Origin of the sequence: Actinacidiphila polyblastidii, from assembly GCF_036353415.1 — a bacterium.
GTDB lineage: Bacteria > Actinomycetota > Actinomycetes > Streptomycetales > Streptomycetaceae > Actinacidiphila > Actinacidiphila polyblastidii.
In genome coordinates this window covers 115344-576716 of the sequence record NZ_JAZEWV010000001.1, presented here as the reverse complement: position 1 = coordinate 576716, position 461373 = coordinate 115344, and the positions used below count along the sequence as shown (strand labels likewise).

Here is a 461373-nt window from a genome sequence, read left to right as displayed (position 1 = left end):
ATGGAACGCGGGCGGTGGGGCGCGCCGCGGGGGGTGACCCGCGTGGAGGCGCTGCCCGCACATCCGCCACTCGCTCGATCGAGCGGGAACGTTCGGCTTCCTACAAAGTTAGGACAGTGCGGCCGTCCTGTCGCCACAATTACTCGGACTTCCTACTATCTGAGACGGCCGATCACCCGCCGCCCCCCGCGGCGCCGGTCCGGGCCCCGCTCCGGGCGCCGATCCGGGGCCGGTGAAAGCCGCCCCCGCGTCCGGATGAGGTCAGGACGCGGGGGCGGCGGCAGGTGGGGCCGGGTGGCTCAGCCCTGGTGCGGGTACCGGTAGTCGGTCGGCGGCACCAGGGTCTCCTTGATCGCGCGGGTCGAGGTCCAGCGCATCAGGTTCTGCGCGGCGCCCGCCTTGTCGTTGGTGCCCGACGCACGGCCGCCGCCGAACGGCTGCTGCCCGACGACCGCGCCGGTCGACTTGTCGTTGATGTAGAAGTTGCCGGCGGCGTACCGCAGCTTCGCCATCACCGCGGCGGCGGCGGCCCGGTCCTGGGCGATGACCGCGCCGGTCAGCGCGTAGTCGGAGACGGACTCCATCTGCTCCAGCATCGCCTCGAAGTCGGCGTCCTCGTAGACGTGCACCCCGAGCACCGGGCCGAAGTACTCCTCGCGGAAGATCTCGTTCTCCGGGTCGGAGGAGACCAGCACGGTCGGGCGGACGAACCAGCCCACCGAGTCGTCGTACGTGCCGCCGGCCAGCACCTCGACCGAGGGGTCGGCCTTGGCCCGGTCGATCGCGCCCTTGTTCTTGGCGAAGGCACGCTCGTCGATGACCGCGCCGAGGAAGTTGCTGAGGTCGGTGACGTCGCCCATGGTGATGCCGTCGACCTCGGCGGCGAACTCCTCCTTGAAGCCGCTCTCCCAGATCGAGCGCGGGATGTAGGCGCGGGAGGAGGCCGAGCACTTCTGGCCCTGGTACTCGAAGGAGCCGCGGGTCAGCGCGGTCTTCAGGATCTGCGGGTCGGCCGAGGGGTGGGCGACCACGAAGTCCTTGCCGCCGGTCTCGCCGACGATCCGCGGGTAGGAGCGGTAGCGCTCGATGTTCTCGCCGACGGTGCGCCACAGGTACTGGAAGGTCCTGGTGGAGCCGGTGAAGTGGATGCCGGCCAGCTCCGGGTGGGCGAGCGCGACCTCGGAGACCGCGACGCCGTCGCCGGTGACGAGGTTGATCACGCCGTCGGGCAGCCCCGCCTCCTTGAGCAGCCGCATGAGCAGCACCGCGGAGTGCGTCTGGGTCGGCGACGGCTTCCAGACCACCACGTTGCCCATCAGGGCGGGGGCGGTGGGCAGGTTGCCCGCGATGGCCGTGAAGTTGAACGGCGTGATCGCGTAGACGAAGCCCTCCAGCGGGCGGTGGTCGAGGCGGTTCCAGACGCCGGGCGCGTTGGCCACCGGCTGCTCGGCGAGGATCTGCCGGGCGTAGTGGACGTTGAACCGCCAGAAGTCGACCAGCTCGCAGGGGCTGTCGATCTCGGCCTGCTGCACGGTCTTGGACTGGCCGAGCATGGTGGACGCGGCGACGGTCTCCCGCCAGGGGCCCGCCAGCAGCTCCGCGGCCCGCAGGATGATCGCGGCGCGGTCGTCGAAGGACATCGCCCGCCAGGCGGGCGCGGCGGCCAGCGCGGCGTCGACGGCGTCCCGCGCGTCCTGGGTGGTGGCGCCGGCGTAGCTGCCCAGGCGCGCGCCGTGGTTGTGCGGCTGCACGACGTCGAAGCGCTCGCCGCCGCCCATCCGCTCCTCGCCGCCGATGAACATCGGCAGGTCGACCGGGTTGCCGGCCAGCTCCTTGAGCTTCGCTTCGAGCCGGGCGCGTTCGGGGCTGCCGGGCGCGTACGTGTGCACCGGCTCGTTGACCGGCACGGGGACCTGGGTCACGGCGTCCATGGAGCGTGTCTCCTTGTGGGGGTCGGGTCAGCGGCTGGGGGCGAAGGAGCGGAGGAAGAAGGCCAGGTTGGCCGGGCGCTCGGCGAGCCGGCGCATGAAGTAGCCGTACCAGTCGGCGCCGTACGGCACGTACACCCGCATCCGCTCGCCCTCGTCGGCGAGGCGGCGCTGCTCGGCGGTGCGGATGCCGTAGAGCATCTGGAACTCGTAGCTGCCGGCCGCGCGGTGGTTGCGGGCCGCGAGGTCCTGGGCGATGGCGATCATGCGGGGGTCGTGCGAGCCGACCATCGGGTAGCCGTCGCCCTCGAACAGGATGCGCAGCGCCCGCACGTACGCCTTGTCGACCTCGCGCCTGTCCTGGTACGCGACGCTCGCCGGCTCCTTGTAGGCGCCCTTGACCAGGCGGACCCGGGACCCGTCGACGGCGAGCGCGCGGGCGTCGTCCTCGGTGCGGAACAGGTACGACTGGAGCACCGCGCCGGTGTTCGGGTGGGCCGGGCGCAGTTCGCGCAGGATGGCCAGCGTGGAGTCGACGGTGGTGTGGTCCTCCATGTCGAGGGTCACCGTGGTGCCGATCGAGGTGGCGAGTTCGGCCACCTGGCGCACCCCCTCCAGCGCGATGTCGTGGCCGCCGTCGGGCAGCGCCTGCCCGAAGGCGGAGAGCTTGACGGAGACCTCGGCGCGGGCGCCGAGCTTCTCCTCGCGCAGGGTCTCCAGCAGCCGCAGGTAGGCGTCCCGGGTGGCGTGCGCGGTGGCCCGGTCGGTGACGTCCTCGCCGAGGTGGTCGAGGGTGACGTCGAGGCCGCCGGTGGTCAGCGCGCGGACCCGGTCCAGCGCGGGGTGCAGGGCGTCGCCCGCGACGAAGCGGTTCACCACGGGACGGGTGACGGGCGCGGCGGCGACGACTCGGCGCATACGGTCGCTGCGCGAGGCGGCGAGCAACACGGGACCGAACACGGGGGCTCCTCCAGAGCAGGGCGGCGGGACGGACTTCTCGGCGGGTGCGGGCCGTCACCGCGAATCTAGGTTTCCCCCTGCCCCGGAACCATCGACACCTGTCACGCATCCGGGTGCGGGTCCTCATACATCTGTATGAGGCACGGGGGACAATGGCGGGGTGGCCGGTGCGTACGAGGACTTCCAGGACCTGGTGGACGAGGTGTCCGCGCTGCTGGGCGCGCCCGCGACGCTGGAGGACCGGGACTTCCGGCTGATCGCCTTCGGCGTGCACGACAGCGAGGACGACACCGCGACCGATCCGGTGCGCACCCGCTCGATCCTCACCCGCGGGTCCACCACCGAGGTCAGGGCCTGGTTCGAGCGGTTCGGCATCGCGCGGGCGACCGCCCCGGTGCGCATCCCGGCGGCCCCCGCGGCCGGGGTGTTCCGCGGCCGGCTGTGCCTGCCGGTGCGGCACGCCGGCGTCGTCTACGGCTACGTCTGGCTGCTCGACGAGGCCGAGCACACCGAGGCGCAGCTCGCCGCGGCGATGGCGGTGGCGGCCCGGATCGGCGCCCGGCTGGCCGCCGCCACGCATGCCGGCTCCGACGCCGGGCTGGCGCTGCGCGCCCTGCTCACCGCCGCGTCGCGGGCCGCCCGCGACGAGGCGGAGGACGCGCTGCGCGCCGCGCTCGGCGAGGACGCGGACCAGCCGCACGCCCTGGTGTGCGTGCGGCTCGCCGCGGTCCCGCCGCAGGACCTGCCGGGGCTGCGGGTCGCGCCGGGCGCCGCGGCGCTCACCCGCGTCGGCCGGTCGGTCGCCCTGCTGGTACGGCTGCGCGCGGCGCAGCTGGCCGCGCCGGCCGGGACGGCGGCGCTGCGGCTGCTGGAGGCGCTCGGCGCGCCGGGCGCGGCCGGCATCAGCGACGGCCGCCCGTCGCTCGCCGGGCTCCCCTCCGCGTGGCGGGAGGCGACGGACGCGGCGCGCGCCGCCGACGCCCAGCCGGACCTCGGCCCGGCCGCCCGCTGGTCCGACCTCGGCCCCTACCGGCTGCTCACCGCCCTGCCCGCGGACACCCCGCCCGACCCGGCGGTCGCCCCCCTGCTCGCCCCGGCCCACCGCGAACTGGCCCGCACCGCCGAGCTCTACCTCGACCACGCCGGCCAGGCCGCCCGCACCGCGGCGGCCCTCGCCGTCCACCGCCAGACCCTCTACTACCGCCTCGGCCGCATCGAACAGCTCACCGGCCTCGACCTCTCCGACGGCGAGTCCCGCCTGCTCCTCCACATGGCCCTGAAGGCCGCCCGCCTGTGACCCACCGGCCGGGTGTCACATCCGGTCGATCTCGGTGAGGTCGATGTCGATGGTGAAGGGCGCGGGGAGCTTGAGCCGATCGTGGTGGATCCCGGTCGGTTCGTACGTCGCGCCGACCCGGTCGAGTTCGTAGCTGTGGACCGTCGGCCGGCCGTTGTCCATCCGCTCGACGAGCCAGAAATGCGGAGTCCCGGCCCGCGCGGAGAGCAGGGGCTTGCGCCGGCGGTCCCTGGCCGCGGTGTCGGCGGAGACGGCCGCCGCGACCAGCAGCGTTTCCGCGACCGGGAAGAAGGTCTCCTCGCCGGTCAGGGGCAGCGGGGACCGCCGCGCGATGCTCAGGTCCGGTTCGGGTCTGTCGTCACGGTCGAGGATGACGGTCAGCTGCCGCGCCACGCGGAGACTGCGCGGCGCGCAGCGGGCAAGCCCGCTCTGCAGGGCGGGAACGCCCCGTCGGGCAGCGGATGCGCGGTCATGCCGGGCATGCTCGCCGGAGGTGGGCGGCGGGGTTGGAGAACGCGGCGGCCGCCCCTCGAAGGAGTGAGGGGCGGCCGCTGGGTTGACGTGGGCGGGTGGCGGGGAACCCGACCGGAGGTCAGTCGGTGAGGTTGACCGCTCGGGCGGAGGTCGCGCCGATCTCGTCGGCGATGTCGCCGAGGACGCCGGCCGGGATGGTGGAGTCGACGGTCAGCGCGACCAGCGCCTCGCCGCCGACGGCGGCGCGGGCGACCTGCATGCCCGCGATGTTCACGCCGACCTCGCCGAGGATGCGGCCGATGGTGCCGACCACGCCCGGACGGTCGGTGTAGCGCAGGAAGGCCATGTGGTCGGCGAGGACCAGGTCCACGTCCTCGTCGCCGACCGCGACGACCTTCTGGATGTGCTTGGGGCCGGCCAGCGTGCCGGAGACCGCGACCTCGCTGCCGTCGGCGAGGGTGCCGCGGACGGTGACCAGGTTGCGGTGGTTGGGCGACTCGCTGGAGGTGGTCAGCCGGACCTCGACGCCGCGCTCCTGCGCGAACAGCGGCGCGTTGACGTACGACACGGTCTCGGCCACAACGTCCTCGAAGACGCCCTTGAGCGCGCTGAGTTCGAGGATCTTCACGTCGTGCTGGGTGATCTCGCCGCAGACCTCGACGTCGAGTCGGGCGGCGACCTCGCCGGCCAGCGCGGTGAAGATCCGGCCGAGCTTCTCGGCCAGCGGCAGGCCGGGCTTGACGTCCTCGGCGATGACGCCGCCCTGGACGTTGACCGCGTCGGGGACCAGCTCGCCGGCGAGCGCGAGCCGCACCGAGCGGGCGACCGCGATGCCCGCCTTCTCCTGCGCCTCGTCGGTGGAGGCGCCCAGGTGCGGGGTGGCCACCACGTTGTCGAACTGGAAGAGCGGGGAGTCGGTGCACGGCTCCTTGGCGTAGACGTCGAGGCCCGCGCCGGCCACCCGGCCCTCCTTCAGGGCGGAGGCGAGCGCCTCCTCGTCGACGATCCCGCCGCGCGCGGCGTTGACGATCCGCACCGACGGCTTGACCTTGTGCAGCGCCTCGTCGCCGATCAGCCCGAGGGTCTCGGGGGTCTTGGGCAGGTGCACGGTGATGAAGTCGGCGATCTCCAGCAGCTCGTCGAGGCTGAGCAGCTTGACGCCCATCTGCGCGGCGCGCGCGGGCTGCACGTACGGGTCGTAGGCGACGACCTTCATGCCGAAGGCCGACATGCGCTGGGCGACCAGCACGCCGATCCGGCCGAGGCCGACGACGCCGAGGGTCTTCTCGCTCAGCTCCACGCCGGTGTACTTGTTCCGCTTCCACTCGCCCGCCTTGAGCGCCGCGTTGGCCGGCGCGATGTTGCGGGCGGTGGCGATCAGCAGGCCGCAGGCCAGCTCGGCCGCGGTGACGATGTTCGAGGTGGGGGCGTTGACCACCATGACGCCGGCCTTGGTGGCGGCGGCCACGTCCACGTTGTCCAGGCCGACGCCGGCGCGGGCGACGACCCGCAGCCTGCGGGCGGCGGCGACGGCCTCCGCGTCCACCTTGGTGGCGCTGCGGATCAGGATGGCGTCGACGTCCGTGATGGCGGACAGCAGTTCGGCTCGGTCCGCGCCGTTGCAGTGCCGGATCTCGAAGTCCGGGCCGAGCGCGTCGACCGTGGCGGGCGACAGCTCTTCTGCGATGAGTACGACAGGCTTCTGGCTCACGTGGTCCTCACTTGTCCTTCGTGGGCGGCCGGTCCCGTGCGACCGCTCCAGGGAGGCGGGGTGGGCCGGAGCCCACGGTGCGGGGTGTGGCATGCCGCGTGGAAGACGCACGACGCTGTGAGCCTGACGCGCTTGTTAAGGCAGTGTATCGAGGGGCTGAATCCCCGCCTTCGCCGAAATGGAAGGATCACCCGCAGGGGTTGCTTCGCTTCGTACAAAGAGCCCCCCGCGCGTGGTGCGCGGGGGGCTCCCGGCCGGGGTGCGAGGCGCTGCCTACGCCTCCTCGTCCACCCAGCTCATCAGCTTGCGGAGCTTCTTGCCGGTGGTCTCCAGCAGGTGGTTCTCGTCGGCCTTCTTGTACTCGTTGTACTTGGGCAGGCCGGCGTTGTACTCGGCGATCCAGTTGTTGGCGAAGGAGCCGTCCTGGATCTCGGCGAGGATCTTCTTCATCTCGGCCTTGGTGTTCTCGTTGATGATCCGCGGGCCGGTGACGTAGTCACCCCACTCGGCGGTCTCGGAGACCGACCAGCGCATCTTCTCCAGGCCGCCCTCGTACATCAGGTCGACGATGAGCTTCAGCTCGTGCAGGCACTCGAAGTAGGCGATCTCCGGCTGGTAGCCGGCCTCGACCAGGGTCTCGAAGCCCGCCTTGACCAGCGCGGAGGTGCCGCCGCACAGCACCGCCTGCTCGCCGAAGAGGTCGGTCTCGGTCTCCTCGGTGAAGGTGGTCTTGATGACGCCGGCGCGGGTGCCGCCAATGCCCTTGGCGTACGACAGGGTGAGCGCGAACGCCTTGCCGGTGGCGTCCTGCTCGACCGCCGCGATGCAGGGCACGCCGCGGCCCTCCTCGTACTGGCGGCGGACCAGGTGTCCCGGGCCCTTGGGGGCGACCATGCACACGTCGACACCGGCCGGCGGCTTGATGAAGCCGAAGCGGATGTTCAGGCCGTGGCCGAAGAAGAGGGCGTCGCCGTCCTTCAGGTGCTCCTTGATGGAGTCCTCGTAGACGCGGGCCTGGATGGGGTCCGGCACCAGGATCATGATGACGTCGGCCTCGGCGGCCGCCTCGGCGACCGTCACCACGCGCAGGCCCTGCTCCTCGGCCTGGGCCTTGGACTTGGAGCCCTCGTGCAGGCCGACGCGGACGTCGACGCCCGAGTCGCGCAGCGACAGCGCGTGGGCGTGGCCCTGGCTGCCGTAGCCGATGACCGCGACCTTGCGGCCCTGGATGATGGACAGGTCGGCGTCGTCGTCGTAGAACAGCTCGGCCACTTCGGGTGTCTCCTTGTATTTCCGGGATGCTACGGCCCACCGTACGACCGGGGGCCGGATGCGGGTGACGCGGTCTCGCTATGCGGATCGGTCGAGTGCGCGCAGCGATCGGTCGGTGATGGAGCGCGCGCCGCGGCCGATGGCGATGGTGCCGGACTGGACCAGTTCCTTGATGCCGAAGGGCTCCAGCATCTTGAGCATGGCCTCCAGCTTGTCCGCGCCGCCGGTGGCCTCGATGGTGACCGCCTCGGGCGAGACGTCCACGGTCTTGGCGCGGAACAGCTGGACGATCTCCACGATCTGCGAGCGGGACTCGTTGTCGGCGCGCACCTTCACCAGGACGAGTTCGCGCGCGACGGCCGCCGACGGGTCGAGTTCGACGATCTTCAGCACGTTGACGAGCTTGTTGAGCTGTTTGGTGACCTGTTCGAGCGGCAGTTCGTCGATGACGTTCACCACGATGGTGATGCGGGAGATGTCGGGGTGCTCGGTGGTGCCGACCGCGAGCGAGTCGATGTTGAAGCCGCGGCGGGAGAACAGGGCGGTGATCCTGGCCAGGACGCCGGGCTTGTTCTCCACCAGGACCGAGAGCGTGTGCTTGGACATGTGCGGTTCCTGCCTTGTCTGCTCTTATCTTCCGGACCTGGTCTCAGTCCTCGGCCCCGTCGTCGAAGTCGGGGCGGACGTCCCGGGCGGCCATGATCTCGTCGTTGGAGGTGCCCGCGGCGACCATCGGCCAGACCATGGCGTCCTCGTGGACGATGAAGTCCACCACGACCGGCCGGTCGTTGACGGCGTTGGCCTCGGCGATGACCTTGTCCAGGTCGTCGGCCGACTCGCAGCGCAGTCCGACGCAGCCCATCGCCTCGGAGAGCTTGACGAAGTCGGGGACGCGGGTGCCGCGGTTCTGGATGGAGCCGACGCCGCGGGTGGACCCGGGGACGCCCTCGGCGCCGTCGTGCAGCACGGTGTTGGAGAACCGCTCGCCGTAGAACAGGTTCTGCCACTGCCGGACCATGCCCAGCGCGCCGTTGTTGATGATGGCGACCTTGATCGGGATGTTGTTCAGGGCGCAGGTGACCAGTTCCTGGTTGGTCATCTGGAAGCAGCCGTCGCCGTCGATCGCCCAGACGGTCGAGCCGGGCATGCCCGCCTTGGCGCCCATCGCGGCCGGCACCGCGTAGCCCATGGTCCCGGCGCCGCCGGAGTTGAACCAGGTGCCGGGCTTCTCGTACTTGATGAACTGCGCGGCCCACATCTGGTGCTGGCCGACGCCCGCCGCGAAGAGGGTGCCCTCGGGGGCGAGCTGCCCGATCCGCTCGATGACCTGCTGCGGGGACAGGCTGCCGTCGGCCGGGGTGTCGTAGCCGAGCGGGTAGGTGTTGCGCCAGAAGTTCAGCTGGTCCCACCAGCCGGCGTAGTCGCCCTTGTGGCCGGCCTCGTGGTCGGCCTGGACGGCGACGATCAGGTCGGCGAGCACCTCGCGGGCGTCGCCGACGATCGGCACGTCCGCGGTGCGGTTCTTGGAGATCTCCGCCGGGTCGATGTCCGCGTGCACGATCTTGGCCAGTGGCGCGAAGGTGTCGAGGCGGCCGGTGACCCGGTCGTCGAAGCGGGCGCCTAGCGCCACGATCAGGTCGGCCTTCTGCAGCGCGGTGACCGCGGACACGTCGCCGTGCATGCCGGGCATGCCGACGTGCTGCGGGTGGCTGTCGGGGAACGCGCCCAGCGCCATCAGCGTGGTGGTGACCGGCGCGCCGGTCAGCTCGGCGAGGATCCGCAGCTCGGCGGTGGCCCGCGCCTTGAGGACGCCGCCGCCGACGTAGAGGACCGGGCGGCGGGCCTCGTTGAGCAGCCGGGCCGCCTCGCGGATCTGCTTGGCGTGCGGCTTGGTGACCGGGCGGTAGCCGGGCAGGTCCTGCTGCGGCGGCCAGCTGAAGGTGGTCTGGTTCTGCAGCGCGTCCTTGGCGATGTCGACCAGGACGGGTCCCGGGCGGCCGGTGGAGGCGATGTGGAACGCCTCGGCGATGGTCCGCGGGATCTCGTCGGCGTCGGTGATCAGGAAGTTGTGCTTGGTGATCGGCATGGTGATGCCGCAGATGTCCGCCTCCTGGAAGGCGTCCGTGCCGATCGACTTGGAGGCCACCTGGCCGGTGATCGCGACGATCGGCACCGAGTCCATGTGCGCGTCGGCGATCGGCGTGACCAGGTTGGTCGCGCCGGGGCCGGAGGTGGCCATGCACACCCCCACCCGGCCGGTGGCCTGGGCGTACCCGGTGGCCGCGTGGCCGGCGCCCTGCTCGTGCCGGACCAGGACGTGCCGCACCTTGGAGGAGTCCATCAGCGGGTCGTACGCCGGCAGGATCGCGCCACCCGGGATGCCGAATACGGTGTCCGCCCCGACGGCCTCGAGCGAGCGGATGAGGGACTGCGCGCCCGTCATCCGCTCGGCGGGGGCGGCGGGCGCCGCGCTGCGGGTCCGCGGCTGCGGATGGTGGGACCCGGTGGCCTGCTCGGTCATCTGCGTTCTCTTCTCTCGAAGATGAGGTGCTGAGGGTGGTGATGAGGGTGCTGCCCGCTGCCCGGTTGCGCGCCGGGCAACAAAAAACCCCTCGTGCCGTGAGGCAAGCGAGGGGAGCGCGCCGGTGGGGTGCGAGGCGGTGGAGCGGCCTCGGTCAGCCGACGCGCTTTCCAAGTACGAGAATTCGGGTGCGCATGGCCCTGACCTTCCTCCGGTCCCCCCTGGGGTGTCAAGCGGGTGGGACGGGCGTCTCAGCATGTGGTCGGGGTGGGGGTGCCGGCGGTCCACCGGAAGTGACCTGCTCGCGGGGGGTTTCCCGGGGTACGGGATAGCCGCCGCGGGCGAGCGATCCGCGCAGCCGGTGCTCGTCCAGCGGGCCGGAGAACGCCATGCCGACGCCGTGCGTGCAGCCCATCTCGCGCAGCGCGTCGACCTGCTCGGGGCGGTCCAGGCCGTCGGCGACGGTACGGATGCCGAGGTCCTCGGCGATCCGCAGCAGCCCGTGGGTGATCTTCTGCTGCCGGGGCGACTCGACGACGCCCTCGGTGAAGCTGCGGTCGAGCTTGACCAGGTCCACCGGCAGGGCGCGCAGCGCGGTGAGTGCGGCGTGGCCGCGTCCGAAGCCGCCGAGCGCGATCCGCACGCCGAGGCCGCGCAGGACCGCCAGCCGGCGCTCCAGCTCCTCGTGCGGGATGTGCGGGTCGGCGCCCGGCAGCTCCAGGACCAGGCCGCCGGGCGGCAGGTCGTGCCGGTCCAGCAGCGCCTCGACGGTCCTGGCGGGCAGCTCGCGGTGGAACAGCCGGCGCACCGGGAGCCGTACGGTCACCGGCACCCGGTGCCCTTCGAGGTAGCGGCGGGCGGCCTGGGCGACGGCCTGTTCCAGCAGCCAGCGGCCGGAGGGCTCGGCGCGCGGGCCGGCGACGTCGTCCGCGCCGCGCTCGGCGCGCTGCAGGAACTCGGCCTGGGTGAGCAGGACGTCCTGCCCCGACCGCCGGCGCGGCTGCGCCTCGACGCCGGCGATCCGGCCGCCGGCCAGCTCCACCACGGGCTGGTGCAGCAGGGTGAACTCGCCGTCGTGCAGCACCCGGCGCAGGCGTCCCGACAGCTCGGCGCGGCGCACCGCGTCGGCCTGCAGCTGCGGGGCGTACAGCTCGACACGGCCGCGTCCCGCCTGCTTGGCGCGGTACATCGCCAGGTCGGCGTTGCGCATCACGGCGCTGGGGGTGTCGCCGGGGCGGGCGAAGGCGATCCCGATGCTGGCGCCGACCCTGACCTCGCCCGCAGTGGTGCGGTAGGGCTCGGACAGCGCGGCGCGCACCCGGTCGGCGATCTCGCGGATCTGCTGGTCGGCGCGGTGCGCGCCGGGGCCGGGGACGCCGTCGCGCCAGGCGTCCCCGGCGCTCTCGCGGGCGCCGTCCGGCCCGCCGTCCCGGCCGATGTCCCGGCCGCCCTCGCGCGCCGGGCCGCAGATGAGGACGGCGAACTCGTCGCCGCCGAGGCGGGCCGCGGTGTCGCCGGAGCGCAGCGAGTGCTGGAGCCGGCGGGCGGCCTGCACCAGCAGGTCGTCGCCGATCTGGTGGCCGGCCGAGTCGTTGACCGACTTGAAGCCGTCGAGGTCCACGTAGAGCACCGCGGCCCGGCCGTCGCCGGCCCGGCGGCCGCCGAGCGCCTTGCCGAGGCGCTCGGTGAACAGCGCCCGGTTGGGCAGGTCGGTCAGCGGGTCGTGGGAGGCGTTGTGCTGGAGCTGGGCCTGCAGCCTGACCCGCTCGGTGACGTCCCGGCTGTTGAAGATCAGGCCGCCCTGGTAGCGGTTGACGCTGGACTCCACGTGCAGCCAGCACGCGCCGTCGTCGTCGCGGTGCTGCCCTCTGCGCGCTCCGGTGTGGCCGGAGCGGATCCGGCACTCGATGCGGGTGGCGGGCTCGTCGCCCGGCGGCGCGGCCAGGAAGCGGCGCACCTCGTGCACGACCCGCCCGAGGTCCTCGGGGTGGATGTGCGCGGCCAGCTCGGTGCCGACCAGCTCCTCCGGGTCGCGGCCGTAGACGCCCTGCGCGGCGGGGCTGACGTAGCGGAGCACGCCGGTCGGGGCGGCGATCATGATGACGTCGCTCGACCCCTGCACCAGGGAGCGGAAGTGGTTCTCCTTCTGGGCGAGTTCGTGGGTGAGCGCGATGTTGTCGAGCAGCATGATGCCCTGCCTGACCACCAGCGCCAGCACCACCGTGCAACCGGTGAAGAGCACCACCCGGTCGCACTTCTGGCCGGTGATGACGTTGTAGAGGATGCCCAGGGTGCACACCGCGGCGGCCAGGTACGGGGTGAGCGCGGTGAGCGACCCGGCGACCTTGCGGGTGGCGGCGGCGCCCGCGGTGCGCCACTGCGGGTGGGCGTCGCGCGGGCCGACCCACGGGGCGTACGCCATCAGCATCGCGCCGGCGAACCAGCCGGCGTCCAGGATCTGCCCGGAGCGGTAGTGCGCGCGCAGCAGCGGCGAGGTGAACAGCGCGTCGCACAGCACCGTCAGGGCGAGGGCGGCGATGGCGGTGTTGACCGCCGCCCGGTTGGCGGCCGAGCGCCGGAAGTGCAGCGCGAGCACCATGCTGACCAGCACGATGTCCAGCAGCGGATAGGCCAGCGACAGCGCGATGCGGACGGTGCTGCGGCCGTTCCACTGCGCGGTGTGGGCGAGCGCGAGGCTCCAGGACAGGGTGAGCAGCGAGCCGCCGATCAGCCAGGCGTCCAGCGCCAGGCAGACCCAGCCGGCCCGGGTGACCGGGCGTTTGGCCAGCACCAGCAGCCCGATCACCGCGGGCGGTGCGAAGAGCAGGAAGCAGAAGTCGGCGGCCGAGGTCTGCGGCACCGGTTCGCGCAGCACCACCTCGTACCAGCCCCAGATGCCGTTGCCGAGGGCGAGCATCGCGGAGGAGGCGGCGAACAGCAGCCAGGCCGGGCGGTGCGGTCCGGCCTGCCTGCGGGCGTAGAGCAGCGCGGAGACGGAGGCGGTCAGCGAGGCGCCGGCCAGCCCGAAGTCGCCCATGAACAGCTCGACTTCGCTGGAGCCCCAGCCGAACGCGGCGCCCGTGGTGTAGCCGCCGCAGAGCAGGGCGAGCAGCAGTTGGGGCAGCAGCCCGGTCCGCCAGGAGCCGCCGGGGGCGCGGGGGCCGCGCGGCGTGGCGATGGCCGCGCCGGTGGCGCTCACCGCGCGGTCCGCGGCCGGGCGCGGCAGGCCGCGCCCGGGGTGCCGGGGTGGTGTACGGCGCGCTGGGCCCGCGTGCCCGCAGTGGTCGGTCGGCCGCTCATCTCGCCCGTCGCCCCCCTTACTTGCTCGTCGTCCACATCGCCGCGAGCGCCGTCGCCGGCCGTGGCGTGTCCCCCGTCGGGACGATACACCAGATCCGTCACTCAGCGGTAGGGTCGTTCTACTGAGTGTAACCGCAAGGGAGTTGGCGGACACCGCGCGGTCACCCCGCGCAGGGGGCCCGGCGCGGGCGCCGCCGCGGCGCGGCTCAGCTGGTGGCGACCACGTTGGCCAGCGGCTCCCCCGCGGCGAACCGGCCCAGCTGCTCGCGGATCAGCCGGTGCGCGCGCGGCAGGAACGCGGAGGTGCTGCCGCCCACGTGCGGGCTGATCAGCACCCCCGGCGCGTGCCACAGCGGGTGCCCGGGCGGCAGCGGTTCCGGGTCGGTGACGTCCAGTGCGGCGGTCAGCCGGCCGGACTCGGTCTCGACGAGCAGCGCCTTGGTGTCGACGACCGGCCCGCGGGCCACGTTCACCAGCAGCGCGCCGTCCTTCATCGCCGCCAGGAACCCCGCGTCGGCCAGTCCCCTGGTCTGCTCGGTGAGCGGCGTGGTGAGCACCACGACGTCCGCGGACGGCAGCAGGTCCGGCAGGTCCGCCAGCGCGTGCACGCGGCCGCGCGGGCTGTCGCGGGCACTGCGGGCCACCCGCACCACCTCGCACTCGAAGGCGGTCAGCCGGTCCTCGACCGCCGCGCCGATGGAGCCGTACCCGACGATCAGCACCCGGCGGTCGGCGAGCGCGGGGTAGAACCCGGCGTACCACTTCTCGTTGTCCTGGCCGCGGACGAAGCGCGGGATGCCGCGCAGCGACGCCAGGACGAGGGTCAGGGTCAGCTCCGCGGTGCTGGCCTCGTGCACGCCGCGGGCGTTGCACAGCCGTACCCCGGGCGGCAGTTCCGACAGGTGCGGCGCGATGTGGTCGACGCCGGCGCTCAGCGTCTGCACGGCCCGCACCGAGCGCATCCGCGACAGCGGCCTGGCGCCCGCGGTCGGGCCCTTCATGTACGGCACCACGTAGAAGACGGCGTCGGCCGGATCGGCCGGGAAGTCCTGGGAACTCCCGTCCCAGTACACGTAGTCGAAGGCGCCGGGCAGCCCCTCGACGTCCTGCGGCGGTACGGACAGCCACACCTGCGGGCGGCCTCCGGGGGGTGCGGCGATGGGGGAATCGGTCATGGTCAGGAGGCTATGGCACAGTGGGGCCGCCGGGAGGGGGTCGGCGGCGAGGAGGAGACGCACGGTGGAGCGCAGGCGGGTGGGGGCGGCGGCTCTCGAGGTGGGCGCGGTCGGGCTCGGCTGCATGCCGATGAGCTGGGCGTACAGCACCTCGCGGCAGGACGGCGAGAGTTCGCTGCGGGCCGTGCACACCGCCCTCGACCACGGCACGACGCTGCTGGACACCGCCGACATGTACGGGCCGTTCACCAACGAGCTGCTGCTCGGCCGGGTGCTGAGGGAGCGCAGGGGCGAGGCGTTCGTCACCACCAAGTGCGGGCTGCTCGTCGGCGAGCAGCACATCGTCGCCAACGGCCGCCCCTCGTACGTCAGAAGGGCCTGCGACGCGTCGCTGCGCCGGCTGCAGACCGACACCATCGACCTCTACCAGCTGCACCGCGTCGACCCGGAGGTCCCGCTGGAGGAGACCTGGGGGGCGCTGTCCGAGCTGGTCGCGGCCGGGAAGGTGCGGGCGCTCGGCCTGTGCGCGGTCGGGGCGCGCGGCGACCGGCGCGCCGGCGGCTCCCTGTACGCCGAGACGCTGCGCCAACTGGGGCGCGCCCAGCAGGTGTTCCCGGTCGCCTGCGTGCAGGCCGAGCTGTCGGTGTGGGCGCCCGAGGCGCTCGACGAGCTGCTGCCGTGGTGCGCCGCGCGCGGTGTCGGCTTCCTCGCCGCGATGCCGCTCGGCAACGGCTTCCTGACCGGCACGCTCACTCCCGGCGGCGGCTTCGAGCCGGACGACCTGCGGGCCCGGCATCCGCGGTTCACCGCGGAGATGATGGCCGCGAACCAGCCGATCGTCGCCGGGCTGCACCGGGTGGCCGGCCGCCACGCGGCGACCCCCGCGCAGGTCGCGCTCGCCTGGACGCTCGCCCAGGGACCCGGCGTGGTGCCGGTCCCCGGCGCGAAGACCGCCCGCTGGACCGCGGAGAACGCGGCGGCCGCGGGGCTGGCGCTGACCGCGGCGGACCTCGCGGAGATCGCGGACCTGCCGCCGGCGCGCGGGTCGTGGGAGTGAACTCCCCTGTCCGTAGCGGCCCGCCGACCGCCCGCCGAATGCCGGTCGGCGGGCGGAACGCGCGCGCCGGGGGGCGGGGGTGTGGTGTGCTGGGAGGGTGAGCGCAGCGAACAGGACCAGGACCCTGACGACCGCCGCGGCGCTGGCCGCCGCGGCCGCACTCGTGCTGGGCGGATGCTCCTCCAGTGGGGGCAAGGGCATGCCGATGCTGCCGCTCCCCAGCAGCGCCACGCCGTCCGCCACCGGCAGCGCGGCCCCCGGGTCGGCCGGCCCGAGCGCGGTGCCGTCGGCCGCCCCGGCCGTCGGCACCGCGAAGGTCACCGGCACGGTCGCGAACCGGCTCGCCCAGCCCTGGGGGCTGGCCCAGCTGCCCGACGGCTCGCTGCTCGTCGCCTCCCGGGACAGCGGCCGGATCTCCCGGATCGACGCGGCCAAGGGCGCCGTCACCCTGGTCGGCACGGTCCCCGGCGTCTTCCACACCCAGGGCGGCGAGCAGGGCCTGCTCGGCATCGCCCTGTCCCCCGACTACGGCTCCGACCACCTGGTCTACGCGTACTTCACCACCGAGTCGGACAACCGCGTCGCCCGCCTGCTCTACGACCCCTCGCGGCCGCGCGGCGAACAGCTCGGAGCGCCCGACACGATCCTGCGCGGCATCCCGATGGGCACGATCCACAACGGCGGCCGGATCGCCTTCGGACCGGACGGCATGCTCTACGCCGGGACCGGCGAGACCGGGCAGCGCGGCCTCGCCCAGCAGATGTCCTCGCTCGCCGGGAAGATCCTGCGGATGACACCGGACGGGCAGCCGCCGAAGGACAACCCGACCGCCGGGTCGCTCGTCTACTCCCCCGGCCACCGCAACGTCCAGGGGCTCACCTGGGACGCCCAAGGGCACCTGTGGGCCTCGGAGTTCGGCCAGGACACCTGGGACGAGCTGAACCTGATCGAGCCGGGGGCGAACTACGGCTGGCCGGTGGTCGAGGGCGTCGCGCACCGTGCGGGGTACGTGGACCCGGTCGTCCAGTGGCACACCGGCCAGGCGTCGCCCTCGGGCATCGCCTACGCGGCGGGCTCCCTCTGGATGGCGTCGCTGCGCGGCGAGCGGCTCTGGCGGATTCCGCTCGACGGAACGAAGGCGGCTGCGCCGCCGCAGGCGTTCTTCGCGTCCGCCTACGGGCGGCTGCGGACGGTTGTCGCCGTCGACGAGCACACGCTGCTGGTCGCGACCAGCAACACGGACGGGCGCGGGGCGCCTTCCGGCGCGGATGACCGCCTGCTTCGCGTGGCGGTCACCTGACGCCTCCACCTGCCGGTGGGCCGCCGCGACCGCCTCCCCCCTCCCGGCCGGTGGTCCGGTCTGCCACCGCAACTGCCCCTCCGGGCCGGTGACGACGCACAGCCGTGGTGGCGGCTGGCCGCGCCGTCCCCCGCGCCCCGCAAAAACCCCGGGCCGCGCCCGGACCGCGCGGAGCTCGCGCCCGTTTCCCCGGGCCGCGCCCGGAACGCGCCGGGCGTCGCGCCCTGCCAGGGGCGCGGGGAACTGCGCGAGCAACCGGCCACCGGCCGGTGATCCGGTCTGCCACCGCAACACCCCCTCCGGGCCGGTGACGACGCACAGCCCTCATCACGGCTGGCCGCGCCGTCCCCCACGCCCCCCCAAAAAACCCGGGCTGCGCCCGAAAGGCGCTGGGCGTCGCGCCCTGCCAGGGGCGCGGGGAACTGCGCGAGCAACCGGCCACCGGCCGGTGATCCGGTCTGCGACCGCAATTGCCCCTCCGGGCCGGTGACGACGCACAGCCCTCATCACGGCTGGCCGCGCCGTCCCCCGCGCCCCCCCAAAACCCCGGGCCGCGCCCGGAACCCGCTGGGCGTCGCGCCCTGCCAGGGGCGCGGGGAACGGCGCGAGCAACCGGCCACCGGCCGGTGATCCGGTCTGCGACCGCAACACCCCCTCCGGGCCGGTGACGGTGCCCGACCGGGCCCGGTGGCGACGTGCAGCTCGGCCGGGGGTCAGGTGGGGAAGAGGTTGAGGCGGTGGGCGAGGGCGGCGGCTTCGCCTCGGGTGGAGACGGAGAGTTTGGCGAGGATGTTGGAGACGTGGACGCTCGCCGTCTTGGGGGAGATGAAGAGCGCCTCGGCGATCTGGCGGTTGGTGCGGCCGTCGGCGACCAGCCGGAGGACGTCCCGCTCGCGGGCGGTGAGCCCGAGCGGGTCAGCCGCGGGGGGCAGCGAGAGCGCCGCGATGCGGGCGGCGAGCGGCCGGGCGCCGGCCGCGCGGGCCACTGCGAGGGCCGAGGCGAGCAGCGCCCGCGCCTCGCGGGGCGCGCTGCCGCTCGCGCCGAGCGCCTCGGCGTGGCGAAAGCGCACCTGCGCCAGCTCCAGCGGCCGCTCCTGCGACTCGAACGCCTGCTGCGCCGCGGCCCACAGCGCGGGCTCCCCGCGCCCCTCGGCGCGAGCCGTCTCCGCCTCGACGAAGAGCGCGTACGCCTCGCACAGCGGCGTCGGCCGCGGCAGCGTCGCGGCGGCGTCGCGCAGCAGGGCGAGGGCGCCGGGGTCCGCGGCGGGCGCCGCGGCCTCCGCGCTCGCGCCGGCGGCGAGCAGCGGCCAGGCGTAGCGGCTGGTGCCGACCGGGAACCCGGCGCCGGTGCCGGCCGCCAGCTCGCGCCGGGCCTCGTCGAAGCTGCCCTGCGCGGCGGCGAGTTGCACGCCGAGCGTACGGATCGGGATGGTGTGCTGCGGCTGCGTGTCGTGCCGCAGCAGCTCGACGGCGGTCGCGTGGTGCCGCCGGGCCGCCTCGGGATCGCCGACGGCGATGGCGAGGAAGCCGTGGTAGGTCTCGATGCCCGCCCGCATGTACGTCTTCCGCACCAGCCGCCGCGCCTGCCCGAGCGGCACCGCGGCCTGCGCGTAGTCCCCCATCGCGAGGAGCGACTCGCCCTCGTTGGTGAGCAGCCAGGCGCGGGTGACGTGCGCCGCCTGCTCGCCCAGCAGGGTCTGGCCCTCGCGGCTGACCCTCACCGCCTCGCCGGAGCGGCCCGCGCCCTCCAGGACCGAGGAGAGGTTGCCGTAGGCGCGGCCGAGGATCGCCGACCGGTGCCGGTCGCTGACGAGTCGGCGCACCTGCTCGACCTCGGCGATGCCGGCCTCGGTGTCGCCGCCGTCGGCGCGCAGCAGTCCGAGGGTGACGCGGGCGTGCAGTTCGGTGTCGCGGGCGCCGGCCAGCCGGGCCAGCTCGACGGCGCGGCAGGCGATGTCGATGCCCTCGGCGCCCGACTTGTGGACCATGATCCAGCCGGCGATCACCGAGAGGACCTCGGCGTGCGCGGCGGACGGCGGCAGCCCCTCGACCAGTTCGCGGGCGCGCGACAGCTCCTCCCAGCCGTCGCCTCGGGCCAGGTCCTCGGTCAGCCGGGAGCGCTGCGACCAGAACCAGGCGGCGCGCAGCGGGTCCTGGGCGCCGGTGCGGTCCATCAGCTTCAGCGCGCGCTTGGCGATGGTGTACGCGCGTTCGCGCTCGCCGCTGAAGCGGGCGGCGACGGTGATCTCGGCGAGCAGGTCGAGGAAGCTGAGGGGCCGCTCGCAGTCCTGCGGGCCGCCGTCGCCCGAGCCGAGCGGCGGGTACGCCTCCGCGTAGTCGGCGGGCCGCAGCGAGGACCGTACGTCCTGCGGCGTGTCGTCCCACAGCTCCAGTGCGCGTTCCAGCAGGCGGTGCTGTTCGGCGTAGGCGTGCCGGCGGCGGGCCTCGACGGAGGCGCGCAGCACCGCGGGCAGCGCCTTGGCCGGGTCGTGCGCGGCGTACCAGTAGCTGGCCAGCCGGGCGGCCCGCTCGTCGGCCCTGACCAGCGAGGGACCTGCCTCGACGGCCTCGGCGTAGCGCCGGTTGATGCGGCTGCGCTCGCCGGGCAGCAGGTCCTCGCCGACCGCTTCACGGACCAGGGAGTGCCGGAAGCGGTAGCCGTCGCTGTCGGTGGGGACCAGGATGTTGGCGCCGACGGCGGTGCGCAGCGCGTCGATGAGCCGGTCCTCGCCGAGCCCGGCGACGGCTTCGAGCAGCCGGTACTCGACCGTGCTGCCGCCCTCCGCGACGATCCTGGCGACCCGCTGGGCGTCGTCGGACAGCGCCTCGACCCGCACCAGCAGCAGGTCGCGCAGGGAGTCGCTGATCCCGGTGGAGCAGCCGCCGCGGATGGAGCAGGCCAGCTCCTCGACGAAGAAGGGGTTGCCGTCGGAGCGGGCGAAGACCTGGTCGACGACGGCGTCCTCGGGCTCCACCGCGAGGATGGCTGCCAGTTGGCGGCGCACCTCGTCGTGGCTGAAGCGGGCCAGCTCGATCCGGTCGACGGTGCGCAGCCGGTCGGTCTCGGCGAGGAAGGGGCGCAGCGGGTGGCGGCGGTGGATGTCGTCGGCGCGGTAGGTCGCGGCGACCACGACGCGGGCGCGCTGCAGGGAGCGGAAGAGGTAGGAGAGCAGTTCGCGGGTGGAGCGGTCGGCCCAGTGCAGGTCCTCGACGACCAGGACCAGGGTGCGATCGGCGCCGAGGCGTTCCAGCAGCCGGGCGGTCAGTTCGAAGAGCCGGACCCGGCCGTCCTCGTCGTGCGGGTCGCGGGGGCTGCCCCCGGCCTCGCCGAGCTCGGGCAGCAGCCGGGCCAGCTCGGTCTCCTGCCCGGCCACGGCGGTCAGCACCGCCGCGCCGAGCGAGCCGTACAGGTCGCGCAGGGCGGTCGAGATCGGCGCGAACGGAAGTCCGTCCGCGCCGATCTCCACGCATCCCCCGACGGCGGTCACGGCCCCCGTGACCCGCGCTGCCGCGAGGAATTCCTCGGTGAGCCGGGTCTTGCCGACCCCGGCCTCGCCGCCGATCAGCACCGCTTGCGGCTCGCCCCGGTCCGCCGCGGCCAGCGCCGCGGTCAGCCTTTTCAGCTCGGTGTCTCGACCGATGAACACGGGGCTGAGGGACTGCGTCTGCACGGTGCTGAGCATGTCACGGCGGGCCCCTCGGGCGACACCGATTAGTGTCCCGGCCGGCGCCGCGGCGGGCCGCACGGCCGGGGCCCCGGCCGGCGGACCGGCCGGCGCCACCGGGGTCATGCGGCGCGGTGCGGGTGCGGGGCCCGGTTGACCCGGCCGAGGGGGCGGGGCGCCGGGGCCGGCGCGCTCGGGGAAGCCGCCCCCTCGGCGTCGGTGCGTGCGGAGGTCCGCGAGGCGGTGCGGGCCTCGGTGCGGTGGGCGCGGCGCTCGGCGGTGCGGGCCGCCCGCGCGTCCCTGGCCAGCCGCCAGGCCGCCGCCTCGCGTACCAGGTCGTCGCGGCGGGCCTGCTGGATTTCGTAGCTGTACATCACGGTGAGCTCCTGGGAGATCCGGTTTCCTCTGGACGGTCTCCAGCCTCGTCTCCCAGGGGGGTGCGCCACATCGGGCACCTTCCCGAACTTCCGTGCCCCGCCCGGGGGTCGGACGCCTTAGGCGTGGCCGCCGGGTGCCTTAGGCGCCGCTCCGCACGCCGCGGGGGCCTTAGGACGCCGATGCGTGGCACCTACACGCGCCCGTCCGCTGCCGCGGGGGGGTGAACGCCCGTGTCCGACGCGGCCGTTGCTCCCCGGGCCGGAGGCCCGGCCCACGCGGCCCGGCGCAGGCGAGCGGCCCTGATCCGCCCAGCGGCGCCCAGCGGCAGGCGCGGACCCGGGTGGCAGCCCGGCCCGCGCGGCCCGGCGCGGGCGAGCGGCCCCAAACGGCCCAGCGGCCCGGAGCGGTCAGGCGCGGACCCGGCCGGCAGCCCGGCCCGCGCGGCCCGGCGCGGGCGAGCGGCCGCAAACGGCCCAGCCGCCCCGAGCAGTCAGGCGCGGACCCGGCCGGCAGCCCGGCCCCCGCGGCCCGGCGCGGGCGAGCGGCCGCAAACGGCCCAGCGGCCCGGAGCGGTCAGGCGCGGACCCGGGTGGCGGCCGGTGGACCGGCTGCCACCGCGGCCGGCAGGGCGTCGGGGACGGCGAGCCCGGTGGGCTCGGCGGGCGGGGCCTCGATGCTGAGCCGGGGGAGCCGCCGCTCGAGCCATCCGGGCAGCCACCAGTTCGCCGCGCCCAGCAAATGCATCAGGGCCGGCACCAGCAGCGTGCGCAGCACGAACGCGTCGAGCGCGACGGCCGCGGCGAGGCCCACGCCGAACATCGCGATCACGCGGTCGCCGCTGAGCACGAACGCCGCGAAGACGGCGATCATGATGACCGCGGCGGAGTTGATCACCCGGCTGGTCTCGGCCAGCCCGATCCGGACCGCGCGCCGGTTGTCGCGGGTCTCCTGCCACTCCTCGTACATCCGGCTGATCATGAAGACCTGGTAGTCCATGGACAGCCCGAAGAGCACCGAGACCATGATCACCGGCAGGAACGGCTCGATCGGGCCGGCCCGGCCGAGCCCCATCCACTCACTGCCCCAGCCCCACTGGAAGACCGCGGTGACCACGCCGAAGGAGGACGCGACCGCGGCGACGTTCATCACGGCGGCCTTCAGCGGGATGCCGACCGAGCGGAAGGCGAGCAGCAGCAGGAGGCAGCCGAGCCCGACGACGCAGCCGACGAAGAGCGGGAGCTTGCCGATGACGACGGCGGCGAAGTCGTCGTAGCTGGCGGTGGTGCCGCCCACGTAGACCTGGAGGCCGGTGTCGTGCTCGGCGGCGGGCAGCACCTCGTGGCGGAGCCGGTCGACCAGGTCGGAGGTGTCGCGGGACTGCGGCGCGCTGTCCGGCACGACGGTGACCACGCCGGTGCGGCCCGCGCCGTCGAAGGCGGCCGGGCTGACGGAGGCGACGCCGGGGGTGTGCTCCAGGGTCGCCGGCAGGTGGTCGAAGGCGACGCGGGCGGCGGCGCCGTCGGTGGTCGCGACCAGGGTGAGCGGCCCGTTGGTGCCGGGCCCGAAGCCGCCGGCGAGCAGGTCGTACGCCTGCCGGGTGGTGGCGGTGGCGGGCCCGTTGCCCTGGTCGGAGGTGCCCAGGTGCAGGGTGAAGGTGGGGATCGCGAGCACCGCCATCACCACGGCGGCGAGCAGGCCGAGCACCTTGGGGTGGCGCTCGACGAACGCCGACCAGCGCACCGCGAGCCCGGCCGGCGGCTCGGGCTGCGGGACGGTCTCGCAGCCGTCGTCGGTGCAGACGGCGCGGGCGGCCAGCGCCCGGCGCTCGCGCCGGCTGAGCGCGCGGGTGCCGATGACGCCGAGCAGCGCGGGCAGCAGGGTGATCGAGGCGGCGACGGTGAGCAGCACGGTCAGCGCGGAGGCGACGGCCACGCCGTTGAGGAAGTCCAGCCGCAGGATCAGCATGCCGAGCAGCGCGGTGCACACGGTGCCGCCGGCGAAGACGACCGCCCTGCCGGTGGTGGTGACCGCCTCCTGGGCGGCCTGCGCGACGCTCAGGCCGCGTTTGAGCCCTCTGCGGTGCCGGGTGACGATGAACAGCGCGTAGTCGATGCCGACGCCCAGGCCGATCAGCATGCCGAGCATCGGCGCGAAGTCGGCGACGGTCATCGCGTGGCCGAGCAGCACGGTGCCCATGTAGGCGGTGCCGCAGCCGACCAGCGCGGTCGCGATGGGCAGCAGCATGGCGGCGAAGGAGCCGAAGGCGACCAGCAGGACGACGGCGGCCACCGCGACGCCGACGACCTCGCTGAGGTGGGCGCTGGTGCTCTCGGTGCTGCCCACGGCCTGGCCGCCCAGCTCGACCCGCAGGTCCGGGGCCTGCGCGGCCTTGGCGGTGTCCACCAGCGCCTGCGCCTGGGAGCGGCTGATGCTGTCGGCGTCCTGCCCGTAGCCGACGGTGGCGTACGCGGTGTGGCCGTCGCGGCTGATCTGCGCGTGGCCCGCGGCGCCGTAGGGGCTGACCACGGAGGTGACGCCGGGCAGCCTACGGGCGTGGTCGAGCGCCCGGGTCATGGTCTGCTCGACGTCGGCGGCGCGCACCGTGCCGTGGCCGGTGTGCCAGACGATGGTCTCGCTGTCGCCCGCCTGGCCGGGGAACGCCTCGCGCAGCAGCGACGCGGCGTGTCCCGACTCGGTCCCCGGGGCCTCGTACTTCTTGGAGTACGCGGAGCCGGCGGCGCCCGCCGCCGCGGTCAGGCCGACGAGGACGGCGATCCACAACAACACGACGGTGATGCGGCGGTTGATGCACCACCGTGCGAGAGCGGCCATGGATCGGTTACCCCTGTGTTCGACGTCCGACCCACTGTGCCAGGGGAAAAAGATCCTTTGCGACTTTCGTGCGCTTCCTCACAAGGGGGTAAGAAAGGCATAAGGCCAGGCATAGGGCTGGGCATTGAGGCCGGGCACAGGGCCGGGCCCGCGACCCGACGGCGAAGGGCGGCACCCCGGTGTGGGGTGCCGCCCTTCGTACCCGCGCTGCGGCTGCCGCCGCGCCGCGGTCAGCCCTGGACGCCGAGCTTCTCCAGCACCAGCTCGCGGACGCGCTTGGCGTCCGCCTGGCCGCGGGTGAGCTTCATGACCGCGCCGATCAGCGCGCCGGCCGCGGCCAGGTTGCCGCCGCGGATCTTGTCCGCGATCGCCGCGTTGTCGGCGATCGCCTGGTCGACGGCCGCGCCGAGCGCGCCGTCGTCGGACACCACCTTCAGGCCGCGCCGCTCCACCACCTCGTCCGGCTCGCCCTCCCCGGCCAGCACGCCCTCGATGACCTGGCGGGCCAGCTTGTCGTTGAGGTCGCCGGCCGCGACGAGCGCCGAGACCCTGGCGACCTGCGCCGGGGTGATGGCCAGCGCGGACAGCTCCGCGCCGGTCTCGTTGGCGTGCCGGGCCAGCTCGCCCATCCACCACTTGCGGGCCGAGGCGGCGTCCGCGCCGGCGTCGGTGGTGGCGACGATCAGGTCGATGGCGCCGGCGTTGAGCGCGGACCGCATCTCGTGGTCGGAGACCCCCCACTCGGTCTTGAGCCGCTCGCGGCGCAGCCGGGGCAGCTCGGGCAGCCCGCCGCGCAGCTCCTCGACCCAGTCGCGGGCCGGCGCGACCGGCACCAGGTCGGGCTCGGGGAAGTAGCGGTAGTCCTCCGCCTCCTCCTTGATCCGGCCCGCGGTGGTGGAGCCGTCCTCCTCGTGGAAGTGCCGGGTCTCCTGCACGATGCTGCCGCCGGAGGAGAGCACCGCGGCGTGCCGCTGGATCTCGAACCGGGCGGCGCGCTCCACGCTGCGCAGCGAGTTGACGTTCTTGGTCTCGCTGCGGGTGCCGAACTTCTTCTCGCCCTGCGGGCGCAGCGACAGGTTGACGTCGCAGCGCATCTGGCCCATCTCCATCCGGGCGTCGGAGACGCCCAGCGCCTTGATCAGCTCGCGCAGCTCGGCGACGTAGGCGCGGGCGACCTCGGGGGCCCGCTCGCCGGCGCCCTCGATCGGCTTGGTGACGATCTCGATCAGCGGGATGCCGGCCCGGTTGTAGTCCAGCAGCGAGTACGTCGCGCCGTGGATGCGTCCGGTGGCGCCGCCGACGTGGGTGGACTTGCCGGTGTCCTCCTCCATGTGGGCGCGCTCGATCTGCACCCGGAAGACCTCGCCGTCCTCCAGCTGGACGTCCAGGTAGCCGTTGAAGGCGATCGGCTCGTCGTACTGCGAGGTCTGGAAGTTCTTCGGCATGTCCGGGTAGAAGTAGTTCTTCCGGGCGAAGCGGCACCACTGCGCGATCTCGCAGTTCAGCGCGAGGCCGATCTTGATCGCCGACTCGACGCCGACGGCGTTGACCACCGGCAGCGAGCCGGGCAGGCCCAGACAGGTCGGGCAGGTCTGCGAGTTGGGCTCGGCGCCCAGCTCGGTGGAGCAGCCGCAGAACATCTTCGTGCGGGTGCCCAGCTCCACGTGGACCTCAAGGCCCATCACCGGGTCGTACGACTCCAGCGCGTCCTCGTAGGACGGCAGATCCGTGACGGTCACAGTTCCCTCTACCTTCTCAGTCCGTCCGGTCAGTCCGTCAGGATGTCGTCGTCAACGGCCTCGCGCAGTTCGCGGACCAGCAGCGCCACGCCGGTGGCCACGGCCGCGACGCGGATGAGGCCGTCGACCAGCTGGAGCGTGTCGTTCTCACCCTTGGCGGCGCGGACCTTCTTGATGTTGCTGAAGGCGGCGAACAAGGTGGTCCCGATGGTCAGGTAGGTGCCGAACTTGCCCTTGGACTTCTTGTCGGTGCTCACAGCTGGGGTGCCTCCTCAAGCAGCGGGTGGCCCCACTTCTTCACGAAGGCGGCCTCGACGGCGGCGCCGACCCGGTAGAGCCGGTCGTCCTGGAGTGCGGGCGCGACGATCTGCAGTCCCACCGGAAGACCATCCTCCGGTGCGAGGCCGCAGGGCAGTGACATGGCCGCGTTGCCGGCCAGGTTGGCCGGGATGGTGCACAGGTCGGCGAGGTACATCGCCATCGGGTCGTCTGCCCGCTCGCCGATCGGGAACGCCGTGGTGGGCGTGGTCGGCGACACGATCACGTCGACCTGCTCGAAGGCGCGCTCGAAATCACGGGTGATCAGGGTGCGGACCTTCTGCGCCGACCCGTAGTACGCGTCGTAGTAGCCGGAGCTGAGCGCGTAGGTGCCCAGGATCACGCGGCGCTTGACCTCGGGGCCGAAGCCGGCGTCGCGGGTGAGGGCGGTGACGTCCTCGGCGGACCGGGTGCCGTCGTCGCCGACCCGCAGGCCGTAGCGCATCGCGTCGAAGCGGGCCAGGTTGCTGGAGCACTCCGAGGGCGCGATCAGGTAGTACGCGGCGAGCGCGTACGTGAAGGACGGGCAGGACAGCTCGACGACCTCGGCGCCCAGCTCCTTCAGCAGCTCGACCGCCTCGGTGAAGCGCTGGACGACGCCGGCCTGGTAGCCCTCGCCGCCGAACTCCTTGACCACGCCGACCCGCAGGCCCCTGACGTCGCCGCTGCGGGCGGCCTCGACGACCGGCGGCACCGGCGCGTCGATGGAGGTGGAGTCCATCGGGTCGTGGCCGGCGATGACCTCGTGCAGCAGCGCGGCGTCCAGCACCGTGCGCGCGCAGGGCCCGCCCTGGTCGAGCGAGGAGGAGAAGGCGACCATGCCGTAGCGGGACACCCCGCCGTACGTCGGCTTGACGCCCACGGTCGCGGTGACCGCGGCGGGCTGCCGGATGGAGCCGCCGGTGTCGGTGCCGATGGCCAGCGGCGCCTGGTAGGAGGCGAGGGCCGCGGCGCTGCCGCCGCCGGAGCCGCCGGGGATGCGGGTGAGGTCCCACGGGTTGCCGGTCGGGCCGTAGGCGCTGTTCTCGGTGGAGGAGCCCATCGCGAACTCGTCCATGTTGGTCTTGCCGAGGATGACCACGCCGGCGGCCTTCAGCCGCCGGGTGACCGTCGCGTCGTACGGCGGGATCCAGCCCTCGAGGATCTTCGAGCCGACGGTGGTCGGCACCCCCTCGGTGGTGAAGATGTCCTTGAGCGCGAGCGGCACGCCGGCCAGCGGGCCGAGCGGTTCGCCGGCGGCGCGCTTGGCGTCCACCGCGCGGGCCTGGGCGAGCGCGCCCTCCCGGTCGACGTGCAGGAAGGCGTGCACCTTCTCGTCGACGGCCTCGATCCTGGCCAGGTGGGCCTCGGTGACCTCGACCGCGGTCAGCTCGCCTGCGGCGATCTTCGCGGCGGTCTGTGCGGCGGTGAGCCGGATGATGTCCGTCATGGTCAGTCCTCCCCCAGGATCTGCGGCACCTTGAAGCGCTGCTGCTCCTGCGCGGGCGCGCCCGACAGGGCCTGCTGCGCGGTCAGCGACGGCCGGACGGTGTCCGGGCGCATGACGTTGGTCAGGGGCAGCGGGTGGGAGGTCGGCGGTACGTCCTCGCCGGCCACCTCGGATACGCGGGCTACCGCGCCGATGATGTCGTCGAGCTGTCCGGCGAAGTGGTCCAACTCTTCGCCGGAGAGCTCCAGACGTGCCAGCCGGCCGAGGTGGGCGACCTCCTCGCGCGTGATGCCAGGCATGCAGCGATCCTCTGGGGGGTGAGATGTCGATTGTGGCCCCAATCCTATGGGCCCGCGCACCCCGACCGCGAAACGATTCCCCCCGGCCCCGGTCCGCCCGCCGTGCGCCGGCCGTTCGGCGCGCGCCGCAGGGCGCCGCGGCGGGTGTCCGGCGGCCGCTACTCGGCGACGACGGCCGGTGACACCGGCGGGGTGCCGCCCGCCGTCGGCGGCAGGCCGGGCAGCGCCGGCACCCGCGCGGTGCGGGCGCCGGCGGGCAGTTCGTGCCGCTGCCAGCCGCGGGCGCCGCGGGCGCGCAGCCAGGCCGTCGCCTCGTCCGGCGGCATCGCGGCGGCGACCAGCCAGCCCTGGACGGCGTCGCACCGCATGTCGCGCAGCCGCTCCCACGTCTCGTCGTCCTCGACGCCCTCGGCGACGACCATCAGGCCGAGGGAGTGCGCGAGGTCGACGGTGCAGCGGACGATCTCGGCGTCCTCGCTGTCGACCACGAGCCTGGCCACGAAGGAGCGGTCGATCTTCAGCTCGCTGACGGGCAGTTTGCGCAGGTGCACCAGCGAGGAGTAGCCGGTGCCGAAGTCGTCGAGGGACATCTTCACGCCGTGCCCGGTCAGCCCGTTGAGGGTGTCGGCGGCGCGCTGCGGGTCCTCCAGCAGGACGTGCTCGGTGATCTCCAGCTGCAGCGCGCCGGGCGGCACCCGGTGCCGGGCCAGCCGGGCGGCGACCGCGCCGGCGAAGCCGGGGGTGTGCACGTCGCGCGGCGAGACGTTGACGGCGACCGGGACGTCCAGGCCCATCGCGCGCCAGCGGGCGATCTGGGCGAGCGCGGTCTCCAGCACGTACTCGGTCAGCTGCGGCATCAGGCCGGAGGTCTCGGCCATGGTGATGAACTCGTCGGGGTTGACCCGGCCGCGCTCGGGGTGGTTCCAGCGGACCAGCGCCTCCATGCCGGCCACCCGGCCGTCGAACCGGACCTTGGGCTGGTAGTGGAGTTCGACGTCGCCGGTCTCCAGGGCGCGGCGCAGGTCGCCGAGCAGGCCGAGCCGGTCGGGGGTGTTGCCGTCGCGGGTGGCCTCGTAGACCTCGGCGCCGCTGCGGTCCCGCTTGGCCTGGTACATCGCGACGTCGGCGCGGCGCAGCAGCCCCTCGGCGTCGGTGGCGTGGTCGGGGAAGACCGCGACCCCGGCGCTGGCCTCCAGCACCAGGGTCAGCCCGTCGAGGCCGATCGGCGAGCCGAGCGCGGCGACCAGGGCGCGCGCGATGCGCTGGGCGCTGGTGGGCGAGTCGCAGACGGGCAGCAGGACGGCGAACTCGTCGCCCCCGAGGCGCGCCGCCTCGGCGCCCCTGGGCAGCGCCAGCCGCAGCCGGTCGGCGATCTGCAGCAGCAGCCGGTCGCCCGCCAGGTGGCCGAGGGTGTCGTTGACGGACCGGAACTTGTCGAGGTCGATGAGGATCAGCCCGACCCGGCCCCGGCCGGAGGGGGGCGGCCCGCCGGCGCTGCCGCCGGCCGGCAGGTCCCCGCGTTCGCGGCCGCCCTCGCGGGCCGCGTCCAGCGCGTTCCAGGTGCGCTCCAGCAGCCACTGGCGGTTGGGCAGTCCGGTGAGCGGGTCGCGCAGCTGCTCCTCGGCGCGGGCGTGCGCGATCCACAGGGTGGAGTCGAGGGCGATCAGCGGCACCGCGAACAGCGGCAGCAGCACCGGCATGTCGCTGGAGACCACCAGGATCAGCGGCGAGATGCCGAGCAGCGCGCCGCCGACCATGCCCTGGCGCACCAGCGCGGTGCGGGCGACGGTCGGCAGGCCGCCGCCGCGCGGCGCGTACGCCCACCACAGCAGCGCGCGGGTGGCGGCCAGATAGGCCAGAGCGGTGAGGGTGACGCTGACGACGGCGGTCGGCGACCAGCTGGAGGGGTCCCAGGGACGCTCGACGGAGGGGGTGCGGCCGCACAGCGCCAGGGTGAGCGAGCCCGCGCCGATGCCGAGGATGTCGATGGCGCCGTGCAGCCCGGCCTGCCGCCAGCGGTGCCTGCGGGCGGCGCCGACCAGCACCACCACGGCGAGGCTGACCAGGACCGCGGGCACCCAGCCGTAGAGCAGCAGCATCGCCAGGGTGAGGGCGGCGCCGGAGCCGGTGCCGCCCCACCAGCGGTCCCGGCCCATGGCGACCAGGTGGCCGACGATGACGCCGGTGAGGACGGCGAAGGCCCAGCCCACGGTGCCGCCGGGGAACAGGGCGTGGCCGCCGTCCAGCACCCGGACCACCCCTGCGGCGAGGGCGACCCCGGCGGCCGCCGGCACCGCCAGGCGCACCACGGGTCCCGGGCTCGCGGGGAGTACGGACGCGGCGTCGCTGCTGGGCAGCGGCGCCGCTCCGGCGCTCTCCGTGATGTCCATGCCCGTCCCTCTCACAGCCGGTCAAGCGGCAGGTACCGCGCCCGTGTCCGGAAGCCGACCCCGGGGCCGGCCCGGAGGCCAACCCGCTGGAGCTGCTGCAAGGTTGATGCCCCAGGGGCGCGCCTCTCAACAGTAGGACGAAGGGCGCTGTCCCGAGACCCGATCGGCTGCCATTGCCCGAATGCGACCTGCGGGATCACGGCGTTCTGATATGGGCTGATCGGGTGACATTCGGTGGTTATTCAGTCCGATTCGCCACCTGCCGCGTCCTTCGCCGCGTCCGCCGCCTCCGTCTGCTGTTCCTCGCCCGCGCCGGCCGGGTTCACCGCGACCTCGCGCGCCGCGTCGGCGCCCTGCCCGAGCAGGACGGCGAAGCCGTCCTCGTCCAGCACGGGCACCTTGAGCTGCACTGCCTTGTCGTACTTCGAACCGGGGTTGTCCCCCACCACGACGAAGTCCGTCTTCTTGGAGACGGAACCGGTGACTTTCGCGCCCCGGCTGCCCAGTGCCTCCTTTGCGCCATCCCGGGTATGCCCCTGGAGCGTTCCGGTCACGACCACGGTGAGCCCTTCGAGCGGCCGGGGTCCCTCGTCCGAGCCCTCTTCGGTGAAGCGGACGCCGGCCGCCCGCCACTTCTCGATGATCTCCAGGTGCCAGTCCTCGGCGAACCACTGCTTGAGGGAGGCCGCGATGGTCGGGCCGACGCCGTCGACGGCGGCCAGCGCGGCCTCCTCGGCGTCCTTGATCCGGTCCAGGTCGCGGAACTCGCGGGCCAGCGCCTCGGCCGCGACCGGCCCGACGTGCCGGATGGACAGCCCGGTGAGCACCCGGGCCAGCGGGCGGTCCTTGGCGGCTGCGATGTTCTCCAGCATGGCCAGGGCGTTCTTCTTCGGCTCGCCCTTCTGGTTGGCGAAGAAGGAGACCGTCTTCTCCTCGCCGGTCTCCGGGTCGCGCTTGGGCAGGCCGGTGTCCTGGTCCAGGACGTGGGAGCGGATCGGCAGCAGCCGCCCGATCTCCAGGCCGAACAGGTCGCCCTCGTCGCGCAGCGGGGCCTCGGCGTCCAGCGGCTGGGTCAGCGCGGTCGCCGCGACGTAGCCGAGCGCCTCGATGTCCAGGCAGCGGCGGCCGGCCAGGTAGAAGATCCGCTCGCGCAACTGGGCGGGGCAGTACCGGGCGTTGGGGCAGCGCAGATCGATGTCGGCTTCCTTCATCGGCTGCAGCGCGGTGCCGCACTCGGGGCACTCGGCGGGCATCACGAACTCCCGCTCGCTGCCGTCGCGCAGGTCCACGACCGGGCCGAGGATCTCCGGGATGACGTCGCCGGCCTTGCGCAGCACCACGGTGTCGCCGATCAGCACGCCCTTCTTCTTGACGACCTCCTGGTTGTGCAGGGTGGCGAACTCGACCTCGGAGCCGGCCACGGTCACCGGCTCCACCACCGCGTACGGGGTGACGCGGCCGGTGCGGCCGACGCCGACCCGCACGTCCACCAGCCGGGTGTTGACCTCCTCCGGCGCGTACTTCCAGGCGATCGCCCAGCGCGGGGCGCGCGAGGTGGAGCCGAGCCGGCCCTGCAGCGGGATCTCGTCGACCTTGACGACCACGCCGTCGATCTCGTGCTCGACGTCGTGCCGGTGCTCGCCGTAGTGGGCGATGAACTCGCCGACGGCCGCGAGCGAGTCGACCACCTTGTTGTGCCGGGCGGTGGGCAGGCCCCATTGGCGCAGCAGCTCGTACCCCTGCGACTGGCGGTCGATGGCGAAGCCGTCGCGGGCGCCGATGCCGTGCACGACCATCCGCAGCGGGCGGGAGGCGGTGATCCGCGGGTCCTTCTGCCGCAGCGAACCGGCCGCGGCGTTGCGCGGGTTGGCGAAGGGCTTGTCGCCGCCCTCCACCAGCCGGGCGTTCAGCTCGTCGAACTTCTCGCCGGGGAAGTACACCTCGCCGCGGATCTCCACCAGTTCCGGCACCTGCTCGCCGGCCAGCCGGTCGGGGATGTCGGCGATGGTCCGCACGTTCTGCGTGATGTCCTCGCCGGTGCGGCCGTCGCCGCGGGTGGCGGCGCGGGTCAGCCGGCCCTTCTCGTAGGTGAGGTTGACCGCGAGGCCGTCGACCTTCAGCTCGCACAGGAAGTGGTACGGGCTGCGCGCGTTGTCCGGGGCGCCGAGCTCGGCGGCCACCCGGTCGGCCCAGGTGGCCAGCTCCTCCTCGGAGAACGCGTTGTCGAGCGACAGCAGCCGCTCGCGGTGCCGGACGGAGGTGAACTCCGTCTCGTACGCGCCGGCGACCTTCTGGGTGGGCGAGTCCGGCGTGCGCAGCGCGGGGTGCTCCTCCTCCAGCGCCTCCAGGCTCCGCAGCAGCCGGTCGAACTCCGCGTCGCTGACGACCGGCGCGTCCCTGACGTAGTAACGGAAGCGGTGCTCTTCGATCTGCTCGGCCAGCCGGGCGTGCTGCTCGCGCGCCTCGGCGGGGATGTCCGCGGGCGTCGCGTCCTCAAGGGCTGCCACGGTTCCGTCCTTCCTACGCGGTCACTCAGGGTTGTCGACGAGCGAGCGGGCGGCCTTCGCGCAGTGCGCGAGAGCCTCCCGGGCGTAGGCCGGCGAGGCCCCCGCCAGACCGCAGGACGGGGTCACGGCCACGGAGGAGCCCAGTGCCCCCGGTGCCAGTCCCAGCCTGCGCCACAGCGCCCGAACACCACTGACGCTACTCGCAGGGTCCGACAACGGTGCATCCTTGCCCGGTACGACACCGGCGAGGAGTGCGGTGCCCGCTTCGGCCGCCTCACCGAAGGCGTCCCAGTCACGCTCGGTGAGCAGCTCGAAGTCGAAGGAGATGCCGGCGACGCCGGCCCGGCGCAGCAGCGCGAACGGCACGGCGGGCGCGCAGGAGTGCACGATCACCGGCACGCCGACCGCGTCCTTGAGGTCGCGCAGCGCGCCCTCGACGACGGTGCGGTCCACCGCGCGGTAGGTGCGGTAGCCGCTGGCGGTCCTGATCGTGCCGGTGAGGACGGCGGTCAGCGAGGGCTCGTCGAGCTGGAGCAGCGGGCGGGCGCCCGGGATGCGCCGGCCGATGTCCGCCAGGTGCGCGGCCAGGCCCTCGGCGAGCGAGGCGGTCAGGTCCCGGCAGGCGCCGGGGTCGCCGAGCGCGGCCTCGCCGCCGCGCAGCTCGACGCCCGCGGCGAGCGTCCACGGGCCGACCGCCTGCACCTTCAGCGGGCCCTGGTAGCCCTGCGTGAACTCCTCCAGGGCGTCCAGGTCCTCGCGCAGCCAGGACCTGGCCCGCCGGGTGTCGCGGCCCGGCCGGTCGCCGAACCGCCAGCCGCTGGGCTCCAGCCGGGCGTACAGCTCGACCAGCATCCCCAGCGTGCGGCCTACCATGTCCGCGCCGGGGCCCCTGGCGGGCAGCTCCGGCAGGAACGGCAGCAGCTCCACCGCCTCGGCCGCCACCCGGGCGGCCTCGCGGGCGTCGACCCCCGGCATCGATCCGACCCCGGTCGCAGCGCCCTCGGGGAGCGCGAACACCTCATCCGTACTCACCCCCGCAGCGTAAGCGGTACGCGGCGGGGAGCCCCCCGCTCCCGGCACGCGCCGCGCAGCCCCGACCGAAGGATGCCGCGCCTCCTTGGACCACCCCCGCCGGCCCGGCACCGCTCGGCCGCGGGCCGCGACCCCCGGCCGGCCGGCCGGACCACGCCACGGCAGCGGCAGCTCCTACGGGGGGCCGTTCCAGATGAGGGCGAGGTGGACGCCGTAGACGGCGGAGGCGCAGGCGGCCGTGGTGAGGGTGAGGGCGATGGTGCGGGGGTGGGCGCGGGCGAGGACGCGGGCCAGGGGGAGGAGGAGGGGGAAGGCCGGCAGCAGGAAGCGGGCCGTGGCGATGTAGACGCCCCGGCCCAGGGCGACGACGGCCAGCATCGCGCCGCCGAACAGGAGCAGCGGCAGCGGCTGCCGCTGGACCACGCACAGGGCGAGGAGCACGAAGCAGGCGGCGACGACGAGCGTCACCATGACGTAGGCGACCGGCACCTCGCCGCCGCGGCGGCCGAGGAAGACCCAGCGGACGCGGCGCAGCAGGTAGCCGCCCTTGCCGAGCCGGTTGCCCCAGGCGTCCTGGACCGCGAAGTAGCCGTCCGCGCGGTGCAGCCGCAGCCCCACCCAGACCACGAACGCGGCCCAGCCGGCGGGCGCGAGGGCGATCGCCAGGGCGGGCCGCCACCACGGTTCGCCGCGGCGCAGCGCCCGCAGCAGCGCCAGTCCCGCGACCGCGCAGACCGCCCCGGCCAGCGCGATCCCGGTCGGCCGGGTGAGTCCGGCGAGGCCGGCGAGCACCCCGGTGCGCACCCAGTGCCGGTCCAGCGCGGTGTACACGGCGGCCGCGGCCAGCGCGGTGAACACCGACTCGGTGTAGGCCATGGACTCCACGAGGGCGTGCGGCACGCAGCCCCAGAGGACCGCGAGCACGGTCCCGGTCCTGCGGCCGTGCAGCCGGTTGCCGACGAGGAAGATCAGCCAGGCGGCGGCGAGGGACGCCGCCAGCGACACCAGCCAGGAGGACGTGGCGAGGCCGAGCGGCAGCGCCGCGTCGGCGATCCGGCACAGCCAGGGGTAGAGCGGGAAGAAGGCGAGGTTGCTCCAGGCGTGCCAGGTGTGCGGGGTGCCGCTGACGGTGCGGTCGTAGCCGTGCTCGACCACGTCCTGGTACCAGCGCGCGTCCCAGGAGCCGTAGAGCACCGTGCCGGGGGACTCGCCGCGCCGCTCGGCGAGGTAGGTGAGCAGGCCGATTCCGAGCGTGCGGGCGGCGCCGTAGCCGAGCAGCGCGGGGGCCGCGAGCCGCAGCGCGGCCCCGACCGGGGTCGGGATGCTCCACCGTGCTGCGGTGGCTGAGGCCATGTCGGTCCGCTCCCTCGGATCGGGTGGGGCGCGGACGACCCTACGATCAGGAGGCGGACGAATCGGTCGACGCGTCAGCGGGCGGCGGCGAGGTCCACACGGTCGGGTGAGACCGCGGGCCGGGCCGCGGTGGACCCGGTGGCGGTGGACCCGATGGCGGCGGACTCAGCGGCCGGGGCGGACCGTCAGGTCGGTGATCTCGGCGTCGCGCGGCAGGTCGACCGCGGTGAGGACGGCGGTGGCGACGGACTCGGGGTCGATCCAGCGGGCCGCCTCGTACGCCTTGCCCTCCTGCTGGTGGACCTTGGCCTGCATGGGCGTCGCGGTGCGGCCGGGGTAGACGGTGGTGACGCGCACCCCGTTGCCGTGCTCCTCGGCGCGCAGCGCGTCGGCCAGCGCCCGCAGCCCGTGCTTGCTGGCCGCGTACGCCGACCACTCGGCGCTCGCGGCCAGGCCCGCGCCGGAGTTGGCGAAGACCACGTGGCCGTGCGAGAGCCGCAGCTGGGGCAGCAGCAGCCGGGTCAGCTCGGCGGGGCCGACGAGGTTGGCGGCCAGCGTCTCGTTCCAGATCTTCGGCGTGAGGTCGCCGACCTGGCCCAGCTCGACCACGCCCGCGATGTGCAGCAGCGAGTCGAGCCGGTCGGGCAGGGACTGGTGGCCGAGCGCCCAGGACAGCCGCGCGGGTTCGCCGAGGTCCCCGACCAGCGTGTGGGCGCCCGGGTAGGCCGCGGCCAGCTCGCGGGCCCGGCCGGCGTCCCTGGCCAGCAGCCAGAGCTCGTCGCCGCGGTCCAGCAGCCGGCGGGCGATCGCCGCGCCGATGCCGGAGCCGCCGCCGGTCAGCAGGTGCGCGCTCACCGGCGCTCCTCCAGGTACCCGAGCGCGGCCTCGCCGTCGCGGGCGACGTGCACCAGCTCGGCGAGCGGCAGCGGCAGGAAGCCCTCGCTCTCCATCCGGTGCAGCTGCTGCTCCAGGCCGTCGTAGAAGCCGGCGCTGTTGAGCAGCACCACGGGCTTGGTGTGCAGCCCGTGCTTCTTCAGCTCCAGGATCTCGGTGGCCTCGTCGAGGGTGCCGGTGCCGCCGACCATCACCACGATCGCGTCGGAGCGCCGCAGCAGTTCGGCCTTGCGGTGGGCGAGGTCACGGGCGACGACCATCTCGTCGGCGTCCTTGCGGGCGAGGTCGTGCAGGAAGTCCACCGACACCCCGACGAGCCGGCCGCCGGCCTCCTGGACGGCGTCCGCGAGGACCTTCATCAGGCCGGCCTCCGAGCCGCCCCACACCAGGGTGTGGCCGCGTTCGCCGATCAGCCGGCCGAACTCCTTGGCGGGGGCGGTGTACTGCTCGCCGAGGTCCGCGGCGGACAGGAAGACTCCGATGTTCATACGGTCACCGCGGGCTTCTCCTGGTGGCGGTCGGTGGTGGCGATGGTGGCGGAGCCGACGACCCGGGTGCCGTCGTACAGCACCACCGCCTGGCCCGGCGCGACGCCGCGCACCGGCCCGTCGAAGGCCACCCGCAGCTCGCCGTCGACGAGCCGCGCGGTGACCGGCACGTCCTCGCCGTGCGCGCGCAGCTGCGCGGTGTACGCGGCCGGGCCGGCCGGCGGGGCGCCGCACCAGCGGGGGCGGATCGCGGTCAGCGCGGTGACGTCGAGCGCCTCGGCGGGGCCGACGGTGACCCGGTTGTCGACCGGGGAGATGTCCAGCACGTAGCGCGGCTTGCCGTCGTCGGCGGGGACGCCGAGCCGCAGGCCCTTGCGCTGGCCGACGGTGAAGCCGTAGGCGCCGGTGTGGGTGCCGACCTGCGCGCCGGACTCGTCGACGATCGCGCCCTCGGCGGCGCCGAGCCGGCGGGCCAGGAAGCCCTGGGTGTCGCCGTCGGCGATGAAGCAGATGTCGTGGCTGTCCGGCTTGCGGGCGACCGCCAGGCCGCGGCGCTCGGCCTCGGCGCGGATCTCGTCCTTGGTGGTGAGGGTGTCGCCGAGCGGGAACATCGCGTGGGCGAGCTGCCGCTCGTCGAGCACCCCGAGGACGTAGCTCTGGTCCTTGGCGGCGTCGCTCGCCCGGTGCAGCTCGCGGGAGCCGTCGGGGCGGACCAGGACGGTGGCGTAGTGGCCGGTGCACACGGCGTCGAAGCCGAGCGCGAGCGCCTTGTCCAGCAGCGCGGCGAACTTGATCTTCTCGTTGCAGCGCAGGCACGGGTTGGGGGTGCGGCCGGCCGCGTACTCGGCGACGAAGTCCTCGACGACGTCCTCGCGGAAGCGGTCGGCGAGGTCCCACACGTAGAAGGGGATGCCGATGACGTCGGCGGCGCGCCGGGCGTCGCGGGAGTCCTCGACGGTGCAGCAGCCGCGGGCGCCGGTGCGGAAGCTCTGCGGGTTCGCGGACAGCGCGAGGTGCACGCCGGTCACGTCGTGGCCGGCCTCGGCGGCTCGCGCCGCGGCGACCGCGGAGTCCACACCGCCGCTCATGGCGGCCAGCACGCGCAGCCGCCCGCCCGGGGTGCGTCCTGGCGCGGAGGGCTCGATGGGGTAGTCGCTCACCCGACCAGGGTAACGGCGGCGGGCCCCGCCCCCGCCGCCGCTTCTGCGGTGCCCGCCGGGAACGGGAACCCGCTCGCCCGGCGTTGCCGGAAGCAGGGTGGACAGACCGCTTCTACTGACGGGTAACCTAGCGCCATGGCACAGCTGCAAGCCCTCGCGGGCGACGACACCTCGGCGAGCGAGTTCGACCGGGACACCGCCGTGACGCCCCGGCCGGGCGAACCGGGCACGTACGACCTGGAGCTGTCGGCCGGGTGGACGATCATCGCCGCCATCAACGGCGGCTACCTGCTCGCCGCGGTCGGCCGGGCGCTGCGCGACGCGCTGCCGCACCCCGACCCGATCACCGTCACCGCGCACTACCTCACCGCCTCGCAGCCCGGCCCGGCCTGGATCAGGACGCAGACCGTGCGCGCGGGCCGGACCATGAGCACCGGGCAGGCCTCGCTCTTCCAGGCCGACGAGGAGGGCCGCGAGGTCGAGCGGATGCGGGTGATCGCCGGGTACGGCGACCTGGCCGCGCTGCCGGCGCAGGTGCACACCTCCGCCGCTCCCCCGGTGATGCCCCCGTACGAGGAGTGCGTCAGCGCGGACGACGCCCCCGAGGGCGGCCCGGTCACCGGCTCCACGGCCATCCTCCAGCGGCTCGACCTGCGCCTCGACCCGGCCACGTCGGGCTGGGCGGTCGGCGCGCCGTCGGGCGCCGGCGACATGCGCGGCTGGCTGGGCCTCGCCGACGGCCGCGACCACGACGCGCTGTCGCTGCTGCTCGCGGTGGACGCGCTGCCGCCGACCGCCTTCGACCTCGGCCTGAAGGGGTGGACGCCGACGCTCGAACTGACCGTGCACGTGCGCGGCATCCCCGCGCCCGGCCCGCTGCGGGTCTCGCTGACCACGCGGAACCTGGCCGGCGGCCTGCTGGAGGAGGACGCGCGGGTCTGGGACAGCGCCGACCGGCTGGTCGCGCAGTCCCGCCAGCTGGCCAGGGCGCCGCGCGGCTGACGGGCCCGCGCGGCCGGCCGGGGTGCCGGGTGGTTCTGGGCCCGGTGGTCCGATCGTAGAATCGGGGCCACCATGGCCTACTTCGACCACGCCGCCACCACGCCGATGCTCCCGGAGGCGGTCCGGGCGATGACCGCCCACCTGACGTCCACCGGGAACGCCTCCGCCCTGCACGCCGCGGGCCGGCGGGCCCGGCGCACCGTCGAGGAGTCCCGGGAGGCGCTGGCGGCCGCGCTCGGCGCGCGGCCCAGCGAGATCGTCTTCACCGGCGGCGGCACCGAGTCCGACAACCTCGCCGTGAAGGGCCTGTTCTGGGCCCGCCGGGCGCAGGACCCGCGCCGGGTCCGGGTGCTGGCCAGCCCGGTCGAGCACCACGCGGTGCTGGACGCGGTGTACTGGCTGGCCGACCACGAGGGCGCGGTCGTCGAGTGGCTGCCGGTCGACGAGGCGGGCGCGGTGCACCCCGCGGCGCTGCGGGCGGCGCTCGCCCGCGATCCCGACGATGTGGCCCTGATCACCGTCATGTGGGCGAACAACGAGGTCGGCACCATCCTGCCGGTCCCGGAACTCGCCGAGGTCGCGCAGGAGTTCGGGGTGCCGATGCACTCCGACGCGGTGCAGGCGTTCGGCCAGAGCGCGCTGGACTTCGGCGCCTGCGGGCTCGACGCGATGACGGTCACCGCGCACAAGATCGGCGGGCCGTACGGAGTCGGCGCGCTGCTGCTGCGGCGCGAGGACACCCCGGTGCCGCTGCAGCACGGCGGCGCGCAGGAGCGCAGCAGGTCGGGCACGCTGGACGTGCCGGCGATCGCGGCCTTCGCCGCCGCGGCGACGCTGGCGGCCGAGCGGCGCGAGGAGTTCGCCCGCGAGGTCGGCGCGCTGCGGGACACCCTGGTGCGCGGGGTGCGGGCGGCGGTGCCGGACGCCGTGCTGAACGGCGCGCCGGCCGGCGAGGGCCGGCTGCCCGCCAACGCCCATTTCACCTTCCCCGGCTGCGAGGGCGACGCGCTGCTGCTGCTGCTCGACGCGCAGGGCATCGCGTGCTCGACCGGCTCGGCCTGCACGGCCGGGGTCGCCCAGCCCAGCCACGTGCTGCTCGCCATGGGCGAGCCCGCCACGCACGCGAAGGCGACGCTGCGCTTCTCCCTCGGCCACAGCACGACGCCGGCCGAGGTCGCCGAGCTCACCGCGGCCATCGGCCCGGCCGTCTCCCGCGCCCGCGCCGCCGGCCAGATCTGACACCGCCCGCCCCGGCGCGCCCGCCGCCGCCCCCGGACAGACCGAACGCCCCGGGCGCAGGCCCGGGGCGTTCGGTGCGGGCGGCCGCGGACGCGGCCGGGGGGGTCAGGCCGAGGCGGGAGCGGCGCCGGCCGCGGCGGGCTCCTCGGTGTTCTCCGGGTGGTGGCAGGCCACCTGGTGACCGGTGGCCAGCGCGACCAGCGGCGGCTCGACGGTCTTGCAGACCTCCGTCGCCTTCCAGCACCGGGTGTGGAACCGGCACCCGCTCGGCGGTGCGATCGGCGACGGCACGTCGCCGGTGAGCAGGATCCGCCCCCCGCCGGCGGTGGCCGCACGCTGCTTGCGCTTGGGGTCCGGCACCGGCACCGCGGAGAGCAGCGCGTTGGTGTACGGGTGGAAGGGCGTCGCGTACAGGTCCTCGCGGTCCGCGATCTCGACGATCTTGCCCAGGTACATCACCGCGATGCGGTCGGACACGTGCCGGATCACCGACAGGTCGTGCGCGATGATCACGTAGGTCAGGCCGAGTTCGGACTGGAGGTCGTCGAGCAGGTTGACCACCTGCGCCTGGATGGAGACGTCCAGCGCGGAGACCGGCTCGTCGGCGACGACCAGCTTCGGCTTGAGCGCCAGCGCGCGGGCGATGCCGATGCGCTGCCGCTGGCCGCCGGAGAACTCGTGCGGGTAGCGGTTGTAGTGCTCGGGGCTGAGCCCGACCAGCTCCAGGAGGTCCTGGACCTCCCGCTTCACGCCGTGCTCGGTGGCGACCTTCTGCAGCCGGAAGGGCGCGCCCACGATGGTGCCGATGGTGTGCCGCGGGTTCAGCGAGGAGTACGGGTCCTGGAAGATCATCTGCACGTCGCGCCGCATCGGGCGCATCGCGCCGGTGCTCAGGTGCGTGATGTCCCGGCCCTGGAACTCGACCTTCCCGCCGGTGGGCTCCAGGAGCCGGGTGATCAGCCGGCCCATGGTGGACTTGCCGCAGCCCGACTCGCCGACCACGCCGAGGGTCTCGCCCGAGCCGACCTCGAAGTCGATGCCGTCGACCGCCTGCACGGCGCCGACCTGGCGGCGCAGCAGCCCTTTGGTGATCGGGAAGTGCTTGACCAGGCCGGTGACCTTGAGCAGCGTCTCGCGCTCCCGCGGCCGGCCGGCCGCGGCGTCCTTGTCCAGCGAGGTCTTCTCGGCCACGGGCCCGTCCCCGTTGGCTTCCACGGCGGTCTCGTCCACGGCGTCGTCCTGGCCCTTCACAGCTTCGGTTCTATCTCTTCGGTCCAGATCCGCGACCGGTCGTCGTCGGCCAGATGGCAGGCGACGACATGGCCGGGGGCCATCTCGCGCAGCTCGGGACGCACCGTCTCGGAGGACCCGCCGTTCAGGGCGGCGTACGGGCAGCGCGGGTGGAAGGCGCAGCCGGACGGCACGTTGATCAGGCTGGGCGGGGAGCCCTTGACCGGGTTGAGCCGGTCGGTGCGCTCCCGGTCCAGCCGCGGCATCGAGCCCAGCAGGCCCCAGGTGTAGGGGTGCTGCGGCTCGGTGAACACCTTCTCGGCGGAGCCGCGTTCCGCGGCCCGCCCGGCGTACATCACCAGCAGGTCGTCGGCGACCTCGGCGACGACGCCGAGGTCGTGGGTGATCATGATGACCGCGGAGCCGAACTCCTTCTGCAGGTCCCGGATCAGGTCCAGGATCTGGGCCTGCACGGTCACGTCGAGCGCGGTGGTGGGCTCGTCCGCGATCAGCAGCTCGGGGTTGTTGACCAGCGACATCGCGATCATCGCGCGCTGCCGCATGCCGCCGGAGAACTGGTGCGGGTAGTCGTGGAACCGCTTGCGCGGCTCGGGGATGCCGACCCGGTCCAGCATCTCCATGGCGCGCTCCGCGGCGACCTTCTTGGTCACCTTGTGGTGCACCCGGTACGCCTCGACGATCTGCGAGCCGATCTTGTAGTACGGGTGCATCGCGGACAGCGGGTCCTGGAAGATCATCGCCATCTTGCGGCCGCGCAGCAGCCGTACGTGCTCGGCGGACGCGGAGACCAGCTCCTCGCCGTCCAGCCAGACCTCGCCGGAGATCCTCGCCCGTGCGGTGCGGTGCAGGCCCATGATGCCCAGCGAGGTCACCGACTTGCCGGAGCCGGACTCGCCGACGATGCCGAGGGTGCGGCCGCGCTGCAGGTCGAAGCTGAGGCCGTCGACGGACTTGACCAGGCCGTCGTCGGTCTCGAAGTGGATGCGCAGGTCGCGTACCGAGAGGAAGGCGTCCGAGGGGGCGCCGAGCGCCACCGGTTCGCCGACCGCGGCGCGGGCCGCGGGCACGCCCGTGGCCGGCGCCTCCTCGGCGGGCACGTCCTTGTCCAGCACGGCCTGCTCGGGCGCCGCCTCTTCTGGCGCGGCCTTGTTCAGAGCGTCACTGGTGTCGTCGGTGCTCACGAATACCTCACGCGGGGGTCGATGGCGGCGTACAGCAGGTCCACCACGAGACTGCTGACGACGATGAAGACGGCGGCGACCAGGGTCACGCCCAGCACGATCGGCAGATCGTTGCCCTGGATCCCCTCGACCGCGTACTCACCGACGCCCTTGAACGAGAAGACGGACTCGGTCAGGACCGCGCCTCCCAGCAGGAGGCCGAAGTCCATGCCAAAGATGGTGACGATCGGGGACAGCGCGGCCCGCAGTCCGTGCTTGCCGATGACCGTCCGCTCCCGCAGGCCCTTGGCCCGCGCGGTGCGGATGTAGTCCTCGCCCATCGTCTCCAGCATTCCGGCCCGGGTGAGCCGGGCGTAGAGCGCGGAGTAGAGGAAGGCCAGGCTGATCCAGGGCAGGATCAGGTTCCAGGCCCACTGTCCGGGGTTCTGGGTGATCGGGACGTACTGCACGTTGTCCCAGATCGTCCACTTGTAGGAGAACAGGCCGAGCAGCACCATGCCGGTGAAGAAGATCGGCAGGGAGACGCCGGCCAGCGCCACGCCCATGGAGAGGCGGTCGAAGATCGTGCCCCGCTTGAGCGCGGAGACGACGCCGATCGCGACGCCGGAGATCACCCAGATCACGGCCGCGCCGACGGCGAGCGACAGCGTGATCGGAATCCGGGCCTTGATCTGCGGCCAGACCTCGACGTGGTTCTTGAAGGAGTAGCCCAGGCACGGCCGGTGGCATGTCGCCGCGTCGGGGCCGAACTGGTACTTGGCCCCCATCACGATGCCCTTGATGAAGTGCCAGTACTGCTCGTAGAGCGGCAGGTCGAGGCCGAGGTTCTTCTTGACGGCCGCGATCGACTGGGGGTTCGCGTCCTTGCCGACGTACTGGGTGGCAAGTTGGGTCGTGCTCTGGCCGCCGAGCTTGGGCACCCAGAAGAAGATGACGAAAGTGACCGCGGTGACGACAAGCACCAGGAGTATCGCGGCGATCACGCGTCGGATGATGTACGCAGTCACAGCGGATCGGCGCCGGGTCCGCCGGGCCGGGTGAACCGGGGTTCACCCGGCCCGGCGGACGCCGATGCCTTCACCTGCCTTCCGGTGTTCAGGATGCTTACTTGGAGGAGCTCAGCAGCAGGTAGTCGTACATGCCCAGGTACGCCTGGGTGATGGTGACGTTGGTCGCCGAGGCCGGGCGGTACAGCAGGTTCTTGCGGTAGATCAGCGGCACGACGGTCGCGGTGTCGACGACCATCTTGTCGATCTGGCCCCAGGCCTGCGTACGGGCGGCGGCGTCGGTGTTGGAGATCGCGTCCGACAGCGCCTTGTTGATCGCCGGGTCGTTCAGCTCCTGCAGGTTGTTGCCGCCGGAGGGCTTGATGGCGCTGCCGTCGACGATCTGGTCGAGGAAGCCGTAGCCGGTCGGCCAGTCGGCGCCCCACGCGGTCATCATCAGGCCGAGCTGGTGGTCGTGCACGTAGCTCGGGACGCCCGCGAAGTTGGAGAAGTACTTGCCCGCGGGGTAGCTCTTGATGCTGGCGTTGATGCCGACCTTCTTGAGCGCGTTCTGCACCGCGGTGGCCGCGGCCATCTCGGCCGGGCGGTCGGAGCGGGCGGTCAGGTTCGTGCTGAAGCCGGTCGGGTGACCGCACTTGGTCAGCTCGTCCTTGGCCTTCTGCACGTCACCCTTGCCGTCCGCCGACGGGTACTCGTCGAACTTGGCGTAGCCGTTGACGGTCGGCGGGAGCAGCGTGGTCGCCACGTCGCCCTTGACGTTGCCGCCGATCGCGGTCTGCACCGAGACCTTGTCCACCGCGTACTCGACGGCCTTGCGGCAGTCGATGTTGTCGAACGGCTTCACGTTCGGGTTGACCGCCATGTAGGAGGTCGCGCCCGCGTAGGAGTCGTCGGTGTTCTTGGCGTACTTCGGGTTGATCACCTTGGCCTGCGTCTGCGGGCTGACGCCCGTGCCGCCGGAGTCCACGGTGATGTTGTCGGCGAGCAGGTCGTTGTCGACCGTGGTCGCGTTGATCTTGAACTTGATCTTGAACTCGTTCGGCAGCGCGCTGCGCACCGGGTCGGTCGCCTTCGACCACTGCGGGTTGCGGACCAGGTCCGCGCCCACGGAGTCAGTGTACGACTTGAACTCGTACGGGCCCGAGGAGACGATGTGCTTCACGTAGTCGGCGCCGGTGTCCTTGGCGGCCGGCACCGGGGCGGTCTGCGAGAACGTCGCCAGGTAGTCGAAGTCCGCGAAGGGCTTCGCCAGGTGGAAGACGATCGTGGTGTCGTTCGGGGTCTCGATGGACGCGAGCCCGTTGGGGTTCTTGTCCTTGTAGGGACCCTGGTACTTGTCACCGCCGGCCAGGTACGCCTTGAAGTACGTCGGGCCGTTGGACAGCGCCTCGGGCGCGAAGTTGCTGCGCTCGATCCCGTACTTGATGTCCTTGGTGGTGATCGGCGTGCCGTCCTGGTACTTCAGGCCCGCGCGGATGTGGTACGTCCAGGTCTTCGCGTCCGCGCTGGGCTGGCCGAGGCCGGTCGCCAGGTCGGGGACGACGGTCAGGCCGTCCTTGCCCGCGGCGGGCTTGAAGGTCAGCAGCGTACGCGCGTAGAGCCGGGAGAAGTTCTGCACCCAGCCGTAGTACGTGTTGCCCGGGTCGAGCGAGTCCGGCACGTCGGTGTTGTCCAGGGTGACCGTGCCGCCCGCCTTGGTGGAGGCGTTCACGATCCCGGTCAGCGCGGCGTCCTTGGCGGCGGAGGCCGACGAGGTGGTGCCGCCCTTGCCGGTGCCCTTCTTGCCGTCGTCGGACGAACTGCTGCTGCACGCGGATGCTCCCAGGGCCAGAGCCGTGGCAAGCGCCAGCGCAGCTGTCGCTTTTTTACTGTTCATGCCGAGGAAAGCCTCCATTTTCTGGGGATGATGCCGGCGCGGAGGTACCGCGTCCGGGCACGTCGTGCGGTGAAACGTCATCTCGCCGCCGTGCGGGATCACTTGCTGCGCGGGTCCAGGGCATCCCGGAGCCCGTCGCCGAGCAGGTTGAACGCGAGAACGGTGATGAAGATCGCGAGGCCGGGAACGACCATGTACTGCGGGTCGGCGTAGAACAGGTCGACCGCTTCGTTGAGCATGCCGCCCCAGGACGCCTGCGGTGGTGCGATGCCGACGCCGAGGAAGCTCAGCGCGGCCTCGAAGAGGATGTTGGTGGGGATCAGCAGCGTGGAGTAGACCAGGATCGGCGCCACCAGGTTCGGCAGCAGCTCCCGGAAGAGGATGAACGGGCCGCGGGCGCCCAGGCTGCGGGCCGCCTCCACGAACTCCCGCTCGCGCAGGCTCAGCGTCTGGCCGCGGACGATGCGGCCCATGTACGGCCAGTTGAAGAAGCCGATCACGAAGATGAGCACCGAGATGCGCAGCGGCAGGCCGTTCAGACCGAAGGCGCCGTCCTGCAGCGAGGCCGAGATGGAGATCGCGAAGAGCAGCAGCGGGAAGGCGAGGAAGGTGTCCATCAGCCGGCTGATGACGGTGTCGACCCAGCCGCCGTAGTACCCGGCCACCACGCCCATCACCGTGCCGATCACCACCGAGAGCAGCGTCGCGCCGGTCGCCACCAGCATCGACACCCAGGAGCCCTCGATGATCCGGCTCAGCAGGTCGCGGCCGTACTGCGGGTCGACGCCCAGCGGGTGGGCCCAGCTCATGCCGCCCCAGCCGCCCTTGGGGGCGACCGTGACCGGGTCCACCAGGTCCTGGTGGAAGGCCGTGGGGTCCAGACCGAAGATGCTCTCGATCGGCTTCGCCAGCACGGCGAGCAGCACCAGCAGGATGACGACGACGCCACCGGCGACGGCGACCTTGTCGCGCTTGAAGCGCGTCCAGGCGATACGGCTGAGGGAGCGTCCCTCGATCGCCGTGCGCCCCGCCCCCGCGAGGATGGCCTCCGGCTGTGCCGTGGCCTGCCCTTGGGTCGTTTCTATCGGTGCGGTCATGGTGTAGCTGACCCCTCTCGCCGGCGGGTAACCGGCGCGCGCCCGCCGCTGTAGCGGCTTCATTCTTCGGTCCTGCGGTGCTGCGGACTTGCGGTCCTGCGTTGCGTGCGGTCCTGCGGTGGTGCAGTGAAGCAGAGAAACGGGTGCTGCCGTGAATCGGAGGTGATGCGGTGGCCGAACGGTGGGACTCGCGGTGCCGTTCGTCCGAGTGCGCAGCGAAATGCCCGACCGTCTCAGGACACGGAGCGTCACACTGCCCCCTGCCGCTGGATTCTTGTGCGCCCCTGCGATCACCCGCCAGCCCTCACGGAGAACGGATGCGCAACTGTGATGTGGTGATTCTTCGACCGTTACCCGCGGCTACCTCGGGGTACGGTCGGGTGGTGGAGATGCGGCTGCACGCGGTGTGCGACCTGATGATGCCCCAGGCCAGGGAGATGTCCGGCCTGCACGAGTACGACGGAAGGGTGCAGGACCTGTCCCCGGACGGGGTCCGCGGGGCGCTGTCCGCGCTGGACCGCGCGCGCCGCGCGAGCGGTCCGCTGCCGGACCCGCACGACGAGGCCCACCTGCGGGTGTTCGAGGAGTCGATGCGCGTCCAGTACGGTGATCTCGAACTGCACCGGCGTGATCCGTATCCGCATCTGTCCAATCTCGAACTCGCTTGCTACGACCGGGAGTACGCCTCCCGCAAGGAGCGGGCCGCGGCCCGCCGCGCCCACCTGTCGCAGTGGCCGGAGGCGGTCGAGGGCTCACTGGCCTCACTGGACTCGGTGAACGCACCCGTCGCCACGGCGCTGCTCGGCGCCGCCCACGGGCTGGCGGCGGACCTCGACCCGGAGCGGGACCGCATCGAGTCCGAGGCGCTGCGCGCGCACGCCCGGCTGATCGCGCACCTGGAGCGGGCCGCCCGCGAGGGGGACCCCGACCCGCGGCTCGGCGGCGCGGCGCTGGCCGCGCTGATGGGCTCCCAGGAGGGCGTCCGGGTGGATCTGTCCGGGCTCGCGGAGCAGGCGGAGCGCGAACGGGTGCGGCTGTCCGAGCTGCTCGCCGACTCCTGCCGGATGCTGGACCCGGGCCGCCCGGTGGACGAGCTGATCCCCGAACTGCTGGCCGACCATCCGGACGCCGACGGGGTGATCGCCGAGGCCGCCCGGCTCACCGACGAGGTCATCGACTTCAGCCGGGCCAGGGGGCTGGTCCCGCACCTGGACGGCGAGTGCCTGGTGGGCCCGGCGCCGCCGTCGCGCCGCTGGTCGATGGCGATGATGAACTGGGCCGCCCCGGGCGAGCGGGACAGCGTGTCCTGGTACCACGTCACCCCGCCGGAGCCGGACTGGCCGCGCCACGAGCAGGAGGAGTGGCTGACCGTCTTCAGCCGTACGAGCCTGCCGTCGATCACGGTGCACGAGGTCGCGCCCGGCCACTTCGCGCACGGCCGGGCGCTGCGCAGGGCCTCCGGGCGGGTGCGCCGGGAGCTGCACAGCCTCGCCTTCGCGGAGGGCTGGGCGCACTACGTCGAGGAGGTCTGCCTCGACGAGGGGTTCCGGGCCCGCGACCCGCGGTTCGCGATCGGGGTCGCGCTGGAGGCGCTGGTCCGGGTGACCCGGCTGACCTGCGCGATCGGGCTGCACACCGGGTCGATGGAGTTCGACGACGCCACCCGGCTGTTCATGCGCGACGCGCACCTCGCGCGGGCCAGCGCGGTCTCCGAGGCCCGCCGCGGCACCTTCGACGCCGCCTACGGCCGGTACACCTGGGGCAAGTTGGAGATCCTCCGGCTGCGCGAGAAGGCGCGGCGCGCCTGGGGCGCCCAGTTCACGCTGCCCCGCTTCCACGCCGCGCTGCTCTCGCTCGGCAGCCCCCCGCTGGGCCTGATCGACGCCGCGCTGGACGCCGCGCCCGAACGGCGGCCCGAACAGCGTCCGGAACGGCGTCCCGGACGCCGGGACCAACGGCGGGACCAGCGGCGGGACTGACGTGCGGTCAGTGCGCTAGCGCGGGCCCCACGCGGAGCTGCCGGCGTGCGCCTGGCGGTCGAAGAACGCGGGGGCGTTCGCCCGCATCCACAGCGCCACCGGGTCGTAGGGGTCGCCCAGCGCCACGGTGGAGACGGCGAGCCCGTCGGGCACGCCCGCCACCGCCTGCTGCATCATCAGGCGGACCGCCTCGACCGCCTGCGGCGCGCCGTCGTAGACCTCGACGCCGATCGCCAGGTACGGCTCGCCGAGCGCGGGCTGCACCCAGGCGTTGCGCAGCGCCCGCACCGCGGGGGTGGCGTGCGCGGCCTGGGCGAGCAGCGCGTAGAACTGCGGGAGCTGCAGGGACGGTTCGGCGATCTGCAGCGGGCCGGCCGGCAGCACGTCGAGGCCGACGGCGATCCTGCGCAGGTCCGCCCACGGGATGCCGACGCCGCCGCCCGCCGCGTGCGGATTGAGCCACAGGCCGCACCGGTCGGGGTAGAGGGTCAGCGCGATGTCCCGCCCGGAGACCACCTCGTGGTCCCTGGTCCAGCCGCTCGCGGCCAGCTCGCGCGGCGAGCTGACGCACGGCGCGTACGGGTGCCCGCCGATCTGCATGCTGCCGTACTGGGCGTCGGGCGCGCCCGACCTGCCGTGCCACAGCAGCATCCACACCTGGCCCTCGGCGAGCGACACGAGCAGGTTCTCGTATGCGTCGAACCGGCCGGGCGCCACCTGGTGCAGCATCCGCTCCACCTGGCCGGCCGCCGCCGCGCCGCCTTGCGCACCCGCGATCACCTGGGACCGCCCTTTCCCCTCGTCCGCCGATTCCGCTTGGTTCGTCCGACGCCATCAAATCAGTTCGAGTGTTCCCGGTGGAACGCGTCTCGACTCAAGCCGCGCCGCCTATATGGCGCGTATACAGCGCGTATACGGGCCGCCACCGGCCCGGCCGGTCGGGCCCGGTCGTCCGCGGTCGTCCGCGGTCGTGCCCGGACCGCCGCGGTCGGCGGCGGTCGTGGCCGGTCCGGTCGTGGCCCCGCTGCCGCCGCCAGGACCGCCGTCCCTGCCGCCGCCGCTCGCGCCGGACGCGTCAGTCCCGGGCGAAGAACGGCGCGACGGCCTCCAGCATCCAGTCCGCCACCGGGTCCTGTGCCACGTCGAGCAGGATCAGGTGGACCTGCCAGGGCAGCGGCGCCGCGCCCAGCGCCCGGCCGAGGCCGTCCAGCGCGGCCGCCCGGTCCTCCTCCTGCCAGCGGTCCAGCTCGACGCCGACGAAGAGGGCCGGCGGCTCCTCCTCGACCGACGCCAGCGCCCGGCGCGCGGTGAGCACGACCGGCGTGACCGCGAACTCGGCGGCCGCGGCGGCCAGGAAGTCCACCGGCTCCTCCTCGTGGCCCGGCTCCCACAGCCGCACCCGCGCCCCGGGGGTGGGCGCGGCGCCGGACGGGGACCGGTCGGCGCGGCACAGTTCGGCGACCGCGGCCGGCGGCAGCGGGACGCCCACCGCCCCGCCGGGGTTGACCGCGATGCCCACCGCGGGAGGCAGCCCGCGGGCGAACTCGTGCACCGGCGCGACCGCGCAGGACATCCCGTCGGCGGCCTGCCGGAACTGCTGCTCCGAGCTGAACACCGGCACGTAGGGGGCGCCTTCGAGCTCCATGGTGGGCAGGTCGAAGCCGGGCGCCCCGCCGCCGTTCGGCAGCGGCACCCAGATCCGGGAGCGGCCGAGCACCTCCAGCAGCCTGGGCCCGGCGGCGGGGTTGCCGACGCTCGCCGAGAGGACTTCCTCCAGCTCGTTGGCCGGCCATATGTACGGTGCCGGATTCTCCATGTCCACCCTTGTCCGCCCATGTGCCGCCGTTGCCCGGGAAACCCTAGCGGCTCCTGCCGTCACTCCGACCCGGGCGTGCAATGATGGTCGGCACAACTTGCATACCGGCCGTTGGAGGCCGCGCGGGAGAGTTCCGGTTCCTCTCAGGAGGGCCGGGCGCCGAAGGAGCAAGTCCTCCCTTGAATCTCTCAGGCACAGATACCGCGCGGACGAGGCAGATCTGAAAAGCGGAGGGCGCCCCACCGGGCTCCCTCCCACCCAAGGTGCAAGCCGGGCCCCGCGCGGGGTCACGGTGAACCTCTCAGGTTCCGATGACAGATGGGGAGGCCGCTGTGGCCTCGTTTCCGTACCGTCCTCACCTGGGAGCCCGTTTCCGATGAGCGAACCCCGCCGTACCGCGCTCGACGCGCTGCACCGCGCCCTGGGCGCGACCATGACCGACTTCGCGGGCTGGGACATGCCGCTGCGGTACACCAGCGAGCGCGAGGAGCACCAGGCGGTCCGCACCCGCGCCGGCCTCTTCGACCTCTCGCACATGGGCGAGATCACCGTGACCGGACCGCAGGCCGGGGAGCTGCTCGATCACGCGCTGGTCGGCCACCTGTCGGCGCTCGCCCCGGGCCGGGCCCGCTACACGATGATCTGCGCGGCCGACGGCGGCATCCTGGACGACCTGATCGTCTACCGGCTCGCCGACCGGGAGTACATGATCGTCGCCAACGCCTCCAACGCGCAGACCGTGCTCGACGCGGTGACCGAGCGGGCGGCCGGCTTCGACGCGGCGGTCCGCGACGACCGGGACGCGTACGCGCTGCTCGCCGTCCAGGGCCCGCAGTCCCCCGGCATCCTGAAGTCGCTCACCGACGCGGACCTCGACGGGCTCAAGTACTACGCGGGGCTGCCCGCCACCGTCGCCGGTGCGGACGCGCTGATCGCCCGCACCGGCTACACCGGCGAGGACGGCTTCGAGCTGTTCGTGGCGCCCGGCGACGCCGAGCGGCTGTGGCAGGAGCTGACGGCGGCCGGCGCCGGCGCCGGGCTGGTGCCGTGCGGGCTGTCCTGCCGGGACACGCTGCGCCTGGAGGCCGGGATGCCGCTGTACGGGCACGAGCTGACCACCGCGCTGACGCCCTTCGACGCGGGGCTCGGCCGGGTGGTGAAGTTCGACAAGCCCGGCGACTTCGTCGGCCGCGACGCGCTCGACGCCGCGGCTCGCAAGGCGGACGCGACCCCGCCGCGCCGGCTGGTCGGCCTGGTCGCGCACGGCCGCCGGGTGCCGCGGGCCGGCTACCCGGTCACCGACGGCTCCGGCGCGGTGATCGGCGAGGTCACCTCCGGCGCGCCCTCCCCCACCCTCGGCGTGCCGATCGCCATGGCGTACGTGGACGCGCCGCACGCGGCGCCCGGCAGCGCGGGGGTCGCGGTCGACATCCGCGGCGCCCAGGAGCCGCACGACGTGGTCGCGCTGCCGTTCTACAAGCGCGAGCGCTGACGGTCCCGCTCCGTCACCGCGCGCGGCCGCCGCGCGCGCCGCACCGCATGCCCCCTCCGACTTCCCGCGACTTCCGCACCCCTCCGACTCCGCCCGTCCTCGCGCCGCGCGCGGGGACCGTCATCCATCCGGGAGAATTCCGTCATGAGCATCAATCCTGAGCAGCTGCGCTACAGCAAGGAACACGAGTGGGTCTCCGCCGCCGCGGACGGGGTGTCGGCCGTGGGGATCACCTCGCACGCCGCCGACGCGCTCGGCGACGTCGTCTTCGTCCAGCTCCCCGAGGCGGGCGCGACGGTCACCGCCGGCGAGACCTGCGGCGAGCTGGAGTCCACCAAGTCGGTCAGCGACCTGTACTCGCCGGTGTCCGGTGAGGTCACCGAGGTCAACCAGGACGTCGTCGACGACCCGGCGCTGGTCAACTCCGCGCCCTTCGAGGGCGGCTGGCTCTTCAAGGTGCGGGTGTCGGGCGACGACGCGGAGCTGCTGTCCGCGGCCGAGTACGACGCGTTCATCGCGGGCTGAGGAGACCTGACGCACATGTCGCTGCTGAACCAGTCCCTGCACGAGTTCGACCCGGACGTCGCCGCCGCGGTCGACGCCGAGCTGCACCGCCAGCAGTCCACCCTGGAGATGATCGCCTCGGAGAACTTCGCGCCGGTCGCGGTGCTGGAGGCCCAGGGCTCGGTGCTGACCAACAAGTACGCCGAGGGCTACCCGGGCCGCCGCTACTACGGCGGCTGCGAGCACGTCGACGTGATCGAGCAGCTGGCGATCGACCGGGTGAAGGAGCTGTTCGGCGCCGAGGCGGCGAACGTCCAGCCGCACTCGGGCGCGCAGGCGAACGCCGCCGCGATGTTCGCCCTGATCAAGCCCGGGGACACCATCCTGGGCCTGGACCTGGCGCACGGCGGTCACCTGACCCACGGGATGAAGATCAACTTCTCCGGCAAGCTGTACAAGGTCGCCGCCTACCACGTCGACGCCGAGACCAACCGGGTCGACATGGCCGAGGTCGAGCGGCTGGCCAAGGAGCACCGGCCGCAGCTGATCGTGGCGGGCTGGTCGGCGTACCCGCGGCAGCTGGACTTCGCGGCGTTCCGCCGGATCGCCGACGAGGTCGGCGCGTACCTGATGGTCGACATGGCGCACTTCGCCGGCCTGGTCGCGGCCGGGCTGCACCCCTCGCCGGTGCCGCACGCGCACGTGGTCACCACCACCACGCACAAGACCCTCGGCGGCCCGCGCGGCGGTGTGATCCTCTCCACCGCGGACCTCGCCAAGAAGATCAACTCCGCGGTCTTCCCCGGTCAGCAGGGCGGCCCGCTGGAGCACGTGATCGCCGCGAAGGCGGTGGCGTTCAAGGCCGCGGCCACGGCGGAGTTCAAGGACCGCCAGTCACGTACGCTGGAGGGCGCCAGGATCCTCGCCGAGCGGCTGACCGGCGCGGACCTCGCCGAGGCGGGCGTCTCGGTGCTCTCCGGGGGCACCGACGTGCACCTGGTCCTGGTGGACCTGCGCGACTCGGCGCTGGACGGGCAGCAGGCCGAGGACCGGCTGCACCAGGTCGGCGTCACCGTCAACCGCAACGCCGTCCCGAACGACCCGCGCCCCCCGATGGTGACCTCGGGGCTGCGGATCGGCACCCCCGCGCTCGCCACGCGCGGCTTCCAGGCCGACGACTTCCGCGAGATCGCCGACGTGATCGCGCAGACGCTGAAGGCCGCGTCGCCCTTCGGGGGGACCGAGGCCACCGCGCTGCGTGAGCGGGTCGAGGCGCTGGCCGCCAAGCACCCGCTGTACCCGGGGCTCTAGCCCCGGCCGCTCGACGGGCGGGGCCGCCGCACCGGCGGCCCCGCCCGGCACCCCCACAGCGGACAACGGCGTCCGCGACAACCGAGGAGTACGTTTTCCGTGGCCATTTCGGTCTTCGACCTGTTCTCGATCGGCATAGGGCCGTCCAGCTCGCACACCGTGGGCCCGATGCGCGCCGCCGGGATCTTCGCCCACCGGCTGAAGAACGAGGGCCTGCTGGCCCACACGGTGTCGGTGCGGGCCGAGCTGTTCGGCTCGCTCGGCGCGACCGGCCACGGCCACGGCACCCCCAAGGCCGTCCTGCTCGGCCTCGCCGGGCACTCCCCGCGCAGCGTCGACGTGGAGCGCGCGGACGAGGAGGTCGCCCGGGTGCGCGAGACCGGGCGGCTGAACCTGCTCGGCGCGCACGAGATCGACTTCGACCCGGACAGCCAGCTCGTGCTGCACCGGCGCCGCTCGCTGCCCTACCACGCCAACGGCATGACCCTCTTCGCGTACGACGCGGCCGGCGTCCCGCTGCTGGAGAAGACGTACTACTCGGTCGGCGGCGGCTTCGTGGTCGACGAGGACGCGGTCGGCGAGGACCGGATCAAGCTGGACGACACGGTCCTGCGCTACCCCTTCCGCACCGGCGACGAGCTGCTGCGGCTGTCCCGGGAGACCGGCCTGTCCATCTCGGCGCTGATGCTGGAGAACGAGAAGGCGTGGCGCGGCGAGGCGGAGATCCGCTCCGGGCTGCTGGACATCTGGCAGGTCATGCAGGCGTGCGTGCAGCGCGGCATGTCCCGCGAGGGCATCCTGCCGGGCGGTCTGAAGGTCCGCCGCCGCGCCGCCCAGTCCGCCCGCCAGCTGCGCGCCGAGGGCGACCCCGCCCGGCACGCGATGGAGTGGGTCACGCTCTACGCGATGGCCGTCAACGAGGAGAACGCGGCGGGCGGCCGGGTCGTCACCGCCCCCACCAACGGCGCCGCAGGGATCATCCCGGCCGTCCTGCACTACTACCTGAACTTCGTGGCGGACAAGGGCAGCACCCCCGCCGAGCAGGAGGACGCGGTGGTGCGGTTCCTGCTGGCGGCGGGCGCCATCGGCATGCTCTTCAAGGAGAACGCCTCGATCTCCGGCGCCGAGGTCGGCTGCCAGGGCGAGGTCGGCTCGGCCTGCTCGATGGCCGCGGGCGGTCTGGCCGAGGTCCTCGGCGGCACCCCGGAGCAGGTCGAGAACGCCGCCGAGATCGGCATGGAGCACAACCTCGGCCTGACCTGCGACCCGGTCGGCGGCCTGGTCCAGATCCCCTGCATCGAGCGCAACGGCATGGCCTCGGTGAAGGCCGTCACCGCCGCCCGGATGGCGATGCGCGGCGACGGCCGCCACCACGTCTCCCTCGACAAGGTCATCAAGACCATGAAGGACACCGGGGCCGACATGAAGGTCAAGTACAAGGAGACCGCCCGCGGCGGGCTGGCGGTGAACGTCATCGAGTGCTGACGGCCGCTGCCGGCGGCCCGACGCTGAAGGGGGGCGGGATGGGCGGGTACGGTCTGCCCGTCGCGATCGTGCGCGCGTGCCTGCGCGAGGGGGCGGGCGGCAGTCCGACCGCGGTGCTGGACGACGCGCCGCTCAGTGACGCCGAGCGGCGCCGGGTGCCCGCCCTGACGGGCGCGTCGCACGCCGTCTTCGTCTCGGTGCGGGGCGGCCGGCCGGGCCGCCCGTCCGGTGCCGACTCGGTCTCCCTGCGCTTCTTCACCGCCGCGGGCGAGCTGCCGGGCTGCGGCCACGGCACGGTCGCCGCCCTGGCCTTCCTCGCCGAGCGCGCCGGGGGCCGGGAGTACCGGGCCGGCCTGCACGCCGGGGGACGCGCCTTCACCGGCTGGTGCACCCGGGAGGGATCGCGGTTCACGGCGGCCTTCGAGGCCGGTCCCGTCGAGCTGCGCGAGCCGACCGCGAGCGAGTGCGCCCTCGTGCTGCCCGCCCTCGGCCTCGCCCCGGCCCTGCGGGCCGCGGGCGTCCGCGTGGCGTCGGTGGGGCGGCCGCGGCTGCTGGTCCCGGTGGCCTCCCGGTCCGCGCTGGCCTCCCTCGCCCCGGATGTCGACCGCCTGCGCGAGGGCTGCGACCGCCTCGGGCTGCTGGGCGCCTACGTCCACACGCCGCCGGTGCCCGGGGGGCGGGGGCGGGTGGACGTCAGCGCCCGCATGTTCGCGCCCTCGATCGGCGTCCCGGAGGACATCGCCAACGCCAACAGCACCGCCTGCCTCGCCGCCCACCTGGCGGGCCGGGGCGTGACCGCACTCGCCGTCCACATGGGCGATTCCCTCGGCAGCCCCGCCACCATCACCGCCACCGTCACCGACGCCCCTGGGGGCGGCGGGGGCCGCCCGCTGATCCGCCTCGGCGGCGCCGCGCTGGTCGCCCACAGGACGTCCTGCGCGCTCCCGTAGCCCCGTCTCCGGGCGCCCGTGGGAAGCGGGCGCTACCAGGACAGCGGGCCGGCCGCGTCGAAGTAGCCGCCGGTGGGGCCGTCGGGGCCGATCGTCGCCATCCGGACGATGATCTCCGCACCCTGCTCGACGGTCTGGACGCCGCTGTGGCCGTTGAGGTCGGTGGCGGTGAAGCCGGGCTCCACCACGTTGATCCGCAGCTGCGGGAAGGCCTTGGCGTACTGGATGGTGAGCGCGTTCACCGTGGCCTTCGAAGCGGGGTAGGCCACGCCCGGGTAGCCGTAAGCCGGGTCGGCGGGGTCGGTGAGGCGGGCCATCGAGCCGAGGCCGCTGCCGACGTTGACCACGACCGGCGCGGCCGAGCGGTGCAGCAGCGGCAGGAACGCGTGGGTCACCCGCACCACTCCGAAGACGTTGGTCTCGAAGGTCCGCCGCATCTCGTCGGCGGTCACCTCGGCCGCCCCGATGACGCCGTTGTCCTCGGTCCTGCCCTCGATGCCGGCGTTGTTGACCAGGACGTCCAGGCCGCCCTCGGCCTCGATCGTGGCGGCCGCCGCGGCGACCGACGCGTCGTCGGTGACGTCGAGCACCACGGCGCGCGCCCCCACCTCCCGCGCGGCCCTGCGGCCGCGCTCCGCGTCGCGGCTGCCGACCCATACGGTGTGACCTGCCTCGACGAGGCGGCGGGCGGTCTCGCGGCCGAGACCCTTGTTGGCTCCGGTGATCAGTGTGGTCGTCATGCGTCCAGCCTCCGTCCGGCGGCGCGCCGCCGCCAGGCATGGATCTTCCTGGGACCAGCGGTACCAGGACGGCCGGTGACGTGCGGGGCACACTGGTGGGCATGGGTACAGCGGAGTTCGGCGGGGCGGTCCGCCGCTGGCGGGACCGGGTCCCGCCGCAGGCCGCGGGGCTGCCCGCGGGCGGGTACCGGCGGGCGGCCGGGCTGCGCCGCGAGGAGCTGGCGCTGCTGGCCGGCATCTCCGTCGACTACGTGACGCGGCTCGAACAGGGCCGGGCGCTGCACCCGTCGGCGCAGGTCGTCGAGGCGCTGGCGCGGGCGCTGCGGCTGTCCGCAACGGAGCGGGCGCACCTGTACCGGCTGGCCGGACTGGACGCGCCGGGGCCCGACACCGTGCCCACCCACCTCACCCCGAGCGTGCAGCGGATGCTGGACCGGCTGGCCGGCACGCCGGTCGCGGTGCACGACGCGATCTGGACGCTGCTGGTCGCCAACGCCCCGTACGCCGCCCTGATGGGCGAGCCGGCCGACCTGCGGGACAAGGAACGCAACGGCGTGTGGCGGCAGTTCCTCGGCTCGGGCGGCGGCCGGGTGCGCCACACCCCCGAGGCGCAGCGGGAGTTCGAGGCGGTGCTCGTCACGGACCTGCGGGCGGCCGCCGACCGCTATCCCGCCGACGAGCGGCTGCGCGCGCTGGTGGCCGAACTGCGCGCGGGCAGCCCGCGGTTCACCCGGCTCTGGGAGTCCGGCACGGTCGGGCGGCACGACACCGCGCGCAAGACGATCGACCACCCGCGGGTGGGCCCGGTGACCCTCGACTGCGACGTGCTGCTGGTGGGCGGCAGCGACCTGCGGATCAACGTCTACACGGCCGAGCCCGGCACCGAGGACGCCGAACGCCTCGCCCTGCTGACGGTGCTGGGCACCCAGTCCCTCACCGGGTAGCCTCGCCGCCCGCCCGCGGGGCGCGGAGGCGGGCGCGGGCGAGGTGCCGGGCCAGGCAGTCCTGTGCGCCCCGCACGTCGCCGGCGAGGACGAGGTCGAGCAGTGCGAGGTGTTCCGCGGCGGATGCGGCGAGGCGGCCTGCCGCGTCGGGACCGCTCAGGCCGCTCAGGCCGGCCGGCCCGTCCGGCCCGTACCGGCAGGAGCGATCGCGGAGGCCGCCCACCACCTGCACCAGGTGGTCGTTGCCGGCCAGGGCGAGCAGGCCGAGGTGGAACCGGCGGTCGGCGTCGAGGTAGCCGGGGAAGTCGTGGCGGCGGGCGGCCTCGACGGTCTCCAGGGCGACGGGCCGCAGCGCTTCGAGATCCGCGGCGGCGGCCGTGGCCGCGACCCGTCCGACCGTCGGCACCTCGATCAGGGCGCGTATCTCGGTGTACTGGTCGAGGTCCCGCTCGGTGACCGCGGTGATCCGGAACCCCTTGTTCCGGACGGCTTCGACCAGGCCCTCCCGGGCGAGACCGTGCATGGCCTCGCGCACCGGAGTGGCCGAGACGCCGAGCGGCGCGGCGAGCGCGGGCGCGGAGTAGACCCGGCCCGGTCGCAGTTCGCCCGCGGCCAGCGCGGCGCGCAGCGCGTCGGCGACCTGGTCGCGCAGGCGCTCCGGCGCTGCGACCGCGCCGCGCGGCGGCAGATGGCCCACGTCCGCTCACTCCTCCGATCCGGTGAGCGCCGAGTATACGATGCGCCGTTTGTCCGATCTTGCGCCCGGCGTCCGGGCCGGTGCGGACGGTCCGAGGCGGCCGGTGGCGGTGCGCGCCTGTTCGGCGGCGACAAGAATCCGATAAAATCACCAGCGGTGTGCCGGGAAGCCTGGTCGGCACGGGGAACGGACTGCGGCGCCCGCGGCAGCGACCCCGTTCTCGTGATCAGGGGCTCCGCAGATGCGCGCAGTGGCAACCGTCCTCCTCCTGGTGGTGCTGGCGACCGCCGTCGCCACCTTCGCCCGCAGCCGCCGCATCCCCGCCCCCTCGCTGCTGGTGCTGGCCGGCCTCGGCGTCGCGCTGGTGCCGGGCACGCCGGAGCTGCACATCCCTCCGCAGGCCATCGCGCTGATCGTGCTGCCCCCGCTGCTCTACGCCTCCGCCGAGGAGTTGTCGCTCCGCGACCTGCGCACGGTGTGGCGCCCGGTGACGGTGCTGGCGTTCGGCCTGGTGCTGTGCTCGGCGGCGGCGGTGGCCTGGGTGGCGAGCGCGCTGACCGGTCTGCCGCCGGCGACCGCCTTCGTGCTCGGCGCGGTGCTGTCGAGCACCGACCCGGTGGCGGTCACCGCACTCGGCCGCCGGCTCGCGCTGCCGGGGCGGGTCCAGGTGCTGGTGCAGGCGGAGAGCCTGTTCAACGACGCGACGTCGCTGGTGCTGTTCAAGGTCGCGATCGGCATCGCGGTGGCCGCCGGGCCGGTCGGCGGGGCCGCGGCGGCGGGACAGTTCGCGCTGCTCGCCGGCGGCGGCAGCCTGGTCGGCGCGGGCGTCGCGGGCGTGGTCGCGCTGATCAGGCGGCGCACCGTGGACCCGGTGCTGGAGACGGTGATCGCCCTGGTCACCCCGTACAGCGCGTACGTGCTCGCGGAGTCGGCGCACACCTCGGGGGTGACCGCGGTGGTCGTCGCCGGGGTGCTGCTCGGCCGCTCCGGCCACCGGCTGAGCGACGCCCGCATCCGCCTCCAACTGCACGCCGTCTACGCGGTGGTGGTGTTCCTGCTGGAGAGCGTGGTGTTCAGCGTCGTCGGCCTGACGCTGCCCGAACTGGTGCGGGTGCTGCCGGACGGCACCGGCGGCTGGCCCGAGCAGGCGCTGGCCCTGGCGGTGGTGGTGATCGGCGTCCGGCTGGTGTGGATGCTGGCGCTGTCCACCGCGACGCACACCGGCACGAGCACCGCCGCGGGGGTGGGCGCCGCGGGCGGGGGCGGTACGGGCGGGGCCCGCGGGCGGCCCTCCTGGCGGGTCGCCGCCGTGGTCTCCTGGGCGGGCACCCGCGGCGTGATGCCGCTGGCGGCCGCCCTGTCCATCCCGCTGGCCACCGAGAGCGGTGCGCCGCTGCCCGGCCGCGCGCTGGTCCTGGTGCTCACCACCGCGGTGGTCGTCCTCACCCTCGTCGTGCAGGGCCTGACGCTCGCCCCGGTGGTGAACCGCTCGGGCCTGGCGCTCGAACCCGAGCACACCGCACGCGAGGAGGCCGACGCCCGCGACGCCCTCAACCGCGCCGCCCTCGCGCACATCGACGAACTCGCCCTGCTGGACGCCCAGCCCCGGCACGCGGTGGACCGGGTGCGGCGCGGCCTCGCCGCCCGTCTCGACCACGACGCGGACGACTCGGGCAGCGCCTCGGCGGACACCGCGTACCGGGAGCTGCGCCAGGGCGTGATCGCGGTGCAGAACGCCGAACTGCGCCGGCTCTACGACGCGCACCTGATCAGCGCCGCCACGCTGCGCGGCCTGCGGCACGATCTGGACCGCGAGGAGGCGGCGCTCGGCGGCAGGTGAATCAGCGGCAGGTGAATCGGCGGCAGGTGAGTCGGCGCAATTGCGCCGCCGGGCAACCGATGACACCGACCGGCCCGCGTGATTCGATTTCCGTGCTCTGCGACCGCGCCGGAATCCCGGAACGGTCCGCCGGGGGCGGCGCCACGTGGGGCGGAGCGGAGAACTCCCTTTCCCTGGCTTCCCTGGCCGGAATTCCGGCCTTTCACGGGACGTGGCATGCCCGTATTCCGGCATTCGGCTCAGGAAAGGAACACCGCGTGTCCGCTCGTTCCGCTCTCTCGCTGCCCGCCCGTCTCACCCGGACCGCGGCGGCCTCGCGGCTGCGCTCGGCGGCGGTGGCCGCCGCGCTCGCCACCGTCGCGCTCGCCGGCCTCGGCGCCGCGCCCGCGCAGGCCGCCTCGACCCCCTGCCAGAGCGGCGACCACTGCATCCTCGACGCGCGCACCGGCGCCCACCCCGACTACGACCGGGTGGTCTTCGACCTCAGCGACGGGACGCTGCCCGGTCTCACCGCGGTGCCGTCGGCGGACGGCGCGTTCTTCCCGCCGCGCGGCGACGAGGAGTTCCCGTCGATCCCGGGGTCCTCGTACCTGATGCTCACGTTCACGCCCTCGGTCGCCTACACGTACACCACGCCGATCGAGGACGTGGTGAACCTGCCCTCGCTCAAGGGCGTCGAGCTGCTCTACTCCGCCGAGGGGGACACCGAGTTCGCGCTCGCGCTCGGCAGCCACTCCACGTACCAGCTCTCGCACCTGACCGCGCCGAACCGGCTGATCGTCGACATCTACCACTGAGCGGCGGCCGCCGCGGGCGGCTGCCCGGCGGCGGGCTCGGCGAGCAGAGGATCGATCACGGCGTGCAGGTCCTCCTCGCCGACCGGCCGGAGCGCACGCGCGGCGATCCGGCCGGTCCGGCCCCCTCCCCCGGCCGCCGGGGCGTCAGGCGGCGGCCGCCGCCTCGGCGATCTGGTCGGCGCTGGGGGCCAGGCGCGGGGCCACCGCGGTGACGGCCAGGTTGACGACGGTGAAGGCCGCCGCGATCAGGAGCCCGCGGTGGTAGCCGGCGACCAGCGCGTCGAGCTGGGAGGAGCCGGCGGCCAGCGCGTCGCCGGCGCGGGAGGTGGAGAGCGTGGTGACGACGGCGAGTCCGAGGGCGCCGCCGACCTGGTAGAAGGCGGTGACCACACCGGACGCGGCGCCGGCCTCGCGCGGCGCGACCTCGGCCACCGCGGCGATCTGCGCGGGCACGCTGACCGCGATGATGCCGACGCCGAACAGCATCAGGCCGGGCATCAGCGTGGTCGCGTAGGAGCCGTGCGCGCCGGCCCTGGAGAGCAGCAGCAGCGCCGCGACGTCGATCACCGAGCCGGCGACCTGGACCGGCCGGGTGCCGAACCGGGTGACCAGCGGCGTGGTGGCGACCGCGGCGAGGATCGCGGCCGCGCCCATCGGCAGGAACTCCAGCCCGGCGCGCAGCGCCGACCCGCCCCGCACCTGCTGGAGGAAGATCGCGGTGAGGAAGAACATGGACAGGAACGCGGCGCCGTTGAGCGCCAGCGCGCCGCCCGCGGTGCTCAGCGCACGCGAGCGCAGCAGCCGCAGCGGGACCAGCGGGGCCGCGGCCCGCGACTCGACCGCGACGAAGCCGGCCAGCAGCGCCGCGCCGGCGGCGAGGCAGCCGACCACCTCGGGCGAGGACCAGCCGGCGGGCTCGGCCCGCACCACGCCGTACACCAGGGCCAGCAGCCCGCCGGTGCCGAGGACGGCGCCCAGCAGGTCGAAGCCGCGGTTGCCGGGGTGCGGCGCGATGTGCCGGACGAAGACGGGGGTGACGGCGACCAGCGCGATGACGATCGGCACGTTGACGATGAACACCCAGCGCCAGCTGGCGGAGTCGACCAGCACGCCGCCGGCGACCACGCCGAGGGTGCCGCCGAGTCCGGCCAGGCCGCCCCATACGCCCATGGCGATGTTGCGGCGCCTGCCGTGCTCGAAGGTGACGGTCAGGAGGGAGAGCGCGGCCGGCGACAGCAGCGCGCCGCCGAGACCCTGGACGGCGCGGGCGGCGATCAGCCAGCCGGGCGAGGGGGCGAGGCCGCCGGCCAGCGAGGTGGCGCCGAAGAGCACCAGGCCGATGACGAAGACCCGGCGGGAGCCGAGCAGGTCCGCGGCCCGGCCGCCGAGCAGCAGGAAGCCGCCGAAGAGCAGGGTGTAGGCGCTGATCACCCACTGCAGGCCGTCGGTGGTGAAGCCGAGGTCACGCTGGATGTCGGGCAGCGCCACGTTCACGATGGTGACGTCGAGCACCACGATGAACTGGGCGAGGGCCAGCACGGTGAGTGTGGCCCAGGGACTGCGTCGCATGATGGTCTCCCCCAGGTATACGACGTATGCTTACGAGTAACGCTTACGGCGTCACCATACACGCCCCTGTGTACGCCGTATACCTTGCCCGGGAAGGCCGCGGCGCCGGTTGCGTACGCTGGACACACCGACATCGAGGAGGCGGACCATGGCCGCGCAGAAGCGCCTGAACCGGGACGAGTTGATCGCCACCGCGCTGGCTGTGGCCGACGCCGAGGGGCTCGACGCCGTCACCGTGCGGCGGGTCGCGCAGGCACACGACGTCACGCCGATGGCGCTCTACCGGCACTTCCCCGACAAGGACGGCCTGCTGGACGCGATCGCCGAGCGGCTGCTGACCGGCGCCGTACCGCCCGAGCCCGACGGGCGGCCGTGGCACCGGCAGATGCACGACCTGCTGAGCAGCCTGCTGGCGGCGCTGCGCCCGCACCCGAACGCCACCCCGCTGGTGCTCACCCGCGTCATGCTCTCCGAGGCCGGACTGGCGGTGACCGAGCGCTGCCTGGCGCTGCTGGCCGAGGGCGGCCTGTCGGTCGACGAGGGCGCGGAGACCGCCTGCCAGGTGCTCAGCGCCCTGGTCACGCTCGTCGTCACCGAGCCGGGCCGGATGCTCGGCGAGGACCGGCAGGCGCACGAGGCCGCGCTGCGCACGAAGCGGGCCTCACTGCTCGCACTGGACCCGGCCCGCTACCCGCACGTCGTCGCGGCCGCCGCTCCGCTCACCGACTGCCCGAGCGACGACGCCTACTACGCGCGCGGCATCGACATGATCGTCACCGGCATGCGCGGCGCCGCCGGAGCCCGGCAGCCCGTCTGACCTGGCGTCAAATGGGCGAATGAACCCCGAAAGGCGTCGAGGCGGCGGAAATCCCTCCCGCACCACACCCAGATTTAACCGGGGAACTCCTTCTGCGACCCTATCTACGCGCGTATCTTGAGGCCGGTCGCGCCATGCCCGCACCGCGGGCTGACGCGCCCTCATGTCAGCCGGCTCCCCGTGAAGGAGAACCCCTCAGGTGTCGCACCCCTCAGAGGCCACGCCGCCTCAGCCCGCGAGACCCCGGTCCGCCGCCGAAGCGGGCCGCGCCGCGTCCCGGTTCCGCAAGCGCGTCCTGCCGATAGGCATCGCGGGCGCCGTCGTCCTGGCCGGCCTCACGGTCCACTCCGCCTTCGCGACGGTGTCCTCCGACGGCCTGGTCGCCGAGGTGTACGGGGGCGGCGGCAACGCCGGCGCCACCTACACCAACGACTTCGTCGAGCTGGCCAACGCAGGCTCCGGGCCGCTGGATCTGAGCGGCTACAGCGTGCAGTACCTGTCCGGCAGCCCGACCTCCACCTCCAAGTGGCAGGTCACCACGCTGACCGGCTCGCTGGCCGGCGGCGGCCGCTACCTGGTCGGCGAGGCCGCGGGCACCGGCGGCAGCACGCCGCTGCCGGCGCCCGACGCCACCGGGACGATCGCGATGTCCGGCACCAGCGGCACCATCGCGCTGGTCTCCGGCGCCGACCCGCTGACCTGCCTGACCGCCGCGGACTGCGCCGCCGACGGCCGGGTCAAGGACCTGGTCGGCTACGGCACCGCGGTGGTCCACGAGGGCGCGGGCGCGGCCGCGGGGGCGAGCAACACCGCCTCGGTGGCCCGCGGTTCCTCGCTCGCCGACACCGACGACAACGCGGCCGACCTCACCCCCGGCGCGCCGACCCCGCAGAACTCCGGCGACGTCGGCACCGTCGGCGGCGTCTCGGGCGGCGCGGACGGCGGCACCCCGCCGACCACGCCTCCCACCACGCCCCCGACGACGCCGCCCACCACCACCCCGCCGGTCACCGCGGCGATCCACGACATCCAGGGCGACACCCGCGTCTCGCCGCTGGAGGGCAAGGCCGTCACCGGCGTCACCGGCGTCGTCACCGGGGTGCGCGACTACGGCTCGTCCAAGGGCTTCTGGTTCCAGGACACCCACCCGGACGCCAACCCCCGCACCAGCGAGGGCGTGTTCGTCTACACCGGCGCGGACCCGGCGGTCGCCGTCGGCGACGCGGTGTCGGTGGCCGGCACCGTCTCCGACTACTACCCGGGCGGCGCGACCGGCGGCGGCCAGGCGGTCACCGAGGTGACCAAGCCGACGGTCAGCACGGTCTCCTCCGGCAACCCGCTGCCCGCGCCCGTGGTGCTCGACTCGCACAGCGTGCCGGACGCGTTCGCGCCGAGCGCGGGCGGCGGCAGCATCGAGAACCTGCCGCTGCGGCCCACCGAGTTCGCCCTCGACCTGTACGCCTCGCTCGAGGGCATGAACGTGCAGATCGGCGACAGCCGGGTGGTCGGCGCCACCGACCCGTACTCCGAGCTGTGGGTCACCGTGAAGCCGGCGCAGAACCCGACCAAGCGCGGCGGCACCCTCTACACCGGCTACGACCAGCCCAACTCCGGCCGCCTGATGGTGCAGTCGCTGATCCCCACCGCGACCTCGGCCTTCCCGACCGCGAACGTCGGCGACACCCTGGCGGGCACCACCACCGGCCCGCTGGACTACAACCAGTTCGGCGGCACGTACGCCCTCCAGGCGCGCGTGCTGGGCACCGTGCGCAGCGGCGGCATCCAGCCGGAGGTCACCGCGAAGGCGCACGCCGACCAGGCCACGATCGCCACGTACAACGTGGAGAACCTGGCGCCCGGCAACCCGCAGGCGAAGTTCGACGCGCTGGCCAAGGGCCTGGTCACCAGCCTGCGCTCGCCCGACATCGTGGCGCTGGAGGAGATCCAGGACAACAACGGCGCCACCGACGACGGCACGGTGGCCCCCGACCAGACGCTGCAGAAGCTGACCGGCGCCATCACGGCGGCGGGCGGCCCGCAGTACCAGTGGCGGCAGATCGACCCGGTCAACGACAAGGACGGCGGTGAGCCGGGCGGCAACATCCGGCAGGTCTTCCTCTTCAACCCGGCGCGGGTCGGCTTCACCGACATCCCGGGCGGCGACTCCACCACCGCGGTCGGCGTCACCGGCACCGGCAGCGCGACCGCGCTGACCGCCTCGCCCGGCCGGATCGCGCCGAACGACCCGGCGTGGACCACCAGCCGCAAGCCGCTGGTCGGCCAGTTCACCTTCCGCGGCAAGAAGCTGTTCGTGATCGCCAACCACTTCGACAGCAAGGGCGGCGACCAGGGCGTCGACAGCCGCTTCCAGCCGCCGGTGCGCAGCTCCGAGGTGCAGCGGGTGCGGCAGGCGATCATCGAGCACGACTTCGTGCAGCAGCTGGAGACCGCCGACCCGCACGCCGAGGTGGTGGCGCTCGGCGACCTGAACGACTACCAGTTCTCGCCCGCCGTGCTCAGCCTCACCGACAACGGCAAGACGCTCACCGACCTGGTCGGCACCCTTCCGGCGAAGGAGCGCTACTCCTACGTCTACGAGGGCAACTCGCAGGTGCTCGACCACATCCTGGTCAGCCCGAACCTGGACCGTCGGGTGGACTACGACGTGGTCCACATCAACTCCGAGTTCGCGAACCAGACCAGCGACCACGACCCGCAGGTCATCCGCCTGGAGCCGTGACCGCAGCAGATCACCGGGCCGGGTCCGGGAGCCGCACGCGCTCCCGGACCCGGCCCGTCCGCGTCCGACTCCTTGACGCCGCACAGCGCTCGGGATAGACAACTCCCTGACTGAGAGAGCGCTCTCACGAGCGCGCGGCACCCTGCACACGGCCCCCCACCCGGTCAGGAGAACGTCATGTCACACACGCCTCCCCGCGGCGCCGGTCCGCTGCTGGGCGCCCCTCCCCTCTCGGTCCGCCTCCCAGGTCACTCCAGCCACCACGCACCCTGAGGTCCCGTAAGCGCTTACGGGCGTCCCGTGCGCGTGTGGGAGCGCTCTCCCCCACGAATGAGCACCTTCCGGACAGGAGACCACGCATGTCCAGCGGACACGCACCAGAGCACGACACGGGCGGTGGCACCCGCCACGCCCGGCGTCGCCGGGGCCGGCTGGCCCTCGCCGCGCTGGCCGTCGGGGCGATGAGCCTCGCCGGTCTCGCCGCGGCCACCGGCACCGGTGGGGCCGCCACCCCCACGGCGGCCCCCGCGGGCGGCCTCGCCCCCGCCGCGGCCGCGGCGCCGAACGCGGTGCCGGCGCCGCCGGCCGGCTTCACCAGCACGTGGAGCGACGACTTCAACGGCGCCTCGGGCACCGGCGTGCCGGCCGCCGACTGGAAGTACGACACCGGTCCCGGCAGCAGCTTCGGCACCGGCGAGATCGAGACGATGACCAACAGCACCTCGAACGTCTACGAGGACGGCGCAGGGCACCTGGTGCTCAAGGCGCTGCACTCGGGGACCGACGCCCGGTCCGGCTGGACCTCCGGGCGGATCGAGACGCAGTCCTCGTCGTTCGGCGCGCCTCCCGGCGGCGTGGTCATGATGCAGTCCTCGATCCAGCAGCCGAACCTCACCACGGCCAACGGCGCGGGCTACTGGCCGGCGTTCTGGATGCTCGGCTCGACGCTGCGCAGCGGGGTGGGCTGGCCGACCTCGGGCGAGGTCGACATCCTGGAGGACATCAACTCCCGCAGCTCGGTGTTCGGCACGCTGCACTGCGGGGTCAGTCCGGGCGGCCCGTGCAACGAGTCGACGGGCATCGGCTCCGGTGAGCACGCCTGCTCCGGCTGCCAGACGGCCTACCACACCTACGCGGTGCAGATCGACCGCTCGGTGTCGCCCGAGCAGATCCGCTGGTACCTGGACGGCCAGAACTACTTCACCGTCAAGTCGACCCAGGTCGACGCGACCACCTGGGCGAACGCGGTGGACCACCCGTTCTTCATCATCTACGACCTGGCGATGGGCGGCGGCTTCCCCGACGCCTTCGGCGGCGGCCCCAACGCCGCGACCGTCTCCGGCGGGCAGATGAACATCGACTACGTGGCGGTCTACAACAAGGCGCCCGGTGGCGGCGGCACCACCCCGCCGCCCGGCAACGACATCGCGCAGGGCAAGCCGACCACCGCGTCCTCCACCGAGAACGCCGGCTCCCCGGCCTCCGCGGCCACCGACGGCAACACCGCCACCCGCTGGTCCAGCGCCTTCAGCGACCCGCAGTGGCTCCAGGTCGACCTGGGCCAGTCGTACGACGTCAGCCACGTCCAGCTGAACTGGGAGACCGCCTACGCCAAGGCGTTCCAGGTGCAGGTGTCCAACGACGGCAACGCCTGGACGACCTGCTACCAGACGACGACGGGCGCCGGGGGCGTCCAGGATCTCGACGTGCACTGCACCGGCCGCTACATCAGGGTCTACGCGACCCAGCGCGCGACCACGTACGGCGACTCGCTCTACGAGTTCTCGGTCAACGGCACGCCGGGCAGCGGCGGCGGCACCGCCACCCTGCTGTCGCAGGGCAAGGCGGCCACCGCGTCCTCCACCGAGAACGCCGGCACGCCGGCCTCCGCCGCGGTCGACGGCGACGCCGGCACCCGCTGGTCCAGCGCCTTCAGCGACCCGCAGTGGCTCCAGGTCGACCTCGGCGCGAGCCACGCGATCAGCCAGGTGAAGCTGAACTGGGAGGCCGCGTACGCCAAGGCGTTCCAGATCCAGACCTCCGCCGACGGCACCAACTGGACGACCGTCTACACCACCACCACGGGGACCGGCGGCAACCAGACCCTGAACGTCTCCGGCTCCGGGCGCTATGTGCGGGTGTACGGCACCCAGCGCGCCACTGCCTACGGGTACTCGCTCTACGAGTTCCAGGTGCTGGGCAGCTGAGGACCGGCGGGCCCTCCGTCCGCGCGGCGGCGCGGACGGAGGGCCCGCTGCCGTCAGACGGTGAGCACGATCTTCCCGGTCACGTGCCCCGACTCGCTCTCGCGGTGCGCTGCGGCCGCCTCGTCCAGCGGGAAGACACGGTGCACCGGCAGTCGCAGCCTGCCTGCGGCGAGCAGGCCGAGCGCCTCTTCGAGCGCGGGGCCGCCGCGGTACTCCTCCGGGCCGCCGGAGGTGAACCGCACGCCGTGCTCGCCGGCGCCGACCGCGTCCGCGATGCTCACCACGCGGTCCTTGCCGCCGGTCAGCTCGACGGAGTCGGCGATCGCGCCGCCGCGGCCCGCGCCGTCGAGGGCCGCGTCCACCCCCTGCGGGGCGAGCGCCCGCACCCGCTCGACGAGCCCGTCGCCGTAGGCCACCGGAATCGCGCCGAGCGACCTGAGGTGCTCGTGGTTGGCCTCGCTCGCGGTGCCGATGACGGTCAGCCCGCGGGCCACCGCGATCTGCACCGCGACGCCGCCCACGGCGCCCGCGGCCGCGTGCACGAGCAGCGTCTCGCCCGGCTGGACGCCGAGCAGTTCGAAGGCGCGGTAGCTGGTCTCCGCGGCGACCGGGAGGGCCGCGGCCTGCTCCCAGTCGAAGGTGTCGGGCTTGAGGGTCATCCGGGCGGCGTCGGCCAGCGCCTGCTGGGCGTAGGCGCCGGTGACGGTGGTGCCGAACACGGGGTCGCCGACGACGAGCCCGCCGACCCCCTCGCCGACCGCGTCGACGACGCCCGCCGCCTCCAGGCCCGGCACGTGCGGGAAGGTGACCGGGAAGACCTGCTCCAGGTAGCCCGCCCTGATCTTGTGGTCGAGGGCGTTGACGCCGGCGGTCCGTACGGCGATGCGGACCTGGCCGGGGCCGGGTTCCGCGACGGGCACGTCCGCCGCGTGCAGCACGTCCGCGGCGCCGAACCCGGTGAAGACGATGGCCTTTGACATGAGGATCACGGTCCCTTGGAAGTCGAGGTGGGGTGAGGTGCGGTCGAGGTGGAGTCGTCGTGCGGTGGAGGTGGGCTGCGCGCCGGGGCCGCCTCGGTGTGCGGTCCGACGCGTTCCAGCATGGTCGGGCGGCGGGCGCGACCCGGCCCGTCCTTCGGCGGGTTCCGCCTGGCCGTTCGGACAGTCCGCGGCTCCCATCCTCGCCGTACGGTGGTTCCCATGCAGACCGAAGGCTGGGACCGCCCGCAGGACGCGTTGGCCAGGGCGGCGGAGGTGCTGAGCGCGCCGCTGCCGGAGACCATGGAACGGCTCTCGCGGACGCTGGCCCCGCTGGTCCCCCATCTGGCGGTGGCCCGGCTGAGCAGCGTCTGCGCGTTCACCCCGACGCAGTTCGCGGGCGAGCAGGAGGTGGCGGGCCGGATCACCGCCGCCGAGCTGGCCCGGCTGTCGGGGCAGGTGCCGATCGGCGAACCGTGGCAGGGCGGCGCGATGCTCGGCGGCGTGCTGCGCCCGGCGCTCGCGGTGGCCTCCGCGGGCGTCGACGGGCGGGCGGGGGCGCTGCTGGTGGTGGTCAGGCCGTTCCACGCGGAGCCGCTGGACGCCGAGCCGGCCGTGGTCCAGCGGCTGTGGGACCTGGTGACGGTGCACACCGCGCGGCGCACCGCGGAGGCGGACCCCGCCCAGGCGGCGAGCACCCGGGCCGCGGCCGGGCTCCGCGCGCGGGTCGTCGCGGAGCTGACCGACGCGCACGCCAGCGCGCTGTCGGCGATCCTCGGCACGCTGCGGGCCCCGGTGCTCGACGACGCGACGGCCCGCAGGGCCGCGGTGGACCTGGCGGTCTCCGCGCTGATCCAGGTGCGGGCGGGCGCGGACCTGGACCGGGCGGTGAGCGAGGAGCCCGCCGACGCGGCGTTCGGCCGCCTCGCGGACGAACTGCGGCCGCTGCTGCGGCACAGCCCGGTCCGCCTCGACCTGCAGCCGCCGGCCTCGCACCGCTCGCTGCCCGCGGGCGCCGCGCACGCGGCGCGCGCCTCGGTGCGGGCCGCGGTGCTCGCGATGCTGGAGCAGGGCGAGGCGCTGCACCGGCTGCACGTCGGCTGGCGGGTGGAGGAGGACGGCGGCGGCGCGCTGCTGCGCGCGGTGGTCAGGGACGACGGTCCGGGGCTGCTCGCCGCCGAGGCGCTCGCGGTGCACCGGATCACCGAGCGGCTGGCCGCGGTGGACGGCCGGCTGGTGCTGGACGCGCTGCCCGGCTGGGGCACCACCATCACGGTGACGCTGCCGCTGGCCCCCGCGCCCGGCGCGGCGGACGGCGGGGCGGACGGCGGGGCGCGGAACCCGCTGGAGGCGCTGCACCCGCGGGAGCGCGAGGTGCTCGAACAGCTGGCGCTCGGCCGCCGCAACCGGGACATCGCGCAGGCCCTGCACATCAGCGAGTCGACCGTGAAGTTCCACGTGGCGAACATCCTGACCAAGCTGGGCGCCGGGTCCCGTACGGAGGCCGCGGCGCTGGCGCACCAGGCCGGGCTGTCGCCGGCCCTCCCGGTGCGCGCGGTCGGCGGCTGACGGTGGGCCGCCACGGCAGGGTGGGCGCGGCCGGTCGGGCGCGGCGGGAATGGTTCACACGCCTGGGGGAAGGTTCCGTCGGATACGGAACCATCCGATATATGAAAAGGTCATGAGAGCATTTAGCCGTTGTTTATAAGGCAGGTGGCCTATGTCACCCCTACATTGCACTGCAAGATGACCGGTTCGTCCAGACTCGCCCAACTTCGGGAATTTGCCCCCGGCCCCCTAGTCGTGCAACAGTCGATGTCAACGGCCCCCCAAGACCCGGGCTCGGCCGTTCCACAGGCGCCGCGGACCACACCCCCCCTGCTTCGCGGCGGTTTCGAAGAGGCCCTCCCCACCGTCACCCCCCCCCGACGGCGGAGGGCCTCTTCTTTTGCGTCCGGGGCCCGCGCGGCCCCGGACGCTAGCGCTCCGGCACCCGCAGTTCGAACCAGGTGGTCTTGCCGCGCGGCAGCAGGTCCACGCCCCAGCGGTCGGACAGGTGGTCCACCAGGAACAGGCCGCGCCCGCTGGTGTCCATCGCGCGCACCGGCAGCAGGCAGGGCAGCGCCCGCGAGGGGTCGCGCACCTCCACCCGGATCCAGCCGCGCCGCCGCAGCATCCGCAGCCCGAAGGTCTGCGCGCCGGTGTGCCGCACCGCGTTGCCGACCAGCTCGGAGACGAGCAGCTCCACCGTGTCGCCGAGCGGGGACAGGCCCCACCGCCTGACCACCGAGAGGGACAGCCGCCGCGCGGTGGACGCCGACTCCGGGCGCGAGGTCAGGTGGACCTCGGCGGCCGATGGGTCGCCCGGCAGGTCGAGGTCGCCGTCCGGCGCCTGCGGCGCGGACGGGACCGGCGGGGCGGCTGGGGCGGCTGGGGCGAGGAGCGGCGCGGCGGCCGCCGCGGCCGCTGCCCGCTGCGGCTGCTCCGAACCGCCCGGACCCGCCATGCCCCTCATGATGGCCGTAACCGGAGGGCTCCGTGGGGCAACCCGGGGAATTCGCCGCCCGGCCACCCCCGTCCGGGGCGGGCCCGGCGGAGCGCCCGCGGTCAGCCGAAGGTGGCCTTGCCGGGGCCGTCCTCGACGAAGCTGCGCATCCCGGCCTCCCGGTCGGCGGTCGCGAACAGGCCCGCGAACAGCGTGCGCTCGATGGTCAGGCCGGTGTCCAGATCCGTGTCGAGCCCGGCGTCGACCGCCTCCTTGGCGGCGCGCAGCGCGTAGGCGGGACCGCGGGCCAGCCGCTCGGCCCAGGCGTGCGCCTGCGCGTACACCTCGTCCGCGGGCGCCACCCGGTCGACCAGGCCGAGGGAGAGCGCCTCCGCGGCCTTCACCATCCGCCCGGTGAAGATGAGGTCCTTGGCGCGCGACGGGCCGATCAGCCGGGACAGGCGCTGGGTGCCGCCGGCGCCCGGGATCAGGCCGAGCAGGATCTCCGGCTGGCCGAGCCGCGCGTCCTCGGCGGCGATCCTGAAGTCGGCGCACAGGGCGAGTTCGCAGCCGCCGCCGAGCGCGTAGCCGGTGACCGCGGCGACCACCGGTTTGGGGATGCGGGCCACCGCGGTGAACGCGTCCTGCAGGTCCCGGGAGCGGTCGACCATGTCCTCGTAGGACATGGCCCGCATCTCCTTGATGTCCGCGCCGGCCGCGAACACCTTCTCGCCGCCCCACACCACCACGGCCCGCACGTCCGTGCGCCGGGCGGCCTCCTCGGCCAGTGCCTTCAGCCGGTCCTGGGTGGCGCCGTCCAGGGCGTTCATCGGGGGCCGGTCGAGCCGCAGGGTGCCGACGCCGTTGTCGACTTCGAGGGTCACAGTCATCCCCGGAGCGTACGACGGGCGGCCCGCCCCCCGCGAGGAGGAGCGGGCCGCCGGCCCCTGCGTCGTACGTCACGCCGCCGCGCCGGGCACCCCGCACACGGCGGGCGCTGCGGACCCGGTCAGGCGGTCCAGTCGGCCCAGGAGAGGTTCCAGCCGTTCAGGCCGTTGTACCACTGGACCGTCTGGTCCTTGGAGTTGACGACCTGGACCACGTCGCCGACCAGCGAGTGGTCGTAGAACCACGCCGCCGGGGTGGTGGGGTCGCCTGCGCCGCGCACGTCGTGCAGCCCGACGCAGCCGTGGCTGGTGTTGCTGCTGCCGAACACCGAGGGCGCGGCCCAGTAGTTGCCGTGGATGAAGGTGCCGGAGTTGGTGAGCCGCATCGCGTGCGGCACGTCCGGGATGTCGTACTCCCCGCCGAAGCCGACCGTGTCGCCGTTCATCCGGGTCTTGACGTACTTCTCGGAGATCACCATCTTGCCGTTGTACGTGGTGTGGTCGGGCGCGCCCGAGGAGATCGGGATGGTCTTGATCGCCTTCTTGTCCTGGTACACCGTCATCGTGTGCCGGGCCGCGTCCACGACGCTGATCTGCCGGCGGCCGACCGTGAAGTGCACCGACTTGTCCTGCTTGCCGTAGACGCCCGGGGCGCCCTCGACGCCCTTGAGGTCCAGTTCGAGGGTCACCCGGGTGCCGGCCGCCCAGTATTCGGCCGGGCGGATGTAGACGTCCTGGCTGCCGTTCCACTTCGCGGCGACCGGGACGGCCGGCGAGGCGGTGACGGTCAGGCCCTTCTCGACCGCCGCCTTGTCGGTGATGGCGCGGTTGAAGTGGAGGTAGACCTCCATGCCGACGCCCACCGTCGAGCCGTCCTCGGGCGTGAAGAAGCCGACGAAGGAGTCCTTCGGGACGACCGTGGTGAAGGTCGCGTGCTTGTCGGACTCGCGGCCGCTGCGGTCCTTGGCCGCCGCGTCCACGGTGTACTGCGTGGCGGTGTCCAGGTGGCCGCTCGGCGTCCAGCCCAGGCCGTCGGCGGAGATGTCGCCGGCCACCGGCGCGCCCTTGTCGTCCTTGACGACGACGGAGGTCAGTCTGCCGCCGGAGGCGGACACCTTGAGGGTGCCGGTGGTCGCGACGTCACTGGCGCCGTCCTTGGGCGCTATGGTGACGACCGCCGTGGAGACGGCGGGCGTGGTGGTCGCCGCCGTCCCGTTCCCCGGCTTGGCGTCGGCGGCGTCGCCGTCCGCCGGCCCGCAGGCCGAGGCCAGCAGCAGCACCCCGCCGAGCGCGAGCGCCGCGACGCTGCTCCGCACGCCCGGCCCCACACCTATCGGCTTCAACTTCTCGACTCCCCTAGCACACGAAACGCCCGGAATCCCCCCACCAGCGCAAGACAACCACACCCCCCACACGACCCGGTGCACGGATCTGTCACCGTTCCGTCCCAGATCCCCGGCCACCCGCCGTGCGCGTCCGGTCGACGCCGCGGCGCCTGCCGTACGGATGTGCGCCCGCGGCCCGGGGCCGCTCAGCGCAGCGCGGAGCCGGCGGTCCACTCGGCCCACGTGAGGTTCCAGCCGCTCATGCCGTTGTCCGGGTCGACGACGCGGTCGTCGGAGTCGATCACCCGCACCGGGTCGCCGATCAGGGACTGCGCGTAGAACCACCCGGCCGGGGTGTCCGCGCCGCCGCCCTTGACGTCCGGCAGCCCGACGCAGCCGTGGCTGACGTTGGCGGCGCCGAAGACCGACGGCGGCGACCAGTAGTTGCCGTGCACGAAGGTGCCCGAGGTGGTCAGCCGCATGGCGTGCGGCACGTCCGGGATGTCGTACTCGCCGCCGAAGCCGACCGTGCGGCCGTTCATCCGGGTCATGGGGTACTTCTCGGCGATCACCATGACGCCGTTGTACGTGGTGTGCCCGGGGCCGCCCGCGGTGACCGGCAGCCTGCGCAGCAGCACGCCGTCGCGGACCACGGTCATGGTGTGGGCGGCGACGTCGACCGTGCTGCGCTGGTCGCGGGCGACGGTGAAGCCGACGTCCTTGGACTGGGTGCCGTAGACGCCCGGGGCGCCCTGCACGCCGCGCAGCCGCAGCGCCAGGTTCACCCGGGTGCCGGCCGCCCAGAAGTCGGCCGGGCGCAGGTCGAGCCGGCGCGCGCCGAACCAGTGCCCGACCACCGCGCGCGCCGGGCGCGAGGTGACGGTGATGCCGCGTTCGACGGCGGCCCGGTCGGTGACCGGCCGGGTGAAGCGCAGCGAGACGATCATCGCACTGCCCACCACCGAGCCGTCCTCCGGGCTGAACACCCCGACGAAGGCCGGGCGCGGCGGGGGCGGCGAACCCGCGCGGGGGTCCTTCTCGTCACCGCCGCCGCGCAGCCCGCAGCCGCCCGCGAGCACCGCCGCCAGGACGGCGAGCACCGCCGCCACCGCTCGTGCGCGCGCCGCGCGCCACACCGCTGTCGTCACTCCCGTTCAACGACGCGGCGGGAGTGGGGAAACGGCGCGCGCGGCGCACGCCGGGCGCGGGGCAGGCGCGGGGGAGGCACGGCGCGGGTACCCGGCAGGCGCGGGGCGGGCGCCCGGTCGCGGCCGGCCGGTGAACTCCCGTGCACGGCCGGGTGCCCCGACCGGGTGACTCCCAACCCCCAGGTGGGAAGGATGGTTGCAGGGAACGGCGGCAGGCCGGGCACGGGACGCCCGCGCACGCCAGGACCGTCCCCGGGGCCGCGGGAGGAGACACGTGTCGGAGACACGCGAGTTCGGAGCCGCCGGGTGGGCGGAGGCCGTCCCGCCGCGCGCCCCACAGGCGCCCCCGCGGCCGCGCACGGCGCCGCGCGGCACCCCGTCGGCGCCCCAGGAGGCGGCGCCGCAGGCCGGGCCGCGCGGCGCGCCCGCGCCCGCGCCGGCCGTCTGGCCGGGTGGTCCGCAGCCGCTCGGCGCGCGGTTCCGCACCGGTCCTGACGGCCGCACCGGCACCAACTTCGCGCTGTGGGCGGGCGGCGCGGAGTCCGTCGAGCTGTGCCTGTTCGAGCCGGACGGCACCGAGCGGCGCGCCCCGCTGGCCGAGCTGACGCACGAGATCTGGCACGGCTTCCTGCCCGGCGTGCTCCCCGGCCAGCGGTACGGCTACCGGGTCGGCGGCCGCTGGGACCCCTGGACCGGCGCCCGCTGGAACCCGGCGAAGCTGCTGCTCGACCCCTACGCGCGCGCGGTGGACGGCGACTTCCGGCTGCCCGCCGAGGTGTACGGGCACGTGCGGGACTGGCCGGAGCGGCAGGTCGCGGACACCGTGCGGGACGACCGCGACTCGGCGCCGTTCGTGCCCAAGGGCGTCGTGGTGGACGACGACGACGACTGGCAGGACGACCGCAGGCCCAAGACGCCCTGGTCGGACTCGGTGATCTACGAGCTGCACGTGCGGGGCTTCACCCGCCGCCACCCGGACGTGCCGCCGGAGCTGCGCGGCACCTACGCGGGGCTGGCGCACCCGGCCGCGATAGCCCACCTGACCCGGCTCGGGGTGACCGCGGTCGAGCTGCTGCCGGTGCACCAGTTCGCGCACGAGGAGCACCTGGAGCGCCGGGGGCTGCGCAACTACTGGGGGTACAACTCGATCGGCTACTTCGCGCCGCACGCCGGCTACAGCGCGAGCGGCGCCGCCGGCCAGCAGGTCGGCGAGTTCAAGCGGATGGTGCGGGCGCTGCACGCGGCCGGCATCGAGGTGATCCTCGACGTGGTCTACAACCACACCGCCGAGGGCGGCCAGGGCGGTCCGACGCTGTCGCTGCGCGGCATCGACAACCGCGGCTACTACCGGCTCGGCCAGGACCCGCGCGGCTACGCCGACTACACCGGCTGCGGCAACACGCTGGCCGTGGTGCAGCCGCACGTGCTGCGCCTGATCACCGACTCGCTGCGCTACTGGGTCACCGAGATGGGCGTGGACGGCTTCCGCTTCGACCTCGCGGCGGCGCTCGCCCGGGCCATGCACGACGTGGACATGCTCTCGCCGTTCCTCGCGGTGATCGCCCAGGACCCGGTGCTGCGCCGGGTGAAGCTGATCGCCGAGCCGTGGGACGTCGGCGCCGGCGGGTACCAGGTGGGCGCCTTCCCGCCGCTGTGGACGGAGTGGAACGACCGATTCCGCGACACCGTGCGGGACTTCTGGCGCGGCGCCGGCGGTGACCTGCGGGACCTCGGCTACCGGCTGTCCGGGTCGAGCGACCTCTACGACTGGGGCGGCCGCCGCCCGTACGCCTCGGTCAACTACGTCACCGCCCACGACGGGTTCACGCTGCGCGACCTCGTCTCGTACGACGCCAAGCACAACGGGGCCAACGGCGAGGACGGCCGGGACGGCACCGACGACAACCGGTCCTGGAACTGCGGCGCGGAGGGGCCGACCGCGGACCCCGCGGTGCTGGCGCTGCGCCGCCGGCAGCTGCGCAACCTGCTGAGCACGCTGCTGCTGTCCACCGGTGTGCCGATGCTGGTCGCCGGCGACGAGATGGGCCGCACCCAGGGCGGCAACAACAACGCGTACTGCCAGGACAACGAGGTGAGCTGGATCGACTGGTCGCAGCTCGACCGGCCCGAGTGGCGGTCGCTGTACGACCTGGCGGGCCGGCTGATCGCGCTGCGCCGCGCGCACCCGGTGCTGCGGCGCGGCGGCTTCTTCTCCGGCCTGGCGCTGGCGCCCGAGGGGCTGCGCGACGTGGCCTGGTTCCGGCCGGACGGCGGGGAGATGACCGACGCCGACTGGTTCGCGCCGTCCTCGACGCTCGGAATGTTCCTGTCCGGCCGTGACATCCCGCAGCGCGACGCCCGCGGCGGTCCGGTCGTGGACGACAGCTTCCTGCTCGTCGTGCACGCGGGGCACCGGCCGGCCCCGTTCACCCTGCCGGAAGCGCCCTGGGCGGCCGGCTACGACCTGCTGCTCGACACCGCCCGCGAGGAGCCGTGGGAACGCCCCGACCCGGGGGAGGCCCAGGCGGGCACCCGGGTCACCGTGCCGGAACGGTCGCTGCGGCTCTACCGGGTCCGCGATATCCCCTGATCAGTTACGGTGTGGACGGGGCCGAGTGGTCCAGTCCATATTGGCGGATGTGAGTTCTTCCCCGTCCCGCCGCGAGGCCGGCGCGACCGCCCCCGCCTCCGCCGCCGGCGCACTCCCGGGACGGGACGCCGCCGCGGCGTCCGAGGACCGGCTGTGGTCGGCGAACTTCCGCCTCTACTTCACCGCACGCACCGTCGCCATGCTCGGCGACACCATGCTGCCCGTAGCGCTCTCCGCGGGCCTGCTCTCCTACGGCTACTCCGCCGGTGACATCGGCCTGGTGATGGCCGCGTCCACCGCGTGCTTCGCCGGCCTGGTGATATTCGGCGGGGTCTTCGCGGACCGCTTCAACGCGCGGGCCATGATGATCGGCGCGGACCTGGTCCGGGTCTGCTCCCAGTCGCTGGCCGCCTACCTCTTCCTCACCCACACCGTGCGGCTGTGGGAGGTCGCGGTGATCGCCGTGGTCAACGGCACCGCGGCGGCGATGTTCCAGCCGGGCGTGGCCAGCACGGTGCCGCGGGTCGCGCGGGACGTCCAGGGCGCGAACGCGGTCACCCGCACCGCGGAGTCCACCGCCGCGCTGCTCGGGCCGGCCTTCGCCGGCGTGCTCATCGGACTGACCTCGCCCGGCGCGGTGTTCGTGGTGCACGCCTCCACGTACGCGACCAGCGCGGTGTGCCTGGTGCTGCTGCGGCTCTCGCCGCTGCCGCCGCGGGTGTCGCGCGCGGTGAACACCTTCCGCACCGATCTGGTGGAGGGGTGGCGGGAGTTCAGGGCCCGCACCTGGATGTGGTCGGTCATCGTGGTGTGGATGGTGTTCATGGTCTGCATGGTCGGGCCGTTCACGCCGCTGGCCGCCGGGCAGATCATCCCCGCGCACGGCGCGGGCGCGTACGGCCTGGTCAACTCCGCGCTCGGCGGCGGCACCGCGATCGGGGCGCTGATCGCCATGCGCTGGCGCGCGGACCTGCCGCTGCGCGCGGGCTCGATCGCGGTCTTCTGCACCTGCCTGATGCCGCTGTCGGTGGGGCTCGCGCTGCCCGTCGCCGCGATCTGCGGCTGCGTCTTCGTCGCGGGCGTCGGCTCCGCGTTCTGGGGCGTCAACTGGGCGACGTCCGTCCAGACGCAGGTGCCGGGGGACATCCTGAACCGGATCCACGCGTACGAGGTGGCGGGGTCGGTGGCGATGGTGCCGGTCGGCCAGGCGCTGGCCGGGCCGGCGTCGGCGGCGTTCGGAGCGGCCCACGTCCTGCTCGCCGGCAGCGTCGTCGCCCTCAGCGTCGCCGCGACGCTCCTGGCGCTCCCGCCCGTGCGCAACCTTCGCGCTCGGCGCTGAGCCCTCGGGGGGTACCCGAACCCCCACCGGCCGGTGGCCCGCCGGCCCGGTTCGCGGCCGCCCGGCGCGGTCCCCCGGACCGCGCCCGCCCCACCAGGGGCGCGGGGAACGGCGCGAGCAACCCACCACCGGCCGGAGGCCCGGTCCGCGACCGCAACAGCCCCACCGGCCCGGTGACCACGTACAGCCAGTGCGGCGGCTGGCCGCGCAGCTCCCCCGCGCCCCCCGAAAAACCCCAGGCCACGCCCGGACCGCGGCGGGTCCCGGCCCGGGGGAGAAAGGGGCGGGTGGGGGGTCAGACCAGGCTGTCCTGCCAGGCGCGGTGGAGGCCGGCGAAGTGGCCGTCCCCGGCGACGAGGTCGCCCGGCGCACCGTCCTCGACGATGCGGCCGTCACGCATGACCAGGACGCGATCCGCGATCTCCACGGTGGACAACCGGTGCGCGATGATCATGGCGGTGCGCCCGCGCAGCACCGTGTGCATCGCGTGCTGGACCGCCCGCTCACCGGGCACATCGAGCGAGGACGTCGCCTCGTCGAGAATCAGCACCGCGGGATCGGCGAGCAGCGCCCGCGCGAAGGCGACGAGTTGGCGCTGCCCGGCGGAGATCCGGCCGCCGCGTTTGCGGACGTCGGTGTCGTAGCCGTCCGGCAGCGCCGCGATGAACTCGTGCGCGCCGATCGCCCGCGCCGCGGACTCGATCTGCTCGCGGGTGGCGTCCGGCCGGCCGATCGCGATGTTCTCGGCGACGGTGCCGGAGAAGAGGAACGCCTCCTGGGTGACCATGACCACGCCGCGCCGCAGGTCCGCGCGGGACAGGTCGCGCAGCTCGACGCCGTCGAGCAGCACCCGGCCGTCGGTCGGGTCGTAGAACCTGGCCAGCAGCTTCGCGAGGGTCGACTTGCCGGCGCCGGTGGCGCCGACCACGGCGACGGTCTGGCCGGCCGGCAGCCGCAGGTCGAAGCGCGGCAGCACCTCGCCGCCGGTGCGGTACGCGAACCGCGCCCCGTCGAAGACCACGTCGCGCCCCGGCGTCCGCGTGCTCCGCTCGGGCAGCGGCCGCGGCTCGTCCGGCTCCGGCACGGTCGGCCGCTGGGCGAGCAGCCCGGCGATCTTCTCCAGCGAGGCGGCCGCCGACTGGTAGGAGTTGAGGAACATCCCGAGCCGGTCGATCGGGTCGTACAGCCGCCGCAGGTAGAGCACGAAGGCGGCGAGCACGCCGAGCGCCATGGCGCCGTCGGTGACCCGGTAGGCGCCCCACAGCACGATGCCGGCGATCGTGACGTTGGCGATCAGCCGGGAGCCGACCACGTAGCGGGCCATCTCCAGGATCGCGTCGCCGTTGGCGCGTTCGTGGCGGTGGTTCAGCTCGGCGAAGGCCGTCTCGTTGGGCTCCTCGCGGCGGAACGCCTTGACCGGGCGGATGCCGTTCATCGTCTCGGTGAACTTCACGATGACCGCCGCGATGGCGGTCGAGCGCCGCCGGTAGGCCACCATCGAGCGGCGCTGGAAGACCCGGATGGCGGCGTAGAGCGGCAGATACGACAGCAGCGTGGCCAGCGCAAGCCGCCAGTCGAGGAAGAACAGCAGCGCGCTGATGTAGACCGCGGAGAGCACCACCCCGACCAGCTCCTCCAGGCCGTCGGCGAGCAGCTCGCGGATGGTCTCCACGTCGGAGGTGGCGCGGGCGATGAGCCGGCCCGAGGTGTAGCGCTCGTGGAAGTCCAGGCTGAGCGACTGGGCGTGCCGGAAGATCCGGCCGCGCAGGTCGACCAGCACGTCCTGGCTGACCCGTGCGGCGACCCGGATGAAGGAGCGCTGGAGGACGCCGGCGGCGAGCCCGCAGCCGAGGTAGCCGAGCGCGACGGCGATCAGCGCGCCGTGCCGCCCGTGCCGCACCTGCGGGATGGCGTGGTCGATCGCGTACGCCACCAGCAGCGGTCCCGCCTGGACGGCGGCCTGCTGGACGAGCAGCAGCACGGCGGCGATCCAGATCCGGCGGGAGTGGCCGTGCAGCAGCGAGCGCAGCAGCAGGAGCTGCGCGTTCTTCGGGGCGGGCAGGACGTCCTTCGCGAAGGGGTCGTCGGCCGGCGCGGCCACGGTCGTCATCGTGCGTCGCTCCTCTCCAGGCTCGCGGCCTCGTCGTTCAGGGTGTCGGTGTTCAGGGCGCCGCCGTCCAGGTCGTCGGCGTTCCGGGCGTCCGGGTCCGGCCGCCGGAGCGGGTCCGCCGGGTCCTGCGCGCCGGACATCAGGTGGCGGTACTCGGCGCTGTCGCGGAGCAGCTCCGCGTGGGTGCCGACGGCGGTGACCCGGCCGCCGGACAGCAGCGCGACGCGGTCGGCGAGCAGCACGGTCGACGGCCGGTGGGCGACGACCAGCGCGGTGGTGTCCTGGAGCACCTCGCGCAGCGCGGCCTCGACCAGCGCCTCGGTGTGCACGTCGAGCGCGGACAGGGGGTCGTCGAGCACCAGGAACTGCGGCCGGCCGACCACCGCGCGGGCCAGTGCGAGCCGCTGCCGCTGCCCGCCGGACAGGCTCAGGCCCTGCTCGCCGACCTGGGTGTCGGCGCCTTCCGGCAGCCGGTCCACGAAGTCGCACTGGGCGACGGCCAGCGCCCGGCGGATGTCCTCCTCGCCGGCGCCGTCCGGCCCTGCGCCCATCGCCACGTTCTCCCGCACGCTCGCGGAGAACAGCGTCGGCTCCTCGAAGGCGACCGCGACCAGTTCGCGGACCCTGCGGACCGGCAGGTCGGCGATGTCGGCGCCGTCCAGGGTGATCCGGCCGCCGGTGGCCTCGTGCAGCCGCGGCAGCAGCGCGGTGAGCGTGGTCTTGCCGCAGCCGGTCGCGCCGACCAGGGCCATCGTCTCGCCGGGCCTGATGTGCAGGTCGACGCCGGTGAGCAGGTCGGCGCTGTCCTGCGGGGCGTCGGGGTAGCGGAACCTGACGCCTTCGAGCCGCACGCCGTCGGCGGCGCCGTCCCGTTCGACGCCGGAGGCGTCGGCCTCGGTGGCGTCCATCGCCTCGAAGTAGCGGTCGGCGGCGGTCGCCGACTCGTTGCTCATCGCGAGCAGGAAGCCGATGGACTCCACCGGCCAGCGCAGCGCCAGGGCGGTGGACAGGAAGGCGACCAGGGTGCCGGCCGAGAGCCTGTCGTCGGAGACCTGCAGGACGCCGAGCACCAGGGCGGCGCCGATGGCGATCTCGGGGAGCGTCATGATGACCGCCCAGATGTCCGAGAGCAGCCGGGCCTTGCGCATCTCGGTGCCCCACAGGCCGCGGGTCTGGTCGCGGTAGGCGCGGGCCTGGCTGCGGTGCCGGCCGAACGCCTTGATGATGCGGATGCCCAGCACCGACTCCTCGACGACGGTGGCCAGGTCGCCCGCCTGGTCCTGCGCGGTGCGGGCGGCCACCGCGTAGTGCGCCTCGAAGTACGAGCACAGCACCATCAGCGGCACCGCGGGGGCGAGCAGCACCAGGCCGAGCAGCCAGGACTGGGCGAACAGGATCGCGAAGCCGATCAGCACGGTCGCGCTGTTGACCACCAGGAAGACCAGCGGGAAGGCCAGGAACATCCGCAGGATCTGCAGGTCCATGGTGGCGCGGGAGAGCAGCTGGCCGGAGGCCCACCGGTCGTGGAACTCCACCGGGAGCCGCTGCAGGTGCCGGTAGAGGTCGGCGCGCATGGACGCCTCGACGCCGGCCAGCGGCCTGGCCACCATCCAGCGGCGGAGCCCGAAGAGGCCGGCCTCCAGCAGCCCGAGCACCAGCACCATGGCGCCGCCGAGCCACACCCCGCCCCGGTCGTGGTCGCTGATCGGCCCGTCGACCATCCACTTGAGCACCAGCGGGATGAGCAGCGCCATGCACGAGGCGGCCACCGCGACCACCGCGGACAGCGCGATTCTGGCGCGCACCGGTCTGACGTACGGCCACAGTCTCAGCAGCGAGCGGAACGAGGAGCGGGAGCGGACGGCGGGCGCGGGGTCAGGGCTCGTGGCAGGCATCACCTCGGAACCCTAGGTGCCGCCACCGACAGGTCTCACCCGATTTTCGCCGCCGGCGTCGCCATCGCGCCACCACGCCCATCCGGCCACCCGTCTCACCCATTGATTTGACAGCAGCGGGCATGAGACTCCCTCAACGAGGTGCGAACCGACCTGATATGCCCCGGTTCGTGGGGACTAAAGCTTTGCCTGGCCGCAACACGTCGGTCACACGCGCTCGGTATGCGAACGCCACAGTCCGAACAACGAACGAGTTTCGGCCAATTCTGCCCCATGGCAATGACATGCTCAGGCAAAGGATGCCACTCTGTGCCCCGTTCCACAGCAACGCCACAGCTCTACCCGGGCAGCCCACCATCCCCATCTGCCCGGACTGTCCCGGCCGCCCATCCGCGGCCGCCGCAGAAGGAGTTCCGAGTGCGCAGATCCCCCCGCACAGCAGCAGCCGCCGCAGGCGCGCTGATAGCCGGCGCCGCCATGGTCGCGGTGACGCTTCCGGCCGGTACGGCCGCGGCGAACGCCCCCGACCGGGCGGCCGTGAGCACCGCCCACGTCCAGCCCCGCGCGGGCGCCCTGCCCGCGTCACTGTCCCCGGCCCAGCACACCTCACTGATCGCGCAGGCGCAGTCGAAGGCGGCGGCGACCGCCTCCTCGCTGCATCTGGGCGCCCAGGAGAAGCTGGTCGTCAAGGACGTGGTCAAGGACACCGACGGCACCACCCACACCCGCTACGAGCGCACCTACGCCGGGCTGCCCGTGCTCGGCGGCGACCTGGTCGTCCACCAGGACGCGGCCGGCGCGACCACCGGCGTCGACCGGGCCACCAACGCCACCGTCTCGGTGGCGGGCACCACCGCGGCCAGGACCGCGGCCTCGGCGAAGTCCACGGCGCTGGCCGAGGCCAGGGCCGAGGGCGCCACCGCCCCCGCCGCGGCGGGCACCCCCCGCAAGGTCGTCTGGGCGGCCGGCGGCGTGCCCACGCTGGCCTGGGAGTCGGTGATCGGCGGCTTCCAGGACGACGGCACGCCGAACCAGCTGCACGTCATCACGGACGCCACCACCGGCGCGAAGCTCTTCCAGTACCAGGGCATCGAGACCGGCGTCGGCAACAGCGAGTACAGCGGCCAGGTCAGCATCACCACCACGCTGTCCGGCAGCACCTACCAGCTGACCGACAACACCCGCGGCGGCCACAAGACGTACAACCTCAGCCACGGCACCTCCGGCACCGGCACGCTGTTCACCGACCCGGACGACACCTGGGGCGACGGCAACGGCGCCACCGTGCAGACGGCCGGCGTGGACGCCGCCTACGGCGCCCAGGAGACGTGGGACTACTACAAGAACACCTTCGGCCGCAACGGCATCGCCAACGACGGCCGGGCCGCGTACTCCCGCACCCACTACGGCAACAGCTACGTCAACGCCTTCTGGGACGACAGCTGCTTCTGCATGACCTACGGCGACGGCAGCGGCAACACCCACCCGCTGACCGCGCTGGACGTCGCCGGCCACGAGATGAGCCACGGCGTCACCGCCAACTCCGCGGGCCTGAACTACTCCGGTGAGTCCGGCGGCCTGAACGAGGCCACCTCCGACATCATGGGCACCGGCGTGGAGTTCTACGCCAACAACGCCTCGGACCCCGGCGACTACCTCATCGGCGAGAAGATCGACATCAACGGTGACGGCAGCCCGCTGCGGTACATGGACAAGCCCAGCAAGGACGGCGGCTCGAAGGACAGCTGGTCCTCCAGCCTCGGCGGCCTGGACGTCCACTACTCCTCCGGCCCGGCCAACCACTTCTTCTACCTGCTGTCCGAGGGCAGCGGCGCGAAGGTCATCGGCGGCGTCAGCTACAACAGCCCGACCTTCGACAACCTGCCGGTGCCCGGCATCGGCCGGGACAACGCGCTGAAGCTCTGGTACAAGTCGCTGACCGAGCGCTTCACCTCCACCACCAACTACGCCGCCGCCCGCACGCAGTCGCTTCAGGCCGCGGCCGACCTGTGGGGCGCGGGCAGCGCCACGTACAACACCGTCGCCAACACCTGGGCGGCCATCGGCGTCGGCAGCCGGGTGACCACCTCCGGCGTCACCGTGACGCAGCCGGCCAACCAGTCGACGAAGGCCGGCACCGCGGCGAGCCTGCAGATCCAGGCGAGCAGCACCAACGGCGGCGCGCTGACCTACAGCGCGACCGGCCTGCCGGCCGGCCTGTCGATCAACGCCTCCAGCGGCCTGATCTCCGGCACCCCGACCACCGTGGGCAGCTCCAGCGTCACGGTGACGGCCAAGGACTCCACCAACGCCACCGGCTCGGCCTCCTTCACCTGGACGGTCACCAGCAGCGGGGGCGGCGGCTGCACCGCGGCGCAGCTGCTGGGCAACCCCGGCTTCGAGACCGGCACCGCCTCGCCCTGGACGGCGAGCAGCGGCGTGCTGGACAACAGCACCGGTGAGGCCGCGCACGGCGGCAGCTGGAAGGCCTGGCTGAACGGGTACGGCACCACCCACACCGACACCCTGTCCCAGTCGGTGACCGTCCCGGCCGCCTGCACCTCCGCGACCTTCACGTTCTTCCTGCACATCGACACCGCGGAGACCAGCACCACGACCGCGTACGACAAGCTCACCGTCGCGGCCGGCACCACCACCCTGGCCACCTACTCCAACCTGAACAAGGCCACCGGGTACGCGCAGAAGTCGATCAACCTCTCCTCCTACGCCGGCCAGACGGTCACCCTGAAGTTCACCGGCACCGAGGACTCCAGCCTGCAGACCTCCTTCGTGATCGACGACACGGCGGTCAACGTCAGCTGACACCCGAACGGCGCAAGGCGACAGGCACCACTCTGATAGGGTGGTGCCTGTTGCAGTTGTGGTACCCAGAGAACTTCTCGTGCGCCTGGATGATTGCGATCCGGCGCACTTTTGTTTTTTGCCGGAGGTCTCCGGTGTGGGGTGATCATCTACGGCGACCTGGATCCGTACAGTGCGGATCTGGAAACTGCCCCACCAGTAGGAGATGGATATGGCAACCGGAACCGTGAAGTGGTTCAACTCGGAAAAGGGCTTCGGCTTCATCGAGCAGGACGGCGGCGGCTCCGACGTCTTCGCGCACTACTCGAACATCCAGTCGCAGGGCTACCGCGAGCTGCTCGAGGGTCAGAAGGTCGAGTTCGACGTCGCCCAGGGCCAGAAGGGCCCGCAGGCCGAGAACATCCGCACGGTCTGACGCTGTCAGACCTGCGCACCGGGCGCCCCCCGTCCGGTAATGCGAGGCCCGCACCGCTGCAAGGTGCGGGCCTTCCGCATGCGGCGGCCGCCACCGTGGCGGCCCGAGGAAGGAAACCCGCTGTGCCCACCGTGACCCGCTTCTCGCAGTTGCCGCTCCCCGCGGCGCTGGTCGCCGCCCTCGACGCCCACGGGGTGACCGAGCCCTTCCCGATCCAGGCCGCGACGCTGCCCGACTCGCTCGCCGGACGCGACGTGCTGGGCCGCGGCCGCACCGGCTCGGGCAAGACGCTCGCCTTCGGGCTGCCGCTGCTGGCCAGGACCGCCGCCGCGGTGGCCGAGACCGGGCACCGCGCCGAGGCCAAGCGGCCGCTGGCGCTGGTGCTGGTGCCCACCCGCGAGCTGGCCGGGCAGGTCTCCGAGGCCCTCGAACCCTACGCGAAGGCGATGCGGCTGCGGATCACCTCGGTGGTCGGCGGGGCCTCGATCACCCGGCAGAGCGCCGCGCTCAGGACCGGGGCGGAGGTGCTGGTGGCCACGCCGGGACGGCTCGCCGACCTGATCGACCGGCAGGCGTGCGCCCTGGACCGGGTCGCGGTCACGGTGCTGGACGAGGCCGACCAGATGGCGGACATGGGGTTCCTGCCGCAGGTCACCCGGCTGCTGGAGCAGGTCAGGCCGGGCGGTCAGCGGATGCTCTTCTCGGCGACCCTGGACCGGAACGTCGACCGGCTGGTCAAGCGGTTCCTCAGCAACCCGGTCAGCCACTCGGTGGACCCGTCGTCCGCGACGGTGACCACGATGGAGCACCACGTGCTGCACGTGGACGAGGGCACCAAGCGCGCCGTCACCGCGGAGATCGCCGCCCGGCAGGGCGGCGTGATCATGTTCGTCGGCACCAAGCGCGGCGCCGACCGCCTCACCAAGCACCTGCTGGGCCAGGGCGTGCGCGCGGTCGCGCTGCACGGCGGCAAGTCGCAGCCGCAGCGCAACAGGGCGCTCGACCAGTTCCGGGCCGGCACCGCGGACGCGCTGGTCGCGACCAACGTCGCCGCCCGCGGCATCCACATCGAGGGCCTGGACCTGGTGGTCAACGTGGACCCGCCGACCGAGGCGAAGGACTACCTGCACCGCGGCGGCCGCACCGCGCGGGCCGGCGAGTCCGGGACCGTGGTCACCCTGGTGCTGCCCGAGCAGCGCCGCGAGAACGCCCGGCTGATGGCGGCCGCCGGCATCCGCCCGCAGACCGCGCGGGTCCGCCCCGGCGACCCCGACCTGATACGGATCACCGGTGCCCGCAGGCCCACCGGCACCCCGGTGGCGCTGCCCGTCCCCGAGCAGCCCGCACCGGCCGCCCAGGCCGCGGCCAAGACCGGCGGCGGCCGTTCCCGCCGCCGCCGCGGCAGCGGCTCCGGCACCCCGGCGGCGAACGCCACCGGGGCGAGCGCCGCCCGCCGTACCGGGGCGGGCGCCGGCACCGGCGCGGCGGCCGGCGGCCGCCGCACGGGTGCGGGCACGTCCACCGGCCGCGGCGGCGCGGCGGGCCGCCGGGCCCGCGGCGAGGGCGGCCGCCCCCGCCGCGCCGCCTAGGCACCGCCGGGCGGCGGGCCCGGCGCGGGTCAGCGGGTCAGCGCAGCACCCCCGCGGTCATCCCCTGCGCCTCCGGGGGCACGGCGACCAGGCCGAGCTCCGCGGGGGTGGCCAGCAGCGGATGGGCGGGCAGCACCCGCACGGTGTAGCCGAAGGCCCCGGTGCGGTCCAGGGTCAGCGCGCCCTCGTACGGGTGGCGGCCTGAGATGTCCGGCCGCCCGGTGGGCTTCAGCGAGACCGCGGTCGGCGCGGTGAGGCGGTCCCCCGCGTCGACCCGGCCGGACAGCAGCTGGACGTCGACGTCGGCCGGGTCGAGGCCGCCGAGGGCGACCTGGGCCCGCAGCGTCAGGGTGGAGCCCAGCTCCGGCGTGCCCTCGACGGAGGAGGTCTCCACGTGCTCGACGGAGACCTGCGGCCACTGCTGCCGCACCCGCCGCTTCCACTCGGCCAGCTCGGCCGCCGCGGGACCCTGTATGGCGCGGTGCGAGCGGGCGGCGGGCGCGTAGAGCAGGTCGACGTAGTCGCGGACCATCCGGCCGGCCAGCACCTTGGGCCCGAGGGTGGTCAGGGTGTGCCGGACCATCTCGATCCAGCGCTGCGGCAGGCCGCGGCCGTCCTGGTCGTAGAAGCGCGGCGCGACCTGGTTCTGCAGCAGGTCGTAGAGCGCGGCGGCCTCCAGCGCGTCCCTGCGGTCCTCGTCGGCGGTGCCGTCGGCGGTGGGGATCGCCCAGCCGTTCTCGCCGTCGAACCACTCGTCCCACCAGCCGTCCAGCACCGACAGGTTGAGGCAGCCGTTGAGCGCGGCCTTCATCCCGGAGGTGCCGCACGCCTCCAGCGGGCGCAGCGGGTTGTTCAGCCAGACGTCGCAGCCGGGGTAGAGCAGCCGCGCCATCCGCATGTCGTAGTCCGGCAGGAAGACGATGCGGTGCCTGACCCGGGGGTCGTCGGTGAACCTGACCAGCTCCTGGACCAGCCGCTTGCCGCCGTCGTCGGCGGGGTGGGCCTTGCCGGCCACCACGATCTGGATCGGCCGCTCGGGGTGCAGCAGCATCTCCATCAGCCGGTCCTGGTCGCGCAGCATCAGGGTCAGCCGCTTGTACGAGGGGACGCGCCGGGCGAAGCCGATGGTCAGCACGTCGGGGTCGAGGACCTGGTCGGTCCAGCCCAGCTCCGCCTCGCCCGCGCCGCGCTGCCGCCAGGAGGCGCGCAGCCGGCGCCGGACGTCCTCGACGAGCTGCTCGCGCAGCGTGCGGCGCAGCTCCCAGAGCGAGCCGTCCGGGATCGCGGCGACGGCCTCCCAGCGCTCGGCGCCGCCCACCGTGAGGGCGTCCTCGGCGCGCTGCGCGCCGGCCTGCCGGGCGGCCAGCGCCTGCACCTCGGGGGCCACCCAGGTGGGGGCGTGCACGCCGTTGGTGATGGAGGTGATCGGCACGTCCTCGGGGTCGAACCCCGGCCACAGGCCCGCGAACATCTCCCGGCTGACCGCGCCGTGCAGGGTGGACACGCCGTTCGCCCGCTGCGCCAGGCGCAGGCCCATCACGGCCATGTTGAACAGGTTGGGGTCGCCCCCGCGGTGGGTCTCCATGCCCAGCTCCAGCACCCGGCCGATGTCGACGCCGGGCAGCGCGCCGCCGTCGCCGAGGTGGCGTCCGACCAGCTCGCGGTCGAAGCGGTCGATGCCCGCGGGCACCGGGGTGTGGGTGGTGAACACGGTGCCGGCCCGCACCGCCTCCAGGGCGGCGTCGAAGTCCAGGCCGGCGAGCGACAGCTCCCTTATGCGTTCCAGGCCGAGGAAGCCGGCGTGGCCCTCGTTGGTGTGGAAGACCTCGGGTTCGGGGTGTCCTGTGGTGCGGCAGTAGGCGCGCACGGCCCGCACGCCGCCGATGCCCAGCAGCATCTCCTGCAGCAGCCGGTGCTCGCTGCCGCCGCCGTAGAGCCGGTCGGTGACGTCCCGCTCGGCGGCCTGGTTGCCCTCCACGTCGGAGTCGAGCAGGAGCAGCGGCACCCGCCCGACCTGGGCCTTCCAGACCCGGGCGTGCAGGGTGCGGCCGCCGGTGAGGTTCAGCGCGACCTGGACGGGCTCGCCGTCGGCGTCGCGCAGCGGACTGACCGGGAGGGAGTTGGGGTCGAGTACCGGGTACTGCTCCTGCTGCCAGCCCTCGCGGGACAGGCTCTGGCGGAAGTAGCCGTGCCGGTAGAGGAGTCCGACGCCGATGAGCGGGACGCCGAGGTCGCTCGCGGCCTTGAGGTGGTCGCCGGCCAGGATGCCGAGGCCGCCGCTGTACTGCGGCAGCGCCGAGGTGACGCCGAACTCGGGCGAGAAGTAGGCGATGGCGGCCGGCAGGTCGCTCTGCTCCTGGTACCAGCGGGGATTGGTGACGTAGTCGGCGAGGTCCTCGGAGGCGGCGGAGAGCCGGCGCAGGAAGCGGCGGTCGTCGGCGAGCGCGGCCAGGCGCTCCTTGGAGACCGAGCCGAGCAGTCTGACCGGGTCGCCCTGGGCGGCCCGCCACCCCTGCGGGTCGACGCCGCGGAACAGCTCTCTGGTCTCCTGGTGCCATGACCAGCGTAGGTTCTGAGCCAGTTCCCCCAGCGGGCGCAGAGGTTCCGGCAGGACGGTGCGCACGGTGAATCGACGGATTGCCTTCACCCCCCGACCGTAGCTCCGCGGGGGTGGGGCCCGGGAGTAGTGTCCGCAAACGAGCCATTCAAACGCTCGAACGGCGGCTTGTGGAGGCGCCGGTCGCACACGGGTGGGGTGGGGGCGCACTGAGGTGGCGCCCGGGTGCGCTACCGAAACGCCGTCAGGTCGTGCGTTCGTGCGGGGAAGGCTGGGCAGGCTCCGCAGTGTCCGGTTCCCGGCGTCGTGCGGGACGTCGCACGAGGACGTGCGAGGTGCGGCGCGCCGCGGGGCAGCCACCCGGGTGAACGCGTTACGGCGGGGCCGTGCGGGCGGGCCGCTACCGCCAAGAACAGTTAAAAAGAGCGTGGAGCCGTGTCCCGAGTCCCGAGTGTCCAGTGCGGATGTGTGTCCCGTCCCGATGTGCCGAGCTGCCAGGTGAGGAAATGATCGGTCGAATTCCCGTCGTCGATGTCCGTCCGGTGGTGGACTGCGGACGCCGGCCGGCCAAGGCCGTCGTCGGTGAGTCCTTCGAGGTGACGGCCACCGTGTTCCGGGAGGGACACGACGCGGTCGCCGCGAACGTGGTGCTGCGCGATCCCACCGGCCGCAGCGGCCCGTGGACCCCGATGCGCGAGCTGGCGCCGGGCAGCGACCGGTGGGGCGCGCGGGTGGCGCCGACCTCCGAGGGCCGCTGGACGTACACGGTGGAGGCGTGGTCGGACCCGGTGGCGACCTGGCGGCACACCGCCGGCATCAAGATCCCGGCGGGCATCGACACCGAGCTGGTGCTGGCCGAGGGCGCCGCGCTGTACGAACGGGCCGCCGCCGCGGTGCCGAAGAACGACGGCCGGCAGACCGTGCTGGCCGCCGTCGACGCGCTGCGCGACGAGAAGCGGCCCGCCTCGGCGCGGCACGCCGCGGCGCTCTCCGCCGACGTGGTGGCGGTGCTCGACCGGCATCCGCTGCGCGAGCTGGTCAGCGCGGTGCGGCCGATGCCGTTGCAGGTGGAGCGGCAGCGGGCGCTGTACGGCTCCTGGTACGAGCTGTTCCCGCGGTCGGAGGGCGCGGTCCGCGCCGAGGACGGCACGCTGACCTCGGGCACCTTCCGCACGGCGGCCGAGCGGCTGCCCGCGGTGGCCGCGATGGGCTTCGACGTGGTGTACCTGCCGCCGGTGCACCCGATCGGCTCCGCCTACCGCAAGGGGCCGAACAACTCGCTGGAGGCCGGCCCCGCGGACGTCGGCTCGCCGTGGGCGATCGGCTCGCCCGAGGGCGGGCACGACGCGCTCCACCCGGACCTGGGCACCCTGGAGGACTTCGACCACTTCGTGGCCAGGGCGCGGGAGCTGCGGATCGAGGTGGCGCTCGACTTCGCGCTGCAGTGCTCGCCCGACCACCCGTGGGTGGCCAAGCACCCGGAGTGGTTCGCGCACCGGGCCGACGGGACCATCGCGTACGCGGAGAACCCGCCGAAGAAGTACCAGGACATCTACCCGATCGCCTTCGACCAGGACTTCCCCGGGATCGTCCGGGAGACGCTGCGGGTGCTGCGGCACTGGATGGCGCACGGGGTGCGGATCTTCCGGGTGGACAACCCGCACACCAAGCCGGTGGTGTTCTGGGAGAAGGTGATCGCGGACATCAACCGCACCGATCCCGACGTGATCTTCCTCGCCGAGGCGTTCACCCGCCCGGCGATGATGAGCACCCTCGGGCAGATCGGCTTCCAGCAGTCGTACACCTACTTCACCTGGCGTACCGGGAAGACCGAACTCATCGACTACATGGAGGAGTTGAGTGGGAGCACCGCGGCGTGGATGCGGCCGAACTTCTTCGTCAACACGCCGGACATCCTGCACGCATACCTCCAGCACGGCGGCCGTCCCGCCTTCGAGACCCGGGCTGTGCTGGCCGCCACCCTCTCGCCGAGCTGGGGCGTCTACGCCGGCTTCGAGCTGTGCGAGGCCGCTCCCGCGCACCAGGGCAGCGAGGAGTACCTGAACTCCGAGAAGTACGAGCTCCGGCCGCGCGACTGGGCGTCGGCCGAGGCGGCGGGGCACTCCCTGGCCCCGCTGATCACCCTGCTCAACCGGTTGCGCCGCCGCCATCCGGCACTGCAGCAGCTTCGGGACATCACCTTCCACCCCGTGGACAACGACGCCCTGCTCGCGTACTCCAAGCGGCACGGGGACGACGTCGTACTGGTGGTCGTCAACCTGGACCCGTTCCACACCCAGGAGGCGACGCTCTCGTTGAACATGCCGGAACTCGGCCTCTCCTGGCACGAGTCGTTTCCGGTACGCGACGAGCTGACCGGCCATACCTACCACTGGGGCAGGGACAACTATGTGCGCCTCGAGCCGGGCCGCGCGCCCGCGCACGTCCTGTCGCTGCGACCGTCTCCATCGATCGGAGGGTCACTCAGTTGATCGTCAACGAACCCGTCCCTGACACCTTCGAGGACACACCGGCAAAGGACCGTGATCCCGACTGGTTCAAACGGGCGGTGTTCTACGAAGTCCTCGTCCGTTCCTTCCAGGACAGCAACGGCGACGGCGTCGGCGACCTGAAGGGGATCACCGCCAAACTCGACTACCTGCAGTGGCTGGGCATCGACTGCCTGTGGCTGCCGCCGTTCTTCGCCTCGCCGCTGCGCGACGGCGGCTACGACGTGGCCGACTACACCGCGGTGCTCCCGGAGTTCGGCGACCTCGCCGACTTCGTCGAGTTCGTGGACGCCGCACACCAGCGCGGCATGCGCGTGATCATCGACTTCGTCATGAACCACACCAGCGACCAGCACGAGTGGTTCCAGCAGTCCCGCAGCGACCCCACCGGCCCCTACGGCGACTACTACACCTGGGCGGACGACGACAAGCAGTTCCCCGACGCCCGCATCATCTTCGTGGACACCGAGACGTCCAACTGGACGTTCGACCCGGTCCGCAAGCAGTACTACTGGCACCGGTTCTTCTCCCACCAGCCCGACCTGAACTACGAGAACCCGCAGGTGCAGGAGGAGATCCTGGCCGCGCTGCGGTTCTGGCTCGACCTCGGCATCGACGGCTTCCGGCTGGACGCGGTGCCGTACCTCTACCAGGAGGAGGGCACCAACTGCGAGAACCTGCCGCGTACCCACACGTTCCTGCAGCGGGTCCGGGCGGAGATCGACGCGCACTACCCGGACACCGTGCTGCTGGCCGAGGCGAACCAGTGGCCCGAGGACGTGGTCGACTACTTCGGCCACTTCGAGAAGGGGGGCGACGAGTGCCACATGGCGTTCCACTTCCCGGTGATGCCGCGGATCTTCATGGCGGTGCGGCGCGAGTCGCGCTACCCGGTCTCCGAGGTGCTGGCCAAGACGCCGGCCATCCCGGCGGGCTGCCAGTGGGGCATCTTCCTGCGGAACCACGACGAGCTGACCCTTGAGATGGTCACCGACGAGGAACGCGACTACATGTACGCGGAGTACGCCAAGGACCCGCGGATGCGCGCCAACATCGGCATCCGCCGCCGGCTGGCGCCGCTGCTGGACAACGACCGCAACCAGATCGAGCTGTTCACCGCCCTGCTGCTGTCCCTGCCCGGTTCGCCGATCCTGTACTACGGCGACGAGATCGGCATGGGCGACAACATCTGGCTCGGCGACCGTGACGGCGTGCGCACCCCGATGCAGTGGACGCCGGACCGCAACGCGGGCTTCTCCTCGTCCGACCCCGGCCGGCTCTTCCTGCCGACGATCATGGACCCGGTGTACGGCTACCAGGTCACCAACGTCGAGGCGCAGATGAGCTCCCCCAGCTCGCTGCTGCACTGGACCCGCCGGATGATCGAGATCCGCAAGCAGAACCGTGCCTTCGGCACCGGCTCCTTCACCGAGCTGCCGTCGAGCAACCCCGCGGTGCTCGCCTTCCTCCGCGAGGACGGCGACGACCTGGTGCTGTGCGTGAACAACTTCTCCCGGTTCGCCCAGCCCACGGAGCTGGACCTGCGGCAGTTCAAGGGCCGCCATCCGGTGGAACTGATCGGCGGGGTGCGGTTCCCGGCGATCGGCCAGCTGCCGTACCTGCTCACTCTGGCGGGTCACGGCTTCTACTGGTTCCGGCTGCGCCGCGATCCCTCCTGAGGCCGGGGGGCCGGAACCGCCATCCGGCCCCCGAGGCGGTGTCCGGCGTGCCGCCGGACACGCCCGGCGCACCCGGGCCAAGGCACCCGCCGACATGCGGGCATGACGCTCCTTTGGCAGTATCCAGAAGTACCCTCCGCAGCAGCCCGTACGGCGGTTTCCTGTCACCCGCCCGGGGCAGGCTCCCCGTGTCGCCGGACAGCCCGAACCCGCCATCCGGGAGGCTGGCGCTCCCCGCCCCTCGTGTAGCGGCCGGGTGCGCGACTCCCCCGGGGAAAGGACGCCATGTCGGACAGCTCCTGGACCCGTGTCCCCCCGTCCCCGCCCAGTTCCTCCCCTGCCACCGCCTCCCCCGTCACGGCCGCGCCCGCGGCCGGCGGCCGGATGCTGGTGCCGGGGCTGCTGCGCTCGCTCGATCCGCTGCTGCGCGGATGGCTGCCACGGCAGCGCTGGTTCGCCGGCAAGGGCCTGCCCATCGGCCGGTTCCGGCTGGCCTCGGCCACCGAGCTGGTGCCGCCGGGCGGCCGGCTCGGCCCGCTGGGCCTGCTGCACGTGCTGGTGGAGGTCGAGCAGCAGGACCGCGCCGCGGACTGCTACCAACTGCTGCTGGGCGCCCATCCGCTGCTGCCGCCCGCGCTGGTGCGCGCCGCGCTCGGCCAGGCGGTCGGCGGCCCCTACGACGGGCTGACGCTCTACGACGCGCCGCACGACCCGCGGCTGGCCTCGCTGCTGCTGGAGCGGCTGCGGGTGCCGGGACGCACCGGGCGGCTGCGCTTCACCACCGAGCCGAGCGCGCAGTTCCCGCCCGGCCTGACCCCGCGGGTGTCCACCGCGGAGCAGTCCAACACCTCCGTGGTGTACGGGGACGCGTACATCCTCAAGCTCTTCCGCCGGGTCTCCCCCGGCGCCAACCCCGACCTGGAGCTGTCGCTCGCGCTGGCCAGGGCCGGGTCGCGGCGGGTGGCCGAGCCGGTCGCCTGGTTCGAGGCGGAGGGCCTCGGCGAGCCGGCCACGCTGGGCGTGCTGCAGCGGTTCCTGCCGGGCTCGACCGACGGCTGGGCGCTGGCGCTGGCGTCGGTCTCCGAGGACGGCGACTTCCGGTCCGAGGCGGCCGCGCTGGGCCGGGCCACCGCCGAGGTGCACGCCGCGCTGGCCGCGGCGCTGCCGGTGCGGCGGCTGGACGGCCGCGCGCTGGAGGACCTCGCCGCCGGCATGATCCAGCGGCTGGACGAGACCGCCGCGGAGGTCCCCGCGGTGCGGCCGTACGCGGGAGCGCTGCGGTCCGCCTACGAGGACCTGGCCACGGCGGGCGCGGGCCGCGGCGCGGCCGCCTCGGTGACCGCCCAGCGCATCCACGGCGACCTGCACCTGGGGCAGGCGCTGCGCGGGCCGGACGGCGAGTGGGTGCTGATCGACTTCGAGGGCGAGCCGGCCAGGCCGCTGGCCGAGCGGCGCGCGCCCGCGCCGCCGGTGCAGGATGTGGCGGGGATGCTGCGGTCCTTCGACTACGCGGCCCACCACAGCGGCAACGGCCCCTGGGCAGCGCGGCACCGCGACGCCTACTGTGCGGGCTACGCGCAGGTGGCGGGCGTCGATCCGCGGGAACAGGCGGTGATGATACGGGCCTTCGAGACCGACAAGGCGGTGTACGAGGCCCGGTACGAGGCCCGGCACCGCCCCGCCTGGCTGCCGATCCCGCTGTCCGCGCTGTCCCGCCTGGCCACCTCGGCCCCCTGACCGCAGGGCCCCCCTCCCGACGACGCCCGCCCCACCCGCCGACGCCCGCCCGCCCACCCGTCCGATCCGACGAGGAGACCCTGCCGTGAGCCCCCGCAAGTCCGACAGCCCGCAGGACCGTCCGAGCCCTCCTGCGCCCCCGGCGGCCTCCACCGGCGTCACCCCCGAAGCGGCGGCCCGCGGCTACGACGCGGCAACCCCGCACCCCGGGGCCTCGGGCACGGCGCCCCGGCCCGCGCCGGCGCCCGCGTCGGCCGCGGCGCCCACCGCCTCCACCACCCCCGCGCGGCCGGCGGCGCCCGCCGCACCGGCGGCGCCCGCGACGCCCGGCGAGGCGGCCGGGGCCGCCGCGCCCGCGTCCTCGCTGGACGACGGCGACCGGTGGCGGCTGCTGAACGGCGCGCACCACGACCCGCACGGTGTGCTGGGCGCGCACCCGGAGGCGGGCGGCGTGCGGTTCCGGGCGCTGCGGCCGTTCGCGCGGGGCGTCGAGGTCGTCCTCGACGGCGGGCGGCACCCCCTGGCGCCGGAGGGAGACGGGCTGTTCTCCGCGCTGCTGCCGCTGGACGCGGTGCCGGCGCGGTACGGGCTGGCGGTGGCGTACGACGACGGCGAGCACCTGGTGGAGGACCCGTACCGGTTCCTGCCCGCGCTCGGCGAGCTGGACCTGCACCTGATCGCGGAGGGCCGGCACGAGCAGCTGTGGAAGGCGCTCGGCGCCCAGCCGATGGAGCACGCCGGGGTGGCCGGCACCCGCTTCGCGGTGTGGGCGCCGAACGCCCGCGGGGTGCGGCTGGCCGCCGACTTCGCCTTCTGGGACGGCACCGCCTTTCCGATGCGCTCGCTCGGCGCGTCCGGGGTGTGGGAGCTGTTCGTGCCGGGGGTGGGCGAGGGCACCGCCTACAAGTTCGAGATCACCCGCCCCGACGGGTCCCGCTCGATGCGGGCCGACCCGATGGCGCGGGCCGCCGAGGTGCCGCCGCACACCGCCTCGATCGTCACCGCGTCGCACTACACGTGGGACGACGCCGAGTGGATGGCGCACCGGGCGGACACGCCGGTGCACCGGGCGCCGCTGTCGGTGTACGAGGTGCACCTGGCGTCCTGGCGGCCGGGCCTGGACTACCGCGAGCTGGCCGAGCAGCTGCCCGCCTACGTCCAGCAACTGGGCTTCACGCACGTGGAGTTGATGCCGGTCGCCGAGCACCCCTTCGGCGGCTCCTGGGGCTACCAGGTCACCTCCTACTACGCTCCGACCTCCCGGCTGGGGTCGCCCGACGACTTCCGGTACCTGGTGGACGCGCTGCACCGGGCCGGCATCGGCGTGATCATGGACTGGGTGCCCGCGCACTTCCCCAAGGACGACTGGGCGCTGGCGCGGTTCGACGGCGAGCCGCTGTACGAGCCGGCCGACCCGCGGCGGGCCGAGCACCCGGACTGGGGCACGCTGGAGTTCGACTTCGGCAGGACCGAGGTGCGCAACTTCCTGGTGGCCAACGCGGTGTACTGGTGCGAGGAGTTCCACATCGACGGGCTGCGGGTCGACGCGGTCGCCTCGATGCTCTACCTCGACTACTCCCGCGAGGGCGGCGAGTGGCTGCCGAACGAGTACGGCGGCCGGGAGAACCTGGACGCGGTGGCCTTCCTCCAGGAGATGAACGCCACCGTCTACCGGCGCTCCCCCGGCGTGATCACCATCGCCGAGGAGTCCACCGCCTGGGACGGCGTCACCCGCGCCACCCACGACGTCGGCCACACCGGCTTCGGCGGCCTCGGCTTCGGCCTGAAGTGGAACATGGGCTGGATGCACGACTCGCTGGCCTACATGTCGCACGAGCCGGTGCACCGCAAGTACCACCACGACGAGATGACCTTCTCGATGGTGTACGCGTACAGCGAGAACTACGTGCTGCCGATCTCGCACGACGAGGTGGTGCACGGCAAGGGCTCGCTGGTCTCCAAGATGCCCGGCGACTGGTGGCAGCAGCGCGCCAACCACCGCGCGTACCTGGCCTTCATGTGGGCCCACCCGGGCAAGAAGCTGCTGTTCATGGGGCAGGAGTTCGCGCAGGGCGCCGAGTGGTCGCACGAGGGCGGTCCCGACTGGTGGCTGCTGGACGAGACGTACGCGGCGGCCGGCGACCACCGCGGGGTCCGGGACCTGGTCCGGGACCTGAACGCGGTCTACACCGCGACGCCCGCGCTGTGGCAGCGCGACACCGACCCGGCGGGCTTCGAGTGGATCGACGGCGGCGCGGCCGAGGACAACACCTTCTCCTTCCTGCGCCACGACACCGAGGGCCGGCCGCTGCTGTGCGTCAGCAACCTGTCCCCGGTGGTCCGGCAGGACTACCGGCTCGGCTCGCCGGACGCGGTGTGGACGCAGGTCCTCAACACCGACGAGACCCGCTACGGCGGCAGCGGCGTGCTCGTCGACGGCCCGGTCAAGAGCGAGCCGGTGCCCTGGCACGGCCGCCCGCACACCCTGACGCTGACCCTGCCGCCGCTGGCGACGCTCTGGCTGCGCCCGCTGACCTGACCCGGCCGCGGTGACCGGCCGCGGTGACCGGCCGGGGACGGCCGGCGGGAACGCGCCCTGAGGGTGCCCGCCGGCCGTCAGAAGACCGACTCGGCCTCCTCGATCCGGTCGTCGGGGACCGTCTTGAGGTGGGTGACCGCGTCGGCGAGCGGGACCATGCTGATCCGGGTGCCGTGCAGCGCGGCCATGTGGCCGAAGGCGCCCTTGTGCGCGGCCTCGACGGCGTGCCAGCCGAAGCGGGTGGCCAGGACCCGGTCGTAGGCGGTGGGGACGCCGCCGCGCTGGACGTGGCCGAGGATGACCGGGCGGGCCTCCTTGCCGAGCCGCACCTCCAGCTCGCGGGCGAGGGTGGTGCCGATGCCGGTGAACCGCTCGTGGCCGTACTTGTCGATCTCGCCGACGCCGTACTCCATGGTGTCCCTGGCCGGGTGCGCGCCCTCGGCGACGCACACCACCGCGAACTTCTTCCCGCGGGCGAAGCGTTCGCCGACCATGGCGACCAGGTCGGCCGGGTCGAAGGGGCGTTCCGGCACGCAGATGCCGTGGGCGCCGCCGGCCATGCCGGCCTCCAGGGCGATCCAGCCGGCGTGCCGGCCCATCACCTCCACCACCATGACCCGCTGGTGGGACTCGGCGGTGGTCTTCAGCCGGTCGATCGCCTCGGTCGCGACCGTCACCGCGGTGTCGAAGCCGAAGGTGCGGTCGGTGCCGTTGATGTCGTTGTCGATGGTCTTGGGCACGCCGACCACCGGCATCCCGGCGTCGGAGAGCATCCGGGCGGCGGTCAGCGTGCCCTCGCCGCCGATCGGGATCAGCACGTCGATGCCGTACTGCGCGCACAGGTCCTCGGCGTTGTCCGCGGCCTCGCGCAGCCGGTCGCGCTCCAGCCGGGCGGAGCCGAGCACGGTGCCGCCGCGGGCCAGGATGCCGCTGACCGAGTTGAGGTCCAGCGGCCGGAATCGGCCTTCGAGCAGGCCGACGAAGCCGTCCTCGAAGCCGATGACCTCGTCGCCGTGCTCGGTCAGCGCACGGTGGACGACCGACCGGATGACCGCGTTGAGGCCGGGGCAGTCGCCGCCGGCGGTGAGGACTCCGATGCGCATGGGCGGGTGTCTCCAATAAGTGTGCGGTTCACGGCGACTTCGGGACCAGGGTGCACTCCGTGATCCGCCCCGCGAGATAGTCGTCCACATTCCGGACGGTGGCGGCGGCGATCTGCTCGACCGCGTCCACCGTGTAGGACGCCTGGTGCGAGGTGACCAGCACGTCGTCGAAGGCCATCAGCCCGGCGAGGACGTCGTCCGTCATCACCTCGAGCGACTTGTCGTAGAAGAAGACCCCGGCCTCCTCCTCGTACACGTCCAGGCCGACCCCGCCGAGCCGCCCCTCGCGCAGCGCGGCGGTCAGGGCGGAGGAGTCGATCAGCGCACCCCGGCTGGTGTTGACGAGGATGACGTCCTCCTTCATCTCGGCCAGCCGCCGCTCGCCCACCAGGTGGTGCGTGGAGGGCATCAGCGGCACGTGCAGGCTGATCAGGTCGGCCTCGCGGCAGAGCCTGTCCAGCTCGACGTACTCCATGCCGAGTTCCTCGCACCCGGGGTTGACGGTGATGTCCCAGCCGAGCAGCCGCATGCCGAAACCGCGGGCGACGGCGGCAAAGGCGGTGCCGATCCGGCCGGTGCCGATCACCCCGACGGTGCGGCCGTGGAAGTCCCGGCCGAGCAGCCCGTCCAGCCGCCGGTCGAAGTCGCGGGTGCGCCGGGCGCCCCGTACCACCCGGCGGTTGAGCGCGGTCGCCAGCGTCCAGGCGAACTCGGCCACCGCGTACGGGGAGTAGGCGGCGACCCGGGCCACGGTCAGGCCGAGCCGCTCGGCGTGGTCGAGGTCGATGTTGTTGTAGCCGGTGGAGCGCTGGGCGATCAGCCGGGTGCCGCCGCGCACCAGCGCCTCCAGCGCGGGCGCGTCCAGCACCGCGTCGACCGAGGTCGAGACCGCCTCGTAGCCGGCCGCCAGCGGCAGCGTGTCGCGGGTCAGGAAGGTCTCCAGGCAGCGGATGTCGTGGCGCGGGGTGAAAGCCCGCTCCAGCAGGGGCCGCTCGTCGCGCTGCACTCCGGTCGCGAGGATCTCCACCGCACCGCCCTCCTTGTCGCTGTTGTCACCCTACGTGCACTGTGCGGCGATCCCCGGCAGCCCGCACCCGGGGCCCGCCGCGCCGGGCCCGCAGGGCCGGCCGGGGGCACGGCCGCGCGCGCCGGCTGCGGGCGTCGGCGGGCGTCGCCGCGGGCGGCGCGTTAGCGTCGTGGGTGCGTACGGCCGTACGCGAGCGGTGGGGCGCGACGAAACGGAGTCCAGGGGTGACGCGCAGCGTCTATGTCACGGGGATCGGCCGCGGGGACGGCCGCCAGGTCGTCGAGCTGGGGGTGATGGAGCTGCTGACCCGGCAGGTGGACCGGGTCGGGATCTACCGGCCGCTGGTGCACGACACGCCGGACCGCATCTTCGAGCTGCTGCGCGCCCGCTACCGGCTCCCGCAGGACCCCGCGACGGTCTTCGGGATGGGGTACGAGGAGGCCGCCGCGCTCCAGGCCGAGGAGGGCCAGGGCGCGCTGACCGCCCGCCTGGTGGAGGGCTACCTGCGGGTCGCCGAGGAGTACGAGACGGTGCTGATCCTCGGCTCCGACTTCGCCGGCACCAACCTGCCGGCCGAGCTGGGCGTCAACGCCCGGCTGGCGAACGAGTGCGGCGCCTCGGTGATCGCGGTGATCGGCGGCCGCGACCAGGGCGCGGACTCGGTGGTCGCCGAGGTGCGCAACGCCCACCACGCCTACACCAACCTCGGCTGCGACGTGATCGCGCTGGTCGCCAACCGGGTGGCGGCGGCCCAGGTGGAGAGCGCCGCCGGGCAGCTGCGCCGCACCCTGGAGGTGCCGGTGTACGTGCTGCCGGACGAACCGGCGCTCTCCGCGCCGACGGTCCGCCAGATCGTGGAGACGCTGGGTGCCGAGGTGCTGCTGGGCGACGACGCGGGGCTGTCGCGGGACGCGATGGACTTCGTCTTCGGCGGCGCGATGCTGCCGACCTTCCTGTCGAAGATGACCCCGGGCTGCGTGGTGGTCACCCCGGGCGACCGGGCCGACCTGATCATCGGCGCGCTGGCGGCGCACTCCGCCGGGTCACCGCCGATCGCCGGGGTGCTGCTGACGCTGGACGAGCGGCCGGGCCCCGACATCCTCAGGCTCGCCGCGCGGCTCGCGCCCGGCACCCCGGTGCTCGCGGTCGCCGCCGGCTCCTTCCCGACCGCCGCCGAACTCGCCGGACTGGACGGCAAGCTCGGCGCGGGCACGCCGCGCAAGGCGGAGACCGCCCTCGGCCTCTTCGAGACGCACGTGGACACCGCCGAGCTGACCGGCCGGCTGTCGGTGGCCCGCTCCGAGCGCGTCACGCCGATGATGTTCGAGCACGCGCTGCTGGAGCGGGCCCGCGCCCGCAAGCGGCGGATCGTGCTGCCGGAGGGCACCGAGGAGCGCATCCTGCGCGCCGCGGAGGTGCTGCTGCGCCGCGGCGTGTGCGATCTGACGCTGCTCGGCGAGGAGGACGCGGTCCGCCGGAAGGCCGGCGACCTCGGCATCACCCTCGACGACCCGGGCCTGGCGGTCGTCGACCCGCAGACCTCGCCGCTGCGGGAGCGCTTCGCGACGCTGTACGCGCAGCTGCGGGCGCACAAGGGCGTGTCGTACGAGCTGGCCTACGACGTGGTCGCCGACGTGTCGTACTTCGGCACGCTGATGGTCCAGGAGGGGCTGGCCGACGGCATGGTGTCGGGCGCGGTGCACTCCACCGCGGCGACCATCCGCCCGGCCTTCGAGATCATCAAGACCCGCCCGGACGCGGCGATCGTCTCGTCGGTGTTCTTCATGTGCCTGGCCGACAAGGTGCTGGTGTACGGCGACTGCGCGGTCAACCCGGACCCGGACGCCGGGCAGCTCGCGGACATCGCCATTCAGGCGGCGGCCACCGCGGCCCGGTTCGACGTGCACCCCAGGGTGGCGATGCTGTCGTACTCCACCGGCACGTCGGGCAGCGGCGCGGACGTCGACAAGGTGCGGACGGCCACCGACCTGGTCCGCGAACTGCGCCCCGACCTGCTGGTGGAGGGGCCGATCCAGTACGACGCGGCGGTCGCGCCGTCGGTGGCGGCGACGAAGATGCCGGGCTCCGAGGTGGCGGGGCAGGCCACGGTGCTGGTCTTCCCCGACCTGAACACCGGCAACAACACCTACAAGGCGGTGCAGCGGTCGGCCGGCGCGGTCGCCGTCGGCCCGGTGCTCCAGGGGCTGCGCAAGCCGGTCAACGACCTGTCGCGCGGCGCGCTGGTGCAGGACATCGTGAACACGGTCGCCATCACGGCGATCCAGGCGCAGGGGGAGGACGGCGCATGAGCGGGCGGCAGGACGACGGGCGCGCGGACGGCGGCGGCGAGCAGCACGGGACCCGGGTGCTCGTGCTGAACTCCGGCTCGTCGTCGGTGAAGTACCAGCTCGTGGAGATGGCCGACGAGAGCCGGCCGGCCGCCGGCGTGGTCGAGCGGATCGGCGAGCGGGGCGGCGTCGCCGACCACGCGCAGGCGCTGCGCACGGTCGCCGAGCGGCTGGACGCCGAGGGCCTGGGGCTGGACTCGCCGCGGCTGGCGGCGGTCGGCCACCGGGTGGTGCACGGCGGCACCCGCTTCACCGAGCCGACCCTGATCACCGACGAGGTGCTCGCCGAGATCCGCGCCCTGGTGCCGCTCGCGCCGCTGCACAACCCGGCGAACATCACCGGCATCGAGGTGGCCCGCCGGCTGCGCCCGGACCTGCCGCAGGTCGCGGTCTTCGACACCGCCTTCCACGCCACCATCCCGGAGGCCGCCGCCCGCTACGCCATCGACGCGGCGACCGCCGAGCGGTACGGCATCCGGCGCTACGGCTTCCACGGCACCTCGCACGCCTACGTCTCGCAGGCCACCGCCGCGCTGCTCGGCCGGGACCCGGCGGACGTGAACGTGATCGTGCTGCACCTGGGCAACGGCGCCTCGGCCTCCGCGGTGCGCGGCGGCGTGTGCGTGGACACCTCGATGGGCCTGACCCCGCTGGAGGGCCTGGTGATGGGCACCCGCTCCGGCGACGTCGACCCCGGTGTGGTCTTCCACCTGGCGCGGGTCGCCGGGATGGGCACCGACGACATCGACACCCTGCTGAACAAGAAGTCGGGCCTGCTGGGCCTGTGCGGCGCCAACGACATGCGGGAGATCGGCCGCCGGATGGCCGAGGGCGACGCGGACGCCCGGCTGGCCTTCGACGTGTACGTGCACCGGCTGCGCCGCTACGTGGGCGCGTTCACCGCGGTGCTGGGGCGGGTGGACGCGGTCGCGTTCACCGCCGGGGTCGGGGAGAACTCCGCGGCCGTCCGGGAGGCCGCCATGAGCGGGCTCCAGGGGCTCGGCATCACGCTGGACTCGGTGGCCAACGCGGTCCGCGCGCCGGGGGCCCGGCTGGTCTCGGCGCCGTCCTCGCGGGTCGCGGTGGCGGTGGTCCCCACCGACGAGGAGCTGGCCATCGCACGCGATACTTACGCCTTGGCGAGAGGTTGACCGTCCCGCAGCCACGAAGCCCAGGATTATTCCGGAGCGGAACAAACCGATAGGATAGCGCCCATGCGCCGAGCCAAGATCGTCTGCACGTTGGGTCCCGCCGTCGACTCCTACGACCAGCTCAAGACGCTGGTCGAAGCCGGCATGAACGTCGCCCGGCTGAACTTCAGCCATGGCAGCCACGCCGAGCACGAGGCCCGCTTCCAGCGGGTCCGCAAGGTGGCCGAGGAGACCGGCCGGGCGGTCGGCGTGCTCGCCGACCTCCAGGGGCCGAAGATCCGCCTGGCCAAGTTCGCCGACGGACCGGTGGAGCTGGTGGCGGGCGACGAGTTCACCATCACCACCGAGGACCTGCCCGGCGACCGGTCGATCTGCGGCACGACGTACAAGGGCCTGCCCGGCGACGTCTCCCAGGGCGACCCGATCCTGATCAACGACGGCAACGTGGCGCTGCGCGTCATCGAGGTCGAGGGTCCGAGGGTCCGCACGCTGGTCGTCGAGGGCGGCGTGATCTCCGACCACAAGGGCATCAACCTGCCCGGCGCCTCGGTGAACGTGCCGGCGCTCTCCGAGAAGGACATCGACGACCTGCGGTTCGCGCTGCGGATCGGCGTCGACATGGTCGCGCTGTCCTTCGTGCGCGACGCCAAGGACGTCCGCGACGTGCACCGCGTGATGGACGAGGAGGGCCGCCGCGTCCCGGTCATCGCCAAGGTGGAGAAGCCGCAGGCGGTGCACAACATGGAGGACGTCGTGGCGGCGTTCGACGCGGTGATGGTGGCCCGCGGCGACCTCGCCGTGGAGTACCCGCTGGAGCAGGTGCCGGTGGTCCAGAAGCGGCTGGTCGAGATGTGCCGCCGCAACGCCAAGCCGGTGATCGTGGCGACCCAGATGATGGAGTCGATGATCACCAACTCCCGCCCCACCCGCGCCGAGGCCTCCGACGTGGCTAACGCGATCCTGGACGGCGCGGACGCGGTGATGCTCTCCGCGGAGTCCTCGGTCGGCAAGTACCCGATCGAGACGGTCAAGACGATGTCCCGGATCGTCGAGGCCGCCGAGGAGGAGCTGCTGCGCCGCGGCCTGCAGCCGCTGGCGCCCGGCAAGAAGCCGCGCACCCAGGGCGGCGCGGTGGCCCGCGCCGCGGCCGAGCTGGCCGACTTCCTGGACGCCAGGACGCTGGTGGCCTTCACCCAGTCGGGCGACACCGCCCGCCGGCTCGCCCGCTACCGGGTGCCCGCGCCGGTGCTGGCCTTCACCACCGACCCCGCGACCCGCAACCAGCTCGCGCTGACCTGGGGCGTGGAGTGCTTCGTGGTCGAGCACGTCGACAACACCGACGCCATGGTGGGGCTGGTCGACCGCGAGATGCTCAAGCTCTCGGAGTACGCCAAGGGCGACACGGTGATCATCACCGCCGGCTCGCCGCCCGGCGTCCCCGGCAGCACCAACCTGGTGCGCGTCCACCACCTGGGCGACGTCACCGCCTGACCGGCACCGGTTCCGGCGCCGGCACCGGTACGCGCCGCCCGCACGGCGGCCCGCACTCCGGACCGCGCCCGGCCCGCGCCCCTCGAACGCACCGAGGCCGCGTGGCCCGCACCCCTGTGGGAGGGGGTACGGGCCACGCGGCCTCGCTGCTGTGCCGGTGCCGCTAGGACTGGCCGGGCAGCACCTGCATGCCGGGGACGTGCAGGTCGCCGCCGAACTGCGCGGCCTGCACCACCGTGACGTCGGTGAAGAACAGCTCCGGCAGGGTGAGCGGCGGCGGCGCCTTCGGCGTGAAGGTGATCGGGATCAGGCCGAGCAGGTTGCCGCTGAGCGACTCGGTGTACATCGTCACCGTGCCGTTGCGGATCGTCGAGGTGGAGCCGGCCCGGGCCTTGACCCAGGTGTGTCCGCCCTGCGGCTGGTCGACGATCTGCCACAGGTCGGCGATGTCGACGCCGGTGGCGGTGAACTTCAGCACGTCCTTGACCTGGCCGCTCCAGGTCCGCACCTGCACGATGCCGGCGTAGTCCAGGCCGTGCAGGGACAGCTTGGAGCTCTTCAGCGTCCACGAGTCGTCCGGCAGCAGCGGTATGCCCGTCTCCGTGTCGGCGGCGGCGAGCGCCTTCGCGTCGTACGTGGGACAGGGGTAGGACTGCGAGCCGTCCGTGGGCGTCGAGGCGCCTGTGGCGGTCGGGGCGGGCACTGCCTTGTCCGCGGTGTCCGTCAGGCCCTTCACGGCGCCCTTGGCGGTGTCGGCGGCCGTCTTGCCGGGGTCCTTGGCCGGCGATCCGGTCGAGGACTTCCCGCTGCCGCCGGAGGTGGCCCCCGACGTGCCGCCCGAGCCCGGCGTCTGACTGGCCGTCGGGGTCGGCTTGGGCGCGGTCGTGGTCGGCGCGGGCGTCGGCGTCTGGGTGGTCGGCGCCGGCGCCGGCGTGGAGCCGCCGCCGGTCAGTCCGCCCAGCAGGCCGCCGAGCAAGTCGCCCACGCCCAGCGGGTCGAGCGGGTTGGTCGACTTCGTCGGGCTCGGGGTCGGGGTCGGCGTCGGACTGGGCGAGGCCGACGGCGTGCTCTTGGGCGCCGACTGGGTCCTGGGCAGGATCTTGGTGATCGGGTCGGTGACCGACGACGGCGTGGTCGCGGACGGGCCGGGCGTCGGGGTGGCCCCGGCGCCCTTGTCCTGGCCGGCGGAGCCGGTCGCGCTCGGGCTGGTGGTCGGCGTGGGCGTGGCCTTCGCCTTGTCCGTGCCCGCCACCGGGTCCTTCGCGGTGTCGGACCGGGTGACACACGGGCCCGGCTTGAAGGGGCTGCTCTTGGGCATGTCGTCGGCCTGCGCCAGGTGCGGCGTGAAGCCCATGCCCATCAGCACCGCGGTGGGCATCGCGGCGAGCGCGACGGCCTTCCCCGCCGGTACGTGCAGCTTGGTCAGCAGCGACTTGCGCGGGGCGGCGTGGCGCGGCCCCGCGGGCACGCCGTCACGGGACCCGGCGGTGCCGGTCTGCTGAGCTTCGTCACCCAGCACGGTGCCTCCCGTTCTCCTCGGTGGTCTCTTCGTCGGTGAGCGTTCCCGCGTGCACCGGCTCGGGCTGCGCGTAGGGGTCGGCCGGCTGCGCGTAGGGATCGCCCGGCTGGGCCGGGAACGCGGGCGCCTCCGTCTGCTCCGCGCCCTGCGCGGGCTCGGCGGCCGGCGGGGCGCCGGGCGCCCAGGAGACCGAGAGCGCGCCGCCGATGAGGGCGAGCAGGAAGCCGATCAGGAAGCCGCCGAAGTTGGAGATCACCAGCGACACCAGCGCGAGCAGGATCGCGGCGACGCCGGCGAACACCCGTACCGCGCTCTGGAACCACATGGTCAGACCGAGCACGAACAGCAGCACGCCGATGATCAGCGAGCCGGAGCCCGCGGTGGTGGCCATCCGCACGGTCAGCTGGCCGAGCGTGAGGTTCGCGTACGGGAAGTACGCGATCGGCACGCCCGCGAGCAGGGTCATCAGCCCCGCCCAGAACGGGCGCTGCCACCGCCAGTGGCGGAAGGCCAGCCGGATGTAGCGGGCGCGGGCACTCAGTCCTGTCGACTCGGCGCTCATAGAAAACAGCTCCCTGGACTGCACGGTGGAGAAGGGCCGTGACCCGGGCGAGCCGCATCCCGCGCGGCTCGCCCGAGGTCACTCAGGCGGTGCTCAGTAGCACTCGACCCCGGCGCCCGAGCCCTTGTGCAGGCGCAGGCTGAGACCGGCGAGCTTGAAGGTGCCCGCGCTGGTCGCCCAGGCGGTCTGCTTCACGTCGGTCAGATCGGCTTCGCGGGCCTCCTGCGCGAAGGACGCGGCACCGCCGTGCTCGGTGTCCTTCGCGACCTGGCTCTCGACCGTCGCGTAGTTCGGGTTGGTGGCGCCTGCGGCGACACCGATGTTGATGTCCTTGAACGTCGCGTCGGCGTCGAGCTGGTCGAGGTCGATGTAGAGGTTCTTGGCCTCGACCTGCTTGCCGTTGTTGCCCGCGGTGAGCTTCAGCGTCACGTCGCCGACGAACGGCGCGGGGACGACCACCGACTGGCACAGGCCGGTGATGGTGGCGTCCGTGAACGCCGAGACCGCGACGGCCTGCGGGCCCTTCCCGCTGGGCACGACGACGTTGCCGTACTGGACGAACCCATGACCGTTGAGCGTGTCCGCGGTGACCTTGAACTGCTGTCCCGACACGCTGAACGACGCGGCGAGGGCACCCTGGGCCAACGCCACGCCTATCGCGGCGGTGGCCGCGACACTCGGCACCATGACGACGGCGAACCGCCTCCATCTGGTACCGCCACGAACGAGCGACTCCATATTTCCTCCTTCTCGGACGTACATCTCCGGCCGGGTTCGTTCGGGAGCCCGGACTGGGATGGGAGAAGTGCTACGTCCTCGGGAAGGAGAGCGCCGCCGATCGGCGGCCGTCGCTCCCACGGGGGGAACTCCCTGGGGGAGTGCGGACGGCTGCGTCCGAATCTTCGGCGATCACCCCCGAGCGACAACCACTGGCCACGCTCTCGCGCAACCTGCGGGACAGGCTCCGTACCGGTTCCATCCGCCGGACGGAGACCCCCCTGTCCCGGGGCGTCGGCCGTGGCCGCGCACCCCTGCCCGGCGGGGACCCGCGACCGTGGCGCCGACTGGCTGCCGGGCTGTGGCTACGGACCGAGCTTGGCCGATCGTGGTCCATTCCCGCTCGGTGCACAAGGGGTTCGTTACTAGCGAGTAACGGAAGTGTGCCGCACACATGATCGCCACGCGGAGTAATGTGACGCTGCGTAGTCGACGCGCGGGTGGGTAAAAGGGACACAAAGGGTGATGGCCCGACAAAGCCGGGCGGGCCACCTACCAGAAGTAACAGCGGCCGCACACTGTCACGGTTTGATAAAGTGCGGCCGCTTGTCGCTAAATCTCTGAGTAACCCGCGTCGCGGCGAAGCCGCTCGGGGACGCAGGCGGACGCTCGCCCTCCGCCTGCCCCACGGCACCGGCGCGCCGGTCGAACTGGTGTCAGAAAAGCACCCTGGCCAGGGCGGTCCGCGCGGCGGCCACCCGCGGGTCGTCCGGGCCGATCACCTCGAACAGCTCCAGCAGCCGCAGTCGCGCCGCGTCCCGGTCCTCGCCCGCGGAGCGCCGCACCAGGTCCACCAGACGCCCGAACGCGTCCTCGACATGACCGCCCACCAGATCCAGGTCGGCAGCGGAGAGTTGTGCCTGTACGTCACCGGGTGCGTTCGCGGCGGCCTGCCGGACGGCCTGCGGATCGGCGTCCTCGACCCGGCGCAGCAGCTCGGCCTGGGCGAGTCCGAGCTTGGCCTCGACATTGGCCGGCTCGTCGGCCAGCACGTTCTTGTACGCCTGGATCGCGCCGCCCAGATCACCGGCGTCCAGCGCCTCGTGGGCCGCTGAGAGCGCGAGTTCCTGCGGCGTGGCCGGGCGCGGCGGGGCGGCGGCCTGCGGCGCGGCCGCACCGGGCGCGACCTCGGCGCCGACGATGCCGAAGCGCTCCTCGGCGACCGCGATCAGCTGGTCGAGCACCTCGGTGATCTGGTCCTCGGGGGCCGCGCCCTGGAAGAGCGGCATCGCCTGGCCGGCCAGCACCGCGAAGACGGCGGGCACTCCCTGGACGCCGAACTGCTGGAAGAGCATCTGGTTGGCGTAGACCTCGGCGGTCGCCAGCACGAAGCGGCCGCGGTACTCGGCCGCCAGGCGCTCCAGGGTGGCGTTGAGCTGCTTGCTCTGCTCGGCTTGGTCGGCCCAGAAGCTGATGACGACCGGGACCTCGGCGGAACGCTGCAAGATGTCGCTCTCGAAGGTCGCCTCGGTCACCTCGACGACCAGGGAGCCGGCGTCGGTCCCGGCGTCCGGGCCCTCCTCCTGCCGCTGCGCCCTGGCCTGCTCGGCCTTGGCCTTGGCCTCGCCGGCCGCCTTCACCGCGGCGAGGTCGACGACACCGCTCATGGACATGTTCCGTGGCTGCATGAGGCCAATCCTCCCCCCTCGTGGAGCAAAGCGTGAACAGACCCGGGATCCCCGCCGGTTTGCGGGCCCCGGGGGTGGTGCACTGGCGTGCGGATCCCCATCCGCGTGTGGTCGTCGCGGGTGTCGCCGTGGTGCCGCTACGATTTCCGCTACGAACCGTAGCGTAACTGCGGGGGCGCCCGCGGCGGCGCCCCTCCGGTGTGAAACGGATCACTCGCCCAGCTACCTACCGGCCGGTAAGGTCCGCCCTATGTGCCCCCTCCCCTCCCCCAAACGCGCCGGGCGCCCGCGAAGTGCCGAGGCGGACGAGGCGATCCTCGACGCCACCCGGGCCGCGCTGGCCGAACTGGGCTGGAGCGGGCTCACCCTGGGCGACGTCGCGGCGCGCGCGGGCGTGGCCAAGACGACCCTGTACCGCCGCTGGCCCGGCAAGAACGAACTGGTGGTGGACGCGGTCGCGGCGCTCTTCGAGGAGCAGCTCGACCTGCCCGACCGCGGCGGCCTGGAGGCCGACATCCAGGGCGTGGTGCTGCGGTTCGCGGAGCTGATCAGCCGGCCGGAGACGAAGACCGCGCTGATGGCGGTGGTCGCCGAGGCGACCCACGACGACGCGCTGCGGCTGCGGATCCGCGCGGCGATCGTGGACCGGCAGAAGCATCTGGTGCTGCTCGGCCGGGAGCGGGCCAGGGAGCGCGGCGAGCTGCCGCCGGACGACGGCGGCGGGCCGGAGCGCGACGACCTGATCTTCGACGTGATCGCGGGGGCGGTGGTGCACCGGGTGATGGTCAGCTCGGAGCCGGTGGACCCGCCGTGGGCGCGCCGTCTCGCCCGGCTGCTGGTGGGCGGCCTCGCCGGCCTGTACTGAGGCGCACGGGCCGCGGGCGCGGCGGCCGTCCCTCACCGCCCCCGTACGTCCGGACTCCGTACGGGGACGGCGTGCGTCTCAGGCCTCGGCCTCGACGCCTGCCACGAAATGGTCGAACTCCCCCGCCTTGACGCCCTTCACGAACGCCTCCCATTTGGCGGGACTGGTGACGGCGACCACCTCCGGATGCTCTGTCTCACGGATGTAGATCATCCCGTCGTCGCCGACGGTCGCTTCGAGAGACACTGTTCCTTCCTCGTTCCTTCCTCGCATGACCGGTTGGGTCCGTACGAGGGTACGAGGCTACGAGGTCGGCGTCCTGGGCCGATCGGTCCGCGGCGGCCGCCGTCCGGGTCAGAACCTGGCCGGCTCGGTGTACGTCCCCCACTCCTCGCGCAGCACGCCGCAGATCTCGCCGAGGGTGGCCTCGGCGCGGACCGCGTCCAGCATCGGCGCGATCATGTTGCCGCCGTCGCGGGCGGCGGCGAGCATCGCGTCCAGCGCGGACCGCACCGCCGCGTCGTCCCTGGCGGCCTTGCGGGCGGCCAGCGCCCGTACCTGCTCGCGCTCCACCTCGTGGCTGACCCGCAGGATCTCCAGGTCGCCGGTGACCGAGCCGGTGTTGCGGTTGACGCCGACCACGCCCTTCTCGCCCTTCTCCAGCGCCCGCTGGTAGCGGAACGCGGACTCGGCGATCTCGCCGGTGAAGTAGCCGTCCTCGATGCCGCGCAGGATGCCCGAGGTGATCGGGCCGATCGCGTGCTCGCCGCTGGGCACGGCCTTGGCGCCCAGCTGCCTGATCCGGTCGAAGATCTTCTCCGCGTCCTGCTCGATCCGGTCGGTGAGCGCCTCCACGTACCACGAACCGCCCAGCGGGTCCGCGACGTTGGCGACGCCGGTCTCCTCCATCAGGACCTGCTGGGTGCGCAGCGCGATCTCCGCGGCCTGCTCGCTGGGCAGCGCCAGCGTCTCGTCCAGGGCGTTGGTGTGCAGCGAGTTGGTGCCGCCGAGCACCGCGGACAGCGCCTCGACCGCGGTGCGCACGACGTTGTTGTACGGCTGCTGCGCGGTCAGCGACACCCCGGCGGTCTGGGTATGGAAGCGGAGCCACTGCGCCTTGTCGGAGGCCGCGCCGTACACGTCCCGCATCCAGCGGGCCCAGATCCGGCGCGCGGCGCGGAACTTGGCGATCTCCTCGAAGAAGTCCAGGTGCGCGTCGAAGAAGAAGGACAGGCCGGGCGCGAAGGTGTCGACGTCGAGACCGCGGCTCAGCCCCAGCTCGACGTAGCCGAAGCCGTCGGCGAGGGTGTACGCCAGCTCCTGCGCGGCCGTCGCGCCCGCCTCGCGGATGTGGTAGCCGGAGACCGACAGCGGCTTGTACGCCGGGATGCCGGCGGCGCAGTGCTCCATCAGGTCGCCGATCAGCCGCAGGTGCGGAGCGGGCTCGAAGAGCCACTCCTTCTGCGCGATGTACTCCTTGAAGATGTCGGTCTGCAGGGTGCCGTTGAGCACCGCGGGGTCCACGCCCTGGCGCTCGGCGGCGACGAGGTACATGCAGAAGACCGGGACGGCGGGCCCCGAGATGGTCATCGAGGTGGTGACGTCGCCGAGCGGGATGTCCTGGAACAGGACCTCCATGTCGGCGGCGGAGTCGATGGCGACGCCGCAGTGGCCGACCTCGCCGAGCGAGCGCGGGTCGTCGGAGTCGCGGCCCATCAGGGTCGGCATGTCGAAGGCGACGGACAGCCCGCCGCCGCCGGCCTCCAGGATCATCTTGTAGCGCTCGTTCGTCTGCTCGGCGTTGCCGAACCCGGCGAACTGCCGGATGGTCCAGGTGCGCCCCCGGTAGCCGGTGGCGTGCAGACCGCGGGTGAACGGGTACTCCCCCGGCCAGCCGATCCGCTCGAAGCCGGGCACGTCCGCGCCGGGCGGCGGACCGTAGACCGGGTCGACCGGGTCCCCGGAGAGCGTGCTGAAGTCGGCGTCGCGCCTGCGCGCCGAGTCGTAGCGTGCCTGCCAGCGCTGGCGGCCTGTCTCGATGCCATGGGCGTCCATGCCGGCAAATTTACTTGGACGTCCTAGTATCTGTCGATGGGAGAGGGGCTCACCGGGTGGTGAGCCCAGTCTCACAGGGTCCGCCCACCCGGTCCGTCCCCCCGGGTCCGGCAGGCGCCGGGCGGCGGCGGATCAGACCTTGACCGGCTCGGGCTTCTCCGCGCCGACCACCTTGGGGCCCAGCTCACGGGTGACGCGGCGCTCGACGAAGAAGGCGGCGGTCGGCACGGTGCCCGCGAGCAGCACCCAGGCCATCCGGCCGATCGGCCACTTCGCCTTGGAGCACAGGTCGAACGCGAAGACCAGGTAGACGACGTAGAGCCAGCCGTGGGCGAAGCCGACGGCCGTGGTGAAGGTGCCCGCGCCGTTGATGTCGAGCACGTACTTGGCGATGACACCGAGGGTGAGAGCGATCAGCAGCACACCCGTCACGTAGGCCATCACCCGATAGCGGGTCAGCACGCTGGATTTCATGCAAGCAGCGTAACCGGTGCGATGTCGGCGCCCGCCCCGGGCGGGGTCCCGGGCCGCGGCCGGCCCCGGGTCTGTCCGCGGCCAGTGCGCGGTCAGCCCTCGTCGAAGTCGCCCGCGGCTATCCGCAGCGGCCTGAGCAGGGCGAAGATCTCCGCGCACTCCTCGGCGTCGTAGACGCCCAGGCCGAAGTCCATGGCCATCAGGTCGCGGGTGGCGGCCTCGACGATCTCGCGGCCGCGGCCGGTGATGGAGGCGAGCGTGCCGCGGCCGTCGTGGGGGTTGGGGCGCTTGCCGACCAGGCCGGAGGCGACCAGCCGGTCGACGGTGTTGGTGACGGACGTCGGGTGCACCATGAGCCGCTCGCCGATCTTCGACATCGGCAGCTCGCCCGCCTTGGAGAAGGTGAGCAGCACCAGCGCCTCGTACCGGGCGAAGGTCAGGCCGTACGGCTTGACGACCGCGTCGACCTGCCCGAGCAGGATCTGCTGGGCGCGCATGATCGAGGTGATGGCGCTCATCGAGGGGACTCCGCCCCAGTGCCGCTCCCACAGCTCGTCGGCGCGGGCGATGGGGTCGAAGGGCAGGCTCAGGGGCTTCGGCACGGCGTCGAGCCTACCCGTCGGTCACATACCGGGCACAGCCGTCTCGTCAACTGAGAGCGCTCAGCGCGCGCCACTGGTCCGCCGTGAGGTTCCAGTCGCCGTAGCCGTTGCCCGCCTGGACGGTGGCGCGGGTGGAGCCGGTGGCGACCACGACGTCGCCGGGGACCGCCCGGCCGAAGAACCACGTGGCGTCCGCCGTGCTCATGCCGATGCAGCCGTGGCTGCCGTTGGCGCGCCCCATCAGGGCGTCGTTCCACGGCGCGGCGTGCACGAAGGTGCCCGAGGTGGTGAGCCGCACCGCGTACCTGACGTCCTCGTCGTAGAAGTCCGAGGAGTCCTTCGAGGTCGCGATGTCCACCGACGCGGAGGTCATCCGGACGGTGGACTGCTTGGCGAGCACCACCATGGCGCCGTTCCAGGTGGGGTAGTCCGGGCGGCCGCCGGACATCGGGAGGGTCCGCACCGTCCTGCCGTTCTCGGTGACCCGCAGGGTGTGCGTCCGCAGGTTCGCGTACGAGATCCGGGCGGTGCCGATGGTGAAGGCGTCGTGGATGTCGCGGCGCAGATACCGGTGCCCGCCGGTGTCGACGCCGCTGAGCCGGGCGGTGAGCGTGACCCTGGTGCCGGGCTTCCAGTACGCGTCCGGCCGCCAGTCCACCCGCTGGACGCCGGTGAGCGGGTCGGTCAGCCAGCCCCAGCCGCCGTGCACGGCCGGGCTGGTGGTGACGGTGAGCGCCTTCTCGACGGCGGCCCTGCCCGCAGGGCCGACCGGTGTGTCGAAGGCGAGCGACACCGGCAGGCCGACGCCCGCCACCGCGTGGTTGAGCGGGGTGACGCTGACGCCGTTGACCTTGCCGGCCGGCGCGGTGCGGAAGGTGCGGGCGGTCTGCGTGCGCCGTCCCGCCGGGTCCTGCGCGGTCACCCGGACGGTGTACGCGGTGCCGGGGGTCATCGTGCGGTCGGAGGTCCAGGTGTGCCGGTCCGGGTCGAGGGCGCCGGTCACCGCGACGGGCGTGACGCCGTCGGCGGCCGTGCCGTCCGGCGTGACGGTGACGGCGCCGAGGGTGCCGCCGTCGACGGCGACCCGCACCGGGCCGCCGGGGTCGACGGGCCCGGCGCCGGCCGCCGGCGTGACGGTGATCCGGGCGCCGGCCGCGGTGCTCGCGGCGGGCGCCCCGCCCGGGCCGGCCGAGGCGGCGCCACCGCCGCCGTGACCGCCGCAGGCGGAGGCGCCGCACACGACGGCGAGCAGCAGGGCGGAGAGGGTGAGGGCGCGCGGGGCGCGCGCGGGCATGCGGGAGCTGCGTATCCGGTACACGGTGTCCTGGTCCTTGTCGGCCGAGGTGACGAGTGAGAGGTGAGGGGAGGGTCCGGGAGCGAGGGGTGAGGGTGAGGGGTGGCGCGGGCGGAGGGCCCTGGTCAGCAGCCGGCGGAGCCGCTCGTCGCGCCGCTCCCCCAGTGCGCCGGGCTGGACGCGCCGGACCCGCTGCCGGCCGCCGGCCTGTCCCGTACGGCGGCGGGGGAGCCGCTCGGGTCGGCCTGCCGGTCGCCCGGCGACCGCGCGGCCTGCGGCGCGAGCCCCGTCAGCGAGGTGTCGATGCAGGCCCACACCGGGGCGGAGTAGGCGCCCGCCGTGTCCTTGCCGCGGTCGGGGACCAGCGGGCCCCACACCTGGAGAACGGCGACGAAGCGCCCCCTGTGGTCGAGCCAGACGGTGTTCTGGCTGCCGTCGCTGGAGGTGCTGGAGAGGATGACGGTGGTGTCGCCGTCGTGGACCGGTGGGAAGTGGGCGCACTTGCTGTGGATCATCACGTTGATCATCCCGGCGGCGTGCACCGCGTCCCCGGCGTCCGCGAACTCGTAGAGGTGGTAGTGCGCGACCGAGCCGTCGTCGGCGTGGTAGACCCGTTCCGCCTGCTGGTACGGCACCGCGGGGTCCGGGCTCACCGGGCACCGCTCGGCGAACTTCGCGGCGCCCGTCGCCGGGGAGACGACCTTCCAGGTGCGGCTCGGGTAGGCCGGGAGCGCGGTGCCGGGCAGCAGCGCCGCGTCGAGCGACACCGGCAGGTCGGGCAGCAGGGTGCCGGTGGGCGAGGCGGCGGGCGCGCCCCGGTCCCGGCCCTCGCCGATGCCGGGCAGCAGCTGCCAGCCGCAGACGCCGAGGGCCAGCACGGCGACCGCGCCGGCCGCGACCGCCCGGCGCCGGGCGCGGCGCCGCTCGCCGCGGCGGCGCGCGGCGTCAGGGCCGGCCAGGACCACCAGGGGCTCGGTGGCGCGCGCGAGGTCGGTCAACTGCTCGTCGAGCGGGCGGGACGGCTCGCCGGGGGCGGAGCGGTCAGCCATGGAGGGGCACCTCCTCGATGCGCACCCGCCGGCGGAGGGCGGTGTGGTCGGAACTGCGGTCGCTGCGGGTGTCGCCGGGCCGGTGGCCGCCGGGGCGGGCGGCAGGGCCGGGACCCTGTTCGTCGGGGTCCTCCGGCTCGTCCCGCAGGCAGGCGCCGAGCGCCTTCCTGCCGCGGCTGAGCCGGGTGCGGACCGCGGCGCTCGACACCCCGGTCTCGCGGGCTATCTCCTCCACCGGCAGGTCGAGCAGGTGGTGCATGACCACGGCGGTGCGCTGATCGTCGCCGAGCGCGCGCAGCGCGGCGACCAGCGCGACCCGGTCAGGCGCGAGCGCCGGCGCGTCCTGCGGCGGGCCGTGCCGGAAGTGCGCGCGCATCCGGTTGCGGGCCTTGCGCCAGGTGCTCACCGCGAGCCGCAGCGCGACGGTGCGCACCCACGGCGTCGGGTCGCCCTCCTCGGTCAGCCTGGCCCAGCGCTGCCAGGCCCTGGCGTACGCCTCCTGGACCGCGTCCTCGGCCTCCCCCAGATCGCCGGTGACGGCGTACACCACGGCCACCATCCGCTTGGCGGTGGCCGCGTAGAACTGGTCGAAGTCGGCCGCCGGGCCCGCTCCGTCCGTGCTGTGTCCCATGGATCTCGTCCCTCCCACTGTGTACACGCCTGCCGGTCGCGGGAGGTGACGGGGTGAGCGCGACTTTCTCCAGGCCGCCGCCGGGGCCGGCCGGCAGGCGGCGCTGTCGTCAGTGGCGCGGCGGGCGCAGGTCGAGCCGCAGCGGCCGGGCGAGGACCGGGGCCGGCAGGACGAGGGCGGCCAGGCCCAGCACCAGGGCGGTGAGGTGGCCGGGCAGGCCGTCGCCCAGGTGGTCGGTGCACTGGCGGGCCACGCCGAGGGCGAGGACCGCGCCGGGCGCGAACGCCAGGGCGAGCCGCACGTGGTGGCCGAGCACGCGGGGCCGCCAGCCGAGCCGGCGGCGCAGCAGCGCCGCGGTGCACAGGAAGCCGGCGGTGCACGCGACGGCGTAGCCGGCGGCCATGCCGGTGACCGCCCAGCGGGCCGGCAGCAGCGTGGAGGAGGCGACCGCCAGCGAGGCGTTGACGGCCGCGATGAGGACGTTGAGGAAGAACGGCGTGCGGGTGTCGGAGAGCGCGTAGAAGCCGCGGGCCAGCAGGTACTGACCGGCGAAGGCCGGCAGCCCGGGGGCGAAGGCGGCCAGCATCCAGGCGATGGCGGCGGCGTCCGCGCCGCTGGCCGCGCCGTGCTGGAAGACCACGCCGGTGATCTGCGGGCCGAGCGCCAGGAAGGCGAGCACGGCGGGCACGATCGCGGTGCCGGAGACGGTCAGCCCGCGGGAGAGGTCCGCGCCGATCGCCGCGTGGTCGCCGTCGGCCGCGGCCCGGCTCATCCGCGGCAGCAGCGCGGTGACCAGCGACACGGTGACGATGCCCTGCGGCACCACCCACAGGCTGTACGCGTTGCTGTAGGCCGCGTAGCCCGCGCCGGCCCGGTGCCCCTCGGCCAGCGCGTGCTCGCCCGCCGAGGTGGACAGCCGGGTGACGACCCAGTAGGCGAGCTGGTTGACCAGGACCAGCGCGAGGGTCCAGCCGGCCGCGCGCATCGGCGCGGTGAGGCCGTGCCCGCGCCAGTCGAACCGCGGGTGCCAGCGGAATCCGGCGGCGCGCAGGGCGGGCAGCAGGCCGAGCGCCTGCACGGCGATGCCCGCGGTGCTGCCGAGCCCGAGCAGCAGCGCGTCGCGCCGGCCGAGGCCGCCCTGCGCGAGCCCGAGGTAGAGCCCGAACACCCCGATGACCACGAGGTTGTTGAGCACCGGGGTCCACATCATCGCGCCGAACCTGTCGCGGGCGCCGAGCACCTGGCCGAGCAGCGTGAAGAGCCCGTAGAAGAGGATCTGCGGCAGGCAGTAGCGGGCTAGCGCGACCGTCAGCTCGCGCTGGCCGCCGGTGAAGTCGGGCGCGTAGGCGTCGACGAGCAGCGGCGCGGCGAGGACGGCCAGTGCGGTGATCGCGACCAGGGCGACGGCGCACAGCGTCAGCAGCCGGTCGGTGTACGCGCGGCCGCCGTCGGCGTGCTCCCTGGCCGCGCGGACCAGTTCGGGCACGAAGACGGACTGCAGCGCGCCGCCGATCAGCAGGGCGTAGACGATGTTCGGCACCGTGTTGGCGACGCCGAACGCGTCGCCGGAGGCGGCGGTGCCGACGGCCGCGGTGATCACCGACAGGCGTACGAAACCGGTCGCCCGCGACACCAGCGAGCCGGCCATCATCAGGCCGCCGCTGCGCCGCAGCGAGGGCTGCCGGGCGTGCGCCCGCCGGCCCCTGGCCTCCACCGTCGCGCTCAACCGGCGCCCCCCGTCGCTCGTCGCCCGTGCCGCTCGTCGCCTGTCGCCCGTGCCGCTCGTCGCGCGGGCCTCGCGGCGCGCGTCCTGCGGCCGCGGTGGGCAGACCGCCGCGCAGACGCGCAAGTCTGCCCCGGCGGGCGCGCCGCGCGGAAGCCGGGGGGCCTGTCGTGAACCTCTCTGTCACCTGGGACCGCCGGCAGGCGTGAAGGACATGAGCGGGCCGCCCAGGCCCGCCCGGCCGCGGAGGCGACGCCTTGACGATGACCACCCCCCAGCGCTCCGAGCGGTCCGCGGTCCCTGAGGCGCCCGGCGCGCTGCTGCTGCGGCCGATCCCCCCGGCGGTGCACGCCGCCTTCCTGCGCGCGCCCGGCGGTGTCGCGGCCCCCGGCGGTGTGAGCTTCCTGCAGACCCCGGCCTGGGCGCGGGTGAAGGCCGGCTGGCAGGCGGAGAGTTTGGGCTGGCTGGACGAGCGGCAGCGGCTGGTCGGCGCGGCGCTGGTGCTCTACCGCCAACTGCCGGGATCGCGGCGCTCGTTCGCGTACCTGCCGGAGGGGCCGGGGCTCGACTGGGCGGACCCGCGGCTGGAGCGCTGGTTCGACCCGCTGCTGGAACACCTGCGCGGGACCGGGGCGTTCGCGGTGCGGATGGGACCGCCGCTGGCCTACCGGCGGTGGAGCGCACGCACGCTCAAGGACGCGACGGGCCCCGGCCGGCGGATCGGCGACGTGCTGCCCGACCTGGTGGAGCCGCTGGGCGCGGTGGTCTGCGACCGGCTGCGGGACGGCGGCTGGCGGCGCTGCGGCGAGGACGGGCAGGGCGCCGACGCGCAGCCGCGCCTGGTGTTCGAGGTGCCGCTGTCCGGCCGCGGCCTGGACGCGCTGTGGACCGGCCTGAACCAGGAGTGGCGCCGCAACGTCAAGAAGGCCGCGAAGTCCGGCGTGCTGACCGGCGTCGAGGGCCCCGAGACGCTGCCCGCCTTCCACCGGCTGCTGCGGATCACCGAGCGCCGGGACGGTTTCGCACTCGGCCGCGACCTGGCCTACTACCAGCGGCAGTACGAGGCGCTCAACGCCGAGCGCGCGGGCGCCGTACGGCTGTACACCGCCCGCCACCAGGGCGAGCTGCTGGCCGCGCACACCCTGGTCACCGCACCGGACGGCGGCCGCGTCTGGTACCAGACCGGCGCCTCCGCCGACCACCGGCGCGAGGTGCGGCCCAGCAACGCGCTGCAGTGGCGCATGATGTGCGACGCGCTGGCGGCGGGCGCGGCCGTCTACGACATGCGCGGCGTGCCCGACGACCTCGACCCCGGCTCCCGCGCGCACGGCCTGCTCCGCTGGAAGCTGGGCACCGGTGGTGACGCGGTCGAGACCGTCGGCGAGTGGGAGCTGCCGCTCCAGGGCGCAGTCAACAAGACCCTGCACCGCGCGATGCACGCGTACCTCGCTCGCCGCTGAGCCCTCTGTCCGACCCCCACCCCGGACTGGCGCCCGGACCCCGCCGCGCATCACGCCCGAACCCCCGGGCCGCGCCCGGAACACGCCGGGCGCTGCGCCCCACCAGGGGCGCGGGGAACGGCGCGAGCAACCACCCACCGGCCGGGGGGCCGGGGGCGACGGCAACAGCCCTCCGGGCCGGTGACGACGCACAGCCCTCGTCACGGCTGGCCGCGCAGTTCCCCGCGCCCCTCACAACCCCGGGCCGCGCCCGGAACACGCCGGGCGTCACGCGAGCAACGGCCCACCGGCGCCGGGGGGCCGGGGGGCCGGGGGCGACAGCAACAGCCCCACCGGGCCGGTGACGACGTCGAGACCTCGCGGCTGGCCGCGCTCCGCAAAAGACGGGGCTGTGCCCGCAGCGGGCTACGCGGCTGTGCCGGGGAGGGGGCCGGCGACCGGGACGCGGGTGCGGCGGACGGCGCGCAGGACGCCGAAGACGCTGAGCGTGCCGAGGACGCCGCCGCCGGCGATCACCGCGTAGGGCGGGGCCCATTCGGCGACCGCGCCGCCGGCGGTCATGCCGACGCCCTGGAGCGTCATCAGACCGGCGCCGACCAGGGACATCGCCCGGCCGCGCATCTCGGCCGGCACCTCCTCGACGAACCACTTGTCCATGCCGAGCGCATAGGCCGCGCACAGGCCGGTGAGCGCGAGCAGCACGATCGCCAGCGCCAGCGGCGGATGGACGGCGAAGGCGGCCAGCGGCAGCAGGCACACGCCGGCCAGCGGCAGCGCGATGCGTTCGCGGGCGGGCGGGCGCAGCATCGTGCCCGCGAGCATCTCGCTGACCACCGTGCCGGCCGGCATCGCCGCCAGCAGCAGCCCGAAGCCGGCCGACCCCGCGCCGGCCGCGTCGGCGAACGGCGCGGCGACGCCCTCGGCGACGGAGAAGAACATCGGCGGCACCCACCACATGAGCATCAGCGCGCGGATCCTCGGGTGGGACAGCAGCTGCCCCGAGGAGGCGAGCGAGCGGCGCAGCAGGTCGCCGCTGTCGGTGCGCCGCGCGGGCCGGGCGACCGTGCCGATCCGCAGCAGCAGCGCCGAGCCGAGGAAGGTCCCGACGGTGACGCAGAGCGCGGCGCGCGGGGACAGCCAGACGAGCACCAGGCCGCCGACGCCGAAGCCGACGATCTGGGCGCCCTGCGAGACGATCCGGATCAGCGAGCGGCCGAGGATGAACAGGTCGCCCTGCAGCATCTCCACCAGGCTCGCGCCGCGGGTGCCGATGAACAGCGGCGAGATCATCGACTGGACGGCGAGCAGGACGAACAGCAGTGCGAGCGGCGTGGCGGACAGCGCCATTCCGGCCACGCAGGCCGCGGAGACCAGGTCGCAGGCGACGAGCACCCGGCGGGCCGGGTGGTGGTCGGCGATGCCGGACAGCAGCAGCCCGCTGAGCGCGTACGGCAGCACCGTCAGCGCGAAGACCAGCGAGGTCAGGATCGCCGAGCCGGACTCCTGGTAGACCAGGACGGCCAGTGACACCAGGGCGAGGACCGTGCCCAGGATGGACAGGACGTGCGCGGCGAAGACGAATCGGAATTCCCGGACCGCGAACACCGCTCCGTAACCGGTGTTCTCGTCCTTGCCGCTCCCCGGGGTGGTGGGAGCGTCGTCTGATCCGGCCGGCGAAGGAGGGTTGCCGCCATGTGGCGGGTGTTCGCTGTCCGTTGTCATGACATCACACTGGTGGCACTGGCCCCAGCCGTCGTAGTCTTTCGGGCGCAGCCGAATCTTGTGGGGTGTGATGTCGTTTCGTATGCGGTTTGCGGCGGAAGATCTCCTGCGCTGCAGATTCGCCATCTCACCGCTGCGTGAGACGCAGGGTGCGATCAGGACGCTCTCGCGGCCGGACCGGCACGGCTACCATCTGCCCTGGCTGCGGCAGGTGCGCACGCTGGCGGCCGGGCTGGACCTGGCGGCGGTGTGGCTGCTGGCGCCGGAGAACGGCTACGGACCGGATTTCCTGCACCCGCTGCCCGAGGTGCCGCTCGCCACGCTGGAGGACGAGCTGGACGCGATCCGCGCCACCGCGCCCGACGTGGCGCGCCGGCAGATCGCCGCGGCGCTGACCCAGACCCCGGGCGCCGCGCAGTCCCGGCGCGGCCGGGCGATGCTCTCCGACCCCGCGGGCACCGTGCAGCAGCTCGCCGGGCTGTACGAGCACGCCTGGTCGGCGCTGCTGGCCCCGCACTGGCCGCGGCTGCGCGCCGTGCTGGAGGCGGATGTGGCGTACCACGCGCGGCGGTTGGCGGACGGTGGGATGCAGCGCCTGTTCACCGGCCTGCACCCCAAGCTGAGCTGGTCGGAGGGCGCGCTGACGGCGGCCGGGCACATCGCGCAGCTGCCCGCGGCGGCGGTCCAGGCCACCGGGCAGGGGCTGGTGCTGGTGCCCAGCGTGTTCTTCTGGCCCGAGGCGGGCAGCGCCTTCGACCCGCCGTGGCAGCCGACCGTGGTCTATCCGGCGCGCGGCATCGGGGGCCTGTGGGCGGAGACCGGCCCGGCCGCCTCGACCGCGCTGGTGCGGCTGCTCGGCGCGAACCGGGCCGCGATCCTCACCGCGCTGGACGCCCCGACCACCACCACCGCGCTGGCGCACCGGCACGACCTGGCGATGTCCTCGGTCTCCGCGCACCTGGGCGTGCTGCGCGACGCAGGGCTGCTGGCGTCCCGCCGCTACGGGCACCAGGTGCTCTACGAGCGCACGCCGCTGGGCATCGCGGTGGCCACCGGCGGGCTGATCTAGGGCCGCGCCCGGAGCGGACCCGGCGGCCCGGCGGCCCGGCACCCCGGCGGCCCCCCGGCTACGGCGCCAGGTGGCGTTCGACGGTCTCGACCTTCGAGGTGAGGCCGTCGGCGACGCCGGGGCGGATGTCCGCCTTGAGCACCAGCGACACGCGGGGGGCGCGCGCCTCGACGGCGGCGACGGCCCGCCGTACGACGTCCATCACCTCGTCCCACTCCCCTTCGAGCGAGGTGAACATCGCGTCGGTGCGGTGCGGCAGCCCGGACTCGCGGACCACCCGGACGGCGTCGGCCACGTACTCCCCGACCTCCTCGCCGACGCCGAGCGGGGTGACGGAGAAGGCGACGATCACGCGGCCGTCACCGCGCCTTGCGCGGCCTCGCCCGAGGCGTTCTCGCGGGCCGCGGCGACGGCGGCCTCGCACTCGGCGCGCAGCAGCCGCTCGGCGAAGAAACCGCCGGTGGGCAGGACCGAGAGCACGAAGTAGCCGGCGGCACGCCGAAGGCCCCAGCGCGTGCGGTTCCAGGCGTCGGCCCAGAAGAGCACGTACAGGACGAAGAGCACGCCGTGCACCATGCCCATCACCGGCACGGCGTTGAAGTCGGTGGTGCGCTTGAGCACCGAGCAGACGAGCAGCAGCAGGAAGGAGACCGCCTCGGGGGCGGACACCAGGCGGAGCCTGCGCAGGGCGGAGGCGGTCTTCAGGTCCACGGGAACCTCACTGTCGGGGCGGTTCTGGCCGATCACTTGTGAACGTGATCACAAGCTCGTCCTCCATTATCACCGCCGGGTATCGATGACCCGAGCCGGGGTCGGCAACCGCCCGCCGGACGGTAGCGTCCCCTTCCACGTACCTCCACCGTCAGCCTCCACCGTCAGGCCCCCGCCTCCTCACAGGGACGAAGAACACCGATGAGCATCGACTGGGACCGCCGGCACTGCTCCCGCAAGGGCCACATCACCTACGCACCCGACGACCTGCGGCTGCGCGCCAGGCTGCACGCGCCCACGGCGGTCGGCGAGGTGTGGCGCTGCCTGCGCTGCGGCGACTTCGTGCTGGGCGAGCCGCACGGCTCGGGGCCGGCCGAGCTGGCGCCGGTGGTGCCGCGCGGGCGGGCGCTGCGGGACCTGTTCATCCTGCGCTTCCTCGCCGTCGAGCGGGTGCTGCGCGGGCTGCTGGTGGTGGTGGCCGCGTGGGCGATCTGGAAGTTCTCCAACTCCCAGGACGCGGTGCGCCGGCTCTTCGAGGACGACCTGACCGTCTTCCGGCCGGTCGCCGAGCACTTCGGCTACGACCTGGACCACTCCCCCGTGGTGGACACCATCCAGAAGACCTTCGACTACAAGAAGTCGACGCTGCACGGGGTGGCCGCGGGGCTCGGGGCGTACGCGCTGATCGAGGTCGTCGAGGGCGTCGGCCTGTGGTTCGGCAAGCGCTGGGCGGAGTACCTGGCGGTGGTGGCCACCGCGGCCTTCCTGCCGATCGAGGTCTACGAGCTGACCGAGAAGATGAGCTGGTTCAAGGTCGGCACGCTCGCGCTCAACATCGCCGCGGTGCTCTACATCCTCATCGGCAAGCGGCTGTTCGGGCTGCGCGGCGGCCACGCGGCCTTCGAGGCGGAGCGGCGGTCGGCCTCGCTGATGGAGGTCGAGGAGGCGGCGGGCGAGCCGCCCGCGCCGCTCCCGGTCCGGCAGCGCCCGGCGGGCACGGCCGCCGCGGACCGCCTCCCGTCCGCCGACCCCCGCTGAGCCGATGGCGGTCTTCCGGCTGCACGGCACCCGCGTCCTGGCCGTCGACCTCGCGGGCGACGCGGTCAAGGCGAAGAACGGCGCGATGGTCGCCTACGACGGCGAGATGACGTTCAAGAAGATGACCGGCGGCGGCGAGGGCCTGCGCGGCCTGGTCACCCGCAGGATCACCGGTGAGGCGATGGCGGTGATGGAGGTCAGGGGCCAGGGCACCTGCTACTTCGCCGACCGCGCCACGGAGATCAACCTGGTGGCGCTGAACGGCGAGAAGCTGCACGTCGAGGCGGGCAACCTGCTGGTGACCGAGCCGTCGCTGCGCACCGGCACCACCTTCACCGGGCTGCGCGGCGCCTCCCAGGGCAACGGCCTGTTCACCACCACCGTGGAGGGCAGCGGGCAGGCCGCGATCATGTCCGACGGTCCCGCCGTCGTGCTGCGGGTGTCGGCGGCGTACCCGCTGGTGGTCGACCCGGGCGCGTATGTCGCGCACGTCGGGGAGCTGCGGCAGCAGCTGCAGGCCGCGGTGGGCTGGCGCACGCTGATGGGCGAGGGCTCGGGCGAGAGCTTCCAGATCCGATTCGAGGGCGAGGGGCTGGTGTACGTGCAGCCGAGCGAGCGCACCACGATCGGGGGGCAGCTGTAGCGATGCCGTTCACCCGGATCAACTCCAAGATGGTGGAGGCCCCGATCGCGCCGGGGCAGCGGATGTTCAGCCAGCGCGGCGCGATGCTCGCCTACCGCGGCGAGGTGACCTTCACCCCGAACATCCCCGGCGGCCAGGGCGGCGTGATGTCGATGATCGGCCGGCGGCTGGCCGACGAGGCGACCCCGCTGATGACCGTGGAGGGGAGCGGCTCGGTGATGTTCGGCCACGGCGGCCACCACATCCACACCGTGGACCTCACCGGCGAGACGCTGTACGTCGAGGCGGACCGGCTGCTGGCCTTCGACGGCTCGCTGCGCCAGGGCACCATGTTCATGGGCTCGCAGGGCGGCGTGATGGGCGTGATCCGCGGCCAGGCCACCGGGCAGGGCCTGTTCACCACCACCCTGCAGGGCAAGGGGTCGGTCGCGATGATGGCGCACGGGGGCGTCGTCGAGCTGCCGATCGGCCCGCAGCGCCCGGTGCACGTCGACCCGCAGGCGTACGTCGCGCACCGCGGCGAGGTGCGCAACCGGCTGACCACCGCGCTCGGCTGGCGCGAGATGGTCGGCCGCGGCTCGGGCGAGGGGTTCCAGCTGGAGCTGTCGGGACAGGGCACCGTGTACGTGCAGGCGTCGGAGGAGAAGCTGTGAGCACCTACCCCCCGCCGCCGGGGCACGCACCGGGTCACGGGCAGGGGCCGGCGCGCGGCCCGGTGGTCTTCGACCCGTACTCGCTGCCCGACGACGACAACGTCAACCCGTACGCCTTCAGCGTGGCGCTGGACGGGCAGTGGTTCCTGCAGAAGGGGAAGATGATCGCCTACTACGGGCAGGTCGACTTCCACGCCATCGGCCACGGCCCGCTGGACCGGCTGGTCGCGGCGAACTTCCACTCGCCGCTGCACGCGGCGGACTGGGTGGTCGCGCAGGGGCGCGGCAAGATGCTGCTGGCCGACCGGGCCTACGACGTCAACTCCTACGACCTGGACCAGGGCAACCTGACCATCAGGTCGGGGAACCTGCTGGCCTTCCAGCCGGGCCTGGCGCTGAAGCAGTCGATCATCCCCGGCTTCCTGACGCTCATCGGCACCGGGAAGTTCGTCGCGGCGTCCAACGGCGCGGTGCACTTCGTGGAGCCGCCGATCCGGGTCGACCCGCAGGCGCTGGTCGGCTGGGCGGACTGCCCGTCGCCCTGCCACCACTACGACCACGGCTACCTGCGCGGCGTCCTCGGCGGCATCCGCGCGCTGACCGGGATCGGCGGCGCGTCCGGCGAGGAGCACCAGTTCGAGTTCGTGGGCGCGGGGCAGGTGCTGCTGCAGTCCACCGAGCAGCTGCTGGGCGTGCGGGACACCGGCGGGGTGCCGGGACGGGCCGGCGCGGGGGTGCCCGGCGCCGGCGCGGCGGGGCCGCACGCGTGACCCGCCGGGCGGGGCATCGTTTCCCAGGGTGACCGGGCGGCTACCCTGGCGATTATCCACACTTCAACCGCCGGTAGGATTCCTCCCATGGAGACCGAGACCGCGCAACGCGTCACGACCTGGCTCAGCGACGACGAGCAGCGGGCCTGGCGCCTCCACCTCGACGTGAGCCGGCTGCTCATGCACCAACTCGAGCGCGACCTGCAGCCGTTCGGCCTGACCAACAACGACTACGAGATCCTGGTCAACCTCTCCGAGGCGGAGGACCACCGGATGCGGATGAGCGACCTGGCCAAGTCCACGCTGCAGTCCAAGAGCCGGCTCTCCCACCAGATCACCCGCATGGAGGCGGCAGGGCTGGTGCGCCGGGAGAACTGCGAGTCCGACCGCCGCGGGCTGTTCGCGGTGCTCACCGAGCAGGGCTGGGAGACCATGCGCCAGGTCGCGCCGCGCCATGTCGCCTCGGTGCGTGCGCACTTCATCGACCTGCTGCCGGCCGGGGACCTGGCGGCGTACCACCGGGCGCTGGTGCCGGTGGCCGAGCACCTGCGGGAGGAGCGGGGGCACTGAATCCCCGCTCCCTGCGGCCGCTCGCGGACCGCTACTTGTAGACCTTGCCGGGCACCGGCACGCCCGGGGCGAGCAGCTGGGAGACGGTCACGAAGGTGTACCCGCGGCCCTGGAGCGCGGAGATGATCGGCGCGACCGAGGCGACGGTGCCGTTGTAGCCCACACCGGTGGGGTCCACCAGGTCGTGCAGCAGGATGATGCCGTCGGGCTTGGTCTGCTGGAGTATGCGCTCCGCGATCAGCTTCGAGTCGGTCGTCCGGTAGTCGGCGCCGTTGGCGCTCCACTCGACCTCGGCCATGCCCAGCTCCTTGGCGATCCTGGTGACCGAGGCGCTGGTGCGGCCCTGCGGCGGGCGCAGCAGCGTCGGCCGCTTCCCGGTGACCTTCTCGACCGCGTCGCGGCCTTCGGTGATCTCCTTGCGGACCTCGTCGTCGCTGATCTTGGTGAGTATCTGGTGGCTCCAGGTCAGGGTCTCTATCTCGTGGCCCTGCGCGGCCATCTCGCGGACCATCTCCGGGTGCACCCGCACGTGGTTCTTGCCGAGCGTGAAGAAGGTGGCGTGCACGTGGTACTTGCTGAGGATGGCGAGGATCTGCGGCGTGCGCACGCTCGGCCCGGCGTCGAAGGTGAGCGCCACGCACTTGACCCGGCGGCAGTCGACCGGGCCGTTCGGGCCGGACGCGAGGGCGGCGGCGCCGGACGCCGGGGCGTCCTTGCGCGCGGCGGCCGGCGAGGTGGCGTCGTAGCCGTCGCAGCCGGCCAGCGTGAACGCCAGCGCGGCCGCGGCCAGCAGCGCGGTCAGTGTGCGGCCTGCCCGCACGGTGGTCGTGCTCCGCATGCGGGAGACCCCCTGTGTGATGCGGCCGGCCCCTCTTCGGGCCGGTCCGCGGAGCACTATACAGGGGGGGTATACACGCGAGGTATAGAGGGTCCCGGGCGCCGCTCGGAACCGCCGGCCGGTGGGCGCCGGCCGGTGGGCGGCCCCGCGCTACCGGGCGGTGAGGCCGGCGATCAGCTCGTCGGCGGCCGCGTACGGATCGAGGGCGCCCTCGGTGACCCTGCCCGCCAGCGCGGTCAGCCGCTGGTCGCCGTGCAGGTCGCCGATCCTGGCCCGCAGCGCGGTCAGCGCGATGTGCTCGATCTCGTTCGCCGCGCGCCGCCGCCGCCGCTCGTCGAGCACGCCGCCCTCGTCCATCCACGCCCGGTGCTTCTCCAGCGCCTCGACCACCTCGTCGACGCCCTCGGCGCGGGCCGCGACGGTCTTGATGATCGGCGGCCGCCAGTCGCCCGGCCCGCGGGACTCGCCCAGGCCCAGCATGTGGTTCAGCTCGCGCGCGGTGGCGTCGGCGCCGTCCCGGTCGGCCTTGTTGACCACGTAGACGTCGCCGATCTCCAGGATGCCGGCCTTCGCCGCCTGGATGCCGTCGCCCATGCCGGGGGCCAGCAGCACCACGGAGGTGTCGGCCTGCGCGGCGATCTCCACCTCGGACTGGCCGACGCCGACCGTCTCCACCAGGATCACCTCGCAGCCCGCCGCGTCCAGCACCCGGATCGCCTGCGGGGCGGCCCAGGCCAGCCCGCCGAGGTGGCCGCGGGTGGCCATCGACCGGATGTAGACGCCCGGGTCCGAGGCGTGCTCGGACATCCGCACCCGGTCGCCGAGCAGCGCCCCGCCGGAGAACGGCGAGGACGGGTCCACCGCCAGCACCCCGACCCTGCGCCCCGCCTTGCGGTAGGCGGTGACCAGGGCCGTGGTGGTGGTGGACTTGCCGACGCCGGGCGACCCGGTGAGGCCGACCACGTACGCCCCGCCGGTCAGCGGCGCGAGCGCGGCCATCACCTCGCGCAGCTGCGGGGACGCCCCCTCCACCAGGGAGATCAGCCGCGCCACCGCGCGGGGGCGGCCCTCCCGCGCCTGCTGGACCAGGGAGGCGACGTCCACCATGGAGAACTCCGATCAGAACAGAAACAGCACCTGTGTGCCCGCCGAGCGGGCGACCGTCACTTGCCGGGCACGTGGATGATCAGGGCGTCGCCCTGACCGCCGCCGCCGCACAGGGCGGCGGCCCCGGTGCCGCCGCCGCGTCGCTTCAGCTCCAGCGCCAGATGCAGCACGATACGGGCTCCCGACATGCCGATGGGGTGCCCGAGAGCGATGGCCCCGCCGTTGACGTTGACCCGTTCCTCGGTGACGCCCAGGTCCTTCATGGACTGCACCGCGACCGCGGCGAACGCCTCGTTGATCTCGATCAGGTCCAGGTCGGCCACGGTGAGCCCGGCCTTGCCCAGGGCGTGGTTGATCGCGTTCGACGGCTGGGACTGCAGCGAGTTGTCGGGGCCCGCCACGTTGCCGTGCGCGCCGATCTCGGCGAGCCACTCCAGGCCCAGCTCCTCGGCCTTCGCCCGGCTCATCACGACCACGGCGGCCGCGCCGTCGGAGATCTGCGAGGCGGTGCCCGCGGTGATGGTGCCGGTCCCCGACGCCCCGCCGAAGGCCGGCCGCAGCCGGCCCAGGCTCTGCGCGGTGGTCTCCGGGCGGATGCCCTCGTCCGTGCCGAAGACCACCGGGTCCCCCTTGCGCTGCGGGATCTCGACCGGGGCGATCTCGGCGTCGAACAGGCCGTTCTTCTGCGCGGCGGCGGCCCGCTGGTGGGAGAGCGCGCCGAAGGCGTCCTGCGGGGCGCGCTCGATGCCGAGCCGGGTGTTGTGCTTCTCCGTCGACTCGCCCATCGCGATGCTCTCGAAGGAGTCGGTCAGGCCGTCGTACGCCATCGAGTCGAGCATCTCGATCGCGCCGTACTTGAAGCCCTCGCGGGACTTCGGCAGCAGGTGCGGCGCGTTGGTCATGGACTCCTGGCCGCCGGCCACCACGACGTCGAACTCGCCGGCCCGGATCAGCTGGTCGGCCAGCGCGATGGCGTCCAGGCCCGACAGGCACACCTTGTTGACGGTGAGCGCGGGCACGCTCATCGGGATGCCGGCCTTGACGGCGGCCTGGCGTGCCGGGATCTGCCCGGCGCCCGCCTGCAGCACCTGCCCCATGATCACGTACTGCACCTGGTCGCCGCCGACGCCGGCGCGGTCGAGGGCGGCCTTGATGGCGATGCCGCCGAGGTCCGCGCCGGAGAAGGAGCGCAGGCTCCCGAGCAGTCGGCCCATGGGCGTGCGGGCGCCTGCGACGATCACGGATGTGCGTGCTGCCTGGCTGGTCATGGTGCGGCCCCTTCGCGAGAAGAGAGATGAGTTAACGAGGGTTACCGTCAATGTACTGAGCGGTAGCGACCGGGTCACCCGGCGGACCGTGTGACGGCGCGCACGTTGCGTGACCACATCTCCTTGCGGTGCACTGTGGCCATGCTGACGCGCATCGACCACATCGGGATCGCCTGCTTCGACCTCGACACGACCGTCGAGTTCTACCGTGCCACCTACGGCTTCGAGGTGTTCCACACCGAGGTCAACGAGGAGCAGGGCGTACGCGAGGCCATGATCAGGATCAACGGGACCTCCGACGGCGGCGCCTCCTACCTGCAGCTGCTCGAACCGACCCGGGAGGACTCCGCGGTCGGCAAGTGGCTGGCGAAGAACGGCGAGGGCGTCCACCACATCGCCTTCGGCACCGCCGACGTGGACGCGGACGCGCAGGCCGCGCGGGACAAGGGCGTGCGGGTGCTCTACGACGAGCCGCGGCGCGGTTCGATGGACTCGCGGATCACCTTCCTGCACCCCAAGGACTGCCACGGCGTGCTCACCGAGCTCGTCACGGCCGCGAAGGCCGCCGAGGACCACTGACGTCGGGCCCGCCCTGCCCGGTAGAGTGGCCGGGTCCACGGGGTGGGCCGTTCGCCACGCTCCCGCCCCGCGACGCTGATCTGACACCATTCCTCGTACAGCTCCGTTCTCGAACGGAGTGACGGAGGATCTCACCCGGTCGGCGGGTGAGGACGCCAGGAGACCGATGGGACCGCGGAGTGCGGGGCAACGACAGCTACCGGGCTGACGACCACCTCTCCCTGCTCGAAGCCGAGATGGAACGGCTTCGTACCGAGCGGGGCAAGGCCGTCGACCACGCCGACGACCTCGGGTACCAGGTCGAGGTGCTGCGCGCCAAGCTGCACGAGGCGCGGCGCCACCTCGCCGCCCGCCCTGCCTACGACAACATCGGCCACCAGGCCGACCAGCTGCTCCGCAACGCCCAGGTCCAGGCCGACCAGCTGCGCGCCGACGCCGAGCGGGAGCTGCGCGACGCCCGCGCCCAGACGCAGCGGCTGCTCCAGGAGCAGGCCGAGCACCAGGCCAGGTTCGAGGCCGAGTGGCACGCCGAGGCGATCGCCCGCCGCCGCCAGCTCGACGACGAGCTGGCCGAGCGCCGCACCACCGTCGAGACGCACGTCAACGAGAACGTGGCGTGGGCCGAGCAGCTGCGCGCCCGCAGCGAGTCCCAGGCCCGCAGGCTGCTGGACGAGACCCGCGCGGAGAGCGACGCGGCGCTGGCCGCCGCCCGCGCCGAGGCCACCCGGGTCGCCGAGCAGACCGGCCAGCGGCTCACCCAGGAGGCCGAGGCCGCCCGCGCCGAGGCCGAGCAGCTGCTGCGCCGGGCCCGCGCCGACGCCGAGCGGCTGCTGACCGCCGCGTCCGCGCAGGCCACCGAGGCCACCTCGGAGGCCGAGCAGCTGCGCACCTCCTCCCGCAGCGAGTCCGACGAGGCCCGTACCCGCGCCGCCGAGCTGTCCCGGCAGGCCGAGGAGCGGCTCAGGGAGGCCGACGAGGGACTCCGCACCGCCCGCGCCGAGGCCGAGCGGGTGCGCGACGAGGCCGCCGCGGGCGCCGCCAAGCGGCTCGCGGCCACCGAGACCGAGAACGAGCAGCGCACCCGGACCGCGCGGGCCGAGATCGCGCGGATGGTCGCCGAGGCGACCAAGGAGGCCGAGACCGCCAAGGCGGAGGCCGAGCAGACCGTCGCCGACGCCAGGGCCGAGGCCGAGCGGATCCGGACCGAGGCGCAGGAGACGGCCAGGGCCAAGGCCCAGGAGGACGCGGCGGCCCAGCTCGCGCAGGCCGCCAGGTCCGCCGAGGAGATCCTCACCAAGGCATCGCAGGACGCGCAGTCCACCACCAAGGCCGCCGCGGACGAGGCCGAGCGGATCCGCCGCGAGGCGGACGCCGAGGCCGAGCGGCTGCGCACCGAGGCCGAGGCGTCGGCGCAGGAGCTGCGCGGCGCCGCTCAGGACGACACCGAGGAGTACCGGGCCCGCACCGTCGAGCTCCAGGAGGAGGCCAGGCGGCTGCGCGGCGAGGCCGAGCAGCTGCGGGCCGACGCGGTGGCCGAGGGCGAGCGGATCCGCGGCGAGGCGCGGCGCGAGGCCGTCCAGCAGATCGAGGAGGCCGCCAGCAGGGCCGAGGAGCTGCTCGCCAGGGCCAAGGCCGACGGCGACGAGCTGCGGCAGGGCGCGTCGGCCGAGGCCGAGCGGATGCGGACCGAGTCCGTGGAGCGCACCTCGGCGCTGAACACCAAGGCCGAGGAGGCGCTGCGGGCCGCGCGCGCCGAGGCCGAGGAGCTGCACGCCGAGGCCGAGCGGCAGGGCGCAGCGCTGCGGGAGGAGGCGGAGCAGGCCGCCCAGGCGCAGCGCGCCGAGGCCGAGACCGTCGTGGCCAGGCTGCGCGGCGAGGCCGAGGCGGACCTGGCCAGGCTGCGCGAGGAGGCCGACGCGCGGGTCGCAGCCGCCGAGCAGGCGCTGCGCGACGCGCACGCCGAGGCCGACCGCATCCGCGCCGAGGCCGGCGAGGAGGCCGAGCGGCTCCGCCAGGAGACCGCCGAGCGCAACCGCACCATGCTGGAGCAGGCCGATGCCGAGGCGGTCAGGCTGCGCGACGAGGCCGCCGCCGACGCGGCGCAGACCCGCGCGGAGGGCGAGTCCGTCGCGCTGCGGTTGCAGGCCGACGCGGCCGCGGAGGCCGAGCAGCGCAGGGCCGAGGCGCAGGAGACCGGGGAGCGGGTGCGCGCGGAGGCCGCGGCGGCCGCCGAGCGGATCGGCGTGGAGGCCGCGGAGGCGCTGGGCGCCGCGCGCGAGGAGGCGGGCCGCCGCCGGCGCGAGGCCGAGGAGCTGCTGGAGGCCGCGCGCAGCGAGGCCGGCCAGGAGCGCGAGCAGGCCCGCAGGGAGAGCGACGAGCTGCTGGCCAGCGCGCGCAAGCGGGTCGAGGACGCGGCCGCGGAGGCCGACCGGCTCTCCGCGGAGGCCGAGCAGCGGGCGGCCGACATGGTGGCCGCGGCGGAGCTGACGGCCCAGCAGGTGCGCGACGCGGTCCAGCACCTGCACCAGGAGGCCGAGGAGGAGCTCGCCGGGCTGCGCTCGGCCGCCGAGCACGCCGCGCGGCAGCTGCGCGCCGACGCGCAGGGCGAGGCCGACCGGCTGCACGCGGACGCCAACTCCGAGCGGGAGCGGGCCTCCGAGGACTCCTCCCGGCTGCGCAGGGAGGCGCAGGAGGAGGCGACCGAGGCCCGCTCGCTGGCCGACCGCACCGTCAACGAGGCCATAGAGGAGTCCGACCGGCTGCGCTCCGAGGCGCGCGACGACGCCAACCGGATGCGCACCGACGCCGCGAACCAGGCCGACCAGCTGGTCGGCAAGGCCCGCGAGGAGGCCGAGCGCCTCGGCGCCCAGTCCCGGGACGCGCTGCGGCGGGCCGAGCACGAGGCCGAGCAGTCCCGTGCCGCCTCGCAGCGCATCCTCGACGAGGCCCGCGAGGCGGCCAACAAGCGCCGCAGCGAAGCGGCGGAGCAGGCCGACGAGCTGATCGGCAAGGCGCAGGCCGAGGCAGTGCGCACCGCCTCGGGCGCGGAGGAGCAGGCCGACGCGCTGGTCGGCGCGGCGCGGGCGGAGGCGGAGCGGCTGGTCGCCGAGGCCACCGCGGAGGGCAACGGCCGGGTGGAGCAGGCCCGCACCGACGCCGATACGCTGCTGCACGAGGCCCGTACGCACGCGACCGAGACCCGGGAGCGCACCGACGAGATGCGCCGGCGGGTCGAGTCGGAGGTCGAGGAGCTGCACGAGCGGGCTCGCAAGGAGGCCGCCGAGGCGATGAAGTCGGTCGGCGAGCGGGTGGACAAGCTGGTGGCCGCGGCCACCGAGCAGCTCGCCGAGGCCGAGGCGAAGGCCGCCGAGATCAAGTCGACGGCGACGTCGGAGGCGAGCAAGGTCCGTATCGCCGCGGTGCGGAAGGTCGAGGGACTGCTGAAGGAGGCGGACCAGAAGAAGGCCGAGGCCGACTGCGAGTCGGAACGGGTCAAGGGGGAGGCGCGCGCCGAGGCCGAGCGGATCGTGGCCGAGGGCAGACGAGAGCTGGAGACGCTGGCACGCCGCAGGGAGGACATCAATGCGGAGATCTCCCGCGTCCAGGACGTCCTGGAAGCGCTGGAGTCGTTCGAGACGCCTGGCAGCGGTGCGAAGAACACGGTCGCCGCGGGCGCGGCGGCGGGGAGCACCCGAACGAGCGGCAATCGCAACGACGATGCTCCACTCGATTGAGCGGACATTTTCCATACCTGATGCGCAATGGCTCGGTGACACGCCGTCCGGGCCCCTAGGATTCCCCCTATCACCTCACCGGTCTGAATCGACAGGAACCCCATGAGCGACACTTCCTCCCCCTTCGGCTTCGAGCTCGTGCGGCGCGGTTACGACCGCGGTCAGGTGGACGACCGCATCACCAAGCTCGTCGCCGACCGCGACAGCGCGTTGACCCGGATCACCGCGCTGGAGAAGCGCATCGAGGAACTGCACCTCGAAACCCAGAACGCCCAGGCTCAGGTGAACGACTCGGAGCCGTCCTACGCGGGCCTCGGCGCCCGCGTGGAGAAGATCCTCCGCCTTGCCGAGGAGGAGGCGAAGGACCTGCGCGAGGAGGCCCGCCGGGCCGCCGAGCAGCACCGCGAGCTGGCCGAGTCGGCCGCCAACCAGGTGCGCAACGACGCCGAGAGCTACGCCTCCGACCGCAAGTCCAAGGCGGAGGACGAGGGCGCGCGCATCGTCGACAAGGCGAAGGGCGACGCCACCCAGCTGCGTGCGGACGCGCAGAAGGACGCGGCCTCCAAGCGCGAGGAGGCGGAGGCGCTGTTCGAGGAGACCCGCGCCAAGGCCGCCCAGGCCGCCGCGGACTTCGAGACCAACCTGGCCAAGCGCCGCGAGCAGTCCGAGCGCGACCTGGCGTCCCGTCAGGCGAAGGCGGAGAAGCGCCTCGCGGAGATCGAGCACCGCGCGGAGCAGCTGCGCCTGGAGGCGGAGAAGCTGCGCACCGACGCCGAGCGCCGCGCCCGCCAGACGGTCGAGACCGCGCAGCGCCAGTCCGAGGACATCGTCGCGGACGCGAACGCGAAGGCCGACCGGATCCGCAGCGAGTCCGAGCGCGAGCTGGCGGCGCTCACCAACCGCCGCGACAGCATCAACGCGCAGCTGACCAACGTCCGCGAGATGCTGGCCACGCTGACCGGTGCGGCGGTCGCCGCGGCCGGCGCCCCCGCCGACGACGAGCCGATCTCGCGCGGCGTCCCGGCGCAGCAGTCCCGCTGACGCGGCCACCGGCCGGCCCGAGGCCGGCCCGCTGACGGCGGCCGCGAGCGGCCGCGGCACGGCGAACGGAACCCCCGCCCCTCCTCGGGCGGGGGTTCCGCGCGCTGCGGGCACCGGACCGTCACCGCCGGTGCTGCCCTGCTTTGGCGCGGGATCAGCCGCTGTTGCTAGCCTCGCCCCCATGATTGAGTTGCAGGGGCTCACCAAGCGGTACGGGGACAAGACCGCTGTCGACCGACTGACGTTCACCGTGCGCCCCGGCGTGGTGACGGGCTTCCTCGGGCCGAACGGCGCGGGCAAGTCCACGACGATGCGCATGCTGCTCGGCCTCGACACGCCGACCAGCGGTGACGTGCGGATCGACGGCAGGCACTACACGCAGCTGAGCGAGCCGATGAAGCACATCGGCGCGCTGCTCGACGCCAAGGCCATCCACGGCGGCCGCACCGCGTACAACCACCTGCTGTGCATCGCGCAGTCCAACCGCATTCCGCGCCGCCGGGTGGACGAGGTGCTGGAGACGGTGGGCCTGACCGCGGTGGCCAAGAAGCGGTCGAAGGGGTTCTCGCTGGGCATGGGCCAGCGGCTCGGCATCGCGGGCGCGCTGCTGGGCGATCCGGAGATCCTGATGTTCGACGAGCCGGTCAACGGCCTCGACCCCGAGGGCATCCACTGGATCCGGAACCTGATGAAGGGCCTCGCCGCCCAGGGCCGGACGGTCTTCGTCTCCAGCCACCTGATGAGCGAGATGGCGCTGACCGCGGAGCACCTGATCGTGATCGGCCGCGGCCGGCTGCTCGCCGACACCTCGATGGCCGACTTCATCGAGAAGAACTCCCGTTCCTTCGTGCGCGTCCGCACCCCGCAGCGCGAGCGGTTCAAGGACGTGGCGCACGCCGCGGGCCACACCGTGGTGGAGGCCGGCGACGGCGCGTTCGAGATCCAGGACGGCGACTGCGCGAAGCTCGGCGAGCTGGCCGCGCAGCACCAGCTGGTGCTGCACGAACTGAGCCCGCAGCGGGCGTCGTTGGAGGAGGCGTTCATGCAGCTCACCGCGGAGTCGGTGGAGTACCACGCGCACGGCGCGGTGACGCCGGGCGCGCCGGTCGGCGCGGGCGCGCCGCAGGGTGCCGCGGCGCCGGGCGACCAGCCGGGCGACCAGCCGGCCGGACAGCCGCAGTGGGGGGCCCAGTGGGCCGCGAAGAAGCCGAAGAACCAGAAGAAGGGCCGCTGACATGGCTGCGCCGTCCGCCGTCCTCCAGTCCGAGTGGACCAAGGTCAAGTCGGTGCGCTCCACGGTGTGGACGCTCACCCTGGCCCTGCTGCTGACCGTCGTGGTCAGCGGCCTGATCTGCCTGGCGTACCGGCTCAACTGGAGCGACATGTCCGCCGCCGACAGGTTCACCTTCGACCCCACCAACACCAGCCTCGCCGGGCTGTGGTTCGGCCAGCTCGCGCTGATCGCCTTCGGCACCCTGCTGATCGCCAGCGAGTACAGCACCGGCATGATCCGCACCTCGCTGGCCGCGGTGCCGCAGCGCGCCACCTTCTACGTCTGCAAGGCGGCGGTGGCCGCCGGGCTGACCTTCGCCATCGGCATCGTCATCAGCTTCGTGTCGTACTTCGTCGGCCAGAGCGTGCTCAGCGGCCACAAGACGTCCTCGCTCGGCGACGCGCACGTGCTGCGCGCGCTGATCGGCGCGGCGCTCTACATGACGCTGATGGTGCTCTTCGCGTACGGGGTGGCCACCATGGTGCGCAGCCCGATGGTGTCGCTGGGCATCCTGATCCCCTTCTTCTTCATCGTCTCGGGCATCCTGTCGGCGATCCCCGGAGTGAAGAAGTTCGCCAAGTACCTGCCGGACCAGGCGGGTCAGAAGATCATGCAGGTGGTCTCCGACCCGGACAACCACACCTCGTACGGGCCGTGGGGCGGCATCGCGATCATGGGCGTGTGGGTGGCTGCGGCGCTGCTCGGCGGCTTCGTGCTGCTGAAGAAGCGCGACGCCTGAACGTAATCGACCGGCCGGTGGGGGAACCGCACCCCACCGGCTACGCTTCCTCCCTCACGGGGGCGCGTGCCTCCGTGGCACGCGAGGGGCACAGCATGATCCAGGCAGTCGGCCTGACGAAGCAGTACGGCGCCAAGACCGCCGTGTACAACCTGTCGTTCCAGGTCAAACCGGGCACCGTCACCGGCTTCCTCGGCCCCAACGGGTCGGGGAAGTCCACCACGATGCGGATGATCCTGGGCCTGGACGCACCGACGTCCGGGCAGGTCACGATCGGCGGGCTGCCGTACCGCAGCCTGCCGAACGCGCCGCGCCGGGTGGGCGCGCTGCTCGACGCGAAGGCCGTGCACGGCGGCCGCAGCGCCCGCCAGCACCTGCTGTGCCTGGCGCAGCTCTCCGGCATACCGGCCCGCCGGGTCGACGAGGTGCTCGGCGTGGTCGGCCTGCAGGAGGTGGCGGGCCGCCGCTCCAAGGGCTTCTCGCTCGGCATGGGCCAGCGGCTCGGCATCGCGGGCGCGCTGCTCGGCGACCCCGAGGTGCTGCTCTTCGACGAGCCGGTCAACGGCCTGGACCCCGAGGGCATCCACTGGGTGCGCCACCTCATGCGGAAGCTCGCCGCCGAGGGCCGTACGGTCTTCGTCTCCAGCCACCTGATGAGCGAGATGGCGCTGACCGCCGACCACCTGGTGGTCATCGGCCGCGGCCAGCTGCTCGCCGACATGAGCGTCAAGGACTTCATCGCCCAGCACTCCACGGGGTACGCGCTGGTGCGCACGCCCGAGGAGGGCGGCGCGCGCGACACCCTGAGCAAGGCGCTCACCGAGGCGGGCGCCGCCGTGCTGCCCGAGGAGGACGGGGCGCTGCGCGTCACAGGTCTCGCGCTGCCGAAGATCTCCGACCTGGCGTTCGACGCCGGCGTCAGGCTGTGGGAGCTGTCGCCGCACCAGGCGTCGCTCGAAGAGGCGTACATGCGGCTGACCAGCGGCGCGGTGGACTACCGCTCCACCCAGGACCCTCGGCAGGGCCTCCAGCAGGCGCCGTACGCCGTCCAGGGCGGCTACCCGCAGGGCCCGCCGCCGCCCGCCTGGGGTCATCAGCCGCAGCAGGGCTGGGGTCAGCAGCCGCCGCCCGAGTGGGGCCGCCAGCCGTACGGGTACGGGCAGCCGCCCGTGCCGCAGGGGCAGTTCGGTGCGCCTCCGGCCTACGCGGCCCCCGTCCCGGCCCCGGCCGCGCCTGCCGCTCCGCCCGCGCCCGCGCCCGCGCCCGCGCCCGCGCCCGCGCCCGCGCCCGCGCCCGCGCCCGCCACCGTACCGCCGCAGGCCGCCGCGCCTGCCGCGCCCTCCCTCAGCAAGCCCGCCGGTTCCGACTCCGAGGATGCCCGATGACCTCCCCCGCCGCGCCCTACGGCTACCCGCCGGCGCCCCAGCAGCCCGCGGCGCAGCCGCAGTTCGCCTCGCAGGTGCCGGTCGAGCAGACCACGCTGGGGCACGCGCTGCGCTCGGAGTGGACCAAGATCCGGACCGTGCGCTCCACCATGTGGACGCTCGGCGTGATGATGCTGCTGGTCGTCGGCATCGACCTGCTCGTCGTGGTGCCGATCTCGCACGACGACGACCCGAGCACGCCGGTGCTCGCGGCCGGCCTGTTCGGGCTGATGCTCGGCCAGGTCGCGGTGCTGACGCTGGGCGTGCTGGTCATCACCTCCGAGTACGGCACCGGCATGATCCGCACCACCTTCACCGCGTGCCCGCAGCGCGGCCGGGTGCTCACCGCGAAGGCCGCGGTCTTCTTCGGCCTGTCCTTCGCCACCACCACCGTCGCCTGCACGATCACGGCGCTGATCAGCAACGCGGTGGTCGGCGGCCGCGAGGTGCCCAGCTACTACGGCAACGGCACGGCCGGCGACATGGCGGGCGTGGTGGTCAGGAACGGCAGGACCGCCGCCAGCGGCTCCGAGTGGCTCGGCGCCACCGTCGGCGTCGGCCTCTACGTGGCCCTGCTCGGCCTGCTCGCACTCGCCGTCGGCACGCTGCTGCGGCACTCCGCGGGAGCGATCACCTCGATGATCGGCGTGGTGCTGCTGCCGCTCATCGTGGCGCTGTTCCTACCCAGCGGCCTGGAGTCGACCCGCAACACGCTCATCCGGTACTCCGCGCCGAACGCGCTCGCGTCGCTCTACCACATCCCCATGATCGGCGACGGGGACCAGAACGGCGTGCGCCAGCTGGTCATCCTCGCGATCATCACCGCCGTCGCCCTCGCCGGCGCGTTCGCGGCGATCAGCAACCGCGACGTCTAGTACCGCGGGGCGTGACGGGACCGCTGCACCCTGGAGGTGCGGCGGTCCTTCGCGTTCCAGCAGGCACGGTGCCAGTGCCTGCGGTCGTCGACGCCCGCGTACTCGCGCCAGGCGACCACGTGCGGGGTGCCCGGTGCGATCTCCTGGTCGCAGCCGGGGCAGCGGTAGTGCTTCGCGGAGGCGCCGCCGGCCACCGGCCGCACGATCCACTCCTCGCCCTGCCACTCCTCCGTCGCGCCGCCGTACCCGAACGGCCGATCCGCGTCCTCCTCGGAGGACGGGGATCGGGACGGGGACCGCTCCGGCTTGGGCGGGCGGTTACGTCGCGGAGACACGGGCACCTCGCGCTGTATGGGGCTTCGCGGAATGTCCATTCCAGGTTACGCGGCCGACGGCGCCGGGGCCGAACGGCTCATCCCGGGCTGTGTCACCTCGTCTCGGTCCGTCTCGGCCGAAAATCATGAAAACGCCTCCGAAGCCGTGCCTTTGGCACGTGCCAAGCGTTAGACGGTCAAGGAGGGAGTGCGCTATGCGAGTTGGGACCTTCGTTCTCGCGGCCCAGTTCCCCGGTCAGGGCCAGGGAGAGGCGCTGCACCGGGCGATGGCCGCCGCCGACGCCGCCGAGGAGGCCGGCCTCGACACGGTGTGGCTGGCCGAACACCACTTCGTGCCGTACGGCGTCTGCCCGTCGGCCGTCACCCTCGCGGGTGTACTGCTCGGCCGCACCCGCCGGATCGGGGTCGGCACCGCGGTCAGCGTGCTGCCCACCGCGCACCCGGTGGCGCTTGGCGAGCAGGCCGCGCTGCTGCACCTGGCGTCCGGCGGCCGCTTCACGCTGGGCGTCGGCCGCGGCGGGCCCTGGGTGGACCTGGAGGTCTTCGGCACCGGCCTGCCGGCCTTCGAGAGCGGTTTCCCCGAATCGCTCGACCTGCTGCTGCGCTGGCTGCGCGACCCGGCGGTGGCCGCGCACGGCCCGCGGTACGCCTTCCGCGAGGTGCCGGTGGTGCCGCGGCCCGACGAGCTGGACGGCCGGCCGGGCCCGCCCGTCGTGGTGGCCTGCACCTCCCCCGCCACCGTGCGGCTGGCGGCCACGCGCGGGCTGCCGATGCTGCTCGGCATGCACTGCGGGGACGAGGAGAAGGCCGCGATGGTCGCGCTCTGGCGGAGCACCGCACGGGCCGCGGGGGTGACCGCGGACGCGGTCGCCGCCGCGGACCACGTCTCCGCGGGTGTCGTGCAGATCGCCGACTCCCGGCAGGACGCGGTGGAGATCCTGCTCAAGGCGATGCCGGGCTGGCTCCAGCAGGGGCTGGCCGCCCACCGCACCTACGACGGCAGCCCGCGCCGGATGCGCGATCCGCTCGCCTACACCGAGCTGCTCTGCGACCTGCATCCGGTGGGGCCGCCGCAGCTGTGCGCCGACCGGCTCGCGGCGACCTCGGCGGCCACCGGGATCACCCGGTTCGCGCTGCTCGCCGAGGGGTCGGGCGACCTGCCCACCACCGTGGACAACCTCACCCGGCTGGGCGAGGACGTACTCCCGGAACTGGCCTGATTCCATGTGTGCCGCCGGTCACGGGAGCACGCCCGCCCGTCCGTCCGGGCGGCTCAGCAGTCGCGGAACTCCGGGGACTGGTTGAGCACCTGGGAGCGGGTCGAGGTGAATGTGCCGTAGCTCACGTCGACCGCCGGGTCGAGCGGGAAGACCGCGACCCGGTGGCAGTTCTGGAAGGCGAGCCGCACCCCGAAGTGGCGCTGCAGCGCACCGCGGATCGCGTCGCTGGCCAGCGCGCGGAGCAGCTGGCCGCGCTCCTTCTCACTCGGCGGTGGCACCTGGTTGTCGGCGAAGTCCCCCCCGTCGATCTTGAGTTGCGCGACCAGCGCACTGATCATCTCCCACGCGTACGGGAGGGAGGTCCGGACGCAGTCGACGAATTCCCGCTCGTCGACCTCGCCTCGCTCGGCCGCTTCGAGAAGGGCCGGTGAGACGTCGAGGGACATGGGTACTCCTCTCGTGACCCCTCCTGGGCGGAGGGATCTGCCGGATGGATGGTCGGAAGGCCGGTCCGGCGCACCCCACCCGTCGGACCCCCGGCCTGCCGAGCTTCAACCGTAGGCGCGTCCCAGGTACCCGCACCAGGCGGCGTCACCGCGAACCGGCCAACTTTGAGCGGGCCGGTCGGGCCCGTACGCAGCCCGAATCGCCTTACCGGCACGGGGTCGAGTAGCGTTGCGGACCATGCGTCTCGTGATCGCCCGCTGCTCCGTCGACTACGCGGGCCGGCTCTCCGCTCATCTGCCGTCCGCCACCCGGTTGTTGCTGATCAAGGCCGACGGGAGCCTCTCCGTCCACGCGGACGACCGCGCCTACAAGCCGCTCAACTGGATGTCCCCGCCGTGCACCCTCAAGGAGGGCGACGGCGACGTCTGGACGGTCACCAACAAGGCGGGCGAGCAGCTGATCATCACGATCGAGGAGATACTGCACGACTCCTCGCACGAGCTGGGCGTCGACCCCGGGCTGATCAAGGACGGCGTGGAAGCGCACCTCCAGGAGCTGCTCGCGGACCGCATCGAGGTGCTCGGCGCGGGCTGGACCCTCGTCCGCCGCGAGTACCCCACGGCCATCGGGCCGGTCGACATCCTCTGCCGGGACGCCTCCGGCGGGACCGTGGCGATCGAGCTGAAGCGGCGCGGTGACATCGACGGGGTCGAGCAGCTGACCCGCTACCTCGAGCTGCTCAACCGGGATCCGCACCTCGCGCCGGTGAAGGGGATGTTCGCGGCGCAGGAGATCAAGCCGCAGGCTCGCGTGCTCGCCACCGACCGGGGGATCGACTGCGTCGTGCTCGACTACGACGCCCTCCGCGGCATCCAGGACGACAAGCTCCGCCTCTTCTAGTCCAGCCTGCGCCCGGCGTCCGCCCGGAATCCCCTGCGCGTCCCGCCCCTCCCCCGGCCCGCGCTGGGCGTTGCGCCCTGTCAGGGGCGCGGGGAACGGCGCGAGCAACCCACCACCGGCCGGTGGCCCGGCAACGACAGCAACAGCCCCTTCGGGCCGGTGACGGCGTACAGCCCGTGCGGTGGCTGGCCGCGCAGTTCCCCGCGCCCGTCAGAACCCGGGCTGCGCCCTGAACCCACCGGGCGCCGCGCCCCACCACCGGCCGGTGGCCCGGCGGCGACCGCAACGGCCCCACCGGGCCGGTGGCGAACTGCGGGCCGCGCAGTTCGCCCGCGCCCGTCAGAACCCGGGCTGCGCCCGGACCGCAGCGGCCCCGTCGGGCCGTGGTCAGCCGGTTGGGCTCGCGGACGGCGAGTCCGGCAGGGACACCGGAGAGCCGGACATCGGCGTCGAGGACTGCGGCTGAGTGGCGGGCGTCGTGGGACTGCCGGTCGGACTCGTCGCCGTGTCCGTAGGCGTGGGCGTCGACTGCGACGGCGTAGGCGACTGAGAGTGCGTGGTCGTGGCAGACCCGGAGGGGTGCGGCCGTGTCGGGCGCGACGTGGGGGTGTGGGTGCTGCCCGCGGGGGGTGGCGTGGTGGGGGCGACCGGGGGGGAGGTGACGCCGCCGACCGGGTGGGAGGCGGGCGCCCCGGTCGTCGCCGCGCTGGACGCGGCCCCGGTGGGCCCGGAGGCCGCCGTCGACGTCGACGGCGACGTCGACGGCGGGGACGCGGTCGTGCCGTCCGCCGGCGGCGCCTGCGTCGTGTCCGGCGCGCCCTGCTCCACGGACTCGATCGGCTTGACCTGGTTGGGCGCGTCGTCGCCGCCGGATGTGGCGCCGAGCGTCACGAACGTGCCGACGACCGCCGCGAGCAGCACCCCCGTGCCGGCCGCGATGAGGTTGCGGCGCGAGCCGACGACGGCGAGGCGGCGGACGGAGGGCCCGCTCGGCTCCCCGGACGGCTTGCCGATGACGACCGGCCCGGCCCCGCTCTCCCCGGGCGGCAGCTCGAACGCCCCGGCGTGCGAGGGACCGCCGCCCGCGGCCAGCTCCTGGTCGACGACGAGCGCGAGCGTGCGCCGCCCGACGACCGTGCCCTGCCGGTCGGCCAGCGCGCCGCGCAGCGCGATCGACGCCTCCAGCTCCGCGCGCGCCCGGTCCGTACCGCCGGTGCAGAGCGCGAGCACGCCCAGCTCGTGGTGGAAGTACGCCTCCTCGGCGACCTCACCGGACAGCCGGGCGGCCTCCTGGCCGATCCGCAGGGCCCGCTCCCACGCGCCCCAGTGCAGGGCCGCGGCGAAGGCGGGGGCGACCGTACGGGCGAGGAGCACCGCGGCGCTGGGCTGCCCGCCGTCGCGGCAGGCGGTCATCGCGGCGATGATCGCCTCGGACTCGGCCGCGGCGCGCTCCGGCGTGACGGAGGGGTGGCCGGTCCACCAGGCGTAGTGGAGGGCGGCGGTGTGCGCCTGGACCTCGCTCAGCTCGCCCTCGGCGGTCAGCGCCGCCGCGAGGTGCTGGGCGACGCCGGCGGCGAGCCGGAAGTGCGAGGCGACCGGCACGGCGAGCCCGACGGAGGTCAGCTCGCCGAGGGCGGCGTCGCCGTGGGTGTCGCCGACGAGCGCGGGCAGGTGCGCGGGGTGCGGGCACTCGCCGTCGAGGGCGACGGCGAAGGCGAGCGCCTCGCGGGCGGACTCGCCGAGCCGGGAGGCGAGGAGTTCGGCGGGCGCGGCGCTCTCCGCGAGGGAGGGCAGCGGCACCTCGCCCGCGGGCAGCCGGGCGGCGAGCGGGCCGGCCGCGGCCACCGCGGGTGCCTCGGTCGTCGCCAGCGGATCGGCGGGGGCGGCCTGCGGCTCGTCCGCCGCCTTCTCGAAGGCGCTGAGGTCGGGCAGCGCCAGGTCGGTCCCGGCGGTGGGCGAGCCGTTCTCCCACACCGAGTCGTCCCAGTCGGGGAGTTCGGGCGGCAGCCGCAGCACGTCGCGCTGCCGGAGCAACACGCCGGCCTGCACGAACCGCAGCGGCAGCCCCTCGGACTCGAACCACAGGTCCGCGGCCCAGGCCCGCTCGTCCTCCTCCAGGGGCCGGCCGGCGACGAGTTGGAGCAGGTCCCTGCACGCGGTGCGGGTCAGCCCGGAGAGGAACACCTCCTCGACCATGGAGTCGGCGGCCGGGGCGGGCACGTCGGGCGTGGCGGACATCAGGAACGCGCACTCGGGCGCGGCGGCCAGCACCTCCTCCAGTGCTGCCCCGCCGAACTCCAGGTCGTCCAGGACCACGACCGCGCCGACGTCCTTGAGGAGCGCGGCGAGTTCGTCGCGGCCCGGCCGGTGGCCGTCGCCCGCGTAGACCAGGGCGTAGAGGTCCTGCAGGACGTCGGAGGCGGTCCGCCGGTAGCCGGACAGCCGCAGCACGCCTTCCGGGGCGAGGTCGGTGCAGGCGGTGGCGACGGAGTCGAGCAGCGCGGTACGGCCGGCGCCGGACGCGCCGGTGACGCGGACGGAGCGGCCGCGGGCGAGCAGCCGGCTCAGCCGTTCGCGCTCCTCGTCGCGCTCCAGCAGCGGCGGTTCGGGCGCGGGCGGGCCGGGCGGCGGGGCGGGGCGCGCGGCGGCCATCTTGGCGGCGCGCTCCTCGGGGGTGCGGCGTACGGGGGTGGGACGCTCCTCCGGCGGGCACGGCACGACCTCGGTGCCGTCCACGGAGTTGACGGTGAGCAGGTAGCCGCCGGCGACGATCCGCGGGACGCGGACGTTGCCGCCGCTGGGGGTGCCGAGTTCGGGGGCGAGCGGGTCGCGGGCCGGCCGGGTCATCCGCGGCACCGGCTTGGAGCTGTCGAAGAGCGAGCTGGCACTGTCGTCCGCGGCCGGCGCGGGGAGCAGCGCGCGCGGCTCGCTGCGGCCGGTGCCCGCGCCCGCGGCGAAGCCGTCGAAGCTGGGGGCGGCGGCCGCGCCGGGTATCCGCTCGGACGCGGCGCCTGTGCCTGCGCCGAAGGCGTCGAAGCCGCCGCCGGGCGCGGTCTGCGCACCGTCACCGTGGCTCGCGGAGGCGCCGAAGGCGTTGAACCCGCCGCCGCCCGCGGGGTGCTGGCCGCGTCCCGCGGGCGTGCCGAAGCCGCCGCTCATGGGGGTCCTGACGGGCAGCGGCTCGTTGACGCCGGGGGTCGCGGTGAATCCGTCGCCCGCCCCGAGGGCGGCGAGCCCCAAGGCGGCGGCGCTGTCGGCCGCGGACCCCTCGTCGTCGGTGCTCACGCCGAACGGGGTGAGGGAGCCGGAGTCCTCCAGCGCGTCCCGGTTGCCGGCCGCGCCGGTACGCCCGGCGTCGCGGTCGCGGTCACGCTCGCCGAACACGGCGACGGTGCGGCCCGCGGCGAGTTCGATCTCACTGCCGACGCCGTGCGACGGCTCCACGCCGTCGTCGCCGACGTCGAACGGAGCGTAGGGCTCCGCCTCGCGCCCCGCGGCGGAGGGGGCGGCGCCGTACTGGCCCGCGCGGAAGCCGTCCGTGCGGTGGTCCTCGGTCCGGAAGTCGTCGCTGCGGAAGTCGTCGCTGCCGGACTCGTCCGGCGTGCCGCCCGCGAAGGGTGACTCGTGCTGGTCCATGTCGTACGCCCCCCAGGCGGGTCAACGTGTGGGGGCCATCCCGGGTCGTGCGGACCACCCGTGAGCGGAATCCGGCCCGGCCGCCCTGCGCCGGCGTGCGGGGTGCACGCCTCCTGGCCTTTGATGCGCAAACTCTAGAGGTTCACGCGTCATCCGTGAAAGGCCGGGACCGGACGGCCCCCGTTACGTGCCCAACGTCACCTTATGACCGTGCGTTCCGCGGGAGCGGCGCTCAGCCCTCGGCCTCGATCGCCAGGATGCGGTGCAGGCGCGTGGCCACCAGCAGCCGCTGCATCTGCGGCGGCACCCCGCGCAGCACCAGCCGCCGGTTGGCCCGGCCCGCCCTGCGGTGCGCGCCCATGATCACGCCGAGTCCGGTGGCGTCCCACGAGTCCAGCTCGGTGAGGTCGAGGACGAGGTCCCCGCGGCCGGAGTCGACCGCGGTGTGCAGTGCCGTACGGGCGTCCGCCGCGCTGCGCACGTCGAGGCGCCCCCCGACCATCAGCTCGGCGTGGTCGCCCCTGATGTGCATACTCACTCCCCGGGCAGTGCTGGCGGGATCGCTGGGACGGACGCCGTGGCGGACGGCGCGGATCTTTCTGTCTTCACACAACTGACGGTCCGTCGCACGGAGAAGTTGCCGTCTGTGAGCGAACCGATACCGAATTCACTCCTGTGAGTGACGTGTCTTAGTACGTGTAGAAGCCCTGGCCGCTCTTGCGCCCGAGGTCGCCCGCGTCGACCATGCGGCGCATGATCTCCGGCGGCGCGAACTTCTCGTCCTGGGACTCGGTGTAGATGTTGCCCGCCGCGTGCAGCAGGATGTCCACGCCGGTCAGGTCGGCGGTGGCCAGCGGCCCCATGGCGTGGCCGAAGCCGAGCCTGCAGGCGACGTCGATGTCCTCGGCGCTCGCCACGCCCGACTCGTAGAGCTTGACGGCCTCCACGACGAGCGCGGAGATCAGCCGGGTGGTGACGAAGCCGGCCACGTCGCGGTTGACGACGATGCAGGTCTTGCCGACGGCCTCGGCGAACTCCCGTGCGCGGGCGAGCGTCTCGTCGCTGGTCTTGTAGCCGCGGACGAGTTCGCACAGGCCCATCATCGGGACCGGCGAGAAGAAGTGCGTGCCGACGACCCGCTCCGGCCGCGCGGTCGCGGCGGCGATCTTGGTGATCGGGATGGCGGAGGTGTTGGAGGCGAGCACCGCGTCGTCCCGCACGATCTTGTCGAGGGCGGCGAAGATCTCCTGCTTGACCTCGATCTTCTCGAAGACCGCCTCGACGACGATGTCGGCGTCCGCGGCCGCCTCCAGGTCGGTGGTGGTGGTGACCCGGGCCAGCGCGGCCTCGGCGTCCGCCGCGGTCATCCGCTCCTTGGCCACGAACTTCGCGTAGGACGCCGCGATCGCGTCCTTGCCGCGGGCCAGTGCCTCGTCCGTGACGTCGCGCAGGGTCACCTCGTAGCCGGCCTGGGCCGACACCTGCGCGATGCCGGCGCCCATCAGTCCGGCTCCGATGACGGCGAGCTTCTTCGCCACGGCACACACCTCTCCGTTGGGGTATCCAGCCGGACCATAACGCCCGCTCACCCATGGGCGCGACAGGTTGTAGGGCGCGTCACCATGTGTCGTTGGTCGCACAGTTGGCGGCGGCCGCGGCCTCTAAGCTCGACCGCATGGTCAACCTCACACGCATCTACACGCGCACCGGCGACGACGGCACCACCGCGCTGGGCGACATGAGCCGTACCGCCAAGACCGATCCGCGCATCGCCGCCTACGCCGACGCGAACGAGGCGAACGCCGCGCTGGGCGTGGCGCTCGCGCTCGGCGGGCTGCCGCAGGACGTGGCGCGGGTGCTGGTGCGGGTGCAGAACGACCTCTTCGACGTGGGCGCGGATCTGGCCACCCCGGTCGTCCCCGACCCCAAGTACCCGCCGCTGCGCGTCGAGCAGTCCTACGTGGACCGGCTTGAGGCGGAGTGCGACCGCTACCTGGAGGACCTGGAGAAGCTCCGCAGCTTCATCCTCCCCGGCGGCACCCCGGGCGGCGCCCTCCTCCACCAGGCGTGCACGGTGGTCCGCCGCGCCGAGCGCTCCACCTGGGCGGCGCTGGCCGAGCACGCGGAGACGATGAACCCGCTCACCGCGACCTACCTCAACCGGCTCTCCGACCTGCTCTTCATCCTGGCCCGCACCGCGAACAAGGCGGAGGGCGACGTCCTGTGGGTGCCGGGTGAGAACCGCTGACCCGCGGCCGTCCCAGCCGGCGACGCGGCGCGCCAGCGGTGCGGCGGAATCCGGCGCCACCGATTGGTCCAGACCTCTTGACGCCGCGTCGGATGGGCGGTGCACTGGTCTAGGCATGTGCATGACGCGTCATCCCCCCACAGTCGGCCGGGGGTCGAAACCGCCGCCCTTCGGCCTCCGGTCCTGGCGCGCCCGTGCGCGTGGCGCCGCCGGACCCGCCGGCAGGACCACCGTCAGGGATGTGCTCAGGCCACGTTGACGCGCTGGCCGGGCGGGGCCGCCTCCAGCCAGGCGAGGAAGCCGGTGAGGGCGTCGTCGCTCATGGCCAGTTCCAGGCGGGCGCCGCGGTGCACGCAGGACAGCACCACCGCGTCCGACAGCAGCGCCAGCTCCTCCGAGCCCTGTGCCTCCCGGCGGCCGAGCACCTCGATCGCGGGACGGTCCAGCACCCGGCGCGGCCGGGGCGCGTAGGAGAAGACGCGGAACCACTCGACCTGGTCACCGCTGTAGCGGGCGACGCCGTAGACCCAGCCCTTGCCGCCGGGCTCCGCGCCCTCGGCGGGGGCCGCCCGCAGACTGCAGTCGAAGGTGCCGCCGGGGCGCTGGATCAGCCGCCTGCGCAGACCGAAGACGAACAGGCCCACCAGCACCACGCCCAGCAGCGCGCCCACAGCTTCCACGGAGACGATCACGTTCACCGGCCTCCTCCGTAGTCGAGCGCGCTGCGCGGTCACTGCCCCGTTACCACCAGTATTGCCGGAACCGCGGACCCCCCGAGGGCGGTCCGCGGCACCGTGTCCTGCGTCCTGCGTTCCTGCTGTACGACGACCGCTGCGGTCAGTTCGCGCCGGCCGCGGCGGCCAGCCGGACCTCCGCGCGGCGCTCGGCGCCCGCGTCGGCCTCGGACTTGGACCGCTGCAGGGCCCGCTCGGCCCGGTCGACGTCGATCTCCTCGGCCAGCTCCGCGATCTCCGCGAGGACGGAGAGCTTGTTGTCCGCGAAGGAGATGAACCCGCCGTGGACGGCGGCGATCACGGTGCCGCCGTCGCTGGTGCGGATGGTCACCGGACCGGACTGCAGCACCCCGAGCAGCGGCTCGTGGTTGGCCATGATGCCGATGTCACCCGACATGGTGCGGGCGACGACCAGGGTGGCCTCGCCGGACCAGACATTGCGGTCCGCGGCGACCAGCTCGACGTGAAGATCGGCCAAGACGGCTCCTCGGGTTGGCATCCGCCGTGCGTGGCGGATGCGTAAGACAAAGAATAAGGGGTACGCGAGGGGGGCCGGGCCAGGCCCGGCCCCCCTTACGCGTGCGCCGGACTGCGGCTCAGCTGACGCCGAGCTTCTTGGCGTTGGCCTTGAGGTCCTCCAGGCCACCGCACATGAAGAACGCCTGCTCCGGGAAGTGGTCGTACTCACCGTCGGCGATCGCGTTGAACGCCGAGATGGACTCGTCCAGGGACACGTCCGAACCGTCGACACCGGTGAACTGCTTCGCCGCGTGGGTGTTCTGCGACAGGAAGCGCTCGATGCGGCGGGCGCGGAAGACGGTCAGCTTGTCCTCCTCGCCCAGCTCGTCGATGCCGAGGATGGAGATGATGTCCTGCAGGTCCTTGTACTTCTGCAGGATGCCCTTGACCCGGGACGCGCAGTCGTAGTGCTCCTGCGTGATGTAGCGGGGGTCCAGGATGCGGGACGTGGAGTCCAGCGGGTCCACCGCGGGGTAGATGCCCTTCTCCGAGATCGGCCGCGAGAGCACGGTCGTCGCGTCGAGGTGGGCGAAGGTGGTCGCCGGGGCGGGGTCGGTCAGGTCGTCCGCGGGGACGTAGATCGCCTGCATCGAGGTGATCGAGTGACCGCGGGTCGAGGTGATCCGCTCCTGGAGCAGACCCATCTCGTCCGCCAGGTTCGGCTGGTAGCCCACCGCGGAGGGCATCCGGCCGAGGAGCGTGGAGACCTCGGAACCGGCCTGGGTGAACCGGAAGATGTTGTCGATGAAGAACAGCACGTCCTGGTTCTGCACATCGCGGAAGTACTCCGCCATGGTCAGGCCGGCCAGGGCGACGCGCAGCCGGGTGCCCGGCGGCTCGTCCATCTGGCCGAAGACCAGCGCGGTCTGCGGGAGCACGCCGGACTCGGTCATCTCGTCGATCAGGTCGTTGCCCTCACGGGTGCGCTCGCCGACTCCGGCGAACACCGAGACGCCCTCGTGCAGCTTCGCCACACGCATGATCATTTCCTGGATGAGCACGGTCTTGCCGACGCCCGCGCCGCCGAACAGGCCGATCTTGCCGCCCTTGACGTACGGGGTCAGCAGGTCGACGACCTTCAGGCCGGTCTCGAACATCTCGGTCTTGGACTCGAGCTGGTCGAAGTCGGGCGCCTTGCGGTGGATCGGCCAGCGCTCGGTGACCTCGGCCTCGGCCGACGGGTCGTTGAGGATCTGGCCGAGAGTGTTGAAGACGCGGCCCTTGGTGACGTCGCCGACCGGCACGGTGATGCCGTTGCCGGTGTCGGTCACCGCGGTCTGGCGGACCAGGCCGTCGGTGGGCTGCATGGAGATGGCGCGGACCAGGCCGTCGCCCAGGTGCTGCGCGACCTCCAGGGTCAGCGTCTTGGTCTCGCCGTCCGCGGCCGGGTCGGCGACGTCGACGTGCAGCGCGTTGTAGATCTCCGGCATCGCGTCGACGGGGAACTCCACGTCGACGACCGGGCCGATGACCCGCGCCACCCGGCCGGTGGCGGTGGTCTCAACGGTGCCAATAGAGGCAGTCATAGTGGTCAGTCACTCCCCGCGTTCGCGTCGGCCAGGGCGCTGGCGCCACCGACGATCTCGCTGATTTCCTGGGTGATGTCGGCCTGTCGGGCCGCGTTGGCAAGCCGCGTGAGCGACTTGATGAGGTCTTCCGCGTTGTCGGTCGCGGACTTCATCGCGCGGCGGCGGGCGGCGTGCTCGGAAGCCGCGGCCTGCAGCAGCGCGTTGTAGACCCTGCTCTCGACGTACCGCGGCAGCAGTGCGTCCAGGACGCCCTCGGCCGACGGCTCGAACTCGAACAGCGGCAGCGCCTCGCCCTTCTTGCGCTCGGCGCCGGCGGCGGCGCCCGCGGCGCCGCCGTCCTCGTCGAGGGTCAGCGGCAGCAGCCGCCGGCCGATCGCGACCTGCGTCATCATCGACACGAACTCGGTGAAGACGATGTGCAGCTCGTCCACCCCGCCGTCCGCGGTCTCCTTCTGCAGCGCCTCGATGAGAGGCGCCGAGACGGTCTTCGCGTCGCCGTACTGCGGGCTGTCGGAGAAGCCGGTCCACGACTCCGCGACGGTGCGCTCACGGAAGTTGTAGTACGCGACCGCCTTGCGGCCGACGAGGTAGGAGTCGACCTCCTTGCCCTCGCCGCGCAGCTGCTCGGCGAGCCGGTCGGCCGCCTTGATCGCGTTGGACGAGTACCCGCCGGCCAGACCGCGGTCGCTCGTGATGAGCAGGACCGCGGCCCGGGTCGGGTTCTCGGCCTCCGTGGTGAGCGGATGCCTGGTGTTGGAGCCGGTCGCCACCGCCGTCACCGCACGCGTCAGCTCGTCGGCGTACGGGGACGAGGCCGTCACCTGGCGCTGGGCCTTGATGATCCGCGAGGCCGCGATCATCTCCATCGCCTTGGTGATCTTCTTCGTGGCGGTGACGGACTTGATCCGGCGCTTGTAGACCCGAATCTGTGCGCCCATGCGATCAGCCCTCGACCAGCAGCGTGCCGGAGGACGTCTCGAACTGCTTCTTGAACGCGTTGACGCCCTCGGTGAGCGCGTCGATGGTGCCGTCCTCGAGCTTGCCCGTCTCGACGATGCCGGTGAGCAGCGACTTGTGCTCGCGGTGCAGGTAGTCCAGCAGCTCGCGCTCGAAGCGGCGCACGTCCTCGACCGGGACGTCGTCCAGCTGGCCGGTGGTGCCGGCCCAGATGGAGACGACCTGGTCCTCGATCGCGTACGGCGCGTACTGGCCCTGCTTGAGCAGCTCGACCATGCGCTGGCCGCGCTCCAGCTGCGCCTTGGAGGCCGCGTCCAGGTCGGAGCCGAAGGCGGCGAACGCCTCCAGCTCGCGGAACTGGGCGAGGTCCACGCGGAGCCGGCCGGCGACGCTCTTCATGGCCTTGATCTGCGCGGAGCCGCCGACCCGGGAGACCGAGATGCCGACGTTCAGCGCGGGCCGCTGGCCGGCGTTGAACAGGTCGGACTCCAGGAAGCACTGGCCGTCGGTGATGGAGATGACGTTGGTCGGGATGAACGCCGAGACGTCGTTCGCCTTGGTCTCGACGATCGGCAGACCGGTCATCGAGCCGGCGCCCAGGTCGTCGGAGAGCTTCGCGCAGCGCTCCAGCAGACGCGAGTGCAGGTAGAAGACGTCGCCGGGGTACGCCTCGCGGCCCGGCGGGCGGCGCAGCAGCAGGGAGACCGCGCGGTAGGCGTCGGCCTGCTTGCTCAGGTCGTCGAAGACGATCAGGACGTGCTTGCCCTGGTACATCCAGTGCTGGCCGATGGCCGAGCCGGTGTACGGGGCGAGGTACTTGAAGCCGGCCGGGTCGGACGCCGGGGCCGCGACGATCGTCGTGTACTCCAGGGCGCCGGCCTCCTCCAGCGCGGCGCGCACGCCGGCGATGGTGGAGCCCTTCTGGCCGATGGCGACGTAGATGCAGCGGACCTGCTTCTGCGGGTCGCCGGAACGCCAGTTGTCGCGCTGGTTGATGATCGTGTCGATCGCCAGGGCGGTCTTGCCGGTCTGGCGGTCGCCGATGATGAGCTGGCGCTGGCCGCGGCCGATCGGCGTCATCGAGTCGACGGCCTTCAGGCCGGTCTGCATCGGCTCGTGCACCGACTTGCGCTGCATGACCGTGGGAGCCTGCAGCTCCAGGGCGCGGCGGCCCTCGGTCTCGATCTCGCCGAGGCCGTCGATCGGGGTGCCCAGCGGGTCGACGACCCGGCCCAGGTATCCCTCGCCGACCGCGACGGAGAGCACCTCACCGGTGCGCTGCACCGGCTGGCCCTCCTCGATGCCGCTGAACTCGCCGAGGACGATCGCACCGATCTCGCGCTCCTCGAGGTTGAGGGCGAGACCGAGGGTGCCGTCCTCGAACCTCAGCAGCTCGCTTGCCATGGCCGAGGGAAGTCCCTCGACCTTCGCGATGCCGTCTCCGGCAACGCTGACCGTGCCGACCTCCTCGCGCGAGGCGGCGTCCGGCTGGTACGACTGGACGAAAGTCTCCAGCGCGTCCCGGATCTCCTCCGGCCGGATCGTGAGCTCCGCCATCTGGGTTCCCTGCTCTCCTTGTTGGGCCCTATGTTCTGGGGGTCTGGGGGGTTCCCCCAGAGCACTGCGGCCAACTCGGGCCGCCTTCATGCTTCTTGAGTTGGTGTCGCCGGTCGGGTGAACCGTCAGCCGGCCATCCGGCGGGCCGCCTCGTCGAGACGGTCCGCGATCGAGCCGTTGATGACCTCGTCGCCGATCCGCACCCGCACGCCGCCGAGGACCGCGGGGTCCACGTCGAGGTTCAGGTGCACACGCCGGCCGTAGATACGGGCCAGCGCGTCGCCCAGCCGCTGCTTCTGCACGTCGCTCAGCGCGACCGCCGAGACGACCTCCGCGACCATCCGGCCCCGGCGAGCGGCGGCCAGCTTGGACAGGGATTCGATCCCTCCGTCCAGGCTACGTCCTCGCGGCGCGGTGACCAGCCTGGTGACCAGCCGTTCGGTGACCGGGTTCGCCCGGCCGCCGAGCAGCGTGTGCAGCAGCGCGGACTTGGCGTCGCGGGCCGCGACGCGGTCGCTGAGCGCCGAGCGCAGCTCGATGCTGCTGCCGACGATCCGGCTGAAGCGGAAGAGCTCGTCCTCGACCTCGTCCAGCCCGTCCGCCTGCTCGGCGGCGATCAGGTCGGCGTCGTCGGCCAGCTCCTCGATCGCGTCGACCAGGTCGCGGGACTGCGACCAGCGGGCCCTGACCATGCCGGTGACCAGGTCGAGGGTGTCCTCGCCGAGCTGGGCGCCGAGCAGTCGCCGGGCCAGCTGCGCCTTGGCCTCGCCGGTCTGCGCCGGGTCGGTCAGGGCGCGGCGCAGGGTGCGCTCGCGGTGCAGCAGCGCCGTGACGGCAGCCAGCTCGCCGGCGAGCTTCGCCGCGTCGACGGAAGCGGCGCCCGTCAGCGCGTCGAGCCGTTCCCGGGCCGCGGCCAGTGCCTCGCGGCTCGCGCCATTCATCGCGCCGCCTCAGCGGTGGACGCCGACTCGTCGAGTCCGTCGAGGAAGCGGTCGATGGTACGGCTCTGCCGGGCGTCGTCCTCCAGGGACTCGCCGACGAGCTTGCCCGCCAGGTCGGTGGCGATACGGCCGACTTCCTGGCGCAGCGTGACGGTCACCTGACGGCGGTCCGCCTCGATCTGGGCGTGTCCTGCGGAGATGATGGCATCGCGCTGGCGCTGCCCCTCCTCGCGCATCTCCGCGATGATCACCGCGCCCTGCTCACGGGCCTGCTCGGTGATCCTGGCCGCCTCGTGGCGGGCCTCGGCGAGCTGCGCCTTGTACTCCTCCAGCGTGCGGTTGGCCTCGGCCTGGGCCTTCTCCGCGCGCTCCAGGCCGCCCTCGATCGCGTCATGCCGCTCTTCCAGCGTCTTCTGGATGTTGGGCAGGAGCTTCTTCCCGAGCATGCCGAAGACGATGAAGAAGCACAGCAGGCCGACGATCAGTTCGGCAGTGTCGGGGATGAGCGGGTTCTGAGCCCCCTCCGCCGCCAGGAAGTTCATCATGTCTGAGCCTTTCGTCGAGTATGGCTATCGGTGAGGACAGCTCAACTCTGGAAGATGAAGGGCACGACCAGACCCAGCAGCGCGAGCACCTCGCAGAGCGCGAAGCCGAGGAACATGTTCGTGCGGATGATCGGCATGGCCTCGGGCTGGCGGGCCATGGCCTCGATCGAGTGGCCGAAGACCAGACCGATGCCGACGCCGGGGCCGATGGCGGCGAGACCGTAGGCGATGGCACCCAGGCGGCCGGGCGTGGTGGCAGCGGCGAGGTTGAGGAGCTCGGCAGACATTTCCCTGTCTTCCTTTGTGATGGGGTCCGTTGGGGGGCTTCCCAGCGGAAGTCCGGTGGTGGCGGCGGTGCCTCGGGGTCAGTGACCCTCTTCGAGCGCTCCGCTGATGTAGATGGAGGCGAGAAGCGTGAAGATGTACGCCTGGAGGAACTGGATCAGCACTTCCAGCGCGGTCAGCAGGATCGCGACGACGAAGGAGCCGCCGGAGACCGCCGCGAACCAGGCGGGGGTCAGCAGGTACCAGGTCGCGACGCTGAACATCACGATCAGCATGTGGCCGGCGAACATGTTCGCCCACAGTCGCACCGCGAGGGTGAACGGCCGGAGGATGACGTTGGAGAAGAACTCCAGCACCACGATCAGCGGGACGAGCGGCTTGGGCAGGCCGTCGAGCCAGACCAGGTTCTTGATGCCGCCGCGGAAGCCGTGCGTCTTGAACGTCAGGTACATGTACGTGATGTAGACGAGCGCGGCCAGACCGACCGGGAAGGCGAAGCGCGAGGTCGCGGGGAACTGTGCCAGCGGGATGACCGACATCACGTTCATGATCCACACGAAGAAGAAGATCGACGTGAGGAAGGGGACGTACTTGTCGCCCTTCTTGCCGATCACCTCGCGGGCGATGCTGCGGGAGACGAAGCTGTAGCCGATCTCACCGACCATCTGCAACTTGCCCGGCACCAGCTTGGGCTTGCTGAACGCGGCCCAGAAGAACCCGACGACCAGCACCATGCAGATGAGCGCGAGCAGCATCGGCTTGGTGAAGTCGAAGCTGCCGATGCTGAAGATCGGCTTGAAGTCGAACGAGTTGAGGCCCGGAGCGGGGAATGCGCAGTCGTGCTGGATGTGGCATCCAGCCTCAGCGAGCAGCGTGTGGGCACTCACCCGTGACTCCTTCGTCGTGACGCATAAGTAACGGCAACCTTGTGTGTCAGCGCGGCTGGTGGGGCCGCTGTTCGGCACTGCGGACGGGGCGTGGCGACGCCTCCGCGGTCCGCTGAGAGCCCGCATCCAGCCAGGGGCATCCGTCTGCCGATCCGCGGGGGCGGATCCGGTTCCGAATACACCGCAGGGCGTGGGGGTACGACCCTCCTCGATGCGGAGGGACCCTCACGTCCGGATGCGACTCCGGACGATAGCAGACCAGGATGAAGGCCTTTTACCCTCCCCTTAGGTTGCATCGTGCGACCCCGTCGTGACCGCGTCCGCCTCCCGCTTCTGCGGGGGGACCGACGGTTCGGGGTCGACGTACAGCATCCGGCTCGTCAGGCTCTGCTTGATCTGTCCGCCCAGCCAGGCCAGCGCGGTCACCAGCAGGGTGAGACCGAAGGCGCGGCCGCTGAAGGCGGTGCTCCCCTTGAAGGAGATGACGAAGATGCCGATGAGGAGGATCTGCACCACGTAGACGAGCATCCCGGCGCTCATCGCGAGTTGCGGGCGGTCCTGGGTCAGGCGCATCAGCGCCCAGGAGCCGGCGGCGAAGAAGACGGCGACCACCGCCACCGCCACCAGGCCGCCGATCAGACCCTTTTCACCTGCGAGAAGGGCACTGGCCACGGTGGCGATGAGTCCGATCGGCGCGGCGACGAGCGCCGAGCCACGGAGAATCCGGGCGTCGTTCTGCTGCATGGGAGACGGCTCCTCCGGCGGGAGTTGGGGCAAAGCGGCTGTCGTCGGAGACGAGCGTAGTCAGGGAGACGAGGATGTGACCTCGCGCCGGAAGACCGCTCTCCTGGTCTTTCGGCACCTTCCTTGCTTTCGTGAACGGTATCACAAAGTATTTGATGCGGTCTTTACCATGGACGTGTGCTGCCTGTCACATGAGCGTGAACTCGACACGCCGTCCACTTTGTCCCGTTACCCTGCCCGCTGCGCTTCGGCGGCGCGCTCAGCGGCGGCTGTCGACCGGGCGGCGGCGGTCGGGACGGCGCTCCGGCAGCGGCGCGCGGTCGCCGACGGCGGTCGCGCCGTTGAGCGCCGGACGGTCCGCCGAGCGCATCTCGAGCTCGGCCGCCGCGGCGGCCGCGGCCAGCCGGCGGCGGCGCCGCCGGTAGCGCGGCGGCACCACGGACTCGGCCCAGCGCGGCGCGTGCGGGGTGAACGCCGGCAGCAGCAGCGCCACCAGGCCGATGGTGCTGAGCGCGACGATCACCAGCACGATCCACAGGCTGGAGGAGTTCACCGAGAACGCCACCGCGGCGAAGGCGATCAACGCGGCCCAGAAGTACATGATCCACACCGCGCGGGCGTGCGAGTGGCCGATCTCCAGCAGCCGGTGGTGCAGGTGGCCGCGGTCGGCGGCGAACGGCGACTGGCCCTTCCAGGTCCTGCGGACCACCGCGAGCACCAGGTCGGCGGCCGGGATGGCGATCATGGTGAGCGGGAGCAGCAGCGGCATGTAGACCGGCACCATGAAGTGCACGGTCTCCCGGGTCGACCCGGTGAAGTCGGTGATCGCGTCCGGGTCGACCTGGCCGGTGATGGAGATCGCACCGGAGGACAGCACCAGGCCGATCAGCATCGAGCCGGAGTCGCCCATGAAGATCCGCGCCGGGTGGATGTTGTGCGGCAGGAAGCCCAGGCACATGCCGATCAGGATGGCGCTGAACAGCGTGGCGGGCGCGGCCGCCTCGACGCCGTAGCCGTACCACATGCGGTAGGAGTACATGAAGAACGCGATCGAGGCGATGCACACCATGCCGGCGGCCAGGCCGTCGAGGCCGTCCACGAAGTTGACCGCGTTGATGGTGATGACGACCAGCGCCACGGTCAGCAGCGTCGACTGGATCGGGGTGAGGGCGACCGTGCCGATGCCCGGCACCGGCAGCCACAGGATGGTGAGGCCCTGCAGGACCATCACGCCGGCCGCGATCATCTGCACGCCGAGCTTGATCAGGGCGTCCACGCCCCACTTGTCGTCGAGCACCCCCAGCAGCCAGATCAGCCCGGCGCCGGACAGCAGCGCGCGCGGCTCGCTGGACAGCTTGAAGACGTCGCCGAGGTTGCTGAGGTGGGCCGCGGTGAGCAGACCGGCGCACAGGCCGCCGAACATCGCGATGCCGCCGAGCCGGGGTGTGGGCTCCCGGTGCACGTCCCGATCGCGGATCGGCGGCATGGCGCCGGCAGCGATGGCGAACTTCCGCACCGGGCCGGTCAGCAGGTAGGTGACCGCCGCGGTGACGAAGAGGGTCAGCAGATACTCGCGCACAGCGTCACACCTTAGTGGTGGCCGGCCTCCGACGGCGAACACCTGTCAAGACTCACAGGCTCCCCCGATGGTTGCACCCGGCCGGGCGCCGATCCGGCGGCGGGGCGGGGCGGGCGCCGCGGGGACGGTCCTGCGAGGGGCGGTCCTGCGGCGCGTACGGCGTCCTGCGGCCCGGCGGGGAGGCGGGTCCTGCTGGCACCGCGGGGCGGTATGGGGGCGGTCCGGGTCGGGGCGGCCGCGGCCGGAGGCCGCGGGCGGCTCAGACCGCCGCGGGAATGCCGGTGAGCGCGGTCACCATCGGGTCGAGCGCGGCGTGGATCTCCTCGCCGATGTTGCGGAAGTAGCCGACCGGCGCGCCGTACGGGTCGTGCACCTCGTCCGCGTCCGGGCTGGGCGCGAGCAGCCAGCCGCGCAGCGCGGCCGCGGCCCTGACCAGCGCGCGGGCCCGCTCGGTGACCGTGCCGTCGGGCAGCGTCGCGGTGTCTATCGCCCGCACCAGGCGGGTGAACTCCTTGAGCGTGAAGGTGCGCAGGCCCGCCGCGTGGCCCATGGAGATCACCTGGGCGCGGTGGTCGCGGGTCGCGGTGAGCACCAGGTCGGCGTCGATGACGTGGTCGTCGAGCAGCTCGCGCCCGGTGAAGCCGGCCGGGTCGGCGCCGTACTCGGTGAGCACGGCGGCGGCGTTCGCCTCCATCGGCGCGCCCTCGTGGCCCCAGGTGCCGGCCGACTCCACCAGGATGCCCGCCGCCTCGTCCCCGAGCCGGCGGGCCAGGCCGTGCCGCATCAGCCGCTCGGCCATCGGCGAGCGGCACACGTTCCCTGTGCAGACGTGGAGGACACGGAATACGTCCCGGTCGCCGAGGACACCGCTGCCCTGTCCCAGGACGGCCGGTGCGGTCGCGAACCCCCGTATGCCACGCCCGTCGGGCGTCAACTGCGCTCCTGCAAGTCGGGCACGACCTTGCGCAGCTCCTCCGCGCTGATCGCCCCGGCTCGCAGCAGCACCGGCACCTTGCCCGTGACGTCGACGATCGAGGACGGCACCGCGGCCGGCGTCGGGCCGCCGTCCAGGTAGACCGCCACCGAGTCGCCGAGCATCTCCTGGGCGGCGTCGCAGTGCTGCGGCGAGGGCATGCCGGTGAGGTTGGCGCTGGAGACGGCCATCGGTCCGGTGGCGGTGAGCAGTTCGATGGCGACCGGGTGCAGCGGCATGCGGACCGCGACGGTGCCGCGGGTGTCGCCGAGGTCCCAGTTCAGCGACGGCTGGTGCTTGGTGACCAGGGTCAGCGCGCCCGGCCAGAACGCGTCGACCAGCTCCCACGCCTGCTCGGAGAAGTCGGTGACGATGCCGTGCAGGGTGTTGGGCGAGCCGACCAGCACCGGCGAGGGCATGTTGCGGCCGCGGCCCTTGGCCTCCAGCAGGTCGCCGACCGCCTCCGCGTCGAAGGCGTCCGCACCGATGCCGTAGACGGTGTCGGTGGGCAGCACGACGAGCTCGCCGCGCTTGATCGCCGAGGTGGCTTCGCGCAGGCCGGTTGCCCGGTCGGTCGCCTCGGAGCAGTCGTATCGCCGTGCCATTACCTGACCTCCAGATGCGGGTGCTGCGGTGCGCCCGGGTCCGTGCCGGGCTGCGGCCCGGACGCCGGGTCGAAGGATGCCGTGGTCGCGGCGGTGCCGGTGCTCACGGGGTGGCCTTGCGGGCCGTGGTGAACCTCGGACGGTTGTTCAGGTCGGGGTGGTCGGCCGCGTCCGCCCAGCCCGCGTCCTCCTTGAAGATCCACGGCACCTGGCCGCCCTGGGAGTCGGCGTGCTCGATGACGACGACGCCGCCGGGGCGCAGCAGCCGGGACGCGGTGCGCTCGATGCCGCGGATGGTGTCCAGGCCGTCCTCGCCGGAGAACAGGGCGAGTTCGGGGTCGTGGTCGCGGGCCTCGGGCGCCACGTGCTCCCACTCGGTGAGCGGGATGTACGGCGGGTTGGAGATGACCAGGTCCACCTGGCCGTTGAGGTCGGGGAAGGCGCCGAGGGCGTCGCCGTGCCGCAGGTCGACCTTGCTGCCCGAGACGTTCTTGCGGGCCCACTCCAGGGCCTGCTCCGACAGCTCCACGGCGTGCACCCGGGAGCGGGGCACCTCCTGGGCCAGGGCCAGCGCGATGGCGCCGGAGCCGGTGCACAGGTCGACGATGAGCGGTTCCGCCACGTCCATCGCGCGCACCGCGTCTATCGCCCACCCGACCACCGACTCGGTCTCCGGCCTGGGCACGAACACCCCGGGCCCGACCTGCAGTTCGAGGTAGCGGAAGAAGGCGCGGCCGGTGATGTGCTGCAGCGGCTCACGCGCCTCGCGGCGGGCCACCGCCTCCCAGTAGCGCGCGTCGAACTCCGCGTCGGGAACGCTGTGCAGCTCGCCTCGCTTGACTCCGTGGACGTACGCCGCCAGCTCCTCGGCGTCGAAGCGGGGCGAGGGCACGCCCGCGTCGGCGAGTCGCTGGGCGGCCTGCGCCACCTCGGCGAGCAGCAGGTTCACTTGTTGCTTCTCCTCTCGGGCGCCGGCGTCCGGCGTGCCCTGCTTCGTGCCTGCGCTGCGCGGCCGCAGCGGCTCAGCTCGCGTCGCCGGCCGCTGCCAGCTTCGCGGCGGAGTCGGCGTCCACGCACGCCTGGATCATCGCGTCGAGGTCCCCGTCGAGCACCTGGTCCAAGTTGTACGCCTTGAAGCCGACCCGGTGGTCGGAGATGCGGTTCTCCGGGAAGTTGTAGGTGCGGATGCGCTCCGAGCGGTCCACCGTGCGGACCTGGCTGCGGCGGGCGTCCGACGCCTCGCGCTCGGCCTCCTCCTGGGCGGCGGCCAGCAGCCGGGAGCGCAGGATGCGCATCGCCGACTCCTTGTTCTGCAGCTGGCTCTTCTCGTTCTGGCAGGAGACCACGAGGCCGGAGGGCAGGTGGGTGATGCGCACCGCGGAGTCCGTGGTGTTCACCGACTGGCCGCCGGGCCCGGACGAGCGGTAGACGTCGATCCTCAGGTCGTTGGGGCCGATCTCGACCTCGACCTCCTCGGCCTCGGGGGTGACCAGCACGCCCGCCGCGGAGGTGTGGATACGGCCCTGGGACTCCGTCGCGGGCACCCGCTGCACGCGGTGCACGCCGCCCTCGTACTTCAGCCGGGCCCACACGCCCTGCCCCGCCTCATGGCCGGCCTTCGCCTTCACCGCGACCTGGACGTCCTTGTAGCCGCCGAGGTCGGACTCGTTGGCGTCGAGGATCTCGGTCCGCCAGCCGACGCGCTCGGCGTAGCGCAGGTACATCCGCAGCAGGTCGCCGGCGAACAGCGCGGACTCCTCGCCGCCCTCGCCGGCCTTCACCTCGAGGATGACGTCCTTGTCGTCGCTGGGGTCGCGGGGCACCAGCAGCAGGCGCAGCCGCTCGGTCAGCTCCTCGCGCTGCTTCTCCAGGTCCTTCACCTCGGCGGCGAAGTCCGGGTCCTCGGCGGCGAGTTCGCGGGCGGTGCCGATGTCGTCGCCGGTCTGCCGCCAGGAGCGGTAGGAGGTGACGATCGGGGTCAGCTCGGCGTAGCGCTTGTTGAGCCTGCGTGCGTTGGCCTGGTCCGCGTGCACCGCGGGGTCGGCCAGCTGCTTCTCGAGGTCGGCGTGCTCGCCGATCAGTTCCTCGACCGCCTCGAACATTTCGGAGTCCCTGGGAGAAGAAGTGACTGCGGACGACAAAGCGCCGGTCAGGCCGTCCGGGGACGGCCGTGGACCGGCGCTTTCGGGTCGCTACTTCTTGGCGGACCCGGCGGCCTTGCCGAAGCGGGCCTCGAAGCGGGCCACCCGGCCACCGGTGTCGAGGATCTTCTGCTTGCCCGTGTAGAACGGGTGGCACTCGGAGCACACGTCCGCGCGGATCTGGCCGCTGGTCTCGGTGCTGCGGGTGGTGAACGAGGCGCCACAGGTGCAGGTGACCTGGGTCTCGACGTACTCGGGGTGGATCTCGCGCTTCAAGGGATGCTCCTAGTTTCGGGAGGGCGCCGGGTCGCGTCCGCGGGTTTGCGGGCACGTGAACCGGGGCCAGCGGACCAGTCTGCCAGCACTGACCGCATCTCCCCAAACCAGGGGGTGCGCCGGATAATTCCGGCGGCGCCCAGCTGGTCGGCGGCGCGCCCCCGTCTCGGGCGTCATCGCAGGTCAGCGCCCTGACGTCGAAGGAGAGGGGTGCGGGGCGGTGTGCGGGGCGACGACCTTGCCGGCGTCGACCCGGTCGGCGACCGAGCCCTTGGTGGCGGCGGCCGGGATCGGCTTGTCGGCGCGCAGCGCCGCCCACACCTTGCGGGCCTGGGCGTCGATCGGCTCGACCCGGTTGGGGTCGCTGACCGCGTAGCGCACCGGCAGCGTCACCATGTGCACGTGGCCGGACTTCAGATGCCGGACGCTCTCGCCGAGGCCCATCAGCTTGTTCACCGAGCCGAGCCCGGTGTCGGTGGTGACCGCGCGGGTCGAGGTGTCGGCGACCGAGAAGAGCTTGGTGGGGCTGGTGAAGAGCCCGATGCCGGCGATCCGGTCGAGCAGCGCCTTCATGAACGCCTGCTGGAGCTGGATGCGGCCCAGGTCGCTGCCGTCGGCGACGCCGTGCCGGGTGCGGACCAGGCCGAGCGCCTGGGCGCCGTCCAGGGTGTGCCGGCCCGCGGCGAGGCTCAGATGGCTCTTCGGGTCGTGTATCGCCGCGCTGGTGGTCAGGGGAACGCCGCCGAGCGCGTTCACCAGGTCCTTGAAGCCGGTGAAGTCGACCTCGACGTAGTGGTCCATGCGCAGGCCGGTGAGCCGCTCCACCGTCTTCACCGCGCACACCGGGCCGCCGACCTCGTAGGCGGTGTTGAACATGACGTGCGGGGCGGCGGGCGCCGTGCCGGCCGCGCCGTGCCTGCCGTGCTTCGGGGTGCGGCACGCGGGCCGGTCGACGAGCGTGTCGCGCGGGATGCTGACCACGCTGGCGGCCTTGTGGCCGCTGTCCAGGTGCACCACCATCGCGGTGTCGGAGCGCGCGGTGCCGCTGTCGTGGCCGTAGCCGCGGTTGGCGCCGGAGCGGGAGTCCGAGCCGAGCACCAGGATGTCCATGGCGCCGTTGCCGAGCGGGGCCGGCCGGTGGCCGCCCAGCGCGCCGTCGATGTCGACGCTGTGGATGTTGGCGTTCAGCCGGTGGTACAGGTAGCCCGCGCCGGAGGCGCCGACGAGCACCAGGCCCGCACTCGCCCAGGCGACGATGTGCAGCGTCCGGCGCCTGCGCCTGCGGCCCGCTCCTGCCCCGCTGGGGCTGGAGCCGGTCGGCTGCTGCTGCTCCAGCATGGGCGTCACCTCCGGCTGTCCGCAGTGGTCGGACATTCCATCGTGCGCACGGATCGTGCGATCGGCATCCGGGGGACACGCCCGGGAAAACGCCGCAGCGCCCGCGTACCCCCAGGTCAGGGGGTACGCGGGCGCCTGGTGACGTATTCGGGGAGTGACCGCGGCCGCTCCGAATACCACACAGCGTGACCGATTTCCGGTCCCGGGCGCGGCCCGGGACCGGTTGCCGGTCAGTCCAGCAGGTTGTACTGCTGCCATCCGCCGCCGACCACCACGGAGTGGCCGAAGGCGCCGGAGGCGACCTGACCGCTGCCGGGGAAGAGGTACAGCGTGCCGGACGGGGTCCGGGTCAGCAGGTCCGCGCGGCCGTCACCGGTGACGTCACCGGCGGCGACCAGGGTGTTCCAGCCGTTCCAGTTGGTCTGGATGCGGACCCGCGGGGCCAGCGGCGCGGACGCCTTGCCGGTGCCCGCATTCAGGTACAGGTCGCCGGTCGTGGCGTCACGGGTGAGAACGTCGGCGATGCCGTCGTTGGAGAAGTCCCCGTGGCCGACGACCTTGTTGTACTGCCACCAGCCGGAGGCGAACTGGCTCGGGGTGCCGAAGGTGCCGTTCCCCTTGCCCGGGTAGAGCGAGGCGCGCCCGTCGGGGCTCTCCGCGATCATGTCCGGGATGCCGTCGCCGGTCAGGTCGCCGGGAACGACGACCGCCTTGACCGAGCCCCAGCCGCCGTACAGGTAGGTGCCCTTGTACGTGCTGCTGGCGGCGGTGCGGTGGACCCAGTAGACCGCGCCGTTGGAGGAGTTGCGGACCACGAAGTCCTGGTACCCGTCCCGGTCGAGGTCGGCCTGGACCACCAGGTTGTCGGCCTTGAAGGAGACCGGGGAGGTCACCCGCGCCGGGAAGGCGCTGCCGTTGGACTCGTGGATGTACGACGCCCCGGACGAGGTGCGGACCGCGAGGTCCGCGCGGCCGTCACGGGAGTAGTCGGTGTCGTCCACCCGCGGCTGGATCGCGGCGGCGTACGTGGAGACGTGCGTGAACACGTCGTACGTGCCGGTGAAATTGCAGTCCTTGGTGGTCTCGTCCCCGACACCCCAGGACACGATGCCGATGATCTTGCCACCGACCACCAAGGGTCCGCCGGAGTCACCCGGGCAGGTGGTCTGCGCGGTGCTGTCGTCTCCCGTGGCGGGTACGCCGGCGCACATCATGTGGCCCGGGATGAAGCTGCCCGCGCCGACGGCGCCGTCCATCTCGGTCTTGCAGGTGCTGTCGGAGTTCACCGGCATGGCGAGGTGCTGCAGCGTGGTGGCCAGGTTCGGGCTGTTGTGCGCCGAGTCGGTGACACCCCAGCCGTAGACGGTGGCCTGAGTCCCGGAAGCGTAGGAGGCGCTGTCGGTCGCCTTGGCGATCGGCAGCGTCTTGTACGGCAGCGGCTGGCTGAGCGTGAGCACGGCCATGTCGTTGTCGATCGTCGCCGGGTTGTACGACGAGTAGTGCCACACCCGCTTGACCTCGGCGACGGTGCCCTCGGGATTGGTACCCCCGCCGCCGGCCAGCTTGGCGGTGCCGCCGAGGACCAGGCCCTCGTTGACCCAGTCGAGGGCGGAGCCGTCCTCGTTCTCGACGCAGTGCGCCGCGGTCAGCACCTTGTCGGGCGCCACCAGGGTGCCGCCGCAGGTGAAGTAGTAGTTGTTGTCGCCGTCCCACGCGAAGAGCAGCTGCACCATCCACGGTGCGGCGGCCTGCGTGGTCGGGGAGCCGCCGATGATCTGCGGCTTGGCGGTGGCCGGGGTGCTCCCGGGCTGAGCGCCACTGGTAGCGGTGGTGCCCTTCGGGGGCAGCAGCACGGGCTTGGCGGTACCGCTCGCGGTGTCGGCGTGCGCGGCCGTCAGGCCGGTGCCGGTGAGTGCGGCGGCCGCGACCGCGGCCGTCAGCAGCCGTCGTGTCAGCGGCATGCGCCGCCGCCCCCCACTGTGGTGCGCAAAGTGCACGCGTACTCCTGAGAGTGATGAAGAGTGTGCCCGGACGGCCGCGCGCGAAGGCGCGGCGGCGGCACGGGAATCGGCGCCGCAGGAGCGTCCCCCCTGCCTGCGGCTGGCAGATCATATGACATGCATAAAAGCCCGCCCCCCGGAATTCACCGGGGGGCGGGCAAAGTTACGGCAAATCAACTACCGCGCGAACAACTCCGCGGCCGCCTTCGCACCGTATTGTCCTCAGCCGAGCAGGTTGTACATGTTCCAGCCGGTGCCGATCTTCTGCCAGGTCGCGAAGGCGGCGGTGCCGGCCTTCCCGGTGCCCGCGTAGAGGAACAGCGTGCCGGACGGGGTGCGGGCCAGCAGGTCCGCGCGGCCGTCGCCGGTGAAGTCGCCGGCGCTGACCAGCTTGTCGAAACCGTTGAAGCCGGTGCCGACCAGGACCGGCGCCGCGAACGGCGCCGAGGCGCTGCCGGTGCCGGGCAGCACGTACAGGCCGCCGGTGGCGGAGTCACGGCCGAGCACGTCCGCGACGCCGTCGCCGGTGTAGTCGCCGTGACCGACGACCAGGTTGTACCGGCTCCAGCTCGCGCCGGACAGCACCGCGGTGTTGAACAGCCCGTTGCCCTTCCCGGAGTACACCCACACCCGGCCCGCCGAGTCCTCGGTGAGCAGGTCGGGGATGCCGTCGCCGGTCACGTCACCGGGCACCACGATCGCCTTGACCGTCTTCCAGTTGGAGCCGATCTGGGTGTACGAGTACGAGGCGCGGTCCGCGGTGCGGTGGCCCATGAAGACGTTCCCCGAGCTGGTGGCGCGCAGGATGTAGTCCTGGTAGCCGTCACGCTCCAGGTCCGCCTGGACCACCGTGTCGTAGTTCGTCAGCGGCACCGGGGCCGCCGCGCGCGAGGCGACGCCGGCGCCCGTCGAGGCGTAGGCGTACGAGGCGCCCGCGGGCGTCCTGGCGAGGACGTCCGCCCGGCCGTCCCGCGAGATGTCGGTGTTGTCGATCCGCGGCTGCACCACGCCGCGGTAGGACGACACCTTGGTGAACACGTCGTACGTGCCGGGCACGTTGCAGTCCTGGGCGTCGTCGCTGACACCCCACGACACGACGCCGACGATCCGGCCGCCGACGACCAGCGGGCCGCCGGAGTCACCGGAGCACGTGGTCTTGCCGGTGGTGTCGTCGCCGGTCCCCCCGGCGCCGCCGCAGATCATGTGGCCGGCGACGAAGGCGTCGCCGCCGATCGCGCCGTCCAGCTCGTCCGCGCAGTTCGCGTCGGAGTTCAGCGGCAGCGCCAGGTGCTGCAGCGTCTGCGCCAGGTTCTGGCTGCCCGGCGCCGAGTCGGTCACGCCCCAGCCGTAGACCGTCGCCTGGACGCCGGGCTGGTACAGCGCGGCGTCGTTCGGCGAGGCCAGCGGCAGGGTCTTAAGGTTGAGCGGGTGGTCGAGCGTGAGCAGCGCGACGTCGTTGTCGTACGCGGTGCCGTCGTACGACGGGTGCAGCCACTGCGAGCGGATCGTCTCGACCGGGCTGACGTCGGTGCCGCCGAGGACACCGGTGTCGGCCACGACCAGGCCGTTGTCGACCCAGTCCGCGCCGGACACGCAGTGGCCCGCGGTGAGCACCTTGTTCTGGGCGACGAGGGTGCCGCCGCAGAAGTTCGCGGTGCCGTCCTCGTTGAAGTACCACAGCTGCACCATCCAGGGCGCGCTGTTGATGTTGGTGGTGCTGCCGCCGATGATGTGCGGCGTGACGGTGCCGCCGCCGAGCGTGAGATGCGCCGCGGCCTGCTGGGCCTTGGCGCGCAGCTGGGCGTCGCCGGCTGCGACGGCGCTGCCGGTGGCGTCGGCGTGGGCCGGCGCCGAGAGGATCAGGCTCGCGGCGCCGACGGCCAGCGCGGTGAGCGGGGCGGCGGCGCGGGCACGCCGCGTCCACCCCCGGTTGAAGCGGATCACACAGTTCTCCTGTCGTGGATGAAGGACGCCCGCCCCAGCGGCCGGCCTGCCGTCCGACGGCATGCCGAACTCGGCGCGTGAGCGCGGGACTTGCGCACAGGAGGTCCCCCCTGCCCTGCGACCGGAGGATCGTATGAAGCACAAATGAACCCGCCCCCCGGCCGAAACCGGGGGCGGGTGAACTGCCGGCGAACAACTCGCCGCGGGTCAGTCGTTGTTCTGGCCCGGGGTGGTCTTCGCGATCTGCATCAGGAACTCGGCGTTGGACTTGGTCTGCTTCATCTTGTCCAGCAGCAGCTCGATCGCCTGCTGCGAGTCCAGCGCGTGCAGCACCCGGCGGAGCTTCCAGGTGATGGAGAGCTCGTCGCCGCCGAGCAGGATCTCCTCCTTGCGGGTGCCGGACGCGTCGACGTCCACCGCGGGGAAGATCCGCTTGTCGGCGAGCTTGCGGTCGAGCTTGAGCTCCATGTTGCCGGTGCCCTTGAACTCCTCGAAGATCACCTCGTCCATCCGCGAGCCGGTCTCGACCAGCGCGGTGGCCAGGATGGTCAGCGAGCCGCCGTCCTCGATGTTGCGCGCCGCGCCGAAGAACCGCTTCGGCGGGTAGAGCGCGGTCGAGTCGACACCACCGGACAGGATGCGGCCGGAGGCGGGCGCGGCCAGGTTGTAGGCACGGCCCAGGCGGGTGATGGAGTCCAGCAGCACGACCACGTCGTGGCCGAGCTCGACCAGGCGCTTGGCCCGCTCGATGGCCAGCTCCGCGACCGTGGTGTGGTCCTCGGCGGGGCGGTCGAAGGTCGAGGAGATGACCTCGCCCTTCACCGACCGCTGCATGTCGGTGACCTCTTCGGGACGCTCGTCGACCAGGACGACCATCAGGTGGCACTCGGGGTTGTTCGTGGTGATCGCGTTGGCGATCGCCTGCATGATCATCGTCTTGCCGGTCTTCGGCGGGGCGACGATCAGACCGCGCTGGCCCTTGCCGATCGGCGACACCAGGTCGATGATCCGCGTGGTCAGCACGCCCGGGTCGGTCTCCAGCCGGAGCCGGTCCTGCGGGTAGAGCGGCGTGAGCTTGTTGAACTCCGGACGGCCGCGGCCGGAGTCGGCGCCCATGCCGTTGGCGGAGTCCAGCCGGACCAGCGCGTTGAACTTCTCGCGGCGCTCGCCGTCCTTGGGCTGGCGCACCGCGCCGGTGACGTGGTCGCCCTTGCGCAGGCCGTTCTTGCGGACCTGGGCGAGCGAGACGTACACGTCGTTCGGGCCCGGCAGGTAACCGGAGGTCCGGATGAACGCGTAGTTGTCCAGGATGTCGAGGATGCCCGCGACGGGGATCAGCACGTCGTCGTCGGCCACCTGCGGCTCGCCGGCGCCGGCGAACTCGTCGCGGCCCCGGCCGCGGCCCCGGCGGTCGCGGTAGCGGCCACGGCGACGGCCGCGGCCGTCGCCGAACTCGTCGTCGTCCTGCGGTCCGCCGCCCTGCTGCCCGCCGCCGCCCTGCTGGCTCTGGCCCTGACCCTGCCCCTGGCCCTGGTTCTGGCGCTGCTGGCGGCCCGCGCCGTCACCGCCGTCCTCACCGCGGTTGCGCTGGCGGTCGCGCTGGCGCTCACGGCGGTCGCCGCGCTGGCCGCGCTGGCGGTCCTGCCGGTCGTCGCCGCCCTGGCCCTGCTGACCCTGCTGGCCCTTGTCGGCCTTGTCGGCGCGGTCGCTCTTGTCGCCGCGGTCGGCCTTGTCGCCGCGGTCGGCCTGCTCGGCGGTGCGGCCCTCGGCCGCCTCGGTGGCGGCCCCGGCCGTCTCCGCCGCACGCCCGGCCTTCACCGCGGCCTTGGCCTGCTCACCGGCCGGCTGGCCGGGAATCTCGATCTGCTTGGCCTCGGCGGCCGCGGCCGCGCCGTCGGACTCGCCAGCCTGCTCAAGGCGGGCACGCGAGGTGGCCCGGCGCTTCGGCTTCTCGGCCGCGGGAGCCTCGGCCTGCGCGGCGGCGGTGCCGCCGCCGGCCTGGCGCTCCTTGATGGTCTCGATCAGCTGGCTCTTGCGCATCCGCGCGGTGCCCTTGATACCGAGGCCGGAGGCGAGCTGCTGCAGCTCGGCCAGGACCATGCCGTCCAAGCCGGTTCCGGTCCGGCGTCGCCGCGTGGCACTGGCCGGGGCGGCACCGGTGGCAGGAGCGGCGGCGTCGGACGCGGCGACAGAGTTGTCTGCGCGCACGCCCATCAGATCGGTGGTGTCGCTCACGAAGGGTCCTTCCCTGGAGCGGACGTCGGCCTGTCTGGCTCGGCGACCGGTCGTGCTGTCCGGGTCTGGGCTTCTTGCCTCTGCTCAGAACCGGGGCGGTGGTCCGCCTGATGGCGGCAGAAATACATACGTGCTCTCGGTACGGAGGAAACCCCGGGTGGCTCTCGTACCGATCCGGAGCGTGCTCGGCACTGCGCGTGCAGGCTGTCCGACTCCCCAGTCAGGCGGCCCGTGCGGTGTGGGAGGCTCCCGGAAGATGTGCCGGCCGCTGTTGTGGACGGCGGAGCCGCACACGACAGAAGCGGGAACACAGCGCATCGCGCCCATCGGGCGGCGAATGCTGGCTTGAGATTAACACTACCGGATCCCACACATATTCCCCCTCTCTCCGACCGGCAATCGTGTCACTGCCCCCCTGCGAGGGGCAGCACACTGGCACCGGCCGTGTCCAGCGCCAGGCGGTCCGCCGCCCAGCCCTCACCCGCGAACCGCAGGATCTTGTCCGCCGCGCCCTCGTCGGTCAGCGCGAGCACGGTGGGTCCCGCACCCGACACGACAGCGGGGACGCCGTCCGCGCGCAGCCGGTTGACCAGCGCCAGGCTCTCCGGCATGGCCGGCCCCCGGTACTCCTGGTGCAGCCGGTCCTCGGTGGCGGGGAGCAGCAGCTCGGGGCGCCGGGTGAGGGCCTCCACGAGCAGCGCGGCCCGGCCCGCGTTCGCCGCGGCGTCCACATGGGGGACGCTGCGGGGCAGCAGGCCCCGGGCGGTCTCGGTGAGCAGCGGCGTGGCCGGGACGAAGACCACCGGAACCAGCGACGCCGCGGGGTCCATCCGGACCGCGCGGGCCGCGCCGCCCTCGGTCCAGGCGAGCGTGAAACCGCCCATCAGGCAGGCGGCCACGTTGTCCGGGTGGCCCTCGATCTCGGTGGCCAGCTCCAGCAGCGCGGTGTCGTCCAGGTAGGCGGGCCCGCCTATGGTCACCGCGCGGGCGGCGATGATGCCCGCGCAGATGGCGGCGGAGGAGGAGCCGAGGCCGCGGCCGTGCGGGATGCGGTTGGCGCACACCACCTCCAGGCCGCGCGGCTGGCCGCCGAGCAGGTCGAAAGCGGTCCGCAGGGACCGTACGACCAGGTGGTTCTCGTCGCGGGAGAGCGTCTCGGCGCCCTCACCCGCGATGTCGACGTGCAGGCCGGCGTCGGCGACGCGGACCACCACGTCGTCGTAGAGCCCCAGGGCCAGGCCGAAGGCGTCGAAGCCGGGGCCGAGGTTGGCGCTGGTCGCGGGGACGCGCACTCGTACCGCGGCAGCGCGGAACGCGGGACCGGCCATCGTTCGACGAATCTCCTTGGTGCGGGTCGCTCTGCGGGCGCGGCTTCGTCGCCGGCGCGGCAGAACGGGGAGTTGGCGGTTTCAGCATCCGCCGGATGCGGGGCACGCACGAGAGTACGGGCCACTGAGCCAAGCGTATCGAAGGAAGGTTCTCCTGCGACATAGGGCGCACGCACCGCGCGTGATGCGTGTCGCCCCCGGCGCGTGCGCCCCCGCCTCCCGGCCGGGCCGGGAACCGCCCGGACCTGGGCTGATCCGGGCCCGCCGGGTCGGCGGGGGCGGCACGCGGCGGTTCCCGGCGTGCGGCCGGGGTCCGTTCAGACCAGTCCGAGCCGCTGCGCGGCGGCGTCGGCGTCCACCGGGACGGTGGTGGGCTGCGGCGCGCCCGCCACCGCCCAGTCGGGGTCCTTCAGGCCGTTGCCGGTGACCGTGCAGACGATGCGCTGGCCGGGGTCGACCCGGCCCTCCTCGGCGGCCTTGAGCAGACCGGCGACCGACGCGGCGGACGCCGGCTCCACGAAGACGCCCTCGCGGGCGGCCAGCAGCCGGTACGCGGACAGGATCTGGCGGTCCGTCACCGCCTCGATCAGGCCGCCCGACTCGTCCCGCGCCTGCTCGGCGAAGGTCCAGGAGGCCGGGTTGCCGATCCGGATCGCGGTCGCGATGGTCTGCGGCTGGCGGACCGGCGCCCCGTTGACGATCGGCGCGGAGCCGGACGCCTGGAAGCCCCACATCCGCGGCCGGCGGGTGGACACGCCGTCCGCCGCGTACTCGCGGTAGCCCTTCCAGTACGCGGTGATGTTCCCCGCGTTGCCCACCGGCAGGACGTGCACGTCGGGCGCGTCGCCGAGGGCGTCCACGATCTCGAACGCGGCGGTCTTCTGGCCCTCGATGCGCACCGGGTTGACCGAGTTGACCAGCGCCACCGGGTACTTCTCGCTCAGCCCGCGGGCCAGGTCGAGGCAGTCGTCGAAGTTGCCGTCGACCTGCAGGATGCGGCTGCCGTGCACCAGCGCCTGGCCCATCTTGCCCAGCGCGATCTTGCCCTGCGGGACCAGCACCGCGCAGACCATGCCGGCGCGCACCGCGTAGGCGGCCGCGGACGCCGAGGTGTTCCCGGTCGACGCGCAGATGACGGCCTGCGCGCCCTCCTGCTTGGCGCGGGAGATGGCCATCGTCATCCCGCGGTCCTTGAAGGACCCGGTGGGGTTCGCCCCCTCGACCTTGAGGTAGACGTCGCAGCCGGTCCGCTCGGAGAGCAGCTGGGCCGGCACCAGCGGGGTGCCACCCTCCAGCAGCGTGACCACCGGGGTGTCCGCGGAGACCGGCAGCCGGTCGCGGTACTCCTCGATGATGCCGCGCCACTGGTGGGTGCCGGACATTCGGGGCTGGTCGATGGTTCCGTTGTCCATGGTGCTCATAGCGGGTCCTACTCCCCTTCCACACGCATGATGCTGGCGACGCCGCGCACGGTGTCGAGTGTGCGCAGGCTGGCGACGGTCGCCGAGAGGTCGGCGTCCTTCGCGCGGTGGGTGACGACGACCAGAGACGCCTCGCCACCTCCCTGCACGACCGCGGCCTCGTCGCCGCTGCCCTGGTTCCTGCCCTGCTGCCGCACCGTGTCGATGGACACGTCGTGCTCGGCGAACACCGTGGCGACCTGAGCCAGGACGCCCGGTTTGTCCGCCACGTCGAGGCTGATGTGGTAGCGGGTGACCACATCCCCCATCGGGCTCACCGGCAGTTGCGTGTACGCGGACTCGCCGGCGCCGGTGGTCGCTGCCAGCTTGTTGCGGCAGGCGGCCACCAGGTCGCCGAGAACGGCGGAGGCGGTGGGTGCACCGCCGGCGCCGGGACCGTAGAACATCAGCCGCCCGGCCGCCTCCGCCTCGACGAAGACGGCGTTGTACGCCTCCCGGACGGAGGCCAGCGGGTGGCTCAAGGGGATCATCGCGGGGTGCACCCGCGCGGTCACCGAGCGGCCGTCGGGCGTGCGCTCGCAGATCGCGAGCAGCTTGACCGTGCAGCCCATCTTCTTCGCCGACGCGATGTCCGCGGCGGTGACCTCGGTGAGGCCCTCGCGGTGCACGTCGTCGATGGTGACCCGGGTGTGGAAGGCGATCCCGGCCAGGATCGCGGCCTTCGCGGCGGCGTCGAAGCCCTCCACGTCGGCGGTGGGGTCGGCCTCGGCGTAGCCGAGCGCGGTCGCCTCGTCCAGCGCCTCGCTGTAGCCGGCGCCGGTGGAGTCCATCTTGTCGAGGATGAAGTTGGTGGTGCCGTTGACGATGCCCAGCACCCGGTTCACCTTGTCGCCGGCCAGCGACTCCCGCAGCGGCCTGATCAGCGGGATCGCGCCGGCCACGGCGGCCTCGTAGTAGAGGTCGACGCCGTGCTCGGCCGCCCTGGCGTGCAGGTTCGCGCCGTCGGCGGCGAGCAGCGCCTTGTTCGCCGAGACCACGGACGCGCCGTGCTCGAACGCCGTGGTGATCAGCGTGCGGACCGGCTCGATGCCGCCGATGACCTCGACCACCACGTCGATGTCGCCGCGCTTGACCAGCGCGGTCGCATCGGTGGTGAGCAGCTCCGCGGGGATGCCCTCGCGGACCCGGTTGGGGCGGCGGACGGCGATTCCGGCCAGCTCGATCGGCGCACCGATCCGGGCCGCGAGGTCGTCCGCCTGCGTCGTGATGATGCGCGTGACCTCGGAGCCGACCACACCGCACCCCAGGAGCGCCACTCTCAGCGGACGCGTACGCATCATCCGACCTCGTTTCTCGTACCTCGTGAAGAACCCAGTCTCACGCACCGGACGGGAGAAGCCACGCCCTGTCCGGATTGCGAGACCCCGGCGTGGACGGCGATATTTCGCGTCCGCCCGGCGATCTTGCGCGTTTTCCGGTCAGCCGACGTCCAGCCGCAGCAGATCCTCTTCCGTCTCGCGGCGGACGATGACCCGCGCCCGCCCGTCCGCCACCGCGACCACCGGCGGCCGCAGCGCGTGGTTGTAGTTGCTCGCCATCGACCGGCAGTACGCCCCGGTGGCCGGGACGGCGATCAGGTCGCCGGGCGTCAGGTCGGCCGGCAGGAAGGCGTCCTTCACCACGATGTCACCGCTCTCGCAGTGCTTGCCGACGACACGGCTGAGCATCGGGGCCGCGTCGCTCGTACGGGAGACCAGCGCCACGCTGTACTCCGCGTCGTACAGCGCGGTGCGGATGTTGTCGGACATGCCGCCGTCCACGCTGACGTAGGTGCGCAGGCCCTCCAGCTCCTTGGTGGTGCCGACCTCGTACAGCGTGAACGCGGTCGGGCCGACGATCGCCCGGCCCGGCTCGACGGACAGCCGCGGCGGCCGCAGCCCGGCCGTCTCGCACTCGCGGGCCACGATCTCGCCGAGCGCCTTGGCGATGTCCTGCGGCTCCCACGGGTCGTCGTCCGGGGTGTAGGCGATGCCGAGGCCGCCGCCGAGGTCGATCTCCGGCAGCTCCACGCCGTGCTCGTCGCGCACGTCGGCGAGCAGCCGGACCACCCGGCGGGCGGCCACCTCGAAACCGGCCATGTCGAAGATCTGCGAGCCGATGTGGCTGTGGATGCCGACCAGCTCCAGGCTGTCCAGCTTCAGCACCCGGCGGACCGCCTCCGCGGCCTGCCCGTCGACCAGCGCGAGGCCGAACTTCTGGTCCTCGTGCGCGGTCGCGATGAACTCGTGGGTGTGCGCCTCGACGCCGACGGTCACCCGGATCTGCACCCGCTGGCGCACCCCGTGCCGCGCGGCGGTGGCCGCCACCCGGACGATCTCCTGGAAGGAGTCCAGCACGATCCGCCCGACGCCCGCGGTGACCGCCCGCTCGATCTCGGCGGCGCTCTTGTTGTTGCCGTGCAGGGCGATCCGCTCGGCGGGCATCCCGGCGTCCAGCGCCACGGCCAGCTCGGTGCCCGAGCACACGTCGAGGTTCAGCCCCTCCTCGTGCAGCCACTTCACGACCGCGCGGGACAGGAACGCCTTGCCGGCGTAGAACACGTCCGCCCCCTGCCCGAACGCGGCCCGCCAGGCACGGCAGCGGGCCCGGAAGTCCTGCTCGTCCAGCACGTACGCGGGGGTGCCGAACTCCTCGGCCAGCGCCCGCACGTCCAGGCCGCCGACCTCCGCGGCGCCGTCGGCGTTGCGGGTGACCGTACGGGACCAGACGCGCGCGTCCAGGTGGTTGAGGTCGGCGGGCGGCGCGGCGTAGTGCCCTTCGGGCAGGACGTCGGCGTGGCGGGGGCCTGCGGGGTGTGCGGAGCGGCTCACTGTCGTGGTCTTCCTGTGTCGGCGGCGGGGCGGTGGCGGGGATGCGGGCGGGGGCGGTGTCCGTGGCGCGGGCGGTGCGGCGGGCGGTGCGTGAGGTCGCGGCGGCCGCGGTCAGAGGTGGTCGGGAGCGGTGATCCCCAGCAGGTGCAGGCCGGCGGCGAGCACGACGCCGGAGGCGTCGGCCAGCCGCAGCCGGGCGGCGTGGACGGGCGAGGGTTTCTCCTCGCCCCTGGGCAGCGGCGGGCACTCGTCGTGGAAGCGGAGGAAGGCGTCCGCCAGCCGCTCCAGGTGGCGCGCCACCCGGTCCGGCGCGCGCCGCCGGGCGGCGGTCTCCACGACCCGCGGGAAGTCGGCGATCAGGCCGAGCAGTTCGGTCTCCGCGGGGTGGTGGTACGGGTTGCGCGCCGGCTGCTCGATGTCGACGTCCAGGTCGTGGGCGTTGCGGAGCAGGGCCCGGGTGCGGGCGTGGGCGTAGCGGACCCTGAAGAGCGGGTTGGACTCGCGCTGGACCAGGAGGTCGGGGGTGAGGCGGGGGACGTCCTCGGCGGGGGGGCGCAGCAGGGCCCAGCGGGTGGCGTCGTCGCCGAGGCGCTGGGCGGCAGCCGTTTCTGCTCCCGCTTCTGCCTCCGGCTGCGGCTGCGGCCCCGGCTGCGGCTCGGCGACCAGGAGGGGGTGCGGGGGGCCGGGGCGGGCGCCGGCGGCGAACAGCAGCCGGTTGACGGTCTCGGCGACGAGGGCGGCGCGGCAGCCGGTCTCCCCCGTGACGACGAGGGCCTCGTCGCGCAGGCCGTCCCCGTGCCCGTACTCGGCACGCTGCTGCCTGACCTGGCGGACGACGTCACCGTACGCCCGTGCGCTGAGCGTGATGTTCAGGAAGCCGGCGCCGGCGATCTCGACCTGGGCGATGCCGGGCTCCTTCGCCAGCCGCCGCGCCAGCACCGCGGCCACCTCGCGGGGCGGGCGCCCGGCGGGACCGGCGAGCTGGAGCGCGACGTTGGTGGCGTAGTCCCCGCACCCGGGCCGCGGCGGCCGCTGCACCACGACCCGCTCGGGCACCGCCACGCTCAGCTCCGCCGCCTCGACGGCACGGCGCACCGTCGCCAGGACGGTGCGGGAGAGCTCGGCGGGTGTCACGGGGAAAAGCCTAGGCGAGGCGGGGGGCGGGGAGGCGAGGGGGTTTCCCGATCCGGACCCGGGCGGCCCGCCGGCCGCCCCGGGGAGCCGCGTGAGGGGGGCTACGGACCGGAGGTGGCGGCGGTGCGGCCGCGGTGGGGGTCGGCCGGAGGCTCGTCGGAGCCCTCCGCGCCGTCGGCGCCGTGGTCGCAGGCCGGGTGGTCGCAGGAGGAGTGGTCGCCGACCAGCCGCAGGCCGGCCAACCGGCGTACCGTCTCGACGAGTTCGGCGGGCTCGAACGGCTTCGCGATGTAGGCGTCGCCGACGCCGGCCGGGACGCTGCCCGCGCTCACCATGACGATGCCGGTGTGCCGGGTGCGGGGGTCCTCGCGGAGCCGGGCGGCGGTGCGCGGGCCGTCGAGCCGCGGCATGACCACGTCGAGGGTCACGACATCCGGCTGCACGCGATGGACGATCTCCAGGCATTCGGCACCGTCAGCAGCGGTCACGACCTCGAAGCCCTCCAGCTCGAGGTTGACCCTGATCAGCTGCCGGATCACCTTGTTGTCATCCACCACAAGGACCCGGCCGGACGCGCCCGTCACATCCGAAAGCCTAGGCGCGCCCGCCTCGACCCGTCCGCGTTTTCCCCATTTCTTCCCGCCCAAGGGTGAACCCCCCACCCACCCGGCCCCACCCCGTGGACCGCCCCACGGAACCCCCACCCCCCCGCCCGACCCCGTCCCGGAGCCCGCCCCACGGGGACGCCGACGAGCCACCGGCCACCCCGGAAACCCTGTCCGGCCCACCCCTCCCAAGCTGGTAGTGTTCTTCCCGTCGCCCCCGTAGCTCAGGGGATAGAGCAACGGCCTCCGGAGCCGTGTGCGCAGGTTCGAATCCTGCCGGGGGCACTTCGCAGGAAGTGCCGAAAGACCCCGCCACCAGCCGCAACGCTGGAAGCGGGGTCTTCGTCTTTGTGCAGCCATGTGCGGCCCGAAGCGGCCGTATGTCGGGGTCTGTGGACGAGGCGTGGACGGGATCCTGGGGCATTTCCGCAGGCGATGACGCCCCCTTGAAGCCCAGCCGACCTGCTCGTCATTATCGTCGTCCCGGTGTAGAACAGTGCCGCGGTCAGTGCCCTTGGGGTTGCTGGGGGCCTGTCTTCTTCGGCTGGCGCCCGCGGGCAGATGAAGCGGACGAGTTGGGGGATCTCGTGGATGTGACCACACTTGCCGCCACGCTCATCGGCGTCGGAGGAACACTGGGGGGGACTCTGGGCGGAGCAGTGCTCAGCCAGCGCGTCACGCGGGAGCAGAACAGGCGTGCCGATCGTGAACGAGCAGAGGACCGCCACGAACGTGCTCAGGAGACCAGACGGGATCTCTATGCCCGTCTGAACACCGCAGCTCGCGCTTACCGGGCTGCTGCCCGAGATGCAGTCCTAGCAGCCGAGCGCGGTGAAAACGTCGAGCCAGCAGCCCTGGATACCGCCAAAGAAGCCTGGTCAGAGGAATATTCTCAGGCGCAGATGGCACTGGCGAAGGATGTCCTAGAGGTAGCCTCGACCCTTAATAGGGCTCTCGGAGTCGGATATTCCATAGTGAAGCAGTTGCCGAGCAGCCCTGAACCCCAGAGGTCGTACGGCCGGGCGAGAGATTGGTTCAGCGGCCCGTTGTCGGACGGGGTTTACCTGCTGCAGGTCACCCTCCGACAGGACCTCGGAGTCGAGGTCGAGCCCGACTTCGAGGCCACGCGCTTGCAGATGCTCGCTGCCCTCGACTCCGCGCGGAGGAATCTTGAGCACCTGCTTGCGTCCGAACAGACTCATGGCGCCAGATCCGCCTGACTGCGTCGCCCGGAAAAAGAGGAGGCCCCTGGAGGGATGCCAGGGGCCTCAATCACGGGTCGGAAACTTACTCGTACTCGCGCAGCAGGTCCTCGATCCGCCGGTTGGCGACGTCCTGCCGGCCGTCGAGGCACTTCGCGTAGCGGGTCAGCAGGACCTCGACGCTGTTGCCGGCGCGTTCGGCGACCTCCGTGGGATCGACTCCGGCGTTGAGCCACGTCGACAGGGCCGAGTGCCGAAGGTCGTACGGCCTACTCGCCAGCGGCGAGGCTGCGGCAGCCGGCGGGAGCGCTAGGAGACGGGCCTCTTGCCAGACCCGGTAGTAGGTCGATGACGGGACGACCGAGCCCTTCTCGCTGAAGAAGAGCCGCCCGTCCTCCGCCGTGCCGAACGTGGCCAGGTGGTCGCCGAGCACCGCCACCAGGTGAGGCGGTATGGGCACGCGCCGGACGTCCTCAGTCGGCCGGTTCTTGAGGCCGCGGTCGTCGTGGGTCTCCCCCGAGTCGGTCCACCGCTTGCCCACCGAAGGACGGGTCCGGTGGAGCACAGCCGAGCCCCAGCCCTGCCCGGGCAGAACCAGATCGGTCTCCACCAGGCCGACGGCCTCAGCGGGACGGAGGCCACCGAAGTACATGGCTGCGAACAGCCCGACAAGGCGCCGGCCACGGGCACGCCGGAAGCCGCCCACGTACGAGACCCCGGCCAGGAGGTTCCGAGCCTGCTCCGGATTGGCGACAACGCGCGGGTCGACCTGGTTCGAAACCTTGGGCTTCTGCCAGCGAACCGCCGTGATCGAGTTCTCGCGCAGCTCCCCCAGGTCCACCGCGTAGTTCGCAGCGTTGACCAGGGTCCGCCTCTTCCGCCGCACCGTCTCAGCGGCAGCCGCGGTCCCGTCGAGCTTGAGTTTCAGTCCATCGAGCACCGCACGCGCCGTCGCCGGTTCCGTGAGATCCGCCAGCGGCCGAGACGCCTTGGACACCCACTGCAGAACGTTCAGGACGTCGTTCGGAACGTCCCGATCGCTCGGCCCGGGCAACACAAAGGCCCAGTTACGCAACGCCTTCCGAATCTCGACGTCGGACGGCCGTCCGGCGCGTTCCGCGAGCAGTTCCATGGTCACGCTGGTGAGCGACTCGTTGATACCGTCCCGCGTGTTCGGTGCAGCGTGTGGCCACTTCATCGCGAGATACCGGAGGGCGAAGGCGTACCACGACAGCGGGGACTTCTTCTGCTCCATTGAGGCCGGCAGACCGGACTCCGCCTCGAACTCCTCACCGCCCCGCATGGCACTCATCAGCTTCGCTCGGTAGTGATCAGCGAGCGCCTTGGTGCGGAACGAGTCAGAGAAGACGGTGCCCGCGACAGACCAGCGGACCCCGTATGAGGGCGTCTTGGTGTCGCGCTTGCGCACGCCCCAGACTTTGACGTCGAGGGACTTCACGCTGCCGCCTCCAATTCCCGGAGCCACGAGGTGAAGTCGCTGCGCCAGACGCGGAGATCCCCGTTGGGCAGCTTGAACGCGGCAGGCCCCTCGCCCAGTTCACGCCAGCGGTAGAACGTCCGCCGGGACACGCCGCCCAGTTCGTTCAGGATCTGGCGAACGGTCATCAGTTCGTCGCGACGGGCTTCCATGTCGGTTCTCCTTCCGTTCCGGGGGCGGGTTCGAGGGTTGCGGCGAGCCAGCGTTCGCCGGGGGTGAGGCCGGTGCCGGCGAAGGCCCAGTGGGCGAGGACGTAGGTCGTCTCTTCGGGACGCTGCTGCTGGGTGGTCTGGGCGCGGCGGTAGTCGGCGCGGGCGGTACGGAGTGCGCCGAGGGTGGTGGAGTAGCGGCGGGTCTTGGTGGAGAAGTGGCCGCGGAAGCCGAGCATGTGGGCCCAGGCGCGCAGCCTCAGTTCCTCCAACTCCTTGCGGGCCCCGAGGGTCCATGCCGTGCGGATCATCCGTTCGGCGTGGTCGGTGAGGTGGAGGTGGGCGAGTTCGGCGAGGAAACGGATCGGGCGATCGAGAGTGCCCGTGGCGGTCTCCGCTCCCTTGGTGGCGTACTTGGCGATGTACGCGGCCACCGCGCGGTCGGTGAGGTCCTGGCCCTGGAAGTCGTTGGTGCGGATGGTGCGGACGTCGAGTTGGCGGCCGAAGGCGAAGGTGTGGGCGCGGCCGTCGACCGTGGGCCCGGTGACGCGGGCGGCGGATGCTGCGGCGCGGATGGCGTCGGTGAGCAGGTCGGCGGTGGCCCAGGCGGGCGGCGGGGTGTCGCCGCCTTCGGGCCCGTCGAGGCGAATGACGGCGTGGAAGTGGACGGCCCCGCGTCGCTGGTACTCGGCGACCTTGGCGAACGAGACGCGGGCGTGGCGGCGGAAGGCGCGTTGGCTGAGTCCGGCGCGCTTGGCGATTTCGCGGCGCAGGTAGATGGAGAAGCGTCGCCACAGGGCTCCGGCGTGTGCGTTCCAGAGGACGGCGGCTTGGTAGTCGTAGGTGTCGGGGTTGAGCGGGGTGCCGAGTTCGGGTGCGTCGGCGGGGTGGGTGGTGCCGCAGCGGCAGCGGCCGGAGTCGGGGCGGTTGTGGACGGGGCCGAAGCCGGGGGCGGTGAAGGTGGCGAAGACGCGGGGGTGGTGGGCGACGTCGTCCGGGGTGCCCTTGCCGCCGCGCAGTCCGGCGGTGATCAGGTGGAAGGTGTCGCGGCGGTAGGTCTCGGCGCAGGCGGCGCAACGCGTCGTACGGCGGTTGTTGCAGCGGACGAGGAGGTGGCCGGCGGCGAGTTGGTTCGAGGTGATGCGGTGCAGGGCGGCGCCGATCTCTCCGGTGGCGGGGTTGAGTTCGTACTCGGTGCGGTGGCCGTCGAGGCGGATCGGATGGGTGCAGCCGCCGAGGCCGGAGAGCTGGCGGAGCAGGGCGGGCATGGTGCCGAGGGCGGCCAGGGTTCCCAGTTCGGGCAGCGGGGGCGGGGTGTTGCCGGTGATGATGGGTCTCCTTCGCGGGCTTCGGTTCGTGGAGTGGGCTGCCGGGGCGGCGGATGCTTGGCGGTATCGGTGCCGCCCCGGCAGTTCGGTGGAGGCGGTCAGCGCTGGCGCGGGGCCGTGAGGAGCGAGCGCAGGACCACGGCGACGACGGCGACCGAGAGGGCCGCGACGGTGACGGCGACCAGGAGCGCCTTCAGGACCACGCCGACGGCGACGACTGCGGCCACGGCGCCGGCGACCACGCCGAGGGTGGGGGCGATGCGGCGGGCCGGGGGGCTGGGCTGCGGCTGCTGGCAGGCGCAGACGGGAGCCTGAGCGTGAGCGTGCTGGACGGGTGCGGTAGGCGCGTGGACGGGCAGCGTCGGCGCGGCCGGGGTCTGCGGGTACTTGGGGCTCAGGAGCACGACAGAACCTCTCTCAACTACTCGTCTAGGTGTGTGTGCCGTTGACGACGCCCACGCCGGTACGCGTGCTGTCGTCGATGGCGGGCGCGAGGAACGTGTGGGCGAGGTAGAAGCCGAACAGCGCGATGACGACGGCGACCCAGAGGCGGATGCCGAGGAACTTGATCGCGGCCCAGGCGATGACGCCGAGGACGACTACCAGGGGCAGGCTGACGGTCACGGGTGGACGGTCCTTTCAGCGGGCGGGGCAGCGGTGGGTACGGGCGGCCAGTTCGGCGGCGGCGCGGCTGTCGTAGTCGGCGGAGAAGCCGCAGCGCGGGGCGGTGCAAGCGGCGGTGTGCTTCTCGCGGCCGTGGTGGTCGTAGGCGGTGCCGACCTGAACGGGTCCGATGCGGATCAAGTTGCGGAAGCGGCGGTTGGCGGACACGGGGAACCTTCCTTCCTGAGGCTTGGTTGTGGCGTACGCAGGGGAGCAGATAGGCAGGGGGCCCGCGCCGGTCTGCATTCGGAGTGGGTCGTGCACGGTCGAACGGCGGGGGATGGATGGACGAGCACAGACGTTGGTATGTGCTGATCGTTGGCTTGTGCGCCTGGGCTGCTTTCTGCGTCGCTGTGGACCGGTGGGTCTTTGACGAGTCGTGGCGACAAGTGGCCTTCATCCCCCTCGTCGTGGCCTTTCCGATCCCCATCGCGGAGTTCAGGCGACGCCGACGACGGAATCGTTCGGCCCCACCACCACCCTTGTGAATTCTCTTGTCAGAGCTGGGCGGCGATGGCTTCGGCGAGAGGCACGGGGACGCCGAGGCGGGCGCGGAGGGTCGGGGTGTCGATGGCGTTGCCGGTACGGGTGAGGTGGTCGGCGGCGACCTTGCGGGCGTGAGCGACCAGGGCGGCCGGGACAGCGGGAGTCGGCGCGGCGGCTACGAGGGCGGGCCCCGTGTCAGGCTCAGGCACGACCGCGCCAGGGTCAGGCGTCGGTGGATCCGACTCCCGTCCGTGCGCCAGCAGCGTTCCGCCGAGGAAGGCCACGGCCGGCCAGCCCGCGACGAGGACCCGTAGCCACGCTGGAACCGGGTGCACGGTGAGCAGTCCGGCGGTGGCGACGTTCGCCCCGAGCGAGGCGGACAGCGAGATCACGAACCAGCACCACGCCGCGGGCTTTCCGGTGCCGGACCTCAGCCGTCGCCAGGCCGCGACCAACAGCAGGTCGACGGAGACCGGATAGGCCCACGCCTTCCATCCGTGTTGTCCGGCGGCGTTGGCGATGTCGTGGAGGTGGGCGAAGGACAGCGCGGCGGCGATGACGGCTTGGACGAGCACGGCGTCAATACGGGCCAGGCGAGCGCGCACGCGCGGGACCTCCTATCTCGGTTCAGGGCATGACGGGGTAGTGACGTGGCGCTGTACGAGAGGGGCGGAGGGTCAGCCCGTGACGGGATGGGGCTTGGCCAGGGGCTCCGGGCCGTCGCCCGACCGAGCCGGAACAGCGGGCCGGAAGGGTTCCAGCGCGGGCAGATCCGGTACGAGGCCGGCGGACGCGTCGCAGATCGCGGCGGCGTCCCCGAGGGACAGGTACGGCGTACGGATGCGGGACCAGCCGCCGGACGTGTCCCCGGCAACCGCCAGGCCCGGCCGTTCGGGAGCGATGGCGCAGGCGGCCATGACCGCCTCGGGCGCGATGTCTCCCAGCGCCATCTTCGCGGAGGCTTCGTCGTTTACGCGGTGGCAGACGCGGCCGGTCAACTGGGCGCGGAGCATGGTCGCGCCCTTGCCGAGTTCGGCGCCGAAGCGCTGGCCGCACACCTCCAGGTAGATCCCGGCGGCGCGGCCGAGCTGGGCGAGTCGGATGAGGTGGGTGACCATCTCGTCGCGCCGCTCTTCCTCCTTCCTCGACGCGACGAGAAAGAGTTCGGCGACCTCGTCCACGAACAGGACGATCGGCACCGGCCGTTGCGCGTCAGGCAGGCCCCACACGTCCGAAGTGATGTCCTCGGTCGGGGTCGAGGGGGCGATGCCCTGCCGGGCCCGGATCAAGTCGTAGCGCTCTTCCATCAACCGCACGATTACGGGCAGCAGTTCGGCCGCCTGATCCGGATCGGTGGCGAGGGCGGACAGCCGGGAGGCGAAGGGCGCGAGTTCGACGCCCCGTTTGCAGTCGATGCCGACCAGGGCGACGGGTTGCGGGGCGAGGCCGGCGACCAGGTGGCGCAGGTACATGGACTTGCCGGCAAGCGTTGCGCCGAGGGTGAGTTGGTGGGGTATCGCGCGGTAGTCCCGGACGAACGCGGTGGCGTCCTCCCGCAGAGCCACCGGCACTTTGAGCACTCCGCTAGGCGTACGGCGCGGCATGCGGACCTTCCGCAGGACGTCGAAGCCGACGAGCCGCAGTTCGACCACGCCGGGCTTGACCACGGTCACGTACACGGCGTGAACGCCCCATGCATGCCGCAGCCGTTCGGCCGAGGCGGCGACGTCGGCGGGTTCCTGACCCGGAGCGAGCCGCAGCCGAAGGCGCAGGCCCGTCGAGGTCGGACGGATGATGCCCCGCCGGGGCGGGACCGGCCGTATCTCGCGGCGAGTCGTCGCCCGTACGGCCAGGGCCCGTAAGCGGGAAGGCGGGACCGTCAGCCCGCAGGCGTCCATGACGGACGCGTACGAGCCGAGCAGGCGGGCGGTCGACAGCGGCAGGCCGACCATGGACCAGTACGCGGCCGGTTGTTCGGCCCGGAGGTAGGCGGCGCCGCCGCCGACTGCGGCGAGGGAGCCACCCACCTCCATCAACGTTCCGAGGTCCGCCATGCGGATCAGGCTCCGACCTGGGCCGGGAAGGCGGCCGGGGTGACGGCGGCGGCGCGGAAGGCGATGCCGTGCCGCTGCTGTCCGTTGAACGTGCTCTCCCACGGCCGGGCGACCAGTCCCGGCAGGGCGACCGGAGCGCCGAGGGCCAGTCCCTCCCCCACGCCGCTCTTGGGGATGGTGACCTTGAGGAGCGCCGACTCCCCGTCCTCGATGTAAACCACGCCGAGCGTCATCAGCGTTTCGCCGCTGGTGGCGTCGGTGGCGATCTCTCCGGTCTGGCGGTCCTTGACCTTGGTCTCCGGAGCCTCGGTCAGCAGGATGGTTGCCGCCGAGGTCTCCACACGGATGCTGCGCAACGTTTTCTCCTCATCACATGACAGCTAGTCGTCTAGACAAGTGCCGTCCGTTGCACCCGAAGTTGCGGGCACGAGAACCACTGTGCCACACACCCCACCTACTCGTCTATACGAGTTTGCCTCTGGAGGCTTACGAGTAGCGGGAGTTGAGCCTCCGCCACGCCATCCGCCCTGGTCACGTGGCCGGGAGCTGATACGCGAGGACGTACGCATCCGCGGCCATGACCGTGTCGCAGACCTCGACGGCGCGGCCTTCGGTGTCGTAGGCGGTGCGGATGAGGTGGATGACAGGGACGCCGGCGGCCAGGCGCAGAGTCCGAACCTCGTTCGGCGCGGGCATACGGGCGCGGATCTCCTCCTCGAAGTGGTCCAGGCGGTGGCCGAGTTCTTCGAGCCGGGCGTAGATGCCGCCGGGGCCCGGGTTGGGTTCCGCGATCGGCGTGCCGCGGGCGAGGTCCAACGGGAGGTAGGAGGTGGCGAATTCGACCGGACGGCCGTCGAGGAGGTAGCGGCGCCGGCGGGCGAGGACGCGGCGCGGGCCACCGAGGCGGGTGGCGATGTCCTGGCTCGGCCGCTCCTCCTTGATCTCCAGGCTGTCGACCTGGGGGTGGCTTCCGGCAGCGTCGGCCTCGACGATGAACGCGGACTTGCCCTGCTCCCGGTGGCGGCGCGCGAACCGGTCGGAAGCCAGGCGGCGCACCGGCGGCCGGGGGCGGACGAAGACGCCCTTGCCGTGCTCGGAGACCACGAGCCCTTCGCCCTGGAGGACGGACAGGGAGTTGCGGACGGTCATCCGCGAGACGCCGTAGTGCTCGACCAACTCCGTTTCGCTGGGCAGCTTGTCGCCTTCCGCGAAGCGGCCCTTGTCGATCGCGTCGCGCAGCTGGTCGGCGATCTGGCGGAAGACCGCGCGGTCGCTCGTCGGGTCCAGCGCACCGAGTGCACCGGAGGGGATTACGGGCATGCGTACTCCTTTGGATATCTAGACGAGCGGCCAACCCTTGTTGCTACGGTGGAGAGCCTAGCCACCCGAGAGGATCAGGTACGTGCCGATCGAGCGCCCGCACTCCGTGAGCGTCGCCGGAGTCATCGTCGACGACGAGGGCCGCGCGCTGCTCATCAAGCGCCGGGACAACGGGCATTGGGAACCGCCGGGCGGAGTGCTGGAGGCGGACGAGACCATCCCCGACGCCCTCCAGCGCGAGGTCCTGGAGGAGACCGGCGTCAAGATCGCACTCCCCGCGACCCTCACGGGCGTCTACAAGAACATGACCGGCCTCATCGTCTCCCTCGTCTTTCGCTGTGAGGCGATCGACGGCCGACCCGCCACCGGCAGCGAGACCAGCGCCCTGCGCTGGGCCACCCGCGACGAAGTCTCCGTCCTCGCAGACGAGGCATACGCGATCCGTGTCCTGGACGCTCTCGACGCCGCATCCCCGCCGGCCGTGCGCGCGCACGACGGCGTGAAACTCGTCTAGCTCGAACCCTCTACCCATGGCCGCCTACCAGCACAAAGGAACTTGTATGGACGAGTATATGAGTAGAGTGCGGATCTGGGGACTCACTTGCCCGGGTTCGCTGGAAGAAGTTGGCCGCGCCCGCCGCTGGGCCCGCGAACTGCTGGCCGACTCGCCGCACGCCGACGACGCAGCCTTGATCGTCACGGAGCTGGGCGCGAACGCGCTCCTGCACACGGTGAGCGGCGATCCGGCCGGGTCCTTCCACGTCAGCCTGGCGCTGTCCGAGCACGTGGTGTGCGTCTCGGTCACGGACGCCGGCGGCGCCAAGACTCGGCCAGTGGTCGGGCACCCGGGCGAGGACGAGACGCACGGCCGCGGACTGGGCATGGTGGCGGCACTGGCTCAGCGCGTCGAGACCCACGGGGGCGACGACGGGCGCACGGTCTCGGCGTACCTGTTCTCGTCCACAGCTGTGGATGGTGCAGCGTGGTTACGGCACTGAACCCGACGTACGGGACGGCCGTCGGCGCCGACTATTGGTGCGAGGTCACAGCGCACACCGCGGCTGACGAGGCCTTGCCCCTGGGAGCGTGCGCAGCACGGAACCCACGGCTGGCGCTGCGGTGGCTCAGCCGCCGCGCCCAGGACGTGACCGATCAACTCGACGAACCCTATGCGCGACCAGGCCGGCACTGGCTCACGGACACGGCCGAGCACGAACGCGCCATGGCCACCCTCACGCAAGGCCACCCCTACACCGTCATCTTCACGGACGACACGTGCCGCTACCGGCTGACGATCCACCCGTGCGGGAGCTCCCAATGAACGCCCCCACGCCCCTGCTCCGCCGCGGCTACTGGTGCGAGTGCTGGACCACGAGGACAGGCGAGGCCCCCGCCCTACTCGCCAGCATCGACGTAGCCACCCCCGCCGACGCCATCCGCTGGATCCGCATCGCGCTGCGCACCATCACGCCCGCCCTGGACCGAGCCGCCTCCCACGACGCCTGGGCCTGGCTCACCACCGGCCAACTCGATGCCACGCAGCTCCTCCAGGCCGACAAGCCCTGCACCTACACCACCCACCACGCCACAACCACCATCGAATGGACCGCGCGCCCGGTCACCTTTCTCGCCCTGGCCCATCGGACAGCCGACCAGCCAGCATGCGCCAACGCATTCAGTCCTCGGGTCCGAACTGAGTAACAACCTTCTCTACGGGTTCAAGGCTCCCGGCGTCGCTGACGCTCCGCCGGGCGCGCGTCCGGCGCCCGGCCGCGCCGTCGCTCCTGTCTCCGCCCCGCTCGGCACGGCCAGCGCCGCGCGCGCCCGAGGGTGGGTTGGCCGGCGGCATGAGGTGATCCCGCACAGTCGAGGTCAACGACGATGCCTCCGGCGGGGGCGCTCCGGCTCCAGGATGGGCCAAGCCCGCCGGCGACCGCGCGATCGTCGTGGTGGGTGCGGGGTGCTCCCATCCCGTCTGCCATCGACCCGGGCAAGCCGAGCAGTCGCGGCCCAGGGCGTCAAGGTCGTTCGTACAGTGGCGCGCTCCACCTTGACGCCCTGAACCACGCCCGCTCCACACAAGTGCGGGCCGACGGCAGACGGGATGGGAGAGGGGCGAGTGGTGGGCTGGGACCAACCCATCAACCTATAGAAGCAGCGTGGCATGAGCTTCAAACGTCTTCAAAAGCTCATGAGAGATCTGACGCACGGAGATAGCGGCGGCATTACCTTCAAAAGGTAGATCGACCCCAGTCGCGGTCGAGGTGAAGCCGAACCCGTTATGCCGCGCAAGGCTCTCATAAGCGGAATTTAGCTGCGGGTCGACATGCGCGCCTCCCTCCTTATTTGCCATGGTCAGAACAAACTTCTTGCGAGACCAAAGCACTCCATTTGAGTCCCGCGCAATGTCTTCGGTCCACCATACATCGAAGGTCGCAGGTGGATGAATACGCCCCGGCGACAAAGGAATATTGTCGAGAGGGGCAATGTACGTGGCGCCGACGCCGAAAGTCATCTGCATTAGCACCAAACCGGGCGCTGACGGCAGAAGGTTCCTCGGATTAATGCGTTCAGCCGTATCAACAAATCCCAACTGACTTTTCACTCCGAGCTGATGGAGCAAAGAATGACTCTGCGCGGTGTCGTGCACCAACACGCGAACCGTTACCGCAAGACGCTTGGCCTCTGATTCGAAGCCCGCATCAAAAGAGGCCGCCGACGACCTCAAAAAGCCAACGTTCTCTTGAAGTAGTTCGAGAAGGCTCGCACGATCCCGCTGTACCGCCATAGCCACTCCTCAAATCGAATGCCTTCGCCCAACAGGACGGGCCTGCCGCAACCAGGACCCACCCCAGCATGCTAGGTCAGTCGTACTGACCTTGGACCCGTGGGAACCGGGGCGGTCGGGTATCAACGGGACCGCGTCCGCACCGCGATGTGGAGTCAACTAAGCACACTATGAGGTCAGATGTAGGCCAGGCTGTCACTGCCTACTCTTACGCTCCTACCATGCGCAAAGGTGCGATCACCCTAGACGGTGTTCTCAAGGCCATCGCCGAGTACGACGATTGCGGCAGTGCCCGGTTCCTGGCCGAGTACGGGTACAAGCCGGCGACGGGATACCTCCTGATACACGAGGACCGGATGTACGACTCGAAGGCCATCGCCGGAGTGGCCCACAAGTTCGATCAAGGCCGAGCCCTGAGGCCGGATGAGTTGAGCGGAGGAAGGTCGCACGCTGCTAGGTGGCTCGCCCGACTGGGCTTCGTGATCCGTTCGTCCCGAGATCCCGACTGGACGCGTGACGAGATCATCCTCGCCTGCGACCTGGCAATGGCCAACGGCTGGAAGCGGCTGGAGTACGACGACTCGCGGGTGATCGAGCTGTCTGCACTGTTACAGACCATGCCGATCCATCCTGAAGAAGAACGTACCGAGCTGTTCCGGAATCCCAACGGCGTGGCTCGCAAGACCGTCGACATCATGTGCCGACACCCGGACTACCCCGGGAAGCCCACGAACGGCAACGCACTCGATGTCGTAGTCCTGAACGACTTCCTAGCCCGGCCGGTCGAGATGACGAAGGTGGCTCAGCACATCCGGGACTGCCTCGCCGCGGGTGAGTTCCAGGCCGTTCCACCGGAGGTTGAGGAGGACGACGAATACAGCGCCCCCGAGGGCAAGTTGCTGGTACGCCGCCACAAGACTCGTGAGCGAGACAAAGGGCTGCGTAAGAGGAAGATTGACGCCGTGCTGCGCCGGGACCGCCGCCTCACCTGTGCGTCATGTGGCTTCGATTTCGAGGCGACGTACGGCTCGCGGGGCACGGGATACATCGAGTGTCATCACGTCGTGCCCTTGCACGAGGCCGGCGAGGGGCGGACCAAGCTCAGCGATCTTGCACTCATCTGTGCCAACTGCCACCGAATGATCCACCGCCACACACCCTGGCCTACGCCCAACGAGCTCCGAGAATTCATCCGGGAAGTAGCGCTTCAAAGCGGTGCACAAATTCCCGACCTGAAATAAACCGCGAAGCCCAATCCTTCATCCAAGACCTGAATGCCACCGGCTCGCCGAGGCAAGCCGATTGACATCAGATTGCGGAGGCCTATCCGCGGGCCAGGCCTCCGCAAGTCAGGAACTTCCTTGACGTTTGGGCACTATTGGGGACGGGCGACAAAAGCTGACCTGCAACGACTAGAACAAACGACCCAACTGCGCAGGACCACTGGATACCAGCTCAGCCGGATCACCGGCCTCATAGGCGCGTACATGGTCAGTGAGGCACTGCCCAATCACCTCGCCGAGGCGTACCGGGACAGCGTTACCAATCATCCGTCCCAATCGACTGAACGTGACCTGCTCCCCCGGCTTGAGGAACTTGTAATTCCGAGGAAATGTCTGCAGCATCGCTGCTTCGCGAAGCGAGATTGCGCGATCCTGAGTGGGATGCCCGAATCGTCCATTCCCGTAACCAAAGCACTGCGTGGTGATGGTAGGCGCCGGCGCATCCCACTCCATGCGCCCATAGACGCTCGGATAGGTTGAGCCGGTCTCTTTGCGGTGACAAGCCGCGATCAAGTTCGGATCCCAGTCGCGCCAGGTACCCCCCGGCTTAGAAGCCTGAATCCGCTTCATGTTGATTTCACTAAGAGATGAAGCAATGTGCAAGGAATCCCTCGGATGCTGTCCTCCCGCGGCAATCGGTGGGAGCTTGCCGATCTCGTCGCGAACCGTTCGCGGTGACTGCACGAACTGTGGCGAGAGGTCTAGGCCGTGTCCACCGAGCTTAGACGCCAGAAGAACAAGCCGCTTGCGGGACTGAGGAACTCCGATCTTGGTGCACTCGACCTTTGCCCAGCTTACAGAATACCCGTTTAGTGACTCTAGGAACTCTGAAAAAACCTCATGGTCCGCAAGCTGTACAACGTTTTCCATAGTGACAAGATCGGGCTGCAGGTCGGCAACAATGGATCCGAAGTTGAGGACCAGCCGCCAGTCCATGCCCCGCTTCTTGCTTCGACCTTTTTGACTGTAAGTCGAGAAAGGCTGACACGGCGCGCACCCAGCGAGGAGCGAGTACTTCCCATCGGCGAAATACGGCTTAAGGTCGGCACCCTTGAGGTCTTTGACATCCCGCTCAATGAATGGCGCCGAATTATTCGCCTCGAACGGATAGCGGCAATGTGGGTCTAGGTCTACGCCAGCCATGACGTTGATTCCACTGCGCACTAGACCATGAGTGAGCCCTCCGACGCCGCAGAACAGATCAACCGCCGAAATGGAGGGGGAGTCGTCACTCATGCCGTATCACCGCTTGGTCTGCTATCTGGTCGGAGAAAATTATGGGAATCGATATAATCTCTAAAGCATGTGATCACTTCACGTAGGTACGCCTCTACGCACTGTGACATCTCGCGCAACTCGCGTACTACGACGCCATCCGCACAGTCCACGAACGAGATCGAACCGTGAGCTAGGCCGTTCCTGCGACTCTTGACCAGCTGAAGCGGGCCGAGCCCATCACGCCGCTTCCGCTTAACGCTAGCCTGCGTTGTTACGCTCAGCGACAGGGGGCACCCCAGACGCTCGGCCATCTTGTAGATTACCTCATCGTCCCAGTTGCCTCCGCCACCGACGTCTATGACGAACGGCTTGACCGGTAGCTGCTGAACAATGTGCGTACTCATCTCAAGTGCGTACTTAAGCCGACTTGGCGCAGACATATCGGCGTGGGTACGAGCACTGGACCGGACCCATTCCTGCAGAAGATGGTCGTTCAGTTGATGCGGCTGCCAGACGCCGGCCGAGGACGTCGCTTCAGTTAGCTCGGAGACACATCTCGCCATTGTGGCTTCAACCAGATTATAGAGCTGGAGATAGACGCTCGAATAGAGAATTCTCTGCTGCTTAGCAGTGATCCTGTACTCGGACACGGCAAGGCGAGGGATTCCGTTTTGGGTAGCCTCCTCAAGCTTCTCAAGGAAGTCGACATAGGAATCAACCTCGCTGAATCGCTCTTCGAAGAACGGAAAAAGGTCCGCAGTGCTCATGCCGCCACCAGCTTTTCGCGCACGAACCCGATTCGCCCCTCCAGACGCGCACGGGCATTGGCTCCATCAGATCCCGTGATCTCAACGAAAGGCTCGCCCGTGAGCCACTCAATGACGTTGAATCGCTCTCGCCCGAAGTCCTTGATTTCAGGCCGCTCTTGCAACGCCTGATAGGAGCCGAGGATGATCGATTCATAGCGGGCGCGGGGCGTGGCCTTTCCATTCGATGTCTTCCGGAAACCGTACGGGAAGACCCTGTTCACGAACTCCAACGTATCGCGAAAGCGTCGACTGTAGGAAATCGACAACGTCGAATCAGTCGCGAAAGCAAGGTTCATTTTCTTCGCGTATTTAAAAATAAAATCAGACGGACGATCCCTGTAGTCATCAAGGCCATCTCCGTAGGCAAAAAATCGCGTCACCAGTTCGTCATACCCACGCTCGTCCTTCTGCTTCTTGCTCATCGGCGCAAGGGAATGGAGAAGCTGGTCGTCGGAAAGCTCGATCACAAGGTCCAGAAATGGGCCAGCTAGCGCCCCACGCCGCACTTCTGCCTTATTTGCAATCTTACTTCCGGTGTTGATGCGCTCGAACATGTCCAGCCGCGCCGCTTCATCTGCATGCTCGTTTAGAACGATTCCCCTAATCGACTTATTCTTGATCTTCCTCTGGCGAGATTCAGGCAGGTCAGTAAACCTGAAGCCGGAGATACTTGGGAGTTGATCGAGCTCTCCGAGACGGAAGTCACCTAGGATGAATTCCTCCAGTGTACGGAGCCGTTGAGACCCATCCACCACTTCCAGCTTCCCTGTGTCCTCCATCTCCCAGAAAAACACAAACGGGATGGGCAGCCCCATGATGACAGATTCGAGAAATTTCGACTTACGCTCCGGCTCCCAGGTGAACTCTCTCTGGTAGCGAGGCACGACATACTCGTTCGCCCGCATCTTGTTAGCCAGAATCTCGACCGTGTATTCGGTGATGTAAAAGTCGATACGTTTGGATTGTTCTACGATCTGCTGCTCGGCAGCAGCCTGCTCTTCCGGACCGATCAGGATGTCACCGTTCGTCACCATTTGTCCCCCGCCTACGCGCTCAGCCACGTGCACTAGCTCACCTGTTACACGATCATGCCACGCTCTGTCAGGTGATTTCCAAGGTTCGCCTCCGCTGCCTGCCACGCGTCGCCCGGGCAGGCATGTCGCGCACCCAGGCACAGCGACTCGCATGCAGTCGCTGCAGTAGGCCATCCTCGACGGGGACTTCGAAGCCTGCAGACCCTTCGAGGCCAGGGACTGCGGACCATTCATGGACTGGCCACTGCCCGAAGTCCCCCCCACACTCCACTGACCTCGCGGGTCGCGGCTAGATGGCACGCTCTCCGGAGCCGTGTGCGCAGGTTCGAATCCTGCCGGGGGCACTTCGCAAGAAGTGCCGAAAGACCCCGCCACCAGCCGTAACGCTGACGGCGGGGTTTTTGCATGTGCGCAGCCGGAAGCGGCCAGCGGCAGCCGTTTGCCAGTGATCACGTTGTAATGGCGTGCTGACCTTATGGTCTCCCAGACCAGGCCAACGGGGAGGCCCCGGCCGCTGCACGCCCCGTTGGGCCGTCGGAGCCCGACGTGATGCCTCGAATCCGGAGCCGCCAGGAAGGTCTGCGCGCTCGGCGGTTCGTTACCTGCGGTCGTCAGCCTTGATCCACGTCGGCGCGATCAGTCCTCTTCAGTCTCAGTGCCACGTCCGCTGAACCCCGCGACGTACGACTACGCGGGCGCTGTCCTGTTCAACGCCCACGCCGGAGCCTTATGGGCGCGCTTCACGATCTATCTGCGCCGGGAACTCGCCGCCCGGCTCGGCATGACCCAGAAGACCGCCCGCGCGGCTCTCCGGGTCTCCTTCGCCAAGGTCGCCGAATACCAGAAGTGCGGCCTGGTCCACTTCCACGCCGTCATCCGGCTCGACGGCCCAGACGGCAGCATCCAGCCCCCGCCTCCGTACGCCACTGTCGCCGTGCTCACCGACGCCATCCGAGCCGCTGCGGCCCGAGTCCGTGTCACGGTCGAGTCAGACGTGGTCGGGGAACGCGAACTCACCTGGGGCGAACAGCGCGACGTAACCGAGATCGCCGCCTTCGGCACCGACACCGAACTCACCGACCAGGCCGTCGCCGCCTACGTAGCCAAGTACGCCACCAAATCCGCCGACGCCTCCGGCACCCTCGACCACGCCCTGTTCTGCCGCCCCTGCCAGGGACGCGGCGCCCCCCTCCTACCGCACGGAACTCCGCTCCCCTGCACCGCCTGTGGCGGCACCGGCCAGGCCCGCCCGCTGCCACGCCTCGCCGTCGCACGTCACGTGCGGCAGATGATCCGCACCTGCTGGGAGCTGGGAAAGCGCCCGGAGTTCGCCGACCTCAAGCTCTGGAAGTGGGCGCACATGCTCGGCTTCTGCGGCCACTTCTCCACCAAGTCCCGCTCCTACTCGACCACCCTCGGCGCGCTGCGCGACGCCCGCCGTGTCCGGCGTACCGAACAGGTGCGCGCCCGCGCCGGCCTGCCCGAGTCCGACCCGACGACCACGCTCGTCGTCAGTCGCTGGGCCTACCTCGGCTCGGGCTACAGCCCGGCGCCGTACTCCTCGCCGCCCACGTGTGGCACAGCAAGGAACTGGAACGGCAGTTCTCGGCCGAAGGGGGCTCTTGATGGCCTCACCCCCGCTCGCCGTCCTCCACACAGAGGGGGCCCCGGTGCTGGACCTGCTCACGGTGCCCCAGGTCATGGCCCGCCTCCAGCTCGGCCGCTCCGCCGTCTACGACCTGCTCCGCTCCGGCCAGCTCGCCTCGATCACCCTCGGCCGCGCCCGGCGCATCCCCACCCACGCCTTTACCGACTTCATCCGCACCCGCCTCGAACAGGAAGCCGCCTGATGACCACACCACGCGACACGCCCGCCTCCCGCCGCATCCGCGCCAACGGCGACGGCACCGTCTACCAGCGCAAGGACGGCCGCTGGGAAGCCGCCGGATACGTCCTCGCCCCCGGTGGCACCCGCAAGCGCGTCCGCGTCTACGGCACCACTCGCAAGGAGGCGCTCGCCAAGCTGACGGAGAAGATCGCCGCCAGCAACCGCGGCGTGGTCGTCGTCACCGCCCAGGGCAGCCTCGCGGCCTACCTGACGTACTGGCTGGAGAACGTCGCGGTCCACCACCTCCGGGAGACCACCCACACCCGATACACCGCTGTCGTCGAGCGGTACCTGATACCGGGACTGGGCCGGAAGAAGCTCGCCAAGCTCACCGCCAAGGACGTCCGCACCTGGCTCAACGGACTGCGGAGCGTCTGCCAGTGCTGCGTACGCGGCATCGACGCCGGACGCGACCCCAAGGCCCAGGCCAACCGACGCCCGCGCTGTTGCGCGCTGGCCGGTGCTGCGGCAAGCGGCTCTCCCCTCTGACGCTCGCCTACATCCACTCCGTGCTCAAGTCCGCCCTGGAGCACGCCGTGCGAGAGGAGGAGATCCCTCGCAACGTCGCCCGCAACGTCCGCACCGGCACACCCCGCCCGCGGCGCTTCAACCCCCTCACTGCCGGCGAAGCCCGGCAGTTCCTCGCCGCCACGCAGGGGCACCGTCTCGCCGCACTGTTCGAGCTGGCGCTTCGTACCGGGCTGCGGAAGGGCGAACTCCTCGGCCTGCGCTGGGAAGACCTCAACTTGGACACCGGCACGGCCAGCATCCGCCGCACCCTCCAGCGTACGACCAGCAGGGGCCTGGCCAACTTGCCGACCAAGACCGTCAGCTCCGAGCGGCGCATCGCCCTTCCGGCCTCCTGCGTCACCTCGCTGCGGGCGCACCGAGAGCGGCAGGCACAGGAGGAGAAGCAAGCCGGCTCGGACTGGCAGGACAGCGGCTACGTCTTCGCGCGCCCGGGCGGGCGCCCAATCGAGCCCGCCACGCTGACCCGCCACTTCAACGCGCTGCTCCGAGACTCCCACCTGCGGCCCATCCGATTCCACGACCTCCGCCACTCGACCGCGACCCTCCTCCTGGAACAGGGAGTGGAACTCGTCGTCATCAAGGAGTTGCTGGGGCACGCCCACATCGGCGTCACCGCGACGGTCTACGCCCACGTCCGACTCCGTCTCCAGCGAGACGCCATCGACCTCCTCGGCCGCGTCCTGCACAACCCCCCAGAGCCAGTCTCAGAGCCCGACGACGGCGACGACCCGCCGCTTTGTGCAAGTCCCGTCCGCTGACGTTGCCGTCAGCTACTGCCGTCAGATGACCAAGAGGCTCCATCGGAAAATATCCGATGGAGCCTCCGAAATATTTTAGCATTTCCGACTGACGACTATCCGCGATCGTCACTTTCTTGAGAATTCAAATCATCCGCACATTTCCCCCAAGAATCTGGTAGACAAATCAAGACGGAACCATCAATGTGCAGATTTCCACTGCGCCAATTCCGGAGCGGCCCATTCAATTCCCTCGCGCGTCAGTTGATCCGCGATCCACTCTCGCCCCATTGAGTCAGCTACGGCCCAGGCATGCCCAAAAGGACGCCCCCGGTAATTACAGCGTTGGACCAAACCGCGAAACCCTCTGCGCCGAAGAGATGCGTCGGGCATGTTATGACAAAGGTCAGCAAGCCATGCAATGCAAGCCACATAGTCGTCATTTGGCCAAGATTCCACAGGCTTCCGCCGTCGCGCCATTGCCCGAATCTCAATCATTGCGATGTTCTTCAAGAACGAGCCAGTATCCCAGTCATCCATGCGCCTCACCAGCTACTCCACCCCTCTCAGGTCCAACTCATAGCGTGCATGTGGGAGGGATGCAAGGCTGCATCCCTCCCACTCAATTCACCACGACCGGCCTACCAATCACCCTCAGCCTGGCCAGAGGTGAATATAAATAGGCGTGTCGAAAGTGATCCCAGGATAATCTGGACTTGCTGCTCGCCTCAGCAGCTCAGCCATTCTGTGATTGCCCTCAATCATGTAGTTGTCTTCCGCATGGAATCGCAGGAGGGAAAACTCACCACCAGTCGGCTGGGTCGTACTTCTCAGAAGCTCCTCGTCTGTCATCGAACGCGCCATTCCAGCCTTGAGAGGATCTGACTGCCAGTTCCCGTCAGCATCGACATTGTCATGCCCAATTCCACGAAGATCGCCGACTGTCGCATTCGGCTCGTGGGCGCTATCGGCAGCCTTCGACCCTCCTCCGAAGAGCCTGGAGAAGAATCCCTTGCCCTTATTTCCATCTTCGCCGCAGGTGTTATGAACCAGGACTGGAACGCCGCCCGCCACAACATAGTACGTGTGCAGGTTTCGGACGGTCAGGTTGAAGCGGTTGGCCTCACCTGGCGTGACCTTGACAGTGAGAACGACAGCGGTGCGGCTGTCATCGCTCTGGAGAGCGTGACCTGGGGTGAGTTTGCCAGCAGGAGTCCAGGCGCGGGTGGTGGCGTCCCAGAAGGGATGCTTAGAGGTTGTATGGATGGTATTGGGCGTGCCGTCGGCCGAGCGTACGGTGACGTCTACGTGGTCGTGGTCGTGGTTGGCGTAAGTGGCCGTGACGGTCTGAGGGCCAACGTGTTTCCCGGTTTCGGGGTCTGCGGACTCGACGCGGTCGCCGATCTGCAACTGGCCGATGGGCTTGGTCTTGCCGTCGGCGACCAAGACAGGGGTGCTGGGAGCGAAGCTGCACCCACCCGGGCCGGGCTTGGGTGCGGCCTTGGCGGCTCGATCGCTGCCAGAGGACGCCCCGGAGTCGGCGGTGTCCTTCGCCGTTGCCGCAGCAGTGTCGGCGCCGGCGGAGGCGGCTGCGTCTGCTTTGGACGCGGTTTCGGCGGCTTCGGTGAGAACTCCTGCGGCGGCGCTGGCTGCTGCCACCTCTCTGGCGACAACGGCTCCGCCTGATGCGATCACGCTGGTGGCGGCGTTGATGGTGGATGCCGCTACACCGAAGTCCGCCGCTTCGGTAAATGCTGTCGCGCCCTCGACGAGGAGGACTCCGCACGCTCCGCCGGTTCCTACGACGCAGGCCACCGCGCCGACGACGACGGCGGTCGCGATCACCGCAGCGATGACGGGGTGTTCCTTCACGGCTTGGGCGACAGCGTGGGCGGCGTTCTTGACGTGGCAGGAGACGCTCCACCGGCTGCAGTGGTGGTGGCTCTTGTGGCCATTGTTGCCGGCTGCGGCGGCTGCCTGGTCCTTGTCGAGTTGGGCGATCTCGTGTTGGCAGGCGTCGTCGCAGCCGCCGCCGGCGGAGTCCTTGTTCATCAGGCCGCTGGGGTCCGCGCCGGTGACGGGGTTGTTGGAGGCGTAGCTGTAGCCGTTGATCTGCTGGGGGTCGGTGACTTCGAGGACGGGGTCGAGGGAGACGAAGCGGCCGGTGGTGGGGTCGTAGTCGCGGGCGCCGAGGTGGGTGAGGCCGGTGGTGTCGTCCTGGACTCCACCGACGAAGCCGTGGTCTCCGGACCAGGCGCCGGGGTCGGTGCCGCGGACGTTGCCGAAGGGGTCGGTGCGGCGGAAGGTGACAGCCTGGGTCGTCGGGTCGATCTGGGCGGTGGCGGTGTTGTGGGCGTCGTCGAGGGTCCACTGCAGGGTGCCGTCGTCGGTGCGGACCGCGATGGTCTGGTCGCCCCAGCTGTAGTAGCGGGTGGCGGTGGTAGTGGTGGCGCCCTTGTCGAGGTGGAGTTCGGTGTCGCCGAGGTAGAGGGTGGTGCCGGTGTCGTCGCGGGTGAGCAGGCGGTTTCCGTCGGCGTCGTAGAGGTAGCTGGAGCTGGTGCCGTCGGCGTTGGAGGCCTGCCGGAGGTGGTTTTCGTCGTCCCAGGCCAAGGACTGTGCGCCGCTGGCGAGGGTGCGGCTGGTGGTGTTGCCCGCGTCGTCGTAGCCGTAGGCGTTGACGGTGTCGGCGGAGGTGGCGGTGCCGTCGACGTGGGTGGTGGAGCTGCTCAGGGTGTGGGGCTGCTTCCCGTCTTCGCCGCCGTACTTGTAACTGGTGGTGGTATCGGGCGCGCCGGCGGCGGTGGCGTGCTGGACGAGCTGTTTGCGGTTGCCGAGCGGGTCGTAGGAGTAGGACTGCCAGTAGGGGGCGGGGCCGCTGCCGAGGGTGGTGGTGGTCGGGTCGCTCTTGCAGGCTCCGGTGGTCTGCCAGGTGTCGGCCGTTGTCCAGGCGTCGGTGAGGCGGTCGTGGCCGTCGTAGCGGTAGCACTGGGTGTCGTCGACGCCGTCGGCGCGGGCGTCGGTGAGGGTGGGGTTGCCGGCGTTGTCGTAGGCGTAGTGGGTGTCCTGGACGATGCCGGTGCCGGTGTCGTCGGTGACCAGTTGCCGGTTCAGGCGGGCGGTGCCGTCGTCGTAGTAGTTGCTCTGCTGGACCCATTTGGTGCTCTGGGCGCTGGAGGTGCCGAGGGTGATCTGGGAGAGCTGGCTGGTCTTGGTGTACTGGGTGCCCTGGACGTAGCCGCTGACGTTGCTGTTCAGCGTGGTGGGCAGGTCCAGTGCGTTGTAGCCGTAGACCAGGGATTCCGAAGCCAGGTGTCCTGCGGCGGGGTCGCTGGTCTGGTACAGGGTCCCGTCGAGGTTGTAGTCGGTGGAGAAGGAGTAGCTGCCCTTGAGGGCGTCCTCACCGGGGGCGGCGGGGATGGTGACGCGGGTGGCGGTGGGGCGGTAGAGCTGGTCGTAGGTGAGGACCGAGGTGGCGTACTTCAGACCGGTGGCGCCGGAGCCGCCCACGTAGCGGGCAGAGGAGGTCAACTGTCCCTTGGCGACGGTGTCCCACGTCCAGGAGGCCAGCTGATCGTCGGCCGTCTGCTTGTCGACGGCGGCGTCGTATTCGCCGGTTTCGCGGCCGAGTTCGTCGTAGGTGTAGCTGAGGGTCTTGCCGCGGCTGTCGGTGCTCGACTCGACCTGGTCGAGGTTGTTGTAGACCGTGCTGGAGGCGCCGGCGTCGGGGTCGACGGTGGAGGTCTGGCGGCCCATCAGGTCGTAGCCGTAGGTCCAGACGCTGTTGCCGGCGTCGGTGACCTTGTCCAGCTGCCCCTTGGCGTTGTAGTCGTAACTGATCGTCGTATAAGGGCCGGTGGCAGCCACGCTGTCGTACTGCCGGGTCTCGGTGGTGCGGCCGAGAGTGTCGGTCAGGGTGGTGGTGGCCACTCCGCCGCTGGGCGGGATGACCGTGGTGCGGTCTCCGTCGTAGACGGTCGTGGAGGCCCACTTGTAGGCGCCGTCGGCGTAGAAGTCGGCGCGGGTGGGCCGGCCGGCGCCGTCGTAGGTGGTGAGGGTCTGCGCGGGTTCGGCGGAGGTGACGTTGGCCAGGGTGCCGGTGGCGGTGACGGTGTCGAAGTAGTCGCCGTCGCTTTCGACGGCCAGGCCGCGCGAGTCGTACTTGGTCTCGGTGATGACGCGTCCCCCGCCGGGGGCGGGCACCTGGGTCCTGGTCCTTGCTGCGGTTCCCGCGCCCGTAGACATGGCAGAACAACCGGTCGTCGCTGGCGGGGGCGTCAGGCCGCAGCCAGTTGCTGACGTCGACGGCCAGCACGATCCGTCCGTCGGCCGCGCAGGGCAGCGGCAGGACGGCTAGGGCTCGGCGCAGGCGGGCAGGCTCGCACCAGCCCCGGTCCAACGCGGCGTACAGGGCGCCGTGCCCACGCCGATGCTCGGCAGCCAGGCACAGCTCGACCAGTGTCTTCACCGGCCCGTCCGTACACAGCACCGCGTCCCTGAGCTCGAAGAGCGCATCCGCACGGGCGTACAAGGACTCGTAGAACTCGACCCGAAAGCGGGACAGGACACACAACGCCTCCCCGGCGGACCCGGCGACAGGCAGATTCATACACAGCGGCCGTTCTCTCGTGCTTCGTGACTCAACATCTCGAAGCGTGGAGAACGGCCGTCCCCGTTGTCCCGCGAAGAACCGCAAATCAGCAGGTCGGATGACCAGCGAGGTTGAACGCCAAGCTGAGAAGTCGTCGCGCTATCGATCACGGTGAGCGTGGGTTCGAGGTTGACTTCCCGGTCGGGTGATCTTCGGTGGCAGCGCGCATGAGGACAGGGCCTGTGGTGCATCTCGGGGTCGTCGAGACCGATGAGTCTGCCAGGAGGCCCTGTTGTCGCAGTTGTACGCTCTCGCGCTGACCGGATCCAATGCGTTCACCTGGTCGTGTGACTGCCTCGCGCACCGTTTCGGGAATGCGGGCGACCGTCCTGACCGGGAGCCGCGGTACTCGCCGCGCGGGGGGGCTTTGGCAGACCACGGGTACGTGGGCCGCACACCGGTTGTGATACGGGTCATGGGGGGAAAAGTGAACGAGGGGTGGAGTCAGACCCGTTGACGTCATTATGGACAACCAATCCCTTGCGCCGCGATGCACAGGTCACGCGATCGTCATCGGTGGCAGCGTGGCGGGACTTCTTGCGGCACGCGCGTTGAGCGCCTCGTTCGCGAAGGTGACGGTATTCGACCGGGACACGTTTCCGGAGCAGCCGGTCGGCCGGCGCGGGGTTCCGCAGAGCCGCCAGGTCCACGCCCTGCTCACCCGCGGCGCGACCGGACTGGAAGAACTCTTTCCGGGATTCCTCGAGGGCATGGCGTCGGCCGGCGTTCCCAGCGGAGACGGGCAGGCGGATTTCTCCTGGTACCTGGACGGGCACAAGTTGGCCGTCGCGGCGTCCGGCCTGCGCGGCTACGGCGTGACCAGGCCCCTCATCGAGACGATGATCCGGGATCGCGTCAGGAGCCTGCCCCAGGTCACCCTCCGCGAAGAGGCCGAGGTGGCCGGGCTGCTCGTCGACGACGGGCAGGTCCGCGGCGTGCGGGTGCGGCAGCGGCAGCGGCAGCGGCACGACCGTGCCGAGGAGGAAGTGCCGGCCGAACTCGTGGTGGACGCGTCCGGCCGGGGCTCGCGCGCACGGACCTGGCTGCGTGAGCTGGGCTATCCCGTGCCGGAGGAGACTGCCGTCAGGACGAACGTGGTCTATGTCACCCGCCATTACCAGCAGGAGCCGGGCCTGCTGGACGGTCGGCTGGGAGCCACCGTCGTGCCCTATCCCGGGCAGCCCCGGGCGGGGGTGGTCATCCGGCAGGAGAAGGACCAGTTCGCGGTACTGCTGGCCGGGATACTCGGTGAGGAACCACCGACAGACGACGCGGGCATGCTCGCATTCTCGTCGACACTGGCGGGCCAGGAAGTGGCCGAGGTGCTCCGCTCCGCCACACCCCTCGACGACGCGGTCAAGATGCGCTATCCGGAAAGCTCCCTCAAGCACTTCGACCGACTCGGCCGCCATCTCGGAGGATTCCTTGTCGTCGGCGACGCACTGTGCAGCTTCAACCCGATCTACGGTCAGGGCATCACCGTCGCGGTCATGCAGGCCGAACTCCTGGAATCCCTGGTCAGGGCCGACCGCAACGACCTGTCTGCTCGTTTCTTCACCGCCGCGGCCGCGCTGCTGGCCGAACCGTGGGCCCTGGCCACCGGGGGCGACCTGCGCTTTCCCGAGGTGGAGGGAGAACGAGGGCCCCAGGACGAACAGATCGGGCGGTACCTCGATCAGTACCGCGCCTCCGCGGCGATCGACCCGGTCCTCGGAACGGCCTTCCTCCACGTGGCGAACATGATGGCCCCGGTGGCCTCGCTGCTCAGTCCGGAGCTGGTGGAGCGCACCCGACACCCCGAACCCTGAGCGCGTACGGGCAACGACACTGCCGCGGTCCCGCCACCTGACCGCGCGACCGCGGCCGGCTGGTCCTGTGCGCCGGACCCGGCCACGGCCTGCGCCGCCGTAGCGGCAACAAGACCCGCGGACCGGCCGTGAACGGCACCTTCTTTGGCGCAGGCCGGCCGGCGCCGGGGCATCCGACTGGAAACGGACTCAAGGGTCCGGTAATCTGACGACCGGACCCACGGGTCCGTTTCGGTTGGCAGCAAGCATGAGAGGGACTTTCACCATGCCTCACGTCCACATCGGCGAAGCCCTGCGGGCCCTGGTCTTCGAGCCTGACCCAGGCGAGGAACTGCCCCAGGTCCTCGACCGGTACTACGCCCCTGACTACACCCACCGCAGCGACGGGAAAACGCTGAACCGTGAGGAATTCGCGGGAATGGTCGCGCGCATCAGGAGCCAGGTCGCCAACGGCACGGTGACCGTCCTCGACGAACTGCGTGACGGCTCCGCCTACGCAGAACGCCATGTCTTCCACATCACCCTGGAGAACGGCTCCACCCAGAGCCGTGAGGTCGCGATCTTCGGCACTTTCGCCGAGGACGGCCGCTTCCGGCACCTGAGCGAGACCGGTTTCGACATCGCCGCCGACGAGACCCGCTGATTCCCTCACGACCGGAGTACGGCATGCCCCGCCTTACCGATCCGGACCCCGCGTCGCTCCCGGCCGAGGTCCGCGAATTCCTCACCTCCCTGCCGCCCGATCCCATGGTCAGAATGCTGGCGCATTCGGCCGGGACCGTGAAGCCGTTCGTGCAACTCGCCAAAGCGCAGTTCACCGCCATGGAGCTGCCGGCCCGTTCGCGTGAGCTGGTGATCCTCACCGTCGCCGAGTACACCGGGAGCACATTCGTCGCGGCTCAGCACATCCCCATGTCGCAGTCGGCCGGGGTCGATGAGCGCACCCGGCAGCTGATCCACGCCAGGCAGATCGACAGTCACGAGCTCTCACCTTCCGACCGCGCCCTGCTGCGCCTCACGGCCGAGGTGGTCCAGCGCCCCCACATCTCCGACGATGTATTCGGGCGGGCTTGCACGTTCCTCACCGCGCGCGAACTGGTCGAGGTTCTGCAAGTGATCGGCTACTACTGGTCATTCGGCCGCATCTCCACCGTGCTGGACGTTCAGGTGACCAAGGTCTACGGCGACGAGCCCCTCCTGGACACACCGACCGACGACTCCCCGGACTGAGACCGGCGGGCACGCACGCAGTCGCCCACCGCAATGGCGCGTCTGCGGCCGTCCATGCGATCGACCACCTCTCCAAGGAAGGTTCCCCCCTCCGATGACCCCTTCCGAGGCTTCTGGATCCGACCACTGGGTGCCCGATACACCCAGGCGGTCGGACGCCCGCCGCAACCACGAGCGCGTGGTGGCCGCCGCGGTCGAGATCTTCCGCGAGTACGGCACGCAGGCATCGGTTCCCCAGATCGCGGCGCGCGCCCAGGTCGGGAAGGCGACGGTCTACCGGAGCTTCCCGACCAAGGAGGACCTGCTGGAGACGGTCACCGGGCTGAGCTTGGCGCGGCTGGAAGAGCGCACCGCGTCGGCACTGCGCGAAGCCGACCCCTACGAGGCCTTCCGCCGCTATGTCCTCGGGCTCTTCGAGGGCCTGGCGCACGACCGTCTCCTCGCGGAGAGGCTCGCGGACGCCACCTCCTCCGCCGCCGTATCCGTCCTGGAGACCCTGGTGACGTTGATGGAGACGGCGCGGGTCGCCGGAAGGCTGCGCGAAGACGTCACTCAGATGGATTTGCGGGTCGTCCTGTGCGGCACGGCCCTGCAACTGGTGCGGTTGGCCGAACGCGATCCGGTGACATGGCACCGCTACGGAGACATGGTTCTCGCGGCACTACGGCGCTGAACTGCGGCAGTGACCGGTGGGCGTCAGCACGGCGGGGCACGAGCGGAGATCGCCGTGGCGCCAGGCCCGCCCCGGGAAGGCGGCCGTGCATCCGCAGGTCATGGAACGGGGGATGCGAGAAGTCCGGCGGCACAGCCGTCCACAAGCCGCAGGCCCTCACCAGGAAGGCGAAGCGGAAGGGAAAGACCTGAAGGCGAACCGGCCACGGCGGGCTGAGGCCCGCCGTGGCCGCGGTGGCGGAAGGGACGCAGGGGGCGAGGGTCAGGCGACGTGCCAGACCTGGTTGGCGCCTCCGTTGCCGGTCCACTGGTCCAGGGCGGTGCCCGCGGTGGTGGAGTTGTTCGGCACGTCGACGACCAGGCCGCTGCTGAGGCTCTTCAGGGCGTAGGAGGTGTTCGACGGGGAGGCGTAGTCACCGACGGCGTCGAAGGCCCACAGCTGGTTGGCGGCTCCGGTGCAGGGCCACTGGATGAGCGCTCCGCCCGGGGCGGTGGAGGCGCCCGACACGTCGAGGCACTTGCCGGAGGCGGCGCTGACGAGGCTGAAGACGTTGCCGGAGGTCCGGCGCAGGTTCCACCGCTGGTTGGCGCCGCCGTTGGCGGGCCACTGGACGACGGGGACGCCGTCGGCGGTGGAGGCGTTGTCGACGTCGACGGCCTGCCCGTCGCTCGCGCTGGTGAGGACGTGGTCGGCCGCGCTGGGCACGGACGCGTTGGCGGTCCAGGTGCCCGCGCCGACGTCCAGGGACCAGGAGGCGAACCAGCCGACGTTCAGCGTGCTGCCCGACACGGTGATCGGCAGCCAGACGAGCGGGGAGCCGCCCAGGTCGTTCGGGTTCCACCGGTCGCCGGCGTAGATGAAGGTGGTCCCGGCGGTGCCGCTGACCTGGATGATGTTGGCGGTCTGGGTGTTGTACGTCGAGGTGCCCGCGGGCGCGAAGGCGCTGTACGAGCTCCACGGGCCGCCCGGCGAGGCGGCGCTGGCGTACATGTTGTCGTTGGTGTTCCAGCCGGTCAGGCTGGAGCCGAGGATGAAGTAGCGGCCGCCGGACTTCATCATCGCCGGGGCCTCGTAGCCGGCGACGTCGGCGACGTCCGCGGCCACCGAGAGGTAGTCGGCGGACAGCCGCTCGATGTGCGTCCTGCTGTGCCCGCGGTCCTCGGTGAGCAGGTACGCGGTTCCGTCGGTGTCCTGGAACAGGCTCTCGTCGCGGCTCTGGTTGCCCAGCGGCTGGAAGCTGCCCCGGTACGCGTACGGGCCGCAGGGGGTGGAGCTGGTGGCGACGCCGACCTTCGCCTCGGTGTAGGCGGGGTTGTCGATGTGCGCGTACATCACGTAGGTGCGGGTGGAGGCGTTGTACAGCACCTTGGGCCGCTCGACGATGCGGCCGGGTCCGAGATCGCCGCTCGCCTGCCGGGGCAGGGCGCTGCTCTGGAAGGTCCAGGTGCGCAGGTCGGTGGAGGTGAAGCAGGGAATCGAACGGAACGAGGTGTCGGAGGAGTTCTCGCCGTTCTTGTCCTCGCCGAAGCCGTACCAGGTGCTGCCGGACTTCACGATGCCCAGTCCGTGCATCTGCAGCGGGTTGCCGTTCTGGTCGTTCCACGCCGCCCCGGGGGTGAACGTGCTGACCGGCGCCGCGTGGGCGGCGGGCAGCGGCCCCAGGACGGCCGCGGCGAGCAGCAGCAGGCCGGTCACGATGCGCCGCAACAGCCTGCGCGGCCGGCCGGTGTTCTTCGGCATGGGTGCCTGCCTTCCATGGTGTCGTCGTCGTGCCGTTACCGGTGACGCGGGCCGGCGCGGGGTGGAGACGGTGCGCGCCGGTGCGCCGCGGGGCCGGGCCTGGGCGGCCCCGCGGCCTTTGTGCCTACGGCACCGCGGGCAGTGCCGTCCACTGCTGGTTGATACCGCCGTTGCAGTCCCACAGGTCCAGTCGGGTGCCGTTGGCGGTGGCGAAGCCGGGGTCGTCCAGGCAGCGGCCCGACAGCGGGTTGCGATAGCCGGCGCCCGACACCTGCCACTGCTGGTTGGCGCCGCCGTTGCAGTCCCAGATCTCCAGCTTCGTCCCGTTGGCGGTGCCGAAACCGGTCGCGTCCAGGCACTTGCCGAGGGCGCGAAGGGTGCCGTCGGAACGGAGCGTCCACCACTGCGCGTCGCCGCCGTTGCAGCTCCAGAGCTGGACGGCGGTGCCGTTGGCGCTGCTGGCGGTGTTGACGTCCATGCACGCGCCGGACGCGCCGACACCGGCTCTGACCGGGCCGCCGTTCGGCACCGGGGGCTTGATCCAGCCGGCGTCGTCCGCCGCGAGCAGCGCGGTGTTGAAGGCGTCGGCCAGCTTCTGGTAGCCGGCGTCACCGGGGTGGCGGTCGTCGTACAGGTCGGAGACCTTCACCGCGCTGGAGTCGACGAACCCGACGTGCTTGCCGGCGGCCCGCTTGGCCTGCACGATCAGCGGGACCTGCCGGTCGTACTCGGCCCTGTTGGCCTGGATGGTCGGGTCGGTGCTGGGGAGCAGCGGGCTGACCAGCACGGTCACGCCGGGGTCGTCGGCGAGGATCCGGTCGATCAGCGCGTCGAGGCGGTTGGAGATCGTCGGCACCTGGTAGCTCTGCGCCAGGTCGTTGGTCCCGATCTGCAGGGTCACGACGTTGGGCTTGGAGCGGGCGAGGGTCGCGTCGGTGATCCCGGCGATCTGGTCGATGCGCCATCCCGAGTGCCCCTCGTGGTCGGGGTCGGCCATGGTCCCGTTGCGCAGGTTGCCGACGAAGTCCGGGGTGTAGCCCTCCGCGGCGAGCGAGGTGAACAGCGGCCCGCGGTAGCCGTTGCCCGTCGAACTCCCGTAGCCCTCGGTGATCGACGCTCCGAGCGGCATGAGCCGTACGTGGGTGTTGCTCCGGGCCTCGGCGGGCGTGCCGGCGCCCCACGCCAGTCCGCCGGCTGCCAGCAGGGCCGTCACGAGTGCGGCCGTCAGTCTCTTCACCGTGCCTCCTTCCTCAGGGGCGGGGCCCGCCGGGTGTCCGGCGGGCCCTGCCGGACGGGACTCAGGTGCCGGGTACCGTCCACTTCTGGTTGGTGCCGCCGTTGCAGTCCCAGATCTCCAACTGGGAGCCGTCGGTGGTGCTGGCGTTGGGCACGTCGAGGCAGCGGCCGGACTGGGGGTTGACCAGGGCGCCGGTCGAGGACGTGTAGGTCCACTTCTGGTTGTTGCCGCCGTTGCAGTCCCACAGCTCGATCAGGGTGCCGTTGGCGGTGCCGCCGTTGCCGGTGACCTCGACGCACTTGCCGAGGACCTGGAGGGTGCCGTCGCTCGCGACGGTGACCTGCTGGGCGGCGGAGTTGTTGCAGGTCCAGATCTGGATCTTGTTGCCGTTGGTGGACGAACCGGTGTTGTCGTCCAGGCACTTGCCACCGTTCGCCGACACCACCGCGCCGGTGCCGCCGCCGGTCCCGCCGGGAGCCTGCGAGCCGGTGGCGAGCAGTTCCACCTCGGCGAGCGCGGTCCTGGAGTCGCCGTTGCCCGCGGAGACCACGAGCCGGTAGCCGGAGTAGCTGCCCGGCGTCGTGATCTTGAACGGCCGGGTCTGCAGCCGGTTGGGGAACGACTCGTTCGTCCTGGTGTCCAGCGTCGTCCAGTTCGAGCCGTCGGTGGAGCCCTGAAGGGTCCAGCTCTTCGGGTCCTGGGCGGCGTTGGTGGCCGAGGTCAGCGTGTAGAAGGTGGCCTGCTGCTTCGCGCCGCCGCTGTAGCTGTAGGTGACCGTCGGCGTCGCGTTGGAGAACGTCACCCGGCTGCCCGAGGTGTCGTCGAACAGGCCCGAGACGTTGGTGCCGTCCGAGGCGGACGCGCTGCCCCGGCCGGGTCCTGTGGTGTCGCCGAGCGGCTGGGGCGCCTGGCCGGCCGCGGTGAGCTGGTCGGGCATGGTGGTGTCCGCCGCACCCCAGCTCGACGGGCTGGAGCCCATGGTGAAGTCCAGGGTGGCGCCCGCGGTGAGCTGCGCGCCGGTCAGGTAGGGCTTGGTGTAATCCTGGCCGTTGACCTTGAGGGACTGCACGTAGACGTTGTCGCGGTTGTTGTCGGGGGCGTTGACGACGATGTCGTGGCCGTTGTCCAGGTGCACGGTGGCCTTGGTGAACAGCGGCGAGCCGATGACGTAGTTGTCGCTCCCGACCTGGAGCGGGTAGAAGCCCAGCGCGCTGAAGATCTGCCAGGTGGAGGTGGCGCCGTTGTCCTCGTCGCCGGGGTAGCCCTGGCCGATGGAGCTGCCGGTGAACAGGCGCTGCTGGATCTGGCGGACCACGGCCTGCGTCTTCGACGGCGCTCCGGCGTAGTCGTACATGTACGGGATGCCGAAGGACGGCTGGTTGCTCATGCCCAGCTCGCCGATGCGGACGTCGCGGGCCTCGATCATCTCGTGGATGGTGCCGCCGTAGCCGCCGGTGTCGCCGACCGCGGTCTCCTGGGTGGTGAAGAACGCGTCCAGCTTGGCTTCCAGGCCGGCCCTGCCGCCGTAGAGCGACTGCAGGCCGTTGGGGTCCTGCGGCACGGTGAAGGCGTAGTTCCAGGCGTTGGTCTCGGTGTACTCGTTGCCCCACTGCTGGGGGTCGAAGCTGCCGTCGGCCACCCGCCAGGCGCCGCTGGAGGTGCGGCCCTCGAAGAAGCCCACGTTCTTGTTGAAGACGGTGGTGTAGTTGCGGGCCCGGCCGAGGAAGTACGCGGACTCGTCCTGGTACTTCTTGCGGTCGGTGGCCGAGGTGGCGGGGTCGGCGGCGAGCTTGGCGGCCATGGTGCCGATGCCGTAGTCGTTGATGTAGCCGTCCAGCGACCAGGAGATGCTGCCGCCCTGCCCGGTGTTGGTGTATCCGGTGAACTCCGACGTGTCCAGGCCCTTGCGGCCCACTCCGGCGGAGGTCGGCACGACGGTGGCGTTCTTCACCGCGGCGTCGTAGGCGGCCTTGGCGTCGAAGGCGGCGCCCTTGGCGTAGGCGTCGGCGAAGGCGACGTCGGAGCTGGTGCCGGTCATCTGGTCGGCGTAGCCGGGCGAGGACCAGCGGGTGGTCCAGCCGCCGTCCTTGTACTGCTGGACGAAGCCGTCGGCGAGTTGGCCCGCGGTGGTGGACTCCAGCAGGGAGTAGGCGGGCCACTCGGTGCGGTAGGTGTCCCAGAAGCCGTTGTTGACGTAGACCTTGCCGCTGACGATCTTCGCGCCGGTCTGGGTGGAGGTGGTGGACCCGGTGGCGCCGGAGAAGGGGCTGGCGTACTTGTAGACCGGGGCGGCGGCCGTACCGGTGTTCTCGTAGCCCGAGTTGGGATACAGGTTCATCCGGTAGAGGTCCGAGTACAGCGTGGTGAGCTGGTCGTCGCTCGCGCCCTGGACCTCGACCTTGCCGAGCTTGGCGTTCCACTGCTGCTCGGCGGCGTTCTTGACGGTGTCGAAGGAGGTGCCGGCCGGGATCTCCAGCGACAGGTTCCGCTTCGCCTGGTCGAGGCTGATGAAGGAGGTCGCGATGCGCATCGTGACCGTCTTGTTCGACGAGGTGTCGAACTTGGCGTAGCCGGTGACGTTGTCGCGGCCCTGGCCGGTCACCTTGGCGGCGGCGGTGGGGGTGCGGTCGAACTCGGCGTGCACGAACATCCGGGTCGCGCCGGCGCCGTTGCCGATCGAGGTGTCGGAGTAACCGTCCAGCGTGCCGTCGGAGTTGAGGGTCAGCCCGCCGTCGTTGCTGGTGTTGTCGAAGAGCAGGTCGCCGTTGCCGCCGGTGAAGGTGAAGCGGAACTCCGCGGAGTGGTCGGCGGGGGCGATCTCCGCCTTGATGCCGTTCTTGAACGTCACCCCGTAGTAGTGGGGCTGCGCTGTCTCGTCGGCGTGCGAGAAGGCCAGCGCGCGGTTGCCGCGGTTCAGGTCGGGGGTGCCGGTCGCCGCGGACGGCATCACCTGGAACAGGTCGCGGTCGCCCATCCACGGGCTCGGCTCGTGGCTGATGCCGAGCGCCTGGAGGGTCGGCAGGTTGTCGCCGTTGTTCTGCGACGCGTAGCTGTACTCCCAGCTCGACGAGCCGGCGTCGGTGACCGGGGTGTAGAAGTTGAAGCCGTTCGGCACCGCGGTCAGCGGCAGGTTGTTGCCGCGCGAGAAGGACCCGGAGGCGTTGGTGCCGCGCCGGGTGTCGACGTGCTGGGCGAAGCTCGCCGCGGTGTTGGGGGTGGCCGCGCCCAGCGTGATGTCGTCCACCCACCCCTTGAACTGGGTGGTGTTGGCGGTGCCCTGGGTGTCGTCGTAGCCGAGCAGGATGCGGTCGATCGTCTTGCCGGCCGCCACCGTGCCGATGGTCGAGGCCACCCGGTTCCACTGGTTGGCGTAGAGGATCTTGCCGGTGCCCTGGGCCTTCGGGCTGATGTTGACGCCGTTCTGGTCGACCGCGGGCCCGGACAGCTCGCTGAGGTACGTGCCGTCGGTGAAGTGCAGGTCGACCGCGGCGTACGTACTGGGGTAGTTGAGGTCGTTGCGGGTCAGCTCGGGGAAGATCTCGTAGGAGAGCTGCAGGTTCTGCGTGACCGGGATGCTGACGTTGTAGAGCTTGTCCCAGGCCCAGACGCCGCCGCCGGCGGTGTGGGTGCCGGAGTACTGCAGCGCCTTGAGGCCGGTGAAGCCGACGTTGGGCTTGATGTCCGGGCCGGAGGCCGGGCCGGAGCCGACACCGGTGGTCATGCCGGCGGAGATCCCGGAGGTGCGGTTGGTCCCGTTGGGGTTGACCTCCACCGTGCTGTTCCAGGTCGGTTGCGGCTGGCCCGACTCGAAGGAGGTGGTGAACGCCGGTGTGCCGGCGGCCGTGGCGGAGGGGGCGAGGGTCAGGGCGTACGTCGGTACGGCCAGGGCGCAGGCGATCGCCGCTGTCAGCAGCGACCTCGCCGGGGTCCGGGGGCGTCGGCCGTGTCTCATGGGGGTCGAACCTTTCTTCAGACGAAGGTGTCCGGCAAGGTGTCAGGCGGGGTGTCCGGTGGTCGGGAGAGGGCCGGTCACGGGGTGGCCCAGCGCTGGTTGGCGCCGCCGTTGCACGTCCAGATCTCCAGCTGGGTGCCGTTGGCGGTGTTGCCGCCGGGGACGTCGAGGCACTTGCCGGAGACCGGGTTGACCAGGGCGCCGTTCGAGACGGTCCACTGCTGGGCACCGGTGCCGTTGCAGGCCCACTCCTGGACCAGGGTGCCGTCCGCGGTGTGCCCGCCGTTGACGTCCAGGCAGTTGCCGTTCGCGCGGACGGTCCCGTCCGCCTGGCGCGTCCAGCTCTGCGCGGCCGTGTTGTTGCAGTCCCACAGCTGCACGTGGGTGCCGTTCGCGCTCGAACCGCCGCTGAGGTCGGCGCACTTGTTGCTGTTGGACGCGGACAGGATGGTGCCGGTGCTGGGCAGCGGCTGCGCGCCGGACAGGGTGATGTCCACCGCGTGCGTGCCGGTCAGCGAGGCGGGGATCGAGTTGCCCGAGGTCGTCACGCCGTCGAGCTTGAACGAGCTGATGACGTTGCCTGACCCGTGCAGCGCGATGTTGAGCGTCGCGCCCCGGTAGCTGACGCCGCTCAGCGTCGCGTCGCCCCAACCGGCCGGCAGGGTGGGCTTGAAGGTGATGCCGCCGGTCCCGAAGGTGATGCCGAACAGGTCGGTGTCGATCATCCGCAGGTACGCGGTCGCCGACCAGGTCTGGTCGGGGGCGGCGCCCCAGTGCCCGCCGGTCTGCCATCCGCCGTCCACCGCGCCGGTCTGCGCGTTGTAGATCTCGGCGAACTGGCCGCTGGCGTCGGCCAGTCCGGCGAGCTGCTGCACCTCGCCCGCGAAGCGCGCCTGGTTCCCGGACTGCGCGGCGGCGTCCGCCCAGTAGCCCTGCACCATCGGCCAGACCACCACGTTGTGGCGGCCGGGCTGGGCGTCGCTGTACCGCGCGTAGTTCGGGTACGTGTCGACGATCCCGTACGGCTGCAGGTGCGCGTTCTGCATGATGGACTGCGCCTGGCTGGGGCCGGCGATGCCGAAGAGGACCGCGAAGGACAGGCCGGTGCCCTCCTCCGTCTGGTCGAGCTGGCCGGACATGCTGTCGTTGCCGTGCAGGAAGTAGCCGTACAGGCCCTTGGCCGAGTTCCACAGCCGCTGGTTGATCGCCGTCTTGAGGCTGGCGGCCTGGGAGTTGAGTGCGCTGACCTCACTGGCGGGCCGGCCCAGGGCGGAGGCCATCAGGGCGGCGCTGCGGTAGGCCTGGTAGTACACCGCGTTGGTGCTGAGCGTCATCATCGTGGACGTCGCGGTGTAGTCGCCGACGTAGCCGCCGTGGCTCTCGGTGCTGTCGGCCGGCGGCGCCGGGTAGCCGGCGATGCCGTCGTTGAAGAACGCCGGGCCCTGGAAGAGGCCGTAGGAGGAGTTGTAGTTCGCGTTCCTGCGGGTGGTGAGGGTGTTCGTCGCCGCCTGGTAGGCGTTGGCCAGGAAGGTCTGGTCGCCGGTGACGAGGTAGTGGTTCCAGGCGCCGACCGCCCACACCACCTGGTCCCACTGCTCGTTGTCCTGCTGGACGATCAACTGGCCGTTGGACTGCTTGACCACCGCCGACCACAGGGTGTTCGCGGCCTGCTTCGGTTCCAGCAGGCTCGCCGCGTTCCAGGAGTTCACCGCCGCGTCCCGGGTCCACGGCTGGCTGTAGCCGCCGCCGGCCCGGATGAACGTCTGCGGGTTGGCGGTCATCAGGCCGGAGGAGTTGTAGACCGACGGGTCGTAGCCCACGGTGTTGGTGTCCAGCAGGTTCGCCAGCGCCTTGGTGTAGGCGGCGCCCAGCTTGGCCTGGGTCGCGGAGTTGGCGAAGGTGAGCGTCGGGCGGGCCGCGCCGGCGGCGGCCGCGGGGGTCGCCGCGGTCCCCGTTCCCGTCACGGCCGCCGCGGCCAGGATCAGCGCTCCGGCCGAGACCTTCAGCCGGAGGCGCCGCTGCCGCGGCTGCGGGCGCGGCCCGCGGAGGAGTCTCAGCATCATGAACCTCTCAGGGGACGTTCGTGGGAGCGCGGCGCGGGCGCCGGGGCCGGTCGGACCGCCGGCTGGTGGCCGGCGGACCGGGTGGGCGCCGCGACGGGCGCCCACCCGGGTCGGTTCTGGCGGGGGTCAGGAGGACGGGACCGTCCAGCGCTGGTTGGCGCCGGTGTTGCAGTCCCAGATCTCCAGCTGGGTGCCGTCGGTGGTGCTGGCGTTGGGCACGTCGAGGCAGCGGCCGGACTGGGGGTTGACCAGGGCGCCGGTCGAGGACGTGTAGGTCCACTTCTGGTTGTTGCCGCCGTTGCAGTCCCACAGCTCGATCAGGGTGCCGTTGGCGGTGCCGCCGTTGCCGGTGACCTCGACGCACTTGCCGAGGACCTGGAGGGTGCCGTCGCTCGCGACGGTGACCTGCTGGGCGGCGGAGTTGTTGCAGGTCCAGATCTGGATCTTGTTGCCGTTGGTGGACGAACCGGTGTTGTCGTCCAGGCACTTGCCGCCGTTCGCCGACACCACCGCGCCGGTGCCGCCCGGATTGCCTCCGGTGCCGCCGCCGGTGCCGGGGGTGATGGACAGGTTGTCGAACTGGTCGGTGCGGTAGCCCTGGATGCCCAGGCCGGCCTGCCCGCTGGAGAAGGACGTGTCGGTGACGGAGCCGAACTGGTTGCCGTCGAGCTTGGCGCTGATCTGGGAGCCCTGGAAGGTGAAGGACAGGTTGTGCCAGGTGCCGGTCCCCAGTGCGGTGGTGGTGCCGGTGGCCAGGGTGTGGTTGGACCCGTCGGTGTACATCTTCTCGATCCACCACTGGCCGGTGTCGCGGATCCGCAGGTAGTACGCGTTCATGTGCGACTGCGGCCGCTGCTGGGTGTTGGCCCGGCCGAGCAGCTCCGTGGTGCCGGCGCTGCGCAGGTAGACGTCCGAGCTGACGGTGTAGTTCGTCCAGGTCGGGTCGCCGATCAGCGCGTACGAGTCGGAGTCGTCCTGCCACTCGATCGGCTTGACCGGCGCCATCTGCTGCACGCACTGACCGGTGCGGCCGCTGCACGGCTGGACCTCGAACGATCCCTGCATGTCGGAGAGGTACTTCGCCTCAGTGCCGTTGACATCGTTGTCGTAGTTGTCGGAGTAAGGCAGCGCCAGAGCGTGGTCGGCCGGTGCGGTCGCGGTGCCCTTGCCGCCGCCGGCCAGGGTGGTCACGGTGTAGACGTAGCCGGGCTGCATGGTCAGCGAGTACGAGCCGCCCGAGGGGGTGATGTCCTGGGTGTGGACGAAGGACGTCGCCGCGCTGGGGCTGTTGACGTTGGTGGCCCACACGTGGACGGTGCCGGTGGACAGGCCGCCCTGGACGTGGAAGTTCGCGGTCTGCGTACCGGTGGAGGTGGTGGTCTCCGCGATGGTGGAGTAGTCCGAGGTGGTGTTGGACTTCACCGTCACGTAGGTGCCGTTGTTCTCGTTCCCGCCGAGGTAGCCCGACGCGGAGTCGATGAACTTCCAGCCGGGCTGGGTGAACTGGGTGACCTGCGCGGTCGCCCAGGTGCTCGCACCGATCGTGTAGTGCCCCGACCAGGGCGAGCCGGCGGTGGCCAGGCCGACCGTGTTGTACGGGAGGTTGGGGTAGATCGCGGCGATCAGCGGCCAGTTGAAGTAGCTGGTCATCTTCGCGTCGATGTAGCCGCGGGTGATCGCCCGGATCAGCGCGGGCGCACCGGTGTTCATGTCCTGCGAGCCGTTCTCGCTGTCCCACAGCGGCTTGCCGTTGTTCTTCGCCGTGGTGGTGCTGGAGCAGGACTTGGCGTCGCCGCCGTCACCGCCGTTGCACGAGTAGTGCGCGCCGATGATCGAGACGGCGTTGTTGAACGCGGAGTTGCTGGCCATGTCGTCGGCCACGCCCCAGCCGCTGTCGTCGGCGACGAGCTTCACCCCGGAGTACCCGGCGTTGTTCAGCGCCGAGCGCAGCTGGACGTACCAGTTGGCGTCGTGGCCGCGTTCGTTCCAGCCACCGAGGTAGCTGATCGTCAGGCCGTGCTGCTTGGCGCAGCCCAGCCAGGAGATCAGGTAGTTGACGGTGTCGGTGGACCAGAAGCCGCCGTTGATCCAGCCGGGCGCCGCCCACGCCAGCCCGTACAGGCCGATGTTGGGGTTGCGCGCCTTGGCCTGCTCGGCCAGCCAGAACTCGTACCCGGCGTTGCAGTTGATGGTGCCGCGCGCGTGCTCGATCGACGGCTCGGAGCCGTCCGTGGAGTTCGCGTCGCCGCCGATCTCCAGCTTCAGCAGCTGGAGGTTCGCGCCGTAGCCCGGCTTGAACATGTAGTCCAGGATCTGCGACTGCTGCGCGGCCGGATAGTCCGTCAGCAGCCGGGAGTTGCCCCCGCCGCCGCTGATCGCGCCGATCCCGTCGAACGTCCGGCCGCCCTGCGTGCCGTCCACGGTGATCGCGGTGGTCGCCGCCTGGGCGGGAACACTGCTGACCGCGAGGACGGCCGCGAGGAGCGCCAGCACCCACAACGGGGCAAGTCTCCATAGTCGTGACATGAGTGACTTCCTTTACTGGAGGGATTGGCGCACAGTGTGCTGTCGTGTTCGTTTGTCGGTCAAGGTTCTCGACAAGACGACAGAAACAAACAGCTGGCGCCGAACTCATCCGCGCAGGACGGCAGTTGCGCCACCTCGAAGATTGCCGGACCACCCTCTGGGGCGACGCCGGTATGACAACGTTGTCGGCCGAAGGGGTGGTACCCGTCCAGCAGCCATGGAGACTCCCTCGCTACCTGATCCGATGCGGTGGGGCGCACTGACGACAAGGGGAGAGCGCTCTCCGACGCTAGCCAGCGACCATGCTCGCGTCAATGGTCTTGACGCATGGTCGGACCGTTCTGCTCTCGCAGGCCGGCTCGGGGCTGTTCGTGGTTGCGCTCCCACGGCCGCCGGGCGACGGGACGCAACGGGCCGTCCGCACCTCCCCACCCCGCCGCCGAGGCCGGCCCGCGCCCACCCGACCTGCGAACTCGGACTGCCGGGGCGGCCATCGGGCGGACCGTGCGGCGCCTCGAGGACCGGAGGCGATCGCTCCGCTGAGGACCCCTCACGTTCAAACGCCTTTCCTCCGATGTCTGTTGGGTCGTGTTCGCTATTTTGGTCGGTTGCGTTGACAGGCGCGGAGGGCCTGCCCTTTGCTGTGCGGGATTCACCCCCCACCGGTCCGCAGACAGCTGCGCTGTCCGTACCTGGAGCCGCAAACGATGAAACGATGGCGTATTCCTCTGGCGACCTGCCTGTTGGTGTTGGGCTTGGCGGTGCCCGGCACGGCGGCGGGTGCCGCTTCGCCGGCGGCGGTGTCCGATCCGGCGTCCTTGGTCAATCCGTTGCTGGGCACGTCCAACGGGGGGAACACCTTCCCGGGTGCGGACACGCCGTTCGGGATGGTGTCGTGGAGTCCTGACACGCCGTCCAGGCCGCCCGGTGGTGACTACGCCTACTCCGACAACGTTGTCACAGGGTTCAGTCTCAACCACATCTCCGGACCCGGCTGCGGCGCGATGGGCGACATCCCGGTCCTGCCGACCACCGGCGGCATCGACGGCAACGCGACCGTGGGCTTCAGCCACGCCAACGAGACCGCGAGCGCCGGCGCGTACAGCGTGAACCTGGGCAACGGGGTGAGCACCGAGCTGACCGCGACGGCCCGCTCGGGCATGGCGCGCTTCACCTTCCCCGCCACCGCGCAGGCGAACCTGCTGTTCAAGCTCAGCGCGGACAAGGCCACGAACCTTCACTTCAACCGGGTCTCCAGCACCGAGGTGAGCGGGTCGGTGGACGCCGGGCTGTTCTGCGCCTCCGCACCGTCCTACACCGCGTACTTCGACATGGTCTTCGACCAGCCGATGACCGGCAGCAGCACGTTCTCCGGCGGGGACGCGGTCACCTTCAACACCACGGGCAACCGGGTGGTGCAGGCCAAGGTCGGCCTGTCCTACGTCTCGATCGCCGGGGCGAGCGCGAACCGGGCCGCGGAGAACACCGGCTGGGACTTCAACGGCACCCGCACCGCCGCGCACAACGCCTGGAACACGGTGCTGGGCAAGATCGCGGTCAGCGGCGGCACCGGCGACCAGCAGAAGGTGTTCTACACCTCGCTCTACCACGCGCTGCTGCACCCGAACCTGCTCAGCGACAGCGACGGCCGCTACTGGGGCTTCGACCACCAGGTCCACACCGTGGCCGGGGCGCAGAAGGCCCAGTACGGCACGTACTCCGGGTGGGACATCTACCGCACCCAGGCGCAGCTGGAGGCGCTGGTCGCCCCGCAGCAGGCCTCCGACAGTGCGCAGTCGCTGGTCAACGACTACGCGCAGGCCGGGTTCTTCCCCAAGTGGTCGCTGAACTCCGCCGAGACGCAGGTGATGAACGGCGATCCGGGGCCGGCGATCATCGCGGACTACTACGCCTTCGGCGCGCGGGGGTTCGACACCGCGGCGGCCAAGGCGGACATGGTCAAGGAAGGCACCACCGCCAACGCGATCCGGATGGGCCTGGACCTGCAGACCAAGTACGGCTACCTGCCCTCGGACGGCGCCTACCCCAAGGACTTCTACGGCTCGGCGGCCACCCTGCTGGAGTACAGCGCGCAGGACTTCGCCACCTCCGCGTTCGCCGGCGCGCTCGGTGACACCACCACCCGCGACCAGTTCGCCAACCGCGCGCAGGACTGGAAGAACATCTTCAACACCGCCTCGGGGTTCATCCAGCCCAAACTGGCCGGCGGCGGCTGGAAGCCGGGGTTCAGCGCGACCTCCAGCGACCAGTTCGTGGAGGGCACGTCCTGGCAGTACACCGGCGCGGTCCCGCACAACATCCGCGGCCTGGCCGACGCCATGGGCGGCAACACCAAGTACGCCGCCTACCTCGACAGTGTCCTGTCGGACTTCCACGGCTCCGGCGGCTCCCACGCCGACCTGGGCAACGAGCCGTCCATCGAACTGCCCTGGGAGTACGACTACATCGGCCAGCCCTGGAAGACCCAGAAGACCGTCCGGCAGGTCCAGGACCAGCTGTGGCCGAACAACCCCGCCAACTGGGGCGTCGGCAACGACGACCTGGGCACCATGAGCGCCTGGTACGTCTTCTCCGCCCTCGGCTTCTACCCCGAGACCCCCGGCACCTCCGACCTCGCCCTGGGCAGCCCCCTGTTCACCTCCGTCGACGTCACCCTGGGCAACGGCGCCCACCTGAGCGTCAACGCCCCCGCCGCCGCCGACAACGCCCCCTACATCCAGTCCGCCACCCTCAACGGCGCCACCTGGAACAACGCCTACCTCCCCGCCAGCCTCGCCACCACCGGCGGCACCCTCAACCTCACCCTGGGCACCACCGCCAACACCACCTGGGCCACCACCCCCACCTCCGCACCCCCCTCCTACAACGGCAACGGCGGCGCCAAACCCCCCGGCCCCCCGATCAGCACCGGCACCGGCCCCATCACCTCGGACAACGCCGGCAAGTGCCTGGACGACAACGCCGGTTCGACCGCTGACGGCTCCCACATCCAGATCTGGAGCTGCAACGGCTCCGCGGCGCAGCAGGTCACCGTCTCCGGCGACGGCACGCTGCGCATCCTGGGCCACTGCGTGGACGTCAGCAGCGGTGGCACCGGCAACAACACCCTGATCCAGCTGTGGGGCTGCGACGGCACCGGCAGCCAGACGTGGACGTACAACTCCGGCACCAAGGCACTGGTCAACCCCCAATCGGGCCGCTGCCTCGACATCCCCAACTCCAGCACCACCGACGGCACCCAGCTGCAGCTCTTCGACTGCAACGGCACCAACGCGCAGCGCTGGAACCTCCCTTCCTGACCGCTGACAACACAACCCCCCACGAGAACGGGAACGACAATGACCGGACTCTCCTTGAGAAAATGGGCAGCACGGGCGGTGGTCGCCCTGCTCGGCGCGCTGCTGCTGATCCCGAACACCGTCACCGCGCAGGCCGCACCGACCCCGGCCGCCAGCAGCATCGCGGTCCTGATGCAGTCGTACAACGCGGACAACGGCAGGATCGACGCCAACGGCTGGTGGACCGCGGCGGTCTCGCTGAGCAGCGTGATGACGTACGAGCAGGCCACCGGCGACCGGAGCTACGACTACGCCATCTCCGGCGCCTTCGCGAAGAACAGCAACTTCACCAACGACTACATCGACGACACCGGCTGGTGGGCGCTGGTGTGGCTCCAGGCGTACGACCTCACCGGCAACACGAACTACCTGAACATGGCGAAGACCACCACCAACTACATGCACAACTACTGGGACTCCGCGTGCGGTGGCGGTGTCTACTGGAGCACCGCGAAGCAGTACAAGGCGTCGATCGCCAACGAACTGTTCCTCGCCGCCACGGCCGGGCTGCACAACCGCATCGCGGGTGACACCACCTACGGCGGCTGGGCGACCAGCGAGTGGAACTGGTTCAAGAACTCGGGCCTCATCAACGGCAACCTCGTCCGCGACGGCATCAACGTCTCGGGGTGCAGCTTCAGCACCGCGAACTACTCGTACAACCAGGGCGTCATCCTCCAGGGCCTGGTCGAGCAGTCCCGCGCCACCGGTGACACCTCGCTGCTGACCACGGCGAAGTCGATCGCCACCGCGGCGGTCGCGCGCTTCAACAAGAACGGCGTGCTCTACGACGGCTGCGAGCCCAACTGCACCGGCGACGGTTCGGCGTTCAAGGGCATCTTCGCCCGCTACCTGCGGGCTCTGGCAACCGCCACGAAGAGCACCGAGTACGACGGGTTCCTGGCCACCACGGCCAACTCGATCCTCGCCAACGACACCAACAGCGCCGGCCAGCAGGGCAACTCCTTCGTCGGCCCGTTCGCCCTGTGGACCCCCAGCACCCAGACGGCCGCGGCCGAGGTGCTGGTCGCCGCCCTCGGGCTCACCACGACACCGCCCCCCAGCACCACCGGGGTGCTGCGCGGACAGGAGTCCTCGCGCTGCGTGGACGTCCCCAACGCGACGCAGAACAACGGCACCCAGGTCGCGCTGTGGGACTGCAACGGCGGCGGCAACCAGTCCTGGACGGCGGACTCCTCCGGGCGCCTGACCGTCTACGGCACCAAGTGCCTGGACGTCCGCTCGGCGGGGACCGCCGACGGCACCCCGGTCCAGATCTACGACTGCAACGGCACCGGCGCCCAGCAGTGGAGCGTGCGCACGGACGGGACCGTCGTCAACACCGGCTCCGGGAAGTGCCTGGACGCCACCGGCCACGGCACCGCCAACAACACGCTCCTGGAGATCTGGTCCTGCAACTCAGGCGCCAACCAGAAGTGGAACAGGACGTGACCTCCCGCTGATCCGCACCGCCCGACCCCGCGGCCGGTGGACCTCCCGACGACGCTCGGAGGTCCACCGGCCGCAGTCGTGGGGCGGGCCGGCGGCCGCCGCCGGCCCGCCGGCCCGGCCTCACCTCAGGTGCCGGACGAAGAACCGGGCGGCGCTGTCCGCCGCGGACCGCGGGACGCCGGTGTGCCCGCCCATGTGGGCGTGCAGGGACTTATCCCGGGAGCCGAAGGCGTCGAACAGGTCCAGGGCCGCCTGCCGGTCGTTCCCCTCGTCGTCCCACTGCAGCAGGACGTGCAGCGGAATGGTCACCCGGCGGGCCTCCTCGAACATGGCGCGAGGCACGAAGCTCCCGGCGAAGAGCCCGGCGGCCGCGATGCGCGGCTCGACCGCCGCGAGGCGGACGCCGATGGAGACCACCCCCCCCGAGTACCCGACCGGGCCGCCGATCCCGGGCAGCGACAGCAGGGCGTCGAGGGCGGCCTGCCACTCCGGGACCGCCCGGTCGACGAGCGGGAGGATGAGCGCGTCGACGATCTCCCCGCTGACCGGCTCGCCGGCCTGCACAGCCCGGCGCAGGTCGGCGCGGGCCTGCTCGACGGCGGCCCAGCGCGGCCGCTCACCGCTCCCGGGGAGTTCGACGGTCGCCGCGGCGAAGCCGTCCGCCGCGGCGCGCCGGGCCCGCTCCACGAGTCGGGGGTACATCCTGTGCAGTCCGAGCGGCGGGTGGCCGAGCAGGATCAGCGGAGCCGGCGCGGACGCGGCGGCGGGCGTCCACAGGAGGCCGGGGATGTCGCCGAGGGTGAAGGCGCGTTCGAGGACGCCGTCGTCGAGCCGCTGCTCGGAGGTGAGATGGAGGGCCATGGTCGTGCCTTTCGGGAGTGCTGGTGAACGGCGCTCCTGGACGACCTATCGCCCGACCGCGATCCCGGAGGAGAGCACCCATGTCGATACGTTCACGGGTACCACCTCCTCGTTCTCTCGCACGGCCTCCGCGAACCTAGCAGGGGCCGCGGCCTCCGCCAACCGGATTCCCCGTCGCGGCCGCACGCCAGGCCCCGGCCCGGACGCTGTCCGGGCCGGGGCCTGGCGTGACGGTGGTCGGATGGTCGGGTGGTCAGTCGTTGCGGATCGGGTACACGTGCAGGCCCGCTTCCGAGCTGTTCGTGGAGGAGGCCGACAGGCTGCCGGGCGCGCCGTCCAGGAAGGAGCCCGGGGTACGGGAGCCGGCCACCTCCAGGAAGGTGCCGGGTGCGCCCGTCCCGTTGGTGAAGCCGACCGCGGCCGAGGTTCCGCCCAGGCCGCCGGCGCCGCCGCTGGCGTCACCGGTCTCCCATTGCAGCTGGGCGTAGTGGAACACGATGTCGAACGCGCCCGGGGCCACGTCACCGCGGTCGACGATGAACAGCTCGAACGAGTTCAGCTTGTCGTCGTGGCCGCTGTAGTAGCCGACGTGGTCGAAGTCGACGCACACCGCCCGGCGGCCGCCGACGTCGCCGAGCCCGTACCGCACCGGCATGGACAGCGCGCCCGTCGTGTCGACGTCGGCCCACCAGGCCGCGATGGCAGGTCGGTCGAAGGTGGCCAGGTCCGCGGGCGTGTAGTCGCTCATCGGGCCGTCGAAGGTCACGTTGCCGTTGTTGTTGACCCACAGCGACCGGAACTGCCGGCCGTGGAAGTCGATGCCGAACGGCATCGGGATCTCCGGCGAGGAGCCGTCGTCGTTGGGGGCCACCTGGCTCGCCTCGCAGGTGGTGCCGAGGGCGTCCCGGTCGAGCGCGATCCGGTAGGCGCCGGTGAAGCCGCCGGTGTCGTCGATCCGGAGCTGGTACCGGCCGCTCTCGGTCAGTCCGGTGACCGCGAACGTGCCGCAGCCGGGGCCGCCGTTCGTGGTGATCACCCGGCCGCTGGGCGCGACGAACGTGACGGTGAACGTGCCCTGGTGGGTGCACGGGCCGTCGGTCGACAGGTGCACCGCGTCGTTCGCGCCGAGGTCCACCGTGTAGACGTCGACCGCGCCGGGCGCGTCCAGCGAGCCGTCCGCCGGCCGGCCGAGCTGCAGCTCCGCCGTGGTCTCGACCTGGCCGGTCAGGGCGCCCAGGTCCTGGCTGCCGGCCAGCCGGTCGCCCACGCTCGCGGCGTCGTCGGCGAACCGGGCGTCACCGGTGAGGGCGACGTCCAGCACGCACTGCTGGAACGCCGGGCCGTCGGTCAGCCCGTGCGCCCGGCAGACCGCCTCCGCCGCCGCGCGCTGCTCGGCGCCGAGACCGGCGAGGGAGAGGGCGTCGGGCGGGGTGACGGGCAGCGAGCCGTCCGCGGGGACGGGCGTGCGGAAGAAGTCGGCGCCGCCCGTGCGCTGCCAGCTCGGAGCGAACACGGTGTACTCGGTCTGCGGGGTCGCCGGTGTGCCGTCGGCCGCGGTGAGGTCGTCCGACGGGTCACGGTCGGCGTTCCCGTACAGGCCGTGCACGTGGCCCCAGCGGGCCGGCGCGAGGGTGATCGACATCGGCGCGGCCACCGTGGAGCCGGCGGTGAGCCGCGTGCCGTCGGGCCAGCGGACGACGGGGTCGCCGCCCTGCAGCGCGACGGTGGCACCGCCGGGCAGCGCCGTGCCGGTGTCGGTGAGGGGCAGCGGCAGGCCGTCGAGCGTCGCGGTCACCGGGCCGCCGAAGGCCGTCTGCGGGGTGTCGTTGAACGCGATGACGGACGTCCCGACCCGCGCCGCGACACCGCGGTTGAAGGCGACGGACTGGTTCTGGCCGGGCACCCGGACGTACCGGGCCTGCACCTCGAAGTCGTCGGAGTCGCTCCGGGCGAGGACGTAGTCGCCGACCGCCTGGAAGTCGTACCGGCCGCCGTCGAAGGTGACCAGGTGCGGGTCACCGGAGGAGCCGCCCGCGCCCGGGTCCTGCGGCGCGCCGGGGTCCGCGACCGGGGGCGGCGGCTGCTGTGGCTGGCCGTCGTCGGAGTCGCAGGCGTCGCCGGTGCCGTCGTGGTCGGCGTCGGCCTGGTCGGCGTTGGCCACGTCGGGGCAGTTGTCCAGGGTGTAGGAGGCCCCCGTCCACGGCTGCCGGTCGGGGATGCCGTCGAGGTCCGTGTCGTTCTTCTGGAACACCGAGGTGACGTCGCGGGTCTGCTGATCGAAGGCGGGCTCCACCTGGAACAGGAACGGCCTCGCGTAGGTGCCCGCGCCCTCGGGGGTGACCTCCAGCCGGCTCAGCGGGATCGTGGCGGCCTGTTCGATCAGCGCGCCGAATCCGCCGGGGCAGAAGTCCAGTCCGTCGAGGACCTTCAGCTTCAGGTCGGCGACCAGGTCGACCTTGCTGAGCACACCGCGATCCGTCGCCGTCGGGACGTACTTGACGTCACCCGAGAAGGAACGGTCGTCCGGCTGCGAACCGGTGGCCGGCGAGGAGTCGCTGAGGTCGCCCGCGGTGTTGCCGGGCACGCTGAACGGATCGTCGTAGTTGATGGGGAGGTGCTGCCCCAGCCCGGAGAAGTCGGAGAGCTGCTGGGTGGTCGGGGCGTCCGGCGACCCGAGGGTGGGCGCGGGCGCCGCCGACACCTGCTGGACGAGCTGCTCGAAGACCGACTCCATGGCCCTCTTGCTCTTCGGGGCGTCGCGGAACTTCGGCAGGATCTCGGGTCCGCTCTCGTTCTCGCGGGCGGTGGACGCGACGCCGCCGCCCAGGTACTCGCCCCACATCTGCGCGGAGCCCTCGCCGATCGCCCACCGCAGGTACGGCAGCAGGACCGTGCGCATCGTGCTGCGCGCGACGTTCGCCGCGGTGCGCGAGCCGTAGGGCGTGCAGAAACTGTCAGGGCGCTCGCTCGGGTCCCGCCTGCGGGCGTGGACCTGCTCGCCGTCGAACGTGGCGAGCGTGGTGACCAGCCGGGTGCCGGAGATCCTGGACGGGAGCACGGTCGCCTCACCGGCGTCGTTCACGCCGACGAGTTCGGCGTCCTCGGCGTCCACGCCGAGCGCCGCCGGGTCGATCGTGACCGTGGCGGGTCTCGCGAGCCGCCGGCCGGACGGCGAGAGGTCGACGTACGGCATGCCGTAGCCGTCCTCCTGGCTGGTGAACACCAGTTGGGTGAACTGCAGTTCGGTGGTCCGAGAGACCGCGCCGCGCGGCAGGTCGATCTGCCAGCCGGGTCCGGTGAACCTGCCGCCGGCCGTGGTCACCCTGGTGGGCGCCGCGAACTTCTGCAGCAGGACGGCCGCGTCGGGGGCGGCGCCGTGGTCGAGCACCGCCGAGGCGGCGCCGGACAGGAAGCCGGGCGCGCTGACGGTCGCGACGACCGGGCCGTCCGGCAGTCCGGTCAGCCGGAAGGCGCCCTGGGCGTCCGTGGCGGCCTTGTCGGCTCCGTAGGCGACGGTGGCGCCCGCGACGGCCTGGCCGGTGCCGATGTCGCGGACGGTGCCCTTCAGGGCGCCGGCCGCGCTCGGCGAGTGCTGGACGACGGTGACCGTGACGCACGTGGTGCGCCGGCCCGACGTCGCGGTGACGGTCAGCCGGTTGGCCGCCTCCGGCCGCAGGGCCACCTCGACCGTGAACGTGCCGTCCGCGGCCACCGTGGTCCGCGCAGGCAGCCGGCCGCCCTGCACGGAGACCACCGCCGACGGGTGCGCCGTGCCCTCCAGCACGATGCCGGCGCGGTCGGTGCTGCCCGGGGCGACGACGGTGAGGTCGCGGCCGCCGTGGCCGTGGCAGAAGCGCGGGAAGCGGCCGTGGTCCCGGCGGCAGATCCGGAACGGCGGGGCGTGCCGGGCGGGCTCGGCCAGCGCCGGCCTGCCGTGCGGTTTCGCGGCGGGGGCGGTCATGGCCACCGCGGGCGCCGCCGCGGTGGGGGACGCGGTGGTGGGCGACGCCGCGGCGCTGGGCGTCGGCGACAGGCCGAGCACCGTCACCCACGCGAGCAGGAGTACGGACAGCACGGCAGGCGGCGACGACCGGCGCGGCGGCCGGCGTCTTGCGGTTCTTCGCACAGTGGATGTCCTCCATGGCAGAAGCGGACACGGAGCACGCCCCGTCCGTCAGGGACCCGGGCGTGATCGGCGGCCGACGGCAGGTGGAAGACGGCGGTTGGCGCAGTGGCCTCTGCTGGCTCATAGCCCCCCACTCGCCGTCAGAGTCCGGGCACGCTAGCCGTTTTGGGGCGGACGTCGCAAGCCTGCCCGCATGAGTGGTTTGACCACTCTTGCGTCCGGGGGCACTGTTTCGCCGGTCGTCCTTGACGACCGCACGGCGGCATACGCGCCGCGCGGCGCGGGGGCGGTGCGCCGCCCGCTGAGGCCAGGAGCGCTGTTCCCGCACGACAGCCGGGGCGTGGCGTATCCGGCCGATCGCCGCGGTCCGCCCCCGTGTCGCCCGCGTGCGGTATCGCGGGCCTCCGCGGGCCGCCCGCGCACCCGGTCCGGGACGGGCGCGATCGCGACCCCGTATCGGCTCGCGCGCTGCACCGTGGCGCCCGGGGGGCGTAGAGGACGTCATGTCATCGGATGCCGGCGCCCACCTGCCGTGGGCGTTGCGGAAGGGGCCGCCGTCCTCCCGGCCCCCGCGCCGCCGCTCCCCCGCTGCTCCCCCGCTGCGGTCCGCGAGCGCGAGCGCGGTGCCGCCCGGTCAGAGCTGGCGGCGCCGCTTCCTGCGGCGGCGGCCGTAGAGCAGGAGTGCGCCGCTGAGGAGGCCGAGCACGAACATGATCAGCAGCGCCGCGTACAGGGGCATCGTCACGACCGGCACGATGAGCCGGATCTTCACGTGCTGGGTGTTCTCGGCGATGAGGACGACGGCGAGCACGACCAGCACCAGGACCAGGACGCGCGTGGTGGTCAGCCGGTCGCGCCAGCCGGCGCCGCGGCTCGGTGCGGTGGGTCCGGGGGCCTGCTGTCCGCTCATGCGCCCAGCATCGCCCGCCGGGGGGCGGGAAGCCGCCGTGGACTGGCCCACCTGGGTGGCAGCCGGGCGCGCTGGGCCGCCCGCAGGCCCCGCAGGCTCCGCGGACGGCTCGGGAACGGCCCGGCGGGGGGCCGGAATTTCGGCAGAGCCACGAAGGAGAAGGCGAACTCGGGAAAGACGCCTCGGCCTTCGGCGGCGCAGCCGGGTGGCCGGAGCCGGGCCTTCCGCATAAGCCGCTCCGGCGGCCGCCGCTCTCCCCGCGCGGCGGGTCCGCCGGCATCCGGTGGGGGGTTCCGCCGGAAAGGGGAGCGGCCAAGGGCCGCGGAGTGGCGGTTCTTCCTGGTTGCTCCCGGCTGCTCCCGGTCACGGCCGTGCGTACCCTTCCCGGTGTCACCGGCGGCGGCAATGCGCGGCCGAGAATCACCACGGCCGCCGCGAAAGTCGCGCAATCCCCCCGCGCGCCGCCTCGAACGCGCCGGGCGGCTCCCGTCGTGGTGCGGACGCGCCGGCGAGAGCCCTTGCGGCGGGCCGGGGCAGGGTGTAGCCGCCACCGAGGTGGGCCTGCGGCACCGCTCCTGAACAGGCAGGACGTCGCGCCGGTGGGACCCGTCACGGGGTGGGCGCAGGCCGGAGCGGGACGGGGTCGCCCCGCCCGCCAGGGAACCGCTTTCCTTCGTCTTTCCTTCAGCGCCGTCCGCCGACCGCCGCACGGGGGCCGCGTTTCAGGTCGCATGGAAGGCGGGGGCGGCTTGATTGCGACCCCACCCGGCGCGCGTTCCCCTTCCGTCACACCCGCCATGGCCCCGCAGCCCACCCGGCGGCCTTTTCCACCCGGCATAACGGGACCCCCGCCGCCCGCGCCACCCCCCACCCTTTCATCCGGAATTCCTCCGGCAATTACCGGTCCGGCGGCCCCGAATTCACCTCGCGCCGCACAAAGTGGGCAACGAGCACACCATGAAAACGCCATTCCTGCGTCATGCGGACCCCCGGCGACCGCCTCCACGAGGTCGTCTCCTTTCCCACGGAGGGCCGCGAAGCGGTTCCGCCGGCGTCCGCAGACCTCCTCGTCTGCCCGCATCGATGCAGCTCAAACGCACGGGACAGCCCTCGCCGACCGCGCGGAACCCCGGTTTCGACATTCCGGCTCCACGCCACTAACACCGAATCCATAAACCTGCATCTTCCATATTGCCCGGCCATAGTCGAGTACGTGCGGAATTTGGTTGGCTGGAAGGCGGGGTTGTCACCCGTCGAGTCAGACATGTACGCTGAATTCAAATAAACCGAATATGGATCCTTGCAGTCGACAAGCCTCCGACAGGGCGTCCTCGCTATCAGCGGGACGCATCGCCGGGTGGCTGTTTCTCGTGCCTTGCGACTGCCGCACGCCGGGATCCGGTGTTTCTTCCTCGTCGATCAGGAGATGCGATGGGTGACGTCCGAGAATCGAGCGCGAACCTCACCATGGAGCATGCTGTCGTTCGCGCCATCGAAATCATGCAGGAACGCATGGAAGAACCCTTGACAGTGACCGACCTGGCCTCCGCGGCCATGTACAGCAAATTCCACTTCTCGCGGAACTTCCAGCGGGTGACGGGCATCTCGCCCGGCCGCTACCTGTCCGCGTTACGGCTGCAGGCGGCCAAGGGCCTGCTGGTGACCACGCGTATGACGGTGACGGAGATCAGTCACCGGGTCGGCTACTCCAGCGTCGGGACCTTCAGCACCCGGTTCACCCGGTGCGTGGGGCTGGCCCCGACGATGTTCCGCCGCAGGGGCGGGTTCGCCCATCCGGTGCCGCCGGCCTCCCCGCCGCGCGGCGCCGGACGGCTGCCGGTGGTGCGCGGGTACGTGCGCTCCCCGGAGCTGGACGAGGACAGCATGCTCTTCGTGGGGCTGTATCCGACGCCCACGCCCGAGGGGCATCCGGTCCGCTGCACGATGATGGACGCCGACGGGCCGTTCGTCCTGGACCAGGTGCCGCCGGGGACCTGGTACGTCACGGGCTACCGCACCGTCCTCGGGGGGCCGTCGGTCGACGCCCGGGTGGTCGCGCTGGCCATGGAGGGTCCGCTGACGGTGCGGCAGGGTCTGCCGATGATGCCGCTCGACCTGCGGCTGCACCCGGTCAGCGCCCTCGATCCGCCGGTGCTGCCGGCCTTCCCCGACGCGCGCTCCATGGCGTTCCACGGGGCCGCGTGAGTCGGACAGACCCGCGGGGGGGGGGGGGGGGGGGGGGGGGGGGGCCCCCCCCCCCCCCCCCCCCCCCGCTGCCGCCTGCCCGGATCAGCGGCCGCCGCCCTCCACCAGCAGCGCGCGGTCGCGCGCGGCCATCACGGCGGCCGACAGCCCCTCGATGTCGTAGGCGCCGTGGTGGCGGCGGCCGTTGACGAAGAAGGTCGGCGTGCCCGACACCCCGCTCTCGTCGGCCGACTCCACGTCCTGCGCGACCCGCGCCTTGCCCGTGCGGGACTTCAGCGCCTCCTTGAAGGTCTCGATGTCCAACCCGATGTCCGCCGCGTGCAGCACCAGGTCCTTGACCCTCAGCGCGTCCTGGCGGTCCATCAGCAGGTCGTGCATCTCCCAGAACCGGCCCTGCGCGGCGGCCGCCTCCGCGGCCTCGGCGGCGAACTGCGCGTGCGGATGCACATCGGTCAGCGGCAGGTGGCGCCACACGTACCGCACGTCCCCGAAGTCGGAGAGCAGCTCCCGCACCACGCTCTCCGCCTGGCCGCAGAACGGGCACTCGAAGTCGCCGTACTCCACCACCGTCACCGGTGCGTCCAGCGGCCCGCGGACGTGGTCCCGCCCGGGGTCCACCGGGTGGGTGAGGTCCACCACCGACTGGGCGGTGCCCAGCAGCGCCCGGGCCCGGCGCTCCTCCGGGAGCCGCTGGGTGACCAGCGCGACCGCGGTGGTGATCAGCATCGCCAGCACCACGGCGCTCAGCACGCCGATCTTCGCCTGGTCCAGTTGCCTGCCGTCGAAGGCCAGCGTGGCGATCAGCAGCGACACGGTGAAGCCGATGCCGGCGATGGTGCCGCCGCCGAGCACCGCCCCCCAGCCGACCGGCGGCCGCATCCGGCCCCGGCTCAGCCAGGTGCTGAGGGCCGCCATGCCGACGATGCCGACCGGCTTGCCCAGGTTGTAGCCGAGCAGGATGCCCAGGGTGATCGGCGAGGTGAAGGCATCCTTCAGCAGCGGCCCGTCGATGTGGATGCCCGCGTTGGCGAGCGCGAACAGCGGCACGATCACGTAGCTGCTCCACGGGTGCCAGATCCGCTGCAACCGGTCGTTGGGGGACAGCGCCGAGGCGATGCCGAGCCGCGCCTCGCGCTCCAGTTCCGCCGTCGGCTGCTCACGGAACGAGCGGAACAGGCCGGTGGCCCGCTCCAGCGCGTCCCGCGAGGCCGGATAGGCGTACGACATCAGGCCCAGCACCAGGCCGACCACCAGCGGGTCGACGCCGGAGTGCACGAACCCCACCCAGGCCGCGATGCCCAGCACCGCGTACACCTGGCCGCGGCGCACCCCCAGGCCGCGCACCACGAACGCGACGGCGAGGAAGGCGACGCCGATGATCAGCGGCGTCCAGGAGATGTGGTCGCTGTAGGCCACGGCGATCACCGCCAGCGCGACGAAGTCGTCGACCACGGCCACCGTCAGGATGAAGGTGTGCAGCCGCGGCGGGAAGCGCGAGCCGAGCAGCGCCATCATGCCCAGCGCGAACGCGGTGTCGGTGGACATCGCCGTGCCCCACCCGTGGGCGGAGGGACGGCCGGCGTTCACCGCCAGGTAGAAGGCCACCGGCACGACCATGCCGCTGATCCCGGCCAGCATCGGCAGCGGGATGCGGCGCCGGTCGCGCAGCTCGCCCAGGTCGAACTCGCGCCGTGCCTCCAACCCCACCACCAGGAAGAACAGCGTCATCAGACCGCTGTTCACCCAGTCGCGGAGGGTCAGTTCCACGCCGTGCCCGCCCAGGACCACCGCCAGGTGCGTCTGCCACACCTCCGCGTAGCTGCCGGGCGCCACGTTCACCCAGACCAGCGCCGTGAGCGTCGCGGCCAGCAGCACCGCGGCGCTGCCCGTCTCGGTGCGGATGTACGCCCACGCCGCCGCGGCCGTCGTCCGTTCGCGCTCCGCACGTTCCTCCGAGGACGACGCCCTCAAGCCCCGGAACATCCAGCCTCCCACCACTGCCTCTGCTTGATCACACCCTGGCACGACCCGGCCCCGCGCGGCACGCGCTACCGCCTGCCGGACACGGCGGGTTCGCCGCCGGGCGCGTCCGCGGCCCGCCCGCGGGACCACCGCGCGCACCGCCGGCCGCCCGGCGGGAACCGGCGGTGCACGCCCCGCGTATTCCGTAAGGACAGCCCACCGCCCGGGGACCCTCCCAGGTGGGAGGATGGACGTGGTCGTAAGTTCCAGGGCACCGCGACGAGGAGGGGGCGGCCGCAGATGACGCGGGACGAGGCCGTGGTCGGCTGTACCGGGGAGCTGCTCATCGGCACCCGCGGTGCCGAAGGTCCCGGCGAGGTGCTGGTCAGGATCAGGGGCGGCAGCGAAACCTTCCTCGCCTGGTCGGACGAGCCGCTGCCCGAGGGCGCCACCGTGCTCGTGGTGGACTCCCGCGGGACCCGCCAGGTCGACGTCATCTCGTGGGCGGACCCCCTGGAGCCACCGGCCGGCTGAGCCGCGCAGTCGCGCACAGAAGGAGACGAAGGATGTTCGGTTACCGCGTTCCCGCACCCGATGAGGCGATGCTGATCTCGGGCGGTCGACGAGGGCTGGGGGGCGCGCCGTTCCGCGTCGTCACCGGGCACGGGAAGTTCGTGCTGCCGGTGTTCCGCAAGACCCGCTTCCTCACCCTCGCCATGTGCGAGGCCGAGGTCGCCGAGAAGTGCGTGACCCGGCAGGGGATCGCCCTCACGGTCAAGGCGGTCATCGCCTTCAAGGTCGGCAACGACCACGAGAGCATCGTCAACGCCGGACAGCGGTTCCTGTCCGACCAGGACCAGATGGCCATCCTGACCGGCCGGATCTTCGCCGGCCACCTGCGATCCATCATCGGCTCGATGACCGTCGAGGAGATCGTCACCGAGCGGCAGAAGCTCGCCACCGAGGTGCTGGAGACCTCCAAGTCGGAGATGGCCAAGATCGGCCTGACCGTGGACTCCCTGCAGATCCAGTCCATCGACGACGGCGAGACCGGGTACATCGACGCGATGTCGGCGCCGCACAAGGCCGCCATCCAGCGGCAGGCGCAGATCGCGCAGGCGCAGGCCACCCAGGCGTCCGTGGAGGCGCAGCAGGTCGCGGCCCGCAACCAGGCGGAGTACGCCCGGCAGACGGCCGTCGTCCAGGCCGAGTACAACGCCCAGGTGGACCGGGCGCAGGCGGCGGCCGCCCAGGCCGGCCCGCTGGCCCAGGCGCACGCCCAGCAGGAGGTGCTCGCCGCCCAGACCGAACTGGCGCTGCGCGCCGCGGAGCTGCGGCAGCAGCAGCTCGTCGCGGAGATCGTCAAGCCTGCGGAGGCGGAGGCCGAGCGCATCCGGGTACTCGCGGTCGCCGACGCCGAGCGGATGCGCATCCAGGCCGCCGCGGCGGCCTCGCACGACCGGGTCGCGCTGGACCGGATGCTCATCGACCAGCTGCCGCAGATCGTCAAGGAGGCGTCCGCGGGTCTGGCCGGCGCCAACGTCAACGTGCTCAACGGCGCGGACGGCCTCAGCGAGATCGCGGCGGGCCTGGTCAGCCAGGGCCTGACGATCCTGGACTCGGTCCGCAAGAACCTGAACGGCGACGACTCACGTGCTGACGGCGCGGGCTCGTCCACCGCGGTCGCGCTGCGCGGCTACGTGACCGGCGACCGCTCCGACCGCAAGGGCAAGGACGGCGGCAGGGGGAACTCCTCCGACGGCCCGATCGACATCGACTGACCCCGCGCCCCGGTCCTGACCCCGCGCCCCCGGCCGGCGCGACACCGCCCGCGCCGCCCGCCCGCCGCCCCGCGGCGGCGTCCGGAGCGGGCGGCGCCGTGTCCGGGCGGCCGTGTCCGAGGCCGCCCGGTCCCGCGGGTGGCGTCAGTCCCTCAGCCGCAGGTCCCTGACCCGCTGGATCTTCCCCACCGAGCGCTCCAGCGTCTCCGGGTCGACCACGGAGACCTCGGCGCTCACCCCGATGCCGTCCTTGATGCCGCTCGCGATCGCCGCGGCGGCGGCCTGCCGCTCGGCGGCGCCCGTCGCCGCCCGCGCCTCGGCGGCGACCGTCATGTGGTCGAGGCGCCCGCGCCGGCTCAGCTCGATGCGGAAGTGCGGTGCGACGCCCGGGGTGCGCAGCACGATCTCCTCGATCTGGCTGGGGAAGACGTTCACCCCGCGCAGGATGATCATGTCGTCGCAGCGCCCGGTGACCTTCTCCATCCGGCGGAACGCGGGCCGCGCGGTGCCCGGCAGCAGCCGGGTCAGGTCCCGGGTGCGGTAGCGGATCACCGGCAGCGCCTCCTTGGTCAGCGAGGTGAGGACCAGCTCACCGCCGCCGCCCTCCGGCAGCACCTCGTCGCTGATCGGGTCGACCACCTCAGGGTAGAAGTGGTCCTCCCAGAGGTGCAGGCCGTCCTTGGTCTCCACGCACTCCTGGGCCACACCGGGACCGATGACCTCGGACAGCCCGTAGATGTCCACCGCGTCGATGGCGAACCGCTCCTCGATCTCCTCGCGCATGCCCTCGGTCCACGGCTCTGCGCCGAAGATCCCCACCCGCAGCGAGGTGGCGCGCGGGTCGACGCCCTGGCGCTCGAACTCGTCGAGCAGGGTGAGCATGTAGGACGGGGTGATCATGATGATCTCGGGCCGGAAGTCCTGGATGATCTGAACCTGCCGTGCGGTCATGCCGCCCGAGGCCGGGATCACCGTGCAGCCCGCCCGCTCCGCGCCGTAGTGCGCGCCGAGGCCGCCGGTGAACAGCCCGTACCCGTAAGCGACATGGACCTTGTGGCCGGGCCGGCCGCCGGCCGCCCTGATCGAACGGGCCACCACGTCCGCCCACATGGACAGGTCCCTCTCGGTGTAGCCGACCACGGTCGGCCGGCCGGTCGTGCCGCTGGAGGCGTGCAGCCTGCGCACCTGCGCCATGGGCACCGCGAACATCCCGAACGGGTACGCCTCGCGCAGGTCCGCCTTGGTGGTGAACGGGAAGCGGGCCAGGTCCGCCAGGCTCCGGCAGTCCTGCGGGAGGACGCCCGCGGCGTCGAACTTCCGCCGGTAGACCTCGACATGCTCGTACGCCAGGTGCAACGTGGCCCGCAGCCGGTCCAGTTGCAGGCTCCGCAGCTCCTCGCGGTCCAGCCGCTCGGCCGGGTCGAGCAGTTCGTCGGGGACCGGCCCGCCCGCGCTCGCCCGCGCCCTCTCGCCGCCCATGCCGCTCTCCCTCACGCCCGCCCGGTACCGTCCGGTCGCACCCGATGGCACGGTCGACCGACCGACCGTTCGGTATGACCTCGGGACCAAGGAATCAGCATCCGCACCGCGTGTCAAGGACGGCACGGGCGGCCCGGCCGGCTGGCGGGTGCGCCGAACCCGGGATAGGACAGGAGGTGCGAGGCCGCGCGACGTGGGCAGGGGATCAGGGGACCGATCACCTGGCCAGGAGAAGGGACGGACACCGTGGCACGACCGAAGATCCTCGTAGTGGGTGCCGGATTCGCCGGGGTGGGCTGCGTGCGCCGCCTCGAACGCCAACTCGCCCCCGACGAGGCCGACCTCTGCCTGGTCACCCCGTTCTCCTACCAGCTCTACCTGCCGCTGCTGCCGCAGGTCGCCTCCGGAGTCCTCACCCCGCAGTCCATCGCCGTCTCGCTGCGCCGCAGCCGCAGGTTCCGCACCCGCATCAACCCGGGCGGCGCCATCGGCGTGGACCCGAAGGCGAAGGTGTGCGTGGTCCGCAGGACCACCGGCGAGATCGTCTACGAGACGTACGACCGCATCGTGCTGGCACCCGGCAGCATCACCCGCACCTTCGACATCCCGGGACTGGTCGACAACGCCCGCGGCATGAAGACGCTGGCCGAGGCGGCCTATGTGCGCGACCACGTGATCGCCCAGCTCGACCTGGCCGACGCCAGCCAGGACGAGGCCGAGCGCCTGTCGCGGCTTCAGTTCGTGGTCGTCGGCGGCGGCTACGCCGGCACCGAGACGGCGGCCTGCCTCCAGCGGCTGACCATGAACGCGGTCAAGCGCTACCCGCGGCTGGACCCCGCGCTCATCAAGTGGCACCTGATCGACATCGCGCCCAAGCTGATGCCCGAACTGGGCGACAAGCTCGGCCGGAGCGCGCAGAAGGTGCTCAGCGACCGCGGCATCGAGATCTCGCTCGGCGTGTCCATCGCCAAGGCCGGTCCTGAGGAGGTCACCTTCACCGACGGCCGGGTGGTGCCCACCCGCACCCTGATCTGGACCGCGGGCGTCGTCGCCAGCCCGCTGATGAACACCCTCGGCGCGGAGACCGTCCGCGGCCGCCTCGCCGTCGCCCCCGACATGTCCGTCCCCGGTCTCGACGGCGTCTTCGCGGTCGGCGACGCCGCCGCGGTCCCCGACCTGGCCAAGGACGAGGACGGCGCGGTCTGCCCGCCCACCGCCCAGCACGCCATGCGGCAGGGCCGCAAGGTCGCCGACAACGTGCTCGCCTCGCTGCGCGGCCGGCCGCTGGAGTCCTACAAGCACAAGGACCTCGGCCTGGTCGTCGACCTGGGCGGCAGGGACGCGGTCTCCAAGCCGCTCGGCATCGAACTGCGCGGCATGCCCGCCCAGGCGGTCGCCCGCGGCTACCACTGGTCCGCGCTGCGCACCAACGTCGCCAAGACCCGGGTGCTGACCAACTGGCTGCTCAACGCCGTCGCCGGCGACGACTTCGTCAGGACCGGGTTCCTCGCCCGCACCCCGGCCACCCTGCGCGACTTCGAGCACTCCGACGCCTACCTCACCCCCGAGGAGGTCCGGGAGCACTCGGCCACCCTCCTGGCGCGCCAGGACTGAGCCGCGGCGCCGTCGGGAAGGGGCCGCGGGGCCGCGGCCGAGGGAGCGCTGCCGGAGGCCGTCGAGGGGTGGCGCCGCACGCGGCGACGCACCCTGGCATGATCGGTGCCGTGGTCGAGCACATCATCGCCGCCTGCGACGGGGCGTCCAAAGGAAATCCGGGACCGGCCGGCTGGGGCTGGGTCATCGCCGACGGCCGGGGCGAACCCGACCGGTGGGAGGCGGGCCCGCTGGGCACCGCCACCAACAACGTCGCCGAACTCACCGCCCTGGAGCGGCTGCTCGGCGCCGTCGACCCGGGGGTCGCGCTGGAGGTCCGGATGGACTCCCAGTACGCGATGAAGGCCGTCACCACCTGGCTGCCGGGCTGGAAGCGCAAGGGCTGGAAGACCGCCGCGGGCAAGCCGGTGGCCAACCAGGAGCTGGTGGTCCGGATCGACGAACTGCTCGCGGGCCGCTCGGTGGAGTTCCGCTACGTGCCCGCCCACCAGGTCGGCGGCGACCGGCTGAACGACTTCGCCGACCGCGCCGCGAGCCAGGCCGCCCTCACCCAGCAGGCCGCGGGCAGCGGGGCCGGTTCCGCCGCGCCACCGGCCGCGCCCGACACCGTCCGCAAGTCGGCGCCGGCCCGCGCCGCCCGCTCGGCCGCCGCGGGGAGCGGCGGCGCGGCGGGCGGTGCGAGCGGGACCAGGGCGCAGTCCGGAGCGCCGCGCACCCTGAAGGCGAAGTACCCGGGCCGCTGCCGCTGCGGGCGCTCCTACGCCGCCGGCGAGCCGATCACCAAGAACACCGACGGGTGGGGCCACCCCGACTGCCGGTGAGCGCGCGGGGGCGGTGAGGGGGCAGGGGCGGTGGGCCGGCGGGGCCCGGACCGCGTCAGTGCGTGCCGTCCGCCGCGGTGGGCACGACCGGCTCGGGCGCGGCCTGCGGCTCGGAGTCCGGGTCCCGGTAGCGCAGCAGCAGCATGGCCGCGTCGTCGTGCAGCGGACCCGCGGTGTGCCGGATCAGGTCCTGGCGCAGCGCCTCCAGCGCGCCCTGCGGGTCGCCGTCGGCCAGCAGCCCCGCGCGCTCGCGCAGCGGATAGAACCTGCCGTCCGCGTCCCTGGCCTCGGTGACGCCGTCGGTGTACAGCAGCAGCTGGTCGCCGGGCCCGAAGTCCACTGCGAAGGGCTCCGCGGACTCGCCGAGCTGCATGCCGAGGCCCAGCGGCAGCGCGTAGTCCGGCGGCTCGGGGAAGTCGACCCGGCCGTCGGAGTGCAGCACCATCGGCGGCGGATGCCCGTAGTTGAGCAGCGTGGTGACGTTCAGCGGGCTGATCTCGGCCAGGACCGCGGTGACGAACTTCTCCCCGCTGAGCGTGCGGTCGGCGGCCCGCTGCACCCGCTCCCCGACGCCCTCCAGGGTCTTCTCGTCGTGCGCCGCCTCCCGGAACGCGCCCAGCACCACGGCGGCGGTCTCCACCGCCTCCAGACCCTTGCCCTGCACGTCGCCGATGATCACCCGCACCCCGGCCGACGACGCGACCACCTCGTACAGGTCGCCGCCGATCCTCGCCTCGGCGACCGCGGAGGTGTACGAGACGGCGGCGTGCAGCTGGCCCGCGCTGCTCGGCACCGGGCGCAGCAGCACGCGCTGGGCGACCTCGGCGATCGACCGGACGCTGGCGAGCTCCGCCTCGCGGCGCTGCCGGGTCACCGCGGCGATCACACCGGCGACCGTCACACCGATCACCGCCCCCACCGCCGCGAAGCCGCGGCGGTGCTCGAAGAGCCCGTCGACCACGCCGAGCGCGCACACCACGGCGATCGCCAGCGCGCCGATCACGGCGGTCCGCACCCAGGTGCCGATCAGCCCGGCGAAGGCGGGGCCGAGCGCCACCAGCGGCAGCAGGCCGACGCTCTCGCCGAACACCCCGTCGACGACCGCGACCACGGCCATCACGGCGTACGGCAGCACCGTCAGGGGCAGCGGCACCGTACGGTCACGCGCGACCGCGGGCGTCGCGCCCGGCAGGCCGGGGAACGGGCGGCTGACGCCCTTGTCTCGCCTCCGCACGGTGACGTCTCCTTCCCCCGGACCAGGCTGGGACCGCGGCAACCGCTTACCCGCTCACACCTTACGCACCGTTACCGGTGTGGGGCCACCGGTACGGGACATGCCGTCGTCCGGGTGAATCCACGTGGCTTCAGGCATGGAATGGATAGCTTGCTCACGCTTTCGCAGTTTCGTCATCGATAGGAGAGATATGCGTACCCGTAGTGCTCTTGCCGCGTGCGGCCTGGCCGCCGTCGTGATCGCCGGCGGCGCCGGCACCGCCTCGGCGATCGGCAACGACGAGGGCTCCACCACGGTCAACGGCAACGGTGCGTCCCAGGCGTTCGGCAACACGGTCACGGGCGGGGAGCTGAGCCCGCAGGTCGGCCTGGTCCAGGGTTCGCTCAACAAGCTGTGCGTCGGCCTGCCGGCCAAGGCGAACGTCGGCTCGCTGATCGGCGCCATCCCGATCACCGTCCAGGACGTCAACGTGCTGGCCTCGCCGCAGAACCAGCAGTGCGCGGAGAACAGCAGCCAGATCAAGGGCGATGAGCCGCTGTCGCACCTCCTCAGCGACATCCCGGTGCTGTCCGGGAACGGCGTCGTCAACCACTGACCCGCCGGCGCGACGGCGCCCGCCCCACCGCACGCGTGGGGGGACGGGCGCCGTCGTCGTGTTCCGCCGCGCCGCGGGCGCTCAGCGCTTGCCGACGAACGCGAACATCAGCCACAGGTAGAAGGCCATCACATGCGCGACCGCCACGTAGACCAGCACCCGCAGCGTCACCCCGCGCTCCTTGCGCCGCTCGCTGCCGTTCGTCGTCGGCACGACCCGCGCCACCGGACGGTCCACGGCGCCTTCGGCGCGCTCCGTCGCCGGCTGCCGCATGCCCTGCGTCCCCTGCATCGTCATCGCCGCTCTCCTTGTTCTCTGGGGTCCCGGAGGTCCAGGCGTTCCCGGGGTTCCCGCGTGCCCTCGGTGGTGCCGACGCACAGTGCGGACGTCTCGCTCTGCATCAGCGTGTGGACGAACAGCAGGTCGACCCCGCCTGCCCCGGCGGCCGCCAGCCGGTGAGGGACCAGCGAGTCGAAGTGCGCCGAGTCGCCCGCGGCCAGCCGGTGCGTCCGGTCCCCGAGGGACAGCTCCAGCTCGCCCGCCGTGACGTACAGCCACTCCTCGCCCGGGTGCACGCGCACCAGGGTCTGCTGGACCCTCGACGGCACGTGCACCCGCAGCGCCTGCATGGCCCGGCCGGTGCCGCCGGCCCGCCAGTACGTCCAGCCGCCCGCGGGCACCGCGGCCATCCGGTCGCCGCGTACGATGGGGTCGGGTTCGGCAGCGGTCTCACCGAGCAGGTCCGAGACGGTGGTGGCGTACAGGCGGGCGAGCCCTAGCAGCACCGGCAGCGACGGCTGGCGCAGCCCCGACTCCAGCCGGGACAGATGCGCGGGCGACAGTTCGAGCCGGCGCGCCGCGGCCTCGAGCGTGAGCCCGCTGCCGTGCCGCCGCTCGCGCAGCCGGGGGGCGAGCGCGAGGCCCTCCGCCAGGGCGGCGCTTTCGGCCGCGGTGTCGGAAGCGGCGGCGGTGGCGGTGGCGTGTGGAGCGTCGGTGGCGTCCATGGAGCCATGGAACAGCGAGCGGTGCCTCAGAGGCAAACTTCTTGCCTCTGAGGCAAAAGCCTCAGGCTCCGCCTGAGGTTCGGTCCGCCCCCCTGGTCCGCGATCTCACCCTCGACCTCGCCCTGAGGCTCAGGCCGTCGCCGCCGGCGTCCGCGGCCGGTCGCCCGCGGACGCCTCCTCGGGTACGGGCGGCACCCCGCCGTCCAGCCGGTCCCACAGTTTCAGCAGCGGCGTCGCCATGGTCGTGGTGACCACGGCCACCACGACCAGCACCGTGAACATCGAGCGGGTCACGATGCCCTCGGCCAGCCCGACGTTGATGGCGATCAGCTGCATCAGCCCCCGCGCGTTCATCAGCGTGCCGATGCGCAGCGCCACCGCCGGGGGCTGGCCGCCCAGCCGGGCCGCCGCCCAGCAGGCGCCGAACTTGCCCGCGATCGCCGCGGCCGTGCACGCGGCGGCGAACATCAGCAGCGCCGGATCGGCGAGCAGCCCGGTGTCGGTGTTGAGCCCTGAGTAGGTGAAGAACAGCGGCAGCAGCAGGATGCGGCTCAGCGGGGCGGTGGCCTCGATGGCCTCGTCGACCCGCGGGGAGCGCGGGAAGGCCGCCCCGAGACTGAAGGCGCCGAAGACCGCGTAGAGGCCGATCCGGTCGGTGTACCAGGCGAACAGGCACACCAGCAGGATCGTCGCCAGCAGCAGCTGCTCGTGGGACAGCCGCTCGGTGGCGCGCAGCAGCGGATCGCGCAGCCGCACCAGGGCGGCCAGCAGCAGCACCAGGCCCGCCATGCCCGCCGCCGCCAGCACGAAGGTGCCCGCGCTGCCGCGGACCAGGCTCACCACACCGGCCAGCAGGATCCACGCGCCCGCGTCGTCCAGCGCGCCCGCCGCCAGCGAGATGGTGCCGAACGAGGTGTGGGTCAGACCGTTCTCGTTGATGATCCTCGCCAGCATCGGGAAGGCCGTGATCGCCAGGGTGACGCCCACGAAGAGCACGGTCACGTGCAGCGGGATGCCGGGCGGCGAGGCGTCCACGGAGCCGTGCAGCGACCAGGTCACGGCCGCGCCGAGGGCCAGCGGCGTGGCGCTGCCGGCGGCCGAGATCAGCGCCGCCGACCGGGCCACGGGTTTGATCCGGTCCAGCCGGAACTCGTAGCCGGTCTGGAACATGTAGAGCGTCAGCCCCAGCTGGCCGACCACGTACAGCACCGGCCGGAGCGCCGCCGGGAAGAGGTGGTGCTCCACCGACGGCAGCAGCAGGCCGAGCACCGACGGGCCGAGCAGCACCCCGGCGATCATCTCGGCCACCACCGGCGGCTGGCCCAGCGGCCGCAGCAGCACGGTGGCGGCCCGGCAGACCAGGAGGATCACGACGACCGCGAGGAGGAACGCGGTGCCCAGTTCGGTCGAAGACATGACGGACGCCCTTCGGCGGGAGCGGTGGGGGGAACGGCCGGGGACCGGCGGCGGTCAGCGACCGGAGTGGGGACAACCGGGTACCTCGTGACCCTCGCCGCCGTCCGGCGTGTCCTGTGCGGCGCGCGCGTCCGGCGCCGCCGGCGCGTCCTGCCGGGCGAACCACCGCTCGGTGAGCCGCTGCCGGCGGGCGTCGCGCACCATCCACAGGCCCAGCCCGAACTGCACCAGGCTGCGCCCGACGTCCTCCCAGCGGTCGCGCAGCCGCAGGAAGGCCAGCGCCGCCCACCGGCGGCCGCGCGGCGCCGGGCGCCCGCGCGCGACCAGCAGGCACGGTGCCCGATGCGGCAGCGAGCGGGTGTGGGACACCGAGGAGTGGAGCGCGAAGCGGCGCAGCACCTCGCGGGTGACCGCGCGCATCACCAGCGGCGCCAGCCGCCACGCCGGGCACGGGCGGTTGGCCGCGATCCCGAAGGGGATGTGGTGCGCGCTGCGTGCCGGGACGCGGTCCCAGCGCCCGGGGTCGAAGACCTGGGGGTCGCTCCAGCCGGACGCGTGGTAGGCCGGGTAGTCGAAGCACAGCACGGTGCCGGTGGGGTAGGCGACGCCGCCGCCGAGGTCGATGTCCGCGGTGGTGATCCGGTGCGCGATGCCGAACAGCGGGTACATCCGCAGCGTCTCGTTCATGACGTTGCCGAGGTCGTGGTCGTCGTCGGGATGCGCGGCCAGCCGCCGCTGCACGTCCTGCTCCGTGGCGAGCACCAGCAGCAGGTGGGCCATCGCCTCCGACATCTGCACCACGGCGGTGCTGAAGAACGTCCCCTGCAGGTAGTGCGCCCGGTCCCGCGCCGTGGCGAGCCCGGCCGGCAGCTCGTGCGGCACCTCGCCCGCGGCCAGCCGGCCCAGCAGGTAGCGGGTCAGCCGCCGTCTGCGGTCCATGTGCCGCAGCCGGGTGTTCTTCAGCGAGTCGACGACGTCCGCGGCGTTGTCCGTGATGAGCCCGCGCACCCCCGGCGGGCACGGGTCGTGGAAGACCAGCTCGTGGAAGAACTCCGCCCACACCTGCATCATCAGGTCGCGCAGCCGCACGAGTGTCATGCCGCCGGACGTCATGCCGCCGGACGTGCCGCCCGACGGCAGTCCGTCGAGCACGGCGGCCGCGCAGCGGGTGGCGGTGGCTGCCAGGTCCGCGCTGCTCCCGGCGAGGATCGCGCTGGTGGTGCGGGCCACCGCGTCGTACAGCGGTCCGGCCTCCAGATGCTCCTGGTGCACCTCGGGGCCGGGGGAGAGCCAGTACCAGAACAGGTCGGACAGGCCGGCGCCGCGGCTGCGCCCGTTCGCGGCGGGATGCGCGTACAGCTCCTCGAAGCGGTCGGGGCCGACCTGCCCGCCCGGCACGACGACACCGCCGGGGCCGTTGACCTGTGCGAAGGCCCGCACCCGCAGCGCCACCACCGCCTTGGGCAGCCAGTACGGCGCGGACAGGGCGAAGCCCGCGCCGAGCGCCGCCAGAGGGTACGCCGACGCCCCGCGCCGCCCCGCGCCCCGCGTCAGCACCCGCCCACCCCCCGGCCGCGGACCGCCACCTGGTCGGGCGTCATCGCGGCGCAGTCGGCTGCCCCGCACAGGGTGAGGACGTGCGCGGTCTCCTCCCGCAGCTCCTCCAGCACCCGCCGGACGCCGTGCTCGCCCTCGGCGGCCAGCCCCCACACCACCGGCCGGCCGACGCCGACCGCCGTGGCGCCGAGCGCCAGGGCGAGGACCACGTCCGCGCCGCAGCGCACCCCGCCGTCGAGCAGGACGGGAATCCGGCCGGCGACCGCCGCCACCACCGCGGGGAGCGCGTCGAGGGCGGCGGGCGCGGCGTCGAGCTGGCGGCCGCCGTGGTTGGAGACGATCACCGCGCGGACCCCCTCGTCCAGGGCGAGGCGCGCGTCCTGCGGGTGCAGCACCCCTTTGAGGACCAGCGGCAGCGGTGTCGCCTCGCGCAGGCGGCGCAGATCGGCCCAGGACAGCCGGGGGGACATCGCGATGTCCCGGGTGGCGTCCGGCGGGCCGCCCGGCAGGCCGCGCATGTTCTCCGCCGCCAGCCACGGCGGCAGGTCGTGGAAGCCGTTGCGGTCGTCCCGGGCCCTGCGGCCGAAGACGGGGGAGTCCGCGGTGACCACCAGGGCGGAGCAGCCGGCCCGCAGCGCCCGTTCGGCCAGCGCGTCGGTCACCGCGGGGTCGGGCTGCAGGTAGAGCTGGAACCACACGGCGGCGTCGTCGCGTACCGCGCGGGCGGCCGCGGTCACCTCGGCGACCGGCGTGGTGGACGCCATCGAGGTGATCAGCACGGTGCCGGCCGCCGCGGCGGCGCGGGCCGTGGCGTGCTCGCCGTCCGGATGGGCGAGCCGGTGGAAGGCGGTGGGGGAGACCACCACGGGCATCGAGGCCCGGTCGTCCAGCAGCCGGACGCCCGTGTCGGGGTCGCCGGCGCCGCGCAGCACCCGGGGCACCAGCGCGAGCCGCCGGAAGGCCCGCTCGTTCTCGGCGAGCGCCGTCTCGGCTCCCGCGCCCCCGTCGAAGAAGTCCCGGTGCACCGGGTCGAGGCGGGCCGCCGCCTTGTGCCGCAGCTCCTCGATCACCCCGCTCACGAGGGGCTCGCGGAGGCGTCCTCCGGGGCCGGACCGGCCGGCTGCCCGGCGGGCGCCGCCGCGAGCCGGGACTCCAGGAAGCGCACCAGCGGGTCGCGGTGCACCTCCTCGCCGTCCCACTCGTTCTCGAGGTTCTCGGTGATGTGGTGCTCGGCGAGCGGCTTGCCGCCCTGGAAGAGCCGCACCACCGGGTGCAGGTAGCGCCCGTCGAGCCCGCCGGTGTCGGACTGGGCGACGCGGCTGACCGAGACGTCGAACGGATTGACCTTGTCGTGGTCGGCCCCGTACTCCAGCGTGACCGTCAGGTAGCGGTCCACCGCGCCGAACTCCCCCTCGTGCACAGCGCGGTGGAGATGGTCGACGGGTACCTCCTCGTGGTAGCGGGCGGTTCCGTCGGCGAGCAGGACGACCGCGTCGGCCATGAAGGCGAAGAGCTGCCAGAGCGCCGAGGAGCGGTTCACCCGGGCGATCACCGCGTCGGCCACCGCCTGCGGTCGCGGCTCCAGCTCCCGCCGGGGCCACGGCCGGCCCTCGTGGCGCTGCTCCAGGATGCGGTGCAGCGCCCGCACCCCGTAGCGGAAGCCGTGGATGAATCCGCTGGTGGACTTCTTGAAGTCCCTGACCTGCGTGATCGTGCCCGCGAAATGGAGGTCGGGGACGTTCACCGACTCCCAGGCGTCGGTCTGCGCGGGGAACCGGTCTTTGATCGTCAGTTCCGGCCGGCAGCTCTCGTCGAAGACGGACGCGTCGAAACGGAAGCCGGTGGCGAGGATGACCCGGTCGTAGGGTATTTCCTTGACCACCTCGGCGACCCGCTGGAATTTCACCGCGACCCGATAACCGCCGCCCGCCTCCCCCTTTTCGTCGCTCTCCGAAGCTCGCCTGATCCACAGGATCTCGCCGTCGAGCAGCGCGTTCTGTGATTTGAGCTGATAGGTGTCGAGGAAGTTGTTGTTGACCGCCCGCAGGTGGCCCACGAAATGGGTCTGCCAGGCGAGCCGCAGCGTTCCCGGGCCGGCCACGTGAATGACGGCGGCGGTCTCCACCAGATTGTCCGCGGTCTCGAAGGCGGAATTGCCGCGACCGATGATCAGCACCCGCCGGCCGGTGAACTCGGCCGGGTCGACCGAGACCTCGCTGTAGGGCTCGGCCAACTCCGCGCCCTCGATCGGCGGGATGTACGGGCGGGAGACGCCGGTGGCCATGATGATCCGGCGGGCCCGCAGCGTCCCGCCCCGCTCGTCCTCGGTGAGGAAGTCGCCGCGGCCGGAATCGCTCCCTGGCCGCCCGCCCGCCTCTCGGCTGATGCGGGTGATACGGGTGTTGTACCGGATACGCAGCCGGTGGGCGGCCGCGAAGTCGGCGAGGTAGCCGACCAAGTCGTCGGCCGCGGGGAAGTAGCGCGGGGTGACGGAGGTGAAGAGCGGTGAGCCCTCCTCCGAGAGCAGCGAGTTCCAGTCGGTCCGCAGGCGCAGTTCCGGGTCGTCCCAGCCGGTGTGCACCTTGTTGATGGAAATGAGCGTGCGATGGCGTGGAAAACGGGTGAAGAACGTTCCCGGCGCCTGCCCCGACTCGACGACAAGATAGTCGCGCCCGGCTCTCTCGAGGAAATAGGCGGCCTGCAGTCCGGCCGGACCGGCACCTACCACCAAGTAATCGACCCGCTGTTCTCCGGACATGCGACCTCCCGGCTTCCCGTGGCGATGCGCACACCGTAGTTGAGAGTTAAAGGAGGTATCCAGACCTCGGGATGTGATCCATATCACACCGGGCGCCGGGTATGGCAATGGCTATTGGTGGATAATTTCGCCCGCGTGGCCGCGGACCGGCGCTCGCGGCCGAGTGCCCGCCGCCGAACGGCGGACGAACGCATTTGCTGAACTTCCTGTGTGGCTGGAAGACGACGCCCGCGCGTCGTCGGGGAACGGAGAGCGCATGCACAATCCGGCCGAATCGGTTTTTCCGCAGCCCCTGGTCGACGCCTTTCGCCGCGATCCCGGGACCGCGGCCTTCGAATTCCGGTCACGGCCGGTGTCACGCGGCGAGGTGCTGGAGACGGTCCGCCGCTGCGTCGCCGGACTGCGCGCCCGCGGTCTCGGGCCGGGCCGCTCCGTCGCGCTCACCACCGCCGTGACGCCCGGCGCCTTCGCCGCCCAGATCGCCGCCCACCTGCTCGGATGCCGGGTCACCGGACTGCGTCCCGGGCTCACCCCGGCCCAGCTGGAGCATGTGCTCGGCCAGGGCGTCGAGGTGATCGTCGCCGACGCGACCACCGCGGGCCCGACGCTCGCCGCCGCGGCGGGACCGGTCCCCGTACTGGACCTCGACGCCGACCTGCTGGCCACCGAGCCGGACGCGTCGGACGACGCGCTGACCGCGCACGGCCGGCCGGACGACATCGCCCTGATCACCCTGACCAGCGGCAGCACCGGACACCCCAGGGGCTGCGCCCAGCCGTACCGCGCCTTCGAGGAGCACTGGTCCTGGCGGCCGGCCCGCTGGAGTCCGACCGTGCGCCGGCTCGCCGACGGCTACCGGAGGTTCCTGGTCTTCGGCACCCTGACCAGCGCGGTCATGCTGGAGCATCTGGGGCTCTGCCTGCTGGCCGGCGGCACCGCGGTGATACCCGAACACCCGCTGGTCTTCCCGCAGGTGTGGGAGCGCCACCGGATCACCGCCTGCCTGTGCACGGTGCCGCGGCTCTACCAGATCCTGGACACCCTGCGCACCGGGACGGTCGACACCAGCAGCATGCGGGCGCTGCTCGTGGCCGGTTCGCCGCTGCCCCCGCACCGCCTCGCCGAGGCCGTGGAACGGCTCGGCGCGGCCGTCCACCAGGGGTACGGCCAGACCGAGACCGGCATGCTGAGCCTGCTCACCCCGCAGGACCTCGCCGACGGCGGCGAGCGGGTGCTCGACTCCGTCGGCCGTCCGCTGCCGGGCGTCGGCGTGCACGTGCGCGACCCGCGGGGCCGGAGCGTCCCCGACGGCACGGCCGGCGAGATCTGGGTGCGGGCCGGCGGCGCCATGTCCGGTTACTGGGGCGACCCGCAGGAGACCGCCGAGGTGGTCGCCGACGGCTGGATCAGGACCCGGGACCTCGGTGTGCTCGGCGAGGACGGATACCTGCGGCTGATCGGCCGTGCCCGCGACGTCGTCTTCGTCAACGCCGTCCTCTACTACGCGGGCGCCATCGAGGCGGCGCTCGCCGCCCATCCGGACGTGGACCAGGCGTACGTCGTCGCGGCGCCCGACGAGCGGACCGGCGAGGCCGCGCACGCCTTCGTGGTGCCCGCCGCCGGCCGCACCGCGCCCACCGCGGACGTGCTGCGCGCCGCCGTCCGCGAACGGCTGGGGGAGGGCGCGGTTCCGGCCACCGTCACCGTGCTCGGCGCGGTCCCGGTCGCGCCGGGCGGCAAGCCGGACAAGAAGGCGCTGCTGTCCCTGGTCGCCGATCGGTGACCAGGGAGCGCGCCCGCCGGGTCACGACGGCGGATTGCCCGTCGCGCCCGCGGTGAACGGCGTGACGGTGAACTGGTCGTCGCAGTCGGTGACCTGGCCGGGGAAGTCCAGCGACGCGGTGTTGCCCGGCGGGTAGATCCGCAGCGTGACGGAAGCGGGCAGGCAGGTCCCCTGCCCGTTGACGGTGTGGATGGTGTCGCTCGCCGACCCGCCCGGCTTCAGCACCACCTGCGTGTGCGCGCGCTCGTCGCGGGTGGCCGGCGCGCCGATCTGCCGGCCGTTCGCGTCGAGCATCGACAGGCCGGGGTAGCCGTTGACATGGCAGGCCGTCGCGCTGTGGTTGGTGAGCACCAGGTACCGGTAGAGGTTGCCCGCGCCCGCGTCGCCGCCGCCGAGCCCCGCGGTCAGCTGCGAGGTCGCGCACATCGGCGTCGTCCCCTGGCCGGTCGGCGTCGGCGTCGCGCCCACCGGGGCGCCGGACGGGCTGGTGGGCGCGCTGCCGGTGCCGGTGCCGGTGCCGGTGGTGGGCCGCTGCGTGCGGGGCGTACCGGAGGAGGGCGGGGCGGGCGACGCCGGAGTCGACGGCGTCAAGGACGGCGCCGGCGAACCGCTGGCCGGACTGCTCGCGGGCGGCCCGACCACCTCGTCGCCGCCGCCGTCGGTCAGCGACCCGACCAGGTACAGAGCGCCGGCCAGCACGGCGACCGCGGCGCCGCCGCCGGCCAGCGCCCTGGCCCGCCGGCGGCGGGCGGCCCGGCGGCGGATCCGGTCGAAGGCCCCGGGCGGCGCCGCGAGGAACTCGGCCGGCGGCCGCAGCAGCGGCTCCAGCGGATCGGCCGCGGCGCCGTCCAGCCGGCCCGACAGGTCGCCGTCCGCGCGGTCCTCAGACGATCCGGTCATGACGGCCTCCGAGCTTGGCGCGCAGCAGTTCGCGGGCCGCGTGCAGATCGGCCTTGACGGTCCCCTCGTTGCGGCCCAGCAGCGCGGCCACCTCACGCACCGGCAGGTCGGCGTAGTAGTAGAGCAGCGCCGGGTTGCGCAGCCGCTGCGGAAGCGACTGGACGAGCATCCGGACCGAGGGGTCGGTCTGGTCGGGCTGCGGCTTCAACGCTTCCTCCGTGGTCACCCGGCGCATGGCCCGGCGTTCGCGCTCCAGTTTGCGCCAGTGGTCGCGGACCAGGTTCGCCGCGGTCACGTAGAGGAAGCCGCTCGGCTCCTCGACCTTGGTCCAGCGCGCCCACAGCCGGGTGAAGGCCTCCGAGGCGATCTCGTGCGCGGTCCCGTCGTCGTCCACGAGCCGGCGCACCCAGCCGGCCAGCCGCGGATACAGGGCCGCGAACAGCTCGGAGGCCGCGCGCTCTTGAGACCGGATGACCGCTCTCCTCACTCGTGTCGTACGGGCCGTGCGGACCGCTGTCTGCTCGGCGCTCACGGTCCCGGGACCAGCGAAGCGTAGACGATCACGTTGTCCGGGTAGCCGCCGCCTCCGCTCACCCGGGTGCCGCCGCAGGTGATGAGACGCAGCGCGGGGTGGTCCACGTTCCCGTACACGCGCCGGGTGGGGAACCGCGACTTGGCGACCGTCTGCACCGAGTCCACCGCGAACTGCGCCACCGAGCCGTCCCGGCGGGAGACCGCCACCCGGTCGCCCGCGTGCAGGCGGTCCAGGTGGAGGAAGACGCCGTCGCCGTACCGGCCCACGGTCACATGGCCGAGGATCACCGAGGGACCGGTCTGTCCCGGCGTCGGCGAGCCGTCGTACCAGCCGGCGGGCGCGTGCGCGGCGATCGGCGGCACCGCGACCTCACCGCCCGCGGTGAGCCCGAGCGACATCACCGGCGTGTCGACGCCGATCGCCGGGATGCGCAGCCGGGCCGGCAGCGAGCGGCCCATCGGCCGGCCGGGCGCGGCCGTGGTCGTGGCCGTGGTCGTGGCCGGCGCGCCGCCCGGCACTGACGACACGACCGGCACCGAGCCGCCGTCCGACGGCACCTGGGCGGGTGCGGTGCTCGCGCAGCCGGACAGGGCCGCGAGCAGCGCGGCGGCGGCGACCGCCGCCCCGGCGCCGCCCCGCGCCCGCCGCGGCGGGCCGCCGTGAGGCGCGCTCGTGCCCGCGCGCCCGGAGCCGTTTGACGGCGGGACCGCCTCCCCGCCGCGAGATCGCGGCAACGCATACCCCAACGCCGGCCTCAACGCTCAGCCCTGGACCCGGGTCCGGGACCTGCGGCGCAGCCCGAGGGCGACCGCCGCGCCGCCCAGCGCGAGCACGCCGGCCGCCGTCGCGCCGGCCACCGGCCCGTTGCTGCTGCCGCTGCCGGAGTCCGCGACGAGGCCGGTGTCGGGGGCGCCGCTGGGCACCGCGGTGACCTGCTGTCCGGAGCCCGTGGGCGCGGCCGTCGGTGCGGCGCTCGGCGTGGGGGCGCTGCCGACCGGACCCTCCGGGTTGCCGCCCGAGCCCGCCGCGAGCGGGGTGATCTCCAGCAGGTCGTGGCAGTTGGCGATGGCGCCGGCGATCACCAGCGAGGCGGTGTTGCCGGGCGGGTAGACCCGCACCTTCGCCGAGGTGGGCAGGCAGGTGCCCATGTGGTTGGCGGTGTGGATGGTGTCGCTGGCCGACGCTCCGGGCTTGAGCACCACCGGTGCGTACGCCTCCCGGGTGCGGGTCGCGGCGGGTCCGATCTGCGCACCGCTGCCGCTCAGCAGCGAGACCCCGGGGAAGCCCGTGAGGTGACACGTGGCCGCGCTGTGGTTGGTGAGCACCAGGTACCGGTAGAGGTTGCCCGCGCCCGCGTCGCCGCCGCCGAGCCTGGCGGTCAGCTGCGAGGTGGCGCACATCGGAGTGGTCGCGGCCGTCGGTGCGTCCCGCACGGCCGGGAGCGCCGTGGCCGGCACGGCGGTGAGCACGGCGACGGCGGCGGCCGCCGCACCGGCGGCGGCACCTGTGACGAGTGAACTCCTGCGCATGTCCTGCTCCTTCGTCTCTCCTGTGGCCGCCGGACCCGCGAGCGGGCGCCGGACCGGCCATGGCGGACATCGCGAGCAGAGACGAAGCGCGGGCCCGGCCGGTTGTAAAGAAACGTCAAAGTCCGGTCCGCGCGGCGGCCTCCCGCCCGTCGCCGCGCACCGCCGGCGGCCGTACGCCGCACGGTCACCGCGGCCCCGGCCCGGCACGCGGTCGTCCTCGGCGGCGCCGCCGCCGAGCCGCGACGTGGTCACCGGCAACGCGACGTGGTCGCCGTCCCCCGCGCCCTGACGCGGGGACCGCGCGGCCCGCGCCGGCTCCGCATGCAGGCTCCTGACGCCCCGCCACTCGGTGAACACCCGTCACACACTGCGCTGACCAGCCGACTTCAGGATCGACCCGACCCTTCACTACGATCCTGCGATGATCATCCACAAGTTGCTGACCGCGGCGCCGGTGTGCGGCCTGCTGGCCGTGCTGGCCTGCGCGGCCCTGCCCGCGACCGCGTCAGCCGACGACGGGCCCTCCCCGGCGCCCGCCCCCAAGGTCGAGCTGGTGCTCGACGTCAGCGGCTCGATGCGGGCCCGCGACATCGACGGCGAGTCCCGGATGTCCGCTGCGAAGCAGGCGTTCGACGACGTCCTGGACTCGGTGCCGCAGGGCGTGCAGCTCGGCATACGCACCCTCGGTGCGGACTACCCGGGCAACGACCGCAAGACCGGCTGCAAGGACACCCGGCAGCTCTACCCGATCGGCCCGCTCGACCGCACCGAGGCCAAGACCGCCGTGGCCACCCTCCAGCCCACCGGCTGGACCCCGATCGGCCCCGCGCTGCTCGCCGCGGCCGACGACATCAAGGGCGGCGACGGCACCCGCAGGCTGGTCCTCATCACCGACGGCGAGGACACCTGCCCGCCGCTCAACCCCTGCGACGTCGCCCGCGACATCGCCGCCAAGGGCATCCACCTCGTCATCGACACCCTCGGCCTGATCCCCGACTCCACCACCCGCAACCAGCTCAGCTGCATCGCCGAGGCCACCGGCGGCACCTACACCACCGTCCAGCACCGCCAGCAGCTCACCACCAAGGTCAAACAGCTCGTCGACCGCAGCACCGACACGACCGCCACACCGGTCGCCACCCAGGGCGCCGCCAGCTGCACGCAGGCGCCCCTGCTGACCGCCGGGCTGTACACCGACCGCGAGACCTTCTCCGAGAACCGCTACTACCGGGTCGCCGTCAAGCCCGGCCAGGAACTGCGGGCCTCCGCCACCATCGCCGACGACCGCGCGGTCAACCCCGGTTACGGCATCCTGCTGCGCGGCGTCACCCTGCACGGCCGCGAGATCGTCCGCGACGACGAGGGCGGCAGCGGGCGCACCGACGCGGTGTCGGCCGGCATCCGCTACCCCAAGCCCGACGCCGACGACGACACTCCCGCCGAGACCGTCTGCCTGCAGATCTCCAACTCCTTCTCGGCCCCGCCGTCCGTCAAGACCACACCGGGCCTGCCCGTCGAGCTGGCCATCGACCTCGTGCACGCCCCCGACCAGCCCTCCGACGTCGCCTTCCTCGGCCTGGGCCGGGGATGGTGGCTGCTCGGGCTGCTCACCGTCACCGGCGCGGTCGCGGGACTGCTCACCGGCTGGGCCGCCCGCTGGCGTCTGAACTCCGGGAGGAACGTCTGATGCGCACGCCCCGACTCCTCGCCGCCGCGCTGCTGGCCGGCGCCGCGCTGACCGTGCTGGGCGGGCCGGCCTCCGCCGACGACCCGACCGGCAGCCCCGCCGACTCCACCGGTGCGACGGCCACCGCCACGCCGTCCGCCGGGGGGTCCGACGCCGCGCCCACCGAGGCGGGCACCAACTTCCGCACCGCCGCGGTCATCGACCAGGGCGTCCAGGCCACCGCGAGCGCCTCGGCCGGCGACTACCTGTACTGGGTGTTCCCCGCGGACACCGGGCAGAACGTCACCGTCAGCGCCGCCGTGACCTTCCCGGCGGGGGAGGTGCGGCACGGCGCGTCCACCTGGCAGGTCGACGTCTACGACGGGCTGCGCCGCCGCCAGGCATGCCGCTACGGCGCGCAGACCCGCACGGCCGCGCCTGACGCCGCGTCGGTCGCGCTCGTCTGCCACCTGCGCGCCGTCAGGTCGTGGGCCGAGCCGTGGTCCAACGACCCGCTGCGCGGCGCGTACTACGTTCGGCTCACCGTCCTCGACCTGCCGCAGACCGACCTCGGCCTGCCCGTCCAGACGTCCGTCCGGGCCACCTCGGACGGCACCGCGGGACGCCAGGCGGTGGACGGCTCCGCCGCCCCGCTCGTCACCGGTTCCGGCCCCTCCGTCGCCCCCTCGGGCGGCTGGGCCGGCACCTGGTGGTCGCCGCGCTGGCTGTGGACGGGCGGCGGCGGCCTGCTGGCCGTCCTCGCCGCCCTCGCGGCGCACCGGCTGGCCCGCGGGCCGGTCCGGCTGCGCGGTGCGACCCGCCCGCGTGAGCGGCTGCGCGAGCAGTCGGGCTACGCGGACTGAGCCGCCCGCGCCCAGGAAACCGCGGCGCCCGCCCGTACGGTCCGGGCGGGCGCCGCGGCGTCGTGCACGCGGGGATGCGGCCGCTCGGCCCCCGGCGGCTGCCCCGCGCCCGGGTCGCACCCCGACGCGCCGCGGCCGCTCAGTCCTGGGGGGGCGGCAGGTACAGGTGCGCGAGGTCGGCGGGGACCGGCGCGGAGGGGCGGAACAGCGGAGCGGACTCGCCGTCCGCGGCGGTCGCCGGTGCGTCGGTCAGCCGCAGCCTGTCGCGCAGCCGCCCGTAGAAGTCCGCGGGCCTGAGGCGGACCAGCCGCAGCGGACGCGGCGCGGCGAACACGCCGATCCAGTCGCCGGGGTCGAGCACTCCGCGCAGCTGCCCGTCCACGCTCACCGCGGCCTGCCCCGAGTGCGGGAGCACCCGCAGCGCCACCGCCTCGTCCGCGCCGGCCACCACCGTCCGGTCGAAGGTCATGTGCGGGGCCACCGGGGTGAACACCACCGCCCGCATCCGCGGCGAGAGGACGGGACCGCCGGCCGCGAAGCTGTACGCGGTCGAGCCGGTCGGGGTGGCGACCACCACGCCGTCCGCCGAGTAGGAGGCCAGCAGCCGGCCGGAGATGTACGCGCCGACCGCCACCTGCCGGTCGCGGGCCAGCTTCTCCAGCACGATGTCGTTGAGCGCGGTGACGTCCAGGGCGACCCCCCAGCCGTCGCCCTCCAGTGTCTCCGGCCGCAACCGCGGCGGCGGCAGGGCGGGCCCGCGTCCGTACCGCAGCAGCGCCTCGACGCCGTCCGGGAGTTCCAGCATCCGCGACGCCCGCATGGTGAGCGTCATCCGCTCCTCGCACTCCGACTCGCCGGCGAGCACCGCGTCCAGCGCGCGCTCCACGTCCTGCACCGCGATCTCGGTGAGGAAGCCGACCCGTCCCAGATCGACGCCGAGCACCTGGATGTCCTTCTTGGCCGCGATCCGCGCGCCGCGCAGGAAGGTGCCGTCGCCGCCGAGCGTCACGATCAGGTCGGGGCCGCCGGCCGCCTTGAACTCCTCCAGGCTGCTGCGCCGCCCCCGGTCCTGCCCCCAGACGTCGATCTCGGCGCAGCCGATGCCGTTTCGGGCGCACCACTCCTCCACGGTCCGGCCGCCCGCCACCGCCTCGGCCCGTCCTCCGTGCACGACCAGCCCCAGCCGGCGCAGCGTCATGTCCCGGTCTCCCTGTCGTCGGCTGCCTGCGGCCGCAAGCGGCGTACAGCAGTCAAACGCCGACGAGTGTCCAGGTCAAACACCCCGGCGGGGCTCGCGGCGGGGTGAGACCGCAGCGGGGCGTGCCGGAGGTCCCCGGGGTGGGGGACGGACTCAGCTGCCGGAGCGCAGGGAGCGTGCGCGGTGCTCGTCAGCGGGTTCGCCGCCGAGCGTGCGGCCGAGCGGGCGCGCCGGACGCAGCGGCCGCCGGGGCCTGAGGCGGCGCAGCCGCCGCCCGACGAGCACGCCCAGCGGCAGCGCGAGCAGCGTCCAGGCGGCCAGAACGATCAATCCGACGACTAAGAGATGTGCCATGGCGGATCCGGTTCTTCGGGCCGGCACGGCTCGGGAGCGCCGTGCGCCGCGCGCACGCGCAAACCATGCCTCTACCTACCGTGTTACCCATATCGGCCTGAACTCACCACTGACAAAAGACGTTTGCTTGTGCGCTCTCTTGACGCGCCACCGGGATCGCAGTGCACTGACGGCCGGTTCGACGCGTTCGGTTCTGAGCTTTTCTGGTGAACTCGCCCCGAGGGAAGGAACGTGATGGTGCTCCTCGTACCGCCCCGGCTGCTGCGCCGCACGGCTGTGCTCGCCGTCCTGGCACTCCTGCTGTCGCTCGGCCTCGCCGCGAGCGGCGCCACCGCCGCCCGCGCCGCGGGCCCCACCACGATCTCCGTCAACGGCGCGAGCGGCGGCCGCACCTTCGACGGGATCGGAGCGATCAGCGGCGGCGGCGGCAACACCCGCCTGCTGACCGACTACCCGGCCACCCAGCGCCAGCAGATCCTCGACTACCTCTTCAAGCCCGGCTACGGCGCCGACCTCCAGATCCTCAAGGCCGAGATCGGCGGCGACACCAACTCCACCGACGGCTCCGAGTCGAGCCACATGCACACCGCGGGCGCCGTCGACTGCACCACCGGCTACGAGTGGTGGCTCATGCAGCAGGCCAAGGCCCTCAACCCGTCGATCAAGCTCTACGGACTGGCCTGGGGCGCCCCCGGCTGGATCGGCGGCGGAAACTTCTGGTCCACCGACACCGTCGACTACCTGCTGAAGTGGCTCGGCTGCGCGTCCTCCCACGGCCTGACGATCGACTACCTCGGCGGCTGGAACGAACGCGGCTACAACGTCTCCTGGTACGAGCAGCTGCGCTCCGCCCTGAACAGCAACGGGTACGGCGCGGTGCAGATCGTCGCCGCCGACAGCGACTGGTCGGTCGCGGGCGACGTCGCGTCCAACCCGGCCTTCGCCGCCGCCGTGTCGGCGATCGGCGTGCACTACCCCTGCCAGGGCGGCGACGGCGGCAACGCCGACACCTGCCCGGGCAACGCCACCGCGACCGGCACCGGCAAGCCGCTGTGGGCCAGCGAGAACGGCTCGCAGGACCTCGACTCCGGCGCCCCCGCGCTCATCCGCTCCATCACCCGCGGCTACGTGGACGCACACTTCACCGCGTACATCAACTGGCCGGTGGTGGCCGCCGTCTACCCCGACCTGCCCTACAGCACGGTCGGCCTGGTGCTCGCCTCCCAGCCCTACTCCGGCGCCTACAGCGTCGGCCGCAGCCTGTGGGCCACCGCGCAGGTCACCCAGTTCACCGCGCCGGGCTGGAAGTTCCTCGACTCCGGCTCGGGCTACCTCGGCGGCAGCGAGAGCAACGGCAGCTACGTGACGCTGAAGTCCACGAACAACAGCGACTACTCGACGGTCATCGAGACCACCACCGCCACCGCCGCGCAGACCGTCAACCTCAACGTCAGCGGCGGGCTGTCCACCGGCGCCGTCCACGTGTGGAGCACCGACCTGACCTCCGCCGACCCGAGCACCCGCATGGTGCAGCAGTCGACCGTCACCCCCTCCGGCGGCTCGTACGCGCTGACCGTGCAGCCCGGCCGCGTCTACACCCTGACCACCACCACCGGCCAGGGCAGCAGCACCGTGACCGGCCCGGCGCAGACCCCGCTGCCGCTGCCCTACTCCGACACCTTCGACAGCGACGCCACCGGCCAGCAGCCGCGGTATCTCGCGCAGCAGCAGGGCGCGTTCGAGGTCACCGGCTGCGCCGCCGGCCGCAGCGGCCGCTGCGTCACCCAGCAGGCGCCGGTCAAGCCGATCGAGTGGGACGGCGACTCCAGCCCGTACACCATCGGCGGCAGCCTGAACTGGACGAACTACACCGTGGCCGCCGACGCCCTCATCCAGCAGCCCGGCGCGGTCCAGCTCATCGCGAGGGCCGGCACCCAGCACGCTTTCGGCCCGGCCGGCATCGACGACTACTACCTTCAGGCCGACAACACCGGCGCCTGGTCCCTCGTCCGCAACAACACCGCGCACACCCTGACCACGCTCGCCTCCGGCCACGTCGCCGCCCTGGGCACCGGCGCGTGGCACCACCTCGCGCTGACCGTCAACGGCAGCACGCTCACCGCCGCGATCGACGGCGCGACCGTCGGGAGCGCCACCGACGGCACCTACGGCACCGGCATGGCCGGCCTCGGCACCAGCGGCTACCAGACCGACCAGTTCGACAACCTCACCGTCACCGCCGCGGGCACCCAGAGCGCCGGCACCGGTCCGATCGTCTCGCTGGCCGACACCGCCAAGTGCGTCGACGACAACACCGGCTCCTCCGCCAACGGCACCAAGGTCCAGATGTGGGACTGCAACGGCACCGGCGCCCAGCAGTGGACCGCGCAGAGCGACGGCACCGTCCGCACCGCGGGCAAGTGCATGGACATCACCGGCGCCGCCACCGCCGACGGCACCCTCGTGGAGCTGTGGGACTGCAACGGCGGCGGCAACCAGCAGTGGCAGCAGCGCGGCGGCGCCCTCATCAACCCCGCCTCCGGCAAGTGCCTCGACGACCCGGGCTCCAACACCGCGAACGGCACCCAGTTGGAGATCTGGACCTGCAACGGCGGCGCCAACCAGCAGTGGATCGCCCCCACGCGCTGACCCCCGAGCGCCACCGCACCCGGTGCGGCGGGGAGTGCCGCCCGATCCCCGCCGCGCCAGGCGGCCGCAGCCCGCAGCGTCTCGGCGCCGTACCGCCCGTAACGCCCGTACTGCCGGACGCACCCGTCGCGCCTCCCTCGGCGGAGGAGGAAACTCGCGTTTCATGGCGTCATGGAGCAATACCGGAGAAAACCGGCCGCGGACGCCGCGGATGCCGCGGAGGTCACGGGAGCGCGGAGCCGCCAGCGTGCCGTAGCGGCCCGGCCGCGATGAGCCGCGCACCTCGCGGGCTGCTCGCGGCGCTGCGCGAACTGCCGCCGGCGGCGGGCTCGGTGGTCATGGCGACGGCCATCCTGTCCGTCGGTCTGGAGACCGTCGGCCGGCGCGTCCTCTCGGTGATCGCCCTGGTGCTCGCCATCGTCCTGTGGGTGGTGCTCGCGGGCGACTTCGTCCACCGGCTGCTCGGGCAGCGCGCCCGCTTCAGGACCGAGGCGTCGACTCCTGCCGCGCTGAACGCGGTGGCCGCCTCCGCCGTGCTGGGCACCCGGCTGGCCACGGTGGCCCGCGGCGTCCCCGCCGAGGCGCTGCTCGCGACGGCCGCGGCGGTATGGCCGTTCCTGCTCGTGAGCGTGATCGACCGGTGGACCCGCGGGATGCCGGGCGGGGTGTTCCTGGTGTGCGTCGCCACCGAGGGACTGGCCGTGCTCTCCGCCGTCCTCGGCGCCGCGCACCACCTGCGCTGGCTCTCCACCGCCGCACTGGCGCTGTTCGTGCTGGGCCTGCTGCTCTACTGCGTCGCGCTGCCGCGCTTCGACCCGCGGCAGATCCGCACCGGCGCGGGCGACCACTGGATCTTCGGCGGAGCGCTGGCCATCTGCGCCCTGGCCGGGTCCAAGCTCACCTCCGCGCCCTTCTGGACCGGCGCCCCGCACAGCGTCCTGCGCACCGCGACCCTGGTGCTGTTCGGCGTCGTGCTGGCCCTCTACGCCGTGCTGGCCGCGGCCGAAGTGCGCTGGCCGCGGCCGCACTACGACTTCCGGCGCTGGGCCACGGTGTTCCCGCTCGGCATGGGCGCCGTCGCGAGCATGTCCATCGCCACCGCGACCGGCGTCAGGGGCCTGCACACGCTCGGCGCGGTCCTGCTGTGGGCAGGGGTGGCCGCGTGGCTGCTCACCGCCTCCGGACTGATCACGCACCGAACATGAGAGCGCCGCCGCAGCGGGGGTGAGGGCGCTGTGGGAGGGGCCGGGGGCGTGCGAAGCCCGCCGAGCGCCCTTCGAACACGTCCGCACGCCTCTCGCCACGCGCCGTGACCTGTTGTTCACTATGAGTAATCAAAAGACTTCGGGGAGCACCCATGGACATCCCGCAGACCCCCGCCGAGCCGGCCACCGGCTCCGTACCTCCGCCGCGCCCGCAGGGGCCCCCGCCGCCCGCATCCCCCGTGGTCTTCGCCGCGCCCTTCACCGATCGCACCGCCTGGGCGCCCGGCCGCACCTCGGCCTACCCCGAGGACGGCCGCAACCGCGCGGACAACAAGCTCGACCGGATCGGCCCCGCCTACGCCCCCACTCCCGACGGGACCTTCCGCGCCCGCCGGGCCGGCCGCGGCGACTGGCACACCGACCTCGTCTCCACCGAGTACGCCCCCGGCGGCTTCGAGCTGCTGGCCGGCGACGAACTCTCCGCCACCTGCCTCGTCCACGCCGAGCCGGGCGCCTGGCCCGCGCTGTGGACATGGGGCCGCGACCACGACAACGGGCGCTCCCAGCCGGGACACGGAGAGGTCGACGCCTTCGAGTACCACCCCGACCACCCGACGATGCTCGAACTGACCAACCACGTCCGCCCCGCGGCCCGCTACGCCGACGGACTGGTCGCCCCCGGCCGCCCGTTCCTCCTCACCGTCCGCTTCGGCGCCGACAGCGTGGAGTGGTCCGTGGACGGCTCCCTCGTCTTCAGCGACGGCGCGGGCGTCGGACCGCACTGGCGTGCCTGGCTGGTCGTCGGCATCAGCGTCTCCGCCGGCGCGTACGGCCACCCGGCGCCGCCGCCCGCCGTCGACGAGCTCCAGTGGCGGTGCAGCGGCCTCACCGTCCGCCGCCCCTCCGCACCCGCGCCGCGCCGGGCGTGAGCGTCGCATGACGTGGGCGCCACCGCGCGAGCACGGACGTGAGCCCGGTCACGCCGGGCGCGCCCCATGCATGATCGCGCCCGGTGCGGGAAGGCGGCAGAACGCAGTGCCCTGCCCCTTCTTCCCCCGCTCCCTCTCTTCACCCACCAGCCCACCAGCCCTCCGCAGCCCCGCACCCCGCCCCGCCCCACCCCGAAACGAGACGGTGTTCCTCAGTGATGTCCGAGCAGCAGCCGGTGACCGACGTCGATCGCGCCCCCACCCCGGACGCGCCCCGCGGCGCGCCGTGCTGGGTCAACCTGACCGCACGCGATCTCGAATCGGCTGAGAAGTTCTACGGCACGGTGCTCGGATGGGAGTTCCGCGCCACCACCCTCGGTGAGCGCTTCGCCGTCGCCCTGAAGAACGGCCGCCCGGTCGCCGGCATCGGCGCCGTCGCCACCGACATGCAGTTCGCCGTGGTCTGGACGCCCTACTTCGCGGTGCCCCAGGTCGACGAGGCCGCCGCCAGGGTCCGCGAGCGCAGCGCCACCGTCGCGCTCGGCCCGGTCTCCTTCGCGTCCGGCCGCGCCCTGGTCGCCGCCGACCGCGACGGCGCGGTCTTCGGCATCTGGGACGGCAGGCTCCCCGGCGGCTGGGAGACCTGGCACGACAACAGCCCCGTCGTGGTCCGCCTGCGCACCCGCGACGCCTTCGAGGCGGCCATCTTCTACGGCGGCGTCCTCCAGTGGGCCGACGGGGCGCCCGACAGCTGCACCGTCTCCTACGAACACGACGAGGTCGTGGTGCGCAGCGCCGACAGAGTCGTCGCCCGCCTCGGCTCGGGCGCCGTCGACGCGGCCCCCGACCCCGTCGTACGCCCGCACTGGGAAGTCCAGTTCGCCGTGGACGACGTCGAGTCCAGCACCACCGTCGCCCGCTCCCTGGGTGCCACCCTGATCGACGGCGGCACCGCTCCCGCCGGCGCGTGGGCGCGCCTGCGGGACGCCGACGGCGGCCTCTTCACGGTGATCACCGACCCGGCGAGGCAGTAGCCGGACGGCGGGTTCAGCGGTGGGACGGGCGTCGTCCACGACCACGCCCGTCCGGCCGCGCGCACCTCGGCCTCTCGGCGGCAGCACGCCGACACTCCGCGCCCCGCGGCGCGCGAGCCCCGACCCTCGACCCTCGGCGGGAATGCCGTGACGCTTCGCCAGGTTTCCCTGTCGGCACCATGGAAGACGAGGAACCACCGAACGTCCGTCCACGAGGAGAGGTCCCAGCATGTCGCGGATTCCCGTCCACACCACCGACAACGCTCCGGCAGCGAGCCAGGAGACCCTGCGCCACCTGGAAAAGCGCTTCGGGAAGGTGCTCAACATCCACGGCGAGATGGCCCATTCGCCCGTCGTCCTGGCCGTCTACGCCGCCGTGAACGAGGCCATCGCCGAGCACGGGACCTTCGACGCCCGGACCCGTGAGGCGATCGCCCTCGCCGTCGGGGCGGTCGACGACTGCACCTACTGCCAGTCGGCGCACACGATCGGCGCCAAGAACGCCGGGTTCACCGAGGCGGAGACCGTGGCGATTCGCCGCGGTGTCGCGGACGTGGAGCCGAGGCTGGCCGCGCTGCTGGAGGTCGTCCGCGAGACCGCGGGCGAGGTCGGCGAGGTCTCCGACACGACCTGGGACAAGGCGCTGGCGGCCGGCTGGACCGACACCGAGCTGACCGAGTCCTTCGTGCACGTGGCGGCCAACCTCTACACGAACTACTTCAACCACCTCGCGCGTACCGATCTCGACCTTCCGGCCGCTCCGGCGCTGGACGCCTGACCCCCGGCCCGGTACGCCACCCGACACGCCGAGCACCGCACGCCGCATGCCGCACCTCACGCCGGCCGGGAGCACGTGCCCCGCACGCCTCCCGGCCGGCGTCGCCGCCTCCCCGGCCGAACGACGCCCCGGCGCAGCATCACCGCATCCCCGGCGGTGGCCCAACGGGCTGGGCCAATAAGGCAATTGCCGCCGGGCAAAGCCATTAGCCTTTGTTCGCGGGCAATGGTTCCCTGTCCCCGCGTTGCCGATGGTCAGTCCCCGGAAAGGACGGATCGCCCCAGCCCGGACCGCAATTCCCTCCTTCGGAGCGACAGCTCCGCCAGCAGACCTTGCGCCCGGCCGGAGACAGCGGAGCCGGGCCTCCATCGCCCCACGGGGAGGCTTCACCATGAGTCGAACAGACATGTGTCCACGCGTGCTCGTCGTCGGGGCGGGTCTGGCGGGCACGGCCACGGCGATCCGGCTGCTCCGCTTCGCCCGCGAGCCCCTGGAGATCGTGCTGCTCGAGCGGCGCTCCGACTACCGCTCGGCCGGTGTCGCGTACCACCGGGACGGCAACCCCTGGAACCACGTCTTCAACATCCAGGCGGGCCGGATGTCCGTGTTCCGGGAGGACGTGCTCGACTTCATCCGGTGGGCCAACCTGGAGGCCGACCGCCAGGACTGGCCGGCCCCGTGGGCCGAACTGGAGTTCGTCGAGCAGGGACCGGCGCCGCGACGGATTTTACAGGACTACCTCATCGACCGGCTGGCCGAGGCCCGGCGGGAAGCCGGCCCCGGTGTCGTGCTCGTCGAGGCGGACGGCGAGGCCGTCGACATGGAAGTGCGGCCCGACGGGGTGCACGTGACGATCCGGCAGCTCTCCGAGCCCGCCCTCGCGGCGGAGTTGGGACCGGACTCCGCCGTGGTCCTCGCCGACCACGTCGTCCTCGCGACCGGCCTCGAACTCAGGGAACCGCCCTTCGCCGCCGAGGTGCTCGGCCACGAGTCCTTCATCCGCAACCCGTACTCCAAGGCAGGGATCAACAGGCTCGAGACGGTCCACCCCGAGGCGACCGTCGCGATCGTCGGATCGGTGCTGAGCGCGTACGACGCCGCGGGCCTGCTGCTCCGCCGGGGCCACACCGGCAGGATCCACCTCATCTCCAAGTCCGGCACGATCTTCCGGACCTACCCGGGCGGCCACGAGCACGGCGTGCTGCAACTGCCCTGCCCGGCCACGCTGCTGGAGCCCTACCAGGACCGCGAGGAGTTCCTCGACCGGGTCAGGGCGGAGTGGGAGGCGGCGTGCGCGTCGGTCGTCAAGGACCATCCCGACATGGACCCGGTGATCGTCGCCGAGCGGGTGTCCAAGGCTTGGGAGCCCTACCTCCCGCAGATCATCGAGCGGATTCCGACTCCCGCACTGCGCGGTCTGCTCGACGAGTTCGGCACCGCGATCGCCGCGATCCGGGTCGGCGCGGTCGAGTACACGATGGCGATCATCGAACACGCCCTGCACTCCGAGGACGGCGTGGTGCAACTGGTCGTCGGAAGCGTGGCGGGGATCACACCGACGGAGTCGGGGCGGCTGGTCGTCGCGGTCGCGGCGCCCGAGGAGAAACACGCCATCGAGGCCGATCTGGTGGTGTCCAACTTCGGCCGGGAGCCGGACTACAGCAGGGTAGGCCAGCCGCTGTGGCGGAACCTCCTGCGCAGGGGCCTCGCCGCGCCCCACGAGCGCACCGGACGCGGCCTGGAGGTCGACGCCGAGGGGACGCTGCTCGGCCCCGCCGGGGAGCCGGCCGGTCCGATATCCGCCGTCGGCCCGCTGAGAGAGGGCGACGAGATCGTACGGAACGGCCGGACCGGCGCATTCGCCTTCAATCTCGCCGCCATCAAGAACCATTCCATCGCCGTCGCCGCCCGAGCCGTCGGGCAACTGGAATTGCGGAAATCGGGACTGACCGAGGACATGGCTCGATATCGCCAATACCAGGATCAGGTAAGCAAGATGGAGGAAGCAGACCGGGCCGGGTTCGAGGAGGCTGTTGACGTGGAGGTGAGGAGGTTGGCGACGCGTGCCCGAAGTGAGCGGGAACTGCTCGACGCACGGCTGGAAGCCCGTCTCCGCTCCCTGGGCCACCGCCCTGACCTCCCGTCGGACACCCGGAGGGATGCCCTGATGAGGGACGTCGTCAACCGGGTGGCCGTGCGACGACTCACCGACGTGTCCGTGACGCCGCGCCAGCTGCGCGAGCGGCTCGGCATAGCGAACACCTAGTATCTGGGGGCCTCTTTGAACGGGCGGCGGATCCAGGGATTCCTTTTGGCTGGTGGCACGGAGAGTGTGTTACGAGGAACGTGTAACCGCACAAGAAATCCACTCGAGGGGTCCATTCTCGTCGCTCCTTTCCTCGAGGCGGGTCTTTACGAGGCGATAGTGGCGGCGCGCGCGGTCATCTGCGGCGCCGGCGGCCTGACCGGCCACATGCAGTCCCTGTGCCGCGGCAGGGGCATACCGGTGCTCCGCGTCGACCCCGCCGACCTCGCCGAACTGGTCGGCGAGGTGACGCTGGACCTGGAGAGCGAGTCGATCCTCGTCGGGTCGCAGGCGGGCTCCGGGGCGGCCCGCCAGGCGGCCGCCGCCCCCTCCGTGGAGGATCTCGGCTCGGCGTGCGCGGTGATCGCGGACCTGCAGGACATCCAGACGATCAACGCGTGCGGGCCGAACGCGCAGCGGGTCGACTCCTTCTTCATCCGCGAGGAGTTCCTCTGCCTGGCGGCGGGCCTGCGCCCGCTGGACGCCCTGCACGGCGGGCCCGAGGACATCGCGGCGTACGGGAGGGCCGTCGCCGGCCGGCTCTGCGACTACGTGGGGGCGCTGCTGCCCGGCCAGCGGCTGGTCCTGCGCCTGCTCGACCTGCGCTCCGACCACGCCGCCGGTGTCACCGTGCAGGCTCCGGTCGCGGTCGAGCCCAATCCGGAGATGGGCCTGCACGGCGCCCGCTGGCTCATGGGCTCCGCCGCCTACCGGGATGCCCTGCACGTCGTGCTCGCGACGCTGCGCGAGCGGCTCGGGGGCGGGGCGGACCGGATCCACCTCTCGGTTCCCTTCCTCACCGACGAGGAGGAGTTCGCCCAGCTCAGGGTGCATCTGCGGATACCGCCCGAGGTGCCCTTGTCGGCGTTCATCGAGACCCCGTCGGCCGTGCACGCCACCGGGGCGATCTGCGCCGCGGGCGCCAGCGAGCTGTTCGTCGGGGTGAAGGACCTGGTGCAGTTCTACCTGGCCGCCGACCGCAGCAACCACTTGGTGGCCGACACCTACCGGACCCGTCACCCGGCGGTCCTCGACGGAGTGCGCCGGGTCGTGGAGTCCGCGCGCGCCGCGGGCACCCCCGTGCGCGTCTTCGCGCTGGGCGTGGACTTCGCCCACTACCTGGACCACCTGCCGACCCCCGACGGCTACATGATGTGCACCGCCGAACTCCGGCAGGTGATCACGCAGCCGCAGCCGCAGCCGCAGCCGCAGCCGCAGCCGCAGCCGCAGCCCGACCCGGCGCCGGCGCTGACCCGGTCCGCACGCTGAGCTGATCCCGGACCCCGACGCGGCCCCCTTCTGCCCCCCGCTGTCCCCGCTCACCGGCGGGCGACGCGCGGGCAGGGGCCCCGGAGGACGCGCGGCCGCGGGGCCGGGGGAGAATCGCGGGATGAGTGCGACGATGTGGTGGGCCGTCGCCGCGGTGGCGGCCCTTGCCCTGATCGCGGCCCTCGTCGACGGGCGGGCCCGTTCCGGGCGCCCCGTGCGGCGGCGGACGGCGGCGAAACGATCCGGCACGGTACCCGCCCGCGGCGAGGTGTGGTGGGCCTCGGTGCCCTACGAGGACCGGCCGGGCGCCAAGGACCGGCCGTGCCTGGTGCTGTCGGTCCGGGGCCGTACGGCCAGGGTCGCCAAGATCACCTCCCGCTCGCACGCCGAGCTTCCCGGCGTCGTCGCGCTGCCCGCGGGGACCGTCGACGACCCGGCGGGCCGCCAGAGCTATCTGCAGAGCACCGAGCTGCGTGACGTGCCGCTGCCCGACTTCCGCCGCCGCGCCGGCGCCCTCGACCCGCGGTTCATGCAGCAGCTCGACCTGTCCTGATCGGCCTGCCCGCACCGACCCCGAGGGCGCCGGCGAGCGCCCCCGGGGTCGCTCGCACGCCCCACGCGTCCCATCAGTCACGGCGACCCCCTTGCCCTCGCCGCTGGTCTAGGCCACGTTAGAAGGCGGACACGGTACGAGGAGTTCGACCACCGACGACAGAGGGCCGGTATGGACATCGGATCATCAGCGTCACGAACGCCGTCCGGAAGCGACCCCGCCGGGCGCGTCCTGGCCGCCCGCGGCGACCTCGGCCGCCGCGGCCTGCTAGCGGCTGCGGGCGTCGGCGCCCTCGCCGGCATCGGGGCCATGGCCCGCGGCAGACACCGCGACGCCCCCTCGCGGACCCCGGCCGCGGCCCCCGCGTCCGCCGCCGCCCCGCAGCAGGGCGCCGCAGCGCAGGCGGCCGCCCGCCCCCGCAGCGCCCCGCGCCACCTCTACCTCGGCACGTACACCTCCAGCGGCGGCGGCAAGGGTGTGGGCGTGGCCACGTACGACCCGCACAGCGGCGCGATCTCCCCGGGGAGCGTGCTGGCCGGTGCCGCCGACCCGTCCTTCCTCGCGCTGTCGGCCGCGGGCGACGTCCTCTACGCCGTCGACGAGCAGGAGCAGGGCCGGGTCACGGCCGCCGCGGTCGGGTCCGACGGCACCCTGCGGGTCCTCGGCTCACGGCCCACCGGCGGGTCGAGCCCCTGCCACCTGTCGGTGCACCCCGGCGGCCGGCACGTGCTGAGCGCGAACTACGGCTCTGGCAGCATCGCCGTCCATCCGCTCGGCTCCGGCGGCGTCCTGCTGGCCCGCTCCGACCTCGTGCAGCACACCGGCTCGGGCCCGGACCCGGACCGCCAGGAGGGGCCGCACGCGCACATGGTGCTCAGCGATCCCGGCGGCGCCTTCGTGCTCGCCGTCGACCTGGGCACCGACTCGGTGTACACCTACCGGCTCGATCCGACAGCAGGCAAGCTCACCGAGGTCTCCCGCGCCGCGGTGAAGCCCGGGTCGGGGCCGCGCCACCTGGCCTTCCACCCCTCGGGCCGGTACGCCTACGTCGCCAACGAACTCGGCGACTCGGTGATCGTCTGCGGCTACGACCCGGCGACCGGCACGCTCACGCCGGGCAGCCCGCAGCCGACCGTGCCCGCCGGCTCGCCGGTCTCCGGGCGGAACTACCCGGCCGAGGTCGTCGTGTCGGCGAACGGCGCGTTCGTGTACGTCTCCAACCGCGGCCACGACAGCGTGGCCCGGTTCGCCGTGCAGAACGGCGGGGCGGGCCTGCGGCTGCTCGACGCCGTGCCCAGCGGCGGCGCCTACCCCCGGCACATCGCCCTCGACCCGACCGGCACGCTGCTCTTCGCCGCCAACCAGAACTCCGGCACGGTCGCGCGCTTCCACGTCGACCCCGCCACCGGCGCGCTCACCTCGGCCGGCGGCGGCTACGCCACCCCGACGCCGGTCTGCGTCCTGCCGGTGTGACGCCCGCGTGGGTCCGCCGCCGGGCTGCGGCCGCGGCCGTCGGGTCCTGGTCTACGGTGCCAGCGCCGCGGTCAGCAGTTCGCGCGTGGCGTCGTCGAAGGCGACCAGCCGGATCAGCTCGACACGCGTGGGGGTGGCGGTGAGGGTCGCGGCCGCGATCCGCGCGGCGCGGTCGGCGGGGAACCCGTAGACGCCCGTCGAGATCGCCGGGAAGGCGATGCTGGCCGCTCCCAGCTCGTCCGCGAGCCGCAGGCAGCGTGCGTAGCACGACGCGAGGACGTCGTCCTCGCCGCTGCCGCCGCCGCGCCACACCGGCCCGACCGTGTGGATGACGTGCCGTACCGGCGGGTCCAGGTCGAACGCCGGCGTCGCCTTGGCGTCCCCGGGCGCGCACGGCGCGAGCGCCGCCCCGGCGGCGGCCAGCCGCGGGCCCGCCGCCCGGTGGATCGCGCCGTCGACGCCGCTGCCGCCCCTCAGCGACTGGTTCGCCGCGTTGACCACGGCGTCCGTGTCCTGAAGCGTGATGTCACCCTGTACCACCTCGATCACTGGCATCCGCCGATCATCCCACCGGCGTGCGCCCCACCGCATCGCGCCTCACCGCTCCGCATCGCAGAGCGCCTCGCGGCGCCACCGCTCCTGCCGGATGCCGGAAATGCGCCGACTCCACCCCCCACGAGGCGTCCTCGTGCCGACGCCACGGCGATGAGCCCGCTGACCCCCGACGCCCTCGCCGGCGACGACGGCCGGGGCCACTGACGCGGCGCCGGTCTGCGCACCCAGTGCTCAGCGCTCGGTGTCCAGCGCTCGGTGTCCAGTGCTCACCGCTCAGACGCCGCGGAGGGCCGCCAGCACGTGCGGCCAGGCCTGCGCGCCGAGCGCCGCGTCGGCCTCGGCGGTGCCGCCGTGGTCGAAGTGCGGGGACGGGGGCGGTGCCACCTCGCCCGGGAAGACGGTCCGATGACCCGCGCCGGTCCCGACGACCACCGCCGTCGAGCGGCCTGCCGCCGTACGCCGGTCCGCGAGTTCGCGGGCGAAGCGCACCGAGGGCCACATCCGGTCCGCGCCGCCCGCGACCAGGACGAGATCGGCGTCCGCATTCTCCACCGGGATGGCCGCGGCCCGCAGCCGGTCCGCATGCACCTCAAGGCTGCGCTCGTACCAGCCGAGCACGGAGACCGGCGCGCCGTCCGGCTCGGCCCCGGCCCACGAGCTGTCGTAGGGCACGAAGGGCAGCGGCTGCCCCTGCCAGGTCCAGCAGGAACGGTACGGCTGCTGCCGGCCGTCGCGACCGGGACCGACGTTGGCCCAGACGACCGAGGTCGGGGCGAGTGCGATGACGGCGTCCGCGCAGTCCGACAGCGACGACAGCAGCAGGGCGGCTTCTGCGCCCTTGGAGACGCCGAGCATGCCGACGCGCGTGACGCCGCGCTCGCGCAGCAGTCCGGTCGCGTCGGCGAAGGTCTCCAGCGGGACCTCGCAGATGCCCGGCGGCTGCCCGGGACCGCCGAACCACCGGACGGACGCCGCGGTCACCCCGGCGCGCGCGAAGAGCCGGCACCGGTCACGCTCGATCCGGCCGCTCGACCCGGACAGCACGAGCACGCCTGCCGCGCGGCTCCCCGCGGCCGGTTCGGCGAGGAACCCCTCCCAGCGCCCGCCGAGTTCGCGCTCGACGATGTCGACGATCCCGGCGGCCATGACACCAGCCTCTCCACGGTGGGGCGTTCGGACTCCGACGGTCCGAACCTACCGGTCGTCCGTGGTCCGTGGTCGGCACGCGGCGGCCGGTGGGCGTGAACCCGCCAGGCGTCGCCGTCTGTTGTGAACGGCTTGCCCGATGCCGCACGACCTCGCTCCCTTCAGCATCTCCTGGGCTGAGGTCGACCCGCGCCTGCACCCGTTCGGCAGCGTGAGGACGATGGCGGACCACGACATTCGCTCCTTCGACCAGGAACGCGGCCCCGAGCGCGCCGCCGCTCTGCTCACCGGCCGGCATCGACGGCCCGCCGCCCCGGCCGCGGTGGCGGTCGGGGCGGCGGGCGGCGGGATCAGCTCATCGCTCCGATCTGGTCGGCGGACAGGGCGAAGCCGTACGTGTGCACGTCCGTGACCTGGCCGGGGAAGGCCGTGTAGGGCGTCTCACCGTAGACGGCGGTGTTGCGGCAGGCTCCGACGGTCATCGGCAGGTTGGGGTCGTACTGCGGCGTCAGGTTGACGTCGGTCCCCATCAGCGAGCCGTTGACGTACAGGGTCATCACGCCGGTGCTGGCGTCGCCGGCCACCGGTGCCTTGTACGTGGCGACCAGGTGGGTCCAGGTGTTGATCTCGGCCGAGCCGAAGTCGCCCTCGGCGGTGGGCCATTGCGCGTCGTCGTCGTTGGTGGTCGTGGTCTGGAAGGCCCAGCCCTGGTTGCCGCTGTCGTAGCCGATGTAGAGGGCCTGGTGGGCGGTGGTCCCCTGGCAGAGGGCGTTGACGGTGTTGGTGCCGTCGTTGAGCTTGACCCACAGGGAGATCGTTCCTCGTCGACCCGTGCGGCACGCACACCTCGACGCACAAGGTGGTCCCCCCCTTCTTCGTGCCCTACTTCTCCGGGTGGTGGAGTTCGCAGTGCGCGACGAACCTGCTCGGCAAGGTGTGCACCACGACCGGAGTGGTGTCCACGGGATTCGGCGGGGCGCAGTCGTATCTCAGCAAGTACACCCCCGGCGCCCTGGTTGCGGGAATCAACAACGGCACCGCGGAAGAGGGAATGGCGAACGCCAACCGCATTCTGCAGATGCAGAACACCGGAACAGGTCTGTCGCGCACGGCCTCTCTGAGTCCGGTGCTCACCCGCGCCCCCGCGGCACGGCTGCTGACCGGCGTGGGAGGTGTCGCGGCGTACGGCTACAACTACATGACGGACAGGTCGGAGGGGCAGTCCCGCACACGAGCGGCGGTGACCAGCGTGCCGCAGGCCGGCGCCGACATGTACATATCGGCGACCATGACCGAGTCCGGCCTGGAGACCGGAGCGATCATCGGCTCCTTCGTGGGCCCCGAGGGAACGGTCGTCGGGGGAGCGGTGGGGGCGGTTGTAGGCTTGGGCGCCGGCTTTGTGACGAGTAACGTCACGAACAACGTCATTTCGGATATCGGAAGTTGGTTGCATTGATCGCCTGGGCCGCGCTCGCGGGAGGCGCCGCGCTGGGTACGCTGTCCGCCCGCTCCTGGCGGCGGGTGGCGCGGTACTGGAGCAACCCCGCGGCGCGCCCGTCGCCGGTGGCCCTGTCCCGCTACTTCGGGCCGGATGCCAGAAGGCGGCTGGAGCAGGGTTCCGCCCTCAACGCGGCCTGTCTGACCGGCCTGACACTCGTGCTGCTGGGGGGAGCCTGGCTCCCCCCGGACGGCACGTCCGGTGCGCAGAACCCGGTCGCCTTCGCAGTGGCCGTGTTCGGGCTCGCCGTGTTCCTCGCCGGAGTCCTGGGCCAGCTCTCGCTGGGATTCCTCGGCCGTCCGCTGTTCGTCCTCCCCCAGCACGCCCGCAACGGGGCGGGCGGCAAGTCCGCCGCGCCGGGCGGCCGGACGACCGGTTCCCCCTCCGAACAAGGAACCCCCATGACGTCTGGACCGATCCCGCAGGAAGCCGACGGCGGCGCCGAGATCCTGGTGTTCCGCGACGAGGCGGACTCCTACGCGCAGCTGCGCCGCTACAAGGTCTACGTGGACGGCGAGCGGGTGGGCGACATCCGGCGCGGGGAGAGCTGCTCGCGGTCCGTCGCTCCCGGGCCGCACCGCGTCCAGGTGAAGATCTCCTGGTGCTCCAGCCAGGTGTCCTCCGTCGAGGTGTCCCCCGGGGACCGGCTGCGCTTCATCTGCCGGGCGGCGCCCGGAGTGGAGTCCGACCCCACCGCGGTCTACAAGCGCAGGAACGACTTCCTGCTGCTGCGCGCGGTATGAGTTCGGCCCCGTCGGGGCCACCGCACCGTACCGGGTGCCGGACTGCCGGAGAGGTTGCCTGACCGCGCTGCCGTCGGCCGGCCGGGCGGCCCTCCGCCGTCGGCGGGCCGGCCCGGTGGCTACGATGCGTCGGGTGGACAACGGGAACGGCGAGATCGACTTACCGGAGGCCGACGGCCGCCGGGTGCTGTACGACATGAACGACGACGACTGCCGGTACACCCGGTGGGGAGAGCGCGCGGACCGGCTCTGGGACGCGTACCAGGACGCGATCGCGGCGGGAACCGTGCTGCGCCGCACCCGGACACACGCGCTGCTGGACGGTTCCATCGAACTCGTCGGCTACGACGACCCGGTGACCGGGGGCGGCCGGTTCGCCGTCGTCACCGCCTGCGACCCGGGCAGCGACTACCGGGTGGTCGACCACACCGAACGCGGGCCGGCCGAGGCGGCGTACGAGCAGGAGGTGTACGCCAACCTCGACGACGAGCTGCCCTACCAGAGTTGCGACGTCTTCGAGGTGCGCGTCGACCGCCGTTCGAGGCCGCCGGCCGGGGTGCGGGTGCTGCCGTCCGGGACCGTCGTCGCGACGGACGACCTGGAGGCGTACGACGACCTCTACGGCCTGCCGCTGCGTACCCGCTGGCCGGAGGCGGCCGCCGCGGACCTGGCACCGGCCGCGGTGCGGGGGATGGCGGCCGACCCCCGGCCCTGGGGCCCGGCCGAGGTGCGGGTCGACGAGGTGACGCCGGCGGCGTGGGGGAGAGCGGACGACGCGCTCAGGCCCAACGCGCTGGCACTGCTGGGACTTCCGGACGGAAGGCAGCTCCTCGCCTCGGCCCACGACGACGCGGCCCACGTGTGGAGCGTCGGCGACGGCCAGGGCGTCTCCACCGCGTCCGGGCACAGCGAATGGGTGCTGTCCGTCGCGCTGGCCGCGCTCGGCGACGGCCGCGTCGTGCTGGGCACCGGCGGCAAGGACGGCCTCGTCCGGGTCTGGTCGGCCCGCGACGCGGCCGCGCTGCAGGAGATCGAAGCGCACCGCGGTCCCGTCAACAGCCTGGCCTGGGCGCTCCCACCGGGCCGGCTGCCGTGGCTGGTCACCGGGGGCGACGACGCGTCGGTGCGGCTGTGGGACGTGGAGACCGGGCGGAGGGCAGGTGAATTCCCGGTGGGGGTCCCCGGTGTGCACCTGGTGTGGTCGGTGGCCACCGCCGTGCTGTCCGACCACCACGTGTGCGTGGCGGCGGCGGTACCGGGCGACGATCACGACGTCGTGCACGTCTGGGACGCCACCGCCGGGACCCGGCTGCACGAGTTCGCCCTCGAACGCGCCGGCCACGCCTTCGACATGCGCGCCATGCCCCGGGTCGCGGTCGCGGCCCTGGCCGACCGGTCGTTCCGGGTGGCGGCCGTCGGCCGCCCCGGCGTGCGGATCTGGGACGGGCACACCGGTGAGGTGGTGCGGACGCTGCCGCTGCCGGAGGACGACGGTCGCGAGGGCGGGGGTGACGGCGGTGGCGGGGGCGGGGATGTCGCACTGGCCGTCCTGCCGGGGCTGCGGGTGGCGGTCGCGGCGACCGGCCGCCGGCACACCGTCGTCTGGGACGCCGAGTCGGGCGCCGAGCTGACCCGGGTCGCGCACGCGGCGGACGGCCCGGTCGTGGCCGTGGAGCTGCTGACGGCCTACGACGGCGGCCTGCTGCTGGTGACCGGCCGTCAGGGCGACGCACCGGCGCGCGTACGGCGGCTGGACGTTCGATGGTGACGGGCGGGAGCCGCAGGGAGGGCCGTTCGGCGTGTCGATCGACGAGCTGACCGGGCGGGTCACGGGACACGTCGAGGCGTACCGGCGGACCGGCGACCCCGAGGCGATCCTCGACGAGCAGGCGGACCGGGACGCGGCCGCGCTGTGGCGGACGGTGCGCGGGTTCGACCCGGACACCGCTTCCGAGGCGCTCGACGCCCGGTACACCGCGGCGAGCACCGCCCTGGGCCGACTTTGCTACTGGCGGCACCGCGCGCGGCCGGGGGAGCGCGGGCGGGGCGACCTCGCCCGGGCCCTGCTCTGCCTGGAGGCCGTCTCCGACGACGCCCCTCTCGTCCCGTCCGACCTGCGCCCGGTGATCGGTCGGTTCACCGACCCGCGCGCTCAGGAGGAGCTGGCGCTCGCCCTGACCCCGTGGGCGGCCGCCCGCCCGCACCGGGAGGACCCGGACGGGGCGGCACCGGGCCCCGCGGCCCCGGACCCGGCCGCGCTGGACGCGGCCGTGCTGGAGGCGAGCATCCTGCTGATGACGCACGCGGCGGCCGCCGCGCCGCGGCGCAGCACGGTGCGCGGCGCCCGGCTGGCCCACCTGTGCCTGGTCCATCGTCGCCGGCACGAGCAGGGCGGCTCCGAGGCCGACCTCGAACTGGCCGTCACGGCAGGTGAGGAGTCGGTGGCCATCGCCGCGGAAGCGGCCGCGGGACCCGCTGGGGAACCGGCCGCGGCGGAGGCGGAGGCGTGGATCCGGCTGGCCGCCGCGTACGAGTGCCGGCACCGGCTGCACGGCGACATCGCCGACCTGCGGCGCGCGGTCGACCTGAGGGAGAGGGCGCTGGCGCGCACCGGGCCGCGACCGCTGCTGCTCTCCGAGCTGGCGGCCCTCCACCGGCAGTCCTACGAGCGGACCGGCGCGGCCCCGCACGCCGAACGGGCGGCGGTCCTCGCCGAGGAGGCGGCCGCCCTGTCCGGGGGCGGCACGGACCCCGCCGTCCTCAGCGGACTCAGCACCGTACTGCTGCGGCAGTACGAGCGCTCGGGGACGCGTTCGGATCTGTGGCGGGCCGCCGAACTCGCCCTGCGCGCCGTGGAGACCGGGTCCGCGGACCACCCCGAGCGCGGCGCCCACCTCGCCGACGCCGCCGCGGTGCTGCTCCGGCGGCACGAGCGCAGCCGGTCGGTGGCGGACCTGGACCGCGCGGTCATGTTCGGGGAGCAGGCGCTGGCGGCGCTGCCCGACGAGGATCCGCGCCGGCGCGCGGCGCTGGGCGCTCTCGCCGCGGCCCTGCACCGGCGTTACGCCGGCGCCGGCGCCGAAGCGGACCTTGACCGCGCGGCCACCCTGGCCGGCTGGGCGCTGGCCGCGACCCCGCCCGGCCACCCCGACCGGAGCCGCGCCGCCATGGAGCTGGCCGCCGTCCACCTCACGCGGTTCCTGCGCTCCGGCGTGCTCGCCGACGTCGCACGGGCCGTCGAGCTGGGCGAGCAGGCGCTGGCCGATCCGGCGGCCCCCCCGGCGCCGTGGCTGTCGCTGCTGGGCGAGGTGCACCGGCAGCGCCACCGGGCCTCCGGAGCCGTCGCCGACCTGGACCGCGCGGTCGGCCTCGGCGAGCAGGCGGTGGCGGCCACCACGGCCGACGACGTCATGCTCGCGGAGCGCCAGGCCCGGCTCGCGGCCGCCTTCTGGCGCCGGCACGGTGCCACGGCGCACAGGTCCGACCTGGACCGGGCCGTCGAGCTGGGGCGACTCGCCGTCGCCGGATCACCCGACGACCACGTCGACCTGCCGGACCGGCTGTCCGTCCTGGCCGCCGCCCATCTCGACCGCCACCGTCTCGACGCGGCGCCAGCCGCCCCGGACGCCGAGCCCCCGGGTCGGGCACCGGCGTCCGCCGCCCCGCACGCGGTGCGTGCGGCCCCGGGGTCGCCGCCCGTGGCCTCGGGGCTGTCGCCGGTGAGCCCGGTCGCCTCGACCTCCGGTCAAGTGCCGTTGCCCGCCAACCCGTACGCGCCGCCTGCGGCTGAGGCGTCGCCGTCCGCCGCGCCGGGTCCGCAGCCTGCCCACTCGGTCACCGGGTCGGCTGACCTGGGCCCGTCGCCCTCCGGCCCGGTTGCCGTGGCCTCCGGTCAGGCGTCGGCGTCCGCCGACTTGTACGCGCCGCCTGCGCCCCCGGGCCAGCCGTCCGTGCGCTCAGGCCCTGTGACCGCCGGTCAGGCGTCGGCGTCCGCCGACGCGGCCCCGCCGCCGGTCGGCCGCGTCGCCGCGACCGCCGGTGAGGCGCCGGCGGAAGCCGACCTCGACGCCGCGGTGGCGCTCGGAGAGCGGGCTCTCGCGCTCGCGCCGGAGGGGCATCCCGGCCGGTCGCGCTGGGTGGCCGGCCTGTGCGCCGCCCATCTCGCCCGTATCGGGGCCGGGGGCTGCGCGCCGGACCCGGCGCGGCTTCGCGCGCTGGCGCGGGAGGTGACCGGGGCGCGGACGGCCGCCCCGGCGGACCGGCTCGCCGCCCACCACGCGGCCGGCGTGCTGGCGCACGCCGCCGGCCGGCACCGGCTGGCCGTCGCGCTGCTCGACGCGGCCACCGCGCTGCTGCCCTCGGTGGCCCCCCGCGAGGCGGGGTGGGCCGACCAGCAGCTCCGGCTCGGCGCGCACGACGGCCTCGTGACGGCCGCGGTGGCCGCGCACTGCGCCGCAGGCGACCCGGCGGGCGCGGTGGAGACCGCGGAACTGGGCCGCGGCGTCCTGCTCGCGAGCCAGGCCGGCACCCGGGCCGATCTCGCCGAATTGGCCCGCCGGGACCCCCGGCTCGCCGACCGGTTCCGCTGGACCTGCGAGCGGCTCAACACCCCGGACTTCCCGAGCGAGGAGCGCAGGCGGTGGTGGGCCGAGTACGACGCCCTGCTCGCCGGCATCCGCGCGCGGCCCGGCCTGAGCGGGTTCCTGGCCCCGCCGAGGATGGCCGACCTGCGGGCGGCCGCGGCGGGCGGGTGCGCGGTGCTCGTCAACGCCGGGCCGAACCGCGGTGACGCCGTCCTCGTCCGACCCGACGGCGCCCCGGTCGCGGTGCCCCTGCCCGGTCTGCGGCCGGCCGATGTCGCGGACCGGGTGGCGGAGCTGCTGGCGGCCGTCGACGGCGGCGGCTCGCTGGCCGGCCGGCTGCGCAGGCGCCGGGTGCTGCCCGAGGTGCTGGGCTGGCTGTGGGACAGTGTCGTCGCACCGGTCGCGGAGGCGCTCGATGCCGCCGGCCACGGGCCGCACCGGGTGTGGTGGGTTCCCACCGGGCTGATCGGACTGCTGCCGCTGCACGCCGCCGGGCACCCCGGCAGGCCGGGGGCCCTGGACACCCTGGTGTCGTCCTACGCACCGTCCCTGCGGGCGCTGCGCGAGGCCCGGGAGCGTCCGCCGGCCGGCTCCCGCCGCAACCTCACCGTCGCCCTGCACCACACTCCGGAGCTGCCGGACCTGCCCGGTGCCGCGCGCGAGGCCGGCCTGCTGGAAGGACCGGTGCTCGTCGACGGGCAGGCGACCGCGGACGGTGTCCTCGCCGCCCTCCGGCAGGCCACCTGGGCGCACTTCGCCTGCCATGGCGTCGTGGACCCGGTCTCCCAGGCCGACAGCGGACTGCGGGTGCACGACCGCCTGCTGCGGCTGTCGGAGATCGGCGCCCTGCGGCTCGCCGAGGCGGAGTTGGCCTACCTGTCGGCCTGCTCCACGGCGAACCACGGGCTCGGCTCCCCCGACGAGGTGCTGCACCTCGCCTCGGCCTTCCAGGCGGCCGGCTTCCGGCACGTGGTGGCGAGCCTGTGGCCGCTGGCCGACACCGTCGCCGTCGAGGCCTCACGCGCGTTCCACCACGAACTGTCCGGCGCGGCGGTGGCCACTCCGGCGGCCCGCGTCCTGCGCCGGGTCACGCTGCGGCTGCGGACCGAGCACCCGGACCGCCCCGACCTGTGGGCTCCGCTGGTGCACAGCGGTCCGTGACCGCCGCAGGGACGCCGCGCCGGCGCGCTGGGGGAGCGGGAGCCGGCAGGGTCGGACGTACCCGCACGGCGGACGGCGACGGGGTTCTACGATGGCGTGTCGCCGGAGGGAACGGGGGATGCGGGTGGACACGGCCGAACGTGACGTGCTGGGCATGCTGTGCGAGGAACTGCCCCAACTGCGCGCGGAATGCTCACGGTTGTCCGAAGACCACCGGTCCCAGTTGGACAGGATCGAGGGTGAGGCCCGCGCCCGCAGGCCCGTACTCGCCCTCCTGGCAAGGCTGTTGCAGACAGGCCAGGAGCAGACGCGGCAGGCGCTGAGCACCGGCCTGCCCGGCGCCGGGTCCGGCCGGGCCGACGAGGAGCGGTTCGGATGCCCCGACGGGGCCTGCGAGCGGATCGCGTTCAGCCCGTACCCGGCCGGTCCGGTACCGCGCTGCGCGGTCACGGACCAGCCCATGCGCAGGCAGTAGGCCCGGTGCAGAGCTTCTTCCAGGAGCTGGGCAGGAAGCTCGCCGAGCAGTGGGTGAGCCTGCTGGTGCTGCCCGGTCTGCTCTTCGTGGCCGCGGCGTGCGCCGCGAGCGGGCTCGGCCAGCGGCGCGCCCTCGACTGCGATCGCGGCGCGCACCTGGCGTCCCGGTGGACCGCGCACCTGGCCCGGCTGCCGGTGTCGAGCCGGCTGGTGGTGGCCGTCGTGCTGCTGCTGGCCGCCGCCGGTCTGGGGCTGGTCGTGCGGGCGCTGGCGGGGGCCACCCGGCGGCTGTGGCTGGGCGCGTGGCCCTGGCCGCTCGCGGCGGCCGGCCGCCGGCTCACCGCCCGGCGGCAGCGGCGTTGGCACCATGAGGCGGACCGCAGGCGGGAGTGGGAGCGTTCCTCGCCGCACGCCTCGCGCAGCGTCGAGGAGCAGCACCGGATCGACGCGTCGGCCGCCCGGCTCAACCGGCTCTCCCCGGCCCGGCCCGCCCGGCCGACCTGGATGGGCGACCGGATCCAGGCCGTCGAACAGGTCGCCCTGCACCGCAGCGGGCTGGACCTCTCCTTCGCGTGGCCCCGGCTGTGGCTGGTGCTCCCGGACGGCGTGCGGGCCGAGATCGGCGCCGCCTACGCGGCGTTCGCGCGGGCCACCACGGTGGGCTCCTGGGCCTGGCCCTATCTCGCCCTGGGCGCCGTGTGGTGGCCCGCCGCCCTCATCGGCGCCGGCGTCGGGATGACGGGATGGGCCGCGGCCCGCACGGCCGTCGCCGACCTGGCCGCCCTGTCCGAGGCCGCGGTCGACCTGCACGCCCGCACGTTGGCGCAGGCCCTGGGCGTGGGGCGGCCGGAGGCGGTCGGGCCGGTCACGCTCGCGGAGGGCGAGGCGATCACGGCGCTGGTGCGCAAGGGCCGCTGAGACGGGCCACGGGTCGTGCCGGTCGCAGCGGTCGCGGCCGCGCGGGTCACGGCGGCGGAGCCCGGGGCGGTCACCACCGGCGGAGCCGTCATGGGCGGCTCATGCGGTGAATCGTTTTATTTGTCCCCTCGGCCTTACGCCAAGCGCCTCGCCTGTCGCCTGAGCGAGGTGCGGGTCCGACGGCCGGCCCGGATGGCCGCCGCGAGTCCCGGGCCGGCCGGTGCTTCGCCCGACCCCACGCCCGCTCCCGCCCAACCCACAATGCACGTAAGGCGTTCAGCGGTCCACGCCGTGACGTCGAGAGAGCCGCTGCTCCGCGCTCCCGTCGTGCCCGCCTGACGGGTCATCCGGTGTGGGAGCGTCAGATCCCGGCCGTGCGCACTCTTGACGGGCCGATCGGGCGAGGCTAACGTCCCGGCAACTCTATTGAAACAATTCACTCCATCGTTGCGGCTTCACGACCGGGAGACCTCAGGAGACACCATGACCGACCCCGAACCGGAACGGACTCCGGTCCTCGCGCTGGAGGGGGTGAGCAAGTCCTTCGGCGCCGTGCGGGCGCTGCGCGACGTCTCGCTGCGGCTGTACGCGGGAGAGGCGCACGCGCTGGCGGGAGAGAACGGCGCGGGCAAGTCGACGCTGATCAAGGTGCTCGCCGGGGTGCACCGCCCCGACGCCGGCGCGGTGCTGATCGACGGCGCGCGCGTGGCCCTGCACGGCCCGGCCGACGCCCGGGACGCCGGAGTGGCCGTCATCTACCAGGAGCCCACGCTCTTCCCCGACCTGTCGGTGGCGGAGAACATCTTCGTCGGACGCCAGCCCAGACGCTCCCTCGGCCGCGTCGACCACCGTGCGGTCACCGCCGCCACCGCCGACCTTTTCGCACGGCTCGGCGTCTCCCTCGACCCCGCCCAGCCCGCCCGCGGCCTGTCCATCGCCGACCAGCAGCTCGTCGAGATCGCCAAGGCGCTGTCCTTCGACGCCCGCGTCCTGATCATGGACGAGCCCACCGCGGCCCTCACCGGCGCCGAGGTCGCCCGGCTGTTCGGCGTGGTCAGGGCGCTGCGCGAGGGCGGCGCGGCGGTGCTGTTCATCTCCCACCGCCTCGAAGAGGTCTTCGCGCTGTGCCAGCGGGTCACCACGCTGCGGGACGGCGCCCTGATCGCCTCAGAACCGGTGGCCGGCCTCACCGAGGAGGAACTGGTGCGCCGGATGGTCGGCCGCGACCTCGACGCGCTCTACCCCAAGCAGCACAGCGAGGTCGGCGACGTCGCGCTCAGCGTGCGGCGGCTGACCCGCGAAGGGGTGTTCACCGACGTGTCCTTCGAGGTCAGGCACGGCGAGATCGTGGGCCTGGCCGGGCTGGTCGGCGCCGGGCGCAGCGAGGTCGCCCGCGCCGTCTTCGGCGTCGACCGCTGGGACGCGGGCGAGGTGGCGGTCGACGGCAGGCCGCTGAAGCCCGGATCGCCGAGCCTGGCGATGGCTGCGGGCCTCGCGCTGGTGCCCGAGGACCGCAGGGCGCAGGGCCTGGTGATGGACCTGTCCATCGCACGCAACATCAACCTCACCGGCCTGCGCACCACCAGCCGCGCCGGTGTGATGAACCGCGCCGCCGAACGCAGCCGCGCGGTCGACTGGGCGGTGCGCCTCCAGGTGAAGTACGCGCGCCTCGCCGACCTGGCGGGCACCCTGTCCGGCGGCAACCAGCAGAAGGTGGTGCTGGCCAAGTGGCTGGCCACCGAACCCAGGGTGCTGATCGTGGACGAGCCGACCCGCGGCATCGACGTCGGCACCAAGGCCGAGGTGCACCGGTTGCTGTCCCGGCTCGCCGCCGACGGGCTGGCGGTGCTCATGATCTCCTCCGACCTCCCCGAGATCCTCGGCATGGCCGACCGCGTGCTGGTCATGCACGAGGGCCGGCTCGCCGCCGAGATCCCCCGCGACCAGGCCAGCGAGGAATCGGTGATGGCGGCCGCCACCGGCAGCGCGAGGAGCGCCGCATGACCGTCACCACGAAACCGGCGCCCGCCGCCGCGCACCCCGGGGCCGCTCCGTCCGGCGGCCTGCTCGACCGGGTGCTCAAGGTACGCGAACTGGCCATCCTCGTCGTGCTGGTGCTCATGCTGGTCGCCACCCAGCTCGACAACAGCGCCTTCCTGTCCGAGCAGGGCATCAAGGACCTGCTGCTCAACGCCACCATCCTGGTGCTGGTCGCGGTGGGCCAGTCCATGGTGGTCATCACCCGCAACGTCGACCTGTCCGTCGGCTCCGTTCTCGGCATCACCGCCTTCGCCGCGGGCGAGTTCCTGCGCGGCGGCGGCGATCCGCTGCTGGCCGTGCTGATCGCGGTGGCCGCGGGCGCCGGCTTCGGCATCGTCAACGGGGCGCTGGTCAGCCTGGGCCAGGTCCCGGCGCTGGTGGTCACCCTCGGCACGCTCTACGTCATCCGCGGCCTGGACTCCATCTGGTGCGGCTCCCGGCAGATCACCGCCGCCGACCTGCCGGACGGATTCGCCGGCTTCGGCCACGACGGGCTCGGCGCGATCCCGTACCTCGCCCTGCTCACCGCGGCCGTGCTCGTCGCGGTCGCCTCCTACCTGCGCAGCTACCGCAGCGGCCGCGACCTGTACGCGCAGGGCTCGAGCCCCGAGGCGGCCAGGCTCGCGGGTGTGCCGGTCCGCAAGCGTGTGCTGACCGCCTACGTCGTCTGCGGAGCGCTGGCCGGACTGGCCGGCGCCCTCTACCTCGCCCGCTTCGGCAACGTGGATTCCGGCACCGGCACCGGCTACGAACTCACCGTCGTCAGCGCCGTGGTGGTCGGCGGCGTCGCCTTCACCGGCGGCTCGGGCAGCGTCTACGGCGCGGCCCTCGGCGCGCTGCTGCTCACCTCCATCAACAGCGTGCTGCCGTCGATCGGCGTCAGCTCGGTCTGGGTCCAGGCCATCGACGGCATCCTGCTGCTGCTGGCCATCGCCGTGGACCGGGTGGTCGCCCTGCGGGTCGCCGCAGTGCTCCGCAAGCGGGCCGCACGGACAAGGAGTGCCCACCATGGCTGAGACCCCCGCGCGCCCCCCGGCCCCGCCGAGCACCCCGGCCCCGCCGCGCACCTCCGTCCTGCCGCGCACCTCCGTCCTGCTGCGCGGCCGCGACGTCCTGCGCTGGGACACCGCCGTCGGAGCGCTCCTGCTCGTCCTGCTGGTGTGCTCCTTCAGCCTGGTCGACAACTTCGGCAACGCCCTGAACCTGTCGTTCCTCATCGGCAACACCCTGCCGATCGCGCTGATCGCGCTGCCCATGACGATGCTGGTGGTCTCCGGGGAGATCGACCTGTCGGTCGGGTCCACCGCGGGGCTGGCCGGCGCGGTGATGGGCCGGCTGTGGAACGCCGGCATGGCGATCGAGACCATCATCCCGCTGTGCGTCCTGCTGGGCCTGGCCTGCGGACTGGTCAACGGCCTGCTCGTGACCCGCCTCGGGCTGCCCTCGCTGGCCGTCACCATCGGCACCCTGGCCGCCTACCGCGGCGTCGCGCAGATCGTCCTCGGCGCGGACTCCGTCACCGACTTCCCGCAGCAGTACCTCGACTTCGGCTCCGGCCGGATCGGCGGAACCTTCGTCCCGCAGGCCGCGATCCCGTGGGCGGCCCTGCTGGTGATCGCCGTCCTGGTGCTGCACGCCACCCCGTTGGGCCGCTCGCTGTTCGCCGTCGGCGCCTGCGAGGAGGCCGCCCGCTTCGCCGGGGTCCGGGTCAGACGGATCAAGCTCGCCCTGTTCGCCGCGACCGGCGCCGTCTCCGCGCTCACCGGTGTCTTCTGGGCCCTGCACTACGCCAGCGCACGCTACGACAACGCCACCGGCCTCGAACTGTCCGTCATCGCCGCGGTGCTGCTCGGCGGCATCGACTTCGACGGCGGCAAGGGCACCCTGTTCGGCGCCATGGCGGGAGTCTTCCTGCTCGGCGCCCTGCAGAACGTCATGAGCCTGGTCAACGTCTCCGCCCAGTCCCAGACGCTGATCACCGGACTGCTGCTGGTGATCTCCGTCCTCGCCCCGCGGGTCGGCCGCCGTGTCGCCGCCGCCCGGTCCCGCCGCAGGGCCGCCGACCCGCCCGCGGCCAAGGCCCTCGCCACCGTCTGAGTCCTGCCGCGCGCCCCACCGCCCGCCCTCGCACCATGCCCTCGCACCACCGCCCCACGTCCCGCTCCCCGGTCCGCCTGCCGCGGTGCGGCAGCGAAAGGAAGCCCGCATGTCCCTCGGAACCGTTCCCGTCCGCCGCACCGTGGCCGCGGTCGCCGCCGTCGCCGTGGTCGCACTCGGCGCCGCCGCCTGCGGCGGCACCACCAAGAGCTCCACCGACAACTCCTCCGCCGCAGCGCCGAAGGCCGACCCCACGGCGACCGCGAACCCGAACGCGCCGCTGAAGAAAGGCCTGACCATCGCCTACCTGCCCAAGCAGGTGAACAACCCTTACTTCACCAGCTCCGACGGCGGCGGCAAGCAGGCCGTCGAGGCGCTGGGGGAGAAGTACAAGGAGGTCGGCACCAGCAGCGGCACCGACACCGCCGGCCAGGTCAGTTACGTCAACACCCTCACCCAGCAGCAGGTCAGCGCCATCGCGGTGTCCGCGCAGGACCCGGGCGCGCTGTGCACCGCGCTCAACCAGGCGCGCAGGAACGGCGTCAAGGTCGTCACCTACGACTCCGACACCAACGCCGGCTGCCGCGACCTGTTCGTCTCCCAGGCGAGCGCCGAGGACCTCGGCCGTACGGAAGTACAGCTGATGGCCCAGCAGATCGGCGGCAAGGGCCAGATAGCGATCCTTTCGGCGGCGCAGACCGCCACGAACCAGAACACCTGGATCGGCTACATGAAGGACGAGTTGAGCAAGCCCCAGTACAAGGACGTCAAGCTCGTCAAGACCGCCTACGGCAACGACGACGCCCAGACGTCCTTCCAGCAGACCCAGGGCCTGCTCCAGCAGTACCCGAACCTGAAGGGGATCATCTCCCCGACCACCGTCGGCATCAAGGCCGCCGCGCAGTACCTGTCCGGCTCCAAGTACAAGGGCAAGGTCCAGCTCACCGGCCTCGGCACGCCCAACGACATGCGCGCCTACGTCACCAACGGCACCGTGCGGTCCTTCGAGCTGTGGGACCCGGCCAAGCTCGGCGCCCTCGCCGGGTACGCCGCCGTCGCCCTGGTCTCGGGACAGATCACCGGAGCCGAGGGCCAGACCTTCACCGCCGGCGACATGGGCACGTACACCGTCGGCAAGGACGGCCTGATCACCCTGGGCAAGCCCACCGTCTTCGACAAGGCCGACATCGGCAGGTACCACTTCTGAGCCCGCACCGCCGCTCAGCGGGTCAGCCGGTCAGCCGGTCATCGGGGTTCGAGCTTCCAGATCTGCGGCGACAGCTTGTTGCAGGTCCACTGCTGGACGTTGGCGCCCGGGGTGGTGGAGCCCGCGGCGACGTCCAGGCACTGGGCGCTGCCGGTGTTGCGGAAGGTCCAGTAGCCGTCGCCCTGGTTGAGGGGCTGCCAGCGCTGGGCGGGGGAGCCGGTGCACGGCTCCTGGTCGACGTTGGCGCCGGGGGACGTGCTCGCTCCGGCGACGGTCACGCACAGGCCGGAGTTCTGGCCGGTCAGGGTGAAGTCGCCCGAGGCGGTGCGGGTGAAGCGGAAGTTCTGCGGGCCGAGGGAGTTGCACGTCCACTGCTGGATGTTGCCGCCGGCCGCGCGGGAGTCGGCGGAGACGTCCAGGCAGTCGCCGCTGATGACGTTGATCAGACGGTAGGTGGATCCCGGCGTCAGGCCGGCCCCGGAGGAGTCCTGGGTGCCCTGGGCGGAGCCGGTGGCGTAGAACGGCTGGCACACCGAGCCCACGTAGTCGGTCGCGATCTCCAGCAGCCTGCTCCCGTCGGCCGAAGGCAGCAGCGGCGAGCTGTAGTTGGGGCAGTAGCTGCCGTCGGGCGAGGGGACGGCGACGGGTGCGGCGACGGGGAACCAGTAACCGCCGCCGTTCTCGGTGTTGACCAGCACGGTGCGGCCGCTGGTGGTCGACAGCGCACCGCTCGCCTCGCGGAACTGCTGGCCGGCCAGGACGAGCCGCCCTGCCGCGGTGCCGTTGTTCAGCCAGGCGACGGTGGGCGCGTGGGTGAAGAACTGACCGGTCTCGGTGGTGATCAGCGGACCGGTGTCGGTCGGCGGCCCCCAGTTCGCGCCGTCCGCCGAGGTCCGGTAGTGCGCGGCGCAGTCGTACCTGTCACCCGTGCCGCACACCTCGTAGGTCATGTAGTGGCTGCCGTCGGGGCGTTGGACCACGGTCGCCATGCCCGGTCGCAGGGCCGCCCCGGCCGGTGCGACGGTCGGGTACACCGGCCCCCAGGTGCGGCCGTCGGAGGAGAAGCGCTCCTCCAGCGACTGGCTGTGCGCGGCCGGGTTCGTCTCGTCGGAGTAGTGGCAGACCAGGTCGCCCTCGTTGTCGACGTCGAACTGCGGCTCCCACAGCCCACCGGTGTTCGGGGCGGTCTGGCAGGGCGGCAGTTGGGACCAGGTGGCACCGTGGTCCTGGCTCTGCCACACGTCGATCGCCATCCGGCGGCCGGCCGGGCTCTGCCCGACCGAGGCTCCCCACAGCAGGGTGCCCGCGGGCATCGCGCCGATCTGCCGTGGCAGTTCGAAGAGGGTGGAGCAGCACAGCCCGTTCACGGTCGCCGGATCGTGGATGCCGCCGATCTCGCCGAAGGTGGCGCCGCCGTCGTTGCTGCGGTAGACGCGGCCGACGCCGCCGGCCGCGTCGAAGTCCACCACGGAGGCGATGACCTGTCCGTTGGCGGCTCCGGAGTGCGCCAGACGGATGACCCGCGGGTAGAGGCCGGTGCCGTTGCGCAGCGCTGTGCCGGTGGCGTCGGGACGGACCGTGCCGGTCGCCGTGTGCGATGCCGCGGCGGGCCCCGGGGCGGCAGCCGGCGCTCGGGACGCGGCCGCGGCCGCCGCCGCTCCGTCCGCGCCGAGTCCGGCGCCGACGCCGAGAAGGGACAGCAGCAGGGCCGACGCCAGCGCGACGACCGGTGTGAGCGGGTTCCTCCCGGTGCGCATACGGCCGCGCCTCCTCTTCGCCGATCGGTCAGGGCGGTGACGCGCAGGATTGCAACGATGTAATCCCGCGTCGGAAGCATGACAGCACGCCACGATTGACATGTCCATACCTCGCGTGCGAGCGCCGTCCCCACCCCTGGTCGGCGGCCCGCGACCGCCGGGAGCGGGCAGCGGCTGGAAGCGGTCAGCCGCCGAAAGCCAGGGTGCCCGAGGCCCGGTCGGCGAGGATCTCACGCGCGGCGCGGGCGCCGGACGCCAACGCGCCCTGCACCGAACCGGTGGCCCGGTGGTCCCCGCAGACGTACCGCCCGGGGGAGTGACGGGTGGTCCGGCTCAGCGGCCAGGGCGGGACCATCGCGGGCAGCGCCTCGGCCACCGGGTAGACCGCGACCGGCTCCCAGTCGGCGGTGTCGGTCCCGTACAGCTCGGCCAGCACGCCGCGGACCTCGGCCTCCCGGCCGGGACGCTCGTCCCGCGCCGAGCACGGACGTGGACACCAGCGCCCGCCCGCGCGGCGCGTACGTGGGGGTGACCTCGCTGAGCACCACCGTGTTCAGCACCCGCCGCGCCGTGTCGGCGATCAGCGTCGGTTCGCCGAGCGGGCTGCTCGGCGCCGCGTGGTAGTAGGTGGTGACCGAGCGGGTCGCGGGCACGTCGAGGCCGGGCAGCAGATCGGCCGCCGCGCCGGGTCCGGTCGCGACGACCACCGCGGCCGCGGGCTGCTCCTCGCCGTAGGCGGTCAGCACGCCGCCGTCGGTGAGCCGCTCGACCGGGACGCCCAGGCGCACCGTGCCCTCGGGCATGTCGGCGGCCAGCTGCTCGGGCACCGCCGCGACGCCCTCCGCCGGCAGGCACTGCGTGCCGCGCATCATGGAGCGCCACACCAGGTGGAAGAAGCGGCTGGACGTCTCCAGTTCGTCCTCCAGGAACACCCCGGACAGGAACGGCCGGAAGAGCGTCTCCACCAGGTCCTCGCCGATGCCCGCGTCGGCCAGCGCGGTGCGGGTCGTACGGTCCTCGGCCCGCTTGAGCAGCCGCGGCGGCGTCACCAGGTCCCGACCGCTGAGCATCACCAGTCCTGCCAGGTCGCGCAGTGAGGCCAGCCGGCCGGGCAGCAGGTCCGCCGTCTTGCGCGGCGTGCGGGTCGGATCGGCGAAGCGCAGCCGCCCGGTCGGGGTGTGCAGCAGGACGCCCGGGGTGAACGGCCGCAGGGACAGGTCGTGCAGCCGCAGGCGGCGCCGCGCCTGCGGGTAGGAGGTGTTGACGACCTGGAAGCCGCGATCGAAGCGGAAGCCGTCGCGCACGTCGGTGCGCATCCGGCCGCCGACACCGTCCGATGCCTCCAGCACCCGTACGGCCAGTCCCGCCGCCGTCAGGTCCTGCGCGCAGGCCAGGCCCGCCACGCCCGCCCCGACGATCAGGACGTCCACCTTCTTCGCCGCCGCCGCCATCGCGTCACCGCCCTCTCGTCCGGCCGGTGCGTCCTGCCCGGTACGGCGGTCGGCTGCGACCGGCCGCACGGGCGTGCCCGGCGATCATCCAGGAGACGGGTACCCGATCCGCCGGGTTCGTCCCGCGCGGCGCTAAGTTTCGCCGGGACGCGTCCCCGGCGGCGGCGCCCTGAGCAGATGAGATGCCCCGAGGAGATGCCCCGAGGTGGGGACCCCTGCTCCCAGGGAGTCACATTTTCGGACAGGGTGACGACCCTTCAGGAGAAAAAGCAACAAATATTGACACCCCTGAAGGGTCCGCGTAGGTTCCGAGCCGGTCGCCGAGCAGCGCCCACCAGGCGGTCGCGTAGATGAGTTCAGCTCCATTCCCCCACCCACAGGAGCGCACTATGCGCAGAACGACCCACTCGGCCCCGGGCGCCGTCCCCAGAAAACCCGGCGGTCCGGCTCTCCGGTACTGGAAGGCCCTGCTGTCCGTCGTGGCGAGCCTCGGCATCGTCCTCGGCGCCCTCGCCGTCCTCCCGGGCGCGGCGCAGGCGGCGGGTTCGCTGCCGTGTGACATCTATGGTGCGGCGGGTACGCCGTGTGTGGCGGCGCACAGTACGACGCGTGCGTTGTTCTCGGCGTACAACGGTCCGCTGTACCAGGTCACGCGTGCTTCCGACGGCGGCAGGAGCGATGTCGGGCTGCTGGCGGCCGGCGGTTACGCCAACGCGCAGCAGCAGGACAGCTTCTGTGCGAACACCACGTGTCGGATCTCCAAGGTGTACGACCAGACCTCGCGCCACAACGATCTGCTGCCCGGTCCGGCCGGTACCGCGGGCGGGGTGGACCGCGGGGCGGACGCCAGTGAGATCGCGGTGACCGCGGGCGGTCACAAGGTGTACGGCATCTGGATCTCGCCGGGCGTGGGCTACCGGTACACCGGCGTCGCCTCGGGCGTGGCGGTCAACGGCCAGCCCGAGGGCGCCTACATGGTGGCCAGCGGCACCCACGTCGGCTCGGACTGCTGCTTCGACTACGGCAACGCCGAGCGGACCCCCTCCGACACCGGCAACGGCCACATGGACGCCGTCAGCATCGCCACCACCTGCTACTTCGCACCGTGCACCGGCTCGGGCCCCTGGGTCGAGGCCGACATGGAGAACGGCATGTTCCAGGGCGACAACGGCTCCAACACGGCGAACGCCGGAAACAGCAGCGCCTACGTCACGGCCGTGCTGAAGAACAACGGCCAGACGACGTACGCGATCAAGGGCGGCAACTCGCAGTCCGGCGGCCTGTCCACCTGGTGGAGCGGCGCGCTGCCGACGCGCGGCGGCTACCGGCCGATGCAGCAGGAGGGCGGCATCATCCTCGGCACCGGCGGCGACAACAGCAACCGCAACCGCGGCACCTTCTTCGAGGGGGTGATGGTCGCCGGCTACCCGACCGACGCCGCGGACAACGCGGTGCAGGCGAACGTCGTCTCCGCCGGCTACTCCGGCCAGACCGACGTGCCCAACGGCCCGCAGGGCAGCGTCACGGGCCCCGGCGGCCAGTGCGTCGACGTCGCGGCCGACGACACCGGTACCGACGGCACCGGCGTGCAGCTGTGGAACTGCCAGTCCTACGCGGAGGACCAGCACTGGACGCACAACGCCGACAACTCGCTGAGCACCATCGGGCGCTGCCTGGACATCAACGGCAACGGCACCGCGGCGGGCACCCAGGTGGAGCTGTGGGACTGCAACGGCGTCGGCGGCCAGAAGTGGGTCCAGCGCTCGGACGGATCGCTGTTCAACCCGCAGTCCGGCCGCTGCCTCGACTCGCCTAGCGGCGCGACGGGCAACGGCACGCGGCTGCAGATCTGGGACTGCAACGGCAGCGCCGCCCAGAAGTTCGCCGTCAACGGCGGCGCACCGGTCGCCGGCCCCGGGGCCAAGTGCCTGGACGTCGCAGCGGACGACTCCGGCGGCAACGGCTCGGTCGTTCAGCTCTGGGACTGCCAGAGCTGGGCCGTCGACCAGCACTGGTACCACAACGCCAACGGCTCGCTGCGCACGCTCGGCCGCTGCCTGGACATCAACGGCAACGGGACCGCGGCGGGCGCCCAGGTCGAGCTGTGGGACTGCAACGGCGTCGGCGGCCAGAACTGGGTCCAGCAGAGCGACGGTTCGCTGCTCAACCCGCAGTCCGGCCGCTGCCTCGACTCGCCGAACGGCGCGACGGGCAACGGCACGCGGCTGCAGATCTGGGACTGCAACGGCAGCGCCGCCCAGAAGTTCGCGCTGACCTGACCTGACCCACACGGTGGCGCGGGACCCCGGTCCCGCGCCACCGCTCGTGATGAGGGCCTACGATCCGGGGCATGCGAGGTGGCATGCGGGATCTCCTGAAAGGCGTGCGCCTGCTCGGCCAGGGGCAGCGATGGGCCTACCGGCACGGGCGGGACTGGCGGTTCGGGATGATCCCGGCCCTCATCACCCTGGTGGGCTACGGCGCGGCGCTCGCCGCGCTGGTGGTGTGGGGCCCCGGCGCCGTCGGCTGGGCGACGCCGTTCGCCGACCACTGGGCGGAGCCGTGGCGGGGCCTGCTGCGCGGCGGACTGGACGTACTGCTGTTCTGCGGCGTGCTCCTGCTGGCCGTGGTGACCTTCACCGCGGCCACCCTCCTGGTCGGCCAGCCCTTCTACGAGGAGCTCGCGGCCCGCGTGGACCGCGCCGAGGGCGGCGCGCCCGAGCCTCCCGAACTCCCGCTGTGGCGCGAACTGTGGATCTCCGCTCGCGACAGCCTCTTCCTGCTGGTGCGCGTCGCGGCCTTCGGCGTGCTGCTGTTCGCGGCGGGCTTCCTGCCGGTCGTGGGCCAGACCGTGGTGCCCGCGGTCGGCTTCTGCGTCTCCGGGTTCTTCCTCACCGTCGAACTGGCCGGCGTCGCCCTGCAGCGCAGGGAGGTGCCGCTGCGCACCCGGCTGGCCCTGCTCCGCGGCCGGCTCCCGCTCACCCTGGGCTTCGGTGTGCCGCTGGTGCTGGCCTTCCTCGTCCCCTTCGTCGCGGTCCTGCTCATGCCCGGCGCGGTGGCGGGGGCGACGCTGCTGGCCCGCGAACTGCTTCCGGCCGCGGAGACCGCGCAGACCACCGAAGCCGTGGAGGCCGGCGGGGCCGGGCGGCCGGCCGCCGCACCGCCCCCGGCGGGGGACGAGCGGTGAGGCGGCCGGCGTCGGCGTGCGGCTGGCGTCAGTGCGGCAGCGCCCACTTCTGGTTGGCGCCGCCGGTGCAGTCCCAGATCTCCGTCTGGGTGCCGGGCGTCGTCGACCAACCGGTGTCGTCCAGGCACTTGTTGGACTGCGGGTTGTAGAGCGAGCCGTCCGAACGCGGGATGAAGACCTGGGACCCCGTGCCGTTGCAGTCGTACAGGTCGACCGCCGTGCCGTTGGCGGTGCCGCCGGCGTTCACGTCCAGGCACTTGCCGAGCACGTGCAGGGTGCTGCCCGCCTGGACCACCGTCCACTGCTGGGCGGCGGTGCCGTTGCACGTGTAGACCTGCACCGGGTTGTAGTTGGCGGTGCTCGCCGCGCGGTCGTCCAGGCAGAGGCCGCCGTAGCCGGTGATGGCGCTGCCGTTCGCGGGCGGCGGGGTGGTGCCGCCACCGCCGGTGGTGGTGTAGGCCGCCACGTACCCGACGCTCATGGTGCCGCCGGAGGTGGTGCCGGACCCCGGTGAGGTGCAGCCGCACACGCCGTTGGGGAAGCCGCCGCCCATCGCCAGGTCGAAGATGATCATCAGGTTGTGGTCGTACGCCTGCTGCCAGGTCGCCGCGCCCACCTGGCCCTCGGTGACGCTGAAGTAGGCCGAGCCGTCGAGGTAGAAGGTGATCGACTCGTTCGAGGTGTTGGTGCGGTCGAGGATCATCGAGTAGGTGTGGTAGCCGGACTGGCAGCCGGAACAGGCGCGCAGGCCGCTGCCGATGCCGTTGCCCTCGTTGCAGACGCCGCCGGGGGAGGTGCCGCAGTGGATCGTGCCGGCCACCTGGGACAGGGCGTTGACGTCCTCCATGATGTCGATCTCGCCGTTCTCCGGCCACTGGCCCTGGCCGAGCATCCAGAACGCGGGCCAGTAGCCGAGGCCGTTGGCCGGGCTGGGCTGCTGGATGGACGCGGTGACCTGGAGCTTGCCGCCGGCCGGGGCGCCGGCCACCGCGGTCGGGGTGTGGATGCGGCCGGAGGTCCAGTTGGACCCGCTGCCGAGTGCGGTGATGGCGAGGTGGCCGTTGCCGTCCAGGTGGACGTTGGCGGTGGAGTTGGTCATGGTCTCGATCTCGCCGGTGCCGAAGTTGGAGCCGGGACCGGTGTCGTACGTCCACTTCGAGGTGTTCGGGGCGCTGCCGGAACCGCCGGCGAAGTCGTCGCTGAACACGGTGGTCCAGCCGGACGGCGGCGCGGGGACGGTGACGGCGCTCGCCGCGGGCGCGCCGGTGGAGAAGGCGGCGAGCACGCAGAGCGCGGCGAGGGACAGCGCCGCCGCGAGGCGGCGCGCCAGGCGGCGTATGCGGGGGGTGGGGGATGGCATCGACGACTCCGTGGTGGCGAGGGGGGAGAGCCGGGACGGTGGCGGAGGCCGGCGGCAAACGGCGCGGTCGCCTCGGCGCGTGCGGGCCTGTGCGGTTGTGGGCGCCGACTGATTGAAAGTGTGAACATGCCAACGCGTCAAGAGTCTGATCAGGACGTGTCGCCGCGACCCTCCCCGCGGTCCTCGCCGCCGTGCTCCGACGAGCTGTTCTCCGCGGGGTCGAACGGCTCGTCGAGCGAGCCGGGACTGGTGAAGTCGGGGCTGGAGAACCCCGGCGCCGAGTACCCCGCGCCGTCCGGCACGAGGTCGTCGGCGTCCCGCGACTCGTAGTCGGGGCCCTCGAACGGCGGCACCTCGAACGCAGGCACCTGGTAGTCGCCCGGCGGTTCGTCGGGTCCGCTGAAGTCGGGGCTGGAGAACGAGGGGCTGCTGAACCCCGGCCGCGCGTGGCCCGGTTCGAAGCCATCGTCCGGCGCCTCGTCCTGCGCCGCGGCATCCCGCGCCCGCGCCTCTTCCGTACCGTCCCGCTCCTCGCCGTCGAGCCAGTCGCCGCTCATCCGCCCCACCCTCCGCTCGCGGTGCCGTGCGCCGCGCGCCCGCCGCACCGTGTGCAGCGTACGAGGCATACGCGGTCAGCGGGCGCGGAGCGGACCGTTCCGGTACGTGGCCGGGGGCGGTCGTGTTCAGCGCGGGCGGCATCGGGTTGCCCACATTGACCGCAGAAGTTAGGCATGCCTAACCTAAGCTGCTTCGTCGGTCTCTCAGAACAGGAGTTCTTCGGTCATGCCTCTTCCCGTCCAGTTGTCACCCGATGTGCTGTATGCGGCGGGCGCGGCGCCCTCGACCCCCCTCGGCCCGTTCGAGGACAGTGCGGTGGCGTGGGCGTCCTGGACGACTCTGATGGGATTCGTCGGCCTGGTCGCCCTGGCATTGGTGGCCGCCGGCCCCGCCGCCCGCCGCGCGGGAGCCCGCCCCGCGGCGGCGGTGACCGTACGGCTGTCCCGCGCCGCGGTCCTCCTGGGGATCGCGGCCTTCCCCGCGGCGCTGACCGGCCTCGCCCACGACGCCTCGGCGAGCGGCGGCTACGACTACGGCGCCGCATGGGACTCGCTGTACGACGGGACCAACGGCGGCCGCCTGTCCGGCCTCGAGGTCACCCTCGTCCTGGTCGGCGTCGTACTCGTCGCCCCGCTCACCGTCCGCGGGATCGCCGCGGGCGCGGCCCGGGTGCGGCTGCTGGCGGGCGGCCTGGCCGCGGGAGCGGTCGCGCTGGGCACCACCAGGTTCCCTGACGCCGTGCCCGACGACTGGGGACGGACGAGCTTCGAGACGCTGATGTGGATGCTGCACCTGCTGGGCGGCGCCGTGTGGATCGGCGGCCTGCTGGGCCTGTTGCTGCTCGCCCTGCCCGGTGCGATCGCCCCGGCCGACAGGGGCGTGTTCTGGCCGCCGGCCATCCGCCGCTTCTCCGCCGCCGCGATGGGCTGCGTCGCCGCCATCGCCCTGTCGGGCCTCTTCCTGTACTGGGAGCACGTCGACGGCCTCTCCCAGCTGACCAGCACCATGTACGGGCGGGTGCTCGGGGTGAAGATCCTCATCTTCGGAACGCTGCTGCTGCTCGGCGCGTTCAACCAGTTCTGGCTGCACCCGCGCGTCGACGCGCTGCGGGCGGGCGGCGACCGGCGGCCCCTGCACAGCCTCCTGGCGCGGAAGTTCCCCGCGGTGGTCGCCGCCGAGACGGTGCTCGGGCTGAGCGTGCTGTTCGTCGCGCCGTTCCTGCACGGATCGGCCCGCAACCAGGCCTACCAGGCGGGGCTCGCCGCACACTCCGCCGTCGACCTGGACGACCTGCCGAAGCTGCCCGCCAAGGCCGTCAGCGCGTCCACCTGGGTGTGGGGCACGTCCGAGACCCTCCTCGTCATCGCGCTGATGGTCGCCGGCTACCTGCTCTCGGGGCGGCTGGCACGCCGCAGGGCCGCCGGCGTCGCGGCGAGCACCGCGACGGCCGCCGCGACCGGGCAGGGAGACCTCGTCGAGGCGTGAGCACGGCGCGAAACGGCCCCGGCCTCCCGCGTACCGGGAAGGCCGGGGCCCGTGCCGTCCCCTGGCGGGTCGGTGACCGTCGGGCGACGGCCGCACGGATGGCCGCACCGACGGGCGGGGTGGGGTGGTAGGACTCCCAGTCGTTCTTGATCCGGAGGACCCACCCTTTGCCGAGAACACCGCGGCTGCCCATCTCGTCTCGTGTCCGGCGAACGCCGGACGCACGTCGGCGAACTGGAAGCCCGCGGCGGCGGCCTCGCGCTCGATCACGGCGCTGGCGTCGTCGGACATGTCGCCGTCCCCGGCGCCCGAGCCGGAGGGAGGTCAAGACCGGCCGTCGTGGCCAGCCGTTTCGCGCCTCAGGAACCGAGTTGCCTCGCCGGTGGCTCAATCCGCGGATTGCGGGAAGCCGCAAGGTGTGAAGACGCAAACGGGAACAAGGACCGGCCGACGTGATGCCAGAAACGTGGCCGACAGCAAGGCAGTCGAGATCGGCGGCCGCGCGGGGTTCGTGGCGCGCGGAGTGATCTACGTCCTGGTCGGAGTGCTCGCTGTGCGCGTCGCCTTCTCCGACAGCGGCGGCCGGCAGGCCGACCGCGGCGGCGCGCTCGCCGAGATCGCCGGCAAGCCCTTCGGGCACGTGCTGCTGTGGCTGCTGGGCATAGCCCTGGCGGGCATGGCGCTGTGGCGGCTCTCCGAAGCCGCCTTCGGCCAGGCGGGACCCGACGGCCGCAAGCCCGCCAAGCGCGCGGCGGCCGCGGCCCGCTGCGTGTTCTACGCCTTCGTGTCGTACTCGGTCCTCGCCTACGCCGTGGGCGAGAAGGGCAGCGGCAGCGGATCGACCGACAAGCGGACCGAGGACGTGACGGCCAAGGCACTGAACTGGCCTGGCGGCCAGTGGATCGTCGGGGCGGCCGGTGTGGCCGTCGCCTGCATCGGCCTGTGGATCGCGATCCGCGCCGCCATGCGCAAATTCCACAAGCACCTGAAGATGGCCGAGATGTCGCCCCGGGAACGCCGCGCCGTCGACTTCCTGGGCGTGTTCGGCGGCGTGGCGCGCGGCGTCGTCTTCGCCGCGGCCGGTGTCTTCGCGGTGGTGGCCGCCGTCCAGCACGACCCGGGCAAGTCCAAGGGCATGGACAACACCCTGCGGTCGTTCACCGACACCTCCGCAGGCCCCTGGCTGCTCGTCCTCGTCGCCGTCGGCCTGGTCGCCTTCGGCGTGTTCTCCTGGGCGAACGCGCGCTGGCGCAAGGTGTGACAGGCCCTTCCCTCGCGCACGCTGGTGCGCGCGTACCACCCCCGTTCGGCGCCACCCCACCGGTGGCGCCGAACGCGCGTCCAGGCAACCGCGCCCTGCCGGCCCAGCCTCCCGCGGTTCAGCCTCCGCCGGGTCCGCCGGCTATCCGAGCGTGAGCATCGCCTCGGCGACCTCGCCGACCGCCGCCGCCGGGATCGTGGTGGCGGCCTCATCGAGGACCAGCAGGCGCGCCCCGGGGATCTCGCGCGCGATCGCCTCGCCGTTGCCGACCGGGAAGAACCGGTCGCGGCGGCCGTGGACGACGAGCGTGGGGACCCCGATCCCGGGCAGGCGCGCGCGCCAGCGCGGTGTGCAGTCGAGCCTGGCGAACACGATGCCCAGCTGGTTGGCCAGTTGCACCGCGGGCGCGGTGCCGGGCGTGCGGTCCCAGATGCGTGCGGCGGTCGTGCGCGCGGCCGCGGGGTCGTTGCCGAGGATCTCCGCGCCGGTGGCGGCAAACTCCGCGACCGCCTCGCGGTCCGCCCAGTCGGGCATCGGGCGGGCGAACAGCCGGCCCATCGTCGCCGGGTCGTGATCGGGGAGGTCGTCGTCGACCGGCCCAGGTGCGACCGCGCGGGTGCCGACCAGGGTGAGCGCCGAGAAGGCGCCCGGATGGTCGAGCGCGGCCACCTGGGCGACCATGCCGCCGACGCCGATCCCCGCGAGGTGCGCGGGCCCGCCGCCGAGCGCTCCTGCCAGGGCCGCCGCGTCGGCGGCGAGGTCGCGCAGGGTGTACGAGGGCGACTCGGGGTCCGCCGTCGTCGACTCCCCGCTGTCGCGCAGGTCGTAGCGCACCACACGGCGGCCCGCGGCGGCGAGCCGCTCGCAGAGCGCGTCGGGCCAGGAGAGCATCGTCGTCCCGCCCGCGAGCAGGACGAGGGGTGCGTCGTCGGGACCGAACGACTCGATGCCCAGGGAGATCTCATTGACGGGGAAAGCGGTCATCGGATCACCGGAAGACGTCGTGGGCCGGGTGCCTCGCGGTCGATGGCGGCCGCGGGTCACATCGTAGGCGCTGCCCGCCGGCAGGGGGCGTGGGGAAGGTGCCGCATGCCGGCAACGCGTCGGCGGGATCACCCTTTCGGTGATCCCGCCGACGCGTTGTACCCGGCTGTGCGGTCCCTTATGAGGCAGTGGTCAGATCGATGAGCTGACGCGTCAGGTCCCGGTAGTGGGTCAGGGCGACACGCAGCTTCTCGGTGTCCGTGTCGCGGCCGCCGTCCCACTCCTGGCGGAGTTCCTTGCGGCGCCGCTCGATGAGGCTCGCGGCCTCGTCGAGCACCGCGTCCGCCTCGCGCACCGCGCGCTGCGGGTCGTCGACGAAGTCGCCGACCGCGCTGTCCATCCGTTGGGTGATCCGGTCGACGTCGGCGGTCCGGCCGCCGTCCACGCCGGCCTTGGCCGTACTCGTGGTGCCGGCGGCCGTGCCGGTACGGGTGTCCCGCCCGGTCGCGGAGTCGGCGCCGACCTTGCCGGTGCGGTCCGCTCCGGTGGTGCGGTCGGCTCCGGTGGTGCGGTCGGCTCCGGTGGTGCGGTCGGCTCCGGTGGTGCGGTCCGCCTGCTTGGACTCGTCCGCCCGGTGGGAGAGGTCGGCCTGCTGGGACCGGTCGGCGGCCTTGGCCTGGTCCGGGCGGCCGTCGCTGCCGGCCTTCGGCAGCCCGTTCGCCCGCTGCGCAGTCTCGCCCGCCGACTCGGTCGCGGGTGCCTGCGGCTGAGCCGCCGTGCGCTGCGAGGTGCCGTCGCCGAGGGAGCGCGCGCCGTCCGGCGTCCGCGCCGGGCTCCCGCTCTCCTTCTCCTCGGCCCTGTCGCGGCTGCCGGTGGTGGCCGCGTCCGTGTCGCGGCCGACCGTGCCGTTGCTGCCGGCCGTGTCCTTGCGGCCTGCCTCGTCCGTACGGCTCGCGTCGTCCTTGCGGCCCGCGGTGTCCGTACGTCCGGTGGTGTCCGTGTCCTTGCGGCCCGCGGTGTCCGTACGTCCGGTGGTGTCCGCGTCCTTGCGGCCCGCGGTGTCCGTACGTCCGGTGGTGTCCGTGTCCTTGCCGTCTTCCGTCGTCGTTCTGTCGCGGGGCAGCGTGCTGCCTCCGGAGACTCCGCCGGTCTCGCCCGCATCGTTTCCACGGTGCAGATTCATCGTGCTCAACTCCTCACGTCCGTATGTGCTGTACACCTCGGTGACGGTGTCGCCGGTGCTGTGTCAGTGGGTGCTGTCCGTGTCGTCCTTGCCCGCCCCGCCGCCGGTGAGGGAGGCGAAGCGGCCTCCCCGCGGGGACCGGCGGGTGCTGTCGTGGCCGTCCTGGTCCTCGTGGACGTCCTCGTCGCGGCCGTCGGCGACAGGCGTGGACGTGGCGCTCGTGGCGCCGGTCGCGGTGCCGGTCGTGGTGCCCGTGGGGCTGGACGGGGGGTCGATGGCCGGCGTGCTCGCGGCGGTACCGGAGTCGCCGCCCACCAGCTCGTCGAACATCCCGCGGGCTTCGAGGAGCGCCTTGCGCAGCTCCTCGGTGCCCTGGGAGTCGCGCGCCCCGGTCTGGCCGGCCAGGGAGTGCGCCCTGCGGTATCCCTGGAGCTGCTCGGGGTGGTGGACCGAGAGCGCGTCGGTGTGCTCGGGCGAGTCGGCGGCCGGGAAGCCGCGCTTCTCGGCGAGCTGCCCGATCAGCCGGTCGGCCTCGGTCACCGCCTCGGCGGGGTGGTCGACGAACTGCGCCTTGACCGCGGCCCAGCGGGACTCGAACTGCTCCCTGTCCTGCGCCGAGAGCGGCTGGAACTCCAGCTCGCCGTAACGCTTCACGCGCTCCGCCAGTTCCTGGCGGGCGGCCTTCTCGTCACCGTCGTGGTGGGCGAGCGTGCGCTCGTACTCCGGCCCGAAACGGTGCTTGAGCCGGGCACCGCCCGGACCCGTGCCGCGCTTCAGTGTCACGGCCGCGACAACGGCGGCCACGACGAGCACGGCGACGACGATGGCTACCACCGCTGCTGTGGACATGAACTGCCTCCCCTTGGTTCGGGTTGTGACCGTCGCCTTGCCGCCGCCGCGACCCGCAAACTCCGTTGCCCGTACAGAGGTTCGGAAGAGGTGCGGATTCGGCCCCGGATCGGCCCCGGGTCGGGCCTGCTCCGGCCCGTGGTTGAGCGCGTGACCGGGCCGGCGCCCGCCCTCGTACCGTCCGCACCGTCGGGTGGCCCGCACCGTCATGTGCGGGGTGGGATACGGGTCAGGCGCGCCGGCGCCCCGCCCACAGCGGGGTGACGAGCGCGATGAGCACCGCCGCGGCCCCGACCTGGAAGAAGTGCCGGATCCAGTCGATGCCGCTGGTGTCCCCGACGCCGAAAGCCGCGGCGAGGCCGTTGCCCGCGACGCCGCCGATGATGCCGATCAGCACCGTCGCCCACAGGGGGATGGGCTGCCTACCGGGCAGCACGAGACGGGCCAACAGGCCGATGATCAGTCCGGCGATGATCGCCCAAAGGATGGTCATGAGGCCCTCTCTTTCCTCGCGTGGGCGCCTTCGCGCTGACACGCCCTCGTCTTGTCTCATCGGCCGGTTGCCCCGCTACAGCCGGTGCATGCCAAAGTCATCCACCGAGCTTCGCGCTGTGGCGTGAAGGAGGGGAGAGACGGCGGAAAACCCCTAGTAGGGGCTGGTAAGGGGGAGCCGGCGGCCGGCGCCGGCGTGTGGACGCCGGATCTGGGCAGTCAACCCCCATGGACAGAGCAGACGTTCCGCCGCGGCCGGACCGGCCTCCGCAGCCCGTACACCCCGCCGGGGAGGGGCAGCCCAGTACACCGGAGCCCAGTACACCGGAGCCCGGCACACAGCAGCCCGGTGCACGGCAGGGTGGCGGCCCGCCCGGGGGCTCCCACCGGACGGTGCTCCTCGTCGGCGCGGGCGCCGTCGCCCTCGCGGTCGTCCTCGGGCTCGTACTGACCGGCCACGGCACCCACCACGACGACGGGGGCGCGCCGTACGCGGCGCCGTTCGGGCGCGGGGGCGCGGCCGGAACGGGCGACCGGCTCGCCTTCCACACCGGCGACCCCGGCACGGTCGTGCTCGACGGCGTCTCCGGGCGGATCAGCGTCACCGCCGACGCCGGGGCCCACGAGGTGACCGGAACCTTCCGCCCCGCCGACGGAGCCGCCGGCCTCCACGGCAGGCTCGTCGCCGCGTCCGATGACAGCGCGTCCGGTGACACCGGCTCCGGCGGAGCCCTCACCGTGCGGTGCGCCGACGGCGCGGGCGCGGTGGTGCCCTGCGCGGGCGACCTGAGCCTGACGCTGCCCGCGGACACCGGCCTGCGGCTGCGGCAGACCTCGGGGGAGACCGTGCTGACCGGCCTCGGCGGCGAACTGAGCGTCAGCACCGCCTCCGACCGGCTCACCGCGTCCGGACTGCGCCCCGCACGGGCCGACTTCGCGGTCGTCTCCGGCAGCGCCGACGTGACGTTCGCGGGCGCGCCTGCCTCGCTCACCGTCCAGGAGACCTCCGCCGCCGCGACCGTACGGCTGCCCGCGGGCGACGCCTACGCGGTCAGCACGTCCTCCGCCTCGGCGGACGTCCAGGTGCGGGTGCCCCAGGACACCGGTGCCGCGGCCGCCCACCGGATCGCGCTCCAGGTCGACTCCGGCTCGCTCCAGGTGCTCCCGGGCTGACCCGGCGGGACCGCCGCACCCGTGCGCGCCGGCTCAGCCACCGCCGCCGCCCCGCTCGGCGAGGAAGTCCCGCACGCGGCACCACGTCAGCTCCGCCGCTGCCGGAGCGTGGTCGGGGAGGTCGGGGTCGGTGTAGAAGTGGCCGGCGCCCGGGTAGCGGAAGACCTCCAGGGCGACGTGCGCGTCGCGCGCGGCCCGCCGCAGCGCGGCGATCTGCTCCGGTGAGGCGAAGGTGTCGGGCTCCGCGGCGTGCAACTGCACCCTGAGTCCAGGCCGGACGGAGAGTGGGAGGTCCGCGGTGGCGTGCAGCAGGAGGACCCCGGCGGCGGCTGGGCGCTGGGGCCACAGTTCGGCGACGACGCCCGCGCCCATGGAGACCCCGGCGAGCACCGTCTCCTCCGGCATGCCGTCGAGGGACTGCCGGGCGCGCGTGACCACCGCCTTCCAGCCGACGCGGTCGGCCAGCTGGAACCCCTGGTCGAGGGTGGCCGCGGTCAGGCCGTCGTAGAGGTCCGGCGTGACGACCGCGTGCCCGGCGCGGCGCAGTCGCTCCGCGGCGCGCAGCTCGACGGGGCGCAGGCCGAGAACGGAGTGGAACAGCGCGACGTGAGCCATGGGCACATCGTCGCGTACCGGCCGGCGCCGCGGCGTACCGTGCGTCAGCCGGTCCCGCGCCGGGTCCGGTCCTGGCGGCGCGCCGCCAGGGAGGAAGGTGGGCGCCCCGCCGGCGACGAGACTCCAGCGGCTGCTGAGGGTCCGGGCGATCTACCCGACCAGCGGGGCGTCGACGCCGGTGCCGCCGCCCAGGCCGGCGCCCGCAGCGCCAGCGCGATGACACGGTCGCGTGCGTCCGGGCGCGCGGCGGGTCGCGGCGCGGTCCTGGCCGCGGAGCCGCAGGTGGCGCCGCCGTAGCCGACGAGGACGGGCGCGACGGGGGAGAGCGGCAGGTTCAGTTACGGGTGGGCCGGGTGGGCCGGGACGGACGGATCGCCGCGCCGCAGCCGATCGCGGCGGTGCCGAGCGAGCCGGCCCCGGCGTGACCACCGGCCCGACGTGACCACCGGCCCGACGCGGCGACCAGGCCGCCGGCGGATCCTGCTACCGCCGCCGCGCGCCCCGCCGCCGGCGTCCGGCCACCGCACTAGCCTGGCGTGATGGCCCTGTTCGTGATCGAGCGCACCACGCCGCTGCCGCCCGCCGAGGCGTGGCGGCGGCTGACGGACTGGCAACGGCACGCCGCCGCCGTGCCGTTGACCCGGATCACCGTGCCCACCCCGCCGCCGGCCGGCGCCGGCACGGTGGTCCTCGCCCGCACCGGTGTCGGGCGGCTGGGATTCGACGATCCGATGCGGATCACCGCGTGGCGGCCGGAGGGGCCGGAGCGGCACTGCCGGCTGGAGAAGACCGGCAGGACCGTCACCGGCTGGGCCGAGATCGACGTGTCGCCCGACCCGCACGGCGGGTCCGGGGCTGCCGTCCGGTGGCGGGAGGACCTGCAGGTGCGAGGCGTGCCCCGGGCCCTGGACGGGGTGACCGCGCAGGTCGGCCGACGCGTCTTCGGCCGCGTCGTCGACCTTCTGCTCACACCGTGAAGGAGCGTCACCGGCCGTGCGCAGCGGGGCCGCTCGCGGCGGCCCGCCGGTTTTCGAACGAGCGTGCCGAGCGCACCCCGCAGGTCTTCTACGATGTGCGGCATGAATCCTGGGGGGCCGCGGACACGGCTCGTAGACGGCCGGTTCGAGCTGCTCGACCGGCTCGGCGGTGGCGGCATGGGCCTGGTCTGGCGGGCGCGGGACACCGCGCTCGACCGTGAGGTCGCGCTCAAGGAGGTACGGCCGCCGGACGCCGCGATGGCCGAGGCCGACCCGGACGGCACCCGCCAGATGCGCGACCGGGTGCTGCGCGAGGCGAGGGCGCTCGCCCGGCTCCAGCACCCGAACGTGGTGACCATCCACCACATCGTGGACAGCCCGGAACACGCCTTCCCCTGGCTGGTGATGGAGATGGTGCGCGGCGGCAGCCTCGGCGACCGGCTGGACCGCGGGCCGCTTTCGGTGCCGGAGGCGGCCCGGATGGGCCGCGGGGTGCTCGGCGCGCTGCGCGCCGCACACGCGGCGGGCGTCCAGCACCGGGACGTCAAACCGGGCAACGTGCTGCTGCGGCAGGACGGCACTCCGGTGCTCACCGACTTCGGCATCGCGGCGATGCACGGCGCCACCGCACTCACCGCGACCGGAGCGCTGATCGGCTCGCCCGAGTACATCGCGCCCGAGCGCATCCGCGGCGTGGAGGGCAACCCCTCCTCCGACCTCTGGTCGCTCGGGATGATGCTGTACGTGGCGGTGGAGGGCACCCATCCGCTGCGCCGAGGCACCTCGCTGGCCACGCTCGCCGCCGTCCTCGACGAGCCGCTGCCGCCGCCGCTGCGGGCCGGCGCGCTCGGCCCGGCGCTCGCCGCGATCCTGGCCAAGGACCCCGCCGCGCGGCCCGACCCCGACACCTTCGACCGGATGCTCGCCGCGGCCGAGACGGCGCCGGCCGGCTACGGCCACCCCGCCGCCGGCGTGACCGGCTCCCCTCCGGCCACCCCGCCCCCGCTGTACCCGCCGCACCCCTCCGGGCCGCACTACCCCTCCGGGACGCAGTACACCTCGGGAACCCCACAGCCCTCCGGCACGCCGCACCCCTCCGGCACGCCGCAGCCCGGGTACGCGCAGCCGCCGTATCCGCAGACCGACGCGGGGGCGTACCAGGATGCGCCGCCCCCGTCGGCCTACGGCGGCGGGAACTGGGCGCCGCAGCCGCAGCCGCAGCCGCGTCTGGCCGCCGGCCCCGCCCCGCACCGGGCGCCGCACGCGCGGGCCAGCCGCCGCCGTGCCCCGGTCACCGCGCTGCTCTCGGTCGGATCGGTGACCGCGGTGGGCGTGCTGGTGTGGGTGGTGCTGCCGACCGTCAAGGGAGCGACGTCGGGGGACGGCGGCACGACGCCTTCGGCCACCACCTCCTCAGGCGGCGCGCGCACCGCCGTCCCCTCCGCGGCCTCCGGCGACCCGAAGGCGACGGGCGCCGCCACTGCCGCGGGCGGCTCCGCGGGACAGGGCGGCAGTCCCTCCGGCGGCAGCCTGCTCACCCCGGCCGGCGTGCGCCAGGTGGTCGCCGCCTTCACCCCGCACATCGCGGGCGGCAAGGTCCTCTCGCTGACGGTCTACGAGGACTACGCCGTCGCCGAGGCCCCGACACCCGGGGACCCGAGCGTCTACGACGACCTGATGTACCGCGACGGCAAGGTGACCGCGGAGGCCGGCGGCACCATGAAGGACGCCATGGACCCGCCGGTGAGCCTGTCCGTCTACGACTGGGACGCCGTCACCGGACTGATGGCCCAGGCCGCGCGGAAGCTCAACGTGCCGCACCCCGACACCCGCTACCTCGTCGTCGGCAGCGACATCATCGACGAGACCCCGACGATCGACGTCTACCTCTCCGACGACTACGGCAGCGGCTTCCTCACCTCCGACCCCCGGGGGAAGGTCACCGACACCCACCCGAAGTGACGCCGGCCGCCGTCAGCGCAGCGCCTCGGGCAGATCCTCGCGGTGGACGACGCCCAGGCGCTGCGTTGCCCGGGTCAGCGCCACGTACAGGTCACTGGTGCCGAACCGGCCGGGCTCCACCACCAGGACATGGTCGAACTCGAGCCCCTTGGCGGCGCGCGGGCCCAGCAGCACCACCGGGCGGGTCAGGTCGGGCTCGGCGCCGGGGGTGATCCCCGCCAGCGGGGCAGCGATCTCCTCGTGCAGCTCCGGCGGCGCGATCACCGCGAGCCGCCCCTCCGCGGGCGTCAGCTCCTCCACGGCGCGGGCCACCGCGCCCGCCAGATCCGTGCCCGCGTGCCGCGTCCACGGCTTCTCACCGGTGGAGCGCACCGACCCGGGCGGCTCGAAGGACGGGTCCTTCGCCCGTACCACCCTGGCGGCGAGGTCCATGATCTCCGCGGGCGTGCGGTAGTTGACCCCCAGCCGCACGTGCTCGAAGCGGTCGCCGACGAACGGCGCGAGGATCTTCTCCCACGATCCGACGCCGGCCTCCTCGGAGGTCTGCGCCGGGTCGCCGACCAGGGTCAGCGAGCGGGTCGGCGACCGCCGCATCAGCAGCCGCCAGGCCATCGGCGACAGCTCCTGCGCCTCGTCGACGATGATGTGTCCGAACGCCCAGGTCCGGTCGGCGGCGGCGCGCTCCGCGGCGCTGCGGTGGTCGGCCTCCTCCTGCCGCTCGGCCATCCGGTCCGCGTCGATGATGTCGTGGGCGGCCAGCACCTCGGACTCGGCGTCCTCGAACTCGTACGTCTCCGACCCTCGGGACAGCTCCAGGACGCCCTGCGCGTAGGCGATCCGCTCCTGCCGCCGGGACTCGGCGGCCGCGCGCTCGGCGCTGTCGTCGGCGCCGAGCAGCTCGGCCGCCTCGTCCAGCAGCGGCACGTCGGCCGGCGTCCACTCCCCTTCGCCGCGGGCCCGGCGGATGGCGGCGGCGTCCTGCGCCGGCAGGTACAGCGGCTCGGCGAGGTAGTCGGCGAGGAACTCCTGCGGGGTGAGCATCGGCCACAGCTCCGCGACCGCGGCGTGCACCTCCTCGCTCGCCGCGACGCCCTTGCCGAGCTGCGCCATGTCGTCGGCGCCGAGGAAGTTGGGACCGCCGTACGGGTCGGCGCCGATGCGTTCGGCCAGCTGGGCGGTGAGCGCGTCGATGACGTGGAAGGCGAAGTACGGCCGGGCGAGGTTGTGCGGCAGACGCGTGTCGCGGGCCGCCTGCCGCGCCTCGTACGCGATCTCCCAGTCCAGTACGAGGTCCCCGTCGTCGTGCGGGATGACCAGCGGCGCGCCGGGCTCGGGCAGGTGCTGCCGGTCGCGTACGGCCAGGGCGAGCGCCTCAACCAGCGCCAGGCCGCCCTTGACGGCCGCCGCCCCCGGGGTGTCTGCGCCGCGGGCGTGCACGCCGGGGAACAGCTCCGCCTGCGTGGCGAGCATGACCCCGGTCTCGCCGAGGGCGGGCAGCACCTCGCCGATGTACCGCAGGAAGGCCGGATTGGGTCCGACGACCAGCACGGCCCGCTTGGCCAGCAGCTCGCGGTGCTCGTACAGCAGGAAGGCCGCACGGTGCAGCGCGACCGCGGTCTTGCCGGTGCCGGGGCCGCCCTCCACCACGAGCACGCCGCGGTGCGGGGCGCGGATGACGCGGTCCTGCTCGGCCTGGATGGTCCGCACGATGTCGGCCATCCTGCCGGTGCGCGCGCTGCCGAGCGCGGCGAGCAGCACGGCGTCGCCGCTCGGGTCCTCGAAGCCGCTGCGCTCGCGGTCCCCGAGGTCGAGGATCTCGTCGTGCAGCTCGGTCACCGCGCGGCCCTCGGTGGTGATGTGCCGGCGCCGGCGCAGACCCATGGGCGTGTGCCCGGTGGCGAGGTAGAACGGCCGGGCGACCGGCGCCCGCCAGTCGATCAGCAGGGGGGTGTGCTCGGTGTCGTCCTCACGGATGCCGATCCGGCCGATGTGGTGCGCGGAACCGTCGTGGAGGTCGATCCGGCCGAAGCACAGCGACCCGTCCACGGCGTCCAGGGCGGCCAGCAGACCGGAGCGCTCGGCGACGGCCACGTCCCGTTCGAGGCGGGCCTGCCGGCCGGTCCCCACCGGCGCCAGCGCGTCCTCGACCCCCTGGGCGGCCGCCGCGCGCAGGGCGTCGACCCGGTCGTAGACCCGGTCGGTGAATTCCTGCTCCTTCTGCAATTCGGCATTTCCGTGAGTTGACAAAGTCGCCCCCTGTCGGTACCGTGTTTCCAGTGGCCCCCATTGAGGGGCCTTTTCTGTGCGTTGACAGAAACGCTCAATATACGCGAGAAAATCCCCGTCCCGCAATTGCGGGACGGGGATTTTCTCGCTGTCGGGCGTGCGGCGGGGTCAGACCTGGCCGCGCCAGGATCCCGACTCGGTGCCGCGCGACTCGATGTAGGACTTGAACCGCCGCAGGTCGCCCTTGGCCTGGTGGCGGACGAAGCCGAGCTTGTCGCCCACGGTGTCGGCGATGCCCTGCGGGTCGTGCTCCATCTGCAGCATCACCTTGGTGTGCGACGGGTCGAGGCGGTGGAACGTCACCACCCCGGCCTGCCGGACCTCACCCGCGACGGTGGTCCAGGCGACGCGCTCGTCGGGGATCTGCTCGGTGATCTCTGCGTCGAACTCCCGGTGCTGGCCGCCCACACTGGTGACCCAGTGGGTCAGCGTCGGGCTGCGCTGCTCGATGCGCTCGACGCCGTCCATGAAACGGGGGAACTCCTCGAACTGGGTCCACTGGTTGTACGCCGTGCTGACCGGCACCGCGACCTCGACGGATTCCTCGATGGTCGACATGGACGAACTCCTCCTTGTGGTGGACTGTGCTGTCTCGCGTGTCCGGGATGCCGCGGCTGACACCTCGGAATCCGCCGGAAGGGCGTTTCGGCTGGATCGCAGCGGTCAGCCGACCAGAAGTGCGGAGCGGCCGTCGCGCCGACACGGTGCGGCGCGTACGGCGTCCGCCGGCCCCCGTCAGCCAGCGCCGAGCGAGGAACGATGCACCAGGAACCGGCCGCCGAGCAGCGGCCCACCCGCCCGTCCAGCGAGCCGACCACCACCGGCCCGCTCGCCGCGGAACCGTTCGCCGCCGTCGTGCGGGGCGAGGGCTGACGGGGCGTGGGAGCGACGCAAGCCGCCTCGCGCGGCACCGCACGGCGGCAGGAGGGCGGCCCCGACCGCCGCTGGCCCGCGCTGGCGGTGTGCCTGACCGCGAGCTTCATGACGCTGCTGGACGTCAGCATCGTCAACGTGGCGCTGCCGTCCATCCGCACCGGTATCCACGCCTCGCAGAGCGGTCTGCAGTGGGTGCTGTCGGGTTACGCGCTCGCCTTCGGCCTCGTGCTGGTGCCGTCCGGACGGCTCGGCGACGTCCGCGGGCGGCGCACGGTCTTCCTCGTCGGGCTCGTCTTCTTCACCCTCGCCAGCGCCGTGGCCGGAGCGGCCCAGAACGAGGTCTGGCTGGTCGCCGCCCGGCTCGCCCAGGGCGTCGCCGGCGGAATCCTGGTGCCCCAGGTGTCCGGCTTCATCCAGCAGATGTTCCGCGGCGCGGAACGCGGCCGGGCCTTCGGCCTGCTCGGCGCCACCATCGGCCTGTCCACCGCGATCGGCCCGCTGCTCGGCGGACTGCTGATCCAGCTCTTCGGCACTCAGGAGGGCTGGCGCTGGGTGTTCTACGTCAACCTGCCGATCGGGCTCGTCGCACTGCCGCTGGCGGTTCGGCTGCTGCCGGGTCCTGCGCAGCGGGAGGAAGGGGACCGGCGCGGCCCGCGCAGTGACCTCGACCCGCTCGGGGTGACGCTGCTCGGCGTCGGCACGGTGCTCCTGCTGCTGCCGTTCGTGCAGGAGCGGCAGTGGCCGGGCCCGGCGAAGTGGCTGCTGCTGCCGGCGGCGTTCGCCGTGCTGGGCGGCTTCGTGGCCTGGGAGCGCCACTACGGACGCCGGCATGAGCCGTTGGTGGACCTGGCGCTGTTCCGGCAGCGGTCGTACGGGCTCGGCACCCTGCTCTCGCTGCTGTACTTCGCCGGTTTCACCTCGATCTTCTTCGTGCTGACGCTCTATCTGCAGAACGGGATGGGCTACAGCGCGCTGGAGGCGGGCCTGTCGATCATGCCGTTCGCGGTGGGCTCGGGCGTGGCCGCCGCCATCGGGGGCCGTGTCGTCACCCGGATCGGGCGGCCGCTGCCGACCGTCGGCCTGGCCATGGTGGTCGTGGGACTGCTCGGCACGACTCTGGCCGTCCACCTGGACACCACCCGGTCGGTGGGGCTGGTGACCGCTCTGCCGCTGCTGTTCGCCGGCGTCGGCAGCGGGCTGGTGATCTCCCCCAACCAGACGCTCACCCTCGGCGAGGTGCCGGTCGAGCGGGCAGGCAGTGCCGGAGGAATTTTGCAGACCGCACAGCGGATCGGCTCCGCAGCGGGCATCGCGGCGGTCGGCGCGGTCTTCTTCTCCCGGGCGGCCGGCCCGCACGCCGACTGGACCGCCGGACTGGAACTGGGACTGGTCACCTCGACCGGCCTCGCCGCGCTCGCCCTGGTGGTGGCGCTCGTCGACGTCTTCACCGGCCCGCCCAACAGGCCGCGGTCGGGCTGACGCGACGCGCCCCCGGCCGTGGTGCGGCCGGGGGCGCTGCCAGTCGTGGGAGTGGGGGGCCGGGGAGGAGTGGGGGGCGAACGGTCACCAGGACCGGGAGGGCTCCCTGGGCGGCGCGGAACGCGCCTCGTCGACCGAGTGGTAGAGGCTCAGCACGGTCCCCATCCCGACGATCTCGATCAGCCTCCGCAGCGTCGGCCGGGCGCCGGCGATCCGCAGGTCGGTGGACTTGTTCACGGTGATGAGGACGCCCAGGAAGCTGGAGTCGCCGAAGGTGATGTCCCGCGCGTCCAGGATCACCACCGGACTGCTCGCCGCCGCCGCCCGCAGCCGGTTGGCCAGCGGCTCGAGGTTCGCGATGTCGAGGTCACCCTGTGCCTGCACGATGGGGATGTCCGCTGTCGCGGGGCGCGTGAGCGCATCGTCTGTCGCCATGCGGCGCGTCTGCCCTGTGGCGCGCGGCTCATGCGTGGTTCGTGCGCGACCGCGCAACGCGGAAGGCACCGACGTCGGTCCAGGGTACGACGCGCGGAGGTCAGGCCGGAGGGACGGCCGCCCGCCGCCCGCCGCCCGTCCATCGGCGGGGCGACAGCCTCGCCGTTCTGTGACATGCCGTTCGTCCTGTGACATGCGCCGGCGCGTGCCGGCGCGCGGTCAGCCGCGGTAGTGGTCGTCGACGGGGACCCGAGCCTCGTCGAACAGGCCGGGGCCGGCCTGCGGGACCGTCGGCCAGGCGCCGGAGTCCGGGTTGAGTGCGACCAGCTGCTCGGTGGAGAGCGCGTACACGACGCGGCCGAGACCGGAGCGGGCGATGCCGCCGGTGCACATCTGGCAGGGCTGGCAGCTGGTGTACATGGTGGTGCGGGCGGCCGTCGCCTCGTCGAGTTCGCGGGCCGCCCACCGGGCGAGTTTGAGCTCCGGATGGGCGCTGATGTCGCCGTCGCGCCGTACCGTGTTGTGCGCCTCGGCGAGGACCCGGCCGTCGGGATCGGCCAGCAGGGAGCCGTACGGCGCGTCACCGAGGGCGACGGCTCGGGCGGCGAGGGCGATCGCGCGTCGCAGCAGTGCCTCGTCGGCGGGGTCGATCACGGCAGGGTCCTCCAGAGCGCGGTGGCGGTGGTGTCCCGGCGCGGTGGTGCGTCGGGGGGCGGTGTGTCGGTGCGTCGGCGCGGTGATGTGTCGGAGTGCGGTGCGGCCGCCGCGTACGGGCGCGGTCATCACCGACCCCGCGCCCGTCCCACCACTCCACGCCATCCCGGCCGTCGGCGCACCCGGAGAAGATCCACACCGCCCGGCGGCGGCCGAGGTGCGCCGCCGGCGGGCGGTACGGTGTCAGCCCGGCTGGGCGGTGAACCGGTCGGGCAGCGCCTGCGCCCAGTCCAGGATGTGCATCGCGGCCCCCGCGGCCTCCAGGCCGTTGCACTGGGCGTGGTGCCTGCGGGCGATCGCGTGCAGGTCGAGGTGCGGTCCGAAGGCGGGGTGGGCGGCCAGCCGCCGCGCGTAGGCCCACAGCTGCGGATGGCCCGCGATCCGGTCGACCGCGGCCGCGTCGAGATGCCAGCGGTGCGCGGTGTCGAGGCGCACCAGCGTCACCCACAATTCGACGTCGGCGGCGGTGATCTCCTCGCCGAGCAGGTACGGGCGGCCGCCGAGCATGCCCTCCAGGCGGTCGAGCGCCGTGAACAGCACGTCGAGGTCGCCGTCGCGCGCGGGACCGCACGCGCCGGGCTGCCCGGCGCGCTGCGCCGCGTCGTTGACACCCTCCTCGCAGAGCCTGCCGACCGCCTCGATCTCGGCCTCGCGGCCGCACGGATGGAGCACCGCGCCGCCGTGGCCGAGCGCGGAGAAGTGCCGCGCCAGGTCGCGGACGATGTGCGGGGCGTGCGTGCTGACGATCCGGCCGGTCCACTCGTCGCCCAGGAGCGGCGCGACGGCTCCTCCGGCATAGCGGTGCGCGCTCGCCTCGTACCAGCGGCGCAGCGCGCTGTGGCCGCCGCCCGGCTCGTCCGGCACGGCCGGCAGCAGGACCACCGGCAGGACCTCGTCGAGGCCCAGCAGGCTGTGGGTCACGGCGATCCGCAGACAGGACGGACACGACAGGCAGAGATGGAGGGCGTAGCGGTGCGGTGCGGCGTAGTGCCCGCCGCGGGTGTGGGAGCTGATCCTTCCGCGGAAGGACGGTGGCGGCACGGAGGACGGCAGGGCTGACGGGGGTGTGCTGGACATGTGTCTCCCAGGTCCGGTGACCGGCGCACGGCCGGACGGCGGGTTGAGGGGCGCGCGGCGGGGGTGAGGAGGGCGCGCGGCGGCGTCGGCGCGTACCGGGGTGCAGCGCGCAGGGGGCGGTCGGCTCCGGGGTTCTAGCGCCCGGGAGCTGCCGCGCTGCAGACACGCAGCAGGTCGATGTGGCGGCGGGAGGTCAGCAGGACGGAGAGCCGGCGTGTGCGAAGCACACGTCCCTCGGCTGCGTCCTGACGTCCCATCATGTCCCGCCCGCTCACTGGGGGATGAACCTGCCTCCATGCAGTGTCGGGCGGCCCCCACCCCCCGTCAAGAAGGCGGGCCACCATTGCACCGGACGTCTCACATGGCAGACAGGCGGACCGGCGGGCAGACGGCCGGCCGGCGTCCGTGCCGCGAGGGCGGCGGGGCGCCGGCCGGGTCGGGGTCAGGAGTTGGTCAGCGGCAGCCCCGGCGGATCGACCAGCGAGGTCGGCACGGCTTCGTCGGACAGGTTCCAGGCCGCCAGCCACTTGGCGTACTGGCCGTTGGCGATCAGGTAGTTCAGGGCGTCGGCCAGCGGCTTCGCCAGGCCGCTGTCCTTCTTGGAGGTCGCCGCGATCAGGCCCTGCACGGTGGTGCCCGCGCCGGAGAAGGTGCCGGCGGTGCGGGTCGGTGCGGGCGTACTCGCGTCCTTCGCCGCGTGGTAGGCGACGTCGGGGTTGGGGGCGAAGTAGGCGTCGATCTTCCGGCCGGTCAACGCGAGGTAGGCGCCGTTGTTGTCGGGGAAGTACTTGACGGTGACGTCCTTGCCCTCCTTGCGCAGCTTGGACCGCCACTCCAGCAGGATCTTCTCCTGGTTGGTGCCGGCGCCCACCGCCACCGTCCTCCCCGCGAGGTTCTCGAAGTCGCCGGCGAAGTTCCAGGTGCTGCTCTTGAGCACCGCGAAGGCCAGGTTGTCCTCGCGGTAGGAGGCGAAGTCGTACTTCCTCTTGCGCTCCTCGGTGTCGGTGATGTTGGAGAAGCCCACGTCGGTGCGGCCGCTGTCGATACCGACGAAGAGGTTCTCCCAGGTCGAGTTCCGCAGCACCGGCTTCAGGCCGAGCACGGCCGCCACCAGGCGGCTGATGTCGGGCTCCGAGCCGGTGAGGGTCCGCTGGTCGTCGCCGACGAACGCCAGCGGCGCGGAGCCCGCGGGCAGGGCGCCGATGCCGACCACCAGCTGACCGCTCTTGAGGACGCGAGGTGGCAACTCGGCTCGGATCTTGGCCACTTCGGACACGGCGAGGTCGGTCTTGCGGGCGGCGCCGTTGGACAGGGCGCCGACGGTGACCGTGCCGGTTGCGGCGTTCCCGGCGGACACGGCGTCCGACGCGGAGGAGGCGCCGTCGCTGCCGCAGGCGGACAGGCCCGCGGCGAGGGCGGTGGCGGCGGTGGTCCCTGCGAGGGCTCTGACGACGGCGGTGCGCAGGCGGGTCGCGGGCATCGCGATGTCCTTTCTGACGTGGGCGTGCGGGCATGGCGGAGGAGGGCCGGGACCGCGAGGGTGCAGCCGGCCGGCCGTGGTGAGGCGGCGGCGCCTCACAGCACCCGGCTGAGGAACTCCTTCGTCCGGGGGTGCCGCGGGTGGTCGAGCACGACGGCGGGCGGGCCCTGCTCGACGATCCGGCCGCCGTCGAGGAAGACCACGTGGTCGGCGACCTCGCGGGCGAAGCCGATCTCGTGGGTGACGACGACGAGCGTCGTGCCGCCGGTGGCCAGGCCCTTGATGACCGAGAGCACCTCGCCGACCAGTTCGGGGTCGAGCGCCGAGGTCGGCTCGTCGAAGAGGACGATCCCCGGCCGCAGCGCCAGGGCGCGCGCGATGGCGACCCGCTGCTGCTGCCCGCCGGACAGCTGGCGCGGATACGCGCCCGCCCGGTCGGCCAGCCCCACCCGGTCCAGCAGGCCGCGCGCCTGCTCCTGCGCCTCCCGCCTGCCGAGCTGCCCGGTCGCCACCGGCGCGGCCGCCACGTTCTCCAGCACGGTCAGGTGCGGGAAGAGGTTGAAGTTCTGGAAGACGAAGCCGATACGGCTGCGCTGGCGGAGGATGGCCCGCTCGCCGAGCTCCTTGAGCCGGTCGCCGTGCCGGCGCACCCCGATCAGCTCGCCACCGAGGATGACGTGCCCGGCGTCCGGCCTCTCCAGATGGTTGATCACCCGCAGCAGCGTGGACTTGCCGGACCCGGACGGGCCGAGGATCACCGTGACCTGCCCCGGCGGAACGGTCAAGTCGACTCCGTCGAGTACCCGTTGGGCGCCGTACGCCTTGTGGACACCGCGCACCTCGAGTGCGGCGGGCGCGGCCTGAGCGGTCACAGCGCGGCCTCCTTCCCTGCCCTGGCCCGCAGTTCGCGCACGGCGGCCCCCAACCGTTGCAGCGGGGTGGGCGGCACGCTGCGCAGCGCACCGCGGGAGTAGTGCCGCTCCACGTAGAACTGCACGACGGACACGGCACTGGTGAGGATCACGTACCAGACGGTGGCGACCAGCAGCAGCGGCACGATGTCGCCCGGGTAGGTGCTGCCCATGCTCTGCACCGTGCCGAACAGGTCGAGCAGGGAGACGTAGAAGACCAGCGACGTGCTCTTGACCAGTCCGATCAGCTGGTTGACGTAGGCGGGGACGATGGCGCGCAGTGCCTGCGGGAAGACGATCCGGGTGAACTGGTAGCGCCTCGGTAGTCCGAGGGAGGCCGCCGCCTCGTGCTGGCCCTGGTCGACGGAGAGGATGCCGGCGCGCACCACCTCCGCGGCGTAGGCGGCCTCGTTGAGGCTCAGGCCGACCACGGCGACGGCGGTGTCGGTGGCCAGCCGCGACTCGTCGAAGTGGACGAAGGCCGGGCCGAACGGCACCCCGAGGCTCAACGACTGGTACAGCGCGCTGAAGTTGTACAGGAACAGCAGCACCACGATCAGCGGCACCGACCGGAAGAGCCATACGTACAGCCAGCTCACCACCCGCAGCACCGGGTTCCCCGACAGCCGCCCGAGCGCCAGCAGGATGCCGCCGGCAAGGCCCAGCAGGGCGCTGTAGACGGTCACTTGGAGCGTGATCAGCAGCCCGTCGGTGATCACGGGACGCATGAACCAGTAGGCGAACCGGTCCCACTGGTAGAACCGGTTGGCGGCCAGCCCGTGCACGATCTGGGCGAGCAGGACGAGCACGACCGCGGTGGCGACCCAGCGCCGCGGGTGGCGCAGCGGGATCACCCGCTGTGCGGCGGGTACGGCGTCGGTGGGCGGTGGCGGCTCCGCGGTGGGGGCCGGGGCGGTGCCCGCGGCGAGCGCGGGCAGGGAGTGCTCGGTCATCGGGACTCCATACGGACACGGCCGCTCCGGCCGCGCGGCGCACCGCGGCGGCAGGGAGCGCCAGCCCGAGGAGGCGGCGCGACGGCGCACGGCGGCCCGGGCTGGGCGGACGGGGAGAGGGGACGCCCGGCGGGGGCGTCAGGGCGGCGTCAGCTCAGCAGGAGCTGTGCTCGCACGGGCCCGTACACAGGGCGCTGCTGACCCGGAGCAGGTCGATGTGGCGGGCCAGGTACGCCGCGACGCGGCCGTGACGCCGCCATGCGGCCATCCCGGGACCTGCGTACATCGCCGTCACCGTCGCCATTCCGCCCCGCAGGGGGGCCTCACGCGCACCGAACCTCGGCCGGTCGGGTCGTCGCGCCGAACCGTAGAACCGCGCCGGGAACGCTGTCAATGCCGTCACTTGCCGGAGGGAAGTGATTGTGCTCGACCGCGCCACGGCGTTACCGTCATCGGCAGGCGCCAGCGACGAGACGAGGTGATCCGCGTGCGGGGACGACACTCCGGCAGCAGCGGTTCCCTGCGGTCGCCCGGTTTCGCCCGGCTCATGGTGGCCCGGCGCCACATCGACCTGCTGCGCGTCAACAGCGCGCTGTGTTCCGTGGGAGCGGCGGTCCGCTGACCGCCCTCCGCGCCGTGACGAGGCGCCGAGGCCCCGCGCAACCGCCGCCGTCCGGCAACGCCCCCATTCCCCGCGTGTCCCGCCGCCGTTGACCGACGGCGCGGCGGCGCGCCTCCATGGGACGGACCACACCGCCATGAGCAGCTCCGAAGCGTTCGCACGCGCATCCGCCGCACCTGCACCACCGCCCCCGACACCCCGAACACCGGGAACACCGGCGTCGGGAACACCCACGCCGGAGGCACCGGCACCGGCACCGCCGCGGCACACCGGGGGCCGGCCGGCGCCGCAGGACGAACGCCCCGGCGACCAGGAGCTGTTGGCCGCCCGGCTCGTCCCGCTGCGCCACCCCGGCCAGTGGGCCTCCGCGCTGGCCCTGCTGGTGCTCGTCGCCATGCTGGTCAACACGCTGGTGACCAACCGGCGTTTCCAGTGGGGCGTGGTCGGTCACTACTTCCTGAACGCGTCGATCGTCCACGGGCTGGAGTTGACACTCTGGCTCACCGCCGCGGTCATGGCCACCGGCTACCTCCTCGGGATCGGCGTCGCGGCCATGCGGTTGCGGCGCAATCCCGTCCTGCGCTCACTGAGCTTCGCCTTCGTCTGGCTCATCCGCTCGGTCCCACCACTGGTGCAGCTGCTCTTCTGGTACGAACTCGCCTCGCTCTACCCGCGGTTGTCCCTCGGCGTGCCGTTCGGCACCGAGTTCGTCTCGGTGCGGACGGCGCATCTGTTCAGCGGCGTCCTCGCCGCCTACGTGGGGCTCAGCCTGGACGTCGCCGCCTTCTCCTCGGAGATCGTCAGGGGCGGACTGCTGTCCGTCGACCGCGGCCAGACCGAGGCGGCCCAGGCGCTGGGCCTCGGGAACGCGCGGATCTTCCGCCGGATCGTGCTGCCGCAGGCGATGCCCTCCATCGTGCCGGCCTCGGGCAACCTGCTGATCGGCATGCTGAAGGCGACGTCGATCGTGAGCGTCATCGCGGTGCAGGACCTGCTCTACTCCTCGCAGCTCGTCTACAACCAGAACTTCCTGGTGATCCCGCTGCTGCTGGTGGCGACGCTCTGGTACGTCGTCCTCACCACCGTGCTGTCGGCCGGGCAGTTCTTCGTGGAGCGCCATTACGCCCGGGGGAGCGGCCGGCACGGGCCGTACGGCCCGCGGAGCTTCGGGAAGCTCTTCCGGGGCAACCTGCCGCTCTTCGGCCGGAGCCGCGACGCGCTGGGAGGTCTGTCGTGAGCGCCGCTGCCGCCGCCGAGTCGCCGCTGGTGCGGATCAGGGGACTGCGGAAGAGCTTCGGTGCGCACCAGGTGCTCGACGGCGTCGACCTGGACGTCCGCCGCGGCGAGGTCACCGTGCTGCTCGGCCCCTCCGGCTCGGGCAAGTCCACGCTGCTGCGCACCATCAACCACCTGGAGCGGCCGGACGCCGGCTTCGTCGAGGTGAGCGGTGACATCATCGGATACCGCTACCACGCGGGCCGGCTCCACGAGTTGGGGAACCGGTCGATCACCCGGCAGCGCGCCAGGATCGGCATGGTCTTCCAGCAGTTCAACCTCTTCCCGCACCTGACGGTGGTGGAGAACCTCGTCGAGGCCCCGGTCGCCGTGCGGGGCGTGCCGAGGCGGCAGGCCGCGGCCCGGGCCGGCGAACTGCTGGAGCGGGTCGGGCTGGCCGGGCGCGGAGACGCCTACCCGAAGCAGCTCTCCGGCGGCCAGCAGCAGCGCGTCGCGATCGCCCGCGCGCTCGCGATGGACCCCGACCTGCTGCTCTTCGACGAGCCCACCAGCGCCCTCGACCCCGAACTCGTCGGCGAGGTGCTCGCGGTGATCAAGGATTTGGCCGACAGCGGGATGACGATGATCGTCGTCACGCACGAGATCGGCTTCGCCCGCGAGGTCGCCGACACCGTGGTCTTCCTGGACGAGGGCCGGATCGTCGAGTCCGGCGCCCCCGCGGAGGTCCTGGCCCGGCCGCGCCACGAGCGGGCCCGCGCCTTCCTCGCCGCGGTCCTCTGACCCCCGACGCCCCCCTCCGCAACCTCTGCTGATGCCTCGTCAGCGTGATGTCGCGTCACCCTCCACCACTACGGCGGCCGACCTGCCGCCGGCCCTCTCGACGTCCATGCCTGCCGCCGGCCCCGGCATCCTGCTCCGCTCCCAGGTCCACTTCCACCTCCGCATCCGAAAGGCATCTCGTGACGACCCACGGACGCACCGCCCTCCGCATCCCCCGCACCGCTCTCGCGGTGACCGGCGCCGCCGCGGCACTCGCACTGCTCGCCGCCTGCGGCTCCGGCTCCGACGCCGGCGCCGCGCCGCCCGGCGGCGGACCCGCCGGCTCCCCCTCGTCCGCCGCGGGGGCGACGGGGATCGCCACCCAGGACGTCGTCTCGGCCATCGCGACCGATCCGGCGCTGAAGGCGGAGCTGCCGCCGCAGATCCGCAGCCGCGGCAGCCTGATCCTGGGCACCAGCCGGTCCGTCGGCACGTCCTTCCTGCCCCACACCGGGGTGGACCCGCAGGGCAGGACGGTGGGCCTGGACATCGACCTGCGCAACGCGGTCGCCAAGGTGCTCGGCGTCTCCTGGGACGTCCAGTACGGCACCTTCCCCACCATCATCCCCGGTGTGCAGAACGGCAAGTACGACGTCGGGCAGGCCAACTTCGGTGCCACCAGGGCCCGTGAGGAGGTCGTCGACTTCGCCACCTACCTCAACGACGGGCAGTCCTTCCTGGGCGCCGAGGACATCGCGCCGGACTCGGTGACCACCCTGACCGGCCTGTGCGGATTCAACGTCGCCACCAGTCCGGGCTCGACCTTCCAGCAGATCCTCACCGACGGCGCCGGCAAGTGCGCGGCGGCCGGCAAGAAGCCCTACAAAGTGCAGTACTTCGCGGACACGGCGCCGATCATCCTCGGCCTGGGCAACGGGAAGGTCGACATCGAGTTCGGTCCGACGCTGAGCCTGAAGTACGACGCCCTGCACGTGCCCCGCACCAAGTACCTCGGCCAGATCACCAGCACACCGGTCGGGTTCGTCACGGCGAAGGGCTCCCCGATCGCCAAGGCGCTCAGCGACGCCGTGAACCGGCTCATCGCCGACGGCGACTACGCGAGGATCTTCGCCAAGTGGGGCGTGCCCGGCACGGGCGTGACCTCGTCCGTCGTCAACCCGCCCACGACCTTCTGACGCCCTGACCCGCCGTGCCGCCGTGTCACCGTATCGCCGTGCGGCGTCCCGTCCCGCCGGCCGTGCGCCGCCAGTGCGCGCACGGCCGGGGGAGCGGCAGGGTGACGCGTCAGTGCAGGGTGAACTTCTGGGCGGCCGAGCCGTTGCAGTCCCAGATCCGGAGCCGGGTGCCGTTGGCGGTGGCGCCGCTCGGGCTGTCCAGGCAGCGCCCCGACTGCGGGTTGACCAGGGAGCCGTCCGCCTGCTGGGTCCACTTCTGGCCGCCGACGCCGTCGCAGTCCCACAACTGCACCTTGGTGCCCGCGGCCGTCGCGTTGCCCGCGATGTCCAGGCAGCGGCCGAGCGTGGTCAGCGAGCCGTCCGCGCCGTGCGTCCAGTGCTGGTCCACCGCCTGCGGCTGGCACTGCCAGAGCTGTACGGCCGCGTGGTCCCCGCCGGTGTCGTCGCCGTCCACGTCCACGCAGGCGCCGCCGGGGCCGGTGACCGTCGTCCCGGAACTGCCGTCGCTGCCGCCGGTGTACCCGGCGGCCACGATGTTCGCCTGCACCGCGGTGTCGGCGGCGTCGGTGGAGTAGCCGGCGGTCATCACACCCTCGTAGAACGATCCCGCTGAGGCGTTGCTGTTGTCCCCGCCGGTGCCCAGCACGATGGAGCCCTCCTGGTGCATCGGGGTGTAACCGCCGCTGGGCAGCGCGCCGTTCCACCAGGTGGACAGCGGGCCCGAGCGGGCGTTGCCGCCCTTCAGGGCGAAGGCGGTCTGCCCGTTGTTCTTCAGCAGCGCGGTCACGAACGGGCTCGCGTTGCCGAGGTTCGCCGGGTTGTTGCCGCTGCCCTGGTACAGGCCGTTCTCCAGGTCCGCCGCGACCCAGGGCCCGGCGCCCGTGCACGGCGGGTTGTGGCAGCGGGTGCCGAGGTAGACCGCGTCCATGTGGCCGTTGCCGGTGTCGGAGACGGTGTGCTCGGCGTTGCCGTAGTCGAAGCAGCAGCCGCCGTTCACATGGGCGCCGCTGGTCACCATGTACATCGACTCGGGCTGCCCGTTGACCGCGACGCCCGCGCCGTCGGTGTGGCGGTAGCCGGTGCCCGGCTGGATCAGGACGCCGTAGACCCGGTGTCCGGCGGCGACCAGCGGCAGCGCGGTGGCCAGTGCGCCGCGGTCCGCCGCACCCGCGGTGCCGGCCGGCTCGACGGTCAGGTCGTTGTGGCGCGGTGACTGGTCGTAGATCCGGTCGATGGTGCAACTGGTCGCCGCGCAGAAGGAGTCCTGCGCCGCGGCGTCCGCGTAGCCGCCGGCGGCGAGCACGCCGATGTCCTTGGCGGCGCCGTCGGAGGCGCGGACGACCCGGTAGAGCGGGCCCGCGTACCCGGCGTACAGCGCGCGGACCGTGCTGTTCGCGGCCACGCAGGGCGTGCCGGCCGCGGCGTAGATGTCGCACGGCTGCGACCCGGCGGCCTGGGAGGCGCCCGGCAGCGCGCCGAGGCATACGAGCACCAGCGCCAGGACCGTGCCGGCGGCGAGCAGCAGGCGGTGGCGGGCCTGCCCGAGCAGACCGGCCGATGCGGTGGGCGGGGCTGATGGGACTGCCGGGGTGGCAGAGGTGGCTGGGGAGCGCAGGGTGCGCATGGCGGAGTGCTCCTGACGGAGTCGCAGGGACGGTCCTCCTGGTGGGGGACCGGGGGAGCGGCGGGCATGCGGTGCCCCGGCGCGGACGACGGGGCCGGCAGAGGGCACGCCGGACGAAGCAGGCACGGCGGGGCAGGAGTTGCGGAGCCGTGCGGCGGCGCTGGGTGGGCGCCGGCATGGCGGTGTGAGGGGGGTGCGGTGGGCCGCGCCGTCGGCCCGGGTGCTGCCGGAGGGCACGGCGAGGCGCGGGCGCCGCGGTACGACCGGGTCCGCACGGCTGCCGGCGTGCGGACGCCCGGAGTGGGAGCGCCCGGCACGAGAAGGTACGCACGATGGCGCGGGTCGTCAACGCCCCCTCGCGAAGAGGGCTTTGGCGACTCCGCACGTCGGCCGGGCAGGAGCGGGTGGCGCGTGGCGGTACGGCCGCCGGTCGGCCGCCGGGCCCGCGTCGGGTGGCTGCCCCGGGTGGGCGCCCATCCTTGCCGAGGTCGCTGACCAGGTGTAATGCTGCACGCTCAGCGCCTGCGCCGGCCGGCCGGTCCGCTCCCCGCCGTACGCGGGGAGCGCGGCCGGCGGGGTCTCCCGCCCGCGGGCGTGCTGCGCGGCGCTCGCCGCAGGACGCCGGGTTGGTCCCGGTACGTCCGCAGGACAGGACGGTCGGAAGGAATCCCGATGGGTGAGACGGAGCCGCACTCGCACGCCTGCTGTGCCCCCGGGCGCGCCGAGCCAGCCGAAGTCGCCGAGGCCGCGGGGGACGGTGGCCGGCTGCTCTCGCTGGCCGTCGCGTCTCCCGGCGTCCGCGCGGCGAGCGTCCCGTCCACGGGCGCTCCGGCGGCGGGCGCGGGCGCAGACGCCGCCGTCCGGCTGGCCGGCGGCACGTTCCTCATGGGCACCGAGGACCCGGAGGGCTTCGCGGCGGACGGCGAGGGCCCGGTGCGCCCGGTGACCCTGCGCCCGTTCCTGATCGACGCGCACGCCGTCAGCAACGCCGCCTTCGCCGCCTTCGCCGCGGACACCGGGTACGTCACGGAGGCCGAACGCTTCGGCTGGTCCTACGTCTTCGCCCGGTTCCTGCCCGCCGCCCTGCGCCGCGGCGCAGGGCGTCCGGACGGGACGCCCTGGTGGTGCGGCGTGCAAGGCGCCTGCTGGCGGGAGCCGTTCGGGCCCGGCAGCACCCTGGAGGGCCTGGCGGACCACCCGGTGGTGCACGTGTCCTGGAGCGACGCGGCCGCGTACGCGCGGTGGGCCGGCGGACGGCTGCCCACCGAGGCCGAATGGGAGTTCGCCGCCCGCGGCGGCCTGGAGCAGGCGCGCTACCCGTGGGGCGACGAGCTGACACCCGGCGGCGAGCACCGGTGCAACATCTGGCAGGGCGCCTTCCCGGCACGCAACACCGCCGAGGACGGCTACGAGGGGACCGCGCCCGTCGACGCCTTCGCCCCGAACGGCTACGGCCTGCACAACATGGCCGGGAACGTCTGGGAATGGTGCGCCGACTGGTGGACCACCGGCCACTCCGCGGGGCGGCGCAGCAACCCGGCGGGGCCCGCGACCGGCACCGCGCGCGTCATGCGCGGCGGCTCCTACCTGTGCCACCGCTCGTACTGCAACCGCTACCGGGTCGCCGCCCGCACCTCGAACACGCCGGACTCCACCACCGGCAACCTCGGCTTCCGCTGCGTCTACGACAGCGGCGTTTCATGAACCCCGGTAACGTCCGTGCGAACCGGCCGATAAATCAACCCTGTTCGGGAGCGCCCCGACGGCAACCTCAATTGCCGCTCTGACCTGCGGAGTTGGCGCAGCGGTAGATCGCGGGGCGGTCCCGGATTCTTTTTTCCGGACCGTTGACGAAAAAATCCGCCGTTCCCCATCCTGGCGGCATGCAGCAACACGACGGCCCGCTGGCGCGACTGCGGCGCGGCCACGAGGATCTGGTGCTCGACCTGCTGCGCCGGGGCGGACCGCTGAGTCGGGCCGAACTCGGCGCGCAGTGCGGCCTGTCCAGGACCACGCTCTACGACATCGTCGGCGCGCTCGTCGCCAACGGCGCCGTCGTCGCGTCCGCCCCGGACGCGGCGCAGCGGCGGCGCGGCAGGCCGGTCGAGCGGCTGGCCCTCAACCCCGAGGCGGGGCAGGCCATCGGCATCGACCTGGCCCGCCGGGCGGTGCACGTGGCGGCGGTCAACGTGGCGCACGAGGTGGTCGGCACGGCGAGCCGGCCGCACGGCCCGGAGCTGGACCTGGCCGGGCGGATCGCGCTCGCCGAGGAGCTGGTCGGCGGCCTCGCCGGCGACTCGCTGCGGCTCGCGGCGCTGAGCGCGATCGGCGTCGGCGCGGTCGGCCCGGTGGCCTCGGCCCCCGGCACAGGCGGCGCCCCGGCGCTGATCAGCGCGTCGCTGTCGCGTCGCTTCGGGGTGCCCGTGCTGGTGGACAACAACACCCGGCTCGCCGCGCTCGCGGAGTCCGTGTGGGGCGCCGCGACCGACGCCCGGGACGTCCTCTACCTGCGGCTCTCGCACGGCGTCGGCGGCGGCCTCGTCGTCGACGGCGCGCTGCACCGCGGGGCGCACGGCCTGTCCGGCGAGTTCGGGCACATCAGCGTCGACCCCGGCGGCAGGCGCTGCGAGTGCGGCGGGACCGGCTGCCTGGAGACCGTCGCGTCGGTGGGCGCCGTCCTGGAGAGGTACCGGGCCGCCGGCGGCGCGGCGGCGGACATCGCCGACGTCACCTCGGCCGCCAGGGCGGGTGAACCCCGCGCCGCCGAGGCGGTGGCCGCCGTGGGCCACCACGTGGGAGCCGCCCTGGCTGCCGTGTGCAACGCGGTCGGTCCCGGCACCGTCGTGATCGGCGGCGAACTCGCCGCAGCGGGAGAGGCGTTGACCGGACCGGTGCGCGAGGCGCTGACGGCGGGACTGATGCCGGTCTCGCGCCCCCTGGTGGACCTGCGGCCCGCGGCGCTCGGCGAGGTCGGCGCCGCACTCGGCGGCATCGCGCTGGTGCTGCACAGGTCACCGCTGCTGTCCCGCTACCCGAACAGAGAGACCGGAGAAGAGGCATGAAGGCAGGGCAGCCGCCGGACATGGCGGCCGCGGCCGCGGAACCGCCGGCAGGTGAGGCGCCGCATCTGGCGCAGCGGGCCGGGGCCCGCCGCGCCGGGCGGCGGAGGGAAGCGCCGCGCGGCGACGCGACGCGCCGCCGCCGGCGGCCGCCGGCCCCGCTGCTCAACGTCCTGTCGCTGGCCGCGGGGCTCGCGGTGTGGGCGCTCGTGGCCGCCCACGGCGTCGGCGGCCTGCCCGGGCCCGCCGCGGTCGGCCGCCGGGCGGTGGACATGCTGCGCGACGGCACCCTGGAGGGCGACATGCTCGCGAGCGTGCGCCGGGTGCTCGCCGGCTTCGCGCTGGGCACCGCCCTCGCGGTGCTGCTCGGCCTGCTGATGGGCTGGTACCCGGTGGTGCGCGCGCTGTGCGAGCCGTACGTGCAGTTCTTCCGGACCATCCCGCCGCTGGCGCTGATCCCCCTCGCGGTGGTGCTGATGGGCATCGGCGAGACACCGAAGATCTTCGTGATCTTCCTGGCCGCGTTCCTGTCGAGCGTCGTGGCCACCCTGCAGGGGGTGGTGGGTGTCGACCGCACCCTGATCGACGCCGCCCGGGTGCTCGGCGCCCGCGACTCCACCGTCTTCCTGCGCGTGGTCATCCCGGCCGCCGCGCCGTTCATCCTGGTGGGCATGCGCATCGGGCTCGGCTCGGCGTGGGCGACGGTGGTCGCCGCCGAGCTGATCGCCGCCCAGGAGGGACTGGGCTTCCGCATGCAGCACGCGGAGACCTACTACGACCTCGACACCATCTTCGTGGGACTGGTGGCCATCGGAGTGCTCGGACTGGTCATGGACCGGCTGCTGCTCCTGGCGGAACGCCGGCTCACCCGCTGGCAGGAGCGCCGATGACCGCCCGCACGAGTCCCCCCAAGATCTCCTTCCGGGAGGTGACCCGCAGCTTCCCGGTCAAGGGCGGTACGTTCACCGCCGTCGACCGGGTCTCCCTCGACGTCGGCGAGCGGGAGTTCGTCACGATCGTGGGGCCCTCGGGCTGCGGCAAGAGCACCCTGCTGAACCTCGCCGCGGGGCTGGCCGAACCCACCTCGGGCGAGGTCGTGGTGGACGGCCGGCGGGTGACCGGGCCAGGCCCCGACCGCGGCATGATCTTCCAGCAGTACGCGCTCTTCCCGTGGCTCTCCGTCCGCCGCAACGTCGAGTTCGGGCTGCGGGTGGCCGGGGTGGGCGCAGCGGAGCGCAGGCGCCGCACCGACGAGGCCATCGACCTCGTCGGGCTCGGCGACTTCGCCGACGCGCTGCCCAAGACGCTCTCCGGCGGCATGAAGCAGCGCTGCGCCATCGCCCGCGCCTACGCCGTCGACCCCGACGTGCTGCTGATGGACGAGCCCTTCGGCGCCCTCGACTCGCTGACCCGGGTGCAGTTGCAGGACCAACTGCTGGACACCTGGCGGCAGCAGACCCGCACCGTCGTCTTCGTCACCCACGATGTCGAGGAGGCCGTGTACCTCGCCGGCCGGGTGGTCGTGATGGCTGCGCGGCCCGGCAGGGTGCACCAGGTCATCGACATCCCGCTGCCGTACCCCAGAACCGAGGAGACGCGGCTGTCGGCGGAGTTCGCCGCGCTGCGCAACCAGGTCTGGGGCGCCGTCCACCACCAGGAGGCACCCGCGGAGCCGCCCGCCCGCTGAACCCCTGCCCGCTGAACCCCCACCCGCTGCCCGCTCCCTCCGCTGCCGACTGCTGCCCGCTGCCCGCGTCTGCCGTTCCGCTGCCGCCCGCTGTCCCGTACGTCCTGTCTTGCGGGCCATGTCCCGCACGTCCCCGAAAGGAACGCCCCGTGTCCCTGACCCGTCGCGCCCTGCTGTCGTCTCTTTCCGCAACCGCCCTGTCGCTCACCGCTGTCGGATGCTCGTCCTCCAGCGGCTCGGGCGGCGCCACGAAGATCCGCTTCGGCTACATCGCCGACTTCAACGGCTCCAGCCTGCTGGCCATCGCCGACGACCAGGGCCTGTGGAAGAAGGCCGGACTCGCCCCGAGCATCAAGGTGTTCACCAACGGGCCGATCCAGATCCAGGCGCTCGGCGCCGGCGACCTGGACTTCGGCTACATCGGTCCCGGCGCGATGTGGCTGCCCGCCACCGGGAAGGCCAAGGTGATCGCCATCGACACGCTCACCGACGCCGACCGGGTCATCGCCCAACCCGGCATCACCTCCATCGAACAGCTCAGAGGCAGGAAGGTCGGGGTGCCGGAGGGCACATCGGGCGAGATGATCCTCAACCTCGCGCTGAAGAAGGCCGGACTGACCGAGTCCGACGTCAAGAAGGTCCCGATGGACCCGGCCACGCTGGTGGCCGCGTTCTCCTCGGGACAGATCGACGGCGCCGGCTTCTACTACCCGCTCATCGCGACCATCAAGAAGCGGGTGCCGAAGCTCGTCGAACTCGCCGCCGACCGGGACTTCCCCGACCATGCCTTCCCCACCGCCTTCGTCTCCGGCCCGAAGACCGACGCCGGTCTCACCGAGAAGGTCGTCGGGGTGCTCGCCGAGGCCAACGACTGGCGGGCCGCGCACAAGGACCAGGCGATCGCGCTCGCCGCGAAGATGCTCCAGGTCTCCACGGACCAGGCGGCGGCGGACGCCGCCAACGTCACGCTGCTCACCACCGCCGACCTGGTGGCGAAGACCCAGGACGGCACCGTCGACACCTGGCTGAACGGCCTGACCCAGTTCTTCGTCGGCACCGGCCAGGTGAAGAAGGCCCCGGCGCCGTCCACTTACTACGACGGCCAGGCGTTCATCAAGGCGGCCGGCAGCGCCAAGGCGGTCACCAGGTGAACGTGCTGTTCCTGATGACCGACCAGCACCGGGTCGACACCCTCGGCTGCTACGGCAACCCGCACGTGGCCACCCCGAACCTGGACCGGCTGGCGGCCACCGGCACCAGATTCGACCGCTTCTACACGCCCACCGCGATCTGCACCCCGGCGCGCGCCAGCCTGCTCACCGGCCAGGCGCCCTTCCGCCACCGGCTGCTGGCCAACCACGAGCGCAACGTCGGCTACCTGGAGGACCTCCGGGAGGACGTCTTCACCTTCCCGCAGGCACTGGCCGAGCGCGGCTACCGGCTCGGCCTGGTCGGCAAGTGGCACGGCGGCACGCGCCGCAACGCCGCCTCGTACGGCTTCGAGGGCCCCGACCTGGCCGGCTGGCACAACCCGGTCGACCACCCCGACTACCTGGCCTACCTCGACGAGCGCGGCCTGCCGCCGTACCGCATCAGCGACCCGGTGCGCGGGGTGAGCCCCAACGGCAACCCGGGGAACCTGCTCGCGGCACGGCTGCACCAGCCCGTCGAGGCGACGTTCGAGCACTACCTCGCCGACCGGGCGATCGAGCAGTTGGAGCGGTACGCGGCCGGGGACGGCCCCTTCTACCTCGCCACCCACTTCTTCGGCCCGCACCTGCCCTACCTGCTGCCCGACGCGTACTACGACGCCTACGACCCGGACCTGGTGGAGCTGCCGCCCTCGATCGCCGAGACCTTCGAGGGCAAGCCGCCGGTGCAGCGCAACTACAGCGCCCACTGGGCCTTCGACACGCTGCCGATCGAGACGACCCGCAAACTCATCGCCGTCTACTGGGGCTACGTGTCGCTGATCGACGAGCAGATCGGCCGCATCCTCACCCGGCTCGACGAACTCGGCCTGGGCGAGGACACCTCGGTGTTCTTCACCGCGGACCACGGCGAGTTCACCGGCGCCCACCGGCTGCACGACAAGGGCCCGGCGATGTACGAGGACATCTACCGGATCCCCGGCATCGTCCGGGTGCCGGGGCAACCGCCGCAGGTGCGCGAGGAGTTCGTCTCGCTCACCGACTGCACCGCCACCATCCTCGACCTCGCCGGCTGCGACACCGCCCCGGCCGTCGACAGCCGCAGCCTGCTGCCCCTGGTGCGCGGCGAGCGTCCGCCCTGGCCGCGGGAGATGCTCGCCGAGTTCCACGGCCACCACTTCCCGTACCCGCAGCGGATGATCCGCGACGACCGGTACAAGCTCGTCGTCAACCCCGAGTCGGTGAACGAGCTGTACGACCTGGCCGCCGACCCGCACGAACTGGTCAACCGCTACGCGCATCCCGAGATGCGTCCGGTCCGGGTCCGGCTGATCCGCCGGCTGTACGACCTGCTGCGCGAACGCGGCGACAACTTCTACCACTGGATGACACCCATGTACGAGATCGGGGACCTCGACCACGACCCGACGCAGAGCGCCTTCGAGACCACTCCCTGAACCCTGAACCGCGCCGCACCCGCCGACGCCGGCCCGGCCACCGCGGTCGCCGGGCCCGGGTGTGAACAGCGGATGGCGGCTGCGGCGATCCGATGGTGCGCGGGCACACGATGTGGTTGCCTCGCGGTATGACCCTGCTGGTGAGCCGCCGCCACGTGGACCACGGGCGCGCCACCACCACGGGGTGTCGCGCCGCACACTGACGCCGCGCTCAGGGCGCTGCACGTGCCCCGCCCACCGAGCCCCGCCCGCGCCGGCGACTCCGCCCGCTGACCATCCGTCAGCCGCACGCCGGCGCGCCGCTCCCGGGGCACACCCGGCCGCCCGCACCACCCGCACCCACCCGTTCCCAGGGAGAGACATGAGCCAGCCCATCGACGCGGTCACCGCAGGCCACACCCCCCACGACGGCTCCGAAGGCGACAGCGCCCGGGGATGGTCCTTCGAGACCCGGCAGATCCACGCCGGCGCGGTCCCCGACCCGGCGACCGGGGCGCGAGCCGTGCCGATCTACCAGACCACGTCCTTCGTCTTCCGCGACACCCAGCACGCCGCCGACCTGTTCGCGCTCGCCGAGCCCGGCAACATCTACACCCGCATCCACAACCCGACGCAGGACGTCTTCGAGCAGCGTGTCGCGGCGCTGGAAGGAGGTGTCGCCGCCGTCGCGCTCGCCTCCGGGCAGGCCGCCGAGACGCTGGCCATCCTCAACGTGGCGCGAGCCGGCGACCACATCGTCTCCAGCACCTCGCTCTACGGCGGCACGTACAACCTGCTCCGGCACACGCTGCCCCGGTTCGGCATCGAGGTGTCCTTCGTGGACGACCCGGACGACCCGGACGCGTGGCGTGCCGCGATCCGCCCGCAGACCAAGGCGCTGTTCGCCGAGACGCTGGGCAACCCCCGCGGCAACGTCCTGGACGTGCGCGCGGTGGCGGACGTCGCACACGCGGCCGGGGTGCCGCTGATCGTCGACAACACGGTGCCGACGCCCTACCTGCTGCGGCCGGCCGAGCACGGAGCCGACGTCGTCGTGCACTCGGCGACGAAGTTCCTCGGCGGCCACGGCACCACGATCGCCGGCGTGGTGGTCGACGCCGGCACCTTCGACTTCGGCGCCCACCCCGAGCGCTTCCCCGACTTCAACGAGCCCGACCCCAGCTACCACGGCCTGCGCTACTGGGAGGCGCTGGGCCCCGGGGCGTTCGCCGCGAAGCTGCGGGTCCAGCTGCTGCGCGACCTCGGCCCGGCCATCGCGCCGCACTCGGCGTTCCTGCTGCTGCAAGGCGTGGAGACGCTCAGCCTGCGCATCGAACGCCACTCGTCCAACGCGCTGGCCCTCGCCCAGTGGCTGGAGCAGCGCGACGAGGTCTCCGCGGTGCACTACCCGGGACTGCCGTCCAGCCGCTGGCACGAGGCCGCGCAGCGCTACCTGCCGGGTGGCGCGGGCGCGGTGCTCGCCTTCGAGCTGCGCGACGGCGTCGACGCCGGCAAGCGCTTCGTGGACGGAGTGGAACTCTTCAGCCACCTGGCCAACATCGGCGACGTCCGCAGCCTGATCATCCACCCGGCGTCCACCACCCACAGCCAGCTCGACGCCGACCAGCTCGCCGCCACCGGCACCGCGCCCGGCCTGGTCAGGCTGTCCGTGGGCCTCGAACACCTCGACGACCTCAGGGCGGACCTCGAGACCGGCTTCCGAGCGGCCAAGGGCGCGTCCTGAACACGCCCCAGGCCACCGTCGCCCCCCTCCCGCCGGCCTCGGGGGCCTGGCGGGAGGGGGACCCCGAGGGCCGCCGCCGCTGGCACCGCCGGGACACGCCGCTCACCCTGGAGGCCGGCGGCGAACTGCCCGGCGTGCGGCTCGCCTACGAGACCTGGGGGCGGCTCCGCCCGGACCGTTCGAACGCGGTGCTGGTGCTGCACGCGCTCACCGGCGACAGCCATGCCCGCGGCCCGGCAGGACCGGGCCATCCCACGCCCGGATGGTGGGACGGGCTGATCGGCCCGGGACGGGCGCTGGACACCGAGCGGTTCTTCGTCGTCGCACCCAACGTGCTGGGCGGCTGCCAGGGCAGTACCGGCCCTGCCTCACCCCGCCCGGACGGGCGGGCGTGGGGCGGCTCCTTTCCTTTTCTGACCCAGCGCGACCAGGTCGCGGCCGAGGCGGACCTGGCCGACGCCCTCGGCGTCGAGCGCTGGGCGCTCGTGGCCGGCGGGTCCATGGGCGGCATGCGCGCGCTGGAATGGGCCGTGGGCCGGCCCGCGCGGGTGGCGGCGCTGCTGCTGCTCGCCTGCCCGGCGGCGGCCACCGCGGAGCAGATCGCCTGGGCCGACATCCAGCTGCGCGCCGTCCGCTCCGATCCGCGGTGGCGCGGCGGCGACTACCACGGCGCCTCGCCAGGCGAGGGCCCGCACGCCGGGCTGGGACTGGCCCGAAGGCTCGCCCAGGTGACCTATCGCAGCGAGCAGGAACTCCAGACGAGGTTCGGCCGCACCGCCCAGGACCCGGAGGATCCCTGGCGGGGCGGCCGCTACCAGGTGCAGTCGTATCTGGACCACCACGCCGACAAGCTCGTCCGGCGCTTCGACGCCGGCGCGTACGTGGCGCTGACCGAGGCGATGAACAGCCACGACGTGGGGCGCGGCCGGGGCGGGGTGCGCGCCGCGCTGAGCCGGATCACCGCCCCCGCGCTGGTCGCCGCCATCGCCTCCGACCGGCTCTACCCGCCCGCGCAGCAGGCGGAGTTGGCGAGCGGGATACCGAACGCGGACCACCTGCGCACGATCGACTCCCCGTACGGTCACGACGGTTTCCTCATCGAGACCGGCCAGGTCGGCGCGCTGGTCCGAGAACTCACCCGCGGTTGAACGCGCGCCGGGCGGCGCGGGCCGTCGTGGCCCGCGCCGCCCGGCCGGATCATCGGCGCGCGCGGGAATCCCCGAACAGCAGCCGGTACGCGATCAGCAGCACCAGCGAGCCGCCGATCGCCGCCAGCCAGGTCTTGCCGTCGAAGAAGTCATGCGGCACAGGCTTGTCCAGCAGCTTCGCCGACAGCCAGCCGCCCAGGAACGCGCCGACGATGCCGATCAGCGTCGTCACGATCACGCCGCCGGGGTCGCGCCCCGGCAGGATGACCTTGGCTATGGCGCCGGCGAGAAGTCCCAGAACGATCCATCCGATGATGCCCATGTCCGCCACCTGCCCCCGAGTTGATGTAACACGCCAGTTCGATCAGTGGTGCCGGGGACGTCACCCGCGGCGGTCGCTGTGCCGGTATCCGAAGGGGCCCGGCAGATCCGCCGACGTGGTCCGTCGGCCGGTGGTCGACCAGGTCCGGTGGGCGCCCTTGCGGCCGACCGTGACGGACAGCGACTTGCGGTTCACGTTGATCCGCACACCGGGCAGTATGTGGAACGACTTGCGGAATGTCAGTGGCATGACGTGCCTCCCTGGGTTGTGAAGGGCCTTGTGCCCCCGCTGCGGCGTTTCACCGCTGTTTCGGGGAGAGTTGACGGGATGTGGGCCGCGATCACCGCAAGCTGCGCGGGCCCAGGTCGCCCGAGGCGGCCCGGGAGCGGGCGAGGGCGGCGTGCACCGACCGCAGCGCCAGCATCAGGAACCCCAGGTCGTCCAGGTAGACCGGATCGGGCAGCAGGTCGACCGGCCAGATCAGGTAGGCGATGGAACCCCAGAACATCGCCTTGGTGGACATCGGCATCCCGGTGGACTTCAGCATCCGCCGCGCCCGGACCAGCTTCAGCAGGACCCGTACCGCGATCACCGCGCTGACCAGTGCGAGCAGGGCGACGGCTGCCGCCAGCCAGTACAGCTCCGAACCGTGCACCGCGCACCTCGCTCCTCGTACCGCCCGGGAGCGTGTTCCTCCGGCGGCAGTCCTCGAACCCCTTTCCCGGCTTCTGCCCCCGAACGGCGGTTTCGCGCCGCCCCGATCCGGCCATCCGGCCGCCCCGGCCGCGGACGCGCGAGGGCGGGCGGGGTCAGTTCAGGGTGCTGCCGTCGGTCAGCGGGTGGCCGGCGCCGAGGAAGAAGACGCCGGGGAAGCCGGCCGTCTCGAAGCCGTGGCTGGGGTTGGCCCGCGCGGTGGTGCGGGTCAGGGTGAGCGTGCCGGTGCGGTCGTTGCTGACGTAGAACAGCGCGCCGCCGCCCTCGCGGGCGTCGTTGTGGGTGAGCAGTGAGCCGGAGATCCGCACGGTGTAGCGGTTGCCGTCGGTGTAGACCGCGCCGCCGCTGCCACCGCCCGGCGTGCCCCCGCGGGCCGGGTTGGCGCCGCTGCCGATCGCGGAGTTGTAGCCGAACAGCGAGTTGGTGATCACCCAGGACACCCCGATGCTGCTGAGCGCCCCGCCGTTGGAGCAGACGCCGCCCTGGCCGGGGGCCCCGCCGAAGGTGCTGCCGGTCACGTACACCGGCAGTCCGTGGTACTGGTCCAGGACGCGGATCGCGGCGCCGCCGAGGTCCGGCCCCGTCGCGTCGCAACGGTTGCGCACGAAGCGGGTGTTGACCGCCTTGAAGCGGCCGCCGCGGACGAACACCGCGCCGCCCCCGCCGCCGTCGGTCTTCTCGCCGGTGGCGTCGCCGTCCGCGAAGGTGAGGTTCTGCACGGTCAGTTCGGGGCTGCTCTGGTCCTGGCAGTGCGAGGTCGTCCAGCCCTGGGCCTGGTCGCAGGTGTCCATGTACAGGATGCGGCGCCGCCCGCCGCCGCTGAGGGTGACCAGCCCCCCGCCGTCGAGGACCACGCGCGCCGAGGCGTTGCGGACCTTCGCCGTCGCCGCCAGCACGATCACGACGGGCCGCGGGCCGCAGGAGAAGGTGATCACCCCGCCCGCCGCGACCGCCGCCACGACGGCGGCCGAGGTGCACCCGGCGGGCGAGCCGTGGCCCACGACCCGCGTCGGGTGCGAGGTGTCGGCGGCGCGGCCGGCGGCCGGCACCGGCTCGTGGCCCTGCGGATTGCCCGCGTGCAGCCGCGCCGGTGCGGGCGGCCGCGGTGTGGCGCTCGCACCGGCCGAAGGACGGCCGCTGTGCGCGCTGGGCGACGGGATCGCGACGGCGGTGCCGATGGCGGGACCGGCGCCGGCGGCCGGGACCCCGGAGGTCGTCACCGCCGGCGCCGAGGACCCGGGAGCCGCGGCGGGGCCGGACGATCCGCAGCCGGTCAGCGCCGTCAACACGGTCAGCGCGGCGGTACAGATCGCGGCGGTCGGCAGGAACGGGCGTAGGGAGAGCACCGGCAGATGGTAGCGGGCGGCCGGGCCGCCGGCAGCGGGACGGCGAGGAGTCCGGGCGCCGGCGCTGCCCTGGGCGCCGGGAGGCGAGCCGCTCAGCCGGTTGGTCTGGACCATATTTGGTCCAGACCATTGACTTGAGCGTCGTCTTCCGGCCAAGATCGGCGACGCCCGGGCCGCCTGCGAGCGGACGGGACCGCAATTCCCTTGAAGCGCCCCGTACATGACGTACCGAAAGGACGTGCAAGAGATATGCGCACCACGATCAAGGCCGCCGTCACCGTCAGCGCCGCCGGGGCCCTCGCCCTCGGCCTGTCCGGCGTGGCCAACGCCGCGGACGGCCCGGCGAACCTCACCGGCAAGGGCTGCCCCTCCAGCTACACCAACTCCGCCTCCTACGGCAGCTACAAGCAGACCCTGACCCGGACCTTCATCGCCGGCAACGGCTTCAAGTACGGCGACTACAACGTCACCTTCATCAACCCGGCGACCGGCCCGCAGCCCGCCGGCACCAAGGAGTACCGCTGCTACTGACCCGGCGGTGCGCGTCCGCGCCCGCGACCCGGGTGCGCCGCGCAGGATGAGGGACGCCCGCACGGCCCGTCGCGGGCCGGGCACGACGCCGGGAGCCGGTACGCGGAGCGCGCGTGCCGGCTCCCCGCGCCGGCGACGCGCACGCCGTACGCGACCCTCCTCGCCCGCCTCCTGCGGGTCTCGATGCTGACGTGGCGTCAGGGAGCGCTCGGCGTGGGGCGACGGCCGCCCGCGTACCGCCACCTCCGCCCTCGCCAGGGAGCGACGCCGGCTGAGCCCCCCGCCTCACCGGGGGAGCCGCGGACCCGCCCCGCCGTCGCGCGCCGGGACCGCCTAGGCTCGACGGCGTGATCACCCTCGCCGAGCTGGCCGAAGACCCCCACCCGCACCTGGCGCGCCTGCGCGCGCAGGCACCGGTGGCGTGGGTGCCCGCGCTCGGCGGGTGGATGGTGACGGGACGCGCGCTCGCGGTCGAGGTGATGCGGGACGCCGCCGCGTTCACCGTGGACGATCCGCGGTTCACCACCGCCCGGGTGGTCGGGGTGAGCATGCTCTCGCTGGACGGCCCGGAGCACGTACGGCACCGTGAGCCGTTCGTCGAGCCCTTCCGGCCGCGGGTGGTGCACGCGGCGCTCGGCGACGCGGTCCGGCGCGAGGCCGACCGGCTGATCGACGGGCTGCTGCCGCGGGGCGCGGCGGAGCTGCGCCGGGACTTCGCCGGCCCGCTCGCGACGGCCGTGATGGCCGAGGTGCTGGGGCTGGAAGACGTCCCCGTGGCGACCGTGCTGGCCTGGTACGACGCCATCGTCCGGGCGGTCGACCGGCTCAGCCACGGCGAGGAGGCGGGCGCGGGCGGCCCGGCCGCGTACGAGGCGCTGCGGGCGGCCGTGGCCGGCACGCTCGACGCCCGCGCGGCCGGCTCGCTGCTGGCCCGCGCCGCCGCCGACGGCCGGCTCGCGGTGCCGGAGCTGGCCTCGAACGCCGCCGTCCTGCTCTTCGGCGGCATCGAGACCACGGAGGCGATGATCGCCAACGCCCTGCTGCACCTCCTCGGGACACCGGGGGCGGTCGCCCAGGTCCTCGCCGACCCCGCCGTGCTGGACAATGCGATCGAGGAGTCGCTGCGCATGGAGCCGGGCGCCGCCGTGGTCGACCGGTACGCCACCCGGGACGTCGAGCTGGCCGGCGCACGGGTCCGCGCGGGCGACCTGGTCACGGTCTCGCTGGCCGGCGCCAACCGCGACCCGGTGGTCTTCCCCGACCCGGACCGCTTCGACATCCACCGCCCCAACACCCGCCTGCAGTTGGCGTTCGCCCACGGGCCGCACTACTGCGTCGGCGCCCATCTGGCCCGGCTGGAGGCGCGCACCGCGCTGCGCGCCTGCTTCGAGCGGCTCCCCGGCCTGCGCCTCGACGAGAGCCGGCCGAGCGCCCCGCGCGGCCTGATCTTCCGCAAACCGCCCACCCTCGCGGTCCGTTGGGACCGGTGAGCGCCTCGGCGGCGCCCGGCTGCCGACCGGGCGGCGGCCCGGAACCCGGAGCGGGCCGTCCCGGCCCGCGGGGGCGCGGACGTGTGCGAAAGTATGCTCGGCCTGCGCCGCCGTGACCGGTGGGCAGAACCGGAAGGCGGCGCACCGCGTCCCTTGCCGGTGGGACCAGAGGCCGGCGGGGGCCGGCCGGCGAGCGCTCGGGGAGGCGTGGCGTTGACCGCGGAGATCTACTTCAGCAACAACTACCGTGATCTGTGCGAGGAGCACGGCACAGGCGCGGGATTCCAGTTCGAGTTCCACTGCAACCGGTGCCAGGACACCTGGCGTTCGCCCTTCGAGGCGTACGCCGGGGGCAGGATGGCCAGTTGGGTCGGCAAGGGCGTGAACGCGGCCTGGGGCATGCTCGGCCGCACCGGCAGCGGCGTGTCCAGCGCGGCCGACGGCCTGGCCGGCGCCGGGTACGGCAGCGCGCGCGACTCGGCGTTCCAGCGGGCGATCAACACCGCGCAGGGGCACTTCAACCGCTGCCCGCGGTGCACCCACTACGTCTGCAACCGCTGCTGGAACGCGGGCCAGGGCATCTGCCTGAGCTGCGCGCCCGACACCGCGGCCGAGGCCGTCGCGGCGCGTCAGCGGGGCCTGAACGACATGGTCTCCGAACGCGCCTACAGTGCGGGACAGGGGGCCGCAGCGCAGTTCGACGCCGCCGCGCAGCGGCAGTTGGTCTGCCCGCAGTGCAGCGGCGAGACCCACGGCTCGGCCTTCTGCCCGCACTGCGGGTACCGGCTGGCCCAGCAGGACAGCTGCGGCTCCTGCAGCGCCCGACTGCCCGCGGGCGCCGCCTTCTGCCCGGAGTGCGGCACGCGCCGCTGACCGGCGGCGAGCGTGGGGGCGGTGCGGCGGTGCGTGCGCCGCGCCGTTCCCGCTCTCACAGGCCGCCCCGCTCTCACCCGCCGCGCCGCGCCGCCGTCCGGTCGCCCGACCCGTAGCGGCCGGCCGGCAGTTCGTCGCCGACGGTGACCCGGGTGGCCGAGGACGACCGGGCCGTCCTCACCGCGCCCGGCACCCTCGCGGCCACCATGCCGGACGACTGCCCGAGGCGCTGCTCGCCGACTGCCGGCACGTGCACGCGGCCTCGTACTTCCTGATGGCCGCGCTTGCCGCCGCGCATCCCCGGCTGTTCGCCGCGGCGCGCGCCCACGGCGCGACCGCCTCGCCGGACACCAACGACGACCCGCCGGGGGAGGGGGACCCGGCCGGCGCCGCCTCCGCCTGCCGTTCACCGACGTCCCGCTGCCCGATGCCCGCGCGCACGCCGACCGCAGGGCCGCCCTGAACGGCGGCCACCTCGTCATCAGCATCGTCCAGGTCGGGATGCGCGAGTCCACCCGCACCGGCACGGTCGTCGCCCTCCCTTCACACCGGCGGTGCGCGCGCCGACCGGAGCGCGGGAAGAGAAGATCCGTCCATGGACCCCACACAGAGAGTCGCCCTCGTCACCGGAGCGTCCCGAGGCATCGGCGCGGCGGTCGCCGCCGCCTACCGCGACCTGGGCTACGCGGTCCTCGCGACCGCCCGCCGCATCGAAGCGTCCGGCGACCCCGACGTGCTGACCGTGCCGGGCGACGTCGCCGAGCCCGGCGTGGGAGCGCGGCTGGTCGAGGCGGCCATGAACCGCTTCGGCCGGATCGACACCCTGGTCAACGGCGCGGGCGTCTTCGTCGCCAAGCCGTTCACCGAGTACACCGACGAGGACTTCGCGTCGGTGGTCGGGGTGAACCTGCGCGGTTTCTTCGAGGTCTCCCGCAGCGCGATCGCCGCCATGCTCACCCGCGAGGGCGGCGGGCACGTGGTGAACATCTCCACCAGTCTCGTCGGCAACGCGGACGCGCGGGTCACCGGGGCGATGGCGTCGCTCACCAAGGGCGGGCTCGACGCGGTCACCAGGTCGCTGGCGATCGAGTACGCCACCCGCGGCATCCGGGTGAACACCGTCGCCCTCGGCGTCATCCGGACCTCGATGCACCCGACCGACCCCGGCGGGGCCAACGCCGCACTGCACCCGGTGAACCGGATGGGCGAGGTCGAGGACGTCGTCCGGGCGATCCTCTACCTGGAGCAGGCGCCGTTCGTCACCGGCGAGATCGCGCACGTCGACGGCGGCCAGAGCGCCGGTCACTGACGCCTCCCCGCCGGCCCCCCACCGCCCATGACAGGAGACCCGCGATGACCCGCACGGCTGACGAGGAAGCGATCCTGCGCACCGTCCTCGACGAGTGGCAGCAGGGCGTCGACGCCCACGACCCGGAGCGCGTCGCCGCGCGCTTCACCGAGGACGCGGTCTTCCAGGGCCTGCACCCGTACAGCGTCGGACGCCGGGGCGTCGCGGCCTACTACGCGTCCCAGCCGATGGGCATGACCGCGCGGTACGAGATCCTGGAGACGCGCCGGCTCGCCGACGACCTGGTCCTCGGCTACCAGAACGTCGAGTTCGGCTTCACCGACCGGCCGTCGCTGACCGTCAGCCTCAGCCTGCTGGTGACCCGCAGGACCGACGGCTGGTACGTCGCGCACTACCAGGTCTCGCTGCTGCCCTGATGCGCCGCGCCGGTGCGGGGCCGCGGCGGCAGGCCGGCGCGGACGGCTCCCGGAGCCCGTCGCCGTACGAGTCGACGACCCGCGCGCGGGTAGGCGGCTCCAGGTCGGGCCGGCAGGGAGCGGGAGGCCGAGGTGGAACAAGCGGACGCGGCGTGCGCGGCGGGCGGCGCGGAGGGTGTGAGGGCGGCCTACGGCGCGTTCGCGGCCGTGGTGGCGTCGCTCGGCGACGAGGAGTCCTGGCTGCCGAGCGGGTGCACCGGGTGGGCGGTGCGCGACCTGGTCTTCCACTGCCTGGCCGACGCGCAGCGAGGGCTGGTGGCGCTGCACACGCCGGCGGCGGGTCCGGCGGACCGCGACGCCGTCTCCTACTGGGCGGACTGGCGGCCGGACACCGCGGGAGCGGCGAACGGACGCAGGTACGCCAGGGTGTGCGCCGGCATGTTCCTGGTCTTCGACCAGCTGCGCGCGCTGTACCTGGAGACCGCGGCGGCCGTCGTCACGGCTGCCGGGCGGGCCGACCCGCGCGCGCTCGCCGGCACCCAGGGGCATGTGCTGACCTGCGGTGACCTGCTGACGACGCTCACCGTCGAGGCCACCGTCCACCATCTCGACCTGGTGGCAAGCCTCCCGTCGTCCGCGCCGCCCGCCGAGGCCGGCCTCGCAGCCGTGCGGGCCACGCTCGACGGTCTGCTGGGCCGCCCGGTGCCGCTGGAGTGGAGCGACCGGCACTACGCGCTGGCCGCCACCGGAAGGCTGCCGCTGACCGCCGCCGAGAAGGAACGCCTGGGCGCGGACGCCGGACGCCTCCCGCTCTTCGGCTAGGCCGGCCGGGCCGAGCCCGACTCCTCCAGCACGGTCACCAGTCCGCCGCCTTCGAGCGGCTCGCCGCACTCCCCGCAGACGACCCGCGTCCGCACGTCGGCTCCGCACGTGTGCACGAAGCGCGGCGCGGGCGGCGGGTCCTGGAGATGCCGGATGCCCCACTCCCGCAGCCCGATCAGCACCGGTTCCAGCGCCTGGCCGGCGGCGGTCAGGTGGTACTCGAAGCGCTGCGGCCGGTCCTGGTACCGGTGGCGTTCCAGGATTCCGGCGGCCTCCAGCGACCTCAGCCGCTTGGCGAGGACGTCCCGAGGCGCTCCGGTGTTGGCCTGGATGCCGGCGTAGCGGCGCACTCCCATGAACACCTCGCGCAGCACCAGGAGCGACCAGCGCTCTCCCACGAGGTCGAGGGTCCCGGCTATGGGACAGGAGCGAGGCCGGACGGCGGTCATCCGGCCAGCATAGTCAGTTTGGTGAACAAACTCACCCCCCCCTACGCTGGTGGCAAACGCTCGGCAGGTCCGGAGGCCCGATGAACCGCACACCCGCCGCAACCGGCCCCCTCCTGGTGACGATCCTGGTCTTCCCCGGGGTCCGGCTGCTGGACGTGACCGGTCCGATCGAGGTGTTCACTTCGGCCGACGAGTTCGGCGGCCGCTACCGGCTGAAGCTCGTCTCGCCCGACGGCGCCGAGGTGACGACGGCCGCGGGCACCCGCCTGAGCGTCGACATGGGCGTCGAGGACGCACACGGGACGAGCGACGTCCTGATCGTTCCCGGGGGACCCACCTGGGAGCAGATGGTCAAGGACGACGCGCTGCTGGACATCGTGCGGGCACTCGACACGCGCGCCCGCCGTACCGCCTCCATCTGCACCGGCGCCTTCCTGCTCGCCGCCGCCGGCCTGCTGGACGGCCACCGGGCCGCGACCCACTGGCGCTACTCGGGGGACCTCGCACTGCGCTACCCGGCCGTCCGCGTCGAGCCCGACGCCATCTTCGTGCGGGACGGCCGGATGATCACCTCGGCCGGAGTCAGCGCGGGCATCGACCTCGCGCTCGCTCTCGTCGAGGAGCACTGGGGCGCCGACGTGGCCCGCGCGGTCGCCAAGGACATGGTGGTCTTCATGCAACGGCCGGGCGGGCAGTCCCAGTTCAGCGTGCACGCCCGCGCCTCGCACACCCGTCTGGACATGCTGCGCCGGGTGCTGGACGCCGTCGCGGCCGACCCCGGCGCCGACCACACGCTGTCCGCGATGGCGCGCAGGGCCGGCGTCAGCCCGCGCCACGTGACCCGGCTGTTCCGCGACGAGGTGGGCACCACCCCCGCCCGGTACGTGGAGCAGATCCGGCTCGAAGCGGCCAGGGCGATGCTGGAGAGCGGTGACGACCCGCTGGCCGTGGTCGCCCGCCGCACCGGCTTCGGCTCCCCGGAGTCACTGCGCAGGGCGTTCGTACGCCATCTCAAGGTGACTCCGGGCGCCTTCCGCGCGCGGTTCCGCACCACCGCGACGGCGGGCGAGGAGCCGTCCGCGGTGCCGGCTCCGCCGCCCGCCTGAGCCGGCGCGCGGTCACGCCCTCCCGACGGCGCCCGGCGTACCCGACGTCGCGGCCGCGCCGGTCCTCGACATCACGGCGACCGCGATCGCCTGCGCGGTGAGGCCCGCCTCGGCCAGCACCTCGGCCCGGGTGCCCTGCTCGGGGAAGCCCTCACTCCCGGTCCGTGTGGCCGCACGCCATGACCCCTCTGAGCGGAACCCGCGGCATGGGGGAGCAGGTCGCGCGGCTTGCGGCGATCGCCCGCTCGGCAGGCTGACGGGTCCCGGTGGGCGCGTCCTGATCCGAGGGTGTTGTGGCACGTGAGGCGCTGCGGCGTGACGGCGCGGCGATCGTAGTGTCGGAGGGCCAACGGGCCGTCGGACGCGGCCGCGACCCGTGTCACGCCGGGCTGGGGCCCGTCCGGCCGGCCGGTTCACGACGCTGATCCCCAGTCGAGGAAAGAGGCGTTCCACGCCGTGACACCCCACCCCAGCAGCACCGGAGCCGTCCGCACCGAGGACCGCGCGGCCCCGGGACAGCCCGTCCGCCCCGCGGACCCACTGCCCGCGCCGGACGCGATGAACGCGCCGGACGCGCCGGACGCGCCGAGCCCTCGGGCGCACCGCCTGACGGACCGTCACCTCATCGGCCCCAGCTGGTTCGCGGCCGTCATGGGCACCGGCATCGTGGCCAACGCCGCGGCCACCCTGCCCGGAAGCTTCCACGGGCTGCGCTCCGCCGCCACGGTGGTCTGGTCCGCAGCCGCCCTGCTCCTCGTCGTGCTGACCGCCGGCTACCTCCGGCAGCGGGCCGTGCGGCTGCACGCCGCCGATCCGGCCCAGGCCCAGTTCCTCGGCGCGCCCGCGGTGGCGATGCTCACCGTCGGCGCGGGGACGCTGCAACTCGGCCGGCGGGTGATCGGAGCGCAGGCCGCGCTGGACGTCGACTGGGCGCTGTGGTCGCTCGGCACCGCGATCGGACTGGCCACGGCCGCCACGGTGCCGTATCTCATGATCACCCGGCACCGCTTCGCGCCCGACGCGGCCTTCGGCGGCTGGCTGATGCCGGTGGTGCCGCCGCTGGTCTCCGCCACGACAGGCGCGCTGCTCGTCCCCCACACCCCCGCCGGCCAGCCGCGGCTGGTCATGCTGCTGGGCTGCTACGCGATGTTCGGGCTCGGCCTGGTGGCCGCGATGCTGGTGCTGTCGATGGTCTACAGCCGGCTGGTGCACCACGACGCGCCCACCGGTGCGATCGTGCCCACGGTGTGGATCGGCCTCGGGGCGCTCGGCCAGGTCGTGACCGGGCTCGGCGTGCTGGCCACCGCCGCGCCCAGCGCGCTGACCACGCCGTACGTGCAGGGCGCGGCCGCGCTGGCGCTGCTGGGCGGCGTCGCGGTGTGGGGGTTCGCACTGCTGTGGCTGGCGCTGGCCGCGGCGCTGACCGTGCGCGAGCTGCGGGCAGGGCTGCCCTTCGCGCCCACCTGGTGGTCCTTCATCTTCCCGCTCGGGGCGTGCGTCACGGCCACCGCCGCGCTCGCCGTCCGTACCGGCTCGCAGCTGTTCGTCTGGACCGCCGTGGCGCTCTACGTGCTGCTCGTCGCCGCATGGGCGGTGGTGGCCTTCCGCTCCCTGCACCACGCCGCGGCGCACGCCGGACGGCGGCGCGCCCGGCCGTAGCGCCCCGACGGGGGAGGGTCAGGCCGCGGCGGCTTCCAGGACCGCCCCGGGCGCCTCCTTGTCGAGGGCGACGCGGACCAGGGCGGCGGCCAGCACGGCCGGCTGCGCCCCGTCCGCCAGGCGCAGCAGCGCGCCGGGCGTGGTGGGCAGGCGCAGGGCGCGGGCGCCCTGGAGGGCCTTGCCGTCCAGGTAGGGCGCCACCTCGGGCCAGACGGCCTGGACCTCCCGCAGGAAGATGTCGGCGCCGGTGGGACCGAGGCCCGGGAACTCCTGGAGCGCGCGCCGGATCGCGACCGTGTCGCCGCCGGCCCGGTCCCGCAGCCGTCGCAGATCGCCTCCGTAGCGCTCCGCGGCAAGCTCGGCGCCGTCCCCGAGCTGGGTGGCGGTCCGCTCGTCGTAGCGGCGGTAGCCGCCGCGGCCGAGCGCGTCCACCCGCCGCTGCCAGCCGGCCGCCGCCATCCGGCGCGGGTCGCGCATCCCGGCCGCGCTCAGCTCCTTCGACGCGGCGACGGCGATGTCGGCGCGGATCCGGGCGCTGAGCAGGCAGGCGAGCACCAGCGCCCGGTAGAGCGGCTGCGGGGTGTCCTTGAGGCGGATGCCCGCCTCGGCGGCGTATGTGCGGCCGTAGCCGTCCAGGAGCGCGCGCATCGCGTCACGCCGGGTGGCAGCCATCGATCCCACCTCCGTGAGTGCGTACAGCGCTGCGCGTACCCGAACGGTCCGGGCCCACTCCACTCCCGCGGGCGGCGCCGGGGTGCTTCAGGCAGCGTCCTGCGCCGCCGGGAGCGGCTCAGCGACCGGGACGTCCTCCGTGCCGCGCCGCGGGCGCGGCAGCAGGCGCAGATGGCGGCCGGCCGCCACCTGCGCGGCGGGAGGCACGCGCGGAACGGACGGGCGGGACATCCAGTCCTCGATCCGGTCCATGCCGAACAGCAGCAAGGTCACGGCGGGCAGCACGAGCGCGGCGACGACTATCACGTGCGGGGGTCCTTCCGAAGGAGCCGGGGGGCGAAGGGCTCGCGCGCTCCGGCTACCCGGGTAGCGCCCCCGCGCACGGCCCCGAACGTGAACATTCGGTGACGGTCGCCCGCGGCCGCTCACCGGCCCGCGTCAGGTCCACCGGGGTGTTTGCGATCGGCCAACGCGGTCATCCGGATGGGCACACCGGAAGGAAACGCCCCAACACGGAGGAGTGAACGATGAGTTCTGCCACCACCGAGAGGTCAGAGGCGGCTCTGCTGCCCGAGGGCGACGTGGTCGCGGTGCTGCTCACCCAGCACGCCCGCATCCGCGACCTGTTCGCGACCGTGCGGGAGACGCACGGCGCGACCCGCAAGGCCGCCTTCGACGAACTGCGGGCGCTGCTGGCCGTCCACGAGGTGGGCGAGGAGCTGGTCGTCCGGCCGGTGGCCAAGCGGACGGCGGGCAAGGAGGAGGCCGACGCCCGCAACAAGGAGGAGGCCGAGGCGTCGTCCGTGCTCAAGCGGCTCGAGCACATGGACGTCGACAGCGAGGAGTTCGCCGCCACCATCCTGGAGTTCGAGCGAGCGGTGGGGGACCACGCCGACCACGAGGAGAACCAGGAGTTCCCGGCGATCGTCCAGCAGTGCTCGGTCGAGGAGCGGCACACCATGGGCGAGCGGCTGATGAAGGCCGAGCGCATGGCGCCCAGCCACGCCCACCCGATGGCCGCGGGCAAGCCCGCGGCGCTGGTGCTGACCGGCCCGTTCGCCGCGATGATGGACAAGGCGCGGGACGCGATGGGTCGTTGACCCTCCGGACGCCGTGCACGTGTGCGAGGAGCCGCCCCGAGGGGCGGCTCCTCGCACGTCGGGGCACGCACTTCGGGACACGTGCGTCGGGGCGCACACGCCGGGGCAGTCGCACCTCGCGCTTCACCGGGGCCGTCATCCGTGCGACCGCCGCGGGCGAACCGGCCGCGGCGGTGCTGCGCCGGCTCATCCACCCGATCCTCGACCGCGGCGGCAGCCGGCTGCGCGACGGCGCGACCGTCCTCCTGGTGGACTGACGCCCCCGCTCAGGTCCTTGCGGGGGTGCGTCAGACGTGGGGTGTCGCCGCGACCGCCTGTGCCGCGGTCCACCGGTCCATCCGCTCCCACTGCCCGAGCAGCCACTCGCCGCGCGCCTCGTCGCCGCGCGGCACCTCCGCGGCCGGTATCCGCCACCAGTGGATGCGGACCGGCCGGCGGAAGGGCAGGCAGGACCACGCGGCGCGCGGTGAGGCGATGACGTCCAGCCCGGCGTGGGCGACGAAGACCACGTCGGCGGTGGGAGCCGCCGAGAGCGCCGCCAGAGTGCCGCTGCTGCGGGGCGGCAGCACGTAGTGCAGGCGGGCCGCTCTGGCCGCCCGGCGGTACTGGCCGAGGCGGCGCAGGTGGGCGACGGCGCTGCGGTGGCGGCCGGGGGTGAAGTTGCCGCCCTCGGGGAAGATCACCAGCGCGTCGCGCGGCCGCAGCCCCGCGGCGAGATCGGCGACGGCCTCCTCGGCGGTTCCCCGGGCGGGTGGCAGGAAGCAGTGCGGCACCCGGCCGAGCAGCACGTCCAGGCAGGGATCGGCGCGCAGGATGCCCTTCAGCACGGTGTGCGGCAGCAGACCGGCCTCGGTGAGCAGGATCTGCAGCAGCAGGAAGGAGTCGCCGAGCCCCGCGTGCCGGACGAGCAGGATCAGCGGCACATCCGGCGGCGGGTCGGCCGCGGGCAGCGCCGGCACCATCTCCACCTCCAGGTGGAACAGCCGGCCTGCGGCCCGGCGCAGCACCGCCAGCAGCCGGGCCAGCACGGCGAACGCCTGGGCCGCCCGCCGCTCGCGGCCGGCCGGCCCGGTGAAGGGACCGCGCACGGCGAGCGCGGCCGCGGCGACCAGTCCGCCGAGGTCGACGAGCAGGTACAGCAGGAGGAAGCCGGCCATCCGTGCCGGACGCCACGGCCCGCGCGTCGCCAGCGACACCGGCGCGCCGAGGACCGTCACGGCGACGAGCAGGGCCGCGGCGGGCGGGATGAAGGCGAGCAGAGCCGCGGTGGTGACCGTCCGCCGGGCCGCCGTGAGCAGGGCGGCGCCGGCCGCGGTGGCGCGAGTGCGGCGTGGCCCCGGCCTCCCGTCCTGACGTGCGTGCGCCTGCGCCGGCACGCTCGGGGCGGCCCGGCCGGTGACCGGCTGTTCCGGGCCGGCGGGCGCCGTCTCCTCGGGGGCGGGGGGTGCTGTCCGCGCGGCGCGGTCCTGCCGCCCGGCCGGTTCTGCCCGGCCGCCCGCGGTGGGGCGGGTCACGCCGGGCCGTCGGCGGGATCGAGGGCGGTGCCGGGGGCGGCGTCGAGGGCCGAGTCCAGATAGCGCGAGGAGGCGGTGTAGGCGCGTTCGATGCGCTGCGCCGTCTGACCGAACGCGCGGTGCCGCAACTGGCTCAGCGGCCCGCCCGCCTCGCCCGTGGCCGCTCCGCTGGGCAGCACGTGCACCGTGACGTCCGACGGCAGGTCGGTCATGTCGCGGGCGAAGCGGTGCCTGCGGGCGATCTCGAAGGACACGGTGGCGACCTCCCAGGGCAGCCTGGGCGGCGTCAGGGGCCGTTCGATCCGGCCCACCTGGAGCACGTAGATCTCGCGGGCGCCCAGGGCGACGGCCCGGCCCACCGGGATGCTGTTGACGAGGCCGCCGTCCACGAAGTGCTCGCCGTCCAGCGCGACCGGCGGCAGCAGCCCCGGCACGGCCGACGAGGCGAGCACCGCCTGTACCAGCGGCCCGCGGTCGAACCAGTGCTCGGCGGCGTGCTCGATGCTCGCCGCCACGCACTGGAACGGCACATCGAGTTCCTCGATGGCGGTGACCGGCAGGTGCGTGTGGAGCAGCTCGACCAGCGGGGCCGGCGTGTACAGGTGGGTCCGGCTGCGGACCGCGGTGGACAGCCGGCCCACCAGCGATCCGGAGAAGACACCCGCTCGGCCGAGGCCCGTCCACAGGTCGATCAGGCGGTCCACGGAGGTCTGCGAGGGCTCCGCCGCCACCGCGGCGCCGTTGATCGCCCCGACCGAGGTGCCCAGCACCAGGCCGGGCCGCACCCCGGCGGCGAACAGCGCCTTGAGCATGCCGACTTCGTAAGCTCCCAGCGCCCCGCCGCCGCCGAGCACGAACGCCGGGCCGTGTACGTCACGCCCACTGTGGTCCATGGCTGCCGCCTGCCCCGGCGCCGCCCGTGCACGCCACGCCCCTCGCATGACGGATCGTCAGCCGCCGCCGAACGCGCGACCTGCGGCGCACGCGGGAGCGCCGTCCCGGCGGCGCGGACCGCATCCCCTACACTCGCCGGATGGCCAGGTACTTCGACGTGCACCCCGAGAACCCCCAGCAGCGCACCATCGGCACCCTGGCGGACAGCATCCGGGCGGGCGCCCTCGTGGCGTACCCGACCGACTCCTGCTACGCGCTGGGCTGCCAGCTGGGCAGCCGGGACGGCATCGGCCGCATCCGGGCGATCCGCAACCTCGACGAGCGGCACCACTTCACCCTGATGTGCCAGAACTTCGCGCAGCTCGGCCAGTTCGTGCAGATCGACAACGACGTGTTCCGCGCCATCAAGGCGGCCACGCCCGGCAGCTACACCTTCATCCTGCCGGCGACCAGGGAAGTGCCGCGCCAGCTGCTGCACCCCAAGAAGAAGACGGTCGGCGTCCGGATCCCCGACCACACCGTGACACAGGCGCTGCTCGCCGAGATCGGCGAGCCGCTGCTCTCCAGCACCCTGCTGCTGCCCGACGAGGACGAGCCGCTGACGCAGGGCTGGGAGATCAAGGAGCGGCTGGACCACGTGGTGGACGCGGTGCTCGACTCGGGCGACTGCGGCACCGAACCGACCACCGTCATCGACTTCTCCGACGGCGACGTCACGATCGTGCGCCGTGGCGCGGGCGACACCTCCCGGTTCGAGTAGCGCCGCCCGCCCGGGCCGCGCCCCGGTCAGGGGTTGACGAGCAGGTCCTGCTCCGGCAGGGGTGCGCCGTCGTGCCACGGCAGGGCCTGGCCGAAGCGGACCAGTTCGCCGTAGTGCGCCGGGTCGACGTGGTCGGCGAAGACGAGGTCCAGGACGGCGCGGGCGGCCTGCTCCGGTGACTGGGCCTGGCTGAAGTCGCTGAACCACGGCCGCGAGGTGGCGGTGTCGACCAGGCCGGGGCAGACCGACGCCACCAGCGTGCCGTCGGCGAGGTCCTGGTCGCGGCGTTCGGCCGCGACCGCGCGGACGGCGGCGACCTGGGCCACCTTCGACGGGACGTTCAGCCAGACCGGCCAGCCCGCCTCCGCGGCGGTCCTGTGGTGGACGGCGCTGCGCCAGGACTCCACGGCGTACTCGACCTGGTCCAGGCTCGCCCCGTCGAACAGCGGGTGCAGCCGGGCGTCCAGGTGGCCGAGGGTGCCCATGCTGCTGGCGACCACGAGCAGCCGGCCGCCGGGGCGCAGGAGGGGTGCGAAGGAGCGCAGGACGGCGTGGGTCGCGGTGTTGGAGACGTCGATGAACTCGTCGGCCCGCTCGGCCTGCGACTCCTCGGGCAGCACCCGGGCCACCGCGTTGGAGATGACGACGTCGACCCCGCCGTGCCGGGTCCGAAGCTCCTGGGCGAGGCCGGCGATGGCCTCGGCGTCGGTCACGTCGAGCACCCGGCCCTCGACACGGGCCCGGCTCCCGGGCAGCTGCGCGACCTCGCGGGCGGCGTCCGCCACCCGCTGGTGGTCGCGGCCGGTGAGCAGGACCAGGTCGCCGGCGTCCATCCGGGCCGCCAGCCCTTCGGCGAAGGCGCGGCCCAGCCCCTGGTTGGCGCCGGTGACCAGGGCGATGCGTGCGGTGTGTGAAGTGTTCATGCATCCCACGCTAAGAAGTCCGCGTCCATGAGTCCAACGAGTCTTCGGCACAGCTAGTATGCGTGATCGTCATGGACTTCACGGATGTCTCACTGACCGCGCTACGTGTCTTCCGCGCGGTGGCGGAGCAGGGAACCTTCACCGCGGCCGCCGCGTCGCTCGGCTACACCCAGTCGGCGGTGTCCCGGCAGATCGCCGCGATCGAACGGGCCGCGGGCACCGAGCTGCTGGAGCGGCGGCGTGACGGGGCGCGGCTCACCGCGGCCGGCCACGTCGTCATGCGCCGCGCCACGACCGTGCTCGACGAGATCGACGCGACCGCCAGGGAGCTGACCGGCCTGCCGGGGCAGGGCGGCACCGTCCGCCTGGGGTGGTTCCCCAGCGCCGGCGCCGTCCTGCTGCCCCGCGCGCTCGCCGCACTGCGCGGAACCGACCCGGGGCTGCGGGTGGTCGGGCGGGAGGGCAGCACCCCCGCACTGGTGCGCGCCCTGCGGGCCGGCAGCCTCGACCTGGCCGTGCTCGCGTCGGCGCCGCCGTTCCGGCCGCCGGACGCCGAGTCACCCCCGCTGGCGCTGCGCACCCTCACCGAACGCGCGCTGAGCCTTGCGGTGCCCACGTCCCACCCGCTGGCCCGCGGCGACTTCGTCGACGTCGCGGACCTGCGCGGGCAGCGCTGGATCGCCGGATCGGCCTCGGGCGAGGACGGGTTGATGGGTGTGTGGCCGGGACTGGACGAGCGGCCCGAGATCGCCCACGTCGCCCGCGACTGGCTCGCCAAACTCCAACTCGTCGCCGCCGGCTGCGGATTGACCACGGTGCCGGCCGTCCTTGCCACCGCAGCGCCACCAGGGGTCCGCATCCTCCCGGTCCGCGGCGGCCCCCAGGAGCAGCGGCGCCTGCTCCTGGCCCGCCTGCCGCAGCCGCCCGCCGATGCGGTGACACGTGTGGCGGCCGCCCTGCGTGCCGCCGCCCTCCAGCTCGAGGCACCCGATCCGGCCTGACCGCCCCCGCACACTACGCGGAGGCGGTGACCTTCTCCGGGGCCGAGTAGTACACCGACCTGCCCTGCCTGGAGCGCAGCGCCTGGCCCTTGGCGACCAGCGCCTCAAGGGTGTTGCGCACCACCGTCGTCTGGATCTTGCGGTCCGGGTGGGCCTGCGTGAGCGTGGTGCCGATCTCGGCGGCGGACCGCGGCTCGGCGCCCCCGGTGAGGTGGGCCGTGACCAGCTCCACCAGGGTGGGCGCCGTCGCCGCCGAACCACCCTCGGCCACCCCGGCCTTGGCGGCCTTGGCCTTCTTCGGCGCGGCCGCCTTCGGCTTGCGCGCCGCCGTCCTGGGCTTGCGCGCCCGCGGGACCACCGCCGCCGGTGCTTCGGCGGGTGTCTCGACAGGTGCCTCGGCCGGAGCCGCGACAGGCACCTCGGCCGGTGTCACGGCCGCCGCCTCGGCCTGGCCGACCAGCGTCTGCCGCACACCGACGAGCAGGGCGTGGTCCTCCTCCAGGACCGCCAACTGCTCCTGCAGCGCCGCCAGATCGGTGGCGATGCGGTCCTTCTCCTTGGTGTTGCGCTCCAGGTCCGCCTCGACCTGGGTGAGGTACTGCGCCTTCAAAGTGGCGTTGTCAGCCATGGCAGTTCAGCTCGCTTCCTGTGCGTGTGCGTGGGTGGCGCCGAAGTGGTGTCCACGCGGGCCCTGGGTGCGTCGTCGCGGGGCACGTCGCACCCACGTACACCATGTGCACACGCCTAGAGTAGGCGCACTTCACCCGCACACTGACCGACAACCGCCTTGACCGGCCCACCGTCGCACACGTGCGCGACGGTGGGCCGGTGTCATGCCGTCAGGAGGCGGTGTCGCCGGCCTCGGGATCGTCCACCTCGTGCACGGCTGCCTCCTCCGCGGGGGCGGACCCGTCGTCGACACCCACGTCCGTCGCGGCGGCCCCGTCGTGCACCGGGCGTTCGATGCCCTGGTTCGGGGCGACCAGCCGTCCGGACCGCTCGTCACCGGCTTCCGGGTCGACGAGTTCACCGTCGGTCCCGGGCGCGTCGCCCAGCCGGTCGCCGTCCGGGTCCTGCGGCCCCGCGCCGACGTCGGGCACCTCCTCGGACAGCCGGTCGTCCAGGCTCTCGCCCTCCCGCTGCTCCGCGTCGGTGGTGCCGCGCCGGTCGACCGCGTACGGACGTTCCGGCGGTGAGTAGCCCCGGTCGAGGATCGTGTCGTAGTCGTCCTCGCCGACCGCGTCCTCCATGTCCAGCGCGGCCACGTCGTCCTGGTCCTCGTCGGTCCCGGTGGGCTGGTAGACGTCGTCGCCCCTCGCCTCGTCCGTCATGACACTCCCTGGGGTCGTCGCTCGCGTTCCGCGTCGGGGCGGAAGATCCTCTTACCGGGCGGCTAACCGCCGTGGCGGCGCCGAAACGCGAGCGTGCGGCCGGGACGCCCTCCCGACCGCACCGGGTGCCGCACCAGGCAGGCGGCATTCCCCGGGCCGGGCGGCGCCGGGGCGTGGCCGCCGGCTCAGTGGTGGCCGTGCGCGGTGTCGGAGGCGCCGCCGAAGAGGCGGGCGACGGCGCGGAACGGCAGGGTCACCACCGTGGCGACGGCGCTGCCGATCTTGCCGAGCACATCTGCGATCGCCTTGAGCATGAGAGCTCCCTCCTCGGGGGTGCGGGAGCACGGTCGGCTCCCGTTCGTCGCCTACCCGGGAACGAAACGTCCATGGCGGGGAGGGCTCGCGCCGTCAGCGGCCGAGCGCCTTGCTCAGCTCGTTCTTCGTCATGGTCGAGCGGCCCTTGATGTTCCGCTGCCTGGCCTCGTTGTAGAGCTGCTCCTTCGTCGGGCCGCCGGAGCCCGCGTGGGAGCGCTCGCCGCCGCGCTTCGACGACGACATGTCCTGGAGCGACGAGCGGCTCGCGGTGCGCGACTCGCCCGAGCGGGCCCGCTCCTTGTTCACCGTGCGCGAGGCGATCTCCTTCGCACGCCTGTCGGACTCGCCGCGGTCCTTCGCACTGTCCTTGATGTGTTCGTACTGCCGTTCGCGCTTGGCGTTCGATCCTCTGGGCATGGTTTCCCACTTCCTCTCACCGACCGGCGTGCCGCGGCTCCCGGGGCGCGGCCGACCGATCGGCCTGCCGCCGCCCTGCCGCGTCCGCTCACCCGCCCGCAGAGCGCCGCGGTCCACGCGCTCCGGGCCTGACACCTCCCGTGTACCCCGCGTCGGCGGCAGGCCACGACGCCCGCCGGAATTCGCTCCGACGGCCCGCGGCGGACGCGCTGCCGTGCGGGAGCCGGCCGCACCTCACGCTCGCCGCGCGGCGTGCGTGACGGTGCGCGCCGGCTACCGCGGTGCGCGCAGGGCGCTGCGGCCGGTGCGCCACCGGCCGAGGAGGTGTCCGGCGAGCCGTTCCTCCAGGAACACCGTGGCGTCCGCGCCGAAGGCCACGTCCGGCTCCAGGTGCGGTTCGTCGGCCAGCAGGCCGCCGATGACGTCGCGGCGTACGACCTGCTCGTGGACGGCGTCGGCCTCGACGTGCTCGTCGTAGAAGCGCTCGGCGGCCGGTCCCGCACCGGTGCGCCGCATGGCCGCCGCCAGCCGGCGCGAGCCCGGGGAGGAGGTCACCTCGACGCACCCGAAGTGGCCGACCAGGGCGCCGCGCAGCGACCGGTGCAGCCCGAAGAGGGACATCACGGTCACCGGCGCGAGCGCCTCGGCCGGCGCCTGCTCCAGGTAGCGTCCGTAGGCGGTGTCCAGGCCCAGGTCGGCCATCAGGTCGGCGAACAGCCGCGCGTGCACGTTCTCGGCGCGGCCGGCGCCGAACTCGTCGTACTCGATGGCCACCATCGCGGCCTTGGCCCGGCCGCGCAGCCGCGGGATCACCCAGGCGTGCGGGTCGGCCTCCTTGAGGTGGTACAGCGACCGCAGCGCCGCGTACTCGCGGACCTGCGCCAGGTCCCCGTCGTGTTCGAGGTGGTGGGCGACGCTGCCGCGGTGGTCGGTGGACTCGGTGAGCAGGCCGGCGAAGGCGTCTGCGGCGGAGCGCCCGCCCGGCACGTCCCGGCGCAGCGCGGCCAGGAAGCCGTCCTCCAGCACCCGGCGCAGCCGCAGCAGGTCCGGGTCCCACTCGCGGTCGCCCGGCAGGTCGGCGAAACTGCGGTAGTGCAGCTCGTAGAGCACGTACAGCGCCAGCTGCGCGTCCCGCCCGTAGGGGTGCTGCGACGCGGCGTCGCCCACGGCCCCGGGCGCGAGCGGCCCGCCGCCGGCGAGGGCGGCCAGCAGCGCGGCCGACACCGGGCCGTCGGGGCGCGGCAGCGGCGGCGCGACGGGGGTGGCGGTCCCACCGCGGATCGCTGTCATGCCGGGTCGCCTCCCTCGTCGCGCGCCGCCGGGCCCGGCCGGGCGGGCCGCCGGCGGGCGCGGTGGCTGGTGTCGCACCACGGCGCGGTACGGCTGCGGCGGCAGGCGCACAGCGCCACCACGAACCGGTCGCTGCGGTGCACCGATCCGTCGGCGCCGACCACCTCGACCGGCCCCTCGACCAGGATCGGTCCGTCCGGGGTCACCACGACGCGGGTCGGCCGCTCAGCGCCGTTCGGCACGGATGACCACCAGCTCCTCGATCGGCTGCGCCCCGCCGCCCTGCTGCGACGCGAGCCCGCGCGCCTGCAGCCAGGCCAGCCGCCCGGTCAGCACCGGTCCGTACGGCACCAGGGCCCGCTCGGCCACCTCGGCGCTCATCCCGGTGCCGGCCAGCTTGCGCACCGTGGTCTCGGCCCCGCACATGCCCGAGTGCACCATCAGCAGCACCCCGCCGGGGCGCAGCAGCCGCGGCGCGTGGGCCAGCACGCGGTCCACCACGAGGCGGCCGTCGTGCCCGGCGTCCCACGCCCGCGAGGCGCCCCTTGCGGGGGGCCGCCCGGCGGGCGCCGGCACGTAGGGCGGGTTGGTCACCACCAGGTCGAAACCGTCTCGGGAGCCGAGCCGTGCGGCGAGATCGGTGTGCCGGACCCGGATCCGCTGCCCGTGCCGGACCGCGTTCGCCTTGGTGGTCAGCACGGCACGCCAGGACACGTCGGTGGCGGTGACCCGCGCGCCCATCCGGGCCGCCAGCACCGCCAGGGCGCCGCTTCCGGTGCCGATGTCCAGCACGTCGGCTCCGGGCCGGAGGTCTTCGGCGCGCAGCGCGCGGCCGAGCAGGACGGTGTCGCCCTGCGGGTGGTACACCCCTGGCAGTCGCCAGAGTCCCATCCCGGGAACGGTGCGGGTGGCAGTGGTCATGGCGCCCTCCGTAGCCGGTCGGCGACCCGGGGGTTCGGGTGGGCTGCGGGTCGTCTCCCAGCTTCCGCCCGATGCTGCGGCTCCGCCATCCGGGCGGCGCCCCGCACCGGCCCCGGCGCCGCCCCGGCCGCCGTATCGCCCGTGGTGGGCGCGATCCCGCCCCCGGAAGCGGACCGGATCCCGAAGAGGGCGGGCCCACCCGATTGGGGCGGCAGGACCGGGTAGGCGAGGAGCATGACGGGATCGCCGCACACCCACCTGACACCTGACCTGCCGCCCGCCGTGGAGGTCCCGGACCTCCCCGGCGCGCACGACACGTCCGCAGGCGCCAACGCCGAAGGCGACCGCCGGGACCGCCGCAGGAACCGCCCGGGGACGCCTCCCGAGAAGGAGGGACCGTCCGGGAAGGGCGCCGGAGGGAGCAGGAACGGCGCGTAGACGCGCCGCCAAACTCCGTCCGATCCACCGCAGAGGTCCACCGCAGAGGTCCACCGCACAGGTCCGCACACTTCCCCCGCGCATCTCCGCCCGACCCAGATCCGCCCGACCCGCTTCCGCCCGATGTCGAGGGCGCCGTGGCCCCCAGCCGCGCCGACCTCGCGCGGGCGGCGCTTCGCGTGACGGAACGGAGCACGGCCGGCTGGGCGAGCGGCTGCGGCTCTGCGTGCTGGGCGACGACCCGGACGGCGCGGACCGCCGCGTCGGCGGCGCTGCCCGGTCGGTGCGGCTACGCTCCCGCGACGGAGTCGTGCGGCATCGACCCTTCCCGGGCGGGCGCCCCCTGGGCGGGCAGTTCCCGCGCGGAGGCGTCGGCGCTGGGCTCCCGTCCGCCCGGCGCGATGAGGTCGAGCACCGCCTCGATGCCGCCCTCAGCGAGTGCGGCCCGCTGGCGTGCCGCCCCCGTGCCGGCGTCGAGCAGCCGCTGGACGCCCGCCGTCACCCGGTCGAGGTCGCCCAGGTCGTCCAGGGCGGGCGTGAGGCGGTCCAGCAGACTGCCGACCACCTCGGCCGCCGGGGCGGGGGTGCCGCTGCGCGGGTCCACGAGATCGCCGCTCAGACCGTGGCGCGCGGCGTGCCATCCGGCGGCCTCCAGCACGCTGGCCGGCGGGTCCAGCGGCCGCGCGCCGCGGCGGCCCTCGCGCAGCGCGGTCGCGACCATCGCGCGGGAGAGCCCGGCGAGCGTGACAGCGCTCTGCACGTCCAACTGCACGTCGGGAGCGCGCACTTCCAGGGTCGGGTACTCCTCGGAGAGCCGGGCGTGCCAGTACAGCTGGTGCCGGTCGGGAACCACTCCGGTGGCCAGCAGCGCGTCGACCCGCTGCTCGTACTGGGTGGCGTCGGCGAAGAACGGCGGCGCGCCGCTGACCGGCCAGCGGCCGAAGACCACGGTGCGCCAGCTGGCGAAACCGGTGTCGCGGCCGTCCCAGAACGGCGAGTTGGCGCCGAGCGCGACCAGGACCGGCAGCCAGGGCCGCAGCCGGCCGAGCGCGGCGGCGCCCGCCTGCCGGTCGGGCACGGCGACATGGATGTGCATGCCGCAGATCAGCTGCTCGTCCACCAGCCGGCCCGCCTCCGCCCGCATCTCGCGGTAGCGCTGCTTGCCCGTCACCGGCACGGTCGGCCCTGACGGAAGGGGCCCGGCGCCCGCCGAGGCGAGCCGGCAGCCCGCGTGGTGCGCGGCGGCCGCCAGCGCCTGCCGGAACCGGGCCAGGTGCGCGGAGACCTCGTCCAGTCCGGTGCAGACCGGCGTGGCGACCTCCACCTGCGCCTGCAGCAACTCGTCGTCGACCTCGTCCTGTCCCAGCCACGGCTCCTGCGCCGCCGCCGCCATGACCTCGCTCACACGCGGCACCGGCAGACCGGTGCGTTCGTCGAGCAGCAGGTACTCCTCTTCCACCCCGAGGGTGACGGTTGCCGTCATGGGGGACTCCCTACCCCCGATCGGCCCCGCCACGGCGTGCGCGGGGCCGGGCTCCGCCGCGGCGACGCCCCACCGGCCGTCCCAGCCGCCGCCCCTACTCGCGGCCACCGTCGGCCGCCACCTGCCGCAGGGTGTGTCCGCTGCGCGCGGAACGAGCCCGCCGCGGGTCGGGTGCGCCGCCGTGGGAGGCGCGATCGTCGGCGCGCTTGACCAGCAGCCACGCCTCACGGCCGCCGTTGCGGTCCGTGCGCAGCCGCGTGAGGGAGTAGCCGCCGTGCAGCTTGCCGCCGTCGAGCCGGAAGGAGACATGCCCGTGGGCCAACGCCCGTGCGAACGGCACCTGTTCGCCGTGCCGGTCGACCGTGAGGTTGCGGTAGCTGCCCTCGTCCCAGATGATCACCGTGCCGGCCCCGTACTCGCCCCGCGCGATGACCCCCTCGAAGTCCCGGTACTCCAGCGGGTGGTCCTCGGTCGGCATGGCCAGCCGTTTGTCGCGCGGGTCCCCGGAGGGTCCCTTGGGCACCGCCCACGACTTGAGGACCCCGTCCACCTCCAGCCGGAAGTCGAAGTGCATCGCGGTCGCGTCATGGATCTGCACCACGAACACCGGGCGGTCCGCGGCCGGTCCGGTTCCGCCGCCCCGTGGCTCGGCGGTCCGGGAGAAGTCACGCCGGCGCTCGTACGCGGTCAGCGTCCCCTTGTCGGCCATCGCGGCCTCCTTCCTGCGCGTCGTGTCCCTTGCGGGCCTCGTCTGCGGTCGTCTGCGGTCGTGCGGGTTCGCCCGGCCGTCGCGGCCCTCAGTCGCCGCTGAGCGTCCGCTGCAACCGGGTGAGGACCGCGTTGACGGCCGGCAGGCGCAGCGCCGCCCGCGCGGCGTTCGCGCCGGGTGCGCCGTGCACGGCGCCGCCCGGGTGGGCCGAGGCCGACGCCAGGAAGAGGCCGCGGACCGGCGTCTCCGGCCGCCCGGTGCCCGGCACCGGGCGGAACACCAGCTGCTGGTGGATCGCGGTGGTGCCGGCGTTGATCGCGCCGCCCCGCAGGCCGGCGTCGAGCGCCTCCAGGGTGGGCGGCGCCAGAATCCGCCGGCCCCGGATCAGGGCGCGGAAGCCGGGCGCGCATCGCTCGACGCGGGCCTCGACGCGGTCCGCCATCGCCTCCTGCTCACTCTCGTCCCACGCACCGGTCAGGCCGTCCTCGCCCGCGTCGGCCTTGATGTCCTGCGGCACATGCGTGTACGCCCACGCGGACTCCGTCCCGGCGGGGGAGCGGGTGGGATCGGCCGTGGTCATCTGCCCGAAGAGGGCGAACGGCCGGTCGGGGACCTGCCGCATCGCCAGCTGCGCCGCGAACCGGGTCAGGTCGTCCACATCGTCCGCCAGGTGCAGCGTGCCCGCCTGCCGCGCCCCCTGCGCCGTCCAGGGCACCGGCCCGTCCAGCGCCCAGTCGACCTTGAAGGTGGACATGTCCCACTGGAAGCGGCGGATCTGCCGCAGCACGCCGGCCGGCACGTCCTGGGGCCGCAGCAGGCGCTGGTACAGCAGCGGCGCCGGCACCGCCGCGAGGACCGCACGCCGGGCCGGGATCTCCTCGCCGCCCGCCGTGCGCACGGCGACCGCCCGCCCGGAGCGCACCACGACGCCGCGCACGTCCTCGCCGCAGCGGACCGCGCCGCCCCGGCGCCGCAGCCGCCGCACCAGCGCGGCGCTGAGCATGCCCGCGCCGCCCACCGGCACCGGGAACCCGAGGGACTGGCCGAGCATCGACATCAGCCATCCGAAGAGGCCGCTGCCCGCGCTCTCGGGGCCCAGATCCGCGTGCAGCGCGTTGCCGGCCAGCAGCAGCCGGGCCCCCTCGCCGGCGAACTGCTCCTCGCCCATCCGGCGGACCGGCAGCGCCATCATCCGCGCGAACCGCAGGCCGCCCGCCAGGCGCAGCCGGCCGGCCGCCGCGAGGCCGGACCGCACCGGCGGGAACGGCGTGAACAGGCAGCCCAGCAGGTCGGCGCCGACCCGCTCCCACAGCTGCGACCACTCCCGCCACGCCGCGCCGTCCCCGGCGGCGAAGGAGTCCAGGCTGCCGCCGGTCTCGTGCAGGTCGCGGCTGAGCACCGCGCACCGCCCGTCGGGCAGCGGGTGCGCCAGGACCTTCGGCGCGTGGCTCCACCGCAGGCCCTCCTCCTCCAGGGCGAGGGCGGCAAGCACCGGTGAGGCCGCCGCCATGGGATAGAAGGAGCTGAAGAGGTCGGTGACGAACGCCGGGTCGACTCCGCGATCGCTGCGGACGGCGCCGCCCGGCTGGTCCTGGGCCTCCAGCACCTCCACGCTCCAGCCGGCGTCGGCCAGCACGTTCGCGGCGACGAGGCCGTTCGGGCCGGCGCCGATGACGACGGCGTCAGGCATGGCCCACGCCCCGCTTCCCGAAGCCGCGGCGCGCCGCCGTGCGGGCGCGCCCCACCGCGCCGCCGGACGGCGACCGCCGGCCGCTCCGGCCTGCCGCGTCCGCGCCCTCGACCACCTCGGCCAGCCGGCCCAGCATCCGCCGGTGCCGCAGTTGCAGCACCGCGTCGAGGGCGCCGTTGTGGAGTGAGCCGCCGAGCCCGGTCAGCGGGTGCTCGTCCAGGATCACCAGGCTGTCCTCGCCCCAGGGCTTGATCTCGATGTCGACCCTGGCGGTGCCCAGCCGCCCGCTGTCGACTTCCAGGGCGAGCCGGGAGGGCCGGTCCTCCTGCCGTACGACGGTCCTGCCCTCGCCCGTCCACGGGCCGAGCCTGACCGTGTACGCCAGGGTCGACCCCTCAGCCGGCCACTCGCCCTCACCGCCGTGCGAAGCGGACGTGCCGGCCACCCACCGGCCGTAGAGGCCGCGGTCGGCGAGCACGGACCACACCTGGTCGCGAGGGCGCTTGATCAGCTGGTGGCGCACAGCCATGAGGGACCTCCCTCTCCCGTCCGTACCCAGCGGCTCCCCGCACGCCCGAGCCGGAAACATCGGCGCCGGCGTCAGGCGGCGCCGGCGTCACTCCGTGCCGGCGCGCAGCAGCATCACCGCGATGTCGTCCCTGTGGCGCCCGCCGGGCCGGGACCGCCGGACGAGGGTGTCGATGAGGTCGTCCAGGTCGTCCAGGTCCTCCTCGGCGGCCTCAGCCAGGCACCGGGCGAGCATGTCGAGCGAGTCGGAGAAGTCACGGCCCGGCTCCTCGACGAGGCCGTCGGTGTACAGCGCGAGCAGCGCTCCCGGCGAGAAGGCGGCGCTGGTGACCGGGTAGTCGGCGTCCGTGGTGACTCCCAGCAGCGGGCCGGGATCGACCGGCAGGACCTCGGTGCGCCCGCCGGGGCGGCGCAGCAGCGGGGGCGGGTGGCCCGCGCCGGCCACGGCCACCCTGCGGTGGGGCAGGTCGAAGCGGACGCAGAGGCAGGACACCAGCAGTTCGGCCCGGATGTCGGCCAGCAGCCGGTTGGTGCGGTCGAGGACCTCGCCGGGGGTGGCGGCCGCGCTGGAGTGCGCGTGCACCGCGGTGCGGACCTGGCCCATGAGCGCGGCGGCGGCCACGTTGTGTCCCTGCACGTCGCCGATGACCGCCGTGCAGGTGGACGGACCCCGGTAGAGGACGTCGTAGAAGTCGCCGCCGACGTCCATGCCATGGCTCGCCGGCAGGTAGCGGGCGCTGACGCTCAGGCCCTCGATGGCGGGGAGCCCGTGCGGAAGGAGGACCTGCTGGAGCCCCTGGGCGAGGTTCTTCTGGGCGTCGTAGAGACGCGCCCGGTCCAGCGCCTGGGCGACCAGGCCGGCCAGCGAGGTGAGGACCGCCCGCTCGTCCGCGGCGAACGGCCGCGGCAGCGCATAGGACAGCACGCAGCACCCGGTGGGGTGGCCGGAGACGATCAGCGGCAGGAACGCCCACGCCTGCTTGTCGCTCGCCGCGGGCGCCAGCGGGTGGGTGCGCGCCATGTCCTGGGGGCTGTCGAAGAACAGCGGCACACCGGCGGAGAGCACCTGACCGGCCGGGGTGCGGGCGGTGTCCACCGCGAGCCCCTCCACCCGCTCCACCACCGACGCCTCGTACCCGCGGGAGCCCACCACGTGCAACCGGCCGCCGTCCACGGTGGCCAGCATCAGTCCCTGGGCGCCGAAGGCGGGCATGATCTGGTCGGCGATCAGGTCGACCACGTCCTCCACCCCCGCGGTCTCGGTGAGGGCGGCGGCCAGGTGCATCACCTGGTAGAGGCGGCCGGCCCCGCCGGCCACCCTGCCCGCGGACGGCGGCGCGGACGGAGGAGCGGGCGACCGCTCGCGCGGCGCGCCGGCGATCGGCGCGCGCGTGATCCGCACGCTGATCCCGCTGTCGTCCGGATGCAGCTCGAAGCACAGCCACCGGTCGGGCGGGCGGAGGGCCAGATACGAGCAGGGCTCCCGGCTGATGACGGCGCTGCGGTAGTGGTCCTCGTAGGCCGGGTCGTCCAGCCACGGCAGGGACTGCCACGGCAGGGTGCCCAGCAGCCGGTCGGCGCCGAGGCCCAGCAGCTCCGCGGCCCCGCCGGTGACGAAGGTGACGCGCCCCTCCAGGTCCAGGGACACGCTCCCGCCGGGCAGCCGTTCGGCGAAGTCCTCCGCCGCGCGCCCGGCCGGCCGCCGCGCTGCGGGCAGTGTCACCACGCGCGGGCGCTGCGCGAAGGCCGGCGTCCCGGCGGGCCGGCCCGCCGTCCACCGCGCCGCGTGCTCCTCCAGCAGCCGTGCCACACGGCGGCCGCCGGCGGTGATGTGGCCGCGCTGGCGGGCGGTGAGCAGGGGCGGATGGGCGGAGGGCCAGAGCAGCAGCAGCGCGCCCCAGCAGCCGTCCTTTCCGCCGATGGGGGTGGCCGCCAGCGCGAACCGGTACGGCAGCGCCACCGCGGTGCGCGGGTAGCGCCGCACCAGATCCTCCTGCGAGCCCACCCAGACCAGCCGGTCCTCGCGCACGGCGTCCGACACCGGCACGGGCGCCGCCAGCGCCACCCGGTTCCACGGGGCGAAGAACTCGGGAGGGATGCCGCACATCACCGAGAGCCGCAGGACGGGTTCCGCGTCCGACAGCAGGTAGATGGCGCCCACGGACGCGCCGGTGCGCCGGACCGCGTCCGCCACCGCGCCGTCCAGCACCTCCGCCGCGTCGGGGCCCGCGCCAGACAGGGTCATCGGGCGCCTGACTCCGCGCTTCGGCGCACCCCGCCGCGGATCGGCTGCCCGGCCCGACGACGGCGCCGCCGCGCGCCATGCCCGGTCGCATCGCGGAGCAAAAGGTACATAAGTAAACTTTACGTCGGACCTGTGGCGCACGGGTCGGCGCGGGCTGCCCCGTACGCGGTCCGCACAGCCGAACGAGGACTCACTCGATGGTGAGTTCCGCGGTCCCGCGTGTCCGGTGTGACGCGATGCTCGCAAGGGCGGCGCACGACCGGCGCTGCCCCGGATGTGCGACGGGTGGGGGAGACGGCATGTCGCAGCAGGCGGGACGGCGGGCGGGCCTGGACGGTCAGGCGGTGCTGCTGGTGGCGGGGCTGGCCGATCTGGCGGCGACCACTCTGGGGTCGGGCCTGGCGACGGTCAGATGGCTGCTGCGCCGGTCCGACGCCGCGGACCTGGCGGCGGACGCGGAACAGGACCTCGTCGCGCGCGGCCGCCTCGCGCTCGACCGCTACGCGGCCGTCCCCCCGGCCCACCTGGAGATCCTCGCCCGGCACGCCCGCACCCAGCAGCCCCCGGCCGGGCAGTCCTCCTCCCGGACGGGCGCGCCCCGGAAGGGCGCGGACGATGTCTGACCGGTGGGACCCGGCCGCGTTCAAGAGCCGCGTCGACGAGGTGCTGCGCGCCTACGTCGCCGCGGAGGCCGGTGAGTTCACGGCGGTCGACCCCAGCCTGGGCCCGGTGGCCGAGCAGTTACGGGCGGCGGTCGCCGAAGGCAAGCGGCTGCGGGCGGCGTTCTGCTACTGGGGCTGGCGCGCGGTGGGACAGCCGGACGGCGACGCGCTGCTGCGCGCGGCGGCCGCCATGGAACTCGTGCACGCCGCCGCGGTCGTGCACGACGACCTCATCGACGACAGCCCGCTGCGGCACGGGCGGCCCACGGCGCACGTCGCCCTGCGCGGCGTCGTACGCGGCGCCCTGCGCGGCCGCCTGCGGACGGCCGCTGCGCGGTCCCTGGCGATGCTGGTGGGAGACCTCCTGATGTCGCTGGCCGGGCAGCTCTTCGCCACCAGCGGCCTGCCCGCCGCGTACCTGGCACGGGCGCGTCCGCTGTGGTCGGCGATGGCGCGGGACCTGATCGCGGGGGAGTGCCTGGAGATCCTGCGCAGCGGGGCCGTCGCGGACGCGGACACCACGGCCGCGCTGAAGGTGATCCGCTACAAGACCGCCAAGTACACCGTCGAGCAGCCCCTGCTGATCGGCGGCGCCCTGGCCGGGGCCGGCGCGCCCCTGCGCGAGGGCTTTCGCGCGTACGGGCTGCCGCTCGGCGAGGCGTTCCAGCTGCGCGACGACCTGCTCGGCCTGTTCGGGGACCCGCGGCGCACCGGCAAGGCCAACGCCGACGACGTGCGCGCCCAGCGGCCGACGGTGCTGCTGGCGGAGACCTGGCGGCTGGCCGGCGACCAGGAGCGGGAGCGCCTGCGCGAACTCCTCGGCAGAAAGGACCTGGACGCCGAGGGCCTCGACACGGTCCGCGAGACGATGCGGCGGGCCGGCGCTCCCGACCGGGTGGAGGACATGATCCGCGCGCGCGTCGAGGCGGCGACCGGGGCGCTCCACGGGCTGGCGCTGCCGGCGCACGCCGCCACGGCCCTGACCGCCCTGGCGCACTCCGCGGCGGTCCGCGCGTCGTGACCCGCGCGGCGCGCCGGCGCCCACCCGTGCCCACCGCGCCCACCCCCACGGCCTCGCCACGCCCCTTCGGCCGCCCGCCCCTCCGCCCCTCGCACCGGACGACAAGGAGCCCTGCCCATGACCCGCACCGAGGCATCGATGAACGCCCTGCGCCGCTGCGGTGACGAACTCGCCGACGCCACCGTCGCCGCGCTCTTCGCGCGCGGGGACGTCGGCAGGCTCAACGGCCTGATGCGCTACGTCTCCACGGCCGGCGCCCCGCTGCCGGACGGACTGCCCGACGTCGCCAGGGAGTACTTGGAGGCCACCAGCGCGCCCCCGGCGTGGGTCGACTGGGGGCGGATGGAACAGGCCCGGCTGTTCTTCATCGACAACAACGTGCACATCTCCACCGCGCTGTCCTTCGCCTCCATGCCCGCCTGCTACCTCGTGCCGCACGTCGCGAAGCTGCTGGCGACCACCCACGGCCTGGACTACCCCTCCCAACGGATGGCGGAGACCGGCCAGTTCACCGTCCACCTGATGCAGCCCGACGCCTTCGAGGCCGGCAGCCGCTTCATCCCCGCGGCCCAGAAGGTCCGCCTCCTGCACGCCGCCATCCGCCACCACCTCACCCGCGAGGAGCGCTGGGACACCGAGGCGCTGGGAACGCCGATCTGCCAGGAGGACATGATCGGCGGGCAGATGTTCTTCTCGATCCTGGTGCTGGACAGCCTGCACCGCCTCGGCGTCCACATGTCCCAGGAGGGCGCGGACGCCTACTACTACGCGTGGCGCGTCGTCGGCGCGATGCTCGGCGTCGACCAGGACGCGGTCCCGGCGACCCTCGAAGAGGCCCGCGCGTTCCTCGACCTGTACATGGTCCGGCACATGGGCCCGTCCGAGGACGGCACGCTGCTCACCCGCCAACTCATCGACCTGTACGAGGAGGTGGTGCCCGGCACCTTCTTCGACCCGGTCGTCTCCGCCCTGATCCGCCACCTCGTCGGCGACACCTGCGCCGACTGGCTCAAGGTGCCGCACACCCCGTGGGACACCGTCGTCAAGGCGGTCCCGCACCTCCTCGGCGTGCTCGAGACCATCGAGGACCGCTCCCCGCTCGGCGCCTGGGCGCTGGACCGGCTCGGCCACCTCACCGCCGTCCTCGAACTCTCCTCCCTCACCCGCGGCCGTGTCATGCACTACGCCATCCCCGAGCAGCTCAAGAAGGACTACGGGGTGGCCGGCGCGGTGCCTCCGGGCCGCCGGTGGACCCCGCCGGCCGCCACCTACTCCTGACCGGCGCGCGTCGGGTGGGGGTGGGGCCGGGCCGCGGTGTCCCCGCTCGGCGGCCGGCGCTGTCGGAGCCCTCCGTCAGGGTCTGCGGTCATGACCGAGACCACCGGGGAAGCGCGGCCGGAACCGCCACGTCGCCCGGCTGTGGCCGGCCGCCCCCGTCGGCGCTCCCTGGGACGCCGTGGACCGGGACGGCGAACCCGACTGGGACCACCGCTCCGCCGTCGAGGACACCCCCGAGCAACTGCGCGCCCTGTGGCGGGAGTCCGTCGCCCGCTCGCGGGCGGTCGCCGACGAGGCACCGGGCGCGGGCGGGCTGGAGCAGCCCGGCGCCTTCACCACCGCCGCACTGACCGGGGACGTCACCGCTCAGGCAGCAGCGCGACGTCGGACACCGCGCCCAGATGGCCGAGCTTGTCGGGGTTCGACACCGAGAGGACCGCCCGGATCGCGCCGTCGGCGATGTCCAGTGCGAGCACACCTGCCACCCGGCCCCTTTCGTCGCAGAGCACGGCGCCCGGCCGGCCGTTGACCGTGGCCGGCCGCAGCGCGATGCCCAGCCTGCCGGTCCTGCGGAACCCGCCGACGAGCAACTGCGCCACGCCCCGCAGGCCGCTCACCGCCCTCCCGATCGCGCGTGCCCTGCCGCCGCCGTCGCCGTGGAACACGACGTCCGGCGCGAGCATGTCGAGCAGCGCGTCCATGTCGCCGCCCGCGGCTGCCTGGAAGAACCGGCGGGCGAGCGCGTCGCCCGCCGCGCGCCGCGCCGCGCTCGGCGGCCGGTCGGCCGGCTGCCTCGCGGGGCCGACGCGCTTTCTGGCCCGGGCCAGGATCTGCCGGCAGTTGGCCTCGGACTTGCCGACGGCCCTCGCCACGTCCGGGTAGCCGTACCCGAAGGCCTCGCGCAGCAGGAACACCGCACGCTCGGTGGGCGACAGGGCCTCCAGCAGGACCAGGAACGCCATCGACAGCGAGTCGGCCAGCTCCGCGTACTCGGCCGGCCCCGGCCGGTCGGCGGAGACGACGACCGGCTCGGGCAGCCAGTCGCCCACGTAGGTCTCCCGCCGCACCCGCGCCGACCTGAGGTGGTTGATCCCCAGCCGGGTCACCGCGGTGGCCAGGTACGCCTTGAGGTCGGTGATCGCGGTGCCCGCCCGCTCCGCCCTGGTCAGTGCGAGAAAGGCGTCCTGGACGATGTCCTCGGCGTCGCCGACGGAACCGGTCATCCCGTAGGCGATGGAGAACAGCAGCGGCCGGTACCCGACCGCCTCCCGTGCGACTGCCGCTCCCGGCATGGAAACCCTCCCTCAACCGCCCAGCAGGCTATCCGAGCCGCCCGTCCTCGGCGCCCGGCCGTCGCCGCGCGCCCGGCCTGCGACCGGGAGACGCACGTCACACCCGCGGGTGTCACAGATCGCCGGGTCGCGGTGTCTCAGAGGGACGGCACGACATCGGTGACCGGCAGCCCGCCGTGCACCCGCACACCCGTCATTCGTCCCCACACATCCGCACACCCGCAAGGGAGAACGATCATGAATCTCGCGCTGTGGATCGTCGCCGGCCTGCTGGCCGCCGCCTACCTGCTCGGCGGCGCCTTCAAGGTGGTCACACCCAAGGAGAGGATCGCCGCCTTCGGGCACAGCGCCCAGTGGGTGGAGGACTTCGGCGCCGGCGGCGTCAAGGCCATCGGCGCCCTGGAGGTGCTGGGCGCGATCGGCCTGATCCTGCCCGCCGTGCTCGACACCGCCCCGGTCCTGGTGCCGCTGGCCGCCCTCGGCCTGGTGGCGGTCATGGTGGGGGCGGCGATCACCAGAATCCGGCGCCACGAGCTCACCCTCATGCTGGTCGACCTGGCCTACCTGGCCCTCGCCGCCCTCGTGGCGTGGGGCCGCTTGGGCCCCGAGTCCTTCGTGCACTGACCGGGCCGGGTCGGCCGTCCGCATCGCCGCCGCCCGCGGACGGCCGACGGCCTCACGCCCGGCGTGCCCGCCGCCCCGGGGCCGCCCGGTCGGCGGGCTCGCGCCGCAGCGCGACCAGCGCCATGTCGTCGTCGCGGCGGCCCGCCACGTGCGCCAGCACGTCATGGGTCAGGGACTCCACGAGCGCGTCGGGACGGCGCCGCGCGGCGTGCGCCTCGGCCCTCTCCCGCAGCGGGAAGAAGCGGCCGTCCGCGTCGCGGGCCTCGGTGACCCCGTCGGTGTAGAGCAGGAGCCGGTCGCCGGGGGCGAAGTCGAAGGTGGCGGGGGTGTACGGGCCGTCGGCCAGCGCCCCGAGACCCAGCGGCGGGGAGGTCTGCTCGACCTCCAGGAACTGCGCGCCGCCGTCGCGGATCCGCAGCGGCGGCAGATGGCCGCAGCTGACCACGCGCACGTACGGCTCGTCGTCGGGGATCTCGACGACGGCCGCGGTGGCGAACCGCTCCCCGACGCCGTCGCCCGGCTGCTCGTCGAGCTGCTCCGCCAGCCCCCAGCGCACGCTGGCCTCCAGGTCCGCGACCAGTTCCGGCAGCGGCTCCTGGCGGTGGGCGATCGCCCGGAAGGCGCCGAGTACGGTCTCGGTCCCGCTCAGGGAGTCCAGGCCGTGGCCGCGGACGTCGCCGATGAGCACCCGGGTGGCGTGCGCGGTGCGGGCGACGGCGTACAGGTCCCCGCCGACGCTCGTGCCGACCTCGGCCGCCCGGTACTCGGCGGCCAGCGACAGCGGCCCCGCCCGGTGGGGCAGGGCGCGCAGCACCACGTTCTGGGCGGTGTCCGAGACCCGGCGCAGCCGCTCCAGCTCCCGCCGGCGCCGCTCCTGGAGTCCGCCGAAGAACACCAGCAGCCCGGAGAGCGCAACCAGCGACCCCAGCTGCACCAGCACGTTCTCGGTGCTGAGCATGTGCCGCTCCGCGCCCGCCGCGATCAGCGCGACCACCGCCAGGAGGGCCGCCAGCGCGCCCCTGCGCGGCCCGCAGAAGGCCGCGACCAGGGCGACCGGCACGACCAGGATGTGGGCCAGATGGATCGTGGGGGAGGTGAAGAGGTCGGCGACCGGCACTGCGACGATCAGAGCGGCCGAGAGGAGGAAGACGCCGATGCCCGCCTGGGTCTTCTCGGACGTCCGCCGGCCGGCGGACAGGAGGAAGGGCGAGTGGCTCATCCGGCGCTCCGTTCCGTCACGGCGTCATATCGCCGATGACGTTTTTGTCCCGCTTTGGGTAGGAGAGCGCGGACAGTGCGCCTTTTGTTCCGGCCGCCGCGGTGTGCTGGGGGAGAGCGGCCGGCGGCGGGGCTGCTCCGCGCGCCGGCCCCCGGGTCACGAGGAGCTGCCGGCGCCGGTGAGGACGACGAGCTGGCGCGTCGCGCGGGTCATCGCGACATAGCGGTCGACGGCGCCCTCGACCCCCTGGCCGAACCTCTCCGGTGCGACGAGCACGACCAGGTCGAACTCCAGGCCCTTGGACAGCTCCGGTGTCAGCGACCGGACCCGGGGCGTCGCCCGGAAGGTGGGGTCGCCGATGACGCAGGCGATCCCCTCGGCGTGCGCACCGAGCCACCCGTCCAGGATCGCGTCCCGGTCCGCGACCGCCCCGTGCACGACCGGGATGCCGCTGCTGCGGATGGAGGTGGGCACGTTGGCGTCCGGGAGCACGCCGCGGACGACCGCCTCGGCCTCCGTCATGACCTCCTGCGGCGTGCGGTAGTTGATGCTCAGGGAGGCCACGGTGATCCGGTCCAGCCCGACCCGTTCGAGCCGCTCCTGCCACGACTCGGTGAACCCGTGCCTGGCCTGCGCGCGGTCGCCGACGATGGTGAAGCTCCTGGACGGGCAGCGCAGCAGCAGCATCTGCCACTCGGCGTCGGTCAGCTCCTGCGCCTCGTCCACGATGACGTGGGCGAACGGGCCCGCCAGCAGGTCCGGTTCCGGCACCGGCACGGCGCTCTGGTCGACCAGCGCCTCCTGGAGGTCCTGCCCGTGCAGCATCCCCAGAGCGCCTTCGCTCTCGTCGATCTCCATGTTCTGCAGCATGCTGTCGATGGCCTGGGCACGGTGTGCGCGTTCGGCGGCGACGGACGCCTCGTGGCGCCGTCGGCGCACCGCCACCTGCGCGTCGCCGAGCCGCTGCCGCGCCGCGTCCAGCAGTGGCAGGTCGGACACCGTCCATGCCTGGGCCTGCGCGCGCTGGAGCCTGCGGACGTCGTCCGGGCCGAGCCCCGGAGCGCACTTGCGCAGATACGCGGGCACCGACCACAGATCGCCCACGAGGTCGGCTGCCTCGAGCATCGGCCACGCGCGGTTGAGCGCCCGGGTCAGCTCCCGGTTCGACAGCAGCGACCGCCTGAGCAGCTCCGGTGTGGCGTCGCTGTCGTCCTTGTCCGACAGGATCGTGATCAGCTCGTCGCGGATCTGCTCGCGCGCCTCGTTGTGCGGCGTCCCCGGTTCCACCACGTCGAACGCCACCGCCCAGTCGTCGGCGCTCAGCCAGAGGTCGGACCAGTGGGTGGACACCTCCATGCCCTCGGTGGGCGGCTCCTCGTAGATGCCGACCGCCGGCTCGATCGCCCGCACCAGGGCCGCGGACGCCTTCAGCGCGGCCACCTCCGGGTCGGCCTCGACCGCCGCCGCGGCGCCCTCGGCGACCAGGTCGCGCAGGGTGCAGGTCTGCACGCCCTCCTCGCCGAGGCTCGGCAGCACATCGGCGACGTAGGCGAGGTAGGGGCGGCTCGGACCGACGAACAGCACACCGCCGCGGCGGTGGCCGAGGCGCGGGTCGGCGTACAGCAGATGGGCGGCACGGTGCAGGGCGACCACCGTCTTGCCGGTGCCGGGACCGCCGTCGACGACCAGCGCGCCGCGCGATCCCGCCCGGATGACGGCGTCCTGGTCGGCCTGGATGGTGGCCAGCACGTCCCGCATCCGGGCCGACCGGTTGCCGCCCAGGCTGGCGATGAACGCGGACTGGTCGTCCAGCGCGGCGTGCCCCTCCAGGCCGTCGGCGGTGAACACCTCGTCCCAGTAGTCGCTGATCCGGCCCCGGGTCCAGCGGTACCTGCGGCGGCTCGCCAGACCCATCGGCGCGGCGTGCGTCGCCGCGAAGAACGGCTCGGCGGCGGGGGAGCGCCAGTCCAGCAGCAGCCGGCGCCCGGTGCTGTCGGTGAGGCCGAGACGCCCCACGTACACCGGCCCTGAGCCGTCCGCGGGGACCATGTGGCCCAGGCACAGGTCGAGGCCGAAGCGGCGCAGCGTACGCAGCTGACCGGTCAGCCGGTGCACCTCGTTGTCCCGGTCCATCGCCTCGCGGCCGATGCCGCCGGGCGCCCTGCGCTCGGCGTCGAGGCGGTCGGTCAGCTCGGCGATGGTCTGCGCCAGGCTCGCGGCGACGGCCGCGAAGTGCTGCTCGTCGCCGCCGATCAGCGCCGGGTCCGCCTTGGCGGACAGACCATCGGGCAGCCCGAACGCGCTGGTGGTCATCCCGTCATCCTGCAACGGCACACGCACTTCGTGGATCTCCCATTTCTGCGGCTTCCGGCTTTTCGGCCCGGATGCGCGATTGTGCCCCACGAGCGGGGCCTTGCCGCAAGCCCCCCGTTGCGCTATACGTTGAGAGTGGCAAGGAGAGGCAGTCCCTCCTTGCCTTTGCTTTTGCCGCGGCACCGGGCGCGTGGTGAGGCGTCGTGAGCCGCCCCGGGTTCCCGGCCGCTGCACCACTCGGCTGATCTTGCCAGGTGACAGGAGCGCGCATGTGTGGCGTACCCGGCCGCAGGCGGCACGTGGGGTGAGGCTTGGACCCCCACTGCGCCCACCTTCGGAGCTGCGATGAAGCGCACCCTCGCGACGGCCTCCTGCGCCGCCGTCACCCTGCTGGCCACGCTGCTGACCGGTTGTTCGGGCAGTAGCTCCTCCTCCGGGTCGTCGACCACCGGCTCGTCCGCCTCCGCCGCCTCCTCGGGCGCGGCCGCCGACGCCACCACCGCCGCCGCGGCCGCGAGCTCCGCTCCGGGCCAGGCCACCGTGGCCACCAAGTCCTCCGGCAAGCTCGGCACCATCCTGGTCAACGCCAAGGGCCGCACCCTCTACCTCTTCGTGGCCGACAAGAAGAAGAACGAGTCCACCTGCACCGGCGGCTGCGCCGTGGCCTGGCCGCCGGTGCTGAGCACCGGCACCGCCAAGGCGGGCACCGGCGCGGACCAGAAGCTGATCGGCACCGTCAAGCGCTCCAGCGGCCTCCCGCAGGTCAGCTACAACGGCCACCCGCTCTACTACTACGTCGGCGACACCAAGCCCGGCCAGACCAACGGGCAGGCCGTCGACCAGTTCGGCGCCCTGTGGTACGTCGTGAACGCCAAGGGCAAGCAGGTCACGAGCTGAGCGAGCCCCCCGCCGCCGCGCGACCGCCCCGCCGCCGCCGTCCCGCGGTGCGCGTGGCGGCGGTCGCGCTCGGCGTCCTGCTGCCGGTGGCCGTCGGCTTCGGCGTCTACCTCTTCGGCGACCACCACACCCCCGACTACAACAGCGGTCTGTACGGGCAGCACGGCACCGACGCCGTCGACCTCAAGGCCCGTCTGGGCAGCGCCCTGCTCTGCCTCGCCCTCATCCAGCTCGTCCTCGCCCTGTGGATGTACGGCCGGCTGCCGGGGCTGCGCGCGGCGCCGCACGGGGTCCGGATCGGCCACCGCGCCCTCGGCCTCTTCGCCTTCCTGTTCTCCCTGCCGATCGCCTACCACTGCCTGGCCACCTACGGCATCGAGACCACCAGCCCGCGGGTGGCGATCCACTCCGTCGCGGGCTGCGCGCTCTACGGCGCCTTCGTCGCCAAGGTGCTGGTGGTGCGCTCCCGCAGGCTGCCGGGCGCGCTGCTGCCGATCGTCGGCTCCCTGCTGGTCATCGGCATCGCGCTGCTCTGGTACACCGCCGCGCTGTGGGTGCTGGGCGGCTACTCGGTGCCGGGCCTGTCCTCCACCTGACACCAGGAGGCGTGCCGGGCGGCGTCAGGCGAGCCCGTTCACCACCGCACCGAACACCGCCGGAAGGCGCGCCGCGGCGGGCACGATCCGCCCGGCCAGCAGCGGCGCGGCGCGCACCCTCAGCAGTCCCGCGGTCAGCGCGCGGTGCCGCCGGGACATCGCCCGCCACGCCCGGTCGTACTCCTCCGGACGGTCGGCGAGCACGCAGCGCACGAGGTGGGCGGCGCCCCGCAGCGCGAGCGAGACGCCTTCGCCGGTGAGGGCGTCCACGTAGCCGGCCGCGTCCCCGACCAGCAGCACCCGCCCCAGCGCCCGGCCGCGGACCGGCTGCCGCAGCGGGCCCGCGCCGCGCGCGGGGGTCGCCGCGACGGCCGGCAGCCGCGCGGCCAGCCGGGGGAAGGCCGCGAGCTGGCGGTCGAAGGGGGCCCGCTCGCAGGTCAGCAGCGCGACGCCGACCAGTCGCGGCCCGACCGGGGTGACGTACGCCTCCGCGCGGCCCGACCAGTGCACCTCCACGCAGTCCGTCCACGGCGCGACCGCGAAGTGCCGCCGCAGACCGTAGCGGGCCGGAGCGCGGTCCGGCGGACCGGTCAGGCCGAGCGCCCGCCGGATGGGGGAGTGCAGCCCGTCGGCGGCCGCCAGATAGCGCGCGGTGAGTCCCGCGGCGTGCACCCGGTCGGACTCCTGGCGCACCTCGCCCGCCTTGCGCGGCAGCACCGGAACGCCGAGGTCCGCGGCCCGCCCGGCGAGCGCCGCGTGCAGCTCGGTGCGGCGCACCCCGCGGCCGGGACCGGTACGGAAGAACGCCTCGGCCTGGCGCCGGCCGTCCAGGTACCGGATGCCGCGCAGCGGCAGGCCGCCGACGTGCACGCCGAGGTCGGCGAGCGCGCCGACGGCCGCGGGCATCAGGCCCTCGCCGCACGCCTTGTCCACCGGGCCGGGGCGCGGCTCGACAACCACCACCTCCAGTCCGGCGCGCGCGGCGTGGATCGCGGTGGCCAGTCCGGCCGGGCCGCCGCCGGCGACCAGCAGGTCGATCACGCCGCCCCCGCGGCCGCCGGGACCGCGAGCCCGGCGCGCAGCGCGGTGTTCTCGCAGCGCAGCCGGACGGCGAGCAGCGCCAGATCGAGCAGGGTGAAGCACACCGCGGTGATCCAGCAGCCCCGCACCAGCGGCAGCGCGGCGCCTTCGACCACCACCGCGAGGTAGTTGGGGTGGTCCATCAGCCGGTACGGTCCGCCGCCGACCAGCGGCAGCCCCGGCACCACGATGACCCGGGTGTTCCAGCGCGGCCCGAGCGTGCGGACGCACCACCAGCGCAGCGCCTGCGCGCCGAGCGCGAGCAGCAGCATCGGCGCGCCGAGCGCGGCGGTGAACGTCCGCCCGCCCCACCACGTCTCGGCCAGGCACCCGGCCAGCAGCCCGGTGTGCAGCGCGACCATCACCGGGTAGTGGCCGCGGCCGTACTCGGTGCCGCCGCGCGCCAGGCTCCAGGCGGTGTTGCGCCGCGCGACGGTCAGCTCGGCGAGCCGCTCCACACCGACCAGCAGGACCAGCACGGTGTAGGCGGCGGCAGTGACGGAAGAGGAGTGCATCGCCGCCTACCAGCGCAGCAGGAGGAGTTCGGAGCTGAGCCCGGGGCCGACGGAGAGCATCAGCCCCGGCGTGCCGGCCAGCGGTCTGTCCCGTTCGAGGGTGTCGCGCAGGATGTGCAGCACCGACGCCGAGGAGAGGTTGCCGACCTCCGCGAGCGAACGCCACGACAGTTCGAGCGCCCGCGCGGGCAGATCGAGCGCGGCCCGCACCGCGTCCAGCACCTTCGGGCCGCCCGGATGGCAGATCCAGCCGGTCACGTCCGGCACCTTCAGCGCGTGGTCGGCGAGGAAGTCCCGTACCTCCGGGCCGAGTCGCTCCACCAGGGTGTCCGGCAGGTCGCCGCCCAGCACGATCCGGAAGCCGCCGGCCCCGACGTCCCAGCCGAGCAGCCGTTCGGTGCCGGGGTACAGGCGGCTGCGGGTGGCCACCACCCGCGGGCCGCCCGCGCCGGCCGCCGCCGGGTGCTCGGCGCCGACCGCCACCACCGCGGCGGCGCCGTCGCCGAAGAGCGCGCCGGCCACCAGGTTCGCCACCGAGGTGTCGGCCCGCTGCACGGTGAGCGAGCACAGTTCCACCGACAGCAGGAGGGCCGCCGCGGCCGGCCGGCCGGCCAGGTAGTCGTGCACCCGGGCCAGGCCGGCCGCCCCGGCCACGCACCCCAGCCCGAACACCGGCAGCCGCTTGACGTCCGCACGCAGCCCCAGCCGGCCCGCCAGCCGCGCGTCGATCGACGGCACCGCGAGCCCCGTCACCGACGTGAACACCACCAGCTCCACGTCCGACGCGCTCACACCCGACCCGGCGAACGCCCCGCGCGCGGCGGCCTCGCCCAGCTCCAGCGCCGACGCGACGTACGCCTGGTTCGCCGCGTCGAAGTCCCCGAGCGCCGCGTACCGCTCCAGCGGCAGCGCCAGATGGCGACTGCGCACCGCGGACGCGGCGTGCATCCGGTCCAGCAGCCCCCGCCCCGGCCCACCCGCCCTCCCCACCCCGGCCATCTCCGCCAGCGCGTCCCTGATCTCGTGCTGCTCGTACCGGTGGCGCGGCAGCACCGCGTGCACGGCGGCGATTCGGCTCATCCCGTCAGCATAGGAACAAGTCGGGCGAATGACCGTCATCGGGCGGAGAGTGCGCGCCGCGCCGCAAGTGCCGCGGCGGCGCCTGCCGCTACGGTGGGACGCGTGCCCAGCGACCCCCGCGACGCCGCCCCCCCGGCCGCGACGCCGCCCGGCGCGGCGGGTGTCGTGACCCCTGTGTCCGCGCCTTCGGACGGGGCTCCGGCGGCGTCGGCCACGGGGACGGGTCTCGCGTCCACCGTGAAGCCGGCCGGTACGGCGGTCTCCGCGTCCGCGGCCGGCGCTGCGCTCGCGCCGGGCGGCGCGGTGGCGTCCTCCGGCGTGGCGGGTGCCGGGGCCCCGGTGTCCGCCGTCGACCTCGCGCCTTGCGCGGTGGCCTCGGCGCGGGCGAAGGATCTCGCGTCGAGCGGTACGGCGGTCTCCGCGTCCGCGGCCGGTGGTCCGCTCGCGCTGGGCGGCACGACGAAACCCCGAGCGCGCCCGCCCGCCGGCTTCGCCACGGTCGTCGGCGCGCTGGTGCGGGCGTGTCATCCGGAGCCGACCGCCGCGGTGGCCGCGCTGATGGCGGGGCTCGCGGCGGCGTCGGGGCAGACGGCCGGGGGGTGCGTCGTGGTGGCGGTGGCGGTGCTGGCCGGGCAGTTGTCGGTGGGCTGGAGCAACGACCTGCTGGACAGGGAGCGGGACGCGGTCGCGCGGCGGACGGACAAGCCGCTGGTCGCCGGCGCGGTGTCGGCGCGCACGGTGTGGATGGCGACGGGGGCGGCGCTGCTCGTCTGCGTGCTCGCCTCGCTGGCGTGCGGTCCGGCGGCCGGGGCCGCGCACCTGACCGGTGTGGCGGCCGCGTGGGCGTACAACGCCGGCGTGAAACGCACCCTCTGGTCCTGGCTGCCGTACACCGTCGGCTTCGGGCTGCTTCCCGTCTTCGTGACGCTCGGCCTGCCGGCGCGAACCATGCCGCCGGGCTGGTCGGTCGCGGCCGGGGCGCTGCTCGGGGTGGGCGCCCACCTCACGAATGTGCTGCCGGACATCGAGGCCGACCTCGCCACCGGGGTGCGCGGACTTCCGCAGCGCCTCGGCCGCCGGCGCAGCCGGCTGCTCGCGCCGGCGCCGCTGCTGGGCGCCGCCGGCGCCCTCGTCTTCGGTCCGCCGGGCCCGCCGGGCGCCGCCGGCTGGACCGCGCTCGCCGTCACCGGCGCGGCGGCCCTCGCCACCGTCGCCCCGGCCGCCGCCCGGCCGCACGCGCGGCTGCCGTTCCTCGCGACGCTCGCGATGGCCGCCACCTCGGTGGTCCTGCTCCTGCTGCGCGGCCACGCCCTGGCCTGACCGGCGGCAGCGCCCCCCGCGCGGCGTCCCGAGCCGCTTGACGCTCACCGAGCGCCTCGCCGGCCCCCGTCGCGACGCGGCACCGTACGAGGCGAAGACGGCAGCGCCCTAGACCGCATCTCCCGCGGCTGCGACACCGGGATGTGGCACGCTGGACGTCATGTGCGGCCGCTATGTCTCCACCCGCAAGCCCGAGGACCTGGGAGCGCTGTTCCGCGCGGACCCGCCACCGCCCGACCAGGCGCTGCCACCGAGCTGGAACGTCGCGCCGACCCAGGACGTGTGGGCGGTGCTGGAGCGCGCCGACCGCTCCACCGGCGAGATCCGGCGCACGTTGCGCGCCGCGCGCTGGGGCCTGGTCCCCTCGTGGGCGAAGGACCTGTCCGTCGGCAACAAGATGATCAACGCGCGGGCCGAGACCGCCCACGAGAAACCGGCGTACCGCCGCGCCTTCGCCGCGCGCCGCTGCCTGGTGCCCGCCGACGGCTTCTACGAGTGGACCGCGGTGCCCGCCCGCGACGGCCGCAAGGCGTACAAGCAGCCGTACTTCATCCACCCCGACGACGGCCGGGTGATGGCCTTCGCCGGGCTCTACGAGTTCTGGCGCGACCCGAAGGCCGAGGACGCCGGGTCCGCCGAGTGGTGGACGACGTGCACGATCCTGACCACCGAGGCCACGGACGCCGCGGGCCGCGTGCACCCCCGCATGCCGCTGACCGTCGCCCCCGGCGACGTCGACGCCTGGCTCGATCCCGCACTCGACGACCCGGACGAGATCCGCTCCCTGCTCGCCGACCCCGCCGCCCGCGCCCTGGACGCGCGCCCGGTCTCCACCGAGGTCAACCGGCCCAGCGCCAACGGCGCGCACCTGCTCGACGCGGTCGACACCGACACCGACGCCTGACCGCTTTGCAGTCGGCGAGCGCGCCGGAAAGCGCGGCCGGCGCTGCCTCGCGCGCCGATGCCTCGATCCGTCACCACCCTGCCTGCGGTTCGCCCAGCGGGAGTCCGCAGTCGCGGACCCAGTTCCGGCCCTCAGGTGTCCAGGCGACGCGGGGGCCGAGGGAGATCCAGACGCCGAACTCGCCGGGGGACGGCTCGGCGGTCTGCTCCGTCCAGACGCTGTTCAGACAGACCTGCACACCGCAGTCCTTGGACTCGGGGAGGCCGCGCCAGCCGCAGTCCCATCTGACGTTCAGGGACAGCGGCCCGAGCACCGAGACCATCCGGTCCAGTTCCTCCTCGGTGCAGTTCTCGTCGGGCTCGCTGTCGGGATCGCCGAAGGGCTGGGCCGAGTCCAGCGTGAGGGTCAGGCCCTCCGGCAGCGGCCAGAGGTCGGCCAGGTCGGGGCGGAGCCTCAGGTACCCCGCGAACCAGGCGTTCGGCTCCTCGTTGCCGAAGGTGACGACGCTGCGGCGGCGCAGTTCGTCCAGCGCGGCAGCGACGCCGGGCTGTCCCTGGTTCCCGTAGACGCGGGCGGTGTCGAAAACCTGCAGGGCGTGCGCGTACTGCTCGGCCGTGGTGACCGGCTTCAGTTGGGGCCAGGGGAGGGCGGTCCAGTCAGCCAGGTCGTGCATGACCGCCCGCGCCCGGGTCAGGGCGCTCGCGGCGTCGGGAAAGGATTCGCGCACTCGGTGGAGCGTCGAGGACAAGAGAACGTGCCTTTCGGACGAGGACGGGGCGGACGCGCCTCTACGAACGCGTCCGCCCTGTCCCGGATTACCGCCTGACGTCAGAGACCGGCGGGCGGCTCAGTAGGAGTACCCGTTCGATGAATAGTAGGTATGCCCCTCGACGTGGCCCTCGTCGGTGCTGCCCAGGTCGAAGTCGCCGATTTTGCTGCCACTTTGGGTGTAGACCCGGAGATGGTACCCGCGGATCGACTTGATACCGCCCCTGCGGGCGTTCTGGTAGCTCCGGACCCACTGCTTGACCTCGGGAGGATCGGCCAGGTCAGGGACCTGGATGAAGATCTCGTTGACGTCCGTGCCGCCCTTCCAGTCCTGCCGCCAGCGCAACTGCTTGACGGCACTGGAAAGCTGCTCGGTGAACTTCCCCTCGTCGGCCTCTCCGATGGTCTTGACCTCGCCGTAGCCGACGATGTCACCCTGCTGATCGAGGTATTCGAGGTCGGCGTTCTTGACCTTGTCCTTCCCCTTGGCTCCTGGCTTGCTCTGGAGCTCGTTCTCCTTGGGCATCACCCGGGCACGAGTGCCCTCCGGAGCGTCGTCCAACGAGCGGTAGGCATTGTCCAGGGTGAGCTGCGGACCGCCCTTGCCGTCGCCGTGCTCCTTGGTCAGAGACTGCGCGTCCTCGTCCCGGCTCGGGTCGTCCGACGACGAGCCGTCGGAACCGTCCCCTTCGTCGCCGCCCCCGCCGCCTCCACCGTTCTGCACGGCGTAGGCGATGTTCGGCGCGGCGACCGAGCCGATCACCGTCGCGGTGCCGGTGACGGCGAGCGCGGAGCCTGCCATGATCAGCGCCTCGCCCGGGCCGAGCGCCCCGACGCCGGTCGCCATGAGCGCACCGCCCAGCCCGTCCATGGTCGCGCCGAGCAGCAGTTGCCCGAAGCCCAGTGCGGCCATGGGGCCGTTGGTGCGGTCGATGACCTGCTGCGCGGTGTCCGCCAGGCTGGAGACCGCGTTGGACAGCGAGTGGAACCAGCTCTGGCCGGTCGGGTCGCTGCCGGTCACCGGGTTGTTGGCGGCGTAGTCGTAGCCCGTCAGCTGCGAGGGGTCGGCGGTCTCCAGTTGCGGGTCGCGGCTGATGAACCGGCCGGTCTGCGCGTCGTACTCGCGCATCCCCAGGTTGACCAGACCGGTGGCGGTGTCGGTGGTGCCGCCGACGTAGCCCTTGTCGCCCTGCCAGCCGGTCGGGACCGCGCCGCGCGTGCCGCCGAAGGGCAGGTACTGGCGTCGTGTCACCGCCTGGGTCTGGTAGTCGATGGACAGGTAGTCGCTGCCCTGCCGGTTGGGGATCAGGTACTGGACGTCGCCGCTGCTGGAGCGGGAGGCCAGGGTGGTGCCGTTGACGGAGTAGTACCGGGTGGCGGTCACCGCCTTCGTGGCGGTGTTCTCCACCAGTTCCTCGTCGCCCAGGTAGAGCGTGGCCTGCGTCGGGTCGGTGCGCAGCACCAGTCCGCCGTCGAGCCCGTAGAGGTAGCTGGTGGCGCCGGCCGACGTGGTGTCGGTGTCCAGCCGGTTCTGGTGGTTCCAGGTCAGGGTCTGGTCGCCCAGCGCTCCGCCCTGGATCGACTGGGTGTTGCCCGAGGCGTCGTAGCCGTACGAGGCCGTGTTCGCCGCGGCGGCCGGGCCGGTGGCGGTGGTGCTGCCGAGCGTGTGCGGCTGGTCGGTCGCGGAGCCCGCGGCCGGGTAGTGGTAGGTCGTGGTGGTGTCGTCGGCAGCGACACCGGCGGTGTCGTGGTCGGTCTGCGTCTGGCGCTGGCCGTCCGCGGCGTACGTCCAAGACTGCCAGTAGGGGTTGGGGCCGCCGACGGTGGCGCTGCTGCCCGCCGAGGGGGTGGCGGCGCAGCTGTCGGTGGCGGTCCAGGCCGCGGTCAGCCGGGTTCCCCAGTCGTAGCCGAAGCACTGGGTGTCCGCGACCGCGCCGCCGTTCTGGCGGTCCGTGGTCGAGGTGAGGAGTCCGGCGCCCTTGGAGACCGCCGGGTTCTCCCAGGCGTACGAGGTGTCGTCGACGACCGTGCTGCTGGTCGAGTCGGTGGTCTTGGCGTCGGTCGGCTGTCCGGTCTGCGGGTCGTACTTGAGGGTCAGGTCGACCCAGTCGGTGGTCGTGCCCATCGCGTACTGGAGCGGCTCGCCGTACTCGTCGTAGCCGATGGCCGAGACGTACGTCCAGGCGTTGGTTCCGGAGCTGGCGACGCCGGTGGTCTGCCCGTACGCGTCGTAGCCGTAGTCGACGGTCTCCGCCGGCAGTCCGCCGCCCGCCGGGTCCTGGTGGCTCGCCAGCAGTCCACTGGACTTGTAGGTGTTGGACTCGGTGTATCCGCCGGAGGGCGCCAGCGGCGCCAGGTTGCTCGGCAGGTTGGCCAGCGTGGTCTTCGAGGCGGCGACGTCGCCCATGCTGGTGTAGGCGAGGATCGCGTTGGTGACGGAGGCGCTGGTCGTGCCCTTCGCGTACGACGTGGAAGAGGTGGGGTACCCCTTCTTCAGCGTGTCGTAGGTCCAGGACGCGACCTGGTTCGCGGTGGACGCGGTGGCGTTGCCGGTCGTGTCGTAGACCGCCGTCTTCCGGCCGTCCTTGTCGTAGGTGTAGGTGGCCTGGTCACCGCGGGCGTCCGTGGTGGTCAGCAGCTGGCCGGCGTTGTCGTACGTCGCCGAGGAGCTGCCGGCGTCGGGGTCGGTCGCCGCGACCTGGTCGCCGAGCAGGTTGTAGGTCCAGGTCCAGCTGTTGCCGCCCGGGTCGGTCTCGCCGGACTGGTGCCCGTCCGGGTAGTACGTGTAGTGGGTGTCGGAGTAGTCCGAGGCGGCGTCGTGGACCGGGTCGGCCGCGGCGCCCGCGTGGTACTGGTACAGGTCGGTGGCGCGTCCGCGGCCGTCGGTGAGCGTCGTCTCGGCCACGCCGCCCTTCGGAGGAAGGGTGGTGGTGAAGTTGCCGCCGAAGACCGTCGTGGTGTTCCAGGTGGGGCTGCCCAGCGCGTAGGCGGTGGCCACGGTCTTGCGCCCGGCGCCGTCGTAGGTGAAGCCCGTCTCCGACGGCACGTCACCGTCCTGGGCCTGCACCAGCGTCGTCGAGGGGGCGCCGCTCGCGTAGTAGGGGGCGGTGGTCTTGGCCACCCATCCGTTGGTGTCGTAGACGGTGTCGGTGACGTCCCGGCCGCCGTCGACGGTCGAGATCTGCGTCTCGCGGGGCCGCAGCAGCGAGTCCAGCAGCAGTTCGCTGCTGCGGTAGCTGCCGTCCTCGTCGAGGGTCTGGGTGACGACCGAACTCGGCTTGTCGGCGGTGACCGCGTAGCTGTACTTGGTCGTGGCCGCGGTGATACCGGGCCGGAACACCGCCGTGGTCCGTCCCAGCGCGTCGTACTGCGCCTTGGTGACGTAGCCGGCCGCCGTGGTCTGCGTCAGCATCAGCCCGCGCAGCGCGTCGTAGGTCTGGGTGAGCGTCTGGCCCAGCGGGTCGGTGGAGACGATGGAGGTCGGCGCGGCGCCGGTGCTCGGCGTGTAGGTGGTCTTGGTGGTCTGCTGATCGGCGTCGGTGCTGGTCAGCGGGCGGCCGTAGACGTCCGTCGTCAGCGACGACATGGTCGAGTAGACCGGCGTGGACCCGGTGTACGAGGTGGCCTGCTGGGTCGAGGTGGGATCGCCCACGGTGGGTGCGGCGCCCAGGGTGCCGGAGCTGTCGTAGAAGATCCGCTTGTCGCTCACCGCGTCGGCCGGAAGGGACGGTGTGGCCGAGCAGGCGACGGACACCGTCTTCGTCTCGTCCACCAGGTCGAGGATCCACGCGGAGGTGTTGTCCGCGTAGCTCGCGGTGGTGCACAGGTCGTCGGTCGCCGTGGCGACGTCGCCCTTGTCGTCGGTCTTGGTGACCCGGCCGTAGGAGTCGTTGGTGTAGGCGATCTCGGTCTGGCGGGTGGCCCCGGACGCCAGCGGTGTGAAGACCTTGACGTCGCTCTGGCCGGTCAGGAACGCCTTCTGCGACGGCAGCCCGCCGGACAGCGCGTGCACGGCGGTGGCGCTGCTGCTCCAGGGCGCGGTGACGGTGTCGTTGACGACCTTGCCGCTGTTCAGCCCGTTGTAGAGGATCGACTCGTAGGTCAGCCCGGCGTACTGGGCCGCGTCGGTCACCGGGGGGTCGCCGCGGGAGTCGGTGACGGACGCCGAGCGGGTGGCGCCGGCGGGCAGGGTGTCGCCGTCCATGCCGCGGAAGTAGGTGTAGTCGGTCTCGGTGACCGGGTCGGGCGTGGTGCCGGTGGTGACCTTCATGCCGCCGTAGCCGCGCCACTGGTTCCAGGTGCGCTGCGCGGCGATGGTCAGCGGGTCGTCGTCGTGGTGCCAGGCGGGGGCGCCCACCGGGACGTACCGGGTGACGATGGTGTCGTTGACGCCGCCGCCGGTCTGGTCCTGCTGGGTGACCGTGGTGACGACGTACTTGTTGAACCAGTCCAGCATCGGCGTGGTCTGCCCGGTGGGAGTCCAGTAACCCGGGTAGCACAGGGAGGTGTTGTGGCTCGCGTCGCTCGGGGTGCCGCCGCCGCAGGCGGGGGCGGTGTAGCCGACGCTGACGACGCCGCCGGACTCGGTGGTGATGGTGTTGAGCCGGTAGCGGGTGATCGGCGGGTAGCCGTCGGTCAGGTCCACCCGGTTCGACAGGGGTGTGCCGGCGAAGGTGACCTGGGGCATGGCCTGCGCCGAGGCGGAGCCGCCGGCCGAGGTGTCCTGGCCGGTGCGGGTCACCGTGTTCAGCCACAGCGAGGGCGTGGTCACGTCCCCGGTGGGCGGGAAGGAGTAGGTGAACGCCCAGGAGTCGACGTTCGTCTCGGTGGAGCCGACCAGCGCCTGGGCCTGGACGCCCGTCAGCTCGTTCTCGCTCCAGAAGGTGGGGGAGTTGGTCGAGCAGGAGGCGCCGCTGGCGCAGTTCAGGTCGAACGGCACGTCCGGCCACTTGGACGCGGTGGAGCTGGTGAGCGTGGAGGTCGCGCACCCGGTGGCGGAGGTGTTGCAGCGGCCGTTGTAGGCGAAGGTGACCTGGGCGGCCGGGCTGGTGGAGTACACCGCGTTGTCGCGCTGGCCGTACTGGATCCTCGCGAGCGCCACGTCGCGTGTGTAGGACGTGTCGGCGGTCTTGCCGAGGTTGCGCGCGTAGGAGGCGGTGGTCGGCGTGTAGAAGTAGGACATCACGTCGCCGTGGGTGTCCTTGACGTAGTCGAGCATCCAGCGGTAGCCCTGCTGGCACCAGGAGCTGGCCCAGGTCGCGTTGTAGCAGGGCTGGCCCGAGGCGGTGGCGTAGACGGGCTCGGTCAGCACCGAGTCGGTGGTCGTGTTCCCCGTCGCCCACCCCGGCAGCCGGTTGAGGCCGAAGGTGTACTGGGTGCCGTTCGTCGTGGTCACCCGGAAGTACTCGCCGCCTTGGGCGCCGTTGGTCGCGCCGGTCAGCCGCTCGACGCGCTCGCCGGAGTCGCCCTGAGCCCGGTACGTCCCGGTGGTGTCGTCCTTGATGAGGGTGGTGGTGTCACCGTTGAGCGAGAGGGTGAGCTGGTTGTCGGAGGACCAGCAGCTGTCCCACGTCTTGGTGGGGCCGGTGGGGTTGTCGTGGCAGGACGCGTAGGAGCGCTCGACGTAGTTGCTCGGCAGCGAGAAGCCGTCACCGACGACCGAGGCCTGGGTGTTGGTGGACGACGTCAGGCCGTCCACGCTCTGCGAGTCGTAGCCCACCGCGAGGTTGGGCGTCAGCCCGCCGGGGACGCTGGGCCCGCTGATCGGGTAGGACCAGGTGAACGCGTCGGTGCTGCCGCCGGCCTGCCAGGAGCCGGACGGCTTGAGCGAGGTGGCGCCGAAGTCGCCGCCGCCTCCGCTCGGCCCGGCGGTGGCCGCGAGCACGGTGTTCCGCGCGCCGGCGAGCGGGGCCGACAGGGTCCGCGCCGTGGTGCTGTTGGCGGAGGCCACGGGGGTCTCGGTGCGGCAGGAGGCGAGTTGCGGCGTGGTCAGGGCGCAGTCGGGCAGCCGGACGAGCCGCAGCCGCGAGGCCCAGTCGCCGCCGAAGGCCTCGGCGAACGACCCGTAGCCCAGCGCCATGTGCAGCGGCGTCGCCTCAGTGGGGGCGACCTGCAGCAGCACGCCGTCGATGCCGGCCGCGGTCGCGGCGGACTTCGGCAGGATGCGCACCCGGACGTCCGCCGGCGCGGTCTTCTTCGCCGCGGCGGACGCGCCGCCGGCGTCCCGGGCGGCCGCGGCGGCGGGGAGCGGGCTGAACCAGACGGGCAGGCTGCCGGCGCGCGCCGCTGACACGGTGGCCGCGGCGGCTCCCGCCCCGGCGCGGGCGTTCTTCGTCGCCTGTGCCGGTGCCTTCGCTTGCGCCCCGGCCCTCGCACGCGGCGCCGCCGTGCTCGCGACGGCAAGGCGCGGCACGCTCGCCGTCGCGGTGCCCGCAGGCCACACCGGAGCCGGCGAGGGCGTGGTGACGAGCTTGCGCGGCGTGCCGTAGTGCGAGGTCACCGGAGTGACCGGCACCGGTTTCGCATGAGGGGCCTTGGGCGGCCCCGCCACTTCCGCCGCGACCGGCGACGCTGCCCCGAGCAGCGTCGCCGACACGGCCATCGCACCGGCCACGGCGACGACGGCACGCCAGGCGGCCGGAGGGCCGCCCCACCGTCTGTGCCTGCCATCGGTCTTGCCTGACGTGATTGGGAAAAGCCCGTCGCCGGACGCCACAGTGTCCCGCCCCTCGCTGTCCGCGGTGATCATCGACCGGCAGGGAAAATACCAGTGCCAAAAGACCTGCCAACGCCGCCAGCCAAGTGCAGACACACTCTTTACCATTTACCTACCCACCACTGCTTCTTTACCACTGTCACCAAAGGTGCACATGTGAAGGGTGTTTCAATGGGCTCGATGGGACATTTCGGGCGGTCGTCACCTCGCTCACCAGGCACTCCGTGAACCGGGCCTTTACCTGAGCGGCGCGTCTGCGTCAAATGAATTCTGGGTACGGAAGCGGAATTAGCGCTACCGGACGCACGCCGCAGTCGCCTTACCATTTCTTTGAAATAGACATATGGCTGCTTACTGCCACCTACAACGACAACACGGCAGGTGAGGGAGGAATACCGGTCTAGGCAAAGTTGCGGGCAGCACTTAGGTTCGGCCCGGACCTGACCCCGGCTGACCTGGGAGACCACGAAAAGCATGAAGAGACGACTGACCACGCCACCGCGACGCCGGGGCAGAACCGCCCTCACCGCCGTGATGGCCCTGTGGACGGCGGGCACTGTCGGCCTGACGTCCGCTCATGCGGCCGACCGGAGCGCGGGGGCGGCCGCCGCCTCGCTCCCCGGCAGGACCCAGCCCGTCGCGCACCGCGCCGCGATGCCCGGCAACCTGGTCCCGCTGCCCAGCGGTTACGGACTCACCGCCGCCGATCAGGCGGCCATGAAGTCCGCCGCCGAGACGGCACGGCGCAGCGGCAAGCAGACCCTCGTCGACTCCCTGACCACGCCGGTCGACGCGGTCGTCGCCGAACCGTCCGGCGCCTTCATGCTCTCCGCGAACGCCGAGCCGGTCCGGGTCCGGCGCGGCCACGGCTGGACCCCGGTCGACCTGAAGCTCACCCGCCAGGCCGGCGGCGGCTGGGCGCCCGCCGCCACCGCCTACGGCACCGTCACCTTCTCCGGCGGCGGCGACGCCCCGCTGGCGGTGACCCGCTCCGGCACCACCTCGGTCTCGCTGACCTGGCCCACCGCCCTGCCGGCTCCGGTCGTCGACGGAGCTTCGGCCACCTACCGCTCGGTGCTCCCCGGCGTCGACCTCGTCATGTCGGCGACCGCCGACGGCGGTCTGAGCGACGTCCTGGTCATCAGATCCGCGCAGGCCGCCAAGCGCCTCGCGTCCGTGCGGCTGACCACCGCGGTGCACGGCGGGAAGCTGGGCGTGGCCCGCGACGGCGGCCTCGCCGTCACCGACACCCGCGGCGCGCTCGTCGCCGACGGCGCCACCCCCGTGCAGTGGGACTCCAACACCCGGCTGCCGTCGCCCGACCCCGAGGACGCGAAGACCGCCGCGCGGTCCGGGGCCAAGGTCGCCGCCGACCGCTCCGACGCCGGGCACCCGGGCCTCGCCGCCCGCCTCGCCCCCGTCAAGGTGCGCACCGCCCCCGGCTCGATGACGCTGGTGCCCGACGCGCGCATGCTCGCCAGCCGCTCCACGGTGTGGCCCGTCTACGCCGACCCCTCGGTGAACTGGCACCCCGCCACCGGCGGCACGCCGCAGTTCGACGAGGTGAAGCAGGGCTGCCCCGGCAACTCCTTCACCAACCAGACCGGGAGCCTGGCCGACAACGGCTACCTGGGCGTGGGCTACAACGGCTGGCAGGAGGGCTCCTGCTACACCGGCGACGAGCACGCGATCTACCAGTGGAACCTCCCCAAGGCCATCTGGGGCTCCGACGTGCACAGCGCCGAGGTGGACGCCACCGACGTCTACTCCGCGTCCTGCGGCACCACGGCCACCGTCAACCTGCACTGGTCGAAGGGCATGGGGTCGGGCACCGACTGGAGCAACCGCCCCGGCTACAACAGCTACTCCACGTCCTCCAGCTTCGGGCCGTCCTACAACCCGACGTACTGCCCGAACAACGGCAGCACCACCAACGGCTTCAACGTACTCACGCCGGTCAAGTCCTCGGCCGCCGCGCACGCGAGCACCTTCACCGTCACCCTGAGCGAGGACTCGCTGGAGTCCAAGCACAACGACCTGGGGTTCAAGCGCTTCACCCACAACCCCACCCTGCAGGTCTTCTTCAACAACGCCCCGAACGCCCCCACCGCCGCCACCATGGCCGCGGTCGCCGGCGCCGACGACGCGGCGTGCGACACGGTGTCCCCCTATCCGTACATGGGCAAGACCATCGCGAGCACACCGCCGGTCCTGCGGGCCAAGGTGTCCGACCCCAACGCGGACAAGCTCCAGGCCACCTTCCAGTACTGGATCAACGGCCAGACCACGATGCACACCGTGAACAGCGGCGACAACCTGTCCAGCGGCACCTACGCCACCGCGTCGCTGACCTCCGCCTTCATGTCCTCGCTGACCAACGGCCAGACCGTGGACTGGAACGTCAAGGTCACCGACGGCATGGACAGCACCGCCTACACCCAGTCGCCGACCTGCCACTTCGTCGCCGAGCCCACCGCGCCCGACACCCCGGCGGTGACCTCGGAGAGCAACCTCTACCCCAACACCGACGTCACGGACGCGGTGGTCGGCGCGACCTACGGCACCGCGGGCAAGTTCGACATCTCCGGCGCGGGCACGGCGGCGACGAAGTTCGTCTACAACCTCGACGTGCCGCCGACCAAGGTGAACCCGCCGGCCGCGCAGACCGTCACGGCGGCGTCGAACAAGGCGACCGTCACCGTCACCCCGCCCTCACCGGGCCCGCACACCCTGTGGGTCTACGCGGTCGACGCCGCGGGCGACGACTCGGGCGACTTCGCCTACCCCTTCCTGGCCGCCGGTCACACCGGCACCACCTGCGCGAGCCTGGCCGCGTGCTTCGACAACACCGCGATCAGCTCCGACACCGCCACCACGCAGGCCGACATCGACGGCAGCGGTGACAGCTTCTCCGCCACCGACCTCGCCGGAGCCGGCTGGCCCAGCGCCGGCAAGGTCACCGTCGACGGCGCGACCTTCGCGCTGCCCGCCTTCGGCGCCGGCCAGAAGGACAACGTGCTGGCCGCCAACCAGACCGTCACCTACAGCGGTTCCGGCAGCGCCCTGGAGTTCCTCGCCACCAGCACCAACGCCGGCCTGGCCACCCCGGGCGCGATCGACGGCGACAGCACCGCCCCCTACGTCCCGGCGGGCACCGCGGTCTCCGGCTCCTACTGCTTCTCCGGCACCGACCCGGTGGGCGCCTGCGCCGCGACCGGCACCATCACCTACACCGACGGCACCAGCACCTCCTACGACCTCACCGTCCCCAACTGGTGGGACGTGGGCACCTCGCTGCCCGCCGTCGTGCTGCCGCACCGCAACGACTCCACCGGCAGCCACGCCAGCCCGCACGGACTGTTCGCCTTCTCGGTGCCGATCGACCCGGCCAGGACCATCGCCTCGGTGACCCTGCCCGACGTCTCCGACCACGTCGGCAACAACGCCCAGACCCTGCACATCTTCGGCATGTCCACCCGCAACACGACCAAGGGCACACCGGAGGCGAACGGCACCTACAGCCCCGCCGCGACCGGGCAGTCCTGGACCGGCGCCTGGGCGAACCCCAACGAGAGCAACTCCAACCTGCTCAGCGGCGGCGCCAACTACAGCAACCAGACCTTCCGCACCGCACTGCAGCCCTCGATGTCGGGCACGACCGTGCGGATCAAGCTCGACAACGGCGAGGGCACCAGCAAGCTGAGCATCGGCCACACCACCGTCGCGCTCAGTTCGAGCGCGACCGCCTTCACCTCGGTGCCCACCGGCACCATCAAGTCACTGACCTTCGGCGGCGCCCAGTCGGTGACCGTCCCGGTCGGCGGCGTGGTCTACAGCGACCCGGTCAGCTTCACCGTCACCGCGGGCCACCTCCTGCTGGTCAGCTACCAGCTGACCAACTCGGTGCCGTACGTCATCACCCACTCGTACGCCAACGGCTCGTACACCTACGTCAGCGCCATCGGCTCGGGCGACCTGACGACCGGCACCAGCGCCACGCCGTTCACCACGAACGCCGCCGCCTACGGCAACTTCACCCAGCTGATCGCTGGACTCGACGTCCAGGGCGCGGGCGTGCCGACCGAGGCGGTGCTCGGCGACCACCTGGCGGACCCCTTCCAGCCGAACACGACACCGCCGAACTCCAACGGCTACCGCGTCTCGGACGCGCTCGCCGGGGCCGAGCCCACCACACCCCAGCCGTTCGGCGTGCTGGCCGAGGGCATCGAGTCCAACCAGCTGATGACCGACAACCCCGAGCAGTACCAGGGCAGCGCGATCGGCGGCCCCGCCGTGCTGTCCAGGATCGACCGCGACATCCTCGACCAGCCGGGCATCAACACCGTCGTGCTCGACGAGGGCCTGGAGGACCTGCTCGGCGGCTCGACCACCAACGCCGACCTGGAGGACAACGGATACACCGCGCTGGTGCAGCAGTTGCAGGCGTGGGGCATCAACGTGGTCCTCACCTCGCTGACCCCGTGCGAGGGTTACGCCGGGGACGGCGCCACCGCCAACGACCCGTGCACCTCCGCGGTCGACGACTCCCGTACCGACGTCAACGCCTTCCTCGGCGGCATGAACCTGGGCAACCCCTGGGGCACCCCGGCGGTGTACTTCGCCGACTTCGACGCCGCCGTCGCCGCGCCGAACGCCTACCGCGGTGAGGAGCGGCTCGCCCCCTGGGCCGACAGCGGCGACCACGTCAACCTGAGCCTGGCGGGCTACGGCGCGCTCTCCGACTCGCTCATGACGCCGCAGGACACCTGGAACGCCGACGACGGCAACGACATGCCCGTCGCCACCGACACGGCAGCCACCGACACCCCGCAGACACCCGGCACCATCCTCAACCCCGGCACCGGCAACGCGCCACTGACGCTCTCCGCCACCGGCGCGAGCTGGGGCGACGACTCGCTGCGCGGCACCGTGCTCAACCTGGACGGCGCCACCGGGACCGCGACGAGCACCACCCCGGTGCTGAACACGCAGGCCAGCTTCAGCGTGTCGGCCTGGGTCAGGCTGCCCTCGCTGCCCACCCACGACATGACCGTCGCCGCACAGGAAGGCACCCAGAACAGCTCCTTCCGCCTGCAGTACAACTACTCCCACGCCACCGCGCCCGGCTGGGCGCTGACCACCGCCGGCGCCGACACCTCGGGAGCGGCCCTCACCACCGCCTACGCCTCCGGAGCGGCCGCGAGCACCTGGACGCACCTGGTCGGCGTGTACAACGCGGCGGCCAGGACCACCCAGCTCTACGTCAACGGCACCCTCGCCGGCTCGGCCACCGGCGTCACCCTGTGGAACGCGCCGAACGCCTACACGGTGGGCCGCGGCCTGTACAACGGCAGCCAGACGGACTTCCTGTCCGGCTCCGTCAGCGGCGTGCAGAGCTACGACTACGCGCTGACCGCCAACCAGGCCGGCGCGCTGTACCAGCAGAACACCGCCGGCGGCGGCCCGTACACCTTCGCCGACACCGTGGACTTCGACGGCGACGGTCTCCCCGACCTGGTCGCGGAGACCGCATCGGGCGACATCTGGATGTTCCCCGGCGACGGCGGCCACGGACCCTCGACGACCACGGCGACCCTGGTCGGCTGGGGCTTCTCCGCCTACACCCTCGCCGGCATCGCCGACTTCAACGGCGACGGGTACCAGGACATCGTCGCCAGGGACTCCACCGGACTGCTGTGGATCTACCCGGGCGACGCCGCACACGACACCAGCACCGCGCGGGTGGAGATCGGCACCGGCTGGAGCACGTACACCTTCGCCGGCGTGCGTGACTGGAACGGCGACGGGCACCCCGACGTCGTCGCCACCGACTCCAGCGGCAGCCTGTGGAACTACCCGAGCAGCGGCACCATCAACGGCACCAGCACGCTCGGCACCCGCGTCAAGGCCGGCACCAGCTGGAGCACCTACACCCTGGAGGGCATGACCGACTGGGACAAGGACGGGCACATGGACCTGGTGGCGATGGACTCCACCGGACTGCTGTGGCTCTACCCCGGCGACGCGGCGCACGACACCAGCACCGCGCGCGTGCAGATCGGGACCGGCTGGACCAACTACACCGTCGCCGGGCTCCCCGACTGGACCGGTGACGGCAACGCGGACATCGTCGCCCGCGGCCCCGGCGGGCTCCTGTGGATGTACCCCGGCCCCGGCACCCGGGCCGGTGCCGGCACCCGCCACCAGCTGGGCATCGGCTGGTGACACCGGTGGGTCGGTGACGTCAGGTCGCCGAGAGCGGGCGGTGGGGGCCCGGAGCGCCGGGCCCCCACCGCCCCGCGGCGATTCGCGAGCCGGGGGCGGGACCTGGCGGCCGAGGGGATCTGCGTGCTGCCGATGCGCGGCGCGATGAGCGTGCCGCGCATCGCCGCCCTGCTCGACGACCTGTTCGCCGCCCTCTGACCGGCCCGCGACCGTTGGCGTGGCGTCCCCCGGCCGCCGCGGTGCGCGCCGGCCGGGGGACCGTACGGTGCGGTCAGTTCTGCAGACCGCTGACGAGCGCCCCGAACAGCGCCCCGTTCGCGGTGTCGCCGGACATCTCCCAGATCATCGCGCCGAGCAGGTGCTGGGACTTGATGTACGCCGCCTTCCTGCCGATCGACCAGGTGTCGTCGAAGGACCACCACTGCCCGTTCGGCCCGGTGTAGCCGTACGTCGCGGCGGTCTGGTCGTTGTGGTGGGCGGTCAGGTTCGGCACGCTCGCGACGAGGTTGGCGTCACCGCGGGTGCCGGCCTCCTCCGCGAACTGACCGGGCGCCGCGCCGTTCGCGCTCTGCCACTCGCCGTGCGCACCGCCGTCCGCCACCTGCTGCCAGCCCCGGCCGTAGAAGGGGAGGCCGATGGTGAGCTTGCGCGGGCTGACGCCGGCGGCGAGGTAGAGCTGCACCGCGCCGTCGATGCTGAAGTCGTTCGGGTAGGGCGACTTGGGGTCGGCGTAGAGGTCGGCCTGGTCGCCGGTGCGGGACGGCTCCCAGGAGTTGTCGCTGCCCGCCCCGTGGAAGTCGTAGCCCTGGATGTTCTCGATGTCCAGGCTCTTCGACACCTGCGGCAGCTCCCAGCCGGCCGCGATCTTCTTCGGGTCGGCCGGGGTGAACGCGGTGAGCAGCTTGTGGTCGCCGCCCAGCGCGTCCAGCTCCCTGCGGAACTCGGTGATCAGCGCGGTGAAGTTCGCCTTGTCCGCGGCGGCCCAGTGGTTGCCGGGGTGGCCGTCCGGTGACCCCGGCCACTCCCAGTCCAGGTCGAAGCCGTCGAAGATTCCGGCGGCGACGCCCGGCCCGCCCGCGCCCTCGGACGGCGGCAGACTCCCCTTGATGTACATGTCGATGCAGGACTGCACGAACTTCTTCCGCGACGCGTCGGTCGCCGCGACGTCGGAGAAGTACTTGGAGTACGTCCAGCCGCCCAGCGACATGACGACCTTCAGGTTCGGGTACTTCGCCTTGAGCTCCTTGAGCTGGTTGAAGTTGCCGCGGAGCTTGCCCCAGCCGTCGTCGGCCTGCCCGTTGACCGACTGCGAGGCGGGGAAGGCGCGTCCGTAGTCGGCGTCCGCGTCGCCGGCGCCGTCACCCTGGCCGGGGTCCTCCGGGTCCTGCGTGGTGCCCTTGGTCACGCCGTTCAGGCAGGTCAGACTTTACCGTCCTTTGACCATTCTGTGGGCCGAGGGCGGGGGCAGGCCGGTCAGTCGAGCACGCCGAGTTCGGTCGCGCCGAGCCGGGCCGGGTCGGCGATCACGTCGTAGGCCGCGACGACGCCGTCCCTGACCGTGAAGGCGACGGCGAGCAGCAGGCGGCCCCCCGGAGCGGCGACCAACCCCACCGAGCCGTTCACCAGGGCGAGTTCGGACATCCGCGACCGCTCCGCGAGCAGGACGGTGCCCTCCGCCACCGCCCGCGCGCCGCGAACCTCGGCCGGCACGCCCGGCGGCAGGGCCGCGGCGTCGGCGCGGCGGACGGCGTCCGGGGCCAGCACCGCGAGGACCGCCGCGAGATCGCCTGCCCGCGCGGCGGACAGGAACGCCGTCACGGCCGCGCGCTGCCGGGCCAGCTCCGCGGCCGGCACCGCAGGCCCGCCGCGGACCTTGCCCCGGGCCCGGCTCGCCAGCTTCTTCGCGGCATCCGGGCTCCGCTCCACGACCGGTGCGATCTCCTCGAACGGCACGGCGAACATGTCGTGCAGCACGAAGGCCACCCGCTCGGACGGCGTCAGCCGGTCCAGGACCACGAGCAGCGCATGGCTGACCGCGTCCGTCCGCAGCGCCTGCTCCTCCGGCGCGCTCGCACCGGTCCGGCCCGCGGCGGCGTGCGGGAACCCGTCGAGCAGGTGCTGCTCGGTGAGGTCCTCCCGGCGGGAACGGCGCGCGCGCAGCATGTCCAGGCAGATCCGGGTCACCACGGTCCTGAGCCAGCCCGCGAGGTTCTCCACCCGCCCGGCGTCGACGCGCCCGAGCCGCAGCCACGCCTCCTGCACCGCGTCCTCGGCCTCGCCCGCCGAGCCCAGCATCCGGTAGGCCATCGCCTGCAGGCCGCCGCGCTCGCTCTCGAAGCGTGCCGCCAGCCCGTCGTGCTCGTCCACCGCTCGCCCTTCCCACTCGCGCTTCCCGCTCGGCGGTCCCGTCCGGCGGTCACCTCTGCCCGTCCCGAACCGTCACGTCCACGAAGGCCCGTACACGAAGGCCCGTACACGAAGCGCCGTGCCCCTCCCTCCATGACGGACGCGGAGACCCACACGTGACAGGAGAATCCCATGGCGTCACTGCTGCATCTCGACTCCGCCGCCAACCGCTCGGGCGAGTCGGTCAGCAGAGAGCTGACCTCGCTCTTCGCCGAGACGTGGACCGCCGCGAACGGCCCCGGCGGCTACCGCTACCGCGACCTCGCCGCCGACCCGGTGCCGCCGCTGGACACCGCCTACTGCACCCTCGGCCGCCGGGTCGAACGGGCCGGACTGCTCCCGCCCGCGCGGGTGCCCGAGCTGGTCGCCGGGCCGGCGGAGGAGCGCGCCTGGGCGCTGACCGCTCCGCTGATCGCCGAACTGCTCGCCGCCGACACCGTGGTGATCGGCGCCCCGATGTACAACCTGTCGGTCCCCGGGCTGCTCAAGGCATGGATCGACCGGGTGACCTTCCCCGGCGCCTTCCTGGACCCGGCCGACGGCGGAAGCCTGCTGCGGGACACGAAGGTCGTGGTCGTCTCGGCGCGCGGCGGGGCCTACCGGCCGGGCACCCCCGGTGAGCCGCTGGACTTCCACACGCCCTACCTGCGTGCCTACGTGACCCGGTACGGGGTGGCGGAGGGCAACCTGTCGTTCGTCACCGCCGAGCTGACCGTGGCAGGGCTGATGCCGCACCTCGCCCAGCACGGCGACGCCGCCGCCGGCTCGCTGGCCGCCGCGCGAGCCGAGGTGACCGCGCTCGCCGCAGGCCGGGCGCGGGCGGCGTCCGACACCTAGGGCCTGGCGCGGCGGTGCTGGTGCGGCCCGAACGGATCTACGGCAACGCCTAGGGCCTGTCGCCCCCTCGGGGACCCGGCGCCGCGGCCCGCGTTCCCGGAGCCGGCGCCGCAGCCGGGGCGCCGTCCGCAGCGCCCCGGCCCGCCGGTTCTCCGTGCCCCGGCCCGCCGGAGCGGTCAGCCCTCCGGGGAGCCGGCCTGCGCGGGAATCCGGCCGCAGAGCAGGTTGCCGGGGTCCTGCGGGTCGTCGCTGATCCAGAACTGGCGCCACAGCAGCGCGAACTCCTCGCGGCTGAGGTACCCGTCGCCGTTGAGGTCGAGCCGCTCGAAGACGCCCGTCATGTCGGCGGGCCGGCCGTTCCAGGTCTCCACGAGCCTTTGGTGCTCCGCGGGGGAGATGCGGCCGTCGCCGTTGGCGTCCACGGCGTCGAAGACGGTGTCCGCGGTCGCGGTGACCTGGGCGACCATGGCCGGCAGTCTGTCCACGAGCGAGAGCAGTTCGTCCATGTCGACCGCGCCGTCCCCGTTGGCGTCGCCCGCCGCCAGCAGCGCCGCCCACCAGCCCATCAGCAGGCTCTCGACCCGCGCGCGCAGTTCGGTGCCGGGGCCGACGCCCGGCAGCCGGCCCCAGCGGGCGACGAGGGCGCGGAAGTCCTCCTCGCGCAGATAGCCGTCGCCGTCCGCGTCGAACGCGGCGAACATCCCGGTGAGCTTGCGCTCCTGAAACACACTGGCCATGAGCGGCCTCCCTCGACGCCGAACCGAACCGTGTCCGCCGGCGGCCGTGCTGCCGGGCCGCGGCAGCGGGTAACTCTAGGCCGGTTCGGGCGTGTTGCCCCACAAGCACATGCGTACGAACCGTCACCCTTCGGGCGCTCGCCGGCCGTCCGCAGCCACTGACCTGGCACGGTGCCGCCGCCGGGCGGCTACGCGGCCGGAGTCTCGTCGGCCGGCGGCGCGCTGTCGGTGCCGGTGGGCGCGTCGCTCGGCACCTGCTCGGTGGTGGGAGGCGGCGGAGGCGGGGCGCTGTTCCCCGCGGCGGGCGGCGTCGTGCCCGCCGGGGCCGAGGGAGGAGCCGCGGTGGGCGCGGTGGTGGTCGCCCCCGCCGGGTCTGTCGGCCCCGCCGCGGGCCCCCCGGTGGCGGCCGGCGCGTCGGCCGAGGGCGACGCACCCGGGCGGGACGGCGTCGCAGCCGGGGGAGCGACCTTCCGCGACGCCGGAGCGGCAGCGCCGCCCTTGGAGGTGTCGGCCTGCTGCGCCTGCCCGCGCGGCGCGGCGGTTCCGCGGTGCCCGGGGGCCGAAGGCGAGGTGACGGCGTGTCCGGGCGCGGCCGGGCCGCCGTCGGCGGAGGAGGTCGCGAGGACGACGCCGGCCGCCGTGAGCACCGACGCGGTCACCGCCGCGCCGATGAGCGCCCGCCGGCTGCGGCCCGCCCGGTGCCGCCGCCGCAGGGCGGGGGAGGGGGGCGCCGGGGCGGCGAGCGTGGGTGCGGTGACGTCCGCCGCGAAGGGCGACACGCCCAGCGGCACGCCGAAGTCCGCCGCCGAGGCCGGCAGCGGCGCGCCCTGCCAGGCCCCGCCGTCGAAGCACGCCGCCACGTCGGCCGCGGCCGGGCGCTGCGCGGGGTCCTTGGCGAGCATCGCCTCCACGTACGCCCGCAGGTCGGCCGGCGCCTCCGGGCGCAGGCGGGCCAGCGGGGTGAACGGGCGCTCCACGTGCTGCCACAGCACGGCGAGCGGGGTCTCGGCCTGGAACGGCGGCCGCCCGGTGAGCATCTCGTAGAGCGAGCAGCCCAGCGAGTAGACGTCGCCCGCGGACGTCGTCGGCCGGCCCAGGACGGTCTCGGGGGCCACGTACATGCTGGTGCCGCGGACCTGCCCGGCCACGGTCGTGTCGGTGGCCGTCTGCGTGCTGTGCAGGCGGGCGATGCCGAAATCGGCGATCTTGACCAGGCCGTCGCCGTCCACCAGCACGTTGGAGGGCTTCACGTCCCGGTGGACGATGCCCTGCCCGTGCGCCGCGGCCAGGCCGTCGGCGGTCTGCCCGGCCAGCACCGCGAACCGGTCCAGGCGCAGCGGCCCGCTGCGCCGCAGCTCGTCGGCGAGCGTGCCGCCGTCCACGTACTCCATCACCAGGAAGCAGCGGCCGCCGTCCACGCCGAAGTCGTAGACGCCCACCACATGGGGGTGGTGCAGGCGGGCGGCTATCCGGGCCTCGCGCTCGAAGCGTGCCACCGCGACGGGGTCGTCGGTGGCGCAGTCCGCGAGCAGCTTGACCGCCACCGTGCGGCCGAGCCGCTCGTCGCAGGCCCGCCACACCTCGCCCATCCCGCCGCGACCGGCCGGTTCCTCCAGTCGGAAGCGCTCCGCCAGCAGCATCGGGATGACACCCACCTTCCGGCTCGGGGCTGCGCGCCGCGAACATGACACGGCCACGAGACGCCGCATGCCCGCGATCCGCGCGGACATGTCCGCCGACCCACGGTGCTCATCCGACGCGTCCGCCCGACCCGCCCCACCCGAGCTGCGTCCCCGGGCCTGCGTGCCCCCACTACGGACCGGCCGGGCGGGCCGGGCGGTCCGGCGGCCGGAAGCACGCCGTGACGTCCTTGCCGCGCGGACAGGGCCGGGCGTCCCAGGTGTCGGCCAGCGCGTCGACCAGGAGCATGCCGCGGCCGCCGAGCGCGTCGTCCGAGGGCGGGTACGCCTGCGGCATCCGGGGAGAGGGGTCGTGCACGGTGACGTGCAGGCAGTCGTGGTCCCAGGTCAGCACGAGCTGGGCTGCGCCGCGTCCGTGCAGGTGGGCGTTGGTGACCAGCTCCGAGACGGTCAGCAGGACCGCGTCGACGGTGTCCGGCGCGGTCTGCGGCCATCCCAGGGTGGCCAGGTGCGCGCGGGTCCAGTCCCTGGCCGTCTTCGGGCCGGTGTCCAGCGGCAGCGAGCGTGCCCATCCCACTGCCCTGAGCGACGAGTCGTCGGTCATGTCTCTCCCTTGCCTGGATGCGGGTGTGCTGCTCGCCTACCCCGGATACGGCCGTCCGGTGGGTGTCCGGTTTCGGCCGCCCTCGCGGAGGCGGCCCGTGGGGCATGCTGCGATCGGTTCTCGCGCTGGGCCGAGTCCGCCCTGCAGCCGGCCCTGCGCGGGACCCTGGAGCGCCGGCCCGCCGCGCGCGGCCAAGCGGAATACGCCCGGTGACCGGACCGGCGGAGCCGGATGGAACACTTCGTCCTTCGTGCCGTGACGACGCGCCGAGGTGAGCGAGAGATGCTGAGCGAGACGGTGTTCCAGAGCGAGGACCTGCCGGTGGCCGACAGGTTCGACGCCTGGCAGGCGCTGATGAGCCGCACCCACGCCCCCATGCAGATGAGCAGCGAGGACGCGGCCGACTTCCGGGCGCACCAGCGGCTGATCGCGCTGGGCGACGTCGCGGTGTGGCCGGCCACCTTCCAGCAGCTGGTCTTCCGCCGCACGCCCAAGCTGGTCCGGCAGTCCGACCCGGAGAACTGCCATCTCTCCCTGCTGCTGCGCGGCAACGCGGTCGCGAGCTGGAACCGGAACGAGGCCGCGTACAGCGCGTACGACCTCCACATCAACGACACCTCCCTGCCGTTCGAGATCGCGACCGGCAGGGGGCCGATCACCACGATCGGCATCGAGGTCCCCAAAGCGCTGCTGGGACTGCCGTGGGGCAGCGCCCAGTCGGTCATCGGCCGCCGGATATCGGCGCGGGACGGGATGGGCTTCCTGCTGGCCCAGTTCGTCTCCCAGCTGTCCGCCGACACCCGCGCCTACCGGCCCGCGGACGCACCCCGCCTCGGCTCGGTCCTCGCCGAACTGGTCACCGCGCTCTTCGCACACGCACTGGAAGCCCAGGACGCCCTCGCCCCGGAGACGCGCGACCGGACCGTCACGCTCGGCGTCAAGGACTTCATCCGCCGCCGTCTGCACGACTGCGAGCTGACCCCCAGCGCCATCGCCGCCGCTCACCACATCTCCCGCGGCCACCTCCACCGGCTGTTCCAGGCCGAGGGGACCACCGTCGCGTCGTACATCCGCGACCAGCGCCTGGAGGCCGCGCGCCGCGAACTCGCCGACCCGGCCCAGGCGGCCACCCCCGTGCACGTCATCGCCGCCCGGTGGGGGTTCAAGGACCACACCACCTTCACCCGCACCTTCCGCACCGCCTACGGCGCTCCGCCCAGGGACTTCCGCCGCCGGCCGCCTGACCCCCGCCGCACGCACGGATGAGCCCCGAGCCCGCCGGGCCGGACCGGCGACCGGGGCCGTAGGCGCCTCCCCGCCGCCGCGCGGGTACGGCAATCTGGAAGAAAGCGATTCCGCTTCGCCGCCGTACCCTCCCTGGTGGCCTGCTCCCCGGCACGGGGCGCGCACGGGCCGCTGGCGGCGCTGCCAGCCCTCGGTCCGGCGACAGGAGGTTGTGCGGAGATGACCGCTTTGACCACGGACGTGTCCCCGGCGCCCGAACGGGAGCGCCTTCCTGGCGGGACCGCACTGGCCGTCGTCGCGATCGCGGCGATCGTGGCGACCCTCGCGGTCACCGCCCTCGCGCTGCGCGACAGGATCAACATCGAGTCCGACTTCCAGGTCTTCCACCGCGGCGCCACGGCCGTCCTGCACGGCGTCGACCCCTTCGACGTGGCCACCGCCAAGGGCTTCCTCTTCACCTACCCGCCGTTCGCCGCGCTGGTCATGGCGCCGCTGGGGCTGCTGGGCACCGACACCGGGTACGCCCTGTGGACGTTCGCCTCGGTGCCGCTGCTCGCCGGGTCGATCTGGACGATGCTGAAGCAGGTCGACTCCGGGGAGCGGGCGGCGCGCACGCGCCTCACCCTCACGGCGACCGTGCTGTCCCTGTTCACCGCGCCGGTCCTGCTGCACCTGGACCTCGGCCAGATCAACATCCTGCTGATGTTCATCACGCTGGCCGACCTGGTCCGCCGCCCCGGCCGCACCCAGGGCGTCGCCGTGGGCATCGCGGCGGGCATGAAGCTCACCCCCCTGATCTACGTCGCGTACTTCCTGATCACCCGCAGGTTCCGCGCGGCGGCGGTGTCCGCGGCGACCTTCGCGGGCACCGTCCTGATCGGCTTCGCGGTGCTGCCCGGCGCGTCCGCGAAGTACTGGACCAAGCTGGTGTTCGACACCGGACGGATCATCACACCGGGCGCCGGGCCGTACGTCCAGTCGCTGCGCGGCCAGCTCGCCCAGTTGCCCGGTGTGCTGCACGCCAACTGGTTCTGGATGATCGTCGCGGTCGTGGTCGGCCTCGCCGGCCTGGCGCTCTCGGCGTGGGCGTACCGGCTGGCCCTGGAGCCGCTCGGGATCATCGCGTGCACGATGACCGAACTGCTGATCTCCCCGATCTCCTGGCCACCGCACTGGGTGTGGGTGGCCCCGGTGATGGCGCTGTGGGCCTGGTGGGCGCTGCGCCGGCGGAGCCTCGCGCACGCGCTCGGCCTCGCGGTGGTGTGGCTGCTCCTGGTCGGCTCCGCACTGCTGACCTTCATGATGCAGTGGGGCGCGGTGTCCCTGTCGAAGGCAGGGCTGCTGCTCCTCAACAGCCTGCCGCTGCTCCTCGCCTTCGGCTTCCTGGCGGTGCTGGCCGGCGTGCTGCGGCGCCGGGCGGCGGTGCGGGCGGCGGCGGAACCGCGGCCCGTCGCGACCGCGCCGGCATAGCGCCGAGCCGCACCGGACGGCGCTTGACCGCGCCGGACCGAGCCGCGCCGCGCACGCGGAAGGCCGCTACCGCCCGTAGCGGCCTTCCGCTACCGCCCGTAGCGGCCGTCCACCGTGATGGACCTGATGCCGCTGATGTGCCGCGCCCCGCACCGGTCCTGCGGCAGCACCAGCTGCGGGCCCGCGTGGTGGAGCGGCGTGTCGTCGACACGGACCGCGAGCAGCACCGGCGCACGGGCGAAGTCGGGGTCGATCTCGGCCCAGGTCATCAGCGTGCCATGCCCGTCGGCGCCCGCCACGGCGATGAGGAACCGCAGGCGGTCCTTGCGCCGCGCCGGATCGAACGCGGGACCGGCCGCCGACAGGACGTCGTGGAGCAGCGGTCCCTCGAAGCGGTGGTGCTGGACGCCACGGCTCGCACACTCGAAGGCGACCCGGGCCTGATGCTGCGGCCACTGGAGCAGGCCGGCCACGGTGAGCCGCACCGGACGGGCGAGGTCACCGCCGAGCGCGACTTCGGCGAGCGCGTCGGCGGCCGCAAGAGACTGCCCCACGGGGTACCACCTCCTCAGGAGCGGTACCCATGCGCGAGGACTGCGCAAACGCAGATGCGAGCGTAGGACTCATCCCCACCTCTGCTCTGCGATCCCAGGGTGAGTGGTTGCTCGCATCTGCGGGAGGAAAAACGGCGGAGGGCGCTGGTGAGGGCCCTACCGGCTCAGCACGCCGGACGGTGTCCGTGGTTCGCACCGTGCTTGCGACGGCCCTTCTTCTTACGGCGGCGTTTCGACGCCATGGCCCCTCCTCTCCCGGAGTGGATGCGGTGGTCCACCGCCCACGCTTCCACAGCGGCAGGCCCTCCGCATGCCGGCCCGGCCGGATGCGCAGGACTGGGTGGACCGACCGGAACGGCGCGTCGGCGCAGCGCAGAACAGCCAGGTCAGGAGCTGGTCAGGAGCGGTCCCACGGGTGGTGCCCGCGGCCTCCGCCCCCGCTTGCGGGCCCACCCGGATGGCGATTGAGTGGAGAGAGGTCCCACCCGTGATGGGTCGCCTGACGCGACGCCCACCGTCGGCGCCGACGCACTCGCCGCCGCACTCCGGCGCGGCCGCCGGAGTGCGGCGCCCACCCGGGCCGGCCAACCGCCCACCAGGGCAAGGAGAGGGAGTCATGGCGCACCATCACAAGTCGAACAAGGCAGTCGAAGGTGACCCGGACACCGGTCACCGCGGCGGCATGCCGCGGCGCCCCAACGACCAGGAGCTCCAGGAGCGCACCGCGGAGGACCGCGAGGAAGCGGGTCTGAACCCGGGTGCGGGCGGCTCCCCGCCCGACGAACCGCCGTCCGAGGCGCCGTAGCCCACCGGGGGACGCGCCCCAGGCTCCCCGCCGCGCGTCCGGTGCGCCGCACCGGACGCGGCGAGCCGCCGGCGGACCCTAGGTCGGGTCCTCCTGGGTGGCGGCCCGAACCTGCGCGGCCATCGCCGACTCGCGGCGGGCCACCACGACCGCCGCCGCCACGGTGCTCGCGGCGAAGGCGGCCATGACCATCGCGGCGGTGTTCAGGCGGTGGCCGGTCAGGCTGTCGAGCGAGTAGCGGCCGGGCCCGGCCAGACCGAGACCCGCGGCGACGAAGCCGAGGTAGGCCGGGTACTCGTAGCCGCCCGCGGTGTTGAAGAACCCGCCCGAGCGGTGGACCGCCGTCGCGCCGGCCATCGCACCGGCCGCCGCAGCGCCCGCGGCGGGCGTGGCGACGCCGAGCGCCAGCAGGAGGCCGCCGCCCGCCTCGCCCAGCCCCGCCGCGACGGCGCTGGGCCGGCCGGGACGGAAACCCATCGCGTCCATACCCTTTGCGGTCCCCGCGATCCCGCCGCCGCCGAACCACCCGAAGAGCTTCTGGGCGCCGTGCGTGAACAGCACGCCACCGGTCCCCAGGCGCAGGGCCAGCAGCCCGAGATCCTTGCGGTCGAGGCACACCATGTCAGTACGGTCCTTCCGTGAGCGCAGCAGGCCGTTCCAGTCTTCGGCAGCCGTGCCCGCCACGCCCGCGGGGTTGGGCCGGACAGGGCGCGGCCGGGCCCGCCGCGGGCGCCATGAAGTGCGTCACAGCACGGCGAGGCGGTCCGCGGCGCCCGCGCCGGGTGCGGGGCAGGCAACGGCCCCCTCCGGTGGGCCGATCGGGCGGCGGTACGCCCGCCCGGCGGCGGGAGCACCGCCGCGGACCCGCCGGCGGCGACTGAGGTCACCCTTCCCCGCTGCCGCGGGCGCTGGTACAGATGGGGGTGTTCCGCCAGCACTTCGGAAGTCTCGCCATGAACCAGGACAACGCCAGCGGCCTCACCCCCTTCACCATCGACCTGACCTTCGAGGAGGCCAGACGACGGGCCGAGGTGGTGGCCGCCCTCGGGCCCGACTGGGACCCGGCCGCCGCCCTCAGGGACGAGGAGCAGGCGCACGCCCTCCTCTACTCCGGCCTGGACGCCGAGCAGCAGCGCACCTACGACCTGCTGGTGGCGGCCGGTGTGCTGCCGGGGGAGGAGCCGGGCCGTGCGACTGCCCATTGATCCGCAGGCCGACATCGCGCGCCGCGCCTGGGTGGCCTGCCCCGCCTGCGACGACGCCCGCCACTGCGAGACCTGCGCCGCCCGCCGCACCTGCGCCGAGCACTGGCGCTACCTGCTCTCCAACAACGGCCCCGTCGTCCATCTGCAGTGCCCGAGCTGCACCCACATGTGGTCGCTCGACACCCGGCCGGGCGTCGCGCGCCCCGGCGACGGCGGCCACCGCTCCTGACCTCCGGGTCACACGCCAACCAGCTCCGGGTGGCCCCCGGACCCACCGGCCAAGGACCCGCCGGCCGCGTATGCATCGGCTACGGACCCGCCGGCTACGGACCCGCGGTCGGCGGGCGCCGCGCGAGGAAGACGAACTCCCGGCCCGGCCGGTCGGGCGCGTCGCGGACCGCGTGGACCACGAGTCCCGCGGCCGCCAGGTCGGCCTCGACCTCCTCCCGCTCACGGAAGCACAGCGTCGAGTCCGAGGTGAGCACCTCACCGTCCGCGGCGAAGACGCACGTCCCCCGGAACGACACCAGGGGCGGACGCACCTCGGTCAGCTCGATCCAGCTCTCGACGGCGCCGACACCGGGGATGTCGGTCACGCCGTAGGTCGCCTCCTGGTTCCACTCCTCCCAGGCCCGCCGCGCGGGGTCCCGGGTCTCGAAGGCCAGCAGCCCGCCCGGCCGCAGCGAGGCGTGCGCGGCGCGCAGCGTGGACCGCCAGTCGTCCGGGTCCACGATGGCCTGGGCGACGTTCGCGGTCATCGTCACCAGATCGACCCGCAACGGCGGCAGCGCGCTCGCGTCACCGTCGATCCACCGCACCCGGTCGCTGCCGGGTTTGCCGCGGGCCACGTCGAGGGACGCCGCGGCGGGGTCCAGCCCCACCACCTCGAAGCCGCGGTCGGCCAGCAGCAGCGCGAACACCCCCGTCCCGCAGCCGATGTCCAGCACCCGGCGCGCGCCGAACTCCTCGGCGATGCCCAGGTACGCGTCCAGGTCGCCGCGGTCGGGGTCGAGCGGGTCGTATATCGCGGCGAGCCGCGGGTGGGTGAAGCCCTCGTCGGCCATCCCCGCACGGTAGAGGAAGCGCGGCCGTCGCGCCGACCGGATTTCCACACGCGGGACTCGCCGTGCCCATGCACTACATCGACCGGCGTGACCACGGGGGCGGATGCGCGAGTGCACGACGAACCGACGACACGCGGCCGCGGCCGGCTCGGACCCGTCGCCCATCGCGGCCGCTGGATCGCCGGCGGGCTGGGACTCCAACTGGGGGGAATCGGCGGCCCCCTCGCCTACGTGGCGGCGAAGGCCAAGCACGAGGACATCACCGGGCTGATCAGTCTGGCCACGGTCCGGCTCGCCTGGCACGAGTCCCTGCACGCCAGGGCCGGGATCGCGGTGCTCGCCGCCGGAGCGGTGGTCTTCGCCCTTGGCAGCGTGCTGCTCGCGCGGCCGTTCGCCGAGCGCCGTCTCACCCTCCTGGTCGCCGTGCCGGTCGCGGCGGTCTGCGGCGCGTTCGTCCTGGGTGTGGCGGCACTTCTCGTCGCGCTGCTGATCCTGCTCTCCGACTACGGCGGCGACATCCCCTCGGGAGGCGGCGGGAGTTCGGGGAAGAAGGCCGGTCCCAAGACGCCGAGGACCGATGCGCCCGACCCGTCCGTCCCGTCTGGGGGCTTCGGCTCCGCCGCGAGCTGACCGCCTCTGCGTTCCGTCTGACCGCCTCTCCGTCAGCGCGCGTCGGCGGCCGGGTGCCCGGCCAGCTCCCGCAGCAGCGCGTAGCCGGACCCGACCACCGCGCAGGTGCGGTCGTGCCGGGTGGCGAAGGCGGCGACGGCGGTCCCGGTCGCCGGATGGAAGCCCAGGAAGCACTGCTGCCCGAAGGTGGCGCCCGCGTGGAAGAGCAGCGGGCCGCCCGCCGCCGCGTGCTCGTACCAGGTGAGGGTGTACGTCTCCCGTCGGTGCCCGAACCCCCCTCGCAGCTGGGGGAGCAGGACCTCCCGCAGGGCCGGTTCCAGCGGCCCGGCTCGGTCGGGACGCAGGTGCGCCTCCGCGTAGGTCAGGACGTCGCCCGGGGCGGACACGAGCCCGCCGGCCGCCGCGAACGCGCCCATGCCGGTCGCCGGCAGCGGGGTGCGGCCGTCGCCGCGGTGGCCGGTCGCGGCGGCGGCGGGCCCGGCGCCGAGGCCGGTCGCCGCCAGGCCCAGCGGGCGCAGCACCCGCCGGGTGAGCAGGTCGGGGAGCGCGGCGCCGGCCGCGCCCTCCAGCGCCTGACCCAGCAGCGCCACGCCGAAGTTGGAGTAGCGGCGGCGGCTGCCCGGAGCGTGCCGGAGCCGCGTGTCCGCGAAGGCGGCGAGCAGCCGCTCCGGGCGGTAGCCGGTGTAGCCGTTGGTACGCGGGTGCAGCACCGCCCCCGCGAGCAGGTCCCGCGGAATCCGCGGCAGGCCCGAGGTGTGGGTGGCCAGATGGCGCAGCGTGATCCTCCGGGCGGCGCCGGACACCGGCGGCAGGCCGGGCAGATGCGCGGCCAGCGGATCGTCCAGGGCGAGGACGCCCGCGCGGGCCAGGTCGGCGAGCAGCAGCACGGTGAACGTCTTGGTCAGCGACCCGAGGGCGAATCCCGACTCCTCACGCGGCGGCCGGCGGGCCGCGCCGGTCCCGCCGGCCGCCACGGTCCGGCGTCCGGCCCGGCTGACGGCCACCACGACGTCGGGGGCCCGCACCCGCGCGACGGCCGCGTCCAGGAGCGGGCCGAGCCCGGCGTCCCCGGACGCCGCCGAGGACGCCGCCGCGGCGGCCGTCGCACCGGCGGTGGTCGTACCGGCGGTCGCGGGCGTCCGGCCGCCGTCCGTCATGCCGCCGGCAGGACCGGTGCTCACGCGGCGACATCCGAGGACAGTGCCCGCGAGGTGGCCATCGCCGAGGCGAACGCCGCCACCAGCGTGGGGTGGTGCACCTGGTCGAAGACCTCCTCGCGGCTGCCCTGCGGCATCGCCCCTTGTACCGGCATCGCCCCGTCCGGCGCCTGCGCCGCCGCGTACCGCTCCCACATCGCGGCGTCGAGCGCGGGCCGGGGCAGGCAGGCGTCGACCACGAGGAGTTCGCCCAGCAGGTCCCAGTGCTCCAGCTCCGCCCAGTCCGCCGTCCACGCGGGCAGATAGCGGGCGAGGTAGCCGGCGATCTCCGGGGGGATGCGGTCGGGCGCGGCCCCCCAGTCGGTGAGGTGGAAGACGGTGTGGGTGACGTCGTAGGCGATGTGCAGCTGCACGGTCCACGGCTCGGGCATGCGGCCGAGCCAGGTGGCGGCGAGCGCCTGGTCGACGTCGCCGCTGGGCACCAGTCCGATCTTGCGCTCGGCGTTGAGCAGACCGAGCCGCCGGCTCGGCATCATCTCCAGCGCCCGCCAGCTCGCCGTGGACCGGGCCAGGCCGATCGCGTCCTCCAGGCCGGGGTGGCGGCGGCCGAGTTCGTACAGGCTGGCGTAGATCTCCAGCGGTACCGGCGAGAGCGGCTCCTGCCGCTGGAGCTCGGCCAGCAGGTTGCCGCCGTCGAGCAGGTCGCGCCAGGCGTGGTCCAGCAGCCGCTCCGCGCTCTCGTGCTGCCGCGACCCGGCCACTCCCTCGCGGGCCAGCACCCGCATGTTCACCGCCAACTCACCGACGGGCTTGAGCCGTTCGACGATGCCGCGGCCGGTGGCCAGATCGCCGTCGGTGAGCCGGAACTGCTCGCGGTGGGCGTCGAGCCAGGCCAGCGCCCGGTCGCCGACGCGGTGCAGGAGAGCGGGGGGTGCGGTGCTCATGGTGTCGCCTCGGTTTCCTGCCGGGGGTGGCGGGGCAGCGGCGCCGGCGGGCGGGCGCGGGCCAGGGTGGCGGCGAAGGCGGCCACGAGGGTGGAGTGGTAGCAGGCGGTGAACCGCTCGTCCTCGGTGGCGTCCTGCGGCGGCGGGTCGCCGCTCTCGGGCAGCGCGCCGTCCGCGCTCCGCGCCGCGGCCAGCCGGCGCCAGGCGAGCGGATCGTAGGGCGCGCCCGGCAGGCAGGCGCTGACGGCGAGGAACTCCCCGGCCAGGTCCCACAGCCGCTCCTCCAGCCATGTCTCGGTCCAGGCCGGCAGCCACAGCCGGAGGTACTCCGCCAGGGGTGCGGGCAGGCGGTCCGGCGTGCGGCCCCAGTCGGCGGTGTGGAAGACGTCGTGCGTGATGCCGTACGCGGCCCTGCGGTCCAGCGACCACGGTTCCGGGCAGTGGCCGAGGCCGGTCCGCGCCAGTACGGCGTCGAAGTCGGCGTGCGGCCGCAGCCCGATCCTGCGCTCGGCGTTGAGCACGTTGAGGGTACGGGTGTGGTCCTCGCGGGCCACCCGCCAGCGGCGCAGCGCGGTCGTCGACTCGATCAGCTCGTCCGTGCCCGGGTGGCGCAGGCCCGCCCGCGCGAACACCCCGTACAGCTCGACGGGATAGGTGGCCGCCGGCTCCCCGCGGACCATCTCCTCGAACAGCTCGCCGCCGCGGGTCTCCTTCCAGGCGAAGCCGAACAGCTCCGCGGCCGCTTCGCGCACCGGCGCCACCGGGTGCAGGGCGTGGATCACCTGCGCCAGTTCGGCGAGTTCGCCCAGCGGTTTGAGCGTGGTGTTGGGGTCGGCCTCGGTGGCGACGTCGGGCGGCAGCCGGAAGCTCGGGCGCATCGAGGCGAGCCGGCGCAGCGCGCCGGTGACGACGTCGTCCAGCAACGCGGCGTCGGGGTGCGCGGGTTCGCCGTCCGCCGGCGCGGGCGAAGGTGCGGGCGAAGGTGCCGGTGCGGGCCATACGCGGTGCGCGGCCGCGCCCGGGCGGTCTCCGCTCACCGGGGTCACCGGGGTCCGCGGCCGGCGAACCGCCGCGCGGCGGCGGTGTGCAGGGCCACCCGCGGGTCGCCGTCGCTCATCCGGCGCACGTAGACCAGCCCGACGTCGAGGCCGAGGGAGTCCGGCACGTCCGGCGCCCGGGTCAGCCAGCGTCCGACCCCCGCGGCCTGCAGCCAGTCGCGGCGGCGGACCGCCCGCACGAAGCCGCGGGACAGGTCCTCGGTGCGCGCGGCGAGCCCGGCGGCCAGCGCCGGCGCGACGCCCGGCAGGGCGAGCGCGGCCAGTTGCGACGCGCGATGGGCGAGCTTGGGCCACGGGTCGGTCCGCAGCCACGCGTCTCCGGGAAGGGGCTCGGCCGGCCAGTCGCCCTCGGCGTCCGGCAGGAAGGCCCGAGACGCCTCGACCAGGCCGCGGTAGCTCCACAGCGACACGTCCGAGGCGGCGGCGCCCGGGGGATAGGCCGTCAGGGCCCGGCGGACGACCTGCCCGTCGGGGCCGCCGTGCGCCGCCGCCAGGCCCAGGGCGTACGGCGCCAGCACGTCGGCGCCCAGCACCCGGATGGCGGCGAGGGCCGCCGCGTCGTCCTGCGCCAGCAGTGCCGACAGCGCATAGGAGTCGCCCCCGCCGTCGAGGGCGAGAGCGACTCCGTTTGCGACATCGGCAACCACGGCGCGCAGCGATGAGTTCTCCTGCGCCTGCTCGGCCAATGTGTTCCCCCCGACCGTCAGCGGGCGTCCGTCTTGGGCGCGCGCGGCGTGGGAGGCGAGATCAGCAGCAGCGCTGCCAGGAGCAGACCGCCGCCGCACTCGCGCGTGTCGCGGTAGATGCCTTCCGGTTCCGCGGAATCCAGCAGTCCTTCGACCTCGGCGGCAAGGGCTGCCGTCTCGACCGGGGCTGTGAGCTCCGAAGCCATGGGACCATCTCCTTCTGTCGCAGGAGTTTTCAGGATGACATCGGTCTCATTTCGTCGCAAATCGGACAGGGGTGTGACGGGTGGCCGTGCGTCCCGTGCCACGCCCGGACGGGGGCGTCGCGCTGCCGTGCGAACGTTCAGGAGGCGACGGCCGCGGGGACGGCCTCCCAGCCGAAGCCGTCCGGATCGGTGAAGGGTGCGGCCGCGCCGCCGATCGTGAGGCGGTGCGAGCCGGTGCCCTCGGGCGCGACGCCCGCGTCCTTGGCCAGGGCGCGGCGCCGGTACAGCGCCAGCTTGAACGGGCCCGTGCCGGCGTCGAATTCGACGTACATGCCGCGGAAGCTCTTCGCGACGGTGAGGCCCTGGCCGGCGTAGAACTCCTTGCTGGCGCCGATGTCCTCGACCCCCAGCAGCAGGACCAGCTCGTCGATCTGCCGGGTGGCGGGGCCGGCGTCCTTCTTCGCGGAGGTCGCGACCTTCCAGATCGCCCCGTCCGGCGCCCGCACGACGCCGCCGTACCCCCAGAACGACTTCGCGGGCGGCTTCAGCGCCGTGGCCCCCGCGTCGAGGGCGGACCGCACGAAGCCGTCGACGGTGGCGGGCCGCGACACGGTCAGCGCGAGCGTGAACCCGCGGAAACCCGTGGTCTCCGGCTGCGCGGCCCGCAGCCGGAGCTGCGTGTCCAGGCCGAAGGCGGCGGTGTAGAAGCGGCGGGCGGCCGTCGGGTCGGCCACGTCGAGGATGACGGATTCGATGGAAGTCATGGTCATCACGCTAGGCGCGGGGCCGCTGCGGATGCTTCTCGATTCCTGATCGGTACGGCCGGCCGACGCGCCGGCCGCACCGCCGGGGGCGGGGGCGTGCCCGCCGCGGCTTCGCGCACCAGCCGCCGGTAGGCGTCCGGAGGCATGCCGACCAGTTCGGTGAAGCGGGCGCGGAAGACGTCGGGCGAGGAGCAGCCCACGGATCGCCACACGTCGGCGGCGACGAAGCCACCGCCACGCAGCAGGGCCGCCGCCCGCTCGACGCGACGCGCCGTCAGATACGCGTACGGCGACCGCCCGTACGCCAGCCGGAACTGCCGGCTGAGCCGGCCGGCGGGCATGTCCGCGGCGCGGGCGAGGGCCTCGACGTCCAGCGGCTTCGCGTACTCCCGGTCGATCAGGTCCCGGACGCGCCGCAGTCGTGCCAGATCGCTCAGCCGCTGGGCCGCCGCGCGGGCGGCCCCCCACGAGGGGTGGCACATGGGAGAACTCCTCTGCACCGGTGGCCGGAAGGGGTCAGCGCAGCTGCTGGATGCGGACCAGGTTGCCCGCGGGATCGCGGACGGCGCAGTCGCGGATGCCGTACGGCTGGTCGGTCGGCTCCTGGACCACCTCGGTGTCGCCGGCCTGCACCTGGGCGAAGGTGCCGTCGAGGTCCCGGGTGGCCAGCAGGATCCACCCGTAGGTGCCCTTGGCCATCATCTCGGCGACGGTGCGGCGCTCCTCCTCGGTGACGCCCGGGTCGGCGCCCGGGGGCGCGAGCAGGATCGACACGTCGGGCTGCCCGGCCGGGCCGACGGTGATCCAGCGCATCCTGCCCTGCCCGACGTCGCTGCGGACCTCGAAGCCGAGCACGTCGCGGTAGAAGGCCACGGACGCGTCCGGGTCCTCGTGCGGGAGGACCGTGGTGTGGATGGTGATGTCCATGGCGATCATGCTAGGTGCCGCCCCCCGGCCCGCGCTTCTCGGTTCCTGACCGGCCGCCGGTGCGGTCGCGGCGCCCAGCAGTCGCGGCCGGTGAGGCCGCGGGAGACGAACCTGGCCAGCGCCTCGACGGTCTCCGCCTCGACGGCGTCCGCCGCCGCGCTCGCCGCCGGGATGTGCCCCGGCGCCGGTGCGCCCGCTCCCGGGGAGCCGCACCCCTGCGCGGTGCCGCGGCACGGCCGGTCCGCCGCCGGGGCGTGCCTCGTCGACACCGAGGGGCGCGCCTTGTTAGCCACGCCCGCGCCACCGCGGCACAGCGCGGCCCGGCGAGCCCGGACCGCTGAGGGGCGGCTCCCCGCCGGAGACCCTCAGGCCGCCGCCGGATCGGTGTGCGCGGGCGCGGTCGGCGTGTCGCCGCCACCGGACGGTGCCTTCTGCGCGGCTCCGGGCACGGCGAACGGGTCGCGGGCCGGGGTCGGCGCCGAGCCCTGCGCGGCCGGCTCGGTCTGGTCCGGATCGGAGAAAAGGTCCATGGAGATCCCCCTTGTGGCGAAGTGACCGGAGGGAGACTGCCCGCCGTGGCGCCCCCGAGACCCGCTCGGAGATCCGCGCCGGGCGGTCGCCCACCACGAACCCTACGCCTGACCTGGTCGGCACAGCGTCAAGGCCAGGGCGGCGCGGGGCCTCAGCCGACGGTGACGACACGGGCCCACGACGGCGGGGCGTCGGGGACGTACCCGGGGTCCTCCTCGTCCACGGCGCGGGCGGGGCGGGGGAAGAGCCCGACGACGGTACGGCACGGCGGCCGCGCCGAGGGCCACGGCGTCTGCCCGTCCGTCAGGGCCACGATCACGTCAGGGCGGGGCCGGGAGCGCAGCGCCCGCGCGAAGCCCGAGCGCAGGTCCGTTCCGCCGCCGACGAGTGCGAGGTGCTCGGCCGGCAGAGCGGCACGGCGACCCCGGCGGCCGCGTCGCAGGAGATCACCGAGACCAGGTCGCGCCGGCCGGCCACCGCCCGCACCACCCGCCGCGAGCTGCTCGGCTGGGCGGCGCGGCACCGGGCGCTGGTCCTGCCCGCGCAGTTCGCCGGCCACAGCGCGCTGGAAGCCGCCGAGGACGGCGGGGCGTTCCGCATCACCGGCTGGGGGCCGTTCCCCGCCTACCCGGCGTCCTGAGGCGGGCCCCGGCCGACCGCAGAGCCGCCCCGCGGCGACGGTGCGCCGGCCGGCGCGGGGCCGGGCCGGGGAGGGCGACGGCAGCCGAGGCGACGGCGGGACCCGCGTTCGCGGGTCGGTCCGCCGCACGGGGCGCGCGCCGCGGCCCGCCTCAGTTCCAGCGGCCCGCGGCGACGGCCTCGGTGACGTAGTCCTCGAAGGCCCGGGGCGGCCGGCCTTCGCCTTCGGCGTGGCGTTGAGGTGCGCCCGGGGCGTCAGCCCCCGGTCCGGCCAGGCGCCCTGAGCGCTTCGGCGCGCTCCGCCGTCCCGCGACCGCGGCGAACCGCGCAGGTCATCCGTCCTGCTCGAAGTCGCCCAGCCGTGCGGTCAGCCGCTCCTTGGCGGCGGGCCACTCCCGCACGAGCAGGGAGAAGTACACCGAGTCCCGCCAGGTGCCGTCCGGGCGCCGTCGGTGGCGGCGCAGCACGCCCTCGCGCCGTGCGCCCAGGCGCGCGATGGCCGCCTGCGAGCGGTGGTTGAGGTGGTCGGTCTTCAACTGCACCCGTCCCATGCCCAGTTCCTCGAAGGCGTGGCCGAGCAGGAGCAGCTTCGACTCGGTGTTCACGGCGGAGCGCCAGTAGGCGCGCCCGTACCACGTCCAGCCGATCTCCAGCCGTTCGTCGGCCGGCGCGATGTCCATGTACGTGGTCCAGCCCACCGCCCGGCCGCTCGCGCGGTGGACGACCGCGAAGGGGACCGACTCACCCCGCGCCCCCGCCGCCAGCAGGGGGGCGAGCTTGGCGGCCAACTCCTCCCGCGTCCGGGGCGCGGGTGCTCCCTGCCACCGCCACACCTCCTCGTCGCCGCCCCCCGCGGCGAACAGGTCGTCGAGATGCGTCGTCGCCAGCGGCTCCAGGCGCACATGGCGGCCGGTGAGCGTGGTGGGCAGCGGAGTTCTGGCAGGCATGGAGCCGAAGATATCCATGGATCGCACTAGCGGCAAACCGCTATTGCACTAGTGCGACCACGGACGGCGCTCGGTGGTACGCCCCCCGGTAGGGGCCGTCCGTGCGGTGCCCGTCACCGGACGCCCCCTGCATGCATCCCGGCGCCGAAGGGGCCACAGCCGGGGCCACCTCGCCCGGGTCGCCCGGCCCCCGGCGCACCTCCTTGTCGACGGTGCCGAGGGTCACCGGGTCGACGGTGGTGACCGGAGGGGCGCTGAGGGTGTGGCCGCGGCGACCGCGGCCGCGGTGGTGAGGACCCTCCTGCGGGTACGCCTCATGTGCCCTCCCCTGACGTGATGGGGCGCGGGGGCCGATGCCGCGGGAACCGCACCGGGGTTCGTCGTCGTCACCCGGTGTTCCGCTCGCGTTCGCCCGCCCTCGCGCACCGTCAGACAGGCGAGGCGGCCGGAAGGTTGTGCCCGCGGCGCCCCCGCGTGACCGCGCGGGTGCGGCGCGCACCGCCCAGGCGAACGGCTCAGCGCTCGGGCCGCAGACCGGCTCCGGCGAACCGCAGGGCCGCGGGATGCCCGAAGAGGCCGGGCAGACCGCCGGTGTGCAGGAGCACGGTCCGCTCGCCGGGCCTGATGTCCCCGTCCCGGACGGCTGCCGCCAGCCCCGCCATGGCGCGGCCGGTGTAGACCGGATCGAGCATGAGCCCTTCGCTGCGTGCCGCCAGGGTCAGGGCCGACGCGGTCTCCTCGGAGAACGCGCCGTAGCCCTCGCCGACCTGGTCGGTACGGATGCGCAGGTGGTGCGGCGCCGGCCCGGTGCCCGTCCCCGTGCCGGGATCGGTTTCGATTTCGATTTCGATTTCAGGATCGGTTCCGGCATCCGCTCCGGTCGCGATCAGAGGCGCGGCGAAGCGGACGACCGCCTCGGCCGCGTCGGGTCGCGCGCCGCAGTCGACCCCGAGGACGGTGCGCGCGCCGAGCGCGGCGACGAGTCCGGCCATGGTGCCGCCCGAGCCGAGCGCGACCACGACGTGCCGCAGGTCGGGGAGTTGGGCGAGCAGTTCGCGCCCGCAGTCCGCGTAGCCCTCGGCGCCCAGCGCGCTCGAGCCGCCGAAGGGGATCAGGGCGGGGCGGGCGCCGTCGCGACGCAGCGTCTCCACCACGCCGGCGGCCGCCTTCGCCAGCCCGTCGGCGTCCACGGCGCCGGCCCACACCACGCGGGCGCCCAGCAGGCCGTCGAGGGCCAGATTGCCCACGACCGGGCCGCCGGCGCTGCCGGGGAAGACCAGGACGGCGCGCATCCCCGCGCGGGCGGCGGCAGCGGCGGTGAGGCGTGCGTGGTTGCTCTGCGGGGCGCCGGTGGTCACCAGCACGTCCGCGCCGCGGGCGCGCGCCGCGCCGACGGTGTACTCCAGCTTGCGCACCTTGTTGCCGCCGCCGCCCAGACCGGTCAGGTCGTCGCGCTTGATCCACAGGTCCGCCGCGTTCAGCCCGATCGCCTCGGCCAGTCGGGGGGCCGCCTCGACGGGCGTGGGCAGGGCGGTCAGCGTGAGCTTGGGGGGACGCTCGGCGTTCACGGATGCTCGTTCCTTTCGGGGCGCGCGGCCTGGTGCGGCGGCGTGCGTACGGCGGAACCGCCGGAGCCGTGGACGTCGGGTCCGGGCTCCGGGGCGGGCCGTCAGCGCGTGGGCGCGGGATACGGGCGGAAGACGTGTCCGTCGGCGTGCAGGTGGTGCGAGAGGATCGGCGAGTCGATCTCGCCGGACAGCAGCCCGGCGAGGAACTCGGTGCCGGTCATCGGATACACCTCGCACGCGCCGAGGTCCGCGTCCAGCACGACGACCGCCCACTCCTCCGGCGCCCGGCCCGGCTCGACCCGCCAGTTGACCGAGTCGGAGTCGATCGTGTCGGCCCAGGTGACCAGGAGGAGGTCCTCGCCGGCCAGGGCCGCCGGGCGGTTCTCGGTGATCGCCCACAGGTCGTTCAGCTCGTCCATGCGGTCGTCGTTGTAGCCGGCGATCTCGCTGCCGGTCCGGGTGGGCGGCGGCACCAGCAGGCCGAGGTGGCCGTCGAAGTCGCCGCCGCCGTAGACGTCGACCAGCTCCTTGAAGTCCCGCGGCAGCGGCCGCCCGATCCGGTCCTCGGCGGCGGCCCAGTCCCGGGCCTGTGGAGCGGACGGCGGGGGCACCAGCCGGGACAGCCGGTCGAGCGAGGGCGTCATCGGTGCCCCTTCCTGTCGTCTGCGTGTGCGTCTGCGTCGTCGTCGCCGCGGACCGGGATGAAGCGCGTCGCGCGGCATCCTACCGCCGTGGCGATCACCGGGCCGGTCGCTGTCACTGGCACTTCGGGACGTTCAGCACGAACACCCGGTCGAGGTTGCCGTCCTCGCCGTAGTGCAGCTCCTGCCGGTCCGCGCCGCGGGTGTTGTACGGCGTGAAGGAGAACGTCCCGTCGGGGCTGTGCGCCTCGATCATCATGCCGATCGGCCGCAGGTCCTCCGGCCGCATCGGCCCGATCCCGCTGTACCGGTACACGGGGGTGACGGAGTAGTCGATGTGCGGGTGCGCGCCCGCGGCCCGCGCCACCTGCGACTCGTAGTGGTACATGACGGGGTGGTTCGCGTAGCGGTGCGCGGTGACGAAGTTCTCCGGCATGTTGTTCGAGCCGCCCAGGGATGCGGCGAGCAGGTGCGTCCTGTTGTAGGAGGCCTGGCCGTCCCAGCCCGGCATCCGGTTGAAGGCGATCTGCGGGTCGGTGCTCTGGCCGAGCATGTCGGACTGGACCCGCGCGGTCACCCCGGTGGGGCGGCCGTGCATGTCGAGCGGCCCGTACACGACCCGGCCGCCCCACGTGGGGTCGATCGGCTCCTCCTTGTTCCAGCCGGGGAGGTTGGGTTTGTACGCGAGCCCGAGCGGGTCGACCTGGGCCGTCGGATTGGGCACGTAGGCGGCCGGGTTGGGCGCCGGGGTCAGGCCGAGCGGGTCGGGGCTGGTATAGCGGCCGGTGGCCGGGTCGTAGTACCGGAAGTAGTTGTAGTGCCAGCCTGTCTCCCGGTCCGCGTACTGCCCGGGGAAGCGCAGCGGGCAGCCGGGCCGGCCGTCCTGCCCGCCGCCGCCCTGACCGGTGCCGGGGCCGGTCCCGTCCTGCTCGCCCGAGCCCCAGAGCGTCGCGCGCCGCCGCCAGGCGATCTGCCCGTCCGGCGTGAGGAGTTCGGTGGGGCTGCCCACCAGGTCGGTGACGATCGCGTGGAAGCGGCGGTCGGTGTCGTCCTGGTCGTGACCGCCGTCGACCTGGGCGAGCGGCGTGTGGCCGCCGGGCACGTACTCCCAGGTGGTGGTGGCGCCCGCACCGGTGGCCTGCTCGGCCAGGCACACCAGGTCCCAGGTGAAGCGGACCTCCTCGGCGACCGCGCCGGCGGCGTCGAGGCGCTCCTTGGCCACGCGCCGCCCGGCCGCGTCGTGCCGGTAGCGCCAGCGCTGCCCGTCCGGGGTGACGGCCGACACCAGCTGGTCGTAGGCGTTCCAGCTGAAGGAGCGGACGTGCTGCTGCCCGTTGAGCAGCCGGGTGACGGTGCGGACGGTCCTGCCCTGCGCGTCGTACTCGTACCGGGTACGCCCCGCGCGCCGGACCCGGGTGCCGTCGAACTCGCGTGCGCCGCCGCCCGGTTCGTCGAGCGGGGTCGCCGCCTGGGTGACGTTGCCGAGCGCGTCGTAGGCGTAGCGCTCGGTCCAGCCCTCGGCGGTCACCGAGGTGACCCGGCCGGCCTGGTCGAGGCCGAGCCTGCGGACGCCCGAGGCCAGGTCACGGACCTCGGTCAGCAGGTCGTCGGCGCGGTAGGAGAAGCGGCGTTCCAGCACCGGGCGCGCGGGGCCTGCCGCGCCGGACGGCTCGTGGACGACGCCGCGGCGGGTGAGCCGGCCGGTGGCGTCCCAGTGCTGCGCGAGCGTGACGGCGTCGTCCAGTCGCCGCGCCGACTCGCGGCGCAGCGCGTCGAAGGAGAACGCCGTGCGGTGCCCGGCCAGCCGGAGCAGCTCGGGCAGCCCCCCGGCGTCGTAGCTCCAGGTGGACTCGACGCCGGACGGCGTGCGCCGCCAGACGCGGCGGCCGAGCAGGTCGTAGCGGTAGGCGATGCGGCGCCCGTCGACGGTCTCGGACAGCACCCGGCCCATCAGGTCGTGCTCCCTGACCACCTCCACCCCGGCGTTGACCGAGCGGGCGAGGTCGCCCGCCGCGTCGTACTCGAAGGTGGTGGTCTGCTCGCCGTCGCTCTGCGCGACGACCCGGCCGAGGATGTCCCGGGTGAGGGTGACCGTCTCACCGGCGCCGTTCGTGCGCGCGACGAGCTGGCCCGCCGCGTCGTAGGCGTACTCCAGGGAGCGCCCGTCGAAGTCGGTCTCCTCGACCAGACGGCCGGCCGCGTCGTACGCGTACTGCCAGGACCGGCCGAGCGGGCTGGTGACCCGGGTCAGGCGCTTCTCGGTGTCGTACGCGAAGGCGAAGGCGGAGCCGTCGGGCTCGGTGCCCGCAGCGACGAGGTCGAAGTGCGCGGGTTCGAGGCGGCTCACCGTTCCGTCCGGGGCGGTGTGGGCGACGCAGTTCCCCTCCGCGTCGAAGCTCCACTCCTCCCGGCGGCCGTCGGCGCGCTCGCACCACGTCACCAGGCCCTCCGTCGTCCAGCCGACCCGGACGGTGCCGCCGAGCGGGTCGGTGGACTCCACGATCCGCCCGAAGGCGTCGCGCACCGCCGTGGTCACGCCGCCGAGCGGGTCCGTCACGGCGATCGGCAGGCCCGCGGCGTCGGAGGTCATGAGCGTGGTGCCGCCGAGCGCGTCGACGACGGCGGTCAGGTTCCCGGCGTCGTCGTGGACGTACTCGGTGCGGGCGCCCTGCGGGTCGACGGTGGCCACCCGGTTGCCCCGGCTGTCGTACTCGGTCCGCCAGACCCGCCCGGCCTGGTCGGTCATCCGCACCGGCAGGCCGCTGCCGTGGTAGGCGAAGGTGATCCGCCCGCCGTCGGGCTGGACCACGGCCAGGATGTTGCCCGCGGCGTCGTGCTCGAAGCGCGTGGTGCGGCCCAGCGGATCGGTCGCCGACACCATCAGCCGGTTGTCCTGGCTCCACTCCTGGAGCGTGACGCTCCCCAGCGGATCGGTGCTGCGCACCAGCCGGTAGGCGTCGTTGTGCTCGTGCACGGTGGTGTGGCCGAGCGAGTCGGTGAACCGGGTGGTGTGCGTCCGGTCGTCGTAGGCGAAGGAACCGGAGAGGATGCCGTCCGAGCCCCGGGTGGCGACGACCCTGCCGGCCGCGTCGTAGTCGTAGTGGTACGAGGTGCCGGTGCGGTCGGTCCACGAGGTGACACGCCGCCGGTCGTCGTAGGTCAACCGCAGCGGGAGGCCGGAGGAGTTGACGATCTCGGTGAGGTTGCCCGCCGCGTCGTAGCCGTAGCGGGCGAGCGGTGTCCCGCCGCCGGTGTCCGCGCCGTCGCCCGGTGCGGCGGCGGGGTCGTCGGCGGGGCCTGGGGCGTCCGTGCCGAGCAGCCGGAACCCAGTGATGCGGGGGAGCGTGGGGTGGTGGTCGACGGCCACCCGGTAGCCGCCGTGGTGGGTGACCAGGGAGGGCAGGCCGTTCGCCGACCAGGTGACGTCGATCCGGCGCCCGTTGCGGTCCTCGATCGCCGTCAGGCGCAGCACGACCGACCCGGGGCTGTCCGGCGCCGGCCGCGGGTGGTCGAACTCCATGGCCCGCCCGGAGCGCGGATCGAGCACCGTCATCGGCTCGTTGGGCGTACCGCTCCACGACAGCGGCATCCGCGGGCCTCTGAGCGGCAGCACGGCGGACGCGGCGGACGGCGGCGGGTACTCCAGCCGCATGCCGTCGGCGGAGACGTAGACCACACCGCGCTCGTCCAGATGCAGGCGCTGGTCCAGCGTCGACGCCCAACTCGGCCCGAAGAAAAGCCCGTTGCGGTACGTGGATAGATGGGTGCGGCCCAGCACCAGCGGCAGGGCGCCGGGGAGGCTGACGTCGACCGCCGGCATCATCATCTCCCCGGTGGCGACGTCCACCGGGTCGGTCTCGCAGTGGCGCTCGTCCGGCGGCCGCGAGTCGCGGTCGCCGTCACCGGGGCGCACCGGGTCGCCGCCGTTCCCCTCGTTCCCCCCGCCCCCGGCCTTCCCCGCGTTGCGGGCGGCGTCGGCGCCGGCCCGCTCGCCGTCCTTCGCACCGGCGGCCGCGGTCGCGCCCGCTCCGGAGACGTCACCGGGGTGGTGGCTGCCGGGGGCGTGCGGATGGTGCTTGCCCGCCTTGCCCGCGAGGTCGTCCTCGACCCGGTCGAAGTGGTCGGCGGCATCGTGCACGTGCTGGCTGATGCGGTGGTGGCCGTGGCCCAGCGCCTTGGGGACCTTCTGGGCTATGTGGTCGATGATCTCGACGGTCGGCTTGACGAGCTTGTTGACGATGCTCACGGCCGGACCTCCCGGGCGCGCGCCGTCCCTGCGTCCCGCCGCGAGACCTCCGCCATGTGTCGACCCCCCTGTACCGCCCGCCGTTGAGGCGTGCATGACGACGCATCACTCATCGACCAGGGACGATACCCGGCGCCGGGCGGTTCCCGACCCGCCCCGTGCCAACCCGCCGTCCGCCCCCGCCCGCGACCGCCGCCGGCCGGCCGTTGCGCCCGGACGGCGCCGCGAAGGGCTGCGCAGGAGCCGGCCCGCAAGCCCGCGGGAAATGCACGGGGATTCTCCGGGCGCCCGATACGGAAGAAAGGGAAAGCGTTCGTCGGCGAACAGGGATTTCTTCGGCGGCGGATGGCAGCAACTCGCCCCGCCGCCCGGTGAGGAGGGCGGCGGGGCGAGGAGGGAAAGCGGGAATTCCGCCTTGGTTCGGCCTAGTAGGGGCCGTTGACGTTGTCGATCGAACCGTACACGTGGTACGCGTAGTTGCACGCGGCGGTGAGGTTGGCGACCGGGTCGTAGATGTTGGTCGAGGTGCCCGGCACATGGTAGGTGTCGAACGTCGGCTGGATGACCTGCAGCAGGCCGATCGACGGGGTGCCGGCGGCCGCGTTGGAGTCCCACAGGTTGATGGCGTTCGGGTTGCCGGAGGACTCCCGCATGGTGTTGCGGTAGATGCCGTCGTAGCTGCCCGGTATGCCGTTCTGCTTCATGACCGCGAGCGCGTGGTTGATCCAGCCGTTCAGGTTGTCCGGGTACGCCGTGCTCGCAGCGGTGGACGACGTGCTGGACGCGGTGGTGGCGGTCGTCGCCGCCACGGGAGCCGCCTTCACGGTGGTGGAGGTGGACGCGGTGGACGCCTTGGACGCGGCGGGCTTCTCGGTGTGGCCCCAGGTCGGGAGCTTGAGGACCTGGCCCGGGTGGATGATGTACGGGCTGTGGATCTTGTTGGCCCACGCGATGGCGTGCCAGCCGCCCGGGGTCTTGTGGGCGCGGGCGATGCCCCTCAGGGTGTCGCCCTTCTTGACCGTGTACTTGGCGGACGAGTGGTGCCAGGTGTGCGCGGCGTGCGGCGCGCTCTTGGCGGCCGACGGCTCGGCGGCCTGGGCGGTGCCGGTGAACGCGGCACAGGCGATCGCGGCGAAGGTGCCGGCGACGACGGCGCCACGGCCGGAGACCAGACGCTTCTTCGCAGGACGGTTGTAGGCATGCTTGGGCATGGTGGGGACCTCTTCCACGATTGCTTGTGAGCAGTGGCCGGCCCCCCCTGGTCGATCCGGCCCGCATTTCGTTTGGCGGTGTACTGCGGCGAGCACATTGTTAGCAGCCGGTAAAAGGCACCACAATTGCCCTTGTTGCTAGGTCGCTTAGTAGATGCCTTTGGGGTCCGCGCATTCGGCCGGGAATTGCCACGGCGGGGGCCCGTCGCGGATGCACTATCGCGCTTCGTAGGTGATGTGCGTCCTATGTCGTGCATCACGCGGAACGCCGTGGAAATGGGCTCTCGGCCCCCGATTCCGGGCGGGGAGCGCCGGAGATGTATTTGTGATGCAAAGATGTCGTACTATTTCAAATAGTGCATTGCGTATTTACATCATCAAAACGGACATACAGTAGCGATCTGCCTGCCGGGATCTGCCCGCCTGACGCACACGTGGGCGCACACCGGGACGCACGCGTGGCGGCGCCGGCGGCAGCCCGCACCGGCTCGGCCCCCAGGAAGTGTCAGGTCCGGTGGACACTCTCCGCGGCGCGGTGTGACAGTACGTCGGCGAGGCAGTCACCCGAAGGCCAGGCGGACGGGACAGCGCATGGATCCGGTGTACGTGATCGGCACGTCGATGACCCGCTTCGGGCCCCTGCCGGAGGCCGGCGTCAAGTCGCTGACCAGGGAGGCGGTCGGGGGAGCGCTGGCGGACGCGGCGCTCCCGGCGGCCGCCGTCGAGGCCGTCTTCTTCGCCAACGCCACCCAGGGCGTGGTCGAGGGGCAGGTGTCCACACCCGGGCAGTTCGCGCTGCACGCCGCGGGAGTCACCGGCGTGCCGGTCGTCAACGTCGAGAACGCCTGCGCCTCCGCCGCGACCGCCTTCTGGCTCGCCTGCACCCAGGTCAGGTCCGGCGGCGCGGACACGGTGCTGGCCGTCGGCGCGGAGAAGATGGTCTACCCCGGCCCCGACCGCGCGGCCCGCGTCTTCGACTCCTTCCTCGGCGCCCTGGACGTCGAGAGGGCGCAGGAGTCGCTGGACCGCGTGCTCGCGCTGGGCGCCGACGTGCCAGGACGGTCCGGCGAGGGCCGCCGCACCGTCATGATGGACCTCTACGCCGGCCTGTGCCGCGCCCACATGCGCCGCTTCGGCACCACCCGTGAGCAGCTCGCCCTCATCGCGTCCAAGAACCACGGCCACGCCGCCCTGAACGACAAGTGCCACTACGACCGGCCGATGTCCCCGGAGCAGGTGCTGGCCGGGCGGCCGCTGGCCTACCCGCTGACCGTCCCGATGTGCGCGCCGCTCAGCGACGGCGCGGCCGCCGCCGTCGTCTGCAACCGGTCCGGCCTCGACCGGCTGCCACGCGCCGTCCGGTCGCGCGCGGTCCGGGTCCGCGCGTGCGAGCTGCGCTCGGCCACCGACCGCGCATGGGACGACTTCGACCGGCACGTCGTGCGCCGGGCGGCGCTCGCCGCGTACGAGCGGGCGGGGGTACGGGCGGAGCAGGTCGACCTCGCGGAGGTGCACGACGCCGCGGCCTTCGGGGAGCTCTTCGCCGCCGAGCTGCTCGGCCTCGCGCCGCTCGGCGGCGGCGGCAGGCTCGCCGAATCCGGCGACACGCGCCTGGGCGGCGCGATCCCGATCAACACCTCCGGCGGCCTGGAGTCCCGCGGACATCCGATCGGCGCCACCGGCCTCGCCCAGATCCACGAGCTGGTCACCCAGCTGCGCGGCGAGGCCGGCGCCCGGCAGGTCAGGGACGCGTCGGTCGGCGTCCAGGAGAACGGCGGCGCGTTCCTCGGCGTCGAGGAGGCGGCCGCCGTGGTGACCGTCCTCTCCTCCGGCGGCTAGGGCCTGTCGTGCGGATCTCCGCGGCGGACCGGATGACGGCGGCCGGCAGGCCCGTCGCGCAGGGTCAGCCGTGCGCCGTGGGGGCGGCGCCGACCGCCAGCAGCCCGGGGTGTGGGGGCGTGATCCAGTCCGGCGTGCACGAAGACCCGCTTGAGCAGGGCGACGAGGGTCCGCGCCTCCTCCGGCTCCAGCCCGCCGAGCAGCCGGGTCTCGAAGCCGCCGACCGGGGTCCTCCGCAGGCTGAGGTCCGCGCTGGGCAGCGCAGGCGTCACGGCCCAGGACCACCTGGTGGCCGACCTTCGCTGCTGCGTGCGGCAGCGCGCCGGCTCGGCCGATCCGCGCAAGGTCCGGCCCGCCGCGGCGTCGAGTGGGAGTCCCGCCCGTCGGTGCGCGAGCACGCCGCCCCGCGCGGCACCGTGGTCATCGGGCCCCGGGGGCCTCCCGACGCGGACGGTCGAGGACCACGTCCGCGACGTGATCGTCCCGAGCCTGCACCAGATCGCCCGGGGGCGTCTCGGGGAGCGGACAAGCCCCGAACGTTCGCTCCGCCGGTTGTGACAGACCGGCGACCCGGGGAAGGCGAGGAGCAGGAGAGCGTGAGGCATGACGCGGATGTCCTGCCCGCGCCCGGCATCGGGCTGAAGGACACAGGCGATGATCAGTGGTGAGTGAGCGGTTTCTCGCGGTAGGACCTGACACCGGACAGGTCGCGGTGGCCCGCAGGTGGGCCCGCGCCCGGGTGGAGGAGTTCGCGTGGCCGACGCGATGGCGGCCGGACACCGGTCTGGTCGCCCTCGTGGTGTCGGAGCTGCTGACGAACGCGCTGCGGTACGCCGGCGGCCTCGCGGGACTGTCGCTGGTCTTCGGCGCCCGGCGGCTGCGGATCGTGGTGAGCGACGACTCCGTCCAGAACCCGGTGCTGCGCCGGCCGAAGGAAGGCGAACCCGGCGGGCGGGGCCTGGGCATCGTCGCCTCGGTGGCCGAGTCCTGGGGCACCGTGCCGACCGGGCACGGCAAGCAGGTCTGGGCCGACCTCACCGACACCGGCGGCATCCACCAGCCGCTGCCGCCCGTGCGGGCGGCGGGGGAGCCGGGCGGCTGGAACCTTTCTCAGGACTGCCTGAGCTGCTCCTCGGTGATCACCGGGAACAGCTCGGCGGCGCCGGTGAGGTCCAGCAGGCGACCGACCTGGGTGCTCACGCCCAGCAGGCGGACGCTTCCCTCCTGCTCCAAGGCGCTGTTGCGGGCCAGCAGGAGACTGGTGAGGAAGGTGGAGTCGGCGAAGCCGACACCGGTGAGATCCAGAACCAGGTGGGGATGGTGAGCCAGAGCCGCCTCCACGGCCTGGCGCAGCGGCACCACGCCGTCCAGGTCCGCGTCCCCTGCGACCGTGATCACGCTCGGTTCCCCGAGGCGGCTGGCCACGGTCAGGGGCTCGGATCCGTCCGGCGATGGAACAGGCTCGGCATCCATAACGTCTCCCGTAGTCGAACGTCCGTCCAGTGCAGCCATGATGGTTGCACACCCGGCCCGGCGGCGGACCCCAAGGGGGGCGGGCTGCCGTAGGGCGCTTCACCGGGGGCGCGCCCGCCTTCACGCCGTGCGCGTGCCGCTGCTGCCGTCTTTGCCGCTGCGGCTGCCGCTGTCGCGGAGCCGGTCGGCGTGCCGGGTGAGGGTGTCGATCCGCGCGGCGAGGTCGCGGTGGCCGGCCCCCAGGTGCGGGCGGATCGCGGTCAGAGGGGTGAGCAGGCCGGCGGCGTCGTCGGCGGCGAGGGCCGCGTCCAGATGGCCGACCTCAGTGCCCGCCGCGGCGGGGAGGTCGGTGAGCGCGGTGATCTGCCCGGCGAGCCTGCGCATGTCGGCTGCCTGGGTGCGGGCCCAGGCGGTGACGCTCCGGTCGGCGGCGCGACGGCTGCGGGTCGCGCTGACCCGCTCCTCACCGGTGGAGCCCGCGGGGCCGGGACGCAGGCGCAGATAGCGCCGTTCGGCGGCCTGGCGACTGGCGACGCCGAGTGGGGCCGCGAGATCCGACCAGCTGGCACCGGCCGCCCGCGCCGTCTCGATCAGACCCGTCTCCCAGCCGGCGAGCTGTTCGCGCACCTCGCGCAGCAGCAGCAGGGAGGCCAGTGCCTGCTCGGCTCCGGCCGCGGGGGCGGCGGGCCCGGCGGGCCCGCCGCTGCGGGCGTCGCGTACCGCCGTCTCGATGGTCTCCAGTGCCGCGGCCGCGGCGAGGAACGAGGCCGCGCCGGGGGGCGGCGGGTCATCGGGTGCGGACCGTTCGGCTGTCATGGGCCCTGCCTCACAGCGTCACCCTCGGGGTGACATCGGTGTTTGTCATCGGATGGATGACATGCTACAACAGGGCGCAGGTGAAAGACACCGGCGACGACCGCCCGACTCCCTGGAGGTGTTCCGCGATGCTGATGCGTACCGACCCCTTCCGTGAACTGGACCGACTCACCGAGCAGCTCCTGCGCCCCGGCACCTGGTCGAGGCCGGCGGCCATGCCGATGGACGCCTTCCGCGACGGCGGGGAGTACGTGGTGTCCTTCGATCTGCCCGGCGTCGCGCCGGAGGCCATCGACATCGACGTCGAGCGCGACATGCTGACGGTGAAGGCCGAGCGCCGGCCGGCCCCGCACGGCGAGGGCGTGCGGCTGGACGTCTCCGAGCGTCCGCTCGGCGTCTTCTCCCGGCGGATCTTGCTCGCCGACGCCCTGGACACCGAACAGATCAGGGCCGACTACGAAGCCGGGGTGCTGACGCTGCGCATCCCGATCGCCGAGCGCGCCAAGGCCCGCAAGATCAGCGTCGGCGCGCGTGCCGCCCGCCAGGAGATCGCGAGCTGAATCCCCGCGGCCGCGCCCCGGCGGACCGCGACCGCCGTCCGTCGGGCGGCGCAGCCGCCACCCCCTCCCCATCCGGGCGCCCCGCCTGACCGGCGGGGCGCCCGGCCGAGACGAGAAGGCGACGCTGAACCGATGCACGCACAGCCCGGACAGCGCCGGAAGCCGCCGGCGCCGTCCTACGACCGGATGCTGGAGACCGTCCGCTACGACGGCGCCTATCCGACCCGCGAACGCGCCGCGCAGGCCGTGCACACCGTGCTCGGCGCGCTGGGCGGCCAGCTCGGCGCCGACCTGCGCGCCGAACTCGCCGCGCGGCTGCCCGCCGAGGCCGCCGATGCCCTGACCGCCCAGCAGCCGGCCGCACAATCGCGCACCGGCTGGGGCTTCGTCCAGGACATCGCCGGGCGTACCGGTGTGAGTCCCGCCGTCGCCCGATGGGACACCGGGGCGGTGCTGAGCACCGTGGCCGCGCTGGCCGGCCCCGATCTGCTCACCCTCCTCATCGGAGGACTGCCCTCCGGCTACGCCCTGCTGTTCGGCCGCGCCGAACTCGCCCGCGCCGCCTGAGCCGTTCGGGCGGACATTCCTGCGAACTCGCGTACATGACCGGCCGCTCGGCGGGCAGCTGAGTGGCTGTCGACCGGGATACCGAGAGGTGATGACATGACCGCTGACAAGACGGTGATGGAGGCGCGTCCCGTCTCCGCCCCGGCCGCCCAACCGCCCACCGGCCGAACGGAGATCGCCGGCCTTCCATGGGTCGACGACCCCGGCAGCGTCGCTCCGCCGGACGCGCGGGCGCTGTCGAAGGTCTTCTTCGACCGGCTGGCGACCCTGGAAGAGGGCACCCCGGAGTACGCGTACGCGCGCAACACCCTGATCGAGATGAACATGTCCCTCGTCCGGTTCAGCGCCCGCCGCTTCCGCGGGCGCGGCCCGGAGGAGATGGAGGACATCCTCCAGGTCGGCACCATCGGACTGATCAAGGCCATCGACCGGTTCGACCTCAGCCGTGAGGTGGAGTTCAGCACCTTCGCGGTGCCGTACGTGGTCGGCGAGATGAAGCGGTTCTTCCGGGACACCAGCTGGGCCGTCCACGTCCCGCGGCGGTTGCAGGAGCTGCGGGTGGAACTGGCGAAGGCCCGCGACCACCTCACCGCGTTGCTGGACGCGCCGCCGACCGTGGCGGAGCTGGCCGCGTACCTGGAGGTCGGCGAGGAGGAGGTCATCGAAGGGCTGGTGGCCTCCAACGGCTACACCGCGGGCTCCCTCGACCTGCCCGTCGGCGACGACGTCGCGGACCCGGCGGAGGCAGGTCGCACGTACGCCGACACGATCGGCGCCTGGGACCCGGCGATGGAGCTGATGGAGGATCTCCACGTGCTGGCGCCCCTGGTGGAGCGGCTCGACGCCCGCGAACGGCTGCTGCTGCGCATGCGCTTCGGACAGGAGATGACGCAGGCCGCGATAGGGGCGGAGCTGGGGTACTCCCAGATGCACGTGTCCCGCCTGCTGTCCCGGACTCTGGCCAAGCTGCGCGCGGGCCTGCTCGCGGACGGCTGACCGGCGGCAGGCCCGGGGCTCCGCCGCCCGCGAGCGGGCCGGCACGCGGCCCCGGGCCCGTCAGGCGTCGGCCCGCGCACCCGTCGCGGCCGGCACCCCGCACTCGCGTACGGCCTCCGAGCCGGCGGACGACCCCGCCGCTCCGGCCGCGACGCTCGCGGCGGCGCACAGCGCGACCGGGAGGAAGAGGGCGACGTTCAGCGGCACGAAGCGGGTCAGCGGCCCGATGACGGCGGGGCCGGCGAGCATCCCCAGGTAGCCGAGTCCGGCCACCCGCGACACGTTCGCTCCCGCCGCGGCCTGGTCCGCGTGCCCCGCGGCGCTGAACAGCTGCGGGATGCACCCCGACAGCCCCAGCCCGAACAGGCTCCAGCAGGCGAGCGCGAGCGGGACGACGTGCGTGCCCGCCGCGCCGGCCAGGCCGACGGCGGCCAGCGCCGAACCGTAGCGCAGGACGGCGACGGCGCCGAACCGCGCGGCGATGCGGTCGGTGACGAAGCGGCCGAGGGTCATGGCCGTCGCGAAGGAGCCGTACGCCAGCGCCGCGGTCGCGGCCGGCGCGCCGAGCACGTCCCGCAGGTCCAGCGCGCTCCAGTCGTTCGCCACCCCTTCGCAGAGCATGAGCATCAGAGCCAGGCCGGCGAGCACCCAGATACGGCGAGGCGTCCGCCGCCGGCCGCCGGCCGGGGCGCCTGTCCCGCCGGCCGCCGCGCCCGCCGCTTCGCCGGCCGCATCGAGCGTGCCCGGGTCCGCGGCGCCGGACGCCGGCGCCGGGCGCTGCGGCCTGAGCAGGAGCGGCGTCGCCAGGCCGGTGCCCGCCAGTCCGGCCAGCGCCACCGCGCCGAGCGTCTGCGCCGCGCTCCAGCCCAGGTTCAGGGTGAGGGCGCCCAGCAGGGAGGCGATCACCCCGCCGACGGAGAACACTGCGTGGAACGCCGACATGACGGGCCGGCCGTAGCCGTGCTCGACCTGCACGGCGTGGGCGTTCATGCTGACGTCCAGGCAGCCGTTGCCGAAGCCGAGCACCACGAGGGCCGCGCCCAGCGCCCAGGGGGCGGTGGCGAGACCGGGCAGTACGACCGCGGCCGCGCACAGGGCCGCGCTCACGGGGACGACCCGGTGCGCGCCGACCCGGTCCGTGAGCGGCCCGGCGACCTGCATCCCGGCGAACGCGCCGCCGCCCAGCAGCAGGAGGAGCCAGCCGAGCACCGCGTGGCTGATCCCGACGCGCTGCTCCGCCAGCGGGATGTGCACGATCCACATGCCCAGCACGAAGCCGTTGATCGCGAAGAAGCCGAAGGTGGCGGCCCGGGCGGCCCGCAGAGGTCTGTCCATGACCCGAACGGTACGAACAGCTCTGCTGTTTGTAAAGTTGCGTTTCGAACATTGCTGGTGTTCGATGAGCCCATGACGAGCGCGACGAACCCTGCCGCCGACCGAGTGCGGAAGGTCATCGAGGCCGTGCGCGAGGCAGGCCGGCTGAGCGTCACGGAGCTGGCGGAGCTCACCGGCGCCTCGGAGATGACCATCCGCCGCGATCTCGACGTCCTGGCCGAGCAGGGCATCCTCGAGCGCTACCGCGGCGGCGCGCGAAGCCTGCTGCTGCGCGGTGAGGAGCCGCCCTTCGCGCTGCGCGCGCAGGAAGGGCTGGACGGCAAGCGGCGCATCGCCGCCGCCGTCGCCGGGATGCTCACCGATGGCGAGTCGGTGGTCCTCGACAGCGGCACCACCTGCCTGGAGGTCGCGCGCGCGCTCCAGCACCGCCGGATCACCGTGATGCCGCTGTCCCTGCACGCCGCCAACGCCCTGACCGGCGCGCCGCAGATCAGGCTGCTCGTCCCCGGCGGCGAACCGCGCCCCGGCGAACTCGCCCTGACCGGCGCCCTCACCGAGGCCTCGCTGGCCGCGCTCCGCTTCGACACCGCGGTCGTCGGCTGCTGCGGCCTCACCGCGGCCGACGGGCTCACCGCCTACGACCTCGCCGACGCGACCGTCAAACGGGCTGCCATCAGGTCCGCCCGGCGGGTGATCGCGGTCGCGGACGCGGCCAAGTTCTCACGCACCGCACTGGCCTTCGTCGCGCCCCTGTCGGCGCTGCACACCGTCGTCACCGACACCGCCGCCCCGGCGGACGAGACGCAGGCGCTGGCCGCCGCGGGTGTGGCCGTGCACGCGGTCTGAACGCCGGATCGCCGTCGCGGGCCGGCCGAGGCGGTGCGCTCGGCCGGCCCGCGACGGGCCGGGATCTCAGCGTGCCGGGGTCAGCGCGCGGTACGGGTGATGTTCTCCGCCTGCGGGCCCTTCTGCCCCTGGGTGACCTCGAAGGTCACCGCCTCGCCTTCGAGAAGTTCGCGATAGCCGTTGCCGGAGATGTTGGAGTAGTGGGCGAAGACGTCGGGACCCCCGCCGTCCTGAGCGATGAAGCCGAAGCCCTTTTCGGAGTTGAACCACTTCACGGTGCCGCTGGCCATACGAATGCGTCCTTCTCTTCGTCGCGGGACGCCTGTCGGGGCGCCCCTCGGCATCCCCGGCGGGGCGCCCGCGAACTGTCTACCCCGCCGCGTCCCGCCCCACCCGTCGCAATCTTGCGCAATCGACGGCGCGGTCCGACGGGGACTCCGCTCAGCCCCCGATCCCGCGCGGGCGCCGGAACTCGCCCAGCACGAGGGCGAGTTCCGCCGGCGCCCGCTCGGCGACGCGGGCTGCGACGCCCCGAGGCGGTCGGCCGGCGCTGATCCGAGGGGGCGAGCCGGGCACTCAGAGGGCCGGGGTGAAGCGGTCCCAGGCGCGGTGGTGCTTCAGCAGCTCGGTGAGGCCCTCCAGCGCCGCGCTCGCGGCGCCGGCGGTCACCACGCCGGGGGCGTCGGAGGCGATGCCGGCCGCGCTCAGCGCCTCGGTCCCCGCGCCCCAGGCGCCCAGCGCCTTCCCGTGCCGGTACGCCTCGGTGAGCATGAGCAGCACCCGCGGATCGACGCCGCCGGCGATCGCGGCGCCGTCGTCCACCTTGGCGTCGCGCGCGCCGTAGGTGTCGGCGCCGACGGCCGGGGCCCCGGCCAGCAGGATCGCGTCGAACTCGGTGGAGCGGGCGGCGCCGAAGGTGCGCTGGACGGTGACGGGGTCGCCGTCCGCGTCGAGCTGCCCGCCGGTCGCGGCGACCACCAGCGGGACCATTCCGGCGTCGAGCACCGCCTGCCGGACCGTCCTGACCTCGCTCGGGTCCTGGTCGGCCGCGACGACGACACCGATCACGCGGCCGTCCGTCGGCCACCGGCCGCCCAGCTGGGACAGGGCCGGACTGGGCTGCGGATCGGTCAGCGGCACGGTCGGCGCCGGGGCGGGCAGGCCGAGCCCGGAGGCGACCTCGGCGCACAGTCCGGGGTCGATGTTGGCGAGGACCGTCAGGGCGCGTTCCCTGATCGCCGTCTCCTGGCACTTGCTCAGCTCGAAGGTGTAGGAGGCGACGATGTGCTCGCGCTCGGTCGGGGTCATGCTGAGCCAGAACAGCCTGGCCTGGCTGAAGTGGTCGTCGAAGCTCGCCGCCGCGTCCCGCACCTTGCGGGCCGCCGGCACCTCGACGGGCACCTCGACGTAGCCGCCGGCGTCCGCTCCGGCGAGGAACGGGCAGCCGCCGTCGAGGGAGTTGGGGCGGTAGGGCGCCACCCCGCTGTGCACGGCGCTCTGGTGCATGCCGTCGCGCAGCATGTCGTCGACCGGGACGTGCGGGCGGTTGATCGGCAGCTGGGCGAAGTTCGGACCGCCGAGACGGGTGATCTGCGTGTCCAGGTAGGAGAAGAGCCGTCCCTGCATCAGCGCGTCGTTGGTGACGTCGATGCCGGGCACGAGGTGGCCGACGTGGAAGGCGACCTGCTCGGTCTCGGCGAAGTAGTTCGTCGGATTGGCGTTGAGCGTGAGCAGCCCGATCGGCTGCACGGGCGCGAGCTCCTCGGGGACGATCTTCGTCGGGTCGAGCAGGTCGATGCCCTCGAACATCTGCTCCTCGGTGTCGGGGAAGGTCTGCACGCCCAGCTCCCACTGGGGGAAGGCACCGGACTCGATGGCGTCGGCCAGGTCCCGCCGGTGGAAGTCGGGGTCCATGCCCGCGGTGATCTGCGCCTCCTCCCACACCAGGGAGTGCACGCCGAGCCGGGGCTTCCAGTGGAACTTCACCAGCGTGGTGGCGCCCTCGGCGTCGACCAGGCGGAAGGTGTGGACGCCGAAGCCCTCCATCATCCGGTACGAGCGGGGGATGCCGCGGTCGGACATGTTCCACAGCGTGTGGTGGGTGGCCTCGGTGTGCAGGGTGACGAAGTCCCAGAAGGTGTCGTGCGCGCTCTGCGCCTGGGGGATCTCCCGGTCCGGGTGCGGCTTGCCGGCGTGGATGACGTCGGGGAACTTGATCGCGTCCTGGATGAAGAACACCGGCATGTTGTTGCCCACCAGGTCGAAGACGCCCTCGGTGGTGTAGAACTTCGTCGCGAACCCCCGGGTGTCGCGGACCGTGTCGGCCGAGCCGCGCGAGCCCAGCACGGTGGAGAACCGCACGAACACCGGCGTCTCCACGTCCTTGCCCAGGAACGCCGCCCTGGTGATCCGCGCCGCGCTGCCGTACCCCCGGAACACCCCGTGCGCGGCCGCGCCCCGGGCGTGCACCACCCGCTCCGGGATGCGCTCGTGGTCGAAGTGGGTGATCTTCTCGCGCAGATGATGGTCCTGGAGCAGCACCGGGCCGCGCGGCCCGGCCTTCAGCGAGTGGTCGCTCTCGTACAGCCGTGTGCCCTGCGCGGTCGTCAGCCGCCCGCCCCCCTGCGCGACCTTCTCCGTAGCCGCGGTCACGGGGTTCTTCTCGTTCTTCTTGTCGCTCACTGGGTTTCCGATCGTGGAGAACACGGCGCTGCGCCTCCCTGCACCATGAGACGCGCGGGACTGCTGGTTCAACGGTTACCCGGTCCTCGCGAGGTGACGCAGAAGCCGCGGAGCCGGGCCGCGGATTCACCCGGGCGAACGAGTCCGCCCGGGTGGGACGCCGGCCGGCCGCACGGTCCTCCCGGGAGCCGCCGCTCCCGCTGCGGGGCCGCGGCCCCGCAGCGCCTCAGCGGCCGCCGTCCGGCTCCAGGCCGTGCACCGTGGTCAGCTCGGTCAGCCCGCACACGGTCAGCACCGGGCCGAGCAGCGCGGACGCGACGATCTCGATGCGCTCGGCCCGCACCAGCAGCACGCTCAGCCCGGCGCTGTCGAGATACTCCACCCGGCTCAGATCGACGATCAGCGGGCGTCCCGACACGTCACCGAGCGCCTCGTCGGTGGCCGCGGCCAGGTCGGCGCTGTTGGTCATGTCCACCTCGCCGACGGCGGACAGGATGACGGCGCCGTCCGGACGCCGATCTGCGGTCAGGGTGAGGGCAGTGGTCATGGCGTGATCCCGGTGTGCATGGCGACGGTGGTGCCGCCGGGTCCTGGGGTGACGGTGACGCTCTGCATCAGCGCGCGCATGAGCGTCAGGCCGCGGCCGCGGTTCTGGTCCGCGTCCGGCCGCGGTGGCTTCCAGCTTCCGGTGTCGGAGACGGTCAGGCGCATCCCGTCCGCCATCGCCTCGACGCGCAGCACGACGCCCGCGCCGGGAGCAAGACGGTGCCCGTGCTCCACCGAGTTGGCGCACGCCTCGCCGGCGGCGACCAGGATGTTCTGCACGGTCTGCGGAGGCAGCGCGCACCGGTCGAGCCAGGAGCGCAGCGCCTTGCGGACCGGCGCCAGCTGCGTCGCCTCCGCGGGGAAGGCCACCCGCAGCGGCGCCGGGTGCCGGTAGAGCAGCAGCGCCACGTCGTCGTCGTAGCCGCCGGGCGGCGCCATCCGGTCCATCAGCCGGGCCGCCAGGTCCGCCACCGCGATGTGACGGCCCTCCGCCACGGCCGCGCCGGCCTGGTCGATGCCCTCGGCCAGCGACCTCCTGCGCCGCTCCACCAGGCCGTCGGTGTACAGCAGCAGCGTCGCCCGCGGCGGCACCGTGTGCTGCGCGCAGGGACGGGAGTCGGCGACCCGCACCGCCAGCGGCGTCGAACGTCCCCCGTCCAGCAGCTGGACCGTCCCGTCCGGATGGACCAGCACGCCCGGCGGGTGGCCGGCCGTGGAGTACGTCAGCAGGCCGGCCACCGGGTCCAGCACCCCGCAGAAGACGGTGGTGCACCGCGCCCCCGGCACCCCGGAGGCGAACCGGTCCAGCGCCAGCAGCACCCGGTCGGGCCGCGGGTCCTGCAGGAGCAGCGCCCGGCACGCGCTGCGCAGCTGCCCCATGACCGTCGCCGCCTGCAGCCCCCGGCCCACGCAGTCGCCGACGACGATGCCGATGCGCCCGTCCGGCAGCGCGACCGTGTCGTACCAGTCGCCGCCGACCTCCAGCGGACGCGCCGCGGGCTCGTAGCCGACCGCGAAGCCCTCGGGCAGGTCCGCCGGGCCGAGGATCGCCCGTTGCAGCGCCAGGGCCGTCTCGCGCTGCTGGTCGAACTGGTAGGCGCGGGCCAGGCCCTGGACGAGATGACCCGCCAGCAGCGCGAGCAGGGTCCGGTCCTGGTCGGTGAACGGCCGCTGCGGGCCCAGGTCGAACCAGAGCGCCAGCGGCCCCCGCGGATGCTCCAGGCTGACGCCCACGCCGCCGCGCCCGTCGGTGACCGGCGTCAGCGCCGGTCCGTCGCGCAGCGCGGCGAGCGCCTCGCGCCGCTCGTCGCCCAGCCGGTCCCAGCCGCCGTCGCGGCCGGGCACGGTCACCTCCGGCGGCGCGCCCGCCGCGAACACCACCGCCATGCCGTCCACGGCCTGCCACAGGTCCCGCAGCTCGGCCACCGCGCCGTCGAGCGCCTCGGCCATGCCGGTCGCCCGGGACAGGCGCACGCTCAGGGCGGCCACCGCCGTCTCGCGCTGCACCGTGTAGCGCTCGGCGGTGACGTCGCGGAAGGTGCCCACCACCATCCGCCGCCCGGTGTCCGGGTCACGGACGCCGGCGAAGTTCGCGGACACCCACAGCCGGTGCCCGTCGCGGTGGTTCAGCGGCAGCACGTGGTTGCCCCCGCCCTGCTCCGGCAGGCCGCCGAAGACCTCGGCCACGCTGGCGTGCGCCTGCGGATCGCCGTCCCGGTCCGGCCACCAGGGCTGCTCCGGCGGGTACGGCAGCCCTTGCGGCCCGAAGCCGAGGAGCGTCACGAAGGCGGCGTTCACCTCGACGACGGCGCCGTCGTCGTCGCAGACGAAGAACGCCTCCTGCAACGAGTCCACCAGCGCGCCGCGCCACCGCGCGTGGTGCGTGCGCAGCCGGGCCAGCTCGACGTTGGCCCGCACCCGCGCCAGCAACTCCGCGGCGGAGAACGGCTTGACGAGGTAGTCGTCCGCGCCCGCGTCCAGCCCCTCGATGGACGCCTCCTGGCCGGCGCGCGCCGACAGCAGCAGCACCGGGACGCTCGCCGTGCGGGTCCGGGCGCGCAGCGCGCCCACCATCTGCAGGCCGTCGAGCCGCGGCATCATCACATCGGCCACCACCAGGTCCGGGACCTGCTCGGCCACGGCGTCCAGCGCCGCCCGGCCGTCGCCGACCGCGCGCACCCGGTGCCCCGCACCGTGCAGCAGCCGGGTCAGGTACTCGCGCATGTCGGCGTTGTCGTCCGCCACCAGCACGTCGAGCGGCAGCCCGCCGGCCGCGCCCGCGGGCAACGGGGCGGTCGACGTCTCGTCGCCGGGCGGCCCCGGCAGCCAGCGCAGCGCCTCCTGGATGAAGGGGTCGGCGACCGAGGAGACGGCGGGCCCCCCTTCGCCCGGCACCAGCGCCTCCGCCGGAAGGTGGGCGTGCCCGTACGGCAGCCGTACGGTGAAGGTGGTGCCGCTGCCCTCGCGGCTGTCGGCGGTGATCGTCCCGCCGTGCGCCGTGACCAGCTCCCTGACCAGGGCCAGCCCGATGCCGCTGCCCTCGTTCGAACGCGACCTGGCGTTCTCCATCCGGTGGAAGCGCTCGAACAGCCGGGGGATCTCCTGCGGGGGCACCCCGATGCCGGTGTCGGAGACGGTGACCACCGCCCGGTCGGCCTCCTCGCGCACCGCGACGCGGATGCCGCCCTCGAAGGTGAACTTCACCGCGTTGCTCAGCAGGTTGAGGACGACCTTCTCCCACATGCCCCGGTCCAGGTGGACCGGCCGCTGCAGCGGGGGGCAGTCGACCTCGTACGCCAGTCCTGCCCGGTCGACGGCCGAGCGGAAGACGCTGGCGAGTTCGGCCGTCACCGCGCCCAGGTCGACCCGCTCGTACCGGGCCTGCATCCGGCCCGCCTCGATCCGGGAGAAGTCCAGCAGGGTGTTGACCAGCTTGCCCAGCCGCAGCCCGTTGCGCCGGATCACCTCCACTTCCTCGCGCACCTGCGGATCGGCGCCCGCCAGCCGTGCCTGCAGCTCCTCGACCGGACCCATGATCAGGGTCAGCGGGGTGCGGAACTCATGGCTGACGTTGGAGAAGAAGGCGGTCTTGGCGCGGTCCAGCTCGGCCAGCTCCTCCGCCCGCCGCGCCTGCGTGCGGTAGCTGCGCGCGCTCCCGATGCCGGCCGCCAGATGGGACGCGACGAGTTCGACGAAGCCGCGGCCGGCCTCGTCCAGGGGCCGGTAGCGGTTGAGCCCCGCCACCAGGAAGCCGTAGGGGGTGCTGCCCTGCTGGGGCAGCGGCACCACGAGCGCACGGGCCGGCGGCTGCGGCCAGTCGCCGGCCGGAAGCGCGGCGAAGACCGGACCCTCCAGGTCCACCAGGGCGGACTCGCCGCGCCGCAGCGCGTCGCCCGGCCAGACCGCGTCCGGCGCGCCGGGCGGCAGCGCGGCCGGCGCCGCGGGGTGACCGGGCGCCACGTCCGTCGCGCCCGCCAGCCGCGCGGTGCCGTCCTCGTCGAACAGGTACGTCAGGGTGAACGGCAGGTCCCGCGCGTTGCGGGCGAGCTGGCGTCCGGAGAACGCGAGCATCTGGGCCTCGGTGCGCGCCACGCTCGGGTCGGAGCCCAGGTCCCGCAAGGTGGCCATCCGGCGCTCGCCGACGACCTGGTCGGTGTCCTCGGTGACCACGCACAGCATGCCGACCACCGCCTCGGCGTCGTCGCGCAGCGGACTGTAGGAGAAGGTGTGGTAGGTCTCCTCCTGGTAGCCGGAGCGCTCCAGGAACAGCAGCAGCCCCTCGTCCCAGGTGGCCCTGCCGGTCCGCAGGACGGTGTCGATCCGCGGACCGATGTCGTCCCAGATCTCCGCCCACACCTCGCTGGCCGGACGGCCCAGCGCCCAGGGGTACTTGCGGCCGAGGGTGTCCCGCCGGTAGGAGTCGTTGCAGAAGAAGGTCAGCCGCGGGCCCCACGCCATCCACATCGGGAACCGCGACGACAAAAGGATGCTGATCGCGGTGCGCAGACTCTGCGGCCACGTGTCGGGAGGCCCCAGCGGAGTCGCTGTCCAGTCCACCGCCGCCAGGTCGCCGCCCACCGCGTCGTCGGCGGCGAACACCCCCAAGGGCGCGGCTGCGGACCGCGGTCGGGGCTCGCCCTGCTCACGGCCCGCCACTTCCACCCCCTCGTTTGCTGTCGTCGCTTAGGATATTCATGCCCTCTGATCGGCGGACAAACGGGGACGCCATGCGAGGCCCGCATCCCAGGAGGCTCCGTGCACGATCCGGTCCTGACCGTCACCGCCGGAGCCCATCCCGCCGGCCCCACCCTCATCACCGCCGCCGGCGAACTCGACTACTCCACCGCGGCGGACCTGCGGGAGCTCATCGGCGACACGCCGTTCACGCCCGCCGGAGTGGTGATCGACCTCACCGGTCTCCTCTACTGCGACTCCACCGGCATCACCGTGCTCGTCACCGCGTACCAGCTGGCGAGATCGGCCGGCGCGCCGCTCGCCCTGGCCGGCGTCAGCGGCAGCCTCGAACGCGTCTTCGGCATCGCCGGCCTGTACGAGATCTTCGCCTCCTACCCGACCGTCGAGCAGGCCGTCGGAGCGATGTGACGCCGCGGCCGGAGGCAGCGGGCGGCAGCGGCCGCAAGGGCACGCCTCAGCAAAAACCGGCAGGACGCGCAAGGGGCGGAAGGCAGTAGGAGAAACGTCACACCAGCGGGAGCACCGCGACGATCCGCTTCCCCCCGCCGGGCAGGTCCTCGACCGTCACCGAAGCGGCCAGCCGCATGACGATCGGCCAGCCGAAACCGCCCGCCCGGTCCGGGCTCTCGCCCAGCACGCGCTGCGCGTGCGGAAGATCCCGCGACGCGTCCTCGACCTGCAACCGCAGGCCGGACCCGTCCGCCGTCAGACCCGCGCGGAAGGCGACGAGTCCGCCGCCGTGCCGTTCCGCGTTGCTCACCAACTCCGAGACGACCAGGCTGGCGTCGGCCTGCACCCGGGAGGTGTCCCCGGGAGCCGCGGCGAGCAGGTCCATCACCAGCCGGCGCGCCTGCGCAGCGGACGGCAGGCCCGAGCTGACCTGCACGTCGCCGACGGGCACAGGCTGGTCGGACATGTGCGGGCCTCGATCGTGTCGGTGTGACGGATGGTGCGAACGGCACTGTTCCCCTTCGCGGCGAGGAACACAAGGCGTCGACTTCCCTCGAACGGCCTCCGCCACACGCCCTTTTCCGCGCCGGCCCCCGCCGCCGGCCCGGCCACCGCCCGCGGGCCGCTGTTTTCGCTGCTCACCTGGCGCGGCGCCGTGGTGTGGCGAAAGTCCCCGCGCTGCTTTCCGAACGACCTCAACGGTGCGTGATGCCATGCCGTAGTCTCCCATTCGAACAACCGCGAAACGGGATGAGAGGGCCGACCTATGGCGCAGGACGAGCCGGAACGGCTGCTGAGGCTGTTGTCGGACCAGCAGGAGCAGATTGTCGCCCAATGGGTGCGCAAGGTCACCACCACGCTCGCCGGCCGGCTGACGCCGGCCGAGGTCCAGCAGGACCTGACCGAGCTGTACGGCGCCCTCCTCGCTGCCGTGGCGCAGGGCAGCCTCGCCACCCGGCAGGAGGCGTACGGCGAGGTCCGCAGCCTGCTGACCGAACTCTCCCGCAACCGCGCCCGGCAGGGCTTCAGCCCCACCGAGACCGCCTACGGCCTGTTCGCGCTCAAGGAGGTGCTGGAGCCGTTCCTGTCCGACGCCGCCCACCTCGCCGCGTACCTGCAGTTCTCACGGGCCCTGGACGATCTCGGCCTCTACACCGTCGAGACGCACGCCAAGACCCGTGAGGAGATCATCTCCTCGCAGGCCGAACAGCTGCTGGAGCTGTCCACGCCGGTGGTGAAGCTGTGGGACGGCATCGTGGGCGTGCCGCTGGTCGGCACGCTGGACTCGGCCCGCACCCAGGTGGTCATGGAGAAGCTGCTCCAGTCGCTGCTCGACCAGAACGCCACCCACGCGATCATCGACATCACCGGCGTCCCCTCGGTCGACACCCAGGTCGCGCAGCACCTGCTGAAGACCGTGGTGGCCGCGCGCATGATGGGCGCGGAGTGCACGATCTCCGGCATCCGACCGCAGATAGCCCAGACCATCGTGGCCCTGGGCATCGAGTTCGGCGACATCACCACCAAGGCCACCCTGGCCGACGCGCTGCGCCACGCGCTGCGGCGCATCGAACTCCAGTCGGCCACCGCCGGGATGGGTGGGACGGCGTGACCGACCGGGTACCGATCCTGAAGATCGGGGACGTCCTCCTGGTCTCCATCCAGGTCGACCTGGAGGACCAGATGGTCATGGACCTCCAGGAGGACCTGTCGCAGCGGATCGTGGACACCGGCGCCCAGGGCGTGGTGATCGACATCTCCGCCCTGGAGATCGTGGACTCCTTCGTCGGCCGGATGCTCGCCACCATCGCGGCCATCTCCCGCGTGCTCGGCGCCGAGACCGTCGTGGTCGGCATGCGCCCCGCGGTGGCCATGACCCTGGTCGAACTGGGGCTCTCGCTGGGCGGCGTGCGTACCGCGCTCAACCTGGAGCAGGGCATCGGCGCGCTGCGCCGCGCCCGGGACCAGGGCCCGGTCCAGCGGTGACCCCCGGCGTCGAGCCGCTGGAGGAGTCGGCGGTGGACGAGTCCCCCATCGCCGCCAACGCGGACGTCGTCAAGGCGCGCCAGACCGTCCGGGCGCTCGCCCAGCAGGCCAGGCTGTCCTTGGTGGATCAGACGAAACTGATCACCGCGGCCAGCGAGCTGGCCCGCAACACCCTGACCTACGGCGGCGGCGGCAGCATGCGGGTGAGCATCGTGCGGCGCGGCGCGAAGACCGGCGTGAAGGTCGCCTTCCACGACGAGGGACCCGGCATCGAGGACATGGAACTGGCGCTCACCGACGGCTGGTCGTCGGGCAAGGGCATGGGACTGGGCCTCAGCGGCGCCCGGCGCCTGGCCGACGAGTTCGAAGTCGTCTCCACGCCCGGCAAGGGCACGCGGGTCGTGGTCGTCAAGTGGGCACGGTGAACGCGCCGCCCGCGGAGGCGGGCGAAGTGATGTGGCTGCGCACCGGCGAAGGGCTGCCCGCCGCCGGGCGGCGCGAGGCGGCGATACTGGCCCGCCGGGTCGGGCTCAGCGACAAGCGCGCGGCCGACCTCGCGCTGGCCGTCACCGAGGCCGCCACCAACCTCCAGCGGCACGCCGTCGACGGAGCGCTGGCGCTGCGCGTCACCGCCTTCGACGCCCGGTCCGCCGTCGAACTGCTCGCCCTCGACAGCGGTCCCGGCATCACCGACCTCGGCGCGGCACTGCGTGACGGCTCGTCCACCGCCGGCACCCTCGGCGTCGGCCTCGGCGCCATCCGCCGGCTCGCCGACCGCTTCGCCATCCACACGCTGCCCGGCCGGGGCACCGCGCTCTACGCGGGCTTCGACGCGGACCCCGCACCGGGACCGGGCCCGGACCCGGCCGCGGAGGTCGGCGGCCTCACCCGGCCCATCAGCGGCGAGACCCAGTGCGGCGACACCTGGGCGGTACGGGAGGAGCCGCTGGGCTCACCGCACCTGCTGGCCATGATGTGCGACGGCCTGGGACACGGCCCGCTGGCCGCGCGCGCCGCGGACGCGGCCCGTCTGGCGTTCCGCAACAGCCGTGCCACCGATCCCGCGCTGGTCCTGGCGGACATCCACCGCGGGCTCAAGGGCACCCGCGGCGCAGCCCTCGCGGTGGCGAGGATCGACGTGCCCACCCGGCGGGTGTCGCTGTGCGGGGTCGGCAACATCGCCACCTTCGTCCTCGGGGCCGAGTCCCGGCAGACCCTGATGTCCACCCCGGGCATCGTCGGCCACAACGTCTCACGCACGCAGACCTTCACCGCGGACCTGCCGCCGGGGAGCGTGCTCGTGATGCACTCCGACGGGCTCAACAGCCGCTGGCAGCCGGACCAGTTCCGCGGTCTGACCGCGCAGATCCCGGCGCTCATCGCCGCCCAGCTGCTCTGGCAGGCCGGCACCCGGCGCGACGACGCGGGAATCGTCGTGGTCAAGGTGCCGTCGTGACCGGTGCGGCGAACGCGCCGGGCGGCGACCCCTGCCGCGTCCTGTCGCTCGCCGTCGCGGGCGAACGCGAACTGCTGGCGCTGCGCAGGGACATTCAGGTGGCCTGCCGGGCGCTGGGGATGTCCGAGTCGGAGACGGTCCGGCTGGCCACCGTCGTCGGCGAGGTCGGACGCAACCTGCTGGGCGCGGGCGGCCTCTCCGGCTCCGTGGCGCTGACCGACGACGACCGGCCCGGGGTCGCCGTGGTGTTCGGCTGGTCGGACGCCGTCCGTCCGGCCGCCTGGGTGCTGGAGGCGGCCGGCCGTCTCCTGCATTCCTGTCGGTACGAGGAAGCCCCGTTTCCGCGAGTGATCCTGGGGCAGTTGGTTCCGGTGACAGCTCAGCCCCTCACACAGCGGGCCGCTGACGTCCGGGAGGAGTTGAGGGGGCTGGGCGGGGTGAGTATGGGCGAGGAGCTGCGGAGCCAGAACCATGATCTGCTGGCGGCTCTCCAACAGGCCCGCGCCCACCAGGAGGAGCTGCAGCGGCTCAACCAGGAGCTCGAGGAGACCAACCAGGGCGTCATGGCCCTGTACGCGGAGCTGTCCAGCGAGCTGGAGACCACCAACAGCGGCGTGGTCGCCCTCTACGCCGAACTGGAGGAGAAGACCCGCGAGCTGAGCCTGCTCAACGAGGCCAAGACCCGGTTCTGGGCGAACGTCAGCCACGAACTGCGCTCACCGGTCAACGGCGTCATCGGGCTGACCCGGCTGCTGCTGACCCCCGGCGGCGACCCGCTCACCGAGGAGCAGCGCCAGCAGGTCCAGATGATCTCCTCCTCGGGCAGCACCATGCTCGCCCTCGTCGAGGAGCTGCTGGACGTCGCCAAGGCGGAGTCCGGCCGGCTGGAGCCCGAACTGGTGCCCGTCGACCTGCGGATGCTCTTCCACCAGCTGCGCGGCACCCTGCGGGCCACCGCACGCCCCGGCGTCGCCCTGGTCATCCCCGACGCCGGCGACCAGCCCGCGATGATCTCCGACGAGGTCATGCTCACCCGCATCCTGCGCAACGTCCTGTCCAACAGCCTGAAGTTCACCGACAGCGGCGAGGTCCGTCTCACCGTCGAGCGCTTCGAGCGGGCCGGCCGCGCCTGGTGCGCCTTCGGCGTCTCCGACACCGGCATCGGCATCCCGAAGGAGGAACAGGCCCGCGTGTTCGAGGAGTTCTACCAGGTCCGCGGCCCGCACCAGCGGGCGCGCTCCGGCACCGGCCTCGGGCTGCCGTACGCGCGCCGGCTGGTCGAGCTCCTCGGCGGCCGGCTGACCCTGGACAGCACGGCCGACGAGGGCACCCGCGTCGTGGTCGAGGTGCCGGCCGGGCCGCACCGCGCCGGCGGCACCGGGGAGGACGTCCCGGCCGCGCCCGCCGTGCAGTTGGAGCGGCTCGTCGTCGTCGACGACGACCCCGACTTCCTGGCGACGATCCGGCCGGTGCTCGCCCAGCTCGCCGAAGACGTCACCGAGGTCGGCGACAGCTCCCAGGCGATGTCGGTGATACGGCGCCGCCGCCCCGACGCGGTCCTCATCGACCTGAGCATGCCGCCGCCCGACGGCTACCAGCTCCTCGCGCACCTCGCCGACGACCGGGAACTGACCGACGTGCCGGTGATCGTGCTGACCGCCAACGACCGCTCGACGCTCGACAACTCCCGGCTCATCCACGCCCAGGCCGTCCTCGGCAAGACCCACCTGACGGCCATCCGGCTGGCGAACGTCCTGTCGCCTGTGCTCGCCGAACGGCGTGCGGGCGGCCAGGGCCCGGAGGGCCGGTGACGCCGAACCCGGCGGCCGAGACCGCCGGCGCGCGCGTGCTCCTGGTCGACGACAGCGCCACCAACCGCTACGTGCTCGGCACCTACCTGCGCCGTGCCGGACACGAGGTCGTGGAGGCCGAGGACGGCGCCGCGGCCCTGGAACTGCTGCGCCGCCCCGACCTGCCGGAACTGGCGGTGATCGACGTCCGGCTGCCCGACATGACCGGCTTCGAGGTGTGCGAGATCATCAAGGCCGACGACCGGACCTCGTGGCTGCCCGTCATCCACGTGTCGGCCTCGGCGATCACCGTCACCGACCGCGCGCAGGGCCTCAACCGCGGCGCGGACGCGTACCTGACCGAGCCCGTCGCCCCCAACGAGCTGGTGGCGACCGTCGCCGCCGCGCTGCGCTACGCCCGCGCCCGGCAGCGCGCCGAGACGCTCGCCGGCCGGCTGAGCGCCCTCAACCGCGCCACCCTCGACTTCTACCACGCAGAGAACGCCACCGACCTCGCCGCGAGGGCGGCGCGCGGCGCCGGCCGGATCTTCGGCACCCCGGCGCTCGTGGTGGTCCGCACCGCGGAGGACGGCCTCATCCAGCTCGTCGGCACGGACGACGGCGAGGCCAGGCCGGTGGTCACCGACCCCCCCGAGCGGTTCGCCCGCGAGGTGATGCGCCTGCAGGCGCGCGACGACGCCGGCGTGCGGCTGGAGATGGTCCCGGCCGGCTGGCTCGACGGCGACGATCCGCTGACCGGCGGCACCCGCGCCCTCGCCGTCGCCTCGGCCCGGGTCAAGGGCACCGGATCGACCGCCGCGGTGGTCCTCGCGCAGCACGAGCTGAGCGAGGACGACCACGAGGTCCTCACCCAGCTGGCGCACGCCTGCGCGCTCTCACTGGAGGCCCTGCGCTCCTACCGGGAGGAACACACCCTGGCGCTGACCCTGCAGCGCACCTTCCTGCCCGGCTCCCTGCCCGCCACCCCGCTCGCCGACCTGGCCGTACGGTACCTGCCCGCCAGCCAGACCGCGGAGATCGGCGGCGACTTCTACGAGGCGCTGCCCGTCCGCGGCGGGCTGCTGCTCGCCGTCGGCGACGTCGCCGGCCACTCCCTGGACGCCGCCGTCGTCATGGGGGAGATCCGCCACGCCCTGCGCGCCTACGCGCTGGAGGGCCACCCACCCGACGTCATCCTGTCCCACCTGGAGTACCTGCTCCAGCACGTCGACTCGCCCATGGGCGCGACGCTGTGCGTGGCCCTGCTCGACGGCTCCGGCACCCTCCACGTGGCCAACGCGGGCCACCTGCCGCTCGCGATCCGCGACGCGGGCGGCACGACGCGCTACATCAGCGAGCACGGCCCGATGCTCGGCCTCGGCCTGCCGCAGCCGCCCGCGGTACGGATTCCGGTCGGGCCCGGCACCCAGCTGGTCATGGTCACCGACGGGCTGCTGGAGCGGCGCGGCGGCGACCTCGACAAGGCGCTGGCCAAGATGGCGGACCTGCTGACGACCGCCCCCGACAGCGCCGACGCGGCCTGCGAACTGCTCCTCGCCCACTTCCCGCCCGACGGCAACGACGACGTCGCGATGCTGATCGCCCGCCTGCTGTGACCCGCCCGCTCTGACGTGCCCGAACCGGCCCGCGCGAGCGGATCAGGCGGTTCGCGGCGAGCGGCGGTCGCGCCGGTACCTCAGGGCGAGCCGCACGGCCTCGACGAGGGCCACGCAGAAGGCGGCGAAGCAGACGCCGGACAGCACGGCGATCACGTTCTGGGTGTCACCGTACTTGGTCTCCGCCGCCCCCCAGGCGAGCAGCCCGGACACGACGAAGAGCAGCGGCACGCTGACGGCCGTGAGCCGGAACCGCAGGTCGCGCACCGACCTGGCGCTGTGCTGACCGCCACCGCCGGCTGCCCGAGCCGCTCCATGGGTACTCGACGTGCTCATGTGGGACCTCCTGACGAAGCCGCCTAGTCACGGCGGTAGTGCGGGCCGCCGATCAGGAAGAGCAGAAGGCCGACGGTGAAGGCCGCCACGCCCAGGATGAAGCCGATCGTCGCCAGTGCCATCATCCGGGGCCTCCCTCATCGGGGTGGGGCGGACCGATGCCCGCCGGCCGTCGCCGGCCTCTCCCACCGTCGCACGGCTCTCCGGGCGCCGCAGGACCGGTCTCGGTGGACGGACCCCCGGTCCCACCGACCGGACACCCCCTGACGGCCGCCGCCGGACGGCGACCAGGGCTCGCTGCGCTGCGAAGCGCCGCCTTCGAAGCGCCGCCTGCGCGGATAGGCGTAGGGTTTTCTGTACGGGGTCGCTGACGTGCGGCGACGGACAGCCGCGCTGTGGGAGGGCTCCCGCGCGGGACGTGCAGCGGTCCTCCTTGTCCTGAAGGAGAGCGCCATGACCGAATCCGCAGATGCCTGGGTCAAGCGTGTGAGGGAACTGCCTGAGCCGCCGTCGCAGGAAGAGGCAGAGACGATGGTGCGCAGCATGTACGAGTCCGCGCAGCGGGACCTGGACGACCAGCGCGCACAGGCCGAGTACGAACGCGAGGAGTGACGCCCCAGAGGGCCTGCCCGGCCGGAGAGCACCCGGTCCGGACGGCCGACTCGCCTCAGCCCAGCCCCGCGGCAGCCTCCTGCCGGATGCGCGGGAACTCCTCGGCCATCGCCGCCGCGAGCGCCTGGGCGGCCGACAGCGGGCGGACCATCACCGTGAACTCGTCGATCCGGCCGTCCTCGTCCAGGTGCAGGAAGTCGCAACCCTGGATCTGCCGGCCGCCGACGGTCGCCGTGAAGACGAGCGCGTGGTCGCGCCCGCCGGAGTCGTCGATCTCCCGCTCGTACCTGAAGTCGCCGAACACCCTGAAGACCGCCCGCAGGATCGCGGCGGTGACCGGCTTCCCCGGGTAGGGCTTGAAGGCGACGGGGCTGGTGAAGACGACGTCGTCGGCGAGCAGTTCGGTCGCCGCGTCGAGGTCGCCTGCTTCGACGGCCTTGCGGAAAGCGTGCACCTGGTCACCTTCTGGACGGTCGGGGTCGCGTGGCGCGTCGACGGTACCAACCGGGCCGCCGGCGGGAGCGAGCGCACCCCCTTGCCGCCAGCCCCCGTTCAGACCGCGCCGAGGTCGGCGGCGGTCCAGTGCTCCGGGCGCATCCGGACGACGATGTGGTCGGTGAGCTCCGCCTCCGCCATCGCCACGTACCGGTCGAGCGCGTCGCCTGACAGGTACCGGCTGGCCATCTCGCGGTGGAGGGCGCCGGAGCCCTCGCTCTCCCCGTCCACCGGTCCTTCGACCGAGACGTACCTCGGCGTCGGCGCCTCGCGGTGGACCAGCAGGCTGAAGCGGCCCGCCGCTCTGATCCGCGCCATCTTCCGGGAGTCCGCGCCGGTCAGGATCCACGGCAGACCGCCGGGCCGGTAGCCGTACCAGAGCGGCACCAGCAGCGGCCCGCGGCCGTCCCCGGCCGCGACACCCAGCGTCGCCACGTGCGGTTCGGCCAGAAAGCCCTCGCGTTCCTCGCGTGAAAGTGCCATGTCCCGAACCTAGGGCCGCCCACCGACAACGGCTCGCCGGGGCGGTCGGCGCTGCGGTAGCCCGGATGCCCTGCCGCTGTGGCGGGCGGGGGCGCCGGGCCGTGTAGTGGGCGGTGTGCGGCCCCCGCTCGGGCGGTCGTCACGGCCCCGTCCAGGGCGGCGGGTTCCGAGGAGTCAGGAGTCGCAGTGAAGCACCGCGCCAGAGCATTCGCCGCAGTCGCGGGGACCCTGGCGGCCGCCGCCGCGGCGACGGCCTGTTCCAGCGGAACGGGCGACCACAGCTCCGCCGCGTCGCCCCCCGCCAGTGCGACGTACGCACCGCAGGCCGCGGCCGACACCGCGCCGGCGACGGTCGCCACCAAGTCGGTGAGCCTCGGCAAGGTCCTCGTCAACGACAAGGGCCTGACCCTCTACCTCTTCCAGGCGGACAAGACCAGCACGTCCACCTGCGACGGGTCGTGCGCCAAGGCGTGGCCGCCGCTGACCGTCAAGGGCAAGCCGACCGCCGGCGGCGGCGTGCAGAGCAGGCTGCTGTCGACCACCAGGCGCAGCGACGGCAGCCTGCAGGTGACCTACGGCGGCCACCCGCTCTACCGCTTCGCCGGCGACAAGAAGCCCGGCAACACCAACGGCCAGGGTCTCGACGACTTCGGCGCCAAATGGTACGTCCTGGGCACCGACGGCAAGCAGAACACCACCAAGCCCTCGCAGCCCCCGAGCGTCGGCGGCTACTGACCCGGCGCCCGCGAGCCCGCCGGCTCCGGGTCGGCGCGGTCAGGAGACGATCGCGCCGAGCACCCCGTTGAACGCCTCGGTGGAGCTGGTGTGGGTGGAGATCGCGTCCCGCAGCTCGGTGGCCGTGACGTCGTGCCGCATGGCCGGCGCCACGGTGCTGACGACCTCCCGGGCGTCGATGCCGAGCAGGGCCGCACCGAGCACGAGGTCGGTGTCGGTGGTCGGCGTCCAGGACGCACTTCATGACGCCGCCGGTCTCCTGTATTGACGCCGCTCGCGGAGCGCCCTAAGGTGCCCGAAACGTTCGTATGCCATTCAGAAACTTTCGATCCGGCGACGGATCGGAGGGAGAAGGGCCAAGGATGTTAGCGCTCACCAGGGTGATCGCCCGGATGAAGTCGGTCCGTGGCGGTTCGAGGCCGAGCGCAGGCGCCGGCAGGCGCCTCTCCCCCCACACGAAGGAGAAACCGCGATGTCCTGGTTCTACAGGGGCGGCCGCCCCAGAAAGACGCTGGCGGCCTTGACCGGAGCGGCGGCCGCGACGGCGTTGGCCGTCGTCGGCATGGGGGCGTTCGCCACCCATGCCGAAGCGGCCGGCTCGCTGGGCGCCGCAGCGGCGCAGTCCGGACGGTACTTCGGTACGGCGGTGGCCGCGTCCAAGCTCGGCAACTCGACGTACTCCACGATCCTCGACCGGGAATTCAACATGATCACCCCGGAGAACGAGATGAAGTGGGACACCACCGAGCCGTCCCGCGGCTCGTTCAACTTCGGGCCCGCGGATCAGATCGTCAGCCACGCGGCGGCCCATGGGCAGAAGATGCGCGGCCACACACTGGTGTGGTACCAGCAGCTGCCCGGCTGGGTGTCGGGTCTGTCCGCCTCGGACCTGCAGTCCGCGATGGACAACCACATCACGCAGGAGATGACCCACTTCAAGGGCAGGATCTACGCCTGGGACGTGGTCAACGAGGCGTTCGCCGACGGCGGCAGCGGCCAGCACCGCAGCTCGCCCTTCCAGGACAAGCTCGGCAACGGCTTCATCGAGCACGCCTTCCGCACCGCCCGGTCGGCGGACCCGGCCGCCAAGCTCTGTTACAACGACTACAACATCGAGAACTGGACGGACGCCAAGACCCAGGGCGTCTACGCCATGGTCAAGGACTTCACCTCACGCGGCGTGCCCATCGACTGCGTCGGCTTCCAGAGCCACTTCGGCACCGGCGGACCGCCCGCCAGCTTCCAGACCACTCTGTCGAACTTCGCAGCACTGGGTGTGGACGTCCAGATCACCGAGCTCGACATCGCCCAGGCGTCGGCCACCAACTACGCCAGCACCGTCAACGCGTGCGTGCACGTGAGCCGCTGCACGGGCATCACGGTGTGGGGCATCCGGGACAGCGACTCCTGGCGTTCGGGGGACAACCCGCTGCTCTTCGACGGCAACGGCAACCCCAAGAGCGCCTACAGCTCGGTTCTGAACGCCCTCAACGCGGCGTCCGGCACCACGAGCGGCGGGTCGACGACCGGCGGCACGACCACCGGGTCGACGACCGGCGGCACGACCACCGGCACCACCACCGGGTCGACGACCGGCGGCACGACCACCGGCACGACCGGCGGCAGCACGACCGGCGGCACCGGAGGAGGCGCGTGCACGGCCACGTACACCACCGTCAACTCCTGGTCCGGCGGCTTCCAGGGTGAGGTCAAGGTGACCGCGGGAAACGCCGCGATCAGCGGCTGGACCGTCCAGTGGACCCTGGGCAGCGGGCAGAGCATCAGCCAGGTGTGGAACGGCACGCTCGCCACGAGCGGTTCGACGGCGACGGTCACCAACGCCGCCTACAACGGTGCGCTCCAGCCCTCCGCGTCGACCACCTTCGGGTTCCTCAGCAACGGCACCGCCTCCACGCCGTCCCTGTCCTGCACGAGTCCGTGAGGATGTCGCAGTCCTGAGCGTTGGCATGGGGCAACGCCCGGAGCGGCGCCGTCCGCCCTCCCAGTCCCGTAGGGCGGACGGCGCCGCGCGCCCTGCGGGGACCTCGTTGACATGAGCGGGGGAGCGCCGGCGACGGCCCGCGGCATCAACCGCGGCTACCCCGACGGCGGCCACGTCAACCCGCCCGCGCCGACCCGGGACAGCTCCGGGCTGCACCTGGACACGCCCGCCGCCGGCGCGCCGTTCTGCGCGCCGGCGTACCCGGTCAGCTCACCTTCTCCGGGCAGATTCCCGCGATGGCGCCCCGGGCGGCTCCACCACCTGGGTGAAGACTGCCGACGTCACGAGCGGCCTGGTCCCGCACACAGCCTGGTGCGCCGAGGGTCAGCCGCCGGTGAACTCCGCGGAGAACACCACGACGTCGTCCTGCCGGTGGTGGCGGAAGGCGTCGAGCAGCGCGTCGCAGAAGGCCTCGCCGTCGGCTGGAGCGTTCGCGACGACGCTGCGCAGCTGCTCCAGGGAGTCGTCGAGGTGGGTCCCGGGAGCCTCGATGAGCCCGTCGGTGACCATCAGCAGCCGGGCGCCGGGGGTGAGGTGCACCGTGGTCTCCGGCGGCTGGGGCAGGCCGAGGCCCAGCAGCGGGCCGTGCTCGTGGACGTAGTGCGGGGCGGCGCCGGCGAAGGCGAGAAGCGGCGGCAGGTGGCCGGCGTTGGCGAAGCGGAGCGTCCCCGTGGTGAGGTCGACGAGGGCCACGCACACCGTCGCGGTGCGGCCGGGCCGGGTCAGCCGCAGCAGCCGGTCCAGTCTCGACACGATGGCGCGGGGGGAGTGGCCGTCGTAGGCGTAGGCCCGCAGCGCGTGCCGCAGTTCCCCCATCATGACGGCGGCCTGCAGGTTGTGGCCCGCGACGTCCCCCACCGCGAGCAGCAGGCCCTCCGGGGTGCTGACGGCTTCGTAGAAGTCGCCCCCGATCTCGTTGCCCGGGTCGGCGGCGAGGTAGCGCACCGCCAGGCTCATGTGCGCGACGGAGGGCAGCACCGCGGGCAGGAAGGTCCGCTGGAGGGTCAGCGCCAGCTGGTGTTCGTGCTGGTACAGCGCGACGACGCCGCGGTTGGTCTCCTCCAGCTCCACCAGGAGGCCGGCGTTGAGCGCGGCCGTCTGCTGCTCGGCGGCCTCCAGCGCCGCGCAGCGCCGTTCCAGCTCCCGGACCCTGGCGCGGAGCAGGTGCGCCTCCTGCCACGGCCGGTTCTCCCGCGACGGCGGCCCCGCCGCCTGCCGCCGGGGGATCGGCGCGCCCCGACGGTCGACGGCGCCCTGGCCGTCCCCCTCGTCGTCTCCACGGGCTTCCACTGCACTCCCGACCTGTGGGGCCGGGCGCCCTGCTCCGCGGCGGCATGCAGGTGCCCGCCGTGGAGCGAAGGTCCCCGTACCCGCGCCGCTGTACATTTGTCGCTCGACAAACGTTAGCGCAGGAGTGGCGTCGGCCCGCAAACGGGTCCGCCAAAGTTGCCATTTGACAACCGTGGTTGTCGCGCCACACGCTGTGCCCGCACCCGTGCGGCAGGGCACGCCGCCGGGAGACGTCAGCCGCGGGGCGGCGTGCCGACCGAGAGGACTGGAGGGGGGCGGATGGAGCGGTACGCGTCGTTCAGGCCGACGCCGCGTTCGAACCCTCTCCGGAGGCGCGCGGTGCGCCGAGGGAGGCCGTGCGGAACGCCTGGATGCCCCGCAGCAGCTCGACCTGGGCCTCCGGCGGCATCGCCGCGATGGTCTTCTGCAGCTCGGCCTCCCGCCACAGCCGCAGCTGCCGCAGATGGGCCCGGCCGGCCTCGGCGAGCCGGAGGTCCTTCTCGCGGCGGTTGGCCTCGTTCGGCGAGCGCGCCACGAACCCCAGCGCCTCCAGCCGGTCGCACAGTCTGCTGGTCGAAGGAGCCGAAGCGCCGAGGGCCACCGCCAGACCGCCCAGGTTGAGGCATTCCTCACGCTCCAGGATGTACAGGACGCGCAACTGGGCTGCGGATACTGGAGCGGGGGAGATGTCGCGCCGCCGTTCCCAGAGGATCTCCAGCAGCTCGATGATCTCCCCGGTCCGCGCGGCCAGATCGGCGCTCTGCGGGGAGGGGCCGCCGTGGTCGCGCACCACGGACGCGCGGTGCCGCCATCCTCCCGCTTCCTGCGCCATGACCCGTTCCTCCCTCATCGGCCTTCGCAGTGTCCCGACCCTAGATCCTGAGGCGGTAGGTACCCAGATGGAAAGATCCGCGGCGGTCGAGCGCGTCCTGCGCACCGTCGAGCCCCATGCGCTGCTGCCCGAACTCCGCCGCGCTCTGACCGACCGGTACGGTGCGCTCAAGGTCGATCTGCTGATGGCAGATTACGCAATGACCATACTCCAAACCGTGGAGTCCCTTCCCTTCACGACGCAGGCCGTGCCCGTTCACGTCAGCGCCCCCGGTCGCGCCTTCGCCTCCCAGCGAGCGGTACGGGAGCCGTCCGACAGCGCCACGGCCGTCCTCCACCTTCCGGTCAGCGTCCGGGGCGAGCGGATCGGCATCCTGAGCGTCACGGTCCCCGCCCAGGCGGCAGAGCCAGGCACCGAGGAGGAACTGGCCGAGATCGCCGAGTCGCTCGGGCGGGCCATCCTGATCGCGGACCGCGAGACCGACCTCTACCTCCAGGCCAAGCGCACCCGGAGGCTGACGCTCGCCGCCGAGATGCAGTGGCAGCTGCTGCCGGGCAGCAGCTGCTCGCGGACCGAGTACGACATGGGGGCGCAGCTCGAACCGGCCTACGGCGTCTACGGCGACAACGTCGACTGGTCCGCGACGGCCGACGACTTCGCACTGACGCTCACCAACGGCATGGGTGAGGGGATCGAGGCGTCCCTGCTCACCAGCCTCGGCATCAACGCCCTCCGCAACGCGCGCCGGGCCGGCCTGTCACTGGTCGACCAGGCGTGCCTGGCCGACCAGGCCATCTACGGCCTGCACCACGGCGGCCTGCACCTGTCCACCCTCCTGCTGCGCTTCGACCTGTCGACGGGCGTGGTGGAGGTCATCGACGCGGGATCGCCCAAGGCGTGGCTGCTGCGCGAAGGCAAGGTCAGCGCGGTCGAACTCGACGCGCAACTGCCTCTGGGCATGTTCGAGGACACACTGTACGAGAGCCAGACCTTCCGGGTGCGGCCAGGCGACCGGCTGCTCTTCCTCAGCGACGGCGTGTACGACGCCACCTCCCCGGCGGGGGAGCGGTACGAGGAGCGGGTCCTCAGCCGTGCGATGAACGCCACCCGGATGCTGCCGGCGCCCGAGGTGCCCCGCGCGATCCTGAACGAGCTGCGCGGGCACCTCGGCGAGCAGGAGGCGCTGGACGACGCCCTGGCCGTGTGCCTGGACTGGCGGGGCCGGGAGGGCTGACCGTCGGCGCGCGGGCGTCACTCCTCGGTGTCGACCTGCGGGCTGTCGGACGGGACGAACAGCCCCGCCGCGCGCTGGGTCACCGTCATGACCACCGCGTCGCGCAGCTCCCCCGACACCTCGAACGTCAGGGACGCCCAGGGGTTCGCGCCGTCCGGGGCGTCCGGGTCGTCCGCGAGCCGGCGGATGGCGTCGGACGCGACCGGGCCGCCGTCGCGATAGCTGAAGGCCACGTCCAGGTCACCGTCCCGCACGCCGGGGGTCGGGGGAATGGTGAACCGCAGCCCCGGGGCCACGTCGTGCGGGTCGATCAACCCGGTCCAGGTCACGACGCGCTCGCCTGCCACGGAGCGGACCTCCTTGTCGCGCAGCCCTCGCCAGATACCGCGGGGAGGGTGCTGCGAGACGATCTGAATGTTCACCATGTGCATCTTCCTGGGCGTGAACGCACTGCCGAAAGCGGGTCCTCCTGCGCCGCCGCACCCGCACGTCGGGTTCGCCGTGCAGCCTTGTCCGGGGCCTTCCCGCGAGGCGCGACGGCAAACGGCCGGTGGTGGCGGCTTGAAGGCGGTGGGGCGGGGAACGACCGTGTCCAGGGCTCTGTTGCGAGAGCCTGACGGCGTTGTCATCCTCGGGAGGCTGCAGGGGTTGTCCGGCGGGAGGCGCCGTGGGATTGATACTGTCCCGGCACGGCGTGCCCGAGGAGGGGAGGGGCGAGCGATGGCACAGGCGGTCCAGGATGAGGACGGCACGGTGCGGCCCGCGGTGGTGCTGCGGGCCGTGGAGGCGTACGACGGCCGGTCGTCGATGATCGGCCAGGCGCGACAGTTCGTGAGCGGGTTCCTCCAGGAGGTGGAGCGGCACGGCGCCGAGGTGGGGGCGCGGGTGGTGCAGGACGCGCAGCTGGTGGTCAGTGAACTGGTCACCAACGTCCATCGTCACGCCCCCGGCCGGTGCACGCTGGCCCTGGAGTGGGACGCCTCGGTGGTGCGCATCGCGGTCAGCGACACCCGGGAACAGGCCCCGGAGCCGGCTCCTCGGAACCCCGGGCGGGTCGGGGGGCACGGCCTGGAGATCGTGCTGGCGTTGTGCGAGCGGGTGGAGACCCTTCGCACCGCGTCGGGCAAGACGATCATCGCGTGTCTGCCGTGGGCCTGACCGGGGCGTGACCCGAATCCCGCCCCGGCGGGGAGCCGGCGGTTGACAGCCGGCGGTGCGGTGCACTGGGCTGTCCTCGGGGCCGTCCACCGAGCGGTCGGCCTTGAGTCCTCGGGGAAGGGGGCGCCGTGTACGAGGATCCGGAGGGCGGGCGTTTCCGCATACGCCGGGAGATGACGCCCGCGGGCGTCACCGTGCTGACCCCTGCGAGCACCCTCGACTTCACCACGGCCCCGCAGTTGGAGCGGGCGATCACGGTCACCGGTCGGCTTCCCTGCACCGTCGTGGACCTCAGCGAGGTGCGGTTCATGGACTCCAGCGGCATCAACGCGCTCATCCGTGCCCAGCGCGTCGCCCGTACCGCCGGAGGCTGGATCCGGCTGGCGGGGCTGCAGGACCATGTCAGCCGCACCGCCGAGATCGCCGGCCTCCAGGACGTCGTACCGGTCTATCCCGACCGCCAGGCCGCTCTGCGCCGCTGACCGGAAGGCCGGCCACGACGGTGCGACGGGCGGGCCGGGGCCCGGGCGCGGTGCGCCGTACGCGGCGACGAGCGCGTCCGCGCGTCAGGCGGGGGGACCGGGGGGACCGGTGAGGTGGACGAGGGTGTCGGTGACCGTCAGGAGGCGGTCGAGGGGCGGCTGCCGGTTGTCGAGGTGGAGAAGGATGCCGGCCGCCTGCGTGTGGCGGTGCAGCATCAGCAGGCAGGACAGGCCCGTCGAGTCGCAGACGCCCAGCTCACGGCAGTCCAGGTGCAGGTGGCGGGTGCCGGGGTGCTCCGCCAGGTGGTGCAGGACGCCCTGCAGGAAGCCGTCGGCGGTGTCGTAGTCCACGTCACCGCGCACGCGCACGTGCAGGCGCTCCCCGCCGCCGGCGGTGACCTCGGCGCTCGGCGCCGCGGGCGGATACGTCGTCATGAGCGGCTTCCGTGGCCTGCCGGGCTCGGAACGGCGCCGGCCAGGGCGTCGCGGGCGTGCGCGAGGACGCGCAGCGCGCGCGGGAGGTCCCTCAGCTCGGCGCCGAGCAGGTCGAGGGTGGGCGGCAGGGTCGCGGCCGGGACATGGCGCGCGGCCAGGATGCTCGCGGTCCAGGTGATGAATCCCGAGAAGAGCTCGTCGTCGTCCGTGTAGAGCGCGGTGGCGAGGAAGTCCACGATGTGGGCGCAGTCCTCCGCCGTGTGCTGGCGCTGGAGTTCGGTGTACGAGGCGACGGCGGGCAGGCGCTCCTCCAGCCCGGTCATCATCGCCTTGACCAGCTGCGGCCGGCTGCGGGCGACCAGGGTGTACTCCTGGTCGGCCAGGTGCGGCAGGTCGTCGACGGGCTGGTGGGGGTCGGGCCGGCGGACCGGAAGAGGGCCCTCCAGGCGGTCCGCGGCTGCCCGCGCGTCCGGTGCCCAGACGTCCGCGCCGAGCAGACGTGCGTACTGGCCGTGCTCGCCGAAGGCCGCGCCGCCGGCCAGGACGGGGACGCTGAGCGCCTGGCACGCCGTGATCGCCGCGTGCGCCGCCGGCAGCCGCGTGGCGATCGAACTGGACAGCGCGACGACGTCGGGGCCTGTCCGGTGCAGATGCCGGATGAGGTGCGGTGTGGGCACCTGGGCGCCGAGGTAGTCGACATGCCAGCCGCGCAGCGTCAGCACCTCGGCGAGCAGCCGCGCCGGCAGCGCGTGCCACTCGCCGTCGACGCACGCCACCGTCGCCGTGCCGCGCCGCCGGTCCGGAGGTCCGCCGTCGTGGGTGCGCACGACGAGCGCCGCGACGATGCGGTCGTTGATCGCGGTCGCCGCGTGCTCCTGCGCCACGGTCAACCGGTTGGCGGCCCACTCGCCGCCGATCCGCCGCTGCACGGGCGCGATCACGTCCAGCAGCAGGGTCTCGGGGTCCATGCCGCGGTCCAGGGCGGTCAGCGCGGTACGGGTCGCGGTGTACTCGTCACCGGCGGTGACGGCCTGCCACAACCCCTCGGCGGTCTCCCGCGCGGTGCGGCTCTCGGCGGATTCAGCGTTCACGCGCGCCGTCTGCCCCGGATCCCGCCTCCCATGACCGCCGTGCCCCGACCGTGTCCTGACCGTGGCCGGGGGCCGCGCCCGCCGCGGGTTCGCGCGGCGCGGTGATCGCGATGACGGCCATGTCGTCGTGACGCCCCGACCCCACCCACTGCGAGGCGAGCATCTGGACGCGCTCGACGACCGCCTCGGCGGGCATGCCCGCGCACTCGGCGAGGACCCGCTGCAGCCGCTCGTCACCGAACAGCGCGCCGCCCATCGGCCCGCCTCTGGCCTCGGTGACGCCGTCGGTGAAGAGCAGGCACGTCTCGCCCGGCTCCAGGTGGGTCTCGACGGTGGTGGCCCTGACCGTCGGCAGCGCCCCCACTAGGGTGCCCCTGGTGCCCACCTCCTCGACCTGCCCGCCGGCCCGCACGATCAGCGGCGCGGGGTGGCCGGCGCTGGTCAGCCGGAGCCGTACGCCGCGCCGCATCCGCGCCGCGGACGCCAGCACCAGCGTGGCGAAGCGCGTGCTGTGGGCGTTGAGGAGCGCGCCGTTGAGGAGTTCCAGCATCCGCTGGTGGTCGGCGGCCAGCGGGAGGAGCGCGTGCAGGGTGTTGCGGATCTTCCCGGTCAGCACCGCCGCCTCCAGTCCCTTGCCGCACACGTCGCCGAGCACCACCAGCGACTCCTGGGCGTCGTCCTGGGCGGGCGCGGGATGGACGTCGTAGAAGTCCCCGCCGATGCGCTCACTGTCACCGGACGGCCGGTATCCGCCGGCGAAGTCGATGCCGCCGACCCGGTGCAGCACCGGCGGCAGCAGGTCCCGCATCAGGACCTCGGTGATCGACGCCTGCTCAGCGTACAGGTGGGCCGCGGAGATCGCGGCGCCCGCCCGTGCCGCGAACAGCCGGGCGAAGACCTCTTCCTCCTGCGAGAAGGACTCCCGTCCGGCGCGCCGCAGCAGCACCAGCGCCCCCGCCGGGACGCCGTGCCCCGGCAGCGGGGTGACCACGATCGAGCCGACCTCGCCGAAGCCCTCCGGGATCAGCCAGTCCGGCGCGGTCGCCGGGTCGATCCAGCGCGAGGGCACCGGGGGGAAGCCCTGCAGCGACTCGTCGAGGCCCAGCACCGTCGCCGGGTCCACGGCGAACCGCTCGCTCCACGGCGTGCCGCCGCTGCGGCAGAACACGACCGGCAGGCGCCGGCCGCGCGCCGGGCTGACGACCAGCGCCGCGTCGGCGAGGTGGCTCGCCGCCAGCTGCGCGGTGGTGCTCACGCACCGGTCCACGTTCAGCGACGACAGGAGCGTGTTGGACGAGCCGGCGAGGAAGGCCGTACGCTCCCGCTCCACCCGCAGCGCGGCGTGCGCGAGCTGCCGGTCCGTGTCGTCGACGAGCCACCACACCACGCCCCCGCCGTTCTGCACGGACGGATGCGCCTCGTAGCTGCGTTCGCCTATCGGGCCCGCGGCGACGCCCGGCGCTCCGGCGGCGGGCGACGACGGCCGCGCGGCCTCTGACGGCACGTCACCGTCGAGGCGGGCGTGGGCCGCGGCCAGCCAGGCCGGCACACCGTCGGCGAGCGGCGAGCCGACCCGGGCCGCCGGCAGGAGCGCGGCCGCCGTGTCGTTCAGCAGACCCACCACGCCGTCGTCGCCGACCACCAGGACGGGGTACGGCGCGGCGCCGAGGGCGGAGGGGATCATGCCGCTGCGGGTGTCGGAGAGCTGGGACGGGATCGATGGCATAGAAGGGGGCCGTCGAATCAGCCCCTCACCTCGGTTTCACTGTCGACGGCGATGGTTACCTCACGACAACCGTCCCGCACCGCGGCTCCGATCGCAAGGAGAGCCCTGGGACGCGCGTCCGCGTCGTGTGGCCCGCACGCTCCATGGACTGGCATCATGTGCGGGTGGATACAGCGAAGCTCGAACTGGCCGCGCAGCGCTATGCGGAGGCCGAGGACGCCCGGGAAGCCGCCGCGACGGACCTGAGGGCGGAAAGCGCGGCCGCCCAGGCCCAGGGCGCCGACGAGGTGCAGGTGGCGCAGGCCACCGGCATCCCCGTCGAGGAACTGCGCGACCTCTAACCCGCCGTGCCCGTGGTCCTGGGCGACGGGCACGCCCTCGTCTCGCACGGCCTCGTCCCGCACGGCAGCGCGCCGTGCGGGACGAAGACGGAGCCGGTGCGTCAGGCGAACGTGCAGGTGATCGAACCGTTGGGCAGATTGATTCCCGACGAGGTCGCCGTGAAGCCGAACGTGGTGTTGCCGTCCGCGGCGATGGTGCCGTTGTAGGCGGCGTTGGTCACGGTGACCGCAGTGCCGGTGGCGGACACGTTGCCGTTCCACAGCGAGGAGATCCTCGTCCCGTCACCTGTCGTCCACGCCACCTTCCAGTGGCTGGTCGGGGAGGTGCCGTGGTTCATCACCTCGACCTGTCCCTGGAAGCCGCCACTCCAGGCGTTGGTCACCGAGTACATGGCCATGCAGGTGCTGTCGCCGCCGCCACCGCCGGTCGTGCCGCCAGTGGTGGTGGAGCCGGTCGTGCCGCCAGTGGTGGTGGAGCCGGTGGTGCCGCCGGTGGTGGTGGAGCCGGTGGTGCCGCCGGTGGTGGTGGAGCCGGTGGTGCCGCCGGTGGTGGTGGAGCCGGTGGTGCCGCCGGTGGTGGTGCCGCCGTTGTGGATGCCGGTCACTTCCCCGTTGCCGCCGTCGAAGGCGATGTCGGAGCAGGAGAAGAAGTTCTCGTTGCTGTCCGAGCGGACCCACTGGATGAAGAGCAGGGCGTTGCCGGATCGGCCCGAGGGCAGCGCCTGGTCCCAGTAGTAGTGGCCGCCGTCGGTGCCCGGCGAGCCCACCGCGGGCGGGTTGGTGGTGCTGCTGATCTGGTCCAGGTCCGCCCACGCCAGCGGGGTGGTGGGCGACCAGCCCTGCTTCGTGAGGTACACCCGGAAGGTGCCGGGGTGCGCCGCCCAGTTGCTGTACTGCAGCTGGATCGACGATCCCGACGTCAGGTGGGTGCGCGGCCAGTCGTCCCGGGCCGCGCTGTAGGCGGAGAAGTCGTACGGCGACTTGTTGCCCGCGCTGCAGAGCGTCCCGTCCGGGACGTAACCCGCACCGCGGCCGGCGGCGTTGGAGTCCAGCACCGCGAACCAGTTGTACAGCGGCGTGGTGCCGCTCTGCGCCACCGCGGCGGCGCAGGCCGGGTTGGTGGGGGTCAGGGCGCCCGACGCGGTCTTCGCATCCTGGTAGCACAGGTACGTGCGGGAGCCGGGCATCATCGCGACGCCGTGTGCCTGGGCGGGGCTCTGGCCCAGGATGACGAAACCGAGCGTCGCGATCAGTGTGGCGAGTCCCGATATGAGGGAGAGTGTCCTTCGCCTCTTCAAGGTGGGTGACCTTTCCGGCAGCGTCCCGGGGGCCGTGGGCCACCGTAGCCGGGTCCCCGGGGCGTAGTGGGGGGATGCTCGGGGCGCTATGGGAGCGCTCCCATAGCCGGGAAGCTAACAGGTCGTCAGGGACGTGTAAACACTTCCGCCACACCGCTTTCCCGCGGCGCCGCGCCGCGTCCGCGTGGGAGACGGATGAGGGGGCATGCGCAGCGTCACGAGGCCCACCGCGGCGGCCTGGGCGGATCAGGACGGCAGGCCGCCGCGGCCCGAGCAGAGGAGCGAACGCGCATGAGCGACGAGCAGGAAGTGCAGGCGGACCCCGAGGCGGTGCGCCGGCTGGCCGTCCACGACGTGGACGGGCGACGGGTGGGCCCTGTGACGCAGGTGTACCTCGACGACCGGAGCCGGCGGCCGGAGTGGGTGGCGGTGCGCGTCTCCCGTACCGACCCGCCGGTGGCGGACTCGGGAGCGGCCGCCACGCAGGAGGGCGGAACTGTCCCTGAGGGCGCGCGGAACGGCGCCGGCGAGCCCGTCGGATCGGCCGAGGTGTTCGTGCCGCTGCGCGGCGCCCGCCGCGAACGCGGCGATGTGCTGCGTGTCGGCCAACTGCTGGAGGTCATCGGGCGGGCGCCCGTCATGAACGTGGACCAGCACCTCGGGCTCGACCAGGAGCAGGAGCTGTACGTGCACTACGGTCTGACGCCGCGTGACGGGGACGGTTCGGGGGCGCCGGGCGTGGGCGACGGCCGCCCGATGGTCCCGCTGACCGGACCGGCGCGCGACGAGGTCGTCTCCCGGGTGCGTGAACTGGCCGACGAGCCGCCGGCCGCCCCGGCCCGTCTGCGCCGCTTCGTGCCCACGGACTCCGACGAGGCGACGGTCGGCCCCTCGGGCGTCCACGGCGACGACCGCTGATCCGGGCCGGTCGCCCACCGGCGTGAGACGGCACCGGCCCGGCGGTCGGCCGGGCCGGTGCCGTACGGCAGCCGCCCGCCGAGGGTTCTGCCCTCGCCCTGGGCGCCGACCGGGATCGGCGCGATGGACCGCGCTGTTGCGCCGGGCCGCGGGGGACCGGTGAGCGGCGGCGCGGCCTGGGGTGGCACGGCCTGGGGTGGCGCAGGCTGGGGCGGCGCTGGAGTGCGCCGCCCGAACGGGTCGTCTCCCACAGGTGGGGTCAGGCCTGCTTGACCGCCGAGATGTCGAAGGTGAGCTTGACCTTGTCGCTGATCAGGACGCCACCGCCTTCGAGGGCCGCGTTGTAGGTCAGGCCCCAGTCGGCGCGGCTGACGGTGGCGGAGCCGTCGAAGGCGACGCGGACGTTTCCGTACGGGTCGGTGACCTGCCCGTTGAGGGTCAGGTCGATCGCGACCGGGCGGGTGGTGCCCTTGACGGTGAGGTCGCCGTGCATGCGGTAGGTCTCGGCGTCGATCTGCTCGGTGCCGGTGCTGCGGAAGGTGATCGCGGGGAACTCCTCGGCCGCGAAGAAGTCGCCGTTGCGCAGGTGCTCGTCGCGGGCGCTCAGCGCGGTGTCGATGCTGGCGACCTTGATGGTGAGCGCGGCGCGGGAGGCGGACGGGTCGGCGCCGTCGAGAGTGAAGGTTCCCTCGTACTCGGTGAAGCGCCCGCGGATCGTCGTCACCATCGCGTGCCGCGCCGAGAAGCCGATCTCGCTGTGCGAGGTGTCGATGGCGTAGTCACCGGTCAGGTGGGTCAGATCCGCGGTGGCGACGGCCGTGGCGGCAGCCGGCGCGGCAGCCGGTGCGGCCGTCGGTGCGGCGGTCGCTGCGGCGGTGGTCTTGCGGGCGAACAGGCCCATGGTGTGCTCCCTGAGGACGGGGTTGGTTCGACTTTCAACCACTTACGCATGAGTCCCATTCCGTGTGATATGTCGGGTTCGCGTGATGCCGGTCACCCGCCGCGGGCCGCCCTTCCCGAGCGCCGCCGGCCGAGGCGGCCGCCATGTCACGGGCGTGTCACATGCCCCACCCGCACCGCCCCGCTCCGCCATCCTGGTCCGATGCGTATACGACTCACGGCCGCCGCCCTCACCGCCGCCTCGGTGCTCGCCCTCGCCGACTGCTCCTCGGGCGCGGACGAGAGCGCCACGGACCGGACCGGCTCGCCGCCCCGGCCGAGCGCGTCCACCGCCGCACCCGGCGCCGACCCCTCGGGGGCGACGCCCGGCGCCGACCGCTCGGCGGCCGGAAAGGCCCTGGGCATGCCGCCCGCCCCCGCCGGGGCGTCGAAAGCCGGCCTCTACGCGGCGCTCGAGAAGATCCGACCCGGCCTCACCCACGACGACGCCGCCACGACGGACGACATCCGCAACCAGTGCCAGAACATCAACACCGGCGGCAGGGACCTCGGGCGGTCCGCGGCAGCGCGGTTCGGCGTGACCGCCGCCGAGGGCGACAGGATCGTCGCGGCGCTGAAGTCCTCCGGAGTCTGCAAGCCCTGAGGGTGCGCGGGAGGACGCGTGCGGCCCGGAGGTGCGCGGCGTCTCCCATCGCCGAGCCCCGCGCCGCATGGTGACGGACCGTCACTCTCGCGCTGCGTCTTGACGTCCAGGCAATGCCGCCGTAATCATCGCTGCACCAGAGAGCGCTCTCTCGCTTCCTTCGGCGACCCTCAGGAGACGCCTTGAACGGCAACCCCCCACCCCTGTCCGGCAGATTCGCCACCCCACGCGCGATCGTCTTCGCCTGCGTCGCGGCGCTCGTCGCGGCCCTCGCGCTCGTGATCGTGCAGACCCCGGCCCGCGCGGCCGGCACCCTGCTCTCGCAGGGCAAGACCGCGACCGCGTCCTCCACCGAGAACGGCGGCACCCCCGCCTCCGCGGCGGTCGACGGCAACACCGGCACCCGCTGGTCCAGCGCCGCCGCCGACCCGCAGTGGCTGCAGGTCGACCTCGGCGCCACCGCGACGATCAGCTCCGTCACCCTCAACTGGGAGACCGCCTACGCCAAGGCGTTCAAGATCCAGACGTCGGCGGACGGCACCAACTGGACCGACGCCTACTCCACCACGACGGGTACCGGCGGCACCCAGACGCTTTCCGTAAACGCTTCCGGGCGCTATGTCCGGCTGTACGGGACGGTGCGCGCGACCCAGTACGGCTACTCGCTCTGGGAGTTCCAGGTCTACGGCACCGCGGGCACCGGGACGTCCGGATGCTCGACGACCAACGCGGCGCTGAACAAGACCGCGACGGCCTCCTCCACCGAGAACGGCGGCACCCCCGCCTCCGCGGCGGTCGACGGCAACACCGGCACCCGCTGGTCCAGCGCCGCCGCCGACCCGCAGTGGCTCCAGATCGACCTCGGCGCCACCCAGAACGTCTGCGGCGTCCAGCTGAGCTGGGAGAACGCCTACGCGAAGGCCTACCAGATCCAGCTGTCGACCGACGGCACCAACTGGACCACCGCGTACTCGACGACCAGCGGCCCCGGGGCCACCGAGCTGATCACCCTCACCGGCACCGGGCGCTACGTGCGGTTGTACGGCACCCAGCGCGCCACGCAGTACGGCTACTCGCTCTGGGAGTTCCAGGTCTTCACCGGCGGCAGCGGTGGGACCGGCGGCACCACCGGCGGCAGCACGGGCGGCACCACGCCGCCGCCGGACGGCACGCTGCTGTCGTACAACAAGCCCGCCACCTCCTCCACCTACCAGGACGCCAACAGCTGCACCGGCTGCACCCCGGCCAAGGCGTTCGACGAGGACCCGGCCACCCGCTGGGCGACCAGCGACGTCAACGGCTGGGTGGACCCCGGCTGGATCGCGGTGGACCTCGGCGCGACCGCGCACATCACCAAGGTCGTCCTGCAGTGGGACCCGGCCTACGCGACGGCATACCAGATCCAGACCTCGCCGGACGGCGCCAACTGGACGCCGATCTACTCGACGACCACCGGCAAGGGTTTCAAGGAGACCCTGACCGTCGACGGCACCGGCCGCTACGTGCGGATGTACGGAACCGCCCGCAGCAACGGCTACGGCTACTCGCTGTGGGGCTTCGACGTCTACGGCACCGGCGGCAACCCGACCGCGCCGCCGGCCCTGCCGCCCAACCCGGGGAACCCCGAACACCTGGTGTGGAGCGACGAGTTCAACGGCGCGGCCGGCACCAAGCCGGACACCTCCAAGTGGACCCAGGACGTCGGCGGCGGCCAGAACGGCGAGCTGGAGTACTACACCAACGGCGACAACACCAGCATGGACGGCAACGGCGACCTGGTCATCGAGGCGCGCAAGGAGAACGTCCAGGGCCACCAGTACACCTCGGGCCGGATCAACACCTCGGACCACTTCAACTTCACCTACGGCCACGTCGAGGCGCGGATCAAGGTGTCCGGCACCCAGGGCCTCTGGCCTGCCTTCTGGATGCTCGGGTCGAACTTCAAGACCGGCACCCCCTGGCCGAACTCCGGTGAGATCGACATCATGGAGCACGTCGGAAAGGTCGCCGACTCGGTCTACTCCACCCTGCACGCCCCCGCCTACAACGGCGGCAACGGCTACGGCTCGCCCTACACCGTCGCGGGCAGCGACTTCGCGAACGACTTCCACACGTACGCCGTGGACTGGGACTCCAGCCACATGACCTTCTCGGTGGACGGCCACGCCTTCTTCACCGCCGACAAGGCGACGGTGGAGTCGACCCGCGGCCCGTGGGTGTACGACCACCCGTTCTACATCATCCTCAACAACGCGGTCGGCGGTGACTGGCCGGGCGCGCCCGACGCCACCAGCGTCTTCCCGCAGCGGATGCTGGTCGACTACGTGCGCGTCTCGCAGTAGCCGCGCACCCAGGGGGGCGGGCCGCCGGACGCCGGCGGCCCGCCCCTTGCGTCGTGCGCAGAGAGCACCGGACCCCGCGCCCTGCGCGGCGCGGCGCTACTGCCGTGTGAAGGTGTCGGGGGAACCGAGCCCCTGCGAGCCGGGGCCCAGCCGGAGCGTGCCGCCGGTCATGCTCAGCTGGTACGAGTTGCCGCGCGCGCAGGTCAGCGTGCTGTCCGGGTCGGTGGTGTGCGGCGACGTCGCGGCGAACTCCACGACGCCCTCGCTCACCTTCTTCAGCACCAGCGACTCGGTGCAGCCGTCGTTCTCGCCGGTGTCCTGGTCGTGGACGTCGCTCACCTGCTGCCCGACCACCTGGCCGACGCGGCCCGCCCGCAGCGTGAGGGTGACCTTGTAGCTGTCGGTGTGCAGCGCCATGGAGTAGTTGCCGTCCGGGTTGCCGGGACCGGTCCCGAACCAGGTGCCCACCCAGGACGCGGGCAGCACGTCCGGATCGAGGCCGGCGGCCCCGGCCGGGGTGGTCGACGCGCCGCTGCCGCCCCCGCTCGTATCCCCCCGGTCCGCGTTCGAGCCCACCAGCGAGTGCACGAGGAGCCCTGCGGCCACCACGACGGACAGCGCGCCCGCGGCGATGATCAGCCGCCGGCGTACCTTCGCCGGGGCCGGTCCAGGCCCCGGCACGGGGTTCGGGTTGGGGGCGGGGTGGGGGAGCGGGACCGGTACCGGCACGGGGCGCGGGCGGTAGGCCGGGTGCTCGTGCGCGGTCCGCGTCCCGGTGCCGGGGGACGCGGCAGGCGGCAGGCCGTGGCCGCCGGCGTCCGTGGGCGCACCCGGCGGGGGAGTGGGGGAGTCGAGAGCGGTGAGCACATGGGTCGGCGGCGGCGACGCGGCGGCCGGATCGGCCAGCGTGGCCCGCGTGTCCGCCTCGCGTGCGGCCAGTTCCGCCGCCAGGCCGGGCGGCAGGCGCGGTGCCCAGCGCCCGGCCGGCCGCTCGGGTTCCGGCAGCGAGGCGATCGCGTCCCGGGCGGCGGGCCGGTCCTCCGGCTGTTTGGCGAGGCAGGCGCGCACCAGCGGCAGCAGCGCCTCGGGCACACCGTCCAGGTCCGGCTCCTCGTGGACCACGCGGTAGAGCAGGACCGGCGCGGACGGCTTCTCGCCGACCCGGTCGAACGGGCCGTGCCCGGTCGCCGCGTACACCAGTACGGCGCCCAGCGCGAAGACGTCGCCGGGCTCGGCCGACACCCCCGCGGTGGCCTGCTCGGGGGCCATGTACCCCGGTGAGCCGATGACCCCGCCGGTCCGGGTGTGCCGGGAGTCCTCCGCGGCGCGCGCTATGCCGAAGTCGATGAGCAGCGGCCGGGCGCCGGCCAGCAGCACGTTGGAGGGCTTGACGTCCCGGTGCGCGAGTCCCGCCTGGTGGACCGCGTGCAGAGCCTCGCACAGCTCGGCGGCCAGCGCGGCCACGCTCGCGGCCGGCAGCGGCCCGTGCTCGGAGACCCAGTCGGCCAGCGACGGCGCGGCGACGTACTCGGTGGCGAGCCACTGCGGTCGGGAGCCGGCCGGGGAGAAGTCGACCACGGTGACGGTCCACGGCGAGCGCACCCGGTCGGCGTGCCGGATCTCGCGGGCGAAGCGCTCCCCGAAGGTGGGATCGAGCCCCAGCTCCGGCCGCATGGTCTTCAGCGCGAGCGGCCGCCCGGCCGGTGACCGCGCCAGGTACACCTCGCCCATCCCCCCGGCGCCCAACCGTGCGAACAGCGGATATCCCCCGACCGACGCCGGATCGGCCGCCCCCAGACTCTGCATGCCCGCAGCCTACGACGTGGCCGCCCCACCGCGTGCTCGCATCCCGTATCGGCCGACGCCGCCCCGCCGCACCGCTGATCGGGGCCGCCCGTCGTGGGCCGTCGAGGTGCGTTGTGGGCCGTTGTGGGCCGGGTCACCCTCCGCTCAGCCTGCGTGCCAGGTAGGGCGCGGTCACCCCGGTCCCGGCGCCGGCGACCTCGGCGGGCGGACCGGCCGCCACGACGCGGCCGCCGGCGTCACCCCCGCCGGGGCCGAGGTCGACGACCCAGTCGGCGGTGGCGACCGCGTCCAGGTCGTGCTCCACCAGGACGACCGTGTTCCCCGCCTCCACGAGCTGGTGCAACTGGCGCAGCAGCAGCTCGACGTCCGCCGGGTGCAGCCCCACCGTCGGCTCGTCGAGCAGGTACAGCGCGTGGCCACGGCGCGCCCGCTGCAGCTCGGTGGCGAGCTTGATGCGCTGCGCCTCGCCGCCGCTGAGCTCCGTCGCCGGCTGCCCGAGCCGCAGGTACCCCAGTCCCACCTCGCGCAGCGTCCGCAGGCTCCTGGCGGCGGCCGGCACCTCGCCGAGGAAGCCGGCGGCGTCGTCGACGGACATCGCCAGCACGTCCGCGACGGTCCTCCCGCGGTAGGTCACCTCCAGCGTCCGCGCGTTGTACCGCCCGCCGTGGCAGGTCGGGCAGGGCGCGTACGTCCCGGGCAGGAACAGCAGCTCGACCTCGACGAAGCCCTCTCCCTGGCAGGTCTCGCAGCGGCCCTGCGGGACGTTGAAGGAGAACCTTCCGGCGGTGTACCCGCGCGCCTTCGCCTCGTCGGTCGCCGCGTACACCTTGCGCACCGCGTCGAACAGGCCCGTGTACGTGGCGAGGTTCGACCGGGGGGTGCGGCCGATCGGCCGCTGGTCGACCCGGACCAGCCGGTCCAGCGGGTCGAGGCCGGAGACCTCCCGCACGTCGACGTCGACGCCGGCCTCCACCTCGTCGCCTTCGGCCGGCGCCGTTCCGAGGTGCTCGCGCACCACCCCCGCGAGCACCTGCGAGACGAGCGTCGACTTCCCCGAGCCGGACACCCCGGTCACCGCCGTCAGCACGCCGAGCGGTATGTCGGCGGCGATGTCGTGCAGGTTGTGGCGGCGGACGCCGCGCAGCCGCAGCCAGCCCTGCGGCTGACGGGGCGCGCGGGCGGCCGCACGCTCCCGCCCGAACAGGTACCGGCCGGTCGCCGACTCGCCGGCCTGTTCCAGGCCCGGCACCGGGCCGGAGTAGAGCACCCGGCCGCCGCCGTCCCCCGCCCCTGGGCCGATGTCGACCACCCAGTCCGCCCGCCGCACCACGTCCATGTCGTGCTCGACGACGAACAGCGAGTTCCCCGCGGCCTTCAGGCGGTCCAGCACGTCCAGCAGCGGCTCGGTGTCGGCCGGGTGCAGGCCCGCCGACGGCTCGTCGAGCACGTAGACCACCCCGAACAGCCCCGAGCGCAACTGCGTGGCGATCCTCAGCCGCTGCGCCTCGCCGGGCGACAGCGTCGTCGAACGGCGCCCGAGGCTGAGGTAGCCCAGCCCGAGGTCGAGCAGCACCTGCGTGC

The 461373-nt window shown here is 73.2% G+C and carries 386 protein-coding genes, 1 tRNA gene, 8 pseudogenes and 2 riboswitches (1 of these 397 cut by a window edge); of the genes and pseudogenes, 166 read left to right on the top strand and 229 right to left on the bottom strand.

Annotated elements, in window-relative coordinates; genetic code table 11:
- Window positions 1-299 precede the first annotated feature (299 nt).
- Entirely contained in the window at window positions 300-1931 is a 1632-nt protein-coding gene (gene pruA, locus V2S66_RS02295; protein ID WP_330792671.1) for an L-glutamate gamma-semialdehyde dehydrogenase, read from the bottom strand.
- A 27-nt stretch (window positions 1932-1958) separates the two neighbouring features.
- Entirely contained in the window at window positions 1959-2888 is a 930-nt protein-coding gene (locus V2S66_RS02290; RefSeq protein ID WP_330792670.1) for a proline dehydrogenase family protein, read from the bottom strand.
- Window positions 2889-3048: 160 nt separating this feature from the next.
- On the opposite strand from V2S66_RS02290, the gene V2S66_RS02285 reads away from it, so the two are divergent.
- The gene (locus V2S66_RS02285) at window positions 3049-4185 is read left to right on the top strand and encodes a PucR family transcriptional regulator (protein WP_330792669.1); all 1137 of its coding nucleotides are present in this window, start codon (window positions 3049-3051) and stop codon (window positions 4183-4185) included.
- Between the two features lie 15 nt (window positions 4186-4200).
- Here V2S66_RS02285 and V2S66_RS02280 read toward each other — a convergent pair whose 3' ends face one another.
- The 7 genes from V2S66_RS02280 to V2S66_RS02250 form a co-directional block, all read right to left on the bottom strand.
- The gene (locus V2S66_RS02280) at window positions 4201-4620 is read right to left on the bottom strand and encodes a Uma2 family endonuclease (RefSeq protein WP_330792826.1); all 420 of its coding nucleotides are present in this window, start codon (window positions 4618-4620) and stop codon (window positions 4201-4203) included.
- Between the two features lie 157 nt (window positions 4621-4777).
- Window positions 4778-6370 (bottom strand): phosphoglycerate dehydrogenase, encoded by a 1593-nt coding sequence (gene serA / locus V2S66_RS02275; protein ID WP_330792668.1) that lies wholly within the window; start codon window positions 6368-6370, stop codon window positions 4778-4780.
- A 273-nt stretch (window positions 6371-6643) separates the two neighbouring features.
- Window positions 6644-7642, bottom strand: coding sequence for a ketol-acid reductoisomerase (ilvC, locus tag V2S66_RS02270; protein WP_330792667.1), 999 nt, complete (start codon window positions 7640-7642; stop codon window positions 6644-6646).
- Window positions 7643-7720: 78 nt separating this feature from the next.
- Window positions 7721-8248: an acetolactate synthase small subunit gene (gene ilvN, locus V2S66_RS02265; RefSeq protein WP_330792666.1), complete on the bottom strand. Its 528-nt coding sequence runs from the start codon at window positions 8246-8248 to the stop codon at window positions 7721-7723.
- A 43-nt stretch (window positions 8249-8291) separates the two neighbouring features.
- Window positions 8292-10163: an acetolactate synthase large subunit gene (locus tag V2S66_RS02260; protein ID WP_330792665.1), complete on the bottom strand. Its 1872-nt coding sequence runs from the start codon at window positions 10161-10163 to the stop codon at window positions 8292-8294.
- A gap of 229 nt (window positions 10164-10392) precedes the next feature.
- Entirely contained in the window at window positions 10393-13362 is a 2970-nt protein-coding gene (locus tag V2S66_RS02255) for a putative bifunctional diguanylate cyclase/phosphodiesterase (RefSeq protein ID WP_413966260.1), read from the bottom strand.
- A gap of 307 nt (window positions 13363-13669) precedes the next feature.
- On the bottom strand, window positions 13670-14638 hold the full coding sequence (locus V2S66_RS02250) for a 2-hydroxyacid dehydrogenase (RefSeq protein WP_330792664.1): 969 nt from the start codon (window positions 14636-14638) through the stop codon (window positions 13670-13672).
- A gap of 64 nt (window positions 14639-14702) precedes the next feature.
- Here V2S66_RS02250 and V2S66_RS02245 point away from each other — a divergent pair, with 64 nt between their 5' ends.
- Window positions 14703-15695, top strand: a complete 993-nt coding sequence (locus tag V2S66_RS02245) for an aldo/keto reductase (protein ID WP_330792663.1) — start codon at window positions 14703-14705, stop codon at window positions 15693-15695.
- Between the two features lie 97 nt (window positions 15696-15792).
- Window positions 15793-16995: a PQQ-dependent sugar dehydrogenase gene (locus V2S66_RS02240; protein ID WP_330792662.1), complete on the top strand. Its 1203-nt coding sequence runs from the start codon at window positions 15793-15795 to the stop codon at window positions 16993-16995.
- A 713-nt stretch (window positions 16996-17708) separates the two neighbouring features.
- On the opposite strand, the gene V2S66_RS02235 is transcribed toward V2S66_RS02240, so the two are convergent.
- From V2S66_RS02235 to mnmA, 14 genes are all read right to left on the bottom strand, one after another.
- Entirely contained in the window at window positions 17709-20678 is a 2970-nt protein-coding gene (locus V2S66_RS02235) for a helix-turn-helix transcriptional regulator (protein WP_330792661.1), read from the bottom strand.
- Window positions 20679-20782: 104 nt separating this feature from the next.
- Entirely contained in the window at window positions 20783-21034 is a 252-nt protein-coding gene (locus V2S66_RS02230; protein ID WP_330792660.1) for a hypothetical protein, read from the bottom strand.
- 577 nt (window positions 21035-21611) lie between these two features.
- Window positions 21612-23870, bottom strand: a complete 2259-nt coding sequence (locus V2S66_RS02225; protein ID WP_330792659.1) for an MMPL family transporter — start codon at window positions 23868-23870, stop codon at window positions 21612-21614.
- A 230-nt stretch (window positions 23871-24100) separates the two neighbouring features.
- Window positions 24101-25609, bottom strand: a complete 1509-nt coding sequence (gene gatB, locus V2S66_RS02220) for an Asp-tRNA(Asn)/Glu-tRNA(Gln) amidotransferase subunit GatB (protein WP_330792658.1) — start codon at window positions 25607-25609, stop codon at window positions 24101-24103.
- Window positions 25610-25638: 29 nt separating this feature from the next.
- Window positions 25639-25866 (bottom strand): hypothetical protein, encoded by a 228-nt coding sequence (locus V2S66_RS02215; protein WP_330792657.1) that lies wholly within the window; start codon window positions 25864-25866, stop codon window positions 25639-25641.
- Entirely contained in the window at window positions 25863-27356 is a 1494-nt protein-coding gene (gatA, locus tag V2S66_RS02210) for an Asp-tRNA(Asn)/Glu-tRNA(Gln) amidotransferase subunit GatA (RefSeq protein WP_330792656.1), read from the bottom strand. The genes V2S66_RS02215 and gatA overlap by 4 nt, the downstream gene beginning before the upstream one ends.
- A 2-nt stretch (window positions 27357-27358) precedes the next feature.
- The gene (gene gatC, locus V2S66_RS02205) at window positions 27359-27655 is read right to left on the bottom strand and encodes an Asp-tRNA(Asn)/Glu-tRNA(Gln) amidotransferase subunit GatC (protein WP_330792655.1); all 297 of its coding nucleotides are present in this window, start codon (window positions 27653-27655) and stop codon (window positions 27359-27361) included.
- 158 nt (window positions 27656-27813) lie between these two features.
- On the bottom strand, window positions 27814-30045 hold the full coding sequence (locus V2S66_RS02200) for a putative bifunctional diguanylate cyclase/phosphodiesterase (RefSeq protein WP_330792654.1): 2232 nt from the start codon (window positions 30043-30045) through the stop codon (window positions 27814-27816).
- A 242-nt stretch (window positions 30046-30287) separates the two neighbouring features.
- Window positions 30288-32552, bottom strand: coding sequence for an NAD-dependent DNA ligase LigA (gene ligA, locus V2S66_RS02195; RefSeq protein ID WP_330792653.1), 2265 nt, complete (start codon window positions 32550-32552; stop codon window positions 30288-30290).
- Window positions 32553-32573: 21 nt separating this feature from the next.
- On the bottom strand, window positions 32574-33584 hold the full coding sequence (locus V2S66_RS02190) for a methionine synthase (protein ID WP_330792652.1): 1011 nt from the start codon (window positions 33582-33584) through the stop codon (window positions 32574-32576).
- A 174-nt stretch (window positions 33585-33758) separates the two neighbouring features.
- Window positions 33759-34937 carry a hypothetical protein gene (locus tag V2S66_RS02185; RefSeq protein WP_330792651.1) on the bottom strand — a complete coding sequence of 393 codons (1179 nt, stop codon included), beginning with the start codon at window positions 34935-34937 and terminating at the stop codon, window positions 33759-33761.
- Between the two features lie 165 nt (window positions 34938-35102).
- Complete coding sequence (locus V2S66_RS02180; protein WP_330792650.1) at window positions 35103-35792, bottom strand: SDR family oxidoreductase; 690 nt, start codon at window positions 35790-35792, stop codon at window positions 35103-35105.
- Window positions 35789-36319, bottom strand: a complete 531-nt coding sequence (locus tag V2S66_RS02175; protein WP_330792649.1) for an LOG family protein — start codon at window positions 36317-36319, stop codon at window positions 35789-35791. Before V2S66_RS02175 ends, V2S66_RS02180 begins: the two co-directional genes overlap by 4 nt.
- The gene (mnmA, locus tag V2S66_RS02170) at window positions 36316-37479 is read right to left on the bottom strand and encodes a tRNA 2-thiouridine(34) synthase MnmA (protein ID WP_330792648.1); all 1164 of its coding nucleotides are present in this window, start codon (window positions 37477-37479) and stop codon (window positions 36316-36318) included. Before mnmA ends, V2S66_RS02175 begins: the two co-directional genes overlap by 4 nt.
- A 135-nt stretch (window positions 37480-37614) precedes the next feature.
- Here mnmA and V2S66_RS02165 point away from each other — a divergent pair, with 135 nt between their 5' ends.
- Window positions 37615-38481: a thioesterase family protein gene (locus V2S66_RS02165; RefSeq protein WP_330792647.1), complete on the top strand. Its 867-nt coding sequence runs from the start codon at window positions 37615-37617 to the stop codon at window positions 38479-38481.
- A gap of 72 nt (window positions 38482-38553) precedes the next feature.
- Window positions 38554-39720, top strand: a complete 1167-nt coding sequence (locus V2S66_RS02160) for a cysteine desulfurase family protein (RefSeq protein WP_330792646.1) — start codon at window positions 38554-38556, stop codon at window positions 39718-39720.
- A 105-nt stretch (window positions 39721-39825) separates the two neighbouring features.
- On the opposite strand, the gene V2S66_RS02155 is transcribed toward V2S66_RS02160, so the two are convergent.
- The 5 genes from V2S66_RS02155 to V2S66_RS02135 all read right to left on the bottom strand — a co-directional run bounded on the left by V2S66_RS02155 (window position 39826) and on the right by V2S66_RS02135 (window position 46132).
- Window positions 39826-40911 (bottom strand): ABC transporter ATP-binding protein, encoded by a 1086-nt coding sequence (locus V2S66_RS02155; RefSeq protein ID WP_413966273.1) that lies wholly within the window; start codon window positions 40909-40911, stop codon window positions 39826-39828.
- A 56-nt stretch (window positions 40912-40967) separates the two neighbouring features.
- Window positions 40968-42080 carry an ABC transporter ATP-binding protein gene (locus V2S66_RS02150; protein ID WP_413966272.1) on the bottom strand — a complete coding sequence of 371 codons (1113 nt, stop codon included), beginning with the start codon at window positions 42078-42080 and terminating at the stop codon, window positions 40968-40970.
- 68 nt (window positions 42081-42148) lie between these two features.
- Window positions 42149-43159 carry an ABC transporter permease gene (locus tag V2S66_RS02145; protein ID WP_330792645.1) on the bottom strand — a complete coding sequence of 337 codons (1011 nt, stop codon included), beginning with the start codon at window positions 43157-43159 and terminating at the stop codon, window positions 42149-42151.
- Window positions 43160-43256: 97 nt separating this feature from the next.
- Window positions 43257-45035 (bottom strand): ABC transporter substrate-binding protein, encoded by a 1779-nt coding sequence (locus tag V2S66_RS02140; RefSeq protein ID WP_330792644.1) that lies wholly within the window; start codon window positions 45033-45035, stop codon window positions 43257-43259.
- A gap of 98 nt (window positions 45036-45133) precedes the next feature.
- Window positions 45134-46132, bottom strand: a complete 999-nt coding sequence (locus V2S66_RS02135) for an ABC transporter permease (protein WP_330792643.1) — start codon at window positions 46130-46132, stop codon at window positions 45134-45136.
- 389 nt (window positions 46133-46521) lie between these two features.
- On the opposite strand from V2S66_RS02135, the gene V2S66_RS02130 reads away from it, so the two are divergent.
- Window positions 46522-48111, top strand: a complete 1590-nt coding sequence (locus tag V2S66_RS02130) for a DUF885 family protein (protein ID WP_330792822.1) — start codon at window positions 46522-46524, stop codon at window positions 48109-48111.
- Between the two features lie 15 nt (window positions 48112-48126).
- Here V2S66_RS02130 and V2S66_RS02125 read toward each other — a convergent pair whose 3' ends face one another.
- Together V2S66_RS02125 and V2S66_RS02120 are read right to left on the bottom strand one after the other, a co-directional pair.
- Window positions 48127-48891, bottom strand: a complete 765-nt coding sequence (locus V2S66_RS02125; RefSeq protein ID WP_330792642.1) for an enhanced serine sensitivity protein SseB C-terminal domain-containing protein — start codon at window positions 48889-48891, stop codon at window positions 48127-48129.
- 295 nt (window positions 48892-49186) lie between these two features.
- Window positions 49187-49927 carry an enhanced serine sensitivity protein SseB gene (locus V2S66_RS02120; RefSeq protein WP_330792641.1) on the bottom strand — a complete coding sequence of 247 codons (741 nt, stop codon included), beginning with the start codon at window positions 49925-49927 and terminating at the stop codon, window positions 49187-49189.
- 113 nt (window positions 49928-50040) lie between these two features.
- Window positions 50041-50141, top strand: a riboswitch (glycine riboswitch).
- Window positions 50142-50255: riboswitch (glycine riboswitch) on the top strand.
- 48 nt (window positions 50256-50303) lie between these two features.
- On the opposite strand from V2S66_RS02120, the gene gcvT reads away from it, so the two are divergent.
- The 5 genes from gcvT to V2S66_RS02095 all read left to right on the top strand — a co-directional run bounded on the left by gcvT (window position 50304) and on the right by V2S66_RS02095 (window position 55669).
- Entirely contained in the window at window positions 50304-51419 is a 1116-nt protein-coding gene (gene gcvT, locus V2S66_RS02115; RefSeq protein ID WP_330792640.1) for a glycine cleavage system aminomethyltransferase GcvT, read from the top strand.
- Window positions 51420-51563: 144 nt separating this feature from the next.
- Complete coding sequence (gene gcvH, locus V2S66_RS02110; protein ID WP_330792639.1) at window positions 51564-51944, top strand: glycine cleavage system protein GcvH; 381 nt, start codon at window positions 51564-51566, stop codon at window positions 51942-51944.
- Between the two features lie 15 nt (window positions 51945-51959).
- Window positions 51960-53234 (top strand): serine hydroxymethyltransferase, encoded by a 1275-nt coding sequence (glyA, locus tag V2S66_RS02105; protein WP_330792638.1) that lies wholly within the window; start codon window positions 51960-51962, stop codon window positions 53232-53234.
- A gap of 99 nt (window positions 53235-53333) precedes the next feature.
- Window positions 53334-54719: an L-serine ammonia-lyase gene (locus V2S66_RS02100; protein ID WP_330792637.1), complete on the top strand. Its 1386-nt coding sequence runs from the start codon at window positions 53334-53336 to the stop codon at window positions 54717-54719.
- 38 nt (window positions 54720-54757) lie between these two features.
- Window positions 54758-55669 carry a PhzF family phenazine biosynthesis protein gene (locus V2S66_RS02095; RefSeq protein WP_330792636.1) on the top strand — a complete coding sequence of 304 codons (912 nt, stop codon included), beginning with the start codon at window positions 54758-54760 and terminating at the stop codon, window positions 55667-55669.
- 32 nt (window positions 55670-55701) lie between these two features.
- On the opposite strand, the gene V2S66_RS02090 is transcribed toward V2S66_RS02095, so the two are convergent.
- Complete coding sequence (locus V2S66_RS02090) at window positions 55702-56409, bottom strand: SDR family NAD(P)-dependent oxidoreductase (RefSeq protein ID WP_330792635.1); 708 nt, start codon at window positions 56407-56409, stop codon at window positions 55702-55704.
- Window positions 56410-56510: 101 nt separating this feature from the next.
- Here V2S66_RS02090 and V2S66_RS02085 point away from each other — a divergent pair, with 101 nt between their 5' ends.
- Window positions 56511-57353, top strand: coding sequence for a helix-turn-helix transcriptional regulator (locus V2S66_RS02085; protein WP_330792634.1), 843 nt, complete (start codon window positions 56511-56513; stop codon window positions 57351-57353).
- Here V2S66_RS02085 and V2S66_RS02080 read toward each other — a convergent pair.
- Window positions 57343-58050, bottom strand: a complete 708-nt coding sequence (locus tag V2S66_RS02080; protein ID WP_330792633.1) for a GntR family transcriptional regulator — start codon at window positions 58048-58050, stop codon at window positions 57343-57345. The two genes, V2S66_RS02085 and V2S66_RS02080, sit on opposite strands and share 11 nt — an antisense overlap.
- 241 nt (window positions 58051-58291) lie before the next feature.
- On the opposite strand from V2S66_RS02080, the gene V2S66_RS02075 reads away from it, so the two are divergent.
- Both V2S66_RS02075 and V2S66_RS02070 read left to right on the top strand, forming a co-directional pair.
- On the top strand, window positions 58292-59890 hold the full coding sequence (locus V2S66_RS02075) for a Na+/H+ antiporter (RefSeq protein WP_330792632.1): 1599 nt from the start codon (window positions 58292-58294) through the stop codon (window positions 59888-59890).
- A gap of 257 nt (window positions 59891-60147) precedes the next feature.
- Entirely contained in the window at window positions 60148-60687 is a 540-nt protein-coding gene (locus V2S66_RS02070) for an AMIN-like domain-containing (lipo)protein (RefSeq protein ID WP_330792631.1), read from the top strand.
- Window positions 60688-60831: 144 nt separating this feature from the next.
- Here the strand turns inward: V2S66_RS02070 and V2S66_RS02065 are convergent, their stop codons facing one another.
- On the bottom strand, window positions 60832-62256 hold the full coding sequence (locus V2S66_RS02065) for an MFS transporter (RefSeq protein WP_330792630.1): 1425 nt from the start codon (window positions 62254-62256) through the stop codon (window positions 60832-60834).
- A gap of 148 nt (window positions 62257-62404) precedes the next feature.
- On the opposite strand from V2S66_RS02065, the gene V2S66_RS02060 reads away from it, so the two are divergent.
- The 3 genes from V2S66_RS02060 to V2S66_RS02050 all read left to right on the top strand — a co-directional run bounded on the left by V2S66_RS02060 (window position 62405) and on the right by V2S66_RS02050 (window position 68020).
- Complete coding sequence (locus V2S66_RS02060; RefSeq protein WP_330792629.1) at window positions 62405-63073, top strand: TetR/AcrR family transcriptional regulator; 669 nt, start codon at window positions 62405-62407, stop codon at window positions 63071-63073.
- A gap of 295 nt (window positions 63074-63368) precedes the next feature.
- On the top strand, window positions 63369-65813 hold the full coding sequence (locus tag V2S66_RS02055; RefSeq protein WP_413966271.1) for an endonuclease/exonuclease/phosphatase family protein: 2445 nt from the start codon (window positions 63369-63371) through the stop codon (window positions 65811-65813).
- A gap of 359 nt (window positions 65814-66172) precedes the next feature.
- Complete coding sequence (locus V2S66_RS02050) at window positions 66173-68020, top strand: discoidin domain-containing protein (RefSeq protein ID WP_330792628.1); 1848 nt, start codon at window positions 66173-66175, stop codon at window positions 68018-68020.
- A gap of 53 nt (window positions 68021-68073) precedes the next feature.
- Here V2S66_RS02050 and V2S66_RS02045 read toward each other — a convergent pair whose 3' ends face one another.
- The gene (locus tag V2S66_RS02045; protein ID WP_330792627.1) at window positions 68074-69000 is read right to left on the bottom strand and encodes an NADP-dependent oxidoreductase; all 927 of its coding nucleotides are present in this window, start codon (window positions 68998-69000) and stop codon (window positions 68074-68076) included.
- Window positions 69001-69219: 219 nt separating this feature from the next.
- Between V2S66_RS02045 and V2S66_RS02040 the strand changes: the two genes are divergently transcribed.
- On the top strand, window positions 69220-70566 hold the full coding sequence (locus V2S66_RS02040) for a LuxR C-terminal-related transcriptional regulator (RefSeq protein ID WP_330792626.1): 1347 nt from the start codon (window positions 69220-69222) through the stop codon (window positions 70564-70566).
- Between the two features lie 409 nt (window positions 70567-70975).
- Here V2S66_RS02040 and V2S66_RS02035 read toward each other — a convergent pair whose 3' ends face one another.
- The 4 genes from V2S66_RS02035 to V2S66_RS02020 all read right to left on the bottom strand — a co-directional run bounded on the left by V2S66_RS02035 (window position 70976) and on the right by V2S66_RS02020 (window position 74842).
- Window positions 70976-71503, bottom strand: coding sequence for an ATP-binding protein (locus tag V2S66_RS02035; protein WP_330792625.1), 528 nt, complete (start codon window positions 71501-71503; stop codon window positions 70976-70978).
- Between the two features lie 101 nt (window positions 71504-71604).
- Window positions 71605-72372: an enoyl-CoA hydratase/isomerase family protein gene (locus tag V2S66_RS02030; RefSeq protein ID WP_330792624.1), complete on the bottom strand. Its 768-nt coding sequence runs from the start codon at window positions 72370-72372 to the stop codon at window positions 71605-71607.
- A gap of 119 nt (window positions 72373-72491) precedes the next feature.
- The gene (locus tag V2S66_RS02025; RefSeq protein WP_330792623.1) at window positions 72492-73685 is read right to left on the bottom strand and encodes a L,D-transpeptidase; all 1194 of its coding nucleotides are present in this window, start codon (window positions 73683-73685) and stop codon (window positions 72492-72494) included.
- A 215-nt stretch (window positions 73686-73900) separates the two neighbouring features.
- Window positions 73901-74842: a L,D-transpeptidase gene (locus V2S66_RS02020; RefSeq protein WP_330792622.1), complete on the bottom strand. Its 942-nt coding sequence runs from the start codon at window positions 74840-74842 to the stop codon at window positions 73901-73903.
- Window positions 74843-75116: 274 nt separating this feature from the next.
- On the opposite strand from V2S66_RS02020, the gene glgX reads away from it, so the two are divergent.
- Window positions 75117-77432 carry a glycogen debranching protein GlgX gene (gene glgX, locus V2S66_RS02015; protein WP_330792621.1) on the top strand — a complete coding sequence of 772 codons (2316 nt, stop codon included), beginning with the start codon at window positions 75117-75119 and terminating at the stop codon, window positions 77430-77432.
- Window positions 77433-77481: 49 nt separating this feature from the next.
- A complete protein-coding gene (locus V2S66_RS02010; protein WP_413966259.1) occupies window positions 77482-78771 on the top strand; it encodes an MFS transporter in 1290 nt (429 codons plus the stop codon).
- Between the two features lie 295 nt (window positions 78772-79066).
- On the opposite strand, the gene V2S66_RS02005 is transcribed toward V2S66_RS02010, so the two are convergent.
- Both V2S66_RS02005 and V2S66_RS02000 read right to left on the bottom strand, forming a co-directional pair.
- Window positions 79067-80881: an ABC transporter ATP-binding protein gene (locus V2S66_RS02005; protein WP_330792620.1), complete on the bottom strand. Its 1815-nt coding sequence runs from the start codon at window positions 80879-80881 to the stop codon at window positions 79067-79069.
- Entirely contained in the window at window positions 80878-82776 is a 1899-nt protein-coding gene (locus V2S66_RS02000) for an ABC transporter ATP-binding protein (protein ID WP_330792619.1), read from the bottom strand. The genes V2S66_RS02005 and V2S66_RS02000 overlap by 4 nt, the downstream gene beginning before the upstream one ends.
- A 417-nt stretch (window positions 82777-83193) precedes the next feature.
- Here V2S66_RS02000 and V2S66_RS01995 point away from each other — a divergent pair, with 417 nt between their 5' ends.
- From V2S66_RS01995 to V2S66_RS01985, 3 genes are all read left to right on the top strand, one after another.
- On the top strand, window positions 83194-85599 hold the full coding sequence (locus tag V2S66_RS01995) for a M4 family metallopeptidase (RefSeq protein ID WP_330792618.1): 2406 nt from the start codon (window positions 83194-83196) through the stop codon (window positions 85597-85599).
- 211 nt (window positions 85600-85810) lie between these two features.
- A complete protein-coding gene (locus tag V2S66_RS01990) occupies window positions 85811-86014 on the top strand; it encodes a cold-shock protein (RefSeq protein ID WP_330792617.1) in 204 nt (67 codons plus the stop codon).
- Window positions 86011-87603, top strand: coding sequence for a DEAD/DEAH box helicase (locus V2S66_RS01985; RefSeq protein WP_413966270.1), 1593 nt, complete (start codon window positions 86011-86013; stop codon window positions 87601-87603). The genes V2S66_RS01990 and V2S66_RS01985 overlap by 4 nt, the downstream gene beginning before the upstream one ends.
- Window positions 87604-87640: 37 nt before the next feature.
- Here V2S66_RS01985 and glgP read toward each other — a convergent pair whose 3' ends face one another.
- Window positions 87641-90250, bottom strand: coding sequence for an alpha-glucan family phosphorylase (gene glgP / locus V2S66_RS01980; RefSeq protein ID WP_330792616.1), 2610 nt, complete (start codon window positions 90248-90250; stop codon window positions 87641-87643).
- 416 nt (window positions 90251-90666) lie between these two features.
- Between glgP and V2S66_RS01975 the strand changes: the two genes are divergently transcribed.
- The 4 genes from V2S66_RS01975 to glgB all read left to right on the top strand — a co-directional run bounded on the left by V2S66_RS01975 (window position 90667) and on the right by glgB (window position 98625).
- Window positions 90667-92652 carry an alpha-1,4-glucan--maltose-1-phosphate maltosyltransferase gene (locus V2S66_RS01975; RefSeq protein WP_330792615.1) on the top strand — a complete coding sequence of 662 codons (1986 nt, stop codon included), beginning with the start codon at window positions 90667-90669 and terminating at the stop codon, window positions 92650-92652.
- Entirely contained in the window at window positions 92649-94349 is a 1701-nt protein-coding gene (gene treS, locus V2S66_RS01970; RefSeq protein ID WP_330792614.1) for a maltose alpha-D-glucosyltransferase, read from the top strand. Before V2S66_RS01975 ends, treS begins: the two co-directional genes overlap by 4 nt.
- Before the next feature lie 285 nt (window positions 94350-94634).
- Window positions 94635-96086, top strand: coding sequence for a maltokinase N-terminal cap-like domain-containing protein (locus tag V2S66_RS01965; protein WP_413966258.1), 1452 nt, complete (start codon window positions 94635-94637; stop codon window positions 96084-96086).
- Window positions 96087-96171: 85 nt separating this feature from the next.
- The gene (gene glgB, locus V2S66_RS01960) at window positions 96172-98625 is read left to right on the top strand and encodes a 1,4-alpha-glucan branching enzyme (protein ID WP_330792613.1); all 2454 of its coding nucleotides are present in this window, start codon (window positions 96172-96174) and stop codon (window positions 98623-98625) included.
- Window positions 98626-98702: 77 nt separating this feature from the next.
- Here the strand turns inward: glgB and V2S66_RS01955 are convergent, their stop codons facing one another.
- On the bottom strand, window positions 98703-99728 hold the full coding sequence (locus V2S66_RS01955; protein ID WP_330792612.1) for an ATP-dependent 6-phosphofructokinase: 1026 nt from the start codon (window positions 99726-99728) through the stop codon (window positions 98703-98705).
- 28 nt (window positions 99729-99756) lie between these two features.
- The gene (locus V2S66_RS01950; RefSeq protein WP_330792611.1) at window positions 99757-100755 is read right to left on the bottom strand and encodes a 2-hydroxyacid dehydrogenase; all 999 of its coding nucleotides are present in this window, start codon (window positions 100753-100755) and stop codon (window positions 99757-99759) included.
- A gap of 224 nt (window positions 100756-100979) precedes the next feature.
- On the opposite strand from V2S66_RS01950, the gene pta reads away from it, so the two are divergent.
- The 3 genes from pta to pyk all read left to right on the top strand — a co-directional run bounded on the left by pta (window position 100980) and on the right by pyk (window position 105745).
- Window positions 100980-103064, top strand: coding sequence for a phosphate acetyltransferase (gene pta, locus V2S66_RS01945; RefSeq protein ID WP_330792610.1), 2085 nt, complete (start codon window positions 100980-100982; stop codon window positions 103062-103064).
- Window positions 103061-104254 carry an acetate/propionate family kinase gene (locus V2S66_RS01940; protein WP_330792609.1) on the top strand — a complete coding sequence of 398 codons (1194 nt, stop codon included), beginning with the start codon at window positions 103061-103063 and terminating at the stop codon, window positions 104252-104254. Before pta ends, V2S66_RS01940 begins: the two co-directional genes overlap by 4 nt.
- A gap of 63 nt (window positions 104255-104317) precedes the next feature.
- Window positions 104318-105745: a pyruvate kinase gene (gene pyk, locus V2S66_RS01935; protein ID WP_330792608.1), complete on the top strand. Its 1428-nt coding sequence runs from the start codon at window positions 104318-104320 to the stop codon at window positions 105743-105745.
- Between the two features lie 163 nt (window positions 105746-105908).
- On the opposite strand, the gene V2S66_RS01930 is transcribed toward pyk, so the two are convergent.
- The 4 genes from V2S66_RS01930 to V2S66_RS01915 all read right to left on the bottom strand — a co-directional run bounded on the left by V2S66_RS01930 (window position 105909) and on the right by V2S66_RS01915 (window position 110231).
- Entirely contained in the window at window positions 105909-107264 is a 1356-nt protein-coding gene (locus V2S66_RS01930) for a hypothetical protein (protein ID WP_330792607.1), read from the bottom strand.
- The gene (locus V2S66_RS01925) at window positions 107254-107826 is read right to left on the bottom strand and encodes a DUF6114 domain-containing protein (protein ID WP_330792606.1); all 573 of its coding nucleotides are present in this window, start codon (window positions 107824-107826) and stop codon (window positions 107254-107256) included. Before V2S66_RS01925 ends, V2S66_RS01930 begins: the two co-directional genes overlap by 11 nt.
- A 93-nt stretch (window positions 107827-107919) precedes the next feature.
- Window positions 107920-108564 carry a DUF6230 family protein gene (locus tag V2S66_RS01920; RefSeq protein ID WP_330792605.1) on the bottom strand — a complete coding sequence of 215 codons (645 nt, stop codon included), beginning with the start codon at window positions 108562-108564 and terminating at the stop codon, window positions 107920-107922.
- Window positions 108565-109259: 695 nt separating this feature from the next.
- On the bottom strand, window positions 109260-110231 hold the full coding sequence (locus tag V2S66_RS01915; protein ID WP_330792604.1) for a tetratricopeptide repeat protein: 972 nt from the start codon (window positions 110229-110231) through the stop codon (window positions 109260-109262).
- 250 nt (window positions 110232-110481) lie between these two features.
- Between V2S66_RS01915 and V2S66_RS01910 the strand changes: the two genes are divergently transcribed.
- On the top strand, window positions 110482-111096 hold the full coding sequence (locus tag V2S66_RS01910) for a TetR/AcrR family transcriptional regulator (protein WP_330792603.1): 615 nt from the start codon (window positions 110482-110484) through the stop codon (window positions 111094-111096).
- A gap of 78 nt (window positions 111097-111174) precedes the next feature.
- On the opposite strand, the gene V2S66_RS01905 is transcribed toward V2S66_RS01910, so the two are convergent.
- The 8 genes from V2S66_RS01905 to murJ form a co-directional block, all read right to left on the bottom strand.
- Window positions 111175-111342, bottom strand: a complete 168-nt coding sequence (locus V2S66_RS01905) for a DUF397 domain-containing protein (RefSeq protein ID WP_330792602.1) — start codon at window positions 111340-111342, stop codon at window positions 111175-111177.
- Window positions 111343-111450: 108 nt separating this feature from the next.
- Window positions 111451-113151, bottom strand: coding sequence for an acyl-CoA mutase large subunit family protein (locus V2S66_RS01900; protein WP_330792601.1), 1701 nt, complete (start codon window positions 113149-113151; stop codon window positions 111451-111453).
- A 132-nt stretch (window positions 113152-113283) separates the two neighbouring features.
- Window positions 113284-113625, bottom strand: coding sequence for a DUF3817 domain-containing protein (locus V2S66_RS01895; protein ID WP_330792600.1), 342 nt, complete (start codon window positions 113623-113625; stop codon window positions 113284-113286).
- A 92-nt stretch (window positions 113626-113717) separates the two neighbouring features.
- Window positions 113718-114227, bottom strand: a complete 510-nt coding sequence (locus tag V2S66_RS01890) for a MarR family winged helix-turn-helix transcriptional regulator (RefSeq protein WP_330792599.1) — start codon at window positions 114225-114227, stop codon at window positions 113718-113720.
- Window positions 114228-114273: 46 nt separating this feature from the next.
- Window positions 114274-115521 carry a L,D-transpeptidase gene (locus V2S66_RS01885; RefSeq protein WP_330792598.1) on the bottom strand — a complete coding sequence of 416 codons (1248 nt, stop codon included), beginning with the start codon at window positions 115519-115521 and terminating at the stop codon, window positions 114274-114276.
- A gap of 125 nt (window positions 115522-115646) precedes the next feature.
- Window positions 115647-116570, bottom strand: a complete 924-nt coding sequence (locus tag V2S66_RS01880) for a hypothetical protein (RefSeq protein WP_330792597.1) — start codon at window positions 116568-116570, stop codon at window positions 115647-115649.
- Window positions 116563-117201, bottom strand: coding sequence for a SigE family RNA polymerase sigma factor (locus tag V2S66_RS01875; protein WP_330792596.1), 639 nt, complete (start codon window positions 117199-117201; stop codon window positions 116563-116565). Before V2S66_RS01875 ends, V2S66_RS01880 begins: the two co-directional genes overlap by 8 nt.
- Before the next feature lie 109 nt (window positions 117202-117310).
- Window positions 117311-118927 carry a murein biosynthesis integral membrane protein MurJ gene (murJ, locus tag V2S66_RS01870; protein WP_330792595.1) on the bottom strand — a complete coding sequence of 539 codons (1617 nt, stop codon included), beginning with the start codon at window positions 118925-118927 and terminating at the stop codon, window positions 117311-117313.
- A gap of 260 nt (window positions 118928-119187) precedes the next feature.
- Between murJ and V2S66_RS01865 the strand changes: the two genes are divergently transcribed.
- Window positions 119188-120384, top strand: a complete 1197-nt coding sequence (locus V2S66_RS01865) for a lipid II:glycine glycyltransferase FemX (RefSeq protein ID WP_330792594.1) — start codon at window positions 119188-119190, stop codon at window positions 120382-120384.
- Between the two features lie 405 nt (window positions 120385-120789).
- Here V2S66_RS01865 and V2S66_RS01860 read toward each other — a convergent pair whose 3' ends face one another.
- Window positions 120790-122106, bottom strand: coding sequence for an MFS transporter (locus tag V2S66_RS01860; protein WP_330792593.1), 1317 nt, complete (start codon window positions 122104-122106; stop codon window positions 120790-120792).
- Between the two features lie 70 nt (window positions 122107-122176).
- Here V2S66_RS01860 and V2S66_RS01855 point away from each other — a divergent pair, with 70 nt between their 5' ends.
- The gene (locus V2S66_RS01855; RefSeq protein WP_330792592.1) at window positions 122177-123175 is read left to right on the top strand and encodes an ArsR/SmtB family transcription factor; all 999 of its coding nucleotides are present in this window, start codon (window positions 122177-122179) and stop codon (window positions 123173-123175) included.
- A 58-nt stretch (window positions 123176-123233) separates the two neighbouring features.
- Here the strand turns inward: V2S66_RS01855 and V2S66_RS01850 are convergent, their stop codons facing one another.
- Both V2S66_RS01850 and V2S66_RS01845 read right to left on the bottom strand, forming a co-directional pair.
- Window positions 123234-123527, bottom strand: coding sequence for an MTH1187 family thiamine-binding protein (locus V2S66_RS01850; RefSeq protein ID WP_330792591.1), 294 nt, complete (start codon window positions 123525-123527; stop codon window positions 123234-123236).
- Complete coding sequence (locus V2S66_RS01845) at window positions 123524-123886, bottom strand: DUF3817 domain-containing protein (protein ID WP_330792590.1); 363 nt, start codon at window positions 123884-123886, stop codon at window positions 123524-123526. Before V2S66_RS01845 ends, V2S66_RS01850 begins: the two co-directional genes overlap by 4 nt.
- Window positions 123887-124087: 201 nt before the next feature.
- Here V2S66_RS01845 and V2S66_RS01840 point away from each other — a divergent pair, with 201 nt between their 5' ends.
- The 5 genes from V2S66_RS01840 to V2S66_RS01820 all read left to right on the top strand — a co-directional run bounded on the left by V2S66_RS01840 (window position 124088) and on the right by V2S66_RS01820 (window position 127560).
- Window positions 124088-124924 (top strand): DUF2127 domain-containing protein, encoded by an 837-nt coding sequence (locus V2S66_RS01840; protein WP_330792589.1) that lies wholly within the window; start codon window positions 124088-124090, stop codon window positions 124922-124924.
- A gap of 4 nt (window positions 124925-124928) precedes the next feature.
- The gene (locus tag V2S66_RS01835; RefSeq protein ID WP_330792588.1) at window positions 124929-125567 is read left to right on the top strand and encodes an AIM24 family protein; all 639 of its coding nucleotides are present in this window, start codon (window positions 124929-124931) and stop codon (window positions 125565-125567) included.
- Between the two features lie 2 nt (window positions 125568-125569).
- The gene (locus V2S66_RS01830; RefSeq protein ID WP_330792587.1) at window positions 125570-126220 is read left to right on the top strand and encodes an AIM24 family protein; all 651 of its coding nucleotides are present in this window, start codon (window positions 125570-125572) and stop codon (window positions 126218-126220) included.
- Window positions 126217-126990, top strand: coding sequence for an AIM24 family protein (locus V2S66_RS01825; RefSeq protein ID WP_330792586.1), 774 nt, complete (start codon window positions 126217-126219; stop codon window positions 126988-126990). Before V2S66_RS01830 ends, V2S66_RS01825 begins: the two co-directional genes overlap by 4 nt.
- An 87-nt stretch (window positions 126991-127077) precedes the next feature.
- A complete protein-coding gene (locus V2S66_RS01820; protein WP_330792585.1) occupies window positions 127078-127560 on the top strand; it encodes a MarR family winged helix-turn-helix transcriptional regulator in 483 nt (160 codons plus the stop codon).
- 31 nt (window positions 127561-127591) lie between these two features.
- On the opposite strand, the gene V2S66_RS01815 is transcribed toward V2S66_RS01820, so the two are convergent.
- From V2S66_RS01815 to V2S66_RS01805, 3 genes are all read right to left on the bottom strand, one after another.
- A complete protein-coding gene (locus V2S66_RS01815) occupies window positions 127592-128398 on the bottom strand; it encodes a polysaccharide deacetylase family protein (RefSeq protein ID WP_330792584.1) in 807 nt (268 codons plus the stop codon).
- Between the two features lie 150 nt (window positions 128399-128548).
- The gene (meaB, locus tag V2S66_RS01810; RefSeq protein WP_330792583.1) at window positions 128549-129505 is read right to left on the bottom strand and encodes a methylmalonyl Co-A mutase-associated GTPase MeaB; all 957 of its coding nucleotides are present in this window, start codon (window positions 129503-129505) and stop codon (window positions 128549-128551) included.
- 56 nt (window positions 129506-129561) lie between these two features.
- Window positions 129562-130773 carry an acetyl-CoA C-acetyltransferase gene (locus tag V2S66_RS01805; RefSeq protein WP_330792582.1) on the bottom strand — a complete coding sequence of 404 codons (1212 nt, stop codon included), beginning with the start codon at window positions 130771-130773 and terminating at the stop codon, window positions 129562-129564.
- A gap of 141 nt (window positions 130774-130914) precedes the next feature.
- Here V2S66_RS01805 and mce point away from each other — a divergent pair, with 141 nt between their 5' ends.
- The 7 genes from mce to V2S66_RS01770 all read left to right on the top strand — a co-directional run bounded on the left by mce (window position 130915) and on the right by V2S66_RS01770 (window position 140438).
- Window positions 130915-131352, top strand: a complete 438-nt coding sequence (gene mce / locus V2S66_RS01800; protein WP_330792581.1) for a methylmalonyl-CoA epimerase — start codon at window positions 130915-130917, stop codon at window positions 131350-131352.
- Between the two features lie 179 nt (window positions 131353-131531).
- Window positions 131532-135086, top strand: coding sequence for a polarized growth protein Scy (scy, locus tag V2S66_RS01795; RefSeq protein ID WP_330792580.1), 3555 nt, complete (start codon window positions 131532-131534; stop codon window positions 135084-135086).
- 102 nt (window positions 135087-135188) lie between these two features.
- Window positions 135189-136127, top strand: a complete 939-nt coding sequence (locus V2S66_RS01790) for a coiled-coil domain-containing protein (protein WP_330792579.1) — start codon at window positions 135189-135191, stop codon at window positions 136125-136127.
- Window positions 136128-136308: 181 nt separating this feature from the next.
- Window positions 136309-137361, top strand: coding sequence for an ABC transporter ATP-binding protein (locus V2S66_RS01785; RefSeq protein WP_330792578.1), 1053 nt, complete (start codon window positions 136309-136311; stop codon window positions 137359-137361).
- A gap of 1 nt (window position 137362) precedes the next feature.
- A complete protein-coding gene (locus tag V2S66_RS01780) occupies window positions 137363-138139 on the top strand; it encodes an ABC transporter permease (protein ID WP_330792577.1) in 777 nt (258 codons plus the stop codon).
- 95 nt (window positions 138140-138234) lie between these two features.
- Window positions 138235-139524 (top strand): ABC transporter ATP-binding protein, encoded by a 1290-nt coding sequence (locus V2S66_RS01775; protein ID WP_330792576.1) that lies wholly within the window; start codon window positions 138235-138237, stop codon window positions 139522-139524.
- The gene (locus tag V2S66_RS01770; RefSeq protein WP_330792575.1) at window positions 139521-140438 is read left to right on the top strand and encodes an ABC transporter permease; all 918 of its coding nucleotides are present in this window, start codon (window positions 139521-139523) and stop codon (window positions 140436-140438) included. Before V2S66_RS01775 ends, V2S66_RS01770 begins: the two co-directional genes overlap by 4 nt.
- Here V2S66_RS01770 and V2S66_RS01765 read toward each other — a convergent pair.
- A complete protein-coding gene (locus V2S66_RS01765; protein WP_330792574.1) occupies window positions 140435-140773 on the bottom strand; it encodes an ATP/GTP-binding protein in 339 nt (112 codons plus the stop codon). The genes V2S66_RS01770 and V2S66_RS01765 overlap by 4 nt on opposite strands.
- A 194-nt stretch (window positions 140774-140967) precedes the next feature.
- Here V2S66_RS01765 and V2S66_RS01760 point away from each other — a divergent pair, with 194 nt between their 5' ends.
- Window positions 140968-141993 carry an LLM class flavin-dependent oxidoreductase gene (locus V2S66_RS01760; protein ID WP_330792573.1) on the top strand — a complete coding sequence of 342 codons (1026 nt, stop codon included), beginning with the start codon at window positions 140968-140970 and terminating at the stop codon, window positions 141991-141993.
- Window positions 141994-142046: 53 nt separating this feature from the next.
- Here the strand turns inward: V2S66_RS01760 and V2S66_RS01755 are convergent, their stop codons facing one another.
- Window positions 142047-142439 (bottom strand): SCO5389 family protein, encoded by a 393-nt coding sequence (locus V2S66_RS01755; RefSeq protein WP_330792572.1) that lies wholly within the window; start codon window positions 142437-142439, stop codon window positions 142047-142049.
- Window positions 142440-142677: 238 nt separating this feature from the next.
- On the opposite strand from V2S66_RS01755, the gene nucS reads away from it, so the two are divergent.
- Window positions 142678-143340 (top strand): endonuclease NucS, encoded by a 663-nt coding sequence (nucS, locus tag V2S66_RS01750; protein ID WP_330792571.1) that lies wholly within the window; start codon window positions 142678-142680, stop codon window positions 143338-143340.
- A 387-nt stretch (window positions 143341-143727) separates the two neighbouring features.
- On the opposite strand, the gene V2S66_RS01745 is transcribed toward nucS, so the two are convergent.
- From V2S66_RS01745 to V2S66_RS01735, 3 genes are all read right to left on the bottom strand, one after another.
- The gene (locus tag V2S66_RS01745; RefSeq protein ID WP_330792570.1) at window positions 143728-146976 is read right to left on the bottom strand and encodes an ATP-binding protein; all 3249 of its coding nucleotides are present in this window, start codon (window positions 146974-146976) and stop codon (window positions 143728-143730) included.
- Between the two features lie 232 nt (window positions 146977-147208).
- A complete protein-coding gene (locus tag V2S66_RS01740) occupies window positions 147209-147508 on the bottom strand; it encodes an STAS domain-containing protein (protein ID WP_330792569.1) in 300 nt (99 codons plus the stop codon).
- A gap of 157 nt (window positions 147509-147665) precedes the next feature.
- Complete coding sequence (locus V2S66_RS01735) at window positions 147666-148514, bottom strand: 3-hydroxyacyl-CoA dehydrogenase family protein (protein WP_330792568.1); 849 nt, start codon at window positions 148512-148514, stop codon at window positions 147666-147668.
- 137 nt (window positions 148515-148651) lie between these two features.
- On the opposite strand from V2S66_RS01735, the gene V2S66_RS01730 reads away from it, so the two are divergent.
- Window positions 148652-149224, top strand: a complete 573-nt coding sequence (locus V2S66_RS01730; RefSeq protein WP_330792567.1) for a cob(I)yrinic acid a,c-diamide adenosyltransferase — start codon at window positions 148652-148654, stop codon at window positions 149222-149224.
- 245 nt (window positions 149225-149469) lie between these two features.
- Here V2S66_RS01730 and V2S66_RS01725 read toward each other — a convergent pair whose 3' ends face one another.
- The 26 genes from V2S66_RS01725 to V2S66_RS01600 all read right to left on the bottom strand — a co-directional run bounded on the left by V2S66_RS01725 (window position 149470) and on the right by V2S66_RS01600 (window position 178320).
- Window positions 149470-149916 carry a DUF2550 domain-containing protein gene (locus V2S66_RS01725; protein WP_330792566.1) on the bottom strand — a complete coding sequence of 149 codons (447 nt, stop codon included), beginning with the start codon at window positions 149914-149916 and terminating at the stop codon, window positions 149470-149472.
- Between the two features lie 145 nt (window positions 149917-150061).
- Window positions 150062-150436, bottom strand: coding sequence for a F0F1 ATP synthase subunit epsilon (locus tag V2S66_RS01720; RefSeq protein ID WP_413966257.1), 375 nt, complete (start codon window positions 150434-150436; stop codon window positions 150062-150064).
- A gap of 118 nt (window positions 150437-150554) precedes the next feature.
- Window positions 150555-152003 carry a F0F1 ATP synthase subunit beta gene (atpD, locus tag V2S66_RS01715; RefSeq protein ID WP_330792564.1) on the bottom strand — a complete coding sequence of 483 codons (1449 nt, stop codon included), beginning with the start codon at window positions 152001-152003 and terminating at the stop codon, window positions 150555-150557.
- Between the two features lie 5 nt (window positions 152004-152008).
- Window positions 152009-152944: a F0F1 ATP synthase subunit gamma gene (locus tag V2S66_RS01710; protein ID WP_330792563.1), complete on the bottom strand. Its 936-nt coding sequence runs from the start codon at window positions 152942-152944 to the stop codon at window positions 152009-152011.
- 4 nt (window positions 152945-152948) lie between these two features.
- Entirely contained in the window at window positions 152949-154520 is a 1572-nt protein-coding gene (atpA, locus tag V2S66_RS01705; protein ID WP_330792562.1) for a F0F1 ATP synthase subunit alpha, read from the bottom strand.
- Between the two features lie 125 nt (window positions 154521-154645).
- Entirely contained in the window at window positions 154646-155461 is an 816-nt protein-coding gene (locus V2S66_RS01700) for a F0F1 ATP synthase subunit delta (protein ID WP_330792561.1), read from the bottom strand.
- Window positions 155458-156003: a F0F1 ATP synthase subunit B gene (locus tag V2S66_RS01695; RefSeq protein ID WP_330792817.1), complete on the bottom strand. Its 546-nt coding sequence runs from the start codon at window positions 156001-156003 to the stop codon at window positions 155458-155460. The genes V2S66_RS01700 and V2S66_RS01695 overlap by 4 nt, the downstream gene beginning before the upstream one ends.
- Window positions 156004-156047: 44 nt before the next feature.
- Entirely contained in the window at window positions 156048-156293 is a 246-nt protein-coding gene (gene atpE / locus V2S66_RS01690; RefSeq protein ID WP_330792560.1) for an ATP synthase F0 subunit C, read from the bottom strand.
- A gap of 78 nt (window positions 156294-156371) precedes the next feature.
- A complete protein-coding gene (atpB, locus tag V2S66_RS01685) occupies window positions 156372-157178 on the bottom strand; it encodes a F0F1 ATP synthase subunit A (protein ID WP_330792559.1) in 807 nt (268 codons plus the stop codon).
- Window positions 157179-157463: 285 nt separating this feature from the next.
- Entirely contained in the window at window positions 157464-157922 is a 459-nt protein-coding gene (locus tag V2S66_RS01680; RefSeq protein WP_330792558.1) for a hypothetical protein, read from the bottom strand.
- A 259-nt stretch (window positions 157923-158181) separates the two neighbouring features.
- On the bottom strand, window positions 158182-159501 hold the full coding sequence (locus V2S66_RS01675; RefSeq protein WP_330792557.1) for an MraY family glycosyltransferase: 1320 nt from the start codon (window positions 159499-159501) through the stop codon (window positions 158182-158184).
- Between the two features lie 259 nt (window positions 159502-159760).
- Complete coding sequence (locus tag V2S66_RS01670; protein WP_330792816.1) at window positions 159761-160384, bottom strand: arsenate reductase/protein-tyrosine-phosphatase family protein; 624 nt, start codon at window positions 160382-160384, stop codon at window positions 159761-159763.
- Window positions 160385-160431: 47 nt separating this feature from the next.
- Window positions 160432-161079 carry an L-threonylcarbamoyladenylate synthase gene (locus V2S66_RS01665; protein WP_330792556.1) on the bottom strand — a complete coding sequence of 216 codons (648 nt, stop codon included), beginning with the start codon at window positions 161077-161079 and terminating at the stop codon, window positions 160432-160434.
- Window positions 161080-161182: 103 nt separating this feature from the next.
- Window positions 161183-162028 carry a peptide chain release factor N(5)-glutamine methyltransferase gene (gene prmC / locus V2S66_RS01660; protein WP_330792555.1) on the bottom strand — a complete coding sequence of 282 codons (846 nt, stop codon included), beginning with the start codon at window positions 162026-162028 and terminating at the stop codon, window positions 161183-161185.
- Window positions 162029-162101: 73 nt separating this feature from the next.
- Entirely contained in the window at window positions 162102-163181 is a 1080-nt protein-coding gene (gene prfA, locus V2S66_RS01655) for a peptide chain release factor 1 (RefSeq protein ID WP_330792554.1), read from the bottom strand.
- Window positions 163182-163271: 90 nt separating this feature from the next.
- Window positions 163272-163496, bottom strand: coding sequence for a 50S ribosomal protein L31 (rpmE, locus tag V2S66_RS01650; RefSeq protein ID WP_330792553.1), 225 nt, complete (start codon window positions 163494-163496; stop codon window positions 163272-163274).
- Between the two features lie 183 nt (window positions 163497-163679).
- Complete coding sequence (locus V2S66_RS01645; RefSeq protein WP_330792552.1) at window positions 163680-164834, bottom strand: LCP family protein; 1155 nt, start codon at window positions 164832-164834, stop codon at window positions 163680-163682.
- A 230-nt stretch (window positions 164835-165064) separates the two neighbouring features.
- A complete protein-coding gene (locus tag V2S66_RS01640; protein ID WP_330792551.1) occupies window positions 165065-166795 on the bottom strand; it encodes a trypsin-like serine protease in 1731 nt (576 codons plus the stop codon).
- Window positions 166796-167056: 261 nt separating this feature from the next.
- Entirely contained in the window at window positions 167057-168778 is a 1722-nt protein-coding gene (locus V2S66_RS01635; RefSeq protein ID WP_330792550.1) for a trypsin-like serine protease, read from the bottom strand.
- Window positions 168779-168985: 207 nt separating this feature from the next.
- Entirely contained in the window at window positions 168986-171013 is a 2028-nt protein-coding gene (gene rho / locus V2S66_RS01630) for a transcription termination factor Rho (RefSeq protein ID WP_330792549.1), read from the bottom strand.
- A 404-nt stretch (window positions 171014-171417) separates the two neighbouring features.
- Window positions 171418-172341 (bottom strand): homoserine kinase, encoded by a 924-nt coding sequence (thrB, locus tag V2S66_RS01625; RefSeq protein WP_330792548.1) that lies wholly within the window; start codon window positions 172339-172341, stop codon window positions 171418-171420.
- A gap of 317 nt (window positions 172342-172658) precedes the next feature.
- Entirely contained in the window at window positions 172659-173723 is a 1065-nt protein-coding gene (gene thrC, locus V2S66_RS01620; protein ID WP_330792815.1) for a threonine synthase, read from the bottom strand.
- Window positions 173724-173770: 47 nt separating this feature from the next.
- Window positions 173771-175102 (bottom strand): homoserine dehydrogenase, encoded by a 1332-nt coding sequence (locus tag V2S66_RS01615; RefSeq protein WP_330792547.1) that lies wholly within the window; start codon window positions 175100-175102, stop codon window positions 173771-173773.
- Window positions 175103-175240: 138 nt separating this feature from the next.
- Window positions 175241-176632 (bottom strand): diaminopimelate decarboxylase, encoded by a 1392-nt coding sequence (gene lysA / locus V2S66_RS01610; protein ID WP_330792546.1) that lies wholly within the window; start codon window positions 176630-176632, stop codon window positions 175241-175243.
- A gap of 111 nt (window positions 176633-176743) precedes the next feature.
- Window positions 176744-177766 carry an ArgS-related anticodon-binding protein NrtL gene (nrtL, locus tag V2S66_RS01605; protein ID WP_330792545.1) on the bottom strand — a complete coding sequence of 341 codons (1023 nt, stop codon included), beginning with the start codon at window positions 177764-177766 and terminating at the stop codon, window positions 176744-176746.
- A 101-nt stretch (window positions 177767-177867) separates the two neighbouring features.
- Window positions 177868-178320, bottom strand: coding sequence for a response regulator (locus V2S66_RS01600; RefSeq protein ID WP_413966256.1), 453 nt, complete (start codon window positions 178318-178320; stop codon window positions 177868-177870).
- A gap of 264 nt (window positions 178321-178584) precedes the next feature.
- Between V2S66_RS01600 and V2S66_RS01595 the strand changes: the two genes are divergently transcribed.
- Together V2S66_RS01595 and V2S66_RS01590 are read left to right on the top strand one after the other, a co-directional pair.
- Window positions 178585-178656 (top strand) — tRNA-Arg (locus tag V2S66_RS01595).
- 308 nt (window positions 178657-178964) lie between these two features.
- Complete coding sequence (locus tag V2S66_RS01590; RefSeq protein WP_330792542.1) at window positions 178965-179591, top strand: hypothetical protein; 627 nt, start codon at window positions 178965-178967, stop codon at window positions 179589-179591.
- 67 nt (window positions 179592-179658) lie between these two features.
- On the opposite strand, the gene V2S66_RS01585 is transcribed toward V2S66_RS01590, so the two are convergent.
- From V2S66_RS01585 to V2S66_RS01540, 10 genes are all read right to left on the bottom strand, one after another.
- Window positions 179659-181032, bottom strand: coding sequence for a tyrosine-type recombinase/integrase (locus V2S66_RS01585; protein ID WP_330792540.1), 1374 nt, complete (start codon window positions 181030-181032; stop codon window positions 179659-179661).
- Window positions 181029-181223, bottom strand: coding sequence for a helix-turn-helix transcriptional regulator (locus tag V2S66_RS01580; RefSeq protein ID WP_330792538.1), 195 nt, complete (start codon window positions 181221-181223; stop codon window positions 181029-181031). Before V2S66_RS01580 ends, V2S66_RS01585 begins: the two co-directional genes overlap by 4 nt.
- A complete protein-coding gene (locus V2S66_RS01575) occupies window positions 181199-182488 on the bottom strand; it encodes a replication initiator (protein ID WP_330792536.1) in 1290 nt (429 codons plus the stop codon). Before V2S66_RS01575 ends, V2S66_RS01580 begins: the two co-directional genes overlap by 25 nt.
- Window positions 182489-182646: 158 nt before the next feature.
- Entirely contained in the window at window positions 182647-182952 is a 306-nt protein-coding gene (locus V2S66_RS01570) for a hypothetical protein (RefSeq protein WP_330792534.1), read from the bottom strand.
- A gap of 25 nt (window positions 182953-182977) precedes the next feature.
- Complete coding sequence (locus tag V2S66_RS01565; RefSeq protein WP_330792533.1) at window positions 182978-183172, bottom strand: hypothetical protein; 195 nt, start codon at window positions 183170-183172, stop codon at window positions 182978-182980.
- Window positions 183173-183187: 15 nt separating this feature from the next.
- On the bottom strand, window positions 183188-183379 hold the full coding sequence (locus V2S66_RS01560; RefSeq protein WP_330792531.1) for a mobile element transfer protein: 192 nt from the start codon (window positions 183377-183379) through the stop codon (window positions 183188-183190).
- A gap of 329 nt (window positions 183380-183708) precedes the next feature.
- Entirely contained in the window at window positions 183709-184302 is a 594-nt protein-coding gene (locus V2S66_RS01555) for a DUF2637 domain-containing protein (RefSeq protein WP_330792529.1), read from the bottom strand.
- A 72-nt stretch (window positions 184303-184374) separates the two neighbouring features.
- The gene (locus V2S66_RS01550; protein WP_330792527.1) at window positions 184375-185751 is read right to left on the bottom strand and encodes an FtsK/SpoIIIE domain-containing protein; all 1377 of its coding nucleotides are present in this window, start codon (window positions 185749-185751) and stop codon (window positions 184375-184377) included.
- A 5-nt stretch (window positions 185752-185756) separates the two neighbouring features.
- Window positions 185757-186107 (bottom strand): SCO3933 family regulatory protein, encoded by a 351-nt coding sequence (locus tag V2S66_RS01545; protein ID WP_330792525.1) that lies wholly within the window; start codon window positions 186105-186107, stop codon window positions 185757-185759.
- Between the two features lie 175 nt (window positions 186108-186282).
- Window positions 186283-187071 (bottom strand): GntR family transcriptional regulator, encoded by a 789-nt coding sequence (locus tag V2S66_RS01540; protein WP_330792523.1) that lies wholly within the window; start codon window positions 187069-187071, stop codon window positions 186283-186285.
- A 106-nt stretch (window positions 187072-187177) separates the two neighbouring features.
- Here V2S66_RS01540 and V2S66_RS01535 point away from each other — a divergent pair, with 106 nt between their 5' ends.
- The 4 genes from V2S66_RS01535 to V2S66_RS01520 are packed head-to-tail and all read left to right on the top strand — an operon-like array spanning window position 187178 to window position 188772.
- Window positions 187178-187585, top strand: a complete 408-nt coding sequence (locus V2S66_RS01535) for an NUDIX hydrolase (protein WP_330792814.1) — start codon at window positions 187178-187180, stop codon at window positions 187583-187585.
- Between the two features lie 46 nt (window positions 187586-187631).
- Window positions 187632-188069, top strand: a complete 438-nt coding sequence (locus tag V2S66_RS01530; protein ID WP_330792521.1) for an ATP-binding protein — start codon at window positions 187632-187634, stop codon at window positions 188067-188069.
- Entirely contained in the window at window positions 188054-188392 is a 339-nt protein-coding gene (locus V2S66_RS01525) for a hypothetical protein (protein ID WP_330792519.1), read from the top strand. Before V2S66_RS01530 ends, V2S66_RS01525 begins: the two co-directional genes overlap by 16 nt.
- A complete protein-coding gene (locus V2S66_RS01520; protein ID WP_330792517.1) occupies window positions 188389-188772 on the top strand; it encodes a hypothetical protein in 384 nt (127 codons plus the stop codon). The genes V2S66_RS01525 and V2S66_RS01520 overlap by 4 nt, the downstream gene beginning before the upstream one ends.
- Before the next feature lie 445 nt (window positions 188773-189217).
- On the opposite strand, the gene V2S66_RS01515 is transcribed toward V2S66_RS01520, so the two are convergent.
- Window positions 189218-189859: a hypothetical protein gene (locus tag V2S66_RS01515; protein ID WP_330792515.1), complete on the bottom strand. Its 642-nt coding sequence runs from the start codon at window positions 189857-189859 to the stop codon at window positions 189218-189220.
- A 221-nt stretch (window positions 189860-190080) separates the two neighbouring features.
- Here V2S66_RS01515 and V2S66_RS01510 point away from each other — a divergent pair, with 221 nt between their 5' ends.
- Window positions 190081-191100 (top strand): HNH endonuclease, encoded by a 1020-nt coding sequence (locus tag V2S66_RS01510; RefSeq protein ID WP_330792513.1) that lies wholly within the window; start codon window positions 190081-190083, stop codon window positions 191098-191100.
- A 171-nt stretch (window positions 191101-191271) separates the two neighbouring features.
- Here the strand turns inward: V2S66_RS01510 and V2S66_RS01505 are convergent, their stop codons facing one another.
- The 3 genes from V2S66_RS01505 to V2S66_RS01495 are packed head-to-tail and all read right to left on the bottom strand — an operon-like array spanning window position 191272 to window position 194230.
- Window positions 191272-192378 carry a DNA cytosine methyltransferase gene (locus V2S66_RS01505; RefSeq protein WP_330792512.1) on the bottom strand — a complete coding sequence of 369 codons (1107 nt, stop codon included), beginning with the start codon at window positions 192376-192378 and terminating at the stop codon, window positions 191272-191274.
- Complete coding sequence (locus tag V2S66_RS01500) at window positions 192375-193127, bottom strand: MAE_28990/MAE_18760 family HEPN-like nuclease (protein WP_330792510.1); 753 nt, start codon at window positions 193125-193127, stop codon at window positions 192375-192377. The genes V2S66_RS01505 and V2S66_RS01500 overlap by 4 nt, the downstream gene beginning before the upstream one ends.
- Window positions 193124-194230: a DUF262 domain-containing protein gene (locus V2S66_RS01495; RefSeq protein ID WP_330792508.1), complete on the bottom strand. Its 1107-nt coding sequence runs from the start codon at window positions 194228-194230 to the stop codon at window positions 193124-193126. The genes V2S66_RS01500 and V2S66_RS01495 overlap by 4 nt, the downstream gene beginning before the upstream one ends.
- A gap of 634 nt (window positions 194231-194864) precedes the next feature.
- Here V2S66_RS01495 and V2S66_RS01490 point away from each other — a divergent pair.
- The 3 genes and pseudogenes from V2S66_RS01490 to V2S66_RS01480 all read left to right on the top strand — a co-directional run.
- Window positions 194865-195829 (top strand): annotated as a pseudogene (locus tag V2S66_RS01490) (replication initiator); the annotation flags it as partial.
- On the top strand, window positions 195829-196053 hold the full coding sequence (locus tag V2S66_RS01485; RefSeq protein WP_330792505.1) for a helix-turn-helix domain-containing protein: 225 nt from the start codon (window positions 195829-195831) through the stop codon (window positions 196051-196053). The pseudogene V2S66_RS01490 and the gene V2S66_RS01485, both read left to right, overlap by 1 nt.
- A pseudogene (locus V2S66_RS01480) lies at window positions 196053-197380 on the top strand (tyrosine-type recombinase/integrase). The gene V2S66_RS01485 and the pseudogene V2S66_RS01480 overlap by 1 nt, the downstream one beginning before the upstream one ends.
- A gap of 633 nt (window positions 197381-198013) precedes the next feature.
- Here the strand turns inward: V2S66_RS01480 and V2S66_RS01475 are convergent.
- Together V2S66_RS01475 and V2S66_RS01470 are read right to left on the bottom strand one after the other, a co-directional pair.
- On the bottom strand, window positions 198014-201559 hold the full coding sequence (locus V2S66_RS01475) for a polymorphic toxin-type HINT domain-containing protein (RefSeq protein WP_330792504.1): 3546 nt from the start codon (window positions 201557-201559) through the stop codon (window positions 198014-198016).
- Window positions 201560-201566: 7 nt separating this feature from the next.
- Window positions 201567-201965: pseudogene (locus V2S66_RS01470) on the bottom strand (transposase); the annotation flags it as partial.
- Window positions 201966-202471: 506 nt separating this feature from the next.
- Between V2S66_RS01470 and V2S66_RS01465 the strand changes: the two are divergent.
- The 4 genes from V2S66_RS01465 to V2S66_RS01450 all read left to right on the top strand — a co-directional run bounded on the left by V2S66_RS01465 (window position 202472) and on the right by V2S66_RS01450 (window position 205718).
- Window positions 202472-203815 (top strand): FAD-dependent monooxygenase, encoded by a 1344-nt coding sequence (locus V2S66_RS01465; RefSeq protein WP_330792502.1) that lies wholly within the window; start codon window positions 202472-202474, stop codon window positions 203813-203815.
- Between the two features lie 265 nt (window positions 203816-204080).
- Window positions 204081-204458, top strand: coding sequence for a nuclear transport factor 2 family protein (locus V2S66_RS01460; RefSeq protein WP_330792500.1), 378 nt, complete (start codon window positions 204081-204083; stop codon window positions 204456-204458).
- Between the two features lie 23 nt (window positions 204459-204481).
- On the top strand, window positions 204482-205045 hold the full coding sequence (locus V2S66_RS01455; protein WP_330792498.1) for a carboxymuconolactone decarboxylase family protein: 564 nt from the start codon (window positions 204482-204484) through the stop codon (window positions 205043-205045).
- A gap of 94 nt (window positions 205046-205139) precedes the next feature.
- Entirely contained in the window at window positions 205140-205718 is a 579-nt protein-coding gene (locus tag V2S66_RS01450; protein WP_330792496.1) for a TetR/AcrR family transcriptional regulator, read from the top strand.
- Between the two features lie 261 nt (window positions 205719-205979).
- Here V2S66_RS01450 and V2S66_RS01445 read toward each other — a convergent pair whose 3' ends face one another.
- The 5 genes from V2S66_RS01445 to V2S66_RS01425 form a co-directional block, all read right to left on the bottom strand.
- Window positions 205980-207458, bottom strand: coding sequence for an RICIN domain-containing protein (locus V2S66_RS01445; RefSeq protein ID WP_330792494.1), 1479 nt, complete (start codon window positions 207456-207458; stop codon window positions 205980-205982).
- A 124-nt stretch (window positions 207459-207582) separates the two neighbouring features.
- Window positions 207583-208695 carry a ricin-type beta-trefoil lectin domain protein gene (locus V2S66_RS01440; RefSeq protein ID WP_330792492.1) on the bottom strand — a complete coding sequence of 371 codons (1113 nt, stop codon included), beginning with the start codon at window positions 208693-208695 and terminating at the stop codon, window positions 207583-207585.
- Window positions 208696-208756: 61 nt separating this feature from the next.
- Window positions 208757-212647, bottom strand: coding sequence for a GH92 family glycosyl hydrolase (locus V2S66_RS01435; protein WP_330792490.1), 3891 nt, complete (start codon window positions 212645-212647; stop codon window positions 208757-208759).
- Window positions 212648-212724: 77 nt separating this feature from the next.
- The gene (locus V2S66_RS01430) at window positions 212725-214707 is read right to left on the bottom strand and encodes a ricin-type beta-trefoil lectin domain protein (RefSeq protein WP_330792488.1); all 1983 of its coding nucleotides are present in this window, start codon (window positions 214705-214707) and stop codon (window positions 212725-212727) included.
- A 129-nt stretch (window positions 214708-214836) separates the two neighbouring features.
- Window positions 214837-217236, bottom strand: a complete 2400-nt coding sequence (locus tag V2S66_RS01425; protein WP_330792485.1) for a ricin-type beta-trefoil lectin domain protein — start codon at window positions 217234-217236, stop codon at window positions 214837-214839.
- Window positions 217237-217943: 707 nt separating this feature from the next.
- On the opposite strand from V2S66_RS01425, the gene V2S66_RS01420 reads away from it, so the two are divergent.
- Window positions 217944-220556, top strand: a complete 2613-nt coding sequence (locus tag V2S66_RS01420; RefSeq protein ID WP_330792484.1) for a lectin — start codon at window positions 217944-217946, stop codon at window positions 220554-220556.
- 39 nt (window positions 220557-220595) lie between these two features.
- A complete protein-coding gene (locus V2S66_RS01415) occupies window positions 220596-222047 on the top strand; it encodes a glycoside hydrolase family 76 protein (RefSeq protein WP_330792483.1) in 1452 nt (483 codons plus the stop codon).
- 120 nt (window positions 222048-222167) lie between these two features.
- On the opposite strand, the gene V2S66_RS01410 is transcribed toward V2S66_RS01415, so the two are convergent.
- The 3 genes from V2S66_RS01410 to V2S66_RS01400 all read right to left on the bottom strand — a co-directional run bounded on the left by V2S66_RS01410 (window position 222168) and on the right by V2S66_RS01400 (window position 227944).
- Window positions 222168-222908: a dienelactone hydrolase family protein gene (locus tag V2S66_RS01410; protein ID WP_330792482.1), complete on the bottom strand. Its 741-nt coding sequence runs from the start codon at window positions 222906-222908 to the stop codon at window positions 222168-222170.
- 253 nt (window positions 222909-223161) lie between these two features.
- The gene (locus tag V2S66_RS01405) at window positions 223162-226983 is read right to left on the bottom strand and encodes a nidogen-like domain-containing protein (protein ID WP_330792480.1); all 3822 of its coding nucleotides are present in this window, start codon (window positions 226981-226983) and stop codon (window positions 223162-223164) included.
- A gap of 685 nt (window positions 226984-227668) precedes the next feature.
- Window positions 227669-227944, bottom strand: coding sequence for a lipopolysaccharide assembly protein LapA domain-containing protein (locus V2S66_RS01400; protein ID WP_330792478.1), 276 nt, complete (start codon window positions 227942-227944; stop codon window positions 227669-227671).
- 1431 nt (window positions 227945-229375) lie between these two features.
- Between V2S66_RS01400 and V2S66_RS01395 the strand changes: the two genes are divergently transcribed.
- Window positions 229376-230149 carry an AraC family transcriptional regulator gene (locus V2S66_RS01395; protein WP_330792476.1) on the top strand — a complete coding sequence of 258 codons (774 nt, stop codon included), beginning with the start codon at window positions 229376-229378 and terminating at the stop codon, window positions 230147-230149.
- Between the two features lie 84 nt (window positions 230150-230233).
- Here V2S66_RS01395 and nhaA read toward each other — a convergent pair whose 3' ends face one another.
- Window positions 230234-232132 (bottom strand): Na+/H+ antiporter NhaA, encoded by a 1899-nt coding sequence (nhaA, locus tag V2S66_RS01390; protein ID WP_413966255.1) that lies wholly within the window; start codon window positions 232130-232132, stop codon window positions 230234-230236.
- Window positions 232133-232411: 279 nt separating this feature from the next.
- Here nhaA and V2S66_RS01385 point away from each other — a divergent pair, with 279 nt between their 5' ends.
- Together V2S66_RS01385 and V2S66_RS01380 are read left to right on the top strand one after the other, a co-directional pair.
- Window positions 232412-232645, top strand: coding sequence for a hypothetical protein (locus V2S66_RS01385; RefSeq protein ID WP_330792472.1), 234 nt, complete (start codon window positions 232412-232414; stop codon window positions 232643-232645).
- 32 nt (window positions 232646-232677) lie between these two features.
- Complete coding sequence (locus V2S66_RS01380) at window positions 232678-233892, top strand: SPFH domain-containing protein (protein WP_330792470.1); 1215 nt, start codon at window positions 232678-232680, stop codon at window positions 233890-233892.
- 144 nt (window positions 233893-234036) lie between these two features.
- Here V2S66_RS01380 and paaK read toward each other — a convergent pair whose 3' ends face one another.
- Window positions 234037-235371 carry a phenylacetate--CoA ligase PaaK gene (gene paaK, locus V2S66_RS01375; RefSeq protein ID WP_330792468.1) on the bottom strand — a complete coding sequence of 445 codons (1335 nt, stop codon included), beginning with the start codon at window positions 235369-235371 and terminating at the stop codon, window positions 234037-234039.
- 246 nt (window positions 235372-235617) lie between these two features.
- Between paaK and V2S66_RS01370 the strand changes: the two genes are divergently transcribed.
- Entirely contained in the window at window positions 235618-236985 is a 1368-nt protein-coding gene (locus V2S66_RS01370) for an NAD(P)/FAD-dependent oxidoreductase (RefSeq protein WP_330792467.1), read from the top strand.
- 98 nt (window positions 236986-237083) lie between these two features.
- Entirely contained in the window at window positions 237084-237806 is a 723-nt protein-coding gene (locus tag V2S66_RS01365) for a ribonuclease H family protein (protein ID WP_330792465.1), read from the top strand.
- Between the two features lie 55 nt (window positions 237807-237861).
- Here V2S66_RS01365 and V2S66_RS01360 read toward each other — a convergent pair whose 3' ends face one another.
- Window positions 237862-238923 (bottom strand): PP2C family protein-serine/threonine phosphatase, encoded by a 1062-nt coding sequence (locus tag V2S66_RS01360; protein ID WP_330792813.1) that lies wholly within the window; start codon window positions 238921-238923, stop codon window positions 237862-237864.
- A 307-nt stretch (window positions 238924-239230) separates the two neighbouring features.
- Here V2S66_RS01360 and V2S66_RS01355 point away from each other — a divergent pair, with 307 nt between their 5' ends.
- A complete protein-coding gene (locus tag V2S66_RS01355) occupies window positions 239231-239635 on the top strand; it encodes a rodlin (protein ID WP_330792463.1) in 405 nt (134 codons plus the stop codon).
- Window positions 239636-239716: 81 nt separating this feature from the next.
- Here V2S66_RS01355 and V2S66_RS01350 read toward each other — a convergent pair whose 3' ends face one another.
- From V2S66_RS01350 to V2S66_RS01325, 6 genes are all read right to left on the bottom strand, one after another.
- A complete protein-coding gene (locus V2S66_RS01350; protein WP_330792461.1) occupies window positions 239717-239932 on the bottom strand; it encodes a DUF6126 family protein in 216 nt (71 codons plus the stop codon).
- A complete protein-coding gene (locus V2S66_RS01345) occupies window positions 239929-240639 on the bottom strand; it encodes a helix-turn-helix domain-containing protein (RefSeq protein ID WP_330792459.1) in 711 nt (236 codons plus the stop codon). The genes V2S66_RS01350 and V2S66_RS01345 overlap by 4 nt, the downstream gene beginning before the upstream one ends.
- 129 nt (window positions 240640-240768) lie before the next feature.
- The gene (locus tag V2S66_RS01340; protein WP_330792457.1) at window positions 240769-242055 is read right to left on the bottom strand and encodes a cation:proton antiporter; all 1287 of its coding nucleotides are present in this window, start codon (window positions 242053-242055) and stop codon (window positions 240769-240771) included.
- 54 nt (window positions 242056-242109) lie between these two features.
- Window positions 242110-243612 carry a cytochrome P450 gene (locus tag V2S66_RS01335; RefSeq protein ID WP_413966254.1) on the bottom strand — a complete coding sequence of 501 codons (1503 nt, stop codon included), beginning with the start codon at window positions 243610-243612 and terminating at the stop codon, window positions 242110-242112.
- Window positions 243606-244691 carry an alpha-hydroxy acid oxidase gene (locus tag V2S66_RS01330; RefSeq protein WP_330792455.1) on the bottom strand — a complete coding sequence of 362 codons (1086 nt, stop codon included), beginning with the start codon at window positions 244689-244691 and terminating at the stop codon, window positions 243606-243608. The genes V2S66_RS01335 and V2S66_RS01330 overlap by 7 nt, the downstream gene beginning before the upstream one ends.
- Complete coding sequence (locus tag V2S66_RS01325; protein WP_330792454.1) at window positions 244688-246370, bottom strand: NAD(P)-binding domain-containing protein; 1683 nt, start codon at window positions 246368-246370, stop codon at window positions 244688-244690. Before V2S66_RS01325 ends, V2S66_RS01330 begins: the two co-directional genes overlap by 4 nt.
- Window positions 246371-246722: 352 nt before the next feature.
- Here V2S66_RS01325 and V2S66_RS01320 point away from each other — a divergent pair, with 352 nt between their 5' ends.
- The gene (locus tag V2S66_RS01320) at window positions 246723-248153 is read left to right on the top strand and encodes a class I adenylate-forming enzyme family protein (protein WP_413966253.1); all 1431 of its coding nucleotides are present in this window, start codon (window positions 246723-246725) and stop codon (window positions 248151-248153) included.
- 21 nt (window positions 248154-248174) lie between these two features.
- On the opposite strand, the gene V2S66_RS01315 is transcribed toward V2S66_RS01320, so the two are convergent.
- From V2S66_RS01315 to V2S66_RS01305, 3 genes are read right to left on the bottom strand one after another with little or no spacing between them, the layout of a single operon-like run.
- Window positions 248175-249053 (bottom strand): DUF4232 domain-containing protein, encoded by an 879-nt coding sequence (locus tag V2S66_RS01315; RefSeq protein WP_330792449.1) that lies wholly within the window; start codon window positions 249051-249053, stop codon window positions 248175-248177.
- The gene (locus V2S66_RS01310; protein ID WP_330792447.1) at window positions 249037-249540 is read right to left on the bottom strand and encodes an RNA polymerase sigma factor; all 504 of its coding nucleotides are present in this window, start codon (window positions 249538-249540) and stop codon (window positions 249037-249039) included. The genes V2S66_RS01315 and V2S66_RS01310 overlap by 17 nt, the downstream gene beginning before the upstream one ends.
- A gap of 41 nt (window positions 249541-249581) precedes the next feature.
- Window positions 249582-250046 carry a class F sortase gene (locus V2S66_RS01305; RefSeq protein WP_413966269.1) on the bottom strand — a complete coding sequence of 155 codons (465 nt, stop codon included), beginning with the start codon at window positions 250044-250046 and terminating at the stop codon, window positions 249582-249584.
- On the opposite strand from V2S66_RS01305, the gene V2S66_RS34450 reads away from it, so the two are divergent.
- Window positions 249970-250251 carry a hypothetical protein gene (locus V2S66_RS34450; RefSeq protein WP_413966274.1) on the top strand — a complete coding sequence of 94 codons (282 nt, stop codon included), beginning with the start codon at window positions 249970-249972 and terminating at the stop codon, window positions 250249-250251. The genes V2S66_RS01305 and V2S66_RS34450 overlap by 77 nt on opposite strands.
- A 98-nt stretch (window positions 250252-250349) precedes the next feature.
- Here V2S66_RS34450 and V2S66_RS01300 read toward each other — a convergent pair whose 3' ends face one another.
- Complete coding sequence (locus tag V2S66_RS01300; RefSeq protein ID WP_330792443.1) at window positions 250350-251117, bottom strand: DUF4232 domain-containing protein; 768 nt, start codon at window positions 251115-251117, stop codon at window positions 250350-250352.
- Window positions 251118-251538: 421 nt separating this feature from the next.
- Between V2S66_RS01300 and V2S66_RS01295 the strand changes: the two genes are divergently transcribed.
- Window positions 251539-252804, top strand: a complete 1266-nt coding sequence (locus V2S66_RS01295; RefSeq protein WP_330792442.1) for a VWA domain-containing protein — start codon at window positions 251539-251541, stop codon at window positions 252802-252804.
- Complete coding sequence (locus V2S66_RS01290; RefSeq protein ID WP_330792440.1) at window positions 252804-253646, top strand: hypothetical protein; 843 nt, start codon at window positions 252804-252806, stop codon at window positions 253644-253646. Before V2S66_RS01295 ends, V2S66_RS01290 begins: the two co-directional genes overlap by 1 nt.
- A 139-nt stretch (window positions 253647-253785) precedes the next feature.
- Here the strand turns inward: V2S66_RS01290 and V2S66_RS01285 are convergent, their stop codons facing one another.
- Complete coding sequence (locus tag V2S66_RS01285; RefSeq protein ID WP_330792439.1) at window positions 253786-254844, bottom strand: NAD(+)/NADH kinase; 1059 nt, start codon at window positions 254842-254844, stop codon at window positions 253786-253788.
- Between the two features lie 153 nt (window positions 254845-254997).
- Window positions 254998-255198, bottom strand: coding sequence for a hypothetical protein (locus V2S66_RS01280; protein ID WP_330792438.1), 201 nt, complete (start codon window positions 255196-255198; stop codon window positions 254998-255000).
- Between the two features lie 234 nt (window positions 255199-255432).
- On the opposite strand from V2S66_RS01280, the gene V2S66_RS01275 reads away from it, so the two are divergent.
- From V2S66_RS01275 to V2S66_RS01235, 9 genes are all read left to right on the top strand, one after another.
- On the top strand, window positions 255433-257847 hold the full coding sequence (locus V2S66_RS01275; RefSeq protein ID WP_330792436.1) for a ricin-type beta-trefoil lectin domain protein: 2415 nt from the start codon (window positions 255433-255435) through the stop codon (window positions 257845-257847).
- A 269-nt stretch (window positions 257848-258116) separates the two neighbouring features.
- Window positions 258117-259052 carry a tellurite resistance/C4-dicarboxylate transporter family protein gene (locus V2S66_RS01270; protein ID WP_330792435.1) on the top strand — a complete coding sequence of 312 codons (936 nt, stop codon included), beginning with the start codon at window positions 258117-258119 and terminating at the stop codon, window positions 259050-259052.
- Between the two features lie 152 nt (window positions 259053-259204).
- On the top strand, window positions 259205-259981 hold the full coding sequence (locus tag V2S66_RS01265; RefSeq protein ID WP_330792433.1) for a beta-glucanase: 777 nt from the start codon (window positions 259205-259207) through the stop codon (window positions 259979-259981).
- Window positions 259982-260199: 218 nt separating this feature from the next.
- On the top strand, window positions 260200-261015 hold the full coding sequence (locus V2S66_RS01260) for a VOC family protein (protein ID WP_330792431.1): 816 nt from the start codon (window positions 260200-260202) through the stop codon (window positions 261013-261015).
- Between the two features lie 229 nt (window positions 261016-261244).
- Window positions 261245-261793 carry a carboxymuconolactone decarboxylase family protein gene (locus tag V2S66_RS01255; protein WP_330792429.1) on the top strand — a complete coding sequence of 183 codons (549 nt, stop codon included), beginning with the start codon at window positions 261245-261247 and terminating at the stop codon, window positions 261791-261793.
- A 391-nt stretch (window positions 261794-262184) separates the two neighbouring features.
- Window positions 262185-264059, top strand: coding sequence for an FAD/NAD(P)-binding protein (locus tag V2S66_RS01250; RefSeq protein ID WP_330792427.1), 1875 nt, complete (start codon window positions 262185-262187; stop codon window positions 264057-264059).
- A gap of 66 nt (window positions 264060-264125) precedes the next feature.
- On the top strand, window positions 264126-265367 hold the full coding sequence (locus V2S66_RS01245; protein ID WP_330792426.1) for a putative PEP-binding protein: 1242 nt from the start codon (window positions 264126-264128) through the stop codon (window positions 265365-265367).
- A 121-nt stretch (window positions 265368-265488) separates the two neighbouring features.
- Window positions 265489-265920, top strand: a complete 432-nt coding sequence (locus V2S66_RS01240; protein ID WP_330792424.1) for a type II toxin-antitoxin system PemK/MazF family toxin — start codon at window positions 265489-265491, stop codon at window positions 265918-265920.
- A gap of 309 nt (window positions 265921-266229) precedes the next feature.
- Entirely contained in the window at window positions 266230-267393 is a 1164-nt protein-coding gene (locus V2S66_RS01235) for a lactonase family protein (protein ID WP_330792423.1), read from the top strand.
- Window positions 267394-267444: 51 nt separating this feature from the next.
- Here V2S66_RS01235 and V2S66_RS01230 read toward each other — a convergent pair whose 3' ends face one another.
- The 3 genes from V2S66_RS01230 to V2S66_RS01220 all read right to left on the bottom strand — a co-directional run bounded on the left by V2S66_RS01230 (window position 267445) and on the right by V2S66_RS01220 (window position 269909).
- Window positions 267445-267948 (bottom strand): macro domain-containing protein, encoded by a 504-nt coding sequence (locus V2S66_RS01230; protein WP_330792421.1) that lies wholly within the window; start codon window positions 267946-267948, stop codon window positions 267445-267447.
- A gap of 273 nt (window positions 267949-268221) precedes the next feature.
- Window positions 268222-269094, bottom strand: a complete 873-nt coding sequence (locus V2S66_RS01225) for an acyl-CoA thioester hydrolase/BAAT C-terminal domain-containing protein (RefSeq protein WP_330792419.1) — start codon at window positions 269092-269094, stop codon at window positions 268222-268224.
- 350 nt (window positions 269095-269444) lie between these two features.
- Complete coding sequence (locus V2S66_RS01220; protein WP_330792811.1) at window positions 269445-269909, bottom strand: LamG domain-containing protein; 465 nt, start codon at window positions 269907-269909, stop codon at window positions 269445-269447.
- 62 nt (window positions 269910-269971) lie between these two features.
- On the opposite strand from V2S66_RS01220, the gene V2S66_RS01215 reads away from it, so the two are divergent.
- From V2S66_RS01215 to rhaS, 10 genes are all read left to right on the top strand, one after another.
- A complete protein-coding gene (locus tag V2S66_RS01215) occupies window positions 269972-270550 on the top strand; it encodes a hypothetical protein (RefSeq protein ID WP_330792418.1) in 579 nt (192 codons plus the stop codon).
- Window positions 270538-271335, top strand: a complete 798-nt coding sequence (locus tag V2S66_RS01210; RefSeq protein ID WP_330792416.1) for a hypothetical protein — start codon at window positions 270538-270540, stop codon at window positions 271333-271335. Before V2S66_RS01215 ends, V2S66_RS01210 begins: the two co-directional genes overlap by 13 nt.
- A 133-nt stretch (window positions 271336-271468) precedes the next feature.
- The gene (locus V2S66_RS01205; RefSeq protein ID WP_330792414.1) at window positions 271469-273103 is read left to right on the top strand and encodes a WD40 repeat domain-containing protein; all 1635 of its coding nucleotides are present in this window, start codon (window positions 271469-271471) and stop codon (window positions 273101-273103) included.
- A gap of 31 nt (window positions 273104-273134) precedes the next feature.
- Window positions 273135-277079 (top strand): CHAT domain-containing protein, encoded by a 3945-nt coding sequence (locus V2S66_RS01200; RefSeq protein WP_330792412.1) that lies wholly within the window; start codon window positions 273135-273137, stop codon window positions 277077-277079.
- 118 nt (window positions 277080-277197) lie between these two features.
- The gene (locus V2S66_RS01195) at window positions 277198-277554 is read left to right on the top strand and encodes a hypothetical protein (RefSeq protein WP_330792410.1); all 357 of its coding nucleotides are present in this window, start codon (window positions 277198-277200) and stop codon (window positions 277552-277554) included.
- Between the two features lie 5 nt (window positions 277555-277559).
- Window positions 277560-278471, top strand: a complete 912-nt coding sequence (locus tag V2S66_RS01190; RefSeq protein WP_330792408.1) for a hypothetical protein — start codon at window positions 277560-277562, stop codon at window positions 278469-278471.
- 483 nt (window positions 278472-278954) lie between these two features.
- Window positions 278955-280475, top strand: a complete 1521-nt coding sequence (locus tag V2S66_RS01185; protein WP_330792407.1) for a sugar ABC transporter ATP-binding protein — start codon at window positions 278955-278957, stop codon at window positions 280473-280475.
- Window positions 280472-281527 carry an ABC transporter permease gene (locus V2S66_RS01180; RefSeq protein ID WP_330792405.1) on the top strand — a complete coding sequence of 352 codons (1056 nt, stop codon included), beginning with the start codon at window positions 280472-280474 and terminating at the stop codon, window positions 281525-281527. Before V2S66_RS01185 ends, V2S66_RS01180 begins: the two co-directional genes overlap by 4 nt.
- Window positions 281520-282608: an ABC transporter permease gene (locus V2S66_RS01175; RefSeq protein WP_330792404.1), complete on the top strand. Its 1089-nt coding sequence runs from the start codon at window positions 281520-281522 to the stop codon at window positions 282606-282608. Before V2S66_RS01180 ends, V2S66_RS01175 begins: the two co-directional genes overlap by 8 nt.
- A 109-nt stretch (window positions 282609-282717) precedes the next feature.
- Window positions 282718-283815 (top strand): rhamnose ABC transporter substrate-binding protein, encoded by a 1098-nt coding sequence (rhaS, locus tag V2S66_RS01170; protein ID WP_330792402.1) that lies wholly within the window; start codon window positions 282718-282720, stop codon window positions 283813-283815.
- 38 nt (window positions 283816-283853) lie between these two features.
- On the opposite strand, the gene V2S66_RS01165 is transcribed toward rhaS, so the two are convergent.
- Both V2S66_RS01165 and V2S66_RS01160 read right to left on the bottom strand, forming a co-directional pair.
- Entirely contained in the window at window positions 283854-285572 is a 1719-nt protein-coding gene (locus V2S66_RS01165) for an RICIN domain-containing protein (protein ID WP_330792400.1), read from the bottom strand.
- A gap of 184 nt (window positions 285573-285756) precedes the next feature.
- A pseudogene (locus V2S66_RS01160) lies at window positions 285757-287023 on the bottom strand (NAD(P)/FAD-dependent oxidoreductase).
- 389 nt (window positions 287024-287412) lie between these two features.
- Here V2S66_RS01160 and V2S66_RS01155 point away from each other — a divergent pair.
- Together V2S66_RS01155 and V2S66_RS01150 are read left to right on the top strand one after the other, a co-directional pair.
- Window positions 287413-289302, top strand: coding sequence for an arabinofuranosidase catalytic domain-containing protein (locus tag V2S66_RS01155; protein WP_330792398.1), 1890 nt, complete (start codon window positions 287413-287415; stop codon window positions 289300-289302).
- Between the two features lie 83 nt (window positions 289303-289385).
- A complete protein-coding gene (locus tag V2S66_RS01150) occupies window positions 289386-290210 on the top strand; it encodes an EI24 domain-containing protein (protein ID WP_330792810.1) in 825 nt (274 codons plus the stop codon).
- Window positions 290211-290238: 28 nt separating this feature from the next.
- Here V2S66_RS01150 and V2S66_RS01145 read toward each other — a convergent pair whose 3' ends face one another.
- Together V2S66_RS01145 and V2S66_RS01140 are read right to left on the bottom strand one after the other, a co-directional pair.
- Entirely contained in the window at window positions 290239-291570 is a 1332-nt protein-coding gene (locus V2S66_RS01145) for a ricin-type beta-trefoil lectin domain protein (RefSeq protein ID WP_330792396.1), read from the bottom strand.
- 149 nt (window positions 291571-291719) lie between these two features.
- Entirely contained in the window at window positions 291720-292127 is a 408-nt protein-coding gene (locus V2S66_RS01140) for a hypothetical protein (RefSeq protein ID WP_330792394.1), read from the bottom strand.
- A gap of 226 nt (window positions 292128-292353) precedes the next feature.
- Here V2S66_RS01140 and V2S66_RS01135 point away from each other — a divergent pair, with 226 nt between their 5' ends.
- Both V2S66_RS01135 and V2S66_RS01130 read left to right on the top strand, forming a co-directional pair.
- On the top strand, window positions 292354-293613 hold the full coding sequence (locus tag V2S66_RS01135) for a copper resistance D family protein (RefSeq protein WP_330792393.1): 1260 nt from the start codon (window positions 292354-292356) through the stop codon (window positions 293611-293613).
- Window positions 293614-294079: 466 nt separating this feature from the next.
- On the top strand, window positions 294080-294874 hold the full coding sequence (locus tag V2S66_RS01130; RefSeq protein ID WP_330792391.1) for a DUF1206 domain-containing protein: 795 nt from the start codon (window positions 294080-294082) through the stop codon (window positions 294872-294874).
- A gap of 141 nt (window positions 294875-295015) precedes the next feature.
- On the opposite strand, the gene V2S66_RS01125 is transcribed toward V2S66_RS01130, so the two are convergent.
- From V2S66_RS01125 to V2S66_RS01110, 4 genes are all read right to left on the bottom strand, one after another.
- A complete protein-coding gene (locus V2S66_RS01125; RefSeq protein WP_330792389.1) occupies window positions 295016-295858 on the bottom strand; it encodes an alpha/beta fold hydrolase in 843 nt (280 codons plus the stop codon).
- A gap of 178 nt (window positions 295859-296036) precedes the next feature.
- Window positions 296037-297041, bottom strand: a complete 1005-nt coding sequence (locus V2S66_RS01120) for a hypothetical protein (protein ID WP_330792387.1) — start codon at window positions 297039-297041, stop codon at window positions 296037-296039.
- 63 nt (window positions 297042-297104) lie between these two features.
- The gene (locus V2S66_RS01115) at window positions 297105-297890 is read right to left on the bottom strand and encodes a hypothetical protein (RefSeq protein ID WP_330792385.1); all 786 of its coding nucleotides are present in this window, start codon (window positions 297888-297890) and stop codon (window positions 297105-297107) included.
- A gap of 229 nt (window positions 297891-298119) precedes the next feature.
- Window positions 298120-298383: a GlsB/YeaQ/YmgE family stress response membrane protein gene (locus V2S66_RS01110; RefSeq protein WP_330792384.1), complete on the bottom strand. Its 264-nt coding sequence runs from the start codon at window positions 298381-298383 to the stop codon at window positions 298120-298122.
- A 392-nt stretch (window positions 298384-298775) separates the two neighbouring features.
- Here V2S66_RS01110 and V2S66_RS01105 point away from each other — a divergent pair, with 392 nt between their 5' ends.
- The gene (locus tag V2S66_RS01105) at window positions 298776-299555 is read left to right on the top strand and encodes a DUF4097 family beta strand repeat-containing protein (protein WP_330792382.1); all 780 of its coding nucleotides are present in this window, start codon (window positions 298776-298778) and stop codon (window positions 299553-299555) included.
- Between the two features lie 33 nt (window positions 299556-299588).
- Here the strand turns inward: V2S66_RS01105 and V2S66_RS01100 are convergent, their stop codons facing one another.
- Window positions 299589-300170: a dienelactone hydrolase family protein gene (locus tag V2S66_RS01100; RefSeq protein ID WP_330792380.1), complete on the bottom strand. Its 582-nt coding sequence runs from the start codon at window positions 300168-300170 to the stop codon at window positions 299589-299591.
- 539 nt (window positions 300171-300709) lie between these two features.
- Here V2S66_RS01100 and V2S66_RS01095 point away from each other — a divergent pair.
- Both V2S66_RS01095 and V2S66_RS01090 read left to right on the top strand, forming a co-directional pair.
- Window positions 300710-301147, top strand: coding sequence for an SRPBCC family protein (locus tag V2S66_RS01095; protein ID WP_330792379.1), 438 nt, complete (start codon window positions 300710-300712; stop codon window positions 301145-301147).
- 102 nt (window positions 301148-301249) lie between these two features.
- The gene (locus tag V2S66_RS01090) at window positions 301250-303109 is read left to right on the top strand and encodes a serine/threonine protein kinase (RefSeq protein WP_330792377.1); all 1860 of its coding nucleotides are present in this window, start codon (window positions 301250-301252) and stop codon (window positions 303107-303109) included.
- A 12-nt stretch (window positions 303110-303121) separates the two neighbouring features.
- On the opposite strand, the gene V2S66_RS01085 is transcribed toward V2S66_RS01090, so the two are convergent.
- Both V2S66_RS01085 and V2S66_RS01080 read right to left on the bottom strand, forming a co-directional pair.
- A complete protein-coding gene (locus V2S66_RS01085; protein WP_330792376.1) occupies window positions 303122-305332 on the bottom strand; it encodes a HelD family protein in 2211 nt (736 codons plus the stop codon).
- A 171-nt stretch (window positions 305333-305503) separates the two neighbouring features.
- A complete protein-coding gene (locus V2S66_RS01080; RefSeq protein ID WP_330792374.1) occupies window positions 305504-305953 on the bottom strand; it encodes an SRPBCC family protein in 450 nt (149 codons plus the stop codon).
- Between the two features lie 423 nt (window positions 305954-306376).
- On the opposite strand from V2S66_RS01080, the gene V2S66_RS01075 reads away from it, so the two are divergent.
- Window positions 306377-307750: an MFS transporter gene (locus V2S66_RS01075; protein ID WP_413966268.1), complete on the top strand. Its 1374-nt coding sequence runs from the start codon at window positions 306377-306379 to the stop codon at window positions 307748-307750.
- An 84-nt stretch (window positions 307751-307834) separates the two neighbouring features.
- Here the strand turns inward: V2S66_RS01075 and V2S66_RS01070 are convergent, their stop codons facing one another.
- The 6 genes from V2S66_RS01070 to V2S66_RS01045 form a co-directional block, all read right to left on the bottom strand.
- Window positions 307835-308185, bottom strand: coding sequence for an STAS domain-containing protein (locus V2S66_RS01070; protein ID WP_330792369.1), 351 nt, complete (start codon window positions 308183-308185; stop codon window positions 307835-307837).
- Between the two features lie 219 nt (window positions 308186-308404).
- Window positions 308405-308839: a nucleoside deaminase gene (locus V2S66_RS01065; RefSeq protein WP_330792368.1), complete on the bottom strand. Its 435-nt coding sequence runs from the start codon at window positions 308837-308839 to the stop codon at window positions 308405-308407.
- Window positions 308840-309082: 243 nt separating this feature from the next.
- A complete protein-coding gene (locus V2S66_RS01060) occupies window positions 309083-309976 on the bottom strand; it encodes a glutathione S-transferase C-terminal domain-containing protein (protein ID WP_330792366.1) in 894 nt (297 codons plus the stop codon).
- Window positions 309977-310418: 442 nt separating this feature from the next.
- On the bottom strand, window positions 310419-311456 hold the full coding sequence (locus V2S66_RS01055) for a transporter substrate-binding domain-containing protein (protein ID WP_330792364.1): 1038 nt from the start codon (window positions 311454-311456) through the stop codon (window positions 310419-310421).
- A gap of 95 nt (window positions 311457-311551) precedes the next feature.
- Window positions 311552-312328 (bottom strand): amino acid ABC transporter ATP-binding protein, encoded by a 777-nt coding sequence (locus V2S66_RS01050; RefSeq protein ID WP_330792362.1) that lies wholly within the window; start codon window positions 312326-312328, stop codon window positions 311552-311554.
- Window positions 312325-313320, bottom strand: a complete 996-nt coding sequence (locus tag V2S66_RS01045) for an amino acid ABC transporter permease (protein WP_330792360.1) — start codon at window positions 313318-313320, stop codon at window positions 312325-312327. Before V2S66_RS01045 ends, V2S66_RS01050 begins: the two co-directional genes overlap by 4 nt.
- A 487-nt stretch (window positions 313321-313807) precedes the next feature.
- Here V2S66_RS01045 and V2S66_RS01040 point away from each other — a divergent pair, with 487 nt between their 5' ends.
- From V2S66_RS01040 to V2S66_RS01025, 4 genes are all read left to right on the top strand, one after another.
- A complete protein-coding gene (locus V2S66_RS01040) occupies window positions 313808-313942 on the top strand; it encodes a putative leader peptide (protein ID WP_330792358.1) in 135 nt (44 codons plus the stop codon).
- A 319-nt stretch (window positions 313943-314261) separates the two neighbouring features.
- Entirely contained in the window at window positions 314262-315179 is a 918-nt protein-coding gene (locus tag V2S66_RS01035; protein ID WP_413966252.1) for an amino acid ABC transporter permease, read from the top strand.
- Window positions 315176-315958, top strand: a complete 783-nt coding sequence (locus V2S66_RS01030) for an amino acid ABC transporter ATP-binding protein (RefSeq protein WP_330792353.1) — start codon at window positions 315176-315178, stop codon at window positions 315956-315958. The genes V2S66_RS01035 and V2S66_RS01030 overlap by 4 nt, the downstream gene beginning before the upstream one ends.
- Before the next feature lie 179 nt (window positions 315959-316137).
- The gene (locus V2S66_RS01025) at window positions 316138-317133 is read left to right on the top strand and encodes a transporter substrate-binding domain-containing protein (RefSeq protein WP_330792351.1); all 996 of its coding nucleotides are present in this window, start codon (window positions 316138-316140) and stop codon (window positions 317131-317133) included.
- A gap of 109 nt (window positions 317134-317242) precedes the next feature.
- Here the strand turns inward: V2S66_RS01025 and V2S66_RS01020 are convergent, their stop codons facing one another.
- Window positions 317243-318757 carry an arabinofuranosidase catalytic domain-containing protein gene (locus tag V2S66_RS01020; RefSeq protein WP_330792349.1) on the bottom strand — a complete coding sequence of 505 codons (1515 nt, stop codon included), beginning with the start codon at window positions 318755-318757 and terminating at the stop codon, window positions 317243-317245.
- A gap of 672 nt (window positions 318758-319429) precedes the next feature.
- On the opposite strand from V2S66_RS01020, the gene V2S66_RS01015 reads away from it, so the two are divergent.
- The 8 genes from V2S66_RS01015 (at window position 319430) to metX (ending at window position 328982) form a co-directional block, all read left to right on the top strand.
- Window positions 319430-320461: a formylglycine-generating enzyme family protein gene (locus V2S66_RS01015; protein ID WP_330792348.1), complete on the top strand. Its 1032-nt coding sequence runs from the start codon at window positions 319430-319432 to the stop codon at window positions 320459-320461.
- A gap of 179 nt (window positions 320462-320640) precedes the next feature.
- Window positions 320641-321819: an ROK family transcriptional regulator gene (locus V2S66_RS01010; protein ID WP_330792346.1), complete on the top strand. Its 1179-nt coding sequence runs from the start codon at window positions 320641-320643 to the stop codon at window positions 321817-321819.
- Window positions 321816-322706, top strand: a complete 891-nt coding sequence (locus tag V2S66_RS01005; RefSeq protein ID WP_330792344.1) for an ABC transporter permease — start codon at window positions 321816-321818, stop codon at window positions 322704-322706. The genes V2S66_RS01010 and V2S66_RS01005 overlap by 4 nt, the downstream gene beginning before the upstream one ends.
- Window positions 322703-323503, top strand: coding sequence for an ABC transporter ATP-binding protein (locus V2S66_RS01000; RefSeq protein ID WP_330792343.1), 801 nt, complete (start codon window positions 322703-322705; stop codon window positions 323501-323503). The genes V2S66_RS01005 and V2S66_RS01000 overlap by 4 nt, the downstream gene beginning before the upstream one ends.
- Window positions 323504-323652: 149 nt before the next feature.
- Window positions 323653-324654: an aliphatic sulfonate ABC transporter substrate-binding protein gene (locus V2S66_RS00995; protein WP_330792341.1), complete on the top strand. Its 1002-nt coding sequence runs from the start codon at window positions 323653-323655 to the stop codon at window positions 324652-324654.
- On the top strand, window positions 324651-326111 hold the full coding sequence (locus V2S66_RS00990; protein ID WP_330792339.1) for a sulfatase-like hydrolase/transferase: 1461 nt from the start codon (window positions 324651-324653) through the stop codon (window positions 326109-326111). The genes V2S66_RS00995 and V2S66_RS00990 overlap by 4 nt, the downstream gene beginning before the upstream one ends.
- A gap of 361 nt (window positions 326112-326472) precedes the next feature.
- Complete coding sequence (locus V2S66_RS00985) at window positions 326473-327834, top strand: bifunctional o-acetylhomoserine/o-acetylserine sulfhydrylase (protein ID WP_330792337.1); 1362 nt, start codon at window positions 326473-326475, stop codon at window positions 327832-327834.
- On the top strand, window positions 327831-328982 hold the full coding sequence (metX, locus tag V2S66_RS00980) for a homoserine O-acetyltransferase MetX (protein WP_330792809.1): 1152 nt from the start codon (window positions 327831-327833) through the stop codon (window positions 328980-328982). The genes V2S66_RS00985 and metX overlap by 4 nt, the downstream gene beginning before the upstream one ends.
- A gap of 49 nt (window positions 328983-329031) precedes the next feature.
- On the opposite strand, the gene V2S66_RS00975 is transcribed toward metX, so the two are convergent.
- The 4 genes from V2S66_RS00975 to V2S66_RS00960 form a co-directional block, all read right to left on the bottom strand.
- Window positions 329032-329304, bottom strand: a complete 273-nt coding sequence (locus V2S66_RS00975) for a GlsB/YeaQ/YmgE family stress response membrane protein (protein ID WP_330792335.1) — start codon at window positions 329302-329304, stop codon at window positions 329032-329034.
- Between the two features lie 60 nt (window positions 329305-329364).
- Complete coding sequence (locus tag V2S66_RS00970) at window positions 329365-329553, bottom strand: DUF4236 domain-containing protein (protein WP_330792333.1); 189 nt, start codon at window positions 329551-329553, stop codon at window positions 329365-329367.
- Window positions 329554-329644: 91 nt separating this feature from the next.
- Window positions 329645-329959: a YkvA family protein gene (locus tag V2S66_RS00965; RefSeq protein WP_330792331.1), complete on the bottom strand. Its 315-nt coding sequence runs from the start codon at window positions 329957-329959 to the stop codon at window positions 329645-329647.
- 154 nt (window positions 329960-330113) lie between these two features.
- Entirely contained in the window at window positions 330114-331478 is a 1365-nt protein-coding gene (locus V2S66_RS00960) for a hypothetical protein (RefSeq protein WP_330792330.1), read from the bottom strand.
- Window positions 331479-331613: 135 nt separating this feature from the next.
- Here V2S66_RS00960 and V2S66_RS00955 point away from each other — a divergent pair, with 135 nt between their 5' ends.
- The 3 genes from V2S66_RS00955 to V2S66_RS00945 all read left to right on the top strand — a co-directional run bounded on the left by V2S66_RS00955 (window position 331614) and on the right by V2S66_RS00945 (window position 334258).
- Window positions 331614-331895, top strand: a complete 282-nt coding sequence (locus V2S66_RS00955) for a hypothetical protein (protein ID WP_330792329.1) — start codon at window positions 331614-331616, stop codon at window positions 331893-331895.
- Between the two features lie 347 nt (window positions 331896-332242).
- Window positions 332243-333385 (top strand): cytochrome P450, encoded by a 1143-nt coding sequence (locus V2S66_RS00950; RefSeq protein WP_330792327.1) that lies wholly within the window; start codon window positions 332243-332245, stop codon window positions 333383-333385.
- Window positions 333386-333592: 207 nt separating this feature from the next.
- Window positions 333593-334258: a double zinc ribbon domain-containing protein gene (locus V2S66_RS00945; RefSeq protein ID WP_330792325.1), complete on the top strand. Its 666-nt coding sequence runs from the start codon at window positions 333593-333595 to the stop codon at window positions 334256-334258.
- A 73-nt stretch (window positions 334259-334331) separates the two neighbouring features.
- Here the strand turns inward: V2S66_RS00945 and V2S66_RS00940 are convergent, their stop codons facing one another.
- On the bottom strand, window positions 334332-334514 hold the full coding sequence (locus V2S66_RS00940) for a hypothetical protein (protein WP_330792323.1): 183 nt from the start codon (window positions 334512-334514) through the stop codon (window positions 334332-334334).
- Here V2S66_RS00940 and V2S66_RS00935 point away from each other — a divergent pair.
- From V2S66_RS00935 to V2S66_RS00920, 4 genes are all read left to right on the top strand, one after another.
- Window positions 334509-334721 carry a hypothetical protein gene (locus V2S66_RS00935; protein ID WP_330792321.1) on the top strand — a complete coding sequence of 71 codons (213 nt, stop codon included), beginning with the start codon at window positions 334509-334511 and terminating at the stop codon, window positions 334719-334721. The genes V2S66_RS00940 and V2S66_RS00935 overlap by 6 nt on opposite strands.
- A gap of 132 nt (window positions 334722-334853) precedes the next feature.
- Entirely contained in the window at window positions 334854-335567 is a 714-nt protein-coding gene (locus tag V2S66_RS00930) for an SDR family NAD(P)-dependent oxidoreductase (RefSeq protein WP_330792319.1), read from the top strand.
- 44 nt (window positions 335568-335611) lie between these two features.
- Window positions 335612-335983 (top strand): YybH family protein, encoded by a 372-nt coding sequence (locus tag V2S66_RS00925; RefSeq protein ID WP_330792317.1) that lies wholly within the window; start codon window positions 335612-335614, stop codon window positions 335981-335983.
- 132 nt (window positions 335984-336115) lie between these two features.
- A complete protein-coding gene (locus V2S66_RS00920) occupies window positions 336116-336805 on the top strand; it encodes a maleylpyruvate isomerase N-terminal domain-containing protein (protein WP_330792315.1) in 690 nt (229 codons plus the stop codon).
- Here V2S66_RS00920 and V2S66_RS00915 read toward each other — a convergent pair.
- Window positions 336802-337203, bottom strand: coding sequence for a winged helix-turn-helix transcriptional regulator (locus V2S66_RS00915; protein WP_330792313.1), 402 nt, complete (start codon window positions 337201-337203; stop codon window positions 336802-336804). The two genes, V2S66_RS00920 and V2S66_RS00915, sit on opposite strands and share 4 nt — an antisense overlap.
- 131 nt (window positions 337204-337334) lie before the next feature.
- Here V2S66_RS00915 and V2S66_RS00910 point away from each other — a divergent pair, with 131 nt between their 5' ends.
- Both V2S66_RS00910 and V2S66_RS00905 read left to right on the top strand, forming a co-directional pair.
- On the top strand, window positions 337335-338360 hold the full coding sequence (locus tag V2S66_RS00910; protein WP_330792311.1) for a GlxA family transcriptional regulator: 1026 nt from the start codon (window positions 337335-337337) through the stop codon (window positions 338358-338360).
- A 456-nt stretch (window positions 338361-338816) separates the two neighbouring features.
- Window positions 338817-340019 (top strand): TDT family transporter, encoded by a 1203-nt coding sequence (locus V2S66_RS00905; protein WP_330792309.1) that lies wholly within the window; start codon window positions 338817-338819, stop codon window positions 340017-340019.
- 18 nt (window positions 340020-340037) lie between these two features.
- On the opposite strand, the gene V2S66_RS00900 is transcribed toward V2S66_RS00905, so the two are convergent.
- A complete protein-coding gene (locus V2S66_RS00900; protein ID WP_330792307.1) occupies window positions 340038-340691 on the bottom strand; it encodes an HhH-GDP family DNA glycosylase in 654 nt (217 codons plus the stop codon).
- Window positions 340692-340778: 87 nt separating this feature from the next.
- Window positions 340779-340997 carry a hypothetical protein gene (locus tag V2S66_RS00895; RefSeq protein ID WP_330792304.1) on the bottom strand — a complete coding sequence of 73 codons (219 nt, stop codon included), beginning with the start codon at window positions 340995-340997 and terminating at the stop codon, window positions 340779-340781.
- Window positions 340998-341218: 221 nt separating this feature from the next.
- Between V2S66_RS00895 and V2S66_RS00890 the strand changes: the two genes are divergently transcribed.
- Window positions 341219-341791, top strand: a complete 573-nt coding sequence (locus tag V2S66_RS00890) for a hemerythrin domain-containing protein (protein WP_330792302.1) — start codon at window positions 341219-341221, stop codon at window positions 341789-341791.
- Window positions 341792-342078: 287 nt separating this feature from the next.
- On the opposite strand, the gene V2S66_RS00885 is transcribed toward V2S66_RS00890, so the two are convergent.
- Both V2S66_RS00885 and V2S66_RS00880 read right to left on the bottom strand, forming a co-directional pair.
- On the bottom strand, window positions 342079-343305 hold the full coding sequence (locus tag V2S66_RS00885; RefSeq protein ID WP_330792301.1) for a lysophospholipid acyltransferase family protein: 1227 nt from the start codon (window positions 343303-343305) through the stop codon (window positions 342079-342081).
- Window positions 343302-344198: a patatin-like phospholipase family protein gene (locus V2S66_RS00880; RefSeq protein ID WP_330792299.1), complete on the bottom strand. Its 897-nt coding sequence runs from the start codon at window positions 344196-344198 to the stop codon at window positions 343302-343304. The genes V2S66_RS00885 and V2S66_RS00880 overlap by 4 nt, the downstream gene beginning before the upstream one ends.
- A 140-nt stretch (window positions 344199-344338) precedes the next feature.
- Here V2S66_RS00880 and V2S66_RS00875 point away from each other — a divergent pair, with 140 nt between their 5' ends.
- Window positions 344339-344959, top strand: coding sequence for an L-threonylcarbamoyladenylate synthase (locus tag V2S66_RS00875; protein WP_330792298.1), 621 nt, complete (start codon window positions 344339-344341; stop codon window positions 344957-344959).
- Window positions 344960-344985: 26 nt separating this feature from the next.
- On the opposite strand, the gene V2S66_RS00870 is transcribed toward V2S66_RS00875, so the two are convergent.
- On the bottom strand, window positions 344986-345882 hold the full coding sequence (locus V2S66_RS00870) for an SDR family NAD(P)-dependent oxidoreductase (protein WP_330792296.1): 897 nt from the start codon (window positions 345880-345882) through the stop codon (window positions 344986-344988).
- Between the two features lie 71 nt (window positions 345883-345953).
- On the opposite strand from V2S66_RS00870, the gene V2S66_RS00865 reads away from it, so the two are divergent.
- Complete coding sequence (locus V2S66_RS00865; RefSeq protein WP_330792295.1) at window positions 345954-346883, top strand: LysR family transcriptional regulator; 930 nt, start codon at window positions 345954-345956, stop codon at window positions 346881-346883.
- 13 nt (window positions 346884-346896) lie between these two features.
- Here the strand turns inward: V2S66_RS00865 and V2S66_RS00860 are convergent, their stop codons facing one another.
- The 7 genes from V2S66_RS00860 to V2S66_RS00830 form a co-directional block, all read right to left on the bottom strand.
- On the bottom strand, window positions 346897-347511 hold the full coding sequence (locus tag V2S66_RS00860) for a hypothetical protein (protein WP_330792294.1): 615 nt from the start codon (window positions 347509-347511) through the stop codon (window positions 346897-346899).
- Window positions 347512-347722: 211 nt separating this feature from the next.
- Window positions 347723-348214 carry a DUF5709 domain-containing protein gene (locus V2S66_RS00855; protein ID WP_330792292.1) on the bottom strand — a complete coding sequence of 164 codons (492 nt, stop codon included), beginning with the start codon at window positions 348212-348214 and terminating at the stop codon, window positions 347723-347725.
- A gap of 185 nt (window positions 348215-348399) precedes the next feature.
- Window positions 348400-348528 (bottom strand): LPFR motif small protein, encoded by a 129-nt coding sequence (locus V2S66_RS00850; RefSeq protein ID WP_330792290.1) that lies wholly within the window; start codon window positions 348526-348528, stop codon window positions 348400-348402.
- 94 nt (window positions 348529-348622) lie between these two features.
- Window positions 348623-348946, bottom strand: coding sequence for a plasmid stabilization protein (locus tag V2S66_RS00845; protein WP_330792288.1), 324 nt, complete (start codon window positions 348944-348946; stop codon window positions 348623-348625).
- A 273-nt stretch (window positions 348947-349219) separates the two neighbouring features.
- Window positions 349220-350236 carry an iron-containing redox enzyme family protein gene (locus V2S66_RS00840; protein WP_330792286.1) on the bottom strand — a complete coding sequence of 339 codons (1017 nt, stop codon included), beginning with the start codon at window positions 350234-350236 and terminating at the stop codon, window positions 349220-349222.
- A complete protein-coding gene (locus tag V2S66_RS00835) occupies window positions 350233-350478 on the bottom strand; it encodes a CDGSH iron-sulfur domain-containing protein (protein WP_330792284.1) in 246 nt (81 codons plus the stop codon). Before V2S66_RS00835 ends, V2S66_RS00840 begins: the two co-directional genes overlap by 4 nt.
- Window positions 350462-351157, bottom strand: coding sequence for a HemK2/MTQ2 family protein methyltransferase (locus tag V2S66_RS00830; RefSeq protein ID WP_330792282.1), 696 nt, complete (start codon window positions 351155-351157; stop codon window positions 350462-350464). Before V2S66_RS00830 ends, V2S66_RS00835 begins: the two co-directional genes overlap by 17 nt.
- Window positions 351158-351391: 234 nt before the next feature.
- Here V2S66_RS00830 and V2S66_RS00825 point away from each other — a divergent pair, with 234 nt between their 5' ends.
- On the top strand, window positions 351392-351595 hold the full coding sequence (locus tag V2S66_RS00825) for a hypothetical protein (RefSeq protein WP_330792280.1): 204 nt from the start codon (window positions 351392-351394) through the stop codon (window positions 351593-351595).
- Window positions 351596-351884: 289 nt separating this feature from the next.
- Here V2S66_RS00825 and V2S66_RS00820 read toward each other — a convergent pair whose 3' ends face one another.
- The 5 genes from V2S66_RS00820 to V2S66_RS00800 all read right to left on the bottom strand — a co-directional run bounded on the left by V2S66_RS00820 (window position 351885) and on the right by V2S66_RS00800 (window position 358250).
- Entirely contained in the window at window positions 351885-353078 is a 1194-nt protein-coding gene (locus tag V2S66_RS00820) for a carboxylate-amine ligase (RefSeq protein WP_330792279.1), read from the bottom strand.
- Between the two features lie 94 nt (window positions 353079-353172).
- Complete coding sequence (locus tag V2S66_RS00815) at window positions 353173-353787, bottom strand: DNA polymerase ligase N-terminal domain-containing protein (RefSeq protein WP_330792278.1); 615 nt, start codon at window positions 353785-353787, stop codon at window positions 353173-353175.
- An 88-nt stretch (window positions 353788-353875) separates the two neighbouring features.
- Window positions 353876-355477: a phytoene desaturase family protein gene (locus V2S66_RS00810; protein WP_330792276.1), complete on the bottom strand. Its 1602-nt coding sequence runs from the start codon at window positions 355475-355477 to the stop codon at window positions 353876-353878.
- Window positions 355470-356006, bottom strand: coding sequence for an SRPBCC family protein (locus V2S66_RS00805; protein WP_330792274.1), 537 nt, complete (start codon window positions 356004-356006; stop codon window positions 355470-355472). Before V2S66_RS00805 ends, V2S66_RS00810 begins: the two co-directional genes overlap by 8 nt.
- An 87-nt stretch (window positions 356007-356093) precedes the next feature.
- Window positions 356094-358250, bottom strand: coding sequence for a SpoIIE family protein phosphatase (locus V2S66_RS00800; RefSeq protein WP_330792272.1), 2157 nt, complete (start codon window positions 358248-358250; stop codon window positions 356094-356096).
- Between the two features lie 299 nt (window positions 358251-358549).
- On the opposite strand from V2S66_RS00800, the gene V2S66_RS00795 reads away from it, so the two are divergent.
- The 3 genes from V2S66_RS00795 (at window position 358550) to V2S66_RS00785 (ending at window position 361211) form a co-directional block, all read left to right on the top strand.
- Window positions 358550-358873 carry a polyprenyl synthetase gene (locus V2S66_RS00795; RefSeq protein WP_330792270.1) on the top strand — a complete coding sequence of 108 codons (324 nt, stop codon included), beginning with the start codon at window positions 358550-358552 and terminating at the stop codon, window positions 358871-358873.
- Window positions 358866-359933 (top strand): polyprenyl synthetase family protein, encoded by a 1068-nt coding sequence (locus V2S66_RS00790; RefSeq protein WP_330792268.1) that lies wholly within the window; start codon window positions 358866-358868, stop codon window positions 359931-359933. The genes V2S66_RS00795 and V2S66_RS00790 overlap by 8 nt, the downstream gene beginning before the upstream one ends.
- Before the next feature lie 117 nt (window positions 359934-360050).
- Complete coding sequence (locus V2S66_RS00785; protein ID WP_330792266.1) at window positions 360051-361211, top strand: oxygenase MpaB family protein; 1161 nt, start codon at window positions 360051-360053, stop codon at window positions 361209-361211.
- A gap of 359 nt (window positions 361212-361570) precedes the next feature.
- Here V2S66_RS00785 and sigJ read toward each other — a convergent pair whose 3' ends face one another.
- On the bottom strand, window positions 361571-362503 hold the full coding sequence (gene sigJ / locus V2S66_RS00780; protein ID WP_330792264.1) for an RNA polymerase sigma factor SigJ: 933 nt from the start codon (window positions 362501-362503) through the stop codon (window positions 361571-361573).
- A gap of 237 nt (window positions 362504-362740) precedes the next feature.
- On the opposite strand from sigJ, the gene V2S66_RS00775 reads away from it, so the two are divergent.
- The gene (locus V2S66_RS00775; RefSeq protein WP_330792262.1) at window positions 362741-363127 is read left to right on the top strand and encodes a DoxX family protein; all 387 of its coding nucleotides are present in this window, start codon (window positions 362741-362743) and stop codon (window positions 363125-363127) included.
- A 52-nt stretch (window positions 363128-363179) separates the two neighbouring features.
- On the opposite strand, the gene V2S66_RS00770 is transcribed toward V2S66_RS00775, so the two are convergent.
- Both V2S66_RS00770 and helR read right to left on the bottom strand, forming a co-directional pair.
- Window positions 363180-364346 (bottom strand): PP2C family protein-serine/threonine phosphatase, encoded by a 1167-nt coding sequence (locus V2S66_RS00770; RefSeq protein ID WP_330792260.1) that lies wholly within the window; start codon window positions 364344-364346, stop codon window positions 363180-363182.
- Between the two features lie 156 nt (window positions 364347-364502).
- The gene (gene helR, locus V2S66_RS00765; protein ID WP_330792257.1) at window positions 364503-366659 is read right to left on the bottom strand and encodes an RNA polymerase recycling motor ATPase HelR; all 2157 of its coding nucleotides are present in this window, start codon (window positions 366657-366659) and stop codon (window positions 364503-364505) included.
- A 345-nt stretch (window positions 366660-367004) separates the two neighbouring features.
- Here helR and V2S66_RS00760 point away from each other — a divergent pair, with 345 nt between their 5' ends.
- Window positions 367005-367556, top strand: a complete 552-nt coding sequence (locus V2S66_RS00760; RefSeq protein WP_330792255.1) for a COG4315 family predicted lipoprotein — start codon at window positions 367005-367007, stop codon at window positions 367554-367556.
- Window positions 367557-367603: 47 nt separating this feature from the next.
- Window positions 367604-368152: a DUF6529 family protein gene (locus V2S66_RS00755; RefSeq protein WP_330792253.1), complete on the top strand. Its 549-nt coding sequence runs from the start codon at window positions 367604-367606 to the stop codon at window positions 368150-368152.
- Between the two features lie 24 nt (window positions 368153-368176).
- Here the strand turns inward: V2S66_RS00755 and V2S66_RS00750 are convergent, their stop codons facing one another.
- The 3 genes from V2S66_RS00750 to V2S66_RS00740 are packed head-to-tail and all read right to left on the bottom strand — an operon-like array spanning window position 368177 to window position 370827.
- A complete protein-coding gene (locus V2S66_RS00750; protein ID WP_330792251.1) occupies window positions 368177-369193 on the bottom strand; it encodes an NAD(P)/FAD-dependent oxidoreductase in 1017 nt (338 codons plus the stop codon).
- Entirely contained in the window at window positions 369190-369747 is a 558-nt protein-coding gene (locus V2S66_RS00745; RefSeq protein WP_330792250.1) for an isoprenylcysteine carboxyl methyltransferase family protein, read from the bottom strand. Before V2S66_RS00745 ends, V2S66_RS00750 begins: the two co-directional genes overlap by 4 nt.
- 6 nt (window positions 369748-369753) lie before the next feature.
- Entirely contained in the window at window positions 369754-370827 is a 1074-nt protein-coding gene (locus V2S66_RS00740) for a type III polyketide synthase (RefSeq protein WP_330792248.1), read from the bottom strand.
- Window positions 370828-370929: 102 nt separating this feature from the next.
- Here V2S66_RS00740 and V2S66_RS00735 point away from each other — a divergent pair, with 102 nt between their 5' ends.
- On the top strand, window positions 370930-372147 hold the full coding sequence (locus tag V2S66_RS00735) for a UbiA family prenyltransferase (protein ID WP_330792246.1): 1218 nt from the start codon (window positions 370930-370932) through the stop codon (window positions 372145-372147).
- Between the two features lie 160 nt (window positions 372148-372307).
- Entirely contained in the window at window positions 372308-373051 is a 744-nt protein-coding gene (locus V2S66_RS00730) for an SOS response-associated peptidase (protein ID WP_330792244.1), read from the top strand.
- Between the two features lie 70 nt (window positions 373052-373121).
- On the opposite strand, the gene V2S66_RS00725 is transcribed toward V2S66_RS00730, so the two are convergent.
- Both V2S66_RS00725 and V2S66_RS00720 read right to left on the bottom strand, forming a co-directional pair.
- Window positions 373122-373778, bottom strand: coding sequence for a hypothetical protein (locus V2S66_RS00725; RefSeq protein ID WP_330792243.1), 657 nt, complete (start codon window positions 373776-373778; stop codon window positions 373122-373124).
- Window positions 373779-373898: 120 nt separating this feature from the next.
- On the bottom strand, window positions 373899-380318 hold the full coding sequence (locus tag V2S66_RS00720) for an RHS repeat domain-containing protein (protein ID WP_330792241.1): 6420 nt from the start codon (window positions 380316-380318) through the stop codon (window positions 373899-373901).
- A 690-nt stretch (window positions 380319-381008) separates the two neighbouring features.
- Between V2S66_RS00720 and V2S66_RS00715 the strand changes: the two genes are divergently transcribed.
- The gene (locus V2S66_RS00715; RefSeq protein WP_330792239.1) at window positions 381009-386759 is read left to right on the top strand and encodes an FG-GAP-like repeat-containing protein; all 5751 of its coding nucleotides are present in this window, start codon (window positions 381009-381011) and stop codon (window positions 386757-386759) included.
- An 84-nt stretch (window positions 386760-386843) separates the two neighbouring features.
- Window positions 386844-386933, top strand: a pseudogene (locus V2S66_RS00710) (ATP-dependent endonuclease); the annotation flags it as partial.
- A 97-nt stretch (window positions 386934-387030) separates the two neighbouring features.
- Here V2S66_RS00710 and V2S66_RS00705 read toward each other — a convergent pair.
- Window positions 387031-388185: pseudogene (locus tag V2S66_RS00705) on the bottom strand (glycoside hydrolase family 18 protein); the annotation flags it as partial.
- 47 nt (window positions 388186-388232) lie between these two features.
- Window positions 388233-389126, bottom strand: a complete 894-nt coding sequence (locus V2S66_RS00700; protein WP_330792238.1) for a sigma-70 family RNA polymerase sigma factor — start codon at window positions 389124-389126, stop codon at window positions 388233-388235.
- A 171-nt stretch (window positions 389127-389297) separates the two neighbouring features.
- Here V2S66_RS00700 and V2S66_RS00695 point away from each other — a divergent pair, with 171 nt between their 5' ends.
- Complete coding sequence (locus tag V2S66_RS00695) at window positions 389298-390002, top strand: FMN-dependent NADH-azoreductase (RefSeq protein WP_330792236.1); 705 nt, start codon at window positions 389298-389300, stop codon at window positions 390000-390002.
- Window positions 390003-390178: 176 nt separating this feature from the next.
- Here V2S66_RS00695 and V2S66_RS00690 read toward each other — a convergent pair whose 3' ends face one another.
- The 3 genes from V2S66_RS00690 to V2S66_RS00680 all read right to left on the bottom strand — a co-directional run bounded on the left by V2S66_RS00690 (window position 390179) and on the right by V2S66_RS00680 (window position 392983).
- Window positions 390179-390739 (bottom strand): EF-hand domain-containing protein, encoded by a 561-nt coding sequence (locus V2S66_RS00690; RefSeq protein ID WP_330792234.1) that lies wholly within the window; start codon window positions 390737-390739, stop codon window positions 390179-390181.
- A 188-nt stretch (window positions 390740-390927) separates the two neighbouring features.
- On the bottom strand, window positions 390928-392379 hold the full coding sequence (locus V2S66_RS00685; RefSeq protein WP_330792233.1) for a serine/threonine-protein kinase: 1452 nt from the start codon (window positions 392377-392379) through the stop codon (window positions 390928-390930).
- 172 nt (window positions 392380-392551) lie between these two features.
- Window positions 392552-392983, bottom strand: coding sequence for an ATP-binding protein (locus V2S66_RS00680; RefSeq protein ID WP_330792232.1), 432 nt, complete (start codon window positions 392981-392983; stop codon window positions 392552-392554).
- A 282-nt stretch (window positions 392984-393265) separates the two neighbouring features.
- On the opposite strand from V2S66_RS00680, the gene V2S66_RS00675 reads away from it, so the two are divergent.
- Both V2S66_RS00675 and V2S66_RS00670 read left to right on the top strand, forming a co-directional pair.
- Window positions 393266-394249 carry a helix-turn-helix domain-containing protein gene (locus V2S66_RS00675; protein ID WP_330792231.1) on the top strand — a complete coding sequence of 328 codons (984 nt, stop codon included), beginning with the start codon at window positions 393266-393268 and terminating at the stop codon, window positions 394247-394249.
- Window positions 394250-394447: 198 nt separating this feature from the next.
- Window positions 394448-395698, top strand: a complete 1251-nt coding sequence (locus tag V2S66_RS00670; RefSeq protein WP_330792230.1) for a glycosyltransferase 87 family protein — start codon at window positions 394448-394450, stop codon at window positions 395696-395698.
- Window positions 395699-395787: 89 nt separating this feature from the next.
- On the opposite strand, the gene V2S66_RS00665 is transcribed toward V2S66_RS00670, so the two are convergent.
- Window positions 395788-396252, bottom strand: a complete 465-nt coding sequence (locus V2S66_RS00665; protein WP_330792228.1) for a molybdopterin-dependent oxidoreductase — start codon at window positions 396250-396252, stop codon at window positions 395788-395790.
- A 616-nt stretch (window positions 396253-396868) separates the two neighbouring features.
- Here V2S66_RS00665 and V2S66_RS00660 point away from each other — a divergent pair.
- Window positions 396869-397057 (top strand): hypothetical protein, encoded by a 189-nt coding sequence (locus V2S66_RS00660; RefSeq protein ID WP_330792227.1) that lies wholly within the window; start codon window positions 396869-396871, stop codon window positions 397055-397057.
- Window positions 397058-397135: 78 nt separating this feature from the next.
- Here the strand turns inward: V2S66_RS00660 and V2S66_RS00655 are convergent, their stop codons facing one another.
- The gene (locus tag V2S66_RS00655; RefSeq protein ID WP_330792808.1) at window positions 397136-397678 is read right to left on the bottom strand and encodes a DoxX family protein; all 543 of its coding nucleotides are present in this window, start codon (window positions 397676-397678) and stop codon (window positions 397136-397138) included.
- A gap of 332 nt (window positions 397679-398010) precedes the next feature.
- On the opposite strand from V2S66_RS00655, the gene V2S66_RS00650 reads away from it, so the two are divergent.
- Window positions 398011-398262 carry a DUF6400 family protein gene (locus V2S66_RS00650; RefSeq protein ID WP_330792807.1) on the top strand — a complete coding sequence of 84 codons (252 nt, stop codon included), beginning with the start codon at window positions 398011-398013 and terminating at the stop codon, window positions 398260-398262.
- Complete coding sequence (locus V2S66_RS00645) at window positions 398246-398491, top strand: hypothetical protein (protein ID WP_330792225.1); 246 nt, start codon at window positions 398246-398248, stop codon at window positions 398489-398491. The genes V2S66_RS00650 and V2S66_RS00645 overlap by 17 nt, the downstream gene beginning before the upstream one ends.
- A 94-nt stretch (window positions 398492-398585) precedes the next feature.
- On the opposite strand, the gene V2S66_RS00640 is transcribed toward V2S66_RS00645, so the two are convergent.
- Window positions 398586-399326, bottom strand: a complete 741-nt coding sequence (locus V2S66_RS00640; RefSeq protein WP_330792223.1) for a class I SAM-dependent methyltransferase — start codon at window positions 399324-399326, stop codon at window positions 398586-398588.
- Between the two features lie 111 nt (window positions 399327-399437).
- Here V2S66_RS00640 and V2S66_RS00635 point away from each other — a divergent pair, with 111 nt between their 5' ends.
- Window positions 399438-399956, top strand: a complete 519-nt coding sequence (locus tag V2S66_RS00635; RefSeq protein ID WP_330792222.1) for a hypothetical protein — start codon at window positions 399438-399440, stop codon at window positions 399954-399956.
- 32 nt (window positions 399957-399988) lie between these two features.
- Here the strand turns inward: V2S66_RS00635 and V2S66_RS00630 are convergent, their stop codons facing one another.
- From V2S66_RS00630 to V2S66_RS00560, 15 genes and pseudogenes are all read right to left on the bottom strand, one after another.
- Complete coding sequence (locus V2S66_RS00630; protein WP_330792221.1) at window positions 399989-401137, bottom strand: serine hydrolase domain-containing protein; 1149 nt, start codon at window positions 401135-401137, stop codon at window positions 399989-399991.
- Window positions 401134-402057 carry a DUF6895 family protein gene (locus tag V2S66_RS00625; protein WP_330792219.1) on the bottom strand — a complete coding sequence of 308 codons (924 nt, stop codon included), beginning with the start codon at window positions 402055-402057 and terminating at the stop codon, window positions 401134-401136. The genes V2S66_RS00630 and V2S66_RS00625 overlap by 4 nt, the downstream gene beginning before the upstream one ends.
- Window positions 402054-403094, bottom strand: a complete 1041-nt coding sequence (locus V2S66_RS00620) for a DUF6895 family protein (RefSeq protein WP_330792218.1) — start codon at window positions 403092-403094, stop codon at window positions 402054-402056. The genes V2S66_RS00625 and V2S66_RS00620 overlap by 4 nt, the downstream gene beginning before the upstream one ends.
- Before the next feature lie 5 nt (window positions 403095-403099).
- Entirely contained in the window at window positions 403100-403762 is a 663-nt protein-coding gene (locus V2S66_RS00615) for a hypothetical protein (RefSeq protein ID WP_330792217.1), read from the bottom strand.
- A gap of 56 nt (window positions 403763-403818) precedes the next feature.
- On the bottom strand, window positions 403819-404007 hold the full coding sequence (locus V2S66_RS00610) for a hypothetical protein (RefSeq protein ID WP_093785708.1): 189 nt from the start codon (window positions 404005-404007) through the stop codon (window positions 403819-403821).
- 137 nt (window positions 404008-404144) lie between these two features.
- Window positions 404145-404771, bottom strand: a complete 627-nt coding sequence (locus V2S66_RS00605) for a glyoxalase (protein WP_330792212.1) — start codon at window positions 404769-404771, stop codon at window positions 404145-404147.
- Window positions 404772-404776: 5 nt separating this feature from the next.
- The gene (locus V2S66_RS00600; protein ID WP_330792210.1) at window positions 404777-405253 is read right to left on the bottom strand and encodes a helix-turn-helix transcriptional regulator; all 477 of its coding nucleotides are present in this window, start codon (window positions 405251-405253) and stop codon (window positions 404777-404779) included.
- Between the two features lie 34 nt (window positions 405254-405287).
- On the bottom strand, window positions 405288-405698 hold the full coding sequence (locus tag V2S66_RS00595) for a VOC family protein (RefSeq protein WP_330792208.1): 411 nt from the start codon (window positions 405696-405698) through the stop codon (window positions 405288-405290).
- 365 nt (window positions 405699-406063) lie between these two features.
- Window positions 406064-406228 (bottom strand): hypothetical protein, encoded by a 165-nt coding sequence (locus tag V2S66_RS00590; RefSeq protein WP_330792205.1) that lies wholly within the window; start codon window positions 406226-406228, stop codon window positions 406064-406066.
- A gap of 152 nt (window positions 406229-406380) precedes the next feature.
- Window positions 406381-406718: pseudogene (locus V2S66_RS00585) on the bottom strand (DUF2201 family putative metallopeptidase); the annotation flags it as partial.
- 482 nt (window positions 406719-407200) lie between these two features.
- Complete coding sequence (locus V2S66_RS00580) at window positions 407201-407815, bottom strand: GNAT family N-acetyltransferase (RefSeq protein ID WP_330792203.1); 615 nt, start codon at window positions 407813-407815, stop codon at window positions 407201-407203.
- A gap of 515 nt (window positions 407816-408330) precedes the next feature.
- Window positions 408331-409383 (bottom strand): pyridoxal-phosphate dependent enzyme, encoded by a 1053-nt coding sequence (locus V2S66_RS00575; RefSeq protein ID WP_330792200.1) that lies wholly within the window; start codon window positions 409381-409383, stop codon window positions 408331-408333.
- Between the two features lie 101 nt (window positions 409384-409484).
- Entirely contained in the window at window positions 409485-410027 is a 543-nt protein-coding gene (locus tag V2S66_RS00570; RefSeq protein ID WP_330792197.1) for an SMI1/KNR4 family protein, read from the bottom strand.
- Window positions 410028-410139: 112 nt separating this feature from the next.
- On the bottom strand, window positions 410140-414270 hold the full coding sequence (locus V2S66_RS00565) for a DUF6531 domain-containing protein (RefSeq protein WP_330792195.1): 4131 nt from the start codon (window positions 414268-414270) through the stop codon (window positions 410140-410142).
- Between the two features lie 425 nt (window positions 414271-414695).
- A complete protein-coding gene (locus V2S66_RS00560; RefSeq protein WP_330792192.1) occupies window positions 414696-415481 on the bottom strand; it encodes a transglycosylase SLT domain-containing protein in 786 nt (261 codons plus the stop codon).
- Window positions 415482-416072: 591 nt separating this feature from the next.
- Between V2S66_RS00560 and V2S66_RS00555 the strand changes: the two genes are divergently transcribed.
- Window positions 416073-417320 (top strand): thiolase family protein, encoded by a 1248-nt coding sequence (locus V2S66_RS00555; protein ID WP_330792190.1) that lies wholly within the window; start codon window positions 416073-416075, stop codon window positions 417318-417320.
- On the opposite strand, the gene V2S66_RS00550 is transcribed toward V2S66_RS00555, so the two are convergent.
- Window positions 417317-417592, bottom strand: a complete 276-nt coding sequence (locus V2S66_RS00550) for a hypothetical protein (RefSeq protein WP_330792188.1) — start codon at window positions 417590-417592, stop codon at window positions 417317-417319. The genes V2S66_RS00555 and V2S66_RS00550 overlap by 4 nt on opposite strands.
- 389 nt (window positions 417593-417981) lie before the next feature.
- Here V2S66_RS00550 and V2S66_RS34445 point away from each other — a divergent pair.
- Window positions 417982-418335, top strand: a pseudogene (locus V2S66_RS34445) (ATP-binding protein); the annotation flags it as partial.
- Window positions 418336-418430: 95 nt separating this feature from the next.
- On the opposite strand, the gene V2S66_RS34440 reads toward V2S66_RS34445, so the two are convergent.
- Entirely contained in the window at window positions 418431-418793 is a 363-nt protein-coding gene (locus V2S66_RS34440) for an STAS domain-containing protein (RefSeq protein WP_413966251.1), read from the bottom strand.
- Between the two features lie 120 nt (window positions 418794-418913).
- A complete protein-coding gene (locus V2S66_RS00540) occupies window positions 418914-419609 on the bottom strand; it encodes an HSP18 transcriptional regulator (RefSeq protein ID WP_330792182.1) in 696 nt (231 codons plus the stop codon).
- Between the two features lie 128 nt (window positions 419610-419737).
- On the opposite strand from V2S66_RS00540, the gene V2S66_RS00535 reads away from it, so the two are divergent.
- The 3 genes from V2S66_RS00535 (at window position 419738) to V2S66_RS00525 (ending at window position 421732) form a co-directional block, all read left to right on the top strand.
- The gene (locus tag V2S66_RS00535; RefSeq protein WP_330792180.1) at window positions 419738-420169 is read left to right on the top strand and encodes an Hsp20/alpha crystallin family protein; all 432 of its coding nucleotides are present in this window, start codon (window positions 419738-419740) and stop codon (window positions 420167-420169) included.
- Window positions 420170-420301: 132 nt separating this feature from the next.
- The gene (locus tag V2S66_RS00530) at window positions 420302-420736 is read left to right on the top strand and encodes a DUF2267 domain-containing protein (protein WP_330792177.1); all 435 of its coding nucleotides are present in this window, start codon (window positions 420302-420304) and stop codon (window positions 420734-420736) included.
- A 117-nt stretch (window positions 420737-420853) separates the two neighbouring features.
- Window positions 420854-421732, top strand: a complete 879-nt coding sequence (locus tag V2S66_RS00525) for a SigB/SigF/SigG family RNA polymerase sigma factor (RefSeq protein WP_330792806.1) — start codon at window positions 420854-420856, stop codon at window positions 421730-421732.
- Between the two features lie 60 nt (window positions 421733-421792).
- Here V2S66_RS00525 and V2S66_RS00520 read toward each other — a convergent pair whose 3' ends face one another.
- The gene (locus V2S66_RS00520) at window positions 421793-423067 is read right to left on the bottom strand and encodes an MFS transporter (RefSeq protein ID WP_330792174.1); all 1275 of its coding nucleotides are present in this window, start codon (window positions 423065-423067) and stop codon (window positions 421793-421795) included.
- Window positions 423068-423139: 72 nt separating this feature from the next.
- On the opposite strand from V2S66_RS00520, the gene V2S66_RS00515 reads away from it, so the two are divergent.
- Complete coding sequence (locus tag V2S66_RS00515; protein WP_330792170.1) at window positions 423140-423913, top strand: DeoR/GlpR family DNA-binding transcription regulator; 774 nt, start codon at window positions 423140-423142, stop codon at window positions 423911-423913.
- Between the two features lie 80 nt (window positions 423914-423993).
- Here the strand turns inward: V2S66_RS00515 and V2S66_RS00510 are convergent, their stop codons facing one another.
- From V2S66_RS00510 to V2S66_RS00495, 4 genes are all read right to left on the bottom strand, one after another.
- Window positions 423994-424203 carry a cold-shock protein gene (locus V2S66_RS00510; RefSeq protein ID WP_330792168.1) on the bottom strand — a complete coding sequence of 70 codons (210 nt, stop codon included), beginning with the start codon at window positions 424201-424203 and terminating at the stop codon, window positions 423994-423996.
- A 286-nt stretch (window positions 424204-424489) separates the two neighbouring features.
- Window positions 424490-426607 (bottom strand): catalase, encoded by a 2118-nt coding sequence (locus V2S66_RS00505; protein WP_413966267.1) that lies wholly within the window; start codon window positions 426605-426607, stop codon window positions 424490-424492.
- A gap of 214 nt (window positions 426608-426821) precedes the next feature.
- On the bottom strand, window positions 426822-427142 hold the full coding sequence (locus V2S66_RS00500; RefSeq protein WP_330792164.1) for an STAS domain-containing protein: 321 nt from the start codon (window positions 427140-427142) through the stop codon (window positions 426822-426824).
- Window positions 427139-431302, bottom strand: a complete 4164-nt coding sequence (locus tag V2S66_RS00495) for a SpoIIE family protein phosphatase (RefSeq protein ID WP_413966250.1) — start codon at window positions 431300-431302, stop codon at window positions 427139-427141. The genes V2S66_RS00500 and V2S66_RS00495 overlap by 4 nt, the downstream gene beginning before the upstream one ends.
- 93 nt (window positions 431303-431395) lie before the next feature.
- On the opposite strand from V2S66_RS00495, the gene V2S66_RS00490 reads away from it, so the two are divergent.
- The gene (locus V2S66_RS00490) at window positions 431396-431743 is read left to right on the top strand and encodes an STAS domain-containing protein (protein ID WP_330792162.1); all 348 of its coding nucleotides are present in this window, start codon (window positions 431396-431398) and stop codon (window positions 431741-431743) included.
- 97 nt (window positions 431744-431840) lie between these two features.
- Here V2S66_RS00490 and V2S66_RS00485 read toward each other — a convergent pair whose 3' ends face one another.
- The gene (locus V2S66_RS00485; protein ID WP_330792159.1) at window positions 431841-432251 is read right to left on the bottom strand and encodes an ATP-binding protein; all 411 of its coding nucleotides are present in this window, start codon (window positions 432249-432251) and stop codon (window positions 431841-431843) included.
- A gap of 300 nt (window positions 432252-432551) precedes the next feature.
- Here V2S66_RS00485 and V2S66_RS00480 point away from each other — a divergent pair, with 300 nt between their 5' ends.
- From V2S66_RS00480 to V2S66_RS00455, 6 genes are read left to right on the top strand one after another with little or no spacing between them, the layout of a single operon-like run.
- Window positions 432552-433397: an STAS domain-containing protein gene (locus V2S66_RS00480; protein WP_330792158.1), complete on the top strand. Its 846-nt coding sequence runs from the start codon at window positions 432552-432554 to the stop codon at window positions 433395-433397.
- Window positions 433394-433771, top strand: a complete 378-nt coding sequence (locus V2S66_RS00475) for an STAS domain-containing protein (RefSeq protein ID WP_330792156.1) — start codon at window positions 433394-433396, stop codon at window positions 433769-433771. The genes V2S66_RS00480 and V2S66_RS00475 overlap by 4 nt, the downstream gene beginning before the upstream one ends.
- Entirely contained in the window at window positions 433768-434196 is a 429-nt protein-coding gene (locus tag V2S66_RS00470; protein WP_330792154.1) for an anti-sigma regulatory factor, read from the top strand. The genes V2S66_RS00475 and V2S66_RS00470 overlap by 4 nt, the downstream gene beginning before the upstream one ends.
- A complete protein-coding gene (locus V2S66_RS00465; protein WP_413966249.1) occupies window positions 434184-435227 on the top strand; it encodes an ATP-binding protein in 1044 nt (347 codons plus the stop codon). The genes V2S66_RS00470 and V2S66_RS00465 overlap by 13 nt, the downstream gene beginning before the upstream one ends.
- On the top strand, window positions 435224-437038 hold the full coding sequence (locus V2S66_RS00460; RefSeq protein WP_330792151.1) for an ATP-binding protein: 1815 nt from the start codon (window positions 435224-435226) through the stop codon (window positions 437036-437038). The genes V2S66_RS00465 and V2S66_RS00460 overlap by 4 nt, the downstream gene beginning before the upstream one ends.
- Window positions 437035-438633, top strand: a complete 1599-nt coding sequence (locus V2S66_RS00455; protein ID WP_330792149.1) for a fused response regulator/phosphatase — start codon at window positions 437035-437037, stop codon at window positions 438631-438633. The genes V2S66_RS00460 and V2S66_RS00455 overlap by 4 nt, the downstream gene beginning before the upstream one ends.
- Before the next feature lie 42 nt (window positions 438634-438675).
- On the opposite strand, the gene V2S66_RS00450 is transcribed toward V2S66_RS00455, so the two are convergent.
- Window positions 438676-438969 (bottom strand): hypothetical protein, encoded by a 294-nt coding sequence (locus V2S66_RS00450; protein ID WP_330792147.1) that lies wholly within the window; start codon window positions 438967-438969, stop codon window positions 438676-438678.
- A gap of 453 nt (window positions 438970-439422) precedes the next feature.
- Here V2S66_RS00450 and V2S66_RS00445 point away from each other — a divergent pair, with 453 nt between their 5' ends.
- Entirely contained in the window at window positions 439423-439581 is a 159-nt protein-coding gene (locus tag V2S66_RS00445; RefSeq protein WP_330792145.1) for a hypothetical protein, read from the top strand.
- A 55-nt stretch (window positions 439582-439636) separates the two neighbouring features.
- On the opposite strand, the gene V2S66_RS00440 is transcribed toward V2S66_RS00445, so the two are convergent.
- On the bottom strand, window positions 439637-440035 hold the full coding sequence (locus tag V2S66_RS00440) for a nuclear transport factor 2 family protein (RefSeq protein WP_330792144.1): 399 nt from the start codon (window positions 440033-440035) through the stop codon (window positions 439637-439639).
- Between the two features lie 98 nt (window positions 440036-440133).
- Window positions 440134-440559: a pyridoxamine 5'-phosphate oxidase family protein gene (locus V2S66_RS00435; RefSeq protein WP_330792143.1), complete on the bottom strand. Its 426-nt coding sequence runs from the start codon at window positions 440557-440559 to the stop codon at window positions 440134-440136.
- A gap of 186 nt (window positions 440560-440745) precedes the next feature.
- On the opposite strand from V2S66_RS00435, the gene V2S66_RS00430 reads away from it, so the two are divergent.
- Window positions 440746-441294: a COG4315 family predicted lipoprotein gene (locus V2S66_RS00430; protein WP_330792141.1), complete on the top strand. Its 549-nt coding sequence runs from the start codon at window positions 440746-440748 to the stop codon at window positions 441292-441294.
- 39 nt (window positions 441295-441333) lie between these two features.
- Here the strand turns inward: V2S66_RS00430 and V2S66_RS00425 are convergent, their stop codons facing one another.
- A complete protein-coding gene (locus tag V2S66_RS00425; RefSeq protein WP_330792139.1) occupies window positions 441334-441498 on the bottom strand; it encodes a hypothetical protein in 165 nt (54 codons plus the stop codon).
- A gap of 268 nt (window positions 441499-441766) precedes the next feature.
- Here V2S66_RS00425 and V2S66_RS00420 point away from each other — a divergent pair, with 268 nt between their 5' ends.
- Window positions 441767-443236 carry an endo-1,4-beta-xylanase gene (locus tag V2S66_RS00420; protein ID WP_330792137.1) on the top strand — a complete coding sequence of 490 codons (1470 nt, stop codon included), beginning with the start codon at window positions 441767-441769 and terminating at the stop codon, window positions 443234-443236.
- Between the two features lie 384 nt (window positions 443237-443620).
- Here the strand turns inward: V2S66_RS00420 and V2S66_RS00415 are convergent, their stop codons facing one another.
- Window positions 443621-444586 (bottom strand): PP2C family protein-serine/threonine phosphatase, encoded by a 966-nt coding sequence (locus V2S66_RS00415; protein WP_330792134.1) that lies wholly within the window; start codon window positions 444584-444586, stop codon window positions 443621-443623.
- 298 nt (window positions 444587-444884) lie between these two features.
- The gene (locus V2S66_RS00410; RefSeq protein ID WP_330792132.1) at window positions 444885-445418 is read right to left on the bottom strand and encodes a MarR family winged helix-turn-helix transcriptional regulator; all 534 of its coding nucleotides are present in this window, start codon (window positions 445416-445418) and stop codon (window positions 444885-444887) included.
- A gap of 67 nt (window positions 445419-445485) precedes the next feature.
- On the opposite strand from V2S66_RS00410, the gene V2S66_RS00405 reads away from it, so the two are divergent.
- Window positions 445486-446652 carry a PP2C family protein-serine/threonine phosphatase gene (locus tag V2S66_RS00405; protein ID WP_330792130.1) on the top strand — a complete coding sequence of 389 codons (1167 nt, stop codon included), beginning with the start codon at window positions 445486-445488 and terminating at the stop codon, window positions 446650-446652.
- A gap of 17 nt (window positions 446653-446669) precedes the next feature.
- Here the strand turns inward: V2S66_RS00405 and V2S66_RS00400 are convergent, their stop codons facing one another.
- The gene (locus V2S66_RS00400; protein WP_330792127.1) at window positions 446670-447077 is read right to left on the bottom strand and encodes a hypothetical protein; all 408 of its coding nucleotides are present in this window, start codon (window positions 447075-447077) and stop codon (window positions 446670-446672) included.
- Between the two features lie 295 nt (window positions 447078-447372).
- Between V2S66_RS00400 and V2S66_RS00395 the strand changes: the two genes are divergently transcribed.
- Window positions 447373-447810, top strand: a complete 438-nt coding sequence (locus V2S66_RS00395) for an ATP-binding protein (protein WP_330792125.1) — start codon at window positions 447373-447375, stop codon at window positions 447808-447810.
- Between the two features lie 128 nt (window positions 447811-447938).
- Window positions 447939-448292 carry an STAS domain-containing protein gene (locus V2S66_RS00390; protein WP_330792123.1) on the top strand — a complete coding sequence of 118 codons (354 nt, stop codon included), beginning with the start codon at window positions 447939-447941 and terminating at the stop codon, window positions 448290-448292.
- 84 nt (window positions 448293-448376) lie between these two features.
- On the opposite strand, the gene V2S66_RS00385 is transcribed toward V2S66_RS00390, so the two are convergent.
- Genes V2S66_RS00385 through V2S66_RS00375 form a run of 3 tightly spaced genes read right to left on the bottom strand, consistent with a single transcriptional unit; the run spans window position 448377 to window position 451544 of the window.
- A complete protein-coding gene (locus V2S66_RS00385; RefSeq protein ID WP_330792121.1) occupies window positions 448377-448727 on the bottom strand; it encodes an STAS domain-containing protein in 351 nt (116 codons plus the stop codon).
- The gene (locus V2S66_RS00380) at window positions 448724-449818 is read right to left on the bottom strand and encodes a cobalamin B12-binding domain-containing protein (RefSeq protein WP_330792120.1); all 1095 of its coding nucleotides are present in this window, start codon (window positions 449816-449818) and stop codon (window positions 448724-448726) included. Before V2S66_RS00380 ends, V2S66_RS00385 begins: the two co-directional genes overlap by 4 nt.
- Entirely contained in the window at window positions 449808-451544 is a 1737-nt protein-coding gene (locus V2S66_RS00375) for a PP2C family protein-serine/threonine phosphatase (RefSeq protein ID WP_330792118.1), read from the bottom strand. The genes V2S66_RS00380 and V2S66_RS00375 overlap by 11 nt, the downstream gene beginning before the upstream one ends.
- Window positions 451545-451708: 164 nt before the next feature.
- Between V2S66_RS00375 and V2S66_RS00370 the strand changes: the two genes are divergently transcribed.
- Window positions 451709-451885 (top strand): hypothetical protein, encoded by a 177-nt coding sequence (locus V2S66_RS00370; RefSeq protein WP_330792116.1) that lies wholly within the window; start codon window positions 451709-451711, stop codon window positions 451883-451885.
- A 101-nt stretch (window positions 451886-451986) separates the two neighbouring features.
- Here the strand turns inward: V2S66_RS00370 and V2S66_RS00365 are convergent, their stop codons facing one another.
- Entirely contained in the window at window positions 451987-453183 is a 1197-nt protein-coding gene (locus V2S66_RS00365; RefSeq protein ID WP_330792115.1) for a lytic polysaccharide monooxygenase, read from the bottom strand.
- Window positions 453184-453474: 291 nt separating this feature from the next.
- Between V2S66_RS00365 and V2S66_RS00360 the strand changes: the two genes are divergently transcribed.
- Window positions 453475-454101, top strand: a complete 627-nt coding sequence (locus tag V2S66_RS00360; RefSeq protein ID WP_330792113.1) for a hypothetical protein — start codon at window positions 453475-453477, stop codon at window positions 454099-454101.
- A 259-nt stretch (window positions 454102-454360) separates the two neighbouring features.
- Here V2S66_RS00360 and V2S66_RS00355 read toward each other — a convergent pair whose 3' ends face one another.
- Window positions 454361-455002, bottom strand: coding sequence for a YceI family protein (locus V2S66_RS00355; protein WP_330792111.1), 642 nt, complete (start codon window positions 455000-455002; stop codon window positions 454361-454363).
- A 201-nt stretch (window positions 455003-455203) separates the two neighbouring features.
- Here V2S66_RS00355 and V2S66_RS00350 point away from each other — a divergent pair, with 201 nt between their 5' ends.
- Together V2S66_RS00350 and V2S66_RS00345 are read left to right on the top strand one after the other, a co-directional pair.
- Window positions 455204-455644, top strand: a complete 441-nt coding sequence (locus V2S66_RS00350) for a hypothetical protein (RefSeq protein ID WP_330792109.1) — start codon at window positions 455204-455206, stop codon at window positions 455642-455644.
- Between the two features lie 233 nt (window positions 455645-455877).
- Window positions 455878-457986, top strand: a complete 2109-nt coding sequence (locus V2S66_RS00345) for a discoidin domain-containing protein (protein WP_330792804.1) — start codon at window positions 455878-455880, stop codon at window positions 457984-457986.
- A gap of 96 nt (window positions 457987-458082) precedes the next feature.
- Here the strand turns inward: V2S66_RS00345 and V2S66_RS00340 are convergent, their stop codons facing one another.
- Both V2S66_RS00340 and uvrA read right to left on the bottom strand, forming a co-directional pair.
- The gene (locus V2S66_RS00340; RefSeq protein WP_330792107.1) at window positions 458083-459792 is read right to left on the bottom strand and encodes a serine/threonine-protein kinase; all 1710 of its coding nucleotides are present in this window, start codon (window positions 459790-459792) and stop codon (window positions 458083-458085) included.
- Window positions 459793-459925: 133 nt separating this feature from the next.
- On the bottom strand, window positions 459926-461373 hold the 3' portion of the coding sequence (gene uvrA, locus V2S66_RS00335) for an excinuclease ABC subunit UvrA (RefSeq protein ID WP_330792106.1). It continues 1027 nt past the right edge of the window; 1448 of the gene's 2475 nt are visible here — the last part of the coding sequence; the start codon falls outside the window, past its right edge — the gene reads right to left on this strand; the stop codon is at window positions 459926-459928.

Bases quoted from the DNA above. Each gene is read 5' to 3' on its own strand.
- V2S66_RS01015 (WP_330792348.1), top strand. From the start codon at position 319,430: ATGGGTGAGACGGAGCCGCACTCGCACGCCTGCTGTGCCCCCGGGCGC.
- V2S66_RS01710 (WP_330792563.1), bottom strand. From the start codon at position 152,944: ATGGGCGCACAGATTCGGGTCTACAAGCGCCGGATCAAGTCCGTCACC.
- V2S66_RS00925 (WP_330792317.1), top strand. From the start codon at position 335,612: ATGACCCGCACGGCTGACGAGGAAGCGATCCTGCGCACCGTCCTCGAC.
- V2S66_RS00675 (WP_330792231.1), top strand. From the start codon at position 393,266: ATGCTGAGCGAGACGGTGTTCCAGAGCGAGGACCTGCCGGTGGCCGAC.
- V2S66_RS00570 (WP_330792197.1), bottom strand. From the start codon at position 410,027: ATGACGCCCTCGCTCGACCGGCTGTCCCGGCTGGTGCCCCCGCCGTCC.
- V2S66_RS02000 (WP_330792619.1), bottom strand. From the start codon at position 82,776: ATGCCTGCCACGAGCCCTGACCCCGCGCCCGCCGTCCGCTCCCGCTCC.
- V2S66_RS01110 (WP_330792384.1), bottom strand. From the start codon at position 298,383: ATGACCATCCTTTGGGCGATCATCGCCGGACTGATCATCGGCCTGTTG.
- V2S66_RS01615 (WP_330792547.1), bottom strand. From the start codon at position 175,102: ATGATGCGTACGCGTCCGCTGAGAGTGGCGCTCCTGGGGTGCGGTGTG.
- V2S66_RS00685 (WP_330792233.1), bottom strand. From the start codon at position 392,379: ATGCTGCTGGCGGAGCGCTTCCGACTGGAGGAACCGGCCGGTCGCGGC.
- V2S66_RS01430 (WP_330792488.1), bottom strand. From the start codon at position 214,707: ATGCTGAGACTCCTCCGCGGGCCGCGCCCGCAGCCGCGGCAGCGGCGC.
- V2S66_RS01255 (WP_330792429.1), top strand. From the start codon at position 261,245: ATGTCGCGGATTCCCGTCCACACCACCGACAACGCTCCGGCAGCGAGC.
- V2S66_RS01990 (WP_330792617.1), top strand. From the start codon at position 85,811: ATGGCAACCGGAACCGTGAAGTGGTTCAACTCGGAAAAGGGCTTCGGC.
- V2S66_RS02050 (WP_330792628.1), top strand. From the start codon at position 66,173: ATGTCCAGCGGACACGCACCAGAGCACGACACGGGCGGTGGCACCCGC.
- V2S66_RS01385 (WP_330792472.1), top strand. From the start codon at position 232,412: ATGACGCGGGACGAGGCCGTGGTCGGCTGTACCGGGGAGCTGCTCATC.
- V2S66_RS01760 (WP_330792573.1), top strand. From the start codon at position 140,968: ATGCGAGTTGGGACCTTCGTTCTCGCGGCCCAGTTCCCCGGTCAGGGC.
- V2S66_RS02120 (WP_330792641.1), bottom strand. From the start codon at position 49,927: ATGGAGAATCCGGCACCGTACATATGGCCGGCCAACGAGCTGGAGGAA.
- V2S66_RS00910 (WP_330792311.1), top strand. From the start codon at position 337,335: ATGAACCGCACACCCGCCGCAACCGGCCCCCTCCTGGTGACGATCCTG.
- gatA (WP_330792656.1), bottom strand. From the start codon at position 27,356: ATGACGGACATCATCCGGCTCACCGCCGCACAGACCGCCGCGAAGATC.
- V2S66_RS00840 (WP_330792286.1), bottom strand. From the start codon at position 350,236: ATGACAGCGATCCGCGGTGGGACCGCCACCCCCGTCGCGCCGCCGCTG.
- gcvT (WP_330792640.1), top strand. From the start codon at position 50,304: ATGAGCGAACCCCGCCGTACCGCGCTCGACGCGCTGCACCGCGCCCTG.
- V2S66_RS01575 (WP_330792536.1), bottom strand. From the start codon at position 182,488: ATGCCCGCCCTGCTCCGCCAGCTCTCCGGCCTCGGCGGCTGCACCCAT.
- V2S66_RS01465 (WP_330792502.1), top strand. From the start codon at position 202,472: ATGGACAACCAATCCCTTGCGCCGCGATGCACAGGTCACGCGATCGTC.
- V2S66_RS01500 (WP_330792510.1), bottom strand. From the start codon at position 193,127: ATGAGCACTGCGGACCTTTTTCCGTTCTTCGAAGAGCGATTCAGCGAG.
- V2S66_RS00815 (WP_330792278.1), bottom strand. From the start codon at position 353,787: ATGGCCGACAAGGGGACGCTGACCGCGTACGAGCGCCGGCGTGACTTC.
- V2S66_RS01915 (WP_330792604.1), bottom strand. From the start codon at position 110,231: ATGCAGCCACGGAACATGTCCATGAGCGGTGTCGTCGACCTCGCCGCG.
- V2S66_RS02230 (WP_330792660.1), bottom strand. From the start codon at position 21,034: ATGTACAGCTACGAAATCCAGCAGGCCCGCCGCGACGACCTGGTACGC.
- V2S66_RS01005 (WP_330792344.1), top strand. From the start codon at position 321,816: ATGAAGGCAGGGCAGCCGCCGGACATGGCGGCCGCGGCCGCGGAACCG.
- V2S66_RS01830 (WP_330792587.1), top strand. From the start codon at position 125,570: ATGCCGTTCACCCGGATCAACTCCAAGATGGTGGAGGCCCCGATCGCG.
- V2S66_RS02060 (WP_330792629.1), top strand. From the start codon at position 62,405: ATGGCCGCGCAGAAGCGCCTGAACCGGGACGAGTTGATCGCCACCGCG.
- V2S66_RS01940 (WP_330792609.1), top strand. From the start codon at position 103,061: ATGAGCGGGCGGCAGGACGACGGGCGCGCGGACGGCGGCGGCGAGCAG.
- V2S66_RS01755 (WP_330792572.1), bottom strand. From the start codon at position 142,439: ATGTCCCTCGACGTCTCACCGGCCCTTCTCGAAGCGGCCGAGCGAGGC.
- V2S66_RS01115 (WP_330792385.1), bottom strand. From the start codon at position 297,890: ATGTCCACAGCAGCGGTGGTAGCCATCGTCGTCGCCGTGCTCGTCGTG.
- V2S66_RS00625 (WP_330792219.1), bottom strand. From the start codon at position 402,057: ATGAGCACCGCACCCCCCGCTCTCCTGCACCGCGTCGGCGACCGGGCG.
- V2S66_RS00715 (WP_330792239.1), top strand. From the start codon at position 381,009: ATGAAGAGACGACTGACCACGCCACCGCGACGCCGGGGCAGAACCGCC.
- V2S66_RS01450 (WP_330792496.1), top strand. From the start codon at position 205,140: ATGACCCCTTCCGAGGCTTCTGGATCCGACCACTGGGTGCCCGATACA.
- V2S66_RS00760 (WP_330792255.1), top strand. From the start codon at position 367,005: ATGAAGCGCACCCTCGCGACGGCCTCCTGCGCCGCCGTCACCCTGCTG.
- V2S66_RS01140 (WP_330792394.1), bottom strand. From the start codon at position 292,127: ATGAGCGGCGACTGGCTCGACGGCGAGGAGCGGGACGGTACGGAAGAG.
- V2S66_RS00960 (WP_330792330.1), bottom strand. From the start codon at position 331,478: ATGGTCCAGACCAACCGGCTGAGCGGCTCGCCTCCCGGCGCCCAGGGC.
- V2S66_RS00530 (WP_330792177.1), top strand. From the start codon at position 420,302: ATGCACGCACAGCCCGGACAGCGCCGGAAGCCGCCGGCGCCGTCCTAC.
- V2S66_RS02035 (WP_330792625.1), bottom strand. From the start codon at position 71,503: ATGGCGGGTCCGGGCGGTTCGGAGCAGCCGCAGCGGGCAGCGGCCGCG.
- V2S66_RS00640 (WP_330792223.1), bottom strand. From the start codon at position 399,326: ATGGCCGACGAGGGCTTCACCCACCCGCGGCTCGCCGCGATATACGAC.
- V2S66_RS00410 (WP_330792132.1), bottom strand. From the start codon at position 445,418: ATGGCGCAGGAAGCGGGAGGATGGCGGCACCGCGCGTCCGTGGTGCGC.
- V2S66_RS00695 (WP_330792236.1), top strand. From the start codon at position 389,298: ATGGCGTCACTGCTGCATCTCGACTCCGCCGCCAACCGCTCGGGCGAG.
- V2S66_RS01095 (WP_330792379.1), top strand. From the start codon at position 300,710: ATGGCCCTGTTCGTGATCGAGCGCACCACGCCGCTGCCGCCCGCCGAG.
- V2S66_RS02130 (WP_330792822.1), top strand. From the start codon at position 46,522: ATGCGGCTGCACGCGGTGTGCGACCTGATGATGCCCCAGGCCAGGGAG.
- V2S66_RS00930 (WP_330792319.1), top strand. From the start codon at position 334,854: ATGGACCCCACACAGAGAGTCGCCCTCGTCACCGGAGCGTCCCGAGGC.
- V2S66_RS01240 (WP_330792424.1), top strand. From the start codon at position 265,489: ATGAGTGCGACGATGTGGTGGGCCGTCGCCGCGGTGGCGGCCCTTGCC.
- V2S66_RS34440 (WP_413966251.1), bottom strand. From the start codon at position 418,793: ATGGATGCCGAGCCTGTTCCATCGCCGGACGGATCCGAGCCCCTGACC.
- glyA (WP_330792638.1), top strand. From the start codon at position 51,960: ATGTCGCTGCTGAACCAGTCCCTGCACGAGTTCGACCCGGACGTCGCC.
- V2S66_RS01020 (WP_330792349.1), bottom strand. From the start codon at position 318,757: ATGCGCACCCTGCGCTCCCCAGCCACCTCTGCCACCCCGGCAGTCCCA.
- V2S66_RS01910 (WP_330792603.1), top strand. From the start codon at position 110,482: ATGTGCCCCCTCCCCTCCCCCAAACGCGCCGGGCGCCCGCGAAGTGCC.
- V2S66_RS02065 (WP_330792630.1), bottom strand. From the start codon at position 62,256: ATGCGACGCAGTCCCTGGGCCACACTCACCGTGCTGGCCCTCGCCCAG.
- V2S66_RS01365 (WP_330792465.1), top strand. From the start codon at position 237,084: ATGATCGGTGCCGTGGTCGAGCACATCATCGCCGCCTGCGACGGGGCG.
- V2S66_RS01305 (WP_413966269.1), bottom strand. From the start codon at position 250,046: ATGGGCCGCTCGCTGCCGGCCCGGCTGCGCATCCCGGCGATCGGCGTC.
- V2S66_RS01695 (WP_330792817.1), bottom strand. From the start codon at position 156,003: ATGAACTTCCTGGCGGCGGAGGGGGCTCAGAACCCGCTCATCCCCGAC.
- V2S66_RS01290 (WP_330792440.1), top strand. From the start codon at position 252,804: ATGCGCACGCCCCGACTCCTCGCCGCCGCGCTGCTGGCCGGCGCCGCG.
- V2S66_RS01235 (WP_330792423.1), top strand. From the start codon at position 266,230: ATGGCCCGCGGCAGACACCGCGACGCCCCCTCGCGGACCCCGGCCGCG.
- V2S66_RS01415 (WP_330792483.1), top strand. From the start codon at position 220,596: ATGACCGGACTCTCCTTGAGAAAATGGGCAGCACGGGCGGTGGTCGCC.
- V2S66_RS01975 (WP_330792615.1), top strand. From the start codon at position 90,667: ATGATCGGTCGAATTCCCGTCGTCGATGTCCGTCCGGTGGTGGACTGC.
- V2S66_RS01740 (WP_330792569.1), bottom strand. From the start codon at position 147,508: ATGCACATCAGGGGCGACCACGCCGAGCTGATGGTCGGGGGGCGCCTC.
- V2S66_RS01745 (WP_330792570.1), bottom strand. From the start codon at position 146,976: ATGGACCAGCACGAGTCACCCTTCGCGGGCGGCACGCCGGACGAGTCC.
- V2S66_RS01645 (WP_330792552.1), bottom strand. From the start codon at position 164,834: ATGCTGGAGCAGCAGCAGCCGACCGGCTCCAGCCCCAGCGGGGCAGGA.
- V2S66_RS00580 (WP_330792203.1), bottom strand. From the start codon at position 407,815: ATGCCTGCCAGAACTCCGCTGCCCACCACGCTCACCGGCCGCCATGTG.
- V2S66_RS00610 (WP_093785708.1), bottom strand. From the start codon at position 404,007: ATGGCTTCGGAGCTCACAGCCCCGGTCGAGACGGCAGCCCTTGCCGCC.
- V2S66_RS02175 (WP_330792649.1), bottom strand. From the start codon at position 36,319: ATGAACATCGGAGTCTTCCTGTCCGCCGCGGACCTCGGCGAGCAGTAC.
- V2S66_RS00740 (WP_330792248.1), bottom strand. From the start codon at position 370,827: ATGAGCCGAATCGCCGCCGTGCACGCGGTGCTGCCGCGCCACCGGTAC.
- V2S66_RS00745 (WP_330792250.1), bottom strand. From the start codon at position 369,747: ATGCACTCCTCTTCCGTCACTGCCGCCGCCTACACCGTGCTGGTCCTG.
- V2S66_RS00810 (WP_330792276.1), bottom strand. From the start codon at position 355,477: ATGCCTGACGCCGTCGTCATCGGCGCCGGCCCGAACGGCCTCGTCGCC.
- gcvH (WP_330792639.1), top strand. From the start codon at position 51,564: ATGAGCATCAATCCTGAGCAGCTGCGCTACAGCAAGGAACACGAGTGG.
- V2S66_RS00355 (WP_330792111.1), bottom strand. From the start codon at position 455,002: ATGGGCCTGTTCGCCCGCAAGACCACCGCCGCAGCGACCGCCGCACCG.
- V2S66_RS01010 (WP_330792346.1), top strand. From the start codon at position 320,641: ATGCAGCAACACGACGGCCCGCTGGCGCGACTGCGGCGCGGCCACGAG.
- ilvN (WP_330792666.1), bottom strand. From the start codon at position 8,248: ATGTCCAAGCACACGCTCTCGGTCCTGGTGGAGAACAAGCCCGGCGTC.
- V2S66_RS00875 (WP_330792298.1), top strand. From the start codon at position 344,339: ATGGCCAGGTACTTCGACGTGCACCCCGAGAACCCCCAGCAGCGCACC.
- pruA (WP_330792671.1), bottom strand. From the start codon at position 1,931: ATGGACGCCGTGACCCAGGTCCCCGTGCCGGTCAACGAGCCGGTGCAC.
- V2S66_RS01340 (WP_330792457.1), bottom strand. From the start codon at position 242,055: ATGTCTTCGACCGAACTGGGCACCGCGTTCCTCCTCGCGGTCGTCGTG.
- V2S66_RS01640 (WP_330792551.1), bottom strand. From the start codon at position 166,795: ATGCCGCTGACACGACGGCTGCTGACGGCCGCGGTCGCGGCCGCCGCA.
- meaB (WP_330792583.1), bottom strand. From the start codon at position 129,505: ATGGTGGACGTCGCCTCCCTGGTCCAGCAGGCGCGGGAGGGCCGCCCC.
- V2S66_RS01865 (WP_330792594.1), top strand. From the start codon at position 119,188: ATGACCACCCCCCAGCGCTCCGAGCGGTCCGCGGTCCCTGAGGCGCCC.
- V2S66_RS01165 (WP_330792400.1), bottom strand. From the start codon at position 285,572: ATGCGCACCGGGAGGAACCCGCTCACACCGGTCGTCGCGCTGGCGTCG.
- V2S66_RS00500 (WP_330792164.1), bottom strand. From the start codon at position 427,142: ATGACCACTGCCCTCACCCTGACCGCAGATCGGCGTCCGGACGGCGCC.
- V2S66_RS01530 (WP_330792521.1), top strand. From the start codon at position 187,632: ATGGACGAGTATATGAGTAGAGTGCGGATCTGGGGACTCACTTGCCCG.
- V2S66_RS00395 (WP_330792125.1), top strand. From the start codon at position 447,373: ATGGCACAGGCGGTCCAGGATGAGGACGGCACGGTGCGGCCCGCGGTG.
- V2S66_RS00660 (WP_330792227.1), top strand. From the start codon at position 396,869: ATGGCGCACCATCACAAGTCGAACAAGGCAGTCGAAGGTGACCCGGAC.
- V2S66_RS00855 (WP_330792292.1), bottom strand. From the start codon at position 348,214: ATGACGGACGAGGCGAGGGGCGACGACGTCTACCAGCCCACCGGGACC.
- V2S66_RS00800 (WP_330792272.1), bottom strand. From the start codon at position 358,250: ATGACCCTGTCTGGCGCGGGCCCCGACGCGGCGGAGGTGCTGGACGGC.
- V2S66_RS00955 (WP_330792329.1), top strand. From the start codon at position 331,614: ATGCGCACCACGATCAAGGCCGCCGTCACCGTCAGCGCCGCCGGGGCC.
- V2S66_RS01400 (WP_330792478.1), bottom strand. From the start codon at position 227,944: ATGAGCGGACAGCAGGCCCCCGGACCCACCGCACCGAGCCGCGGCGCC.
- V2S66_RS01895 (WP_330792600.1), bottom strand. From the start codon at position 113,625: ATGAAATCCAGCGTGCTGACCCGCTATCGGGTGATGGCCTACGTGACG.
- V2S66_RS01925 (WP_330792606.1), bottom strand. From the start codon at position 107,826: ATGAGCGCCGAGTCGACAGGACTGAGTGCCCGCGCCCGCTACATCCGG.
- V2S66_RS00450 (WP_330792147.1), bottom strand. From the start codon at position 438,969: ATGAGCACGTCGAGTACCCATGGAGCGGCTCGGGCAGCCGGCGGTGGC.
- V2S66_RS02040 (WP_330792626.1), top strand. From the start codon at position 69,220: ATGCAGACCGAAGGCTGGGACCGCCCGCAGGACGCGTTGGCCAGGGCG.
- V2S66_RS01790 (WP_330792579.1), top strand. From the start codon at position 135,189: ATGAGCGACACTTCCTCCCCCTTCGGCTTCGAGCTCGTGCGGCGCGGT.
- V2S66_RS00435 (WP_330792143.1), bottom strand. From the start codon at position 440,559: ATGGCACTTTCACGCGAGGAACGCGAGGGCTTTCTGGCCGAACCGCAC.
- V2S66_RS01075 (WP_413966268.1), top strand. From the start codon at position 306,377: ATGACGCTGCTGGACGTCAGCATCGTCAACGTGGCGCTGCCGTCCATC.
- V2S66_RS00600 (WP_330792210.1), bottom strand. From the start codon at position 405,253: ATGTGCCACCCCTCGTGGGGGGCCGCCCGCGCGGCGGCCCAGCGGCTG.
- V2S66_RS01070 (WP_330792369.1), bottom strand. From the start codon at position 308,185: ATGGCGACAGACGATGCGCTCACGCGCCCCGCGACAGCGGACATCCCC.
- V2S66_RS02225 (WP_330792659.1), bottom strand. From the start codon at position 23,870: ATGGCCGCTCTCGCACGGTGGTGCATCAACCGCCGCATCACCGTCGTG.
- pyk (WP_330792608.1), top strand. From the start codon at position 104,318: ATGCGCCGAGCCAAGATCGTCTGCACGTTGGGTCCCGCCGTCGACTCC.
- V2S66_RS01325 (WP_330792454.1), bottom strand. From the start codon at position 246,370: ATGTCCGGAGAACAGCGGGTCGATTACTTGGTGGTAGGTGCCGGTCCG.
- V2S66_RS01090 (WP_330792377.1), top strand. From the start codon at position 301,250: ATGAATCCTGGGGGGCCGCGGACACGGCTCGTAGACGGCCGGTTCGAG.
- V2S66_RS00590 (WP_330792205.1), bottom strand. From the start codon at position 406,228: ATGGACCTTTTCTCCGATCCGGACCAGACCGAGCCGGCCGCGCAGGGC.
- V2S66_RS01080 (WP_330792374.1), bottom strand. From the start codon at position 305,953: ATGTCGACCATCGAGGAATCCGTCGAGGTCGCGGTGCCGGTCAGCACG.
- V2S66_RS01505 (WP_330792512.1), bottom strand. From the start codon at position 192,378: ATGAGTGACGACTCCCCCTCCATTTCGGCGGTTGATCTGTTCTGCGGC.
- V2S66_RS01100 (WP_330792380.1), bottom strand. From the start codon at position 300,170: ATGGCTCACGTCGCGCTGTTCCACTCCGTTCTCGGCCTGCGCCCCGTC.
- V2S66_RS02250 (WP_330792664.1), bottom strand. From the start codon at position 14,638: ATGACCGATTCCCCCATCGCCGCACCCCCCGGAGGCCGCCCGCAGGTG.
- V2S66_RS01920 (WP_330792605.1), bottom strand. From the start codon at position 108,564: ATGGAGTCGCTCGTTCGTGGCGGTACCAGATGGAGGCGGTTCGCCGTC.
- V2S66_RS01730 (WP_330792567.1), top strand. From the start codon at position 148,652: ATGGTCAACCTCACACGCATCTACACGCGCACCGGCGACGACGGCACC.
- V2S66_RS00420 (WP_330792137.1), top strand. From the start codon at position 441,767: ATGTCCTGGTTCTACAGGGGCGGCCGCCCCAGAAAGACGCTGGCGGCC.
- V2S66_RS00880 (WP_330792299.1), bottom strand. From the start codon at position 344,198: ATGGACCACAGTGGGCGTGACGTACACGGCCCGGCGTTCGTGCTCGGC.
- V2S66_RS00670 (WP_330792230.1), top strand. From the start codon at position 394,448: ATGACCGCTTTGACCACGGACGTGTCCCCGGCGCCCGAACGGGAGCGC.
- V2S66_RS01420 (WP_330792484.1), top strand. From the start codon at position 217,944: ATGAAACGATGGCGTATTCCTCTGGCGACCTGCCTGTTGGTGTTGGGC.
- V2S66_RS00985 (WP_330792337.1), top strand. From the start codon at position 326,473: ATGAGCCAGCCCATCGACGCGGTCACCGCAGGCCACACCCCCCACGAC.
- V2S66_RS00680 (WP_330792232.1), bottom strand. From the start codon at position 392,983: ATGACCGACGACTCGTCGCTCAGGGCAGTGGGATGGGCACGCTCGCTG.
- mce (WP_330792581.1), top strand. From the start codon at position 130,915: ATGCTGACGCGCATCGACCACATCGGGATCGCCTGCTTCGACCTCGAC.
- V2S66_RS00535 (WP_330792180.1), top strand. From the start codon at position 419,738: ATGCTGATGCGTACCGACCCCTTCCGTGAACTGGACCGACTCACCGAG.
- V2S66_RS00890 (WP_330792302.1), top strand. From the start codon at position 341,219: ATGAGTTCTGCCACCACCGAGAGGTCAGAGGCGGCTCTGCTGCCCGAG.
- V2S66_RS02165 (WP_330792647.1), top strand. From the start codon at position 37,615: ATGGCACAGCTGCAAGCCCTCGCGGGCGACGACACCTCGGCGAGCGAG.
- V2S66_RS00850 (WP_330792290.1), bottom strand. From the start codon at position 348,528: ATGCTCAAGGCGATCGCAGATGTGCTCGGCAAGATCGGCAGCGCCGTC.
- V2S66_RS01435 (WP_330792490.1), bottom strand. From the start codon at position 212,647: ATGAGACACGGCCGACGCCCCCGGACCCCGGCGAGGTCGCTGCTGACA.
- V2S66_RS01820 (WP_330792585.1), top strand. From the start codon at position 127,078: ATGGAGACCGAGACCGCGCAACGCGTCACGACCTGGCTCAGCGACGAC.
- V2S66_RS01485 (WP_330792505.1), top strand. From the start codon at position 195,829: ATGGCCTCACCCCCGCTCGCCGTCCTCCACACAGAGGGGGCCCCGGTG.
- V2S66_RS02095 (WP_330792636.1), top strand. From the start codon at position 54,758: ATGGGCGGGTACGGTCTGCCCGTCGCGATCGTGCGCGCGTGCCTGCGC.
- V2S66_RS01265 (WP_330792433.1), top strand. From the start codon at position 259,205: ATGGACATCCCGCAGACCCCCGCCGAGCCGGCCACCGGCTCCGTACCT.
- V2S66_RS02200 (WP_330792654.1), bottom strand. From the start codon at position 30,045: ATGGACATCACGGAGAGCGCCGGAGCGGCGCCGCTGCCCAGCAGCGAC.
- V2S66_RS01955 (WP_330792612.1), bottom strand. From the start codon at position 99,728: ATGCGCATCGGAGTCCTCACCGCCGGCGGCGACTGCCCCGGCCTCAAC.
- V2S66_RS01835 (WP_330792588.1), top strand. From the start codon at position 124,929: ATGGCGGTCTTCCGGCTGCACGGCACCCGCGTCCTGGCCGTCGACCTC.
- atpA (WP_330792562.1), bottom strand. From the start codon at position 154,520: ATGGCGGAGCTCACGATCCGGCCGGAGGAGATCCGGGACGCGCTGGAG.
- V2S66_RS01225 (WP_330792419.1), bottom strand. From the start codon at position 269,094: ATGGCCGCCGGGATCGTCGACATCGTCGAGCGCGAACTCGGCGGGCGC.
- V2S66_RS00360 (WP_330792113.1), top strand. From the start codon at position 453,475: ATGAGCGACGAGCAGGAAGTGCAGGCGGACCCCGAGGCGGTGCGCCGG.
- V2S66_RS00830 (WP_330792282.1), bottom strand. From the start codon at position 351,157: ATGACCACTGCCACCCGCACCGTTCCCGGGATGGGACTCTGGCGACTG.
- V2S66_RS01785 (WP_330792578.1), top strand. From the start codon at position 136,309: ATGATTGAGTTGCAGGGGCTCACCAAGCGGTACGGGGACAAGACCGCT.
- atpE (WP_330792560.1), bottom strand. From the start codon at position 156,293: ATGTCTGCCGAGCTCCTCAACCTCGCCGCTGCCACCACGCCCGGCCGC.
- V2S66_RS00900 (WP_330792307.1), bottom strand. From the start codon at position 340,691: ATGGCTGCCACCCGGCGTGACGCGATGCGCGCGCTCCTGGACGGCTAC.
- V2S66_RS01280 (WP_330792438.1), bottom strand. From the start codon at position 255,198: ATGGCACATCTCTTAGTCGTCGGATTGATCGTTCTGGCCGCCTGGACG.
- V2S66_RS01860 (WP_330792593.1), bottom strand. From the start codon at position 122,106: ATGACAACGGACAGCGAACACCCGCCACATGGCGGCAACCCTCCTTCG.
- V2S66_RS01155 (WP_330792398.1), top strand. From the start codon at position 287,413: ATGCGCAGAACGACCCACTCGGCCCCGGGCGCCGTCCCCAGAAAACCC.
- V2S66_RS01380 (WP_330792470.1), top strand. From the start codon at position 232,678: ATGTTCGGTTACCGCGTTCCCGCACCCGATGAGGCGATGCTGATCTCG.
- V2S66_RS01230 (WP_330792421.1), bottom strand. From the start codon at position 267,948: ATGCCAGTGATCGAGGTGGTACAGGGTGACATCACGCTTCAGGACACG.
- V2S66_RS02140 (WP_330792644.1), bottom strand. From the start codon at position 45,035: ATGAACAGTAAAAAAGCGACAGCTGCGCTGGCGCTTGCCACGGCTCTG.
- V2S66_RS00385 (WP_330792121.1), bottom strand. From the start codon at position 448,727: ATGACGACGTATCCGCCCGCGGCGCCGAGCGCCGAGGTCACCGCCGGC.
- V2S66_RS01425 (WP_330792485.1), bottom strand. From the start codon at position 217,236: ATGTCACGACTATGGAGACTTGCCCCGTTGTGGGTGCTGGCGCTCCTC.
- V2S66_RS00405 (WP_330792130.1), top strand. From the start codon at position 445,486: ATGGAAAGATCCGCGGCGGTCGAGCGCGTCCTGCGCACCGTCGAGCCC.
- V2S66_RS00805 (WP_330792274.1), bottom strand. From the start codon at position 356,006: ATGGCTGTGCGCCACCAGCTGATCAAGCGCCCTCGCGACCAGGTGTGG.
- V2S66_RS00605 (WP_330792212.1), bottom strand. From the start codon at position 404,771: ATGACTTCCATCGAATCCGTCATCCTCGACGTGGCCGACCCGACGGCC.
- V2S66_RS01045 (WP_330792360.1), bottom strand. From the start codon at position 313,320: ATGACCGAGCACTCCCTGCCCGCGCTCGCCGCGGGCACCGCCCCGGCC.
- V2S66_RS01840 (WP_330792589.1), top strand. From the start codon at position 124,088: ATGAGCATCGACTGGGACCGCCGGCACTGCTCCCGCAAGGGCCACATC.
- V2S66_RS00860 (WP_330792294.1), bottom strand. From the start codon at position 347,511: ATGGCTGACAACGCCACTTTGAAGGCGCAGTACCTCACCCAGGTCGAG.
- V2S66_RS00975 (WP_330792335.1), bottom strand. From the start codon at position 329,304: ATGGGCATCATCGGATGGATCGTTCTGGGACTTCTCGCCGGCGCCATA.
- V2S66_RS01815 (WP_330792584.1), bottom strand. From the start codon at position 128,398: ATGCGGAGCACGACCACCGTGCGGGCAGGCCGCACACTGACCGCGCTG.
- V2S66_RS01250 (WP_330792427.1), top strand. From the start codon at position 262,185: ATGAGTCGAACAGACATGTGTCCACGCGTGCTCGTCGTCGGGGCGGGT.
- V2S66_RS01295 (WP_330792442.1), top strand. From the start codon at position 251,539: ATGATCATCCACAAGTTGCTGACCGCGGCGCCGGTGTGCGGCCTGCTG.
- V2S66_RS01395 (WP_330792476.1), top strand. From the start codon at position 229,376: ATGGGTGACGTCCGAGAATCGAGCGCGAACCTCACCATGGAGCATGCT.
- V2S66_RS00870 (WP_330792296.1), bottom strand. From the start codon at position 345,882: ATGAACACTTCACACACCGCACGCATCGCCCTGGTCACCGGCGCCAAC.
- V2S66_RS00375 (WP_330792118.1), bottom strand. From the start codon at position 451,544: ATGCCATCGATCCCGTCCCAGCTCTCCGACACCCGCAGCGGCATGATC.
- V2S66_RS01880 (WP_330792597.1), bottom strand. From the start codon at position 116,570: ATGGCTGACCGCTCCGCCCCCGGCGAGCCGTCCCGCCCGCTCGACGAG.
- nhaA (WP_413966255.1), bottom strand. From the start codon at position 232,132: ATGTTCCGGGGCTTGAGGGCGTCGTCCTCGGAGGAACGTGCGGAGCGC.
- V2S66_RS01805 (WP_330792582.1), bottom strand. From the start codon at position 130,773: ATGACCAGCCAGGCAGCACGCACATCCGTGATCGTCGCAGGCGCCCGC.
- V2S66_RS00775 (WP_330792262.1), top strand. From the start codon at position 362,741: ATGAATCTCGCGCTGTGGATCGTCGCCGGCCTGCTGGCCGCCGCCTAC.
- V2S66_RS02085 (WP_330792634.1), top strand. From the start codon at position 56,511: ATGGGTACAGCGGAGTTCGGCGGGGCGGTCCGCCGCTGGCGGGACCGG.
- V2S66_RS02030 (WP_330792624.1), bottom strand. From the start codon at position 72,372: ATGACTGTGACCCTCGAAGTCGACAACGGCGTCGGCACCCTGCGGCTC.
- V2S66_RS00445 (WP_330792145.1), top strand. From the start codon at position 439,423: ATGACCGAATCCGCAGATGCCTGGGTCAAGCGTGTGAGGGAACTGCCT.
- V2S66_RS01770 (WP_330792575.1), top strand. From the start codon at position 139,521: ATGACCTCCCCCGCCGCGCCCTACGGCTACCCGCCGGCGCCCCAGCAG.
- V2S66_RS01300 (WP_330792443.1), bottom strand. From the start codon at position 251,117: ATGCGCAGGAGTTCACTCGTCACAGGTGCCGCCGCCGGTGCGGCGGCC.
- V2S66_RS02005 (WP_330792620.1), bottom strand. From the start codon at position 80,881: ATGACGACCGTGGCCGCGCCGGCCGACGACCCCTTCGCGAAGGACGTC.
- V2S66_RS00480 (WP_330792158.1), top strand. From the start codon at position 432,552: ATGGCGCAGGACGAGCCGGAACGGCTGCTGAGGCTGTTGTCGGACCAG.
- V2S66_RS01875 (WP_330792596.1), bottom strand. From the start codon at position 117,201: ATGGGACACAGCACGGACGGAGCGGGCCCGGCGGCCGACTTCGACCAG.
- V2S66_RS02075 (WP_330792632.1), top strand. From the start codon at position 58,292: ATGCGCGCAGTGGCAACCGTCCTCCTCCTGGTGGTGCTGGCGACCGCC.
- thrC (WP_330792815.1), bottom strand. From the start codon at position 173,723: ATGTCCGGCACCCACCAGTGGCGCGGCATCATCGAGGAGTACCGCGAC.
- V2S66_RS00820 (WP_330792279.1), bottom strand. From the start codon at position 353,078: ATGACGGCAACCGTCACCCTCGGGGTGGAAGAGGAGTACCTGCTGCTC.
- V2S66_RS00340 (WP_330792107.1), bottom strand. From the start codon at position 459,792: ATGCAGAGTCTGGGGGCGGCCGATCCGGCGTCGGTCGGGGGATATCCG.
- V2S66_RS01780 (WP_330792577.1), top strand. From the start codon at position 137,363: ATGGCTGCGCCGTCCGCCGTCCTCCAGTCCGAGTGGACCAAGGTCAAG.
- V2S66_RS02090 (WP_330792635.1), bottom strand. From the start codon at position 56,409: ATGACGACCACACTGATCACCGGAGCCAACAAGGGTCTCGGCCGCGAG.
- V2S66_RS01460 (WP_330792500.1), top strand. From the start codon at position 204,081: ATGCCTCACGTCCACATCGGCGAAGCCCTGCGGGCCCTGGTCTTCGAG.
- V2S66_RS01125 (WP_330792389.1), bottom strand. From the start codon at position 295,858: ATGACCGCTTTCCCCGTCAATGAGATCTCCCTGGGCATCGAGTCGTTC.
- V2S66_RS00650 (WP_330792807.1), top strand. From the start codon at position 398,011: ATGAACCAGGACAACGCCAGCGGCCTCACCCCCTTCACCATCGACCTG.
- V2S66_RS01350 (WP_330792461.1), bottom strand. From the start codon at position 239,932: ATGACGATGCAGGGGACGCAGGGCATGCGGCAGCCGGCGACGGAGCGC.
- V2S66_RS01285 (WP_330792439.1), bottom strand. From the start codon at position 254,844: ATGACGCTGCGCCGGCTGGGGCTGGTCGTGCACGGAGGACGGGCCGAG.
- sigJ (WP_330792264.1), bottom strand. From the start codon at position 362,503: ATGCCGGGAGCGGCAGTCGCACGGGAGGCGGTCGGGTACCGGCCGCTG.
- V2S66_RS00595 (WP_330792208.1), bottom strand. From the start codon at position 405,698: ATGGACATCACCATCCACACCACGGTCCTCCCGCACGAGGACCCGGAC.
- V2S66_RS01520 (WP_330792517.1), top strand. From the start codon at position 188,389: ATGAACGCCCCCACGCCCCTGCTCCGCCGCGGCTACTGGTGCGAGTGC.
- V2S66_RS01515 (WP_330792515.1), bottom strand. From the start codon at position 189,859: ATGGCGGTACAGCGGGATCGTGCGAGCCTTCTCGAACTACTTCAAGAG.
- V2S66_RS00515 (WP_330792170.1), top strand. From the start codon at position 423,140: ATGACGAGCGCGACGAACCCTGCCGCCGACCGAGTGCGGAAGGTCATC.
- V2S66_RS00350 (WP_330792109.1), top strand. From the start codon at position 455,204: ATGCGTATACGACTCACGGCCGCCGCCCTCACCGCCGCCTCGGTGCTC.
- V2S66_RS01145 (WP_330792396.1), bottom strand. From the start codon at position 291,570: ATGCCATCCCCCACCCCCCGCATACGCCGCCTGGCGCGCCGCCTCGCG.
- V2S66_RS01510 (WP_330792513.1), top strand. From the start codon at position 190,081: ATGCGCAAAGGTGCGATCACCCTAGACGGTGTTCTCAAGGCCATCGCC.
- V2S66_RS00540 (WP_330792182.1), bottom strand. From the start codon at position 419,609: ATGACAGCCGAACGGTCCGCACCCGATGACCCGCCGCCCCCCGGCGCG.
- V2S66_RS01445 (WP_330792494.1), bottom strand. From the start codon at position 207,458: ATGCCGAAGAACACCGGCCGGCCGCGCAGGCTGTTGCGGCGCATCGTG.
- V2S66_RS01195 (WP_330792410.1), top strand. From the start codon at position 277,198: ATGCGGGTGGACACGGCCGAACGTGACGTGCTGGGCATGCTGTGCGAG.
- V2S66_RS01965 (WP_413966258.1), top strand. From the start codon at position 94,635: ATGTCGGACAGCTCCTGGACCCGTGTCCCCCCGTCCCCGCCCAGTTCC.
- V2S66_RS01135 (WP_330792393.1), top strand. From the start codon at position 292,354: ATGCCTCTTCCCGTCCAGTTGTCACCCGATGTGCTGTATGCGGCGGGC.
- V2S66_RS00845 (WP_330792288.1), bottom strand. From the start codon at position 348,946: ATGCCCAGAGGATCGAACGCCAAGCGCGAACGGCAGTACGAACACATC.
- V2S66_RS00690 (WP_330792234.1), bottom strand. From the start codon at position 390,739: ATGGCCAGTGTGTTTCAGGAGCGCAAGCTCACCGGGATGTTCGCCGCG.
- V2S66_RS01355 (WP_330792463.1), top strand. From the start codon at position 239,231: ATGCGTACCCGTAGTGCTCTTGCCGCGTGCGGCCTGGCCGCCGTCGTG.
- V2S66_RS02260 (WP_330792665.1), bottom strand. From the start codon at position 10,163: ATGACCGAGCAGGCCACCGGGTCCCACCATCCGCAGCCGCGGACCCGC.
- V2S66_RS00795 (WP_330792270.1), top strand. From the start codon at position 358,550: ATGTCGCAGCAGGCGGGACGGCGGGCGGGCCTGGACGGTCAGGCGGTG.
- V2S66_RS01060 (WP_330792366.1), bottom strand. From the start codon at position 309,976: ATGTCCAGCACACCCCCGTCAGCCCTGCCGTCCTCCGTGCCGCCACCG.
- V2S66_RS00970 (WP_330792333.1), bottom strand. From the start codon at position 329,553: ATGCCACTGACATTCCGCAAGTCGTTCCACATACTGCCCGGTGTGCGG.
- V2S66_RS01185 (WP_330792407.1), top strand. From the start codon at position 278,955: ATGACCGACCCCGAACCGGAACGGACTCCGGTCCTCGCGCTGGAGGGG.
- V2S66_RS01180 (WP_330792405.1), top strand. From the start codon at position 280,472: ATGACCGTCACCACGAAACCGGCGCCCGCCGCCGCGCACCCCGGGGCC.
- V2S66_RS01055 (WP_330792364.1), bottom strand. From the start codon at position 311,456: ATGCCCGCGACCCGCCTGCGCACCGCCGTCGTCAGAGCCCTCGCAGGG.
- V2S66_RS00770 (WP_330792260.1), bottom strand. From the start codon at position 364,346: ATGAGCCACTCGCCCTTCCTCCTGTCCGCCGGCCGGCGGACGTCCGAG.
- V2S66_RS01775 (WP_330792576.1), top strand. From the start codon at position 138,235: ATGATCCAGGCAGTCGGCCTGACGAAGCAGTACGGCGCCAAGACCGCC.
- V2S66_RS01175 (WP_330792404.1), top strand. From the start codon at position 281,520: ATGGCTGAGACCCCCGCGCGCCCCCCGGCCCCGCCGAGCACCCCGGCC.
- helR (WP_330792257.1), bottom strand. From the start codon at position 366,659: ATGACCACCAGCGCGTTCGGGCTGCCCGATGGTCTGTCCGCCAAGGCG.
- rhaS (WP_330792402.1), top strand. From the start codon at position 282,718: ATGTCCCTCGGAACCGTTCCCGTCCGCCGCACCGTGGCCGCGGTCGCC.
- V2S66_RS01580 (WP_330792538.1), bottom strand. From the start codon at position 181,223: ATGGAAGCCCGTCGCGACGAACTGATGACCGTTCGCCAGATCCTGAAC.
- V2S66_RS01120 (WP_330792387.1), bottom strand. From the start codon at position 297,041: ATGAATCTGCACCGTGGAAACGATGCGGGCGAGACCGGCGGAGTCTCC.
- V2S66_RS01550 (WP_330792527.1), bottom strand. From the start codon at position 185,751: ATGGCGGACCTCGGAACGTTGATGGAGGTGGGTGGCTCCCTCGCCGCA.
- gatC (WP_330792655.1), bottom strand. From the start codon at position 27,655: ATGCCTGGCATCACGCGCGAGGAGGTCGCCCACCTCGGCCGGCTGGCA.
- V2S66_RS00825 (WP_330792280.1), top strand. From the start codon at position 351,392: ATGACGGGATCGCCGCACACCCACCTGACACCTGACCTGCCGCCCGCC.
- V2S66_RS00520 (WP_330792174.1), bottom strand. From the start codon at position 423,067: ATGGACAGACCTCTGCGGGCCGCCCGGGCCGCCACCTTCGGCTTCTTC.
- V2S66_RS01360 (WP_330792813.1), bottom strand. From the start codon at position 238,923: ATGGCCGTGGTCGCGGTCGTCGACGGGGTGTTCGGCGAGAGCGTCGGC.
- prfA (WP_330792554.1), bottom strand. From the start codon at position 163,181: ATGTTCGAGGCGGTCGAGGAACTGATCGGCGAGCACGCCGACCTCGAG.
- V2S66_RS00730 (WP_330792244.1), top strand. From the start codon at position 372,308: ATGTGCGGCCGCTATGTCTCCACCCGCAAGCCCGAGGACCTGGGAGCG.
- V2S66_RS02045 (WP_330792627.1), bottom strand. From the start codon at position 69,000: ATGTCAAAGGCCATCGTCTTCACCGGGTTCGGCGCCGCGGACGTGCTG.
- V2S66_RS00865 (WP_330792295.1), top strand. From the start codon at position 345,954: ATGGACTTCACGGATGTCTCACTGACCGCGCTACGTGTCTTCCGCGCG.
- V2S66_RS00790 (WP_330792268.1), top strand. From the start codon at position 358,866: ATGTCTGACCGGTGGGACCCGGCCGCGTTCAAGAGCCGCGTCGACGAG.
- V2S66_RS00400 (WP_330792127.1), bottom strand. From the start codon at position 447,077: ATGGTGAACATTCAGATCGTCTCGCAGCACCCTCCCCGCGGTATCTGG.
- V2S66_RS01410 (WP_330792482.1), bottom strand. From the start codon at position 222,908: ATGGCCCTCCATCTCACCTCCGAGCAGCGGCTCGACGACGGCGTCCTC.
- V2S66_RS01455 (WP_330792498.1), top strand. From the start codon at position 204,482: ATGCCCCGCCTTACCGATCCGGACCCCGCGTCGCTCCCGGCCGAGGTC.
- V2S66_RS00525 (WP_330792806.1), top strand. From the start codon at position 420,854: ATGGAGGCGCGTCCCGTCTCCGCCCCGGCCGCCCAACCGCCCACCGGC.
- V2S66_RS00655 (WP_330792808.1), bottom strand. From the start codon at position 397,678: ATGGTGTGCCTCGACCGCAAGGATCTCGGGCTGCTGGCCCTGCGCCTG.
- V2S66_RS01540 (WP_330792523.1), bottom strand. From the start codon at position 187,071: ATGCCCGTAATCCCCTCCGGTGCACTCGGTGCGCTGGACCCGACGAGC.
- V2S66_RS01700 (WP_330792561.1), bottom strand. From the start codon at position 155,461: ATGAATGGCGCGAGCCGCGAGGCACTGGCCGCGGCCCGGGAACGGCTC.
- thrB (WP_330792548.1), bottom strand. From the start codon at position 172,341: ATGGCCGGTCCCGCGTTCCGCGCTGCCGCGGTACGAGTGCGCGTCCCC.
- V2S66_RS01275 (WP_330792436.1), top strand. From the start codon at position 255,433: ATGGTGCTCCTCGTACCGCCCCGGCTGCTGCGCCGCACGGCTGTGCTC.
- V2S66_RS00510 (WP_330792168.1), bottom strand. From the start codon at position 424,203: ATGGCCAGCGGCACCGTGAAGTGGTTCAACTCCGAAAAGGGCTTCGGC.
- V2S66_RS02235 (WP_330792661.1), bottom strand. From the start codon at position 20,678: ATGCTCAGCACCGTGCAGACGCAGTCCCTCAGCCCCGTGTTCATCGGT.
- V2S66_RS00785 (WP_330792266.1), top strand. From the start codon at position 360,051: ATGACCCGCACCGAGGCATCGATGAACGCCCTGCGCCGCTGCGGTGAC.
- V2S66_RS02160 (WP_330792646.1), top strand. From the start codon at position 38,554: ATGGCCTACTTCGACCACGCCGCCACCACGCCGATGCTCCCGGAGGCG.
- V2S66_RS01680 (WP_330792558.1), bottom strand. From the start codon at position 157,922: ATGCAGCAGAACGACGCCCGGATTCTCCGTGGCTCGGCGCTCGTCGCC.
- V2S66_RS02135 (WP_330792643.1), bottom strand. From the start codon at position 46,132: ATGACCGCACCGATAGAAACGACCCAAGGGCAGGCCACGGCACAGCCG.
- V2S66_RS00555 (WP_330792190.1), top strand. From the start codon at position 416,073: ATGGATCCGGTGTACGTGATCGGCACGTCGATGACCCGCTTCGGGCCC.
- V2S66_RS02185 (WP_330792651.1), bottom strand. From the start codon at position 34,937: ATGGCCTCAGCCACCGCAGCACGGTGGAGCATCCCGACCCCGGTCGGG.
- V2S66_RS01345 (WP_330792459.1), bottom strand. From the start codon at position 240,639: ATGGACGCCACCGACGCTCCACACGCCACCGCCACCGCCGCCGCTTCC.
- V2S66_RS01315 (WP_330792449.1), bottom strand. From the start codon at position 249,053: ATGACCGGATCGTCTGAGGACCGCGCGGACGGCGACCTGTCGGGCCGG.
- V2S66_RS01665 (WP_330792556.1), bottom strand. From the start codon at position 161,079: ATGGCACGGCGATACGACTGCTCCGAGGCGACCGACCGGGCAACCGGC.
- V2S66_RS01150 (WP_330792810.1), top strand. From the start codon at position 289,386: ATGCGGGATCTCCTGAAAGGCGTGCGCCTGCTCGGCCAGGGGCAGCGA.
- V2S66_RS01260 (WP_330792431.1), top strand. From the start codon at position 260,200: ATGTCCGAGCAGCAGCCGGTGACCGACGTCGATCGCGCCCCCACCCCG.
- nucS (WP_330792571.1), top strand. From the start codon at position 142,678: ATGCGTCTCGTGATCGCCCGCTGCTCCGTCGACTACGCGGGCCGGCTC.
- V2S66_RS01855 (WP_330792592.1), top strand. From the start codon at position 122,177: ATGTCGTTTCGTATGCGGTTTGCGGCGGAAGATCTCCTGCGCTGCAGA.
- V2S66_RS00485 (WP_330792159.1), bottom strand. From the start codon at position 432,251: ATGTCCGACCAGCCTGTGCCCGTCGGCGACGTGCAGGTCAGCTCGGGC.
- V2S66_RS01000 (WP_330792343.1), top strand. From the start codon at position 322,703: ATGACCGCCCGCACGAGTCCCCCCAAGATCTCCTTCCGGGAGGTGACC.
- V2S66_RS01885 (WP_330792598.1), bottom strand. From the start codon at position 115,521: ATGCCCGCGCGCGCCCCGCGCGCCCTCACCCTCTCCGCCCTGCTGCTC.
- V2S66_RS01900 (WP_330792601.1), bottom strand. From the start codon at position 113,151: ATGGACGCCCATGGCATCGAGACAGGCCGCCAGCGCTGGCAGGCACGC.
- atpD (WP_330792564.1), bottom strand. From the start codon at position 152,003: ATGACTGCCTCTATTGGCACCGTTGAGACCACCGCCACCGGCCGGGTG.
- V2S66_RS00560 (WP_330792192.1), bottom strand. From the start codon at position 415,481: ATGCCCAAGCATGCCTACAACCGTCCTGCGAAGAAGCGTCTGGTCTCC.
- paaK (WP_330792468.1), bottom strand. From the start codon at position 235,371: ATGGGCGGCGAGAGGGCGCGGGCGAGCGCGGGCGGGCCGGTCCCCGAC.
- V2S66_RS01270 (WP_330792435.1), top strand. From the start codon at position 258,117: ATGAGCCGCGCACCTCGCGGGCTGCTCGCGGCGCTGCGCGAACTGCCG.